Raw genomic sequence first — 461,373 nt, forward strand, 5'->3', positions numbered from 1 at the left:
GAGCATGCAGCGCGATGATCCCGAAGCTACCGCCCCCGTAGCCGCCGCCTTGACCACCGCGCCCCCCGCAGCCGCCACCCCCGCCCGAGCCGCCGGATGGTCCGCCTTGCGGATCCACAGGGCGGCACTGCCCATTCGTTCCGACGCCGCCCCCGCCGCCGCCTCCCTGGCCGATCCCCCCGTTCTGGCCGTCCTGTCCCGAGAAACCCTGCCAGCCGCGCGCGCTGATGGTTCCGTACTTGAGCAGTTCCTCCAATCCCGTCCCGCCGCCGACCCCGTTCGCGCCGGGCTCCCCAGCGTCGCCCCTCTCGCCGGATGTGCATGTCATCCGCCCGCCCTTTCCCCCTCCGCCGTTGTCGACCGAGCCAGCCGCCGGTGCTGGTGCGCCTGGCTCGCCGTCGCCGCCCGCGGCAATGGCGCCGTCGCCGCCCGCGCCGCCGATCGACGTCCTGCCATCCTCGCACACCGTCATTTCCGGCGGAGCGCCCTCGTTCCAGTCCGCCAAGCACCCGGCCGCGCCTTGATGGCCAGGCGCCCCATCCGGCGCGCGCCACGCTTGCGGAGCGCTCTCCCCGGCCGCCCCATCGGCCCCGTTCCCCGCCAGGATCTCGCTCGACACCACGTTCACCGCGGCGCCCTCCCGCACGATCATCCCGATGGCCGACCCGCTCGGCCGCGTCGCATCCGCCGCCACGAGCCGCACGCCGAACACCGTCGACGTCATGCTCGCCTCCCGCGCCTCCACGATGAGCGGCACGTGCTCCGGCGCCGGCGCGATCCCGGTGAAGCGGTCCTTGCCGCCCCAGGTCCACGCCTCCGTGGCGCAGTCCCGGCCGCCCCAGATCGCGACGCCCGATGGCAGCGTGACCGCCTCCTCGAAGTCCTCCGCGCACGCGTACACTCGCCGCGTCCCCCCGGGCTTCGATGCCTGCTCCACCGCGCGCTGCAGCGTCCTGACGGGCGCTTCCCTCGTCCCGTCGCTCGCGTCGTCCCCGCGCCGCGCGACGAACACCCCGCACCCGTCCTTCGCCGGGCTCGTCGCGGGATCGCCGTCACACGGAGACGCCGGCAGCGCCGGCGGCGTCTCGCCGGGGAGCGGCACGCAGCTGTACGTCGTCGTGCAGTCCTCGGCATAGGAGCACCCTGCGCTCCCAGCGGCGCTCCCGCATCCGAGCGCGATCGCCGCGGCCGAACGCAGCATTCCTCGACCCTGCCTCCCGCGCGTCCCCATCACCCCTCGTCGTCTCACCACACGCCCCGAAGAACGAGCCCGGCCTGCGTTCCCGTCGCGCTCGGGACCACGTGGACGCCTTCACGGGCCGGCGTGCCGTCGAGGAGCCATCCCTCCACAAGGAACGATGCCGCCGTCGCGATCCCGAACACGGCCCCCGCTGCCAGCGCCACGTTGCCGAGCGTGGCGAACCGACCCCGCTCGGTCGCCTCTTTGCGGATCTCCGCGCACGCCGAGGGCGCGTTCGGCCCAAAACACGTCGTCGACGTCCATCCGCGCTGGCGGAGCACCACATCCCGCTCGGCCAGGTTGCCGTCGATCACATCGGCCCGCAGCAGGAACACCGTGCCGGCCGCCAGCGCGGCCGTCGCAAGCGCCGCGCCCCCGATCCGCAGCTCCGTCAGGGGAAGCGCCCGCCGCGCCGCCGGAGGAGGCAACGGGGCCGCCGGCCGCACCGGACCGGCGCCGGCCGCCGTGAGCACGCCACGCTCCTGGGCGCTGCGCTCCGGCGCGCGAGGCAGCTTCAGGGTCAGCGAGCTGGCCTTGCCCGCCTGCCCGTCGAACGCGCCCACCGCCTCGCTGTGGCCCTCCAGCCACGCCCGCACGGTGTGCTGCCCCGGCTCCAGGAACAGCTCGTACGTCGGCGCCCGGCGACCCAGCGCTTTGCCGTCGACGAAGACCTCGGCGTCCGGTGGACTTACCCCCAGATAGAGCGTCACCACCCGGCGCTCGGCCTTCATCAATCCTTCTTCGGCGCGCTCCGCCAGCGGGCGGCGGAGCGCGCCGCGGTGTCTCAAGCTCTGCGCCAGGTGGTCTGCCGCGTCTCGATAGCTGCCCAGCGCGAGCTCGCACAGGCCGAGCTCCGCGGCGATCTCGGCGCGCTCCGCGTCGGTCGTCCACGCCGCGTCGGCCGCCATCAGCGCCGCCTCGTACGCCGCCTCGGCCTCGGCCCATCGCCTGGTATCGCGCGCCTGCCGAGCACGGCGCAGCAGATCCTCCGCGGTCGATGTCTCACGCGGCCCCGCAAGCCCATGGGGATCCTGCGCGCTCGCCACGCCCTCCAGCGCCACAACGACGCCGAGAACGACGCACGGCAAGACGGAGAGGAGCGCATGGCGCATGCCGCCCCGGAATACTCCTGTGCGCGGGCCCATGTCAACGCGCAGGGACGCGCGAGCGCCGAGCCTCCTCGTATTTCGGCCTCGTGGTCCAGTGAGCTCACGATGGTCAGAAATCGTCCGTAAGCCGCCCGATGCACGAGAATTTCAGCAATGATGATACAATGCACGACTCTGCTCCGGAGGGCCTTTGAGGACGGAACGAGCACCGCACTCACGACGGCTGCTGGACATCCGCTAGGATCCGCAGCCGGCGGAGGTGTGGCGGCGGACGCGGAAACCTCACCGAGCCGCTGGTCCTCGCCTCGGGCTCGCCCACCGTAAAGCCACTCGCAGCGCCTCTTGCGAGAACTCGATCGATTTTTTCGATTTTTTGACCGTCGGGCCGGGCTCGGATCGTCTGCTGAACCGTGGACCGACCAACGCCGACCTGCCCTGTACCCGCCCGCGTGAGATCGCTCATCAGCTACGCTGGCGTGCCCGAAAGGGACCGCGACGACGTCGCGCAAGACGCGATGGCGCGGCTCTGGGAGCGGCGGGAGCAGGCCCGTTCGGCGAGGAACCCGAGCGCGTGGTGCGACAGCGTCGTCCTGAACACGGCCCGCGATCACCGGCGAGCGTCGCGCAGGCGCGAGGAGGCGCTCACGGGCCTCGACGAGGCGGCGCTCTGCGATGAGCGAGAGAGCCCCGAGGATCACGCCATCGCTCGCCAGGAGGCGGAGCTGGTGCGGCAGTTCATCGAGGAGATCGGCGAGCGGCGCCGCGGGGTGTTCATCGCGTGCGAGCTGCTCGAGCGGCCGATCGCCGACGTCGCCCGAGAGCAGGAGATCCCGCTGGAAACGGCACGAAGTCGGCTGCGCCGGGCCTCGGAGGAGTTCGAAGAGGCGGCGGCCCGCTGGGAAGCGAGGCAACGACGCCGCGGCGCTCGCCGGCTGCGCGCCGCGCTGTTCCCGCCCTGGCTCCTGGAGCGGTGTTCCTTTCGGCGAGGTCGTCCCGCGCGCTGGATGGCGCGAGGCTTCGCCATCGCCTGCGCGGCGGCGCTCGGTGTGCTTTCCGTGGGCCCGGTGGAGCCCGTCGCGCCTCTCCGCCCCTGCATGGCCACCCTGCTCTCCAGGAGGACGAACGAGCCGGCAACCGGACAGGCCGCGCGGGCCCCCGCCGAACCGGCGCGCGCGAGCGGCGCGCTGGGCGCGGCGGAGATGGCCCCTCCGCCGCTGGATGGGGCGATGGCGGCCCCTGCCGTCCCCGCCATGCCGACAGGCTGGCCAGCGGCGCAGCGCCCGAGGACCAGCTCCCGCGAGCAGGAGCTGATCGCCCGCGCACGGACGGCCATGGCGGCCGGAGATGTCGTGTCGCTCGTCGAGGCGCGACGCCTGCTGGAGGAGCACGGGCGGCGATTCCCGCGCGGTCGCCTGGCGGCTGAACGCGAGGCGCAGCTGGCCGGGCTCAGGTGATGACGGCGCCGTAGGCATCGCTGCGCACACGGCGTGCACCTTCGTCACGGAGGCGGAGCTGGGCCACCGTGGTTCGCGGCCTTCGTCGCAGGGGATTGAGCGCCTCCTGAGAGCGCGTCGCGCGGGAAGCGACGCCCGCAGAGGAGCGATCGCGACCGCGCGCCGACGAGCGTTCGCGCGGAGCATTCACGTTTCACCTGGAGGCGAGCCATGGAGCTTCTGGCGCTGCCCCCGCGAGGGGCGATGATGCATTCCATCAGAACACACGTCCTCTCCGAGGAGTCCGCTCCTCCGGCGCGACACGACAGGACGGCTCGTTCGAGCGCATCCGGCGCGCCTCGCACCGCGCAGCGGACGGCGGCGCAGCCGGGACCTCGGAAGAACGAGGTGAAGCCTGCCGCGAGCCCGTCTCGGGCTCATGCGTTCCAATGCCTCTTTCAAGCAGAGACGATTCGGCGCGTTCGCCGGTGGCTCGCGCGGCTCCGTGTGCCCGAGCGCGATCGGCACGACCTGAGCCAGGACGTCTTCCTGGCGGCTATCATGAGCTTCGGCAACTATGACCCCGCGCGCGGCCCGATCGCGCGGTGGCTGAACGGCCTCGCGGTGAACCTGGCTGCGCGTTACCACGCGAAGGCTCCTCGGCGGAACGAGGTCATCACGGATCCCGTGGAGCTGAGCGAGGGCGGCGGGGGTGCGACTGCCATCGAGCTCCTGCTCGCAGCGGAGCGGCGGCGCCTGATGAGATCACTCCTCCGGGAGCTGCCGTTCGAGCTGCGTTCCGTGCTGGTCCAGCGCGACCTCCACGAGATCCCCATGAGAGACATCGCCGAGACGAGAGCGATGCCCCTCAGCACGGCGTACAAGCGGCGCACGAGAGCGCTCCGGGGCGCGCAGGAAGCGCTCGCGAGGCGCCTCGCTGCGGAGGAGCAGCGCACCACGAAGCCCCGGGTTCACATGCCACCGGGGGCGTGGTGAAGCAGCGAAAGAAAGAGCAGCCTCGCGAAACCGGACCCGATCACGGGCAGGTAGCCCGGCAGCCTCGCGACCGGATCCTGTCGCCGGCAAGCAGCTGGCTACAGGCACGTGTTGTCGACGACCACGCTGGTCTCCTGGAAGCGCAGGGTCCCCGGCTCCCCGTCGAGCGTGACGGTGATATCCATGTCGATGATGCACGGGATGCCGGTGTTCGGCTCAGCCTCCCACGACATCGTCCCGGTGGCCCCGGCCACGGCATACGTGCGCTCGTCGTCGCGCGGCATGCCCGGCCCCGTGCAATCGTCCATCTGATCGGTGAGCGCCACGTCCAGCACGCCCCAGAGGTCCTCCAGCTCGACCCCGGCGTAGAGCGGATCGCTGTCGGCGAACGCCGCGATCGAGATCGCCAGACACCGATCTTCTCGCAGGTCGGCGTGGTGCACGTAGACACGGTCGTGATCGGCGATCACGTAATCTGCGCTTGCGCAAACCGTGTCCCTCGACGCGTTCACCCCGGCCGCGTGCGCCATGCACTCATTGCAATAGGTGCGCTGATCGCACCCGCAGACCCCCTGACATTCGTCCGGACATTCCCCGACCCTCGGCCTCGGCGTGCATTCGCCCTGCGCCTCTGCGGCGCACGCCAGGTCGGGCGTCGCGCAGTACTCCGTCTCGCCGCAGGTCGCTCCCGCGCTCCCTCCGCAGGCGACCGGCGCTGCGCCTCCGCTTCCGCCTCCGCCGTCGCCCGTCGTACCGCCGCCAGCGCTGCTGCTCGTGCTGCCACCCGCGCCGCCCATACCGCCCGCGCCGCCCGCGCCGCCCGCGCCGATCGGGGACACGTTTTCATCATCGCTGCAGGCGGCGAGGAGCAGTCCGCACAGCACGGAGCCAAGGAGTTCACGTCTCATGAACGGACTATGCCATGACCGCTCGCCGGAGAGGAGCGGCCACGGCGCTGTCATGGCCCTGCCTATCCCCGAGGCGCCTCTCCCTCCGCGGAGGCGCCGCCGCGCCTCCGCCGGCGGAGCGCGCCGGCCAGCGCCAGCGCGATGGCCGCGAGCGGCGCTCCGAGCGAGCCGCGGGCGCCGGCCACGGTGCAGCCGCAGCCGCTGTCCGCGCCGGAGCCGCCCGCGGCGGCCCCGCCCGAGCCGCCGCCGCCCGAGCCGCCGCCGACACCGCCGCTGCTGCCAGCCGTGGCGCCGCTGCCGGCCGGATCGGTGAGGCCGCCGCCCGCGCCGGAGTCCAGGCCCGCGCCCGTCGAGCCGCCGGTCCCGCTCGCCGCTGTCGTGCTCGTGTCCTCCACGCAGGCGCCGCCGGCGCAGGTCTGCCCGCTCGGACACACCGCTCCAGCGCACGCGTCCACGCACGTGCCCGCGTCGCAGCGCTGGCCAGACGGGCACTCGACGCCGACGCACGCCGACTCTCTGCAAAGCCCGCTCGCCTCCTCACACGCGCGCCCGCTCGGGCACGGCGTGCACGGGCACTCCGGCTTGCACACGCCGCCGCCGCAGACCGTGCCCTCCTCGCACGTCACGGTGCTGCACGGGTCGACGCACACGCCGACCCGGCACACCGTCGGGGAGGGGCACTGCACTCCATCACACGGCGCGCGGCACCGCCCGCCGACGCACACCTGGCCCGCGTCGCAGGGGACCTCGGCGCAGGCGGGCTCGACGCAGAACCCCGCGGCATTACATGCCTTGTCCGAGGGGCACACGAACTCGCCCCTGCCGCACGCCTGCACGCACACGCCCCGGTCGCAGACGTGCTCCGGCGGGCAGAGGTCGCCTTCGTCGGCGGTGCCGTTGCAGTCGTTGTCGAGCCCATCGCAGGTCTCCTGCGACGACGGCACGAGCCCCTGGCAGGTGAGCCCATCCGCCGCGCACTGGGTCACCCCTGGCGCGCACACGCCGAGCAGCCCGGTGTCGCACGGCTCGCCGCCGCCGGTGCAGGTGAGGCCGCTGAAGAAGTAGACATAATCGTTGTAGTCGCCATCGTTGTTGAAGTCGCCAGGCTTCGGGCCGACGTTGCCATCCTCGAACGCGACGTAAAACGCGTTCGGCGTCACCGTCGAGGCATAGATGACGGCGGTGACCCAGGGCCCGGGCGTGGCGCAGCCCGTGCACACCTGATTCCAGCGCTGCTCGGAGTAGTGGGTCTGCGCGCCGATGAGGGCGAAGCCGATCTGCCCGCCCGCATAGGCCAGATCGCTCCGGATATCCGCGGCGGTGATGACGGTGCCGACCGAGGAGCCGGCGGGGACGATCTCGTGGATGTCGTCGATCCCCGGCGGCGCCGTGGCAGCGGGGTCGACGTTGTACCAGCCGACCCCGAGGCGAGAGCCTGTCTGCCGGAGCACCAGCTCCGCCGTGAAGCCGCAGAGCGGCGAGAACGTGGACGGCTCGGTGTTCCCATCGGCCTGGTAGTCGAGCGCCTCTCCCCGGTTGGCGAACAGGGTGTAGAGCTGGACCTCGTTGTTCATCGAGTCCCGCGGCATGACGCTGCCGTTCGGCTGCGTGACCAGCGCGCTCGCGGGGAGCGACGAGAGGCCGATAAAGAGCGCTCCCGAAAGGATCAAAGCGTACTTCATCACCTGGTGATACAGAGACGCGCGCCCCAGCGTCAACGGAAACGTTCCGTGACAGCAGACAGGCGAAATGTCGGGCGCCCGCCTACAACACCGCTCCGCTGACGCTCATGAGCGTGGAAGCCTCTGCGCTCGCGGCGGCGCGGGACGCGGGGTGAGCGCGGCCGGCCCGGGCGCTCAGGCGACGCTGCGCGCGGGCCCGGACGCGGGCGCGGCGCCGTACGTGGCGCGATAGCGCTCGTACCGCTCGAGGAGCTCGCCCGTGGTCTTGGGCATCGGCACGCGCGCGCGCGTGATGTACGAGATCACGTTCTTGCCACGGACGATCAGCTCGACGCCCTGGGCCGCCTGCTCCCGCTCGTGAGGCGAGGCGTCCGCGCCGAGCAGCGGCTGGAAGCCGGCGAGCTCCTCCGCCGACACGACGAACGACGTCCAGACCTCGAAGATGTCGTCGTCGGTGCGCAGCGTCTCGCACTTGATCTTGGCCGCGTGCGCGAACTCGCGGGCCAGGCGGTCCAGCCCGGCGAACATCGGCGAGCCTGCGAAGGTGGCGATCATCGCGTCGCGAATGCCGTCGATCGCCCTCATGCTCTGGGCGATCTTGACATACCGGCTGTTGTAGAACGCCTCGATCGGGAACGAGAACGCCTTGAAGGGCTCGCCCCAGAGCTCGTCGAGCCCCTCCTCGCCGCTGCGGTGGAGCACCATCTTCCCGAGCGTCAGCGCCTCGAGGAGGTGCTCTCCGCACTCGCGCATCAGGGCATTGTCGGGCTCGATCGTGACCCCGAGCTCCTGGATCTCGACGAGCTTGGTGAAGATATCCGTCGCTCGATTGAAGATCGCGCCCGCGAGCATGGCGCCCTTGACGCGCTTCCGCTGCGGATCGGTCTCCGACTCGAAGGCGAGCCGCGCCTCGTCCAGCCGTTTCCCTGGGACGTTGATGCCGTGCTCGACGTGGTTGAACAGGCGCCGCGTCAGCGCCTCGATGAGGCGCTTCTTCGCGAGCAGCGTGTCGGCCGGCGCCTCGTAGGCCTTGATCCAGTAACCGTAGTAGTAGACCCGCAGCTGGCCGTCGATGATCTGCTTCTTCCCGAGCGGTATCGCGCTTTCCATGGCCCGCCTCCGATCGGCTGCCAGGCGGCGCCCCTGCGCGGGAGGCGCGCGGGGGAGCATGCCCGTGCGACAGCCGAGTAGCATGGGCGCAAGGAGGCCCGCAAGACGTGAGCGACGCGATCCGGCGGAGTCCTCCGCCGGAAACCGGGACTTAACCGACAGGAAAGAGTGTGGTTCGTGAGGTCATCGCCGCGGCCGGGCGCCGGCCCGGACGCTGGGTCGACGCCGGGCCCGGGCGCGCGCGGCGCCGGGGCTCACGGGGGCGGCCGCGCCCGCGGCCCTGCGCCCGCGCCGCGCGGCTAGTGCGCGCTGCACCCCTCGAGCTCGGCCATCATGCGCCAAAAGGCCCTGGCCTTGTCCTCACAGCTATCCTGCGTCGTGTGGGTGTGCTCGTACTCGTCGAGCGTGTCGAGGTAGCGCTGCACTTGCTCCTCGGTCTGCTCGGAGATCTCCGACGACGACGACCACATCGAGTACCGGATCTCAGGGTGCGCGCTCAGGATGGCGCGCAGATCGTCGACCCCGGCCTGGCTCGCCCAGTACTGCTCGCCGTGGATGAGGTTGCTGTCCGTCATCCCGTGCCACATCGGGAAGACGCCGGTCTCGGAGGGGACGTCGCAGTACTCCGCCAAAGAATTTCCAGCCGGGGAAGACCAGCGCACGGCGGTGGAGGCGGCCCTGCGTCCGGACAAGACGGAAACGAATCGTACGGCGGGGCGAGGCGTTGCTGCTGATGGCGGACGGCGTAGCCCGCGGCCGCCGTTCCAGCTCGCAGCAGAACGGATCCGCTCGGTGGACTCGCCTCGTAACTACGGTTCTTTCGCGCAGCGGACCCCGACGTAGGGGCGGCGCGTCGTCGCGTCGTTGCTGTCGCGGGTGGATGAAAGCAGGTATTGCGCGTCATCCGAGAAGGAGCCGCCCCGCAATACCCGTTCGGCCCCCCCCTCCAAGTTAGCGCAGTCCGTGCAATCTTCGGAATAGTCCCACCTCATATCCAGAGCCCATTCTCGCACGTTCCCGGCCAGGTTGGCCTGCCCCCATCTTCCATCTCCTGTCTTCCGTGATCCGACAGGCAAGATGTCCCAAAACGTACACTTCTCTGGAGTATCCGTGAAGGTGCAGCCATACGCCGCAAAACTCGGGTCGATCGTCTCATCCGTGGGCGACGTCGACCACGGGTACGGCCGCTGCTCGTCTCCGCCCGCCGCTGCGTAGTTCCACTCCGCCTCCGTAGGCAAGCGACCCCCATCCCAGGCGCAGAACGCGAACGCAGCATACCAGCTCAGGCAGTTCATTGGCAGACTCTCGTTGTCGCCCGCCGTATCCGTCCACGTCCGGAACATCGAGTCGCACTTTACCTCGTCCTTGAGCAACGCCGCGCTCGAAGCCAGATACCCGTTCCACCTCGAATCCCACCCGCTCCCCTCGATCTTCGGGTGTTTCCCGGCTCCCGGCTCGGGGAAGCTCCCCGGGTACGCATCGACGAACGCGCGGAATCGCCCCACGGTCACCTCGAACCGGTCCAGCAGGAAGTCGCTCACCTTGGCCGGATGCTCGCTGACATTGCTCCGGTTGAAGCTCCCGCCCGATACCGCCGTCGTCGCGCAGCAGCTCTCGTTGCGCATCGGCCCGCACGTCGGTGCCAGGTCGGCGCAGCTCGGAGGTGTCACGCAGGACCCTCCGCGGCACACCGGCGCCCTGGCAGGGCACGGCGCCTCGTCTTGCCACGCTCCGCGGTCGTCGCACCGCTGCGGCGTGTTCCCCGAGCACCGCGTGTCGCTGTTCGGAGTGCACACACCGCCGGGAGCGCCGCCTGAGCCTCCGCCCGACGGTGCGCCCCCAGATCCATCTACGCCGCCCGACGTGGCAGCCCCGGCTCCATCAGAGGAGGCGTCAATCCCTCCGCTACCCCCGCCGCCCGGCGCTTGAGCGTCGGTGAAGTCATCGAGGCCGAGCAGCGCCCCGCACGATGCGCCCGTCAGCGCCGGCAACACGGCAAGCAACGCAGAACGAAGATCACGTTTCATAATCCGATTGTACACCCGATGGCGCGCATGTCGCCGCTCGGCTGGAGCCCGGGCGGGCTCAGCGAGCAAAACCCGCGCGAGCGAGCGACGCCGCTCACCGCCGGCCGCCGGCGGGCCCGGGGTCGCGGATCAGGCGCCCGAGCCGGCGCGCTGCGACCGGAAGAAGGCGCGCACGTCCTTGAGGAGGAGCTCTGGCGCCTCGAAGTGCCCGCCATGCGGCATCTCCGTCCACCGCACCAGGTTGGCCCTGCTCTCGACCCAGGCGCGCGGCGAGCGGTAGATCTCCGCCGGGAAATCGGCCACGGCGGTCGGCGCCGCGATCCCTCTCGAAGAGATACGGCGGGATGGCCTCGTTGCGGGCGGTCTCGTAATAGAGGTTCGCCGCGCTGGCGATGCTGTTCGGCGCCCAGTAGAACATCGCGTTCGTGAGCAGCAGATCCCTGGCTGAGACATCCCCTCATTTGACCTCGAAGAAATGGCTGAAGAACGCATGCTCGCGGACGATGCGGTCAAAGGCATCCACCAGGCGGCGAAGCCACTCCTCCCGCATCGTGGGGATGCAGTGGTACCAGTACAGCCCCTGGCGATAGAGCGAGTGCGTTCACTTCTTGACCGTGTTGACCTTCAGAGTTCGATCGAGCCCGGAGGCCTCGCTGGCGGCGCCGAGCAGCGTCAAGAGCGTGTGCGCCATGGCGACCAGCAGCAGGAGCCGATCGCGCCGGGCCGCATCGCGGATGTGCGTCGCCGACAGCCCCATGCCGAAGTGGAGGTCCTTGGTGTCGCGGAAGGTCTCCTCGATCGTGAACCGCCGGCCATAGAGCTTGACCACCTCCGCCGCCTTCGTGGTCGCGAGCGACGTCGCCAGGCACCATGCCTCCTTCATGCGCGCCGCCTTCACGAGCACCACGGCGCCACGCTTGTCCGTCGCTCGCGCGCCCACCAACAACTTCGGCCGGCTGTTCGACGGCACCCAGTCCTCGGCGGGACGCACCGCGCCCTCGGCCGATTCGACGAGGATGCAGCCTCGGAACCGGATGACGAAGTCCCAGCCGAACGCTTCCAAGAGCGCGTAGAGCTCCTGATAGCCGAACGCCCGGTCGGCCAGGAGCGTGATGTTCACGTTCTCGGGCAGCCAGGTGTGCAGCCGCTCGACCATCTCCAGTTCATGTCCGGTGCGCCGATCCTTCAGCGTCGATTTCTTCACCGTCTTCCAAGCCAGCGGCATCGCCCGACCGTGGGTCGTCACCATGTAGGCGCAGAGCGTCGTGTGGTCGTCTTTGTCGAAGTCGGTCCAGTCGAGGGCGATGAGAATCGACGCGTTCTCTCCCACGACGAACCGGACCCAGCGCGCCAGCACGATGTCGAGCGACAGGGCGTCGTTGCCCAACATGCGGTCGACCTGCTTGACGCCGCTCTTGGCGGTGATCTTCGCCACGTTCGCGTAGGCCTGCCCGATGGCGTGGATCGACAGGACGGCGGCGTTCAGGACCCCGGCGACGCCGTTTGCCAGCGACAGCTAGCGCAAGGCGTGCAAGTCAGCGCCGAAAACGCGGTCCACGAACTCCCGGGTGTGCTCCAGACCGAGCTTGTCTCGGTCGGGCCTCTGGGTCGAAAGCGAATCGGCAACGGTCACGGATGGCATCATGCCGCATCAACCATCCGCCGGGCGATGGATTCCGGCTCCGTGACGAACGAGGGGATCCCTCAGTTCGAGGCCCTCTCGCCGCTCGGCAAGCTCAAGTCGCTCGTCCACGGCCGGAAGACCGCGTTCACGCCGAACGCGGCCCAGTGCCAGGCGTGCGGCCTCTGCGTCGTCGCCTGTCCCGAGGAGGCCATTCAGCTCGTGGCGGCGCAGGACGCGGGGTGAGCGGGCCGGTCCGGGCGCTCAGGCGACGCTGCGCGTGGGCCCGGACGCGGGCGCGGCGCCGTAGGTGACGCGATAACGCTCATACCGCTCGAGGAGCTCGCCCGTGGTCTTGGGCATCGGCACGCGCGCGCGCGTGATGTACGAGATCACGTTCTTGCCACGGACGATCAGCTCGACTCCCTGGGCCGCCTGCTCCCGCTCGTGAGGCGAGGCGTCCGCGCCGAGCAGCGGCTGGAAGCCGGCGAGCTTCTCCGCCGGCACGACGAACGACGTCCAGACCTCGAAGATGTCGTCGTCGGTGCGCAGCGTCTCGCACTTGATCTTGGCCGCGTGCGCGAACTCGCGGGCCAGGCGGTCCAGCCCGGCGAACATCGGCGAGCCCGCGAAGGTGGCGATCATCGCGTCGCGAATGCCGTCGATCGCCCTCATGCTCTGGGCGATCTTGACATACCGGCTGTTGTAGAACGCCTCGATCGGGAACGAGAACGCCTTGAAGGGCTCGCCCCAGAGCTCGTCGAGCCCCTCCTCGCCGCTGCGGTGGAGCACCATCTTCCCGAGCGTCAGCGCCTCGAGGAGGTGCTCTCCGCACTCGCGCATCAGGGCGTTGTCGGGCTCGATGGTGACGCCGAGCTCCTGGATCTCGACGAGCTTGGTGAAGATATCCGTCGCTCGATTGAAGATCGCGCCCGCGAGCATGGCGGCCTTGACGCGCTTCCGCTGCGGATCGGTCTCCGACTCGAAGGCGAGCCGCGCCTCGTCCAGCCGCTTCCCTGGGACGTTGATGCCGTGCTCGACGTGGTTGAACAGGCGCCGCGTCAGCGCCTCGATGAGGCGCTTCTTCGCGAGCAGCGTGTCGGCCGGCGCCTCGTAGGCCTTGATCCAGTAACCGTAGTAGTAGACCCGCAGCTGGCCGTCGATGATCTGCTTCTTCCCGAGCGGTATCGCGCTTTCCATGGCCCGCCTCCGATCGGCTGCCAGGCGGCGCCCCTGCGCGGGAGGCGCGCGGGGGAGCATGCCCGTGCGACAGCCGAGTAGCATGGGCGCAAGGCGGCCCACAAGACGTGAGCGACGCGATCCGGCGGAGTCCTCCGCCGGAAACCGGGACTTAACCGACAGGAAAGACAGCGGCTCGTGGGGCCGCGCGCCGGCCGGCGCGGCGCGCCGCGGCCGAGCGCCAGCCCGCGCGCCCGCCGGCCTCGGGGGCTACTGCGCGCACCCCTCGAGCTCGGCCATCATGCGCCAGAAGGCCATGGCCTTGTTCTCGCAGCCGGCCTGGGTCGTGTGGGTGTGCTCGTATTCCGCGTTGCCGGACGTCTCCACGTCGTAACGCGGGTGCTGCATCGGGATCTCGACGCCGTCCACCGTGGTGGTGTGCCGCTCGCCGTCCGCGTGGACGTCGAGGTCCTCGAAGTCATAGAGGATCTTCCCATGATCCCGGCAGAAACCGCGGATCTGCTGGTTGCGCTCCGCGCGGTTCACGCGGTTGTGCTCCTCGTCGCCGGGCCCCGTCATGTAGATGAAGGTCACCTCCGGGAACTCCTGCCCGAGCGCGTCGAGCACGTCGAGGTACCGCTGCACGTCCTCCTCGGTCTGCTCGGAGATCTCCGACGACCACGCCCACATCGAGTACCGGATCTCCGGGTGTCCTCCGAGGATGGCGCGCACGCCGTTGATCCCGGCCTCGGTCGCCCAGTACTGCTCGCCCGGGATGAGGTCGGTGTCGATCATCCCGTCCCACATCAGGAAGGCGCCTTCCTGCTGGGGGACGGCGCAATACTCCTTCTCGAAGGCGTAGGTAGGGGTCTTCGCCTCGATGCTCTCGGCGCCGGCGATGATCTGGAAGCCGTGTGAGCGGTGGGCGTAGTGGAAGACGAAGTCCCCCGACTTGAGCGCCTCGACGCAGCTCGCCGGGATACCATCCAGGCTCGCGTGGCGGTGGTCGAAGGTCCGCGCGTTCGCGGGATCGGGATTGGGATCGCCGCCGGACGCCGTCGTCACCCCGCCGCTCGAAGCCGACGTCGACGTCGACGCGCCGCCCGACCCGCTGGTCGCCCCGCCGCCCGACCCGCTGGTTGCCCCGCCGCCGCCCGACCCGCTCGTCGCCCCGCCGCCCGACCCGCTCGTCGCCCCGCCGCCCGTTCCAGTCTGGTCTGCCGGGCTGTCGTCTTCTCCACAGGCCAGCGCGCCGAGAGCGAGGGAGAGACCAGCTGCGATGATAGTTGAATTGCGAAATAATTTGTTCATTGCAGTGTGGATTCTAGACGGAGGCAAGGGGATCGCAATAGCTCTCGCTGGCGGTCTCGTGCTGCCGCGCGGGGGTTCGGAGGTCGGGGCGTCGTGGTCTTCTCTCGCGGCGCCGGCGCCGGCGCGGGCTCCGGCGGACCGCCGCGGAGGCCCGGCGTGCTGCGCCGCGCAAGCAGGGCCCCCGGTGCTCCGCACACGAACGCGCGCCGACCGCGCACGAACGCGTACGAACGCGCGCCGACGTTGCGTGCGCAGCGTCGGCGTGCGCAGCGTCCGCGCTCACCGTCGTCCCGAGCGCATCCCCCTCGCCGAACACCGCCGCTGTCAGGAACGTCACGTACCGGCGGCGCTCTCGACGCCCCCGTCGGACCCGGACCTGCCACGGCGATCCGGGGAGCCATCTCGTGGCCGTATCGAGCCCGAGGCGCCCGGAACGTGGCGCACAGAAGCATAATCCATCTGACATCTCCCGCCTCGTCGTGGCCGGCGCCTTTCCTATCCTGTACGCTCCCCTCACCTCCCTCGGCTATCAGGAGGAAGCCATCACCATGCAGTTCGCTCCGGATTCCGTCGTAGGTGGGAAGTATCGTCTCGAACGACCTCTCTCGCACGGCGGGATGGGCTCGGTGTGGGTGGCACGACACGTCAACTTGGGCTCTCTCGTCGCCGTCAAGTTCATGGACCCGACGTATGCTGCGTCGTCGACGTTCCTCGCCCGCTTCGAGCGTGAAGCCAGGATCGCCGCGAGCCTCCAGAGCCCACACGTCGTCTACGTTCAGGACTTTGGCGTCGACGACGACACTCCGTACCTCGTGATGGAGCTGCTTCAGGGCGAGGACCTGGGCACGCGCCTCTTGCGCGTCGGCCGGCTCTCTCTCGTGGACGCCACCCTGATCCTCGTTCAGGCGGGCAAGGCCATCCGTCGCGCGCACGAGGCCGGCCTTGTCCACCGCGATCTCAAGCCTGCCAACCTGTTCCTCGTACGCGTTGAGGGTGAGCAGGACGAGGTCGTCAAGATCCTCGACTTCGGCATCGTCAAGGAGACCGGCGCGGCGCTGACGGAAGAGGTGACCCGCACCGGGGAGCTGCTCGGCTCGCCCCACTACATGAGCCCGGAGCAGGTCCGGGGCGAAAAGGACATCGACCAGCGCAGCGATCTCTGGTCGCTCGGGGTCATCCTCTTCTATGGCGTCACCGGCGAGCTGCCCTTTCAGGGGGCCCAGCTCGGCGCTGTGATTGCCAACATCCTGGTCGGTCCGGTGCCCAGCGCGTCCCTGATCGCGCCCGACCTGCCGCCGGAGATCGATGCCTTCTTCGCGCGGGCGCTGGCCCGCGAGCGGGCGGAGCGCTTCCAGTCGGTCGGAGAGATGATGGGTGAGCTCCGCCGTGTCGCGGGCATGGCGTCTCCATCGATTCCCGATCTGCAATGCCCGTGCTCCGGCGTGCCGAGCACCGCTCGACCGAGGCTCAGCGGGACGATAGCGCTCGACGCCAGGGTCGACGAGCCAGCGTCCGCGGCCCGGCCGGCGAGCCCCGGCACCCTGACCAGCGCCGGATCGACGGCGCAGGAGGCCGGACAGCAGCGGCCGCAGCGCGCGATGCTGGTGCTCCGTATCACGATGACGATGCTGCTCGGCGCCGGCGTCACCATCGCGCTCGGTCGGGGCGGAGCGAGCGGCGGGGGCGATGCGAAGGTCGCCTCGACCGGCGCGCCGGCGTCGGAGGAGGTCGCCGCCAGCACGCCAGCAGAGGTCAAGCCCTCCCCGGAGCCGCTGGAGAGCGTGACGCCCGCGGCGCCCGTCGCAGAGGCGACGGGCTCGGCAGCGGACGCCGCCGGCGAGACCGCGGCGCCACCGGCGCCCTCGACGTCCACCACGGCAGCACGGCCGCCGTCGATCGCCACGCCCAGGACACCACACACGGGTGTCCCCGCTCCGTCGAGGAGGCCGACGACCGCGCCGGGGCCCGACCGAGCACCCATTCCGGAGGTGCCCTTCTAGCGCGAAGACCCCTTGTTGGCATTTTTAGAAGAGCAGGCGTTTCGCTGCCGGCGACGGAGCGTCAACAGCGCGAGGCCCATGGCGACGACCGCTGCGTACGAGCTCTTCGACTTGGCATCGCCGGCGACGACGGCGCACCCGCCCGTTTCACCCGATTCACCTGCAGACTCCGAGCCTGCGCCGCTGGTGGCGCTGTCCGCAGCGCCGCTCGTGCCGCTCGTGCCGCTCGTGCCGCTCGGGTCGCTGCCGCCCGTCGTGGTGACCTCGCCGCCGCCAGCGGGCTGCCCGCCGGAGCCGACGGTCACGCCCTCGCCCGCGCTTCCGCCGTCCCCCGAGGCGCCGCCGCTCCCCGCGGCAGGCCCCGCGCCGCCGACGTTCTGATCACCCCCGGAGCCGTCGCCCGAGCCACCCGTGCCGCCGCTGCCGGCAGCCTCGGAACAGTCGGTCTCCGGATCGGCGCCACCGGCCTTGTCGAGCCCGAAGAAGGCGAGGATGGCATCGGCCTCGTACGCCATGGAGTGCGCGCCGTTTCTTCCTGACCATGCCTCGAACACCGTCTGGCCACACTCGTTCTTCCAGAACTGGCGATCGTAGGTGGTCCCGCCCGACGTGATCATGTCGGTCGAGGTCGGGGTCTCGCTCAGCTCGAGGACGTTCGTCCATTCCTTGATCGCCTCGGCCTGGTTCTTGTAGTTGATCGTCGCGTCCGCCGTGCCGTGGAAGATCTGGAGGCGCGGGCGATGCCCCGTATACCCAGGAAACATCCCGCGAACCTGGTCTCCCCATTGCTGCGCCGACTTGCTCGTCCTGCCCCCCGCGCAGTTGTTGCTCCATTGCTGGCCCCCGTCGAAGCCGTCCGCCCAGCACCCGGCCGCCACCCCCGCCCTCGCCGCGCCGGCCCGGAAGATGTCCGGGTACACCGCCAGCATGGCCTGCGTCATCATCGCTCCGGACGAGCCGCCCATCACGTAGACGCGCTTCGGGTCGCCTTTGTACTTCTCGAGCGTGTACTTCACCATCTGAGCGACGGCCTGCGTGTCGCCGCCGCCGTCGTGGGTCAGCGATTTCGTCGTGCCCACGTCCCAGCAGTTCCGGCCGGTGGCCTCCGGAAGGATGATGATGAAGCCGTTCTTGTCGGCGCCCGCTTTGACACCGGAGATGCTGTTGAAGAACGAGCTCACCGGCGTGCTGCACGAGTGGCAGCCCACCACGATGGGCGGATTCTCGGCCAGCTTGTCCGGCACGTAGATGTTCATGTTGACGTAGCTCGGGACGCCGCTCGCTCCCCACGTCGCCCGGCTCACCGCCTGCACCGACGCCGCGTACACCGGCATGGCCGCGAACAGCCCCAAAGAGAACGACGCGACCACGAAAACGCGATTCTGAAATCGACGCATGTTCGATTACCTCTAAAGCTGAAGTCGCCGACGACGGCGCGCGATTGGCGCGTGGATGCTATCGATAGAGGAACTAAGGCGCAAGCCGCTTTGGGTTCCTCCAGCTCGAGAAAATTGAACCAAGATGCTGCGCATCATGGAGCCTTCTCGCGCTGTGATTGGCCGTGAACCCGCAGCTCACCCCTTCACGCCGGGCGGGCCGCCTTTCGACCTCGCTGCCGCGCACCGCTCTGCATAGACGGCCGGTGTGAAGCCGACCTGGGCCTTGAATTCCCGGATCAGGTGCGCCTGATCATGATATCCGAGCTCCTGCGCGAGCGCCGCCCACGCGACGGGCGCGCCCGTGGCCACGCGCTCCGCGGCCTCCTGCACGCGTGACCGCCGGATGATCCACTTGGGCCCGACGCCGATGTACCGCTCGAACGCGCGGTGCAGCGTGCGCACCGAGACGCCCGCGATCCGGGCGAGATGCTCGGCGCGGTGGATGTCGCGGTCTCCCTGCGCGCGGACGGCGAGCGCCATCGCCTCGTCGAGCCCGGCGTCCTCCGGGCCCTTGCGCGCGCGCAGGAGCTCCTCCACGGCGCGGATCGCGACGGCGTCGTCCGGCTGGTCGAGCACGGCGCGCTCGAGCGGCCCGGCCGCGCCGCCGAAGATCTCGGCGAGGGGGACGACGCTGTCGACAAGCCGGCGCATGGGGAGGGGCGCGAACGGGAAGAAGCCGCCTGGCTTGAACTTCGTCGCGACGACGCGCCCCGTGCCCTGGAGCCGGACGACCTCGCGCCGGGTTCCGATGCCGTGCACCGCCGAGCCCGGCGCCTCGATGGCCAGGTTGACGCAGGGGTGCGGCAAGAGCTCCTGCTCGAACGGGGCGGTGAGCGACCAGCGGACGACCCAGTGCCAGTCGACGAGCCTGGCCAGGTCCGGCGCGGGCGCGTGGCGGTGCAGCTCGAAGAAGCGCTGGAGACCCGCGGCGGGGTTCAGGATGCCGCGGGTGGGGTCCTCGGGGGTGACGCTGGGGCTCATGATCGCGGTTGGCGCTCTTTTACAATACCGGGCCTGGCCGCGGCAGTAGCGTCCGCCCCGGAGGCAGCAACATGGCTGATTCGACCACGACCCCGAGGGGCAACCTCGTCTTGTTCCATTCCCCGAACTCGCGCTCGGCGGGCACGCGCATCCTGCTCGAGGAGCTGGGCGCGCCCCACGAGCTCCGCGTGCTGAACATGAAGGCCGGGGAGCAGCGGAAGGCCCCTTACCTCGCCGTGAACCCGCTCGGGAAGGTGCCCGCGATCCTGCACGACGGCGCGCTCGTCACCGAGCAGGTCGCGATCGTCATTTACCTCGCCGATCTGTTCCCGGAGGCCGGCCTGACCCCGTCCATCGGGGATCCGCTGCGCGGGCCGTACCTCCGGTGGATCGCGTACTACGGGTCGTGCTTCGAGCCGGCCATCGTCGATCGGGCGATGAAGCGCGATCCGGCCCCGGCCGCGACGTCTCCGTACGGAGATTTCGATACGATGTTCGGCGTGGTGGCGGAGGCACTCCGGAAGGGGCCGTACCTGCTCGGCGATCGATTCTCGGCGGCCGACGTCCTCTGGGGCAAGGCGCTGGAGTGGATGGTGAAGTTCAAGCTCGTGCCCGAGCTGCCGGAGGTGACGGACTACGTCGCGCGGGTGTGCAGCCGGCCGGCGTTCACGCGGATCGCGGCGAAGGACGCCGAGCTCGCCGCGGCGCTCGAGGCCGCGGCCGCAGCGGAGGCGCGGGCGAGCTGATCGCCGCCCGGCACGCCGTCTACTCCGGCTGCCCACCCAGCTGCTTCACCGCCCTCGATCCCGCCTCGATCCCGCGCCGGAGGCACTCCGCCTCGCGCGCGCCCTGGAGCTCCGCGGTGATGAACCCGGCCGCGAACGCATCGCCGGCCCCGGTCGTGTCCACCACCTCGACCTGAGGCGCCGGCTCGTCGAGGCGCACGCCCTGCCGTCCGCCCACCGCCGCGCCCCGCGCGCCACGCTTGATGATCACCCGCTCGAAACAGGCGCCCAGCGCGATCATCTGCGCCGTGAGGTCACCCGTGCCCGAGAGCGCCTCTGCCTCGTCGGCGTTGGCGAGCAGCGTCGACATCCCTCGTGTCCACGCAAGGAAGCTCCCGACCCCCACCTCCCGCAGAAAGCCCACGGACGCGGCGTCGAGGGCGATCGGGACGCCGCGGCGCCGCGCCTCTTCGGCGAGCCGCAACACGGCCCGCCGAGGCCCTTCGGCAAAGAGCGAGTAACCCGAGAGGAGCACCAGCCGCGTCTCGTCCAGGAGCCCCACCGGCATGTCCGAAGGCTCGAGCGCGAGGTTCGCCCCACGGTCGGTAAGAAAGCTCCGCTCCCCGTCGGCGTCGACGAGGATGACCAGCACGCCCGACGGACTCTGCGGGTCGGCCACGAGCATCGGGTCGACATGGAAGCCCCTGAAATAGGCTTCGAGATGCGGCTTGTCCCTGGCTCCGACCCGGGCGACGAACGACACCTTCGCTCCCATCGAGCCGAGCCACACCGCCTGGTTGGCCCCCGAGCCTCCGGGGCGGCTCTCGATCTTGGCGCGCCGGTCCGAGCCGCGCACCAGCGGCCCCTCGGGGCGGACGATCACGTCCGTCATCACGTCGCCCACCACGAGCACGCGGTCGGCCTCGCTCACGCCTTGGCCTTGGCCTTCGACTTGCGCTTGGCCCCGAGCTCGCTCATGGCCACCGCGATCTCCGCCGCCACCGCCGCGTTGTTCTCGACCAGCGCGATGTTCGCGATGAGGCTCTTGCCCTCGGTGAGCTCGAAGATGCGCTTCAAGAGGAACGGCGTCAGGTCCTTCCGGCTCACCCCCTCTATCTCGGCGCACCGGATCGCCTCCTCGATCCGCGCCTCGATCGCCCTGGCGTCCATCGCATGGCTCTCGGGGATCGGGTTGGCCACAAGGACCCCGCCCATGCCGAGCTCGAACTGCAGCGCGATGACCCTGGCCGCTTCCTCGGCGCTCTCGATCCTGTGGTCCACCTTCTGCCCGCTCTGCCGCGCCCAGAAGGCCGGGAAATCCTCGGTCCTGTAGCCCAGGACCGGCACGCCATGGGTCTCCAGCGTCTCCAGCGTCTTGGGGATATCGAGGATCGACTTCGCCCCCGCGCAGACCACCGCCACCTGCGTCTGACTCAGCTCCTCGAGGTCGGCGGAGATGTCGAAGGTCGTCTCCGCCCCGCGATGCACGCCGCCGATGCCCCCGGTGGCGAACACCTGGATACCGGCCCAGGCCGCCGCCATCATCGTGGTCGCCACGGTCGTCCCGGCCAGCCCGCCAAGGACCAGGAGCGCCGCCACGTCGCGCCGCGAGGCCTTGGCCGCCTTGCCGCCCCCCCTGGCCAGCCGCTCGAGATCTTCCCCTTTCACGCCCACCTCGAGCTTGCCGTCCATGATGGCGATCGTCGCCGGCACGGCGCCGTTCCGGCGGACTACCGCCTCCACGCGCTGCACCATCTCGAGGTTCTGCGGATACGGCATGCCGTGCGTGATGATGGTCGACTCCAGCGCGACCACCGGCCGGCCGCCAGCGAGCGCTTTCCTGACCTCGGGTGAGATGGAGAGGTGGTCCTTGACCGACACGCTGAGGTCCTTCGACTGCGAGGATGGGGCGCCTTTAGGGGCACCGGGCGCGAGCGTCAAGCGGGCACAGAATCTGTGCTGTTGCATGTCGCGCCAGGAGTCTCACGACGGGCGTGAACACCATCTCACCCGACTATCGCCGCGAGGCGCGCCTGCGAAGGCCATCCGCGGGGAGCGGAGGGCGCCATCGTCCTGACCGCTGCCCGCGAAGGCTCGAACGAGGCTACAGGTCTGGCCTGTGCGTCACCCGAAGGGCGCTGACGATGGGCTCTCCAGAGCCTCGAGGCGCGAAGCGGACATTGAGCTGGCCGTCGGTGATTCGCAGGAAGAAGACATGCTCGTCGGCGGTGAGCGGTCCCACCTCGCCGGCGATGTCATGCGCCGGCAGATAGAGCGACCCCTCCACGATCACGTCGAACTGGTGCGTGCCCGCGCGGGTGCGCCGTTGTGGCTCGGCGAACCGGGTATCGAGCTCGTAGACGCCGGCCGGGAGGCCGTCGAAGCGGTACTCGACAGGGTCCGAACGGTACGTCTGGTAGAGCAGATCGTCGTCGGTTCCCGCGATGTCCGACCGGGTCCGGTGCGTGCGGTCGCGGTAGGCCGTGAACCCGTAGCTCCCCGCGGAGTACGGCTGATCAGCGCCCCACGGCTCGCCCTCGGCGTCCACGTAGGCGTCTCCTCCGGCGTTCACCGCCTGGAGGTACGCCGGGACGATCAGCGTGACCGGGATCCTCACGACCGGCGCTCGCGCGCTGTTCGAGTCGAGCACCAGCGCCGCTCTGTACACGCCTGGCGCGAGCGAGGCCGTGTCCACGGTGACGGCGATCTCCTGCGCGCTTTCCGGAGCGAGCGTGCCCGACGTCGGGGATACGGAGAGCCACGGCACGTCGGTGACGAACCCGGTCAGCAGACCGGTGCTCAGGTTCATCCAGAGCTCCACGCCGTCGAGCACGCCGTTGCCGTTGCGGTCCTGGTCGTTCTGTCCGTCGAGGAAGCCCTTGAAGACCGTGCGGCGCTCGTTGCCCAGCACCAACGCGGCCTCATCGGGATCGGGGCCGGCCGTCGTGTAGCCCGCCAGCGCCTCGAACCCCGGCAGCGGCTCCACGTGCTGACCGTACGTGCCATACCTGAAACCTTGGAGCTCCGTAAACTCTGGCACGACGTTCGGTTCTGTGAAGATCTGGTGGGTCGGATCCCACCAGTAGACGGGGTCGGGTGGCTCTGTATCGTTGGCGCGCAATACGAAGCCCAGCCGCTCCCAGAGCGGATGGGCGGTGAGCCCGACCGTCCATCCGTGAAAGCCGAGCTTGCCGCCGGAAGCCACATAGCGGTCGAGCGCGTCCAGCATCGAGGATGGCGGCGCGTAGTAGTCGTTGGCAACGAGCACGATATCCCATCCGCCGCTGGCAAGGTCGGCTTCGAATCCCGCGAAATCGCCGTCGTAGTGCGCGGTGTAGGCCAGGCCGAGCCGCTGGAGCGCCTGATCGAGGAGCGTGTTCGAGAACGGCTCGCGATGATAGATGTCGTCTGCGTAGATGAGGATCCGCGCCGCCGAGGCCGGCGCTGCGGGCCGGAACGCGTAGGCCGATGGACGGGCCGGCATCATCGCGCCGCCGACGTTGCTCGGCATCAGGACGTCCGCGCTGGCCATGAACAGCCGCTCGATGACCGGAGCCCCGGCGTCCGCGGCCGCCGGCAACGCGTTCCGCTCACTGAGCGACCAGACGAGCTCCTCACTGCCCGTGCTGGACAGCGTGAGGATCTTCGTCCTCGTGTTGTCAGGGAGGACGATGAACTCGAGCTCTTCCGGCGCCACCTCCGCCCGCGCGGTGCGCAGCACGAAGTCGTGCGTCACGATGGCGTCGTCATCGTCGAGCGTGACGGTCGCGGCCTCGGTGGTGTAATTCGTGGCCGTCGCCTCGATCGTGTAGGTCCCGAGCTCGAGGACCAAGCCGTAGTCGCCGCCTTCGCCAGCCGTGGTCTCCGCGACGACCTCACCCGCTCGAAGCGCGCGGACCGTCGCGCCCGGCACCCCTTGGCCGTCGTTCGCGTCGAGCACGAGCCCGCGCAGCGTCGAACGGGGCGGCGGCACGAAGTGGATGGACAGTCCATCGGAGATGACAGGGCGCTCGAACGCGTACTGGAGCGCGTCGTCGCCGAGCTCGTTCTCGATGCCGATCGTCGCCGACGCCCCGTTGGCCTTTCCGGACGTTCGCAGGTATGAGACATCGATCTCCCCTGTCCTTTCGTGGAGCTTCACCTCAAAGTCGATCCTCGACAGGGGGTCGATGAAGAGGGCAACGTGCTGCCACTGGATCACGACCGCGCGATCGGGGGCGGCCCCGATCACCTTCGTCCCGATCGTGCTGGCTGCGTCCACGTAGAGGTCATCCCAGTACGCGTAGATGGCGGCGTTCGGCAGGAACGCGGCCTGGCTCGGGATGGGCTCGTTCATGTACGAGGTGTTCGGCGCCAGGAAGTTCAGGAAGCCGTTCGTCGAGACGTAGGCGGTGTCGTACAACTGATCATAGAAAGGGAAGGAGAACGGCAGCGCGACGGCCACCGCAGCGTTGTCTCCGGAGAGCCGCAGGACGTCGGTCGCTTCGACCCATTCGATCGGGACGATGTCGCAGCGGTAACCGAGCCGGTCCGTCCGCGTGGCCAGCGTGAAATCGGCTCTGGCGTCGCCGCTGATGGCCACGGTCTGCGTCTGCTCCTCGTGGCATCCATCGCGGGTCGCGTGCGCATCGTAGGTGCCCACCGGCACGGCCGGGAACGTGTAGAAGCCGTCGGCGTCCGTCGTCGCGGGCGGGATCGGCGCCTCCAGGATCTCGACGGTCGCGCCGGCGAGAGGCCTGCCGCCATCGTCGCGCACGACACCCGAGAGGGAGAAGCTCGGCAGGAGCGTGAGAGTGAACGCGCGGACGATGGTCTCGCCTTGCATGACCTCGACCGCCGCGGTGGCCGGCTCATAGCCGAAGACCGTGGCGGTCAGGTCGAACTCCTCGGGTCCGGGCGCCGGATCCACGGGCAGGGGCATCGAGTACGCGCCCGTCGCGTCCGTGGAGCGGGTGAGCGTGAGTCCGTCGTCGCGCCGCGTCGCGGTGACCGTCGCGTTCGCGATGGGTGTGCCCGTGGCGGCGTCGGTGACCGTGCCGAGCAGCGTGCCCGCGACCCTCGGGCTCGCGGTGACCGCCGCGAGCGCGTCGATCCGGCCTTCGCCGTAGGTGTTGTTGGGGTCGCCATCCGTGTCGCCGCCGCAATCGAGGTTCGGGCGGTCGAGGGCGGTGCTCCGGATCAGATCGAAGGACCCGTCGATGTCGCCGATGAGGTTCGGGTCAGCGGACCAGAGGAGAGCCAGCGTGCCCGTGACGTGCGGCGCCGCCATCGACGTGCCGCTGAGGAACGCGTAGCCGCCAGGGACGCTCGAAAGCACGCCCACGCCGGGCGCCGACGCATCCGGCTTGATCTGGCCGAACGCCGAAGCGCCGCGGCTCGAGAAGTAAGCGATCTCATCCAACATGTCCGTGGCGCCGGTCCCGAATGCCTCGGGGTAGTCGCCGGGCGACCCTGCGGACCCGCAGCCCGGCCCGGCGTTGCCGATGGAGAACACCGGGGCGATCCCCGCGGCGCGCCAGGCGCTGACGATTCCCTGGAAGAAGGGATTCCCCGGGCCGCCGCCCCAGGAGTTGTTGATCACATGAGGCCGGAGCGAGGGCCTCGGGTCGTTCCCGAGCAGATCGGTCGGCGCCAGCATCCACTCGCCCGAGGAGACGAGCGCACCGAACGAGCAGGAGAGACCCTCGCACCCCTTGGCGGTGATCCACTTCGCTCCAGGCGCAACGCCGATGTCTCCAGAAGGGCTCTCGCCGCCGGCGATGGTGCCCATCGTATGCGTGCCGTGGCCCTCGTTGTCGCAGGGGGCGCTGCCGTGCGGCCCGCAGATCTCGGAAGGATCCCAGAAGTTGTAGTCGTGCGAGAACGTGCCGTCACCGAGGTTGCCCCGGTACTGGCCGACGAGCGCCTCGTGATCGAAGGCGACGCCCGTGTCGATGCTCCCGACGACGATCCCCTCGCCGTCGCCGTACGTCGGCCAGACCAGATCCGCGTTGATCTTGGCGATGTTCCACCCGGCCACGTCCGCTGCGCCCTCCCCGCTGACGATGACCGGCGGGATGTTGAAGGCGCCGTCGAGGACGATGGACTCGACCTCCGGGCGTCGCGCGAGCTCGTCCACGAGGTCGCGCTCGCCGGTCACCTGCACGGTATTGACGATCCAGTGGGCGCGATACGCCGCTCCCCGCGCTTGCAGCACGCTGATGACCCCGCTCTGGCTGCGCGTGGCCACGGCCTTCAGCTGATCGACGACGAATCGACCTCTCGCGCCCCAGTCCTTGATCAACTGCGCCGCGCTGAGATCCGCGCGTTCGTCGAAGACGATCCAGAACGTCGGCTGTGCTCCATCCGCCGTGGCAACGAGCACGGCCTCGTCCACCAGCCCCTCTGGCGGGTCGTCCCCGCCGCTGCAGCCGAGCTGAGAGGAGCCCAGCACCACCAAGAGCAGGCATGCGATCCATCGGATTTTCCCGAGGAATTTGCCCATAATCCCCCCAATTCTAGGATTTCCTAACCCCGGTGGCGTTCGATGCGTGACAGTCGTTACGGGTTGCACTCCCATGAGCGGAGTTGCTCACAGCGGGCAAAGCACGAGAGTTCTCCGGTAGATTCGAGCGCCGGATCAGCTTCTCAGCGCGATTCTGCCGGCGTCATCCGCGTGCGTCGCGGGCGCGCGTGGCGCGCTCGATCGAGGTGCGGTTGTCCGGGATCGGACGGCAGCTGAGCCGGACACGCCCACGCCGATCGCATCCGGTCAGCGATCGATGACACCTGACAGCGACCGCTGACAGCGCGGCGCCCTTTGCACCGGCGTTCCGGCACAGCTTCCCGCAGCAGTGCTACGACCCGGCGGACTGGTACCGCCGCTCCCCGAACCGCCAGATGCGCAGCGACACGAGCAGGAACGCCACCCCCACGAGCGGCGACGCCCAGCGCGCGGCCTCGGGCAGCGCGGGGACCGTGGGGCGATCGAGCAGCGCGCCCGCGGGGATGTAGCTCACGAACGCGAGCGGCACGACGAACGTGAAGAAGCGCCGGAACCAGCCGCGGTACAGGGTCAGCGGGTACTGCGCCGCCTCCGTGCCGCCATAGGTCAACGCGTTCATGATCTCCAGCGACTCGACCGTCCAGAAGCACAGCGTGGCCTGGAGCACGAGGAGCCCGTAGAACACGCAGGCGCCGCCGACGATCGCGCCGGCGAGCAGCGCCAGCCTGGCCGCTGTCCACCCCACGCTCAGCGCGCTGCCGGCCCACAGGAGCATCACGAGGCCGACCGCGAGCCGCCCTGCGCGCAGGAACTGGAACTCCCCGGTGGCGACCTGGAACGCCGTGGAGCGCGGGCGCAGGAGGAGCCGGTCGAAATCGCCCGATTTCACCATCGCGGAGAAGGTGTCGAACCCGCGGCCGAACGACTCGGCGAGCGCGAACGAGACGTTGACGAGGCCGAACAGCAGCGCCACCTCCGCGAAGCGCCACCCTCGGACCGCGCCGAACCGGTCGAACAGCGCCCACGCCCCGAGCAGCTCGATGCCCACCGTGATGAACTGCCCGACAGACCACATCACGAACGACGCGCGATACTGCATCTGCGCCCGCAGCGACGCGGCGGCCAGCCGGAGGTAAAGCCTCGTTGCATCGAGCGACATCTCGTCAGTCCTCGTCAGTCCTCGTCAGTCCTCGTCAGTCCTCGTCAGTTCCTCGCCTCGCCTCGCCCTCGCCCTCGTCCCTCAGCCGCCCTGCACCACGAGCCGGCGCAGGCCGCGCGCGACCATCGCCCTGCCGAGCGCCACGAACGCGGCGGTCCACAGCGCCTGGTGCAGCAGCACGCCGGGGAGCGCGCCCGCGGGCAGGTGCCCGAGGTAGAGCCGGAACGGCGCATCGACCATGCCCCGGAACGGCAGCGCGTCGAGCCACGGCAGCATCCACGGCGGAAACAGCGGCAGCGGCACGATCATGCCGGAGGCGACGAGCACGAGCGACGGCACGATCCGCGCGATGCCGTCGCCGGACGTCGTCCACAGCATCGTCGATGTCACCGCCGTCGCGAACGCGCCCACGAGCGCCGCCGCGCCGACCATCGCCGCCGCCCACGCGCCCGCGGCGGCCAGCGACGGCGGCAGCCCCATCCCGAGGAGCGGCACCGCGACCGCGAACATCGGGACCGCGCGCAGCAGCGTCGGCGCGACGCGCGCGGCGAGCGCGCGGGCGAGCCAGAGCGCGTGAAGATCGAGCGGGCGCGCCAGCTCGTAGCCCACCGCGCCGGTGCGGATCAGCTCGCGCACCTCGGGGTCGGGGTTCGTCGAGAACGGCAGCAGCTGGAAGAACGCCTGTCCGAGCCACGTGTACGTGATCGCCTGTCCGAGCGCCATCGGCGGCGGCGCGCCCGAGACGGCGTTCCCGTAGAACGCCTCGAGCACCATGACCTTGATGAACCCCCAGAACAGCTGCGTGCCGAACCCGGCCGCGGCGGCGGCGCGGTACTGCAGGAGCGCGCGGCAGCGCGCCCGGAACACGGCGACACAGGCGGCGAAATTGGCCGCAAAGCTCTCGAACGGCGCGCTCACGGCGGCGCCCCCGCCTCGCCGCCCTCGCCGTAGAGCCGCGCCACGATCTCGTCGATGGGCGGGTTCTGCACCAGGAGGTCGCGCACCGGAGCGCGGGCCGTGACGCGCCCGATCAGCTCCGCCGTCGAGATCGCGGCAGGGTCGAAGCGCAGCGTCACGCGGGCGCCCTCCCGGCGGATCACCTCGGCGCCCGGCTCGGCGATCTCCGCCGCGGGGTCCGCCAGGTCCACGATGAGCCAGCGCTCCGCGGTGACCTGCGCGCGCAGCGCCTCGAGCGAGCCGTCCGAGAGCACCCTCCCCCCGGCGATGAGGATGACCCGCGAGCAGAGGGCCTCGATGTCATCCATGTCGTGCGTCGTCAGGATCACCGTGACGCCGCGCTCGCGGTTGAGCCGCTGCACGAAGCGCCGCACCGCGAGCTTCGAGACGGCGTCGAGGCCAATCGTGGGCTCGTCGAGGAAGAGCAGGTCGGGCGCGTGGAGCAGCGCGGCCGCGAGATCGCACCGCATGCGCTGGCCGAGGCTGAGCTGCCGCACCGGCGTGTCGAGCAGCGGCCCGAGGTCGAGCATCGCGACGAGCTCGTCGCGCGCGCGGGCGTGCTCGGCCGCGCCGACGCGGTAGATGTCCCGGAGCAGCTCGAACGAGTCGATCACCGGCAGATCCCACAGGAGCTGGGTGCGCTGGCCGAACACGACGCCGAGGCGCCCCACGTGCGCGATGCGCTCGCGCCACGGGACGCGGCCGGCCACCTCGCATCGCCCCGAGTCCGGCACGAGGATGCCCGCCAGGATCTTGACCGTCGTCGACTTGCCGGCGCCGTTCGGCCCGATGTACCCGACGAGCTCGCCCCGCTCGAGCGAGAACGAGACGCCCGCGAGCGCGTCGACGGCGCGGTAGCGCGGGCGCACGAGCCCGGCGAGCGCGCCCAGGGCGCCCGGCCGGCGCTCGGCCACCCGGTACGCCTTGCGCAGGTCCTCGACGACGATCAGCGGCATGACGGCGGCAAGGGTCTCACGGCGGCCAGGGAGCATACTGGACCTCGGCCGGGCGGCCAGGTCGCACCCTCACCAGGAGCGCGCGCCCCGGTTCCGCGATGGCCGCGCCGGCGCGCGCGGGTTACGGTACCCGCCGCCTCGATGCCGCCCGACCACAGCGCGCCCGGCGCTCGATCCCTGTTCCCATCGTTCGACGGCCCCGGCGGCTTCGACCGGATCCGCGCCGACCTCCCGGCCTTTCTCCCGGCGATCCACGCGGTGTGCGAGCGCCACGGGCTCTCGTCGGGCGGGCTCTCCGCCTTCGCGCGCGGGACCAACGTGGTCGTCTCGAACGACGCAGACCAGATCATCAAGCTGTTCCCGCCCTTCCTCCGGCACCAGTTCGAGGCCGAGCGCCTCTCGCTGGGGCGCTTCCACGGGAACGTCCCCGTGGCCACGCCGGAGCTCCTCTGGCAAGCGGAGCTCGAAGGCTGGCCCTATCTCGTGATCTCGCGCCTCCCGGGGCGCACGCTCGAGGAGGCCTGGCCCGCGATGAGCGGCGCGGAGCGCGCCGAGGCGCTCGCCCGCGTCGGCGAGATCATGAGGGCCGCCCACGCGCTGCCCACCTCTGGACTGGAGAGCATCGATCTCGGCTGGGATGCGTTCCTGGAGCGCCAGATCGCCGGATGCGAGGGCCGGCACCGGCGGATGGGCTTGCCCGAGCGCCTCGTCTCGCAGATCCCGGCTTACCTCGAGTCCGCCCGCGCTCTCCTGCCGACGTCCGTGGTCCCGGTCCTGCTGACCGGCGAATACACGCCGGAGAACCTCCTCGTGACCCGAGCGGGCGGGAGGTGGACCGTCACCGGCATGATCGACTTCGCGGACGCGTGCCTCGGAGCACCCGAGTACGATCTCCTGGGCCCGTGCCTCTTCCTGTCGGCCGGCAACGCCGACCTCCAGCGCGCCTTTCTGGGCGCCTGCGGATACGCGCCTGCCGACCTGGGCCCAGCGCTGACCCGCAAGCTGATGGCCCTCGCGCTGCTGCACCGGTACAGCAATCTCAGGTTCCAGCTCAGGCTCGAAGGATGGGAGTCCCAGGTCTCCTCGCTGCCCGAGCTGGAACAGACGATCTGGCCGTTCTGAAGCACGATCTACCGGTCACTGCCGGCGAGCGCGGCAGCCCGCGGTCGGCGCGCCCCGCCGCGCTCACCTGGCCGCGAGCAGGGCGGTGACGTCCTCGCAGGAGTGCTCCTCGACGGCCCGGCAGTTCGCCACGTCAGCCCACGGCCACCAGCCGCACCCCTCGGTGTCCTCCTCGCACGCCGCTTCGAGGTCCGGAGAGACGACGAGGTCGCAGATCTGATGCGGCGACGGCGCCTCCCACACCACCGTCGGCCCGCACTCCATCCCTTCGCGCCCGCAGTGCCTCTCGCGCGTCTGCACCAGCGCGGTGCCGTCGCCCAGCACGAAGATCAGCGATTCGGTCTCGTCGACGTACGGGCCAGGCGCGAGCATCGAGCGGAGGACGCCCGTGCCGCCTCCGGTCACCAGCTTGGCCGCGCACGGGAGCGCCTCTGGCGGGATCGGATAGGCGTGCATCGTGACCGGCTGACAGCTCGGCTCGAAGTTGCAAGCGAACAGATCGAGAGCCGGATCAGGCGCATCCACGCCGCCGCCCGACGTGGTGTCGGACGAGTCCGGCCCGGGATCCGCGTCGTCGCCCCTGTCCGGCTCCGCCTCGGCCTCGGCCTCGGCGCCGTCCGAGCCCTCGACGACGCGCGCGCAAGCGATGACGAAAGGAAGCTGCGCCGCTGCCAGCAGGAGCGCTCCCTGGATGATGCGATGTGCCCTCATGGTATTGCCCTTTCAACGAGTCTGCGGAGACTGTGCCAGGCATGGCACAAAGCAAGGGGCGCGCCACACCGTCCTCGCATCGCGGCGGCGCCGTTGTGCTCCGCGACTCCAGCCTCTATCCGCAGGCGGACAGCCGGCGGGGCGACGTCGACCCCCGAAGCGCCACGAAATTGAGGCGCTGCCCTCAGGGCTTGCCGCTGACCCATGACGGCACCAATTGTGCCATCAGACCCACCATCCGGCACACAATGACGCAACCCAGCGCCTCGAAGCCCTGCTGGAGCGCCCCAAAGCCTCCTCTTGCAATGGCGCTGTCCTCGAAGCAGTATCGCGGCGGAACGGGCCAGCTTGCCTGTGCCCCTCCCTTGGTTTAATTTGTAATGAGTCCTACTTATCCTTGTCCACTTCGAGGCAGCGCGACGGACGCGGCATCTTGGCGTTTTGAATGTCGTTACGGCGTCGCTCTCGACGGGTGCAGAGGCTCGGGGAAACATCGTTTACCAGAACAACGGCTTCTTCCCCATCGACGAGCGGAACTTCATAAACACCGTCACTCATCACCGCTGCCGTAAGCCAGGAACGCGCGCACCAGGCCACAGCCACCTCGACGCATGGCGGCGTCCCCCGTGCGCCACGATCACGAAGCCACGATCACGAAAACGGATGCCGACCCGAAAATTCGAGGCGATTGCGTGATCAGATCGTCGTGCTGCGGGAATTCCCCCGGGCCACACCAGCGAGGTGCAACCTGGGTGACACCCAGCCAACTCGTGCAGAGTGGGCGAACTCTGCCTCCGAGCTTCATCTGTCAACAACTATCGACCACGGAACCCAGCCCGACCGCAGGCGACGCGGCGTGCAGCGAGGGCCTTCCGCGCCGGACCGATCGCCGCAGGGATTTGGACGATTGCATAGGAGCGCCCGGCCTCAGCGCCGGAGGTCACGGCCCGTGTCCAGCGCGGGCGCGTCGACGACGCCGGTCAGCCGCATCAACGAGGGAAACACCGTTATGAGTTACGCACGCATGGTCATCAGGAAGGGTCGAATCGGATCCTCACTACTCTGCTTGCTGCTCCCCATGTCGCTCGCTTCGTTGACCGCCTGCGGGTCGGATGGAGCGAAGGGCGATCCGGGAGAGCCGGGCGCGCCCGGCGAGCCCGGCGCGCCCGGATCGCCCGGCGAGCCGGGGCCCGAAGGCCCGCCCGGCGAGACGCCCGTGTCGCCGGTCGACCCGGTGACGGGCTCTTTGGAGAAGTACGTTTCAACCGAAGGTGGAGCGGATCGCTTCCCCCTCGCCGTGAGCGGCAAGGTCGCTCCGCTGGTCGTCAGCGAGAGCGATTATGCGGGCGTGAACCGCGTCGTGGGCGACCTCGCGACGGACATCCAGCGGGTGACCGGCACTGCCGCGACCGTCAACAAAGAGATCCCGGCGTCGGCGAAGGAAGTGGTCCTGGTCGGGACGGTGGGCAAGAGCCCGATCATCGATCAGCTGGTGGCGGACGAGCGGATCGACGTCTCCGGCTTGACGGGGAAGTGGGAGACGTTCGTCACGCAGATCGTCGAGCAGCCGGTGGAGGGCGTGGACCGAGCGCTCGTCATCGCGGGCAGCGACCAGCGCGGCACCATCTTCGGCGCGTACGACCTCTCCTCGCAGATCGGCGTGTCGCCCCTGTACTGGTGGGACGACGTCCCGGCCCAGAAGAAGCAGGCGCTCTTCGTGCTCCCCGGGCAGCACACCCAGGGCGAGCCGAAGGTGAAGTACCGCGGGTTCTTCATCAACGACGAGAACCCCGCGACGGGCAACTGGGCGGCCAAGATGTTCGGGCCGGGCAAGGCGGAGGGCTTCCCCGGAGGGCTCAACCACCTTTACTGGGAGAAGATCTTCGAGGTCGCGCTCCGCATGAAGGCGAACTACATCTGGCCGGCCGTCTGGGGCCGCGCGTTCGGCGAGGACGACCCGGAGAACCACGCGACGGCCACGCGGTACGGCGTCGTGATGGGGACCTCGCACGAGGCCCCGATGATGCAGGGTATCGAGGAGTGGAATCGCCACGCGGTCGCGGCGCAGAGGGACGCGGCAGGCACCATCACCAAGCCAGGGAACGATCCGTACGGCGGCACCGGCGAGTGGCGCTTCTCGGTGAACTCCGACGCGCTGAAGAAGCACTGGACCAAGGGCATCCAGCGGATGGTCGACGAGAAGATCGAGGGCGTCGTCACGCTCGGCATGCGCGGCCCCGGCGACGTCAGCCTACCCCCGGCGGACGGCATCCCGCTCATGAAAAACATCGTGGACTCCCAGCGGAAGATCCTCGCCGACGTGACGGGGCGGGACGTGACGACCATCCCCCAGGTCTGGACGCTGTACAAGGAGATCCAGGGTTACTGGGACGCCGGCATCACCGTGCCGGACGACGTCACGGTGGTCTATTGCGACGACAACTGGTCCAACATGAAGCGCCTGCCGGAGCTCGGCAAGGAGCGGGCCGGCGGCTTCGGCCTCTACTACCACTTCGATTACGTCGGCGGCGGCCGTAACTACAAGTGGGTCGACACGATCCTCCTGCCCAACGTCTGGGAGCAGCTCCACCTCGCCTACAACTACGGCGTGGATCGGCTCTGGGTCGTCAACGTCGGAGACTTCAAGAACGAGGAGCTCCCGCTCCAGTTCTTCCTCGACTATGCGTGGAACCCGGACCGCTGGCCGGTCGAGCGCATCGGCGAATGGGAGCAGCGGTGGACCGAGCAGCAGTTCGGCACCGAGCACGCGGACATCATCGCCGACATCCTGCACAGCTACGCGCTGCTGCAGTCGGATCGCAAGCCGGAGCTGACCAACCGGAAGATCACGGTCGATTACGACCTCATGGTCAGCGCGCCCACGACCGATGTCCCGGATCCCGACACGGCCGCGATCACGTACGACGACGGCGCGAGCCCGTTCAGCCTCACGAACTACCGTGAGCTCGAGAGCGTCACGGAGGAGTGGGAGGCGCTGGCGTCGCAGGCGGAGTTCGTGGAGAGGCTCCTGCCGGAGGAGGCGCACGACGCCTACTTCCAGCTCGTGCTCTACCAGGTGAAGGCGACCGCCAACCTGTACGCGCTGCGCCTGGCAGGGTTCAAGAACAAGCTCTACGCGGCGCAGGGGCGCGCGGCCACGAACGACATGGCGGCCGTCGCGGAGGCGCGGCTCCAGGACGATCTGGCGCTCTCCTCCTACTACAATCACGATCTCGCCGACGGGAAGTGGGAAGGCTTCCAGACGCAGCCGCACATCGGCTACGGCGCGCCGGGGAACCCGTCCTGGCAGCAGCCGGAGCACCAGTACAACAACATCCAGGAGTTCATCTGGCCTGAGCTCGTCTCGATCGATGTCCCCGCGGGGGCGGAGCTCGGCGTGGCGATCGACGGATCGAGCAACTTCTGGACGGGCGAAGGCGCGGGCGACGGGAGCACCACGGGCCCCGAGCTGCCCGCGTTCAGCCGGTATCAGACGCAGCCCGAGCAGTACATCGAGGTGTTCAACCGCGGCAGCGAGCCGCTCGAGTACACGATCGACGTCGCTCTCCCGGTCGAGTGCCCCACCGGCTGGGCCGCGAACACGCCGTGCCCGCCGTGGCTGAACGTCTATCCGAGCCACGGTGTCGTCGACAAGGAGGTGCGCGCGACGGTGAGGGTCGACTGGGTCATGATCCCCACGAACCAGACGTTCCCGGTCGAGGTCCCCATCACGGTCACCGGCTCGGACGGGAGCTCGGTGGAGGTCATCGCTCGCGTCGAGGACCCGCGGCAGGTCGCGTGGAAGCCGAACCGCTTCATCGAGGCGAACGGCTATGTCTCGATGGAAGCCGATCACTACAGCCGCGCGATCGGCACGGAGGACGTCGAGTGGAAGCTGCTCCCGGACATCGGGCGCACCGGGTCGGGCGTGACGCCGTTCCCTGTGACGGCCGAGGCCCAGGAGCCCGGCGGCGCGTCGCCTCGCCTCGAGTACGACATGCACCTGACGAGCAGCGGCCCGGTGAATGTCTATGTCTACGTGTCGCCCAGGAACAACTTCCAGAACTGGAAAGAAGGCCTGCAGTACGCCGTGTCGTTCGACGACGGCCTGGTCCAGAAGGTCAACACGAGCCACGCCGTCGAGCTCAACGGCAACGGCAACAAGATCTGGGAGCGGCACACCTCGGACAACGCCAACATCATGCGCACCAAGCACACGATCGCGGCGGCGGGTGACCACACGCTGAAGGTGTGGATGGTCCATCCGGGCGTGATCGTCCAGAAGATCGTGGTGGACGCCGGTGGCGTGAAGGAGAGCCTCCTGGGCCCGCCCGAGAGCTACTGGATGGGCAAGGGGCCGGAGCAGCAGTAAACCATCGTCTGTGAGCAGTCCGAGGGCCCGCCGCGCACACGCTGTGCGGCGGGCTCTCGCCATTTCTGCGCCCTGGCGCCTCTGCGCCCTGGCGCCTATCGACAGCGGATCTTTCTACCGGCGGCGCCGCGATCGTGGACGCGCCGTCTCCGTGCGCCGTGATCGCGCGAATGGCCAATGGTAGGATCCTCGCCGGTGTCAGCGATGCCGCGACAGACGCTGGGATGGATGGGTGTGGTGGCGCTGCTTCCGGCGCTCGCCGCGTGCGGTGAGAGCTCGGGGGCCGGCGGGGGCGGCGCCACCCAGGCCGCATCGACGGGCGCCGAGGCGTCCACGGCGAGCGGAGCGGGCGGCGCGAGCGGCAGCACGAGCGGCAGCGGAGCCGGCGCGGGTGGGACGTCCGCGAGCACCGGCGGCGCGGGTGGAACGTCCGCGAGCGCCGGCGGCGCGGGCACGGGCGGGAGCGGAGGCGACGGGACGCCGGGCGCGCCCCAGGGCTTCATCCTCGGCGCGGACATCTCCTGGGTGCAGGAGCGCGAGGCCGGAGGCAAGGTGTTCCGCGACATCGATCCGCGGACGGGGGAGCTCGTCGAGAAGGACATCCTCGAGATCTTGAAGGCGCACGGGTTCAACTGGATCCGCCTGCGCCTGTTCAACGACCCGACCGCGGTGTACGCCGACGCGGCCGTCGACGACGACCCCTACTCGCGCGAGGGTTTCTGCGATCTCGAGCACACGATCGAGATGGCGCGGCGCGTGAAGCGAGCGAACATGGGGTTCCTGCTCGACTTTCACTACAGCGACGTATGGGCCGACCCCGACGATCAACACAAGCCCGTCGCCTGGACCGATCTCGAGGGCGACGCGCTGGGGAGCGCCATGCGCGAGTTCACGCGGGACGCGATCGAGCAGCTGAGCGCCGCCGGCGCGCGCCCGGACATGGTCCAGATCGGCAACGAGATCCCGCAGGGGCTGCTGTGGCCTGACGGCTTCGTCACCGGGCAGGCGTTCCAGGGGCTCGGCTCGCTCCTGAAGGCCGGGATCCAGGGCGTCAAGGACGCCGACGACACGATCACCGTCATGCTGCACCTCGACCGCTGCGACGACAACGCGGCGACGCGCTGGTGGGTCGACGGGGTGCTCGGGCAGGGCGTCACGTTCGATGTGCTCGGCCAGTCCTGTTACACCGAGTATCAGGGGCCGCCCTCGGGGTGGAAGGCGAACTTCGATGCTCTCGTGAAGCGCTATCCCGACCTGAAGTTCGTTGTGGCGGAGTACTCGTGGGAGAAGCGCGCGGCCAACGACCTCATGTTCAACCTCCCGGACAAGCGCGGGCTCGGCACCTTCATCTGGGAGCCGACCGAGTGGCACGAGCGCATCTTCGCGCCGAACGGCGATGTCATCGAGAGCATGATCGCGCCCTACGATCAGATGAAGGTCGACTACCGGAACTTCTAGAACACCGATCCGCTTGGAAATCCGAGAAATAAAGGAGAGGCTGCCGAGCTCGGGCCTGCCGATGATCGCCGCGGGGTCGAGGGCGCGGCGGGCGGCAAGCAGCGCGCAGGGTGCACCGCGCCCGAGCGCACGGCAGGCACGAGCTCCCGCAGGCTGCGGCGTGACGGCGGCGTCCCCCGATGCATGGGTCAAGTCGTTGATATAGCGCCGCTTTTTCTCATGAGGGTGCGCCAGATCGCAGCGACGAACGGGCCGCCGGCCGGGGCAAGGTCCCGCAGTTGGCGCTTGACGTTTCGGAAGGCTTTGGATTTCCTTCTCCCTGCGTTGGATCGTCGAGCTCTCGTCGTCAGGCCAGAGCGCGCCGCCGACCTTTCTCCCTCGGGAGGCGCCGGGAGGAGAGCGGGAGGCGACGGGGGCGCAGCGGGGGAGCGGCTCCCGGCAGGGGGTCGCGAAGCGCTGTGTGTCCTTCAGCCATCAGGGGGAGCGCGGCTCCCGAGCACACGGCAGAACCAGCGCCGGCCGACGAAAGCGAGCGGGACGCAGATCAATGAACCGAAACAGTCAAGCGCACCTCGGTGAGGACGCCTATCAGATCACGGAGACCGTGGCCGTACTGCCGCGCAGCATCTGGCGGCGCGCGCGCCGCGGGACGTCCGGCGCGAGCGTCCTTTTGCACTCGCTCCGGGACGAGGTCGCAGAGCCGCGCCGGGTCCTGGAGCTCGAGCTGCAGATGTGGCGTCGAATCGGCGCGCCCGCGATCGACGGCGGCGTGCGCGAGGTGGACGGCGAGCTCTCGCTCATCATGGAGGACTTCGGAGGCGCGCCGTTCGAGATTCCCGCGAGGGGTCTCGAGGTCGGAACGTGCCTGGAGCTCGCGCTCGGCATGTCTCGCCTGCTGCATCGCTTGCACGAGCAGGGGCTGCTTCATGAGGACGTGAGCCCTGGCAGCTTCCTGGTCAATCTCGAGACCCGACGTGTCGAGTTCGCTGATCTCCTGGCGGTCTCCGGGGACGCGGCGAGCGGCGCCGCTTTCGAATCCGCGCCCTCGCTCGCCCACGTCGCGCCGGAGCGGACGGGCCGCCTCAACCGTCGCCCTGATCACCGAGCAGACTACTATTCCCTGGGCGTCACGCTCTTCCAGATGCTGACGGGCCAGCTGCCGTTCGCGGCGAGCGACGCCATCGGCTGGGCTCATGCGCACGTGTCCAAGCGCGCTCCGCTCGTCACGGAGCTGTCGCCCGACATGCCGCCGGTCCTCGCACAGCTCGTGTCCAAGCTGCTCGCGAAGAACCCTGACGAGCGCTACCAGAGCGATCACGGGCTGCTGAGCGACCTGACCACGCTCTGTGAGAGCTTCCGGCGGACGCAGACCCTCCCTGCCGTGGTCCTGGGGGTGAACGACGTCTCCAGTCAATTCATGGTCAGTCGAGACGTCCAGGGACGCGACGCCGTGCTGTCGGCGCTGGGAGGCGCCCTCCACGACGTGTGCTCCGGCAAGAGGCTGCTCGTGCTCATGTCAGGAGCCGCGGGCATCGGCAAGTCAGCCGTACTCGCGGAGTTTTTGCAACAGCACGGCGGAGCGCCGGCGCGCCTGCTGTCGACGGCGTTCGAAGAGCGATCCCAGGCAGTGCCGCTGTCTGGATTGGCGCAGGTGCTACGACGCCTGGCAGGGGACCTGCTGTCGCTCTCCCAGGCCGAGCTGACGGAGCTGCGGCAGCGCGTGACCGCGGCGCTGGGGCACAACGCAAGCATGATGACCGAGCTGGTGCCGGCGCTCTCCTGCGTCACCGGTCCCTCCACCGCCATCGTCGCGTTGAACCCCATCGAGGCGCAGCGCCGGTTGCAGCATGTCTTCCTCTCCTTCATCCGTATCTTCGCCACGCCGGAGCGTCCGCTCGCCTTCGTGCTCGACGACGCTCAGTGGCTCGACGCCGCCTCTGCCGAGGTGCTGTCTGCCATTCTGACGGATCCCGACTCGAGTCACGTGATGGTGCTGGCCGCGTTCCGCGGCGGTGATGTCAGTGAGGTGCCGACGCTCCTGAACCTGCAGAGAGCGTTGCACCGGGCGAAGAAGGTCGTGCTGACATTGCCGCTCGGGCCGCTGTCCTCCGATGCGGTCGCGGAGATCGTGGCTCGCTCGCTGCGCGCGCCTGTCGCTGAAGCCCGCGGGCTCGCGGAGCTCGTGAGGCGCAAGACCGACGGTAACCCGTTCTTCATCGGTCAGCTGCTCGTCTCCTTGCATCGACAGGGCATCCTGCGCCTGGAGGTCGAGCGCGGCCGATGGTCCGCCGACGTGCAACGCGCGGAGACGCACCCCGCTTGCGACAATGTCGGCGCGTTGATGGCGGATCGCCTCGAGAGCATCAGTCCCGAGGCGGCGAGGCTGCTGTCTACCGCAGCGTGCTTCGGCATGCGCTTCGATCTGCAGACCCTGTCGGAGGCCGTGGACAGACCGCTGGCGGTCTGTATCGCGCTCGTTCGGGAGGGGCTGGCCCATCATCTCCTGTCCGAGGTCTCCGTCGAGGCTCGAGAGGAGCCGTCAGCGCCTGGCCGGAGCCACGAGCCTGCATCGTACGCCTTCGAACACTCGCGCGTGCAGCAGGCGGCGCTCTCACGCGCCAGCGACGCGGAGCGTGTGGCAGTTCATGGTTGCATCGGACGGATCCTGCGCGAGCGCCTGCGGGGCGATCGCGCGCCGAGTCGGATCTTCGAGGTCCTTCATCATCTGAACGCCGCTCGCCGCGTGATCCATGACCGCGAAGAGCGCCTCGACCTCGTGGAGCTCAACCTGACCGCGAGCCACCAGGCGCTCCAGAGCGGCGCGTGGAGCATCGCGGGGACCCACGCCGAGATCGCCGTCGAGCTGCTGGCCAGCTGCGGGAGCCAATGTTCGCCGGATCTGGCCTTTCGAGCGATCTTCGCGCGCGCCGAGACGGCGTTCTTGCTGGCTGATCCGCAGGTCGAGGCGCTCTGCGAGGAGGCGTTCAGGCTCGCCCCCGACCGCCTGGCGCGCGGCCGAGTTCATGTCCTGAAGACCCGGATCCTCGAGCACGGCGGGCGAATGCTGGACGCCGTGGCCCAGGTGCGCGCAGCGCTGGCCGAGTTCGGCGTGCGCTTGCCGGAGGCGCCCGACGAGATCAACCAGGGCATCGGTGCGGGGATCGGCAAGCTGCAAGCGCACCTGGCGCGCGTGACGATCGAGGGCCTGCCGGCTCTCCCGACGGCAGAGGACGCAGAGTCGCGCCTGGTCCTCGAGCTGCTGGCCCAGGTGATCCCTCCCGCGTTTCAGACCTATCCGCCCTTGTTCTTCCTGGCGGAGCTCATCATGTTCGACCTGGCGCTATGCCACGGCGTCAACGCGGTCTCGTGCAAGAACTTCGCTGACTGCGGCATCATCCTCCTCGCGATGCTGGGCGACTACGATGCCGCCTATCGCATCGGTCTGGCTGCCTTCGAGCTGTTGAAGCGCTTCTCGCCGACCCCGGTCGAATCGGGCGTTTGCTTCGTGTTCGTGGGCTTCCTCGCGCACTGGAAGGCGCCTTACCGGGATCTGTTCGCGGTTTACGACCGAGGGGAGAGGAGCGGGCTCATGCTCGGCGACCTGCAGCACGTCGCCTACGCCAAGAACGATCGCGCCCAGCGCTCGTTCCTGGTTGGTGCGCGGCTGCGGGCATGCCGCGAGCAGGTGGCGGAGCTGCGGCGGTACCTGACGCACATTTCGGCGGCAGGCCAGCTGGTCGATGCGCTGGTCGTCGAGCGAGCCGTCGCTCGATTGACGGCGCGCGAATCGGAGAAGCAGGCCGTCGCCGCGGCCGACCACGAGGCGACCGCCGTGGTGGTCGCCGAGAAGAGCACCCAGTACAGCTACGCCTACGGGCAAGCCCAGATGATGACGAGCTTCATCCTGGGCGACTTCGCTTCGGCGCGTCAGTGGATGGAGTTCACCCGGGAGTTCTTGATCATCGCGTCGGGGCAGTTCTCGCTCCCCGATTACAAGCTCCTGGAAGGGCTCCTGGCGGCGAGGGCGTGCCGCGAAGGAGGCCCGGAGGCGCGGGAGGCCCAGCTCGCTGTCGTCGAGGAGAACCTGAAGCAGCTCGAGGCCTGGTCCCGTCTGTGCTCGGAGAACTTCGCGCACAAGGCTCACTTCCTGGCCGCCGAGCACGCGCGCGTGACGGGGCAGCCGCTCGAAGTCGTGCTCGCCCGCTACCGCGACGCGATCAGGACGGCCGGAGACGGGTTCATCCACGTGCGGGCGCTCGTCCACGAGCACCAGGCCCAGATGTGGCTATCGCTGGACGAGCCCCTTCACGCGAGGGCGTGCCTGGAGACGGCTTACCGGCTCTACGCTGACTGGGGCGCCACGGCGAAGCTCGAATCGCTGGCGCGTGAGCACCCCGCTTTGCTCGCGGATGCCGTCAGAGGAGACATCGCGACGCCGCGCGGCGCGATGGTGGCCGGCCAGGGTTTCGACAGCGCGTCCCTGCTCAAGGCGACGCAGAGCATCTTCGTCGAGGTCGAGACCGAGCGGCTGTTCGCCGCGCTGATGGCCACGTTGATCGAGAACGCCGGGGCAGAGCACGGCTGCCTCGTCTTGCGAGACGACGCCGATCGCGCGTACTACGTGGAGGCGCGCGCCCACGTGGAGCGCCCGATCACGAACCTCTCGCAGCGCGTGGAGTACTCGGAGGCCGATTTCTTGTGCCCCACCGTGGTCAGCTACGTGCTGCGCACGGGAGAGGCCGTCACGCTGGACGACGCATCGAAGGCCGGCGCCTTCCAGGCGGACCCGCAGGTTCGAAGGCGGGGCGTACGTTCGGTGTTGTGCGCTCCCATCATGCGCAAGGGCGACGTCCTGGGCGCGCTGTACGTGGAGAACAACGTCAGCGCGTATGCCTTCACGCTCGATCGATTGGCCGCGTTGCAGGTGATCGCCAGCCAGGCGGCGATCTCGATCTACAACGCCCAGCTCTACGAGAGCCTGGAGCGGCGCGTGGCCCAGCGCACCGAGGAGCTGGCGCTCAAGAACGGTCAGATCGCTTCGATGCTCGACAACCTGGACGAGGGCGTCTTCACCATCGACCGGAACCGGCGCGTCGAACCGGGATACTCTCGACGACTGGCGGAGATCCTCGGCCACGCCGACCTGGCCGGTCGCGACTGCATCGCGCTGCTGTTCGACGGCTCCAGCGTGCGACCGGACGCGCGGAGCGCGGCAGAGGCAGCGCTCAGCTGCGCCTTCGGTCAAGAGCAATGGCTGGCGGCGCTGAACACCCATCACCTGATCCGTGAGGTGGAGCGCACGGGTCCCGGCGGCAAACCTCAGTTCCTGGAGATCTCCTGGAACTTCATCGAGTCGGAGGCGGGCCAGGTGGAGCGCATGCTGGTCACGGTTCGCGACGTGACCTTGCTGCGTAGCTTGAGGCAAGCGGCGCGCAACAAGGAGCGCGAGGTCGACATCATCGTGCAGGCGCTCGATCGCGGCGTCGAGACCACACGGGCGTTCTGCGTCGACTGTCGCGAGCTGCTCGCCGCGAACCGCGCGGCGCTCGAGCCGCAGGTCGAGAGCTCCGAGCAGCTCTGTGATGCCGCCTTGCGCACCCTGCACACCCTGAAAGGCAACGCTCGCCTTCACGGCTTCACGCACCTGGTGGACTGCCTGCACGCTGCGGAGCACGCCTGCCAGGCGTTGCGCCGGGAGCCAGAGCAGCCGATCGACGGGCGCGAGTTGCTGGAGCAATTGGACGCCGTCGAGCGGACCGTCGCGGAGTACGAGTCGATTTGCCAGCAACGGCTGACGGCCGTGATCCAGAGGCTGGATGAACGGAGCGAGGGTGTCCTTCACGACATCCGGGGCCTGGTCGCGACGGCCGCTCCTACCGACGCGGCCGAGGAGCTGGTGCGCAAGCTGCGTGGAGCCCTCGCGCGCCTCGACCCTACGTCGGTGGCGCGCTTGGTCGACGAGACGCGCGAAATGCTGCCGGGCTTGGCCGCCGAGCTCGGGAAGCCCGCGCCCGCGGTGCTCACGGAGCAGGCCGAGGCGCAGCTGGCCAGCGACTGGACGGGACTCGTGAAAAACATCCTGGTTCAGTGCTTTCGCAACTCCCTCTATCACGGCATCGAGATGCCTGACGTGCGAGAGCTCGCCGGCAAGCCGGCGCAGGGCCGCATCGATGTTCGCGTGCGGAGCGGAACGCGCGCGCTCGAGCTGCAGATCTTCGACGATGGCAGCGGACTTTCACTCGAGAAGCTGCGTCGGCGGGATGGCGTTCATGGGCTGCCCGATGAAGCCCTGGCCGACCAGATCTTCCTGTCCGGCGTCTCGACCGCGGAGACGATCGGTCAAGTAGCCGGTCGAGGTGTCGGGCTCGACATCGTGCGCGCGAGCCTCCGGGCTCGCGGCGGTGACGCCCTTGTGCGCTTCACGGGGGAGGAGCGCGATGGCCACCGGCCGTTCATGCTGGTCCTCCTCATGCCGAGGAGCGCGCTCGCCGCCCGCTCCTTCGAGCCCCCGGTCGTTCGGCGCTCTTCCTCGCGGGCCTCCTGACGCGCGCCTCGGCCGCCACGTCGACCCGAGGCGCCCCGGCGCCCTCGGTCACGGCGGCTCGTGTCTGCATCTGCATCTGTCGCGCGCGCCCGCGAGGGGTATGCTGGCAGGCGCCGTGGACTGGGATGACGTGCGCCATTTTCTCGCGCTCGCTCGAACGGGCTCCGTCCGCGCGGCGGGCTCGATGCTCGGCGTGAGCCATTCGACCGTGGCGCGGCGGGTCGAGGCCCTCGAGGCGCGGCTCTGTGTGAAGCTGTTCGACCGGCACCGCGACGGCTACCAGCTGACGGACGCGGGCAACGAGATGGTCGCGGGGGCGGAGCGCGTCGAGCGGGAGATGGCCGCGCTGGAGCGCGGCATCGCCGGGCAAGACGCGCGGATCGAGGGGCCCGTGCGGGTGACCTGCACCGACCCGTTCATCGCGAAGATCCTCCTCCGCGCCCTGGCCGACCTCTGCGAGCAGCATCCTGGCATCGAGCTCGAGCTGGATGCCGACGCCAAGAACCTGGATCTGTCGAAGCGCGAGGCCGACGTCGCGGTGCGCGCGCTCATGCTCGGCGCGTCCCCGCCGGAGCACCTGATCGGGCGGCGGCTCGTCCCCATCACCCTCTGCAACTACGTCGCGACCGCGCACGCTGCCCGGCTCGACCCCGAGCGCGGCGCGCGCCCCGCGCGCTGGCTCGGATCCACCGTGAACAGGCTCGCCAGGGAGCTCGTCGCGTCGTCGAGCTATCCCGAGGTTCCCCTCTGGGGCACGTTCGAGTCGATGGCGATCATGATGGAGGCCGCCCGCGCGGGCCTCGGCTTCGTGATGTTGCCCACGTACGCCGGCGATCCGGAGCCCGGGCTGCAGCGCCTCGCGAAGCCGGACCTGCGCCACGTCGCCGATTTCTGGATCCTCAGCCACCGCGACCTCCGGGACAACGCGCGCCTGCGGGCCGCGCGCGAGGGCATCACCGCGGCGCTGACGGAGCGCGCAGGGCTGTTTCGCGGCGAGGCCGAGGGGTGTCGCGAAACTGCGCCCCTGCGTCACGAACTTGAACCGGGCGCAGTCGCGCCGCGTGCGTAGATTCGTCGACCATGACGACCGCCGACGCCAAGTTCTGGGACGACCTCGCCGAGAAGTACGCCGCCAAGCCGGTTGCAAACGTCACCGCCTTCGAGCGCAAGAAGGCCATCACCCGCGAGCACCTGCGCCCGGGCTCGACGGTCCTCGAGATCGGCTGCGGCACCGGCTCGCTCGCCCTGGAGATGTCGCCGTGCGCCGGCCACATCCACGCGATGGACGTCTCGGGCGAGATGATCCGCATCGCCAACCAGAAGAAGCAGGCCCAGGGCGCGACCAACGTCACCTTTCGCCAGGGCACGCTGGACGGACCTACCCCGTACGAGCCCGAGCACTTCGACAGCGCCTGGGCTTACTCGATCCTCCACCTCGTCCCCGATCGGCGGCGCACCCTCAAGACAATCTTCGAGCTCCTCAAGCCCGGCGGCTCGTTCATCTCGTCCAACGTCTGCCTCGGCGGCACCTGGATACCTTACGGCGCGATCATCACGGTGATGCGCTGGTTCGGGAAGGCGCCGGTCGTCCACAGCTACGATCGCGAGACGATCTTCCGCGAGATGCGCGAGGCAGGGTTCGTCGACATCGAGGAGCGGGAGGTTGGTGGCGGGAAGATGGTTGCGTTCGTCGTGGCGAAGAAGCCGAGGTAACGCGCAGCTCGCTGCGACCGACCCTCATGCGACCAGCCAACCCTGGTTCCGATCCGAGATCGAATGCTCCCCGAGGCGCTCGGTGACGGCGCACGGCGCACGGGGGACGGGGATGCGCGAGCAACAATAACGGCAAAATCCGAGTCAGAACCGCGGCCGGGAACCGTGGCCGGAACCGCGCGATCCCGTGCCAGCATAGTTCGTCAAGCTCTCCGTAAAGCACCGATGAGCTTGGGGGACAGTCCCCTACAATCCACGTCACTTCAGGTCGATTTCGCGACGCTTCGTTGCTCGTCGAATTCTTGCTCCGACCAGCTTCTCACTCGGCAGGTCTGCTAGCACACTACATTCATTCGTTGGAGGCGATCGTCTCCGGGCGAAGCACGGCGAGCAGGTGGCAGGGCGGCAGGGGCGTACCGCGCTCGCGACAGCTCGCCCCCTCGACGCGTGGAAGCCCATGAAGGCGCCCCGGGCCTGCGGACCGGCCGAGGCGCTCGCATCCACGTCGACCCGTGTCCGCTCCTGGAGAACACCCATGTTCAACCTCACCCATCATCGCCTCTCGCTGCTCTCCCTGCTCGGCGTGCTGGCCGCGCCGGCGCTCGCCTGCGAAGCCCCGCGCGAGGGCGGCGTCGCCGGAGATCTCGCCCAGGCCGAGCTCGACATCGAGGACGATGTCGGTGCGCTGGCCGCGGCCGAGGTCGCCGTGGCGGACTATTTCATCGCGACCCACCCTGACTACCGCAGATGCGCCGCGCCGATGTGCGGCGGCCATTTCGTCGCCCGCGTCAACACCAGCGTGGCCCGCTGCGCCGATGGAACTTGGCAAGAAGAATGCCACATGTTCGAGCTGGATCTGTCCGGGCTCGGGCTCGATCGCTCGACCGAGGCCAAGGCCAGAGAGGCGTTCGGTGCCGGGCAGGCGCTGGTCCGTGGCGGCCTGAAGAAGGTCCAGCTCGGCGACCTGCAGTCGCCGCCGGCTGACGTGCTCATCGCCAGCGAAATCTGGCTCGGGGTGACGGGCAATGCGCCGAAGGGCCACTTTTCTCGGGTCGACAGCAGCGGGATCGTGTGCGTGACGTACCCCTGTCCCTCCTTCTCCGAGCACAGCCTGAACACCAACCTGAGCGGTTCACTCGACGGCCTCGATCTTCTGTCCGCGTCCGGGGCCACGGAAAAGCAGGTCGAAGGCGGCATGAAGGCGCTCTCCGGGACCGGTCTGCTGGTCGCCGGTCAACATGCGATCACCGCCGGTCCGGCCGGCTCGATGAACCGCCTCGGCGTGGCGGAGTTCTACCTGCGCCTGAAGTGACGCCGGCTGGGCGGAGGCACCTCCTTCGTCGCGATGTGGACTGGTAACCGGCCCCGACGGGGTAGTCATGATGGCGTTGGTCGGACGGTTACCCTGCGCGCGCTCCACCCCGCCGCCCCCATGCGCGCCCGCTGTTCAAATTCCGTCTGTTTCTCAGCCTCCGCAACAAGGACTTGCCACTAGATGCTCGGCGGTCCACCTGGCGTGGGATAAAGACGCCGGAGCACACGTTGAAAGCGCGCGTCTTCCAGGTCGTTGAGGCGGCCTTCACGGAGCCGGACGAATGTATCATAGTCGCCATCACGGAACGCCTGGCATGCGTCGTGGCTGATGATGTGGCTGGCGAGAAACTCGCTGGACGGTCGCTCAGCCGACTGGAGGAGCCTTCGCATCGTACCAATGGATTCTGGGCGAACGAGGACGCGTGCGCCGGGGCTGCCGGAGACCGCCGGCCTCCTGGCCTGCGCCGAGGTGATGAGCTGTGTCATCGCACGGTTCCGGTGCTCCGCGAGAAGCCTGCTGCAGTGCGCTCGCGTCACTGCCTCCGAGGGAGCCGAAGGAGCACGCGGTTTGTACCTGGCCATCAACAGGGCCACGCCGCGCGCACGCGCATGACGAAAGTCGAAGCGCGGCAGCGGACGCTTGGTTGGCGCCTTGCCAGGCGGCTGCGCGAGCATCTCCCCGGTGGCCAGCGCGCGAACGTCGTCGAGGAGCTGCGAGAACCGGGACTCGCTCATCTGCCGCTGGAACATCTCGGTGTAGGTGGTCAACCAGAGCCAGTCACGAAGACGTTCGAGCACGTCCGCATCCGGCTCTGGCCTCTCTCGGAACGCTGCCGCGAGGAGGACGATCTGGGCAGTGTAGGGGACCAGATCCGGAGCCCCGATCGAACACTTCGTCCTGAGGAACCGCGCGGCGTGACAGAGATGGGCTTCGACTTCTCCCAGGATGTCGGGCTGCTTCTTGAGCGCCTTTCCTACCGCCTCGGAGTCGTCATCGTAGATGGCGACTCCGAGCGCAATCTTGCAAACCCGGAGAATAGTCTGCTCATCGATCTCGTCCCATCCGAGCTCGGCGAGAGATCCCTGCTTCATCTCCTGCAGACGATCGAGCAGGTCGAAGCTCGAGGACCACGTGAGCGCATTCACCATATGAACTTCGCTCATCGTAACGTGTTGGCTATTCACGCGCTGAAAGGTCCGCGTTACGAGCTCGACGTTCTCCGACGTCACGGGGACCGTCGGAAATTTATACTGACGAAACGCGTCAGCGACCTCGTCTGATAAGCTAACGAGGTCATCCGCATCGGCATAGATCTCTTGTTCCCTCTTGCCGGCACGCCTCTCACCGACCAGATTTCGCTGAAACTTGACCAAGCGAGCCCCCTGAAGCATATCCGTGAGTGGGAGATGGTGTGGGAGCACCGACCCGAGATCCTGCCGCGTAACAAACACCTTAACGCGCAGATCGTAATATACCTGAAACGCCTCCGGGGGCTCGTTCGTCTCGTCGCTGTCTTGCGCCAACTTTTGGGCGCCGACGAGCGCGAAGTACAGCGTCGTGAGCCTCTGCTCCCCGTCGAGCAAATATTGGCGTACAGGCGCACTCCTGTCCGCCATGGGCAACAGAAACGGGCCAAGGCGCTCTTTCACTGACATCTCGCCGGAGCGCGTTCGCCAGAGCATGACCGTGCCGATCGGAATTCCTTCCAGAATGCTGTCGAGCAGCGCAAGCCTCATCTCCTTGGGCCACACGAGCGGACGCTGAAACTTGGGGATAACAATTTGGCCGCTGCCGATCTCTTCGAGCACCTGCGGCAGGTACCGGATCTGCGGTTCGCTATAGAACCCGGCCAGTGACTCTCGTACCGTCATGATTCCCTCACCGGATCCGCTCGACGATTTCCCGAGCGAATTGCTGCACGTGGGCCACGACTGCCGCGCGCTCCAGCTCATGAAAATGGACGTAACCGTCTCGGTACAAATTGGCGATATGCACATCCAATCCATGATGAAGCAATCGGCGCGTATCGCCCGAGATGACAGCGAACAGCTCGCCTGCCCGATGGACGTTCGGCAGGTCTTTTTCGAAGCCCTCCTTCATATTGTAGTGTGCGCGCTGGTCGTCCCGGAGCGCGAAGAGCGCCTCAACCTGGGCCTTGCGCTTGTCCCGCGTTCGCCCCTGCGCCAGCTGGCACCACCGTTCGAGCGCGGCACGCGGCAGATAGTTCTCGATGGCCCGGCGCTCGAGCTGGTGGTGGTGCACGTCGGGATAGCAAAGGTTCCGGACGACCTCCGACTTCGGGCTCGGCGCTCCTGGCCGCATCGCATCGCTGTCGAACATGGCCGACGAGCGCATCCGCGTCGCGACGTGCCCCCGGACCTTCTTCACCCGCTTTTCGAGCTCGCCGAGCCCTCCGCAGTGCTCCGCCTCGACCCACTCCCGAGAGATCCGCTCTTCCAGGAACTCACGCGTCGCGCGGTCGCACATGCTCAAGAGGAAGGCGCGGTCTGTTAGACCGTTCTCCAGGAGGAGTCGATAGGGACGCTGGAGGAAATCGATCGCGTCGTCGAATGTGAGTATCGAATGCGGGTAGGACCACGTCGACTCCCCGCGCGCCGTTACCCAGACCTCATGATAAGATGGTTCCAGCTCGCTCTGGCGGAGACCGTCCCCGACAACGCGTTCCCAGTCTGCGCGCGTCGCCTCGTCCAGCCCCGCGAGCCAGGCCGTGTACGCCGTCGCTTGGTCGTCGCGCACGACGATCCTATGCCGTTGAGTCGCGCCAAGCCATAGCAGCACCATCAGATCCGCGGTCGATGTGCCGACAAAGAGCTCTGCGTCGAGCAGCACCATCATGACGGTACGCCCCTCCGCGCCAGGAAGAGCTCGCGCGCTATCTTCGCGTCCTCGGAGAAGACCCCCGCCGGCCAGTCTTTCGGCCGCCCCCGAGCGTCCAGCGCGATCCCGCGGCAGTCGGACTCCCCATTGGGCAAACTCTCGAGCCAGAGGATGGAAACATCCTTGGGATCGAGTTCGCCTTGTGCGATCAGCAGTTGCACGAAGAGTAGCAGGTTCTCTGAGTGGGTCTCGATCAGAAGCCTTGGGTGGGACGGCGCCTTGATCACCTCACCGAAGAACTCGGCCAGCGCCCGCTCGGCCCGCGGGTGGAGGTGCATTTCCGGCTGCTCGATGGCGAGAACGGCGCCCGGGGGGAGATCGCCCACGGCGGCCATCGCACCGAGCACCAGCACCGGCAGGACCTGACTGACCCCCTCTCCGACATCGACGATCGAGATCCGCAGCGGCGCCCCTTCGACGGGCTCGAGCTCGATGGCGAACTCCGCTCCGCTGTCGCGAACGTCGATGGCTTGACCGAACATCTCGCGCAACACCGCCGAGACGCGGGGCAGGATGATTTTCCTGCCCCGCGCGTCATAAGCGAGCTTTGCCGCCGCCTCTTTACCACTGCTCCCGAGCCGCACCGGCTCGCCCTGGTAAACCCCACGACGCTCAGGCGCCGCGCGCACCGCGCCCAGCCAGTGCACCGACTCCTGCAATGACTCCAATCGCTGCCAGCACTGGCCGAGCACCAATCGGACATCGCCGGGGACGGAAGATGCGGCGCCTTGCCCCGACAGCACAGGCCGGAGATCTTTGAACGAGAGCGTGACTGTCAGCGGCGGGCTTCCAGCAGCCGTGATCTCATACCGGCCCGGTTCTTCGGGAACATCGATGGCATGGAGGAGCTCGGCGCCGTCCGCGCCGCGGGCGAAGAGCTCGCTGACCAGGTGTCGCTTGTCGTCCTCGCGCAGCGAGATCTCAATGGCGCGCACTGGCAGCTCGTCGTCATCCCAGGCCAGACCGAAGACGAGCTTGTTGCGTGATGAGAGCCGCGTCGCGATATCCGCGTACGTCGGCTCGCGCATGCCCTCGGCCGTGAGCGCCAGCGGGCCCACGTTCGCGCCGCCGGACGACGCGGACAAGAGGGGCAGCGCCCGCACGAGCGCGCTCTTGCCGGCGCTGTTGTAGCCGAAGAGGAGCGTCAACGGACGCAGCTCGATGGGCGTGCGACGGACGAACGAACGGTAGCCTTCGACGCTGAACGAGGTGAGCGACACGCAGCGACCTTACCACGGGGACGCCTTCCGCCCGCCAAGGCACACGCCCACGTAATCGGCGACCATCCTCTCCAGCGAGAACCGCTCCCGCGCGCGCTCCCACCCCGCCGCGCCCATGCGCGCCCGCCGCGCCGGATCGGCGCCGAGCTCCACGAGCGCCCCGGCGAGCGCCTCCGCGTCGCCCGGCGGCACCAGGCGGCCCGTCACGCCGTCGTCCACCTGCTCGGACATGCCGCCGACCGCCGTGGCCACCACCGGCAGCCCCTCGGCCATCGCCTCCAGCGACGCGTTCGGGCACCCGGCGGGCTCGGCGATCAGCGCGAACACGTCGAGCTCGCGCAGGAACGCGCGCGTGTCGGCGAGCTCGCCGACCCACTCGACCGACAGCCCCGCCGCCGTCCGCCGCAGCTCCTCGGCGTGCGCCTCGGCGCCGCGCTCCACGCCGCCCGCGATGCGCAGCACGTGCGGCGGCAGGCGCGGCGCCGCGAGGCGCAGCGCGGCGAGGAGCTCGTCGAGCTTCTTGTGCGGGTGGATGCGCGCCGCCGTCCCGATCGCGAGCCGCCCGTGCCCGCCGCCGGACGCGCGCGACTCGGGCGCCGGCGCGCGCAGCGCCGCAACCGGGCGCGGGCCGAGCGCCACGCCGTTCGGCACCACGTGCGCCGGCGCCCCGAGCACCTCGGCGGCGAGCGCCGCCTCGGCCCCGTACTTGACGATCACCCCCGTAAGGCGAGCTCCATAGTCGCGCGGCGCGCTGTACGGCAGCCCGCGGCGCGGCGACGCGAAATAACGGCGCAGCGAGGCGAAGTACATCTCGCCCGGGCTGATGTCGAAGAGCGGGACGTCGAGCAGCCCGTCGGCCAGGAGCACCTTGTGCTCGGCGATCACGTTCCACATCAGCACGGCCTCCGGCGGGTCCTCCTCGATCGCACGCAGCAGGCGCTCCACCGCCTCTGCAGGCTCGATGTCGGCCGGCGGCGGCACCGCCAGCACCGGGATGCCCGCGGCCTCGAGCGCGCGCCGCCCGGGCGTCGGGTACTCCGGCTGCTCCTCGATCACGGCCGCCCGGCCGCGCACGCCGGCCGCAGCGAGGCCGAGCAGCAGCCGGCGCGCGCTCGACTGGGCCCCGCCCATCGAGAAGTTGTTCGTGACGAGGAGCAGCCCGTCTCCCCGCCGCACGCCGCGGTTCCGCGCGATCGCCCGCGGGTAGAGCCGCGCGTACCCCTCGGCCATCCGCGCGAGGCTGAAGTGCCGCGCCACGACCTCCCGGCCGCTCGTCGACCCGTCGCGCGCGTCGCCCGCAGCGCCGGCGCGCGCCGCGGCCACGATCGCCCCGGCGAACCGCTCGGGCGCGGCGTCGAGCGGCAGGTGGACCATCGCCGGCGTCTCGGCCGCGATCTCCGCGGTGCCGCCGGCGCCGGTCGCGACGACCGGGAGACCCGCCGCGAGCGCCTCCAGGTGCGCGAGGCTCAGCCCCTCGTGGGCGCTCGGCGACACGAGGACGTCGGCCGCCGCCAGCAACCCGGCGACGTCGCCGACCGCGCCCGCGAAGCGCACCTCGGCGCGCAGGCCGAGCCGGTCGACCTCGCGCCGGATCTCCGCCTCCGCGACCAGCGCCTGCTCGCTGCCCGGCGAGGCGCTCCCGGCGATGACGAGCCGAGCCGCACGCGGGTCGCCGGCCGCCGCCAGCGCGGCCCGCGTGGCCGCGAGGATTCCAGGCAGCAGGTGCAGCCGCTTCTGCGGCCGCGGGTTCGCCACGGCGAGCAGGACGAGGTCGTCCGGCGCGATCTCGAGGCGCCTCCGCCACGCCGCGGCCTCCGCCGACCGGGACCCGCGCACCGCCTCCGCCCCCCCGAATCGGCGCACCGCCTCCCCCGACCCGGATCCGGACCGATGCGCCTCCGCCGCCTCGGCCCGGCGCGCCGCCTCCGCAGGCGCGAGGTCGATGCCGTTCCAGACCGTGCGCGCCGGGATCGGCAGCGCGCGCTCCGCGAGCTCCGCCTCGACCGCGCGCGCACACGCAACGAGCAGCGTGGCGCCCTCCGGAGCGAGGCGATCGAGCCCCGCCGGCCAGCCTGCGGCCACGTTGTGCACCGTGACGAGCGGGCGATACCCGCGCGCGGACAGGCGCGCGAGATCCTCGGCGTCGAACAGGTGCGCGTGCGCGAGATCCGCGCCCCACGCGGCGAGCCCCCGGGCGAGCGCGTCGAAGCGCGCCTCCCGGTCTCCGCGCGCATCGGACAGATCCAGCGCCCCCGGCGGCGCGGCGAACGTGGCGCGGGTCGGCCGGTACACCGCGCAGAGGAGCGAGCGCACGCCGCGCCGCGGCAGCTCCCTCGCGAGGTCGATCGCGATCCGCTCGGCGCCCCCCTGCTGCAGGCTGGTCACCACCTGCGCGACCCGCGGCGCCGCGTCGTCGCACACGTCGAGCGGCGCGTGCCGCACCACGCGCGCCCGCCGCACCCCGAGCTCGCCCTGGAGCGCGGCGTCGAGCGGCTCGCCCGCGCCGAGCCGCGCCGCGACGCCCGCGGCGAGCGCCCCGTCGAGGTACACGCTCGCCGCGCGGGGCAGCCCCGGAGCGCGGCGGCCGCGCGCGGCGCGGCTCAGCTCACCGCCCGTGGCGCGCAGCAGCTCGGCCCACGCCGTGGCGTCCGGCTCGGGCGCGGAGGGCGCGGCGAGGTCGTTCGGCGCGAGGACGGCGCCGAGCGCGCAGAGCGGCAGCCCGGTGTCGCTCGGCGGCGGGAACGGGTCCGGCTCGATCGCCGCGGAGGGCGCAGGCCAGGCGCCCCCACGCACGAGCCACACCGGCCCCGCCGCGAGCGCCTCCGCAGCGGCCGCGAGCGGCGCCGCCGTGAGATCGACCGGCGCGAGCCCGGCGAGCCGGAGCGCCCGCAGCGTGCGGCCGGCGCGGGCGCGGTGCGCGGGCGCTTCGGCGAAGACGGCGCAGAGCGGGCGGCGCATACGGGAGCTGCGGAACATGCGAAACATCCGCGATCGAGCGGCGCGGCTCAGTAGGCCGACGGATAGCCGCGGAACGGCGCGGCGACGGCCACGTCCGGCGCGCTCGAGATCCGGTCCCTCGACCGGTGCCCCGCGGCGGCCGCGCGCGGCGCGGCGGACGGCGCCGCGGCCCACCCGGCCGCGCGCGGAGCGCCCCACGCGGCCGCGCCGATCTGCTCCACCTCCACGCCGGACGGGACGCCGCCCGTGTAGACGAACTGCCCGCGCGGCCCCGGCTCGATCGGGACCGACGCGCGCCGGATCGCGCCCTTCACGAGGCAGCGGTAGTGGAGCATCGACCCGTGCAGGTGCGGGGGCGCGTGCAGCCAGAAGCCGTCGCCCTGCGGCCTGAACGTCACGCCGGGCGGCGCCCCGGCCATGGGCCTGCGTCCGACAGCGCGGTGCACGAGCAGACCGATGAGGCCGATGACGGCGCTGGCCAGGACGAGGCCGCCGCCGACGAACCCCACCGTCGCCGCGGTCGACCAGGAGCTCGAGCGCGGCGCCTGCGCGGTCGCCGCCGGCGGCGGGGTCGGCCCAGGCGCCGCGGCAGGGGCGCTCGCCGAGAGCGCGGCGACCACGCGGAAGCCGTTGTCCGCGTTGCGGCTGCCAGGGTCGTTGCGGTACCGCGCCGCGGCGCGCAAGTGCTTCGCGTCCTTGAGCCACGACCCGCCGCGCAGCACGCGCCGGGGCTTGTCGCCGGCCGGGGGCGCCGTCTGCTCGGGGTCGGCCGCCGGGCCGGGCGCATAGGGCCCGTACCAGTCGCGACACCACTCGTAGACATTGCCGCTCATGTCGTGCAGGCCGAAGGCGTTCGGCTGCTTCTGCCCGACAGGCCTCGTCCCGCTCCCCGCGTTGCCCTTGAACCACCCGATGGCGGCCGCGGCGCTGTCGGCGTCCCCCGCGTAGAACCGCGTCTGGGTACCCGCGCGGCCGGCGTACTCCCATTGCGCCTCGGTCGGCAGGTCGAAGGCGCGGCCGGTCTTCTGCGTCAGCCAGCGGGTGAACTCGCCCGCGTCCTTGAAGGTCACCAGCGTCACCGGGTGCAGGTCGGTCTGCGGGAAGCCGGGAGTCCTCCAGGTGAACTCCTTGCGCTGCGAGAGGCCCTTGCCGTCGAACCCGAACCCGCCGGAGGCGCCGACCTCGGCCTCCGTGCGGTAGCCGGTCTCCGCGGCGAAGCGCCCGAACTGCCCGACCGTGACCGGAAACTTCCCCAGGTAGAAGTCGCGGCCGAGGGTCACGTCCCGGACCGCCTCGTCGTCGCCGCGCCCGACCTCCGCGGGCGGCGAGCCCTGGCGGAAGCGACCCGCCTTCACCAGCACGAGCTCGAGCTGCACCCCCCCGAGGTCGATCGCGACGGCGGGCGCCGGATCCGCGGCCTGCGCCGAGTCCGGAGCGAGGAGGGCGACGGCCGCCCCGAGGACGATCGCAGGAAGGACGCGGCAGGCGGTGGCGCGAGGCTGCACGGGCCCACGCTACCAGAGAGCGCGGCCGAGGTGCGCTCGCAGCGACCCGAGCGGCGCAGCCGACCGAGCGGCGGAGGGCGCCCGGAGCGCCCTCGCCCCGCCGGAAGAGCGGGCGCGCCGGCGCGCGCCCCTACCTCGCTACCTCGCGTCATGCCCGCGACATCACGCTTATCAAAGTGTCTTTACAGTTCTTCACTCAACACATGATCTGACCGGCACCAGCGCGAAAACAGCTACAAAACAGCCCGCCAACGCCGCTCCGGGTGACCCATCGGGGCCGGGATCGAGGCTCGACAGGCGCTCGTCCGCGTGGCATCCAGCGAGGCTCGACGCCGGGATCAACCGCGGTCGAGCGCGCCCTGGTCACAACTCACAGCGAAGCGAAAGGATGTACGCACTGTCGGCAGAAGCCCTTGATATGCCATGGCACGCGGACGAGCGCGGGACGCGTGGCTCGTCCTGCGGCGCAGAGGACGTCGTACCCTTGCTGCGCGATGGCCGCCTGACGACCGATCCTTCAGCGTGGGAGCTCACAGCGAACGACCCGCAGCGCGCCTTGAGCCGCGAGCTGCGAGCGGCTGCACGAGCACAGCCTGTCCTCGCTCTCGCGACAGACTCACGTGTGGGTGGTGGGGAGATTCCCGCATCCCGCCGGCATGAAGGAACCGCCAAATCGTCCCATGCGTCCCTCGCCGCGGCGGGTCGCAGCGAGGACAGTGGGGAGTTCGGCGCCGCGTCGGGCGTACGTGTCGACATGATGAGCGGTACGATCATCGATCCCCGCGCGCCCGCGTTTGATCTGCGGCAGGGCGCCGACGAGGACATTGCTTTCGGCGGCGGCAATCCCTATTGCATCGAGGCGACGCCGGCTCGCCTCGATGTGCGGCTCACCATCGACACGCTGCTCGGCCGCTCTCCGAGATGGGGCTCGCGGGGCCGGCCGAGCGGGCGCGGCCGCCCTCGCTCCTGGAGATGACTTCATGATGCGTCCGACTCCGCCCTCGGTGGGGTGAGGTCGGCCGCGGACATGCCGGCGCGGACCAGCCGGCGTCGATCGATTTCCCCGGGTGCGCGCCCCTCTGCGGGCCCCCGGGAGCCATGTGCGCGCGACCCGACCGGCGCGCGCGAGATGCGATACCAACACACGGCAGGGATCAACGCATGCGAACAACGACCTCACTCATCGCTCTCCTCGGCGCATTCACCCTCTTCGGCTGTTCTTCCTCGGACCCCGGCCATCAACCCTCCGAGGACGAGCTGCTGGCGCCGCCGGCCGAGGGTACCGGCGTGCAGTATCGGATGGTCTCCACGCTCCAGCCGGCGCAGGAGATCGAGCGCTGCCAGCTCTTCATCGCGCCGCCGGAGGGGCTCAACGTCAACCGGGAGATGGTGCGGTTCTCCAGCGGGAGCCACCACGTGCTCCTCTACACGACGCCCTACACGTCGATCCCGACCGAGACGCGCCGCGGCGTCGCCCTGGACGCGACCCAGGTCCACGACTGCAACGACGGCCCCCAGGCCGACTGGGAGGTCGACGGCGTGGTCGCCGGCTCCCAGTCCGCCGACGGCAACTCCTTCCTCGGCGAGCTCCCGGAGGGCGTGGCGCTCAAGGTCCCGCCGGGCACGGTGCTCCTCATGAACACCCATTACCTGAACTCGTCGTCCAACCCCATCGAGACCGACGCGCGCATCAACCTCTATACGATCGCGGACGACGAGGTGAAGGTCGAGGCGGGCATGCTCTTCCATTACAATCCCTTCATCAGCGTGCCGGCGCACGGACGCTCCACGGCGCGGATGCGCTGTGTCGCCGAGAACGACATCTCGGTCGTGAGGATCCAGTCGCACATGCACCGGCGCGGCGTCGGCTACGTCGCGAACAAGGTCGCTCTCGACGGCGAGATGACGGAGCTCTATACCCACGACCGGTGGGAAGGGGTCCCGTCCCAGGAGTTCTCGCCGTTCCTCGAGGTCAAGGCGGGAGAGTCCCTGGACTACCGCTGCGATTTCAACAACGTCGAGGATCGCGCCATCGCGCAGGGTCTGACCACCCGCGACGAGATGTGTATGCTGATCGGGCCGTACTTCCCGCGCTCCCCGGCCTACGAGAACTGCCAGACCGAGGAGGGCCTGGTCGCGGCGACGTGGTACGGCAACGGGACGACCACGTGCGCCGAGGCGTTCGAGTGCCTCGGCAGCGCCCAGGATGACGCCGCGGCCTACGGCTGCGTGGTGAACAGCTGCGAGAGCGTCGGGCCCCAGCTCTCGGCGGCGCTCGCCTGCCAGATGACGGGAGGGAACGGCGCCTGCAACGAGGCGTGCAGCGGCGAGGACGCCGAGGCCTGCAATGCGTGCGTGGGCGAGGCGTGCGCCGCGGAGATGGAGGTCTGCCAGACCGCGACGTGCGACTGACGTCGTGATGACAGGCGCCGCGGGGCGGCCCTGCGCCACCCCGCGGCGATCCTCCCGCTCCCGTGCCGCCAGCTCAGGGAGCCGCGAGGAGCTGGGCCGCGAGCTGGATCCCCAGCTCCTCGGCCTTCGCGTGGTCCTCGACAGGATCCACGACCGCCCGCGGCCCCGCGAACGCGATGTAGGTGACGCCGCTCTCCACCCCGGCGCCAGGCTGCTCGATGCCTACGGCCTGCGCCATCGCGTACGATCCCATCCCGATCGTATCGCACTCCCCTGTATCGCCGAGGATGCCATAGGCGACCGTGTCGCCGCGGATGACCGCCACCACGGCCCCCAGCTCGACACCGGCGTCCTTGTGATTCCACGCCACAGCGTCGCATTCGTCGGGCCAGCTGTTGGGGGCGACGACGAACGGGAGATGGACCGAGTCGAGGGCGTTTCCCTGCGAGTCGGCCAGCGCCGTGTGATCAGTCGACGAGGGACACTCGGAGGACTCATGGGATCGACCGTCGCAGTCGATCCCCATCCCGGCTTGCCAGAAGAACGCCCCGTTCAGCCCGCAGACAGGGATGCCGGGCTCCGCGTTGCCGTCAAACGCGTTCCTGAAGACTCCCGACGAGGCCGGGCGGCACGACGCCGTGAGCGCGAGCAGCTCCGCCGCCGTCGGAGGGTCCGGCGCCTGACCCCCGCCGGCTCCGCCCACGCCGGCGCCCCCCTCGCCGGCGCCGCCGCCGCTGCCCGCGTCCCCTCCCCCGCCTCTGCCGCCCTCGCCAGCGCCCCCCTCGCCGGCGCCGGCGCCTCCCTTGCTGGCGCCGCTCCCGCCTGTGCTGCCGCCGCCGGCGCCGCTCCCGCCCGCGCCTCCCAGGCCGACGCCTCCCTGACCTGCGCCTCCCCCGCCCTGGCCGGCGCCGAACTCGAGATCGCCGACCCCGGAGAGGCTCGTGCACGCGCCGCCGCCGGAGAGCGCCAGGGCCGCGAGCGCTCCCCCGATCCACGCCCTCCTCGCGCGTGGCGCCGGCGCTCGCATCAGAACTTCCCCTGGAGCTCGATCCGCCCGAGGCCCACCCCGGCGCTCCAGACCACGCCGCGCGGCGCTCTCGGCGGCGCGCCCGCAGCCGCAGGCGCGCCCGCGGCCTCGGACGCGCTGCCGCCGCCGGGCCGGACCACGAGCAACACGACGCCCGCCGCGGCCGCCGCCGCGCCCACGACGAAGCTCACGGTGGACACATGGCCCAGCGTGGCCGCTGCATCGGCGTCGCCCTGCAGCTCGGCCGGGCAGCGCCGGCCCTCGCAGCGCGACCTGATGTCCGAGACCTGCGACAGCGACATGAGGCCGGTCACGGCGCCGACGCCGATGCCCACCGCCCCGAGCCCGAACGCGACGCCGGCGGGGACCAGCGAGCCGCCGCCCTCCGCCCCGGCCGGCGCCGCGGGCTCGGCGCGAGGGGACGCCTTCACCGCGGCCGCGTCCAGCGCGGCGCGCACGCCCGCGAGCTCGGTCTCGGCGTCCTTCCGCGCCTCGAGGAACGCCGTCGGCGGATCCTCCGGGAGCGGCTCGCCGAGGACCTGCTCGTACAGGTCGCGCGCGGCCTCCAGGCGGCCGAGCTTGCGCTGGCACCGCGCCATGTAGAGCACCAGCGTCGGCGCATGAAAGAGGCGATCCGCCTCCTGGAAGACGTCGAACGCCTCCTGCCAGCGGTCCGCGCCGTACAGCTTGAGCCCCTCGTGCGCCTTGGTCCGGGCGGCCTGCTGCGCCTCGGCCGCGGCGCCGTCCGGCGGAGGCGCCCCGAGCGCCGGCACGGCAGCCAGCAAGGTCACAACGAACGCACACCGGCGAAGACAGTTCGAGAGCATCATCATCCTTGTCCGAGGGAAGCGGTCAGAAGCGGTCGGAGCTCGAGCAGAAGCCGGAGAGGGCGCCGCGGCCGTCGCCTGCTTCACGGCCCTGCGCGCCCGCGCACGCCGCCTCGCCGCGGCGGCCGACACCTTAAGGGGAAGAGCGCACCACCGTCCAGCGACGACTCGGACGACTCGGATGACTCGGATGGCGAGCGCCGTGATCTCCCGGGATCCCCGGCGCGCCCGCCGCCCGCCCGGCGAGGTCACCGCGGCGCCGCGGCGCTGGCCGGCGAGCGCGCGCCGCGCCGGGCAATGGCAAACGAGCAGAACGAGGGGACCGACGACGACGCCGCGTCGAAACGGATTCGATACATGGCGCATGTTACGGCTTCATGCATGACTTGCCCCCTCAAACGCTCGGATGAAATGGCAGCGCGAGCTCGATTGAGGCTCGACAATGTCCTGACGGATGAGCGGTCGCTCGTGGACCTGCTCCGGGTGGTCACCGTCGACGTCCACGAGGCAGCGAGCGTCGAAGAGGCGCTGCATCGTACCATCACGCACATCTGCAATCACCTCGGCTGGCCGGTTGGACATGCGTACGTGCCGGCCGCGGACGATCCGTCTCTGCTCCTTCCCACGGCGCTCTGGCACCTGAACGATGAAGCAAAGTTCGCGACGTTCAAGGCTGTCACGGAAGCGACACAGTTCACCGCGGGGCTCGGTCTTCCCGGGAGGGTGCTCGCCTCGAAGCAGCCGGCGTGGGTGCGCAACGTCACGGTGGACGCCAATTTCCCGCGCGCCCGGCTCGCGAGGAACCTGGGCGTGAAGGCGGGGTTCGCGTTCCCCGTGGTCGTCGGCGCGGACGTCGTGGCCGTGCTGGAGTTCTTCTCCGACGCCGAGCACGCGGACGACGGGAAGTTCACGGCGACCATCGGCCGCATCGCGCGGCAGCTCGGCCGCATCTTCGAGCGCAAGCACGGGCAGGAGATGCTGAGCAGGGAGCGGGACTTCATGGCGGCCGTCATGGATCTCGTCGACGGCCTCATCGTGGTGCTCGACGCGCGCGGCCGCATCGTCCGCATGAACAGCGCCGCCGAGCAGGCGCTGGGGAGCGCGCGGGGGCTCCGGGAGGCCCGGTTCCTCTGGGATCTCACGCCCGATCCGCGCGCGTCGGCGCAGCTCAAAGGCCTCTTCGAGCAGCTCGGCGCGGGCGAGTCGAAGAGGCAGGTGGAGGTGCCGTCCACGGCTGCAGACGGCGCCCGCCGGGTGACGGCGTGGTCGGGCGCCGTCCTGCGCGGCAGGGACGAGAGGGTCCGGTTCGTCATCATGACCGGCATCGATCTGACGGAGCGCAAGCGCGCCGAGGAGGAGCGCGCGCGGCTGCAGGAGGAGGTGATCAAGGCCCAGGACGCCGCGCTGGCCAAGCTGTCCGTGCCGCTCATCCCCATCCGCGACGACGTGGTGGTCGTGCCGCTCATCGGCCCGCTCGAGGCCGGGAGGGCGCGCCGCATGATCGAGGCGCTGTCGCGCGGCATCGCGGACCGCCGCACGCGGATCGCCATCATCGACCTGACCGGCGTGGACGAGATCGAGCCGCCGGCGATGGAGGCGCTGCTCGACGCGGTGCGGGTCGCGGGCCTCCTCGGCGCGCGGGTGGTCCTCACGGGGATCCGCCCCGAGGTCGCCCAGCGCCTCGCCGAGCGCGGCGCCGACATGGGCCGCTGCGCGGTGAAGAGCTCCCTCCAGAGCGGGATCGCGTTCGCGATGGCGAGCCGCTGAGCCGACCAGCGCGCCCGACGTCGGGTGTCGTCCGTCCGTGACCGGAACGGCATCATCACTGCATGGAACAGGGACGAACGCGACACCGCCGCGCCCTCGTTCCGTGCTGTAATGAGACGCTCCTGACAACCCCCTCGTTTTGCTCGCATTTTCAGAGGAGAATTCAACAGGGAGGCCGGGAGACGGGGAGATCGGTGGTATTTCACTCCCCGCCTCCCCGACTCCCTGTGAATCTTCCCGGGAAATTCGAGGGGATGCTTCAGGAGACGATCCCCAGAAAGGTCCGGTGCAGCGCTATGCGATCGACGTCTTCCCTCTTGAAGCGATGCTCATGGGTCCGGCTGCCTCTGCTCGCCTCGGCGCTCGCCATGGCCGCGTGCGCGGCCGATCTGCCGCTCGACGTGGACGAGGGCGCGGAGGCGGAGCTCGTCGGCGAGCACAGCGACGCGCTGTCGACGCGCGTCCGGCTCATGGCCGCCAACATCACGAGCGGCAACAACCAGAGCTACGATCCCGGGCACGGCGAGCGCATCCTGCGGGGGATCAAGCCAGATATCGCCCTGCTGCAAGAGTTCAACTACGGCGGCAACACCACCTCCGAGCTCCGCTCCTTCGTGGACGCGGCGTTCGGCGCCGGGTTCAGCTACTACCGCGAGAGCGGGGCGCAGATCCCGAACGGGATCGTGAGCCGGTGGCCGATCGTGGCGTCCGGCGAGTGGGACGACACGTCGGTGAGCAACCGGGACTTCGCGTGGGCGCGCATCGATATCCCCGGCCCCGGCCACGTGTTCGCGATCAGCGTCCACCTCCTGACGTCCAGCGCGGGGGCGCGCGACACGGAGGCGCGGAATCTCGTCTCGTTCATCGAGGCGAACGTGGCCCAGGGCGATTACCTGGTCATCGGCGGCGACTTCAACACGGCGAGCCGGATCGAGGCGTGTGTCTCGCGCCTCTCAAACGTCGTCGTCACGGCCGGGCCCTATCCCGCCGACCGGAACGGGAACGCGAACACCAACGCAGGCAGGACGAAGCCCTATGACTGGGTGCTCGTCGACAGCGACCTGGAGGCGTACGAGACGGCCGTCGTGATCGGCGGGAGCAGCTTCGCGAACGGCCTGGTGGCGGACACGCGCGTCTACTCGCCGCTCTCCGAGATCAGCCCCGCGGTCTCGTCGGACAGCGGCGCCCCGAACATGCAGCACATGGGCGTCGTGCGCGACTTCCTGGTCCCCGACGGCAGCGGCGGGGCCGGCGGCAGCGGCGGGGCCGGCGGCAGCGGCGGGACCGGCGGCAGCGGCGGGACCGGTGGCAGCGGCGGCGCTGGCGGCGGCAGCGGCGGGGCCGGCGGCAGCGGCGGGACCGGTGGCAGCGGCGGGGGCACGGGCACCGCCGCCGTGATCATCAACGAGGTCCTCGCGAACGAGCCGGGCAGCAACACGGCCGGCGAGTTCGTGGAGATCGTCAATGTCGGCACCGCGGCGGCGGCCCTCGCCGGCTGGACGCTCTCCGACGGCACGTCGACGCGGCACACCTTCCCGACCGGCGCGTCGCTCGCGCCCTGGACGGCCATCGTGGTGTATGGCGGCGCCTCCGCCGTGCCGAGCGGCAGCGGGGCCGTCGCGGCGTCCACGGGGTCGTTGAACCTCGGCAACGGCGGAGACAAGGTCACGCTGAAAAACGCCTCGAGCGCGACCGTGGATACCGTCACCTACGCGAGCGGGCTCGCGGCGCAGGACGGCGTCTCGATGAACCGCAGCCCCGACGCCTCCTCGGGAGCGCAATTCGCCCTGCACAGCACCCTTGGCGCGAGCGCCTCTCCGGGCCGTCGCGCGAACGGCTCGGCGTTCTGAGGCGCCGCCCGGACGGGCGTGGATTGCCCCGCTGGCCCCGGGTCGCCATGACCCGAGGCCGCCCCTGAACCAGCGTTTGCAGAGGAGTCGATCGGGCTGGTCCCGCAGAGCGGCCAACCGGCTCCTTCGCTCCAGATCTCCGCGACAGCCCATCGAGGTCGAGCGCTGAGGCGCCGCGTGCGCCGCCAGCACGAGCCTGCTCGCGGCCGCGCGAGGGTCATGCCCGAGAGGCCGGTACACAGGGTTGACGGTCAGCGCCAGGGCGCTAGATGGTGAACCGCGTCAAGGCCGGAGAGAGGCCTGACGTACAGCCGATCGTTCGAGACAAGCATTGTTCTCTCAATGGCAGGAGGGGTGATCCATGAGCAGGCTACGCCGCGGTCTCGCTACCCTGGCCGTCGTGTCGCTCACGTCGGCGGCCGCCTATGCGCAGATGATGGTCTATGCGTATTCCGGGCCGACCACCAGGGACGGAGGGGTCACCGGGACCACCCATCGAACGTTCACCTATGTGTCGATGGGCAGATGGGAGGCACGAACGAAAAATATCTGGAGTGATGGGCTGCAGGACCCCGAACGGGTGGATTACTACCTCGAGTACGACAGAGGGCCCGGGAAGGTCTGCTTGAGCCACGAGCAGCAGGAGCCGATCTGTCTCCTGGACGACGGGATCTACACCTATCGCGCGTGGCCGGGGTCCCCGAGCGCCGAGGTGAAGTGGTGGAAGCAGCAGGGGAACGGATACTGGCAGTCAGGGAGGCCGTGATCGGCGGGCCGCGCTACGGCCGCTCCTCGCCTCCCCCGACGCGCGCGGCGCGCGCCTCGAGCGCAGCCGGAGCGCCGCGCCGCAGCGCCGGGAGCCGCCAGAGCGACTCGACGACGCCGAGCAGGACATAGACGCCGAGCCCCCAGGCGAGGACGAGCGCGGGCCCCCAGCGGACGGAGAGGACCGCGCTCGAGCCGAGCGCGAGCGCGATGGCCAGCAACGTGCGGGGGCCCGGCCGGAGATCCTTGAACGAGCGGAACCGGAGGGTCGACACCATCAGCATCGAGACGAGCAGCGTCGTCGCGAGGACGGCCAGCTCTACGCCGGCGCCGCCGAGCTGCCCGCCCGCGCCGCGGCGGGTCATGACGATCGCTATCAGGATCCCCGCCGCGCCCGTGACAGGGAGGCCCACGATGTACCTCGCGGGCGACGGCGGCCCGCCCGCCTCGCCCATCGAGAGCACGGAGAGGACGTTGAAGCGGGCGAGCCGGATCGCGCCGCACGCGGCGAACACGGACCCGCCGAGCACGCCGGCGAGACCGAGGCGGTGGAGCGACCACTGATACACGAGCAGCGCCGGGGCCACGCCGAAGGAGACGAGATCGGCCAGCGAGTCGAGCTGCACCCCGAACGCGCTCTCGGTCCGGGTCATGCGCGCGACGCGGCCATCGAGGGTGTCGGCGAGCATCGCGAGGAGGAGGAGGAGCGCGGCGCGCCGGAGGTCGTCGTCGGACCGCGCCGAGGCCGAGAGCCGTATCGCGTCGAAGCCGCAGAAGACCGAGGACAGCGTGATCAGGTTGGGAAGGAGGTACAGGGCCCGCCTTGGCGCGGGCCGCGGCCGCTCCGGCGCCACCTCGCCGCGCGGGCGCTCGGGGCGCGCGCTCGTCGCCTGCCCCGGGCCCGCGGGACACCACGGCCCGACGCCGGTGTCCCACGCTGCTGGATGATGTTCTGACATGGTGGCGATCCCGCGGGACATCGGCGCAGCGCGGCTGAAGGCCGCGGCCCGACGAGCACGCCCGGCCGGCCTCGTAGTACACGAGGCGGCTCGCGTTCAAGCGGCAGGCCGATCGGCGGCGGCGGCGCGGAGGTGCGCAGGCGGGCCGCCGTCGACCCTCGGGGTGTCGACGTGGGTGCGGGCGAGCTCGGGAGCCAGGCCGTCGCCCCGCCGCCCGTCACGACGGCCTGGACGTCAGAGCAGCACCGCGATGACGCCGGCCCCGATGAGCGCGACGGCCCAGGCCCGATCGAGGTTGAACCAGGCGGTGCGAAGGATGGCGACGCCGAGCTTGTGATAGACAACGAGCGCGACCGCGGCGGCCGCCGCCATCATGGCGGCCGTGTGGACGAGGACGGCGGCGAGGTAGCCGAGCGGGCTCGCGAGCGACAGGCCAGCCGCGTTGTGGCACCCGCCGCCGTGGCACGGAGCGGGGCTCTCGGCGCCGAGCAGGAAGACCGGGAGCAGCATGAGCCCCGCGCCGTGCGCGGTGGCCATCAGGAAAGACCACCAGGTCAGGTCGAGGAAGCCGACGCGCATCCCGACCCACCTCGGGTGGCGCGGCCTCACCAGCTTGAGCACGCCGAACGCGACGAGCGCGGCCGCCGTGAGCCACCGCAGCGCCGCGGCGGGGACGCTCGCGAGCCCGATCCCGAGCAGCGCGACCGTGAGGCCGATCGACGCCGCGTGGCCGAGCGCGATCGGGACGAGCGCCCGCCGCACCGCGCCGCTGCTCTTCTCCTGCAGGCCCAGGGCGACAGCGAACAGCCAGCCCATGCCAGGGTTGATGCCGTGATAGGCGCCGAGGAGCGCCAGCGTGAGCCAGGGCATCATGGCCGGCTAGGGGTAGCAGAACGAGTCGGACGACGCGTCGCCCCCCTCGAGCCGCACCTGGTGAGGGCGCAGCGGGCCAAAATCGACGAAGAACCCGGGATCGACCGCGAGGCCCCCGCCCGCCGCCACATCGATCTTGGCCATCCAGCCAGAGGCGCCCTCGGGATAGAACTGCTCGTCCCACGATGCGTAAAGCGAGTTGGTGAAGTAGACGCGCCGGCCGTCGCGGCTCACCTCGACCATCTGCGGCCCGCCCCGCAGCGGCCCGGAGCGGGGATGCGCCGCCCGCCGCACGATGCCGCCGAGGTGCACCGAGCCAACCAGCTTCGGGTGGAACGGGTCGGATACATCGTACTGGCGAAGCTCGCCTGTGCCCCAGCACGACACGTAGAGGAACCGGTCGTCGAGGGAGAGGTTGATGTCGGTGATCAGCGGCGGCACCGCCTTGAAGCCCTTGAGCAGCGGCGGCAAGAGGTCGGGATCCGCGGGCTCGGCCGGCACCTCGATCACCTTGCGGATCGCCCACCGGTCGCCGTCGCGATGCCAGAGCCAGATCGAGGCGGAGAGGTCCTTGACGCTCACGACGACGCCGACGAAGCCATAGGCCTTGGTCGGGTCGTGGGCGGGGCGGAGCTCCAGCGCCATCTGGTGCTCATCGCCCAGATCCAGCGCCTGGAGGTGCTTGCGCTTCCGCAGGTCCCATACATGAACGCGGTGACCGTACTTCTTGCCGAGCAGGAGCTCCGGATTCACGCCGTCCTCGATCATCTTCGGCGTCCCCCACTCGCTCGTGAGGAGGGTGTCGTGGCCGAGGTGCCACCAGAAGTCGTAGTGGAGGAACTGCGGCCCACGATCGATCTCCCATCGACCGAGCACATCGAAGCTCTCGCAGTCGAGCACGAAGATGCCCCCGGGCCCGTCGCCGTCCGGGCCGCCGAGCGCGCTCACGTAGATGCCGTCGGGGCCGCAGTGCAGCGTGTGCGGGCGAGAGTAGCCTGCCCGCTTCGCGATCTCCTCGGCGCGCACCGTGTGGACGAGCTCGGGGCGGCGCGGGTCCGGCTTGACGTCGAAGACGAAGATGTTCGACGAGCGGAGCGCCGGGAGCAGGAGAAAGCGGCGCTCGACGTGGGGGTGCGGGGCGTAGGGGCACAGGGCGGCGCTGCACGCGTTCCAGCCGGAATGGTGCAGCTCGTCGCCGTAGGTCGGCAGCTCGTTGACAGAGACCAGCGTGCCGTACGCCGGCGACCTCGGATCGAGATCGACGACCGTGAGCGCGTCATGGCGCAGCTCGCCAGGGCGCTTCAGCGCGGCGCCCGCGTCGAGCGCGGTCACGTAGGCCAGCCGCTCGGGCGGCGCCTCCATCGCCAGGCGCGGCGACGGGTAGAAGGTGGGATCCGGACGAAACCGCATGCGCTGCGTCTCCTTGGTTCTGGGCGTTCGCGTGTTCTTCCAGGCGCCGCCGGCGACGACCGGCGGCCACTGGCTACCCCGGTAGATCCGTGCTGAGAAATACCTCGTGGATATCGAGCTTGCTCGGGCCCGCGAACATCTCCTTCGGCGCGCGGTTCCGGTGCGCCTCCGCGAACGCGGGGCTCCTCGTCCAGGCGATGAAATCGTCCATGGACCGCCACCAGGTCTTCACCTCGTAGAACCCCTGCGCGTCCGGGTCCGGGCTCCACGCGCCGGTCGCGTGGTCCAGCTTCATCGGCTTCGGCCTGTGGACCTCGTTCCGGATGAAGCCGGGCGCCTGATCGACCAGGTGGACCCTGTTCTTGAAGCGATCCTCGAAATCGGCCTCGTGGCCCTCGGCGACGGGAATGCGGTTGGTGACGACGATCATCGCTCCTCTCCTTCTTGCTCGTACGGGAGGCCCGCGCGCTGCGGGCGGCGTCAAGCTTAGCAGGCCCTGTGCCCGGCCGGGGCCGCGCGGCGCTGGCGCCGCCCGCGCGCTCCCGCGCTGGCGCCGCCCGCACGCCGGCAGAATGCCTGGGAATCCCCCGGAGCTCAACGCAATGCCGCTGGCGACACGCAAGCGATCAGAAGCATCGCTACGGGTGCACCCTAACCGCTCCGACGTCAGCGGATCTCGCGCACTCGAACGGTACAGACTGGCCCGGTAGACAGACGGGAAAGCCCCTATGGGCTCGCCAGACTCGAGCATTCCGCAGCGGAAGCACGGAAAATCGCACGGAGCGGACCCTTGTTGAATACCTCACAAACCGTATTGCGTGATCGTGAGTCGCATGATACTCGGATGGCGTCCGGGGCAACGATCATGCCCTGTTTGCAACGAACGGAGCCGAACACGACGCGCAGCGATCCGCCGGAGCACGATGTCATCACAAGGGAACCTCGTCCTCCGGCCTCATCTGACCTCGCTCGCCTCGCCTGTTCCGCCCGGGCCCGCGGCGCCTCCGCCGCGCGCTGATCATCGAACCAGAGGGATATGACGAGTCACGTTCTCATCACCGGTGGAGCGGGGTTCATCGGCTCTCACGTCGCCGACGAGCTCCTGCGCCAGGGGGTCCGCGTCCGGGCGCTCGACAGCCTGGTCCCTCAGGTGCACGGCCCCGACCGCAGCCGCCCGTCGTACCTCGACCCGGAGGTCGAGCTCATCGTGGGTGATGTCCGCGACCGGGACGCGGTGAAATCGGCGCTCCGCGGCGTGGACGCGGTGGTCCACTTCGCGTCCGCGGTCGGGGTCGGACAGAGCATGTACAAGATCGCGGAGTACACCTCGATCAACAACCTCGGCACCGCCGTGCTCCTCGAGGAGCTCGCCGCGAAGCCGGTCTCGAGGCTGCTCGTCGCCTCCAGCATGAGCGTGTATGGCGAGGGGCTCTACCGGGCGGCCTCCGGCGCGGTGGTCCCCGGCGCGAGCCGGCCGCTCGAGCAGCTCAAGCGCGGCGACTGGGAGGTCCGGAGCGAGGCCGGCGAGGCGCTCGTGCCCATCCCGACGCCCGAGTCCAAGCCCCCGTCGCTCGAGTCGGTCTATGCGCTCTCCAAGTACGACCAGGAGCGGCTCTGCCTGATGATCGGGCGCGCGTACCAGATCCCGACCGTCGCCCTCCGCTTCTTCAACGTCTACGGCCGCCGTCAGGCCCTCTCCAACCCGTACACAGGCGTCCTCGCCATCTTCGCCGCGAGGCTCCTCAACGACCGTCCGCCCGTGATCTTCGAGGACGGGCTGCAGCGGCGCGATCTCGTGAGCGTCACCGACGTCGCCCGCGCCTGCGTCCGGGCCCTCGGCGCCGACGGCGCGGTGGGCCAGGTGCTCAACATCGGCAGCGGGCGGTCGACCACCGTGCGCGAGGTCGCCGAGCGCGTGCGCGACGTGATGGGGAAGAGCGGTATCGAGCCCGAGATCGTCGGGAAATCCCGGCTGGGCGACGTCCGGCACTGCTTCGCCGACATCGGCGCGGCGCAGCAGAAGATCGGGTATGCGCCCCGGGTCTCGCTCGAGGAGGGGCTCCGCGATCTCGCCGACTGGCTCGAGGGGCAGGTGGCGAAGGACGCTGTCGCCCAGGCCCGCGCCGAGCTGGAATCCAGGGGGCTGACGGTATGAGCGCCGCGGCGGATGGCCCGGGCGGCGCGACCGCTGCGCCGGGGCGCCCGGCGCTGATCACCGGCGGCGCCGGCTTCATCGGCGCCAACCTGGCCCACCGCCTGCTCCAGGCGGGAGAGACGGTGCTCCTCTTCGACAATCTCTCCCGCCCCTCGGTGGCGCGCAACGTCGAGTGGTTGAGGCGCACCCACGGCGACCGCGTCACGCTGATCACCGGCGACGTGAGGGACGCCCGCGCGGTCGCGGCCGCGGTCCGGCGCGCCTCCAGCGTCTTCCACTTCGCCGCCCAGGTGGCCGTGACGACGAGCCTCGTCCAGCCGGTGGAAGACTTCGAGATCAACGCCCGCGGGACGCTCAATGTCCTCGAGGCGCTCCGCGCCGAGAGCGCCCCGCCGCCGCTCCTCCTGACGTCCACCAACAAGGTGTACGGCGGCCTCCCCGACGTCCCGCTCTCGTGCAGCGGCCGGCGCTACGAGCCCGCGGATCCGGAGCTCCGGGCCTCCGGCGTCTCCGAGGCCCGCCCGCTCGATTTCCATAGCCCCTACGGCTGCTCCAAGGGCGCCGCGGACCAGTACGTCATCGATTATGCCCGCACCTTCGGGCTCCCCGCGGCGGTGTTCCGGATGAGCTGTATCTACGGTCCTCGCCAGTTCGGGACCGAGGACCAGGGGTGGGTCGCGCATTTCCTCCTCCAGGCGCTCCGGCGGGAGCCGATCACCCTTTACGGCGACGGGATGCAGGTCCGGGACGTGCTCTTCATCGACGACCTCGTCGACGCGCTCCTCCTCGCCCGCAGGGACATCCGGCAGATCTCGGCGTCGGCGTTCAACGTCGGCGGGGGCCCGGAGAACACCCTCAGCCTGCTCGAGCTGCTCGACCTCATCGAGGAGCTCGACGGCAAGCGCCCCCTGATCGGCTTCGAGGGGTGGCGGCCGGGCGATCAGCGGTACTACGTCTCCGACTGCCGCCGGCTCTCCGCGGCCACGGGGTGGTGGCCGCGCGTCCGGGTCCGCGAGGGGGTGCGCAGGCTGCACGGCTGGCTGCGGGAGATGACGGAGGCGACCGGCGCCGCGAAGGCCGCCGCCGGCGCCGGCCAGCCCGCGAAGGAGCCGTGCGCGGGGGGCGTCCGGTGAGGTTCGCGCTCGTCAACCCGGCCTGGAGCTTCGAAGGGAGCATCTATTTCGGCTGCCGGGAGCCTCACCTGCCCCTCGAATACGGCTACGCCAGGGCGCTGCTCGCGGCCGCGGGGCACGAGGCGACCGTCGTCGACGCCCAGGCCCGGGGCCTCGCCGACGGCGCCCTCCGCGACGAGGTGGCCGCGCTCCGCGCCGACGCGATCGTGGTGACCACCGCGCCGAGCTACCTCTTCTGGCGCTGCGCCCCGCCCGAGCTCCGCGTCCCGCAGCAGGCGCTCCGCGCGCTCCACGGGCTGCCAGGGCTCCGGCTCGCGGTGGGCCCCCACGCCTCCACCACCCCCCGCGCCACCCTGCGCAAGCTCGGGGTCGACGCCGTTGTGATGGGCGAGTGCGAGGACGTGCTTGTGGAGCTCGCCGATCGCCCGCGATCGCGCTGGGGCGAGATCGACGCGATCGCCTGGCTGGACGGCGACGACGCGCGCGTGCAGGGCGGCCCGCGCGCGTCGGACATGGCCCGGCTGCCGGCCCTCCGCTGGGACGACGCCACGGTGGCGCGCCACGCCCACCACCACCACCGCTTCGACACCGCGCCGATCGGCCCCGGCGCCGAGGTCGAGGCGTCGAGAGGGTGCCCCTACCACTGCACCTTCTGCGCGAAGGACAACTTCCGCGACGGCTACCGCAAGCGCCCCCTCGAGGTGCTCCTCGACGAGATCGACGGGCTCGTCGCCCAGGGGGTTCGTTACGTCTATTTCATCGACGAGATCTTCCTGCCGGATCGCGCGCTGCTCGAGGCGCTCGTCGATCGCCCGGTGTCGTTCGGCGTCCAGATGCGCGTCGACAACTGGAGCCCGGAGATGCTCGACCTGCTCGGGAGAGCGGGGTGCGTCTCGATCGAGGCAGGGGTGGAGAGCATCACCCGGGAGGGCAGGAGCCTCCTGGCCAAGCGCTGCAGGCTCTCGACCGAGCAGCTCGGCGATCTCCTGATCCACGCCAAGAAGAGCGTGCCCTTCGTCCAGGCGAACCTGATCCAGTCGCCGACCGACGATCCCGCGGACGTCGCCGCCTTCCGGGAGCGGCTCCGGCAGCACGGCGTGTGGGCGAACGAGCCGGTGCCGATGTTCCCTTACCCGGGCTCGCCCGAGTACACGATGCGCTGGGGCGCCCCCGACGACGAGGCGTGGGAGCGCTCGGTCGCGCACTACCTCGATCGGTTCGAGCGCTTCAGCGACCTCCAGGACAGCCGCCCTCTCCCGCTCTCCGCGCTGGAGATCGCGCCCCCCGGCCATGGCTGACGCCGCGCGCGCCCCCGGCTCCGTCCTGATGACCGCCGACACGGTGGGTGGCGTCTTCTCCTACGCGATCGAGCTCGCGCGCGCGCTCGCGGCGCGGGGGGTCCGGACGTCGCTCGCCACCCTGGGCGGGCCGCTCTCGGCGCCCCAGCGCGAGGCCGCGGGGCTCGTGCCCGGGCTCGCCGTCTTCGAGAGCTCCTTCCGGCTCGAGTGGATGGAGGATCCCTGGGACGACGTCGCGCGCGCCGGGGACTGGCTCCTCGAGCTCGAGGAGCGCGTCCGGCCGGCGCTGATCCACCTGAACGGCTATGCGCACGGCGCGCTCGGCTTCCGCGCCCCGAAGCTCGTGGTCGCCCACTCGTGCGTCCTCTCCTGGTGGGCCGCGGTCCTCGGCGGGGAGGCGCCGCCGCGGTACGATCGCTACCGGCGCGAGGTGGCCCGGGGGCTCGCCGCCGCGTCGGCGGTGGTGGCCCCGACCCGGGCGATGCTCGACGCCCTCGTGCGCCACCACGGCCCGCTCCCCGAAGGCGCGCGGGCGGAGGTGATCCCCAACGCGGCCGACCCCGCGCGGTTCGCCCCGCGCCCCAAGGAGGAGCTCGTCCTCGCGGTCGGGCGGCTCTGGGATCAGGCCAAGAACATCGAGGCGCTCGGCGAGGTGGCCCCTCACCTGCCCTGGCCGATCCAGGTGGCCGGGAGCGACGTCCGCCCCGACGGGGGCGCGATATCCCTCCCCTCGCTCGAGCGCCTCGGCGTGCTCTCGCCGTCCGCCGTCGCCGCCGCGCTCGGCCGCGCGTCGATCTACGCTCACCCGGCCCGCTACGAGCCGTTCGGCCTGTCGGTCCTGGAGGCGGCGCTCTCCGGGTGCGCCCTCGTCCTGGGCGACATCCCCAGCCTGCGCGAGGTCTGGGGCGACGCGGCCCTCTACGTGGATCCCGGCGACACGGAGGCCCTCCGGCGCGCGCTCCGGTCGCTCATCGACGCGCCCGGCGCGCGGCGCGAGATGGCCACGCGCGCCCGCGCCCGCGCCCTCGGCTTCTCGCCGCGGCGGATGGCCCGGGGCTACCTGCGCCTCTACGGCGAGCTCCTCGGTCGCGGGCCCGGCGAAGAAGAGCGCTCGCCGTGGAGGGGGGAGCACGCGCCATGCGCATAGCCCTGTTCTGCCACTCCCTGCTCTCCGACTGGAACCACGGGAACGCGCACTTCCTCCGCGGCGTGGTCACCGAGCTCGCCGAGCGCGGTCACGAGGTCCGCGCCTTCGAGCCGAGGGACGCCTGGAGCCTCCAGAACCTCGTCGCCGATCACGGCGAGGCGCCGCTGCGCGAGGTGAGGGAGGTCTACCCGCGCGTCGATCCGATCCGGTACGACCTTGCCTCGCTCGACCTGGACGAGGCGCTGGAGGGCACCTCGCTCGTCCTCGTCCACGAGTGGAGCGAGCCCGAGCTGGTCGCCCGCATCGGCGCGCATCGAGCACGCGCGTCACGCGCGTCGTACCGGCTGCTCTTCCACGACACGCACCACCGCTCGGTCACGGATCCCGGGGCCATGGCCCGCTACGATCTCGCCCGCTACGACGGCGTCCTCGCCTTCGGCCGGGTGATCCGCGACCTCTACCTCGAGCGCCGCTGGGCCCGCCGGGCCTTCGTCTGGCACGAGGCCGCGGACGTCCGCGTGTTCCGCCCGCGCCGCGGGGCCCAGCCCGAGCGCGATCTCGTGTGGATCGGCAACTGGGGCGACGAGGAGCGCACCCGCGAGCTCGACGCGTTCCTGATCGGCCCGTCGCGCGATCTAGGCCTCTCCGCCCGCGTGTACGGGGTGCGTTACCCCGACCACGCCCGCGCCGCGCTCGACGCGGCCGGGATCGAGCACCGGGGCTGGCTCCCCAACTACCGCGCTCCCGAGGCGTTCGCGCGGGCCAGGGTGACCGTCCACGTCCCGAGGAGGCCCTACGTCGCCTCGCTCCCGGGGATCCCGACCATCCGGCCGTTCGAGGCCATGGCCTGCGCCATCCCGCTCGTCTGCTCGCCGTGGAGCGACGCGGAGGGGCTGTTCTCGCCCGGCCGCGACTACCTCGTCGCCCGGGACGGCGACGAGATGAAGCGACGCCTCGCGGCCCTCCTCGCCGAGCCCGCCCTGGCCGCCGAGCTGGCGGAGCGGGGGCGCGCGACGATCCTCGCGCGCCACACGTGCGCCCACCGGGTCGACGAGCTCCTCGCCATCGCCGCCGAGCTCGGCGTCGAGGTCGAGCGCCCCGCCCCCGCCGCCCCACCCCAGCGAGCCACGTCATGAACCGACGCAACCCACGCCCGACCGCGAGCCGATCGCTCGACATCGCCTTCTTCGGATCGAGCCTCGTCTCCGCCTACTGGAACGGAGCCGCCACCTACTACCGCGGCATCCTCCGCGCCCTCGCGGCGCGAGGGCACCGCATCACCTTCCACGAGCCGGACGCCTACGATCGCCAGAAGCACCGCGACATCGAGGACCCGCCGTGGGCCCGCGTCGTCGTCTACTCCGGCACGGACCCGGCAGAGCCCAGGCGCCTCGTCGAGCAGGCCCGGAGCGCCGACGTCGTCGTCAAGGCCAGCGGCGTCGGCGTCTTCGACGAGCTGCTCGAGGCCGAGGTCGCCGCGCTCGATCGGCCGGGGCTCACGACGATCTTCTGGGACGTCGACGCCCCGGCCACGCTGGAGCGGGTCCGCGCCGCGCCGTCGGATCCCTTCCGCGCGCTGATCCCGCGCTACAACCTGGTCTTCACCTACGGCGGCGGCGACCCGGTGGTGCGCGGCTACGAGGCGCTCGGCGCGCGGCGCTGCGCGCCGATCTACAACGCGCTCGACCCCGAGACCCACTTCGAGGTCGCGCCAGATCCTCGATTTCATTGCGATTTTGCGCTGCTCGCCAACCGCCTGCCGGACCGGGAGCGGCGCGTGGAAGAGTTCTTCCTGCGGCCCGCGGCCGCGCTCCCCGGGCTCCGGTTCCTCCTTGGCGGCAGCGGCTGGCAGGACAAGGGCATGCCCCCGAACGTCCGCTACGTCGGGCACGTCTACACGGCGGATCACAACGCCTTCAACGCCAGCGCCCGCGCGGTGCTGAACGTGGCCCGCGACAGCATGGCGTCGGTCGGCTTCTCCCCGGCGACCCGGGTCTTCGAGGCCGCGGGCGCGGCCGCGTGCCTCGTCACGGACGCGTGGGAGGGCATCGAGCTCTTCCTCGAGCCCGGGCGCGAGGTGCTCGTCGCGAGGAGCGGCGACGACGTCGCGGAGATCCTCCGGGCGCTCACGCCCGAGCGAGCCCGCGCCATCGGCAGGGCGGCGAAGCAGCGCGTGCTGGCGGGGCACACCTACGCCGAGCGCGCGAGGCAGGTCGAGGCCCTGCTGGCCCGCCCCGACGGCGCAACCCTCACCGCGATCGCGCCGCCGTGAAGCCCATCTCCTTCGTCTTCCTGGGCCTGTCGATCACCTCGTCGTGGGGCAACGGCCACGCGACGACGTACCGCGGGCTGCTCAAGCGGCTGGCCCAGCGGGGGCACAGCGTGCTCTTCCTGGAGCGGGACCTCTCGTTCTACGCCGCGAACCGCGACCTCCCGAGCCCGCCCTACGGCCGGACCGAGCTCTACCGGGGGCTCGACGACCTCCGCGCGCGCTTCGGGGGCGCGGTGCGCGACGCGGACCTGGTGGTCGTCGGGTCCTACGTGCCCGACGGCGCCGAGGTCGGCGCCTGGGTCACGGAGACGGCGCGCGGGAAGACCGCGTTCTACGACATCGACACGCCGGTGACGCTCAAGCAGATCGAGCGGGGCGGCGCCGGGTACCTGTCTCCGGCGCTGATCCCGCGGTACGACCTGTACCTCTCGTTCACCGGCGGCCCGACGCTCGAGCGGCTCGAGCGCCGCCACGGGGCGAAGCGGGCGCGGCCGCTCTACTGCGCGGTGGATCCGGACGAGTACTTCCCGGAGCGCGCGCCGCCCCGCTGGGATCTCGGCTACCTCGGCACGTACAGCGCCGATCGCCAGCCCACGCTGGACCGGCTCCTCGTCGCGCCGGCGCGCCGCTGGGGGCGAGGCCGCTTCGTCGTCGCCGGCCCGCAGTACCCGGCGGACATCGGCTGGCCCACCAACGTCGAGCGCACGGATCACGTCCCGCCGGGCGAGCACCGCGGCTTCTACGGCGCGCAGCGCTTCACGCTCAACGTCACCCGCCGGGACATGATCGAGGCGGGGTACTCGCCGAGCGTGCGCCTCTTCGAGGCCGCGGCCTGCGGGGTGCCGGTGATCAGCGACGACTGGCCGGGCCTCGACGAGCTCTTCGAGCCGGGCAAGGAGATCCTGGTCGCCCGCTCCCCGGAGGAGGTGCTCCACCTGATCCGCGAGCTCCCCGAGCGGGAGCGGATCGCGATCGGCCAGCGGGCCCGCGAGCGCGTGCTCGCCCGACACACAGCGGCGCACCGCGCCGAGGCGCTGGAGAGATACACCCGGGAGCTGCTCGACGGGCAGGACGCGCCGGAGCGCCGGAGCGCCCGGGGGGCCGGGGACGATGACGTCGACGTGGGCAGTCGACCTGGAGAGGAGGTCAGAGAGACATGAGCGCAGCGCTCCGCATCCTGGTGACCGGGGGCGCCGGATTCGTCGGCTCCCACCTGTGTGATCGGCTGATCCGGGAGGGCCACGAGGTCGTCGCGCTCGACGATCTCTCGACGGGCTCCCGGGACAACGTCGCCCATCTCCTCTCTCACCGGCGCTTCCGGCTGGTGGAGCACGACGTGATGCAGCCGTACCAGCGGGAGGTCGACCGCATCTACAACCTCGCCTCGCCGGCGAGCCCGCCGCATTACCAGCGCGATCCGGTCCGGACCACGCTGGTCAACGTGCTCGGCGCGCTCCACGCGCTGAAGCTCGCCGAGGGCTGCGGGGCGCGGGTCTTCCAGGCGTCGACCAGCGAGGTCTACGGCGATCCCGAGGTCCACCCGCAGCCGGAAGGCTACCGGGGCGCGGTGAACCCGATCGGGATCCGCTCCTGTTATGACGAGGGGAAGCGCTGCGCCGAGTCGCTGCTCATGGACTTCCACCGCCGCGGCGTCGAGGTGCGCCTGGCGCGGATCTTCAACACGTACGGTCCGCGGATGGCGCTCGATGACGGTCGGGTGGTGTCGAACTTCATCGTGCAGGCGCTCCGGGGTGAGGACCTCACAGTGTACGGCGATGGCTCCCAGACACGGAGCTTCTGCTACGTGGAGGACCTCATCGACGGGATCGTCCGGCTGATGGAGCACCCGACCGAGACGGGCCCGGTGAACCTGGGCAATCCCGAGGAGTTCACGGTGCTCGAGCTCGCCGAGGAGGTGCTTCACCTGACCGGGAGCCGGGGTCGGGTGGTGTTCCGTCCGCTGCCCGAGGACGATCCGAGGCAGCGGCAGCCGGTGATCGACCGCGCGCGGCGGGTGCTCGGCTTCGAGCCGAAGGTGCCGTTGCGCACGGGCCTGCGCCGCACGATCGAGGGGTTCCGGAGCGCGCTCGGGCTGGGCCATCGCGCACCTGGGCTCCCGGTGTCGGACGAAGACGCACCGTTGCCCCGTGCGGCGAACGGCTGAGCCGCGCCGACCGTAGAGTCGGTGCGGCGCCCATGATACCGTCAGCTCTCTGACGCCCGATTGCCGCACAGGGCCGTGCGGCGAAGGGCAGGGGCACTGCGCCCTTAACTTAGAGCGAAGGAGAGCGGCATGGATCTCAGGGCATGGTGCGCGGCGCTCTGCGCGGCGACGGTGGGTCTCGTGGGCTGCGGCGGGGACTCGGGCACGGGCGATACCGGAGTTTCGCCGGGCGGATCGAGCTCGGGCGACGAGCCGGCGGGGGGTACCAGCGGCCAGGGGGGTTCCTTCGGCGAGGGGGTCGGCTCCGGCATCGGGTCCGGCAGCGGGACCACCGGGGGAGGAGGCAGCGGCGCGGGCTCCTCGGGGTGCGAGCACGTCGATGTCGTGTTCGCGCTCGACAACTCCTCGAGCATGGATGAGGAGAAGGCAACGATGCGCGACGTCGTGTTCCCGGCGTTCGCGCAGGCGTTGCTCGATATCGATACCATCCGCGACTTCCGCGCGGCCGTGATGGACGCCTGCCCCCTCCCCGCCACCTTCCACACGCGCGGCGCCGGGGGCGAGTGCTCGTTCCAGAGCGGCAAGGCGTGGATGGAGAGCACGAGCACCGCCCTCACGAGCGAGTTCCAGTGCGCTGCAGATCTCTACGGGGACGACGTCGAGTGCTCAGGTGACAGCGACGACGAGCAGCCCGCGTCCTCCGTCGCCGCCGCGCTGGAGCCGCCGTTCTCGACCGCCCAGAACGCGGGGTTCCTCCGCGACGACGCCCTGCTCGTGGTGGTGACGATCAGCGACGAGGACGAGCAGCCCGTCCCGCGCCAGACGCCGCAGCAGATCCACGATCGGCTGGTCGCCGCGAAGGGCGACGCGAAGAACGTGGTGTTCCTCGGCATCGCCGGGAGGCGGCAGTGCGAGGGCGCTTATGGGGACGCGGAAGCGGCCCGGGACATGCAGAGGCTCGTGGACCTGTTCGCCGCCGACGGCCGTGGGTTCTTCTGGGATCTGTGCGAGGGGCACCTCGAGGACGGCCTCACGAACGCCCTCGCGGCGATCGAAGAGGCGTGTGTGGAGTTCGTGCCCATCAACTGACCGCACCGGGCGAGGCGCGCTGACGAAGCGCTGACGAACGGCGGCGCCGTGAGGCGCCGCCGGCAGGCTACCGCGGCGAGCTCTCCTCGTCTTCCTCCGGCGCTCCGCCCTCCTCGGCGCCGAGCTGCTCGACTTCCCCCCACAACGCATCGAGCTCCAGCCGGAGCCCTTCGCATCCAGGCACATCGATGCTCCCATCGGTCGCATCGAGCGCGTGCGTGTAGCGCCCATCCGCCCCGAGCTCGAGGACCTCGATGCTCCGGAGCTGCGGATCGACGATCCAGTACCAGCGCACCCCGAAGGCGGCATATTCGCGGAGCTTCTCGACACGATCGCGGCGCCCGTCGCTCGGCGTGGGAGAGACGACCTCGACGGCGATATCGGGCGGGATACGCACGAGCCCCCGCGCCGGTGGCCTCCGGCTCCCGGGGAAAAAGACGGTCACGTCGGGCTTCCGGCCCCGCTGCGGCTTCACCGCGAATTTCGCGTCCGAGCCGCCCACCAGCCCGCCGCGGGAGGTGATCCAGGCGCGGAGCATGTGGATCAACCAGCCGACCACGACCTCGTGAACGTAGCCGGACACCTCTTCCTCCACGAGCAACCCGTCCACGAGCTCGCCCGGCTCATCCTCGGGCAGGGCCGCCCACTCGGCGAGCGACATCCGCCGGCCTGACGCGGGTGCGGGTGAACGAGCCGCGGCCTGGACCATGAACAGAGCCTATCACGCCTGCCGCAAGGGTGTATCGCGAGGGCGGCCCGCCGCTTGCTCCCACCAGGCGCGCGCGCGCAAGCATCCGCCGCGCGTCGACGACGCGCGAGGCGCGAGGGCTGGCAGGGGGTGACGGCAGGCCCGAGAGGCCCGGGAGGCCGCCGCAACGCGCTCGAGAAGAGATCCTTGACGGTAGACCATGCTACCGTTATAAAAAGTAACACCGTTACGAACGACGACGGGGGCGGCGGCTGCGCCGCCCGGAGGCCAGGCGACACGGACATGGCGAGCTCGCGCCCGAAGACCACGAAGACCAGCGGCACGACCCAGGCGGAGCGCCTGCAGGCGTCGAGCCAGCAGCGCCGCGAGCAGCAGAAGGAGAGCCTGCGGGGCGCGATCCTGGCGGCGGCGGGCGAGCTGTTCCTGGAGCAAGGTTACGAGGCGTTCTCGATGCGCCAGGTGGCCGAGCGCATCGGCTACTCGGCGACGACGATCTACCGCTATTACGAGGACAAGGACGATCTCCTGTTCGCCATCGTCCACGACGGCTTCAGCGAGTTCCAGCGGGCGCTCGTCGCGGCCGCCGAGAGCACGGCGGACCCGATCGAGCGGCTCGTGGCGCTCGGCGCCGCGTACGTTCGCTTCGGCATGGATAACCCGGTGCACTACCGGCTGATGTTCATGCAGCGCTTCGATTTCGTCTTCGACCAGCGGAAAGCGCGGCAACAGCCGATGATCGATTCGTTCAACGTGCTGCAAGATGCTGTCGCGTCCGCGATGGACGCCGGCGCGATGCAGCGCGGCGACGTGGAGCGCCACAGCCAGGTGGTCTGGGCCCTTGTCCACGGGATCACCGCCCTCGGCCTGGCCGATCGCGGCCGCTTCACGGCCGACGACGTCGACCGGACCCTGGAGATCGCCATGAAGATGATGGTCCGAGGCCTGCGCCCCTGAGCGCTCTCTTTTTTTCCCCAGAGTTAACACTGTTACGAATAGTTTCATCGTTACAATCAGCAGCCGGTGGAGGGTATGATGGATAGGGTCTTTGGACTGAGCGGGCTCCTCGTGATGCCGTTCTGGTTCCTGATGGTTTTTCTGCCCCGCTCTCGGTGGACGCGGCGGATCATGGAGTCGCCGCTCGTTGTCGTCGCGCCCGCGCTGCTCTACGCGGCGCTCGTCCTCCCGGTCCTCCGCGAGGTGTTCCCGATCGTCAACCAGCCGAGCCTCGCGGCGGTCGCCCCGCTGCTCGGCTCGCCCGCGGGCGCCACGATCGCCTGGGTTCACTTCCTCGCCTTCGATCTCTTCGTCGGACGGTGGGTGTACCTCGACAGCCGCGATCGCGACATCTCGCCGTGGCTCATGGCCCCGGTGCTCTATCTGACGCTGATGCTCGGGCCGATGGGGTTCTCGCTCTACCTCGCCGTCCGCGCGATCGCGGCGCGATCGCCGCGCGCCGTCGTCACGACCGCGGCGCCGCGCCGCGCCGGGGAGGCCTGACATGAGCGCCCGCTCGCTGAGCCCCTCGCTCTCGCTCCCTCGCTCGATCGAGGAGCTCCTCCGGCGAAGCCCCGTCCTGTTCATGGCGGCGGCCGCCCACGTCGCGCTGCTCGTCGTGCTGCTCGCCGTCGCCCCGCTCGACGCGCGCCTCGTGATGGGGGTGAACCCGTGGATCAAGCCGGCGAAATTCGCCGCCTCGATCGCCGTCTACCTCCTGACGATCAACTGGCTCGTCGGTGATGTCGCGCTCCCGCCGAGAGGCCGGCGGGCCGTCGTCTGGGGCACGGTGGCGATGGTGAGCTTCGAGATGATCGCGATCACCGCGCAGGCCGCGCGGGGCGTGGCGTCGCATTTCAATCAATCGACGCTGTTCGACGGGGCGGTGTTCGCGCTCATGGGCATCGCCATCCTCGTGAACACGGCGCTCGCGGCGTACCTCGCGACCAGGTTCTGGGCGACGCGACCCCCGCTGCCGGCCCCGTATCTCTGGGGCATCCGGCTGGGTCTCCTCCTGTTCCTGCTGGCCTGCGCGGAAGGCGGCTTCATGTCGGCGCACAACGCGCACAGCGTCGGCGTCGCCGACGGCGGGCCCGGGCTCCCCGCCGTCAACTGGAGCACGCGAGGAGGCGACCTGCGCATAGCCCACTTCTTCGGGATGCACGCGCTGCAAGCCGTCCCGCTGGTCGGCTACTGGCTGTCGGCGCGGGCGCCGGGGTCGGGGCCGCGCGCGCGGCGGGCCGTGGGATGGGTGATCGCGTTCGGCGTCGGCTACGGCGCCGTCGCGCTGGCGCTCTTCCTGACGGCCCTCGCTGGGCGACCGCTGATCCGGATGTAGCGCGCCGAGAGGACGGCGGTCCTGCGCTGCCGGAGGCAAAGCGACGAACCGGCGCAGAGCGCCGCCGCGTGACGATGGGCGCGAGCGGGAGGTCATCGACCGGACGACGGCGCCTGCAATGAATCCGTCACTTCATCGTCGCCGACAGACAACAACAAGCAGGCGCCGCGCCACACAACTGACACAAATTCCGTCTAGGCTCTCCAGCGCGTCTGCGCCTGCCGCTGTTTCCCATCCGCGAGGCTCGCCATGCCTGACAATTTCGTCGTCCAATCAAGCGCCCTGCCCTCTTCCACCAAGCTCGTAGCTTTTCATGGAACCGAGGGCATCTCGAAGCCCTACCGCTTCGAGCTCTACCTGGTGATGACGAACGACGTCGGCCAGAGCTTCGATATGGCGGCGGCCGTGGGGCAGCCGGTGAGCATCTCCCTGGAGCGGAGCGACGGCGGTGAGCCCTTCCTTCGAAGCGGCGTCCTCGGCAGCATCGAGCTCATCAACGAATTCGCCGGCCGGTCCGTCTTCCGGGCCACCATGGTCCCGCGCCTCGCGTTGCTCGCCATGTCGTTTCACAGCCGTGTCTTCACGGAGCAGGCCATCCCGGCGATCCTTCAAGCCGTCCTTCAGAAGGGCGGCGTCACGGACTGCGCGCTCCAGCTCCAGGGCTCCTACACCGCCGAAGAGCACGTCTGCCAGTACCGCGAGACCGACTATGCCTTCGTCGCCCGGTGGATGGAGCGCGAAGGCATCTATTATTACTTCGAGCACGGGGAGGGCGGCGAGACGCTGGTGCTTGTCGACAACAAGTCGGCCCATCAGCCCCATGGCGGCAAGCCCATTCGGTATTTCCCGCAGCCGGGCGGCGCCAACACCGCGAAGGACACCTTCCACGCCTTCACCTGCCGGCATGAGGCCGTGCCGAGCACGGTCCGCCTCAAGGACTACAACTACGCCACGCCGGCCGTACCGGTCACCGGGCAGGCGTCGGTCAGCCCGAGCGGCGTTGGCGAGGTCAGCGTGTTCGGCGCGCGGTTCTTCTCGTCGGGCGACGGGGCGCGGCTGGCGCGGATCAAGGCCGAGAGCCTCTCCGCGACCGGCGTCGTCTACCAGGCGATGGGCAAGGCGGCGACGGTGGTCCCCGGGTTCACCTTCGAGATCGAGGACCACCCGCGGGCCGCGTTCAACACGAAGTACCTGACCATCGAGGTCGAGCACTGGTCCAACCAGGCCCCGGACATGCCCGAGCTCCGCGACTTCGCGACGTGGACCGAGAACTACCGCATGGAGGCCAGGGCCATCCCCACGACGACGCAGTTCCGCGCGCCGCAGGTCACCGAGTGGCCGCGCATCTACGGCACCGAGATCGCGGTCGTCGAGGGGGCGGCGGTCAGCGAGTACGCGCAGATCGACAGCCATGGTCGCTACCGGATCAAGTTCCTCTTCGACGAGAGCGACCTGAGCGGGGGGAAGGCGTCGACCTGGGTCCGGATGCTCCAGCCCCACGGCGGCGGGATCGAGGGCTTCCACTTCCCGCTGCGCGCCGGCGTCGAGGTCATGTGCGCCTTCGAGGGGGGCGATCCCGACCGGCCGGCCATCGTCGGCGTCGCGCCCAACGCGCTGACGCCGAGCCCGGTCACGTCGGGGAACAACACGCGGAACGTGATCCAGACGGGCGGGCGGAACCGGCTCGAGCTGGAAGACCAGGCCGGGCAGGAGCGGGTCACGCTGTCCACGCCTTATGACAACACCTACCTCCGGATGGGGGCGCCCAACGGCGGCGCGTCGTATGAGGTCAAGTCGCAAGGCCACGCTTATGTGTGGATCGGAGGCAGCTCCGAGAACATCGTGACCGGCAACCGGACGGCGATCACCGCGGGCATCTCCGAGAGCGTGATCGGGGGCTTCAGCCTGAGCGCCGTCGGGGGGTACGCCGGGAGCTTCATCGCTGGATACGCACAGAACGTGATCTTGGGCTATCGCCACACGACCATCCTCGGCAATGAGAAGACGATCCTCCGCGGCAACCGAAAGACCACCATCACGAAGGATCGTACCACGAGGATCGGGGGCGACGACACGTTCATGCTCGTGGGCGATCGCGACGCGACCATCAGGGGCAACAGCAAGTTGCGCGTCCTTGGGAGGCGCAACACCAATATCCAGGGCAGCGACAAGAGCACCTTCTTCGACGGGCGAGAGACGACGATCTACGTGTCGAGCCGGACGACGGTCAACGGCACCAGCGAGGTCGATATCAACGGCACGCGACGTGCGGACATCCGCGGTCACGCCACCGGCAACTTTTACGCAGGGCGAACGACCAACATTCACGCGGGGGGAGTCAGGAAGACGATCAGGGGTGGTACCACCGCCGAGGTCTTTGGCCCGATCAAATTCACGCTTCACGGGCCGAAGCAAAGCACTGTCAATGGCCCCGCCGAAAGCACCATCACCGGGCTCTACAAAACCACCATCGGGTCGCGCATCGAGATCATCAAGGGGACCAAGACCGAGAGGATCAACGGTCTGGCATACAAATATGCCCCCAAAGAAATAAAGAAAGTGACGTTCGCGGAGGTCAACGCGAAGGGTCTCAAGTACAGCGCCGAGCTGTGTCGCATTCAATACCAGCTCGGCTTCCACAAGGGGCAGCTGCACCTCATCCAGTAATTCACCTGCCGCTTGTGGCACAGCCTCGCGCTGAGCGCCGAATCGAACGACCCATCGAGCCCGCCACCCTGGAGTCCGTCGGATGAAAATCGTCAAGCCCATGCGCCTCGGGGTGGTGCCGAGGGTCTTCATGCATCAGCGCACCCCGCACCTCGTGGTCACCACCTTCGTCGGCTTCTCCTACGACCGGCCGGCCCGGCTGCTCTATGAGCCCACGGTCTGGAAGATGGCCATGGAGGAGCTCGGCGAGGACGGCCTCCTCGACGAGTTCAACCCCAAGACCCGGGGCGAGCTCCTCGTCACGGGCCGCTGCTATCCGCCGGGGCGCGTCGCCCGCCCCGCGAGCTCGGTCCGCGTCCAGCTCGGACCCATCGACAAGAGCCTCTACGTCATCGGCGACCGGACGTGGGGGATGCTCGGCATGTCGGACCCGGCGCCCTTCACCGAGATGCCCGTCACCTGGCGAAACGCCTTCGGCGGGAAGGATTTCGCCAGGAACCCGCGGGGCAAAGGCCACGGCGACAAGAGCGCGGCGCTCCCCAACATCGAGTCGCCCAGGCACCTCATCCACGCGCGCAGCGACTGCCCGACGCCCGCCGGCCTCGACGGCTACGACCTGACGTGGCCGCAGCGGTTCTCCAAGATCGGCACCTACGACGCGGCGTGGCGCGACGAGTGCTTCCCTGGCCTTGCGCGGGATCTGGACCCGACGATGTTCAACATGGCCCCGGAAGACCAGCAGTTCGACGGGGCTTTCCGGGGCGACGAGGCCTTCGTTGTCGAGAACATGCACCCCGACAAGCCCCGGATCGAAGGCGCCCTCCCCGGGGTCGTGAGTCGATGCTTCGTCGTCCTCAAGGCGAGCGACGGTGTGGAGATCCACGAGCCCGCGATGAAGCTCGACACGGTGCGTCTGTTCCCGCACCGCGAGCGCGGGGTCGTCCTCTTCCGCGGAGGCATCGAGATCTCCGAGGACGACGCGGACGACGTGGTGGCCGTGCTGGTCGCCTGCGAAGCCATGGGTGCTCCCAGGCCCGCCGCGTATTACCACGATTACCTGATCCCCCGGCTGGGCCTTCCGGGCAACGATCTCCCGGATGACCAGGACGACGTGCTCATGCCCGAGCCCGAAGATCCGGAGGCGCCGCCGCTGCCCGACGACACGCTCTCCGGGCTCGCGTCGAAGCTCAGGCGAGAGGGGTTTCTGGGAGGCACCCCGGCTCGATCCGTGAAGCGCGCGGCCAGCGCCGCGGCCGCCGCCGGTGTCGTCACAACCGGTGTCCATGAAGCGGGAGCGGAGCAGGACCCTGACGTCGAAGCGGCCGAGGCCGAGCTCGAGGGGGACCAGGACCTCGAGGCGACCGAGGCCGAGCTCGCCGAGGTGGGGACCGACTCCGAGTACCTCGTCGCCGCAGCCGACGAGGACGAGGCGGAGCCAGCCACGGACTTCCCGGAGGGCACGGAGACGGGAGAAGAGGAGAGCCCCGCGTGGTCCCAGGCGGACACGGGGGTGAGCCACGAGGCGGACCCGGAGGCGCTCGCGTTTGCAGCCTCGGCGACGACGCCCGCCCTGGAAGACGACCCCGAGGAGGCCGAGGCGCTTCGCGCGCAAGAAGCGCTCACGGAATGGGGCAAGAAGCAGCTGCGAGACCATGGCATCGATCCAGAGGCGCACCTCGCCCAGGAAGAGTTCTCCGACGACCTCGCGTCCCTCGATGACCCGGAAGACCCCGAGGAGGCCGTGGTCCGCCTGGTCGAGGGCAGGCTCGGCAGCGGGCTGACGGCGCACGGGGTCGACGTCGGTGCCTTGCTGGCGAGGGCGCGTCAGAACGACTCCGAGGGCCCGAGCGAGATCAGGATGTCGGAGGTCCGCGAGCGCATGCGGCAGTCGCTGACCAGCGAGGGCTTCACGCCGGAGAAGACCGAAGAGCTGGTGTCGTCGCTGGACTGGCAAGCCTTCGAGGACGAGACCCAGGCCGCGGCTGACGAGGACCTCGACGACACATTCCACCTCCCCGACGAGGCGCCCGAGGCTGCCCACGCCCTGCCCGAGGACGAGGCCTGGGGCGGTGAAGCCGCGGACGACGAGGGCTTCGCGTCCGCGGAGGATCTGGACGACAGGGCCTCGTCGTTCGCCGAGCTGGGCGAAGACGGGCCGCGGCTCGCGCACCTCCTGGCGGCCGCCGCGCCCCTCGACAGCGAAGAATCCCTGCGACTTCGCCGCGACGTGGAGGCCGGGCACAAGGAGGGGCGGAGCTTCGCGGGGTGCGACCTCACGGGCGCCGACCTCTCTCACCTCGACCTCGAGGGGATCGACCTCGAGGGCGCCATGCTCGAGTCGGCCTTTCTCACCGGGAGCATCCTGCGAAAGGCGAAGCTCACGGGAGCCGTCCTGGCCCGAGCCAACCTGGAGGCCGCGGATCTCTCGGAGGCCACGCTCAACGGAGCCAATTTTGGCTCGGCGTGCCTGCGGGACGTGAAGGCCACGGGAGGCGTCGATTTCGGCGAGGCCGTGCTCGTCAAGGCGGACCTCTGGGGAGCGGATCTGTCCGGCGCCAATCTCTCGCGCGCCGACCTCTCCGAGGCCAATTTCTGCGACACCAACCTGGAGAACGTCGTCGCGGAAGAGGCGATGTTCCAGCAGGTGGATCTCACGGGAGCGCGCCTCGTGGGCGCGCGGCTCACGGGGTGCACCTTCAACGAGGTGAATGTGACCGAGGTCGACTTCACCGGCGTCGACCTGAGCTCCGCCACGTTCATCGCCGCCCAGGGCGACGGCGCCGTCTTCCGGAACGTGATGGCAAAGGACCTCACGAGCGTGATGGGCTCGTCCTTCGCCGGCGCAGACTTCTCCGGCGCGACGCTCGCCGGCGCGAACCTGATGGGGACGAGCCTCGCCGGCAGCGACCTCTCCGACGCCGACCTGCGCGGCGCGCTGCTCAACGAGGCCGACCTGACGGAGGCGAACCTCGATCGCGCGAACCTCGCCGACGCCATGCTCACCCGCGCCAACCTCACCAGGGCGTCGCTCTACGCCGCCGACCTGAGGCAGAGCATCATGAACCATGCGTGCGTCCAGGGGGCCAACTTCGAGAAAGCCAACCTGTTCAGCGCATGCGCCGATCGAATGGTTGGAGATGACGACACGAGCTTTGCCGGCGCCAACCTCAAGCGACTCAGGGTAATACCGGCCTAGAGGGAGCATGGACAGGGAAGCGCTGCGCAAGCTGATCGAACAAGAAGAGGTCGTTTCGGAGCTGGATCTGTCGGGCTTCGACCTGTCGGGGCTCGACCTCTCGGGCGGGATCTTCGAAGATGTCCGCTTCACCAACGCCAATCTGACCGGCGTCAAGGTGCGCGAGGCGATCTTTCACCGCTGTGACCTCGCGGGAGCCAACCTGAAGGGGCTGGATTTTCACCTTGGCACCGCCATGGACTGCACCCTCGCGGGGGCCGTGCTCGCCGGCGCCTCGCTGGTTGGAGCGAGCCTCTCGGCCGTGGACCTCGAATCGGCCGATCTCACCGGAGCCGACCTCTCGTCGGCCACCATCGATCATGCCCAGCTCAAGAACGCCCGACTGGTCCGTGCCAACCTGACCGACGGCACCCTGTTCGGCGTCACGCTCGAGGGCACGGACTTCTCTCAGGCCGACCTGACAAGGGCCGTCCTGTTCCGTCAGGACCTGTCCCAGGCCATTCTCACGGGGATCACCCTCGTGGAAGCGATCCTTGTCGAGGTACGGATGGGGCCCAAGGACTTCCGGCGGATGGACCTCAGCAGAACGCAGTTCACCAGCGCCGACCTGCACGGCTGCGACTTTTCAGGGGCCACGCTGACGCAATGCGGCTTCAAGGGCGCCAACTTGACCGGGGCTCGGCTGGACGGCGCCGTCGCCCAGCTGGCCGACTTCGTCGAAGCGACCCTGATGAACGCGAGCCTCACCCAGGCCGACCTGAGCCAGGCGCTCTTCGTCGACGCGCGCGCGGGCGCCGCGAACCTCTCGGGCGCGCGGCTCGAGATGAGCGTCTGGCACCGGGCGAGCTGCCCGGGTGCCCGCTTCTGCCGGGCAGACCTGAGCCATGCAGACTTCTCCCACGCCGACGTGTCGTTCGCCGATTTTTCCGACGCGACGCTGTCGCGCGCGCGGCTGCACCGCGTGACGGACAAGGGCACGATCTGGCCGCCGGGCAAGGCGCTGGCGCACGGAGACGACCAGGAGCTCAAGGAAGCAGAAGACTGGCAGGCCAACGTCCTTGGGAGGCCTGCCGGCAGTCAACGCACCCCTCACTCATGAGGAAACCATGCAGAGCGCAGCAAGAGCGAGACAGACCCAGCGGGAAGCCCACGGCGAACACGGCGCCGTGCTCCGCATCGATGGCTCCGCGTACATCGTCGAGACCGAGAGCGGCGAGGTCCGCGCGAAGCGCGCGACGAGCTGTCTGCTGGAGCCCGCCGCCGGCGACATGGTGCTCCTCACGGCCGTGAACGGCGCGCATTACATCCTCGCCGTTCTCGAGCGGGAGGAAGGCGCGCCCTTGCACCTCGTCTCCGACGGAGATCTCCAGATTCGTCTGCGGCGCGGCTCGCTGGGCATCGCGGCGCCCGACGGTGTACACGTGGCCGCCGGCAAGGACCTCTCGATGGCCGCATCGACCTTCCGTGTCCAGGCCAAGGAGGGGCACGTCGCGCTGGAGCTGTTCACGCTCCTCAGCAAGATGGCCCGCGGGGAGGTCGACCGGGCCAAGCTGATCGGCCGGAGCCTCGACTCGGCGCTCGAACGGCTGTCGCAGAGGGTGAAGCGCTCCTACCGCATCGTGGAAGAGGCTGACCATGTGCGCGCCGAGCGCATCGACTATGCGGCCAAGGGCAACCTCGTCATCCACAGCGAGAACGCCAAGATCACCGCGTGCCACGTCGTGAAGATCGACGCCGATCAGATCCAGGTGGGGTGACCGAACATGTTTGCAATCACATCGCGCGGTGGAATGGACTTTGGCATCCCGGACGTCTGCCGTCTTCCGACGACCATCCCCGTCCCATTTCCAAACTTTGCGGCGAAGCCCATGGGGACGTCCCCCGCGTACAAAGTGCGCATCGGGCCCGCTCCCGCCCATACCCTGGCGACCACCATTCCGATCACCTCCGGCGACAACCCCGGGCTCCTTGGCGGCGTGATCTCCGGCCGCAACATGGGCCCCGCGAGGCGTCTCCGATGCTCACGTAACACGTTGTGGCAGGGAAAACCGGCGGTGGTGCTGAGCGCCAACGGCCTCGGGAACCAGATCAACACGAACTCGACGACCATTGTCCCGAGCCAGACCAAGGTCCTGATCCTCAAGTGACGTCCGCTCGGTCATCAGCGAGAGCCGCCCGCGAGAGCGACCCGAGATCCCGCCCTGTTCTGACCGCTGAGGGACACTCACGTGGCCATCGATGAAACTACCCGCATCCGCCTGGGGATCATTCAAAAGAAATACGGCGATCGCCTGGCCCGGAGCGCGAACGGCTCCAACCCGCCGGACCGGCGCCAGGTGTTCATCGATGAATTCCGGCGGATCCTGGCCGACATCTTCGTTCCCACGTTCGAGGCCATCGGCCGTGAGCTCTCCTCGTCAGGGCACGCTTACCGGATCGAGCATGACGTGGGCGAGAAGACCCCCAGCATCGAGTTTCACCTCCTGCTCCGGGGCGTGCCGAAGGCGAACAACCTGATCCGCCTCTTCTACAACGCCGAGGCCGCGGGCGACGGAGAGGTGATCGCCGAGGTCAACGTCTACCAGACCCTGACCGAGCTCACGCGGTTCCGGGTGCTGGCCCGGGTCACCCGGGAGGTCGCGGAGCAGATGTGCGTGGACGCCATCGAACACGTCTTCGCCTGCAACGCTCGCTGAGAGGCCTTTGCGATGCCCGCGGCGCGGCCGCCGGCCGAGAGCGCCGCCCTCCATCCTCCGGCACGGCGACCCGGCGCTTCACGCTTCGCGCAGGATCCGGCGGTACGTCTCGAGGTACGCCGCCGCCGTCGCCGCCGCCGAGAAGCGCTCCTCGGCCGCGCGACGGCACGCCGCCGGGTCGAGCCGGTCGACGCTCGTTATCGCGTCGGCCATCTCCGCAGCACCGTCCACAAGGAACCCCGTCCGGCCGTGCTCGACGATCTCCGGCAGCGCGCCGGCGCCGCGCAGCGCGATCACGGGCGTGCCCGAGGCCAGCGCCTCCAGGGCCACGAGCGAGCTGGTCTCCTGCACAAGGCTGGGGACGAGCAGGCACCGCGCCGCCGCGAGCAGGCGGCGCTTCCGGGCGAGGCCCACCGGGCCAAGGAAGCGCCGCACAGGCCCGGGGCCGCGCAGCATCGGCAGCAGGACCTCCTGGAGATACCGCGTGTGCGCCTCGTACCCGAACGCCTGGCCGGCGAGGAGCAGCGGCACGCCGGCGCGGACCGAGGCCTCCACGGCGACGTGATAGCCCTTCTCCGGGCAGATACGGCCCAGCGCGAGGGCAAAGCCGCGCTTGTACCGCCTCGGCCGGTAGTGCTCCAGCCGGACGCCGTTCGGGATCTCGGGCAGGAACCGCGCCTCCGGCGGACAGGCGCGCCGCTGCGTCGCGGACACGCAGTGGAGGAACGTTTTCGGCCGCTCGAGACGGAACACCGCAGGCGAATAGAAGCTCGGCGGGAGATGGAGGGTCGCGAGCACCGGCACGCCCGGCTCGGGCAGATAGCGATCGAAATCGACGCCGTGCAGGTGGACGAGGTCGATCGGATACCTGTCGAGGGCCCGGGCGACGGCGCTCCGGTGGTGGCAAAAGGCCCGCTCCCTGGCCGCCTCGTCGAGGACGGCGCCCGGCGGGGGCGCCGGCGTGGCGACAAGCGTCCCCGCGCACGCGGAGCCCTCCGGGGCGACGACGATCGACCGGTGGCCGCCGTGCGAGAGCGCCTCGTCGAGCATCGAGAGGACCTGCTCGGCGCCGCCGACGGCGTCCGGACCCACGGGCGCGAGCGGATAACCGACGAGCAGGACCGTCAGAGGCACAGCTCGCGCTCGAGGCCGAGCAGCGTGAGCGTCTTCGCCGCGAGCCGCCGCCAGCGCGCGCCGTCGATCGGGAAGCCGAGGCGCTCGTAGTGGAGCGGGCCCTCGTGCGGCGGCCTGCGGAAATCGTACGCGGGCGCCGGCCGGAAGCGCTCGACCTCCGCGCCGAACGGGGCGAGCACCTCCCGCTGGCTGGCGAAGCAGGCCAGCATGGCGCGCTTCCGCGACGCCTCGATGTTCGAGAGCCGGAGCGCGATCTCGGGGACGCCGGGGTGCGCGATGAACTCGCCGGTGAGGAGGCGGCCGCGCGCGGCGTGGTACGACGCCGCCTCGAAGATCAGCGGCGCTGTGACGCCGTTCCAGAGGGCGAGCACCGCCGCCGCGTGGACGATGAGCGCCGCCGCGTCGTGATCGGGGTGGCCGCCCTCGTAGGGGTGGGTGAACACCACCTCGGGCCGCGTCCGGGCGAACAGCTCGACGAGCCGCCGGGTCAGGCTCGGCGCCTCCTCGATCGCCTCCTGGTCGACCGCGCCGAGGCACCTGAGCCGCCCCGCGGGCACGTTGCCGGCCGACATCGCGCGGGTCACCTCCTCGCGCCGGAGCGCGGCGTAGCGCTCGCGCCCGATGCCGGCGAGGCCCGCCGGCACGAAGCGCTCGTCGCGCGGCGCCCCGTCGGTCACGTGGACCACCTCGATCGGGCTGAGCCGGCCGATCCGCGCGCCGAGCCCGATGGTCTCGTCGTCCGGATGGGCGAGCACGACGAGACAGCGCGGCGCCCGGCCCGACGAGAGCCACGAGAACGGCGGCCACGCGAGCTCCTGGGCCGAGGGGCCCTGACGGCGCAGCACGGCGAGGTTCACGACGGCACCTCCGCGCGCCCGCGGCGCAGCTCCGGTCGCCCCCCCGGGATGCCGCGGTGCTCCTCGGGTCTCTTCTTTCGCTTCGGCGTGCTCGCGATGTGGGACATGAGCCACCTGGAGCGCATGCGGCCAGGTCGTCCTGGCGCAAAACGCAGCGATCTCCACACTACCAAACGGCGACGCGGCGCGCCAGACGGCGCGTAAAGCGCTGACAGACGAGCAGACGCGTACCCGCCCCTCGCCTCTTTGCGCTCTTGGCGCAGGTTACGCACGGCGTCGTCTCATGCGTAGCGCCGCGTCATGCGGGCGCAGAAGTCGGCGAACTCCTCGATCCGATGCGGAGGGCTCGTGTGGTGGGGCCGGACGCCGGCGTGCTCCGGGGTGAAGCAGTAGGTCAGGGTCACCTCGAACGGCTCGAGCGCCTTCATCTGCCGGTCGAACCAGGCCTCGGCGCCGGGGCGGAAGCTGTCGGCCCAGCTGAGGCCCGTGCGGAGGTGGCGCACCCCGAGCTCCTTCAGCCACGCCACCGCGTCGTCGAGCCGGTGGTCCTCGAAGTGGAACCACTGGCACAGACCGAACTCAGGGGTGTACTCCGGGAAGAGCCGGAGCGCGCGCTTGGGCGTCCCGTCCTCGCGGAGCAGGCCCATGTAGAAATGCCGGTAATACGACGAGCCCTCGGCCTCGCGGTGCCGGGTCGTCGCCGGCCACGCGCGCGGCAGATCATAGAGGCTGTACCAGTGGATCCGCTCGACCTTGCCGCGGAGGAGCTCGGCGCTCCGCCGGAGACCGAACTCCTGCACCTCCTCGGCGCCGAACGTGGAGACGCCGATCTCGGTGATCCAGAGAGGCCTGTCGGTCACAACGCGGATCTCCTCGAGCTTCGCGGGCCACTCGTGGATCTGCCAGTGATTCCAGTCGAGAGGGAAGCCGTGCACCGCGACCACATCGACGTGCTCGAGCACGCCCTGCCGCCCCATGTTGGCGATGAACCCCGGATCGATCGGCGAGATGCCGCCCAGCACGCGCAGCAGCCAGTGGCGCTCGCTCCGGATCGCGTCCGCGGCGAGCTTCACCATGGTTCCGTACGTCGTCCACTCGGGATCGATCTCGAAATCCCAGTGCGACCTGTTGTTGGGCTCGTTCCAGAGCATCACCGCCTCGATCACGCCTGCTCTCCCTTCACCAAAGCTCGCCTCGCCGGGTAGACGGCGCCAGGCGGACGACCGGCGGCCCTCTCGCGCCGGCGGCAGAGGTAGACCTCGGGCTCGGGGTGGTTCACGATCTCGAAGCCGGCGCTCCGCAGCATCGCCTCGGCGCAAGCCCGGTTGGGCACCCACCAGTTGGTCGGGTCGTGCGCATAGCTGTGCTCCACGAAATGGAGCCTGGGATAACCGGCCTCGTCGAAGATCTCCTCCTCGGAGAAGGGGAAATCTTCCTCCAGCGGCGCCACCTCCGCGCTGCCGCGCTGCATGCTCTGGAAGATCAGCGTGTGTCCGACCACGTGCTCGTGGAGCAGATCGAGCGCCAGGAGCGGGTGGCGGAGGTGGTACAGGACGCCCAGGAAGAGCACGAGATCGAAGCGCTCTCCGAGGCTGCCCACGTCGTACACGGAGAGGTTCCGGAACTCGATGTCCGCGCCGGAGACCTCCGCGGCGAAGCGCGCCTGCGCCAGGTAGTCGTCGTCGCTGTCGATCCCGAGGACGCGCGCCGCCCCGCGCCGCTTCATCTCGAGCGAGTAGAAGCCGGCGTTGCAGCCGATGTCGAGGACCGTCTTGCCCGTGAGATCCGCCGGGACGGCGTCGGCGAAGCCCCTCCATTTGAACGCGGGGTAGTCGCCGAGGAAATGGTCGGGCGCCGTCTTCACCCCGCGGAGATCGAGGTTGTGGAACCACGGCCCGAGCCCGCGCACGCGCTCCTGGATCTGCTCGCGCGTCCACTTCGCCGCGTTATCGACGCTCCGCACGCACCTCTCCATGGCTCCTCCCTTCACGCGGCGGCGCGGCTGAGGAGCTGGATGGCCTCGTGGTAGCCGTGCAGCGTCCCCACGTCGACATAGGCCTCTCCGGCCCGCACGGCGCGCGCGCTGCCGCCGCGGGCGAGGTACTCGTTCACGAGCGTCCCGATGTACGGGTCCTCCCGCCCGCGCTCGCACCAGAGGCCGTGGAGCTCTCGCATCACCGCCCCCGTGAGCCTGAAGGCGCCCCAGACCCACCGCGAGCGCGCGTTGCGCTGCTTGACCTGGATCTCGAGCACCCGGCCCTCGTCGTCGGTGACGACCGCGTCGAAGAGCTCCGGATGCTCGACCGGAAAGAGCAGGAACGAGAGCCCCCCGCCGCCGAGCGAGCAGAGCCCGTGCTCCGGGAACCACACCGTGTCGGGGAGCCCCACGAGCACGTCCTCCTCCGGCCCGATCCAGGGGAGCGACCGGAAGATGGCGTCGCAGAGCCCGGCGGCGGCCGGCTGCACCACATAACAGATGTGCGCCGGGCCGACGCTCGCGCCGTAGTACTCGACGATATCGGACTTGCCGGGCGAGATCACCATGCAGAGCCGGGTCGCGCCGGCGAGGACCATCCTGTCGATGAGGTACTCGCTGACCGCGCGCGGCCGCTCCACGTCGCCGTCCAGGCGCGTCCCCACCGGGAGAAGCTCCTTCGAGAACGCGAGCGGCTGGATCCTGCTGCCCAGGCCCGCCGCCGGAATCACTCCCCACATCGCGCCGTCCCTCCGTTCGATGAGCCGACCTCGGCTCCGTTCAATGAGCCGAGACCGACTCGAGAATGGCCACGAGCTCCGCCGCGCGGCGCGCGGCGCTGTGCTCCGCGAGCACCCGCTCCCGCGCCGCGCGGGCGATGGCCCCGATCTCGCCCGCCGGCAGCGAGAGCGCCGCGACCGCCTCGTCCGTTGTCGCCGCCACGAGGATCTCCCTCCCCGGCGTGAAGAACCGGTCGAGCCCCTCCCACCCGTCGCTCAGGATCGGCGTCCCGCAGGCGGCGGCCTCGAAGAGCCGGCCCGAAGGGCAGTAGCCCAGCGCCGCCATCGCCCCCCGCGTCACGTTGAGCGTCAGCCGCGAGGAGCAATAGAACGCCGGGTGATCCGGCGGCGCCACGTGGCGCAGGTAATGGACGTTGTCGCCGTTCTGCGCCCACGGGAAGTCCTCGGGATAGAGCGAGCCCCCGATGACGAACCGCTTCTCGGGCAGCCTTCTCGCGGCCTCGAGGAAGAGGCGGGAGAGCGCCGCCTGCCGGTCGGCGGCGTACGTGCCGAGGTACGAGAGATCCCCGCGGAAGCCGTCCCGCGGCGGGACCGGGCGGTGCACCGCCGGGTCCGCGCTGCCGTAGAGCGGGAACACCCGCCGGGCGCCGAGCTGCGCCTGGAGCCGATCGAGCACCGCGCCGCCCGTGTAGCTGAGCACGCAGTCGAAGTCGGCGAGGCCTCGCGGGCCGATGTAGCCCACCGGCTGTCCGGCCTGGATGCGATCCAGCGTCACCGGCGTGTCGAGATCGTAGAAGACCTTGAGCGCGCCGGACTCGAGGACAACGTCGGTCGCGGGGCCGCCGTCGGGACAGTACGACGTGACCATCGCCGCGTCGGCCTCGCGGACGGCGCGCCTGGCCTCGGGGAGGACGTCCTCGAACGAGGTGTAGAGCCGGAGCGTGTTGCCGTGCGAGAGCGCGGTCAGATCCCGGTGCGCGGCGTAATACGGGACGTCGCGCTCGAAGAAGGTGACGCGGTGCCCGGCCCGCCCGAGGGCGGAGACGACGCCGCGCCACAGCGTGGCGTGGCCGTTGCCCCAGGACGAGCTGATCGTCAGACCGAAGATGACGAGCCTCATGGCGGAGCGGACCTCCTCGATGCCTGCGTCTCCGGCGCCGGCGGCCTGCCCGGCTCGCCGGGGATCATCGCTTCCACCTCGGGGCGGCAGCGGATCCGCGGCAAGAGCGCCCTGGCCTCGGGCCGGAGCCGGCGGAGCGTGTACGCCACCTTGGCGCGGGTGTGCTCGGGCCCGTAGCAGTCGAGGAACCCGGCGCTGTTCAGCGAGAAGAACGAGAGCGCGTCCGCGTCGTTGAGCAGGGCGAGCTCGGCGTCGTCCCCCGGCCGCTCGTGCGCCGCCACCAGCGCGCCGATCCTGTCGAGGACCTCCGGCGCGAGCCCGACGCCGGCGAGCGCGGCGCGCGTCAGGGCGGCCCCGCGCCGCGCGTGCTCGTCCTTGAACGCCTGGTAGTCCGGGGCGCGGTGCTCTCTCCGGACGTCCGCCTCGGAGACGAGCCGCTCCACGTCGTGGAAGAGCGCCGCCACCTGGACGGCGACGCCGGCGCGCGGATCGAGGCGGAGCATCCATTGCCAGACGTCGATCGCATGATCGTGGTCGGCGCGGACGAGCGGCCTGTCGAGATCGTGGAGCTCCCGGTGCCGCCCGAGGACCCGGGCGAAGACCGCCGTCCCGGAGGCGGGGTTCCTCCTGCGGATGAAGCGCTGGCACCGTGTGAGGACCTCGTAGGCGGCGCGCGCGGCGCCCGCTCGCTCGAGCCCCTCGATCCGGAGGTCGAAGAGGCCGCCGGCGTCGAGCGCGTGCAGGCGGGTGTCGAGCGCCCACAGGTCGAGCGCCGACGCGCGCCACGCGCGGGCGTCGACGACAGCGTGGAGCGCCCCCCCGGACGGGCCGGGCGCGCCGCTCTCCACCTCCACGCCAGGGAACTCCCTGGAGAGCGCCGCGCTGTCGGACGGGGAGAGCAGCGGCGTCCCGCGGATCGAGGGTCCATCGCTGCTCGAAGAGGGGCCATCAATGAGGATGAGGCGCTTGAGCATGAGCGTGCGCTCTCCGGTCAGCCACCGGGATGGAGCTCGACACAGCTGCCGCGCGCGGCTGCCGCGGACGAACCTGGATCGCAGGTGGGGAACCTATCGCCGTGGTCCTCACCGCACCATCGCGGAAATTCCGTAGAGCAACGTCGGGAAAGAAATGAGCGCGAGACGTGGGATCGCCGTAGCGGCGCCAGCCGCGGCCATCGCCCTCGACGCTCCGCCGCGAGCCCCGGCGTCCGCTCCGCGGCCGCCCTGCCACGACCGCCGTACCTGGTCCGCCTGGGCTGCGCGCGCGCCGCCTGGGGTCGCCCGGGCGTGGCCCACCGCCGCTGATACCGCACCTCCCGCTCACCGCCGTCTGCCCCCTTCTCGCGCACGAACACGCAAGCCGAATTCACGAGGAGCATCGCGCGGCTCACCGGCTTCTATTGCGCGCCGCAGCCCGATAAGCGAGTGTGACGCCGATGCACCTTGCGCAGCGCCTGGCCGGGCTCGAGCTGTCGGCCATCCCCGTGTGGGTCCTCGACGTGGACCGTATGCGGCTCTGCTGGGTGAACGAGGCCGGCCTGGAGCTGTGGCGGGCGCAGGATCGCGACGAGCTGTTCGCGCGCGATCTCTCGACGGCGCCCGCGCGGGTCCGGACGCGCACCCAGGCCCTCGCCGCGCAGCTGCGCGAGGGTGGCGTCGGGCGCGAGAACTGGACCCTCTATCCGCGCGGGGTGCCGGTGACGGTGACGCTCCACTCCTCGAGCATCGAGCTCGACGATGGGCGAATCGCGATCTTGAACCAGGCGCTTCCCACCGAGGGAGCGCCTGAGCCGGAGCTCGTCCGAGGCATCGAGGCGCTGCGCCACACCTCCGTGATGATCGCGTTCGTCGACCCGAGCGGGGAACTCCTGATGCAGAACCCAGCGGCTCTGCAGGCGTTCGGCCGCACCGGGACGTGGAGCGCCTGGCTGGGTGAGCCCGGCGAGGCGGTCGCGATGCTCAGGGCGGCGCTGGACGGCGCCATCGTGACGCGGGAGATGCTCGTCCGCACCGTGGATGGGGAGCGCCTGCACGCGATCGAGGGGCGAGCGGTGCGTGATCCCGTGACGGGCGTCCTGGGGGTCTTGTTCCACCACACGGACGAGACGGCGCGGATAGGCGCCGAGCGCTCCGCCGAGGAGCGCGGCCGCCTGCTGGACGAGCTGAACGCGACGCTGGCGCTCGTCGAGCAGCAGCGCGGTGAGATCCTCGCCCTCTCCGCGCCCATCCTGGACGTGGGCGAGCGCGCGCTGGCGCTGCCGATCATCGGGGCGCTGAGCCGGGAGCGGAGCGCGGAGATCGCGGCGCGGCTCCTGCCGGCGATCGCCGGCAGCGGGGTCGACCGCGTGATACTCGACATGACCGGCGCCGCGGCGCTCGACGACGCCGGCGCCAGGCACCTGATCGACATGGTGCGAGCCATCCGGCTGCTCGGCGCGTCCCCCATGATCACGGGCATCCAGCCCGCGCTGGCCCGCACCCTGGTGGCATCGGGCTTCGACGGGACGGGCATCACCCTCGTGGGCTCCATCGCCCAGGGCCTCTCGCGTTCGAGGAAGCGCTGAGCTGGAGAGTACCCCTTCCACGACTCGCCCTGGCTCATCGGAACATCGCCTGAACGATGAGCGCTGCGCGGTGCTCACCCGGGCAGCGAGCGACGAAAAGACGAAGTCGGCGCCGTCGCGATTGAACCACATCTCGCCGGGGACCACAAGCCGTACCAAGGTACGGATGGTCGATCGCATTTCGTATCGCTAGCTTGCGCGCGGCACCTTCCACCGGAAAAGGAGTGTCGCCGATGGAGCGCGAGACACCGCTCGTCCTCATGTCCCTCTTCAGGCTCAATGGCGAACTCAGCCTCTGGGCAGCGTCACGGGTCGTCGCGCCGAGGAGACGTAGGTATGCGGCTATCCACGTGCCTTTTGCAGCAGGATCCCCAGCTCCACAGCGGACCTCGCCTCCAGCTTGGCCATCACGCGCGCCCGGTGCTCCTTGACCGTCCGCTCGGAGATCCCGAGCGCCTCCGCGATCTGCTTGTTGAGCAGCCCCCGCGCGACGCCCTCGCAGACCTCGCGCTCCCGCGCGGAGAGGAGCGCCATCCGCGCCGCGACGGTGGCAGGCTCGACGGCGGCGGAAGGCGCCGCGCATTGGCTCGGCTCCGCCTCGCCGGGCGCCGTCCCGGCGGCGAGGAGCCCCCGCCGGCGAGTCTCTTCCGGGCGCTCTCCGAACGCGCGCACGTACGCCGACTCGAAGACCTCGCGCCGGGCGAAGCCGGCGGCGCGCGCGACGCACAGCACGGCGAGGTGCGGCTCGGCGAGCAGCGCCCGCTGCGCGCGGACAAGGCGCCGATCGCGAAAGAACGTTCCGAGCGAGGTCCCGCGGTGCGCGCGGAATGCCGCCTCGACCGAGCGGGCGCTCGTCCCGGCAACGGCGGCGAGATCGATCGCGCTGATCGGCCCGGCGGCGTGCGCGTCCACGTACTCTTCCACCCGCCGGAGCACCGTCCGGCTCGACGGCGGCGTGGGCCGCTCCAGCAGGTGAGCGAGGTTGTGAGGCTGCCCCATCAGCAGGGCGCGCGAGAGCGACTCGGTCAGCCCGGCGAACACCTTGGGGTGATCGATGTCCGTGCCCGCGTTGATCTCGGCGGCCATGAAGCGGCAAAGTCGCTCAACGTAGGATCCGCTCCCGGCGCGGGAGTCCAGCGAGAGCTGGAACTGGAAGTCCTCGCGGACGACCTCGCCGGTGATCGACTCGAGCTGGGAGCAGAGATAGCCACGGTCGAAGCGCACCGTGATGACCTCCATCGCGCTGTCGTAGTTCACCTTCGAGCGGCCGTGAGCCGAGAAGATGGCTGGGCCGCCACCGTGTCCCAGGGTCGCGCTGTCGCGTCCCAGCGCAGCGCGTCCGCTGCCGCGGACGGGAATGACGAGCATCGGCGCGTCCACCTGGGCGTCCAGGTAGATCGCGTCGCTGGTATGGTCCTGGACGAAGAGGATGGGGCCGAAGTCCACGGCGTGGGCGCGCCACTCGAAACCGCGCGGGAGCGCGGGGTCAACTTCCCCGTAAAGCCCCTCCCATATGGATACGGCGGTGTGGTGGTCGCTGGTGTGGATCTCGAACCGGCGGGGCACGTCCTCGTGAGTCGCGCGGGGCATGGGGGGTTCGCCTCCAGGATCGATCGCGGATCGGACGGCAGGAAACGTCAGCGCTGTCAGGAAAGCAAGCGCGCCCTGACGACGCAATCGTGGGATGACCTGCGGCGGGTAGTCGGACTGCGGGCCGGCCTGTCATTGCCAGGGCGGCGCGTGGTCCTGCACGACGCCGGCCGCGTGTCAGCGCCTCGTGTGCCCCACGGACAGCGAGGCGCGTTTCACCCTGGACGGCACGGCGTGTCCGGAGCACGTCGGCCTCGAGTGCCCCGAGGCGCCCGGCTGCACCTCCGCGCGCTGCACGCGCGCGCTGAATCCGGGGACGGGAACAGCCTTGTGGCAATGCCTCCCGTTCCCCTGCTGAATCTCCCAAGCGCTCCCGGAGCCTCATCCAGTATTACTTTCGACACTTTCCAATGATCGTGAATATTCCTTAACAACTTCCCATCGAAAGGAGTCACCCATGCCGTTGGATCGAGACCTTCTCAAGCGCGAAATCCTGCCGATTCCGGACCGGCCCTATGTCGGCCCGGTGATGTACAATGCCCAGGACCCAGCCTCCCACTTCCCTCCGATCGAGCCGATCAAACCGCCCTCGAAGGCCCCCAATGTGCTCCTCATCCTGCTCGACGATGTGGGCTTCGGCGCCGCGGAGCCCTTCGGGGGGGTCATCAGTACCCCGACAGCCAAGCGGCTCGCCGAAGGCGGACTCAGATTCACCCGTTTCCACACGACAGCCCTGTGCAGCCCGACGCGCGCCGCCTTGCTGACCGGCCGCAACCCCCACTCCGTCGGCATGGGTTGCATCACCGAGCTGTATACCGGCGCGCCCGGCTACACCTCGATGATCCCCAACACCGCCGCCTCGATCGCCAAGATCCTCAGGTACAACGGCTACTCGACGGCCCACTTCGGCAAGTGCCACGAGGTGCCCGTCTGGGAGACCGGCCCATCGGGGCCCTTCGACCACTGGCCCACGTACATGGGCTTCGAGAAGTTCTATGGCTTCGTGGCAGGCGAAACCAACCAGTTCTACCCTACCCTCTACGATGGAACGACCTACATCGAGACGCCGCACGACGGGGACTACCACCTGACCACAGATCTGACAAACCAGACCATCAAGTGGATCGAGCAGCAGAAGGCCATGGCGCCGGACAAGCCCTTCTTCATCTATTTCGCGCCCGGCGCGACCCATGCGCCCCACCAGATCCCGGACGCCTGGCTTGACAAGTACAAGGACAACGAGGACTTCGCCAAGGGCTGGGACGAGCTGCGCGAGACGATCTGCAAAAAACAAAAATCGCTCGGCCTCATTCCAGAGGACGCGGAGGCGGCGGTCAACGAAGACGTCCCGAAGTGGGACGATGAGATGTTCGACGACATGAGGGATTCCCTGCGCCGCGAGATGGAGCTCTACGCCTCCTTCCTCCAGCAGACCGACGAGGAGGTCGGCAGGGTGATCAAGACGCTCGAGGACCTCCACCTCATGGAGAACACGCTGATCATCTACATCCTCGGCGACAACGGCGCTTCCGCCGAAGGCACCTTCATGGGCACCTTCAACGAGATGATCGGCTTCAATGGCATCCAGAAACCGCTCGATGAGCAAAAGACGATCATCAAGGACAACATAGACAAGTTCGGCACCAAGGAAGCGTACAATCACTATGCCATCGGCTGGGCCCAGGCCATGTGCACGCCGTACAAGTGGACCAAGCAAGTCGCCAGCTTCTTCGGCGGCACGCGCAACGGCATGATCGTCCATTGGCCAGGGAAAGACGGCGACGGGAAAGACCACATCGTCCGGGGCGACAGGGGGCTGCGACACCAATTCACTTACGTGATCGATGTGCTTCCGACGATCCTCGAGGCGGCCGGATTGCCGGAGCCGTTGAGCGTCGACGGAGTGCTGCAGATGCCCGTCGAGGGTACGAGCTTCCTCCGGACGTTCAGAGAGCAGAATGCGCCCGAGTTCCGCACGACCCAGTACTTCGAGATGTTTGGCAACCGTGGCATCTACCATAACGGCTGGACCGCCGTCACCCTCCACTCGAAGCCCTGGGACTTCGAATCCAATCCGGACTACGAAAAGGACACGTGGGAGCTCTACTACACGTACCCATGGGGCGAGGAGTCGCCGCATCAGGTGGACTGGACCCAGGCGAACAACCTCGCCCAGAGGGAGCCCGAAAGGCTAGCGCAGCTAAAGAACCTCTTCGAGATCACGGCGGCTCGATATAATGTCTTTCCCCTCAACGACGAAAAGACAGAGCGCCTGGAACAGTCGGCCCCCCCGGTCGGCACGAAGCAGAGGTACGTCGACGGCAGCTTCGTCTCCGACCCGTGCGTGATCAACAACTTCAACCGCTCGTTCATGATCACGGCCAAGATCGAGGGCCCCCACGGGGAAGCGCCGAACGGCGTGATCCTCGCCCGGGGCAACGACTTCGGCGGCTTTGGCCTCTATGTCAAAGATGGAAGGCTTACTTACGTCTACAACTACCTGGGGCTCGAACGCTACTACGTCCAAGCCGAATCTCTGCTGCTGCCTCTGTCCGAAGCGTACGAGGTCCGCATGAAGTTCACCTACACAGGCACGGATACGGGCGAGGGCGGCAGGGTGGAGCTCCTCATCAAGTGGCCCAGGGAGAACGAGTTCAAGCCTCTCACGCTCGTCGCGTCCCCGGCCGTCGGCGAGGACCCGCTCAACCATACACCGAAGGATTTGCCGCCGGGCCAACTCCTCAAGACCAATCCCATTATCTTCAACGTGGACGCCTTCCTGATGGTCGGCAAGAAGACGGGCGGCCCGTTGTGCCCCGACTTCGCAGGCAGCGGGAACAACCGCTTCCCCGGCAAGGTGCACTGGGCGGAGATCGAGCTGACGGGCGAACCCGCCAAGGTGAGCCCCGAACACAGATTGCACGCGCTGGAGGCGATCCAGTGACACGTTGACCCGGCCGCGGGCCAGCCGCCCGCAGCTCCCCATGGCGAGCCGGTCGTCGGGCTCGACCTCGACGTATGGCGCAGAGCGCCATCGTTCGCGCGCGCGAACGATGGCGCCTGTTGAGCCACACCGTCCCCCGCCCTCGGGGATGAGGTGGCGGCCTGGGTCGTTCACGAGGCGATCGGTCGGCTGCTCGGGCTGGAGGAAGAGGCCGCGCGCTGGAGCGAGCACGACCGGCTCGTACGGAGGGTGCCGGTGCGGACGTACCGGGTCGGCCGGAACGGCGCGCTCGAGGCGGCGGGGGCATCGGCGGCGCCTCGCCTCGCGTTCGCGGGCCCGTCGGCATCTCACGAAACTGACCGCGGCAGTGCTAGGGTGCCCCGCGTGCCGACGATCTTCACCAAGGGCGATCTCCTCAACACCCCGGATCTTCACGCGTACGCGCACGGCGTGAGCTGCGTGGGCAACATGGACACGGGGATCTCCGTGACGTTCAAGAAGCGCTGGCCGGGCCTGCTCCCGGCGTTCGAGCAGCGGAGCGCCGAGCGGAAGCTCCAGCTCGGGGAGGCCTTCGTCTGGAGCGAGGGCGACGACACGGTGTACAGCCTCGCGATCCAGGAGAACGCGACGAAGAGGCCCTCGCTCGCCGCGCTCGAGCGCTCGCTCGCCGCGATGGTGACGCACGCCGCCGGGGCGGGGATCGCGCGGATCGGCGTGCCGCGCGTGGGCGCCGGCAAGACCGGCCTCGAATGGCTGCGCGTCAAGAGCATCCTCGTCAAGGTCGCCAACGACAAGCCGGTCACGCTCGTTGTCTACGAGCAGTTCGTGCGCGCCCAGGGCGCCTGACGGCACCGCGCCGCTCCCGGAACCCGGCGCTCGGCGTGCGATCGAGCGGGCCTGTCACGGGCCGGGCTTGGCTTTGTCCCGCAGGTAGAGCGCCTCCACCTGCTGCCGGGCCCACGGGGTCCGTCGCAGGAAGTGCAGGCTCGATTTGATGCTGGGATCGTACTTGAAGCAGCGAATGTCGATCATGCGTCCGAGCTGCTCCCAGCCATGCTGCGCGACCAGGTGCTCGAGGATCATCTGGAGCGTGACGCCGTGAAGAGGATTGTCGGGCTGGGGCTGAGTCATATCGATGCTCGGGGGCCGATCGCCCCGGAGGGCCGGCGTGAGCCCGCGGTGTAGCACGTCGCGCGGCGGCCGCCGCACGTCGCGGCCGATGACCGGTGGATGAGAAGATCTTACTTCTTCAGCCAGGTCTGGGTCCTGCCGAGGAGGGAGATGCCCAAGAAGCCGCGCACCTTCAGCTTCTTCCCGCCCTCGATCGCCTCGAGCTTGCAGCTATAGGTCTTGCCGTTGTTCGGATCCAGGATCGTACCGTCATCGTACTCGTCGTCATCGCGGACCATGTCCCAGATGATGACGAGCCCCAGAATGGGCTTGTTCTTGTAGGCGCCCTCACAGGCGGTGCAGATCTTCGGCTTCCCCTTCTCGTCGAGCGGCTGCTTCAGGCTCACGATCTTGCCGAAGATCTTCCCGCCCTTCTCGTAAATCTCGACCACCGACTGCTCGACCCCTTGCTCATCGATCGTCCGCCACTGGCCGGTCACAGGGAGAGGATCCGCGAGCGCGAGCGAAGTGGCGAGGGAGCAACCCAGGGCGGCAAAAAGAGCCAAGAACCTCTTCATGTCGTCACAACTCCTTTCATCGGTCTGCAAAGCCACGGCGTTCGGCCCTGGCGTGGTGCTTGATTCGCATGTCGGTGCGCGCCGCTGAGTGCAACACGCCTCGGAGGGGGACGGGGCGCCGCGCCGTTTGTTCATCGGACCGGAGGGAGCGGCGGCGGGAGGCAGGGCTCTGGTCGGAGGGGGAGCCGAACGGCCGACATGGCTCTCTCGCAGCAGCCCTGCGGCGCGGTGGACGTCATTTTTCCCCCGAGGGTACCGGGCGGGTTCGTGGAGCGCAACGGCGCCGTGCGGCGGCGCGCCGGAACGTCGGGTGAACAGAGAACGGTTGATTCCACGGGGCTGGATCCCGCCGTGGCCAAGCTGCCCATGGCCCGCGCCTCGCGCCTCGCGCCTCGCGCCGCGCGCCGCGCGCGTCCGTCCATGCTGGGCCGGTGCCATTCCGCCGACTGAGGCGGTCATGTAAGGTTCTCTAGGTCAACCAGCGCGTGCAGCGTGGCCGTACGGTCGGACCGGTGATGCCCACGAGCTTCGAGCGGCGCCGCCGGCAGTCGGGCCTACGTGCTCTCTCAGCCGGCGTGAAGGATCCGAAAGCGATCGGGGTCCGCCGGATCTCGATCAACGACCTGGACCGGCGACCAGGCCCACTGCCAGACGCTGATGCCTGGCGTGCGGGAGAACCGGATCTGCCCGCGGGTGCCTTCGACGGCGACGCGCGCCCAGGATCCGGCAGTTGGCGCCCTGTCCGCGCCGTGAGAACGCAGCACATCGGCGAGGACGGCGACCGTGTCGTAGCCCTCGAAGGCGACGAAGGAGGGCGCTTCGGCCAGCCGCTCGCGCAGCGCCGCCTCGACCCGGGCACCGAGCGGGCTGAGGCGTTCGGGCAGGTAGCGCAAGAACGGGATGGCGGCGCTGTCGGCGCCCAGCAACGTCGCCCATCCGGCGAGCTCCGGTTGCCCGGCCGGAGCACCCATCATGATCTCGGCGAGGCGCTGGTCGCGGCGGACAGACTTGACGATCGACACCGCCGGCTCCGGGTAGCCGACCAGGAGAAGGAGGGCTGTCGCGCGATTGTCGACGAGCTCGTCGCACACGGCCGCAGGGGCGAGCGCGCGCATGTCGAGCTCGATGACGGTGCCGCCGCGTGGAGCGAGGTAGTCCCGCAGAATGCGGGCCCCAGACGCCCAGTAGACGCTCGAATCGGCTGCAACGGCGATGCGCCTGTGGCCCGCGCCGAGGAGGAAGTCCGCGTAGATCCGCCAGCCGTGGGACTGCGCCGGAGCGAGGCGCGCGACCCATTCCGTCGGCTGTTCGGTGAGCGCGTCGAGGACCGCTGACGAGCAGAGGAACGGCAGGCCGAGGGCGTCGGCCCTGCCGGCAGCGGCGCGCGCGGCGACGCTGTGATACTCCCCCGCCAAGGCAGCCACGCCCAGGCGAGCCAGATCATCGACGGCCGCCGCGGCCCTCTGCGGATCAGCCGCTGAGTCTCGGACCACCAGCTCGAGCGGTCTTCCGACGATCCCGCCGGCGTCATTGACCTCGCGAACGGCCAGCTCGAGTCCAGCGAGCAAGTGCCGGCCTGCCTCGACCCAGCCGGGCCGAGTCAGCGGAACGAGAGCGCCGATCTGGACGGAGGATCCGTCGGTCCGCTCCGCTCCAGGGAGCGGCAGTGGCGTATTCATGGGTTGGCGTCACTCATGCAACGATTCGTTGCACTATGCCCGGAAGGGGCCCACTGAGCAAGGCTCGCGAGAGCGCGCTGTCCTGGCCTCGCGCGGCCGGCGTGGGGATGACTCGGCGCTCGACTCGCGCCGCGACGCGACGCGAAGAGCGCTGGCCGCTCCGCGCGCGCGCGCTCGCTCCTACAGGCGCTCGATAAGGAAGCTCCGGGTCTGGTTGTCGAAGGTGAGGGGGGCGAGGTTCGCGTCTGCCGTGAGGACGCGCCACTCGGCCGAGTAGCGCCAGAGCCCGTTGTAGAGCGTCAGCTGGAAGCCGGAGGGGACGCGGACGGAGCTGACCCTCTGGTCCCATGGGGTACTCAAAAAGTGGCCGGAGCCGACGCCGTAGATGACCGATTGGCCCGAGTAGCTGGCGTGCTCGTAGAAGGTGACAACGTCGAGCTGCGGGTCCGAGGCGTTCGAGACGATGATGCCCGAGATCGTGTCGTTGAAGCCCGCGGCCACGAGATCCGTGTCCGAGGTGAAGACGCGCGCCTCGCCCCCGAAGCTGCCGTGCATGAAGGCCGTGACCCGGAGCCCGGCGGGGACCCGGATGGCGCTCACGCGGTTGTCTCCGATGATCGTCAGGTTCGGGAGGTCGTAGCGGCCGATCCCGAAGCCCTGCGAGATGCCGGAGAAGTTCGAGAGATCGTGGAGCACCACCTGGTTGCTGGGGTGGACGGTGGGGCCGCCGGCGATCGTGGCGTCGATCCAGGCGCGGTGGCGCGCGACGTCGACGCCGAGCTGCTTCGCGTGCAGGTTCGTGCCGTTCTGCCCGTTCGAAGCCGAGAACACGGCGACCTGACGCCCATCGACGAACCACGGGCCGCCGGAGTCGCCGCTCCAGCCCGCGCCCGTCACGCCCGTCGCCAGGAGCTCCTCGACGGAGTACCAGCCGTCGATGTGGAGGGTCGCCTTCTTGAGCGACGGCGCCATCACCAGCGGCGTGCCCTCGCTCCCCCAGCCGTAGGCCGTCGCGTCGCTGCCGACCGCGACCGACGTCGCCTGGGCCAGCTGGACGAACGGTCCACTGGCGTCCTGGGTCAGGTGGAGCAGCGCGATGTCGGCGGCGGCCGAGGGCACCTCGACGGCGTCGACCGCGATGCGCTGGCCGGCGCCGTACGTGTTGCTGCCGACGCGCACCGCCGACGTCTCGCCCTCGTCCGCGATGCAGTGCTGCGCGGTGAGCACCCAGCGCGCCGCGACGAGGGTGCCGGTGCACTGGTAGAAGTCGCCGGTGCTGCCGCGCACGTCGTAGACCTGGACGGCCCAGGGGCTCGCCTCGGCGAGCTCGCCGCCGACGATCGCGGACGAATGCGACCCGAGCGCCTCGATCGGCTCGTCCGACGCGACATCCATCGCGCAGCCCGTGAAGAGGCCGAGCGCGGCGCCCGCGCACGCCGCGAGACCAAGCTGATGACCAAGTTCTCTCTTCTTCATTCTGCCTCCACATCATGATTCTGTTCAGACGATCGCCCGCGCCGGCGGAGTCCGCCTCCGCCAGGAGCCAGCTTTCGTCAGCAATCAACGTGACGGGGCCTGTGATCGCGGCGTGCCAGGCTCGGCGACGGCGTCTCCGAGCAGACCCATGGGGGCACCGGGCTGAAACCGGTGAAGCGACAGCCGGAGCGGCAGGCCCGGAGGCGGGCGTACGAAATCCGCCCGCGACGCTCAAGAATGACGTCCAGAGTATGCTGCGCTACCCCAAGCGGCGCCAGGCGGCGATCTGAAACGGCCGCGTTCGAGGCGTGGAACGAGGCGACATCCCGCCGCACCTCGCCCGCGCCGGCAGCCTCCCCATGACCCTGAAAACGAGTGGCCCATGAGGATGAGGACCGGCGTACAAAAGACCGCGGACGGCTCGGGCCGCAACTCCGATCACGAGCGACGCGACGTCCCCGAAAGCGAAGGAGATCTCATGAAGAGAACGACCCATCATCCAACAGCAACGCTCGGACCGGGCTTGCCGGGGGTGGTCTTGCTGAGCGCCCTCCTCGCCGGGTGCGGTGACGGCGAGATGACGTCGAGCTCCTCATCCATGTCGTCAGGCACCGGAGGCAGCGGCGGCGAAGGCACGAGCGGCGGAAGCGGCGGCGGAGCAGGAGGCGGCAGCGCTCCAGGCACCAAAGGCTACCCCGATCGCTTCACCGTCGGCGCCCCCGGCGTGGGTACCTACGCCCAATCCGATCCCCAGCTCCCTGTGCCGCCCGGGTACACCGAAGTGTGGCCCAGCGACGACGAAAGCAAAGAGTGGGACCTGTACGATTGCAACGGCACTGTCAATCTGGACCACATGTACTTCCACGCGTTCATTTACATCGGCACCGGCTGCCACGGCACGGTCAACATCACGAACTCGATCATCGCGCCGCCGCCCGGCTCCACGAACCGCAGCATTCTGGTCAACGCCGACGAGTCCGCGCCGCTCACGTTGAACATCAGCGACACCACCATCCGCCCCGAGCCCGTCGGTCTCGGAGGTACGAACGCCGCCCTTACCGAGCATGCCGTGAACGCCTGCGCGACGTGCACCATCCGCTTGACCCGGGTGGACGTGGCCAACACCGGCGGCATGTGTCTTTGCGGCCAGAACACCGTCATCGAGCAGAGCTGGTTGCACGACAATTACATCGCGCACCTGGCCGACCCCTCTCTCGCGCATACGGGCGGTGTCTTCCCGTACGGGGGCAGCGGCCCGCTCGAGATCGGCCACAACCGACTCGAGCCGGGCGTCGACGCCGCCACGGGCAACGAAGTGCCGAACTACTGGCAAGCCATCACCGCCGTGCTCTTCACCCAGAGCGTCGACGGCTCGACGCTGCAGGACTACGACGTCCACGACAACTTCGTCTCGCTCGGCGCCTACGACTTCTACCCCGAGAACGGCAAGGACATGATCCTGCGCAACAACGTCTTCGGCCCGAGCCACTGGGGCTACACGGCGTCGTGCGCGACGTGTACGTACGCTGATTGGTCCAACAACGTGGTCGGCGACATCGACGGCAACCCCACGAGCGAGGTCGTCCCCCAGCCATGAGGCCGTTCGGTATCAACGTGGATGGCTTCGTCGGCGCTCGTGTGGAGGAGCCGGAGCTTGCCCTCTCACGCTACGGTGTCCTCGCGCACCGGGCCACGATGCCGCGGTTGCGGAGCACCGGGTCGAAGTCGACGCGGAAGGAGGAGACCAGCTCCGACGCATCGACGTAGAAGCTCCCGCCCCGGATCACCCGGTCCGTGGAGGGGGCTAAATTTGCACAATCATTGCACGATGGGTCGTACGGGTTCTTGTACCAATCCAGGACCCACTCCCACAGGCTCCCGCCCAGGTCCGCCTGCCCCCACTTTCCATCCCCCTTCGGCGACTTCGACCCGACCGCCTGAACATCGCTGAACGCGCACGAACCGTCGGGTCCGCAGCCATACACCGCGTACGTGCTGTCGATCGTCGTCGAGCTCGGCGGCTTCGACCACGGATACTCCCGCTGCCCGTCCGCTCCGCCTCCTCCCGCCGCCGCGTAGTTCCACTCCGCCTCCGTCGGCAGCCGGCCTCCGTCCCACGCACAGAACGCGAACGCGACGTACCAGTCCAGGCAGTTCATCGGAAGGTGCTCGTTCGCGCCGGAGCCATCCGTCCACGTCTGGTAGGTCGACTCGCACTTCACAGCGGTCTTCAATGCCGCCACACCGGCGGGCAGGCGGCTGTCCCACGCCGCGTCCCACCCGCTCCCCGGGATCTTCGGGTGCTCTCCTGCTCGTGCCCTGGGCTTGCTCCCGGGATAGGCCTCCACGAACTTCCGGAACCGTCCCACGGTCACCTCGTACCTATCCAGCAAGAAGCTGCTCATCGTCGCCGGATACGAGGAGTCGTTGCTCCGGTTGAACGTTCCCCCGGGTATCGCCGCACCCGTCGCGCAGCAGCTCTCGTTGCGCCCGGGACCGCACGTCTCCGTCAGCCCGACACAGCTCCGCGGCACGCACTTCCCTCGGTCGCACGCCGGCGCTGCCGCTCCACACGGCGCCGCATCCTCCCATTCCCCGCGCTCATCGCAGCGCTGCGGCCGGTTGTCCGTCGCCGTACACCGCACCTGCTCCGGCCCGCACTCCCCACGACACTTCCCCTCCACGCACGCCTGGTCCACGCACTCCTTCCCCCCGGGCGTACACGCCACGTCTCCGCCGCTCCCGCCGCTCAGGCCGTCTCCGCCGCTCCCGCCGTCTCCCCCGCTCAGGCCGTCTCCGCCGCTCCCGCCGTCTCCCCCGCTCCCGCCAGGCCCCGCGCCGCCTGCGCCTGCGGCTCCTCCGCTCCCCTCGCTGCCGGTCCCGGCAGCTCCACCGCTCCCGCCGCTCCCCTCGCTGCCGGTCCCGGCAGCTCCACCGCTCCCGCTCCGGCCGCCTCCCTCGCCGCCTGCGCCTCCTCCGCTCCCGCCGCTGCCCTCCGCCACCACGTAGTAGCTGGACTCCAGCCCCGCCAACCACCCGCACCCGCCCGCCGTGAGCGCCCACCCCGCCCACAACCATCTCGCGCCCTTCCGCTTCGCCATACTTTGTCCTACTGCCGCACCGCTCTCGCTGTCCACCGGCGCTCGCCTTCCGCCTCGTGCTCGGCCGCGCCGCCAAGGAGCGACCTCACGGCGGCGTCCCATCGCACAGCGAGGTGCAGGCGCAGCACGGCGATGGAGGCATCAGGTTCCACCTGACAAGAACGAGACGTAGTATGGCCGGATGACGGACTCAGACGACCCCCGATCGCCTGCGGCGCTCCACGGGACGCGGGATGAAATTCGTGCGCCGCCGGCGTCCCGTCAGGATACGGCGAGCGCGTCAGGGCCGGACGGGCACCAGCACGGACAGCCGGCGAGCGACGGGGCGCGTGAGCTCGGCGGGACGCCGGCGCCTCTCGATCTCGTGCCCGCCATGATCGCGGCGACCCGCGCGATCACGTGCGCCACCGACGAGGCGTCCCTGTTCGCGGCGGCCATCGAGAGCCTGTCCTGCCTGGGCCACGACGCCTTTTACCTCAGCAGGTTCTGCGACGACGCGAACAGCGTCCTGGAGATCGTGGGCGTCTGGAAGCGCGCCGGCGCGCCGCCCCTCCCGGCCGGCGCGCGCCTGCAGCGCTCGGCTTACCCCGGCCTGGAGAAGATCGCCGCGGGCGACCCGATCCTGTACGAGGACTGCGCCACCGACCCGCGTCTCCACGAGACGACGCGGCGCCTCATGGTCGACAAGATGGGCATTCGCTCGATGGCGCTGTTCCCGCTCATGCACGGCGACCGGCTCCTTGGCTCGCTGTCGGCCAACTACGGCGCGCCTCACGTGTACTCGCCGGAGGAGCGGCAGCTCTTGACGCTCGTCGCCCAGCTCTCGGCCGTGACGCTGCTCGGCATCCGGAGCCGCAAGCAGATCGACGAGAAGGTCCGGCTGGTGCAGGCGCTCTACCGCGCCGGCGACGCCGTCGCCGTGATCTCCGAGGAGGCGCCGCTGCTCGACAGGACAGCGGAGCTCCTTGTGAACGAGGTCGGCTACGTGATCAGCTGGATCGGGCTCGTGGACCACGAGCGCGGCGTGCTCGCCTCCCGCGCCGGGATCGGCAGGAGCTTCAGAGTCGATCTCTCCATCTCGCTCCCGCTGGACAACCCTGGGAGCGCGGCGGTCGCAGCGTTTCATCGAGGCCATCCGGTGGTGCGCCACGATCTCGGCGAGCGCGGCGAGGCCGAAGGCTGGGGTGAGGCCGCCACGAACGCCGGCCTGCGGACCGGGGTGTACGTGCCCCTCCGCGCGGGCGGAGAGGCGCTCGGGGTGCTGGGCGTCGGCAGCTCGGACGAGCGCATGACCGAGGACGAGGTCGCGCTCATCGCCGCGTTCGGGAACCAGCTCGCCGCCGCGATCCTCCGGGCGCGGAGGGACCGGGAGCGGACCGAGCAGCTCGCGCAGCTCGAGCAGGCCTACGACCGCCAGGCGCGGCTGCTCGAGGTCGTGCGCGAGCTCTCGACGCCCGTCATCCCGGTCCACGACGGGATCCTGGTGCTGCCGCTCGTGGGCACGGTCGACTCGAACCGGAGCGCGCAGATCATGGGCTCGCTGCTCTCCGCGATCGAGCGCGAGCAGGCCTCGGTCGTCCTCATCGACGTCACCGGCGTCCCGATGGTGGACACGGGCGTCGCCGACCATCTGCTCCGGGCCGTCCGCGCGGCAGCGCTGCTCGGCGCCGAGGTCGTGCTCGTCGGCATCGCGCCCACCGTCGCGCAGACCATCGTGCAGCTCGGCGTGGACCTGAGCGGCGTGACCACCCGCGGCGATCTCCAGGCGGGAATCGCCCACGCCCTGCGGCGGCGGGGCCTGGAGATCCGCCCGCTCCAGGCCGCCGCGGCGGCGCCCGGCGCCGGCGGAGACAGGTTCCGCAAGGTCCGGTGAAGCGCCCGCGAGAGGAAAGACTCCTCAAAAAACCATCAAATCTTGGCGTCTCTCGGCGTCTCTTGGCGTCTCAACTTCTCGCCGTTTGCGTGCGGCTTCAACCCGTTTGTCGCTCTAGCAGGCCGAAAGCGAGCCAGACGACGAGACGGAATGTGGGTCAGCGACAGGGACCCAAGCCTGGCCATGAATGCATGGGGAGGCGCGGTCCAAGGGGCAGAGCTTAAGCTTCACAGCGGTTGCCAGCCGAGCAACCCCGATTGCACCTGGACAAATCGGTAGTGCTTTCGGAGGAGGGGAACGCGATCGGGGACGCGTTAGGTGCTCTTAGCCCTCGCAGGCTCACAGGGTACCGCACGACATCCAGCTGGACGGGTTTATTACATCTGGATAGCGCGTTCCGGCAGAACGGTTCTCGTCAGCGGCCGGTTCCGGGCGCGACTGAGCGATGCCGCTCGTCATGTCTCGCCGTTATTGCGTCGCGCGGGACGCTGAACCGGGTCACCTTGACGCGAGCACGTATCACGTATAGTTTTGAGCGATGCGTTCGACAGGTGTATCGAGCGGATCTCGTGCGCGGTGGGCCACGGCCCTGAGCGCGATGATGCTCGCCGGCTGCGGAGTGACTGAGCTCTCGGCCATTGAGGGCGCTGCGGGCGCGATCGATAACGCCGGCAGCGCGGGTTCGGGCGCGGGCGCCTCCAGCCAGAGCGGCTCTGGGCATTCTGGTTCCGGCGCGTCCGGCTCCGGCGGCTCCGGCCCTGGCGCGACACCAGAGCTGGACATCAGCGGTACATGGGCCATGTTCGGGTTTGAAGACCCGGTCGCCGTGGACATCGAGCAGCGCGGCAGCGTGTTGTCCGGGAAGGGTTGCTTCTCGGGGCTCGAGGTCGACGGGGTGCCCCATCCCTTGGGGCCGTGCACGCCGCTCACCGGGCGCATCGTGAACGGGCGCGCCGAGTTCGCGTTCATGGCCCTCGAATACCGGTATGCCGCGGACGCTTTTGTCGCAGAATCCGGCGATCGCATGGCGGGCCGCTTTCACGGCGTTTCAGCGTGGTACGGGCCGACGGCGTGGCTGCGGACCGATCCTTCGCAACAATGGCTCGCGCACGACGAGCGCCTCGGAACCGCGCTGCGCGAACACCAAGGCAGCTACGATTTGACCCTGGATCCGAGCAGCGCACCGGGCGACGCGTTCTCGACCGATCGCTCCTACGCGCTGAGTCTGGGTGTCAACGCTTCGCCGCTCATCTTTGGCGATCTGGGCGCCTTTTGGGCGAGCGAGATGGCGTGGCATGAGCCCACCCTCACGATCGGCCCTGTACCGGCGACTCATCCCGAGCTGCCCGTGGCGCTCGAGCTCCGCTTCCGCGACACCGTGCTTCACGAGGTTAGCGCGACAATGCCGGAGGGCGAGCGCTACGTCTTCACCGCGGCGCCCACGCCCTGATACGGGCGGGACACTGTCCCGAGCTTTCGTGCTGTCGTCAGTTCGGCTGCCACCGTATCCAGTTCTGTGGGCACTCCGTGGTGTCGTACCCGTGACGGTAGAAGACGTCGCTCACGGATCCCGCGCGCACCGGACCCCGATGCCGGCTGCGCGGGTCGTCGGAACCCGATGGTCGCGGGTGGAGAGGAGCAGCGCCTCCGGGACGCTGCGCCAGCCGCCGCCGCGCATCACCCGCTCCGTCCCGCCCGTCGTGACGGAGCAGTCCACGCAGTCGGGCGTATAATCCACGTGCCAGTCCAGCGCCCACTCCCACACGCCCCCCGCCAGATCCGCTTGCTTGAACAGCCCGTCTCCCTGCGGTGATCTCGATCCGACCGGAAGGACGTCCTCGATCACGCACCCCGCCGCATCGCTACCATTGCAGGCATAGACGGCGTGGTCCGGATCGATGGCCACATCGTCCGGCGAGGCGGACCACGGATATGGACGCTGCTCGGCGCCGCCGGCCGCCGCGTAGCCCAGCTCCGCGTCTGTCGGCAGCCGGCCGCCGTCCCACGCGCAGAACGCAAACGCCAGGTGCCAGCTCACGCAGTTCATCGCCAGGCGCTCGTTCGCGCCGGGCTCATCCGTCCACACCCACGCCGTGCCCTCCGAATCGCAGAGCAGCCCTTCCAGGAGCTTCGCTCTGTCCGCCGGCAGATGTTCGTCCCACGTCGCGTACCACCCGCTGCCCGCGATCCTCGGGTGAGCGCCCGCGTCCACGGCTGGCCGGCTCCCGGGATACGCGTCCACGAACGCGCGGAACCGCCCCAGCGTGACCTCGAACCGATCCAGCAGGAAGTCGCTCACGGTGGCCGGGAAAGCCGGGTCGTTGCTCCGGTTGAACGTGCCGCCGGTCACCAGCTCGCTCGCGCAGCAGCTCTCGTCTTCCGCCGGCCCGCACGTCGCAGGCAGCCCGACGCAACGACTGCCGGTTTCCACGCTGCCGCCACCACCACCACGGCCGCCGCCGCCGTCGGCGCCGCCGCCGCCACCGCTGCCGCCGTGCTCCTCTACTGGATGGTAGGGCTTGTCCAGCCCGACGATCGTCGTGCACCCGACGCCCGGCAGGCACAGCGCCACCCAGGACCACCGCGCAGATCGCTTCCTCATGCTCGTACCTCTGTTATCGAGGCGAGAGCCAGGAATCAATAGAACGCTGCTGGATGGTCGGAGGAGGGGCATCCTCGTGTGACGCGCGCGGGCGCGGCTCGGCCGCAGGACGCGCGAGGTGGATCAAGGGCCGACATCCACGGCCTCGAGGCCGTAGCGCCCGAATGAGCAGAGCGCGCGGCCGCCGGAGAGATGCCCTGAGGGGTGTTCCACGAACGAGTTGACGATGCGCGCCGAGGACCGTAGCTTTCGACGCCCCAATGGCACCAAGCGGTTATCTCGAGCGAATCCTGCGCGCCCGCGTCTACGACGTGGCCCAGGAAAGCCCCCTGGAGGATGCGCCGCGGCTCTCCGCGCGCCTGGGCAACCGCGTGCTGATCAAGCGCGAGGACCTGCAGCCCGTCTTCTCCTTCAAGCTGCGCGGCGCTTACAACAAGATCTCCTCGCTGAGCGCGGCCGAGAAGGCGCGCGGCGTGATCGCCGCCTCGGCGGGCAACCACGCGCAGGGGGTGGCCCTCGCCGCCCAGCGGCTCGGCATCCGCGCCTGCATTGTGATGCCGACCACGACTCCCCGGATCAAGGTCGACGCCGTGCGCGCGCTCGGCGCGGAGATCGAGCTGATCGGGGATTCTTACGATGAAGCCTACGCCCATGCCAAGACGCTCGAAGCGAGCGAGGGGCTGACCTTCGTGCACCCGTACGACGACCCGGACGTGATCGCGGGTCAGGGCACCATCGCCCTGGAGATCATGCGCCAGCATCGCGGGTCGCTGGACGCCATCTTCGTGCCCGTGGGCGGCGGCGGGCTGATCGCCGGTATCGGCGCGTATATCAAGCATCTGTACCCCGAGATCAAGCTCATCGGCGTGGAGCCGGACGACGCCGCGTGTCTGCGCGCGGCGCTCGACGCGGGCGAGCGCGTACGGCTGAGTCAGGTCGGGCTGTTCGCCGACGGCGTGGCGGTCCGTCAGGTGGGCGAGGAGCCGTTTCGCATCGCCCAGCGGTGCGTGGATGACGTGATCGTGGTGGACACCGACGCCATCTGTGCCGCCATCAAGGATATGGCTCTCCTTTAGGTTTGGTGGATGCGTGGCCAGGTGTGAACCGGTTGCAGTGCGAGACCTGAACAGCAGAGGTGAATCAGCGCGATGAGGGAGGAGGCGCCGTGAAGGCCGTACGACCGTCGCGTAATGGTGCGCACCTTGCCATTGGTGCCTTCCGAGCGTGCGTTCGACAGCCCGCTTGCGACGTAGGCGACGATGCCATCGAGATGGCGACCAATTGTTCGCGCCGCTTTGGCGAAGGGCTTGAGGCCCGAGCGCGTCGCCCACGATATCCACTCTTCGAGCTTCGCCAGTGCGACATTCGGTTGACGCCGATCGAGAATGGCAGCGAACGACTCCTTGAGCAAATAGGCGCGGTAGAGCGTCGCATTCGCCTTCGGCAGTTCGGTCAGCTTCGCTCGCTCGATTCCAGTCAGGTTCCAAGGGTTTTTCTGCAGCGCGAATCGGGTGTGCTTCAGCGCGCTGCGCTCTTCTGGATCTTCGATCGTTCTCACCTCTGCACGGCGTACTTCGTCGAGCGCGTCATGAACCAGCCGCTGGACATGAAAGCGGTCGAAGATGATCTGCGCGTTCGTCGCCGACTCCGAGACCGCCGAGATGTACGCGTTCGACATGTCGATGGTGACCGCCTGGAGGAGCGCGCACCGCTCCGAGCCGAGCTCTTGGAAGAAGGTCCGGAGCGTGTCGGCGTTCTTCCCCTCTCGCGCCCAGACCACGCGCCCGGTGACGTGGTCGACCACGATGGTCACGTACTTGTGGTGTTTCCTGTAGGAGAGCTCGTCGACGCCGATGTGCGTGAGCCCGTCGAGGATGTCGTGGGGCAGCCGTCGCTCGACCACGCGACCGATGATCGCGCCGACCGTCGCCCACGCGACGCGCATCATCGCCGAAACGACGGTCTTCGAGGCCATCTGCGCCAGGTACCCGACCGTCTCCTCGAAAGCGTGCGTGAACCAGCTCATCGGGTCGGCCCAAGGCACCATCTCGGTGGTCACTCCGCACCGCGAGCAACACAGCCGCCGCGGCGAGTACTGGAGCTCCAGCGACATGCCAGCGAGGTCGAGGTGACGCCAGCGACGCGGTTTCCGCTGGTCGTACACCTTCCTCACCTGGTGACCGCACCCTCCGCAGCGAGGGATCTCCGTGGTCGGCTCGACGTCGCAGACCAGCCCGTCCGCCGTGAATTGCGCGCCAGTGACGCGAGTGAACTTGATTCCGAGGACATTGTTGAGCAAAGTGGTGGCGCGCACGGCCGATCGGGCTCCATGGGTTGGTGTGGTAACCCCCGAGGTAGCCCGTCGGCTGTGCGCGTTCCATCCCCAATCGCACCGTGCCCCTCCTGAGCCGGGGCCGCCTGCAACGCCGCGGGCGCCAGGGCGAGGTCACGCCGCCGCGCATCCACCAAACATCTCGGAGAGCCAAGGATATCTTCGACGACACGCGCTCGATCGCCGAGCCGTCTGGCGCGCTGGCGGTCGCGGGCCTCAAAGCGTACGTCGAACGCGAGGGCCTGGGCGGAAAGACGCTGGTGGCGATCCTCAGCGGTGCGAACATGAACTTCGACCGCCTGCGGCACGTGGTCGAGCGGGCAGAGCTCGGCGAACAGCGCGAGGCGCTGTTCGCGGTCACCATTCCGGAGCGACCGGGCGCGTTCCGCGAGTTCTGCCAGCTTCTCGGGCGCGCGACCATCACGGAGTTCAATTATCGTTTTGGGCGTGTGGACGAGGCGCAGATCTTCGTCGGCGTGGGCCTGTCCCACGGGCGCAAGCAGCGCGACGAAATTCTGGAGCGCCTCCACGACGCCAGGCTTCCGGTCATCGACCTCAGCATGGACGAGATGGCCAAGTTGCACGTGCGCTACATGGTCGGCGGGCGCGCCCCGACAGCGAACGAGCGGCTCCTACGTTTCGAGTTCCCGGAGCGCCCCGGGGCGCTGATGCAGTTCCTCACGCACATCGGCGGGCGCTGGAACATCAGCCTGTTCCACTACCGCAACCACGGCGCCGCGTTCGGGCGAGTCCTCGCCGCCTTGCAGGTCCCGGAGCCGGAATACGACGAGTTCGACCGTTTTCTCACCGACCTCGGTTATCCATTCATCGAAGAGACGAAGAATGCGGCCTATCATCTCTTCTTGAGATGATGAAACCCCAGCACTCGCCGGTGGGGATGTACGTCACGTCCGTCACCCAGACTTGGTTGGGCGCTTGGTGGGCGTGCTCAGGTGAGCGTCGACTCTTGCCCGCGCGGACTCCGAGCGCTTGACCCACGCGTGCGCGTGTCGGAGATCCTGTCGGACGCTCCGAGGGCATGTCGGACGATCCGGACGGCCAGGTAGGTCTCGAGCGGCACCCACCGCCCGCCGTCGCGTGGTGATCCCTCCGGAGCCACCCGAGGTCACTCTTTGACTCCTGACAGGGCTTCGCCCGGCGTGAGCTCTTTCCACGCGACCACGCCTTTCCTTCCTGACGATCTGCTCGGTCTGCGCGTGCACGCGCCGCTCGTGGTGAGGCGACCGCTCCCCGGACCGGAGCAGCACAGGCTCAGCCGCGCCGATAGCGGGGTTCCACATGCGCACGCGGCTATTAACCGTGAACCCGATGTCGCCAGGCTGCTCGGGTCCGCTCGTCGATCGGAGCCGTGCAAACGTCGTCGAGCCGTGCTGGAGGGCGATGTCGCCGTCCTCCGACGTGCGGACGACAGGCGTCTCGACCGTCATGTACTTGCCCCACGGCCCCAGCGTGATCGGCGGAGGCGTCGTGTTGCCGAGCACGTAGTACACCGTGTGCCCGTCGACCGTCTCCGAGCTCCAGCCGGACGGGAGGGAGAAGCCCGCGGGGAACGAGAGCTCGAGGCGGCAGCGGCAGCTGTTGCGCCATCCGGTCGTGTTGAGGAACGAGAACTGGACGGTATCCCCGGCCGCCGCGGTGATGCCGCCGGTCGCCGACGATGCTGAGGCGGACGACGCCGTCCGTGCGCTCCGCGCCTACTACGACCTCGGGCAGGCCGTCGCGGCGGCGGACTGGAAGTGGGCGACGTGTCACGGCAAGACGAAGGGCTTCGAGCCGCTGCTCGCCTGTGAGAAGGGGGTTCTCGACGAGATCCAGAGCCTGCGCGCTCGCATGCCGACCGCGTCGACGAAGAGCACGTGTGGCAACGAGCTCGAGGATGCTCATCGCCTCTACGTCGACGGGCAGGAGCGGCTCCACGGCGACACCGTGGCGTGGCTGGAGAAGCGCCGCGCGGCCCTCACGGCGGCTATGCGCGGTCGCGCTCTCTCCGACGCGTGCCCTGCGGCCGGGAAGGCATGCGAGGACCTCGCCGCCTGGCATGTCCGAGCGGTACGGGGCAATCCACGGCGCCAGCTACGCCCGCGTGCACGGCATCGAATGCACGATGCGGCTGTTCCAGTGCGGCCCTGCCGACAACGTGTGCTCCGTCAGCAAGGTGGCGTCGCGCTTGGGACTTGGGCCGGAGGCCAAGCGTTCCGGCGATCTGGCCGTTAGGACCACGGGGCGCCGCGTCGAATAGCGCACACTACCACGCTCGACGCGCGCTACTGTTTCCAGCGACCGCTCGTCATCGACCGGTTTTTCTGCTCGATCTTGCAGGCAGACGTGGGAGCGCGATCGGCCTGCTCGCGACGTTGCCGCTGGCCATCGATGCGCGCAATCGTGCCCGATGGATGCTGCGCCAGGTCTGGAAAAATCCTTCGCGGCGGAATCGAGACTTCGTCGAGACCTGTGCGCGCGTCGAGCAAGAAGTCTGAGGAGGGCAGCGCGGCCGGTTCTGGCCCACGTTGGCACACGGGTGTTTGTCGCCGCCAGGGGCGAACCCTCGCAAAATCAGCCACTTAGATGCTCATTGTGACACATGGCACGAAACATGTTTATGTACGTCCCCGTGAAAAGTCATCCTGTTGTTTGGCTCAGCTTCTTGGGAATTGCGCTTCTTGGCTGCAGCGGCGGTGAGGGCGGTGGCGGCGGGGAGGGGGGCCAAGGCGGCGATGGCGGGGCCTCATCCCAGTGCGACGCATTGCGTGACGAGGCGTCGCCGGGGAACGTGGTCTTCAAACTCACGAACAAGCGCGCCACGCCGATTTACTACGACGACAACGGCGAATGTTCGAGGGCGTTCAGGGTCAGCGAGGGCGATGCGATGCCGCAATCGCCCGGCCTGACCGGGTGGCCCACCTGCGGGTGGTACATGGACAACGACGACCAGGGCCCGCTCGATTGCCTCTCGAGCGAGCTGAAACCCCTCGGGCCGAACGAGAGCGTCGAGCTCACCTGGGATGGCCGGGTCCTCGAGCACCATGATCTGCCCGCCGAGTGTCAAGACAGCCGCGAATTCCCCCCAGCCTGCGACAAGCTCGTCGCGCTCGATGCTGGCACCTTGACCGCGCATGTAACTTTCTGGGGTGACCAGGATTGCACCAACGGCATGTGTGTGGGGCTCGATCATGCGATCAAGCAGCAGACGTTCTCGTTCCCCGCTGCAGGGGCGGTCGATATCGCCGTGGAGTGAGCGTCGGCGTGTTGACGCGATCGGTTTCTTGCAAGCACGGCAGCGCCGAGGGGGGCGGCTGAGCGGATCTCCGCCGGAGAGAAGTTACTGTCGCTTGATAGGCCCTTCACCGCGGGCAATGCAGCGGCGAAGGGCTTCCCGTTGGGCCATTCCGGCCCCGCCCTCGGCGGCGAAACAGGCGGACGCTATGGGAATCGCTATCGTTTTCGGCGACCGCTCGTCATCGACCGATTTCTCTGGCGGGACTGTTCCGCGGTGGCGAACCGTCGCGATCCGTCGCATCCCCGGGGATTTTGGGAGAGCGTGACGACGGATCGCACCCCCTCGGACGGCATAGGCCCAACCCGGGCCCAGCGGCCAAGCCCCGGGCTTAAGGAGCTCGCGGTGACCGAGACGTCGCGTCGGGCCACGGTGGTCGCCTTGCTCGCCAGCACCCTGAGCCGCGCTGTCGCCCTCGGGGACGAGGCGGCGGCCCGGGTTGTTCACGAGGCGATCGGTCGATTGCTCGGGGTGCCGGTGGCATCGGACGGATGAGCTAGGCTGGACGGGGGTGCGGTGCATCTTGCGCCGGCGCCGGCGCCGGCGCCGGCGACTACCCGCGCGCCGACATCGAACCCCCCGCCGCCGGGGCGGGTAGCACGTCATCGCCTGAGTCTCCCGCGACAACGCGCGCTGTGCCTGGAAAAATCCATTATGAAAGGAGTCCCGTTCGATGATGCTCCAGCGTCTCGCACGGGCTTCCTGGGTCGCGTCTGGGCACCGAAGTTCTCATCTTGACAGGGGTGAGAATCGCTGGGGACCATGCCTGAATGGCGCGCACGGCTCCGGTCCCGAACATCCCTGCGATCCCTGGAATGAACCCTGGCGTCTGGATCATGGGCGGTGGAGGCGGCGGCGGTGGCAAGGGCGGCAGGGGCGGCAGTGGGAATGGAGACGGTCAGGGCGGGAGCGCCAACCATGGGGGCAACAACCCTGACGGCGGCGGCAAGGGGGCCAACGGCTGCGGAAATGGACAGGGGGCCGGTGCTTGCTCCAACCCGGTCCACGGCGGCTCCGGCGGCACCTCCGCCGGCGATCCGGTCGACGTGGTCACCGGCCGCGTCTTCACGCTGCCGACGCTCGACCTCGGCCTGCCCGGTCCGCTGCCGCTCGTCGTGCAGCGGCGCTACTCGTCCTCTGCGCGCGATCGCGACATGGGCCTTGGCTTCGGGTGGAGCCACTCGCTCGCCTGGGAAATCGAGCTCTCCAGACGCGCCGTGCGGATCACGCAGGACGACGGCACCGTGGTGACGGCCCCGCTGCTGGAAGAGGGCGAGACGCGCCCGCTGGTGGGGCAGATCGTGCTGCGTCGAGCGGCCTGGGGATTCGCGCTCACGACCGAGGACGGGCTCACGCTGTTGTTCAACGAGCGCCATCAGCTGGGGTCGCGCTACCGTCTGACCGCGCTCCTCGACCGCAACGGGAACTGCATCGAGCTGGGTTACGATGTCTCCGGTCTCGCGTGGATCCGCGATTGCGTTCAGCGCTTCGTGCGCGTCCGGCGGGAGCGCTCGGGCCGCATCGCCGCCTTCGAGGTGCGCACGGCGACGAGCCCCTCCGGCTGGCACGCCTTCTTCACGTATCGCTATGACGAGCGCGGGGATCTTGTCGAGGCTACGGACGCCGAGGGACATGTGTGCCGGTACGCCTATGACGAGGAGCACCGCCTCGTCACCCACGCATACCGCAGCGGGCTCGTGGTCCACTACCGGTACGACCGTGAGGGACGCTGCATCGAGACCTGGGGTGAATACCCCGCTCAGGAGGACCCAAGCCTCGCGGCCGGGGTGCCTGTGTTCCTCGCGGACGGCGTGACGCGAGCGCGTGGCATATTCCATTGCAAGCTGGAGTTCTCGGGAGACGGCTACTCCGAAGTGGCGGACTCGCTCCGTGTCCGGCGCTTTTTCGGCAACAAGCACGGCAAGGTCGATAGGTCGACATGGGGCGCGGGCGTGCTCTCGCATGAGTATGACTCCCTCGGAAACATCGTCGCTTTTCGGGACGCAACGGGCGCGATGACGCGCTTCGAGCGCGACGCGGCAGGGCGGGTCACAGCGATCGTCGATCCGCTCGGCCGCCGGACGCAGTATGCCTTCGATGATCGCGGCGCGCTGACCGAGCTCGTGCGCGCGGATGGGAGCGCGCTCCGGTATACACGCGACGATCTGGGCAATCTTCTCGCCGTCGAGGACCGGCGCGGCGCCATCGTCATGTACGATTACGACGAGCGTGGGCTCGTGAGCGTGGCAACGCTTCCGAACGGGGGAGTGACCCGCTTCGACCACGACGCGCACGGCAACCGCACCGCCGTGATCGAGCCGAACGGCGCGAAGAAGACGATCTATTACGACGACCTCGGCCGCGTCGTGGGATACATCGACGCGCTCGGCGCCGTGACGCGCTACGCGTATGACGCGCGCGGCCTGCTGCGCACCGTTTCCGATCCAGCGGGCGGGGTCACCACGTTCGAGTTCGACGCCGAGGGACGGCTGGCGCGGATTGTCGATGCAGCCAGGCGCGTCGACAGGCTCACCTGGGGCGGGCTCAACGTGCTCTGCGAGGTGCAGCACGACGGTGCGGGGCCCATTCGGTACCGCTACAACCGCGAAGGCCACCTCATCGAGGTGCACAACGAGCGCGGGCAGGTTCATCGCTTCGTGCGGAGCCTCGCAGGACACGTGATCCGCGAGGAGCTGATGGACGGACGCACGCACGACTTCCGGCGCGATCTGTTCGGTCGGCTGACGCAGTGGCGGAGCAGCACCGGCGAGCTGGTCGAATACGAGTACGACGCAGCCGGGCAGTTGATCAAGCGGATCTACGACGGCGGGGTGGAGGAGTTTGCCTATGACGAAGTGGGGCGGCTGATCGATGCGCGAACGCCTGACACGGAGTGCTACCTGACATACGATGAGCGGGGCTGCCTCGTGAAGGAGGAGCAGATCACGCTCGGCGTCCGCCACACGATTGAAGCGGTCTACGACTCCATGGGGCACAGGACGCGGCGCGTCAGCTCGCTCGGGTACGTCGAGCACATGCATCGAGACATCATGGGCAAGATCGCGCGGGTGGCGCTCGGCCGGGAGGTTGTGGACTTCCACTACGACGCGCTCGGCCGCGAGCGGCAGGCCGTCCTTCCTGGCGGCGGGCGCATTCAGTATGACTTCGATCCGGCCGGTCGCCTCGCCCAGCGGCGCGTCTTCTCCGCGACAGCGCGCAGCGCGGTTGGACCGGGCGAGCCGGAGTGGGTTGGGCCCATCGCGCACGGGGTCGTCTCGGACACGCAGTATCGCTACTCCCCTGCAGGTCTTCTCGAAGAGGAGCTCGACGCGCGTCTCGGCGCGACGGGATACCGATACGATCCTATGGGACAGCTCCTCGCCAAGATCCCTGCCCACGGGAGGGCGGAGCTCTTCGGCTTCGACGAGGTCGGCAACCTCTACGCCACCGAGGCCGGCGAGCACGCATACGATCGCGGCGGTGCCCTTCTTCGGCGGGGGGAAACGGCCTACACCTACGACGAGCGCGCGCGCCTCGTCGAAAAGCGCCTCTCCGACGGGAGCCGCTGGAAGTACACCTGGGATGGACGCGGGCGGCTGGCCTCGGTCGTCGCGCCCGACGGGCGCCTCGTGGAGTTCATTTACGACGCGTTCTGCCGGCGGCTGGCAAAGCGGGTTCGATCCAGCAAAGGACAGCTCCTTGCCCTGACTCGCTTCGTTTGGGACGATCAGCGCCTGCTTCACGAGGTGCGTGTGCGCGACGCGTCCCTGGACGTCCCGGTGACCGAGACGCGAACGTATGTTTTCCCGGATGGGAGCTTCGCCCCGCTGGCGCACATCGATGACGGCGGCGCGCCCCGGTTCTACGTGAGCGCGCCGAACGGATTCCCCGATCTTCTCGTGACGTCCTCGGGGCAGATCGCGGCCGAGCAGCGGGCGCGCGCGTTCGGCGCGGTGCAGGGAGAGGCATTCACGCCGCTGCGGTTTCCTGGCCAGTACGCGGACGAGGAGACCGGCCTTTGTTACAACAGGCATCGCTATTACGACCCCGACATTGGCCGCTACATCAGCCCGGATCCCGTCGAAATCGTCCGCCGCTACGGCTTCGCCGACAACTCGCCGCTCAACACGGTGGACCTCGACGGTCTGCAACCGATGACCACGACCATCCGGCGCTCCCAGATCAACCCGGACGGCAGCCGCACGCCGCTGCCGAACGCGAGCGGCGTGAGCATGGGGCTGCGCGATCCCGACAACCCGGTCGACATCCACCCGACAGTCTGGAACAACATGGCGCCACAGGTGCCGATACAGAGCGACAATGGCAACACCAACTGGCAGTTTCCCCAGGCGACGCGGCCTCCGGCGAACTGCTCAGAGCCCGCGGCGCTGAGCGAGCATCTCTATGACTACGAGCGACGGAACAACTTGCCGCGCGGGACCTGCGGCTCGGCCAGCGACCCGAGCAACCAGCACCTCCGCAGCGCGCTCCGAGAAATTACGGAGATCAGCTCCATCCAGCAGGGAGGCGGACCGCGCAACGCTTGTCCAAACTGCGGCGTGCTCATCGGCAACCTTCAGAGCCAGGCGCAACAGGGGGCGCCGCCAGACGAGGTGGTGGACCTGGTCGGCGTCACCAAACCGGATATCGATAAAGCGAACCAGCGCTGGCAGGAAGCCATGAACCAGGGCGCGCCGACGAGGAGCGCGAGGAGCATCATGAACCCGCGTAATGCGGCTAGCCTGCGGGTGCAGATGCCGCGCTGAGGACCGTCATGGTGATCTCCCGTTTTGCCATCGAAACCCTCGCCAGTCGCGGAATCGTCCGCAGCGAGGCGCATCGTGCCGGCCGCGATCGGCTGGAAAAATTGCTGCATCTTTACAGGCTTCCCGCCCATGAAGCTCTGTTCGCCGCCGAGGCTGCGATTGGCGGCTTCGCCGGCTCGGACCGCGCACGGGACCCGCTGGAGCTCCCGCTCCGCGGTTCCTTCGGCCCCCCCTCGCGAGACTGGTGGGAGATCCTCCTGGGTCCAGGCGCACTGCTGGGACGCAACATCACGAGGGCGCTGTCCCGCGCCGGCTTTTGGCCCATCGGGATCAGCGCACCTTTCGCGGCGTTCGCGGGGCTCGACCCGTACCTCCACGTCTCTCACGACCGTGCGGAACGCTCCCAGGGAATGGTCGATTTCCTGCTAGCCGAGGACGGCACCGTCTCCGTGGAAGGCTCTTCGACGGGAAACACGCCGATGCCCTACGCAGCGTCCCCCGTGATCCTGGTCGAGAAGCTCGCGCGCTTCCTCGACATCGAGCAGCGCGGCCTCCACCACCTGCGCGTCGAAGCCCGCCCGCGCGCTGGCGCCCGGCTCGCGGAGGCGCTCGGCGCCCGGCCCGTGGCGGCCGCGAGCGATGCCTACCACACGGTCTGGGACGCCGAAGATCTCGTCATCCTAGACGGGCACCCCTCGGGCGCCGCGCCGGACCGGACGCTCGTCTTCGCCAGGTCGGTCGAGCGGCTCGCCCGGGCGGTCGAAGCGCTCGCGGGCTCGCCGGCGGTCGCGGCGATCGCCTGCGACGAGGTCACCGTGGCTCTCCGCGATCCGGGCGAAGCCCCCGCGCCGGCGAGCCGCGGGCTCGTGCCCATCGGCCTGGACCGACCCGAACAACGGGGAGCGCTGCGCCTCGAGCGCACCGCATCAGGCATATCGCTCGTCCAGGAGCGTGACTTCGGCGGGCGTGTGCTCGAGCGCCACGAGCTCCCGCCGGCGGGCGACCGGCTCGCGCACACGCGATGGATGCTCGCCGCCGAGGGGTTCCGGGGCGTGCTCACGGACCGCGCGGTAAACGCCCTGCGCGCGCGGGGGGTGCTCCGGGATCCGCAGCGCACCGCCTCGCGCGCCCGCCTCGAGGAGCTGCTCGCGCCTCACGGCGTCGCGGCCAGCGACCCGCTGCTCGCGTTCGAGCAGCACGCGGGCGGCCTCTGTGTCTCCCGCGACCAGGGCGAGCACTTTTGGCTGGGCCCCGCGCTCGAGCTCGAGGGCGGCGTCCTGCCCCGCGACGGGTTGGTGCCGATCGGCGCCTTCTCCAGGGGCCTGTACTTCATGGCCGCCGACGGCGCGATCCTCGCTGACGACGGGGTGGTGGAGCGCTTCGTCTTCGCGGATTCGTGGCGCATCTTCCTGGAGCGGTTCGCCTTGGGGCACGAGGCTCCGGACGTGATCCCGGGGTGGCCGGCGCGCCATCGCGCGAGCCTCTCCGAGGACGTGGGCGAGGCGCTGGCGCGGGCTCTCGGCGTCCCGCGCGCGCCCGAGCTCAGCGACCGCACGCAGTCGTTCTGGACGAGCGATGACCTGGTGATCTGGTCGACGCCCGCCTACCTCGAGTTCTGCGTGTCCCCCTGCATCCTCTACGCGGACGAACTTGCGGTGATCGAGCAGGCGCTCGCATGGATCCAGACGAACCATCCTGAGCTGAGCATCGAGCGGAGCGAGGCCTCGCGCTGATCGAGCGCCGGCACCGGCGGCCCACCCTGCTCCGGGTGCCCTGCCTGCTCCGGTGGGTGCTGCGTTTGGCCCGCTCGCCCCATTGTGGATTGAGGCGCTTGGGGCAGACGCGCGCAGCGCCGCGACGCTCCTGCGGCGCTGCTGGGGGATGCATGGATAAGCTGTTGATACAGCGTCGCTTTTTCTCGAGGGATGCGGATCGCGTAAGGTTCTCTATGTCAACCAGCGCGTGCAGCGTGGCCGTACGGTGGGACCGGTGATGCCGCGGGCCCTTCACCGCGGGCGACGCGGCGGTGCAGGGCGCTCCGTTGGGCCACACCGAAGCCACCCGCGGCGGCGTAAAAGGCGGAAACTATTAAAATCGCTGCTGTTTCCGGCGACCGCTCGCCATCGAGCGGCTTTTCTGGCGGGATTTCTGACACGCGTGGCGCTAGCCAAACGCCCCCGATGCGGCCGCGGGGCGGAGGCCATCGATCAGGGCCGCGCGATAGCGGTGTCGCGCCGCGGAGAGGCGCAGCGCCTCGCCCTCGTCCGCGAGCGACGCCGCGGCCATCGCGGCGTGACCCAGACGCAGGAGCGTGTAGGCGAGGAGATACGCCGGCAGGCGCCGCTCGGGATCATCGCCGGAACGGCGTCGATACCGCTCCAGAAAGGCGCGCCGGGCGCCTCGCGGCATCCGCCACTCGACGATGGCGCCGGCGAGATCCCAGGCGATGTCCGTGGGGCCAGGGAGGAAGTGATCGTCGCCGTGCGCGCAGGCGTCCACCTTGACCAGCTCGCCCGAAGAGGACCTGCGCCACTCGTGGGGATCCATCCTGCCATCGACGATCACCGGACGCGCGAGCTCCAGGTGGAGCTCACCCGGGAGCTCCCTCCGCATCTCCAGTGAGAAATTGGTGCGTGCCATCGCAATGAGCTCGTCGGCCGCAGGGCTCGGCACAGGGAACACCGAGGCGCGAAAGGCGCAGTAGTCGGCGAGGCGCTCGAGCTCCGCGGCGGACAGGTCATCGGCCTGGAGCGGCCGGCCAGAGAGCCATGGATACGAGAAGAACCCCCGGCCCTCGTCGCGCGGCTCCGGCCCGAAGCCGGCCCGGAAGACGCCGTAGGCCCGCTCCAGACACTCCGCCCCATAGCGACCCATCCCTTCGAACTTGAGGATCCGGCGTTCGTCCCGGGAAAGGTACTTGAGGCGCTCCATGGACGTCCAGGAGGGCGGCCAGCGCGATTCGTCCTCATAGCAGCGGCGGCGCCACGCCCCGGCGCCGATGGGCTCGCCCGCGTCGCCGGGGAGCTGCGCCCCGCCCTCGGCGCGCTCCGAGCGGAAGGACCGCCAGCGGCGGGCGCCGTCCGGCGCGACGAGCGCGTCGGGATCGGGCGCGCGGGAGCCGAGGAAAACGATGCTGGCGCGCGGGACGCCCGCGCGGACCAGGGCGTCTCCGGCGGCGAGGAACGAGGAGCCGCTGAGGCCCGGCCCCTCGTCGACGACCCAGAACCGCGCTCCCTCGGCGATACCGTCATCCACCCAGCGGATCTGCCCGGCGTCGAGCTCGACGCCGCGGTCGTAGGGGTGACCTGATGGGCGCACGGTGGTGCGGCCGGCCGGGATCCCCTGCCCGCGGAGCGCCGCGGCCGTCACCGCGCTCAGCGTCGTGCCGATGCTGCGGATACCGACGACCCGGACCGGCGCCGGCGAGGACGCGAGCCGCACGGCCAGCCTGGCGAAATCGAGCGGGTGGAGCGCGTAGAACGAGAACCCCTCGGGCGGCGACGTCGAGACGATCGCCGGGACCTCGACGGCCGTGAGGGCCTCGGGCGTGACCAGGCGTCCGGCCGTCCGTGGCCAGACGGCTGGCTGTCCGCGGCCAGATGGCTCGCCGCCCGCGATCGCGAGCGCGCACGCGCCGTCACCGCGGATCAGCGCGGCGGCGAGATCGTCGGTGAGCTGCGCCAGCGCCGATGCGCCCTCCGCGCCGGCGTCGGCGAGGAGGGACTCGAGCTCGCCAGCGCGGATCAAGGCGCTGAGCACGACGTCGCGAGGGCGCTCCGCGCCTCCAGGGCCGGAGATCGCCCGGAGGTCGCCCGCGAGCTCGTCGACGAGCCGCCTCCCCGGGACGTCGCGGCGGCCGCCGCGGAACACGTACATGCGGTATCCGGAGCTGTCGTCCATGGCGGACTCCACGCCTCACCGCTGCGCGACGCGCGACCCGCGCCGCTCGCGGGCCCTCCCAGCGGTAACGTCATGGAACCGGCTCGTCAAGCCATCGGCCTCGTGCGTGGAGGGGAGCGAACGGACTGGCTCGGTCGTGGCTGGGGGCCGGCAGAATGAGCAGCGCGAGCGGCTCCGGCGCCATCACCCGTCGATGACTTCGCTCAGCGCGGGCCGCCGGCCGCGAACGCAAAATCGATGTGCACGTGCTCGTCGTGCCGCCACCACACAGGGCCGCGGGGGATCACCCCTGCGAGCGAGCCCAGCTTGCGGCCCGCGGGGCTCGCGAGCAGCAGCGGCACGTACTCCGGCGCGAGGAGGATCCGCTGGATCCGGAGCTTCCTTGGCCTGGCCTTCTCGTCCAGCGCCGACAGGAGCCGCGCGAGATCGTCGAAATCGATCATCAGCTCGCCCCACCGGCCCTGCGCGTCGAACTCGAGGCCATAACCGAGCTTGTTCCAGGGATAGATCGACACCTCCGCGGGCCGCCCCGCGACGTCGCGCAGCGGGACGAAGATATCGACGCTGAGCCCATTCTGGTGCGTGCGGTGCGGCCAGAACGGGCCGCCATCGCGGTGGCCCGTCTCCCCTACGACGAAGCGCCGCCCTGGCATGGCCGCCGCGCACGCGGCGAACGCGTCTTCCAGCGCGTCGCGAACCGCGCCGTGCACGTACTGGCGTCCCAGGCTGGCGCCCAGATAGGAGTAGGTCACATAACCGGGCCCCGAGGGGCGGAGCGGGTGTCCGTGCAGCAGCCGGCCGCGCGCGGGACTGCCAGCGCTCTCGGAAGGCGCCGCGCCGTCGAGCCAGACGCGGCCGTGCGCCACGACGAGGGGCGCGACCAGCAGGAGACCGGCGGCGACAGCGAGTCGCTTCCACGCCCGACGGGACGCGCTCGTCGCTCGCGGAGCCACAGGGGGCGGGACGCCCCGAAAGGCCTGGAGGAGCTTCACCCCGTTCGGCTTCCTGGACGATCGATCACGTCGTTCAAGCGAGAGATGAACCGCCAGGAACGCCAAGATAGGTCTCCACGCCTCGCGTCCGCGGCGCCCTTGCGGTTCGACGTCCGGCGTTGTTCACATGGCCTGAGCCCACTTCGTCGCATCAGGGGTCGTCGAGGTAAAAAGAGACGTTACCCACCTGCGCAGATAGATTCAATGGATCCTTCAGATCGAACCTGAGCCCGCGGCAGAGGGCGAAGACACCGATCTCGCTGTAGGACGCGCGGGGATGCACCGCGATAGGCATCTGTGTCGTCGTGCCCCTGTCGATCCAGATATCGACGCCTCCGCCCGCCATCAGGTCAGCGACGGCGATGGGGAGTCGTGTGCTCATGCCGCTGCTCGAGTCGGCGCCCGGCCGATCGGCCCGATCGTCGTGCGGCATGCACGTCCACGGATCGATCGAGGCGCTGCGACGCACGCACACGCGGGCGCCGGGCGCGAGCAGCTGGCCTCCGAGGACCGCGTGGGCGAGCCGGAGCTTCAACGATCGTGCGGGTGAGAGCATGTCACCGCACGAGCCAGCGACGCAGCCGCGACCGGAGGAGCACGCCCGGCAGTTTGGCTCACCGGCCAGGCACACCGACTTCTGGGTGTTCTGATCGTCGACGGCGCACTGGCTGCCTCCACAGCAGGGCGTGGGGCACACGTCGCCACGCGCCGAGGGCACATCGGCGGCTCGCGCCGCGCCGGGTTGCTCCGGCAAGGCGCGCAGCGACACGACCGAGGACGCTCCCGCGGCGGGGAGCGGAAGCTCGGCGAGGTCGTCGGTGTCCGCGCCGCGGACGAGCGCCACCGCGGCGGCGGCCAGCGCGCCGAGCGCGAGCAAGGCGAGCGGCCAACGCAGCGGGATCGAGCGGCTGGCCGGCCGAGACCCGAGCGAGGGAGGGTGCGAGTCGGGGAGCGTCTGCGGGACACCTGACATCGCTCGAGCGGAGGTGCTGTGCGGAGAGGCCGAGACGCGCGGCGGCCATGAGGCCAGCTCCGGCGCGGAAGGCGCGGAAGGCGCGGGGTGGTGCGAGTGCGGCTGCGCGACCGCAGGGGACGAAGGCGCGGAAGCGCGCGGCGACCAGGGCGGCGGCACGTGCGGGTCGCCGCGCAGCGCGCCGGGCAGCTGCTCGACCACGCGGCGTATGCCCTGTACCACGTTGAGCCAGGCGTCGTCGCGTGATGGCCAGTTGACGACCGGGCGCCCGTTGTCCGGCAAGGGACGGAGGCGCCTCAGCTGCGTCTGGTCCCACTCGCAGGGGCGAACCAGGACAGGGATGACCTGCGCCTCGCCGCGCTGCCATCGTTCGAGGGCCATGGCCATCTCACGGTCGTAGCAGTTGTCGGAAGCGATGAACTTGGGGCTCACCAGCAAGAGGATCAGCTGAGCCGCGCTGATGTGGCTGTCGATGAGCGTGCGGAAGCCCTGCCCCGGGGCGACCTGCTCGGCGTGCCAGGCCCTGATGAGCCCCTGCCGCTGCATGATCGCCAGGTGCTCCTCCAGCTCACGCCGGAGCGCCCTGTCCTCTTCGGCATAGGAGATGAAAACTTCGACGGGTCCGGGCACGGCTGTCTCCCCCGCGATGGATCCCGGCGAGTATACGCGAGAGCTTGCCGACGTGAACGTCCATACAATGCAGGGCAGGTGCTCCTCGTTCGGCGAGCCAGGCGCGCCGCACCGCCGGCGGCGAGACCGTGACCGCGCACCCCCGCCCTGTGCAAGACTGCGCGCCGATGCCGTACGACCATCTCCTCGGGCGCGTGGTGACCCTGCCGGTGCGGCGGTTCGGCCCGCCCGGCGCCTTCCTCTCGGCCGATCCAGACGACCTTCGCCCGGACGCGCCGGTGCTTCTCTTGCCGCGCAGCGAGGTGCCCGAGGGCGCCAGGGAGGGGGACGAGCTCGAGGTCTTCGTGTATCTCGACTCGGAGGATCGCCCCATCGCCACGACGCGCCGGCCGAAGGTCACGCTCGGCGAGGTCGCCTTTCTGGCGGTCACCGACGTCGCGGCCTTCGGCGCCTTCGTCGACTGGGGCCTGCCCAAGGAGCTGCTCGTCCCCCGCGCGGAGCAGACCCGCGACCCGCGGGTCGGCGAGCGACACCCGGTGGGGCTGCTCGTGGACAGGACCGGCCGCCTCGCGGGGACGATGCGCGTGAGCGAGATGCTGCGCGATCAGGGCGAGTTCGATCTCGACGAGTGGGTCGAGGGTGAGGCGTGGCGCAACGAGCCGGGGATCGGCCTCTTCGTCATCGTCGAGCGCAGGTTCGTCGGCCTGCTCCCCGCCCACGAGCCGCACACGCTACCCCGCGGCCAGGCGGCGCGATTCCGCGTGGCGAGCGTGCTGCCCGACGGGAGGATCGAGCTCTCGCTCCGCGGTCACGCGCACGAGGAGGTCGAGAGCGACGCGCAGGAGATCCTCGCGCGGCTCTCGCGCCCGGGCGCGCCGAGGGTCGGCGATCGCTCGAGCCCCGAGGAGATCCGGGCGCTCTTCGGCCTGAGCAAGAAGGCGTTCAAGCGGGCCGTCGGCCGCCTGCTGAAGGAGCGCGCGGTGGCGATCGACGGCGAGGGCTTCCTCGTCAAGAGCGCGCGCTGAGCCGGGCGGAACGGGCGCGGCGCCAGTTCACCGCTGTCAAGCCGCTCCCGGCCGGCCGCATGCGTCGAGGGATCCCCTCACCGCAGCTCGGCCGGCGGTCGCGACGCGGGCGCTACTCGAGCAGGCTGCGCAGCATCCAGGCGGTCTTCTCGTGGACCTGCAGGCGCTGGGTGATCAGGTCGCAGGTGGGCTGATCGTTGGCGTTCTCGGCCACGGGGAAGAGCTCACGCGCGGTCCGCGCCACCGTCTCGTGCCCCTCGACGAGGCGCTTGATCATGTCCGTGGCCTTGGGGACGCCGTCGTCCTCCTTGATGGTCGAGAGCGCGACGAACTGCTTGTAGGTCCCCGGCGCGGGGAGGCCGAGGGCCCGGATGCGCTCGGCGACCAGGTCCACGGCGAGCGCCAGCTCGTTGTACTGCTGCTCGAACATGAGGTGGAGCGTCTGGAACATGGGCCCCGTGACGTTCCAGTGGAAGTTGTGGGTCTTCAGATAGAGCGTGTACGTGTCAGCGAGGACGCGTCCCAGCCCCGCGCCGATCAGCTCGCGGTTCTTGGCGTCGATTCCGATATTGATCTCCATAGGACTCCTCTCGTGTCGTGAGCTCTCAGGCTTCTCCGATGCTGCGCATCGACATCACATCGATGGGGCGCAGGCCGAGCAGCGCATACGCCTGCTCCCAGCGCTGGTCCGCCGCCACGTCGAACAGGATCCCCTCGTCGAGGGACACGGGCAGCCACGCGCCCGCGGCGATCTCTCGCTCGAGCTGGCCGGGCCCCCAGCCGCTGTAGCCGAGGAGCACCGTCCTGCGCCGCGGGTCCGCGGCGGCCGTGCCCCGCACCGCGTCGGCCGCGAGCGTGTCGAACGCGCTGCGGGACGACGTGACACGCACCCGGGAGCCCACCGGGATCACGCCCGCCTCCTCGGCCCCGAGCGCCGGATCGAGGCACAGGATCCACCCCGAGCTCGGCTGGACCGGCCCGCCGAGGTAAACCGGCGCCGGGTCCTTCAGGTCGTTGCCATAACCCGCGAACGACAGGAGCTCCCCCAGCGTCATCGGCGCCGGCCTGTTCACAACGAACCCAAGCGCCCCGCCCTCGCTGTGCACCGCGAGGAGCACGACCGTCCGGTCGAAGTTCGGATCGCCGAGCGGGGGCGACGCGATGAGGAACCCTGGGGCCAGCACGCTCGCTTCGCTGTTCATCGGCGATCCTCCCTCGCAACGGTCAACCGGTCACTGCGTCCCGCACGAACCCGTCCGCCGCGGCGGGGGCTGGACGGGGAATCGCCCCCACCTTACTCCGGCGTGCCGTGACAGGCGATTGGGATCTCCCTCCCGCGCCGGCGCGGCGGGTATAGTGGAGCCATGTACACCGTCGGCGTCCGCGATCACATCATGGTGGCCCACAGCCTCAAGGGCGTGCAGTTCGGCCCTGCGCAGCGCCTGCACGGCGCGACGTACACGGTCAGCGTGGAGGTGGAGCGCGAGGAGCTCTCGCCCCTCGGCCAGGTGGTCGAGACGAGCGCGCTGCGGGACAGCCTGCGCGCCGTGCTCGCCGAGATCGACTACCGGAACCTCGACGAGCACCCCGCGTTCGAGGGCAAGCGCTCGACGCCGGAGCTCATCGCGCGCTACATCCACCGCGAGCTCGGCCGCAAGCTCCCGGTGAGCGCCGGCAGCGCCCTCACGATCACGCTGAACGAGTCCCCCCTCGTCTGGGTGCGCTACCGCGCGCCGCTCCGGGGCGCCTCGGTCATGCCGACCGAGCTGGCCTGATCGCCAGGCGTCTCCGCTTGGCACGCGGCCCCGCCCGCGGCAAAAGAGCGCGCCGATGACCGAGCCGGTCCGCACAGCGCCGATCGTCCTGAGCTTCCAGGGCGGCACCCTCCGCATCGAAGGCCTCGCCCCGCGCCCGGCGCTCGCGCCTTCGCCCGCGCTCGACAGCAGCGCGCTGCCATCGAACGCAGACGAGCGCGCGGACGAGCCCGACGGCGGCGACGCCGGCGATCCCGCCGAGGGCGCGCCGCTCGACCCCGCGTGCCTGCCCGCGTCCTGCCGCTGGGACGCGCGGGAGCGCGTCTACCGCGTGCCGGCGATCGACTACGCCGAGCTCGTCCTGAGGCTCCGCGCCCGCGGCGTCCCGTTCACCGACGCCGCCCGCAAGTACGAGGCGCTCCCGCTCGCGCCGCTCGCCAAGCACGACCCGTTCCCCTACCAGCGCGAGGCGCTCGACGCGTGGGCCGGGCGGCGCAGCCGGGGCGTTGTCGTGCTCCCGACGGGCGCGGGCAAGACGTTCGTCGCGACGCTCGCGATCGCCGCGCGGCAGCGCAGCGCGCTCGTGGTCGTCCCCACGCTGGATCTCCTGAACCAGTGGTACGACGGGCTCTCCGCCGCGTTCGGCGTCCCGATCGGCCTGCTCGGCGGCGGTTACCACGACGTCCTCGACCTGACGGTGACCACCTACGACTCCGCGCATGCCCACATGGACAGGCTCGGCGCCCGCTTCGGCCTCGTGATCTTCGACGAGTGCCACCACCTGCCGAGCCCGTCGTACGCGCTCGCCGCGAAGATGTGCCTCGCGCCCTTCCGCCTCGGCCTCACCGCCACGCCCGAGCGCGCCGACGGCCGGGGCTACGACGACCTGATCGGCCCGATCGTCTTCCGCCGGGAGATCACCGAGCTCTCCGGGCAGTACCTCGCGGCCTACGACGTCGTCCGGCTCGAGGTGCCGCTCTCGGACGACGAGCGCGCCGCGTACGAGGCGGCGCGCGCCGTGTACATCGGCTTTCTGCGCGCGAACGGCATCCGCATGCCCGAGGGGTGGGGCCAGTTCATCCTGCTGAGCTCGCAGTCCGACGCCGGCCGCCGCGCCTTCGAGGCGTACCGCCGCCAGCGCAGCCTCGCGCTGTGCGCGCCCGGCAAGATCGACGTCCTCGCCCGGCTGCTCCACGCCCACCGCGCCGATCGGACGCTGGTCTTCACCGAGGACAACGCCACGGTCTACCAGATCTCGCGGCAGTTCCTGCTGCCGGCCATCACCCACCAGACCAAGGTGAAGGAGCGCAGCGCCATCCTCGACGCCTTCAACCGCGGCGCGCTGTCGGCGGTTGTCACCTCGAAGGTGCTGAACGAGGGGGTCAACGTGCCCGAGGCCAACGTGGCGATCGTCCTGTCGGGCAGCGGCTCGGTGCGGGAGCACGTCCAGCGGCTCGGCCGCATCCTGCGCCGGAGCGAGAACAAGACGGCGATCCTCTACGAGCTCGTGGCCCTCGGCACGAGCGAGCAGCGGGTGAGCGACAAGCGCCGGGAGCACATTGCTTACCAGTGACCTCGTCCGCGTCCGCCGCCGGGGCGGGCTTGTCGTGCCGCAGTACCTCCGCGGGGCGGCCGCCGAGCGCCTGCTGCCTGTCGCGCGGGCGTACCTCGACATCCTCTCGCAGCGCGTCGGCGAGCGCCGCGACGACGTCGAGGCCGCGCTCGACGCCATCGAGGTGCCCGCGCGGGATCGCGTGGCCTCGCTCGGCCTGAGGAAGGTGCTCGAGGACGGCTGCGAGTACGAGGTGCAGGAGGGCGTCGATCCCGAGGCGCTCCGGCGCGAGCTGTTCCACGCGGCGGCGGCGGCGCACCGCGCCCTCGACGTCCGCGCCCGCTTCGACCGGGCCGCCGTGCTCGACGAGGTGGCCGCCCGGCTCGGCACGACGCCCGCCGCGATCGAGGCGGGCCTCTACGCCGACCTGCGCGGCGCCGAGATCCTCCGGCGCGCGGCCTCGGACGCGCCCGAGATCCTGCTGGATCGGTACAACCTCGCGCTGGCGCAGTCGATCCTCCTCCGGGCGACGCAGGTGACGATCCGCGTCGAGGGGGAGAGCGCCCAGCGGTACCGGCGGATCTTCCGGGCGGCGCGCTTTCACGGGCTCATCCACGTGGTCCAGGGCGATCCGGTCTCCGGCTACACGATCGCGCTCGACGGCCCGTTCAGCCTGTTCGACGCGGTGCAGCGGTATGGCCTGCGGCTCGCGATGTTCCTGCCGTCGGTGCTCTCGTGCGCCTCGTTCCGGCTGCGCGCCGACCTGCGCTGGGGGCGCGACAAGGAGCCGCTCGCCGTCGAGATCGGCCCGGCGGACGGCCTGCTGTACCACGGGCGCGAGCTCGCGGAGACGACGCCCGAGCTGGACGCGTTCTGCGAGGGGTTCAGGAAGCTCGGGTCGCCCTGGACCGTGTCGCCGAACGAGCGGCTGTTCGCGCTGCCCGGAGAGGTGGTGTGCGTCCCTGACCTGGTGTTCCTGAACGCGGAGACCGGGGAGGAGGTGTACCTTGAGGCGTTCGGGTTCTGGAGCCGAGACGCGGTGTGGCGGCGCGTCGAGCTGATCCGAAAGGGGTTTCCGGCGAGGATCCTGCTCGCGGTCGGCAAGCAGCTCCGCGTGAGCGAGGAGGTGCTGGGCGACGACGAGGCCGGGGAGATCTATGTCTACCGCGCGACGATGTCGCCGCGGGCGGTGCTGGCGCGGCTGGACGGGAAGCGCGGGGGGGCGTGAGCCGCTGCGGAGGGCAATCTGGCGTCGACGGCGTCCACGACGCCCGCGGCGCTCACGGCTCCACGGTCGCGTACGCCGGCGTCCACGCCCGCTTGCCGTCCGGCCGCGTGATCCGCGCCCGCACGTACCGCTCCCCGCCGCGGAGCCGGTACGTCGCCCGCCCCTCCGCGGGCTGCTGCCGCTCCAGCACGCGCCCGCCCCGCCCGACGAACTCGACGACCGCGCCCGCCGCCACCGGCCAGACCGAGAACGCGTCCCCGGCGATCGCGATCCTCCGCAGCCTCGCCCCGGACGACGCGTAGAGCCGTCCCCCGGCGAGCGCGCTGCAGATCGCGGCGCGCGACACCTCCCGCGAGAACACCTCGATGAACCCGCGGCCCGGCCCCGCGGGCGGCGCGCCCGACCCGGCCGTGAGCTGGTGCAGATCGTCCACCGCGACGCCGGCGATCCCCCCTCCCGCGGCGCCGCGCATCGTCAGCACCGCATCCCATAGCGCCTCGTGCGACGGGCGCGTGGCGTCGCCGTCCGTGTACACGTACGGGTGCCCGCTGTGGATCTCGAGGAGCTCCGCCGCAGGCGCCGCCAGGAGGTCGCCGGCGGACAACGACCAGTCGAAATTCGGATGGTTGATGAGCGCCACGCCCCCCTCCGCCCACACACGCCCGATCGCCCACTTCAGCGCTTCCCCCTTGGTCAGGAAGGCGCCCCCGCCGATCGTCGCCCGCGTGCAGAGCGCGTTCACGTGCACGGCCTTCCCCTCGGCCCACATCGTGACCTCCTCGCCGGGGATCACCGCGAAATTCGACGTCGAGGACGGGTCCTGGAACATCGCGGGATCGACGCGCTGGTTGTGCTCTGTCAGCGCCACGAAGGAATACCCGTTCTCGCGGTACCAGCGGACAACGTCGCGCGGCTCGCTGTCCCCATCGCTCAGGGACGTGTGCGTGTGGATGTTCCCGCGCTGGAACACCTCCACGTCGAGCGCCTTCTCGAAGCGCGGGCGGCCCGGCGGTCCGTGCCCTCCAGGGGCAGAGCCGGAATCGGGCGAGGCGCGCTCCACCCTGCCGGCGAGCGCGAGGAGCGCCGCTGCGCCGATGAACAGGAGAGCACTCCAGCGTCCGCGCATGCTCATTGCAATGACATGGAGAGTATACAGAACGCCAGGGCCGCGACCAATTCGCAGACAGCGCGACCACACCTCCGCCGCCGCGCGTTATCTCTCCCGCTCTCCGGCGCGCGCGAGGTGGCGCACGCATGCGCGCGCCGCCTCTTCTTCAATTTTTAAAACCACCGGTCCACCGGCGTCCGGCGGCATACTGCGCCCGTGACGCTCCCCCTCCTCGCGCTCGTCATGATCGTCAAGGACGAAGCCCCCTCCATCCGCGAGACCCTCGCCTCGGCCAGGCCCCACGTCGACCGGTTCACCCTCCTCGACACCGGCTCCACCGACGGCACACAGGCCCTCGCGCGCGCCGCCATGGCGGGCGTCCCCGGCGATCTCGTCGAGGAGCCCTTCGTCGACTTCGGCGCGACCCGCAGCCGCGCCCTCGACCTCGCGGGCGACGCGGCCGTGTTCACCCTCATGCTGAGCGGCGACGAGCGCCTCGTCGAGGGCGGCGCGCTCCGTCGCTTCTGCGAGGAGCGCCGCGACGCGTCGGGCCCGGGGCACGGCGCCTACCACGTCCGCGTGCACTACGGCGATTCCGTCTACGACTCCGCCCGGCTCGCCCGCGCCTCGGCCGGGTGGCGCTACGTCGGCGCCACCCACGAGGTGCTCTCCAGGGAGGGCGAGCCGCCCCCCTCGATCCGCGTCCCCGACGCCCACATCGTCCACGACCTCTCTCGCCGCGACGCCGCCGCCCAGACCCGGAGGTGGCAGCGCGACCTGGAGCTGCTCTCCGCCGCGCTGGCCCGATCCCCCCGCGACGGCCGCGCCGCCTTCTACCTCGCGCAGACGCTGGAGTGCCTCGGCCGGCACGCGGAGGCGCTCGAGGCCTACGAGCGGCGCGCCGCGCTCGGCGGCTGGCAGGAGGAGGTCTACGAATCGCTGTTCCGCATGGCGCGCACCGCCGGAGCGCTCGGGCGGCCCTGGCCCGAGGTGCAGCAGCGCTACCTCGACGCCCACGCCCACAGCCCGCACCGCGCCGAGCCGCTCTTCGCCGTCGCCTGGCACTGGTACGGACGGCGGTGCTGGCCGCTCACCTACCTCTTCGCCTCCCGCGGCGCCGCCCTCCCCTTCCCCGCCCAGGCCACCCTCTTCGTGGACGCCGAGGTCTACGAGCACAAGCTGCTCGACCTCGTCGCGACCAGCGCGTTCCACGTCGGCGAGCTCGCCGCCGGCGAGGCGGCGCTGCGCAAGGCCCTCGCGCGCCGCCCCGGCGATCCGCGCCTGCTCGGGAACCTCGCGTTCTACGCGCCCGCGAAGAAGCGCTGACGCGCCGCGCTCGCCGCCGCTCAGGCGCCGTCGTCGTCCTTCCTGATCCAGCCCTTGCGGCGATAGTACGTGAGCAGCCCGACGACGCTCGCCAGCATCAGGCACCATACGAGCGGATAGCCGTAATACCAGTCGAGCTCCGGCATGTTGTACGGCGAGCTCTCGTGGTGGAAGTTCATCCCGTAGATGCCCGCAATGGCGGTGACCGGGAGGAAGATCGTCGAGATGATCGTGAGCACCTTCATGATCTCGTTCATCTTGTTCGATATCCCGGAGAGGTGGAGATCCATGAGGCCCGAGCTGAGCTCGCGGTAGGTCTCGACCATGTCCATCAGCTGCACCGCGTGATCGTACGTGTCGCGCAGGTAGAGCCGCGTGTCCTTGGAGATGATCGGGTTGTCCTCACGGAGCAGCGCGTTGACGAGATCGCGCTGCGGCCAGATGGCACGCCGCAGCGTGAGCAGATCCCGCTTCAGATCGTGGATCGGCTTCGACATCCGGCGCTTCGCGTCGATCACCTCGACCTCCAGGTCCTCGATGTGCTCGCCGAGCCGCTCGAGCACCGGGAAGAAGCCGTCGACCACCGCGTCGAGCAGCGCGTACGCCAGGTAATCGGCGCCCCGCTCCCGGATCGAGCCCCGGCCGGTGCGGATTCGCTCCCGCACGGCCTCCATGACGTCCCAGTCGGCCTCTTCCTGCACCGTCAGGACGAAGCTCTTGCCGACCAGGATGGCCAGCTGCTCGGTGCGCAGCACGCAGCGCTCGTTGACCTGCGCCATCCGCGCGATGATGAGGACGTGCTCGCCCCCGTAGACGTCCGCCTTCGGCCGCTGGGGCACGTTGACCATGTCCTCCAGCGCGAGCGGGTGGACACGGAAGATCTCGCCCAGCCGCTCGAAGGTCCCCTTGTGCCCGAGCCCCCGGACATCGACCCACGTGATGGAGGGGCGGTCGTCCGTGAGGTAGGGGATGCACCCGTCGACGCTCTGGATCTCCTTCTCGGACACGACCTCGGCGTCGTAGTCGATGACGAAGATCTTCGGCCGCTGCGTCTCCTCGATGACGAGCGTCCCGGGCGGCGACGCCGGCGGCGGCTCGTGCACGAGCCGGGCGCGCCTGGGCCGCAGCGTCGTCCGGTCGGGGTCGGCCTTCTCCTGGACCCAGGAGGCGCGCTGCGGCGGCGCGCTGCTGCGCCGCGACTCGGGGGGTAGCGTGGAGCTCGTCACGGGGGCGTGATGGTAGACCAAGATCCCGTGGCATCGAGCGTGGGATGCGCGTGGGATGCGCGTGGGATGCGCGTGGGATGCGCGTGGGATGACGCGGGATGACGCGTGGGATGACGGGCGGGAGCGAGCGCGCTCTCCCGCTCGCTCCGCGCCGCCCGGTGGCGTATGCTGATCGGGCCGCGGAGGGGAGTTGCTGGTCGGGCCGCGGCGGGGAACGGGCGCTCGCAGGGCCGCCTCTTCCTCCCTGTCCCTGCTGGCCGGGGGAGCGCGCGACGCGCGCCGGCCTGCGCCTCGCGCCGCCGCGCGCCCTGCCCTTCCGGATGCCCATGGGAACGACCCTCGACATCGCGATCGGCCTCGTCAGCGTCTTCTTCCTGCTCAGCGTCCTCTGCTCGGCCATCCACGAGGCGCTCGCCGGCGTGCTCCGGCTGCGCGCGCTCAACCTGGCGCAGAGCATCGAGATCATGCTGGCCGACAGCGAGCTCGACGCGCACGTGAAGCAATCGCCCGGCGCCGCCGACGCCGCCGCCCCCAGGAGCTCCCCGCTGGAGCAGATCATGAAGCGCGCGGCGCGGCGCGCTGTCGAGCTCGTGCGCACCCGGGTGATGCCGGGACCGCTCCCGAGCCCGCTCGCGGCGAAGCTCCGCGAGCACCCGCTGATCAAGGATCTCAAGTACGGCTGGGTAGGGCCGTCCTACATCCCGTCGCACGCGTTCGTGGCCGCGCTCATCGACACCCTGCGGCAGGTCCCCTGGACTGACGGCGCGGCGGCGCTGCCCCCGCGGGCCGGCGCCACACCTTCGCAGACCGGCGCCGGCGCCGCGCCTTCGCCGGCGGGCGAGGCCGCTTCCGCGCCCCTGCAGCAGGCGAGCGACGGCGTCCCTCCGCCGCAGGCGAGCGCCGCCGCGCCTGCGCCGGGCGAGATCGCGGCGGCGCCGAGCCGCGACGAGGACCCGCTCGACGAGCTGAAGCAGATCATCCGGAGCATGCCGCCGAAGAGCGATCTCCGGCGCGCGCTCACCACGATCGTCGACTCCACGGTCAAGGACATGCGCGAGGCCAACATCCGGCTGGAGCGCTGGTTCAATGACGCCATGGACCGGGCCGCCGGCCGGTACAAGCGCCGCGCGCAGCTGATCATCAGCGCGACGGCGCTCGTCCTCTGCGTCGGGTTCAACGCCGACAGCATCCGCCTCGCGGGCGCCCTCTCGCGCGACGCGGTGGTGCGCGCCCGGCTGATCGCGGCGGCGCAGGAGCTCGCGAAGTCGCCGCCCCGCGCCGCGCCTCAGGCCGGCGGCGTCGACCAGAACGAGGACATCATGGCCGCGATCGCCGAGGGAAGCGGCGCTCGCTCCCGGCTCACCGGGCTCGACATCGAGATCACCTGGGGCGTGAAGGCCCCCGAGCACACGAGCGTCCCGAAGCTCTGGAACGCGATCGCTGCGATCCTCGGCCAGGGCATCGTCGGCTGGATCCGCGGGGTGCTCGACAGGCTCCTGACCCCCGGCATCCTCATGACCGCGGCCGCCGCCTCCCTCGGCGCGCCGTTCTGGTTCGACCTGCTCAACAAGCTCGTGAACCTCAGGACCGTCGGCAAGAGCCCCGAGCCTTACGAGCCCCCCAAGGGCGCCGGGCCGGACAGCAGCGTGACCCGCTGACCCTGCACCCCACTCAACAAGGGGACGACACGCCCGGTCGTCCTACCACGACGCCGGGTACTCATCGTGGGTTGGAAGCCCTCCGCTTTCGCACCCCCACGGCGCTCTGGATCCCCAGAAGATGTGATCCGTCGGCGAGATGGGCGGCGCTGTGTCCAGCGAACCGGCCGGGACGACCACCATGTTGCCGGCGCGCCTCAGGCGCGGGACGGGACACCCGCAGTGACTGCAAAACCACTTCCCGAAGCTCTTCGCCGTGGGCAGCTCATAACGCGTGATGGCCTCTTCCCCTGACAGCCACCGGAGCTGGCCGGGATCGACCGCCAGGTTCGTGGCGTGGCCCGTGCCCGTGCCTTTGCGACACCGCGAGCAATGGCAATGGACCATCAGCTTGAACGGCGGATCGACCTCGAATGTCACCGCCCCGCAAAGGCAACCCCCGTGAATGCTGGACTCGCTCATCTGCTCTCTCCAGGCGCCTGACGCCGCGATGGAATGGGACGCTCAGCCTATCCGATCTGGCCGGCGAGGATCGAGCTCGGTCCGCCCGACGCGCCCGGAACACGACGCCGTGGCCGCCCCGACATGCGCCGCCGCCGCTCCTTGGACCGGCAGCGACGGGCAGCGGCATTTCGCCCGTGCCGCCGAGCTGGTACGCAGGCTGCTTAGATCCAGGGGACCGGACCATGAAGACATTGAGCGCTTGCTTTCTGCTGGGGATTCTCGTTGGCTGCCAGAAATCCGAGGAGGCCGGCCTGCCGGCGGCGAGCTCGGAGCCGAGCGCCGGCTCGAGCGCACCGGCGGCGGCCGCCGCGGAGACAGCGCCGCCGGCCGCCGCGGAGGCGGCCTCGTCGGCCCCCGCGCCCGCGACCGCGGCGCCCACCGAGCCGGCTCCGTCGCCGACCGCGCCGGCGTCTCCTGGTGCGCCGGCCTCCTTCAAGGACGGCCGGAGCGAGTCGATTGCGGCGGCCGTCGGCCTCGGTTGCGAGGCGAAGAGCCTCGACGGCTGGCTCGAGCTGCTTTGCCGGAAGAAGAACGGGACCGGCGGGCACCCCGTCCGCGCGGTGATCCACGACCCGAGCGCGGAGGCCGCGGCCGAGAAGCCGAGCGAGCCCGTGGCGGCCGACGACGCCGGCGAGGGGCCCGACGCGGGCCCGTCGAACGAGGTCGTCGCCGACGAGCGCGGTGAGCTGCGGCTCGTCGCGCCGTTCCGGGCCGAGGCCAAGCAGAGCGTCACGCTGGAGTGGACCGACACGCGCTACGAGCTCCAGATCGACGGGACGAGCGCGAAGCTCGACTGGGCCGGCTCCGTTGTGTCGCACCGGCGCGCCTGCCAGGAGCTCCTCGATCAGAACCGAGCGCGCATCTCCGGCGCGCAGAAGCTCGAAGGGCCCGAGAAGGTCTCGGCGGCCGAGGCAACGCGCCTGCCGAAGTTCGGGGTCTGCCAGCCGGCGGGGCTCGGCTCCTGGGCGCTGTCGCTGACGCGCTTCGCGGGCGCCGGCGAGGGCGCGGCGCGAGCGCTCGCCTTCGACATCGAGGTCGTGCGGATCGACCTCGAAGGCAAGCGCTTCGCGGCGCCGCTCGGAACGATCGAGGTCGCGCCCGGTGGACTCGCGATCTCCGCGTTGAACGTCTATGACTTCGACGACGACGGCAACGACGAGCTCATCGTCCCCTACGAGCTCAACGCGGTTGCCGCGGGCGCGAAGCCGGCGGCGCCGAGCCCGATCTGGACGTTCTCGAACGGAGCGGTGTCCGCCTATGCGAAGGCCCCGAGCGTCTCCGGCGGCCTCGGCATCGAGCACCTCGACCACGACATGCGGCCGGACTTTGGGACCTACGGTCCCTTCGTCGCGTGGCTCGGCGCGGACTGCGGCGTGAAGAGCTGCCCGCCGCGCGTGACCGGCCCGAAGTTCTATTTCCACTCGGTGCAGGACGGCTCGTTTACAGCGACCGACGCCAGCGCGACCGGGGCGCTCGGCCGCGCGTGCGGCAAGAAGCCCGCGGCGATCGTCGTGACGGCCGGCAGCGGCGTGAACGTCGCTCAGACGGCGAAGAACCTCGTCTGCGCGCGCGCCCTGGGCGCCACGCGGGAGGCGCTCGAGGGCGAGCTCACGGCCAAGCGCGCGGACCTCTGCGGCGGCGCGGCGACCTGCGCGCTGTCGAGCACCTTCGAGGCCTGGCTCGACGCGGCGCTGCCGGCTGAGCTGGGGAGCGCCGCGAAGCCGTGAGCGATGCACGGATTTCGAGGTCGTAGCGCCCGTCTCCATGTCGTGGTCGAGCGCCGCGCGCCCGGTAAGCGCCGGGCGAGTTGTCGCGTCTCGCAGGAAGAGAATCAACGCAAAGGCGCAAAGACGCCAAGGCGCAAAAAGGCGGAGAGAGTGAGGTTGGCATTCACGGCTGCAGACCGTTGACGACGCGATGGATGCCCTGCCTCACGAGGCGCTCGCCGAAGTTGATGACGAGCGCGAGCTTGAGATCACAGAGCCTCAGGTAGGTGAGCGCTTGCGCTTCGAAGAGGCGATTGTAAGTAGCCGTCGACTTGCACTCCACGATGACAAGTTCGCTCACGAGCAAGTCGAGACGGAGGTCGGTGGCCAGCCGTCTCCCTTTGTAGACGAGCGGAACGGCCTTCTGACGCTGCACGTTCAGCCCTCGCGACGAGAGTTCGAAGGCGAGCGCCTCCTCGTACACGGCCTCAAGCAACCCAGGCCCTCCCAGCGTGCGATGGACCTCGATCGCCGCGTCCACCACGACCTTGGCTACCTCGTTCTCCTCCATTCAACCCACATCTCTTTTTTGCGTCTTTGCGTCTTTGCGCCTTTGCGTTAATTCTCTTCTCATGAGGCGCGACAAGTCGCCCGGAACTTGCCCCCGGCGATCGTACGCCAACGCGAGCGACAAGAACCTGCGGAAGCATTGCGGCCGGAGATCGCTCGACGTGCGTTGCATCACCGTCACGGAGCCGGTTTTGGCGGCTCCGCACGCGCCGCAGGGCACGGCGACTCGGGCCGTCATTTGCCGTCCTTCTCCGTGAAGCCGAGCACGTGCATGCCGAACGAGGCCGCGAGGAGGATCGCCGCCTCGAGCGGGATGCGGGCGCCCTTCACGTTGTTCTTGGCCGGATCGATGAACAGATCCTGGGCTCGAGGGAACTGCGCGTTTCGAAGGTCGCAGTCCTCGAAGCGCGTCCCCGCGAATCGGCACTCCTCGAACACCGCCCCGGCGAGGTCCGTCGCGGCGAAGACCGACTCGGCGATCGCGCATCGCTCGAAGCGCGTCTTGCGCAGCGCGAGCGAATCCATGATGACGTACCGCAAGTCGCACTCCTCGAACGACACGTCGGGGAATTTCGCGATGTTCGTCCAGTCGACGCCCATCAGCTTGCAGGAGTTGAACGCCACGCCGCGCAGCGAGAGCATCGTGAGGTCGGCCTTGGTCAAATCACAGCCCTCGAAGACACAGTTCTCGAGCCGCGCGCGCGTCCAGCGGCTCTCGCCGAGCTTCGAACGCCGGAACACACAGCCGCAAAAATCTCGGTCGCTCAGGTCCGCTCGTTCCAGGGTGAGCCCATCGAACGTCTCACCGTCGAACGAGTCCTTCCCCTCGAACGGGTCCAGCTTCCCTGGAGAGATTTCTCCACCGCCGCCAGCGCCGTGCTTGGGCTTGTCTCCGCTGCTCGATCGTCCTCGTCCGGCCATTCCCTGCTCCAGTCCACCCAACGATTTCAGACAGGGTGTCATCGTCGGGTGGTGGGCGTCAAGGCGCTCACCCGGAGCGTGAGTCGATCGTACGGTGGTTGAACGGCCGCGACCGCCGAGCGCGTCGCCTGTGGACACGCGCGCTCGGCGGGGACCCCGCGCGGCTCAGGAGAAGCCGTCGATGGCCGCGTTCAGCGTGGCGCTGGGACGCAGCGCGGCGAACGTCTTCTTGTCGTCGAAATGGTAGTAGCCGCCGAGGTCGACGGGCTTGCCCTGCGCGCCGATCAGCTCGCCGTCGATCTTGGACTCGTTGTCCGTCAGCGTCTGGGCGAGCTTGCCGAATTTGGCCGCCAGCTCCTTGTCCTCGGTCTGCTTGGCGAGGGACTGCGCCCAGTAGAGCGCGAGGTAGAAGTGGCTGCCGCGGTTGTCGATCTCGCCGACCTTGCGCGCCGGGCTCTTGTTGTTCTCGAGGAACAGGCCGATCGCCGTGTCCAGCGCCTTGGCGAGCACCTTGGCCTTGGCGTTGTTCGTCTTGTTGGCGAGGTCCTCGATCGAGACCTGCAGCGCCAGGAACTCACCGAGCGAGTCCCAGCGCAGGTAGTTCTCTTTCTGCAGCTGCTGGACGTGCTTCGGCGCCGAGCCGCCGGCGCCGGTCTCGTACAGGCCGCCGCCGGCCAGCAGCGGCACGATGGAGAGCATCTTGGCGCTGGTGCCCAGCTCCAGGATCGGGAACAGGTCCGTCAGGTAGTCGCGCAGCACGTTGCCGGTGACGCTGATGGTGTCCTTGCCCTCCTTCATGCGGCCGAGCGTGAACTTGATCGCCTCCACAGGGCTCTTGATCGGGAGCTCCAGACCCTTGGTGTCGTGCTCGGACAGGTAGACCTTGACCTTGGCGATCAGGTTCTTGTCGTGGGCGCGGTTCTCGTCGAGCCAGAACACCGCCGGGGCGCCCGTGGCGCGCGCGCGGGAGACGGCCAGCTTGACCCAGTCCTTGATCGCGATGTCCTTCGTCTGGCAAGCGCGGAAGACGTCGCCGGCCTCGACCTCCTGCTCCAGCAGGGCGTTGCCGGAGGCGTCGACGACACGCACCGTGCCGCTCTCGGCGATCTTGAAGGTCTTGTCGTGTGAGCCGTACTCCTCCGCGGCCTGCGCCATGAGCCCCACGTTCGGCGAGGTGCCCATCGTGCGCGGGTCGAACGCCCCGTGTTGCTTGTGGAACTCGATCGTCGCCTGGTAGATGCCGGCGTAGGAGCGATCGGGGATCGTGAACTTGGCGTCGTAGAGCTTGCCATCCGTGCCATACATCTTGCCGCTGGAGCGGATGGCCGCCGGCATCGAGGCGTCGATGATCACGTCCGAGGGCACGTGCAGGTTGGTGATGCCGCGGTCGGAGTCGACCATGGCCAGCGTCGGGCGTTGCTCGTAGACGGCCTTGATGTCCGCCTCGATCGCCGCCTTCTCGTCGGCCGGCAAGCCCTGGATCTTCGTGTACAGGTCGCCGATGCCGTTGTTCGGGTCGAAGCCGACCTTGGCCAGCGTGGCCGCGTGCTTCTCGAGCGCCTCGGCGTAAAACACGCTGACGGCGTGCCCGAAGAGGATCGGGTCGCTGACCTTCATCATCGTGGCCTTGAGGTGCAGGGAGAACAGCACTCCCTGCTTCTTCGCGTCCGCCACCTGCTCGGCGTAGAACGCGCGCAGGGCCCTGGCGCTCATCACGCTGGCGTCCACGACCTCGCCCGCCTGCACCTTGACGCTCGCCTTGAGCACGGTCGTCTTGCCGCCGGCGACGAGCTCGATCTTCAGCTCCTGCGCCTTGTCGACAACGACCGACTTCTCGCTGCCGTAGAAGTCACCGCTCGACATGTGCGCGACGTGGCTCTTCGAGTCGCGGCTCCACGCGCCCATCGAGTGCGGGTGCTTCTTGGCGTAGTCCTTGACGGCGGGTGAGGCGCGACGATCGCTGTTACCCTCGCGCAGGACGGGGTTCACGGCGCTGCCGAGCACCTTGGCGTAACGCGCCTTGACCGCCTTCTCCTCCTCCGTCTTCGGATCGGAGGGATAGTCCGGCACGGCATAACCCTGCTGCTGCAGCTCCTTGATGGCGGCCACGAGCTGCGGGATGGAGGCGCTGATGTTGGGTAGCTTGATGATGTTGGCGCTCGGCGTCTTGGCCAGCTCGCCGAGCTCCGCCAGGTGGTCGCCTAGCTTCTGGCTGTCCGTCAGGCGCTCGGGGAAGTTGGCGAGGATGCGGCCCGCCAGGGAGATGTCCCGCGTCTCGACCCGGACCCCGGCGGCCTTCGTGAACGCCTCGACGATCGGGAGGAGCGAATAGGTGGCCAAGGCCGGCGCCTCGTCCGTCTTCGTGTAGATGATGGTAGAATTTTGCGTTTCCACTGTTTTCTCGAGGGTTGAACGGGTCGGGATTGTTGGAAAGGTTTCGCCCGGTGCCAAGGGCCCGTCGCACCGGCACAATGCCTGGCACCGAAATTTGCGCAAGCCCCTGGCTCCGGGCCGATGCGCCCCCGACCTGGCCCGCCGGATGCACGAGCGGCGGGCCGTGGCAGAGCCGCTGCCGAAGCGCGGCGCAGCGCGTAAGTCGAAGAAGCCGGCCCGCTGCGCGATGCCGTGTGCGCGACGAGCGGATCGGGCGGCACCGCGGGCGTCAGAGGGCGATGTCGCAGGGACCGTGGAGCGCATTGGGGCGCGACGCAGCGCGCAAGAGCGGCGCATGGACGGGCCGTGGGCACACTTCACCCTTGACAGGCGGTTCGCTGGCCCGCGGGGCACTCGCGGCAGGCTACGCGGCGTCCCCGAGCACTCGAGGGCTGCGCGCAACAGCTTGCTCGATCGCGCAGACCGCGCGCACGGCTCTCGTCGTCGAGCCGGCGGTGCCCCGCGCATGGCCCGGTGATCCGGCGGCGGTACGCGCCGAGCCGGCCGCGCGAGAGCCGGACACGACGCGCGCTCTTGCTCGGGCAACCGCCCGGGAAGCCGCTCCAGCGATTCACCGGCAACGACGATGGGTACAGATGGCAATGGCATCCCTGCCGCACGGGCCGAGCGAAACGGAGCGCCCGCGCGCCGCCGTCATTCGACAGGATGTTCATCCACGAGCCGCCGCTGCAACGCTTGATGAATCCGTGATTGCGCCCTGCCTGTCGCCCGCGCGTCGTCCAGTCATGTCCGTCCCTGGTTCCCTGAGAGGCATCGGTGCAGCTGAGGACCGAGCCTGTCGACGGCTGCCGCGAGCACGATTCGGACGTGGTGCGCTGGAAGCTGCCCCGAACGTGGGGAAGAGGACAACTCAGCGTGAGACGGAAGCCGGATTTGTCTATCGGCCCACAAGAGCAGGCGCGAGGTCGGGATCCCGGAATCCAGACAAGGACCATCAATCGCCAGCACCCGCATCCTCCCAAATACACACTGGCGTCGTGGTGTCCGTACTTCATACTGCGTAGCGTGTGCGTCGCGCCTCGCGCGATGCGGTCGACATCGATTTAGATTTTTTCTGCATTTTTCTACAATTTGGCCCAGCTTGGTACCTGCTCCTCGTGCCCAGGTGACCAGGCGGCCCTGATGTCTGAAGAGCGTACGACAGATCAGCAAGCACGGTGTGCGCGCAGATGTGCGCGCGTCGAACGTTCGACGCGGCGCGCGGTTGCTCCACGCGCATCGATGCAACCGACCCCTATCAGCAACAAGGAGGTCATCCGCGATGAACGAAATTTCCTGTTTCCCGCTCTCTCTGGAGCAAGAACGTGCTTGGCTGCTCGGCCGGGGCGGAGGCGCCGCGCCGGACTTGAACGAAGGGGGCGCGGCGTGGCTGGACGGGGAGCTGGATGTGCCCCGGCTGGTCGATGCCATCGAGAAGCTCACGGGGCGTCAGGCGATCCTGAGGACATCCTTCGCAGAGCACGAGGGGCAGCCGGTGCAGGTCGTCTCGCCTCGGGCAGACATCGCCTTCCTCGAGGTGGATCTCGGCGCCGAAGGGCAGCCCGCCTCCGATGGAGCCGCGCTCGCGATGGCCCGCCGGGAGATCGCTCTGCCCCTCGATCCGGAGCGCGGCCCCCTCTGGCGCGTGAGCCTCATCCGGGTGCATTCAAGGCGCCACCTCATCGCGCTCTCCATGCACCCCCTCCTCTCGGATGGCAAACCGAGCGTGGCGCTGTTCTTTTCGGAGCTATTCGACGGCTATCATGGCGTCGAGCTGCAGGCGCCGCCGATACGCTACCAGGACCACGCACGGCGTCAGCGGGAGCACAGGACCGCCGAGCTCCTCGAGAAGCAGCTCGCGCACTGGCGTCGCGAGCTCTCGGGAGCACCCGAAGCGCTGGAGACCCGGACGGATCGGCCTCGGCCCGCGGTGCGGACCTTCGCCGGAGGTTCGGTGGCGCGCGCGCTCGATCAGGAGCTCGTGCGAGAGCTCCGCGCGCTGGCCCGGGAGGAGGATGTGGCGCTGGACGCGGTCCTGCTCGCGGGAATGCACGCCGTGCTCCACCGCCATACCGGCCAGGACGACGTCCTCATCGGCGTTCCGCTGTCCGGACGAGACGAGGAGACCCGAGGCCTCATCGGGGCATTCGGCAATCTCGTGACCGTACGGGGCAGGCTGGGCGCGGATCCGAGCTTTCGCGCGCTCCTGCGTCAAGTGCGACGATCCCTGCACGAGGGGAGCGAGAACGGGGATCTCTCCTTCACCTCTCTTGTCGAGCAGCTCTCGCTGCCGCGGGATCCAAGCCGCACACCGCTCGTCCAGGCCATCTTCTCCAGCGAGCCGAGCGCGCTGGAGCCGAAGCGAGGCCCTCTGCTCACGCTGACGGAGGTGGCGCTCGAGGCGACCGAGGTGGCCTTCGAGCTCGCCGTCCGCGTCGAGGAGACCGATGCGGGCCTCTTCGCGCGCGCCGACTACAATCGAGACCTCTTCGAGCGCGCGACGGTCGAGCGGCTGCTCGGGCACTGGGCGGTGCTGCTCCGCGGGGCGGCGGGCGACCCGGATCTGCGCGTCTCGGAGCTGCCGGTCCTGACCGAGGAGGAGCGCCGCACACTGCTCGCGTGGAACCGCGGCGAGGTGTTCGATCCGCCGCGCGATCGGGTGCACGAGCGGGTCGAGGCGCACGCCCGGCGCTCCCCGTCCGCGGTGGCGGTGGTGTTCGAGAAACAGCGTCTCACCTATGCCGAGCTGGATCGAAGGAGCAACCAGATAGCCCACCTCCTCCGGGAGAGCGGCGCGGGGCCCGAGGTCCCGATCGGCGTCTGCCTGGAACGATCACTCGAGATGATCGTGGCGCTGCTCGGCATCCTCAAGTCCGGCAGCGCCTATGTCCCGCTCGATCCCTCTTATCCGGCGGACCGGCTCGCCTTCCTGCTCGAAGACGCCGGCGTCCCCGTGATCCTCACCGAGGAGCGCTTCGCCTCCCGGCTCCGGAGCGGGAGCGCGAGGGTTGTGTGCCTCGACGCGGATCAGGCCATGATCGACCGGCAGCCCGACAACAAGGTGGCGCCCTCGCCGAACGAGGGTCCGGAGAACCTCGCGTACATCATTTACACCTCGGGATCGACCGGGAAGCCCAAGGGCGTGATGGTCAGCCACGCCAACGTCATTCGCCTGTTCGACACCACCGCCGGATGGTTCCGCTTCGGCGATCAGGACGTGTGGACGACGTTCCACTCGTTCGCCTTCGACATCTCCGTCTTCGAGATCTGGGGCGCGCTCCTCCACGGCGGTCGCCTCGTCGTCGTGCCGCGGCCGGTGATCCACGCGCCGCAGCTGTTCTACAGGCTCCTCGGCGAGGAGGGGGTGACGGTGCTCACCCAGACGCCGTCGGCGTTCCGCCTGCTCGTCCACGCCGAGGAGACGATCGAGCCGGAGGCCAGAGAGCGACTCGCGCTCCGGCTCGTGATCTGCGGCGGCGAGGCCCTCGACGTGACCGCGCTGAAGCCGTGGTGGGAGCGCCACGGTGACAGGGTACCCGCGATCCTCAACCTCTACGGACCCACCGAGACCACCATGTTCGTCACCTACCGCGCTGTCGGCCTGTCCGATCTCGAGCGGCCCTGGTCGAGCAGGATCGGCCGCGCGGTCCCCGATACGCAGGTGCTCCTCCTCGATCGCAACCGCGCGCTCGTCCCGGTCGGCGTCCCCGGAGAGATCTACGTCGGCGGCGCGGGCCTCGCGCGCGGCTACCTCCACCGGCCCGAGCTCACGCAGGAGCGGTTCATCGAGCACCCGTTCAGCGACGACCCGGGCGCTCGCCTGTACAGGACAGGTGATCTCGCGAGCTACCTCCCGTCGGGAGACCTCGAGTACCTCGGTCGGGTCGACGACCAGGCGAAGATCCGCGGCCACCGCGTCGAGGTGGGCGAGATCGCGTCGGTGCTGGCCCAACACCCCGAGGTACGCGAGGCCGTCGTTGTGCCGCGCGAAGACGCGCCCGGGGAAAAGACGCTCGTCGCCTACGCGATCCCTCACCGGACGAGCCAGGGCGACCCGGCGAGCGACGAGCGCGTGCTGGCTCCGGCGCTCCTCGCCTTTCTCGAGAGCCATTTGCCGAGCTTCATGGTCCCTTCCGCGATCGTGCTGCTCGCGTCGTTCCCCACCACGCCGAACGGGAAGCTCGACCGCAAGGCGCTGCCCGCGCCGAGCGGCGCTCGTCCGGAGCTCCGGCGCGCGCTCCTCGGGCCGCGCTCCGAGCTGGAAGAGGAGCTGGCGCACCTCTGGAAGGAGCTCCTGCGCGTCGATCACGCCGGCGTGCACGACAGCTTCTTCGCGCTGGGCGGCGACTCGCTGCACGCGCTCCGGCTGTTCTCCCGCTTGCGCGGCGCCTTCGGGATCCACGTCACCTTCCAGCAGTTCTTCGCCCACCCGACCATCGCCGCGCTCGCGGCGCTGATCAGCGGAGAGGAGCGCGCCGCGGCTCGGAGCGATCGGGCCATTCCGAGAGGCGCCCGGGCGGGATCGATCCCCCTGTCGTTCGCGCAGGAGCGCATGTGGTTCCTCCACCGGCTCGCGCCGGAGAGCAGGGCCTACAATTGCTTCTGTCCCTTCCGCCTCGCCGGAGACATCCACGTCCCTGCGCTCGACAGGAGCCTCCGTGAGCTCGTCCGCAGACACGAGATCCTGCGCACGGTCTATACGGAGCTCGACGGCCAGCCCGTCCAGATCGTCGCCGAGGACGCCTCCTTCCGGCTCGAGGTCGCGGATCTCCAGCACCTCTCCGGGGAGGAGCGCGAGGCCCAGGCGGAGCAGCACCTCTCGTCGGAAGCGCAGAGGATCTTCGATCTGAAGCGCGGCCCCGTCTTCCGCGCAGGGCTGCTCCGGCTCGGGCCTCGGGATCACGTCCTCTGGTTGCACATCCACCACATCGCCGTCGACGGTTGGTCGCTCGAGGTCGCTTACCGTGAGATCGCGGCGCTCTACGATGCCTTCTGCCGGGCGGCTCCGGCGGCGCTGCCGGACGCGCCGCTCCAGTACGCCGATTTCGCCTCGTGGCAGCGCGAGCAGATGACCGAAGAGGTCCTGTCGGAGCTGCTCGCCGGCTGGAAGCAGAGGCTCCTCGACGTGCCGCCCTTGCTCGAGCTGCCGAGCGATCACGTCCGGCCGGCGGTCCAGACCTTCCGCGGCGCGACCCTCCCGTTCCAGCTCGATCCGGAGGTCGGAAGGGCGGTCCGGGACCTCGCCGCGCGAAACAACGTGACCGTGAACATGGTCCTCCTTGCCGTGTTCGCCGTCCTGCTCCACCGCACAACGCAACGCGACGACCTCCTTGTCGGCCTGCCGAGCGCGGGCCGGGATCACGCCGATCTCGAGGCGGCGATCGGCTTCTTCGTCAACGTGGTCCCCATCCGGGTCGACGTCTCCGGCGGGCCGTCGTTCGAGGAGCTGCTCCGCCGCGTGAAAGACGTGTGCCTGGACGCCTACGCGCACGACGGGCTCCCGTTCGAGCGGCTCGTCCAGGAGCTCCAGCCGGAGCGCGACCCGAGCTACAGCCCTCTCGTGCAGATCGTGTTCGCGCCGCAGCCGCCCGCGGAGCGCGAGCTCCACCTCGGCGGGATCGAGGCGCGCGCCATCGACACGGACACGAGGAAGACGATCTTCGACGTCTCGCTCTATGCCTGGGAGAGCGCCGGCGGCGTCGCCGGGATGCTGGAGTACAGCACCGACCTCTTCGAGCGGGCGACGATGGAGCGGCTGCTGAGTCACCTCTTCACGCTCCTCGCCGCCGCGACCTCCGACCCCGCGCGCTCCGTCTCGTCGATGCCGCTGCTCCCGGAGCGCGAGCGGCGCCGGCTGCTCGTCGATTGGAACGACACCGGCGCCGATTTCCCTCGCGACCTTTGCGTCCTGGATCTGTTCGAGGAGCAGGCGGCGCGCGCGCCGCACGCCGCCGCTGTCGTGTCCGATCGCGGCTCGCTCACGTACGGGGAGCTCGATCGCCGGGCGAACCAGCTCGCGCGCCGCCTGCTCGAGCTGGGCGTCGCGCCCGAGTCCCTGGTCGCGATCTGCGCGGAGCGCTCGCTGGAGATGGTGGTCGGGATCGTCGGAGTCCTCAAGGCGGGCGCGGCGTATCTCCCTGTGGACGCGGAGATCGCGAGAGAGCGGCTGGCGTTCCTCCTCGAGGACTCCGGGGCGCCGGTGCTCCTCACGCAGGAGCGCCTCGCCGATCGACTCCCGCCGTTCGCGGGCGCGGTGATCCGCCTCGACGCCGACTGGCCGGAGATGGCAGCGCGCGACGGGTCGCCCCCTCCTGTGTGCGCGGGCCCCCGGGATCTGGCCTATGCCATCTACACGTCGGGCTCGACCGGCCGCCCGAAGGGCGTGCTCGTGGAGCACCGGAGCCTCATGAACCTGGCAGCGTGGCACGTGCGGCGCTTCGCCGTCACCTCCGCGGATCGCGCGACCCTCGTCGCGAGCCCTGGCTTCGACGCGTCGGTATGGGAGCTCTGGCCGTACCTGTGCGCGGGAGCGTGCCTGTTCATCCCCGGGGAGCCGCTCCGCCGCTCCCCGGACGAGCTGAAGGCGTGGCTCCTCGCGCGAGGGATCACCGTCTCGTTCTTGCCGACGCCGGTGGCCGAGGAGCTCCTGCGCCTCGACTGGCCTGCTTCCGTCGCGCTCCGGTACCTGCTCACCGGAGGAGACAAGCTCCGCGTCTGGCCAGACGCAGGGCTCCCCTTCGAGGTCGTGAACAACTACGGTCCGACCGAGGGGACCGTCGTCGCGACCTCCTGTGTCGTGCCGAGGGCGCGGCCGAGCGGCGGGGCTGCGACCCCCGACCCGTCGATCGGCCGCCCCATCGACAACATGCGGGTTTACCTCCTCGATCCGCGCGGTGAGCTCGTCCCGGTGGGCGTCCCCGGCGAGCTTTACCTGGGAGGCGCCGGCGTCGCCCGCGGGTACCTGAAGCGGCCCGAGCTCGACGAAGCGAGGTTTGTCCCCGACCGGTTCACGGACGAGCCGGGCGCGCGCATGTACCGCACCGGCGATCGTGCGCGGTGGCTCGCTGACGGAAACATCGAGTTCCTGGGGCGGGTCGACAACCAGGTGAAGATCCGCGGCTACCGCATCGAGCTCGGCGAGATCGAGGCCGTGCTGCGAGAGCACCCCGCCGTGGAAGAGGCCGTCGTTGTGGCGCGGGAAGACGCGCCGGGCAACAAGCGGCTCGTCGCCTACGTCATCCCTCGCCTCGATGACGGCGGCGCCGCGGATCAGGCGCCGGCCCTGCAAGCGGAGCACGTCTCGGCGTGGCAGGCGCTGTACGACGGCACCTACGGGAAGGCCGGCGCCGGCGTGGATCCGGGCTTCAACATCACGGGCTGGAACAGCAGCTACACCGGAGAGCCCATCGACGCCGGAGCGATGCGCGCATGGCGGGATCACACGGTCGAGCGGATCCTCTCGTTCCAGCCGCGCCGGGCATGGGAGATCGGCTGTGGGACGGGGCTCCTGCTCCTGCAGCTGGCCCCGCAGTGCGCCGCCTACCTGGGGACCGATTTCTCGGAGAAGGCGATCTCGCTGCTCGGCCCCGAGCTCGCGCGCGGCACGCTCTCGCATGTGTCGCTGCAGCGCCGGGAGGCGAACGACTTCAGCGGCGTCGAGCCGGGCAGCTTCGACGTGATCGTCTTGAACTCGATCGTCCAGTACTTCCCCAGCGCCGATTACCTGCGCTCGGTGATCGAGGGCGCCGTGCGCGCGGCGGCGCCCGGAGGCGTCGTGTTCCTTGGCGACATCAGGAGCCTTCCCCTGCTCGAGGCGTTTCACACCTCGGTGCAGCTTCACCGCGCGCCCGCGGGCGTGACCTCGGCCGAGCTCTTTGCCCGGGTGCAGCGGGCGGCCCTCGGCGAGGAAGAGCTCGTCCTCGCGCCCGAGTTCTTTCACGCGCTGCCCGGCCAGGTCCCGGGCGTGGAGCACGTGGAGTGCTGGCTCAAGCGGGGTTCGGACGCCGACGAGATGACGCGCTTCCGCTATGACGTGGTCCTGCACGTGGGCGTGGCGCCCGAGCCCGTCGCCATCGGCCGATCCCTGGACTGGGCTGCCTCGGAGGGCCCCGCGGGCGTCGAGCGGGCGCTGCGCGAGGGGGGCTCCGGCGCGCTTCTGGTGCTGGGGATCCCGAACGCGCGGGTGTACGCCGACGTGGTCGCCGCGAGCCGGCTGCAGGAAGGCGGCGGCGCCGAGCTGGACCGCGCCGATATCGCTGCTCGGAGCGCGGCGGCCGCGATCGAGCCGGAGGCGCTGTGGGCGCTCGGCGCGCGCCTCGGCTGCTCGGTCCGGATCACCGCGTCGAGGACCTCGGGCCCAGGCTGCATGGACGTGCTCTTCGAGCGCTCGGTCGAACGCTCAGAAGGCGCGCCGCGGCCGCGCGCCTGGGTCCAGGCGCGGCCCGGGGAGACCTCGCCGGCCCGGTCGCTCGCGAACAGCCCTCTCCGGAGGCAGAAGGCGCGCGTCATGCCTGAAGGCCTGCGCGAGCTCGCCGCGGCGAAGCTCCCCGATTACATGGTTCCGGCCGCCTTCGTGAAGCTCGACGCGCTGCCGCTTACGGCGAACGGGAAGGTCGATATCGCGGCCCTTCCGGCCGACGATCGCGCGAGACCCGAGCCGCGGGCGGAGCCACCCGCGCCCGCCTCGAACATCGAGGTGATCGTCTCCGAGATATGGCGCCAGGTGCTGGGCGTCGACGAGGTCGGCCTCGACGATCCTTTCTTCGAGATCGGCGGCCACTCGCTGCTCCTCGCCCGGGTCCGCGCGGGGATCCGGGCGCGGCTCGGCGAGGATGTGCCCCTCATGGAGCTGTTCCAGTACCCGACGATCCGCAGCCTCTCTGCACGTCTGAAGAGGGGCTCTCGGGCGGCCGCCCCGGGAGAGGGCGCGGCCTCCGGGCGCGGGCGCGGCGCCGCGGCCCCCGCGACCGAAGCGCCCGCGCGGGAGGCGCTCCCCGAGAACGCCATCGCCATCATCGGAATGGCGGGTCGCTTTCCGAAGGCGCGCAGCGTCGACGCGCTGTGGTCGATGCTCGAGGGCGGGGGCGAGGGGATCTCCTTCCTTTCACTCGAAGAGCTGAAGGCGCTCGGCGTGGAGTCAGAGCTCTACCGGTCGCCCGGGTTCATTCCGGCAGCCGGCGTGATCGAGGACGTCATGTGCTTCGACGCGGCCTTCTTCGGCTACAGCGCGCAGGACGCCGTGCTCATGGACCCGCAGCAGCGCGTCTTCCTCGAATGCGCCTGGGAAGCGATGGAGAGCGCCGGCTACAACCCGCTCGCCTACCCGAAGCCGATCGGCGTATTCGCCGGGAGCGACGCGCCGAGCTACTGGATCGAGCAGGTCGGGCCGCTTCCGGCCGCGCCGAACTCGGAGCACCACCGGATCTATACCGGGAACGTGACCGACTCCCTGACCACGCGGGTGGCCTACAAGCTGGGGCTCCGGGGGCCCGCGGTGAGCGTCATGACGGCCTGTTCGACGTCGCTCGTCGCCGTGCACCTCGGCTGCCAGAGCCTCGTCACCCGGGAGAGCGACATGATCCTCGCGGGAGGCGTCGGCATCCTCACGCCGAAGAGGATCGGCTACCTCTACGAGGAAGGCCGGGTCACCTCGCCCGACGGCCATTGCCGGCCCTTCGACGCCGAGCCGAGCGGCATCGTGGCGAGCAGCGGTGTCGGCCTCGTCGTCCTCAAGCGGCTGAAGGACGCGCTGGACGACGGCGACACGATCCACGCGGTGATCCGCGGATCCGCCGTCACCAACGACGGCGCGCTCAAGGTGGGTTACACGGCGCCGAGCCTGGAGGGGCAGGTCGAGACCCTCGCGCGGGCCCACGCCGCTGCCGGCGTGAGCCCGGAGAGCATCACGTACGTGGAGGCGCACGGCGCGGGGACGCGGCTCGGCGACTCGATCGAGGTGGCCGCGCTGGCGCGGGTGTTCCGGAAGGCGACCGATCAGGTCGGCTTCTGCGCGCTCGGCTCGGTGAAGAGCAACCTCGGCCACCTCCGCGCGGCGAACGGGGTGACCGGCCTCATCAAGGCGACGCTCTCGCTGGAGCGCGAGCTCATCCCCGGGACGCTCCATTTCCGCCGGCCCAGCCCCGAGCTCGATCTCGCGAGCAGCCCGTTCTTCGTCAACTCCGCGCCGCGCGCGTGGAAGCGCGGCGGAGCCCCGCGCCGCGCCGCGGTGAGCGCCTTCGGCATCGGCGGCACGAACGCGCACGCCGTGCTCGAGGAGGCGCCGGAGACGGCGCCGTCCGGCCCGTCCAGGCGCTGCCAGCTGCTCGTCGTCTCGGCGAAGACAGGCGCCGCGCTCGAGAGGAGCACCGATCGGCTGGCCGAGCACCTGCGGCGCGCGTCGGAGAGCTCGCTCGCCGACGTCGCGTTCACCCTGCAGCGCGGCAGGGTGCCTTTCGCGCACCGCCGCGCGGTGGTCTGCGCGGATCCGGCCTCGGGCGCGGCCTTCCTCGATCGGCGCGACCCCGCCCGCGTCTTCACGCAGGTCGCCGGCAGGCGGCCTCCGGAGGTCGTCTTCATGTTCCCCGGCACGGGCGCGGAGCATGCCGGCATGGGGCGCGAGCTCTACCTGGAGGAGCGCGCCTACCGCGAGAGCTTGGACGAATGCGCCGAGCTCTTCCGCCGCGAGCTGTCGGTGGACCTCCGCGACTGGCTCTTCCCCGAGGCGCAGGGGCGCGCCCGCGGTGAACGCGGTGAAGGGGAGCTCGGCTCTCCGCGCTTCAGCGCGGCCGCGGCCGCCCTCTTCTCGACCGAGGTCGCCCTGGCGCGGCTCCTGATGTCGTGGGGGATCCGCCCGGCCACGCTGTTCGGGCACGGCGTGGGCGAGGTCGCCGCCGCGTGCGTCGGCGGCACGCTCTCGCTCGACGAGGCGGTCGCGCGGGTCGCGCTGCGCGGGCGCGCGGAGGAGGAGGCCACGAGCTCCGCTGGCCCCGACGATCGCATCGCCGCGCTGCTCGCGCCGGCCGATCGCATCCTCCTCGAGATCGGGCCCGGCTTCACCCTGGCCTCCGTGGCGTCGCGGCACCCGGACGCGGAGCGACGGGTCGCGACCACCCTGGCGGGCCCTGGCGAGGGCGCCGGCGACCTCGAGGCGTTGCTCGCCGCGGTGGGCCGGCTCTGGTGCGCCGGCGTCGACGTGGACTGGGCCGCGTTCTCCCGGGACGAGCGCCGGAGGCGCGTGCCGCTCCCCACGTACCCGTTCGAGCGCACCGCTCACGTGCTCGACGCCCCCTGCACCGTGGGCCCGGCCACGGAGCGATCCCTGCCGTCGAAGATCTGGAGTCCGCCGGCGTCGTCCGGGCCTCCCTCGGTCGCGGTGCTCACCGAGCGCGTCCGGGAAGCGCTGCCTCCGAGCTCGCCGGCGCCCCTGAGCCCCGCGATGACGCAGCGGAGCGGGAGCGCGGCGGTCCTCACGGCCAGGCGCGCTGCCGGGCAGCTCCTCGTCTCGCTGCAGGCGGGGGCGCCGGACGCCACGCCGCTGTTCCTGATCCCGCCGCTCGGCGGCACGGTCCACCTCTATCGCCCCCTGGTGCAGCGCCTGGGCGGCGAGCTGCCCGTCCACGGGATTCAACCCACCGGGGCGGATCCGAGCGAGCCGGGCTTCATGAGCGCCATGTCCGTCCCCGCGATCGCGGCCCGGTACGTGGAGGAGATCCTGAGCGTCAGGCCCGAGGGTCCGTACCTCCTCGGCGGGCATTCGGCCGGCGGCGTCGTCGCGTACGAGATGGCGCAGCAGCTGCTCGCGCAGGGGCGCAAGGTGCCTTTGCTGCTGCTGCTGGACACGGGCAGCGTACAGGGAGCGAGCGACCGCTCTCCGGCGAGCGCCCTGACCCACGAGATGGCGAAGATCCAGGCGATCGCGTCGCAGAGATACCGCGGCTTCATGGCCGCCATGGAGGATGACGCGCGGCTCCGCGCCGAGGTCACGAGCACGTGGCAGGCGCTCTCGAGCTACGCGCCGCAGCCGACGGACGCCAGCGTCCTGTTCCTCCGCGCGCGGGAGCAGATCAGCCCGGAAGACGCGGTCGCCGTCCATGCCTGGATGGACCTCGCGCGAGGGGAGTTTGCGCTCCAGGTGGTGCCTGGCAACCATTTCACGATGCTGGAGCCGCCCCACGTCGCGCACGTCGCCCGAGCGATCCAGCAGCGCATCGCGGCCGCGGTGAGGCCCGCGCTCGCCGACCCGCTGGAGGGGCGGTCGCTCCGGAGGTCGAGGGCCAGGCCGCTCGGCGCGGAGAGCGTGCCCGAGAGCGGCCCGCCGTCACACTGAGCTGGTATCTCGTCGCCTGGGCTCGTCGCCGGCTCGGCAGGAGGTCTTGCCGAGCTGCCCGGCCTGGTACATGTCCGGCAACCTCCCGTCGAGGCGGCCCGCGCCATGTTACCCATGTGCGACGCCTCTGGCTGCGCCCTGGCCCCCGGAAAGGCAGCGACCGCCGCCGGTGTCAGACCGATCTACCCTACAGTGTTGAACAGCATTTGGCCCTTGCGGCGCAGAGCCGAACCGTGAGACTTTTCGTCGGTGGATCACGGTAGGCGACGGGCTAAATAGACCTTATACGGCGGCCTCGGTTGACCAATCGACTGATAGTTCGGCAGGCGTACATGGTGAAGACGCTCTGCCCCTGCATCCAGCGACCTAGCACCACATTGCGCACGAAAGGACACCATGAAGCCGACACATGCGTGCTTCAGCATTCTCACTGTCAGTCTCACGCTACTCGCCGGCTGCGGCGCAACAACGACGCCCGGCTATATTGGTTACACCGCCATCACGGACAACAAAGGCGAAAGGACGATTCTCTTCGGCTTTGATGCCAACAGGCGTGGCCAACTCACCCGACTGACGGCCTCCGGCGAATTAATCGATAGCTGCTCCGAACCGCCTCCCGATGCTGCAACTACACTTGCACAGAAAGCTTCGGGTGAAGGCAGCGCCTCAGTGACGACCGCGCAGATGGCTACGGGTGAGGGAAAACTCACAGGCAGCTATGAGACCACCCAGGCAGTGCTTGAGCTCGGAAAACGCACCGCCGAAACGCTTTTCCTTCGCGAAATCTTGTTTCGACGGTGCGAGGCGCGCATGAACGCCAGATCCGTGGCGGAGGACGACAACCGCGACGCCGCCACGAAGGCCGCTGAGGCGACAGCGAGAGGGGACACCGATGACAAGTTCTTCTTCGAGGTCATAAAGGCGTACACTGGACTCGCGGCAACCAAGGAGCGTGCCGAGAGAGCGGCGTTAATGAGAGAACTTCAGCAGAAGCTGCCAAGCGATGCGTTAAAGGACGCGGAACTGTTGAAGAGGATAGCCGCGGCCATCGAAGATCCGGCAAAAGTTGCTGACGTCTATGTACGAGCTGCCGAATTGGCAAAAGAGGCAGAGGAGAAAAAGAAGAAGGAAGCGGAGGAGGCGGCAAAGAAGGAAGCCGAGGCTGCTGCGAAAAAGAAGTGCACGGAAAGTGAAAAGATTGACATCAAAGCCTGCCAGGACAAGTGCTCTGGTGACGCCGAAGCAAAGAAATATTGTCAGTCGAAGTGCGAGGTCGACGAAATCAGCGCATGTGTAAAGGAAGCATTGTCGAAGTAACCCCACCGAGAGGTAGCCGAACTCGCCAATGCAGCTGGCAGCCACCTTCGCGTCGTGCGCTGCTGCACCACGCATTCTGTTCTGCATGGCTGTAGATTATTGGCACGATGTTGGGCGGACGAGACATCACGGTGCGATGCGCGGCGGCGCCTCATCTGTCATGTCACGCAGACCCCGAAGGTAGACCATGGCTGGAAAACGACGACAACCCGCCCATCGCGCCATCATCTACGGCGGCATCCTGGGTGGCATGAGCAACGAGCGCGTCAACCAACTACTGCGCGAGGTCAACGAACGTCCGTTGCCGCCATCGAGCTACCATGCGATCCGGAAGCACTATGTCCCCTACTTCGAGAAGGACATGAGCAGGCTCGGCGCGGCCATCGAGAGTCCGCCTACGTACTCCGCGCTGAAGAAGGCGGGCGAGACCATCCCGGCCAACGTTGGTCCCGATGACGACGCCGCCGATGACGAGTGACCCTGAACCGGCGCCGTGGCCCGCATTGTGCTATCAGGCGGTTGCGTGGCGCGCGGCGACCTGGTACAATCCTCACATCTGAGGGGAATCCGATGGCACCGAGGACGTTGCAGCGCAAGAAACGCCGCGCCGGGGCGACGGGTTCGTTGCCTCGCGCCTGTGAGCCTGCTGCCGCGACCGACCTCCGCCCGATCGTGCCCTTGGTTGAGCGGATCATCGCGCGCTTGGCGCCCGAAGAAATCTGGCTCTTTGGCAGCCGGGCCGAGGGGCGTGCGCGCCCGGACAGCGACTACGATCTTCTCGCGGTGCTCTCCGATGACGCGCCCGATTCGGCCCTGGATCTCATGAAGGCATGGGAGCTTACGTGCGGGCTGGGGGTTCCGGCTGATCTCGTCCCCTGCACCAGATCAGACTTCGAGGCGGATAAGGACGAGGTCGGCACGCTCGCACGTGCAGCATATCATCGAGGTAAGCGCATCTATGAGCGGCGAGCGTAGTCGCGGCACGGACCGCAAGAAGGAGAGGCTCAAGGCACTCCTCCACCTCGCGGAGGAAGATACGAAGGCCGCGAAGCTCCTCGCCGCGGATGACAACCATTATGCGGCCTACCACTGCCAGCAGGCGGCCGAGAAGCTTGTCCGCGTGCTCCTCCTCTTCCACAACATCGAGCCTGGCCTCGATCATCACCTCGATGTCCTTGTCGCCAAGCTCCCGGAGACCGAACCCTGGAAGACCAAGCTGGCACCTTTGCATAAGTATACGCCTTATGCGACGACCTACCGCTATGCGACGTCCAGTGGTCGCGTTCCAACGTCTCCGGATCCAAAAGGTGTAGCGACGGATGCCGCGCATATCTCTGCACTTATCGTGGAAGCGCGGAAGCAGTTTGTAGGAGGTTGAAGTCGCGGAAAGGCGGCCCAACAACGGCGCGAGGCGATGGGTCGGCCGGCGCGAGCTCCCCGGAGCCCGGGTTCGAGGGGGCAACGCGCTATCACGCGCCGCCCCGGCCGCTCCTCACCGCGGGCGCGCGCCGAGGGGCGCGCCGCGGCTCCCCACCCGCTGCAGGGCGTAGGCGATGCCGCTCTGGAGCGTCCCCTGCGTGACCACCGCGCCGAGGTCGATCTGCAGGCGGATGAGCGTCTGGGCGACGTCGGGGCGGATGCCCGTGATCACCGCCTGCGCCCCGAGCAGCCGGAGGGCGAGGGCGGCGTTCATCAGGGTGCTCGCGACGTCGCCGTCGACCGTCCTCACGCCGGTGATATCGATGATCACGACCTCGGCGCCGCTCGATTCGACCCCCTGGAGCGCCGTGCTCAACACCTGCTCCGCCCGCTGCCGGTCCATCATCCCGATGAGGGGCATGACCATGATCCGGTCGGTGATCGGGATGATGGGCGTGGAGAGCTCCGCCAGGCGGGCGCTCTGCACGCGGATGATCTCCTCCTGGAGCTCGGCGCGCGCGTGCTCGCTCCGCTCGCGCGCCGAGAACTCGACCCTGAGCTGCTCCTCGGCGAGGCGCAGCGACTCCGTGCGCCTGTGCAGGTTCGCGTAGAGCACGGCGTTCTCCACCGCGGTCGCCGCCTGCGCCAAAAGGAGCTTCGAGAGCTCCAGTCGGGCCGGCGTGAACACGTTGGTCGCCGTGTTGTTCTCCAGATAAAGAACGCCGTTCGTGCGCCCCTGGTGCACCATCGCCAGGCAGAGGATCGATCTCGGGTTGTGCGCGGCGACGTACGCATCCGCGGCGAAGCGTGGCTCGTGGCTCGCGTCGGCGAGGACCACCGGCTGCATCGTCCTCGCGACGTACTGCACGATCGAGGCGGGGACCTCGTCGCTGCCCTCGACGGGGAGCAGCAGGCCGACCCTCACAGCGTTCGGATCCACGGTGATCGACGCCTCGATCATCAGCTGATGATCGCGCTCCAGGACGAGGACCCCCTTCTTCGCGCCGGCGTTCTGGATCGCGATGTCGAGCAGCCGGCTGACCACGCTCTCGAGGACGACCTCGCCGGCGATGGCCTGAGCGGATCGGATGACCGCCTCGACGTCGAGCACGCTGGTGCTGAGCCTCGTCGTCGAGGTGGTCTGGACCGCGGCCCGGGCGTGCTCCAGCATGCCAGGCGGCGCCGACGTGAGCGCGATCTTCTGCACGAGCTGCGGCACCTCGGCCGCCAGTCGGTCCGCCTTGGCGGTCGCCCCCCACTGCATGTAGCCGTGGTGGGCGTCGGTCATGTGGGCGCGCGCGCTCCGGGTGAGGCCGTTCGCATGGTGGAACTTCCCGGCGAGCTCGCTCGCCATCGCCTGGTCGCGCGTGAACCCGGCCTCCTCGGCGCCCTCGATCGCCCTGTCATAGAGCTGCGCCACCGCGTGCCGGTCGCCGCCCGAAATGCGCGCGATCTCCGCCTCGGCGAGGAGATGTTTGTGCGCGTAGCTCCGGGGGCAGAGCTCGGCCCAGCGGGCGAGCTTCTCCCGGTGCGCCGACAGCGCCGCCACGAACCGCTCCTTCTCGGAGGCCGGCGCGCCGTCGCACGAGGCGGCGAGGATCAGGCACGAATAGAAGACGAGCTCCGTCGCCCAGAAGTTGTTCACGCAGCCGGCGGTCATCTTCTCCGCGGCGGCCATGAGCGCGCGCGCGGCGCCGTGGTCGCCGTGGAGATAGGCCAGCTGGACCTTTTGCGTGTGGTACCAGGCGGCCACATAGGTGAGCTCCGGGACCGAGATCATGCTGGCGAAGGCGGCCTCGTCGAAGGTGCCGTCGCTCAGGGTGTGCGCCCCGGCGGTGCCGCCCGTGAGGTTCGCGACGACCTGCCTTGCGCACGTGAGGATGAGCGTCGTGAGCTTGTCGTTCGTCTTCCGCATGAGCGCGAGATCCTGCTCGATCTCGCCGGCCACCACGCCGAGATCGTCGCCGAGGCTCAGGCTCGCCGAGATCATGTGAATGCAGCAGTACGACGCGTACGCCAGATCTCCCGACTCGAGGCCTGCCTGCCGGGAGCGGGCCAGGAGCTTCACGGTGTCCCGGAGCGGCTCGAAGAAATGGAGAATGCACGCGAAGGTCAGGAGGAGCATGCACGTGATGCGCTGGTTGGGGATCCGCTCGTTCAGCTCGATACCGACCCTGGCGAACTGGTAAGCTTCCTTGTACCGGTCGTCGGTGGTCCTCGGCTCGAAGACGCCGTCGATCAGGAGCGCCGCATAGAGCACGCACGCGTACGCCGTTGTGCTCGAGGTGCCGCACTCCACCGCGAGGTTGATCTGCATGATGAGCGTGAGCGGACCGAGCACCGGCAGCCCGAGCGCGGAGGCGGGCTGCGTCATGTCGGCGAGGAGACGGAGGATGGCCTGCTTCTCTGGATCGGAGACGGTGGGCAGCCCCAAAAGAGCGGAGATCGGGCGGCTCGCGAGGTGGGCCTGCATCGCCTCGAGCTCTCTGCCGAGCAGCGCGCGCTGCTCCTCGGCCGCCGCGGGGATGTCGACCCCGAGCAGCGCGAGGGCCTCGAGGCCGCACCGCACGACCGCGGAGAGGTCGCCGCGCATCAGGTGGAACGACATGCGCAGGTTGCGGACCTGCGCGCCGTCCAGCGGGGATCTCGCGCGCTCGAGGAGCGCGTCGAACAGCCGCTCGCCCGCGTCGAACTGGCCTGTCAGGCAAAGGCACTCCGCGAGCCCTGTGGTCAGCGCGAAGGTGAGCTCGTGCCGCTCGTCCCAGCGCCTCGGGCCGAGCGCGCTCGTGCCGGCCTCGAAGTAGCTCGCGGCCGCCTCGTACGCCGCGCCTGCCTTCGCCCTCCTGCCCGCCTCGAGGTTCAGGCGCGCCAGCGCGACGCGCTCTTCCGGATCGGTGATCCGCGGCATGCCGAGGTTCATGTGGGTCGCGACCTCGAAGACCTCACCCTCCATGCCGCCGGGGTCGCTGTCCGCGAGCATGAGCCGCCCGATCTGGAGGTGGATCTCCTGCTTGCGGGGCTCGTCGAGGAGCCGGTAGGCCGCTTGCTGGACCCGGTCGTGCAAGAACCGGTAGGCGGCGTCGAGCGCGAGCTCCGGCTCGTCCGCCTCGCCGGTCATCGCGCCGCTCAGGGCCGCGTCGAAGAACCTGGAGTCCGCGCCGACAGCGAGGATCAGCCCCTCGCGGAGCGCCGCCGACAGCTCGCCTGCCACCTCGCGGCGCGGCCTGTCAGCCACCCTCGCCAGCGTCTTCAGGTCGAAGCGATAGCCGATGCACGCGGCGAGCATGAGGGTGCGCTGCGCGCGTCCATCGAGCTCCAGGAGCCTGCCCGCCATGAAGTCGACGACGTTGTCCGTGACCTTCATCTGCTGGATGCGCGGCAGATCCCAGGTCCATTCGCGCCGGGCCGGATCGAAGGAGACGAGCTTCTCGGCGTGCAGCGCCCTCATGAACTGGTTCATGAAGAACGGGTTGCCGTGGGTCTTGCTCATCACATGACGCGCGAGCGGCTCGGCCCGCTCGGGGTCGCAGGAGAGCGTGTCGGCGAGGAGCCGCGTCACGACGGGGAGCTCGAGCGGCTTGAGGTCGATGTCGCCGACGGCGACCCCGGCCTTGCGCAGCTCCCCCAGGGTGATCGAAAACAGGTGGCTCTCGTCGACCTCGTTGTGGCGGTACGCGCCGATCACAAGGAAATGCTTGATCTCCGGCTCGGTCAGGAGCTGCTCGAGGAGCTTGAGCGAGGCCGGATCCGCCCATTGCAGGTCATCGAGGAAGACGACGAGGGGGTGCTCCTGGGCGGGAATGGCGCTGCAGAACTTCCGGAACGCGAGGTGGAAGCGGGCCTGCGCCTCGGTCGGTCCGAGCGGCTCGACGCCGGGCTGGGGGCCGAGGAGGAGCTCGAGCTCGGGGATGAGGTCGACGAGGTGCTGGCCGTTCTGCCCGACGGCGTTCGCGATTCGCTCCTTCCACAGCGCGAGCGCCTCCGCGGGCTCGGTCAAGAGGGCCCGGACGAGCTCCCGGAAGACATGCGCCACGGCCGCGTAGGGGACGGTCCGGTTGATCTGGTCGAACTTGCCAGCGACGATGTACCCCTTGCCCTGCGCGATCGATTTCTGGATCTCGCCGACGAGGAGCGACTTGCCGATACCGGCGTGGCCGGACACGAGGAGCAGCTGGCTCGCGCCCTGGCTGACGCGCCGCCACGCGCCTTCGAGGACCGCGAGCTCCGCCTCGCGGCCGTAAGCCTTCTGCGGGATCCGGAGCGCGTCCACGTAATCGTGGCGCCCGAGCGCGAACGGCTCGATCGCCGACGCCGCCTCGAGCTGCGCGAGGCACTCGGCGAGATCCATCCGGAGCCCGTAGGCGCCCTGGTACCGATCATCGGGGCTCTTCGCCAGGAGCTTCATGATGATGTCAGAGACGGAGCGCGGTACGTCGGGCGAGACCCGCGCCGGCGGCGGCGGGAGCCTGGCGATGTGGCAGTGCACGAGCTCCAGGAGGTCCTTCGTCGGGAAAGGGAGCTTGCCCGTCACCATCTCGTACAGCGTGACCCCCAGGGAGTAGAGGTCCGTGCGCAGGTCGATAACGCGGTTCATCCGCCCGGTCTGCTCCGGGGACATATACGCGAGGGTGCCCTCGAAGGCGGCGGGGCTCCTCGGCCGCTGTGCCTCCTGGGAGAGGCGGGTGGCGCTGCCGAAGTCCATGATCTTGGCGTTCCACGTGGACGGCTCGACGATGATGTTCTGCGGCTTGATGTCCATGTGAACCGCGCCGCCCCGATGAATGGATTCGAGCGTGCTCGCGATGGATATCGCGATCCGGAGCGCGTCTTTGAGCGTGAGGGAGCGCGCCGTGATGAGCTCATGGAGCGTGCAGCCCCCGGCGTCTTCCATGATGAGCGCCAGGCTCGCCCCGATCTTCACGATGCCCAGGACGTGAACCACGCCGGGCAGCGCGAGCTCCTTGGCGATGGCGTACTCGTAGCGAAGCCTCGCGATCTCGGCCGGCGCCGGGCGCTCGTTCCTGAGGCGCTTGACCGCGACAGGGGCCCGGTCCTCGTTGCGGTATCCTCGGTATACGGTCGACGCAGCGGATTCGTGGATGAGGCCTGTCAGGGTGTACCCGGGGATACCGATCATGGACTACTTGTAGAGCGCTTCTGTGCGCTGCATCAAGCGGTCCGCACGGCCATTCGAGGGAAATCCGCCCCGGCGCCGCGGTGCTCTCCAACCCGGGTGCAGCCGGTCCACAATGTGCGGGCATGAAGTCGATCTTGGAGCGCGCTGGGCCCAGCGTGCGCGGCGAACGGATCCGAGCAGGCGGCGTCGATCCTCACCTCGCCCCGCCATGGATTCGCCCGGCCAGGGTCGCCACGTGCGCCACCAGATCCGGTGGCTTCACCGGCTTGGCCAGGTGCATCTGGTATCCGGCCATGAGCGCCCGCGCGCGATCCTCGGCGCGCGCAAACGCGGTCAACGCCAGCGCCGGCACGCTCCCCCCACGCTCTTCCGGCAACTGCCGCACCTTCTGGATCAGCTCATACCCGCCCTCGTGCGGCATACCGATGTCGCTCACCAGGACCGTCGGTTGGTCCCGCTCCAGCTCCGCCAGCGCCTCCACGACCGAGCCCGCTGTCCGCACCTCCGCCTGACACTCCGCCAGTATCCGGAGGAGCAGCTCTCGCGTGTCCGGCTCGTCGTCCACCACCAGCACCCGCACCCCCTTCAGGCTCAAGAGCTCCCCGGCGCGGTGCCATGACGGGCGGCGCTGCGGCGTCGGCGGCGGCTCTCCTCCGGCCAGCGCCTCGGCGTGCTTGGCCGAGAGCGGCAGCTTCACCGTGAAGCTCGCCCCCTGATCCTTCCCCGCGCTCGTCGCCTCCACCGTCCCCCCGTGCAGCCCCACCAGGTGCCGCACGATCGAGAGACCCAGACCCAGCCCGCCGTACTCGCGCGTGGTCGAGGCGTCCGCTTGCCGGAATTGCTCGAATACGTACGGCAAGAACTCCGGCGCGATGCCGATGCCCGTGTCGCTCACCGCGAGGCGCGCGTACGTCCCCTCGCGGCGCAGCGATACCTTCACCTGCCCGCCTTGCCGCGTGAACTTCATCGCGTTGCTGACCAGATTCCACACGATCTGCTGGAGGCGATTCGGGTCCCCCATGACCTGTTCCCCGGCCGACTCGACGGTGAGCTCCAGGCGGATCCCCTTCGCCTTCGCCGCCGGCTCCGCCGATTCCAGCAGCGTTTCGAGCATCTCGGTCAGATCGACCACCTCCACGTCGAGGCTCAGCCGCCCGCCGATGATGCGCGACATGTCCAGGAGATCGTCGACGAGCTTGGATTGCGCCCGCGCGTTCCGCTCGATCGTCCCGAGCGCCCGGCCCAGGATCTCGTCCGACGGACCGCGCATGCGGAGCAGCTGCGACCAGCCGAGGATCGCGGTGAGCGGCGTCCGCAGCTCGTGGCTCAAGAGCGCCAGGAACTCATCCTTCAGCCGCCCGGTGCGCTCGAGCTCCGCCCGCGCCGCCTGCTCGCGAGAGAGGAGCAGCTCCCGCTCCGCCTCGATCCGCTTTCGATCGCTGATGTCCGTGGAGATCCCGCAAACCGCATACGCCCGGCCCGACTCGTCGAAGAGCGGACACTTGATCGCGATGTACGTGTGGAGCCCATCGTCGTGGGGCACGATCTCCTCCACCTCCAGCGGCCCCCCGGCCTCCACCACCTGCCGGTCGAAAGCGCGAAGCGCGTCGGCGCACTCCGCGGGGAACAGGTCATGATCGGTCTTGCCGGCGATCGACCGCGTGGTCACATGGAACAGCTCTTCGTAGCGGCGGTTGACCATCAAATACCGTCCTTCGAGGTCCTTGACGAAGATGACCGCCGTGGAGTTGTCGATGATGGCCTGAAGCAGGTGCTGGCTCTCGCGCAAAGCGAGCTCCGCGCGCCGGCGCTCGGCGTTCTCCGCCTCGAGGGCGGCGTTCGAGCTCGCCAGCTCGGCCGTGCGCTCTCGCACCCGCTGTTCGAGCTCCTGGTGGGCACGCAGGAGCTGCGCGTTCTTCGCCTCGAGCTCCTTCTGCACCTCGCGCAAGCTCAGGTGCGTCCTGATCCGCGCGAGCACCTCTTCAATCTCGAACGGCTTGGTGATGTAATCGACGCCCCCCGCCTCGAACCCCACGAGCTTGTCCGCCACTTCTCCGAGGCAGGTCATGAAGATCACCGGGATGTCTCGGGTGCCCTCGGCCGCCTTCAGTCGCCGGCAGGTCTCGAACCCGTCGATCCCGGGCATCACCACGTCCAGCAGGATCAGGTCGGGTCTCATGAGGCTGGCCCGCTTCAGGGCCGCCTCCGCGTCCTCGGCGGCGAGCGCCTGGTGACCCGCGGACTCCAGATGATCCACGAGCACGGCCAGGTTGGCGGGCATGTCGTCCACGATGAGGATCGTGGCCTCACGAGCGCCGGGCGCCGAAGATCTGCTCATGATCGCTGACCGTCGGCCACCACCTGGCCTACCGCGGCGTGCTCCTCGACGAACTCCTGCAGCTTGCGCATCTGGTACGTCCGCGCCAGCGTCTGGAGCTGATCGAGCCAGGGGCCGAGTCGCGGCTCATTTTGCTGCATCCGCTCCGCCTCCGCCAGCACCTTCCGGATACGGCCCGACGCCACCAGCCGCGACAGCAGCGAGAGCTGTTCGGCCGAGGGCGGCACCGGCACGTCATCCCCCTTCACCGCCGTGGGGGCCGTGTCATTCACCGGTTCATGCGTCCATTCCACGCGCAGGAAACGCGCGATCCTCTCGAAGAGCAGGCTGGCATGCACCGGCTTCGGCAAGAAATCGTCCCAGCCGGCGTGGGCCCCCTTCGGCTGTTCGGCGGCGGTGACGTTCGCCGACGAGGCCAGGATCACCACCCCGTCGAGCTCGGGCATCCGCCGAAGGCGGCGCGTGGTCTCAAAGCCGTCCAGGCCCGGCATGGCCAGGTCCATCAAGATCAGCGCCGGCCTGTGCTCCAGGGCCAGCCGCAGCGCGGATTCGCCGCCGTCGGCCTCGACGAGGTCGAAGCCGATGGGGACCAGCAGATCGCAGAACAGAGCGCGGTTGCCGGGGTTGTCGTCCACGACGAGGATCGTGCGGCGCTCGCCGCGATACCCGGTGATCGTGGCCCACGCCGGGGCCTCGTCGGCGGCCGCGGAGGAGAGCGCCTCGGCGAGCGTGAGCGTCACGGTGAACGCGCTGCCTTTGCCGAGCTCGCTCTCGACATGGATGGTCCCGCCCAGCTGCTCGATGATCCTCTTGGTGATGGTGAGGCCGAGCCCCGTGCCCTCGCTCTTCACCCTCTGGTCTCCCACCTGCTCGAAGGGCTCGAAGATGCGCGCGAGGTGCTCGGGGGCGATGCCGGTGCCCGTGTCCTCGATCCGGAAGCGCACGTCGCGCTGCCCATCTCCGCCGTCGTCCAGCACGTCGACGAGCAGCGTGACCGCGCCGCGCTCGGTGAACTTGATGGCGTTGCCGAGCAGGTTCAGGAGCACCTGCGTCAAGCGCTTCTCGTCCGCGTGCACGGCGGCGAGCGCCGGGCCCCGCACCTCGTGGGTGAAGGCGATGCCCCTCTGCTCGGCGCGCACGCCGCAGAGATCCACAACGTTGTGCACGAAGGAGGGAAAGTCGAACCTCCGGGGGACGAGCTCCATCTTGCCGGCCTCGATCTTCGCCAGGTCCAAAAGGTCGTTGAGCAACGCCAGCAGGTGCTCGCCCGATTTCTTCACGATCTGCACCCCTTCACGGCTCTTCGGCGAGAGCTCGGGCGCTCGCATGAGGAACTGAGCGTAGCCCAGGATGCCATTGAGGGGCGTGCGCAGCTCATGGCTCATGCTGGAGAGGAAATCGCTCTTCGCTCGATTGGCGCGGTCGGCCGCCTCCTTGGCGAGCCGCAGCTCCGCCGTCCGCTCCTGGATCTTGACCTCCTGGTCCCGGTACAGCACGGCGTTCTCGACGGCGATCGCCGCCTGCGAGGCGAGCACCGACAGGAGCTCCACGCGCGCCGGAGGGAACGCCGACGGCACGTCGCGGTGCTCCAGGTACAGCACGCCCACCACGTGGCCCCGATGCGTCAAGGGCAGCGCCAGCAGCGAGAGCACCGCGTGCAATGCCAGGTACGGGTCGCCGGCGAAGCGCGCATCGGACCTCGCGTCGCCCGTCACCACCGGCTCGCCCGTGCGGGCCGCATATTGCACAACCGCCACCGGCACGTCGTGGCTCTGCCCGAGAGGCTCCGACAGGCCCGCCTCGATGCGGGTCCCCTCCACCCATAAACGAGCGACGACCGAGAGCGCCTCCCCTTCGCTGAGCACCAGGGCGCCGCGCTGCGCCCCCGCGTTCTCCAGCGTGAGCTCCATCAGCCGGCCCACGACGCGCCCCGGGTCGAGCTCACCCGCGAGCGCCTGCGCCGCGCGCACCGCGGTCTTCACGTCGAAATGCGCGCCCGTGGACCCGCCCGTGGTCGTGGTGGTCGCCGTCACGGTCGTTCGGTCGGAGGCCGACTCGTGCATGGACGCCTTGAGCACGGCGGGATACCTCGCGTTCAGATGGGCGACCACCGCGTCGGCACCCCAGCGCGCGTAGGCGTCGCGCGCCTCGCGCAGGTACATCACCCCGACATGGCTCTTGCCCGCCTCCAGCCGAGACTCGGCGGCGAGCTGGGCTGCCAGGGCCTCGATGTGCAGGAAGCGGTGCTCGCGGGCCAGCTCGATGGCCTCGTCGTATCTGGCCGCTGCCTCCTCGGGCTTGCCGAGGACGCGGGCGTACTCCGCCTCGCCGAGGCGCAGCTTGTGGAGGAAATTGGCCTCGCAGCCCTCGGTGAAGTAGCGCAATCGCGCGAGGCTGTGCTCGATGTGCTGCCGCAGCCGCGCCCGCTCCTCGCTCGTGATGGCGTCAGGCCAGCGCTTCGCCGCCGCGAGCGCGAGAAAGAGCGCGATGTCCGTCACCATCGGGATCCCGAGGAGGTCCGCCTGGAACTGCTCCGCCTCCTGCATCCTCGACAGCGCCCGCTCCCACTTGCCGACGGCGCAGAACAGATACCCTTCCAGGGTACGCGCGAACCCTCCGGTGTACCTGTCCCCGTCGGCGAGGAGGGAGCGAGAACCTCGCGGCAACGGCTCCTCCTCCAAAAGGCGCCTGGCGCCGTCAGGAGACATCAAGACCTCGCAAAAGGACGCGACAAGCTCGAAATGGTGTCTCCCGACGGCGTCCCCTGCGCGCTGCACCAGCTCCCAGCGCGCCTTATGCTGCGCATCGACCTGGCCGAGCGGCAGGCCGCGCCACAGCCGGTAATAGAGCAAGTCGCACAGGAGCCCCCAGCTCGTGCCTTGAAACGACCCGATCTTCAGGCCGGCCGCGATGGCTTGCTCGTACACGGGGGACGCTTCATCGATGGGCCTCGAGTGGCCCATGTAGATCCCCTTGAGCGCGAGGCACTCGGGGAGCATCGGGGAGCCCAGGCGCTCCGCGGCGCGCACCCCGGGCGTGAGCCAGCGCATGGTGCGGCGGTACATGCCCGTCGCGACCGACCACGCGTTGGCGAAGCTGCAGATCATGAGGGTGGCGGCGGGCGTGAGCGCGTCCCGCCGTATCGCCTCGGACACGATGCGGGCGATGACGAGCGAATACAGCATCGGCCGGCCGCCGTAGATCGCGCAGAGCTGCGCCTGCGTCATCAGGGCATCGATGAGCCGGTGCTCCAGCGACGGATCGACCTGCATTCGATCGAACCCGTCGGGCTCGTGATCGAGCCATTGATCCAGCGCGGTGGACTCTCGCAGGAGCGCGACCTGGCACGCCTCATCCGTGTCGGGGAACGTGATGCCCTGCTTCGCGAGGGCGGCCATCCCGAGCCCGATTCCCCGCGTGTACTGGCCCGTGGCGACGCAGCAGCGCGTGCGGATCTCCTGCGCCGAGAGCCAGGCGACCTCCGGCAGAGGCCTGTCCAGCAAGGCGAGCGCCCGCGCCTCGACGTCGTCGAACTCGCGCAGCAGATAGGCGGCCTCCAGGCGCTCGAGCCCGATCTCCACCGACAGCGCGCGCTCCTGCTCCCAGGCCCGCTCGCCGAGGAGCGCCTGGGCGCTGTCCAGCAGGTGGGTCATCAACCGGTACGAGCTCGCCGCCATCGCGGCGCGCGCGGCCTCCAGGTTCAGCCGCGCGAGCTCCTTGCGCTCCTCCACGGACTCGAGCCGCGCCGCGCCCAGGTTCAGGTGGCGCACGAGCTCCAGGAATTGCTGGACCGTCCCCCCCTCGGCGCGATGACGCGCCTGGAGCCGGCGGCCGATCTCGAGGTGCGCGAGCACCCGCTGCTCCGGCGAGATCCGCTCATAACTCGCCTGCTGCACGCGGTCGTGCAGGAACCGGTACGCCGCATCCATCGCCGCCGCGCCGATGACCCCGAGCGCCTGCGCGGGGCGGTAGGCCCCATCGACCGGCACCACGAGCTCGGCGTCCAGCGCCGGCCATAACGCCCCTGTCACGCGGGCGCGCTCCCACCCGCTGAGCCGCTCCAGGTCCTGCAGGTGGAACGTGTGGCCTGCGCAGGCCGCGAGCCCCAGGAGCTGCTGCGTCGGCTCGGGCATCTCACGCACCTTGTCCGTCAGGAGCGCCACCACGTTGTCGGTGACGCCCGCCTTCTCCAGCGACGATTGCTCCCACCGCCACGCCCCGGTCTCCGGGTCCCGCACCACCTGCTTCTGCCGGTGCAGGGAGAGCAGCAGCTGCTCCAGGAAGAAGGGGTTTCCGCGGGTCTTGCGCGAGAGCACGCGCGCCAGCGGCTCCACCCGCGCGGGCTCGCTCTCCAGCGTCCGCGAGCACCACTTTTGCACCTGCTCTGCCGACAGCGGGCCCACCGTCATCCGCGAGACGTTCGCCTCGCTCTTTTCCACCGCCTCCACGAGCTTCCACAGCGGGTGCTCGCGCGGCGTCTCGTTGTCGCGGTACGCCGCGATCACCAGCAGCGATTTGCGCTCCACGTCCGTCAGCAAGGTCTGCAGGATGATCAGCGTGGCGCTGTCGGCCCATTGCATGTCGTCCAGGAACATCACGAGCGGCGGGTTCGGCGCCGTGACGGCTCGCACGAAATTCAGCCACGTGAGCTTCTGCCGGTTGAGCACCTGCTCGCCCTCCACCGGCGGCACCGGCGGCAGCTTGCCCATGACCAGATCGAGCTCCGGCACCACGTCCGCGATGAGCCGCGCGTTGTCCCCGACCTCGCGCCGGATCCTCTCCTGCCAGGCCTCGAGCACCGCCTCCGAGCTGGAGAGCCACTGGCGCATCAGCGCCCCGAACGCTTGCGCCAGCGCCGCGTAAGGCGTCGACCGCGCGAGCTGATCGTGCTTTCCCGCGATCAGGAGCCCGCGCCCCGCCTGGGCGATATCCCTGTAGACGGTGCGCACCAGCGCCGTCTTGCCGATGCCCGAGGGGCCGCCGACGAGCAGGAGCTCCGTCATGCCCTGCGCGGCGCGCGCAAAGGACTCGCCCACCCGCTCGACGTCGCGCTCCCGCCCGACCAGCACCTGCGGCAACCGGAGCTTGCGCGAGAAGTCCTTTCTTCCCAGGCCGAACGGCGCGACCGTGCTCCGCTCGTCCCATTGACGGAGGGCCTCTTCCAGATCCTCGGCCGCGCCGCGGGCCGTCTGGTAGCGCCGCTCGGGATCCTTGGCCAGGAGCTTCGCAATGATGGCTGCCACGGCGCTCGGCACCTCCGGGGCGACGGCGTCGAGCGGAGGCGGGTCCTTGGCCAGGTGCGCGTGCACAAGCGAGAGCGGATCGCGCTCCGTGAACGGCAGCCGCCCCGACATCACCTCGAAGAGCGTCACCCCCAGCGAGTACAGGTCCGTGCGCGTATCGAGCGCGCGCGCCGTGCGCCCCGTCTGCTCCGGGGAAATATAGACAAGCGTCCCCTCCAGCGCCTCCGGAATGCTCGCCTCGGTCGCCTCCTGGGACAGCAGCGAGGCGATGCCGAAGTCGAGCAGCGTGACCCTCTCGCACGCCTCGTCCACCAGCACGTTTTGCGGCTTGATGTCCTTGTGCATCACGCCGGCGGCGTGCACCCCCTCGAGCACCCGTGACAGGAGCCGGCCGAGCCGCAGCGCCGCCCCGACCGGCACGCGCCCCTGCTTGGCGAGCAGGCGATCGAGCGAGCCGAGGCCAGGATCCTCCAGCACGAGCGCCGCGGAGCCGCCCCGCTGCTCCAGCGCCCGTGCGCGCGCCACCCCGGGCACCTCGGCGAGCTGCATGAGCACCTGGTGCTCGTGGATCAGCCGCCCCATCACGCGCGGACTGGCCACCTCGGCCACCGGGATCTTGATCGCCACGCGCGCGCCCGAGGGGACATGGACCGCGCGCCATACCCGTGTCTCGTTGCCGTCGTAGATTACCTTGTTCAGCGTGTAATCCCGCAGCTCCATCATTGCCCCCCTCGCATCCTTCAGGGGCGCTGCTGTCGGAGCCTCATCGTAGTGTCGAGCAGGACGGAATGCGACCAGCGATCCTCCGTCTCGGGATTTTTTCGGGCGACCTCTGCTGCGCGACAAGGCCGTGGTCGTCCCCGGGCCGGGTTATGGCGAGCGACGATCGCGCACGCAGGCGGGCTGTGGCGTGAAGGCGGCGGCTCAGCTCGCCTCGTCGATCCATGTCCGGAAATCGTCCACTACCTCGCTCGTGATCCGCCGCCCACAGTTGTCGAGGCGGCTCCCGAATTTACAGTGGATCGCCACCGCGACGTGCTGGTGATTGCCAACGTTGGTCCAGACCGGACTACCGCTCTGCCCCGGCGATGTGTCGAATTCGTAAGACACGACGGGGCTCAGGCCCAGCGTGACCGATGACAAGCTTTGCCGGCACATCCGTCCCCCATCCAACGCTGTTACCTCCGACTCAACGCTATAGGGGTATCCAGCCAGCGTGGCGGGAACCTCAACGAGGGGCAGCGTCGCCGCCGGCTCGCAGGGGAACGCCCCCAGGTTGGCGCCGAGATCCGAGGAGAGCAAGATAGCGCCGTAGTCGCAGGGCATCGCATCGAAGTGTCCGAGGAGCCCCGCGTGCACCCGGAACGGGTTGTCGCTCTCGATGTAGGTGACGATCTCGTAGCCGTGGGGGCGAGGATTCGCCGCAGCAGCATTCATGGCCGGGATCACCTCGACGGACACTGGCCACCCATTGTTGGACGGGTTCGCGTTGAAGTAGTTGAGATTGTAGACGCAATGGCCCGCCGTGATCACGACGCGTGGATGAATGAAGAAGCCGGTTCCGCCTATGGGCTCGGCCCCCGGAGAAGGCGTGATCATCAGCGCACAGATCGCGCTGTAAGGAAATGTGCTTAGATCCTGCGCATCCACGAACGTTCGAGTATCGAATCCGATCGGCTGCGCGACGGCGGGCATCCTCTCGGAATCACGCGATTTCTTCCGGAGCACCTCGAGCTCCGGGCTGCTTCTGGTCTGGTGGTTGCGTCCCATGATGAGCACCATCCTTCATCGATGAGCGGGTTGTGTGGGAGCGGCGCCCCGCTCGTCGCGCCTCCCGTAGCGCGGCGGTCAGCGGGCACGCTCAGGCTCTTGCCCGACCGCGTCTGGCCGGCCCTCAGCCGTTGCCATGCTCCACGGCGGCTTCCGCTTTCCGGATGGTCGTCGCTGCGGCGATCGTCGAGCAAACGGGCCAACAGTCATCGGCTCCACGCTCGGCTCTTTACGAACCTGTGCTGGCAAGACAAGCCCGGCAACAGACAGGCTCATGTGCGTTTGTGAGTCGAGCGACTCTCCAGGGCTCCTCTCACGGGTCGGCCTCGTCCTCTGCTCGTCTGATTGCCTCGCGGCGAAACGTGCCCCGGCGCGCCGCGCTCTGGGCGGCCTCGTGCGGCACAGGCGGCCACGCCGAGCGCGCGGCCCGGCGCTCGCCTGGAACGGCCGGCGCTCCGACCGAGGCGAAGCCATCGAGCGACGGCGCTGAACGTTCGGATGACATGTCGTATCGGCTAGCGCCGCGAGGCGCACGACATCAAAGTTAGCCGGCGTTGCGTGCGGGCTGCGTGGGCGGCGCGCCGAGAGAGCGCCACGCCGGCTGGAACGGGACGGCTCGGACCCCCTCCGCTGCCCGAGCACGCCTGCGCCGTTCGCATCATCCGGCGGCACGAAGGGAGACACGATGCGCATCGAAGGGGTCTTTTCAGCAGGGGTCGGTCCTGGAGGTGTGGAGTCAACGGACCTGGAGCGACGCTTTCCGAAGATCACCTCCCGCCTCTTGAAGGTCGAGCCTGGCGTGTACGACAGGAAGATCGCCGAGGCACTCGCGTTCACATCGACGTGGACGTATTCGGACGTGACCACGTTCGCGAGCGTGATGGTGCGCCATGGACTGCTGGGCTGCGACGCGGCGGCCCTGACCCTCGCCAACGATGTGCTCCTCGTGAACACCGCGGCGGTCGTCGTCCAGAGCTCCGACAAGAACGTCGTGATTCTCTCCTTCCGAGGGACGGAGCCGCGCAACGCCATCAACTGGCTGTCAGACGCGAGCGCCAGGATGGAGCCTTTCCCCTCCGCGGGGCGCGTCCACGGCGGCTTCTACCGGGCGGTCCGCGCGATGTGGGAACCCCTGAAGGATCTGCTGAGAGGGCTCTACGTACAGCAGGATCTCTGCAAGCGATTGACGTCGCTGGAGAACCAGTGGGTGAGCACGTGCCCAGCCAAGGACTCCCCGGGCACCGCCGGGGCGCCGTGCGCCTCCGAGGAGGGCGAGCGTGGCGCGGTGACCGGCCGCGAGAACGCCACAGCGCCCACGCGCCCGCCCGAGCTGTCGGCCCTCTACATCACCGGCCACAGCCTGGGCGGCGCCATGGCGGTCATCGCGGCAGCGCTCATCGAGTCGGACCATGAGCTCACAGGCCTCCGGGACAAGCTGCGCGGCGTCTATACGTTCGGGCAGCCGATGGTCGGCGACAGGACGTTCGCAGAGGAGCACAAGAACACGATCGGACGGAAGCTGTTCCGTCATGTCTACGCGCACGACATCGTGCCGCGCATGCCGCCACTCACGGTCGGCTGCTACGAGCACTTCGGACGGCAATACAACTCGACGGATCACGGCTGGGTCTACGAGCCGAAGAACGCGCGGAAGGCTATCACGATCGGGCTGAGCAACGCCCTCGGCGTCATGGCGTGGGTCTCGCAGCAGATATCGCCCATCAGCTGGCTGCGCCTGCCCTTCTCCTGGGGAGACCACATGCCGATCAACTACATGCGCGTCTCGATGATGGCCGCGCCAGGCGCCGAGCTCGACTGAGGCACGACCACCGGCACGCCGCCTCAGCGCCCGGGCCCATGCGGCGCAAACCTGCCGCGGGGCCCTGGACGTCGGGAGCTCGCGCCGTCGACCCGTCGCCTCAAACTGCTGTCCTCGCCTCGAGCGCGTAAGTAAAAAAAGCCGGCTCGCCGAGCGCGGTGAGGAAGCGGGGAATGCCGGAAAAACCGGCCGTATTGACGCCTCCTCAGCGTGCGTTCGCGCGCGCCTTCCACTTCACCGAGCCGGCGATCTGCCTCGTGGTGACGTTGACCCGATTGAAGAGGTTGGTCAGCGCGATGTGAAGCGTCGGCGCTGCGAGCGCCGGCCCGTCGTGATGCCTCGCGGCCTCCTCCCAGACGTGATCGGGCACCGGATCCGCGCGATCGCCGGGCCTCGCGACCATCTCGATCTCCACGGCGGGGTGGCGCTGCGTGAACGCCGCCGCCACGCCGGCGAGGAACGATTCGCCGAACAGGAGCGGCGTTGCCACCCGCAGCACGCCGCGTGGGGAGGACTCGAGGTCCTTCACCGCGGCGTTGGCCTCTTCCATCTCGGACAGGATGCGCGCGCAGCGCTCGTGATACGCGGCGCCGGCGCTCGTCGGTCGCACCACGCGCGTCGTGCGCTCGGTGAGCCTCACGCCGAGCGACGCTTCCAGGCGAGCCACACGCTCGCTGACCGTCGATCGCGGAAGCCGCAGCGCCTTCGCCGCCGCGCTGAAGCTCGCGAGCTGCACCACCTCCACGAACGTCGCCATCGCGTCGAAATCGAACATTGTGCAGCCTGGTCGAACAGGCCATTCGCCAGGCCGCTACCTGGTCAAGCGCAGCGGGAGAAGCTACCGTCGTTCCTGACACTGCCACGACTGGCAGCGAAGACCTGGAGAACTCCGAGCTCGGCCGAGAGATTCTCTACCAGCGATTGCCATTCACGAGGTACCGCGATGCAAGACGAAATGCAGGTTGAGGAGTGGGGACAGCTATTCGTTACGCGCAAGTGCTGCGGCGCCGGCACGTGCCGGAACTTCGCGCCGGAGCTCCTCGGCGAGGTGGTGCCGGCCATCGACCTCCGGGGAGGCCGCCGCCTCTCGGTGCTGCCGGGCTCCCACGAGGAGGGCGCCTTCACGGGTGTGCTGCGGCAGCCGCGGAGCAAGGAAGAACTGATGGCGGCGCGGACGGCGGTCGCGGCGTGCCCGTTCGGCGCCATCACGCTCAAGCCGGGCGCGGCGCCGGTTCGCCGGGGCGATCTTGGATCACCCTGGCGCGGCTTTCCGCGGCCCATCGAGGATCATGTCTGGGTCATCGGACAGCCATCCGTCAAGAACTTCGGCGCCCTGTCCTATTTCATCGAGCGCGACGGAGGCGGGGTGCTGATCGATCCCCCGAAGCCGAGCGAGGAGGTCTTCCGCTGGCTCGCGGAGCACGGCGGCGTGCGATGGCTCTTTCTGACGCACAAGGACCACACGAACCACCACGCCGAGTTCGCCAGCCGCTTCCCGGGTTGCCGCCGCATCCTCGGCGCCGCGGACGTGAACCTCCGTGAGACCAAGTACATGCCCTCGACCGGCGACGTGGAGATCAAGCTCGGGAACGAGCTCGGCCCGCTCTCGCTCGAGGGGGAGCCGCTCTCGAGAGAGGCGGCCAGAGAGGCCGAGTTCCTGCTATTGCCGCAGCCCGGGCACACGCCGGGGTCGTCATGCCTCCTCTATCGAGGCCGCTTCCTGTTCACCGGCGATCACCTGAGCTACTCGCGCTTCCTGGGTCAGCTCGTGGCGCACCGACTGCAATGCTGGGAGGACTGGGAGCGCCAGATCCGCTCGGTGCGGTATCTGCTCGCCGCGGCGGAGGCCGGCTGGCTGAGGTTCGCGTGGGTGTTGCCGGGTCACGGGGAATGGGCCCGCCTGCCGGGCGAGGGGAGCGCGGCCGAGACGGCCGCCGAGCTCCGCCGCGTCATCACGTCGATGGAGCAGAAGCCGAAGGGGCATACCCCGCTGGGCCGCTGGATCATGTACGTTCAGAGCCGGATGGCGCCCGAGAAGCCGCTCGGGCGCGCCATGCGCGCGGTCGGCGGCGGGAGCGACGCCTGGGTATTGCCGCGCGGCTCGCGGAGCTCGCTCACCGATTTCGATCCCGACAAGACGGGGGCCGCCCTGCGCGGGCTCTATCTCCTCGGCGCCGCCGCGCTCCTGGCCGCCGCCGGGACCGCATGGCTCACCGCGCGCCGGGACATGAGCGCCCCTTCTGGTCGCTCCTAGGACGCCAATCCCACGGCTTCTCCCCGTCAGCGGTTGTCCGCGCGCGTATCCAGCTTCATCGAGCCGGCGATCTGCCTCGTTGTCACGTTGAACCGATTGAAGAGGTTGACCAGCCCGATGTGCAGGGTCAGCGCCGCGAGCGCCGGCTCGTCGTAATGCCGCGCGGCCTCCTCCCAGACGGCGTCGGGCACCGGATCCGCGCGGTCGCTGAGCCTCGTCGCGGCCTCGGCGAGCGCCAGCGCGGCGCGCTCGGCGTCGGTGAAATAGGGCGCCTCGCGCCACGCCGCCACGGCGAACATGCGCTCGTCGGTCTCGCCCGCCTTCTTCATCTCGCGCGCGCCGATGTCGACGCAGAAGCCGCACCCGTTGACCTGGCTCACCCGCAGGTGGACGAGCTCGAGCGTCCGCGCCGGCACGCCGCTCTTCTTCACCGCGCCGATCAGGGCGTAGATCGGCTGCATGACGTCGGGGATGACCATCGCGGGGTTCTTCATCCGTGCTTTCAGCATGTTCGTGCTCCTCTCGAGGCGTTCGGGTGTGCTCGCCAACGGTGACGGGGCGCGGAACGTCCGTTCGCGTCGTCACATCGGCTAGGGTTCGTCCGTCACAGCCATGACGAAGCACGACGAGGGAGTGTGACCGATGGATGAAAATAGTTGGCTGGCGGAGCGGTTCGAGGCCCACCGGGCCCATCTGCAGGCCGTGGCGTACCGGATGCTCGGCTCCCTGAGCGAGGCGGAGGACGCCGTGCAGGAGTCCTGGCTCCACCTGAGCCGCGCCGACACGAGCGGCGTCGAGAACCTGGGCGGGTGGCTGACGACGGTCGTGGCGCGGGTGTGCCTCGACATGCTGCGCTCGCGCAAGGCGCGGCGCGAGGACCCGATGGCCGCGCCCGACCCCGCCGCGGACCGCGAGGCCGGGACCGACCCCGAGCGAGAGGCGGTGCTGGCCGACTCGGTCGGCCTCGCGCTGCTCGTGGTGCTCGACACGCTGACCCCCGCCGAGCGCCTCGCCTTCGTGCTGCACGACCTGTTCGCGGTGCCCTTCGAGGAGATCGCCGCCATCGTGGGCCGCTCCCCGGCCGCGGCGAGGCAGCTCGCGAGCCGCGCCCGCCGCCGCGTGCAGGGCGCGCCCCCGTCCCCGGACGCCGACGTCGGCCGCCAGCGCGAGGTCGTCGACGCCTTCATCGCGGCCATGCGCGGCGGCGACTTCGACGCGCTCGTGGCGATCCTCGATCCGGACGTCGTGGTCCACTCCGACGCCACGGTCGAACCCCCGGCCGGGGGCGAGATCCGCGGGGCGCGCGCCTGGGCCAAGCAGGCGATCCCCGCCGCGCGCGGCGCCAAATTCGCCCGCCCCGCCCTCGTGGACGGCACGGCGGGCATCGTCGTGGCCCCGAAAGGAAGGCTCTTCCGGGTGTTCCGCTTCACCCTCGCGCAGGGGAAAATCGCCCGGATCGACGTCGTGGGCGACCGCGAGCAGCTCCGCGATCTCGACCTGTTGGTTCTGGACGGCGGACCGCAGCTGGAGATCTAGACAACCCGCGCCGGGGCGCCGGCGGGGCCGCGCTCGCCTTGCTCGGCCTCATGGCCCTCCGGCGCCGTCGCCCGGCGCGCGGCGGACCTGCTCTGCGCTGCGTCCCGGCGCCGCGTGGACCCGAGCCCGTCTCTCGCGGCGGTCATTCACCGCCTCATCCACTCAGTACGGTGTTCCGTCCTTGTGCGTGTAGACGTACTTGCCGCCCACCTTGCGGACGGCGAGGTCCTCGTCGGGATACTCGGCGCTGTCCTCGGGATCGCGGTTGCTGATCTCGAGGTAACGCGCCGGCGCGGCGCTGCGGTTGACGAAGTGATGCCCGTTGCGCGCGCCGGCCGGAAAACCCGCGCACTGACCCGCCGTGAGCACCTGCTCGCCGTCGTCCGTGCGCAGCACCACCTCGCCCTCCAGCACGAAGACGAGCTCGTCCTCGTGAGAGTGGTAGTGCCGCAGCGCCGACTCCTTGCCCGGGAAGAGCGTGGTGAGGTTGACGCCGATCTTCGTCAGGCCGAGCGCGTCCCCGAGCGCGCGCTTCTCGCGCGGCGTGACGCGCGCGCGAAGAGAGTCGGGGTACGTCGAGCCGGTGCGGGGCTCGAGATCGCTGGGGTTCAGGGCAGGGCGTTCGAGGGGCATGATCATCTCCGAGCAAAGCGGCTGCGCTCAGCGGCCGCGCGGTGTGGGCCTGAGCGTGGAGGCGAGCGTCGCCGGGCTCAAGGGGATCGCGGGAGCTCCCGACCAGCCCCCCTCCCCGATCCTCTCGCCGAGGGAGCGGGAGGAGGCTCCCGGGAGCGCAGTCACACCGGTCGGGCGAGCGCGGCGCGCGCGGCCAACAAGGCGGCGCGGCGCTCGGGATATTGAAGCAGAACGCGGTCGCGGACGCGGGTGAGCACCTCGGCGGGCGCGGTCTCGGGGGAGCCCGCGTCGAAGGGAGGCTGCGGATCGTATTCGATGCTGAGCTGGATGGCACGAGCGACGTCCGCGCCGGCGATCTCCGCCACCAGGGTGAGCGCGAAGTCGATGCCGGCGGTGACGCCGCCGCCCGTGATCACGTTGCCGTCGCGCACGACGCGCGCCGCTTCGGTCTGGATGCCGAGCTCGGCGAGCAGCGGACGGAACGCCCAGTGGCAGGCGGCGCGTTTGCCCTCGAGCAGGCCCGCGGCGGCGAGCAGCAACGAGCCCGTGCACACCGAGGTCACGTAGCGCGCTCCGCGACCGAGGCGCTGGACATGCGCGACGAGCTCCCGATCACCGAGGGCCTCCGTGAGGCCGTGGCCCCCGGGCACGCAGATCGCGTCGGCTTCGGTGATGTCGGACAGGCGGGCGAGCCCGGCGAAGGTGAGGCCGCTGTCGGCGGTCAGCGAGCCGCCCTCGCGGGAGGCCACCACGAGGCGCGCGCCGGGCAGGCGCTGCAACACCTCGAACGGGCCCGTGAAATCGAGCTGCGTGAGCCGGGGGAACAGGATGAAGACGATCGTGAACGGCCTTTCCATGGCGCGCCTCTCTGCCGGAGTTGACCGAACCCTCCCACGAGGGCACCTTGGCAGAAAGGACAAATAGTCCTCCTTTCCTGCCAAGCCCATGCCCCACGCGATCAGCGTCGTCGTCTGTCCGGGGTTTCAGCGACCGATTACGTGATGAGCGGGCCTCGACACCACGCGGCGCGGCCGACCGACGTCACATTCATGCCGATCGCCTTGGCAATGCTGAGATAAAGGTCGTTGTGATTGCGGCCGCCGGCGTCGAGCAGGCGCCCGGTCTTCCAGGCACCTCCACAGCTGCCGGCGACAACGAAGGGCGCGTGTTGGGGCGGGTGGTCGGTCTCGGCGAAGTTCTGGGCGGCGCCCAGCTGGCTGCTGCCGTTCTGGGTGGAAAGAACCGCCGCGGTGTTGTCGAGCAGCGAGAACTCGCCGTCGGAGAAGCTCTTCAACTTCTCGATGAAATAGCGGAACTCTCCCGCGAAATAGGCCTGGAGCCGGATGAGCTGCTGTCCCGGAGCGCCGTCCGGATCGCCGTGGGAGAGGGAGTGCCAGGCTGGAATATCGATGTCGCCGAACTTGACGGCTTCGTTGTTCTCGCCGCCGCCCCACATCATGGTGGCCACGCGAGTGACGTTGCAGGCGAAAGCCATCGCCATGAGGTCGAGGTACAGCCGGCTGTGCTCCGGCATGTCGTTCATCATGGTGTTCTTGCTGAGCAGCGGCGACGCGGGCTTCGTGCACGAGTTCGAAGGCGACTCCGTGGGGATGCTGCTGCCGACATCGCGTTCGAGCGTGCGCAGCGACTCGAGGTAGAAGTCCATCTTGGTGGCTTCCTCCGGCCCGAGCCGCCCGCGAAACGTCCGGACATCGTCCTTGATGAAGTCGAGCACGCTCTGACGGCGGAGCAGCGCCTGCTCGGCGGCGCTCGGCGTGTTCATGCCGCTGCCCGACGAGGGAGCGCCCCCGCTGATGCGGTCGGCGATGCGCTGGTACGCAGCCAGCGGGTTCGTCACGCTGGGGACGAACCTGCCGTCGACCTGAGACAGTCCGGGGATGACGCCGCCGTCGCCGGACGTCTGTCCGACCGCCATCTCCAGCGACGCCAGCGGGGTCGTGTCCTTCAGGAACTTGGCGAACTCCTGATCGATGCTGGTCTTCGCGCCGAGGCCGAACACCGAGAACGACGCCGAGCGGTGCGCGTTACCGGGGTCGCGTGCGAGCGTCAGGTTCTTGAACACCAGGAGGTCGCCGCGCACCGCTTCGAGCGGCGCCATGTGCGGCTTGAGCACGAAGCTGGTTTCGCCCCCGGTCGGCTCCGATTGATAGTGAGAGCCATTCGCGTAGCCGAACATGGCGACGCGGGTGATTCGCGGAACGGTCTGGGCGTAGAGGTTGTCGGCCAGCCCGGAACAGAAAATCGTTCCGTAGCCGAGGCCACGAAGCATCGCACGCCGGGAAAATTTTACGTTGCGCATGGCGGGTTCCTAGTTCCTCCGGTCGGTGAAGCTCGGTGATGCGATGACGCTCAGCACCAGCTGATCGATCGCGTGCTGTGAGCGCGCAAATTCGCCCGCGAGGCGCTCCTTCTCGCAGGCGTCGAGCTTCGGCAGATCGTATCCCGAAGCGTAGGCGGCGAACTGCTGGGCGAAGCAGCCGTAGACATCCGGCTTCTGCGCCAGCTCGTCCACCAGCTCGACGAAGTTTTCGAACGCGATTCCGGGGAGCGCATTCTGCTCGCTCGGCAGCGGCAGATTGCCGCTCGCGTCGATCGTCTGCCCTTGATCCAGCGTTCTGTAGCGACCGATGGGATCGTAGCTCTCGAGCGCGAACCCGATGCCATCGAACAGGTTGTGACAGCCGGCGCAGCCCGGACTCGCATGAATGCCGAGCCTTTGCCGACCCGTGGCGCCCGGCTCGGCGAAGCGGCCAGCGTTCGGAACACCGCCGGGCGGCAGCACCACGCGGTGGCACAGGACCTCTGCGCGGAAGTAGGCGCCGCGCCCGACGAGGGCCGTATCCTGGCTGTGGGAGTGGCCCCAGAGAAACGGCAGCGAGGTGAAGATGCCTCGGCGTTGCGCCGGATCGAGCTCGTGACGCACCATGGCGTCGCCGGTCACCCCGCTCAAACCGTAGAGCGGGGCGGTGCGCTCGTTCACGAACGCGTACGTGCCCGAGAACAGCGAGTCGAAGCGGCGATCCGCGCCCGCGTCGAACAGCACGCTGTTCGTGAGCAGGCGCAGCTCTTCCTTCAAATCGGCGGCGAGCTCGGGCGTCGCCATCGGAAAGACGCTGGCGTCCTTCACCGCATTCGAGAGATTCTCGAGCTCGAGCCACTGCTCGAAGAAGTGGTTCATGGCCGGCGCCGCCTTTTCGTGCGCCTCGAACATGCGCTCGGCCTGGGCCAGGATCACGGAACGATCGCGCAGCTCCCCTTGATCCGCGAGGGCGGTGAGCTCTGCGTCCGGCGCGCTATCCCAGAGCATGTACGAGAGCGCCGAAGCGATCTCGTGATCCGTCAGCGGTGTCACCGCTCCGGCGTCCTTCACCGTGCCGAGCTCGGTGCGGTGCAGGCTGCTCGGCGACATGAGCAGCGCCTGCACGACGCTCTTGACGCCTCCGGCAGGACCTTCGCCGTGCGCGGCGGTCTTGGTGAAGAGCGCGCTGAAGGAGGCGACTTCCGTCGCCGAGAGCGGGCGGCGCCAGAGCTTTTTCCCCGTCTCGGAGACGAAGCCGTCCAGACAACTGCCAGGCGCCAGGCTGGCGACGTCGCAATCGATCCCGAACTTGTCGGGGTTCTGCAGCGCGTGCGCCCCGAGCTCCTCGCCGAGCGCGAAATACACCTCCGCGAGGAGCGGCGCGACGCGCATGTCCGAGGCCTGGTTGGCGAAGCCGTCGAGCCTGGCCTCCTTCGGCAGGTTCGCGAGCGCAGCCGGCTGGACGTCGAACTCGTCCCGCAAGGTGTTGGCGAGCTGGCTGTTGGTCAACCGCCAGATGCGCGGTTTGGTCAGCGCAGGGGTGGCGTCACACTGGGCCGCCGCCGGCGGCGGCGGCGTCTCGTCCAGCGGGCTGCCCCCCAGGACGCCCGTACACCCGCTGGCCACGACGACCGCGAGCGGCGCCGCCAGGTGAAGCGAACGGCTCATACGTGGCGATAGGACGCCTCTAAGCTTTGTGACTGGCATGGCACCCTCTTGCTGGAACGAGATGCTAAAAAGAGCTGGGTAATGGTAGTAGACGAAAACGCGACAAGGAAATCAAGTGTCTCGTATTGACCATCTCATCATACAGCCACGATGCACACGTCTGCTGGCGTATGAAACCTTGTTCCATCCGCCCAGCCCCCCTGGCTCGAAGCGACGCTCGCCCGCCCGAGCGTGCCGCGGGAAAGGAATGTTCTAGGCTCGCCGTAGTCCGTGCTGTGGTGGCGGCGCGGTTCGGCTTGTTTTGCTGGGGATGACCGCATTCGCGGCGTCGTGATGCTGTCCGCGCAGCCAGCTCAGAATCTGGCCCCCACCGCGACGCGGAGCGTCGCGAGCTTGCCCTGCTCCAGGCCGAACCCGAGCGGCTCGTCCAGCGCCACGAGCAGCCCGGCCCGGAAGTACAGGCCCGACGCGGGTGGCTCCACCCCGACGAAGGGCTCGGCCGCGAGCTGCATCTTGTCGGCCTGAGTGAGCGGGAACGCGGCCTGGAGCCGCGCGCCGACCCCGAACCCGCCCACGCTGCGCAGCTCGGCCTCGTTGCTCTGCTCGATGAAGAACTCCGTGTCTCCGCCGCCGGTGGGGATGGCGAACATCGCCACGAGATCGCTCCGCACATAGAGCGCCTCGATCGGGCGCAGCTCGATGCCGCCGCGGGCCCGCAGCGGGACGTGCTCCAGGAGCGCCCGCTGCGTGTCGAAGTACCCCCGCACGGCCAGCGCCGCCGCCGCGGCCGCCTTCGTGTCGTCGGACGGATCCTGCGTGATGGGGATGGAGGCCGAGAGCCCGCCGACGAGCATCATCATGGAGGAAATGTTCCCGGCGTAGTGAAGGCCTATCGAGGGATTGCCGAAGAAGAACCCCTCGAGCTCCGGCGCGACCGTCGCCGCGTCGTGCTCCCCCGCGCCTGGCTCGCTCGCCTGGCTGCTCCCGTACGCAAACGGCAGCTCGGCGTCGAGGTGGAGCCCCCCGATCAGCTTGATCTGGGCGACCACCGCGAAGGACGCCACGAAGGAGCTCCCCTCCCACGCGGCGCCCGTCCCGTCGCCGCTCACGGTCTCCCAGTCGGGGAGGTTCGCCTCGATGGTGCTGGTGAGCACGTCCGCCTCCACGCCGAGACGGAAGCCGTGGGACTTCGCCCACTGCGCATCCGTGACGGTCTCCTCGGCGAGCGCTGGCGGGGTGAACGAGAGCAGGAGCGAGAGGGCGGCGAGGGACGAAGCAAGCTGGCGCATGCGGACAGCGTATCTTTTTTTCCGTCCGGGGCCATCCAGCGGGACGATGGCACAGGCAGCCCGGAGGAGAGGTGGCCGCCCGCCGGGCGCTCAGCTGTAGACCCCCTGCACGTACTCGGTCAGCATCTTGATCTCGGCCTCTTGCTCGCGGCTCACCCAGTGGACGAGGTCGCCGATCGAGATCATCCCGACCACCCGCCCGTCCTGGACCACGGGCAGGTGACGGCAGCGTCGCTCGGTCATGACCGCCATGGCCTGCCGCGCCGACGTGCTCATCTCGACGCAGACGACGCCGCACGTCATCACCTCCGCGACGGGCGTGTCCGCCGGATCGCGTCGGGCCAGGATCACCCGCGTCATCACGTCCCGCTCGCTGATGATCCCGCTCGGGGACCCGTCGATGCTCACGAGCAGCGCGCCCACGCGCCGCACGCACATCGACTGCACAGCCTCGAAGACGGTTGCATCCGGCGAGATGGTGTAGACGTTCCGGCCCTTCCTGATGAGGATTTCGCCAATACTATCCATGGTCATCCCCTTCCTGAGGGAATCATGACAAGAAAATCGCGCGTGCAGCGTGCTCATGCGCAATTTTTTTGGCTGCTTTTCACCTGGACGCCCGGCTTCCGGCGCTTCACGGCCGGGCTCGCCTTGGCGTGGAGAGTGCGGACGGGCTGAGGCGGTCGCCCTTTGTTGCATGGATGTTTCAGACCGAGGGCATCGCTCTTTTCGAAGAGTCGGAATCGATGAGGCCCTCTTTGGCCTACCAGCCCGGGGGAGCTCTCAGTAAGCAAGCGTGCAGGTGTTGCCGGCTCCGCACTCCTTGGAGGTGACCGCTGCGACGACCTGGGACGCCGGCATCGGCGTGTAGCGGTACGGGATCTCGAAGACGGTGCCCCTCGAGTCGTTCAAGTCGTCGCCGGTCCCCTGGTTGCCGATCCCCTTCCAGCCTCTTGGACTGCCCATGTCCGTCCAGATCGACCGGTTCTCATCGTAGACGCAGTTCTCGGCGATGAGCGCCATGTCCTTGCCCACGCCGTGGATCTGCCCGCCGCCTGTCTTGTGGTAGTTGTTGAGCATGTGGACATTGCCGTACCGCCCGCGGGGCTGACGTGAATCGACGCGCTCGCCCCAGTGGCTGTTCATGTACGTGATGCGCAGCTTGCCCTGGCTGGCCGGCTCGTCGTCGCTGCCGGCGATCAGGTTCGAGAACCGGTGCTCCTTGTCGTATGTATAGTAGAAGCGCGACCAGGAAACGGTGACGTAGTCGGCGCCCTGGGTGATGTCGCAGTTGCCGTCCTGGCCGTCGGAGATGTCCAGATGGTCCAGCCAGACGTGGTGGGCGCCGTTCCCCGTGTAGACGGCGTCTGCGCCGGACTTGCACTCGTCGTAGCTGGCGCAGCGCGGGCCCCGCACGGCGAGGTTGCGGAGGATGATGTTGTGCACCTCGGCGCCGCTCATCCGGATGTTGCCGGTGATGGTCACGCCGGGGCCGATGCCGATGATGGTCTTGTTGGCGCCCGGCGCGAGCGTCCCGCTGTAGTTCCCGGGCTTCACGAGGATGATCGCCGGGGTCGCGCCCTTCGCCGCGTTCTGGAGCTCGCTCATCGAGTCCACCGTGATGGCCGAGCTCAGATCCGTGCCGCCGCCGGTCGTGCCGCCAGCGACGCTCGCGAAGCCCGGAACGGGATCCGTGATGTGGAGGTCCCCAACCGGGGTCGAGCCGCCGGTGCCGCCGCCGCCAGCGGCCGCTCCACCCGGATCTCCTCCACCAGCGCCGGCTCCACCCGTGTCCCCTCCACCAGCGCCCGCTCCACTCGTGCCGGCTGCGCCCCCGGTGACGCCGCCCGTTGCGCCGGTGGTGGCTCCGGAGCCGCCTGTTCCGGCCGTGGTGGTAATGGCACCGCCCGTGGTCGTCACGCCACCCCCGCCGGTCGTCTGCCCCGCGCCCGAGGTTCCTCCAGAGCCCGCGCCGGCGCCGGGCGTGACGTCGGGATCCGTCGAACTGCAAGCGATCAGCAAGCCGAGAATCGAGAAGGAGGCGAGTCGATACGCGTGGGTCATGGTTCCTCTGCGGGTGATGGAAGCCAAGCTTCTTTCCCTCAGGTTGCGCGGCGCCCCCGCCAGCCGTCACAAATCGCCGGGACGCTCCCGGACCGCGATCCGCGTCGAATCCTGAGGCGGAGCTCGGCCTTCGCAGCCAGGGGCCCGCGGGGCTCACCGTCGCCTTGCCGCTGCGCGCGGGCGGGCGCGGGCGCGCACGATCGCATACCGGCCTGAGGCGCGTGCTTGTCATCCTCCTGGCCGCGGTGCCCCCGGCAAGTCGCCGCGTCTCGCGAGAAGAGAATTAACGCAAAGACGCAAAGACGCAAAGACGCAAAAAAGCGGAGAGAGGGAGGTTGGCATTCACGGCTGCAGACCGTTGACGACGCGATGGACGCCCTGCCTCACGAGGCGCTCGCCGAAGTTGATGAAGACCGCGAGCTTGAGATCACAAAGCCTCAGGTAGGTGAGCGCTTGCGCTTCGAACAGGCGATTGTAGATAGCGATCGACTTGCACTCCACGTAGACACGTTCACCCACGAGCAAGTCGAGGCGGAGGTCGGTGGCCAGCCGTCTCCCTTTGTAAACGAGCGGGACGGTCTTCTGACGCTCCACATTCAGCCCTCGCGACGAGAGCTCGAAGGCGGGCGCCTCCTCGTACACGGCCTCGAGCAACCCAGGCCCTCCCAGCGTGCGATGGACCTCGATCGCCGCGTCCACCACGACCTTGGCTATCTCGTTCTCCTCCATTCAACCCACATCTCTTTTTTGCGTCTTTGCGCCTTTGCGTCTTTGCGTTAATTCTCTCGTCGCTAGACGCGACAACGCGCCCGGAACATGCCTGAACTGCATGCCGGGGACGCCGCCCCTCACCCCGCCCCCTCCCCTCACCGGTCTACGCGGTCAAGCCAGGCGCGCGCGTCCTTCTCCAGCAGCGGATCCCCGAGCCGCACCGACAGCTCCAAGAGATCCTCGAACTCCCGCCGCGCCAGCGCGTCGTTGCGCGCGTTCTTCAGCAGCATCGCCGCCGCCCAGCGGCCCCGCAGCACGTCGTGCCAGTAGCCCTGCTCCTCCGCGCGCGCGATGAGCGCCTGCAGCCGCTCCCGCGCGTCCCCCGCCCCCGCCACCCCGTCCAGGTACGCGAGGTACATCCGGTTCGAGGCGGCCACCCGGTCGTACCCCGCCTCGTCCGCCCGCTCCAGCGACTCGGCGAAGAGCGACCGCGCCCGCTCGTGCTCGCCCAGCCGCACACACGCGTAGGCCAGGTTGTGAAGGTTCACAACCCCGTCGAACCGCAGCCCGAGCGCCCGGTCCAGCGCGATCGCGCGCTCGCACGCCCCCGCCGCGGCCCGGAAATCCCCCGCGTAGAGCTCGATCGTCACGAGCAGCTTCGCCCGCACCGCCTCCGCGACCCGATCGCCCGGGGCGGCCGCCTCCCAGCGCGACAGCGCCTCCAGCGCCCCGGCCCGATCCCCGGAGGTCGCCCGCGCCAGCGCGACCGACTGGAGCGCCCGCGGATCGTCCGTCGGCCCGAGCGCGGCGAGGTCGAGCGCGGCCCGCCGCGCGCGCGCGAGCTGCCCCTGAAGGTACGAGACCTCCACGTCGACCGTCAGCGCCTCCTGCAGGAGCTCGCGGCGCCCTACCGCCATCTCGACAACGTCGTCGAGCAGGTCGTGCGACAGCCGGAACAGGTTGGTCGCCCCGAGCGCGCGCGCGAGCTCGATGCGCAGCTTCACCCGGAGCTCCAGCGAGCCGACCGCATCGACGCGCGCGAGGATGCGGTCCGACGCCGCCGGCAGCGACGGCGCGCGGCGCGCGTGACCGACCGCCTTCGAGAGGATCCCCACCCACCGGGCGAGCTCGTCGGGATCGCGCCGCGCGACGTCCGAGAGCTCGAACGCCCTCGTCATCGCGGTGATCGCCGCGTCGAACTCGCCGCGGCGCACGCGGACCCCCGCCGCGCGCGCCAGGTGCCCCGCCGCGCCGTCCGCGTTCCCGAGCGAGAGCGCCCCGTCCACGGCGCGGCCGAGGTGGCAGTCGACGAGCGCGAGCACCGCCGGATCGTCCCCGCCCACGCGCTCCAGCCACTCGGCCGCGAGCCAGTGGCCGAGCGCCCGATCCGCGTCCGTGAGCATCTCGTAGGCCGCGTCCCGCACGAGCGCGTGACGGAACGCGAACTCCGGCTCCCCGCGGAACATCGACTCCGGCCGCGGCTCGAGGAGCTCCCGCTTCTCGAGCGTCAAGAGCCACGACTCGAGCTGCGGCACCTGCCCGCCCCCGCCGAGCATCGCCTCCAGACCGCCCCGCCAGAACACCTCGCCCATCACCGCCCCGGCCCGGAGCACCCGGCGCGCCTCGGGCTCGAGCGCCGCGATCCGCGACTGCATCATCGCGAGCACCGTCTCCGGCACCTCCCCCGCCCGCCTGTCCGCCGTCGCGCGCACGAGCTCCTCGAGGAAGAACGCGTTCCCCGCCGACCGGTGGACGAGCGCCGCGAGCTCGGCCTCCGGCGGCGCGTCGCCGAGGACCTCCCGCACGATCCGCTCGCACGCGCGGCGCGACAGCTCCCCGAGCCGCATCTCCGTCGCCTCGCGATCCTCCCACAGGCCCGGGAACGCCTCGCGCACCCCGGGGCGCGCCAGCGCCAGCACCATGAGCGGCTGGTGCCGCAGAAACCGGAGCGCCGCGTCGAGCGTGTCCACCGTGGCGCGATCGCAGAAGTGCAGGTCGTCCAGCACGATCAGGACCGGCTGCGCGTCGCACTCGGCCCGCAGGAAATCGAGCCACGCGCGCCGCGCCTGCTCCTCCATCACCGCGCGGTCCTGCCGCGCCGCGCGCAGCGCCGGGCTCTCCGGGAACGGCGTCCCGACCAGCTCGCCCAGCAGCTCCGTCACCCGCTCCCGCGAGGCCTCGCCGACGTGCCGCGCGACCCGCGCCGCGAGCTTCTCCCGCCGCGCCTCGGCGGGCTCGTCGTCGAGCAGGCCCGCCGCGCGCCGCACCGTCTGCGCGAGCAGCCCGAGCGGCGCCGCGCCGCACATCGGATCGCCGTGCGCGCGCCACACCGTGACCGGCTCGCTGCGCGCCTCGACCCGCCGGAGCAGCTCGTGCGCGAGGCGCGACTTGCCGACGCCCGCCCCCGCCGTGACCAGCACCACGCGCGCCACCCCCTCGGTCGCGCACTCGTCGAGCACGTCCTCCAGCGCCCGGAGCTCCCGCTCGCGCCCCACGCAGGTCGTGAGCTTGCCGAGCACCTTGCGCCCGCCGTCCTGCGGCTCGCGCGCGCCGAGCAGCGTGGGGCCCTGGCTGCCCGCCGCGATCTCGAAGCGATCGCCGAGCAGCGCGGCCGTCATCTGATCGATGAGCACCGGCCGGCCCGAGGACGGATCCTCCGCGGCGTGGCGGACCCGCGCGTCGAGCAGCGCGCCCGCGCGGTCGATGACCTGCCCCACCGCCTGCGTCCCGGCGATGACGTCCCAGCCCGTCGCCAGCGCCACCCACGCCCCGGGCAGGAGCGCGTGGATCGAGAGCGCACAGCGGGCGGCCTTGCCGGCGAGATCGGTCGGCGAGCCCGCGCCGGCGACGACCGCGGCGACCGAGCCGTCGGCGAGCACCTCCAGGACCGCGCCGTGCGCCTGCGCGGCCTGCCGGACCTCGTGGAACGGCGTGGTCGGCGGCGGGGCGGGCCGGGGCCTCATCGGCGGCGCCGGCGCGAGCAGGCCCTCCGGCAGCGCGTCCTTGCTGCCGGAGACGACGGTCGCGTGGTGCCCCGACAGCATCGTGTCGCTCGCCCGCTGGGCTCCCGCGATCGCCTGCGGGCGCGCCGACGGGGGGCCGCGCCTGCCGGCGCTCATCTCGGCCGCGAGGACGACGCTGACGAGCCGCCGCTCGCTCTTCGTCAGCGCGGGCGTCGGCAGGCCGTTGCCCGTGGACATGTTGCCCTCGACGACGCTCAGCATCCGGAGCTCGGCGGCGACCTCGCCCGCGTCCGCGGGGCGCTCCGCGGGGTTCTTGGCGAGCAGCCGGGCGACGAGCAGGTCGAGCGACGGCGGGATGTTCGGGCAGAAGGTGCTCGGGCGCGGCGCGGCCTCGAAGAGCACCTTGGCGAGGACGGACAGCGGGTGCTGGGCGACGAACGGCGACCGCCCGGTGAGGCACTCGAACAGGAGGCACCCGATCGAGTAGAGGTCGGCGCGCGCGTCGACGTCGACGTCGCCGCGGACGCGCTCCGGCGCCATGTAAGCCGGCGTGCCGATCGCCGAGCCGGTGAGGGTGAGCTCGTACGTCGCGTCGGCCTGGCGCGCGATGCCGAAGTCGATGAGCTTCGCGCTCCCGATGTCGCCGCCGGGCAGGAACACGTTGGTCGGCTTGAGGTCGCGGTGCACGATGCCGCGCGCGTGGACGGCGGCGAGCGCCTCGGCGACGCGGCCGACGAGCAGCAGGCTGTGCTCGATCCCGAGCGGCCCGCGCGACAGCCGCGCGCCGAGGTCCTCGCCCTCGAGCCACTCCATCGCGAGGTAGTAGAGGCCGTCCGCCGTGACGCCGTGGTCGATGTAGCGGGCGACGACGGGGTGCTCGAGCTCGGCGAGCAGGCGCGCCTCGCGCTGGAAGCGCACGACGTGCTCCCTGCCCTGGTTGAAGATCACCTTGAGCGCGACCGCGTGGCCGCTCTGCCGGTCGAGCGCCCGCCACACCGCGCCCATCCCGCCGGAGCCCGCGAGGCGTTCCAGCTGGAAGCGGTTGGCGAGGACGTGACCTGAATGCATGGCGCAAGTATCGGTGTGCAGACCTCCGCGGTCCAGGCGACCGGGGCGCGTGGACCGCGAACCGTGGGCCCACCGCCCACGCGGAGCGCGAGGATACTCATCCCGCGGCGCGGCTACGAGCCTCGAAGGCGCGCGGGCGCGGCCGCCGGGCCGGCGGGAGCGCCGGGAGCGCGACCGCGGCCCGCCCTCGCCGGCCGAAGAGGCCGCGTCCCCCTGCGAGCGCGCCTGTCGGGCTCGCAGGGGCACGCGGCCTCGCGCCGCCCGCGCCGCCGCGGCGGAGACCTCAGCTGGCGAGGCGCTCGAGCCGCGCGTCGACCTCGCGCTCGGCGTTCAGCCAGTCTTCAACGGGGTTGTTCCGGAAGCCGGCCCTCTCGGCATATCCATAGGCCAGCTTGGCGATCAGGCCGTGGCGCTCCTCGCGCGACAGCCGCGGGCGCGGAGGCGCGGCCTTCGGGGCGCCGGCGCTCGCGCGCTCGGCGGCGCGCTGCACGGCCGCAGAGGGCGTCTCGACGGCGGCGGGGGCAGAGACCGCGCTCTCGGGCTGCGCCGAGGCGACCGGGCTCGTGGTCCGGGTGGTCTTCGTGCGGGCCGGGGTCTTGCGCTTCGAGCTCATCTCGTCGTCTCTCCTTTCGGGTACACGGGTCGACTAACCCAGGTCCGCGCGTACGCACAAATTTTGAGCACGTAGTTTCTCGGCGCCCCCCCCGCCGCCGGTCGGGATCTCCCTTCCAAGAGACCGTGATTCGCGGTAGAGTCGATGTCGCTGACCGGGTGAGATCACCCGGCATGTGTCAGCCATCATCCCTCGTTGTTCGTCGCCGCCTCGTGGCCGACGTTCTTCCGCCATCGTCCATCTGTCGTTCTCACCGTCGTTCCCGTTTTCGCTCACGGCGGCCCATCCCTGGTCGCCGCCTGCGCTGAGGACAGCTCGGTAATCCAGAAAACGGCAGGCGCGTCGCTCGCCGTCTGCCCACGAATCGAGGAGATGCGATGTGGAAGAAAGCGCGGCCCCTTCCCGGCGCACGGAACACCTCTGCTCGTCCGGCGGCGGGATGACGCGCGTCGTCTGGGTCGAGGACGACAGCGAGGTGCGGCTCATCGGCGCCTCCGAGCGCTGGGCGCGCGCGATGGAGCAGCTGCGCCGGCTGGCGGAGCACGAGCGCGCGCCGCTGCTCATCACGGGCGAGCCTGGCACGGGCAAGGAGCTCTGCGCGCGGCGCCTTCACGCGGCGAGCCCGCGCGCGGGCGGCCCCTTCGTCGCGGTGAGCGCGGCGCGGCTGCCGGCCGAGCGCCTCCGGGAGGAGCTCTTCGGTGTGGCGGCCGGGGCGGACGGTCGGCCCGCGGCGCGCCCCGGGCTGCTCGAGCTGGCGCGGGGGGGCACGCTGTTCCTCGACGAGATCGGCGCGCTCCCGCTCGAGCTCCAGCCCCGGCTCCTGGCCGTGCTCGACGGGGAGCCGCTCTGCCGGATCGGCGGCGGGGAGGTGCTGGTCGCGGACGTGCGGGTCATCGCCGCCACGAGCCAGGATCTCGCGGCGCGCGTCCTCGGGCGGTCGTTCCACGAGGCGCTCCACAGGCGCGTCGGCGGGCTCGCGCTCTCGCTCCCCCCGCTGCGCGAGCGCGACGGCGACGTGCGCAGGCTGGTCGAGCACTTCCTCCAGCGCCAGAGCGGCGCGACGGGGCTCGCGAGCGCCGGGGTCACCCCGCGCGCGCTCGCGCAGCTCGAGGCGTACCCCTGGCCGGGGAACGTCCGCGAGCTCCGGGGCGTCGTCGAGCGCGCGTTCCTCCGGGCCCACGCCGCGCCGCTCGATCTGGAGCACCTGCCGCCGGAGATCGGCGCGGCTGCGCGTCCGCCCGCGCCGCCGCGCTCGGGCCCGCCGGGCGCGCCGCGGTCGTCGCCGCCCGCGCGCGGCAGCGCGTCGCTCGGGGAGGCCGTGCGCCGCCACATCCTCGCGGTCTACGCGGCCCAGAACGGCAACGTGACCCGCACGGCGAGCGCGCTCGGGATCACGCGGGTCTCCCTCCGCCGGCACCTGCGCCAGTACCTCGCCGCGGACGCACGCGACAAGGAGCCGCTGAGCGATCGCTAGGCTGGCGTGCCCTCGCGCCCCTGGACCACGCTCGCGCCGCGCGCCGCTCTGCACGCGTCGGCGCCGAGCATGGCGTCAGCCTTCTGTCACATAACGGATAACGGCGCTGGAAGAGCCGCCTCTGGGATCGAAGCCAGACCACACGGAGCCCCACGCATGGCGCTTCCCGGGCGTGAGGCCGTGTGCCAGCAACCACTGATCATTCGCCGCTTTCCGCTGCATCTCTTTCTCCTGGCTCCAGTCGTCCCAGCCGGTGCCAAACGCTGGATCGACCACGGTGATGTGCACCGACTCGAGCACCTCGGCCTTGAAGAACACAGCGAGCACGACGCTCTCCGCTCCCGCCTCGAACCGAAACGAGCACCATGGCTCGTTTTTGACCAAAACGGTGCTCGCCATCCCCACCGATGACGCAAGGAACTGGGAGCGACTCAGCGCCGGCGACAACACAAGACCACTCTCCAGCTCGAACGTGCCTGTAAACGAGTCGATCTTCATGCCCGACAGCTATCCCTCGTCCCGCGCGCCCCTCTCCTCAGGACGGCTGCGCGAGGCCGAGCTCTCCCTCCGGCTCGACGGGCAGCTCGACGAGGAACGTGGTCCCTCCGCCCGGCTGACTGCGCAGATCCACGCGCCCTCCGTGGGCTCGCACGATCTCCCGGACAAGGTATAGCCCGAGCCCGAGGCTCTGCGCTTGATGGATCCCCGTCGCGCGCTCGAACGCCTCGAACACGCGCCGCTGGTCGGCCTCGGAGATCCCGATGCCCTGGTCGGAGACCGAGAGGCGAGCGACGGCGCCGTCCCCGTCGGTGACGATCCGGACCGGCTTTCCGGCCCCGTACTTCATGGCGTTCGTCAGCAGGTTCGTCGCGACCTGCTCGAGCCGCAGCCGATCCCACCGGCCCACGACGGCGCGCTCCGCCTGCACGTGGAGCGCACATCCAGCCAGCTCGGCCTGCTCGCTCAGCCGCCCGACGACGTCCCGCACGAGGGCCGCCAGGTCCACCGGCTCACGCGTCAGGGCGAGCCGCCCCTTCTGGACGCGCGAGAGGTCGAGCAGGCTGTCGATCAGCAGGTTGAGCCGGCCGATCTGGCGCTTGAACGACGTGAGGGACGACGATAGCCAGGACGCAGAGACCGTCTCCTGCTGCTTGATCGATCGCGCGAGCGCGTCGAGCTTCAGATGGAGGCCTGTCACCGGCGTCTTCAGCTCGTGGGCGAGGAACGCCGTGCGCCGCTCCGCGGCCTCCGCCGCCGCCCGCGCCTCGCGCTCCCTGGCGAGCAAGAGCGCGTTCTCGAGGGAGATGGCCGCCTGCGTGGCGAGCAGCTCGAGGGCGAGGAGCCGCTCGGGCGTGAACGCGTGCGTCGTGACGTTGTTCTCGAGGTACAAGAGACCGAGCACCTCGGCCTGCCGCAAGATGGGGACGCAGAGGACCGACCTCGGGTTGTGCCGGACGATGTACTCGTCCCCCGAGAACCTGCCCGCCTTCGCGGCGGCGTCATCGAGGAGCACGCGCTCCTTGGTGAGCCGCACGTAGTGGAGGAGCGAGGCAGGGAGCAGCGGAGAGGACGACACCGGCAACGACTGGAGAACCCGGGTCACGGTCCCCTGTCGCTCCTCGATCGCGGCCTCCGCCTCGATCGTCAGGCAGCCGTCCCGCACCAGAACGAGGCAGCCCTTCTGGGCGCCTCCCTGCTCGAGGACGAACTCGAGCAGGGTTCGCAGGAGCTTCTCGAGGAGGATCTCGCCCGAGATCGTCTGCGATGCCTTGACGACCGCGAGCACGTCGAGCTGCTCCGCGCGGGCCGCGAAGGTGGCGGTCGGCTCGAGCGGCCGCGGCTCGAGGAGCTGCGAATGGCGCTGCTCGAGCTGCTTCACCTTGCCGTCGGCCCCCCAGCGCACGTAACACGAGCGGGCCTCGCGCAGGTACGTATCGGAGAAGCGCTCGAACCCCCGCGCTCGATAGAACCGAGACGCGAGCTCGTAGGCGAGCGCTTCGACGTGGACGAAGCCGCTCTCGCGCGCCGCGCGGATGGCCTCTTCATAGAGGCGCATCGCGTCGAGGTCCCGGCCCTCGATGCGGGCGACCTCGGCGGACACCAGGGCGTAGCGGCTCCGGAAGTTCTCGGGGCAGCTTTCGGCCCAGCGCCCCAGCTTCTGGAGCGGCTTCTCGAGCGCCTGAGCGAATCGCTGCCGCTGCTCGGCCGGCGCCTCCGCATGCAGGGCCGTCACCGTGAGCGCATGGTAGAAGTGGTGCGTCGCTTCCATGGCCAGAGACGCCGCCTGCCCCTGCATCAGCGCGGCGGTGGCCGCGGACTCCAGCGCTTCGGCGTGACGCTCGTGCGTGAACGCGGCGACCTGCTTCATGATATGAACCATCGCGATTCCAAGGCCGAAGCCCGCCTTCTGGAGGATCGCGAGGGAGCTCGCCTCGTCGAAGTCGCCGCCGTCGAAGCGCGTGGGCCCCCGCGTCGCTCCCTTCAGGCTCGCCGCGAGCTGCTCTTCGAACCGGACCACGTTGTACACAACGTCGTTGTGGGTCTGCCGGGCGAAGGCGGTGTATCTCCGAGCGACCTCGATGACGCGGTCGAGCGGCTCGCCGTTCTCGAGGACGATCCACACCATGTTGTACGTCAAGTAGCCGGCGAAGATGAAGTCTCCGACGTCGAGGCAATCGAGGAACGCCCTGTCCATGAGCGGGATGCTCGTCGCGTAGTGCCTGTGCCAGATGCTGATGACGCCCGCGTGGTGGAAGAGCAGCCTCCCCTTCAGCATGGCCGTGATGCTCTTGAATTTCTCGTTGAGCCTGATCGCCATCTCGGAGAACTGGAACGCGCAGGGGACGTCGCCGAGCAGGGACACCATGACCGCGGCGTAAACGCTATAAACGAAAGAGGACTCCTCGGCGTGTCCGTGCTGCAGGGACGCGTTCACCCCCTTGGCGGCGAGCAGCGGCCAGAGCGCCGGTCGCACGGAGAACATGAGAGGCGCCGATTCGGCGACCAGGCTGATGAACGCCCGCACGTCCTCGTCGGTCGCAACGGGCGCATCGACGAGATCGGCGACGCGACGGCCGCGCAAGGCGATCGGGACCTGCCGGATCTCGGCCTCCACGGCGGCGTGGATCTCCTCGTCGGCCTCCGGGAGCGTCGCCCCGTAGAGCCGCAGGGCCTCGATCATGACCGTCATGGCGTCGCGGTGCCGCCCGGCGATCTGATAGAGCCGCATGCGCAGCCGGTGGGCCCTGGCCCGGTCGGGCCTGGAGCGGGCATTCTGGAGGATCAGATCGAACAGCTCGTCGGCCGGCTTGAAGTTGCCGGTGATGGACTCGCATTCGGCGAGCTCCAGGTGGAGCCTGAACGTGTCCTCGTACCGCGCGCTCCAGGCGTCCTGCGGCAAGAGGGACGTCGCCTGCGCCAGGTAGCTGCGCGCGGAGGCGTAGGCGACGGAGGCCTTCGCCTTGATCCCTGCCAGGAGGTTGAGCCGGCAGAGCGCCTCCCTCTCGCGTGGATCGGTGATGAGGTGGGCGCCGTGATTGAGCTGGGTCGCGACGTCGAAAGCCCGCTCCTCGACCGCCCCGCCGGGCAGACGGGACACGAGGCGCCGGCCGATCTCGAGGTGCACAGCGGGCCGCCGGGCCGCCGGGATGAGCGAATAGGCTGCCTCCTGGACGCGGTCGTGGAGGAACTTGTAAGAGCCTTCGTGGCAGAGGACGAGCCCCGCGAGGATGGCCTGCCAGACCTCCGCGTGAAGCGCCTCCTCCGAGCGGTCGCACGCTATCGTCAAGACGCCGACCTCCGCGGCGCTCCCGAGGCAGGCGAGCTGCTTCAGCGCCTCCTGGGTGCCAGCGGGGAGCCGCGCGAGCTTGTCGACCATCAGATCGACCACGTTGTCGGTGAAGCCTTTGGCGCGGATCCTCGCCATGTCCCACCGGAAGGCGCCCGCGCGCGGATCGAGCTCGATCAGCTGCTCTTCGTGGAGGGCGAGGAGAAACTGGATCGCAAAGAAGGGGTTGCCGGCCGTCTTCTCGTGGACCAGGGCCGAGAGCTGCGCGGCGTCCTCGGGGCGGCACTGAAGCATATCGCTGACGAGCAGGGACAGGTGCTCGCGGGAGAGCGGGCCGAGCACGAACTCCCGGACGCGCGCGCCCTCCCTCCTCATGTCGTCCAGCGCCGCCATGAGCGGGTGCGAGGGGGTCACCTCGTTGTCGCGGTACGCGCCGATGACGAGGAGATGGCCCATGTCGAGGTGCGTGACCAGATCCTGCAAGAGCGCGAGGCTCGCCGAGTCGGCCCACTGGAGATCGTCGAGGAAGAGGACGAGGGGGTGCTCCTTCCGGGCGAACACCCCGATGAAGTGCCGGAAGACGGTGCGGAACCGGTTCTGCGCCTCGACCGGCGGCAGCTCGGGAGCCGGCGGCTGCGGGCCGATGACGAGCTCGAGCTGCGGGATCAAGTCCACGATGAGCTGCGCGTTGACCGTGAGGACCTCGAGCAACCGCTGCTTCCAGGCCGCGATCCTCTCGCTGTCGGCGAGGAGCTGGAGCACGATCTCCCGAACGGCCTGCACGATGGTGGAGTAAGGGATCTCGCGCTTGTGCTGATCGAATTTGCCCGAGGCCGAGAACCCCCGCTCGCCCGCGACGGCCCTGTCCAGCTCGTGGACCAGCGTCGACTTGCCGATGCCGGAGTAGCCCGAGAGGAGCACGAGCTGTGGAGACCCGGTGTCGACCACGCGCTCGAAGGCGCGCAGCAGCGCCGCGATCGCCTCGTCGCGCCCGTAGAGCTTCTGCGGGATGCGCAGGCGGCCCGACGCGTCCTGCTCGCCCAGCGGGAAGGGCGCGACGCTGCCGCCGCGGCGCCATGAGTCGAAGCACCGCTTCAGGTCATGACCAAGGCCGCGGGCCGTCTGGTAGCGCTCCTCGGGCATCTTCGCGAGGAGCTTGATCACGATGCGCTCGACCGCCTCCGGCACGTCGGGGACCACCCTGGACGGCGCCGCGAACGCGCGGGCGACGTGACAATGGATCCATTCGAGCGGGTCGCGGGCGTCGAAGGGGAGCTTCCCCGTGAGCATCTGGTAGAACGTGACCCCCAGGGAGTACAGATCGCTGCGGCTGTCGACCCCACGGTTCATCCGCCCTGTCTGCTCGGGCGACATGTAAGGGAGGGACCCTTCGATGACGCGGGCCGGCTCCAGGGCGTGCTGTTCGCGGGAGAGCCGTGAGGCGAGCGCGAGATCGGCGATCTTCACCTCGCCCGTGGCGGGAATGACGAGGATATTTGCGGGCTTGAGGTCTCTATGAACGACGTTTCGCTGATGGATGTCGGAGACCGCATCCGCGATGCGGACGGCGAGCTCGAGGAACCTGCCGATCGCCATCGGCGCGCCGAGCAGTCGATCGAGCGGCTCAGCGCCCGAGTCTTCCATCACGAGGGCGAGCGCCCCATCGTACATCTCGAGGGCGAGGGGCCTGACGACGGCCGCCACGTCGAGCATCTTGCCCGTCTCGTACTCCCTCTTGAGCCGGGCGAGGTCCTTCGGCCGGCAGCTCCTCGGGTCGAGCACCTTGAGGACCACCGGATGGCCGTCGGCGTTTCGAACAGCGCGGTACACGGCGGTACCGCGGCCCTCGTGAATGGTCTCGGAGATCGTGTACGGGAAGGGAGGGGACGGGCTCGTCATGCAGGCGATGGGCAAGGCGGCCTCGGCAGTGGCAGCAGGAGCCCCTCCCCGACAAGGTATACCATTCCTCGCTCCCGCATCATGGCCAGCGTTGCGGGGCGATCCGGCGCGGATCCGCGTCGGCCGGCGGGCTCGGCCGCGCGCGGCGCGAGGACGCCGTGGCCAGGCTGCCTCGGCCGAGAGCCGCTGCGTTCAACGCGCCTCAGGCGATCGAGGACGGCACGCTCGGCGCCCCGGGCGTGCGGGCTATCGGGCGCACGTCGTTCCAGGAGGATCTGCCGGCGCCTGCCTGGCGAGCGATGGAGTCCGCCGGGTCACCGGAGTTCACGGTCACCCTCCGTGCATCGGCGCGGTCATTTCGGTCAGCACCGCGCGCTGGCCGCCGAAATAGTCCTGGGGTGCGCAGCCGAGGGCGCGCGTGAAGACGCGGTGGCATTGCGCATAACTCCCGAACCCAACGGCGTACGCCGCGCGCGCGAAGCTCGCGCCGCGATCCACCTCGGCGATGAACTGCATCAGCTTGAGCCGCGCGCGGTACTCGACGACGTTCACGCCCACGTCCTTGCCAAACCGCCGGCTGATCCCGCTCTCACCCGTGTGCAGGCGCGCCGCGAGCGCCGCCCCGGGGAGATTCGGATCGAGCCGCAAGAGCTCGAAGATACGGCGGCTCACCACGTGGGGGAGCGGCACGTTCGACAGCGACCGCTCGAAGAGCTCCGCGAGGCGATGCTCCACGACCGAGATGTCGCGCGCTCGGTCGAGCGCGCCGAGGAGCGCGAGCTCGTCGGCGAGCACGGCCGGAGTGAGCTGCACAGCGTCGAGCGCGACCTTCGACGCGGCCCCCGCGACGCGAGCCCCCAGCTCGGGACGGAGCGCCGCGACGTACAGAACGAAATCGCTGCTCTCCTCGAGGAGCGCGTGATCTTGCCCCGGCGCGAAATAGAGCAGCGTGCCCGCCACGAGCGGCACCACGCGCTTCCCTATGCCCATGATGCCCGTGCCGCGGGCGACGAGGTTGATCTCCGGCTCCTCGTGGAAATGTCGGGGCCGACGGTACTGCGGCTGGTGACGGAAGACCTGGGCGCGCCGGCCGGCGAGCATCGGAAAGGGCTGGAACAACGCGGGCCGAGCGCTCAAGGCCAGGTCAGTGTGAGGCAGCGGGGAGGCGGACAGAAAGCAAAAAATGCGAAGCGCTCTCGCACCCGGGGCGCCACGTGGAGCTCATGATGTCTTCGACGCGCTGCACGGTCGCTTTGCTTCTGCTCTCCGCATTCACCGCGCTGGCCTGTGACGACGCCAGCCAGCCCCCGGGCTCGGCGACGGGGGCTGGCGGGGACGGCAGCGGCGCGGGGACTGGTGGTGGTTCCAGCGCCGGAACGGGTAGCTCCAGCTCCGTGGCGGGAGCTGGGACTGCGGATAGCGCCTCCAGCGCCGGAACCGGCGTGGGGGGCGCAGGCGATGCTGGCGGCGCTGGCGGCGCCGGCGGAACGGCGGGTGGCACAGCAGCGGCTGGCGCCACGGGTAACGGCGGCTCGGCGGGCGGCCCTCCCCCGACCGAAGAGGCCTTCACGCTGCTCTTCCGCGACGATTTCGATCGGCTGGACGCGACTCGCTGGCAGCTGATGACACATTCCTGGACCGAGAATCTGGCGCTGTTCTCGCGATCCGCCGCTACCATCGAACGAGGCCAGCTGGTGCTCCGGCTCACGCCGGCCCCTCAGGGCACCGCCGACAGCTCCGGAGCCGCCAAGACCTTCCTGGGTGCCGAGGTTCGCTCCGTCGACGCGCTCACGTACGGGCGCGTGCGCGCTCGCGTCAAGCTGGCCCGAGGCTCGGCGGTCGTCTCGTCCCTGGTCACGATCTACACCCCCTGGCCAGCGGACAACTGGAACGAGCTCGACATCGAGTGCCTGGGGGCCAAGCCGAAGGACGTGCAGTTCAACGCCATGGTGTACACCGGCGCTCCGGTACGGCCCCCGGTGACGCAATCCGTCAGTCCGACGCAGCATCCGCAGAAGGTGGACCTCGGCTTCGATCCGAGCGCGGACTTTCACACGTACCAGATCGAATGGACACCGTCCGGCGCCCGCTTTTCCGTCGACGACGTGCTCCGACACGAGTGGACGGAGCGCATCGACCTCATGGTGCTGCCGCAGAACGTGCTCATGACGATCTGGGCGTCGTCGAGCGCGGCCTGGGCCGGGGCCGTGACGGCCGAGACGGGCACGGCGAGCGCGACCTACGATTGGATCGAGCTCTATCGGTACACGCCTTGATCGGGTCGCGAGACCAGGCCGCGCCGAGCGCGTGAGCTCACGCGGTTCGGCCCGACGAAGCGCGAAGCGAACGCCTGGGTGCGGGGCGGAGCCCCGACGGAACCTGCGCGCGCCTGTTAGCGACACGACAGCATGGGCGGAGCATCGCTGTTCTCCGCGGCCGCTGGAGTGATTCAGGGCGACGCGCGCGCTGACATGCCTCTCGCGATCGGATACTGCTCGAGGCCATGTCGCGCCGCCGTTCTGCCATCATGATCGCCGCTGTCTCCGCCGTCATGCTCCCTGCAGTCCCGCTCGCATGTGGGGGTGATCGCGATCTCGACGCGGGCCAGGGCAAGGGTGCGAGCGGCGCCGGGACGGCAGGCGCCGGTGCTGCTGGCGGCGAGGCAGCCGGCGCAGGCGGCGAGACCGCAGGCGCTGGCGGGGCGGGCGCCGGCGGGGCGGGCGGAGGCGCGCAGTACGGGAACGTGCTCTGTCCGACGTCGTTCACGTTCAACGCGCCTCCCGGGGCCACGGAGGTCCGCGTCGCCGGCGAGTGGAACGGCTTCGATCTCGGCGCTGCCCCGCAGCTGCAGGGCGGTACGCAGGGCCGGCTCACGGCCACCGTCGACCTGCCGCCGGGGCTTCACGGCTACAAGATCGCCTATCGGTCCGGCGGCGAGGTCTCGTGGGTGCTCGACCCGGCGGAGGGGCGCCGCAAGTACGTCGACGGGGTCGAGAACTCGGCCGTCAAGGTCCCTGACTGCCGCCTCCCGTCGCTCTCGGTCGCGTCCAGCCGGGCGACGCGGCCTGCCGCCGGACAGGGCGCCTTCGAGGCCCGTCTCGTCTACCGGGACGGCATCGAGGGCGCGGGCCCCGAGGCGGCCTCGTTCGAGGCGGTTCTACAGGACCAGGACGGCGAGGCGCGCCCGCTCACGGATCAGGAGATCTCGGTCGACGCGCGCGGCGACGTGCGGATCCGGCTGGGAGGCCTCGGCGACGGCAAATACCGCGTCACCCTCCGCGGGGCGACCCGGAGCGGCCGCGCCGGTGAGCCGCTCCGGCTTGTGTTCTGGGTCGAGGCCGAGCCGTTCTCCTGGGAGGACGCGCTCATCTACATGGTCGTCACCGATCGTTACCGCGACGGCGATCCCGCCTTGAACCCGCCCCCCACGCCGGGCGCCGATCCGCGGGGCGACTGGGCCGGCGGGGACCTCGAGGGGCTGCGGCAGGCGATCGAGGACGGCACGCTCGACGCGCTGGGCGTGCGGGCCATCTGGCTCACGCCGTTCCAGGAGAACCCCGCCGGCGCCTACCCGGCGAGCGATGGAGTCCACCAGGTCACCGGATATCACGGTTACTGGCCCATCAAGGCGCGCGAGGTGGATCCGCGGCTCGGCGGCGCCGGGGCGCTCCGGGCGGTGGTGGCCGAGGCGCACCGCCACGGGATCCGCGTCCTCCAGGATTTCGTTGTGAACCACGTCCACGAAGATCACGAGTACGTCTCGTCTCACCCGGAGTGGTTCAGGACGGGGTGTGTCTGCGGGACGGACGGGTGCGACTGGACGTCGCACGCGCTCGATTGCATGTTCGCGAGCTACCTCCCCGACGTGGACCACACGGTGCCCGAGGCCAACGCCGCGTTCGTGGCGGACGCGATCCACTGGCTCGACGCGTTCGATCTCGACGGGCTCCGCGTGGACGCCGTGAAGCACGTGGAGGAGATCGCGACGCGCAACCTCGCCGCGGAGGTCCGGGAGGCGTTCGAGCCGGCCGGCACACGTTATTTCCTGATGGGCGAGACGGCGATGGGCTGGAGCGACTGCGAAGACCCGTGCAACGACGAGAACTACGGGACGATCGCGAGGTACATCGGCCCTCAGGGGCTCGACGGCCAGATCGATTTCGTCCTCTATCACGGGGTCTCTACCCGGACGTTCGGCTGGGGCGACGAGGGCATGTTGCACGCCGCGTACTGGGTCGAGCACGGGCAGCGGCGGTGGCCGGAGGGCGCGATCATGACGCCATACATCGGCAGCCACGACACGGCCCGGTTCGCGACGCTCGCCGACTACCGGGACGACGCGGGGCCTCGCGGCCGGGAGGTCCCGGGCCGCCAGTGGTCGGACACGGCGGGAGCGCCCGAGTCGCCCGAGGTGTACGCGCGGGCGCGCCTCGCGATGGCGTGGCTCCTGGGCCTCCCGGGCGCACCGCTGCTCTATTACGGCGACGAGTACGGCGCGTGGGGCGGCGCCGACCCGAACAACCGCGGCGTGTGGCGGCCGGACGAGGATCTCACGGCGGACGAGCTGGAGACGCTCGATTTCGTGCGCGCGCTCGGGACCACGCGCCGGGACATCCCCGCGCTCCGCCGCGGCGCCTACGTGAACCTCACCGCCACGGAGGACACGCTGGTCTTCGGCCGCCGGCACGGCCGGGGGGAGTCCGCCGTGGTGGCGCTGACGCGCGCGGCGACGGAGCAGCACATCTCGGTCGAGGTGGCCCAGGCGCTCGGCCTCCCGCCGGGCACCGAGCTCAGGGACGCGCTCGGCGGCGCGAGCGAGGTCGTCTCCGCGGCCGGCGTGCTCTCGATGAGCGTCCCGCCGGGCGGGGCGGTGATCTTCGCGCCCGTGATCGCTGGCAATCCGGCGGGAGCGGGCTGCGGCGGCGAGCGCAGGCGCAGCGGGAGCGGCCAGGCGCCTGGATGAGCGCGGGAGGACGCGGCGACGCGCGCGCTGTCCGATTGAGCTCCGCGGCCGCCCCGGGTATGCCGGAGCGGTACGACATGCAGCCGCCCGACGCGAGCCAGTTGCCCGAGGAGCTCCGCGCGCCGCCCCCGCGCCCCTGGGCGGCCTTGCGGCACGTCCGGCACCAGCTGGCTGGCGTGGGGTACTCGCTGCTCTTCTGGGCGGGGCTCGTCGGGGTCGGCTCGTTCTTCCGGCACATCGATTTCGTCGCGATGATCCTCGGCTTCTCGTACGCCGTCATGCCGGTCGTGCTCCTGTATCAGCTGCTGGGCAGCTATGCCGCGTGCCGCCTGGCGCTCCGCGGCGCGCCGTCGGCGGCGCACATCTACGAGGGAGCCGTCGTGACGAGGTACGGGACGGTGAACATCTGGCACGTCGTCGTCGCCGGCCAGCACGTGCGGATTCGCGCGAACGCGCCGCTCGACAAGAGCGTGGTGGTCCTCGTGACGCCCGAGACGCGGAGCGGCAAGCGCCGAGTCGGGGTCTATCATCCCCGGTTCGGGATCTGCACATCGCTCGTGTGAGCCGCGCTCGCGGCGCTGTTGTTGCGGACGTAACCGCGTGAGACATTCGCCGGCATGCGAGCTGTGTCGGGTCTTCGCGTGCTGGTCATGGCCGTCCTGGTGCTGGCCGTCGTGGGGTGGATGGGCGCGCTCGGGTGCGCGGCGGGGCACGACGGCGCGGCGGCGGCGGCGCTCGTGCAGCGCCGGTTCCCGGCGCAGGCCGCCGAGGTGCTGGGCAGCGGCGCTCCCGGCGCGCTGTCGGCGACCGGCGCGACCGGCGGCGGCTTCGCCCTGGGCGCGCCTGGCCTCTCGGGGCGCGCGCCGCGGCTCCAGGCCGAGCTGCCGCGCGACGGCGGCGGCTGGATGCGGCTCTCGGGCGCCGGCGGCTTCGAGGTCCGGGTGCGGGAGGCCGGCGCGTCCGGTCAGGGGGCGGTGGTCGACGGCGCGGTGATCTACGGCCGCGCGGGCGGCGCGTCGTTCTGGCGGGCGGTCGCCGGGGGCATCGAGGAATGGCTCACGGTGGAGCCGGGCGCCGTGCCGGCGGGTGAGCCCGCGGCGGTCTGGGAGGTGGACGGCGCGGCGCTGCGGCAGCGCGGCGAGGCCGTCGAGGTGCTGGACGCCGCGGGGACGCCGCGGCTGCGCGTCACCGCGCCGCGAGCCTTCGCGGAAGGCGGACGGCCGATCGCGGCGCGCCTCGAGGCGCGCGGGGCGGAGATCGCGCTGCTTGTCGAGGCGTCGGGGGAGCTGCTGCTCGTGGATCCGCTGTGGCGCCCCGTCGGGGCGATGGCCACGAGGCGGGACGCCGGGCACACGGCCACGCTGCTGGGCGGCGACGACGGGCGGGTCCTGGTCGTGGGCGGCTATGGCGGCGACGGCTATGTCGCGAACGCGGAGCTGTACGACCCGGAGGACGACAGCTGGGCGCCGGCTCAGCCGATGAGCGCACCGCGCCTCGAGCACGCCGCGCTGCTGCTGGACAGCGGGCAAGTCCTCGTCGCGGGAGGCTCCGACGGCTCGGGCACGACGGTGGCGAGCGCGGAGCTGTACGACCCGGCGGAGGACCGCTGGACGCCGGCGCGGCCGATGAACACCGCGCGCCAGGGCCCCACGGCGACGCGGCTGGACGACGGGCGGATCCTCGTCGTGGGCGGCTGGAGCAACGGCACGTTCCTCCCGAGCGCGGAGCTGTTCGACCCGCGGGAGGGCATCTGGACCACGGCGGCGCCGATGAGCACCGCGCGTTATGCGCACACCGCGACGCTGCTCGGCAATGGGCGGGTCCTCGTCACAGGCGGCATCGGGGCGCAGGGCGAGGTCCCGACCGTGGAGATGTACGACCCGGCGACGAACACCTGGACCCCGGCGCGATCGATGAGCACCGTGCGCCGAGGGCACACGGCGACGCTGCTCGACGGCGGGCAGGTCCTGGTCACAGGCGGCTTGACGAGCGACGGCACGTTCCTCGCGAGCGCGGAGCTGTTCGACCCGGCGAATGGCGGCTGGACATCGGCCAAGTCGATGAGCTTCGGGCGCTTCGACCACACGGCGACGCTGCTCGACGACGGGCGGGTCCTCGTCGCGGGCGGCCTCCAGTCATACCTCCACCTGGCGGACGCGGAGATTTACGACCCGAGGGAGGGCGCCTGGTCGAACGCGCCCGCGATGGCCGTCGGCCGCAGCTCTCATACGGCGACGCTGCTCCCGCGCGGCGGCGTGCTCGTGACGGGCGGCAATCAAGGCGTCGAGACGAACGCCGAGGTCTACGACCCGCCGGGCACGAGCCCGTGGGCGGAGACAGCGCCGATGCGCCACCCGCGCTACGTGCACACGGCGACGCTGCTCGACGACGGCCGGGTCCTCGTCGCGGGCGGCTACGGGTCCGACTCTACCGGCTTCAGGAGCGCGGAGATCTACGACCCGCGGGAGGGCGCCTGGACCGCGGCGATGGAGATGCGCGACGCGCGCTATGCGCATACGGCGACGCTGCTGGACGACGGGCGGGTCCTTGTCGCAGGCGGCTACGGGATCGACGAGGAGCGCCCGATCGCGACCGTGGAGCTCTTCGACCCCGCGACGCGCAGCTGGACAGCGCCAGCGCCGATGATCGCCGCGCGCCAGGGGCACACGGCCACGCTGCTCGACGACGGCCGGGTCCTGGTCACGGGCGGCGTCGGGGGCGACTACGTCAACCTCGCGAGCGCGGAGATCTACGACCCGCGGGAGGACACCTGGACCGAGGCGGTGGCGATGATCGCCGCGCGCCAGGGGCACACGGCGACGCTGCTGGCCGACGGCCGGGTCCTGGTCACAGGCGGCTACGGGCCCCGCGGTGAGGCCCCGAGCGCGGAGCTCTGGAGCCCCGGCGAGCGCGGCTGGACAGCGGCAGCACCGATGATCGCCATGCGCCGGGCGCACGCGGCGACGCTGCTGGACGATGGGCGGGTCCTGGTCACGGGCGGCTCCCCGGATTCAGAGGGGATCAGCGGGCTCACGAGCGCGGAGGTGTACGATCCGGCGACCGATCGCTGGACGACGCGAGCGCCCATGAGCGCCGCGCGCCAGAACCACACGGCGACGCGGCTCCTGGACGGGCGGGTCCTTGTCGCGGGCAATGCCTCTGTCAATGGCCATGGCAGCGCGAGCGCCGAGGTGTACGACGTGGCTGCGGACAGCTGGTCTCCTGCAGGGACGATGTACTCCGAGCGATCTCATCACGTGGCGACCCTGCTGCGCAGTGGCAAGGTCCTGGTCACCGGCGGCGTGGGCCCCGGCACTTACATCTCCAGCGCCGAGCTCTACACCGCGGCTTTCCCCGGCGCCCCTTGCGAGACCGACGCCGACTGCGCCGGCGTTTCCTGCGTCGACGGCGTCTGCTGCGACACCCCTTGCGCGGGCGCGTGCATGGCGTGCTCCGCCGCGAAGAAGGGCGCCGGCCCCGACGGCGCATGCGGGCCCATCCAGGCCGGCGCCGATCCGGACGACGACTGCGCCGCGGAGCCTGCCTCCTCCTGCGGCACCACCGGCCTCTGCGACGGCCGCGGCGCCTGCCAGCTGCTGGCGCGGGGTACCCCCTGCGGCGCGGCCTCGTGCAAGGACGCCTCCGAGCTCGTCGAGGCCCCCCTCTGCGACGGCCGCGGGATCTGCGCCGAGGGCGACACGCGCTCTTGCGCCGAGTACCGCTGCGTCGCGGGCGCCTGCCTCACGGGCTGCACCTTCGACACCCAGTGCGCCGACGCGGCCTACTGCGCGGAGACCGGCGGCGACTGCGTGCCGAAAAAGCCCGTCGGCGCCCCGTGCTCGCTCCCGAAGGAGTGCCTCAGCGCGCAGTGCAGGGCCGGAGTCTGCGCGCTCGACACCGACGAGGACGGCATCCCCGACAGCGAGGACAACTGCCCTGCGGTCCCGAACACGCTCCAGGCCAACACCGATGCTGGCCTGCCTTCGGGCGATCTCCTCGGCGACGCCTGCGACGACGACGACGACGCCGATGGCGACGGCGATACGGTGGACAACTGCCCCCTCGTCGCGAACCCCGACCAGGCCGACGTCAACCGCGATGGGGTCGGCGACGCCTGCGATTGCGACAACCCGCGCAAGCCCGACGGCAGCCCCTGCGACGACGGCAACGCCTGCACGCAGACCGATACCTGCCAGAACGGCGCCTGCGTCGGCAGCGATCCCTTCGTGTGCCCGCAGCCGGACACCTCCACCTGCAGGCGCGCCGTCTGCGCGCCGGCCACCGGCACCTGCCAGAGGCGCTACAAGCTCGACGGCGCCCCCTGTCCAGGCGGCGAGTGCATCGCCGGGGGCTGCTTGCTCGCGGAGGCCACCAGCGGCTCCGGAGGCGGCGCGGGGGGCGAGGGTCATGGCGGCGGCGGCCAGGGCGGCGGGGACCAGGGCGGCGGCGGCCAGGGCGGCGCAGGCCAGGGCGGCGACGCCGCCGCGACCGGCACCGGGGGTTCCGGCGGCTCCGGCGGCGACGCCGGCGGCGCGCCTCCGGCGCCTGCTCCGGAGGGGAGCGCCCCGCCGCGCGCGCACGGAAACGGCTGCGCCGTGGCGCGCGGCGCTGGCCCTGACCAGGGCGGCTCGCCCGTACCCTGGCTCCTCCTCGCCGCGCTGCTCGCCGCGCGCTCCAGGGGTTTCCGCAAGGCAGCCTGATCCACCACCGCTCGCCCGATTCTCGCCGTGCTCAGCGAGCACGGCGAGCCGCTGGGGACGCACGTCGTGGAGACAGCGTCTCCAGCGAAGGCAGCCCCCGAACCCCTCCTGTCACTTCGCCGTCCTCCGCACCGCCCCGTCCTGCGCCGCCCAGTAGACGTACGCCTCATCCAGCGCGATCGCGATCGGCTGCGCCTGCCCGGCGGCGAGCGTCGCCAGGCCGGAGCCGTCCTTGTTCACCCGCCGCACCACGCCGCTACCGCGGTTGACCCAGTACACGGCCCCGTCGGGCGCCGGATCCACGGCGATCCCGGCCGGAGCGGGCTGCTCGTCGGCGAGCACGACGAGGTTCGCGCCGTCCTTGCCGAGCCGCATCAAGCGGCCGCTCTCCGTGCTCCAGAAGAGGTGCTCCGCGTCGATGCCGAGGAACTGCGGGGTGAGCCCGTCATCGAACGACTGGCCGGACGCGATCTGCCGCTGCTCCGCGCCGTCCTTCCGCATCTTCACCACGACCCCGCCGCCCTGGGCCCAGTAAAGGTGTGTGTCGTCGGCGACGAGCGCTCCGCCCGCCCTCCCGACGGTCCCCGTGATCTCGACCGCGTCCTCGGCGCTGCTCGCCGTGTCCACCCGGAAGACGCCGCTCTCTGCGCGCGAGGTGAACCACACCGCGGTCGCGTCGGCCACGACGGCCCACGGCTCGGCGACGTTCGCGCTGAGGAGCAGGAGGCCGTCACGCGCCGTGTGCTTGAGCACCCCCTCCGCGCCCGTCACGAAGACGTCGAGCCCGGCGACGGCGACGCCCTCGAACACGCCGAAGCCGCACGTCCCGTCCTGCGGAGGCGCGAGCGTGGCGAGGCACGCGACCTCGTCCAGCCCGTACTTCAGGACGCGGACCGCGACCCCGCCCTGCGGCCGCGCCCCGGCCAGGTAGAGGTGGTCGCCGAGCACGGCGAGCGCCGAGGGCACGGCGAGCCCCGAGGCGATCGTCGTCGCCTCGGGGCCGCAGACGCCGTCCTCGCAGACGCCGCCCAGGCAGTCGTTGCCGCAGCCGCCGCAATGGAACGGGTTGCTCCTCACGTTCGTCTCGCAGCCGGTGAGGGGATCTTCGTCGCAGTCGCGGAACCCCTCCACGCACGAGAGCGCGCAGCGGCCGGCGATGCACGACGCCGTGCCGTGCTTCTCGACGCAGGCGTTGCCGCAGCCGCCGCAGTGGTCGGCATCCTGGGCGAGCTCCGCCTCGCAGCCGTTCGACGCGTCGCCGTCGCAGTCGCCGAAGCCGACGGCGCACGCGAGCGAGCAGGCGCCCGCGGCGCACGAGGGCGTCGCGTTCTGGCTGCCGCAGACGTTGCCGCAGGCGCCGCAGTTCTCGACGTCGGCGTCCGTATCGCCGCATCCTCCGCCAGCGCCCCCCTCGCCTCCGCCGCCGCAGAGCCCCGTGCCCGCGAGGCCGCTCAGGAACGCGTCGCAGAGCGCGCCGCTGCCGGTCAGCGCCGTGAAGTCACACCGGTGGGCGAGCAGCCCGTCGAGGCTCGAGCAACAGCTCGCGAGGAGCTCATCACACGAGGCGGACGTGAGCGGCTCCCTGTCGCCCACGGTGGGGCACCGGTTGGCGTCCCCGACCTGACCGAGGTAGCCGAGGCATTCCTCGGCGTCGCCGGCCCCGGCGACGCTCGCGCAGCGCGCGTCCGGTCCCTCGGGCAGCGAGGGGCAGCAGCTCGCGCCGAGGTAGCCGCAGCTCTCGCCGGCGTGGCTCACGTCCTGGCAGCGCCCCGACGCCTTGGCGTCCTGCTCCAGGAACCGCTCGCAGCGCCGCTCGTTGCCGGAGAACGCGATCGCGTGGCACGCCTCCCGCAGCGCCTCCGGCAGCGCTGCGCAGCACTCGTTCAGGAGGCCGGCGCAGTTGGGTCCGTACTGCGGCGCGGCGGGGCCGCCCACGCACAGGTCGACGTCGCCCGCGGCGCGGAGGACCTCGTCGCAGGCCTCGTCGTCGCCCTCCGCGGCCGCGGCCTCGCAGCCGGAGCGCAGCTCGGCCGGCAGGCTCGGGCAGCAGGCCTCGCCGAGGTGCGCGCAGCCCGCGCCGGCGGGAGGAGGTTGCGAGGGCAGCGCGCCGCACGCGCCGTACGCGCTCCCGTCGCTCGCGCATTGCTGCGCGCCGAGCGTGCCGTCCGGCAGGAAGCACGCGGCGAGCGAGCCGGGCGGGCAGATGCTCGGGTCAGACACGCCGCACGTGAGCGTCGTGATGGAGAGAAAGAGGATCGTGCCAGTGCGGCGCATGGGATCACCTCCGGCCAAGCGTTATTCGCAGTCCGCCCTGGCGGCGCACACCTTCCGCCCCTGGGTCTCGTTCATGAAGTGCAGCGGGGAGATGAAGCCGTCCGTGTGCATCGAGTTCTGGCACCTGTCGTTCACGGCCGTGAACGTCGCCGGCTCCTCGTCGGGATCCGTCCTGCCGGCGTCGTACACCGAGTCTTTGCATTTCTGCTCATCGAACGAGCTCAGGGACTTGTCGTACCCGCACGGCGCGCCATCCGAGGTGCCGAACGTGCGGCAGAGCGCGTCGGAGAGGAGCACGTAGTGGAGATGCGTGTTCTCCTCCCCGCCCGTGAGGCCCAGAGTCGGGTGAGCTTTTTTGATTTCCTCCCACGACTCGATGGATCCGATCCGCTGCCCCATGGAGACCGTCTCGCCCTCCTTGATGAGGCCATCGCGGCTGAGGTGCCCGTAGAAGGAGCAGACCCGCCGCGCCGGGCCGCCGCTCGGGTCCTCGACGAAGTGCTCGATGCGGACGGTGGCGTGATAGCTCGAGCCGTTGTCCCCGGCGAAGAGGACGCGCCCTGGCGCCATCGCCTTCACCCCGGCGCCGACGGTCCGACCGCCGTTCACGACGACGTCCTGGCCGAGGTGGTGTCCGCCCCAGCAGGGGTCCTCGTAGCCGAGGATCTTCAGCAGGCGCGGGTTGTCGATGGGATCCGTGAAGCCCAGGGCAGGCGGGAGGTAGCACCGGTCGCTCGCGGCGTTCGACGGCGTGGTCACGCAGCCGAACTGGCAGTATTCCGAGCGGACGAACTCGTACGTCCTCCCGGCCGTCTCGCCCTCGGCGCACGGCGCGGACGTGGTCCCCCGGGGGCACATCGCCCGGCAGTGGTAGAGCATCCTCGGGTCCCCGTTCGCGCCGAGCGGACCGCTGTTGCTCCCGCAGTAGGCAGGATCCGGCGTGCCCGCGCTGTCGTTGCACTCGATCTCCGACGGATCGGACGTCGAGTTGTCGCAGCCGAGCCACTTCAGCCCGCGGTTGAAGGTGCCGGGGACCTCCCTGCAATACGGGGGCGTCCTGCCGTACGGGTCGGGTCCGCACTCGCCGCAATCGGTCCCGCAGGAGATCGGCTTGACCTCCCAGCCGCTCGGGCGCCCGAGCGTCCGGTCCGAGCACTCGTAGATCTGCTTGCCTGGACCGCACACCCGCAGGCCGCGGCGAGTATCGCGCTGCGGCACGAGCGTGCCCTGGTAGTCGTGGAGGCTGTCGCAGCCGATCACAGCGGAGCCCGGCGGAGGTTCGGGCGGCGTGCCGACCGGCTTGGCGTCGCTATCGCCGCACCGGTCGTAGTTCGCCATCGGGTCCTCCATCGCGTTGCATTCGCTGTTCGCGCACGCCTCTGCCGGCAGGAGCTCACCCATCTCGACCTCGCCGGCGAGCGCGGCATCGTAGTCTTCGCTGCTGATCCTGCAGTAGTAGAGCGTGCCGAAGCGCCCTGTATTGCCGTGCTGGCCGCAGACGCGGTACCACCATTCATTGGGGCGCTCATCGCCCCGGTATTTGTATTTCACCTCGGAGGGGCGCGGGCACCGCTCGTCGCAGCGGTCCCACTGCGGGATGTGCGGGGCGCCCTCGGTCGCCTGGCCCCAGATGTCCCCTTCGTGCCAGGGAGCGAGCTCCGTCATGCGCTTGCACGTCCCGTCGCCTCCCGCGCCTGCACACGCGGTGAACAGGACGGGCTCTCCGCCGGGTGTGGGGCACGCGTAGAGCGTGGCGGGATCGCCCTTGATCTCGCCGGTGGGCAGGCCATGGTGGTCGTAGAACCTCTGCCCGCCGCAGAAGGTCTGCCCTGGCTCGATCGGCCCGGGGAGGGGCTGGCCCGAGCCGTATCGCGTCGTGGACGCGAGGGGGCACCTCCCGAGATCCTCTTCTGCCGGGCCGAGCCGCTCGTCGGGATCGCAGGGCTGTCCGGCGTTGATCCATCCCTCTTTGCCGCAGACCCAGCGGCTCTCATTGCCGATGCCCAGCCCGCAGATCTCGTCCCCGCAGACGCTCGTGATGGCTTCCTTGCCTTGGCTGTCCTGGATTCCACGACAGGCGGTGCAGCTCGCCGGGCCTGCGCCCGAGCAGGACACGCCGAGGTCATGCCAGCCGTCGCTTCCGCACACGTACTTCGTCCGCTCGTTGCCGGCGCCGGAGGGGAGGCAGACGCGCGCCCCGCACTCGGCCTGGCCTCGTGGAAGAGGGCAGTCGCACGCCTCGCGCGGAGGCCTGCATTCGGCGTCTCCGGGGCTCGTGGCCGCGCAGGTGCCGTCACACACGCTCCACCACCGGGGGATCTGACCGCCGCCGAAGCAATGGTAGAGGCCAGCGGGGTGGCCGTTGATCACGCGCGCTCCGCAGAAGGTGAGCCCTTCCGGATCGTCGGAGGCGGGGTAATCGGGGTGGTCGGGGCAGGCGCGGTCGCTGCATCGGTCCTGCGCCTGGCTCTTCCACCCGTTCTTTGTGCAGGCATAGGAGATGAAGTCTCTCCCGCAGACCTGCATGTCGCAGAAGGTGTCGTCCGGATCGATGAGCTCGCCGGTCGAATAGGCTCCGTCCGGGCACCGGCAGCTGCGGTCCACGTCCTGCGGCGCGCGGGGCGGGGACGAGGGGACGAGCGGCGCTGCCTCTTCCCTGCAACCGGCCGCGAGGACGGTCGCCGTGGAGGCCATGACGAACGATGCGCCGAGGAGTTGGCGGAACCCGGCCATGAGCGGCTCCCTTGCGGCGAGGAGGGGTGAGACCAGGCGAGGCTGGTTGGAGGGGCGTGAGGCGCCGAGGCTCTCACGGACGGAGATTGCCGTCCAGAGGCACGAGGCTCATCTGCGGATCATGGAATGGATTCCGGCACGGTCCCCGCTTCCGCGCGTTGATGCGTGCACCTGCGCGCCTGGGCGCGTACCCTCGGCGCATGGCACGTCCGCACCTGCTCCCGTTCACCCTGGTGTCGATCGCTGCGCTCGCAGCCTGTGACCGCTCCGAGCCCGCGAGCGCGCCTGCGTCCGCGGGCGCCACCGCCACGGCCGCGCCGGCCCCGAGCGGCGCGTCCGCCGCGGCGCCGGCGGCGAGCTGCCCGACAGGGAAGTGGGAATACGACTATGCCGATATGTTCCTCGAGACGCTGGCGCGCAGCTCGTCGGGCGCGCGCGTCGTCAGCGAGCGCGGGAAGTACATCTGCACGTTCAACGGCAACGAGCGTGGCAGCTACGTGTGCGAGACGAGCGAGGGCGGCGTCGAGAACGTGTTCGAGGCGCCCACGGCGGGGACGGCCCTGAGGATCACGCTCAAGATGAACGGCCGCTCCAGCGCTGATTACGAGCCCGCGGGCCCTGGCCGCTGGAAGACGACGCGCGCCGACATGAGCGGACTGCGCGTCGAGACCAAGGCCACGCTCGGCGGCCGCGACATGCCGGTGCCCGCGACCAACGCCTTTTCAGGCATGGACCGCCCAGGGACCCTCTTCGAGTACCGCTGTGAAGGTGACGTGTTCAAGCTCAAGCCCATCGTCGAGGGCATGGCGACCGACTTCATCACCATGAAGCGGGTGCCTTGAGCGCTTGGCTGTCCGGGTGACGCTTGGATTGGCTGGCTGCGCCCCGGCTCCGGGAGGGGCCCCGGAGCCGCGCTCGCCTTGGCTTCAGATCGCCGACTTCACGAGGCGCAGCCGCTTCTCGGCCTGTCCCCGCTCGCTGAGCCGCAGCTCCGAGGCGGCGGGCGCGCGGCGCCGCACCGGCTGGTGCAGCCTGGCGCTCGCCAGGATGGCCTCGCACAGGTCGCCGAACTCGTAGCCTGCGGCCTCCGCGATCTTCGGCAGGAGGCTTGTCTGGGTCATGCCCGGCAGGGTGTTCACCTCGAGCACGTACTCGTTCTCTCCGCCGGTCACGAGCAGATCCACCCGCACCGCGCCCGTGCACCCGAGCGCCTGGGCCGCCCGCTCCGCCAGGTTCAGGACGCCGCGGTAGCGGGTCGGCGGGAGGCGCGCCGGCATGTGGTACTCGGTCATGCCCGGCGTGTACTTGGCCTCGTAGTCATAGAGCCCCTTCTTCGGGACGATCTCGATCGCGCCAAGGACCTTCCCGTCCAGGATCCCCACGTTGACCTCGGTCCCAGCCACGAACCGCTCCACGATGGCGGCGTCGTCGAACTCGAACGCCAGCGCGAGCGCCGACTTCAGCTCCTCGAGCGACCCGACCTTGGTCACGCCGAGGCTCGACCCCTCGCCGCGCGGCTTGACGATCACGGGGAACCCGAACGAGCCATGGACGGCATCGAGCTCCTCGAGGTCCTGATTCGCACCCACAGTGTAGTAGGGAGGCGTCGGCACGTTGTGCAGCCGGAACATCTCCTTGGCCTTCAGCTTGTCCATCGCAAGGGCGCTCCCGAGCACGCTCGACCCCGTGTACGGGATCTGGGCGAGCTCCAGGACGCCTTGCACGCACCCGTCCTCACCGAGACGTCCGTGCAGTGCCAGGAAGGCCGCGTCGAGCCGCGCGCGCTGCAGCGTCGCGCAGAGCTCCGCGCCGAACCTGTCCCCGAGCGTGATCCGCACGACATCGTACCCGCGGGCCTCGAGCGCCTCGGCGACGGCCGCGCCCGAGCGCAGGGACACGTCGCGCTCACCCGACGAGCCGCCCATCACGACGCCCACCCGCTTCCGGACTTGCCGTTCCACCATCGAAGAACCTCCGTCGCCTTCCCGTGCGGACACCAACACCACGTCAGCTCCTTCCAGTACAGTCCAGCTGCCGGAGAGGTGCTGCGCAAAAACCAAGCCAGCTGCTCCCAAGGCCAAAATTCGCGGCCTTGTCAGCGGAGGGCGCTATTCCTGAGCTGTGGTTGAGGAAAACCGCGCCCGCCCGCCGTGTTCACCTGCCCACGGCGTGCCGACCGCCAACCCGGTATCAAGGCCCGCGGCGGAGGTCAACTAAACGGAGCGATCGCGCCGTCGAGGGAGACGGGCGCGGCTGGGGCCATCTCGCGGCGTGTTCGGGAGTCTGCAGCCACGGCGGGGCGGCTCCGCGTGCGCTCTCCCCGCCGCGCGACGGCGCAGGCGCGTCGGGCGCTTCGCACCTGGCCAATCGATGGCGCGGAGCACCCGAGATCGGGCACGTGAGATCCTCTGAAAGGCGATCGCGCTCTCGCCTGCTCGCGGCGCCGGCGGCGACCGAGCGAGGCACTCGATTGCAGATGACCTGATAATTCTTCGCCCCTCCCCGCAAGTGGTTGCAAGCGCGAGTGACCGTCATTCCGGCGCGGGAGAGCGCTTTTCTGCTCCGGCGCCTTACACCCTTTGGTAGGCTCTCTCGGCCCATGCGGAGAACACTTGGCGCCCATGGGCCGGGTTCGATCCTGCGGAGTTCCCCGGCTCGGTTGCGGAGGACACCCTGCAGCGGCCTCGTCAAAAGACCCGTCGAGCGTGAGCTCTCGAGGTGCCAGGGTAGGGTTGCCCGCGTGCTCGTTTCCGACCTTGTCGCCACCTCCGAGCGTGTCGCCGCGCTCTCTCGCCGTGTCGAGAAGATCGGCGCGCTCGCCGCGCTCCTGCGCCGCCTCTCGCCCGCGGAGGTGCAGATCGGCGTCGACTGGCTCACCGGCCGGCTGCGCCAGGGGCGGCTCGGCCTCGGGCCTTCGGTGTTCGCCGAGGCCCGCCGGGCCTCTCCTTCCGTCGCCCAGCCTGCGCTCACCCTGGGGGACGCCGACGCGGTCTTCACGGAGATCGCGCGCACCTCGGGGCCGGGGGCCGGGGGGGAGCGCCGCGCGGCGCTGGCGGGGCTGTTCGCGCGCGCCACCGATCTCGAGCGGGACTTCTTCGCGCGGCTCCTCGCCGGCGAGCTCCGCCAGGAGAGGCTCGAGCCGGTCATGGTCGACGCGGTGGCGCGCGCGGCGCGGGTGCCGCCGGCCTCGCTGCGGCGCGCGGTGATGCTCGCCGGCGACGCGGCGGAGGTGGCCAAGGCCGCGCTCCTCGAGGGGGCGCTCGGCCTCCGGCGCTTCTCGCTGCAGCTGCTCCGCCCCGTGCAGCCGATGCTGGCGCAGTCGGCCGACGACGTGGCGACGGCGCTGAGCGAGCTCCGCGCGATGGCGCTGGAGTGGAAGCTCGACGGCGTGCGCGTGCAGGCGCACAAGGCCGGCGACGAGGTGCGCGTCTTCAGCCGCGGCCTCGGTCCGGTCACGAAGGCGGTCCCCGAGATTGTCGAGATCGTCCGGGCGCTCCCGGTCCGCTCGGTCGTGCTCGACGGCGAGGCGCTCACCTTTCGCCCCGACGGCGCGCCGCACCCGTTCCAGGTCACGATGCGCCGCTTCGGCCGCGCGCACGACGCGGCCGCGCTGCGCGCCGAGCTGCCGCTGCGCGCCCTGTTCTTCGACGTGCTGCACCTCGACGGCGAGGATCTGCTCGACCGGCCCGGCAGCGAGCGCATGGCCGCGCTCCGGCAGGTGCTCGACCGGTCGCTGCGCGTCCCGCGCATCGAGCTGCCGACGGCGGCCGAGGCCGAGGCGTTCTTCGCCGACGCGCTCGCCCGCGGCCATGAGGGCGTCATCGCCAAGTCGCTCGCCGCGCCCTACGAGGCGGGGCGGCGCCGCGGCTCGTGGCTCAAGGTGAAGCGGGCGCGCACCCTCGACCTGGTGGTGCTCGCGGCCGACTGGGGGACCGGCCGGCGCCGGGGGCTGCTCAGCAACCTGCACCTCGGGGCGCGCGATCCCGCGGCCGGGGGCTTCGTCCTGCTCGGCAAGACGTTCAAGGGCATGACCGACGAGGTGATCGCGTGGCAGACGCAGCGGCTGCTGGAGCTCGAGATCGGCCGCGACGCAGACACGGTGTACGTGCGGCCGGAGATCGTCGTCGAGGTCGCCTTCGACGGCGTGCAGGCGAGTCCGCGGTACCCCGGGGGGATCGCGCTGCGGTCTGTGCGGGTGAAGAGGTACCGGCCTGACAAGGCTGCAGAGGAGATCGGCACGATCGAGGAGGTGCGGGCGATCCATGCGGGTGCGCTCGCGCGCGAGGCGGCCGAGAAGGGGCAGGCGGAAGGTGGAGGAGAGGAGGCGGAGGGGGACGGATGACGCGCTGGACGGCGGCCGGCCGCCGGGCGGGGGTGCGCCATACCGGACGGCTTCGCATGTCGCGCGGGTGGCGCATCCCGGGGGTGGGATGCGTCACCTGGAGGACGGACAGTCCGTGATGACTTCCGCTCCCCGCGCCAGGAGCGCAGCGATGTTGCTCGCCTGAACGGCGCAGTCGATTGGGTTTCGTACCACGAGCACGGCCCTTCCTTCGCCGAAATCCGGGTTGGCGACGAGGGGCGTCAGGTCGGACACCAAGTTGCCGCTGAGACTGAGGAGGAGGGGGGATGAACCGCTCGCGAGCGGAGAGAGGTCGGAGATGCGGTTGATTCCGAGGTCTGCATACCTCAGGGCGGTCAGGGTCGACAGGGGCGAGATGTCCCTGATCCCGCTGGCTCTCGCCGTCAGTTCATAGAGCTCCCGGAGGCCTGACAGCGGCGCGAGCGTCGAAATGGGCGAATCGCTGAGATGGAGCCGACGGAGCCGGATCAGCGAGCCGAGCGGGCCGATGTCGCTGACCGAGGTGTGGGAGAGCCCCAGGTACGACAGGTTCGTCAGCGAGCCGAGGACAGTGACGTCCGAGATGGGGTTGTTGTCCAAGCTCAGCGTCTCCAGCCGGATGAGCGAGGACAGCGGCGCGGCGTTCTCGATCCGGTTGCTCGGCGCGACCAGGATGCGCAGTTCCGTGAGCGAGGACAGCGGCGCGAGATCTGCCACGTGATTGTTCACGATGCTCAGGCTCGTGAGGGAGCGGACGCACTCGATGCCGGCGAGGGATTCGATCCCGCGGGTGGTCGCGCGGAGGGCGTCGAGTGACGCGACGTCGGCCGGAAGGATCGGGCCCTCCGGCTTCGCCACGGCCTCGCGCACCACCGCCTCGAGCGCCGGGTCGGCGAACTCGAGGGGTCCAGCGCACGCCGCGGCGGCGCTACCGCCTGTTCCACCGCCTCCGGCGCCACCGATGCCGCTGCCACCACCTCCGGCGCCACCGCCGCCGCTACCACCGCTGCCTGGGCCGCCGCCGCTGCCACCGCCGCCGCTGCCGCCAGTGCCACCGCTACCTGTGCTGCCGACGCCGCCGCCGCCGGCCTGCGGATCCTCTCCGGGGTCCCTCCACCCGCCCACGCCGCCCCCTGATGTGGAGCCAGAGGGGTCCACCCCACCTGAGGCTCCGGTCGAAGCGACGACGCCCTCCGTCTCACGGCCCTTACCGCATCCGGCGAGGGTGATGGCAGGGACAAGGATCAGCAGAACAGAAGCGATGTTGCGCATGGCGTGACCTCCGCCGAACAGGCTAGGTCCCCGCCAGAGGACCGCTCCTTAATCCTTTCTTAAAGCGATTCGCATGCTCCCACCCGCGGCGCCATCGCCCTTGCTCTCCCATCCAGTCCGCACGCCCCCTCCCCCTACCGCCGCTCCCCCCCGCCCTCGTCCGTCTCCCCCCCGCGCGACTCGCCCCCTCCCCCCGCGGCCGGCTCCACCGCAACGTAGTGGACCGGCAGCGCCGGATCCAGCGAGTACCCGTCTGCGTCTCTCCGGAGCCACGGCTTCATCCCGAGCTTCCGCAGCTGGTTCATCGCCACGTAGATCCGGTTCGCCGCCGCGTCCGGCAAGATCCGCTCGCCGGGCCACCCCGCCTCCTTCAGCGCGGCCAGGGAGAGCCCTCGGCCGGGCGCAGACCGCTGCTGCTCGGCCAGCGCGTGAAGCAGGCGCCGCGCCGCGTGGCGCTCGCGCAGGTCGTGCCAGCCGCCGCCCGGCGGGCGGACGAAGCGTGCCCCCTCGGTCAGGAGGAGCTCACGCTCGCCCTCCGCCCGCGCCTCGGGCAGGCCGCCCAGCGCCGCCAGGCTGCGCTCCAGGATCCGGAGCAGCAGCCGCACGTCGTCGGATCGGCTCGCGCTCGACGGCGATCCCTCCCGGGCGCGCGCGATCCTGCGCCGCGCCGCGCCCGCGTGCGCCGCCGCCTCCTCCCCCCGCTCGGCGCGGCGCGCCGCCTGGGCGAGCGCGAGGTCGACGAAGCCGGACGCCACCCGCGCGAGCTCCACGTCGGGCTCGTCCCCGAGCTGCGCGAGCAGCCGCTCCGCGGGCTCGATCGCGCGCCGCGCCTCCTCCACCTCGCCGACCGACGCGAGCGCCGCACCGAGGCGGCAGAGGGCGATCCCCTCGGAGCGGCGGTCCCCGACCTCGCGGAGCAGCCCCACCGCGCGGCCGTGGCAGGCGCGCGCATCGGCGAGGCGCCCCTCCTCGTGGTGGAGCGCGCCGAGGTTGCCGAGCGTGATCGCGAGCAGCCGGAGATCACCCACCTCGCCGAGGATCGCGGCCGCGCGCTCGTAGCGCCGCCGCGCCTGCGCGGGCGCCCCGCGCTCCTGCTCGAGCAGGCCGGCGTTCGTCGAGAAGATGCCCTCCATCCGACCGTCGCCGATCTCCGCCGCGATCGCGATCGCCTGCTCGTAGTAGGCGGCGGCCTCGCCCTCGCGGCGCTCGTCGTGGTGGAGCGCGCCGAGGTTGCCGAGCACCCGCCCCTCGGCGCGGCGGTCGCCGAGGGCGCGGTGGAGCGCGAGCGCCTGCGCGTAGTGGTCGCGCGCCCGCTCCATGTCGCGCCGGCCGTGGTGGAGCACGCCGAGATCCGCGAGGATCCCCGAGAGGAGCGCCTCTGCGTCGAGCGCCGCCGCCTGCGCGCGGGCGCGCTCGAGGTCCTCGAGCGCGGCCTCCGCCTGCCCTCGGAGCCGCCGCGCGCGCCCCCGCGCCGCGAGCGCGCGGGCCACCACGCGCGGATCGGCCGCGAGCGCCTCGGCCGCCGCGAGCGCGCGGTCGAGCAGCTCGAGCTGCGCCCCGAACGGGCCGCGGGTGCTGAGCACGGGCTCGACGGCGCAGAGCGCCCGCAGCGCGCGCTCGGCCGCCGCCTCGGAGCCGGCGCGAGGGGCCGTCGCCAGGGGGAGCGCGCCCTCGGCGACGGCGAGCAGCTCCTCCAGATCGCCGGCGATGCGGTTGAGCGCGTCGAGCGCGCCGCGCCGCTCGAAGTCCGCGGCCGCCGCCTCGCCGGCGGCCAGGTAGAACGCCGCGTGCCGCTCGATCGCGGCCTCGCGCTCCCCGCGCTCGGCGAGCTTCTCGGCGGCGAGCTCTCGCACCACCTCGTAGAGCGCGAAGCGCGTCGCCCCGTCGCTCCTCGGGGGCGCCGCGCGGAGCAGCGACCTGTCGCGCAGCGCCTCGATCCGATCGATCGCGGCGGCGTCGGGCTCCGCGAGGACGGCGGCGGCCGCCGCGAGCGTGAACGGCCCGTGGAAGGCGGAGCAGCAGGCGAGCGCCCGTCGCTCGCGGTCGTCGAGGAGGTCCCACGACCACTCGATCGCGCTGCGCAGCGTCGCCTGCCGCGCCTCCCTGCCCCGCGCCGCGCCCGCGAGCAGATCGAGCCGGCTCCCGAGCCGCGCGAGCAGGCCGCGCACGCCGAGCACGCCCTCGCGCGCCGCGGCGAGCTCGATCGCGAGCGGGATGCCCTCGAGCCGCCGCACCAGCGCGGCGACGTCGGCGAGGTGCTCGCCGCCGGGCGGCGGCGGCGGCGCGGAAGCGCGGTGGGCCGCGGCGCGATCGAGGAAGAGCGCCACGGCCGCGCTGCGCTCGGTCGAGCCCTCCGCGGGGAGGCCGAGGGGCCCGAGCTCGTAGCTGATCTCCCCTGCGAGGCGGGTGCGCTCGCGCGACGTCGCGAGGAAGCGGAGCTCGGGCGCCGCGCGCACCCACGCGTCGAGGGCCGGCGCGGTCTGCTCGAGCACGTGCTCCAGGTTGTCGAGCACGAGCAGCGCCGGCCCCTCGGTCGCGAGGGCGCGGCCGATCCGCTCGACGAGCGTCGCTTCCCGGCGCCCTGCCGCGACCTGCGCCCCGATGGCGCGCGCGACCGCGCCGCAGACGGCGCGCAGGTCGCGGCAGGCGGTGAGCTCGCAGAGCCACACGGCCTCGCCGGCGTGCGCCTCGGCCCAGCGGCTCGCGAGCTCCAGGGCGAGGCGCGTCTTGCCCATGCCGGCCGGCCCCCAGAGGGTGACGAGCCGCTCGCCGCGCCGGAACAGCTCGGCGATCGCGACGAGCTCGCCCTCCCGGCCGATGAAGCGCGACGCGGGCAGGGCAAGGTGCCGCCTCCGCGGCCGAGCTGCGTCCGCCATGCACCGACCTTCGATCGGACGGGGGCTGGATTCAACGCCAGAGCGGGCGGACGGCGGGGCCGCGGCGGGACGGGCGCGGTGGGGCGGCGGCAGAGGCGCGGCGGGGCGGCGGGGATGCCGCGCGACGGCGGAGACAGGGCGGGACGGCCGAGATGCGGCGGGGGCTCAGGGTCGCACGAGCGGGGTCACGAGCAGCGTCTTCCGTGCGCCGCTGAGCTCGACCTGCACCTCGATCCCGCGCCGGTCGAGCACCGACAGCGGGCGGATCGGCGTCACCTGGGCATAGAGATCGCCGGCGCCGCACCAGGTGCCCTGGAGCGCTGGCGCTTCGGCGTCGTCGGGCGTGAAGACGACGGCACCGGTGCGGCAGCCGCCGTCGACCGCCGCGTAGAGGCCCTCGATGCGGTCGAGCGCCGCGGGGCGCGCGCGGAAGGCGAGCTCCACGCCCTCGGGCGTGCGCAGCCGGCCGGACTCGCCGCCCGGATCGGCGCTGGCCGTCCACCCGTCGCTCGCGAGCGAGAACGCGCCGCTCGGGTCCTCGGTTCCCTCGAACCACCGGGTCATTGTCGCGTAGCTGCTCACGCCGCCGCAGACGTAGAGCGTGACCGTGCCCTCGCCGCGCACGAGGGCGAGCACGGCGTCCGTGCCGTCGACCGTGCCGACCGAGATCTCGGGCGGCGGGGCCTCGGGGTCCGCAGCGCACGCCGCGCAGAGCACGGCGCCGAGCACCCCGGCGGCGCGCGCGAGCGCACGAGCGCTCTTCATGGAGAAAACGATCCCACCGGAGCGATGAAACCAGCGCATGGGGTCTTATTTTAGTCGAGCCCCGGGGCGGAGGGAGCGGCAGTTCCGTGCCAAAGGCAAATGGGCGCCCGCGAGCGCTGCGCCCCCCGTCCGGTGGAACATCGTGAGCGCTGCGCCCCCCGTCCGGTGGAACATCGTGAGCGCTACGCCCCCTCGTCCGGCGGAACATCGCCGGACAGCCCCTTTCGTCGCGCGGCGCGGACCGCCGCGAGCCAGTGCGCCTTGGCCGGGTCGCTTTCCCACGGCGGGGCTTCCCGGTAGAGCGAGTCCCAGAATTCCCACGCTGCCGCCTCGGCGGTCGCGAGCTCGCTCTCGCCTTCGGGCGCGTCCTCGACGGCATCCACGAGAGCACGCCATGGGTCCGCGTCGTAGCCTCTCAGGTTCGGCCACGGCCTTGCGGGCTCTCCGTCGAAGAGCCCATCGCTGCTCTGGAGATAGCCCTCGTACGCGCTCTGGGCCACGGCGTCTCGCCGGCGACGGTTGACCTCGTTCATGCAGGAGTGGCGGTAGCACTCGGCCCATTCGCGGTCCTCCTCCGGCACGTCGTCTCGCCAGGCGCTCGCATAGAGATCCTGCAGCTCCTGCAAGAGCACCGCCGACTCCTTGAGAACCGTCGTGTGACGCAATGCGTCGGCGAGGGCTCGGTTGCGCGCCGCGCTCGGTCCGGGGAGAGGACGTGCCCTAAACGTCCAGGACCGCGCAACATCCACCACCGGGCGGATGGGCCTCGTCATGGATCTCGGGAGCCCGCGGCGCCCGCGCCGAAACCCCCTCTGAAAGGCGCGGAGCGCCGAGGGCCGGTCCACCTCGGGGGCGTCGTCGACCGCCAGCGCCCGCCAGACGGACGTCCGGTGGAGGCGCGCTGTCGGATCGCCCGTCGCGCCCTCACCCTCACCCGCGACCGTCTGCCCGAAGTCGACGACGAAGGCAAAAAACGCGCTCTTGACGGCTTCGAGCACCATCGGCCACGGCGGAGCGGGCTCCTTGCCGAACCTGCCCGTGAGGCTCTCGGGAGAGCCCGCGTCCACCCTCGGGCGGATGGCCTCGGGCCGCGAATCGTCGACCCACCTCCCGAATTTCTCGCGATGCGCCTCGGCCCATGCGCGGTCCGCCTCGGGCAGGTCGTCGTGCCATGCTTCGGCGCACAGCCTGCCCAGGGTCTCGAGGTCCGCGTTCCGACCCCAAATCTCCTGGGGCGCAAATAGGCAACTCGCCGTACCCGCCTCGACCTCGATGCGCCGCATGAGGAACCACACGCGCGACGTTTTCAGCTTCATGGATGATCCCCTGGCTCACCGCCCGTCGGGTCGGTGGGTTGCTCGCCCGGAAGGTCCGTCGGCCGAGGTGGGCACCCCCAGCCTGGTCCCGCGCCAAGCGGGCAGAGGAGCGGGACGAGCTGAGGCAAAGCAAATCCCGGAGGCGGCGCCGGGAGCGAGATCAGCCAGTCGATCAGCTCATCGACTGTGATCGATCTGGGGTTCGTCAGGTCGGACGGTACCTTCTCCGGCTCGTAACGAGAATCCCAAACGAACCTGCACTCGACCTGCGTCACACCCGGCACCTGCTCCTCGTGCAGGATCTTGCGATTCATGTCCGAATTGCCCCGCCCTTGAAATTCGCCAGCACACATCGCGTAGGTCACGGGGATATCTCCTCCTTCAAGGAGACACTGGATCAAGTCCGCAACGGTGTACGTCGGCTCCTGGTCGTTCCAGCCGCTCCAGATGCCGCCGGCCTTCAACCGGCACTGGAGCTTGCCCACCTGATCGCGTTTGTCCTTGTAGGTCAGCAGCCACCTCAGCGCATTGGTATTCAATTTCGTCTGCCGCAATTCCGATAGCGTATCGGCCGGTAGCGATGCAATCTGTCGTCTGAGCTCGTCGCGATCGTCGGGGTCCACGATCGAGCAGCCAAGGGCGATCACGGCGACCGCAGCGGCCGCCACAGCCTTCAGGAACAGCTTCATGCGCGCAGGATTCCATGGACAGGCGGTGAGCATCAAGCCATCCGCGCGCCGCGCCTTCCCGATACGTACCTGTGGGCGCCGCTGTTCCTGAGCGAGCTCACACGGGCGCGAGAGGACCACGCTACACCCCCGTGCCAGAGTGGCGCCACCGCCCCAAACCCGACGCTTACGCCTGGGACGATATCACCAGAGACCGGAGCGATAAAAAATGCCCATGGGGTCATATTTTAGTCGAGACCCGGGGCGATGGATCCGGAGTTCCGCGGTGGACGGCCCCGAGTTCGTGCTCTCTCAACCTGGGTCGAGCGGCGCGAGCGTTCGCCGAGCCGCGCTCGAAAGAACGGCGCAAATCTGCGCTGCTGGTGAAGGGCGGGGCGGGCGGGCTTCCTCGACCCGGCGATGTTGGGCCGACTGTTCGGCACCGTCACTGCACTTCTTCAAACGCGAGACCCCGGCCAGTGGCGGCGCGTGGGCGCCGGTCAGCGTCCTCCAGGTGGTCCGTCGCGGCTTGACCAGCGGCGGCGACCGCTGGTAAGGTCGGCCACCGTCTGCGGGTACGTGGATCGGTGAATCAGGGAGGGGAAACCGATGAATCATCGGCGCGGCGTTCTGCTCGTCGTGTTTGCCGGCGGCTGCTCCATCGTGGATCCCAGCGATCGCGACGAGCTGAGACACCAGCTCGCGTCAATGCCACTCCAAGAAATATCGAGGCTCAAGAGGCTAGGCATGAACGCCGCGGCCCTCGACTGGCTTCAGGGCAGGCCACCCGGAGATCAAATGGGCAAACTCCAGTGCCGCTACCAAGCTGGCGGTCAGTGGACCGAGTGCGCCGACCAGGAGCCGTCCTATATTGTCGCAGACATGCGCGTCTGTCTCATCGAGGAACCTTTCTTGGTGACCTACCTGATGTGCAAGGACGAATGGGAAGCGCTGCAGCGTCAAATCAGAAAAAACTGATCTCATGAACAGCCTGCCGATCCCAGGCGGAGCGACCGTCGAGTGCCGGTTCGTATGGGACTTCCGCTACGAGCCGGACAAGGTACCGGCCGAGCTCACGGACCCCGACGCGGTCGACATGGACGACATCATCAATACCCTGATCGCGCTACCCGCACCGCCTCCTGGATGGGCCTTTCCTCGGCTCGTCCCTCTCCTCTGCCCGCTCGGCGCGGGGCCAGGCTGGGGATGCCCGCCCACGCCCACGGACCCGACCGGCGGACAGCCCACGGACCCGACGGGAGGACAGCCGGGAGATCGGCCATGAGGTGGCTGGCGAAGCACCCTGGAATGCTCGCAGTGCAGGAGGCAGGCTACGGATACGGCCTGTTCACGACCAAGAGCCCCGATCTCTGGAAATGGCACCTCGAGAATCTCGGCCAGCTGTGCGCAGAGGCGTGGGACGATGGCCTGCCCGAGGAAGACCACGCATGGGCGGAGCCGTATCGCAAGAAATTCAGCAGATGGATTGACGTTCCTGGACACGCTGACATCGGCCACAAGGCGAATGCAGCGGATCTCCAGAACCGCCATGGCCGCTTCGGCGGAGAGCCCGCGCCACCCTGGCCCATGCTGCTGGAGGCCGTCAAAAGCGCTTGTTTTGCGATGATCGAGACCGCCAAACAGATGCGCCCCGGCGCGAGCGAGCGTGCGGCGGAGGATCCCATGTCGCGCCTCCACAGGACCTATTTCTGGCGAACGCTGACGTCCGACCATACGGCCGCGGAGATCCGAGCCGATGCGCTCCGCGCCTTTCGGAGGGGATTTCGGATCGGCCGCCGTGGAAGACCGAGGACGCTGAGAAGGCCGATCCACCCGATGCTGGAGCCTCCCGCGATCTGGGATATTGCGGCGCCCGCGCTTCCCGGTCCGAGCGCCGCGCGCGAGCGGGCCATCAGGGCGCTGCCAGTTCCGGACGATCCGAAGGAGCTTGCGGCACGCGAGCAGGAGCTGCGAGCGCTGTATGCGATCGCATGGCGAGATGACGTGCCGGAGGAGGACCGCCTCTGGGCAGCGTTGTACCGTGAAACGTGCATGCTGTGGGTGAATCAATGCCGGAGAAATGCCCTGGCGCAGAGCGCCTATGAAGGCTATCTCCAGAGCAGCGATGGACGCTTAGGCAGCGGGCCTACTGGACCGTGGCGTAGCGTGGACGCCTTCGCCAAGGAACCCTGGTATTCTCTCGTGGACCGTGTCGAGGACGCGCCCGAGGGCGAGACCGAGCCGGCGACGGCCGAGGCAGCAGTATGGGAATACTGGGATGCGCTCTACCGGGACGCCCCGCTGTGGGACAGCGACCCCAACCGGGCGCACTGGCTGGCGGCGGTCCGCGCCGCTCGAAGGAAGGCGCAGGCCGACGATGGTCCGCCGGCGATGGGCAGATAGCGCGCGGACGGGGTCGTGCGCCGGGCTCGTCGCGCTGTCGCTCCTGCCCGCGGTCGCGCGGGCGGAAGAGAGCGCGCCGCCGCGCTGGGAGATCGACGTCAAGGCGACCTACGTCGTGCTGGGGTCGCGTGCCACGCGCGCGACGGGCGGCATCATGCCATCGGTCACCGGCTTGCGCCGATGGCCCGTCCGCAACGCCGTGGACATCGGCATCGGCGCCGACGTGGGCCTCTTCGGTCTGGGCGGCGACGCGCGCTGGCTCGGCGTGCTGACCGGCCCCACGGCGGCCGTCCGGGGCAGGCCGTTCCGTGCGCCGGTGTCCTTCGAGCTCGCGGCGCGGCTCGACTTCGGGCGCATCCCTGTGTGCAACGCATGGGGGTTGTGCCTGCGTTATCTTGGATTCTTCCCGGCCATGGAGGCCGGCGCGGCCTATCTATCGACGCAGCATGTGGCGATCGTGGCGACGTGCGGTGTCCGCTTCATCCGCACGCTCGCGTGGTCGGGTGTCAGCGTGGAGCCCGCAGCGGCGGGCCGAATCTTCTGGTAGGTATGACCTTGACGGGCGTAGAGCCCACCGATCCCACGTGCGGTCGACCCGGAGATTGCTCATGAACCCTTCGCTGGGGGAGACGAAGCCCTTCGTGACTCGCATCGTGCGCGAGGCGGCGCTCGGACACGCGCTGTTCTCGACCAAGGATCCCGAACAATGGAGGTCGCGCTCCGAGGATCTGGGCAAGCTGTGCGCCGAAGTGTGGTACGACGATCTGCCGGAGAGGGACCGCGCATGGGCGGCGGTGCACCGCGAGACCTTCAGGAAGTGGGTCGACGATCACGGACCGAACGGCATAGAGCCGGGAGCCAGCGAAAGCGCTCTCCGGGGCAGCCAGGGGCACATTCCCCGGACGTTCACCCCGCCGTGGCCGATGCTGCTCGCCGGAGTCGAGAGCGCGTTCCTCACCTTCGTCAATGGGTTCGACGAGACGCCTGCCAGCGGCGGTGAACAGGCCCCGGCCGAGGCAGCCTCGCGCCTTCAGCGTACCTGCCTCTGGCGAAACCTTTCTTCCGACGACACGGCCGAGCAGCACCGGCCCGGGATGCTCCGCGCCTTCCAGCGGGGTTTTCGGCTCGCTCTCCGCGGCGCCCCGAGCTCGATGAAGAGGCCCATCCCTCCGATGCTGGAACCGCCGTGGTACTGGGGCGCCGGGCTGCCGGAGTACCCCGGACCGAGCGCCGCGCGCGAGCGAGCCCTCCGCGCCGCGCGCGACCACGCCCTCCAGGCTCCGCCAGTACCCGACGATCGACAGGGCGCACTGGCTCGCCGCGGTCCGCGCCGCTCGAGCCAAGGCGCAGGCCGACGACAGTCCGCCCGAGAGGGCGCGATAGCCCCGGAAGAACCCGTCCGCCTAATCGGCCCCGCTGCAGTCCGAGACGTGGAATACCGCCGTCTCCAGGCGCGCCTTTACACCGTCGAAGAGCCGGATCAGGTCGCACGGCCCCGCCGATACGTCGGCCTCGTACGGGTCATCTTGCAGACCCTCGATGATGATCTCGCAAGCCCCCTGGTACAGTTCTCCGTCGATCTTCGCAGATGTGTGAGGCGAGCCGGGCTCGTCCATCACGTCGAAGAAGGAAAGCGACGCGCCATCCTTCGCGACCGCCACGCTCAGCTCACCTTGATCGCGCACGATGCACCACCCTGAAACATCGTCGCTTGCATCCACGGCCCTCGTGCCGTCGTCGCCGGTGTCGATCACCAGCGCTTCGCCACCCCGCGAGACGGTGACCTTCCCCGCAACTTCGGGATCGGGGATGCACCCGCTGATCGAGGCGCTGACGACACCCCAGAACAGGAGCCGGCAAGCACGCCTGAGGACACCAGCGCCCCCGTCGCTCATGTCGTGCATCCGTCGTAGCTTTGAGCGGTCACCGTCGGCGGCGTCCCTCTGGGGGTGCAGCACATCTCGTGTTCTTCTCCATCCTCTTCAACATACGTTGCTCTGTCCTCGTATCCCTCCCAGCAGACATCGTCCACCAGGCTGGGGATCACACAGAGCGTATAGCCCTCTGGAATATCGCTTCGAACAACGCCGGCACAAGCACGTGTGAACGTCGGCGACTCCGACGCGGTAGAGGTATCTTTCTGCCATCCGTCCCATAGGACATCCGTATCTTCCGCGCAGTCGTGCGCCTCGTTCTGCGCACCCTTCCAGAGCCACACGGCTGGGTATCCCTCGCGGGGACCTCGGCCGGGGCAGTCGCGATCTGGGGCGCAACCTACCCCAGCGCTCACGGCGATGAACAGAAGAACACATCGCATCGACAGAAGCCCTCCTAATACAACGCAGGACCACAGCTGAAATCGCCGTCCTCGCAGTACGGCCGGCGCCGTTCGGCCTTCACCGTCGCGCCTGCTCGCAGCGAGAGCGCAACACGCGGGCGGCCATGCGCTTCCGTCGGGGCGGCCCTCGCCGAACCTTCCGGCGACGGTAAACGCTGCTGCTCGCGCAGCGGCGATACCAGCACCGTCTCCAGCTTCTCCGCGCGGAGCGCCATCGTAGTCGGGCGCGCAAGCCAGAGAGCGCCTGCGCATAGCGCGACCGTCGCACCAAGCGAAACGGCGACGCGGCTCGCAAGCTTCCGGGGCGGCGTACCGCCAGGGCCGCTCCCGACCATCATGAGCTCTCGCCCAGGCTCTCGGCCGAGGGAGAGCGGCGGCAGGACGGGCTCCTTCGATGCGGGCGCCGTCGGCGATGGCACGTCGAGCGGAGGGACCTGCAACAGCAGAAGCTCATCCTCATTCGATGGCGCCGCCAACGGCCTGCTCTCGGACGGCCGGGAGCCCGACGCGTCTGTAACCGGCCCTGGCACACACGGACTCTCCAGATGGGAGCTGCGTAAGGTCGACGGCGCCACGCCGGTGACGGGGGCGCGCTCATCGCTCCGGCTCGGTGCCCGGTCCAGCATGGGCCATGCATCCGCGAGGCCCTCGAGCACCGTGATGAAGTGGTCGACGTTCCTGTACCTACGGCGCGGCTCCTCTTCCAAAGCCATCTCGATGGCGGCAGCCACGGCACGCGGAATGTCGATGGGGATCGCAGGCTTATCCCGTTGTGCCCCCAACACACCTGAGTGGCCGACGTCGAGCGGACGACGACAGACGAGCTCGTACAGCAGGGTCCCAAGGCCGTAGACGTCAGCCCGGGGCCCCACCCGGTCGCCGCGAAGAAGCTCAGGAGGCGCCACGAGCGGCTCCAGCGCGGCCTCATGCGGCTCGATCCGGAACAGCCGGACGAGGCCGAACTGGCTGATGCTGTAATCCCGATTCGACGTGATGAACACGCGGTCTGGACCAAACGCCCCATGGCACCAGCCCAGCGCGTGACACCGCTGGATCGCCAGGGCAATCTCGATCACCATGTGCAGCGCGGTGGATCCGAGATCGGCACCGCGCGTGGCATCTCTGATGCTGATCCCATGACTTCGCTTGCACGCGACCCAGGCAGAGACGCCGCCCGCATCTCCGTAGAGCACAGGCTCGACCTGCGGGACAGCTCGTCCGACTTCCTGCAAGCGCTGGAGCTCCGAAGCGAAGGCAGTCCGGTCGAGCGTCTGGCCCTCGCGCAGGTGCAGCCAGACGGCGGCGCCCTCACCGCCTACCTGTTGGGCGAGGAACGTGCGGACCATGCCGTTGTGAACCTCGCTGAGGATCCGGTGCCCTTCCCAGACGGTACCAGGCTCTACCACGAGAACCGCACCTCCGCGCCGCCCGCGCTTGCGCGGACCTGAGGGCCGCTCGGCAGCACCGCGATCGCCAGCGTCGCGGCCCCGAGCACGCTACCAGCGACGAGGGCTGCCGTGCTGAGGTGCTCCTCTACATCGATAGCGCGCATCGCGCTTCGCGTCTCGCTGTTCTCCTCCCACTCGAGCCTGCACATCTCGGCCCTCAGAGCGCTGTTCTCGGTCGATGCCACGATGTGCAGCACGATCCCAGACACCAGGAGCGCGCCAGACGTAGCGGAGCCGGTATAAAGAAGCCACGGCGCTGGGGGACCTGCTGGTCGTGCGAGCGCGCCCGCCGGCGTCGCCTTCAACGGAGCGACCGAGCGCACGCTCGCCGGTTCGGCGCTCAGAAGGACGACGCGCGACTCTCTCGCGGTGACGTGCACCGTGGAGCGTACCTTGCGGCCATCCGGCAACATCGCCATGACCTCATGCTGCCCAGGCGCCACGTAGATCTGACCGCTCTCGTCCACGAGGCGCCCGTCCACGATCACGGGCGCCGCCCCGGCGGGCGCGAACACGTGGAGCTGCGCCACCTCGAGCCGCGCCGCCGCCAGGTCCGCATGCCGCGTGTCGTGGAGCCGCCGCTCCCTGGGCGTGGCCGGCGGGCGCATCTCCTGCACACACTGCGTGAGCTCCATCACGGCGTCCACCCAGCGCCTGAGTCGGCGGTCGAGCTGCCCGAGCTGGCAAATCCCCACCGTGGAACGCTCGATATCGTAGATCTGCGCCCACAGGTCGCGAGCGCGCGCGATGTCGAGCCGGTCCAGGGCGCCCTCTGCCTCCTTGATCATGGCTATCACGCGCGGCGACCGTGGCGGCGGCTGCGCGGCGAACGCTGGCTCGAGCGCGAGGAGGAACATCGCGACGGCCGCCACGTGCGACCAACAGATGACCAGCGCAGAACGCAGCAAAGCGCACCTCGGCCCTACCAAGGGGACCGATGCCGCGCCGGCCCAATCCGGCGCGGTACCGCCTTTCAGCTCAGCCTCGGCCTCGGCCGGAGCGGCGTCCATCCCTCGGGCAGACATGCCCTAACACAGCTCTGCCTGCGCTTTGAATCCCCCACAGGCCGAAATTGCCCTCACGAACGCATTGCAGATCGCGCCCCAAAATTCTCACCAAACCGCCCTTCTGGAGGGTCGGGTAGTGCGCTCATTCAAACATCAAGGCGGGAAGGCCGGAGGAAAACCCGAATAATCTTCCCGCCGGTCTTCGTGTGGCCCCTGTCGGGGCAAGTGACAGCACCACCCAGGTGCGGGGCACGAGACGAACGTGGGCGGCGAGGTACTCGCAGCACCGCACCGGCGTCGTGATAAGATGCCGCATGAGCACCACGGCCCGCAAGCACGAGCCGGCGCCTGCCACCGAGGCCGACCTGCTGGGCTTGCCCGAGCAGGGGCGGGGGTTCGAGCTGGTCGACGGCGAGCTGGTCGAGAAACAGGCCGGTTTCCGCCACGGTCGCGCCCAGTTCAATCTGGCGGGCCTGCTCTCGCCGTACCGCCGCGGAGGCGGCGGCGCTGGCTCCGGGGGCTGGTGGTTCCTGACCGAGCAGCTCGTCGGCTTCTCGCCCAGCCAGATTCTCCGCCCCGACTTGGCCGGCTGGCACAGGGAGCGGCTGTCCGAGCCGCCGGAGGACGACGATGCGGTGGTGCGGGTGCGGCCCGATTGGGTCTGCGAGATCATCTCGCCTCGCCATGCCGCCCACGATCGGATCCGCAAGAAGCGAATCTATCACGCGCACCAGGTGCCTTATTACTGGCTCATCGATCCGCGTGATGAGAGCCTGACAGTGCTGCAATGGACTGCCCGGGGGTATCTGGAGATCCTGGTCGCCCAGCGCGGGGAGCGCGTGCACGCGGAGCCTTTTCCCGAGCTGGATCTGCAGGTAGGGGTGCTCTTCGGCGACGACGAGGCGGCCCCGCCGGCCGCAGGCGGCGGGTAATGCTGGCGTCGCGACTCGACAGCAGCTCGCGCGGGGTTGGAGACGGGCCGATGCTGCCCGTGCAGAGCTGGAATCCGTACAGCTTCGTCCTCAACAACGCGCTCAACACCATGGATCCGAGCGGCATGCCACCCGGCAACGCTCGCCCGCAGTCCGCTTGCGCTCCTCGCTCCCAGCTCATCCCCGGCCCCTCCCCGGCCTCCCTCGGCCGTGCGCACAGGAGCGCGATCGCGGGGGCGCCCCGGCGCCGTGAAACCGCCGCTCAGCCGAACCGGTAGTGCTTTCGCACCGGCGAGCGCACCTCCCAGGTGCAGCTCAGCCCCGCGGGGAACGTCACCAGATCCCCCGCCTGGATCCGCACCGGCGCGCCGCCTCCCTCCGCGGGCGTCACGATCACGTCGCCCTCGAGCAGGTAGCAGATCTCCCGCTCGTCGTAGTGCCACGAGAAGGTCGACACCTCCTTCGTCCAGATGGGCCAGCCGCGCGCCCCGAGCTTCGCCAGCTGCTCCTCCGACGGACCGTGCTCCAGCTTGATCGACTCCATGGCTCCTCGTCCTCGCTCGGCGCGCCGCCGGGCCCGCCCCCGCGGCGCCCTCCGCGATCGTCGGGGCGGATGCTACCAGCTCGGCTCGTCGCCGCGGCACAGCTCGCGCACCTCGCGCGCGATCGCCTCCATGCGCCCGAGGCTCGCGAGCAGCGCCTCCGCGCCCTCGCCGGGCGCGGCGAGCGCCGCCTCCACCCTGTCGGCGAAGCCGTGGGGGCACCGCGAGAGCGCCCGCGTCCTCGGCAGGGCTCCCTTCTCGTTCGAGAGGTAGCGCTCGTTCAGCGCGAACAGCGCCTGCACCAGGCAGGCCGCGGCGCGGAACAGGCAGCCGCTCACGTAGAACACGTCGCCGCGCCGCCCGGCCTTCTTCGCGGTGTCGATGGCGAAGCCGGCCTCCCACAGGAACCTCTCGAGGAGCGCCCTCCGCAGGGCCGGCGGATAGGGCGTCACGAGCGCCTTCAGCGGGGCCAGCGCGCCCTCCGGATCGAAGAGCGGCCGGCAGTCGTGGATATCGGCCAGGTAGTTGGCGCTGAGGAAGCCGTGCGGGTGCCCGGGCTGGTAGTCGCACGTCACCTGCCCCGCGCGGCACTCCCCGATCACGCGCCGCACGCGCGCGAGATCCCGGTAGAGCCAGTCGACCCGGTGCCCCTCGATCTCCAGCCACGCGCCGCCGTTGATCCAGGGCCCCCAGGCGCCGGGCGGCGTGACGACGTCCTCGGCGGCGCTCGCGTGGAGCTCCCGCGCGAGCGGCGCCACGTCATCCTCGGCCCCACCCGCGCAGAGCTCCCGCGCGAGCGCGCGCAGCGCCGCGAGGTCGGGCGGGCTCTCGGGCTCGTAATAGATGCCCAGATCGACGTCCGAGTCCGGGTGGCCCGCGCCGCGAGCGCGCGATCCGCCCAGCACGACCGCCACCACGCCCGGGATCGCGCCGAGCCGAGCGGCCACGCGCGCCGCCACGTCCACTGCCTCGTCCATGCGCCTCCTGTCGATCCTCACTGCGACGCGGCGACCGTACCATCGAGGCGCCCGCGCGGTCCCACCCCGCGCGCTGCGCCCTCGGCGCCCCGCCCGCTGTGCCTGCGGCCGCCGTTCTGCTACACGGCAACCCGTGCCCGACCTCATCGTCCACCCGGCGGAGCGGCCGCTCATCGGGAGCGTGCCGGTCCCTGCGGACAAGAGCATCGCCCACCGAGCGCTCCTCCTCGCCGCGCTCGCCACCGGGCAGAGCCGCATCCGGGGCGGGACGCTCGGCGGCGACGTCCTCTCGACCGTCGGCGCGCTGCGCGCCCTCGGCGTCCGCGTCGAGGAGCCGTCGCCGGGCGACCTCGTCGTCCACGGCGCCGGGCTCTCCGGCCTCCGCGCCCCCGACGGCCCCATCGACTGCGGCAACTCCGGCACCACGATGCGCCTCCTCGCGGGCATCCTCGTCGCCCAGCGCTTCGCCGCGCGGCTCGTCGGCGACCCGTCGCTCTCGCGCCGCCCCATGGAGCGCGTCGCGAAGCCGCTCCGGCTCCGCGGCGGGCACATCGAGGGGCAGCTCGATCCGCGCAAGATCGGCGAGATCACGGCGCCGCTCGACGTCGGGCCGCTCCCCGAGCCGCACGTGCTCTCGTCGATCGAGCACGAGATCCCCGTCCCGTGCGACCAGGTGAAGAGCGCCCTCCTCCTCTCCGGCCTCTACGCCGACGGCCCCACGTTCGTGCGCGAGCCGATCGTCTCGCGCGATCACACCGAGCGCATGCTCACCGCGCTCGGCGTCCCGATCGACTCGGTCGGCCCGATGGTCTGCCTCGACGCGGCCCGCTTCTCCGGCGCGCTCCCGGCGTTCGAGCTCGACGTGCCCGGCGACCTCTCCGCGGCCGCGTTCCTCGTCGCCGCCGCCCAGATCGTGCCGGGGAGCCGCGTGACCGCGCGGCGCGTGGGCCTCAACCCGACGCGCACCGGGCTGCTCGAGGTGCTGCGCGACATGGATGGCGGCGTCGCCGTCGAGATCAAGGGAGAGGCCCTCGGCGAGCCCACCGGCGACGTCCACGTCGCGCCCGCCTCCTCCGGCGCCGGCCTCCGCGCCGGGCGCGCGGGCGGCGAGCTCGCGTCGCGCGCCATCGACGAGCTGCCGATCCTGCTCGGCCTCGGCGCGCGGGCGCGCGGCCTCACCGAGGTGTTCGACGCGCGGGAGCTGCGCGCGCAGGAGACCGATCGCATCGCGGCGATGGCGTCCGTGCTCGGCGCCTTCGGCCTGCGCTGCGAGGAGCGCACCGACGGGCTCCTCGTCGAGGGCAGGCCCGACCGGCCGCTCGACGCGGCCGACGTCGACAGCCGCGGCGATCACCGCATCGCGATGACGGCCGCCGTGCTCGGGCTCGCCGCCGGCGGGCCCACGCGCGTCCGCGACGCGGGCTGCATCGCGACCAGCTTTCCCCTCTTCGTCGGGACGCTGCGCGCCCTGGGCGCGCGCATCGAGGTCGAGGGCGCCCGCGCCGCGTGAGCGCGCGATCGGTGAGCGAGAGAGGAGGAGGAGCGCAGGTGACCGAACGACAACGACAGGGCGACGCGCACCACCTCCCGGCCCGGGGCGAGCCCCGGCGGCTGCGCGTCGCGATCGACGGACCGGCCGGCGCCGGCAAGGGCACGGTCGCGCGTGGGCTCGCCGAGCGGCTCGGCTACCTGCTCGTCGACACCGGCGCGATCTACCGCGCCGTCGCGCTCGCCGCCCGCCGCGCGAGCCTCACGTGGGAAGAGGAGGGCGAGATCGGCGCGCTCGCCGAGGATCTCGCGCGCGGCGGGCGCATCGCGCTGGAGCGGAGCCCGCACGGCGTGCCGCCCGACTCCTCCGCCCCCCCGCCCGCGAACGCCCCGGCCCAGTCGAGCCTCGGGGGCAGCGGCATGCGCGTGCTGCTCGACGGCGAGGACGTCTCCAGCGCGATCCGCGCGCCCGAGATCAGCCTCGGCGCGAGCCGGGTCTCGGCCATCCCCGCCGTGCGCCAGGCGCTGCTCGCGATGCAGCGGCAGGCCGGCGCGGGCGGCGGCGTGGTGCTCGAGGGGCGCGACATCGGCACCGTGGTGTTCCCGGACGCCGAGGTGAAGTTCTTCCTGACGGCGCCGGCCGAGATCCGCGCGAAGCGGCGGTACGACGAGCTCGTCGCGCGCGGCATGCCCGTCAGCTTCGAGGCGACGCTCTCCGACGTGCTCCGCCGCGACAAGGCCGACAGCGAGCGCGCCGTCGCGCCGCTCCGCAAGGCCGACGACGCGATCCTCGTCGACTCCGGGCACAGGAGCCCGCAGGAGATCATCGACGAGATGGCGACCCTCGTGGAGCTCCGTGCGCGCGGCGGCTGAGGTCCGCGCCGCCGCCGTCGCTGCCGCCGCCCTGATGGCGCTCGGGCTCCCGGCCTGCGGGGACGCGGGCGGCGGCCCCCCCGCGCGCGACGCGGCGAGCCCGGCCGGCCCGCGCGTCGTCCGGCGCATCGAGCCGGCCGATCTGCTCCCGGCCGATCTCGATCTCGTCGTTCGCGTCGACGTCGCCCGCATGCGCGACGGCCTGGGCCAGGCGGCCTCGGACGAGCTCGCCCGGCGAGCGCTCGACGAGGTCCCCGACGAGGCGCTCGAGAGCGCCCTCCAGCGCGCCGACGTCGTCTGGCTCGGCCTGCGGCTCGCCGATCTCGAGGAGGGCGATCGCGTGGTCGTCCTCGAGGGCCGGATGGCCGGGCTCACGCCCGATCCCGGCCGCTGGGAGCCGGCGCCGGCGGCGCAGGACGGCGTCGCCGTCTTCGACCGCCGCGGCGGCGTCGCGGGATCGCGCGCCGACACGGCGCGGATCATCGCGCTCGGCGATCGCGCGGTCGCGCTCGTGTCGGCGGTCGAGGTGAGCAGCGTCGCGCGCCTCCTCCGCGACGGCCCAGACGCGCGCCGGGGCGACCCGGCCGCCGAGGGGCTCGTGAGCCTCGATCTGCGCGCGCGCCGGCTCCCCCCCTATGTCGCGCGGCGCTTCCCGTCGATCGGCGCGCTGGTCGCGGGCGTCGCGCGCGTCCGCGCCGTGGCGTCCCTCCACGACGAAGGGGTGCGCCTCGACGTGGAGCTCGTCGGCGTCGACGCGGCCGGCGCGGAGCGCGCCCGCCGGTTCCTCGAGGTGTTCCGCGACAACGTCGAGGATGCACGTTACGCAGATCTGATGAAGGAGCTCTCGATCGAGCAGGTGGAGAGCACCGTGCGGCTCCGCTGGCTCTTCCCTGCGCCCCTCGTGCTCGCCCTGCTGTCCGGGCGCTCCCCGGGCTAGTGCCTCGGGTCAGAGATCCTGTCAGGGGTCGGTGTCGCGAGGGGAGAAAGATTTCAACGCAAAGACGCAAAGACGCAAAGGCGCAAACCTGCACAAGATCTGTTCTTTTTTGCGTCTTTGCGCCTTTGCGTCTTTGCGTTGAAATCTCTCCCCAGATCGCTGGCCTTCTGGCGGGCGGAACCAACCGATGCCTGACACCCTGATCGAAGAACCGATCCGACCGACCGTGACCGACGACCTCGCCGCGCCCGCGCCCGCGCCCGAGGGCGACCCCGCGCCGGCGCCGGGGGCCGCCCCCGCAGATGCGCGCCCCACGCCGCCCGGCGAAGCCGCCCCGCGGCGCCCGGGCCGCGCCCGCGGGGCCGCGTGCCTCGTGGTCGCGATCGGGCTCGCCGCGCTGCTCGCCGGCGCGGCGCTCGGCGTCTACCTCCTCTTCTGGCGCTATGTGCCGACGGCCCGGCAGCACATCCCGGGCGACGCGAACATCGTGGTCCGCCTCGAGACCGCCGACCTCGCGCTCTTCGGCCCCGTGCGCCAGCACTTCCTCCCGCTGCTCGACGACGCGCCCCAGACCGCGTCGCGCAAGGCGCGCATCGAGGCGGCCACCGGCGTCGATCTCCCGACGGATCTGCGCGAGATCGTCGTCGCGTCGACCGACGCCACGAGCTGGGTCGCGCTCGCGGGCGGGCGCATCCCGAAGGGCCGCTTCGTCGCCGGCATGGAGAAGGTGGCCCGCGACGAGGGCTGGACCGGCGTTCGCCGCGAGGGCGAGCTCCTGCTCGTCGGGCCGCGCGCCGTGCTCGGCCAGGCCGACGACGGCACGCTCGTCCTCGGCACGGACGTCGAGATCGTGAAGGCCGCGCTGCCCGCGTCGCCCGACGCAGACGAGTGGCGGCGCCTCGATCTGCCCGAGCAGGGCGCCGTCACCTTCGCGCTCACCAGCGCCGCGTGGTCCGGCGCCGCCACCGCGGTCTCCGGGGTGCTGCCGCGGGCCGGAGCGCTGTTCCGCCGCATCGACCACGCCTCGGGCGCGCTCGCCCTCGGCGCGGAGCCCGAGCTCTCGATGCGCCTCGCGCCCGCTGCGGGTGAGGCCGCCGCTGCGCTCGCCCCGGACACCCAGGCGTTCCTCGGCAGCCTCAAGCTCGCGCTCGCGCTGCTCCCCGACATCGCCGGCGCACGCGCCGCGCTCGAGGGAGCCCAGGCCCTCGCGCAGGGAGAGCGCGTCGAGATCCGGACGAAATGGCCCCACGAGGGCCTCGATCGCGCCTGCGCAGAGCTCGCACACCGCGCCCGCGACGCCGCAGCGCCGGGCGCCGCGCCCTGAGATCGCGCTGCTTTGGGCGGGCGGGCACATCCTTCCCAGCAAAACGGACCGGACCTACAAAAACCTCCAGTGGCTCGGTCGTTGCATTGACAGAGGCCCCTCCTCAGACTACAGGCTCGCCTCTCCCGAGGGGACCGGGTGCATCGGTACGCGTGTGCCTGCCCCTCCGTCGCTCGTGCGTGGCACCTAGGGTCCACGCCTACGCCCGCGCGGCGAATCCCAGGGAAGGAAAGGAAACAAGAACGAACAACATGACTAGTAACATCCATATGGAGGCTGGCTCGTCCGGGGCGAGCATGGAGAGCTTTGCCGCGCTCTTCGAACAGAGCGTGGAAGGGGGCGATTTCGCGCGTGAAGGAGAGATCATCTCCGGCACCGTGGTCGCAGTGAACCGCGACTCCGTCGTGGTCGACATCGGCGGCAAGAGCGAGGGCGTGATCGCGCTCCGCGAGTTCGCGGACGCCGCGGGCCAGAGCGCCGTCAAGGCGGGCGACAAGGTCGACGTCTACATCGAGAGCCGCGAGAACGACGACGGCCTCGTGACCTTGTCGAAGGAGAAGGCCGACAAGATGAAGGTCTGGGATGAGATCTCGAACGCCTGCGAGGCGGACGAGCTCATCGAGGGCACGATCAGCCAGCGCGTGAAGGGCGGCCTCTCGGTCACCATCCGCGGCGGCGTGAAGGCCTTCCTCCCGGGCTCGCAGGTCGATCTCCGCCCGATCCGCAACTTGGACAAGCTGATCGGCCAGACCTACAAGTTCAAGGTCATCAAGTTCAACAAGAAGCGCGGCAACATCGTGCTCTCGCGGCGCGTGCTCCTGGAGCGCGAGCGCGACGAGATGAAGGCCAAGACGCTCGAGACGTTGACGGAAGGGATGACCGTCAAGGGGACCATCAAGAACATCACCGAGTACGGCGCGTTCGTCGACCTCGGCGGGATCGATGGCCTCCTGCACATCACGGACATGTCGTGGGGCCGCGTGAACCACCCGAGCGAGGTGTTCCAGGTCGGCGACGAGGTCCTCGTGAAGGTCCTCAAGTACAACGCCGACACCGAGCGCGTCTCCCTGGGCCTCAAGCAGACCCAGGAGGACCCCTGGAACCACGCCGAGGAGGCGTATCCGGCGGGCAAGAAGGTCCGCGGCAAGGTCATGTCGATCACCGACTACGGCGCGTTCGTCGAGCTGGAGCCGGGCGTCGAGGGCCTCATCCACGTCAGCGAGATGAGCTGGACCAAGAAGGTCAAGCACCCGTCGAAGCTGCTCGAGGTGGGCCAGGAGCTCGAGTGCCAGGTGCTCGAGGTGGACGCGCGCGCGAAGCGCATCAGCCTCGGTCTCAAGCAGCTGGAGCCCGATCCGTGGATGCTGTTCACGGACAAGTACCACCCCGGCGACAAGATCGCGGGCAAGGTCCGGTCGCTCACCGACTACGGCGTCTTCGTCGGGATCGAGGAGGGCGTCGACGGCATGGTCCACAAGAGCGATCTCTCGTGGTCGGTGCGCGTCAACAACCCGAGCGACCTCTACCACAAGGGCGATGACGTCGAGGCGATCATCCTCTCGATCAACCACGACGAGAAGAAGGTCTCCCTCGGCATCAAGCAGCTCTGGGACGACCCGTGGCCGAGCATGCTGACGGAGTACCCGCCCGGCCGCGTCCTCGACGACGCCCAGGTGGTGAGCATCGTCGACTACGGCGTGTTCGTGCGGCTGCGCGAGGGCGTCGAGGGCCTGATCTCCCAGGGCGACGTGCAGGAGCCCGAGGAAGGCAAGCTCAAGGTCGGCGACAAGGTGAAGGCCGAGATCTCGTCGCTCGACACGGTCGATCGCCGGCTCTTCCTGACGATGAAGAACATCGGCATGGAGCGCCCCGCCCCGGTCCGGCAGCAGCAGCAGAAGCGCAAGGACGACGACGACAAGCCGGTGGCCGGGACGATCGGTGATCTCATCAAGGAGAAGTTCGGCGCCAAGCTGGACCTGAAGTGACGCGGATCGGCGCGCGGCGTCGCTGAGGCGGCCGCGCGCCAGGCGCTCACCCGCCGCACGTCAGGTGCGGCGGGCCGAGGGCGCCCCGGTGCCCCCGGCTCGCCGTGTGGACCCGATGTCGACGAGAGGCGAGGCCCTCCCCAGGGCCTCGCCTCTTGCTTTTTCCGCGAGGCCGCGGACGATGCCGCGATGAAAGGCCTCCTCGCGCGCTCCGCCCTCGGGGCGCCCGTCCTCGCCGCCCTGGCGCTCAGCGCTCTTCCTGCCCGCGCCGACGGCCCCCGCGCCTCGGCCGCCGACCCGTGGTTCGGCGATGACAAGGCGCGCCATTTCTGCGCGTCAATGGCCCTTGCCGGCGGCGGGTACGCGCTCGGTTCGCTCGCGACGAACGACGTCCGGCAGCGGCTCGCGCTGGGGGCCGCGCTCGCGCTCGGCGCTGGCCTGGCGAAGGAGGCCTTCGACGCCGCCGGGCACGGCACCCCCTCGGTCCGCGACGTCGTCTGGGATGCGCTCGGCACCTCCGCCGGGCTTGGCCTCTCGCTCTGGTTCGATCTCGCGGCCACGCCGATCCATTTCTGAGCCCGCATCGACGGCGCTGCGGCGCGCAGGCGCGGCAGCTGCGAGGCGAATGCGAGGGCGGCGCGGCGACGAGCGAGCGGTGGTCCCGCGCGTGTTGCCGCCGTGCTAGCGTCTCCGCGACATGGGCAACCCCCTGTGGGCGCCCTGGCGCATCGAGTACATCCTTGCGCCGAAGGGCCAGGCCGACTGCATCTTCTGCGGCATCCCCCGCGCATCCGAGCAAGAACAGCGCGACCGGCTGGTCGTGGCGACGACCCGCCGCGCGTTCGTCATGCTCAACCGCTACCCGTTCGCCTCGGGTCACCTCCTCATCGTCCCGCACGCGCACGTCGCCTCGCTCGACGCGCTCGAGCCGGCCGATCACGAGGCCCTCTTCCGCCTCGTGCGCGAGTCGACGACCCGCCTGCGCGCCGCGCTCAAGTGCGAGGGCATGAACGTCGGGATCAACCTTGGCACCGCGGCGGGCGCCGGCATCGCCGAGCACCTGCACGTCCACATCGTCCCGCGCTGGCCAGGCGACACCAACTTCATGCCGGTGCTCGCCGACGTCCGCGTCGTCCCGCAGGCGCTCGAGGCGACGCGGGACCACCTGCTCGGCTTCTTCGCCGACCTCCCCGCGTCGCTCGTCGACGAGGGCACCCACGGCCGGGCCGCGCGCGGCGAGGCGCTGTGAGCGAAGGCCCCTCGCAGCGCACCGTGTTCCTGACGGTCAGCGCCGTCCTCACGGCGGCGCTGCTCATCGTCTCCCACGCGGTGCTGCTCCCGTTCGTGCTCGCGCTCGTGGTCGCCTACGTGCTCACGCCGGCGGTCCTCCGGCTCGAGCGCGCGCGCGTCCCGCGGTGGGCGGCGATCCTCGTCGTCTACGCGCTCGTGCTCTCCGGGATCGCGGGCTTCTTCGCCCTCAGCGTCCCGCGCCTCATCGCCGAGGGGAAGGCGCTCACCGCCGAGGCCCCGCGCCTCGCCGCGCGCCTGCGCGAGGAGTACCTGCCCGCGCTCGACGCGCGGCTCAACCGCTGGTCGGGCCGCGAGCCCGAGGCGCCGCCGGCGAACGCGCCCGACCAGGAGCCCGATCACGCCGCGCGGCCGCCCGACGCCAGCGCGGCCCCTGCTGGAGGAGAGGAAGGCGCCGAGCGCCCGCCGATCCGCATCTTGCCCGGGCCGGACGGCTCGTTCGACGTGCAGATCGCCGACGACGTCGAGGTCCGCGAGACGCGCGACGGCGTCTGGCAGATCGCGCAGGCGCGCCCGAGGCACCGCGGGCTCTCCAGCGCGAACATGCTCCAGGAGGGCTACGAGAAGGGGGCCACCTACCTGAAGGAGAACTCGCTCGCGGTCCTCCGGGTCGGGCAGGCCATCGCGACGGCCATCTCGCGCGGCATCTTCAACCTCTTCATGACGTTGATGCTCGCCGGCTACATCATCCTCACGCACGAGAAGATCCTGCGCTTCTTCCGCGAGCTCTGGCACCCGACCTCGCGCGACTCGTTCGATCGGTTCCTGCGCCGGCTCGACCGCGGGCTCTCCGGCGTCGTCCGCGGGCAGCTCCTCATCTGCCTCGTCAACGGCGTCCTCTCCGCGATCGGCTTCTGGCTCTTCGACCTCAAGTACTGGCCGATCCTCTCCGTCCTCGCGGCGGTGATGTCGTTGATCCCGATCTTCGGCTCGATCCTGAGCTCGATCCCCGCGGTCCTCATCGGCCTCACGCAGTCGTTCGGCACGGCGGTCGGCGTGCTCGCGTGGATCGTGGGCATCCACCAGCTCGAGGCGAACTTCCTGAACCCGAAGATCATCGGCGACGCGGCGAAGATCCACCCGGTCCTCGTGGTGCTCGCGCTGCTCGTCGGCGAGCACTTCTTCCAGATCACCGGCGCGCTCTTCGCGGTGCCCTGCCTCTCGCTCGCGCAGACGATCTTCCTCCACTTCCGCGAGTCGACGCTGGGCCTCGCCGATCCGACGGCCACGATCCCGCCGCTGCGCGGCGTCCCGATCATCGCCCCCGCGATCGAGCCGCTCCCGCCGCTGCGCGGCTTCGAGACCGCCCGCCCGGCCTCCACGCCCGTCCCCGCCCCCGAGCCCGAAGGCGAGCCCAGCGCCCGCAGCAGCGACCCCGACAGGGCCGCGAGCTAGTTTTCCTCGGGGCTCCGCCCCGAACCCCGCGTCCGCTTCGCGGCCGCCCACCGCCCGAGCCCCCTCCCCGGGGCCGATCGGCTCGCCCGTCCGCCTCCGCTGGCCGCTCCCCCGCAAGCCGGCTATGAGACCCCGCGCCCCGCGCAGGAAATCAGCTCCACGACCTCGATGAAGACCCCCGGCAAACCCACCCCGAAGAAGCAGAGCCCCAAGCAGCAGCGCGAGCAGGCCATCGCCGCCCTCCGCAGCGGCGGAAAGCCCCCCGCCGACCCGCTCTCCCAGCTGAACCCGCGCTCGCTCGCCATCCGCGTCGGCATCCCGGCGCTCATCGTCTGGGCCATCGCCCTGGCCATCCCGGGGATCTGGCCGAAGGCGGTCGCCGGCGTCCTGACGGTCATCGTGGGCGGCGTCATCGTGTGGGCGCTGCGCTTCGCGACCCGGACGCGCGCCGTCGCGAAGATCGTGCAGACCGCCGACTCGGCCGAGGCCCGCAAGGACGCGATCGCCAAGCTCGACACGGATTTCAAGAAGGACGACACGGCCGCGACGTTCGCGAAGGCGCAGCTCCAGATGCAGGAGGATCCGCGGGCCGCGCTCCGGACGCTGGAGACCATCAACCTCGACAAGGTGATGGCCCCGATGGCCGACGAGGCGCGCGCCCAGCGCGGCATGATCCACCTCATCCTGAGCGAGACGGACGAGGCGCGGGCGCTCGTCGACAAGATCGACATGACCCGCCACAAGGAGCCGAGGATCCGCGCCATGATGGCCGCCATCGTCGGCGAGGCGTGGGCCCGGACCGGCCAGGCCGGCAAGGCGGTCGAGCTGCTCGAGACCTTCGATCCGAACGACGAGGCGTTCGCCGAGCTCAAGCCGCAGCTGCTCCGCTCGCGCGCGTTCGCCTACGCGTGGGCGAACAACACGAAGCAGATGAAGACCACGCTGCGGAGCCTGAGCGCGCTCAACCCGCAGTACCTGAGCGGCTTCGTCACGAAGAAGAAGAGCCCCATGGGCGTCCCGCCGCGCGGCGTCCATCCGATGCTCGAGAAGGAGGCGTTCGAGATGCTGATGCGCTCGGGCGCCATCCCTCGCAAGATGCAGCAGATGCGGCGCGGCTGACGCGCGGCGCGTGGTGCGCGTGGTGCGCTGTCGACCAACGAGCGGCCGAGGCCGACCAGCGCCGCGCCTCGCCGTCGGCGCGCCGAGCCCGCCCGCCGAGAGCGGCCCCTTGACGCGCGACGCGGCGAGCGGCTCAGATGCGCGCCCTCATGAGAGGAACCGCGCTGCTCTACAGCTCCCATAACCGCTGCAACTTCATCCACGACCACTACATCGCGCAGCGGGCGCTCTCGGGGCGGGACAACAAGCGCATCCTGTTCCTGCCGATGTCCGAGGCGCCCCGCGACGGCAACGAGCGCGAGCGGCAGGAGTTCGCCTACGGCAACTTCAGCTGGTTCTTCCGGTTCTACGAGCGCTTCGGCCTCGAGCACGTGCCGTTCTACTGGAGCAGCAACCTGCGCAGGGAGGACGTCGACGTCCTCTGGCACTACCTCGTGTCGTCCGAGGTGGTGATCCTCGGCGGCGGCTACAGCACGACGGGGCTCTGGCGCTACAAGCAGCTCGGCGCGATGTTCGACGGAGAGCCTGGCAAGTTCGGGCGCCTCCTGCACGAGCGCCGGCAGCGGGGCCTGCTCACCGTCGGGTTCTCCGCCGGAGCCGACCAGCTCTGCCAGCACCTCTTCCGCCGGGTGTGGGACAGCCCCGGCGACAACGACGCGTTCGGCCTCGCGCGCGACACGCTGATCACGCTCCACCACGAGCCGAGCCGCAACGGCGATCTCTGGCACGCGGCGCGGCGCATGCCCCGCTGCTTCGTCTTCGGGCTCCCGAACGACTCCGGGGTCCAGGTGGACTGGGGAGTTCTCCCGTCCGGCAACATCTGGCAGGTCTACGAGCTCATCATCGACACCTCGTGGGACGATCCCTCCGACGCGCTCCACGTCAAGACGCGGCAAGGCGCGCTCATCGACCACTTCGACCACACGGGCCGCCACTGGGCCTTCCACGGCGGCGACCACGTCGTGCGCGTCACGTCGCAGGACGGCCGCTTCGACCGAGCGTGGATGACGGCCGGCGGCCTTCTCCTCGACTACTGGACGCGCGAGCCTGCCACCTACGGCTCGATCGACGACATCCTCGCGAGCCACTGAACCTGATCGTGCGCCCCCTGCGCAGCCGTGCCCGGCCTGTGTGGCCGCGGTCGCGCGCTCCCGGCGTGACCGCGGACGCGCTCTGTTCGCCGCGCCCCCGGCATTGACGCCAGGTATGTGGCGCGGCATCGAAGAGCGCGAGGCCATCCATGCCGCCCCGCCCCTGCGTGTTCTGCAGCATCGCCCGGGGCGAAACGCCGGCCCACGTCGTGCTCGACGCGCCGGAGGTCATGGCGTTCCTGGATCACCGCCCGCTCTTCCCCGGCCACTGCCTGCTCATCCCGCGCGCCCATCACGAGGTGCTCACCGACGTTCCGGCGTCGCTCGTCGGTCCGCTCTTCGCGACCGCGCAGCGCCTCGCGCGGGCCGTCGAGTCCGCGTGCTCGGCTGAGGGCTTCTTCGTCGCCATCAACAACCGCGTCAGTCAGAGCGTCCCCCACGTGCACATCCACGTGGTCCCGCGCCGTCAGAGGGACGGTCTCAAGGGCTTCTTCTGGCCTCGTTATAAATATGCGGGTGAGCACGAGATGTGCGGCGTTCGCGACGCCATCGTGACGGCATTGGCTGCGGGTTGAATTCTGTCGCTGGTACGGGTATCTGGACGTGGCGCCGTGCTGGCTCAGGCGCGAGACGTCCGTCCCAGATCGGGACATTCTGCCACACACGGTCTGCACTTCATTGTGTCTTGCGATGAACCGAGACCGCTGCCAGGTTAGGGAATAGACAGGGCGCTTCCCTGGTTCCCGGGGCCGACAGCCTCTCACTCCTCGAACGATGCTGGCTCTCCGGTCATTTTTCCCTCGGATCGCGCTTCTCTTCATGCTGATCCTCGCCCCCGCTGCGCTGGGACGGGCGAATATCAGCATCATCGAAGCCGGCAACTCCGATGTTTCGGGATCGTTTCGTACCGGGGCCAGCGAGAACGAGGCGGGGGGCCTCGAGGCCTTGCAGCCGCCGCTCCGCGACGGGGCCCATCGTTCGGTCACCTCGCGACCGGCGCCGCGCGCAGGCGCGGCGCCGCCGCGCGCCGCTCTCGTCGCCGATCTCCGGCCTGTCCGCGTCCCCTCCCCCGTCCCCCACCCTCCCCTCCGTCATCCTCCACCGCGCTTCCTGAACTGACAGGCTAGCTCCGTGGCTGAGGCCGCTCGCGGTCCGGCTCGGAGTCGCTGGAATCGGAGGCGTTCATGACGATCACCGCGCCCGATGGGCGCGGTCAACGAGAGGGTTTGTTCCATGCAGAAGCTCGCGGACGGGTTGCACAAGTTCCATGCCGAGGTGTGCGGTACACATCAGGACCTCTTCCGCCACTTGGCGAGGGGTCAGCGGCCCGAGGCGCTGTTCATCACGTGCTCGGACAGCCGCATCAACCCCAACCTCATCACGCAGACCCAGCCGGGCGACATCTTCATCGTGCGCAACGTCGGCAACATCGTGCCGCCGTACGGCGCCAGCAACGGCAGCGAGGCCGCCGCGATCGAGTTCGCGGTCGCGCACCTCGGGATCAAGCACATCATCGTCTGCGGCCACACGCACTGCGGCGCGATGCGCGGGCTGCTCGATCCCGCGGGCCTCGACGAGCTGCCGGCGGTCAAGGGCTGGCTCCAGCACGCGGAGCTGACGCGCCGCCTGGTGCAGGAGAACTACCCGCACATCGAGGGGGCGGATCGGCTGACGATCACGGTGGAGGAGAACGTGCTCGCCCAGATCGAGAACCTCCGGACGCACCCGACGATCCGCGCGCGGCTCGCGCGCGGCGAGCTCTCTCTCTACGCCTGGGTCTTCAAGATCGAGACCGGACAGGTCTTTCAATTCGAGGCTTCGACCGGCCAGTTCGGGCCGATCGGTGACACTGTGCCCCCGTCGGCGCTGCCGGAGACAACGGTCTACCGGCGAGCCGTCTGAGCGCCCGTTCGTCGCCGATCCACGTCTTAACCCGAATCGAGAGGGCCCGTCCGATGCAGCTTCCGAATCCTATCCATGCAGGCGCGGGGGTGAATCCCGCCGGCGCCGTGGCGCTTAGTTCCGAGAGCCCGGGTGCGAGCCGGGAATCGCCGCCCGCGGAGAGCGCGCCGCCGCTCGACCCGCGCCTCACCGCGAACCTCAAGTACGACATCCCCGCCGGCCTCGTCGTCTTCCTCGTCGCCCTGCCGCTCTGCCTGGGCATCGCGCTCGCGTCGGGGGCCCCGCTCCTGTCGGGCATCGTGGCCGGCATCGTGGGCGGGCTCGTCATCCCGCTCGTGAGCCGCGCTCAGCTCAGCGTGAGCGGCCCGGCGGCGGGGCTCGCCGCCATCGTGCTCGCGGGCATCACCAGCCTGCAGAGCTTCCAGGCGTTCGCGATGGCCGTGGTGATCGGCGGCGTCCTTCAGCTCGGGCTCGGCGTGCTGAGGGCCGGCGCGATCAGCCATTTCTTCCCCTCCTCGGTCATCAAGGGGATGCTCGCGGCCATCGGCGTCCTGCTCATCCTGAAGCAGCTCCCCCACGCCGTCGGCTTCGACAAGGACAACTTCGCCTCCGAGTCGTTCAAGGCCGAGGGCGGCAACACCTTCACGGTGATCGGCCAGGCGGCGCAGGCCATCGAGTGGGGCGCGTTCCTCCTCAGCGCCATCTGCCTCGCCATCCTGGTCGGGTGGGAGAAGTCGCGCCTCGCGAAGATCTCCTGGCTCCCCGCGCCCCTCGTCGCCGTGCTCGTCGCGACGCTCGGCAACGAGCTGTTCAAGACGGCGATCCCGTCGCTGGCCCTCGAGCAGAAGCACCTCGTGACGCTGCCCACGGGCGACCTGGTCAGCGCGCTCCAGCTCCCCGACTGGTCCGCGATCCTGCGGCCCGAGGTGTGGGTGCTGGGCGTGACGCTCGCGATCGTGGCCAGCCTCGAGACGCTGCTCAACCTGGAGGCCGTGGATCGGATCGATCCGTGGCACCGCAAGTCGCCGCCGAACCGGGAGCTGGTCGCGCAGGGCCTCGCCAACATGCTCTCCGGGTTCGCCGGTGGTCTCCCGGTCACGTCGGTCATCGTCCGCAGCAGCGCCAACACGAACGCCGGCGCGCGGACGCGGGTCTCCGCCTTCGCGCACGGCGCGCTCCTGCTGCTCGCGGTGGTCTTCGCCGCGGGGCTGCTCTCGCGCATCCCGCTCGCGTGCCTCGCGACGATCCTGCTCGCGACCGGCTACAAGCTGGCCAAGCCCAAGATCTTCGCCGAGATGCGCCAGCTCGGCTGGAACCACTTCATCCCGTTCGTGGTGACGATCGTGGCCATCGTGCTGACCGATCTCCTGAAGGGCATCGCCATCGGCCTCGCGGTCGGAGTCCTCTTCGTGCTGAGGACCCATATGTCCCGCGTCTTCGACGTGATCCACGAGGGGGCTCGCGTGACCATCCGGTTCAACAAGGCGGCCTACTTCTTCACCCAGGGCAACCTCGTCGCGCTGCTCGAGCGGCTGCCGAGCGACACCCACGTGGTCGTGGATGCCCAGGGGGTTTCGTACATCGACCACGACGTCGCGGAGCTGATCCGGCGGTTCCAGCAGTCGGCGCACCGGCGAAATATCCACGTCGAGCTGCGCGGCTTTTAAGCGACGCTCAGACACCTGCCCGTCCCCGCCCCGCGCGACGAGCCCCCTCCCCGGGGGCCTCCTGGGCGTCAACCAAGCCTCACGCCGCGCTCTCCTACATCCGAACGTTTACGTTGGTGATCGATGGTGGGGTGAAAGGGGCTTCGTGCCCTGCGCGTGACCGAACGAGCTCGGTTAACGCCTGGGCCCCTGGGGCACGCGAAAACAGCGGCCAATTTGGCCCGCCGAGCCGCCTCGAGCGAAGCTGGTGGGATGCGCGCTGCTCTCGATCGGGCCTGGACGACGGGCGAGATTCTTACGCCACGGCTCGACGAGATCCGACGGAGACCGCTCTGCTCGCTCCAGGGCTACAGCGGGTTGAACCGATCGTGTGGAGATGTGTACTTCCCGGCCTCCGTCGAGGAGCTGAGGGTGCTGTTCCGCATGGCGAGGCGGACAGGGCGAAGGATCACGTTCCGCGCCGGAGGCCAGTCGTTCGATGGCCAGGCGCTGAACGACGACATCGTGATCTCGATGCACCACTTCCGATCCATCGAGATCGACACGCAGGGAGCGCGGATGACCGTGGGCGCCGGCGCGACCTGGGGAGCCATCGCCCGCGCGCTCGCGGCCCGCGGCTTCGTGCCCTACACGGTCGTCTCGACGAGCCGCGCCACCGCGGGAGGCACGGTCTCGGGGGACTGCCTCTCGCGCTTCTCGGGCATCGCCAGCAAAGAGGGACACTACGTCGAGCGGCTCTCCCTCCTCTGCCTCGACGGACAGCTGCTCTCCCTCGGCCGCGATGAGGCGACGAGCGCGCTGTTCCACGCGGTGATCGGCGGGCTCGGCTACCTCGGCGCGGTGATCGATGTCACCTACCGCATCGCGCGCGTCGCCCCGGAAGGGACGCCGATCCGGGTCGTCACCCAGGCGACGCGCTGCGCCTCGCTCGAGGAGCTCGCGACGGCGCTCCTCCCACGCGCGGAGCAGCTCCTGCAGTCCGAGGGAGGCACCGCGGACGAGGACGGGTGGATCCCGGAGGCGCTCTTCTCCATCGCCTTCCACACCCTGGAGGGGAGCAGGAGCATGGTCCTCCGGTCGCGGTACGTCCCGGGGACCTCGCACGAGCTCCGCCCGCTGCTGATCCACCGCCCCCGGCACGTTCTCCGCGTCCCGATCGAATGGCTGATGCGCGCCTCCGTGGTGAGCCGGGGCCTCTGGACGCTCATCGACCGCTTCCTCTTCGATGTCTCACGCCCGTACGTCGATGAGCTCATGGGCTACCTGTTCTTCATGGACGGCAACGTCCGCGCGAAGCGCATCGCCCAGACCCTCGGGATGCCCATGCTCACGGTGCAGCAAGCGTTCATGATCCCCTACGACCCGGGCGCCCAGGAGGACAGCCTGCGCCGGCTCGTCGACTTCCTGGGCAAGGTGGATGAGATCGCTGCCCGAGACGGCATACCGCCGCTCCTCCTCGACGTGCTCCACATCCAGGGCGACCAGTTCCTCCTCTCGGCGAACCACGGGACCGACGGGTTCGCGGTGACGCTCGCGTTCGAGGCCTCGGAGGAAGAGAGCGCCCACCGGATCGGCCTTCGCCTCAGCGAGCTCAGCGCGCGCGCGCTCGAGCTCGGCGGCCGCGTCTACCTGGTGAAGAACGTCCACGCGACAGCGGAGCACCTCCAGGCGATGTACGCGCACGCGCTCCCGGAGTTCGTCCGCCTGAAGCGGCTCGTCGATCCCGACGGGCTCCTGCGCAACGAGTTCCTCGAGCGGGTGTTCCCCGCGCACTTCGGCGCGACGCCACGGCCCGTCAGCCCGTGAGCACGGCGCGCCGGCACGGACACTCTCCTTGCTTTCCGGTGAGTTCAAGGCGCGAGGGCGCCGCTCGGGCTGGCGAGAGACGGAACTGCGAGGGCGCGGCGAGATAGAGAGAAGAGCGCTCTCCACGCCCCGCCTCGCCCCGGTCTTCGCCGCGCGCCCAACAACGGCCCGGACAGCGGCGGGGAATCGGTGGTTGGGATCTTGCAGCTCTCGACGTGAGCGACATGAGCTGACGTGAGCGATGTGAGCACGCGTGCGGACGCGTGGCGAACGCGCGGAGGACGCCGGGGCCATGCATGGCAGTCAACAGCGGGATCAGCCCCTGCGTGCGCGCGGCGCGTACGGGTGGGCTCGACGCCTCTCAGCGATGCTGACGCCGCTCGTCCCGCTGGCGGTCAGCGCGTGTCGCGGCGATTGCCCGCGCGTCGAGGCCTCGCAGCAGCGCGTCGAGGCCTCGCAGCAGCGCGCCGAGGACACGCAGCAACGCGCCGGCGCGCCGGCGAGCCCGGCGACGACCGCAAGGCCAGAGAAACGCGATAACCGGTCGAGCCGCGCGGCGACAGCCACCTCCGTCCCGGCGCCCTGGCTGCTCACCATCCAGCCGACCACGGGGGAGGGCGCGAGGATCGCGAGCATGGATATCCGCAGCTTCACGTCCCCGCTCCTGGAGCCGGGCGACGTCATCCTCGCGGTCGACGGGCAGCCGGTCCACTCGCTGGCAGGCCTCGAGGGCTACCTGCGCGCCCGCCTGCCCGGCGACATGGTGGTGCTCACCGTGCTCCGCAACGAGACCACGATCAACTATGCGATGCTCCAGGTGCCGGCCGGCGACGCTCCGGCGCCCCCGTCGGCCGCGGCGACCAGGTCGAGAGGCGGCGGCTGACCGCCTCGCGTCCGCCCGTGGACCCGACCCGGCGCGTGTTCGTCAGGGCGGCGGCGCGCGCTCGACGACGAGCGCCTCGATGCGCGCCGCGAGCGCCTCGATGTCCCCGTCCGTCGTCTGCGGGTTCATGATGACGAGGCGCAGCCACGACTCGCCGCGCAGCGTGGTTCGCGTGATGTAGAAGCTGCCCTCCTCCACGATTTGCCGCCGGACGCGATCCTGCGTCGCCGAGTCGCGGCCGATCCGGAAGCAGAGGATGTTGGCCTGCGGGGCGCCGAAGCACTCGAACGCCGGCCGGCGCGCGAGGAGGCCATGGAAGCGCCGGGCGGCGTCGAAGAGGCGCTCGACGTGCGCGGACAGGCCGGCCTCGCCGACGAGGGCGAGGTTGAAGAACAGCTTGAGCGACAGCTGCGCCTTCGTGCACTCGAACGTGAGCTTGGACAGATCGACGCCCTGCCGCTCGTCGTCGCCGTGAAGGTACGGCGCGTACTGCTCGTAGGTGCCGGCGAGCGCGGCGGGATCCCTGACGAGGACCGCGCAGGCCAGCGTCGATGTGCCGAGCATCTTGTGCATGTCGCAGACGAGCGAGTCGGCGAGCTCGACGCCGTCGAGGAGGTCCCGGTAGCGCTCGGTGAAGCGCGCCGCCGCGCCGTGGGCGCCGTCGACGTGGAGCCAGAGCCCCTCCCGCCGGCAGAACGCGCCGATCTCCCGCAGCGGGTCGAAGGCCCCGTTCGGCGTCGCGCCCGCGTTGGCGACAACGGCGAGCACCCGCTTGCCCGCCCGCTTCACCTCCTCGTACGCCCGCGAGAGCGCACCCGGGACGATCCGCAGCGCGTCGTCCACGGCGACCTTCACGACCGCATCGACGCCGAGGCCCATGATGGCCGCGGCGCGCGCGACCGAATAATGCGCCGCCTCCGAGGCGAGCAGGACGAGGCCAGGCGGGACGCCCGCCTTGAAGCTCCCCGGGGCGACGCGCTCCCTGCACGCGAGCAGCGCGCTCAGGTTGCCCAGGCTCCCGCCGTGGGTGATGACGCCGTCGCCCTCGGCGCCCCAGCCGATCTTGCCGCGCATCCAGCGGAGGAGCCCGCGCTCGATCGCCGTCCCGGCCGGCCCCATTTCATAGACGGCCATGCCGTTGTTCAGGACGCCGTGCACGAGGTCGGCGAGCGACGACGACAGCATCGGCACGGCCACCTGGTGACCGAAGTAGCGGGGATGGTGCAGCCGGTTGCTGTTGTCGAGGACGGTGGCGACGAGGGCGGCGAGATCCGCGCCGCCGTGCGCGACCGTGCGATCGAAGTCGAGCGCGGCGAGGATCTCCTCGATCGATCGTTGCACGAGCACCGGCCCTTCCCGGCGCTGCGCCCTGCGCACGTGATCCGCGAGCAGCGCACCCAGGCGGGCGGCCTCGCGCTCGAGGAAATCGGGGGAGAGCGCGGTCGTCAGCGCGTCCTTCATCGCGTTCGCGCTCCTCGCCCTCTGCCGGGCGCCTTGTCGCCGCCTCGCCTGCCGCTCAGGAACGCGAACGCCTCGTCGACCTGCTCGTCGGTCATCGCGTGCCCGGCGCGCGGCTTGCCGAGCGACCTCGATGGCCACTTCAGCCCGCGGAGCATCTTCGCGAGCGCCACCTGGTCCTTGTGCGCCGGGTCCTTCCCGCCCCAGCCGACGAACACCGGCGCGCGCAGCTTCGTCTGCGCGCCCGCCCGCTGCAGGTAGCGCGCGCCCGAGCCGCCTGCGAACGCCGCGTAGCCGTCGACCGGCAGCCGCCCGCGCATCGCCAGCGACGTCGCGTAGTACGCGCCGTTCGAGAAGCCGAACACGAGCACCCGCTCGAAGCGCGCGCCCGCGCGCCGCTCGAGCTCCGCGCGCGCCGCGTCCCACTCGGCGATCAGGGCGTCCTCGTGGGCCGTCTGCGCGGCGGAGGCGGTGGGCCAGCACCACCAGTCTTCCATCGAATTTGGCATCGAATTTGGACCGATCCCGCGCCGGCCGCGCGGCATCATCACGGCGGCCCCGTGCCGGGCGCCGGCCCGCGCCGCGCCCCGCTGCTGCGCCCATTGCCACCCGGAATCGGGCTGGACGACGCCGTGCAGGAAGATCACGAGCACCCGCGGGCCAGGCGCCGGCCTGGCCGGCAGGAAGGCGCACACATCACCGGGCAGCGACGCGAGCTCGGGCGCACACCAGCGGGCCGCCGCCGGGTCCTGCGGGGGCGCGGCCGCGCTCGCCGCGGGCGCGGCCGCAGGGGGCGCGCTCGCCGTGGGTGCTGCTGCGGAAGGAGCGCTCGCCGCGGGCGCGGCCGCAGGGAGCGGCGAGCTGGTCCCGTCGCCGTTGGCCGAGGCGGGTGCGCCCGCGGCCAGGAGCGCGGCCAGGGACAGCACCGTCACGAGCGAGCGCATGGGCGCGCAATACCATGTCCGCGCTTCCGCCGGGAATACCCCTCGCCGCCTCTCTTTTGCGTCGTTGCCCCGCGTCCTGGCGTCGAGCGCTCACCGCCCGCCGGTGGGTTCAACGCGGGCCGCGCGCGCGGCGTCAGAGCCGCACCTCGATGCCCGCGCCGGACGCGCTCAGCCACGGTGTCACGGAGCCCGCCTTGGTCGTGCTCGGCGCGGGATCCTTCAGCAGCAGGTAGAGCCCGACGCCCACGGTCGCGATGCCGGCGACGCCGAGGACGTCGCCGGCGATCCCCTTGGCCCGCGCGGCGCCCGCGTCCGCGCCTGTGCTCGAGCGCGCATCGCCTGCCTGTTTCAGGCCCGAGAGCCCGAGGATGGCTCCGCCGGCGAAGAGCGCGCCGCCCGCGCCCAGGACGACGAGCGGGAGCGTCCGGCTCGATGATGCATCGGCAGCGCCGGCCACGGGAGGTAAAGCGCCCCCGGCAGCCGAGGCTTGCCTCGTCTCGGTCGTGGCTCGCGCCAGGGCGATCGGGACCTCGACCGAGCTGCCCGCGCCGACGCTGAACCGGGCGACCGCGGCGCGGAACCCCGGAGCGCTCGCCGCGATCTCGTGAGCGCCCGGGTCCAGCTCGATGACCTGACCAGGGGCCGCGCTCAGCGGCCTCCCGTCCATGGCCAGCGTCAGTCCGTCGATCTCGGCAGGCCTGACGGCGATCGTCGCTCGGCCGATGCGCCCCTCGAGCGCGGCGACCGCCTCGCGCGCCGGCACGACGTAGGGAGAGGTCGTCGGCGTCGGCGGCTCGGCCAGGAAGGCGCGAAAGCTGGCGAGCGCCTCGACGAGGTGCCCTGTCTCCTTCTGCGCGACGCCGAGGCTGTAGCGCGTGAGGGGAGCCGCCTTGATCTGGAGCGATCGGGCGTACAGCGCGCGCGCCTCCTCCCAGCGCCCTTGCTTCGCCAGCTTGGCCCCCTGGACGAACAGCACGCGCGCGGACTCCACATCGCCCGCGCCCTGCGCCGACGCGGGAAGCGGAGCCGCGGCCATGAGCAAGGCCGCGGCGAGCGCGACGCCGAGGCGTGTGGATCGCGCTGCGAGGCGCGCGCTCATGAGCACTCTCCTTGCCGGCACTTCGTACGGGCGGGACATCGGTTGTCACAGGCGCCGCAATGAGCGTCGTTGTTCCACAGGTTGGTCTCGCAATGGTGCGCCGCGTCCCCGTCGCAATCGGCGTAATGGCCGTTGCAGGTCGTCTCGGTGCCTGCGCCGCTGCTCGCTGCAGCGCCTCCCGCGCCGCTCCAGCTGCTCGCGCCCTCGCCTCCCGCGCCGCTCCCACCAGCGCCGCCTCCGCTGCCGTCGCCTCCCGCGCCGCTCCCGCCGGCGCCGCCTCCGCCGCCGTCGCCTCCCGCGCCGCTCCCGCCGGCGCCGCTTCCGCTGCCGTCGCCTCCGCCGACGCTCGCGCCAGGACCGCTACCGCCGCTAGCGCCAGCGCCGTTCCCATCGCTCGCACCAGCGCCGCTTCCGCTGCCCTCGCCTGCACTGCTGCTCGGGTCAGGGCCGCTCCCGCTGCTCGGGTCAGGGCCGCTCCCGCTGCTCGGGTCAGGGCCGCTCCCGCTGCTCGGGTCAGGGCCGCTCCCGCTGCTCGGGTCAGGGCCACTCCCGCTGCTCGGGCCAGGGCCACTCCCGCTGCTCGGGCCAGCGCCGCTTCCGCTGCTCGCGCCAGCGCCGCTCCCGCTGCTCGTTCCAGCGCCGCTCCCGCTGCTCGCTCCGGCCCCGCTCCCGCTGCTCGTTCCAGCGCCGCTCCCGCTGCTCACTCCAGTGCCGCTCCCGCTGCTCGCGCTCCCGCTGCCTCCGCTGCTTGTCGCGCTCTCGTCGCCACCGCTGCCCACGGTGGTCCTGCTCGGGCTCGCGCCGCTGCTCCCGATCAGGTCGCCCCCTCCACTCCCATTGCCGGCCTCATCTTCGGGCCCTCCGACGCCCCCTGTTTCATCGGCCTTGTCGGACAGCTCCTCGCTGATCAGAGCGGAGCAGCCTCCCGGCCCGAGCGCCGCCGCAGCGAGCGTGACCAGAAGGAGCAGCAGATCGCCAGAACCACGAAGGGAGCGGTGCTTCACCCCGGGAGTGCGCATGACCACCTCAGAAGTCGGGCGCCGCCGGCAGCGGCATGGACGTGGAGACAGGCCGCGGACGCGGCGACGCAGCTCGCTGAGCGCGCGGCTCGACCACCTGAGCGCGCGGCTCGATCACCTGAGCGCGCGGCTCGGCCACCTGAGCGCGCGGCGCCGTCCGTTGGCCGGTCGGCTCGGCCACCTGAGCGCGCGGCTCCGCAGGCGCCGGCAAGAGCTCATCCCATGGATCGCCCGGCTCCTCCCACGGATCGCTCGGCTCGTCCCGCTCGGCAGGCGCGCTGCCCGCCGCCACGCCCCTCATGGCCGTCTCGGAAGCAGCCGCGCGTCGTGCGCCGGTATCGGTGGGTGCGACGCCGATGGAGGACGCAGCGGACGCCGTCCCCCGCAGCGCTTCCGACGGGCCCAGGGCGACGGCAGGAGCAGCCGCCATGACCGCCGGCCGAGCGGTGTCCGCGCTCGCGCTCCCACCCCGCGCGCCCAGCCCCAGGACGACCACCACAGGCGCGGCGAAGGCGAGGACCCCGGCCACGAGCGCCTTCTGGAGCCACGGCGAGGCCGTGAGCCCGAGCCGAGCTCCTCGCCATGCCTCGGCCATCTTGATGGTGCCGCCCCGGCGCGCGACGGGCGCGGCCGCCGGCGTCGGCAGCGCGCCCGGCGCCTCCCGCGCGCCGGCCGAGAGCTGCGCCGCCACCTCCGCCCCGGAGGCCGCGCCCGCAGGCGCGGCGATCGTAGCCGCATTCTCCGCCGCGAGCGGCGGCTCGGCCCCTCGCGCGAGCCACTGGTGAGCGAGCGACGTGCCCGCCACATCCGCCGTCACCCCGCGCTCGAGCGCCCAGGCAGCAAGCGCGTGGCCGAGCGCGCGCATGCTGGGCCACCGATCGGCCGGCGACTTGGCCAGCCCGCGCTGGAGGATCGCCCACAGCGCCTCGTCGCCGGCGCCGAGCTCTGTCGTCGGCACGGGCTCCTTGCTGAAGATCGCCACGATCACCGCGCTCAGCGTCTCCCCGCTGAACGGCCGCCGCCCGGTGATCATCTCGTACATCACCACGCTGAACGCCCAGACGTCGGCCTGCTCCCCGACGTCCAGCTGGCCGTCGGCCTGCTCCGGCGACATGTACTCCGGGCTGCCGACGATCATCCCTCGCTGCGTGATCGCAGGGCTCGGCGCGTTGGCGAGCTTGGCGATGCCGAAGTCGACGACCTTCGGCACGTGGCCGCCCGCGCCGTCGGGCACGATGAGGATGTTGGCAGGCTTGATGTCGCGATGGACGATGCGCTGCGCGTGGGCCGTCGCGAGCGCACACGCGACCGGCAAGAGCATCTGGACCGCCTGCTCCGCCGGCACACGGCCCCTCGCCTCCAGCCAGCTCGAGAGCGGCGTGCCCTCGAGCAGCTCCATCACAAGGAACGGCTCGCCCGCGTCGGTCTCGCCGAAATCGAACACGCGCACGATCGCCGGATGGCCGAGCTTCGCCGTCGCGCGCGCCTCCCGGAGCAACCGCTCGGCGGCGTGGCCGTCGAGCTGCTCCTCGTGGAGCACCTTGATGGCCACGTCGACGTCGAGCCAAAGGCTGCGCGCGCGCCACACCGTGCCCATGCCCCCCGCGCCCAGCCGGCCCACGATCTGGTACTTGCCCGCGAGGACCTCGCCCACGGCGCGCTCCCTCTGCGGTGATCCACGGACGCTGGACGAGACGCCCCCCGTGCTCTCATCGCCTCTCCCGGCGAGCGCGAGCCATCCGCTCTGGCCGGGGACATGGTGCTCGTCCATCATGGGTCGCCCTCCTGGAAAGCAAGCGGCGAACCAGGAGCCGTCTCCTCACCTCCTCCGGCGCCTGCGCGACCCCCCAGCCCACGTCCCGCCGCGCGCGCGGCGTCCGGCGAGCTCGACGCTCGCCCGCGCGCCCTCGGGACAAGACGACAAGACGAGCACGGATCCCCTTTTCCGGCGGGGAATCGGCCGCGCGCATCGGTCACGCTGAGGCAATTTGCACCAAGGCATTGCGCGGAGGAGCGAGGCGCCCGCCGTGATGCTCGGCAAAGCCTCGCTCCCGGCCTCATCGATTCGATCCGGAGATCGTCGGATCGATCCCGGCGAGCGCGCGCAGCGCCCGGGGCCGCGCAGCTGCGCTCTCACCCGTGCACGTGCACCGCGGTCTGTCTCGTCAGGACGGCGGCCGAGTGTCCCGCGTGCAGCGTGTACACGCCGGGCTCCACCTGCCATCGGCCTGCCGCCCAGTGCGCGAAGGCCCGCGGCTCGACGGTGACGGCGACGTCGACCGTCTGATCGGGCTCGGCCTCGACGGACGCGAAGCCGGCCAGCCAGAGCGCGGGGCGCTCGACCTCGGAGTCCGGCCGCGACAGGTAGAGCTGGACCACGTGGCGCCCGCGGCGCGTCCCGACGTTGCGCACGCGCACCCGCGCCTCGACCGCCGCGCCGGCGGCGACGCTCGGCGCTTCCACGTCGAGGATCTCCCACCGCGTGTAGCCCAGGCCGTGCCCGAACGGGTAGGCCGGGGTGACGCCGGCGCGCGCCCAGGCCCGGTACCCGATGTGCAGGCCCTCGGCATAGACCAGCTTGCCGTTCTCGGGCTTCGTCGAGAGCACGGGCACGTCCTCCGCGCGCGCGGGCCAGGTCGTGGGCAGGCGGCCACCGGGCTCCACGGCGCCGAGCAGCACGTCGGCGGCGGCGGCGCCGAACTCCTGGCCCGGGAACCACGTGAGGAGCACCGCGGCCACCTCGTCGCGCCACGGCGTCGTCACCGGCCCGCCGGAGTTCACAAGCACGATCGTCCGGGGGCTCACGGCCGCGACGGCGCTGATCAGCTCGTCCTGGCGGCCGGGGAGCCCGAGCGTGGTCCGGTCGAAGCCCTCGCTCTCGATCGTCTCGGTGGTGCCGACGACCACGATCGCGACGTCGGCGGAGCGCGCGAGCTCCACGGCGCGCGCCAGCTCCTCCTCGTCGGACAGCGCCGGAACCTCGGCCCCCAGGGAGAACGCCACCGCGAGCGTGCCCACGGGGACGGTGTGCGTCAGGGCGAGATCGATCTCCTGGCCGGCGGCCAGGGACAGCTCGGCCGCCCGCTGCGGCGGGGCGAGCAGGGCCGCGGCCATGTCGTCCTTGTCCGGCAAGAGCGCCTCGTCGAAGAGGACCTGCCCGCCAGCGGTGAGGCGGTAGACGCCCACGCCGGCCACGCCGATCCGGTAGAGCCCGGCCTCGGCGGCGCGGAACCGCGCCGTCACCTCGATCGTCGCGGCCTCGTTCGCGCGCTGATCCCCGATGAACGTGAGGCGCCCGACGTCGCGGTGCTCCTCGTGCAGGACGCCGCCCTTCTCGTCGAGGAGCCGCACGCGGACGCCGTGCTGGCCGCTCACGGGGTCGACGACCTGGTCCCCGGCCACCGGCACGAGCCCTTCGTGGATGCGGGTGCCGACGGCGTGGAGCACCTCGGCGCGCCGGCCGAGCGCGGCGCGCAGCCCTTCCAGCGGCGAGACCGCGTAGTGCGGGTGGACGCTCGCGCTGCCGCCGCCCTGGATCCGCCCCGCCGCGGCGCTCGGGCCGATCACGGCGATGCGCCGCAGGCTGGCCGCGTCGAGCGGGAGCGCGTCGCCCTGGTTGCGCACGAGCACCATGCCGGCCGCGGCGGCCTCGCGGGCGAGCGTCCCGGCCTCGGCGCTGGAGAGCGGGGCCGGGGCGGGCGCGGCCGGCGCGACGCCCTCGAGGGCGCCGACCCGGGCGGCGAGGCGCAGCAGGCGGCGGACCTTGTCGTCGATGGCCTTCTCGGGCACCGCGCCGCGACGGACGGCGGCGACGAGCGCCTCGCCCCACGGCCCTCCCGGGCCCGGCATGGCGAGGTCCAGCGCCGCGCGCGCCGCGGCCTCGGTGGAGCGGGTCGCCGTCCAGTCGGAGACCACGACGCCGTCGAAGCCCCACTCGTCCTCGAGCGGCGACGCGAGCAGCGGGCTCTCTGTCAGGGTCACCCCGTTGACGGCGTTGTACGAGGCCATCACGAGCCACGCGCCCGCGCCGGTGATCATCCGCTCGAAGGGCGCGAGGTAGAGCTCGCGCAGCGTGCGCTCATCGACCCGGACGTCGACCGTGAACCGCTCGGTCTCCGAGTCGTTGGCGACGTAGTGCTTGGGCGTTGCGCCGACGCCGTGGGCCTGCATCCCTCGGACGTAGGCGGCGCCGATCCGGCCGGTCAGCAGGGGATCTTCCGAGAAGCACTCGAAGTGCCTGCCACCGAGCGGGCTGCGGTGCAGGTTGACGGTCGGCCCCAGGACGACGTCGACGCCCTTGCGCCGCGCCTCCGACGCCAGCGCGGCGCCGACGCGCTCCAGCAAAGCCTCGTCCCATGTGGCCGCGAGGGCGGTGGAGGAAGGGAGGCACACCGAGGGGTCGCGCTCGTCCCAGCGCTCGCCGCGCACGCCGACCGGGCCATCCGAGACGACCATGCGGCGCAGGCCGATCGCGGGCTCGGGGTGCGTGCTCCAGAAATCGGCGCCCGTGAGCAGGCGGACCTTCTGCTCGAGCGACAGCGCGGCGAGGGCGTCCGCCACCCGCCGTTCGACGGCCTCGGGCAGGTGATCGGTCTTCTGGGGACGAGCAGAGTTCGAGTCGGCGACGGCCATGGCCCCTCCTGAAAGCGCAGAGACGCCGCCGGAGGCGGCGCGAGCACGGTACTTACAAGGTCAGGGAAACGCCAGGTTTACAGGAGCGTCACGGCCGCCGGTGAGCTCGCGCTCCGCCGAGATGTGGAGAGGGCCACCACCTGGATGGCTCCTCCCGGGGTTTCCGATGGCGGCCGGCATCGCCGTCGATGCCGGCCGGTCCAGCTGCACCCGAGCCCGCTCGTGGGGGCCTCCCACCGGGCGCGCTATCCCTTCGCGGGCGCGGGGACCGCCGCCTCGGGCGCCGTCGAGCGCTGGTAGCGGCGGATCGCCGCTTCCCCGATCGCCCGGGAGACGGCCGTCGCGGCGAGCGCCCCCGTCGCCACCGCGAAGGCCGGATTCAAGCTCACCGCGAGGACGGCCACCGGCGCGGCGGCGCTGGCGGCACAAGCCGCCACCACGGCCGCGAGCTCCTTGACGCGCTCGGATTCGTCGATGTCCTTCCCGAAGAGCAGGGCTATCTCGAGGACCAGGTAAAGGTGCATCCTGGTAAGGATCGATGTGCCTGCGACGAACCCCACGCCTTCGTACACGATGCCGAACCCAGGGATGATGGAGGGCACATGGACGACGCCGCCCGCGGCGAAAGAGATCGCCTTGGTCGATGCGATCAGCCGGCGCGCCTGCTGCTCCGGCGACTCGTCTGGATACATGCGCCGCACGCGAGCCACCACGGACTGGATACGGGACTTTCGAAGCCTCAGGATGAAGTAGAAAAAATCATCGGCGAACAGGCTTTGCTGACCCGTTTGCTGCTGCCCGACGGCCATGTGTACCCCACTTGCAGGAATGCCTCGCGCGGATTCTGCCCTGACCAAGAGGTCATTGGCGAAACGCCATGATTATACACGCTGGCGGCTACGGCTGCCGCAGGAGCGGCCAGGCGCTGTCGAGGCAAGCCCGCGCAGCCGGCCGGGACATCGCAGGCCACGGCCCGAACTCCGTACACGTTGCGCCTGCCGCCGTCCTCGGCGACGCGTCGTGATGTCAACGAGGTCGAGCTCCGCGAGCCCGCTGTCGCGCATGTCCCGAAGTTCGGGCCCATCCTCGCCTCGTGGCCGGGTTCGATGGCGTCCCGATGGTTGAGCTCGGCGAGCCTATTCGAGATCGAGTTGGGCCGCCGCGCGCGGCAGACGCGTGCCAGGATGGAGCGCATGGCCGCCAGGGATCGATTCGCAGCCGGTCAGGCCCCCACGCTGCGGCGGGCGCTCGGCGTGCGCGTCATCATCGTCTACAAGCTCGCCAAATCTGTGTTGCAGATCGTGCTGGCGATCGCGATCTTCCTCCTGGCCTCGTCCGGGCTCGCCGCCAGGGCTCACGCGTTCGCGGTCACGCTGGGCAGGGAGAGCGCGAGCGCCTGGAGCGCCGCGCTGATGGACGTGGTCTCGAAGGCGACGACGCCGCACGGCGCCCACGTCGTAAGCGCCGCGCTCGCGGCGGACTCCCTGCTCAGCTTCATCGAGGGCTCGTCCCTCCGCCGTGGCTACAGGTGGGCCCCCTGGCTGGTCGTCGGAGCGACAGCCTCGCTCGTCCCCTTCGAGATCATGGACCTCGTCCGCCATGGATGGCGGCTGACGCGCATCGTCATCCTGGTGATCAACATCGTCATCGTGGCCTATCTGAGCCGACGCGCTCGGCGCGAGCACCGGAGCTGCTCGGCAACCACAGGCGACGACGCGACACTCGCCCCTGGTGCCGACGAGCGGACGACGGAAGGTTAACCATCCCGCCAGCTCAACGAACCGCGGGGCGATGTCGAGCGCGCCGACCGTTGCGCAGGGATGGCAACGGCGCGATGCTCGCCGTCCCTCGAGCGAGGCCGCTGCCATGACCCTCTCCACCGTGCTCCGCGTCCTCGGCCGCAAAGACGGCGAGGTCCACAGCGTGTTCCGCGCCGGGTCGCGCGTGTACGGCACCGCGTCCGCGACGTCGGACGAGGATTTCGTCGCCGTCCTCGCGCGGCGCGACGCGCGGCAGGACCTCGCCTTTGCGCCGGGCGTCAACGTCGTCGTCCACGGCCTCGACACCTTCCGCGACGCCATCGCCGAGCACAGCGTCTTCGCGCTCGAGTGCCTGTTCCTGGCGCCCGAGCACCGGCTCAAGGAAGGAAGGCCGCCCTTCCCGTTCAAGCTCGACAGGAAGAAGCTCGCCGCGTCGGCCGCGAGCCGCTCCGCGTCCGACTTCAAGAAGGCCGGCGCCCGCTTCGACGACGAGCCGGAGGCCTCGAAGAAGAAGCTCTTCCACGCCCTCCGGGTGCCGCTCTTCGCCGTGCAGATCGCCGAGTCCGGCGTCCTCCACGATTACGGCGCCGCGAACCCGTACTGGCGCGAGATCGTCGCGGACGAGCGCCTCGACTGGGAGGAGTACCGCAAGGCCTACGGCCCGATCCGCGAAGGCCTCTGCGATCGGCTCGCGGCGCTGGCTTCACGGCGGTGACGCGTCGACGGGCGCCGGGGCGAGGCGCTGGGGCCGGATCTCCTGGTGCATCCAGTGCTCGTCCGTCTGCACGTGCCCGCGCCGCACCCACTTGGCGAGGCGCCGCTGGAACGCCGCGTCCGGGAACTCGCCGGCGGCCCGCACGACCACCCCCTCGCGCGGGCCGCCGAACGCCGAGGGTTCCCGCGCGAGCGCGGTCGTCAGCGCCTCGAGCTCGCGCTCGCCCTCGACGGTGCCGCGGAACAGGACAGGCACCGTGGGGAGCCCCAGATCGTTCGCCTGGGCCACGACCATGTCCCACTCCCAGAAGAGGCCCCGCACGTCGTCCCGCACGCCGAAGACCAGCGAATACCCCGGGAGCGCCTCGTACTCGATGGAGTGGACCGCATAGCAATACTCGCAGAAGAGCGACATGCCCTCCGAGAGCAGGTGCGCGATGCTCGCGTGCGTGGCCTTCGCCAGGTCGAAGCTCGGGTGGGACGGAGGGCCCGAGTGCGAGCGGGAGAAGACGCTCGCCCGCGTGTACGTGAGGTTGCTCCCGTCGCACTTCTCGGTGATGACGATCTCGACGCCGAGCAGCCCCGACACGTCTGCCATCCGCTTGTCGTCGGACGTTCCGCCGGGGGACCACGGCAGGTGGAACGAGCGAGGGTATTTGGCGGACATGGCGGCGCCAGGGTAGCACCGGCGTCCTTTCGCGGACATGCTACGGCCCTCACGCGCGCTGCGCGTCGCGCGGCGCCGAACGCGGAGCCGACCGCGCGCTCGCCAGGGGTCCTCCGTCATGTCCTCCGCGTCGTCGCTCCTCGACCTGCTCACGCCCGATCCGGGGCATGTCCCCTGGAACGAGCTCCAGGTCTTCGACTGGGTCCGCGCGCTCGAGGCTTGCCCGCAAGACCCGATCCACCACGCCGAGGGCAACGTCTGGATCCACACCCGCATGGTGCTCGAGACGCTCCTCGGGCTGCCCGAGTGGCAGGCGCTGCCGGCCGAGGAGCAGCGCGTCGTGTACCTCGCGTGCCTCCTCCACGACGTGGCGAAGCCGGCGACCACCCGCGAGGAGGACGGGCGGATCACGGCGAAGGGCCACTCTCGCGCGGGGGAGCTCCTCGCGCGCCGCCTGCTCTGGGAGCTCGGCGCGCCGTTCGCGCTGCGCGAGCAGGTGTGCGCGCTCGTGCGCTATCACCAGATCCCGTTCTATCTCATCGAGCGCGACGACGCGCGGCGCGTCGCCGCCGAGATCAGCCTCCACGCGCGCTGCGACCTGCTCGCGCTCGTGGCCGAGGCCGACATCCGAGGGCGCGTCTGCGCGGACATGGGGCGCGTCGTCGACAACATCGAGCTCTTCCGCGAGTTCTGTCGCGAGGAGGGGTGTTACACCGCGCCGCGGTCCTTCGCCTCGGCGCACACGCGCTTCGTGTACTTCCGCTCCGATCCCGCCGGCGGGCGCCACCCGGACGTCGAGGTCTACGACGACACGCGCTCCGAGGTCGTGGTGATGAGCGGGCTCCCGGGCGCCGGGAAGGACACCTATGTTCGCCACCACCTCGCCGACTGGCCGGTCGTCTCCCTGGACGCGCTGCGGAGCGAGCTGGAGATCGATCCGGCGGACACGCAGGGACAGGTGGTCCAGGCCGCGCGCGAGCGGGCGAAGGAATACCTGCGGCGCGGCGAGCGGTTCGTGTGGAACGCGACGAACCTCTCGCGGCAGCGGCGCGGCCCGCTGCTGCAGATGGCGGCCGACTACGGGGCGAAGATCCGCGTCGTTTACGTGGAGGTGCCTGCATCGACGCTGTTCGCGCAGAACCGGGCGCGGGAGGCGGCGGTGCCGGAGGCCGTCATCCGCCGGATGATCGAGCGCTGGGAGATCCCGGCGAAGACCGAGGCCCACGAGGTGGTGCTCGCGGTGCGCTGACGCCTGACGTCCCCTGCCCTCGTGCCGGAGCCGCCGCGGGGAGCGGCACGGGTCGGCCGGCTGCGCCCGCACGCGGCATGGGGTACGCTGCGCCTGGAGCGACGTATGCCCTTCCAGAGCGAGAATTCATTCATCCCGATTCCCCCGCCCGGCGAGGACGAGCTCCCGTACGACGATGGAGAGCCGATGGAATCCGAGCGCCACCGCGCGCAGATGGACCTGCTCATCGAGGTGCTGAAGCTGTTCTGGCGCGACCGCGACGACGTCTACGTCGGCGGCAACATGGCCATCTATTTCAGCGAGCTGCAGGCGAAGAAGAACGACTTCCGAGGCCCCGACGTGTTCGTGGTGCTCGACACCAACAGGCGCGAGCGCAAGTCCTGGGTCGTCTGGCAGGAGGACGGGAGGACGCCCGACGTGGTGATCGAGCTGCTCTCCGAGAGCACCCAGGCCGTCGATCGCGGCGACAAGATGCGGATCTACGCGAAGCTCCTGCACGTGCCGGAGTACTACCTGTTCGATCCGTTCTCGGGCGTGCTCGAGGCGTATGTGCTCGATCGAGCCACGCGGTCCTACCTGCCGATGCCGCCCGAGACGAACGGCGATGTCGTGAGCGCGTGCCTCGGCCTGCGCCTCGGGGTGCGCCACGGCACCTACCGCGGCCTCGCCATCGACTGGCTGCGCTGGATCGATGCCCATGGGCGCGTGCTGCAGACCGGCGAAGAGCAGGCTCGCGCCGCCGAAGAGCAGGCTCGCGCCGCCAGCGATGAGGCGAAGCAGCTCGCCGCCCGGCTCGCGGCGTACGAGAAGCAGTTCGGTCCGCTGCCCGGCGGCGGATCGAGCTAGCGGCCGCCCGGCCGCCGGACGCCATGGGTCATCCCCAGCCGACCCGCTCGCCCCGCCCGAAGCCCGGCGCCAGCATCGCCGCCCATCGCGCCGGGCTCTTGATCCGCTCCCGCGCCATCACCGCGTCCGCCACGAGGAGCCGCTGGAGCCCCTTCTCCCCGCCGAGCAGCTCGCCCGCCTGGCGCCGCGCCGCCGCCGCATAGAGCGGCATATCCGCCGCGTCGAACCCGGCCGCCGCCGCCTCCAGCTGCGCGATCGCCCCCTCCCTGTCGCCGCGCAGCTCGGCCGCGCCCGCGCGGATCAGCGGCACGAACGGGTCCGACCACGCCGTCTTCTCCCGGGCGAGCGCCGCGGCGTCCCGGAGCGCCGCCTGGATCAGCGGCTCCGGCTCGGGCGCCGCCTCGGCCACGGCGAGCGCCGTGCACGCGCGCTCGACGTGGGCCATCACCCGGCTGTTCTGCATCAGCAGCAGCATCGAGCCCTCGATCCTCGGCCAGGCGTCCGTGAGGCGCTTCATCGCGGCGCCGGCGCGGCCCGCGTACCGGTCGACGTAGGTCTCGCCGAGCAGCCCGACGAAATGCTCGAGGTGGAACCCCGACGTCGTCCACCTCGACAGCGCCTCCGCGATCGCGCCGCGCGCGCCCGCCACGTCGTCCGACGCGAGCGCCACCCACGTCGCCTGCACGCTGAAGATCGCCACCGCGTAGAGATCCCCCCGCTGCTCGGCGGCGCGGAGCACCGCCGGCGTCGTCCGCGCGAGCGCGTCGATCTGCCCGCGGTAGTACCGCGCCCACGACGCCATCAGCTGCGTCGTCGCGAGCTCCCAGGACACGCCGGCGCAGCGGTCGCGCAGGAGCTCGTCGGCGACCTCGTACCACGCGGACGCCGCCTTCCAGCGCCCGGCCGTGAACGCCTCGAGCATGCCCGACACCATCATCGACAGGCCGAGGAGGTGCGGGCTGTCCAGCCGCTCCGAGAGCGCCCGCACCGCGGCGACGAGTTCCTCCGCGCGCGCCCGGCCCGGCGCCCCCATCATGCACGCGGACGAGGCCTCGAACGCGAGCGCGCGGCCGACGCGGTACGGCTCGCCGGCCCGCAGCGCGAGCAGCAGGGCGCGCGCCGAGAACTCGGCGGAGCGGACCATGTCGACGCCGGACAGCCCCACCGTCACCGTCCAGCAGGCGTCGATGCGCGCGAGGTCCTCCGGCCGCACCTCCGCCTCGGACCGCTCGCGGAACCGGAGGCCCCTGAGGCGCAGCTCCGCCCGGTGCAGGAGCAGCGCCACCAGCGCGCGCCGCGGCGTCTCCGGGAACGACAGGCCGACGGCCCGGAGGACGGCGCGGACGAGCTCGATCCCCTCGTCGATGTGCCCGCTCCGCAGGTAGTGCTCCGCGGCCCGCCGGCGGAGCTCGAGCGAGCGCGCGCCGTCCGCCCCCTCCGCCGCCGCCGCGTAGATCCTCGCCGCCTCGGCGCTCTTGCCCGCGTTGACGAGGGCGTCGGCGCACCGCACGCCGAGCGCGCGCCGCTCGGCCTCGGGGACATCCGCCTCGCGCGAGCGCAGGCCGAGCGCGAGCTCGTAGAGCCGCGCCGCGCGCTCGAACGCGAGCGCCTCCGCCGCCTCCTCGGCCGCGCGCTCGGCGAGCCGCCCCGCCCGCGCCGCGTCCCCCGCGCCCAGCCAGTGCCGCGAGAGCGCCTCCGCGTCCGCCGTCCCCAGCGCCTCAAGCGCCCGCCCCAGCCTCCGGTGCCGCGCCGCGAGCTGCTCCGGGCCGAGCCGGCCGACCACGGCCGCGCGCACCCTGTCGTGCGACGCCTCGACGAGCTCGCCCTCGCCGGCGCGCCGCGCGGCGATCAGGTCCTCCATGAGCAGCAGCGTCATCGCCGGGGCAAGCTCGTCGTCGCGGAGCTTCGCCGCCCGCGCCACGACCGCCGCGTCGATCGGCTCCCCGGCGACAGCGATCACCTCCAGCAGCCGGAGCGCGTGCTCCGGCAGGCGGCGGAGCCGCGCGTCGAGCGCCCTGCCCCACGCGGCGTCGCCCCGGGCGCCGTCCTCGCCCGAGAGCTCCTGCGCGTCGCGGGCGAGCTCGCCGAGCAGCCGCGGGTTGCCCCGCGAGGCGCGGGCGATGGCGTCCGCCCGCGCGCGGGTCACGTCGTCGCGCGCGAAGAGGAGCGCGAGCGAGAGCTCCTCGGCCTCGAGCGGCGAGAGCGGGCCGACCGCGATCTCGCGCAGCTCGCCGTCCCGGCGCGCCGACTCGATCCGCCCCCGCGCGCCGGCGGTCTCGGCCTCGGCGTCCCGGCGCTCGAGGCCCATCCCGTCGAGCAGCGCGCGGAGCGGCGCGCTCGTGGCGACGTCCTCGTCCCGGAAGCTGCCGAGGAACATCATCGCGGGCGCGTCGGGGGGCCGCGTGAGCTCGAGCAGGAGCGCCACGCTGTCGACGTCGCTCCACTGCAGGTCCTCGATCGCCACGACGAGCGGGCTGCGCTCGGCGATGCGCCAGAGCAGCTGGCGGAGCGCGGCGAAGCCGCGCTGCCGCAGCTCCTGCGCGTCGGGCGACTCGCACGCGCGCGGCGCCGACGCGACGGCCGGCACGCTCGAGAGCACCGGGAACACCCGCGCGAGCGCGCGGACGTCGCGCGGCAGGAGGCGCTCCACATCATCGCGCGAGACCCGCCGGAGGAAGCGGCTCAGCGCCTCCATCACGCCCCCGAACGCCTTGTAGGACTCGGCCGCCGCGAGCGCGCAGCGCCCCCGCAGGATGACCGGCCCCTTGTCGCGGCGGAGCCCCATCAAGAAGTGGTGGATGAGCGCGCTCTTGCCCATGCCCGCGGCGCCGTGGACGAGCACGGCGACGGGCCGCTCCAGCACGAGGACCTCGGCGGCGCGCTGGAGGGCGCGCAGGTGCGGGCGGCGGCCGATGAAGTGCTCGATCGTCGGCGGCGCGGGCGGGAGCAGCGCGCTCGCCCGCGCGGCCTCGGCGCTCGCAGGCGCGGCCTCGACGCTCCCCGGCGCGGGCTCCGCGCCCTCCAGCGGGGGCTCGGCGCCCTCAGGGTCCTGCCGCTCCGCGCCCTCCACGCCGCGCCACCGTCACTTCTTGCTCAGGAACGCATCCATCGCGCGCCGGTGCTCCGGGCCGTTCCACTGCTCGGCGAACGCCCGTCGCTCGACCTCGGCGGCGGAGGCGCGCAGCGCCTCGCGCACCTTGTGCAGGGACCGCTTCATGGCCGCGACCGACGCGCGCGGCCCCTCGGCGATGCGGCCGACCTGCGCGATCGCCCGGCTCCGCGCCGCGCCGGTGGGGACGACCTCGCTCACGAGGCCGACGCGGAGCGCCTCGGCGGCGTCGATCCTCTCCGCCGTCAGGAGCAGCCGCGCCGCCGCGAGCGGCCCCACCCGCTCGCAGAGCCGCGTCAGCCCGCCCCAGGCCGGGGACAGGCCCATCTTGACGTGCCGGAACGAGAGCGCGGCGTGCTCCTCGACGACGACGAAATCGCAGAGCAGCAAGAGCTCGCAGCCGCCGCCCAGCGCGTCGCCCTGCACGGCGGCGACGATCGGCACCTCGCTCTCCTCGAAGGCCGCGAGGCCCTCGAACAGCCGGAGGACGTCGCCCCCCTCCGCGCCGCCGGCGGCGAGCGCGTGGAGCTCGCGGATGTCGCCGCCCGCCACGAAGACGTCGCTGCTCGTCGCGGTGAGCACGACGCCGCGCACGCGCGGGTCGGCGCTGGCACGGCGGATCGCCTCGCCGAGGCGGCCCGCGAAGTCGCTGTCGATGGCGTTCCTGCGCTCGGGACGATCGATGGTCAGGACGACCGCATCGCCGGCCGCCTCGACCCGCAAGGTCACGAGAGGGCCCTCCGCGCGCCCCTCCCGCCGGTGAGCGCCGCGGCCTTCCCGCGGCTCGCGCCCGCCCCGTTCTCCGCCGCCGCGCGGCTCAGCCGCCGCGGCGCCGGCATGCGCTCGTCGTGGATCACCTCGGCGATCCGCGCCTCGAGCGTGCGGCGGCTGAGGCCGCGCTGCTCCGCCGCGTACCGCTCGGCGTAGCTGATGATCGCGCCCGCGACGTCGACGCCGCTCGCGCGCTCGATCCCCTCCAGGCCGGGCGAGCTGTTGATCTCGAGGATCTTGGGCCCGGAGCGCGCCTCGAGCATGTCGACGCCGGCGACCTCTAGGCCCATCGCCTTCGCGGCGCGCATCGCGACGCTCCGGTAGGCGCGCGGCAGCTTCACCCGGTCGCCCTTGCCGCCGCGGTGGAGGTTCGAGCGGAACTCCCCCGGCTTGGCGACGCGGCGCATCGAGGCGACCACGCGGCCGCCGACGACGATGACCCGGATGTCGCGCCCCTTCGACTCGCGCACGTACTCCTGGAGCACGATGTCCTGGCCCATGGCCCAGAACGTCTCGAGCAACGCGTGCACGGCGTGGGGCGTCTCGGCGAGCATGGTGCCGATGCCCTGGGTCCCCTGCTGGAGCTTCACGATCGCGGGGCAGCCGCCGACGAGCGAGAGCGCCGCCTCGACGCCGGCCGGGCTCCGGGCGCACACGGTGATCGGCACGTTGAGCTTGCGGCGCGTGAGCAGCTGGAGCGCGCGCAGCTTGTCGCGGCTCCTCGCGATCGAGACGGCGCCGTTCAGGACGGGGACGCCCATGAGATCGAACTGACGGACGACGGCGAGGCCGTAGTTCGTGATGCTGGCGCCGATGCGCGGGATCACGATGTCGAAGCGGGGCACCGCCGAACCACCGACGAGCAACGACGGGCGGCCGCGCGACACGACGATCTGGAAATCGAGCGGATCGATGACGCTGACGTCGTGACCACGCGCGCGCCCCGCGAGCACGATCCGGCTCGTCGAATAGAGGGACGCGTTGCGGGACAGGACGAGGAGTCGCATGTGGCCCGGAGGCTAGCAGAGCCGGCAGACTGCGTGGATGGATGCGCGCGCCGATTCATTTTTCGCTCTTCGGCGGTTCTTCTGACGCTCGCGACGCCCGCGCCGCTCGCGCCGCGGCCTGCACGGTCGCGCGCCGCGCCATCGGCCCTCGTTTTCCATGGGGCTCCGCGCGGCCCGTTCGGCGGACCAGGCGCGGCAGAAGCGCGGAGGGGCAGCGCTTGCGCTGGAAAATGTTTCGTGTACGAATCATCTCGGTCGTGCCGGCGAGGAGGGGTTCGCGATGTGGCAGCCGTTCACGGAAGAACATCAGCAGTTCAGGAAGACGGTGCGGGCCTTCGCAGAGAAGGAGCTCGCCCCTCATGTGGAGGAGTGGGAGTCGTCGGAGTGCTTTCCCAGCTGGGTGTTCAAGCGCGCCGGCGAGCTCGGGATCCTGGGCGCGCACTTCCCGGAGGAGCACGGCGGCGCCGGGCTCGACTACTGGTTCTCGGCGGCCAAGGCCGAGGAGCTCGTGCGCTGCACGATGGCGGGGGTCTCGATGGGGCTGCTCGTGCAGAGCGACATGGCGACCCCGGTGATCAGCGACATCGGCACGAAGGAGCAGATCGAGGAGTTCCTCAAGCCGGCGCTCGCGGGCGACAAGATCGCCGCGCTGGGCGTCTCCGAGCCGGCGGCCGGCAGCGACGTGGCCGGGATCCGGACGATCGCGCGCAAGGACGGCGATGATTACGTGCTGAACGGGCAGAAGACGTTCATCACGAACGGGACGCGCGCGGATTTCGTGACGCTGCTCGCCAAGACGTCGCCGGACAGGGGCGCCCACGGCTGCTCGTTCTTCCTCGTGCCGACGGCGCTCCGCGGCTTCAACGTCGCGAAGAAGCTGAAGAAGATCGGCAACAAGTCCTCGGACACAGCGGAGCTCTTCCTGGAGGACGTGCGGGTGCCGGGGCGCTACCTGCTCGGCGAGCCCGATCAGGGCTTCGCGTACCTGATGCAGAACTTCCAGACCGAGCGGCTGGTCGCTGCGGTGAGCGCGATCGCGAGCTCGTTCATGACGCTCGACGGCACGGTCGAGTACGGTCGCGAGCGGGTGGCGTTCGGCAAGCCGATCATCAAGCGCGAGTCGTGGCAGCACAAGCTCGTGGACCTGTACACGCGCTGCGAGGCGGCGCGCGCGTTCGCCTACAAGTGCGTCGACCACTACAACGACGAGCGGTACGTGCGGAAGGTGCCGATCAGCTTCGACACGGTGAAGCTCATCTCCATGGCGAAGATCCTGGCCGGCGACGTGGCGAACGACGTCGTGGACACGTGCCTGCAGTTCCACGGAGGCTGGGGCTACATCGAGGACTTCCCGATCGCGCGCGCCTGGCGCGACCAGCGGCTCCTCCGCATCGGCGGCGGGACGACCGAGACGATGAAGTACTACCTGGCGAAGCTGATGAACTTCTGAGCGCCGCCGCGGCCCGGCGGCTCGCCGCGAACCGATGCCCTCGGACACAAAAGCGCGCCGGTCGAAAAAAAGTAGAGACAAGCGGTGCGAGAGGCTGTAGATATGCCGCTCCCAACGACCGGGGCTGTAGCTCAGCTGGGAGAGCGCATGACTGGCAGTCATGAGGTCAGGGGTTCGATCCCCCTCAGCTCCACCGATAGGACCGAAGGACTCCTGTTTCTGTAAGGAGTCCGCAGCGCCGTGCCCGCTCGCCGGCGTGTCGGAGTAGAGAACCCGGACATGGCTCTCTCGCCTCACTGGGTCTTCCCGGAGCTCGACGCGAGCGCGGTGAGCGCGGCGCGGGCGCGGCAAGACACGCTGACCAAGCCGCGCGGCAGCCTCGGCGTGCTCGAGGATCTCGCCGTGGCGCTCGCCGGCATCCAGGGCGGGGCGCCCGCGAGCCGGCCAGCGGCGGCGGTGCTCTTCGCCGCCGATCACCCCGTCGCCCGGCACGGCGTGTCGGCGTACCCGCCAGAGGTCACGGCGGCGATGGTGGCGAACTTCGTGCGCGGCGGCGCCGCCGCCAGCGTCCTCTGCCGGAACCTCGGTGTCGATCTGCGGGTCGTGGACGTCGGGGTCGCCCACCCGTACGAGGGCGTCGACGGCGGCGACGGCGCGCGGCTGCGGCGCGATCCGGTCGCCGACGATCCCATCGGCGACCTGCGGATCGAGGACGCGCTCTCGGAGGCTGTCTACGAGCGCGCGCTCCGCGCGGGCGCCGCGGAGATCGACGCGCTCGGCGGCGACACGCGCGTCGTCCTGCTCGGCGACATGGGCATCGGCAACACGACGGCGGCGGCGGCCATCACGGCGCTGCTCCTCGGGATCGCGCCGGAGGACGTCGTCGGGGCGGGGACCGGCGTCTCCGGCGACGCGCTGTCGCGCAAGATCGAGGTCGTGCGCGACGCGACGCGACGCGCGCGGGAGGTCTCGGGCGTCCAGCGCACCGACCCGCACCGCGTCGTGCAGGCGGTCGGCGGGAAGGAGATCGCCGCGCTGGTGGGCGCCATGGCGCGGGCGATCGAGCGGCGCATGGCGGTGCTCGTCGACGGCTTCATCGTCTCGACGGCGGCGCTCGCGCTCGTCCGGATATGCGCCGAGGCGCGGTCGGGCATGATCTTCGCCCACCGCTCGGCCGAGCGCGGCCACGCCCACGTCCTCGCGGCGCTCGACGCGCGCCCGTTGCTGGACCTCGGGATGCGGCTCGGTGAGGCGAGCGCGGCGCTGGCCGCGCTGCCCCTCCTCGACGCGGCCTGCGCCCTCCACGCCGGCATGGCGACGTTCGCGAGCGCGAGCGTGCCGGATCGCGCGCGGCCCGGGACTCCATGACGACGCCGCCGGTGCTGCGCGGCGCCCGCGCAGCGGCGACCTTCCTCACGCGCGTCCCGGTCGGCGGCTTCCCCTACGCCGAGGCGGACTGGCGCTGGGCCTCTGCCTGGTTCCCGTTCGTGGGCGCCGCGCTCGGCGCCGTCCAGGCCGCGGTGTGGCTGCTCGTCGATCGGAGCGGCGCGCTCGTCGCGGCGAGCGTCACCGTGGCCCTCGGGCTGCTGCTGACCGGGGCGTTCCACGAGGACGGCCTCGCGGACACGGCCGACGCGCTCGGCGGCGCGCTCGATCGCGCGCGGATCTTCGAGATCCTCAAGGACAGCCGCATCGGCGCGTTCGGCGCGGCGGCGCTCGTCGTGGTCCTCGTGCTGCGCGTCGCCCTGCTCGCGCGGCTCGACGCCGCGGCGCCCGTCGCCCTCGTGCTGACGCAGTGCCTCTCGCGCACCCCGCCGATCTGGCTGATGGTCGCGCTGCCCTACGTGACCCAGAGCGGCTCGCGCAGCCGCCCGGTGGCGCAGGCGGCGCTCCCGCAGGCGCTGCTCGGCTCGCTCTGGCCGGCGCTCGCGCTCGCCGCGGCGCACGCCGCCGGGGCCCTCACGGCGGCCGAGGCGGCGGGCATGCTCGTCGCGGCGGCCGCCGCCTCGGCGATCTGCGGCTTCCGCTTCCACGCCCGCGCCGGCGGGCTCACGGGCGACTTCCTGGGCGCTGCGCAGCAGATCGCCGAGTGCGCCGCGCTGCTCGCCCTCGCGCTCGTGCGGGGCGGCTGAGCCGCGGGCGCGCGTGGATCCCCTCACCCACGGCCTCATCGCCTTCCGCCACGCCCCCGTCGCGCTCTCCGGCGTCTGCTACGGCCGCCTCGACGTCGCCGCGGAGCTCCCCCCCGAGGCTGCAGCGGCCGCGATCGAGCGCGCGCTCCGCGAGCTCTGCGTCCGCCCCGGCGTGGTCTGGTCGTCGCCGCTCTCCCGCTGCGCGCTCCCGGCCGCCGAGCTCGCGGCGCGCCTCGGGGTGCCGCGCGCGATCGACGATCGCCTGCTCGAGATCTCCTACGGCGCGTGGGAGGGGCGCGCCTTCTCGGACGTCGAGCGCGACGACCCGGCCGCGTACGCCGCGTGGCTCGACGGCTGGGAGCGCGTCGGGCCGCCCGGGGGCGAGTCGGCGCTCGAGGTCGAGTCCAGGGTGCGGTCGTTCTGGCGCGAGATCGGCGCCCCGCGCGGCGTGGACGGCTCGGCCGGCGCGGACGTCGCGTCCCGCGCGCATCCGCACCTCCTTGTCGCGCACGCAGGGGTGCTGCGCGCGCTCCGGGTCGTCGCGTGCGGCGCCAGCTGGCCCGCGGCGATGAGCGCGCCGGTCCCTCACCTCGCGGCCGAGCGCTTCCCTCTCCCTGCGTCCGCCCTTTCGCTGGCGGACCCCTGAGGGGGGCGTACCCTCGTCGGGCATGACCCCGCAAGAAGAGCTCGCGCTCCTGCTGCGCCCGGCGGCCGGAGGCCTCTACCTCGTCTCGACCGGCCGCGCGCAGCAGCTCGAGGTCCAGCGGCGGCTCTACGGCGCCGCGACCGAGGAGGAGGTCCTCGCGCGGTTCCGCGCGTCGCTCGACCGCATCGCCGGCGCGCGCGCCGTCTTGCTCGGCGTGCCCTCCGACGTCGGCGCGGGCTTCCTCCGCGGCTCCAACATGGGCCCGCAGGCCATCCGGACCGCGCTCCTCGACGCCTCCCCGGACTTCCCCGAGCGGGCGCGCGAGGTCGGGCTCGTCGACATCGGCGACGTGTTCGTCGTGCCGCAGCTCCTGCACGACGACATGCTCTCGGAGGCGCAGAAGGCCGCGTCGCGCCGCGCGCTCTACCCTGGCGTGCCCGAGCCCGCGGCGTCGCGGCTGCCGGTCTCGCCGCTCTCCATCGCGGAGCGCGCGCTCGATCTCGTCTTCTCGATCAACCCGGGCGTCGCTCCCATCGTGCTCGGCGGCGATCACTCCACGGCCTTGCCGGCCGCGCGCGCGCTCGCCCGCGCGCGGAAGCGCCCGTGGGGCATCGTCCAGCCGGACGCGCACACCGATCTCCTCGAGGAGCGGCTCGGGGTCGCGTACTGCTTCGCCACGTGGTCGTACCACGCGAACGAGCTGGTCGGGCGGGGCGGCCGGCTGACGCAGGTGGGGGTCCGCGCGTCGCAGAAGCCGCGCGAGCACTGGGAGAGCCGCTACGGCGTGCGGCAGTTCTGGGCGGCCGAGTGCCGCGCCGATCCGGCGGCGGCGCTCGACACCATCGTGGCCCACGTGAAGAGCACCGGCGTCGAGGGCGTGTATTTCTCGAACGACATCGACGGCACGGACGCCGCGTACGCCGACGCCACGGGGACGCCGGAGCCGGACGGCCTGTCGCCCGAGTTCGTCGTGGCGCTCATCCGCCGGCTCGGGCGCGAGGTCGGCCTGATCGGCGGCGACGTCATGGAGGTCGCGCCGGCGCTCCAGCCGACGCCGGAGAGCGCGGCGCGCACGGTCGCGCTCGCCGCGCGCTACCTGCGCGAGACGATCGAGGCCACCGTCGGCCGCGCGCTCGCTTGACGCCGCTCAGGGCTCGGGGCCGCTGGCCGCGGGCAGGGCGGCGTCGCGGGCCCAATCGCTCCAGGACCCCTCGTAGAGGATCGCGTCCTCGCGGCCGAGCGTCATCAGGGCGAGCAGATCGTGGCAGGCGGTGACGCCTGAGCCGCAGTAGCAGACCACGGTGGCCGCATCGAGCGCGCCGAGGTCGCGGTAGCGCCGCTCGAGCTCCGCGCGCTCGCGGAAGGCGCCCCCGGGGCCGCTGAGGTTCTCGACGAAGGGGGCCGAGCGGGCGCCGGGGATGTGGCCCGGGCGGGCATCGACGGGCTCGGTCTGCCCCTCGTAGCGCTCGCGGGCGCGCGCATCGAGGATCACCGCCGCGGAATCGCGGCGCAGCCTGTCGACAGCCGCCTTGTCGGCGACCGGGGCGCCGCCGGCGGCGAGATCCATGGCGGGCGCTTCCGCGATCGCGGGTGCCGCGGTCGAGAGGGGGTATCCCGCGGAGGTCCACGCCTGGAGTCCCCCGTCGAGCACGCGCCCCCCTGGATGACCGAAGTAGCGCAGCAGCCACCAGAGACGGGCGGCGATGGCGCCCCCGGCGTCGTCGTAGCCGACGACCACCGAGCCCGGGACGACCCCGATGCGGGCGAGGACGCGCGCGAACGCCGCCGCGTCGGGCAGCGGGTGGCGGCCTGGTCCGCCGCGCGCCGGGCTGGAGAGATCGGCGTCGACGTCGATGTGCACGGCGCCCGGGATGTGCCCGCGGGCGTACTCGTCGGCGCCGCGGCGACCGCCGAGGTACCAGCGGCAATCGACGACGCGGACGCGGGGATCGCCCGCGTGCGCCGCGAGCCAGGCGACATCGACGAGCGGACCGGGGGGCACGAGGAAGGGATCGCGCATGGGCGAAGGGTACCCACCCTGCTCGCGCCGGGCCACATCGCATCCTCGCCATGCCCGACGTGCTCGGCTGTGCCCGATGGCGCCGTGCAGCCGCGCGCGACTCCGGCGCTCGACGGAGCGCCCCAGAGCGACGGCATTTGCAAGCACTTCTGACAGTTGACATGGGGCTTGAGGTCATCGTGCATGAATGCCAATCGGTGCGTGCATCACACCTGGTTGCGAGGATAGCCGCCACAAACCGCTTGATTTTCAAACGAATTGGCTCGTCCTGCGCGCCCCGCAGCACCTCCCACCCGGAAGACACCCCTGGCCTCGCTCAACGCTTCACCGAGACGGCCAGGTCAGCCTTGCCACCTTCGACGTTCACCGCCTGACCCGTCTTGAAGTAGCCGCCGCAGCTCCCTGCCTGGAAGATCGGCAGGTTGTTGAGGTTGTGGCTGTTGCCGTCGGAGTCTTCCTGGAACCATGCCGTCGCGGTGTTGTCGAGGAGCTTCCCCTCGCCCTCATCGATGCTGTCGAGCCGACCGACGAGGTAAGCGAAAGCCTTGCGGCCGAAATCGCGGATCGTCGACTCGAGGCACGCGACCGCCGCCGGATCGCAGGCAATGAACCTGGACTTGTTCTCCCCCGCCATCACCTCGGCGGCGATGCTCTCGGCAGCCACGAGGTAGGAGTTCCAGGCGATGTCCGTCATGCTGCCCTCGAAGTCGGACACGAGGAGCGAGGACGGGTTGCCCGTGGGAGCGTTCGGCACGTTCGTCACGCCGAGCAGATCCCTCACCACCGCGTCGTACTCCCGGTTCAAGAGGCGCGGGACCTGGGACGTCGCCCAGATGCCGGGAGTGCAGACATCCGGGTCGCCTGGGTCCGGCTCCACCGGCCCGCCCCCCGTACCGCTGCCAGAGGTCTCCCCGCCACTGGAGGAGACCCCAGGTTCACCGGGTGCTATTTCGCCAGTGCAACCAGCGAGAAAAGTTGATGACGTCAAAATGTTGCCGTACCAATGTACGCTAGTTGCCGCAGCGTTCTCATGATGTGACAATCCCCGGCCTGCGTCGCGCTGATCCCCCTGCGCATGATTCCAACGCGGGCCCCGGCCAGCCGCGTTCGTCGAGCGGCCCTCGCCTCAGGCTCGAGCGCAGAAACGGCGCCAGATGTCGCGGTAGATCGACTCGAGATTGCGGGCGAAGCGCGGGCCGTCCATGAGCGGCGACTGCTTCATGCGATCGCGCAGCGTTCGGCGAAGCTCGCCCAGGTGCTCGAGGTTCTCCGCGAGCGAGGTAGCGGCCTGAACGTAGTGTTCCGGCGTCGTCGCGATGAGCTCCGGCAGGCCCAGGTTCATCGCCTGGCAGACGCCGGCGCGGCCGACCACGGTTTCACCTGCGAGGGTCACCACCGGGACGCCCATCCACAGCGCGTCGAGGCTCGTTGTGTGGCCGTTGGAAGGGAACGTATCGAGACAGATGTCGATCTCGCGGTACCTTCGCAGATAGTCGAGCCGCCCGCACCGATCGACGAACTCGATCCGATCGCGCTGGACGCCCCCTTCCTCGAAGATCGAGCGCACCCGGTCCCGCGCCCTTCCCCGCGGCGCCATGAGCGTGAGCCGCGACCGGGGCACAGCGGCCAGCACCCTCGTCCAGACACGAAGCACCCCTTCATTCACCTTCCTGAAGTGGTTCAGGCAGCCGAAGTTGACCCTCCCCTCCGCGAGCGCGGGGAGAGCGCTCACGTCGGGCACGTCGGTGAGCGGGTCGTAGCACCAGAAGGAGTCGGGGAGCCGAAGGGTCTCCTCCGTGTAAACGTCCGTGTTTGCACCGGGGGGATCGAGGAAGGGATCGGACACGCGATAGTCCATCGATTCGAGGCCCGTCGTCCCGGGGTACGCCAGCCAGCACACCTGAAGGGGAGCCGGCCGGCGGGCAAAGACAAGGACGCGGCGGTCGGTCATATGCATGGTGAGATCGACCAGGATATCGATCTGATCCCGCCGGATGACCTCGGCCAGGGCAGCGTCGTCCAGCGCCGCGACCTCGCGGAAAACATCGGCATGACCGCGAATGCGATCCGTCAGGCCATCCGGCTTGTCCGTGCTCGAGTAGAAGAAGATCTCGAACTGCCGGTGGTCATGGTTCTGGAACAGCGGGATCGTGAAGAGAGACTGGACGTGGGTTCGGAAGTCGGGTGACACGTAACCGATGCGGAGCCGCCGGTCGGACGACCGATCGGTCGTGTGAGCGGGAGCCTGCGCGGCGAGGGGGCGGGCATGCCGGGCATTCCACGCGCGCGCCTCGGCGAGGATGTCGCTCTCGGTGACGTCCGGCCAGAACGGCATGTTGAAGAGAAGAGCGCTGTGCGCGGCGGGGTCGTCGGGACACAGGGCGACCGCTTCGCGGTACATCGCCTGAGACTCGTCGAGGAGCCCCGACTCGCCGAGCGCGGCCGCGAGATAATCCCGCGCGACATGAAAATTTCGATCGATCTCGAGCGCTCGACGCAGATCGTCGATCGCTTCGTCGAAACGGCCGGCGTCCGCGTGAATCGCGCCGAGCGCGGTGTACGCATTGGCCATCCGCGGGTTGAGCTTCAGCGCCACGCGGTACCAGACCGCGGCGTCGTCCGACCGGCCGCCGAGGCGCAGTGTCTCGCCGAGGGCCGCCAGGGCATCGGAAGCGCTCAAGCTCGACTCAGGGCTGCGCGCCGCCGCCGGACCGACCCCGGCGGCGGATGCTCCCCGCTGGTCCCTCAGGCTCGCGAGGCGCTCGCCCGCCTGCAATAGCCCAGGTTCGAGATCACGGGCGCGCTCGTAGCATGCGGCCGCCGCGCCCAGGTCCCCTTGCTCCTCGAACGTGAGAGCGAGGTTGAACACCGCTTCGGCGAAGTCGGGCTTCCGAGCGACGGCCATGAGCAACACGGCGACCGCCTGGGGTCTCCGGCCGAGGCAGCGATACACGTCGCCGAGATGCGACAGGTAGAGGGCGTTGTTCGGGGCGACGCCGACGGCTCGCTCGAGGAGCGCGGCGGCCTCCGCGAGCCGACCGGATTGGACGGTGATCACGCTGAGAAGAAGCAGCGCGTCGCCATGCCCGGGCGCTTGCTCGAGCGCGCCGCGATAGAGGAGCTCTGCGCGATCGACCTGCCCGGCCCGATGAAACTGCACTGCCAATTCGAAGAGCGAAGCGGCGGTCACGGGGAGTTCCTTGTCGAAAGAGTGCGGGATCTCGCCGAGCAGGATGGCTGCGCCCGGGCGCTGAGCACAAGCCGGTTTTCAGGTCGACCGGCGCGTCCAGCATGGCTGTACGATGGGAGGCCCACTTCTGGAGAGCCACTTCGAGGAGCTTGACTTTCGGATCGCGCCTGGAGCTCTTCGCCCCTCCCGACGCGAATCGCGCCGGACCGAGCCAAGCAACCGAGCTCGGGCGATGGCCTCCACGAATCGCTTGATTTTCGGATGGCATTTGCTCATTCTACCCGCACAAGAGGACGTTCCACGTCTCGCGCAGCTCTTGCCTACGGGCGACGCAGATCGCGCGTCGCCTCTGCAATCCGAAGCTCGAAGCCCTTTGCTTCGATCCACGGGAACGAGAGCTAAACCTTCTCTCTCACCATCCTCGTCGTGAACCATGAAACTTCGATTCTCAAGCTTCATCGCGGCAGCATTCGTCGCCGTCCTGTCACCGCTCTCAGGCTGCTCCGACGACCCTGACGACACCGGCGCTGGAGGCGCCGGCGGCACGGATGCCGGAAGCACGAGCGCCAGTGTGTCTACCTCGAGCGCGGTCGGGTCCGGCGGCTCGGGCGGGGCTGGCTCGACCAGCGCGAGCACCGGTGGCGACGGCGGCTCGACCGGCAGCGGCAGCGGGCAAGCGCCGACGTTCGAGACGTTCCAGTTCGTCATACAAAACGCTTGTTTCGGGGCGGGTTGCCATAACGACGATATGAACCCCCTGAACTTGATGGTCGACGGAGAGCTTCACATGAGGGTGAGCTCCCACGTAACCGAGCATTGCGGCGATCTCATCAATACCGAAAATCCGGAAGAGAGCGCGCTCATCAAGATCTTGAAGGGGCCGTGCGGCGGAACTCCGCGAATGCCCCTCGAGTGCGTCAACGATGACGATGCCAAGTGCATCCCCCCCGACTACATCGAAGCGATCACGCAGTGGATCGCCGACGGCGCGCAGGAGTAGCCGGGCTTCGCGAGTAGCCGCCGACGGGTCGCGGCGCCCCACGGGCGCATCGTGTCAGGGGATAGCCGAGCGACCCGTCGGATGGTTCACTTCTTTCCCATCGCGCCTGCCGGATATGCGGCTTGATCAGCGCCGGGCATGTCCACGGTGTTCGTCTCGAAGTCCCAGCTGCCACCCGGCGGAATCTGGACTGTGCCGGTGGCGATCGCGACGCCGAGCGGACGCCCGACGCGATTGACCGAGAAGACCGTGACAGAGGGGTCGCTCACCGCCACGTCGAGCCCGTTGAAGAGCGTGCCCGTGTACACGGTGCCGGCGCCGCCCGTCACGGCCTTCACGTCGCTGGCGGTGAGGCCATCGATGGGAACGACGTCGAGAGCAAAGTAGGGGCACCGGTAGACGACGTACCCCACATCTTCGATCGCGATGTCCGAGGGCAGGTCCGTCACCGCGGTCATGGTCACGTCCCCCGGACCCACGCACGCAGCGATCGCGTCCGAGCCATCCGTGACGCGATAGAAATGCTGAGTCAGCAACCCGTTGATCCCGGATGCCACGGACTGCTGAGCCTTGTTGTAGAGCTCGACGGAGAGGGCCGCGCTGCATGCCGGGGTATCCCCGTCGTTCCTCAAGGCGGCGTAGAGCTCGGTGTTGGTCGGTCCTTTGCGGAGAGTCAGCGCGATCACGTTGAGCACGCCGTTCCCGCCGGGGAGCGCCATGATGGTGAGGTCTTCAGGGACGACGATCGCGTCGTCACCAGCGTCCCCGCCCACCCCGGCACCGTCGCTCGCCTCGCTCGAGCAGGCCAGCGGGAGGAGCACGGCAGCAGGGAGGAGGAGACGCTTCGCCAGCATGAACATGAGAAGAGATGCCCAGCCTATCGCTGCCCGCCATCGTTGGACAGCGCGGAGTCGCGACGTGAGACACATCACAGAGAGCAGCGATTTCGTGATGCTTGCGATCGCCGGCGGCGCACAAGCGCAAAGACCCCTTCGGTAGGAAGGGGTCTTTGGACCCGAGCTCGTCGGGGTGTTCAGGGCCTGGCTCCGGGAGTGGTCAGGCCTTGAGCTCCGTGAACCCGCCCGGATTCTTGATCGAGGCGCCGGCGACTGCGCCCTTGCCACCGATGAACTCCTCCGTCTTGTCGGAATAGCCGAACTTGGTCACCTCCGCGGAGCCCCCCTTCGCAGGGAAGCCGTCCGCGCCCGCCTTCACGCCCATGGCGTTCATGATGTTGCAGAAGTACTTGTTGATCGGCGCGTTGCCGACCTTCGAATCGGTCCCGGTGCCCTGGTTGATCCCGTTGACCTGGCCGCTGCCGTTGGCGCACTGCGACTCGCTGTTGCCGTTCGTCGGCGTCGACGCGGGGTCAACGTTGATGATCTGACCGGTCTTGAAGTAGCCGCCGCCGCTGCCGGCCTGGATGATCGGAGCGTTGTTGAGGTTGTGCGCGTTGCCGTCCGACATCTCGTTGAACCAGATGGCGACGCTGGTGTCGAGGACCGTCTGCCCGTTCCCCTGGGGGATGCTGTCGAGCATTCCGACGAGCTTCGCGAACTTCTGCGCGTAATAGGTGTCCACCTTGACGAGCCACTCGAGCGCGTTGGGCAGGCAGCTGCCGGTCATGCCGGCGTTGTCGAGGCGGTGCGAGAGGGAGTGCGACTCCATCGTGATGCCGAGCCCCTTGAAGTTGTAGTTTCCCGGGTACTTCAGGAAAATGACGGGGTTCGCGTTGCAGGCCGCCGCGAGCGCCGCGATGGCCGAGCTGATGTCCGCGCCATCCAGATCGCCGGAGACCTTGGTCGTGAGGACGTCGACGCCCAGGCCGCCCGACGACGCCTTGGAGGCGTTCGCGGAGGTCGCGCCGAGCATCGCGCCGAGCTCCTCGCTGCACTGCGCGGAGGCCACCACGGTCCCTGTCTGGTTGAGGAGCTCCTTCCAGGCTGCGAGCTTGCGCTTGTCGGCCTGGCTCATGTCGAACCGCTCGAGCGTCTGCAGATCATCCTTCACGAGGTCGAGGATGCTCTTGCCGCGGAGCGCCGCGTAGGTGTCCGGATTCATCGGCTGCCCCGACTGGAAGAGGCCCGTGAGGCTGCTGAAGGCCTGCGACGCGTTGAGGCCCCTGAAGATGGTCTCGGCGGCGGAGTAGGAGATCGCCGACTGAGAGTTGTCATTCTGGCCAGCCGTGGCGATGAGCAACGGCGTGCCCTGCGGGCTGAGCTGCTGGGCCATGACGTGATCCAGCGAGGGACCGACGGGCTTCGCGTTGAACTTCGTCGCCTGGTTGAAGCTGAACGGGTCGTTGCTGTTCGGGGTGACCGGCTGGCAGGTGAAGAACGACCCCACGATCTGCGTGTGGGAGTCGTTCCCCTGTCCACGCTTCATGTTGGAGGTCCACTCGTTCATCGAGCGGATGCCGCGCGGCATGAGGAGCTTCTTCGCGTAGGGAGCGAGGGACGCGAGGCTCGTCGACTGGAGGTCAGCAGCCGTGAGCTCCCCCTGGGTCTTCGTGGGGAACCACTTGTTCGTGACGCACCCATAGTGGGTGAACATCACGATGAGCGCTTTCCCACCACCCGAAGCGGACTGGGCCTTTGCGTCGCGCTCCCACACGGAGCTGAGGAACGGCGCAGCCAGGGCGGCTCCGCCCAGGCCACGAAGGAAGATTCTGCGGTTCAGTTGCTTGCTCATGGTCAAGTTTCCTCAGCTTTCACGGCGTTTCGCGGACGCGCACGCGGAACGAATCCGCTTGAGTGAGATCGGCCAGCAGGTTGAGGATGCTGTAGCCACCCTCGGACAGCTTCATGTCGATCTGATCGACGACGCACTTATCTTTCCCGTTCGGATCCCGCCCGAAGGCATAGGAGACCCACGACTCGGCGTAGAGCTGCTTGGCCTTATGAAGCTGAGCGATCTCCTGCATGAGCGCGAGCGGAGAGGAGATCTCCTTCACGTTGCCGTCGCCGAAGTCGATGGTGTTCGTCGTGACGCTCGCGTCGATCGCACCACCGAGAGGATCGGTCGTCTGCAATTTTCCGATGCCGTCGAAGCCTTCCATCACGAATCCCGGAGGATTGATGACCGAGTGGCAGCCTTTGCAGCTAGACGGCTCCGTCAGCTTTTCGATCCTCGCGCGTTGCGTCGCGAAGTCGCCGGTAACGGTCTGCATGGTGGCGCCGGGGATGGGCGGACCCGGATTGACACCGAGCAGATACACCGAGATGAACGCGCCTCGCAGGATCGGGCTCGTGGCGTCGTAGCCCGCGTAGGAGCTCAAGAACCCGACGCGCGTCAGGAAGCCCGGCCGCACGTTGGCGTCCAGCTCCACCTTGGTCAGCTCGGCGCCGTAGCTCGCAGGATCGAGCCCGTAGATCGCCGCGTTGTCCTTGTTGACGAAGGCGACATTGCTGAGGAGGAGATCGTCGAACGAGCCGCCCTCGAACGCGACGTCCTCGAAGAAGGCGTCGAGCTCTGCCTGCCAGCTGGGCTTGGCGGCGTCGGAGTACAACGGATACGTCTCGGTGTCGTGATCCATCTTCCACCAGTGGGCGTTTCCATTGTTCATCTGCGCCCAGTTGCGGTGGAACGCTGTCACGAGCGGCCCCGTCTTCTCGCGCACATCGATCATTCGCTGCGCCTGGGCCAGAATCTGCTCCTTGGTCTGGAGCTCGCCGTTGTCGGCGGCCGCGCTCAGCACCTCATCCGGAGCGGAGCCCCAGAGCAAGTACGAGAGCTTCGTCGCCACCTCGTAGCTGGACAGCTTGATGCCCTGGCCGGACGCATCCGCGTCGGTCGCCAGCTCGGGGAGCATGAGGAACGAGGGCGACACGAGGAAGCCGACCAGCGTTGCCTCGGCGACCTCGGCGGGCGTTCCTGCCGGCGTGATCTGGCCCAGCTTCTGGAATCGCGCCACCTCCAGATCGGTCAGTGGGCGACGGAACGCCTTGCGGCCGAAGGTCTTGATGGTCTGCTCCAAGCAGCCGGCCGCCGCAGGGTCGCAGCTGATGAACTTGGACTTGTTCTGCCCAGCCATCACCGCCTTGGCGATCTTCTCGGCAACCTCTTGATAGAGCCGCCACGCGTCGGGGGTCATCGGGCCGTCGAAGTCGTCGACGAGCTGCTCGGACGGCAGCTTGCTGTCGACGCTGGTGACGCCAAGGAGATCCCGCACCGTGTTGTCGTACTGCCGGTTCAGCAGCCGGGGGATCTGGGACGTGATAGGGACGCCGGGGATGCACTTCTCGGGGGGACCGTTGTCGGGTTCGTCCGTGCCCCCCGAACCGGTGCTGCCGCTCCCGCTGCCGGAGGTCTCCCCGCCGCCGGTGATCCCACCCTCGCCGGGCGCTATCTCGCCGGTGCACCCGGCGAGGAAGGTCAATGAGGTGAAAAATGTTGTCGTACCAATGTACGATAGTTGCCGTAACGTTCGCATGACCTCACTATTCCCGGTCCGCACCGGAGTGATCATGGGAGCGGATCAAAAGTGATGGATCGGCCCGAGGGTCGCCATCCGCGAGATCACGCGCGTCTTGCAGAACGCTTCCTCTGGAGACGTGATAGTGAAACGCCGGCGTACGAGCGACGCCCTGATGCTCTCTTCGATCTCGTGAAGCTGCCCGATTGGCGCGCGGACGCCGAGTTCGCTGTGGAACAGCGACGCGCGCGGGCCACTGCGGGGGCCGCCAAGCGCGTCATTGCGACGCGGCGCGGCGGCACGCTCAGGGCCATAGAGTGCTTGACGAGAGCTCGCTCGGCCGCGAGAGGCCGGCGCTTCATGCGCGAGCGCACGGGCCTCACGAATCCAGTAGGTTCTCAAATGTCCAACCATGGCATTCCAAGCCTCGTGTCATTCGTCGGCAACGCGCCGCATCACCCAACGTGAGGGCCATCACGCCAATCGGGTCATGCGGCCAGGGCGGTCATTTCTGGCCCCTGCCCCTCGCCCTCTGCACAACGATGCAATCGAGGTCCTTGATCGTCATCGGGGCTGTCGCTCTTGTCCTCCCTCTCGCATGCTCGGCGAGCCCCCCCGATGATGGGGCGGGCAACGGCGGGAGCGGACCCGGCATGGGCGGGGACCCCGGCGAGGGCCTGCATTTCGTGCCGGAGGGCCTGTCCAGCACCGACACGGACGAGGACGGGGCTGGGCTCAAGCTGGTTGCCTTCACCCTGGTGCAGGGGGCGACGGGCCCCGAGCTCTACGCCGCGGTCAGAAATGACGGGGAGACCGCGTCCTGCGACGCCGGCCTGATGTCGTACTTCATCGACAGGGCCGATCAGCTCGTGACAACCTGGGGCGGTAGCTTGCTCAGCGGCCGGCTCTATCGGCTGGACGACGGCTCTGGCGTGATGATCCCCTGCATCGCCCCGGGCGAGATCGCGATGACCGGCTCAGCGGATCTCCCCGGTGACCTGGTGATCGAGGAGCTGGGGTATCTGAAGCACAGGTTTCCGGCCTTCACCGTGGACGTGGTCCCTGTCGATGCCGTCGCCGTCAGCGAGGTGAAGACCGTCGGCAGGGGCGCCGGGAGCGCCTACACGGGCACGCTCGAGAACCGACTCGATGTGGCGGTGAGCGATGCCACGATAACGGTCTTCCCGGTGAATCGAGTCGGACGGCCGCTCGGCATGGCGACGAGCAGCGCGGCCGCCGACATTCCACCCGGCGGGCTCTGGACCTTCGAGACGACCACCGTGGACGACGTCGGCGTTGATCACGTCGCCTATCCGACGGTTTCGGTTCCTCCGTGAAGCGGGGTGCAGGCTAGCAGGAGGAAACGAAGATCAGGCGGATCGTCGCCAGTGTCCCGAGCACGAACAGCCCTGCATAGAAGATCGTCCGCTTGCGCCTCAGCTGCTCGGCGCTGAGCCCGGTCGACACGGGATCCTCACCGGGCGCCACCTCCCCGCCGGCGTGCACCGCCGGCACCGCGAGCGGCCCGCTGCCTGCCAGCGGCGCGCTCGCTCCAGGCGGCCTGCCTGCCGGCGGCGTGCTCGCTCCGGGCGGCGTGCTCGCTCCGGGCGGCCTGCCCGCGGCGGGCGGCGTGCTCGCTCCGGATGGCCTGCTCGCAACGGGCGGCCTGCTCGCCGTGGAAGCAACGCCGTTCGCAGCCTGGGCCGGGGCCAGCCCTCGCTGGAGCTCCCCCTCGGGCGTGGTCGCCATCGCGTGCAGGCGCGGGCGCTGCGGAACATCGTCCGGGCCGTCGAAATCGAGGTACTGCACCGAGAGCGAGCCCGTCGCGGCGCCGAGAGGGAGCGGGGCGTCGCTGCGGCCCGCCGCAGGAACGCTGTGCCGTCCATCGGGCGATGAGGGGCGGACCGACCTACGGTCAGCGGACGTGGTCCCGACCGCCGGCGCCTTTCGCCCGAGGCCCGGCGAGCTCTGTCTCGGCGCGCTCTCCGGAGGGAGCGACGGTGAGGCCCGGTAACCGGCGCCGCTCAGCGAGCCCGTCCTCGCGATGCAGGCCTCCACGTGCTCCTTCAGCTCGCTCCGGGCCTCGTCCTCGGCTCCGTGGCCCATGTCGCGGAGCACCTGCTCCAGATCGCCCGCCAGCTTGCCCGCGCTGGCGATCCGCTTCTCGATGGAGAACTCGGTCGCCGCGTCGAGCGCATCCGAGAGCCGCGCGCTCAGGTCGGGCAGGAGCTCGCGCGCGCGAGGGATCGGCAGCGACGCGACGCCCATGATCAGCTGCCTCTGCGTCTCGGCCTTGCGCACCCGGCTGCCGAGCAGCGCCTCCAGGAGCGTGATCCCCAGGGAGAACACGTCCGCGCGCCCGTCGAACGGCTCCCCGCGCGCCTGCTCCGGAGGCATGTACGGGAGCTTCCCCTTGAACACGCTGCTCTCGGACTGCTCGTCCGCGAGGCCCGGTATCCGCGCGACGCCGAAGTCGGTCAGGCAGACGCGGCCATCCCGCCCGAGCAGGATGTTGGACGGCGAGACGTCGCGGTGGACGACCGCGTAGCTCTGCCCTTCGTCCTCGCACAGGCTGTGCACCGCCTCGAGCGCCCTCGCCATCTCCCGGCCGATGTAGGCCACGGCGCGCGGCGAGAACGCGCCCACCTTCCTGAGCACGCGATCGAGGGCGGGGCCGTCGATGTAGTCGAGCGCGAGGTACACCGAGCCCTCGAATTCCCCGAACTCGACGAGCCGGACGACGTTCGGGTGATCGAGCCGCGCGATCACAAGGGCCTCGGCGAAGAACGACTCCCTCGCGCTCTCGCCGAGCCCTGGCCTCGGGACCAGCCGCTTCAGCGCGACGTGACGCCGGAGGTCGGGAGGCCCCTCCTCGGCGAGCCACACCTCCCCCATCCCGCCCTTGCCCAGCATCCGGATGAGCCGGTACTTGCCGGCGAACAGCTCCGGCGGCGGATCGGACTCGGCGTTCTTGCGACGCGGGCGGGAGGCGGGCATCTCGTTGTGTGCAGCGCTCGATCTCGACTCCGTCGAGGCTAGCCCTCCTGCTCGGGGTGGAGAGGGTGCAAGCAAGGCATGCCCGATCCTACCGCCGCCCGCGCGCCGCAGGAATCACCGCGTCGATGCCCGACGCAGATCCAGCCTGCGTGGACTGGGTCCCGCCTCACCGAGAGGGCGCCGCTCACGCCTCGCTCACTCCTGCGTGTGCTCCTCGCGGATCGGCTCCCGCATCGTCGTCGCCGGGAACCACTCGAAGAAGCGGTGGATGAGCTGGCGCCGCTCGGGCTCGATGTACTCGAACACGGCGCCCCGGTCGTTGATCTCCCAGAACTCGTTGCTCGTCACGGCCAGGAGCTCCGCGCGGATAGAGCGCAGCCTGTCGGGCCGCTCGTCGCGCATGTCGCGGTAGATCTTCCGCGCGAGCGCCTCCTCCCCCTTCTGCAGGTAGTACGTGGCGAGCTTGACCTGTGCCTTGCGGACGCCGCGGAGCGACGGCTCCTGCTGATCGAGCTCCGCTTCCTTGTCCACCTCGAGGAAGAGCTGGAGCAGCTCGTCCCGGGCAGGTGCGTGCAGGTCGTACGCGCGCTCGTTGACCACGCAGAGATCGAACGCGACGGTCTCGGTCAGGAACGCGAGCCCCATCGCGTGCGCCGTCTGCGCGTAGTACTTGAAATGACGCGCGATCTCGAGGACCTGATCCCCCCACCCCGCCTTGAGCAGCTCCTCCGCGAGGTAGCGGTACTGGTTCAGGTTGTTGTAGGCCGCGGCGATGTCCTTCGCGTTGAGCGACCTGCGCATGTACGTGTTGAAGAACTTCACGACGACCGCGACGGCCGCCCGGTCTCCAGCGGCGATGGCGGTCTGCCCGATGTAGCGCGTGTCGATGGCGATGCGCGTGATGAGGTCGGGCATCGCCGTGAGCGCCTCGCGGTAGACCATCAAGAACTGGCGGAGCGCCTTGTACTCGAGCCAGGTCCGCGCGGTCGACAGCTTGCCGAGCGCCTCGGCGTTCATGCTCACGAAGTCGGTGTCCTTCGCGAGGCGATCGCGGATCTGGAACCAGCGCGGATCGAGCGTCGCCTTGTGGGGCAGGTACGCGACGACGAGCTCCGACAGCGAGTCGATCGTCTTCGACGCGATCCCCTTGTCCTTCTGGTCGATCGCGTTGAGCGCCACGTCGGCGAGCTGCTCCAGCGACGAGAGCGCCGTCACCCGCCGCTCGTCGACCTCGGCCTCGTCCTCTCCGCCCGCGGGGCGCAGCGCCTGCTCGACGCCGCTCGTCTTGATCCGCCGGACCACGTTGTCGGGCTCGACGAAGTCGAACACGTACCCGAAGTAGGGCGCCATCATGAGCAGGCTCGCGGTGAGCAGCCCCATCGTGACGAGGACGCCGTAGGCGGGGACGAAGACGTCCTCGGTCGAGCCGCCCCCGCCGACGCGGATCGAGAAGTTGACCCACAGCGAGAACACCGCGCTGACGACGAAGAAGCCCATCACGAGCATGTTCGTCCGGTCGCGGAAGAACATCTCGGTGATCCGCGGCGTGTAACGGTTCGCGGCGAGCTGCACGATGATGGACGCGACCGTGATGACGATGCCGAGGATGGCGGCGATGACCTCGCCGATGCCGCCCATGATGTGCTCGGCGTCGCTCGGCGACATGCGCGCGAACACCTCCCAGAGCGAGAGGTGCGCGTTCTCGTGCCGCGCGACGTCGAGCAGGTGGACGACGGCGAGGGTCGCGACGCTGACGCCCAGGAGATACGACATCGGCCGCAGCCAGATGCGGGCCACGGTCGCGCCCCTGCGACGCTGTCGTTCGGCGTCCTCTGCGGTCGGATCGGGTCTCACCAGATGACCACCGCTCGGTCGACCTGCTTGCCGATCCGCCTGCCCACCCGCTCCACGCTGCCCCCCACGCACCTGCTCCACGCGTCCGCCACGCCAGGCGGCGGCCCGGCTATTTCTTCTCCGGGGGGCTGTCGAGATCTTCCGCGAGGTAGCTGAGGATCACCTCGTCGAGCGATTTCTCGCTGATCAGGTCCTCACCGAAGATCGAGGCGCCCTCCGCCGGCCGGTTCGTCGCGAAGATGCTGGCCGGGCGCGAGGCCGCGTAGCGGCCGGAGCCAGGGCCGCCCGAGAAATGCTCGACCGCGACCTGGGGCGCGGTCGGCGCGACGGGTTGCTCGGGGTGGACATTGCTGTAGACCCCGGCGCCGGAGGCCGCGGACTCCGCCCGCCGCCCGATCACCGACGCAGGCGGCGGCGGGAGGTCCTGGATCTGCTGAAAGAACGGCGTCTGTGCCTCGGCTGCGGCGCGCTCCAGCGCGTCGAGATCGAGATCGATGGACGGTTGTTCGGGCTTGATCTCCGCGGGCGACGCCGGGCGTACGGCCCTGCCGGCGAGCGGGCTGGCCGCGCGCCCGCCGCCGAGCGCCTGGAGCGCGACGGGATCGAGCTCGAGCCGGGGGCGCCCGCTGGCCGAAGCGGGCGCCGGCTCGGCCGCGGGGGCGCGCGGCGCCGTGGCGAGGGGCGCGGCCGCTGGCCTCGCGGGCTGCGCGGCGGGCCTGGGCGCCGGCGTCGGCGCGGCTGCCGGCTTCGGGCGCGGCGACGCCTCGGGCACGGCGGGCGGCGTGAGGGGCAGGGACGGCGGGGGCGGCTTCGGCGCGCCCGTCACCTCGGGCGACGAGGGCGACGACGCCCGCGCGGGCTTGCTCGCCTCCGGATGCGGCGGGGCGGGGGCGGCGCCTGCGGACACGGCGCCTGCGGACACGGCGGCTGCGGACACAGGCGGGGCGGCGGTGTCGTCGAAGAGGTAGTCGAAGTGACCGTCGCGCAGGGCGATGAACATCGCCTTGTGCTGCTCCTTCATGAGGCCGCGAACCGTCTCCGCGAGCGAGGCCTGACCGACGTGCTCCGCGTACGAGGTCTTCGTGGTCTTGAGGATGCGCCCGCCGTCGGCGAAGAGGTGCGTGATGATGTGAGGATGGCGAATGCCCGAGTCCTCAGTCTGTATGTGGAACAACCGCCCCTTGTGCCGGACGTTGTTGTTGAAGCCGAGCAAGGGCGACGGGGCTTTCACGACAGGCAATCCGAGGGTGGGGAGGTGAGGAGATCGCGCCAGCGGGGAGCGCTCGCCACGGCCGAGACTATCACAGCGCGGCGCGCCCGGAACGATTCGCAGCGCGCCGGCGTCCCTTCACGTCCTTCCGCCGTTCTTCCCCCGTCCTCCGCCCGTCCTCCGCCGCTCCTTCACCGTCTCCGCGGTGGGGGAGCATGTCGGGGCTGGTCCTCCGAGGACCGCTCGCGGGTCGCGTCAGGGCAGACAGCGCTCCAGGTCGTCCGCAGTTCCCGCCTGGAGGGCGCACGCCACCTCCGCCTGCGTGAGGTCGGCCTCGCAGCGGACGAAGCCGCGCTCCCCGGCGGCCGCGCGCGCCATCGCGGTCCTCTCGGCCACCTGGGAGGCAGCGGGCTCGGGGTTGGCCGCGCGCAGGACGAGCTCGACGTACCGTTCGAGGAGCGCGGCGCACGCCTCGGCGGACGGGCGTGGAGCGGCGCGGCGGAGCGCGGCGCGCCCCACAAGGATACCGAGCACCAGCAGGACGATCGCCAGGGTTGCCAGGACGTCGGCGCGGGTCGCGGGGCGCGTCACTCCAGACACTTATCGACCTGCTCCGGGGTCGTTGCCTGCCGGACGCACACCATCGCAGCATCGGTGATGCGGCGCCCGACGCACCTGTCGATGAGCTCCTTGCCGCGGGCGTCCCGCACCGCCGCCGTGCGCTCCTCGACGATCTTCGGGTCGACGACGTTCTGCGCCCGGAGCTCGATCTCGGCGCTCCTCCGGAAGATGGCCTCGCACTCGTCGCGGCTCGCCGGGTGCCCGCACCCGGTCAGGAGCGGCAGGCCGGCGAGCAAGGCCAAGCATGGCGCGAGCCTGAGGACCCGACCCAGGTTGAGGACCCGACCCAGGTTGAGGACCCGACCCAGGTTGAGGACCCCACCCAGCCTGAGGACCCGACCCAGGTTGAGGACCCCACCCAGGTTGAGGACCCCACCCAGGTTGAGGACCCGACCCAGGTTGCCGGAGACCGTGGAGACGGAATACCGCCTCCTTTGAAGGGAAGTTGAGCCAGGACGGCGACGCATGGCCGCGACGATGGCGCCACGCTCGATGGGGCGCAACAAGGTCCAGCCGAAGCCGGCAGCCCGTACTGGCGCACGGCCAACCCCAGCCGGCACCCCCCGTCGTCCACGACCGGCCACCTGCCAGCCATCTGGCCCGAGTCAAGATGGAATCGTCGCGTATTGCTGGAACGCGTGTGCAGGTCTGTTAGGATTGCTTTCTGTGCGCAAGGCGAGCGAGCACGGTGACAGCGTGGGCGGCGCTCGATCCGTCCGTACGGGCTCCGGGGGAACGCGGCGACGCACGAAAGCGACGGCGCAGTCCGTTGCGGGCAGCGGGAATGACGCTGGCCCCAACGCTCCACGAGAGAAACGGCCGAGCAAGGCGCCGCGACGGCCCGCGCCCGCGGCGGCGCTGACCGCGGAGGAGATGTTGCGGCGCGCGCTGGGCGCGGCGACCCCGCGGTCGCGCGCCATCTGGGCGCGGCGGGGCCTGTCGCTCCGGGGGCCGCTCGACAGGACGACGCAGGCCATGCTGCTGCGGCAGCTCTACCTCGCGTATTTCGAGACACGCCGCTTCGAGCGGGCAGCCGAGGTGGCGGAGCAGATCCTGGCGCTCGGCGTGCTGAGCGACGTCGCCCACCAGGACGCGGCGCGCGCGAAGCAGGCCCTCGGGGATGTCGAGGGGGCCGTCGGGCACCTCCGGCTGGCGGCGCGCACGGGGCCTGCGAGCCGGAGGGCGTTCCACTGGTGGACCCTGGGCAGCGTGTATCACCTGGCGCGCCGGTACGACGAGGCGATCGGCGCGCTCACGCGCGCGGCGCGCTGGGGCACGCGGGACAAGCCGCTCTACCAGGGGCACCTCGCCGTCGTGCAGTGCGAGAGCGGCAAGCCGGTGGAGGGGCTCGGCGCGCTGATCGATCGGCTCTCGGAGGTGCCGGCGGGCCAGGGTTACGGCCGGTTCGTGCTCGGGCAGATGGCCTACTTCGACCAGCGCTGGGACGAGGCCAAGAAATACCTGGAAGCCTTCGTCCAGCGGAGCACCTCGGGGAGGGCCGCGGTCGCGATCGCGCTCGGCGCGGAGATCGAGGCGGCGCGCCGGACGCTCGCGTCCCTCGCGGAACGCTGATGCCGGCCTGAACGGACGGCGGCCCGCCGCACGACCCCGATCGCTTTGCTATAGAACCTTCGTGATGACCGCTTCGACTCGTTTCAAGGCAAGCGCCGGCGCCGCGCCGGCGGGTGTCCGACGCGGCGCGCGCGGCGCGCTCGGACCCGCGCTCCCGGCGCTGGTCGCGCTCGCCACGCTCGCGTCCCCGGCGATCGCGCTGGCCGGCGATGAGCGCGATCTCTTCACCCGCGGTCTGGAGGCCGGCCCGCTCTTCGCCGCGCTCGCCGCGCTCGGGGGCGGGCTGCTCACGTGCCTGACCCCCTGCGTGTACCCGATGATCGCCATCACGGTGAGCATCTTCGGGGCGCGGGAGGCGAAGTCCCGGCGCGAGGCGATGCTGCTCTCGACGAGCTTCGTGCTCGGGATCGTCGTGCTCTTCACGACGATGCTCGTGGCCGCGGCGCTCACGGGCAGCCTGTTCGGCGGCGTGCTCTCGAACAGGTGGGTCATCGTCGGCATCGCGGCGGTGTTCATCGCGCTCTCGCTGTCCATGTTCGGCGCGTTCGAGATGACGCTGCCGGACACCCTGATGCAGCGGCTCTCGCAGGTCGGGGGCATCGGCTACGGCGGCGCCTTCCTGCTCGGTCTGGTGAGCGGCCTCGTCGCCGCGCCGTGCACCGGGCCCGTCCTCACGGGCATCATCCTCTGGATCGGGAAGACCCAGAATGTCGGCCTCGGCGCGCTGGTCGGCGCCACCTTCTCCCTCGGGCTCGGCCTGCCGTTCTGGCTCGTCGGCGCGTTCGCGTTCGCGCTCCCGAAGGGCGGCAAGTGGATGCTGGGGGTGAAGTCGTTCTTCGGGATCGTGATGATGGTCGTCGCGCTCTATTTCCTGAAGACGACCTTCCCCGCGCTGTCGTCGCTCGCGCAGCCCACGCCGCAGTTCATGGCCGTCATGGCGGGCCTCGTCGCGGTCGGCCTCGCGCTCGGCGCGGTGCACCTCTCCTGGGACGACGGCGGCGCCGGCGTGAAGGCCCGCAAGGGGGTCGGTATCGCGCTCACGGTGGCCAGCAGCTTCCTGCTCGTCGCGAGCCTGGATCTGCCGAAGCTCGCCTCGCCCGTCCCGTCGGCAGCGGCCGGCGAGGCCGTGTCGCCGCAGCTCACGTGGCTGCACGAAGAGCCGGTGGCCGTCTCCAAGGCGAAGGCGGAAGGGCGCCCGCTGCTCGTGGACTTCACCGCGGAGTGGTGCGGCGCCTGCAAGCAGCTCGCGAAGGAGACCTTCTCGGATCCCCGCGTCATGGCCAAGGCGGCGCACTTCGTCGCGGTGAAGGTCGACGCGACGGACGACGAGGATCCGCAGATCGACGCGGTGAAGGGCAAGTACAAGGTCGTCGGCCTGCCCACGGTGGTGCTGTACGACTCCACCGGCGCCGAGCGGAAGCGCTTCAACGACTTCGTCGGCCCGGACGTGTTCCTGGCCGCGCTCGAAGGCATCCAGTAGCGCGCTGCGCCTGGCAGCAGCGCGCCGCACACGCCGTCGGCATGGCTCAGGAGCACCGAACGCCGCGAGGAGGGACCGACGGGCGCCGCGCCCCTCGCGGCCAGGCCGCCACGAACATCCGCGCCTTCCTGCTCGCCGCCCTCGCGCTCTGCGCCCTGCTCGTCGCAGGCTGCGGCGCTTCGGGAACCACCACCGGGACCGTGGTGATCGGGGTGACGAGCGAGCTCCGCGCGGGCGCCGACATCGACCTGCTGCGCGTCGTCCTGCGGGCCGGGGGAGACGTGGTCCACGAGGACGCGCTGGCGCAGAAGAACGGCCAGCTGTTCTTCCCGCGGGAGTTCTTCTTCAGCGATCTCGAGGATGGCACGGCCGTGGAGATCTCCCTGGAGGCGTTCGGGGCGGAGGACGCCGAGAGGCCGCTGCTCACCCGCACCGCGTCGACCCGGGTGATCGGCGGCCGCACGCTGCTGCTCCGGGTGCGCCTCGAGCGGGAGTGCGTCGTCGCGCCCGGGGCGGCCACTTGCCCGGCGCCGCAGACCTGCGTGGCCGGCGGCTGCAGCGCCCCCGACGTGGATCCCCGGCAGCTCGAGCCCTACAGCACCTCGTGGAACGCGGGCGCGGAGCCGGACCTCTGCAAGCCGGCCGCCGGGGGCGAGCCGGTCGTCATCGTCGGGGAGGGGCAGGCCGACTACTTCCCGCTCGACGACCTCGACGAGGTCCAGGTGGAGGCTGGACCTCAAGGCGGCTACCACATCTTCGTCGCCATCCGACTCAAGAACCTGCGCCGATCCGGCTCGCTCACCGCGGTGAACGGCGTCGTGCCCGAGCTCGGCTACGCGATCGAGCCGCTCGAGGTCATCTTCACCCTGGATCCCGACGAAGGCGGCTTCTGCAAGCTCGCCGGGCTGCGCTTCCGGCTGGATGGCGAGCGGAAGATCGAGGAGCTGCTCGGGAAGGTCGTGGAGGTCGAGGTGACGGTGACCGACGCCGACGGAGACGCCGGCACCGGCAGGCGCGCGGTGACGCTCTCGCAGACCATCCTGTAGCCCTGCAGCGCGCGAGCGCCCTGCGCAGGCGGAGGCGCGCGGGCTCACTCGCGCGCAGCGCGCCACCGCGTCATCCAGCCGCCGGTGAGCAGGTCGAGGGACGCCTCCGCTTCGAGCGCCGCGAGCGTCGCGGCGCGGTGCTCCTCGGGGCTCTGGCCCGGATCGGCCGCGAGCGCGACGGCGCGCTGCCAGGCGAAGAGCAGCTCGAGGACCCGCGCCGTGAGCTTCGTTTGCAGCTCGGCGCGCTCGCGGCGTAGGCGCTCCAGCGCGATCTCCTCGTCGGCGAAGACGATCCGGTCGAGCCGCCACGTCGCGCGCGCCTCGAGCCACAGGCTCGTGCCGCCGGACGCCGTCTTTCGCGCCGGATCGTACTCCGTGGGGGCCAGGCTCTCCGCCTCGTCGACGAGCCGAGAGACGCGGAGCCGGAGCTCCGGGAAGAGCGACGACGTCCGCGCGCGCGACGCGATCGCGTCGATGCGCGCCTCGGGATCGAGGAGGCGGGATCGCCGCAGCGCCGCCTCGACGATCGCGCGGGCCATCGCCGGCGTGACCCGGACAGGCAGCGGGAGCGGCGGTTCGGCCTCGGCTGGCTGCGCGGGCGGAGGCGGCTCCGGGAGCTCGAGCTCCGGCGCCGCGCGCGGCGAGCTCGGGGTCGCCGGGGCAGGCTTCAGCCGAGGCGCCGCAGGTTCGGCGACGGCGGAGGGTGGAGACAGCGCGCCAGGGCGGGCGGATAGCCGCTCGAGGGGGATGCTCGCGAGCAGCATGCCGGTGAGGGAGCGCTCGCCCCCTTCGAGCCGAGCGATCCCGAGCTCCACCGCGAGCCAGAGCGGCTGTGCGCTGCCCGGGGACGCAGCCCAGAGCTCGTGGGGCGCGGTGTCGAGGCGGTCCACGCGCGGGTCGAGCGCCGTGGGCTCGTCGTCGAGGGGGAGCTCGGCGCGCGCCTGCCGCGTGAACAGGGCGCAGGCGAGCGCGCCGAGGAGGAAGAGAGCGGAGCTTGTGATGGATCGGTGGTTCGGGTGCACGCGAGGTGGGTCGACCGCCGCGCGTCGCGAGTTGCGTGCGACGGGTCGACCAGGTCGCTCAGCGCCGGGAAGGCGGGCGCGCCCGGGTGGCGAAGCTCCGCCAGAGCTCCGCCCCACCACCAAGGGATCGGCCGCGATCGGCGCCAGGGCGAGGCCCGCCGCCCGGGGAGAGGCCCCGCTCCGCGCTCGTGCGCCGGAGCGCCTCGCTGGCGTGAGGTCCCGCGCCCCCGCCGCCTCCTCGGAGCAGCTCGCTCGAACCGCCGCGGGTCGCCGCGACCGCCCGCGCGATCGCCTCCGGCGTCGGCGCCGTTCCTGACGGGAAGCGGGCTGGTCCCTCGCCCGCCGCGCCGCGGGTCGCCGCGACCGCCTGCGCGATCGCCTCCGGCGTCGGCGCCGTCCCCGAGGAGAAGCGCGCCGGCGCCTGGTCGGGCAACGCGCGCGTCGGCTCCGCGACGAGCGTCGCGCTGCCCCCGGCCGCGACCGCCTCGAGACCGTCAGGCGCGGCCGCTCGGACAGCCTCGGCGGTCACGTCGCTGATCGCGGCCGGCGCAGCGGGCGCCACGTCGCTTCCCGTGACGAGCGCCGCCGCAGCCGCCTCGACGTCTGCGTCACCGCTGGCGACCGGCGCGCTCGACGCCGGAAGCGTCGTGGTCACCGAGCCTCCGCTCGCCCCGACCACGACGACAGGCTCGCCGTGCTCTCCGCTGGCACCGGGGATCGACAGTGACGTCGTCCCCGCGGGGTTCAGCGCCGGGGATGCCCCATCGCCGACGCCGCCCTCGAGGTGCCGCTCCGCGACGTTCATCGCCGCAGTTGGGCTGCCCTGCGGGATCTCGCTCGTCAGTTCCGGCGCAGAGGCCGGAGGCTCCTCCGAGGTCTCGCCCGCCGGCGCTGGCGCAGAGGCCGGAGGCTCCTCCGAGGTCTCACCCGTCAGCGCTGGCGCAGAGGCCGGTGGCTCCTCCGAGGACGATCTCGGCGAAGCCGGCAATGCGCGTGGCACAGCGACCTCGAGGCCGACCGCGAAAGGCTCGAACACCTCGCCGGCGAGCCAGCCCGTGCACATACGGAGGTTCGCGCCGGACGGGATGTCGCGCACGAACATGTCCCCGAAGAGCGCGTCGATGGCGAGATCCCGCTGCTCCACCACGGGCCGCTCCCAGCTCGGGAGCACCGCGACGACGCGGATCGCGAGCTGCCCTTCCGGGCGACGCGCCCGCGCTCGCGCGAGCGTCCTGGGACGCACTTCCCAGTAGAGGTAGATCGTCTCGTGATCGACCGCGATGCCGACGATCTCGTCGACGTCATACCGCGCCGGGAGCTCCGCCCGCTCGTCGCGCAAGGCCGCCGCAAGACCCAGCACCACCCCAGCGGCGACGGGCGACGCCGTCGCTCCGGCACCTGCAGGCGAAGGATCTCGCGAAGGCTGCACCGGAACGCCGCCAGGAGCTCCGGCAACGGGCCCGGGCTCCCCCTGGTGCTCGCTCGCGATGGCGGCCCCGCGTGGCTCGGTCGCGCCATCGTCTCGCGCGAACGGAGCAGGGGAAGCCTCCTCTGCGGCGCTCTCCGCATCCTCCGCGTCCGCGCCCGCATCCTCGGCGGCTGCGCCCGCATCCTCCGCGTCCGCATCCTCCGCGTCCGCATCCTCCGCGTCCGCATCCTCCGCGTCCGCATCCTCCGCGTCCGCATCCTCCGCGTCCGCATCCTCCGCGTCCGCATCCTCCGCGTCCGCGTCCTCCGCATCCTCCGTGTCCGCGCCCCGCGCTTCCACGCCTGCCCCCGGCCCGCGTGCCGCGCTCTCGATCAACCGCTCCCGGAGCCGCCGCGCGTCCTCGTCCTCCGGCGCTCGCGCGAGGATCTCGTCGAGCATCGCGATGGCGCGGTCCGTGTGCCCCTGGGACGCATAGATCTCGGCCAGCGTCGTGGTGGACCGCGGCGGGGGCGGCGGCGGGGGCGGCGGCCACTGCTCCGGCGGCGCCTCGCCGCGCAGCGCGCGCGCGGTCTCCGGCATGTGCAGGCCCCGCTCGACCACGCGCGAGAGCAGATCGCGCGCCCGCCCGAGGAAGCCGCGGAGGCGGGCCCGCTCCGGCTCGCTCTGCGCGGTGCGCGCCACGAGCTCGTCGATGAGCTCGACCTTCGTGAGCAGGCGCGGCCGGGGCACCCCGAGCCCCTCGGCGCGCGCTATCAGCTCCTCCCGCGTCAGCCCGTCGAGCTCCCGGCGCTCCATCGCCGCCGACGCTACCACATCCGACGCTCGCTCACCCTCGCCGGACCGCTCAGCGAAACGCCCCCTCCGCCGCCGGATCCGCGCTGATCGACGCGAGCCGCGCGCGCGCCGCCTCGGCGTCTCGCGCGATCTGCGCCTTGAGCTCCGGCAGCCCGGAGAACCGGCGCTCCTCGCGCAGCCGGGCGATCAGGTGCACGCGCAGCGCCGCGCCGTAGAGATCCTCGTCGACGTCGAAGAGGTGCACCTCGAGGTTCGGGCGCGCCTGCCCCGACGCCTCGACCGTCGGGCGGACGCCCAGGTTGGCCACGCCGCGCGCGAGCGCGATCGCGCGGCCCGATGAGGTCACCCGATCGACGAGCGTCGCGTACACGCCGAACGGCGGGAGCGCCTCGTCGATCTCGTCGATGTTGCAGGTGGGGAAGCCGATCGTCCTGCCCCGCCTCGCCCCCTGCGCGACGACGCCGGACAGCATGTGCGGGCGCGACAGCATCCGCTCGGCCGACTCGAGATCCCCGCGCGCGAGGGCCGCTCGGACGCGGGTGCTCGACCACGCCCCCTCGGCGTCGCCGACGAGCGGGTGCGATCGCGTCTCGAAGCCGAGATCCTCGCCGAGGCGCCCGAGCGTCGTGAAGTCGCCGGCGCGACCGCGGCCGAACCGGAAGTTCGCGCCGACCAGGACGACGCGCGCCGCGAGCCGATCGAGCAGCACGCGCCGCACGAACTCCTCCGGCGTCTGGGCGGCGAACGCGCGGTCGAACGTCACCGCGTCGACCCGGATCGCCGGCTGCACGCGCTGGATGAGCTCGATCTTGCGCGGCAGCGCCGTCAGCGTCGCCGGCGGGGTCCGGCCGAGGACGCTCGCGGGGTGCGGCGCGAACGTGAGCGCCACCGGATCGAGCCCCCGCCGCTCCGCGTCCAGCGCCGCGTCGGCGAGCAGCGCCTGGTGCCCCAGATGAACGCCGTCGAAATTGCCGATGATCACCAGGCTGCCCCGCGGCCCGGCCGCGGCGCGCCCGCCCTGCCCGGAAGCGGCGGCAGCGAGATACTCCACGGCCGCTACCTAACCCGAAGCAGCGCCGAACGAAATGCGGGTGGACGTGGCTGAGAGCAGCGCCGCCCGTCACGATACGCACGTACAGCCAAGCGATCGCTGTACAGAGTCGCTTGACGTGCCCATGCCCGACTGATAGAGCCGCGCTCCCCTAAATGGGCTGGAGGCGCGCCGTGTTCAAGAGAGTCAGTATCTTCTCCGGCAACGCCAATTTCCCGCTTACCCAGGAAATCTGTCAGGTCCTGGAGCAACCGATGGGGAAGTCGCGTGTGTCGCGCTTCTCGGACGGCGAGACGTTCTGCGTCATCCAGGAGAACGTCCGAGGCGTCGACACCTACGTCGTGCAGCCCACCTGCTCGCCGGTCAACGACAGCGTGATGGAGCTCCTGATCATGGTCGACGCGCTCCGCCGCGCCTCGGCCGGCTCCATCACGGCGGTCATCCCCTACTACGGCTATGCCAGGCAGGACCGGAAGGTCGCGCCGCGGACGCCGATCACCTCGAAGCTCGTCGCCGACCTCATCGTCGCCGCCGGGGTGAACCGGATCGTCGCGCTCGACCTGCACGCCGGGCAGATCCAGGGGTTCTTCAACATCCCGTTCGACCACCTGTTCGCGATGCCGGCGCTGCTGGAGCACCACCTCCGCGAGCACTACGGCAAGGACGTGGTCATCGTCTCCCCCGACGCGGGCGGCGTGGAGCGGGCCCGCGCCTACTCGAAGCGCCTCCAGGGCACGCTCGCGATCATCGACAAGCGCCGCGAGCGGGCGAACGAGAGCGAGGTCATGAACATCATCGGCGAGGTGGCCGGCAAGCACTGCCTCATCCTCGACGACCTCATCGACACCGCCGGCACCCTGGTGAACGCGGCCAACGCCCTGATGAAGCAGGGCGCCAGGAGCGTCGCCGCCTGCGCCACGCACCCGGTCCTGTCCGGGCCGGCGGTCGAGCGCATCAAGGACTCGCCCCTCACCGAGGTCGTTGTGACGAACTCGATCCCGCTCTCGGACGAGGCGAGGGCCTCCGGTAAATTCAAGGTCGTCTCGGTGGCGCGGCTGCTCGCCGAGGCGATCCGCCGCATCCATCACTCGGACTCGGTGAGCTCGCTCTTCGTCTGACCGGCCGCGCGGGTTCGGCGGCGGGACGCACCGGTGACGCAGGTCGCCCGCGCCCCCTCGCCAGGGCACACCAAAGAACTCACAAAAGACACAAAACGCGCCCTCCGGCGACGAAGGTTCGACTTTCTCTTCTCCGTTCTGCTATAGCGCCGCACCCTACGCCGGGGTGGAACCGCGCACCGCGGACCCCTGGATCACTTCTGGAGCCGTCGTCATGGACATCATCAAGCTCAACGCCACGAGGCGCGAGGATAGCGGCAAGAGCGCGTCGAGCCGCCTGCGCCGCGCCGGACAGATTCCCGCCATCGCCTACGGGCGCGAGCTCGCGCCGCAGTCGGTCGCCATCTCGCCGAAGGCGCTCCTTCAGGTGCTCGGCTCCGATCACGGCAAGAACTCCGTGGTCGAGCTGGCCATCGAGAACGGCCAGACGCTCACCGTCATGGTGCGCGACTACGACTACCACCCCATCTCGCGGGAGCTCGTCCACGCCGACTTCATCCAGGTGAAGCTCGACCAGCCCGTCGACGTGCAGATCCCCTTCCGCTGCGTGGGCAAGCCGAAGGGCGTCGTCACCGGCGGCGTGCTCCAGCAGATCTTCCGCACGATCCCCGTGCGCTGCCTGCCGGAGAAGATCCCGTCGTTCCTCGAGATCGACGTGACCGAGCTCGACCTGGGCGACTCGTACAAGGCCAGCGGGCTGAAGCTGCCGGAGGGCGTGAAGACGCTCCTCGCGGACGACCAGACGATCGCCGTCGTCAACGCGCCCGAGAAGGCTGGCGCCGAGGAGGAGGCGAAGCCCGCCGCTGGCGCGCCTGCCGCTGGCGCGGCCGCTGCGCCTGCCGCCGGCGCGGCCGCCCCCGCGAAGGGCGCGGCCCCCGCGGCCGGCGACAAGAAGGACAAGAAGTAGTCCGGGAGCGGGCCGCCTCGCGCCTCCGCACCGCGAGGCGCGCGCGGCCCGCCCTGCCCCGCTCCTCACCTGCCTCGCCGACCCGATTCCAGGGACTCAGCAGAACCAGCTCGTCATGCTGCTCGTGGTCGGCCTGGGGAACCCCGGCAAGGAATACGCTGCTCACCGGCACAACGTCGGCTTCATGGCCATCGACGCGCTGGCCGACGAGGTCCGGGCCGATCCGTTCCGCGAGAAGTTCTCGGGCGTCCACGCGCGGGCCGAGATCGCCGGACAGCAGGCGATCTTGCTCAAGCCGATGACCTACATGAACGAGTCGGGGCGCAGCGTGCAGCCGGCGATGGCCTTCTTCAAGGTGGCGCCCTCCGAGCTGATCGTGCTCCACGACGAGCTCGACCTGCCGTTCGGCACGGTTCGCCTCAAGGTCGGCGGCGGGCACGCGGGGCACAACGGGCTTCGCTCGATCATCTCGCACGGCGGGACGGGCAACTTCGGGCGCGTCCGCCTGGGGGTAGGACGGCCGCCGGCCGGTTTCCGGGGCGAGGTCGCGGATTACGTCCTGTCGGGGTTCGACGCCGTCGAGCGCGCGAGCCTGCCCGACTGCTTGAAGCAAGCTGTCCAAAGTGTGCTAGAAGTCGCCGCCCGCGGCTTCGAGGCCGCGATGAACGTTCGAAACACCCGGCCCAAGCCGGGCAAGAGGCAGAAGGGCGAGGGGGATGGGTCGACGGATCCAGCCCCCGCCGCGAAGGACGGGAAGGGTCCCCTCCCCCCGACGCAGAAGCCCTGATCCTCTACGGGACAGCCTGCCGAGCTCGCCGGTGCGTCGCTCGACAGGCTGTTCCTTTCCTCGCTCCGGGGCGCCGCCCCGGGGCCATTGGCCGAGAGGGAAGACTGAATGAGCCGACAGGTAACGGCGCCCGGGCGCGCCAGAGAGTACGAAACGATCTACATCCTGCGACCTGACATCGACGCCGACGGCGCCGAGCGGATCGGGTCGCGCCTCGCCGAGGTCGTCGGCCGCGAGTCGGGCCGGCTGACCAAGGTCGAGACCTGGGGGCGCCGCCGCCTCGCGTACGACATCGCCAAGCACCGCCGCGGCGTTTACGTGTACCTGAAGTACCTCGGGGGCGGGAAGGTCGTCTCCGAGGTCGAGCGCAACCTGCGCCTCTCCGACGGCGTGCTGAAGTACCAGACGGTGCTCGTGCGCAACGACGTCGAGGTCGAGGGCGTCACGATCGCCGACGAGGACGTGAAGTTCGAGCGCCTCGAGCTCACGCCGCTGGAGGACGACCGCGACGATTCGCGCGAGCGCCAGCTCGGCCTGATCGAGCCGGAGCGCCGCATCGACCGGAGCTCCGAGCAGGCTCCGGCGGGCGATCTCGACGATGCCGAAGAGGCTGAGGCGGAAGGCGCCGCCGACGAGGAGGAGAGCTGAGCTATGAACGGCCGCAACAACGACATGGGCCGCAACGGCGGCGCTGACTACGACGATCGCGACTTCGGGCGCACGCCCGACCTGAACGCCGACGCCCCTGGGCGCCGCCGCACGGGCCGGAAGCGCGTTTGCCGCTACTGCGCGGACAAGGCGCTGGTCATCGACTACAAGGACCCGCAGGCGCTCAAGTACTTCATCTCGGAGCGCGGCAAGGTCGTCCCGCGCCGCATCAGCGGCAACTGCGCGCGCCACCAGCGCAAGGTGACCCTCTCGATCAAGCGCGCGCGCAACATCGCGCTCTTGCCGTTCACCGTCACGGCGTAGGAGGTCGATCATGGCAACCCACATCCATGTGGTCCTCACGGAGGACCTCCACAACGTCGGCAAGAGCGGCGAGCTCGTGAAGGTTCGCCCTGGCTTCGCGCGCAACTACCTCATCCCGCGCGGCCTCGCGGTCGGCGCCACCGCCGAGAACGTGTCCCGCATCGAGCACGAGAAGCGGGTCGCCGAGTCGCGCGCCTCCAAGACGCGCTCCGAGGCGGAGCAGCTCGCGTCCAAGCTCAACCAGGTCAAGCTCACGATCAGCCGCCCGGTCGGCGAGGGCAACAAGCTGTACGGCTCGGTCACGGCGCGCGACATCGAAGAGGCGCTCGCCGCGCAGGGCTTCAGCGTCGACCGGCGCCGCATCGAGACCGACGCGATCAAGTCGCTCGGCGCCCACCCCGTCGTGATCCGCCTCGCCCCGTCCATCACGGCGTCGGTCGAGGTCACGGTCGCCGCCAAGTAGCGCAGCGCCAGGGAGCGCGGCTCGACCCGCGCTCCCGCGCTTCCCCTCCCCTCTCCAGCCGCACCCGCGCGCCTCTTTCGGCCGCGCCCCGCGCGCCTCCTTCGGCCGCGCCCCTGCGCCCCCTTCAGCCGCGCTTCCGCCTCACCCACGCCCGGGCGACGTCGTGCCCCCGCGCCACCGCGCGCAGCATGAGCGCCGCGTCCCCCCACCGCGCTCGCTCCTCCCAGACGAGGCTCGCCAGCATGCCGGCGCAGAAGGCGTCGCCCGCGCCCGTCGGATCGTGCGGCCGCACCGGGCGCGGCGCGACGGCGCGCTCGTCCCCGGGGCCGAGCAGGAGCGTCTCCCGCGCGCCATCGGTGACGACCAGCGTCGCCTCGGGGCGGAGGCGCTCGCGGAGCGCGCGCGCCGTCGTCCCCAGCACGTCGAGATCGCCGGCGCTGCACTTCACGAGGTCCGCCTGCCCGAACAGGCGGAAGCAGCCGCGCACGCCTGCGCCGGAAACCGGCGCGGCGCCGGCCTCCGCGCCGGGAACGGACGCGGCGCGCTCGGCGCGCGGCCACATCCGCGGGCGCGCGTTGACGTCGACCGAGACGGCGCACCCTTCGCGGCGAGCGCTCGCGGCCGCCCGCGCGAGCGCGCCGCTCGCCCCGCGCACCGGCGCGATCCCGGTGAAGTGCACGACCCGGGTCTGCCATCGTTCCGGCAGCGCTGCAGCGAGCGCCTGCGCCTCGCTCTCGCCCTGCCTGTACCCGGCGAAGCGCGCCTCGCCGCGCTCGATCGCCACGAGCATGAGGCCTGTGCGCGCCGCGCTCAGCGAGAGCCGTCCCACGTCGATGCCGGCCGCCGCGACCTCATCCCTCAGCCCGCGCCCCATCGCGTCATCGCCCAGCGCGGCGCACAGCCCCGAGCGTATCCCGAGCCGGACGAGCGCCGTCGCGGTGTTCACCGCCCCGCCCCCCGGCACACGGCGCAGCAATTTCGCTTGCTCGAGCGGAATGCCTTCGGGCGCATAGAGATCCCACAGCGCTTCACCGACGCAGACCACCTCGGCGGGCTCAATCCTTGTATGGCGTGTTTTGTGATCCACAATGGCGGCTCCCCGCGATGGCTCACGCCGAGGCGCGAAGCGTCATCGCAGCTGAGTCAAGCGCGAAAAGAAATGGCGATGAGACCGGGGTTGCTCAATTTCCATACCTCGCCGCCGGCGGCAGCGCCCCGCCGCGAGGCCCCTCGGCAGCGACCGCCGAGGAGGCCTCCGCGAAAGCGTCCGAGCAAGCCGACGAGCCTGCCTCCGAGGATGCCTCCGACGATGCCTGCGACGATGCCTGCGACGATGGAAGAGCGCCCCCTCGACGTGGAACCCGCATTGGGATGCCGACCGCACGAACGCTCACTGCAATGCAAACAGAAACCCTTCTCAGGGCTGCCCATGTTCTGGTAGACGGAAATCGACCCTGCACCCGACGCCCCGGAGGAACGTTTCCCCTCCGGGGCGTCGCCCATTTCGGCACCTGTGGAAAAGCTCGGGGCGGGATGGGGGGAATCGGTGGGGAGGAGAAGCACGGATGATGAGAATGATGGAGCGCCGGGGCCAGCGGCCTCAGAGGATCGAGCCTCCCATCGTCGCCGGACGCGTGCCGCCGCACGACCTCGACGCCGAAGCGGCGGTGCTCTCCGCCATCCTGCTGCACCGCGACGCGCTCGATCGGGTGCTCGAGATCCTGAAAGCGGACCACTTCTACAGCGAGGCGAACAGCCGCGTCTATGAGGCCGCGCAGGAGCTCGCGGCCGCCGGCACGCCCATCGACATCGTCTCGGTCGCGTCGTGGCTGCGCGACCGGGAGCGCCTTGTCCAGGTGGGCGGCGCGGCGTACCTCGCCCAGCTCGCGGACGCGACGCCCGCGGTCGCGCACGTCGCGGCGCACGCGCGGGTCGTCTACGAGAAATGGCGCGTGCGGCAGCTCATCGCCACGTGCCAGCGCGTCGCGGCCGAGGGGTACGGCGACGTCGGCGTGGTGCAGGAGTACATCGACGGCGCCGAGCAGGCGGTCTACCAGCTCGCGCGCACGCCCCAGGGGACGGCGACCCAGCCGATCGCCCAGGTGCTCAAGGCCGCGTTCGAGCAGATCACCGCCGCCGCCGAGCGCGGCGACCGGATCACCGGCATCTCGACCGGATACGAGAAGCTCGACGCCAAGACGGCCGGCCTGCACGACGGCGACCTCTCGATCATCGCCGCCCGCCCCGGCATGGGCAAGACGTCCTTCGTCCTCAACCTCGCCGTGAACGTGGCGTCGCCGCGCACCGTGAGCTCCCCGGGGCCCGACCAGTCGGGGCACGGCGTCGAGCGGCACGACCCCGGCTTCGGCGCCGCCGTCTTCTCGCTCGAGATGCCCCGCGAGCAGCTCGCGACACGTATGGTCTGCAGCGAAGGCCGCGTCGACGTCGGCAAGCTCCGCCAGGGCTTCCTGCAGCCCGACGACTGGCGCCGCCTGACCGAGGCCGCCTCGTTCCTGTCCACCCTGCCCATCTGGATCGACGACACGCCGGCCATCTCCCTCCTCGAGCTGCGCGCCAAGGTGCGGCGCATCCAGGCCGAGTACGACCGGCCGCCCAGCGACGGCAACTCGGGGCGGCGCATCGGGCTCATCGTCATCGACTACCTGCAGCTCATGAAGGGGCGGGACGGCGTGAGCAGCCGCGAGCAGGAGATCAGCGAGATCTCCCGCGGGCTCAAGCAGCTCGCGAAGGAGCTCAAGGTGGCGGTCATCGCGCTCTCCCAGCTGAACCGCGCCGTCGAGACCCGGACCACCAAGGACAAGCGCCCTCAGCTGTCGGACCTCCGCGAGTCGGGCGCGATCGAGCAGGACGCCGACAACATCATCTTCATTTACCGCGACGAGTACTACAACCCGGAGACGACCAACCACAAAGGCATCGCCGAGCTCATCGTCGCCAAGCAGCGCAACGGGCCGACGGGCAAGGTGCTCACGCGGTTCACCTCCTCGTGCACCCGGTTCGACAACCTCGCGCCCGGCGACTACCCGGAGATGGTCGACGACGAGTAGGCTGCGACGAACGACATGTCCGCCTGGTACGTCCCTGCCCTCCTCGCCGCGCTCTGCATGGCTGGTCACTACCTGATGCTGCGCGCGGCGGCAGGCCGGATAGGAGACGTCCTTGGCGCGCTGTGCCTCGAGGGCACCGCGGCCGTCGGGATCCTCATCTTCTTCCTCATCCGCCCGGGCGCGGAGACGCCTCCGTCGGCCCAGGGGGTGCTCTGGGCCTGCGCCGCCGGCCTGTGCATCAGCGGCGTCGCGACGCTCACCTTCATGGCGCTCCGCATCGGCGGTCCGGTGACCGCGACGGGGCCGATCGTGTTCGCCGGCGGCATCACGATCGCCGCGCTCTTCGCGCCGCTGCTCTTCGGCGAGGTGTTCACCGCCCGCCGGGCGCTCGGCGTCGGCCTGGGGCTCGCCGCCCTCTTCGTGCTCGCCACCGAGCGCTCCTGACCCAAGGCCGCCCCGCGGCCGCGCATCGGAGTCGGAAGAGGATCGATGACCCGCTCGCCCGAGTGCCCCCGCACTTCCAGAAGCCCCGCGGGGCGGGCGGCGCGCCACGCCCTCCGCTCGGCAGGCCTCTTCGCGTTCGCGTTCGCGCTCGCGTCCGCGAGCTGCGCGCCGCCCGTGCAGGGCGGCAGCGTCGTCGTGTCCTCCGGCGCTGTCGAGCGCCTCGGCATGCTCTGCCGGTGGGGCCGCGGCGGCGCGGAGCAGGGCGATCTCTGCCCGAGGGACGGCGGCGCCGCGCAGCCGGCGCGCGTCCGGCGGATCGCGGGGCCCGCGGACGCGCTCTCCGGTCCGCTCGCGGCGGGGCGGCCCGGCGACTACGTGCTCGAGAACGACGAGATCGCCGTGGTCGTCGATCAGCCCGGCCCCGGGGCTGGCCTCGCCGAGAGCGGCGGCAACCTCATCGACGCGGCGGACGCGCGGGCGCGCCGCGACGAGCTCGGGCAGATCGTCACGCGGCTCGGCGCGCCGCCGCGGCAGGTGATCTACCGCGACATCACGACGGGCGGCGGCGAGGACGGCGCCGCCTGGATCGAGGCGCGCGGCGAGGTGCGCGGGCGGGATCTCGCCGGCGGCGCGCTCTCCGTCACCACCCGCTACACGCTCCGGCCGCGCGACCGGGCGGTCATGATCACGACGTCGCTCCGGAACGACGGCGACCGCCCGCTCGAGGCGCTCGATCTCGGCGACGTCGTCCACTGGGGCGCGGCGGAGCACGTCGCGCCCGGCGTGGCGCCGGGGCTCCGCGGCGAGCACGAGGCGCCGTACCTGGCCGGCGTCGGGGCCGGCGTCGCGTACGCGCTCGCCCCGGTGGACGGCGCGGCGGTCCGCGCGCGCAGCGGCGAAGGCTTCAGCGACGTGACGTTCGCTCGGCAGGCCGCGCTGCCGCCCGGCGGGCGCGCCGCGTACCGGCGGATTTTCGCGATCGCGCCGCGCGGCGACTCGCTCGCCGTCGCGACGGAGCTCTTCTTTCTCGGCGGCGGCGCGCCCGGCGGCGTCGCGCTCGAGCTCGTGGACGGCCGCGGCGCGCCGCTCCCGCCCCTCGCCGGCAAGGCGACGCTGACGCCGATCGCCGAGGACGGCGCCGCGCCGCCCGCCGCCGCGCTCGATCTGTGGTTGCGAACCGGCGATAACGCGCCGCTCGCCGCCGAGGCGCCGCCCGGCCTCTACCTCGTCGGCTTCGAAGGGAGCGGCCGCGGCGCGCTGGGGAGCGCGCGGATCCGGATCCGCGCCGGCGAGTTCGCCCCTGCGCGGCTCACGCTCTCCGGCGCCGGCCGGCTCTACCTCGGGGTGCGCGAAGGCGGCGCCTCCGCGCCCCCCGCGGACCCCGATCTCCTCGGTCCGCTCGCGCCTGCGAAGGTCAGCCTCTTCGACGCCGCGACCGGCAAGGCTCTGTCGCCGCCCCGGCTCGCGCTCCAGGGCGAGCTCGATGTCGCCCTTCCCCCTGGGCGAGTGCGGGTCGTCGCGTCGCGCGGGCCCGAGTACGCGCTCGCCGAGGCGACGGTCGACATCGCGGACGGCGGAACGTCGCGGCTCGATCTCACGCTGGAGCGGGTGGTCGACACGTCGGGCTACATCGCCTGCGACCTCCGGCAGCACACGGCGCGGAGCGCCGACGCGGGCGTCTCGTCGGCCGCGCGGCTCGTCTGGAACGTGGCGGAAGGCGTGGAGTGCGCGGTGGCGAGCGAGCACAACCTCGCCTCGGATCTCCAGCGGGACGTCGCCGCCCTGCGGCTCGATTCGCGGCTGCGCATGCTCCCGGGCGTGGAGCTCACGAGCGGCCGGAGCGGCGCCGGGCTCGGGAGCCTCAGCGTGTTCCCGCTCGGCAGCGAGGCGGCCGCGCCCCGCGAGGGCGCGCTGCGGTGGGTCGACGAGACGGCGAGCGAGATCCTCCGCGAGGTGCGCGCCCTGCCCGGCGAGCGCGTCGTCCAGGTGAGCCGACAGCACGGCGGCGGCTCACCGCTGCACGGATCCGGGGCGCCGCCGGTCGCGCCGGATCAAGGCCCGAGCCTGCTCGCGCAGATCGTCGGGGCCGGCGCCGATGCCGTCGAGGTGTGGACCGGGCGCGACGCGGCCGCGCGGGACCGCGCGCTCGAGGAGCTCTGGGTGTTGCTCCGCGCGTCCCACCCGGTCACGCCGACGGCGACCAGCGACAGCCACGGGCTGCGCGGCGCGGAGGCGGGTACCCCGCGCACCTACGTCGCCGTGGCCGACGATGATCCGGGCCAGCTCGACGTGGCCGATCTCGTCGCGGGCCTGCGACGCCGTCGCGACGTCGTGATCACGAACGGGCCGTTCGTGACGATGCGCCTCGGCGACACCCGCCAGGGCGGCGTCGCCTCGGCGCGGCGCGGGTCCCGTGGCGGACCGCTGTCGCTCTCGATCCGCGTCGAGCGCGCCCCGTGGGTCGACGCGCGCGAGCTCCACGTGCTCGTCGGCGGCGTCGCGAGCGGCGCGCCGATCCCGCTGGAAGGCGCGCGCACCACGCCCGCGGGCGCGCTCCTCGACGAGATCGCGATCCCCATCGTCCTCGGAGCCGGCGGCGGGCGACGACCGCCGCGGCCCGACGCCCGCGCAGCACGCGTCGACCGCGGGCCCGGGCAGAGCACGCACGGCGCGATCTCCGTCGCCGAGGACACCTTCGTCGTCGTGATCGTCCGGGGGCGGCGCCCGCTCGAGCCGGTGCTCGCGGGAGACCCGGGCGAGATCCTGCCGTTCGCGATGACGGCGCCGCTCTGGATCGACGCCGACGGCGACGGCCGCTCCCTCGGCCGCGCCGCAGCGCCGTGAGCGCGGCGAGCTCCCTGACGCGCCGGGCACGGCAGCGCAGCCCCGCATGAAGAGGGCAGCACGTGTTGCCACAAGCTGGCCGGCGCCTGGCCCGGCTGTGCGGCATTGCGTGTAGCTGTCGAGCTTTGCTTTTAAATCTTCCTTGGCGCGCGAAAGAAGCGAGCGAAGAGGATTTCAACGCAAAGACGCAAAGACGCAAAGACGCAAAGACGCAAGGATGTATGAAGTTTGTTCTTTTTTGCGGCTTTGCGTCTTTGCGTCTTTGCGTTAAATCTCTCGCTGGATCCCTCGCCGGACTCCTGGTGGGTGGAACCAGTACGACCAGAGAACGGGTGGCTGGAGCTCCAAGACGACGCGAGCTGCCGACCCTTCCGATACGAGCGCACCGACGGTGCCAATGGATCTCTACGATTGATACGGCGCCCTTGGTGCGTGGACGTCGAGAAAAGACCTGTACCCAAGGTCACGACCAGCGCCGGCGCTCGTTTGCGAGGCCGCCGATAGGTAACGACCTATCGCGGAGGATCTTTTCGGCCCCGGCGACAGGTCCCGATCTCAAGAACTGGATCTTTTCATACAGGTGGTCAGGTCGCGACCAGGCCATGGGCTCACGAGCAGCCTCCGCGCCAGATCGCGGCCTCGCCGTCGGCTCGCGAGCAGCCTCCGCGCCAGATCGCGGCCTCGCCGTCGGCTCGCGAGCAGCCTCCGCGCCAGATCGCGACCTCGCGGGGGCATCCAGACGAGCGGCCGGAGGGGATCGCTTTTCGTTTGCCTCCCGCGCGCCCGGGCAACATGGACCGCGGCGCATGCGAACCGAGCGGCTCGCCGCTGACGCGGCATCCATCGCACGGGCCGCCGAGATCCTCCGCCGCGGAGGGCTCGTCGCCTTCCCCACGGAGACCGTGTACGGCCTCGGCGCGCGCGCCGACGACGCGCGCGCGGCGCGGGGCATCTTCGAGGCGAAGGGGAGGCCGCCCGGCAACCCGCTGATCGTCCACGTCCCCGATGTCGCTTCCGCCCGCGCCCTCGCGGACAGCTGGCCGCCGGACGCGGAGCGCCTCGCGCAGGCCATGTGGCCAGGGCCCCTCACCCTGATCGTCGCGCGCCGGGCCGACCGGGTCGCCGACGTGGTCGCCGCCGGCGGGCCGACGGTCGCGATCCGCATCCCCGTCCACCCGGTCGCGCGCGCCCTGCTCGACGCGGTCGGGCTGCCGATCGCCGCGCCGAGCGCCAACCGCTCCACCGAGATCTCGCCGACCACCGCCGAGCACGTCGAGAAGAGCCTCGGCGGGCGCATCGACGCGATCCTCGACGGCGGGCCGACCGCCGTCGGCATCGAGTCCACCATCGTCGACGTCACGCGCTCGCCGGCGCGGGTGCTCCGCCCGGGGCACGTCACGGCCGAGGCGATCGCCGCGCTCGTGCCGGTCCAGGCGGCCGCCGGGCTGATCACCGCCCCGGCCGAGCGCGCCCCGTCCCCGGGGACCCACGCGCGCCATTACGCCCCCCGCGCGCAGGTCGCGCTGGTCCCCGCCCAGGCCGTCCGCGGCGAGGTCGATCGCGCCGCGCAGGCCGGGTCGCGCGCCGGCGCCGTCGAGCACGGCAGCCGCACCGCGACGGGGCCACACGCCGAGCTCCTCCCCGGCGATCCCGCCGGCTACGCCGCGGCGCTCTACGCCGCATTGCACCGGCTCGAGGACGCCGGCTGCGACGTGATCGTCATCGCCGCCGTCCCCGAGGATCCCGCGTGGGACGCGGTGCGGGACAGGCTGACGCGCGCCTCCGCGGCGCCCTGAACAAGCGCCGCGCACCGCGCGCTGGCAACAGCGCCTCCGCCCGGCCCTGATCTCCCGCAGGTGTGTTTTCATCCCCCGAGCTGGCGGTTTGTGGCAAATCAGGGTCGCCCGCCCGCTGGGTGAGCTACCTTCCTCGCCCGACCCGCGACCCTCGTCGATCCCATGCCGGCAACGTCCCGCGCCGCCGTTCACAGCCTCGCGACCGCCCTCGGCCTCGCTGCGTCGCTCGTCGCCGCCCCCCAGCGCGCCGGCGCCAGCCTGCTCGACGAGCCGCCGAAGCGCGCGAGCTTCAACCTGAACGAGACGGTCGCGCCGGAGCTGCCGCTCCTCCGCGCCTTCCACAACGCCGCCGTCGAGCGCCCCGGACCGTTCCGGCTCTACCTGAACAGCGCCTACGGGAAATGGCGGCAGCAGCCGTGGTGGCAGCTCGCCTGGGGCGGCGCGCGGCCGGACGCCGCGGACGCGCTCGGCGAGCACGCGCTCGCCTCCCCTGCCCTCGGCTCCACGGCGTTCGCGAGCGCCTGGTCCCCCTTCTCCCCCTTCGATCCGCCCGGCACCCTCCACCTCGATCCGGCCGCGCCGGCGTGGTTCCGCCAGCTCGATCCGATCCTCAGCCCGCCGGTGCTCGCGACCACGGGGCCGAGCCTCTCCTCGAACGGCTTCGATCTGCTCTGGGATCCGCCGAAGAAGCAGCCGCTCGACTGGCGTTGCCGCAGGAGCCCGGTCCAGTTCGCCCGGTACGGCGGCCAGCACGACGCCTTCGAGCTCGTGCGCTGCGACGGCTCCGTCGCGCCCGGCGCGCTGGATCGCCTGTCGATCATGGCCCGTCCGCCCGACGCGCCCGACCCGGGCGCAGAGCTCCCCGACGAGCCCGACGCCGACACATGGCAACGGGCGCTCGAGTGGGTGCCCCAGGTCCGCCTCGTCCACCCGCGCCTGCTCTGGCTGCTCCAGCAGATCGCCGACGCCTTCCCGCGCCGAGGGATCCACATCTTCAGCGGGTACCGGCCGCGGCCGGCGGACGACGCGCAGGCCGCGCGCAGGCCAACCTCCGGCACGCACCACAGCCAGCACGCCGAGGGGCGCGCCATGGACATCCTCGTGATGGGCGTCCCGAACACCGCGCTGTTTCAGTTCTGCCGCACGCTCGACGACGTGGGCTGCGGGTTCTACCCGAACAGCAAGTTCGTCCATGTCGACGTGCGCCGCCCGGGCGCCGGGCGCGTCTTCTGGATCGACATCTCCGGCCCCGGCGAGCCGTCGGAATACGTCGACTCCTGGCCCGGCGTCGTCGAGAGCGGCGGGCTCTCCTGGGGAGGCGCTCAGGGAGCGCGCCCCGGCGGGGCCGCGCCTCGCTGACGTCGCCTCCCCGCGGTCGCCCTCGCACCTCGCACCTCCACCCGCGCGACCGGCTGCTCCGCCGCGCGCTCCCGTTCCGGAGGATGGAGCGCGCCCCGGGGCGCCGTGACTTGCCTCCCCGAGATCGGTGTTAAGCTTGGCGTCTTCCCCCTGGGCGCGCGACGCGAGACGGGGGCGGAGCTCGGCGAGCCGAGATCTGTCCCCCGCACCTCCGGCGGCCAAGGCCGCCCCGCGGTCGCCCTGGAGAAAAAGGGTGCGAAATGGGCGAGTTGCGGACAGGGATGGTTGAGAAGATCGCGGCGATGCAGGACTTCGCGCTCTACCGCGATCTCGCGTGGGAGGGCACGTTCGAAGAGTACCTCCAGATCGTGCGCCAGAACCCGCAGGTGACGCGCAACGCGTTCCAGCGGGCGTACGACATGATCATCCGCTACGGCATCGAGGAGTACACGGACAACAAGAAGAAGCTCATCCGGTACAACTTCTTCAAGGACGAGATGCACGGCGGCGCCGACGCCGTGTACGGGCTCGACATCCCGCTGATGCGGCTCGTCCACGTGCTCCGGGCGGCCTCCGAGGGGTACGGTCCGGAGAAGCGCGTCATCCTGCTGCACGGCCCGGTCGGCTCGTCGAAGTCGACGATCGCCCGGCTCCTCAAGAAGGGCATCGAGCACTACTCGACGACCCCCGACGGCGCGCTCTACACGTTCGACTGGGTGAACCTCGACGACGTCGGCATGGCCGGGACGGAGAGTGCCCGCTTCAAGTGCCCGATGCACGAGGAGCCGCTGCGCCTCGTCCCGCCGGCGTGGCGCGACCGCGCGTTCCGCGAGCTCGGCCTCTCGAGCGCGCAGCACCACGTCCGCACCGAGGGCGACCTCGACCCCGCGTGCCGCTTCATCTTCAACCGCCTGATGGACAAGTACGGCGGCGACTGGTCGAAGGTGATGCAGCACGTGCGCGTGCGCCGCCTCGTGCTCAGCGAGAAGGACCGCGTCGGCATCGGCACCTTCCAGCCGAAGGACGAGAAGAACCAGGACTCGACCGAGCTCACCGGCGACATCAACTACCGCAAGATCGCGGAGTACGGCTCGGACTCGGACCCGCGCGCCTTCAACTTCGACGGCGAGTTCAACATCGCGAACCGCGGCATCGTCGAGTTCATCGAGGTGCTGAAGCTCGACGTCGCGTTCCTCTACGACCTGCTCGGCGCGTCGCAGGAGCACAAGATCAAGCCGAAGAAGTTCGCCCAGACGGACGTCGACGAGGTCATCATCGGCCACACCAACGAGGCCGAGTACAAGAAGCTCCTGAACAACGAGTTCATGGAGGCCCTCCGCGACCGCACGATCAAGATCGATATCCCGTACATCACGAAGGTGTCGGAGGAGATCCGGATCTACGAGAAGGACTTCAACAAGGAGAAGATCCGCGGCAAGCACATCGCCCCTCACACGCTCGAGGTCGCCGCGATGTGGGCCGCGCTCACCCGGCTCGAGGACCCGAAGAAGCACAACCTCTCGCTCGTCCAGAAGATGAAGCTCTACGACGGCAAGGTCCTGCCCGGCTACACGCAGGACACCGTGAAGGAGCTCCGCAAGGAGGCGTCGCGCGAGGGCATGGAGGGCATCAGCCCCCGCTACGTGCAGGACAAGATCTCGAACGCGCTCGTCAACGACCTCGGCGAGGGGACGATCAACCCCTTCATGGTCATGAGCGAGCTCGAGAAGGGCCTCCGGCACCACTCGCTCATCACGAACGACGAGCAGCGCAAGCGCTTCACCGAGTGCATCGGGATGGTGAAGCGCGAGTACGAGGAGATCGTCAAGAACGAGGTGCAGCGGGCGATCAGCGCCGACGAGGACGCGATCCAGAAGCTCGCCGCGAACTACATCGACTCGATCAAGGCCTACACCCTGAAGGAGAAGGTGAAGGACCGCTTCACCCGCGAGGACGTCGAGCCCGACGAGCGGCTGATGCGCTCGATCGAGGAGAAGATCGACATCCCCGAGAACCGCAAGGACGACTTCCGCCGCGAGATCATGAACTACATCGGCGCGCTCGCGGTCGACGGCAAGAAGTTCGAGTGGCACACGAACGACCGGCTGCGCCGCGCCCTCGAGCTCAAGCTGTTCGAGGATCAGAAGGACGCGATCAAGCTCCAGACCCTCGTGTCGAGCGTCATCGACAAGGAGACGCAGGAGAAGATCGACATCATCAAGACCCGGATGATCAAGTACTTCGGGTACAACGAGGTCTCGGCGCGCGACGTGCTCGACTACGTCGCCAGCATCTACGCGCGCGGCGACACGAAGTGACCCGTCGCGGGGGCGCGGCGGCGCTGCTGGCAGCGCGCCGCGCCGCTCGCCGCGCCGCTCGCCGCCAACTACTCGCCCCCTCCGATCCTACCCGCCCTGACGCTCAGCCCTCGCGCCTGACCTTCGCGAGCTCGCGCTCCCCGTCCCGCCGGAGCTTCGCGAGCTCACGCTCGAGCGTCGCGACCTCGCGCTCCAGGGAGGCCACCGTGCGCTTGAGGTCGCGGACCTCCTCGACAGACGCCAGGCCCATCGCCTTGGCGAACGTCTCCTTCTGCTCCGCGGTGAACGAGGAGACCCGGCCGGGCACGCTCATCGCCGTCATGAACAGCCGCATGAACCGCTCGTCCTGCATCAGCTTCGCCACGTTCGGGTTCGCGGCGAGCTTCATGCCCTCGGTGACCAGTCTGTCCTTCAGCGCCATGCGCGCAGCGTAGCCGACTTTCGCGCGCTCGCGTCAGCCCACCTCGACAAGCACCGCCGTGATGTTGTCCCGCCCCCCGCGCCGATTCGCGAGGTCGATGAAGAGGTCGACCGCCACGTCGCCGCCCTTCGAGGCGATGTTCGCGACCTCCTCCTCGGCGTGGAGATACCCGTGCAGCCCGTCGGAGCAGAGCAGGTATCGATCGCCCTCCTCGACGGCGACGATCGAGGTGTCGACCTCGACGTAATCCCGGTTGCCGACCGCGCGCGTGATCACGTTGCGGTGGGGCGAGCTCTTGGCCTCGTCCACGGAGATGAGGCCGTTCTTGATCTGCCACGCGATCAGCGTGTGATCCTCGGTCATCTGCACCGCGGTCCCGTTGCGGACCTGGTAGATGCGGCTGTCGCCCACCTGGCCGGTCACGAGCGCGCCGCCGACGATGAGCGCCGCGCTGATCGTCGTGCCCATGCCGCTCTTGTCGCGATCGAGCTCGGCGATCGCGAAGACCATGTACGTCGCCGCCTGGATCGCGCCCTCGAGGATGCGCAGCACGGCGCGCGCCTTGGGCTGCGTCAGCGGCTCGTTCGGATCGCCGATGGCGGGCAGGCCCCGCTTCACCATGCCGTAGATCGTCTCGACCGCCTCGGCGCTCGCGACCTCGCCGGCCGCGTGCCCGCCCATGCCGTCCGCGACGATGTAGAGCCGGAGCTCGTCGTCCCGGAAGAACGCATCCTCATTGGCGCGCCGGTGGCGCCCGACATCGGTGCGGCCAAATGATTGGATCCTCATCGAGCTTGCCCGGTCCTTCGCTTGCCGTCCCGTGAGGAAATCCCCGAGGCGCCGGCGCGACTGTCGCACGATAAACTTCTTAAGCGGGGCCTGTCGAGTGGTCGGAGGCTCCATTAGGATGGGCGAGCCAGCCATGGCACGAAGCTTCTCCGCGACCTGTGGGCCGGATGGCCTTCTCCAGCACCTGGCGGACCTGCGCAGCGCGGTCCCGTCGCCGTCGGGCGGGATCGTCTTCGTCTCCGGACAGCTCGCCCAGCGCGCCTCGGGCGTCGCCGAGCTCGTCCGTGGCGCCTGGCGCGGCGTCCCCGCCTGCGTCGTGCCGGCCGCGGGCGTGCTCAGCGAGCGCGGCGAGATCGAGGGGGACACCGGCGCGAGCGGCGTGTTGTGGTCCGGCGGGCAGGTCACCCCCTTCGCGCTGCCCGAGCGCGCCGAGGAGCCGAGCCGCCTCCTGCGCGAGGCGCTCGCCCGCACCGTCGGCCAGCGCTCCGCGACGGCCATCCTCTTCGCCCGGCCCGGGGCGTTCGCGCCCGAGCGGCTCGAGGCGCTCTCCTTGTCCGCGCCGAACACGTGCCTCTTCGGCGCCGGGACGGCCTCCGGCTCCGCCATCGGCGTGACGTCGCAGGGCGAGCTCATCGAGGGCCCGGCGACGGGCCTCGCCATCACCGGGTTCGCCCCGCCGCTCGTCGACGCCTCGCCCGCCGCCAGGCTGCTCTCCGGCTTCCACCGCATCGACGAGGCGAGCGGCGGCGTCGTGCTGCGCGCCGGCGGGCGGCCGGCGCTCGACCTGCTCTCCGCCGCGACCGCCACGCTCGGCGAGCCGCCCAGCGCGCAGCAGCTCATCCTCGCCGCGCTGGCCGACCCGCCGCTCGATCCGCCGGGCGCGCCGGGCGCCGACAGCGGGGACGCCGAGGCGGAGGCGCTCGATTCCGTGCGTTACGTGCTGCGGCCTGTCCGCGGCATCGATCCCTCGCGGCGGGGGCTCCTGCTCGGCGACGAAGCCAGGCCCGGCGCGCGCCTCGCCTTCGCGGTGCGCGACGCCGCCATCGGCCGCGCCGGGCTCGAGGGGATCGCCCGGCAGGTGTCCCGGAGCGCGCTCGGGTCGGCCCCCCGCTTCGCGCTCTACCTGACCTGCGCCGGGCGCGGCCAGGGCCTGTACGGGACGCCCGACGTCGAGGCGCGCATCCTGCGCCAGCGCTTCGCCGACCTCCCGATCGCCGGCATGCACTCGAGCTTCGAGATAGCCCCCTGGGCCCGGGGCCAGGCCAGGCTCGCCCTCTACACCGGCGTGCTCGCGCTCTTCCGCGCGCCGAGCTGAGCGCTCTTCCGCGCGCCGGGCTGAGCGCTCTTCCGCGCGCCGGGCTGAGCGCTCTTCCGCGTCGAGCCGAGCGCCGCGCCTCAGCGCTCGCGGTAGACCGCGACCACCGCGGAGGCCCGCCGCTGCACCGCCGCGTGGACGGCCGCATACCGCGGCTGGTCGCGCAGGGGCGCGAGGACCGGACAGCGCTCGAGCCAGATCAGGTCGAACAGGCCGTCTTCCAGCGAGAGCTCGAGCGCGGCCAGCGCGAGCTCTCGCTGGCCGAGGAAGGCCGCGAACTCCGCCTGGAGCTGCCGGATGAACGACGTGCGCCGCAGCGCCGTGACGGCCGGGCGCTCCCCCTCGACCTGCACGGGCCGGACGTCCGAGAGCCGCCCCTCGATGAGGTCATCGATCACCTGCGCGAACGGCGTTGGGAGGTCCGGGAAGGCCTCGCTCACGCGCTTCTGAGAGAGCTTCTCGACCACCACCGGGTCGCGCTGCCAGAGCGCGCGGCGCATCCGCAGGACGGTGTAGCCCGATCCGCTCCCCACCGTCGGATGCGCCCGGATCACGTCGTCGGCCTCCGACCACTTGCCCAGCAGCGTGTACGCGCGCGCCAGCGCCTGCGCCGCCAGCACCACCTCGGGATCGCGCGCCAGCGCGGACCGCGCGCGCCGCGCGCCCTCCTCGAAGGCGCCGCACTCGAGCAGGATGTGGCCGATGAGGCCCTCGGCCTCGGCGTTGCCCGAGCGGGTCGCGAGCGCCGCCTTGAGCTCCCGCATCGCGCCGACCACGTCGAGGCGCTGGAACCGCACCGACGCCATCGCGAGCCGCGCGTCCGGCAGCCCGGGCGCCGCGGCGACGGCGCGCGACGCCGCCTCCGTGGCCAGCTCCCCGCCGCGGTCCGTGAAGAACCAGAAGCGGGAGCGCGCGAGCGCGTAGGCCGACAGGATCATCGGATCCTCGGGCGCGCGCGAGAGCGCCTGCTCGAACAGCGCGATCGCCCGCTCCTGGTGCTCCGGCCAGAACCTGCGGTACTCGTGGCGCCCGCGCAGGAACAGGTCGAGCGCGACGGGATCGCTCGGCGCCGTGCGGTTCGGCGCGGCCCCGTCGAGCGTCAGCGCCTCCGCGACCGCCTCGGCCACCTCGTCGTTGATCCGCAGCACCTCCGCCTCGGGTCGATCGAAGCGCTTCGCCCACAGCTGGAACCCGTCGGCGACGCTGATGAGCCGCGCGTTGATCCGCACCGTCCCGTCGCGCCGCCGCACCGAGCCCCCGACGACCACCTGCACCCCGAGCTCGCGCCCGACCTCGCGCGGATCGAGCTCGGAGGACGAGCGCCGCCCGATCGCCCCGCGCGGCCTCACCCGGAGGCCCGGCGTCATGGAGAGCGTGTCGACGAGATCGTCCGTCAGCTCCTCGGCCAGGTACGCGTCCGACGCAGGTCCCTGGTTCGCGAACGGCAGGACAACGACGCTCTTGCCGCCGTGCTCGGCCACCCCGGAGCTCGCCCCCGGGGTCACCCCGGAGACGGCCGTCCGCTCCTGCGGCGGCGTGAACGCCGGCGGCGTCACCGTGGCCGGGCGGGTGAGCGAGGCGAGGTCGTGCACGACGCTCTCGACGGACGGATACCGGTCGCCGCGCTCGCGCGCCATGCAGCGGAGCACCACGCGCGCGAGCGCGTCGGGCAGGTCGGGGCGCCGGAGCCGCGGATCCGGCGGGTCGGCGAAGAGCCGCGCCGCGGCGACGGCGAGCGGCGCGTCGCCCTGCCACGCGCGCTCACCCGTGAGCATCTCGAAGAGCATCGCCCCGAGGGCGTAGATGTCGGCGCGCGCGTCGACGTCGTCGGCGCCCTGCACCTGCTCGGGCGCCATGTACGCCGGCGTCCCCATGACCGCGCCCAGCGTCTTGCCCGCCTCGCCGCTCGCGACCGCCCGCGCGATCCCGAAGTCGGTCAGGACGACGCGCCCGTCGCGCCCGAGCAGCACGTTGTCCGGCTTGAGGTCACGGTGGATGACGCCGGCCCGGTGCGCGGCATGGAGGCCCGCGCAGACGCCCTCCACGACGTCCAGCGCGCGGGTCATGCCGAGCCGCCGCTCGCGCGCGAGCAGCGCGGCGAGCGGCTCGCCGTCGACGAACTCCATCGTCAGGAACCGGTCGCCCTCGTGCTCGCCGATGTCGAAGACCCGCGCCACGTTCGGGTGCGTGACCTTGCGCGAGAGCCGCACCTCGCGCCGGAACCGATCGGTCACCTCCGGCGCGACGCTGAGCTCCCGGCGCAGCACCTTGACCGCGACGAGCTCCTCGAGCTCCAGGTCCCGGGCGCGGTACACGCTGCCCATCCCGCCGATGCCGACCAGCCCGAGGAGCTCGTACCGGCCTGCGAGGACCTGCCGCGGGCCGGTCGCGACGGCGTCCGCGGAGTCGGCCGCTGGCCGCGCGCCGCTCGCCGCGAGCGGAGGGTCGTGGATCGTGTCGTCCTTGAAGCTCTGCGGCATAGGGGAATTCCGGCGGCCGTTGCCCCCCGCGTCACGAGATTAGCCCACGGGATCGGCCGGTCGAGCGCCGACCGTCGCGGGAGCTCCAGCACGGAGGTGCTAGTCTCCGCCGCCCATGGCAGAGGCGTCGAGCTCCATCGTGGTGGAGTCGCTCTCGAAGACGTACCAGGTCCACGAGCGCGCCGCCGGCTTCTCGGCCACCGTGCGCTCGCTCTTCCGGCGCCGCACCAAGGTCGTCCACGCCGTCGAGGACCTCTCGTTCTCGATCGCGCCCGGCGAGCGGGTCGGCTTCCTCGGCCCGAACGGCGCCGGGAAGACGACGACGCTGAAGGTGCTCTCCGGGCTCCTCCACCCGTCGGGCGGCAAGGTCGAGGTCGCCGGCTTCGTCCCGCGGCACCGTGAGCCCGATTTCCTCAAGCGGATCACCCTCGTGATGGGGCAAAAGCAGCAGCTGCTCTGGGACCTCCCGCCCGCCGAGACCTTCGCGGTGAACCGGGCGATCTATGGGATCGGCGACGCGGATTTCAAGGAGACCCTCGGTGAGCTGGAAGACCTCCTCGGCATCGCCGAGATCGCGACGAAGCCGACGCGGCAGCTCTCGCTCGGCGAGCGCATGAAATGCGAGCTGGCGGCTGCCCTGCTGCACCGGCCGGAGATCCTGTTCCTCGACGAGCCGACGATCGGGCTCGACGTGGCGATGCAGCTCGGCGTCCGCGAGTTCATCCGCCGCTACAACGAGCGGCGGCGGGCGACGATCGTGCTCACGTCCCATTACATGGACGACGTGGCGGCGCTCTGTCCGCGGGTCATCGTCATCGACAAGGGCAGGCTGCGCTACGACGGCGACCTCGCGGCGCTCGTCCGCAGCATGCGGCCCCACAAGCGGATCACGCTGCACTTCAAGACCCCGGTCGACCAGGCGCTCCTCGAGCGGGTGGGCGCCGTCCTCTCGCTCGATCCGAGCCACGCGGTGCTGCAGGTGCCGCAGGCGGAGCTGCGCGAGGCCATGTCCTGGCTGCTCGGCCACACCGACATCTCGGATCTCACGGTCGAGGACCCTCCCCTGGAGGAGGTGATGCGCGAGCTCTTTTCGGGCGTGGAGCCCTCGGCGACGCCGGAAGGCGAGCCGGAAGGCGCGCCGGAGGGCGAGGCCGCGGGCTCGACGGGCGGGGCCGCGTCGTGAGCGGGCTCGCTCGGGCCGCCCGGGCGTTCCCGACGCTGCTCCGCGTCGGGATCGCGGCCGCGCTCGCGTACCGGGCCGAGATGCTGATCTGGATGCTCACGACGACGATGCCGCTCGTGAGCCTCGCGCTCTGGTCGGCGGTGGCCGCGAGCGCGCCGGTCGGCCGCTTCGGGGCGCGCGACTTCTCCGCGTACTTCCTGGCCATCCTCATCGTCCGGCAGCTGACCGGCTCGTGGCTCGTCTGGGAGATGAACATGGACATCAAGAGCGGCGCCCTCTCGCAGCGCCTGCTCCGGCCGATCCACCCGCTCTTCTCGTACGCCGCCGAGAACCTCGCCGCGCTGCCGCTCCGGGCGGCGCTCTGCCTGCCCATCGCGGTCATCGCGCTCGTCGCGACGTCGGGCGAGCGGTTCCAGCCGACGGCGTTCGAGCTCGGGCTCTGGGTCGTCTCCCTCGCCGGCGCCTGGGCGATCAACTTCTTCACCATGGCGCTGATCGGCTCGCTGGCGTTCGTGATCGACAGCTCGACCGCGGTGTTCGACGTCTACCTCGCGGCCTTCATGGTCTTCGCCGGCTACCTCGTCCCGATCGAGCTGTTCCCCTCGTGGCTCGCCGATCTCGCGCGGGTCCTGCCGTTCCGGTACAGCCTGGCGTTCCCTGTCGAGCTCATCACCGGCCTGCTCGACCCGGGCCGCGCGCTCACCGAGCTCGCTGTGCAGTGGGCCTTCGCCGTCGCGTCCGCCGCCGCCGCGCTCGTCGCGTGGCGCGCGGGGGTCCGACGGTTCTCGGCGTTCGGCGGGTGAGCGGCGTGCGTTACCTCCGGTTGCTCGCGACGCAGCTGCGCGTGTCGATCGCGCTCGGGATGCAGTACCGGTGGGATTTCCTGCTCGGCGCGGTGATGACCGTCGTGTGGACGGTGGTCGGGCTGGTCCCGCTCCACATCGCGCTCGCGGCCCGGCCGCCGGTGCAGGGCTGGACGTACGAGCGGGCGCTCGTGGTCGTCGGGTGGTTCACGCTGCTCAAGGGCATCCTCGAGGGGGCCGTGAACCCGTCGCTCATCAGCGTTGTCGACCAGATCCGGAAGGGCACGCTCGACTTCACGCTGCTCAAGCCGGCCGACGCGCAGTTCCTCGTCTCCACGGCCCGGTTCGAGATCCGCAAGGTCGTGGACGCAGCGGCCGCGGTGGCGATCTTCGCCTACGCCTTCGCCCAGATGGGGCGCGCCCCCGCGCCTGCCCACGTCGCGCTCGCGCTCTGCCTGCTCGTGACGGCGACGCTGGTGCTCTACTCCATGTGCATCCTGGTCATCTCCGCCGCGTTCTGGGTCGTGCGCCTCGACAACCTGGCCTACCTCTTCAACTCCATCTTCGATTTCGCGCGCTGGCCGGTCACGATCTTCAGCGGCTTCTGGCGCGTCGTCTTCACCGTGATCGTCCCGCTCGGGCTGATGACCACGTACCCGGCGGAGGCGATGCTCGGCACCATCGCGCCGCGCACGGCCGCCGCCGCGGCGCTCGGCGCGCTCACCTTCGGCGCCGTCGCGCGCGGCGTGTGGAAGCGGGCGATAGGCCGGTATACATCGGCGTCGAGCTGAGCCTCGCGAGGGCTTCCGGCGAGCAGCGCGGTGCGTTAACGTCACACGATTGCCCTCCGGGCGCGAGGAGGGCTAACGGACACCGGGGGAGAGCGGGATCGGGAAGGAGACGCGGTGAAGGACGGAGGGCTGACGCTCGAGGAGTTGGGTCGGAGCATCGTCGATCTCGCGATGACCGAGGACGTGATTCGCCGCCAGGTGATCGCCCTCCTCCCGGTCGGGCGCCGCGCGGAGCGGGAGCTCGAGGTCCTCGGCAGGCCGTCGCGGCTCACGATGGACTTCGAGGTCGGCGAACCGGCGGCGACGCGGAGCATGAGCGGCGCGTTCGACGTCGCGATCCAGCACGCGGTGACGGTGCGGATCGACGCGGAAGGAGAGGCGAAGGAGCACCGGCTCGACGCGACCCTCGCGCTGCGCATCACGCCGAGGCCCTGCGCGCCGCTCGGGATCTTCCTGGACATCGCGGAGCTGCCGGCGGAGTCGGTGAGGTTCGCCGAGTCGCGGGCCTCCGCGAAGGACTACCTGCGCGGCCGGATCGAGGAGGAGGTGCGGCGGGAGCTGCTCCGCCTCGTGCGCGCGCGGGTCGCGGAGAGCCGCGCGGAGCGCACGCTCGACCTGGAGGAGCCGCTCGTCCGCGCGCTCGGGGACGCCTCCTGGGCGGAGCAGGAGGAGGTGGAGGAGCCGGACGGGCGGGACGCGCCGCCGCCGAGCCGGGTGCGCGGGGCCGGCGGCCCGGCGAGCGGGGCTGGGCTGCTGGACGCGCCGCTCAGCGACCTGGACGCGCAGCTCCGGTTCTTCGGGAACGCGATGCCCCTCCAGGTGTGGACCGCGCGCCCGGACGGCCAGCTGAACTTCGTGAACCGGGCGGTCCTCGACTATTTCGACCGCACGGAGGAGCAGATGATCGGCGAGGGCTGGCTCGCGGTGCTGCACCCGGACGATGTCCCGAAGACGGTGGCGGCGTGGACCCGGAGCCTCACGACGGGCGAGCCGTACAACACGGAGTTCCGCCTGCGGCGGGCGAGCGATCAGACGTACCGGGAGCACATGGTCAGCGCGCTGCCGCAGCGCGACGCGGCGGGGAACATCTTCCGGTGGATCGGCGGCACCACCGACGTGGCCGAGCTGCGCCGCGCCGAGGCCGCCCTCCGGAGGAGCGAGGCGCGCTACCGGCTCTTCGCGGAGGCGTCGAACGAGGGCGTCTGGTTCTGGAACATCCGCGAGGACACGGTGGAGTGGAGCGATCGCATGCTCCAGATGCTCGGCGTCCGCCGCGAGGCGTGGGGCGGGACGTTCGCGAGCTTCTTCGAGCGCGTGCACCCCGACGACCAGAGGGCGGTGCAGGCCGCGCTGCGGGCGCACCTCGAGGAGCGGCGGCCGTTCGAGGTGGAGTACCGGATGCGGCGCGAGGACGGCGAGTACCGCGACGTGTTCGCCCGCGGCATGGCCGAGTGGGACGACAAGGGCGTGCCGTTCCAGATGGCGGGCGGCGCGACGGACATCACCGAGAAGAAGCGCCAGCAGGCCGTGCTGAACGAGCGGCTCGCGATCATCGAGCAGCAGCAGGAGGCGATCCGGGCGCTGTCGACGCCGATCATCGAGGTCTGGAGGGGGGTGCTGACGATGCCGGTGCTCGGCGTCCTCGACGAGGAGCGCGCCCAGCAGATGATGGAGGTGCTGCTCGAGGCCGTGGCGCGGACCCGCTGCCGTCACGCGATCATCGATCTGACCGGGGTGAGCGCCGTGGACGCGGCCACGGCCGATCACGTGCTGAGGCTCATCGACGCCGTGGCGCTGCTCGGGGCGCAGGGCATCGTCGTCGGCATCCGGCCCGAGGTGGCGCAGACGGTGGTGTCGCTGGGGCTCGATCTGTCGAACATCAAGACGCTCTCGAACCTCCGGGAGGCGCTGCTCTTCGCGATGCAGTCGAGCGGGGTGTCGGTCAAGCGGCGGCGCAAGCGCAGGGCGCGCCGCGAGCGCGCGGACGACGCCGAGGGGACGCGCGCCCCGCGCGACGGGTGATCGGCGCCGACGGCGCGAGCGCGCCTGCGGTGCTGCAGTGCCGCGCGCCGGGCAAGCGCCGGCCGGCGCGCCCTAGCAGCGGTTGACGTCGCGAGGGGGGGTGCGACGATGGTGGCGATGCGTCCTCGCCCGCGGCTCGCCGCCTTACTCCCGCTTCTGTGCGTGCCCTCGCTCCCGCTCGCTCTCGCGGGCTGCCAGCAGGTTCTGGGCATTCATGACGTGAGCGACGATCGCGACACGGTCAGGCCCGACGGCCAGACGCCTCAAGGGAGCGGGGGCGCCCCCTCCGGGGTTGGCGGCGGCGGCGATGCCGGCGGCGATGCCGGCGGCGGCGGTCACGGCCCTGACGTCATGGATCTCGGGCTCGTCGTCCTGACGCCCAACGTCACGGTGCCTCTCGGGGGGAAGAACCTCGTCGAGATCGAGATACGCCGGACCGGCGGCTTCGACGGCGAGGTGACGGTGGCGGCGGTGAGCCCTCCTGCGGGCCTCGTCGTCAAAACCATCACGATCGCCGCCAAGGAGACGAAGGCCGAGATCGTGGTAGGCGCCGAGGCGCCGCTCGCCCTGGGCAACACGATCTCCTTCTCCCTGAAGGCGACCTCCGGCGCCCTGGAGAGCACCGCCGCCGTGACGAACGCGCTCGTGACCGGCCGCCCGGGCTCCCTGGACGCGACGTTCGGCGTGGCGACCGGCATCGCGCCGGTGCGCTTCGGGAACGACGACGGCGGCTATTTCACCGATATCGAGGTGGTCGGCGAGCGGATCGTCGCGACGGGCTGGGGCATCGGCGGCCTCGGCGGCTCGTCGATGAAGATCGCGCGCCTGACCAGCGCCGGCGCGCTGGATCCCGACTTCGCCGGCGGCGCCTTGCTGTCGACGAGGATCGGGAGCAGCTCGGGCGCCGAGGCCCAGTCGTTCGCGGTGGGGCACCAGGTGGACGGCAAGATCATCGCGATGGGCTGGCACGAGACCCCGGAGCCGCGTGACATCGCGCTCTGGCGCGTCGGGGCGAACGGCGCGACCACCGACCCGGAGTTCGGCAACAACGGCAAGGCGCTGGTCGATACGGGCGGCGAAGAGACGGTCGTGGACGGGCTCGTCCTGGCCAACGACAAGATCCTCGTCGCTGGCGCCCGCGACGCGCGCATGATGGTGGCGCGCATCTCCTCGAATGGGAGGCTCGACACCGCCTTCGCCGCGCCGAACGGCTTCTGGGCGCTCGATCGCGGCTCCACCGCGAAGGCCGTGGTCGTCGACCGCGAGGGCCGGATCCTGGTCGTGGGCGAGGTGGACGCGGGGGGCCAGTCCGACGGCATCCTCGCCCGCTTCCTCGCCGACGGGCAGCCCGACACCACCTTCGGGACCGGCGGCCAGCAGGTCTTCGGTGCGTCCGGGAGCAGCGAGCGCACGGCGGCGGTCGCCGTCCTCGACGACGGCCGCATCCTCGTGGGCGGCAGCGCGGGCAAGGACGGGAGCGCCGACTTCGAGGTCCGCCGCTTCCTCGAAGACGGCGCCGCCGACCCGAGCTTTGGCGCGTCGGGCGTCGTCGCGCTCCCGATCACCGACGGCGACGACGTGGCGGAGGACGCCATCGTGCTCCCCGACGGCCGGATCCTGGTCGTGGGCAATGCGACCGGCGGCGCCGCGCCTGGGCCGGTGCTCGCGCGCTACCTGCGCGACGGCAGGCTCGATCCCAACTTCGGAGTCGACGGGGTGCTCTCGCTGTATGTCGGCGACTCCGGCGGCATCCAGCGGGCCGCGGTCTACCCGGGCCAGAAGGTCGTGATCTGCGGCCAGAATCAGGGGGGTGTGCCAGGTCCAGGGACGTACGGAATCGTGGCGCGCCTCTGGATGTAGCGCTCATCCGCGCCGCGTCAGGGTCCGAGCGGCGGTCGCCCTTCCCGAGCTCAGCGCGGCGCTCGCGTCGTGGCCTCCCACCGCTCCAGCGTGACGACGAGCCGGGCCGCCCCGAGGACGCCGGCCGGGAGCACGAGGAGCAGCGCGCAAGGCAGGAACGAGAGCAGCGCGAGGCCGAAGCCGAAGCCCATCACCGCGGCGAGGTTCCGGCGCACGAAATCGATCCGCTCTGCCACGGGCACGCCGCGGATCGACAGCGGGCAGTCGCAGAGGTCCCAGGCCCCCCCGAGCGCCGTCACCGCGAGCTGGAGCGGGACGACGACGACGCTCGCCGGCGCGAAGAGGAGGCCCACGACGCCGAGGACGATGAGGATCGGGAGCGTGAAGGCGAGCGCCACGAGCGACGACTGCAGCGCGCGCCACATGTCCGCGAAGAAGCCGACCTCCGGCCACGGGGGCGCCCCGAGATCGGCCTCGGCCCTGCGCACCATCCGCTCCAGCGCGGTCCCCGAGAGCGGCTTCGCGAGCCCGAACGAGAGGACGAGGGCGGCCACGAGCACCACCGCGAGCGAGAGGATCTGCAGCACGGCCATGAGCACGGTCCAGGGCCACCCCGTCCCTGGCTCCCTCACGATCAGCTCGACGAGCGAAGGCGCGAGCTTCACGCCGACGAGGGAGAGCACGACCATGAGCACAAGCGCGATGCCCGTGGGGACGAGCGCGAGCGGCCAGAGGTCCGGCGTGCGAAAGAGGTAACCGTAGCCGCCCAGCATGGCCTTGAGGCCCGCGCCGAAGCCGGGGCGTTCGAGCGGCACGAGCCCCGCGGTCTGGCGCTGCGCGGGCGCCGTGAGAGAGCCGCGGGGAGCATCGGGGGGGATCATCCGGCCACGAACGTCCCAGCGGCCGTGCATCCGGTCAACACCTTCCGCGCGCCGGCATCCGCCGCTGGACGAGCTCCCGCCGGCTGCGCGGTGAACGCGGCCCCTTGGCTCCCGCCGGCAGTGCGGTGAACGCGGCCCCTTCGATGCGCCGACGACCTCCGAGCCTGCCTCGTCAGCCCTCGGGGGGCAGCGGATCGAGCACGCTCCCGCCCGGGGGCGAGGGCCCGAGCGCGCGGCCGAGGTGCTCGCGGATCGCGGCCGCGAGCGACTCGGTGACGCGCCTGCGCAGCTGAGTCCGCGACGTGACGAGCCCGATCTCCCGGAGCGGGATCGGCCGGGCGAGGGGCCGCACGCGGGCGCGGCGCTTCTCGGCGGGCAACCCTTGCGCCACCAGCGCGGGCAGCACCGTCGCTCCGAGCCCGGTGTCGACAAGGCCGATCAACGTCTCGAAGCTGCCGCTCTCGAGCTGAACGCCGCGCGGGGGCCTCGCCTGACCGCTCCTGCAATACGAGAGCACCTGGCTCCGGAAGCAGTGCCCCTCCGGGAGCACCCACAGCTCGCGATCGCTGAGGTTCGCCTGCGTGACCGTCTTGCGGTCGAGCAGCGGGTCGCCCTCGGGGAGATAGGCGACCATCGCCTCGTGTCCGAGGGGCGTCTCGCTCAGCCCCGGGGCGTGGAGCGGCGTCGCGGCGAGCCCCGCATCGAGGGTGTCGGCGGCCAGCCGCTCGATGATCTCCTCGGTCTTCAGCTCCTCGATGAACAGCTCGACGCGCGGGTGTGCCTTCACGAAGGGATCGAGGAACAGGGGCAGCACGGTGGGAGCGAGGGTCGGGATGATCCCTAGCCGGTAGCGCCCCGCCGGAGCGTCGTCGCCGGCGACGATCTGACCGAGCCGCTCCGTCTCCCGGAGGATCTCGCGCATCTGAGCGATGGCGCGCGCACCCTCCTCGGTCACAAGGACGGGCTTCTTGCTGCGGTCGAACAGCACGGTGCCCAGGAGCTCCTCGAGCTTCTGGACCTGCATGCTGAGCCCGGACTGCGAGACGTGGCAGCGCTCGGCCGCGGTGCGGAAGCTGCGGGTCTGCTCCACCGCCACGGCGTAGCGGAGCTGCGTGAGCGTCACCTGCTCGAGGTCCATGGCCGGAGAAGTATCATAAAAAGTGAACGATTCATAAAATCGTTCGATTGGCACCGCGGGCGCAGAACGACCACGTTGCCTCTCGCCGGCGCGGAGGCACGAGACGCCCCCGCCCCGAAACGAGGAAAAGAGAATGTCGCTCATCAACACCCGCATCAAACCGTTCAAGGCCACCGCGTTCCACCAGGGGAAGTTCGTGGACGTCTCGCACGAGTCGGTCCTCGGCAAGTGGTCGCTCTTCGTGTTCTACCCGGCGGACTTCACCTTCGTGTGCCCGACCGAGCTCGAGGACCTCGCGGACCTCCACGGCGAGTTCAAGAAGCTGGGCGTCGAGATCTACGGCGTCTCCACCGACACGCACTTCGCGCACAAGGCGTGGCACGACACGTCCGCGGCGATCAAGAAGGTCAACTACCCGCTCGTCGGCGATCCGACCGCCACCCTCTCGCGCAACTTCGGCGTGCTCATCGAGGAGGAGGGCCTCGCGCTCCGCGGCTCGTTCCTCGTGAACCCCGACGGCGTCATCAAGGTCTACGAGATCCACGACCTCGGCATCGGCCGCAGCGCGGCGGAGATGCTCCGCAAGGTCAAGGCGGCCCAGTACGTCGCCACGCACCCGGGCGAGGTCTGCCCGGCGAAGTGGGACGAGGGCGCGAAGACCCTCAAGCCGTCGCTCGATCTCGTCGGCAAGATCTGAGGTGCTCGGGCGTCGCCGCGCGTGCCGCGGCGACGCCCGTCATCTCTCGTCACGCGCCTCGTGACCCGCTCGTACTCGCCGGAAGGAAGGCAGCCATGCTCGAAGACTCCATCAAGACCCAGCTCCGCGACGTCCTCGGACGGCTGACCCGTCCCGTCGCGGTCACCGCCTTCGTCGACGACTCGCAGGGGTCGGAGGAGATGCGCGCGCTCCTGCGCGACGTCGCGAGCGCCTCGTCCCTCATCGAGCTCCACGAGCGGCGCGAGGGCGAAGGGCGCACGCCGTCGTTCGGCATCCACTCCCCCGGCGAGGAGCCGCGCGTCATCTTCGCGGGGCTCCCGCTCGGTCACGAGCTCACCTCGCTGATCCTCGCGCTCCTGCACGTCGGCGGCCATCCGCCGCGGGTGAGCGCGGAGGCGCTCGAGCAGATCGCGCGGATCGACGGCGAGCTCCGGTTCGAGACCTACTTCTCTCAGTCGTGCCAGAACTGCCCCGACGTCGTGCAGGCGCTGAACCTGATGGCGGCCAGGAACCCGAGGGTCCGCCACGTCGCCGTCGACGGCGCCCTCTTCCAGGGCGAGGTCGAGCAGCGGAAGATCATGGCCGTGCCGACCGTCTTTCTGAACGGCGAGCCCTTCGGCCAGGGTCGGATGGAGATCGAGCAGATCCTCGCCAAGCTCGACGACGGCTCCGCCGTGAAGAAGCGCGCCGAGGCGCTCGACCAGCGCAAGCCGTTCGACATGCTCATCGTCGGCGGCGGGCCCGCCGGCGCTTCGGCGGCCATCTACGCGGCGCGCAAGGGCCTCGACACCGGCCTCGTCGCCGAGCGCTTCGGCGGGCAGGTGATGGACACCCTCGCCATCGAGAACCTCATCTCGGTCGTGGAGACCGACGGGCCCAAGCTCGCGGCGGCGCTCGAGCAACACGTGCGCGCGTACCCCGTCGAGCTCCTCAAGCACGAGCGCGTCGCGTCGATCACCCCCGGCTCACCGTTCGAGCTGCGCCTGGCGAGCGGCGCCACGCTCCGCGCGAAGACCGTCGTCCTGGCGACGGGCGCCCGGTGGCGCGACATGAACGTCCCCGGCGAGGCCGAGTACCGGACCAAGGGCGTGACGTACTGCCCGCACTGCGACGGACCGCTGTTCAAGGGCAAGCGGGTGGCCGTCATCGGCGGCGGCAACTCCGGCGTCGAGGCGGCGATCGATCTCGCGGGCGTGGTCGGCCACGTCACCCTGCTCGAGCTCGCCCCCGCGCTCCGCGCCGACGCGGTCCTCGTTCGCAAGCTCAGGAGCATGCCCAACGTCGAGATCATCACGCGCGCGCGCACGACCGAGGTGGTGGGCGACGGGCAGAAGGTCGTCGGGCTCCGCTGGGAGCACACAGAGACGAAGGAGCAGCGCCAGCTCGAGATCGCGGGCGTGTTCGTGCAGATCGGCCTCCTCCCCAACACCGGGTTCATCAGGGGGACGGTGGAGCTCAACGGCGTCGGCGAGGTCGTCGTCAACGACCGCGGGCAGACGTCGGTGCCCGGCCTCTTCGCCGCCGGCGACATGACGACAACGCCGTTCAAGCAGATCGTCGTCGCCCTCGGCGACGGCGCGAAGGCCGCCCTCGGGGCCTTCGAGCACCTCATCCGCGCCACCGCGCCGGCGGACTGAGCGCCCTCCGGCCGAGGTTCGACGCGCGAACCCGCCTGCGATCACGAGCTCAGCCACGCCTCGGACCGGAGCCGATCGACAAGGAAATCCACGAACGCGCGCACCCTGACCGCCGCCCGCCGGCCCTCCGGGTGGACGACATGGATGGGGACCGGCGGGGGCTCGTGCGCAGCGAGCACGATCGAGAGGCGCCCGGCGCGCAGCTCCGGGTCGATCTGATACGAGAGCACCCGCGCGAGCCCTCGCCCGGCCACGGCCGCTGCAATGGCGACGTCGGCCGTATTGGCGAGGAGCTGCGATGACGGAAAGACCCTCTCGACCCGCGAGCCCGACCCGAACGACCATTCCACCGGGGAGCCTGTCGAAGAGAAAGCCATGGTGTCGTGACGCGCCAGATCGGCAGGCGCCTCGGGCTCGCCCCGCGCGGCGAGGTACTCCGCCGAAGCGCAGACCACCCACCGCACCGAGCCGACACGGATCGCGCTGAGCGACGAGTCCGGCAGATGGGCAATCCGGACGGCGACATCGAGCCCCTCATCGATGATGTCGACAATGCGGTCGACGAGCAGCGTCCACGCCGACACGCGCGGATGGAGAGCCAGGAAATCGAAGAGGGCGGGCGCGACGAACATCCGCCCGAACAGGACCGGCGCCGTGACGCCGATCTGCCCCCGGAGCGCGGCGTGGGACCCGGCCGCCGACGCCTCGGCCTCCTCGATCTCGCCGAGGATCCGCTTGCAGTCCGCGAGGTACCGGGCGCCCGCCTCGGTCAGGCGGACGACGCGCGTTGTGCGGTGCAGGAGCCGCGTGCCGATGCGCTCCTCGAGCGCAGAGATGGCCCGGGTCACCGCCGGCGGCGACATGGACAGCCGCCGCGCCGCCGGCGCGAAGCCCTCCTCCTCGGCGACGGCGACGAACACACGCATGGAGTCGAGGCGGTCCATCGGATTATTCCAGTTTCCGGAATGGTCCCTTGTCAAGGACGAGCATTACCCTTGGCCACGGGAATGAGCATCCTGGATCGGCGAGCGCGGGAGCCCCACGCGGCTGTGCCGCTCCCCGCTCACATCCGCAGCCGAAAGGACACCTCGATGACCCTCCCTGCCAGCCCCATCCGCCTCTACCGCCATCCGCTCTCTGGACACGCGCACCGCGTGGAGCTGTTCCTGTCGCTGCTGAGGCTGCCGTTCGAGAGGGTCGACGTCGACCTGAAGGGCGGCGCTCAGAAGACGCCCGAGTTCCTGGGCAAGAACGCGTTCGGTCAGGTGCCCGTGATCGAGGACGGCGACGTGACGCTGGCCGACAGCAACGCGATCCTCGTGTACCTGGCCGCGCGGTACGACCCGTCGGGGCGCTGGCTCCCGCGCGATCCGGTGGCGGCGGCGCACGTGCAGCGGTGGCTCTCCGTGGCCGCCGGGCAGCTCGCGGCGGGGCCCGCGGCGGCGCGCATCGCGAGCGTGTTCGGCCGCAAGCTGGATGTCGAGCAGGCCAAGGGGATCGCCGCCCAGCTCTTCACGGTGATCGATCAGCACCTCGCGAACCAGCGGTTCCTGGCCGGCGACGGGCCGACCCTCGCGGACATCGCGATCTACACCTACACGGCGCACGCGCCGGAGGGCGGCGTGTCGCTCGAGCCGTACGCGAACCTGCGCGCGTGGCTCGCCCGCGTGGAGGGGCTGCCCGGCTTCGTGCCGATGAAGAAGGCATTCTCGTGACCTCCCTGCCCGGGTGGACCAGGGAGGGCTCGCCCTATCACCCGGGCGAGATGGCCGTACAGGCGCGGGCCGGGGCGCGCGAGCGCGCCGAGAAGGCCGGGCGCCGGATCATCCGGGACTTCATGCCCGACCAGCACCGCGAGCTGTTCGCGCAGCTGCCGTTCCTGCTCGTCGGGGCCCTCGACGCAGAGCGAAGGCCGTGGGCCTCGATCGTCGTGGGGCCGCCGGGGTTCATCTCGTCCCCGGATCCGCGGACGCTCGCGGTGAACGCTCGCCCGGGAGCCGGCGATCCGCTCGGCCCGCACCTCGTGGCCGGCGCGCCCGTCGGCCTCCTCGGCATCCAGCTGGAGAGCCGCCGCCGAAACCGGATGAACGGGACGATCACCGCGGCCGACGAGCGAGGCTTCGTTGTCGAGGTCGGGCAGAGCTTCGGGAACTGCCCGCAGTACATCCAGGCGCGAGCGCCGGAGCCCGTGAGGGCGCCGGAGGCGGCCGCGCCCCCGGCGCAGGCGGAAGGGCGGGCGCTGTCCGCCGGCGCGGCGGCGCTCATCCGCCGCGCGGACACGTTCTTCATCGCGACCGCGGCGCCGGCCGCGCGGGGAGGCGACGCGATCGAGGGCGCCGACGTGTCCCATCGGGGCGGCAAGCCGGGCTTCGTGCGCGTGACCGAGGAGGACGGCCACACCGTCCTGACCTCGCCGGATTTCACCGGGAATTTCGCGTTCAACACGCTCGGCAACCTGGCGCTCTGCCCGCGCGCCGGGGTGCTCTTCGTCGACTTCGCCTCCGGCGGGGTGCTGTCGCTGACCGGCGAGGCCGAGGTGCTCTGGGACGGGCCGGAGCTCTCGGCCTTCGCCGGCGCCCAGCGGCTCCTGCGGTTCCACGTGGCCGAGGGCACCTGGCGGGAGGACGCGCTGCCGCTGCGCTGGTCGGCGCCGGTGCCCGCGCCGCAGCTCGCGGCGACCGGCTCGTGGGAGGACGCGGCGCGCAGGTGACGCCGCGGCCCGCGGGGCCCGTCCAGGGGAGTTTTGCCCCATCGGGGCGATCCGGGGCGGGCCCGGGCCGGTCAGCGTGCGGACGGGCACCTTGAGAACGCGTACGCGTCCTGCATCCTACCGGCGACCTCATGCGACTCGCCAGCAAGCTCACCCTCGCCCTCGTCCTCGTCATGTGCGCGGCGCTCAGCCTGTACGGCTACCTCTCCGTCCGGCGCGAGCGGGCGCTCTTCGAGACGGACATGCGGCGCGACGAGCACCTCATCGGCATCGCGCTCCGCGCGGCGGTGGTCGAGACGTGGCGCCGGGACGGGATGGGGGAGGCGCTCCAGCTGCTCGACGAGATGAGCGAGCGCGAGGACGGCGTGCGGTTCCGCTGGGTGTGGCTCGACGCGCCGGCCGGGGATCGCTTCGCGCCCGCGCTGCCCGCCGCCGAGATCGAGGAGCTGTCGCGGGGCACCGAGGTGTTCCGGATCGAGCGCAAGGGCGACAAGAGCGGGCGCTTCTACACGTACGCGCCCGTCGGGGTGGAGCCCGCGCGCGTCGGCGCCATCGAGATCTCCGAGTCGCTCGAGGAGGAAGAAGCGTACGTCCAGGCGAGCGTTGTCAACACCGTGGCCACCATCATCACCCTCGCGGCGCTGAGCGGGCTCCTGGCGATGACCTTCGGGCAGGTCCTCGTCGGGCGCCCGACGCGGCGGCTCGTCGACAAGGCGCGGCGGATCGGGGAGGGCGACCTCGGCGGGCCGCTGCTCCTGCCGCAGCGCGACGAGCTCGGGCGGATCGCCCACGAGATCAACGCGATGTGCGAGCACCTGGCCGAGGCGCGCGAGCGCGCGGGCCGCGAGACGACAGCGCGCATCGCGGCGCTGGAGCAGCTCCGGCACGCGGATCGGCTCACCACCGTGGGCAAGCTGGCGTCGGGGCTCGCGCACGAGCTCGGCACGCCGCTCAACGTGGTGGGCGGCCGCGCCAAGATGATCGCGCGCGGCCTGCCGCAGGAGGAGGCGGCGGAGAGCGCGCGGATCATCGCCGAGCAGGCGGACCGGATGACGAAGATCATCCGGCAGCTGCTGGACTTCGCGCGCCGCCGGGTCGCGCAGAAGGCGCCGGCCGATCTCGCGCACATCGCGCGCCAGACGCTGGCGCTGCTCGAGCCCCTCGCCCGGAAGCGGGGCGTGACGCTCCGCCTCGACGAGGCGGGCGGCGGTGCGGCGCGCGCCGAGGTGGACTCGGGGCAGATGCAGCAGGTGCTCACGAACCTCATCATGAACGGCATGCAGTCGATGAAGCGGGGCGGCGAGCTCACCGTGCGGGTGGAGCGCGCCCGCGCGCGCCCGCCGGCCGACCACGGCGGCGCCGAGGGCGAGCACGTCGCCGTCCGGGTGACCGACGGCGGGGAGGGGGTCGCGCCCGAGAACCTCCCCCGCATCTTCGAGCCGTTCTTCACCACGAAGGACGTCGGCGAGGGCACGGGCCTCGGGCTGAGCGTGTCCTACGGGATCGTGCGCGAGCACGGGGGCTGGATCGGGCTGGAGAGCGAGCTCGCCAAGGGCTCGACGTTCACGGTGTACCTCCCGCCGAGCGGCCAGGATGACGCAGGATGACGCGAGCCCGGCGGCCGCAAGCTGAGGGCGAGGGCGCGCTGGCCGGGGCGGCCGCCGCGCCGCGGCTGGCCGCGGGCGGGGCGCTGTACTACGCGAGTTATCGAGGAGAGATGGCGGGCGAGCCATCGAGGTGACGATGGGCAGACGAGCGCTGATCATCGACGACGACGAGGCGATGTGCGCGTGGCTCTCGGCGGACCTGCGGTCGCGCGGCGTCGAGGCAGAGGCCCGGACCTCACCGGAGGAGGCGCTCGCGCTGCTCGAGGCGGACGAGGGCTTCGACGTCATCCTGACCGATCTGAACATGCGCGGGATGGACGGGATCGCGGTCTGCGGCCGGGCGGCCGAGATCCGGCCGGACGTGCCGGTCGTGGTGATCACCGCGTTCGGCAGCATCGAGACCGCGGTGCAGGCGATCCGCGCGGGCGCGTACGACTACGTGACCAAGCCGGTCGACATCGAGGCGCTGGCGCTGGCGCTGGAGCGGGCGATCGCCCACCACGCGCTCAAGGCCGAGGTGCGTCGGCTGCGCCGCGCCGTGGCAGGGCCCGGCGGGTTCCCGGACCTCATCGGCCGGAGCGCCGCGATGCGGGGCGTGCAGGACCTGATCGAGCGCATCGCCGACGCGGACGCGACGGTGCTCATCACCGGCGAGAGCGGGACGGGCAAGGAGGTCGTCGCCAAGGCGATGCACGCGCGGAGCCGCCGCAAGGACGGGCCGTTCGTGGCGATCAACTGCGCGGCGGTGCCGGAGTCGCTGATCGAGAGCGAGCTCTTCGGGCACGTGAAGGGGGCGTTCACCGACGCGCGCGCGGCGCGCTCCGGGCTGTTCGTGGAGGCGAACGGCGGGACGCTGCTGCTCGACGAGATCGGGGAGCTGCCGCTCGCTGTGCAGCCGAAGCTGCTCCGCGCCCTCCAGGAGCGCCGGGTGCGCCCGGTGGGCGGGAACGCGGAGGTGCCGTTCGACGCGCGCATCGTGGCCGCGACGAACCGCGACCTGGACGAGGCCGTCGAGGCGCGCCGCTTCCGGGAGGACCTGTACTACCGGATCAACGTGCTCCACGTGGAGCTGCCGCCCGTGCGGGCGCGGGGCAGCGACGTGCTGCTGCTCGCGCAGCGCTTCATCGAGGATTTCGCGACGCGCTGGGGCAAGGAGGTGATCGGCCTGTCACCGGCGGCCGCCGAGCGGCTGCTCGCGTACACGTGGCCGGGCAACGTGCGGGAGATCCAGAACTGCATGGAGCGGGCGGTGGCGCTCACGGGGTACCCGGAGATCACGGTGGAGGACCTGCCGGCGAAGGTCCGGGAGCACCGGCCGTCGCACGTGCTCGTGGCGGGGGACGACCCGTCCGAGCTGGTGCCGCTCGAGGAGGTGGAGCGGCGGTACATCCTGCGGGTGCTCGAGGCGGCGGGCGGGAACAAGACGCTGGCGGCGAGGATCCTGGGGCTGGACCGGAAGACGCTGCACCGGAAGCTGGAGCGGTGGGAGCCGGGCGCCGGGGGGACGAAGGGGAGCTGAGAGGTTGGGCGGGGTCGGTCGGGCGACCTGGAGCTCGAAGCCCACGCCGAGGCGCGGAGGAATACCCCGGGCGGGGAACGACGCCCCACCCGGATGGCCCACGGGGGGGTCGCCGCCAGTCCCGCTGCAGCCCGCCTGCCCGCCGCAACCTGGGTCGGCGCCTGCGGCCTCAACCTCGGTGCGGCCTCAACCCCGGTCGGTTCGTGCGGCCTCAACCCCGGTCGGTTCGTGCGGCCTCAACCCCGGTCGGTTCCGGCCAGCCCCCCAACCCCGGTCGGTTCGGGGCGGCCGCCGGCGGGCGGCACGCGGCCTGCAACACAGGGCCCTCACCAAGGAGAGAGCCCGATGCCCCACGACTCGATGCGCGGTCTTGCCTCGATCCTGAATACGCCCCCTGAGCCGGTGCCGCGCGTCCACCACGGCCCGATCCCCATCCGGGTGCTGCTCGCCGAAGACGACAGGGAGTTGCGGCTGCTCCTCGCCACCGCCCTCCGCCGCGACGGCTACGAGGTCCTGGAGGCGCACGACGCCAAGCACCTCCTCGAGCTGATGGGCGAAGCGCTCGTCTCCGGGAACGGCGCCCCGGTCGATGTCGTGGTGAGCGACATCCGGATGCCAGGCGCGAGCGGGCTCGATCTGCTGGCCGGGCTGCGCCGCGACGACTGGACGACGCCGGTGGTCCTCATCACCGCGTTCGGCGACCCGGAGACGCACGCGGAAGCCTACCGCCTGGGCGCCGACGCGGTGCTCGACAAGCCGCTCGACGTGGACGACCTGCGGCTCGTCGTCCAGACCCTCGTCTCGATGCGCGGCTGACGCACCACGCCGCCGGGGAGCATCTCGCGATCACGGACATCACGAGATGGCCCCTATCGACGAGCAGCTGGCCTACACACGAGCCTTGTCAGGAGCGCGCCAGTTGACCGCTGGATAGGCTTTCAACCTCGTCGTGGAGCAGATCCGCGCGATCGTGAGTCGCCCGGCGCCGCCTCACCCCGCCTCGACCGGCAGCCGGCGCGGCTCCCCCGTGCGCTGCGCCTTCAGCCGCGCCCGCCGCATCTTGTGCCACGCGAGGATCCCCGCGTCCGCACGCACGAAGCGACACGCGTCGAGATCCGCGTCGCGCGGCTCCGAGGACGCGAGCATCCGCTCGTCGCCCGGCTGGATCAGCCAGAGCTCCGCCCGCAACCCGAGCCACGCGAGCAGCCGCCCGATCACCGGGATCGGCACGTAGTACCGCCCCACGATCGCCGTCCGCTCCGCGTCGATCGGCGCGCACCCCGCCACGCCCACCACGCGCTTCCCGAACGAGAGGCGCAGCACGCCCGGGAAGCGCACCTCCATCTCGAACCTCCACCCCCGACGGCCGTCCCAGGGCTCCCCGTCGTCGTGGCGCAGCACCGCCTCGGCGTGGATGACGTCGCCCTCCACGCGGACCTCGCAAGGGTCGAGCATCGCGCCGACGCCGGGGAACCAGGGGCGGTGCGCGAACGGCAGGTGGTGGAAGTCGAGCATGCCCTCCATCGCGCGCGCGAAGGGAACGTGCCAGTCCATCGACGCCGTGTGGGCGTGCCGCTCGTCCGGCGGCAGGCCATCGAACCAGGGCACCGGCGGCAGCTCGGCCGGCCGCTCGCCCCAGAAGAGCCACACGAAGCCCCGGTGCTCCCGCGCCTCGTACCGGGTCAGCGCGAGCGCATCCCCCGCGCCGCGCGCGGTCGCGCCGCGCCCCTCGCACGGGATCGCGACGCAGCGCCCGTCCGAGGCGAACCGGAAGCCGTGGTACGGGCACTCGATCGCCCCGTCCACGACCCGCCCCAGGCCGAGGTCCGCGCCGCGATGCGGGCAGCGCGCCCGCGCCGCGACAAGGGCGCCGCGCTCGTCCCTGAACAGCACGAGCCGCGTCCCGAAGCGCTCGACGGCGACCGGCCGCTTGCCCACGCAGGCAGCGTCCGCGATGATGTACCAGGCGCCCTCGACGAACGCGCCGCGCCCTTCCTCGATGCTGTGCTTTCGCATGATGCTCCTCCGATCGCCCGGAAGCCTGGGGCCGGCCCGGCCGGGGAGCAGTGACAGCGCGCGCCACAAGGGCTGACATGCGGCGCCAGGCCCCGCGGGCGCCCGCCCCGACGATCTGGGCCCGCACCGCCGCGCAGCTCGTGGACCACGCCGCGGAGCGCGGGGCGGATCGGCGGGCGCTGCTCGAGGCCGCGGGGCTCGCCGGCGCGGCGCTCGCCGGTCCGGACGCCCGCGTGCCGCTCGCGGCGTTCTATGCGCTCATCGAGGCGGCCGTGGCGGCGACCGCCGATCCGCACCTCGGCCTCGATTTCGCGGCGCGCTTCGAGCCGGAGCACTTCGACGCGCTCGGCTTCCTGGCCATGAGCAGCCCGACCCTCGGCGAGTCGTTCCGCCGGATGCTCCGCTACCAGCAGATCTGGAACGAGGGCGAGCGCTACACGCTGGAGATCCGCGGGCGCCGCGCGCACCTCGGGTTCGTGCCCTTCGGACCCGACCGGCCGGCCCACGGCCAGCTCGCGGAGATGTTCGCGTTCGACGCGCTCGTGAACGCCGGGCGCATGTGCGGCGCGCCGATCCAGGCGCTCGCGGTGCGCTTTCGCCACGCGCCGGAGGGTGATCCGGAGGAGAAGGCGCGACGGCTCGGCTCGCCGGTGCTGTTCGGGGCGCCGGCGACCGAGCTGGTCCTGTCAGTCGAAGAGCTCGCTCGGCCGCTACCACACGCGAACGAGGCGCTCGCCGCGTTCCTCGAGCGCCACATGAGCGCCGCCGCGGCGCGGCTGCCGGGCGCGGCGCCGCCCGCGCTGTCCGACCGCGTGCGCGCGCTGCTCGGCGAGCGGCTGCGCGAGGGGGCCGACCTGGACGCGCTCGCGGCGCGCCTGCGGATGAGCCCGCGCACGCTCCAGCGCCGCCTCGGCGACGAGGGGACGTCCGTCCACGCGCTGCTCGACGAGGTCCGGCGCGGCCGCGCTGCGGCGCTCCTCGACGCGGACATGGCGATCGGGGAGGTGGCGTATCTGCTCGGCTACTCCGAGCCGAGCGCGTTCCACCGGGCGTTCCGGCGCTGGACCGGCGTGACGCCGGAGGCGTTCCGCGCCCGGACCAGGGGCGCAACGCCGCAGTGAGCGGCCTGTGCGCCTGCAGCTGGCCTGACGGGTTCCTTCACGCGCGCCCGGCCGCGGCCTCCGCCGCTGCCGGGCCTGCGCTCACGGGCCCTGCGCTCAGGGGCCGGGGGGGGCGATCTCCAGCTTCGCCATCACGCTGCCGCTGCCCGTGATGCCCGCCTGGATGTTCTCGACCGCCTGCGTGATCGCATTGGTGGCCGGGATGAGGCACGCCCCCGCCTTCACGCTGCCGGTGGCCGCGCCCTCGAGGTTGCCGCCCGCCTGGACCACAGCCTCGGCGCTGGCGAGGAGCAGCTCGCCGCGCGCGTGCGCGACGACGAGGAGCCGCGGCAGGTTCGCCTTGAGCGTCGCGATCGCCGCCTCGACGTCGGCCCCACCCTCGATGTTGACAGCGGGCTCCCTGCAGCTGGCCTTCGCGCTCGCGCTCGCCTCGCAGGAGCCGCTGCACTCCGCGGACCCCTGGCACTCGGCGCTCGGCGGCTTGAGCTCGGCCCTGCACTTCGGCGCCTTGAACTGGACGTCGCAGGAGCCCGAGCAGTCGGCGTTGCACTGCACATCTGCCTCGGCCGCGAACGCGCACGAGCCACGGCACTCGCCCGTGCAGTTGCCCTGGCACTCGCCGCGGCAGTCGCCGCCGGCGGTCGTCGCGGAGCACTCGCCGTCGCACGTGCCCTCGCACGTCCCCTGGCACGTGCCCTCGCAGTGGACCGCCAGGTTGGCCGAGCCCTCGCACGAGCCGGTGCACTTCCCCTCGCACCGCCCCGAGAGCTGGCCGGGATCGCAGCGCGCGACGATCTCCGCCGGGGTCAGCTGGCACTCGACGTTGGCGCTGCACCTCGCCTCGCAGTTCGCCTGCACGCTCGCGTCGACCGTGCAGCTCGGCGGCTGGAAGGTGATCGACAGGTCGGCCGTCGCGTCCCCGAGCGCGTCGACGGCGAGCTCACACCATTGCTCCGCCCGTTCGTTCGGCTTCGTCGCCGTGATCGTCGCCACGTCCGCGCCGAGGTCCAGCGCGATCGCCTGACAGGCGCTCGTCACGTCCGCCACGATGGCGCCCGCGGCGCCCGTGAAGTCCGACACGGACTGCATGAAGGCACCATAATTGAGCTCTGCTTCGCCCTCGAGCCCCCATTTCACCGTGGCGAGATCGGCGCCCGGCGTGAAATCGCGACAGCAGACGTCATTCTGCAGCTCCGAGACCTTGTCACACCCCATCGCCGGGATGACGGAGAGCCCCGCCAGCGCCAGCGGGAATGCCGCGATTCGCCACGTCACACGGATATTCATCGGGAAACTCCTTGGTTCTTTGTCGGGCCTGCCGCTGGTGCCGAGCTGCCACGGAGAGCGGTGAAACCCCATGAAGGAGCACGCTCGCCTCCGAGCTCGGATGGCAGCCGCCTCCGAAGCAGGGCGACAATAGCTCATAGATCGACCCACATGACAAGGCCCATGCTGCGGAATTGTTGCTCGTCTCGACGTCACCCTAGGGCGATGCCCGTCAGCACGGGAGCCAACGACGACGAGATCTGTTGATATTCATGTCGACGGCAGAGGTAGGAAGAACGCCCGGTCGCGGCCGTCCAGGGAGGGCTGAGGGGAGGGTTGAGGGGAGCGTTGAGGGGAGGGCTGAGGGCGCGCCATGACACGGCACGTCGTGGGTTCAACGAGCCTTCATCGAATCGCCGTTGCAGAGCTCGGCCGAGCCGTAGGACAATGGCCCCGTGATGACGCTCGGCCCACGGCTCCCCCGGTTTGTGCAGCTCTCTCTCCTGCTCGCCCTGACGGCCGGCTGCGGCGCCTCGTCCGACGACGAGGGCCCGACGAGCGGCCAGGGCGCCGGCGAGCCGCCCAGGATGACGGGGATGACGGCGGCCCACAATGCCGCGCGCGCCGCCGTCGACCCGCCCGCCGATCAGCCGGTGCCCCCTCTCGAGTGGTCGCCCGAGATCGCCGCGATGGCTCAGGCTTATGCCGCCCAGTGCATGTTCGGCCATAGCGCGAGCGATTATGGAGAGAACATCTTCGCGTCGACCGGCTCGTCGCCCACACCGGAGGATGTTGTCGCCTCGTGGGTCGACGAGGCGGCCAACTACGATCTTGCGAGCAATGCCTGCAGCTCCACCTGCGGCCATTACACTCAGGTGGTGTGGGCCGACTCCCTGCGGCTCGGCTGCGGGGTCGCCGATTGCACGACCGGCTCGCCGTTCGGCGGCGGCACCTGGCAGATCTGGGTGTGCAACTACGATCCTCCCGGCAATTTCGCCGGAGCGCGCCCCTACTGAGCCCGCGCGCGCGCGCGCGCGCCGTCCTCGCCTCCTCCCCTCCTCCCCTCCTCCCCTCCTCCCCTCCTCCCACTCCTCCCCGCCCCTCGCCGGCTCTGGTATCGCAGCGGCGATGGACTTCGGGTGGACCCCTTCCCAGCGCGCCGTCCACGACCGCATGCGCGCCCTCGGCGCCGAGGCCGACGCCGCGGCCCCGGACGATCGCATGCGCGTCCTCGCCCGGGGCGGCGCCCTCGGCCTGCCGATCGCCCGCGATCTCGGCGGCGAGGGCCTCGACCTCGTCACGACGGCGCTCGCCTACGAGGGCCTCGGCGCGGCGCTGCGCGACGGCGGCGTCCTGCTCGCCGCGGGGGCGCACCTCTTCGGCGTGGCGCTCCTGCTCGCGCGGGTGGGCACGCCCGCCCAGCAGCGCGCGTGGCTGCCGCGGATGGCGAGCGGCGCGTGCATGGCGACGGTCGCCGCGACCGAGGCCGGCGCGGGCTCGGACGTCGCGTCGGTGCAGGCCAGGGCCGACCGCACGGACGCCGGCTACCGGCTCACCGGCGACAAGCGCTACGTGACCTGGGCCGACCGGGCCGACGTGTACCTCGCGATCGCGCGCGACGGCGGCGGCGCCGGAGGGGCCCCGGCGCGCGGCCTCACCGCGCTGCTCGTCCCCCGCGCCGCGGGCGAGGGCGCCGCGCGCGTCCTGCCCGGCGCGCCGCTCGCGACCGCGGGCCTCCGGGGCGCGCGGCTCGCACCCGTCTCGTTCGCCGGCTGCGAGGTCGGCCACGACGCGCTCCTCGGCCGCGCCGGCGCCGGCCTCGCCGTCTTCCAGATCGCGATGACCTTCGAGCGCGCGCTCATCCTCGCCTTCCGCCTCGGCGCCATGGAGCGCGCCCTCGGCGAGGCCGTCCGTTTCGCCCGCGAGCGCGAGATCGGCGGCCAGGCGATCGCCCGCCACCAGGCCGTCGCGCACCGCCTCGCCCAGATGAAGCTGCGGCTGGAGACGTCGCGGATGCTCATCTACCGCGCCGCGTGGGCGCTTGACCAGGGCGAGCGCGGCCAGGCCGAGGCCGCGCTCGCGAAATGGCACACGGCGGACTCGGCCGTGGCGTCCGCGCTCGACGACCTCCGGCTCCGCGGCGGCGCTGGCTACCTCGAGGAGAGCGGCCTCCCCTCCGCCCTCGATGACGCCCTGGGCGGCAGCATCCATTCGGGGACGTCCGACGTGCTCGCCACGATCGTCGCGCGGTGGCTGGGCGTCTAGTCTCTCGCCCGACGACGAACTACTGGCCAACCCTCGCCGGCGCCTTTACCAAGGTAGGGCTGCGCGGACCGGCCCAGGGTCGCCGGCCCGCGCCCGTCCGCCGGCCCCATCAAGCCCAACCAGGAACGATATGACCGAAGCGACCGACAATCCCCTGCTCACTCTCGGCTTCGAGATCCCGTTCGATCGCATCCGGAGCGAGCACGTGGAGCCCGCGGTGCGCGCGCTGCTCCAGGACGCCCGCGCCCGGCTCGACGCGCTCGTCGCGGCGCCCGGCCCCCGCACTTACGACAACACCCTCGCCGCGCTCGAGACCGTCACCGAGCGGCTCGACCGCGCCATGAACGTCGTCTCCCACCTCGAATCGACGTCCACCACCCCCGCGCTGCGCGCCGCGTACAACGCCGTCCAGCCGGAGGTCAGCGAGTTCCTGAGCGGCATCGCCCTCAACGAGGGCGTGTACGGCGCGCTCAAGGCGTACGCGGCCACGCCCGAGGCCGCGGCGCTGACGGGCCCACGGCACCGCTTCCTGAAGAAGACCCTCGACGATTTCCGGAGGAGCGGCGCCGAGCTCGACCCGGCCGGCAAGAAGCGCCTCTCCGAGATCGACGTCGAGCTCGCCACGCTCACCCTGCGCTTCTCGCAGAACGTGCTCGACGCGACGAACGCCTTCGAGTTCGTTGTCGAGGACGCTGCCCGCCTCGCCGGCCTGCCGCCGAGCGCGGTCGAGGCGGCCCGTCAGGGCGCGAAGGACAGGGGCATCGAGGGGTACCGCTTCACGCTGCAGGCGCCGAGCTACATCCCCGTGCTCACGCACCTCGACGACGGCTCCATCCGCGAGCGCTTCTACCGCGCCTTCAACACGCGGGCGACCGAGGGCGAGCACGACAACCGCCCGCTCATCCGCCGCATCCTCGAGCTCCGCGGCGAGAAGGCGAAGCTGCTCGGCTACGCGAGCTTCGCCGATCTCGTGCTCGAGGACCGGATGGCGAAGACGGGCGCCGCGGCGCGCCGCTTCGTCGACACGCTGCGAGCGCGCACCGAGCCGGTCTTCGTCCGCGAGAAGGAGGAGCTCGCCGCCTTCCGCCGCGAGATCGAGGGCCCGGACGCGCCGCCGCTCGCGCCGTGGGACGTCGCCTATTACGCCGAGAAGCTCCGCCGCGCCCGCTACGATTTCGACGACGAGGCGCTCCGCCCGTATTTCCCGCTGGATCGCGTCGTCTCCGGCCTGTTCGAGATCGCCCACCGTCTTTACGGCGTGCGCATCGCGCCGTGGCAGGCCGCCCCCACGTGGCACCCGAGCGTCCGCGCCTACCAGCTCGTCGAGCCGGACGGCGCCCAGAGCGCCGCTTTCTATCTCGACTTCGTGCCGCGCGAGCAGAAGCGCGACGGCGCCTGGATGCACGGGCTCGTGACGGGCGCGCCGAGCGAGAATGGGCGCGCGGCCGGCGAGGACGCGCGTCACCTCGAGGTCCTCGCGGGCAGCTTCACCCCGCCGGTCGGCGGCCGCCCCGCGCTGCTCAACCACCGCGAGGTCGAGACGCTGTTCCACGAGTTCGGCCACATGATGCACCACGCCTCGAGCCGGGTGCCGATCCGGAGCCTCGCCGGCACCAACGTCGCCTGGGACTTCGTCGAGCTCCCCTCGCAGATCATGGAGAACTGGTGCTGGGAGCGGGACGCGCTCGACCTCTTCGCGCGCCACCACGAGACGGGCGTGCCCGTCCCCGACGACCTGCTCCAGCGCATGCGCGCGGCCCGCACGTTCCGCGCGGGCGCCGCGACGATGCGGCAGCTCGGCTTCGCCGAGATCGACCTCGCGCTCCACATGGACTGGTCCGGAGAGCAGGGTGATGTCGTCGAGTTCGCGCGCGAGGTCCTCGGGCGTTACTCGCCCGTCCCGCTGCCCGAGGGCTACGCCATGATCGCCGGCTTCTCGCACCTCTTCTCGAGCCCGGTGGGCTACGCAGCGGGCTATTACTCGTACAAATGGGCCGAGGTGCTGGACGCCGACGCGTTCTCCCGCTTCCAGGAAGAGGGCCTGTTCAGCCGGAAGGTGGGCGACGCGTTCCGGAGCCAGATCCTCGCGCTCGGCGACACGCAGGACCCGATGGATCTCTACAGGAGCTTCCGCGGCCGCGAGCCCACCCTCGACGCCCTGCTCGAGCGCAGCGGACTCGCCTGAGCCTCCGGGGCGGCCCGGCGCCGCATCCATCACGGCTACACCCCAGACTCCCTCTCTGGCCATGTGACCGAGCGGCGCTTTCGTGAGGCGTTAAGCAGGCTCGCTCGGTCACGCTCAGGGCGCGGAGCCTGGCTAACGCCTACGCCCCATCGACCTCCGTGGGCGCGAGGAGACCGTGTTCTTCGCGTGGCGCGGGGAGGGCCGAGGTCTGAGCCCAAATGACAAAGCCCCTCCGGCGAAGTCGGAGGAGCTTTGTCTCAGGTGAGTCCGGCGGGGTCCCCGCGCCGCGCGAAGAACACGGTCTCCTCGCGCCGGGCCCCCGTGGGATCACTGTATCTTGAAGTTGCAGGCCGACAGCGTGGCCGTTCCGATCGTCTGCGTTATCGCCCAGTTCGCGAGCGAAGCGACGCTGGCCTGCTCGGACCTGAACGCGTAGTTGCTCGCGAGCTGCACCTCGGTGCCGTTCTTCGGCCGGATGTACACCGAGTACCGCTTCGCCGCCACGTCGACCACCATCCGGACGGTATAGGTCGTCCCGCCGGTGTACGGGAACACCCGGAGCGCCTGGTACCTGGAGGCGTTCCGGACCCGGACATTGCCTTCCTCGTCGAAGATGACGATCGCGGCGAGCTGGGTCCACTGGCTCGCGGAGCCGCTCGAGAGGCCGACCACAGCGTCGATCTTCGACGCGCTCGGCGTCACGTCCCAGGTCGCCGTGAAGGTGCCCCGCTGGGTCGAAGGCAGCTGGGAATTGAACCATTGGCCAGCGTTGACCACCGAGCACACCGGCGCAGGCGTCGTGGGCGCAGGCGTCGTGGGCGTGGGCGTGGGCGTCGTCGGCGTGGGCGTGGGTGTCGTCGGCGTGGGCGTCGGCGTCGCGGTCGTCGTCCCGAACTCGAACGCGCCGATGTCGACCGCACCCACGGCCGTCCGCCGCTGCGCGGTGCCGACGGCCGCGAGCGCCGCCTTCGGCGGGTGGTACAGCGGCATCGCGAGCGGCGACGGGAACGTGCGCCCCGAGATCCCCGTCGTCGAGCTGACACCCGCGTTCCGCATCGGGCTCGTCGAGAGCAGCGTCACGTCGCGGTTGCCGATGCTCGTGAAGCCGGGATCGCTCACGATCAGCGTCCCCGTGAAGCCGGAAGGCACCGTCGTGCCCGTGGGCACGGCGTTGTTGACGCCCTTGATGAGCGGGCTGCCGGTCGTCCAGCTCGCGTCGTCACGGAAGACCTGAACGCTCCCGCCCCCGACGCGATAGAACATGTTGTTGTGCAGCTCGATGCTCTCGATGCCATCGAACAGGTGGATCGCCGCGCTCGACCCCGCCATCAGCAGGAACGTGTTGTTCACGAACCGATACCGCCCGTTGGTGTCGCCCGTGCCGTCGCCGCCGACGCGGATCACGTACTGCGTGTGCGTCTTGCGGAAGACGTTGCCGACCACATCGGAGTCCTCCCGCGCGAGCCCCGGATCCTGCCCGTCGGGGCCGATGAGCTCGAGGTCCTTGTAGAGCCCGCCCTCGATCCAGTTGTAATAGATCTCGTTCCGCTCCGCGCGGGTCTTCACCGCGTTGCCGCCGATTGCATCGTGGACATAGCTGTGCTGCATCCGGAACACGGAGCCCGGGTAGGCGGACTCATCCGTCGCGATGTAGATCGGGTGCTTCTGCGTACCGCTGCCGCAGTTATAGACCTCCACGTATTCCACCAACAGCGAACCCGAATCGCTGTCGGCGCCCAGGATGCCGTGCGCTGGGCAATCGTGGATCACGGAGTCACGGATGGTGACATCGTGCCCGTGCTGGAAGATGCACCTCGAGGTGCCGCCCGTCACATCGAACCCCTCGAAGACGATGTGGTTCGCGTTGATCTCGATCGTGTTGGTGCCGCCCCTCAGGACGGGGCGCTTCCCGCCGACGCGCACGCCGCGGATCGTGATCTTCGAGGTGGGCGTGCCCCATTTCGTGAGCCTGATGTCGCCCGAATACGTGGCGTTGCCGTCGACCTCCACCACGTCGCCCGCCTGCAGTCTGCTGGCTACCTCACCGATGGTCTTGTAGGTGCGCGTGGGACCGACTTGATAGGTCGTGCCGGCCGCCTGCTCCTCCGCGTCCAGCTCCTCTGCGGTCACGTCCTCGTCGAGCGGCGCGCAGCCGAAGCCGACGATCGACATCGCCACGAGCGAGGCGATGAACTTACCGGCAGCAAACGACCGCGACCCAAAGCCTTGAGAAATTGAATGCATGGCTTTTTCTCCCCCGGCGTCGTCGAACCCCTGTGGTGAACAGGACCGTAACGGGCGAAAGCATCAGGGGGCAGAAGAGGAGCCTCCCGCTGCGTGCCTTCGCGCCGCGAACCATCGGTGCAGACCATTCAGCACCAGAGGGGCGGATACCGGCGCTCTCGTGAAACAACTTATTCCCGGATTAACACGACGGGTCAAGACGAAATGCTTTCGAAAACGAAACGAACACCCAATTAGGTCGCACACCTCGGCCGCTTTTCACATCACTGTTGCAAATTTTCGATGCAGAACTGCAATGCGCAGTCCGTCCGCTGATGTAAGGAAGGTATAGAGAAGTGGTCGTTCGCTCGCTTGAATGCAGACGAAATCCCCCGAAAATGTGGGTGAACCCGCAATGCGACAGGGTTCTCCATGTCGGCCAACGACCTTCACCTACCTTACCCCCGCATTCGCTATCTCGGCCACGGCGCCTGTGACCCGAGGGAGGTCGCGCGCTCCCTCGGCGACACCGCTGCACCGCAAGCAAGAAAACAGCTCGCGGCCCTGCTCGATCGCATGGCGGAGGATCCGCTATGCGGGTCGCGGCTGGCCTGCCGCGGTCGACGCGCGACACGGGCTCACGGGAGATCGTGGAGAAGGACGACGGGCCGGCGTTCGACGGGAGATCGGTGGCGTCCGCGCGGCATCGCGCTGCTCGCCGCGCGGGGGAGATCGGGGGGAATCGGCGGGCGCGCGAGCGGGAGAGCGCGCGAGCGGGAGAGCGGTCAGCGCCTCCCCTTGAAGCCCATCATCTGCTGCACCACCGCCTCGCTCTCCTCGGCGATCGCGCCCTCCTGCGCCGCGCGGTCGGCGCAGTCCTCACAGACCTTCTTCTTCTTGCTTCCGACCTTGATCGTCTTGAGCTCGTCGACCTCGTTATCGCATTCCCGGCACGTGGGCATCGCCACACCTTCCTTTCGCCGGGCCAGCATATCGCACCGATCCCGCGCGCGCCGAGATCGCGCCACGGCGCCGCGAGCGGACCGCGCCGAGATCGCGCCCCGGCGCCGCGAGCGGACGGCGCGGCTCGCCCGCCCGATGTTTGGCCCGGACGAGCCCCGCGACCTAGGCTCGCCGCGTCACGAGGACACCAAGGAGGCTCCCATGGATCGGAGGCAGGGCGCGCGCGCTCAGGTCGACTTCCCCGTCTCGGCGCTCGTCGATGGCCACCGGCACCGGTGTCGCGCGATCGATCTCTCCCCCACGGGGATGGTCGTCGAGCGCGCGCCCGCGCTGGCAGGCCGGGCGCTGCCCGCCGTGACCCCGTTCGAGCTCGACCTCGGGGTCGGGCGCCCCATCCGGCTGCGCGCCCGCCCGGTCTGGGACCGCGACAACCTGCTCGCCGTCCGCTTCGTGGTCATGAGCGACGCCGACCGGCTCACCATCGCCGAGCACCTCGACCAGCGCGTCCACCGCCGCTCCCCCCTCCATTAGAGCGGCGGTCACCCGCTTCGGATACGGGCCCACCTCGACGTTTTCGGTGCTCAGCGCACCGGAGTGCGCTTGCGCGCCGAAAACGCCGATCTGGGCCCGTCTCCTGTGCGGGAGACCGCCGCTCTGCTGCGGCTGGGCAGAGGGGGCAGAGGGGGGCGGAAACCGGTGAAGAGGGGGCAGACGGCGGGGGGAACGCATCGAGAGGGACCGGGGGGGACGTCCTCGACACGATGCTCGGCTGCAAGGATGAAATCGCAGGATTGCAACGCGGGGGGGATGTGCCCGGGACATCTATGCGAATTTTCAATCTATTTCCGTCTTCTCGCGGTGGCATATGAGCTGCTAATTCACGGACGAGCGTTGCTGGTGCGGCCTCTCCCCCCCTAGGCCCCGGCGACGCTTTTTTCTTTTTGTCGCTCGCCGGAGCGGCGACGAGAGCCACGCGCTACGTGCGGGGCTCTCGTCGCCGGCGCGCAGCGGAGAGCGACGCCCGCGGAATGCTGGCGGCAGAGCGGCGAAGCTCGTCGAGCGCGTGCTCGGGCAGGCGCGGCGCGCGCGGCTCGGCGGCGCTTGGCTCGGGAGGGGCGGGCGCGCGGGCGCCCAGGTACGGCCAGAGACTCTCGCGGATGGGCGCCGGCAGGACGTTCTCCAGGTACTCGAGCGCGGTCCCGCGGAGGTGGGCGTCGTCGGCGTGGAGCGCCCTGTAGGCGATCTCGAGCGGCTCACGATCGAGGCAGAGCGAGAGGACGCGGAACACGTGCTCCAGGCTGCGGCTCGTCCGCTCGACGAGCAATCGCTCGGCCAGCGGCGCCTCGACCGGAGGCGCGACGTTGGGGGGCTGGGCGTCCCACACCCGGCGACCGATCGCGATCTCCCGCATCGCCGCCTCGATCACGTCGTCGCGCCGCAGGTGGATCGGCGCGCGCTGCTGGAGGAGCCGCGCAAGCGCGACGCCGCACTGAAAACGCACCTCGAAGCGCTCGTCGGCGAGGCCCAGGATCAGGCCGTCGGCGGCGCGCTGGGTGGGACAGGCCTGGAGCACCCGCGGGATGCGGCGCCGGAGGGCGACGCTCACGGACGGATCGAGGAGCGCGTCGGTGAGCTGGCCGGTCGCGCGGGGGGCGACGGCGCGGAGCGCCCGGATCGCCTCGGAGGTGAGCCCCTCGCGCTCGAGGAGCGGGAGGAGGTGCGGCACGAGCGCAGGGTCCGGCTCCCGGACGAGCGCCCGGCGGATCCGCTCGGGATCGCCGGTGCGCAGGTCGGCCGTGGCGGCGAGCACCGGATCGGACGCCAGCGCGGCCGACGCGGCGCGCGCGGACAGCGGCCCGTCGACGCCCCTGCGATCACCCGCCGGAGGCCGCAGCGAGTCCCCGGAGGCGGGGCCGGCGAGCGACGCGCGGCCGGAGAGCGGTGAGCGGCCGGAGAGCGGCGGGCCGGGGTGCGACGTGCGCTCGCCGTCGGCGGAGACACGCCCGGCGTCGTGCCGCGCCGCCGCGGCGTTCCGGAGCGCAGCGAGCTCGGCGAGGACCCTGTCGCGGCTGAGCGCGTCGACGGTGCCGCTGAGGGTGCGGCGGGTGGTCGCGTCGACGACGTTCGTCGGGTCGAGCGAGACGGCGCCGGAGCGCAGGCTGCCCTCGAGCGCGGCGACGTAGCCCCGGTGCAGCCGAGGCGTGAAGAGCAACGTGACGCCCGCGGCCGCCGCGCCGAGGCCGAGCAGCAGCGGGAGCGACCCGCCCGGGGCGAGCACGAGCAGGGCCATCGCGAGGCCGCTGCCCACCGCGGTGCCGATGCGGTCGAAGCCGACGTCGATGAGGGTCTTGATCGACCGCTTCTGGTCCGGGGGCAGAGGCGTGTAGAGCAGCTCGTAGCCCGACCGGAACAGCGAGTTCCGGAGCACCGCCTCGGTCGCGCGGACGATGGAGGCGGCCCAGAGCCGCGGCGCGACCACGAGGGAGAGGGTGCTCGCGACGACCGCGGCCGGGAGGATGCCGATGGTGGCGGCGAGCCCGAGCCGGTCGAGCGAGAAGGTGGCGGCGAGCGACTGCACGAGGAACGAGAGCACGCTCACCGAGAGGTGGAAGAGCGCGAAGAACGAGAGCAGCGCGTTGCGGTCGGTCATCGCGGCGGCCGCCTCGGCGCTGAGGGCCACGTCGAACAGCGCGCCGCTCACGGCGCCGAGCCCGACGAGCAGGCCGAGGTCGCGCAGGTGGCTGTTGTCGCGCAGCGCGGCCAGCCCCGCCCCCCCGGCGCCAACCTGGGTGCGCCCCGCCTCAACCTCGGTGCGCTCCGCCTCAACCTGGGTGCGCCCCGCCTCCACCTCGGTGCGCCCCGCCTCCACCTCGGTGCGCCCCCCCGCCTCAACCTGGGTGCGCCCCGCCTCAACCTGGGTGCGCCCCACCTCAACCTGGGTGCGCCCCGCCTCAACCTCGGTGCGCCCCACCTCAACCTGGGTGCGCCCCGCCTCAACCTCGGTGCGCCCCACCTCAACCTCGGTGCGCCCCACCTCAACCTCGGTGCGCCCCACCTCAACCTCGGTGCGCCCCGCCTCAACCTCGGTGCGCCCCGCCCCGCCGGCGGCGCCGGCCACGCGCGCGAGGCCCACGCCCAGGTGGTGGGTGGCCCAGGCGGTGAGGGCGCTCACCGTGGAGAGGGCGAGGAGCATCGTCGGGGCGTCGATGAGGCGGCTGGCGCGCCAGGCGAACAGGCCGCCGATCACGCCGCCGACGGTCCCGCCGCCCGCGATGCGCCCGATGGAATGGCGGGCGGTGTGGGGGTCGAAGCGCTCGTTGACGAGCGACCAGAAGGCGGAGATGAGCGTCGCGCCGAAGACGGCGATGTGCAGGTAGAAGACGAGGGCGGCGGCGCCGGGCGCGCGCCGGGCGAGGGCCCACTCCAGGGCGAGGAGCACGGAGCTCGCGGCGAACGTGGCCGGGACGACGCGCGCGGGGGAGAGCTGGAGGAGCGCGCGCGAGAGCAGGACGACGGCGGCGAACGACAGGACCGCGCCGGCGGCCATGACCTTGGGGACGTCGGCCGCGCCGAAGCTGGCGAGGAAGAGGGCGTCCCGGGTCGCCCGGCCGGCGACCTGCTGGGCGATCATCGCGCCCGAGGCGATGGCCGCGAGGAGGACGGGCCTGTCGCTCGCGATGTCCTCTCCCACCTGCGCCCTGGGCATCCTAGGCGGGTTCGGCGGCGAGCACGCGGGCGTCGGTGACGATGGTCCCGAGCGGGACGTCGCCCGGGGTCGCCGGCACCTCGGCGACGAGCTGGAAGTCGAACACGACGCCCACCGCATGCGCCGGGGGGCAGAAGCGCGGCAGGGTGCTGTCGTAGTAGCCGGCGCCATAGCCGATCCGGTGCCCCCGGGCGTCGATCTGCAGGGCGGGCACGACGATGACGTCGAGCGCAGCGGCCTCCTCGTCGGTCGCGTCAGGCTCGCGGAAGCCGAGGCCGCGCTCCTCCATGGCCTCGGGGTCCTCGACGAAGCGGAAGGTCATGGCGCGCGACTCGGGGTCGATGGAGGGATACGCGACCCGGGCGCCACGGGCGCGCAGCAGCGGATCGAGCTCCCGGAGGTCGACCTCGTTGCGCCCCTCGATCGGGTAGAAGAGCGCGACCCGCCGGGCCGCGGCGAGGGCCGGCAGCTCCGCGAGCGCGCGCTGGATCCGGCGCGATCGCTCGAGGATGGCGTCGAGGGGGATGGAGCTGCGTACCGCCCGAGCGCGCTTCCGCAGCTCGGCTTTGGCGCGGTAACGCAGGGCGGCCTCGGCGTCGGGGTCCATGGCTCGGTGGTTCCTCCGGCGCGCATCCTAGAGAGCCGCCCCGGGCCGGGGAACCGCCATGTGCGAAATCGGTGTGAGGTGGCGCAGTTGGCCCCAGGTGTGGCGCTCTTGCACGGAGGGCAGGGCAGCGATCGCGAGCGGCTGGCCAGGGTGACCCCACGGACGAGCCCGGTGGCACCGTTCGTGCTGCTGGCGGCGGCTGCGCGGATGGCGGCGACCGCCGCTGCCGCGCGGTCCGCACAGGCGGCTGGTAATGTCCTGATCGCGGAGAGACGATACCGGAGCGGTGCGATCGCGGGGGCAGGAGCCCCCGACGCCGGAGGAAGCGATGTTCTGGGAGGATTTCAAGAAGTTCGCGGTTCGTGGCAATGTCGTCGACATGGCCGTGGGCGTCGTGATCGGCGCGGCGTTCGGCAACATCGTCAAGACGCTGGTAGATCACCTGATCATGCCGCCGATAGGCCTCCTGACGGGCGGCATCGATTTCAGCCGGCACTACATCGTCCTGAAGGCGCCGAGCGGGCCCGGTCCGTACGCGACCCCCGAGGAGATGGAGAAGGCCGGCGCGGTGCTCCTCCAGTACGGGGTCGTCATCAATAGCCTGGTGAGCTTCTTCATCGTCGCGCTCAGCGTCTTCCTCCTGGTGCGGCTCATGGGGAAGCTTCAGAGGCAACACGCGGAGGAGGTGACGACGAAGGAGTGCCCCGAGTGCGCGATGAGCATCCCCATCAAGGCGGTGCGCTGCGGGCACTGCACGGCGGCGCTGAAGGGCGCGTAACGCGAGACGGAGAGGTCACCGCGCGGGCGGCGCAGCTGGCGCCGCTCACCGGCGAGCGGGCTCCCCGTCGCGGCAGCGCGCGTCGACGCCGGGTTCGCTCGAAAAGGCGCGCGGCCGCGGATGGCCGCGCCCTGGCTCAATGGTTCTCGACGGGCACGCCGGCCTCGAGCACGGCCTTCTTCAGCGTCAGAATTTCCTGCTGGGCGTCGGTGAGCTCCATCGAGTGAAAGCCGGACGGGGCGGTCGAGCCCATGTGAATCGGGGCGACCGCGGTCTCCAGGATCGGGATACCATCGAGCCTGCGCTGGTCGGTGCGTGGCCTCGGCTCACTGAGCAAGGAGAGCAGGCTCGGAGACGCGGTGACCCGAGGGCTCAGCGCGTTCACGCGATCGGGGGCGAACAGCTCGAGCGCGGTGCGCGCGATGCACGTATGGTCGAGTGTTCCGTGGAACGGCACGCCGCGCGGAGCCCACGGCGAGACGACGAGGGCCGGCACGCGAACGCCGAGCGTATCGAACGGCGTCGCCTCGCTCGCGGGCGACGGCGGCGGGCGCACGTGGTCGTAGAACCCGCCATGCTCATCGTAGGTCACGACCAGCGCCACGTGGGGCCAGGACGGGCTCGCGATCAGGTGGTTGTAGATGCGCGCGATCAGGTTCTGACCGCGCGCCACGTCGGCCGGGGGATGGTCGTCATTCGCCCAGTTCAGCAGCGCGTCCACGTCGACCAGCGTGAAGTTCGGGTCGATCCACGAGACGCTGGGCAGCGTGCCTTCACGGCAAGCCCTGTAGAACGAGGAGATCTTCGCGATCGGCGGCCCGCGGTGGCCCTTGTATTTCTCGACGGTGCGCAAGAACGCGATGTCGTGCGAGTAGTAGCGCCACGAGTCGGCCGGCAACAGGTCGAAGAACGTCGCGTGGTCGATCCATTGCAGGTTGCCCGTGCGCCCGCCGCTGGTCCCGCAGAGCGCGAAGAAGCGGTTCGGCCACGTCGGGCCCGCGAACGAAGCGAACCACCGATCGCAAACGACGAACTGTCGCGCCAGGCTATCGTACGTCAGCAGATCGCGCTGGTCGTACCAGCCCATGATCTCGGCGACGTGGCTGTTCGTGCTGTAGCCTTTCACGAAGCCGTCCATCGCGCCGCCGTTGATCTGCCGCACGACCTCCTTCCGGTGGTGATGCGGGCGGATCCGGACTCTCGTGCTCTCGAGATGATATCCAGGGATCGGCGTGCCGTTATCGTCCGAGTTCGTCGCGCCGATCACTCCATCGACGTCCATGCCCGTGCCGCGCAGGTAACCGAGCATGTGATCGAAGGAGCGGTTCTCGAGCATCACGATGACCAGATGACGAATGTCTGCCATGTTCCACCGCTCGCTTTCCCATGCGGCTCAGCGCTGTGCCGGCGGACGCGGCCGCGCAGGGCCAGTTTCACTATCGTGAATTCATCTACCGAAACCTGCCAGCGGAGAAGGAGATCCAAAGTTCCCGAAGACGTCAAGCCCCAGCTGCGGGGACCTGACCCGGGCTGACTGAACATTTTCCATGCGCTCCGGCGTCCCCTGAAAAGCGGTGCCAATTCAACAACTTGTCCATGCGAAGATCCTCCTCGACGTGCTCGCCAGGTTCTCGCCGGAGCGCGCCAGCGCGCTGGGGGTCGAGCGCGCCGACCAGGAGGTCTCGGACCTGTCGCCCGGCGTCGAGGCGCGACTGCGCGCGGCGTACCGCGAGGCCATCGCGGAGCTGGAGAAGCGCCGAGCGGCCGAGAAGGATCCGGCGGTACGCCGGGCTGGAGGCGGGCCACGCGCCCATCGCCGAGCAGGCGAGGAAGAGGCTCGACCAGGAGCTCGGGAAGCCCGGCTTGCTGGCGCCCTCCAGGATGGAGATCGAGCGGCACCTCGCCACCAACGCCCGTGTGCGGGAGGGACTCGGCGAGCTCTTCCGGAAATACGGCATCAGCGGCCACGAAGAGCCGCTGGCCGCGCTGAATCGTCAGCTCGAGGCGTACGACGCGGCGCTGCGCAGGGACGTCCTCCCGAAGGCGCGGGCCGATTTCGCGCTGCCGCCGCCGCTCTACGCGTACATGCTCGATCTGCATGGCGTCGACATCCCGCCCGCCCAGCTCGCTCAGCTGGCCCACGCCGCCTTCGACGATCTGAAGGCGCAGATGCAGAAGCTCTCGCTGCCCATCGCGAAAGCGCGCAACTTGCCGAGCGCGGACTACCGGGACGTGATCCGCGCCCTGAAGAAAGAGCAGCTCGTGGGCGAGGCGATCGTGCCGCATTACAAGGAGCGGCTCGCCCAGATCGAAGAGATCCTCCGGAAGGAGCGCCTCGTCACGCTGCCGGAGCGGCCGGCGCGCATCCGGCTCGGCACCGCCGCCGAGAGCGCCGAGATGCCGGCGCCGCGCATGCGGCCGCCGCGGCTGCTCGACAACCAGGGAGAAGCGGGGGAGTTCGTGCTGCCGCTCAGCCTGCCTGGGCCCTCCGACGAGCTGCGGAGGATCGACGATTTCACCTTTGCCGCGGCGTCATGGACGCTCACCGCCCACGAGGCGCGCCCCGGGCACGAGCTCCAGTTCGCCTCGCTCGTCGAGCGGAGCGTCTCGCTCGCCCGGGCCGTCTTCGCGGAGAACAGCGCCAACATGGAGGGGTGGGCGCTTTACTCGGAGGCCATCCTGCTCCCGTTCATGCCGCCCGAGGGCCAGCTCGTCTCCCTGCAACACCGCCTGGTCCGGGCCGCCCGCGGCTTCCTGGACCCGGAGCTCCAGGCGGGCAAGATCACGCCGGCCGCCGCGCGGACCTTCCTCGAGAAAGAGGTGGTCCTCTCGCCGCCCCTCGCGCAATCCGAGGTGGAGCGTTACACCTTCCGCGCACCGGGGCAGGCGACCTCGTACTTCTACGGGTTCACCCGGCTGATGGATCTGCGGCGAGAGACCGAGTCCATGATGGGCCCGCGCTTCGACGCGCAGCGGTTCCACGACTTCGTGCTCGCCCAGGGCATCCTGCCGCCGAAGCTGCTTCGCAAGGCGGTCATCGAGCGCTTCGTGCCGGCACAGCCGGCGCCCTGAGCGGCGGAGGGCCCGCGGCGCGCGCTGGACGTGCCCCCGCAGGCTGATTTGCGCTGGCGAACCATCGTCGCGATCCGCGGGTTCGGCAGGGGTTGGGGGGGGCGCGGCGGCGGATCGCCCTTCTCGGCTGGCGTGGGCCCGACCCGAGCCCGATCGCTGAGCTCGGGCCTGGGAAGCTCGCGCCAGCCGAACCGCGGCGCCGCCGCACACAGACACGACCAGCGCCGCGCCCGAACCTGGCGCAACGCCCGCCGTAACGCGGCCGCCCCGACCTCGACGGGTTGGGGTCTGGTGCCGGAACGTGCCCCCCTGCGCAATCCCCTCATAGGTTTCCCGTCTGGCCCGCCTCAAACCTGTTGGCAACTTCCGTATGCCAAGCATCTGCCCGTTCTGCGTCACCGCGTGATGCGGTTCTCCTCATTCCAGTCCGCCATCCGCGTGCCCGTGGCCGGGTTCGTCCAGCCGGTCTGGTTGCTGCTCGCGTCGTACCGGTGTCCCCGCTGCCAGGCGCGACTCCGCCACGAGGTGCTCGTGTCCCAAGAGCGATCATTGATGCATCAGCCGGTGCACCTCACGGGCGCCCGAGCCCCTGCCAGGTTAGGGAGCGGATTTCGAGAGCGCGTCTACCCGCTCCTCTTCACCGAGCAATCTAAGAACATCTCGAGCGGCCTCTCTTTCACGGTGCACGGCTTCGTCAACGAGAATCCATAGCCCCTCCCGTGCCGCACGATGACATCGCTCAACAATGTCGTATCCGTCCTGTAGACCCCATCATCGCGTGGTGCGTGCCGTCGCCGTAGATTCGCGACGCGATGCGAGAGGAAGAGCGGTCTGCGGCGAAGGGTGGCTGGGCCCAGCAGCGAGCGGAGGAAACGGCGGTCGACGCCGAGGTCACCGCCCGCGTGCACGTTGCCCGCAGGCGCGCGGCGGCGAAGCAGCGTGCCGCCGATGCCTCTGCCGGGCCCGAATCGTCGGCAAGGCGCCGCAAGCCACGCGTCGACCGCGCAAGCGCCCAAGAGCCGGCACCAGCGCGCCAAAGCCGGCGACCGGTGCGCCCGGCGGGCGGCAAGGCGGTGACGATGCCCGCGGCAGCTGCCGGCGATGCCGAGGATCGATCAGCTGGGCGTCGCGTCCGGCGCCCGGGGCCATGGACTGGTCGCGAGCCGTTGCCGAGCGTCGGCGTTCTCGAGGGTCTGCTTCCAGGACTTGGGAGCGAGCTCGATGACACGCTCGGGAGGCCAGGTGGGCAGCAGGATCAGCACGTCGCGCAAGTAAGCCCAGGGCTCGATGCCGTGCAGCGCGCAGGAGGCGATGAGCGACACGATGGTGGCGTTCCACTCGGCGCCGTCCTTGCTGCCCACGAAGAGCCAGTTCTTACGGCCCACGGCCTCTCGGCGGAGCTCAAGCTCGCTCCGGTTGTTGTCCAGGCGGAGCCGACCATCCTCGAGGAAGCGGGTGAGCGCGGTCCATTGGTTGAGCGCGTAGCCGATGGCACCTGCGATGGGGCTCCTCGGCAGGACGAGCAGGTCCTCTGTCTCAAGCCACGCGCGGAAGGCCACGAGCACGGGCTCGGCGTCCGTCCGGCGCTGCTCGGTTCGACGGTTCGGAGCCAGCTCCTTGGTCGCCTTGTCGATCGCGTAGAGCTTGCGAATGAAGCCGATGCCCACGGTCGCGCGGTCCCGGTCGGAGGTCATCGCTTCGAAGAACTTTCGCCGGCAATGGGCCCAGCAACCGACCTCGGTCACCCCCTCGGTGCGGAAGAGCTGCTCGTAGACGTTCGAGGCGTCGGCCTGGACATAGCCCTTGTAGCCGCGAAGGAACTCCTTCGGGCCATCCTGGTTGTGATGCGGCGTGAAACGGAACAGGACGTGATCTCGGTCCGCCACCAGGACCCAGAAGTGGCCCCGCCGACACTTGTCCTTCGCTTGCACGAGCACGCCGGTGGCGTCGATGGCGATGCAGTGCGCGTTCAGGGCGTCCTTGGCCATCGCCTCGACGACGATCGCGAGCTTGTCGGCACACGACTCGACCCAGCCGCACAGGGTCGAACGCGAGAGGTGAAGGCCCCAGCGCTCGAACATCTTCTCCTGCCGGTGGAGCGGCAAGTGGTCGGCGTACTTGCTCACCAGCACGTGCGCGAGCAAACCCGGACCGGCGAGGCTGCGCGGGACAGGGCTGTCGGGGACGTCGGCGATCGTGATGCCTTGCTCGGGCTCACCTTTGACCGCGAACTTCGGCCTCACGATCTGCAGTCGCACGAAGCTCGCGGGCCGCCACTCCAGCGTCTCCGACACCTCCTCGCCGATGCGGACAAGCGCGGTCGCGCGCTCATCCTGCGCCTCCGGCGGCAACAGCTCGATCCGCTCGACCGGCAGATGCTCGGGCAGGCGTTGCCGCCCGTGCGGGCGAGCTTGGCGCCCCTTGTCCCCGCCTCCGGAGGAGCCGTTCGGCGCCGCGCCATCGCCACCGTCGGGTGAGCCGGTCGCGCCCGCATCCGGCTGCGCCCCCGTGCCCGCGAGCATCTGCACGATCGCATCGAAGGCGAGCTGCATCTGCCCAGGGTCGACGTGCTCGGCCTTCTGGCCGAAGATGTGCCGGCGAAGCCGCTCCAGCTCGATGCTGGCGAGCTCGTACAGCTTGCGGTACTCGTCCCGCTCATGGGCAGCGCGCGCGAGCTTGTCCTTGAGCTCGCGAATCTGCTCTTCGACCGGCTTGCTCACGGCGCCGTAAGTACTCGTGAACTCCTGCTTTTTGAAGGGGGCTTGTTGAGGAAAATTTCTGCCGCTCGAGGCAATGCGACCGTGGGTGCTACCCGGGAGCGTGCGAAGCTGTCAGGTGAGATCAGGGGGCCGGAGGCGGTGCGGTCTCGGCGAACGGGACCACTCGCCGCAACTTCGACGGCGCAAGGGCGATGCCTTCCAGGATCTTCGCGAGCTCGGCCGCGTCGATGACGACGCTTGTGCCTCCCAGAGTGACCGCACGCGGTACTCGAAATGCTCCGCGCTCCAGCCTTTTGTAAAGTAGACAGTACCCGCTACGGTCCCACCACAGGGCCTTGCAGCGGTCGGCTGCCCGGTTGAAAAAGAGAAACAGCGCTCCGGAGAGCGGGTCCTCCCGCAGCACTTCCCGCACGACGGCAGCGAGGCCATCGAACGACCGGCGCAGGTCGAGCGGCTCGGTGGCAACGTAGATCGAGACACGGCCCGGGATCATCGCGCGCCCCCGAGCGCTCGAACAACGCGCGCCAATGTCTCCTCGTCGAACGTCGGTGGGACGCGCACGACCGCGCCGTCTGGGAAGACGATCTCCAGCGCCGCGCCCGGAGAGCAATCCGTAGGGCCCGACGGGGCGACCACCACCGGGAGCAACGTGGGCAGCGTCGCCTTTTCCGAGCGCTGCCGGTACTCGCTCCGCTTCATGCCCAGTCGGCGGCTCCACGAGTACAGCGTGCCGGCGTTGACCCCCTCCTGCTCCGCGAATACGCGGGCTGAGTGCCCGCTCTTATGCCAGCGCGCCACGCGGTCGCGCCAGGTGCGTGTGCTCTCGTCCATCGATACCTCCGGCGCGGGTTTCTAAGCGGCGCAGGGGCTCGAAGACAGGATGGGGTCCGCAGAACGCGTACACAATGTCCCCCGGAGTGAAGCTCGAGGATGATGCGCACCCCCCGAGTATCTGGAACAGAAGATCAAGAACCGCTATCCTCACGAATCGTGGGCGCGGGTCTACTAGACAGGCAACCAGCACGGACGTACACGCTTCCGCGATCTCATACAACTCGCCCTGAACAACCACGCGATTCTCTATACCCCAGTAAGCCTTCGTGGATTCATCAGGACCCTTTGCGCTCAGCAGGCCAAGCAATGCATCTCTCACCCTTTCTCCGGTCCCCTCCACCTCATGAACGCTAGTCCAGTCGATGGACCCAATGAGACGCTCCGCGACGTTCATTTTTTTCATCTGGAACCCGACGTACCGCCAGGAGCTCGCAGCGTCCCCGGAACGAATCTCAGACGGAAACTTCTGGACACGAGACACACAGGAATCTCGGTCGACTCTAGCTTCCCTGTCGATTGAGTCCTTCGCCAGCCATTCACCTCGGTCATTGTTCCCCCTGGGAGCTTCCGGTCGGCATCAACCTCCGCGTGAACACGTGGACCTGATCGTCCTACCTCCACTTTCCCGTCACGTCCAATTCCCACGTATTCGGAGCTGCTTCGATCAGGTCTTCCGTCTGGGAGTCGCCCGGCCGCATCGCGAGCGGCACGCGCCTCGTCGATCCATGCAGCTTCTTTAGATGGTGCTGCCTGCTTCACAGGCGCCTTCGCCGCCTCCGCTCGCTGCGGCGGCTTCGCCGCCGGCGCCCGCTGCGGGCCTTTCGCCAGCTGCGCGGCCGGCGGTGGCTGCGCCGGCGCGGCTGCTGGCTGCGCTGGCGGCCGAGCCTGCTGCTGCTGCATCACCATCCTGAACAGCAGCCGGCGCTGTTGAGAATCAAGCTGGTTGATGCTTCCTCGCTCGGGCTGGCTGATGACCATCGCGACGGTGAGCGGGCCCCGGTCACGGGCGTGATGGTCGGCCCATCGCGTCCTGAGCGTGCCGGTGTGCTCGGACGCGTCAAGGGCTCCCTCGCAGGGCTCGGCGGCTGCCCCGCCCTTGATGCGCCCTGCGCGCCCCGGCGGCCACGTCGCGCGGGCGATGGGCGGGCGGAGCCTCCGGCGGGGGGCTCCGGGCACCGGATGGGGGCGATGGCCATCGTGCGCGTGAGCGAGCCATCATCCTGCGTGAGCGAAAAGCGGCCCCTACCCATCATCTAACGGGAGCGTCAACAACGCTCATGCCCACGGTCGGCGCGGCCCCCGTCCCTGGGTCCTTCTCCAGGTCCTTCTTCGTCTGGATCACCCGGTCCAGCCCGTCGACGAACGTCACCGTGTCGATCGGATCCCCCGGGTGCTCCACGTCCTTGTGCACGCTCTCCGGCCAGAACGCGTTTCCGCTCGACCGATCCGGGAGCGAGTTCAGCCAGACGCCGTTGCTGCCCACGAAATCCGGGAGCCCGTCGCCGTTGATGTCCGTGAACGCGACGTCCTCGTCGTCCGCCCTGAACGAGACGGAGACCCCCACCCCGGCGTGCGGATGACACACCGTCGGCCCCACGCCGACGAAGGCGCTGAGGCCCCCTTCGACCGAACTCGTGGCCCCGAGGCCATCGCGCCCTTCCGCGGGGCGGCTCCACTCCGTCGGCGCCGAGAACACCTGGAGCTCGCCGCCCGCTTGCTGCCGAAGCACTCGAAGCTGTGCTCGTAGAGCGGCTCCTCACCGCCGCTTCCGTGGACAGCGATGCGCTTCCCTCTGTGCCAACGTCGGGTGAGACAGGCTCCCCCTGGAAATCTGTGGTGAGAGGGCGGAGAATGGACCTGACCCGTGCCGAAGCCTTCCCATCTCCGATCCGTCGATCCTACCCCCGCCCCAGCGGCGCAGGGCGCTGCTCCCCGCCCGAGTGGCGTCGCCGTCGAGACTGTGCCGAAGCCGGGTAAGAGGCGGAAGTTCTCGGCGGCGGAGAAGCTGCGCATCGTTCGCGAAGCGGCTGCATGCACCCAGCGCGGCGACATCGAGGCGCTGCTGCGCCGCGAGGGCATCTACAGCTCCCTGCTGACGGCGTGGCGCAAGCAGCTCGCCCTCCACGGCAGCGAGGCTCTCGCGGGGCGTAAGCCCGGCCGCAAGCCGAAGCAGGACGCGAAGGATCGGCGCATCGCCGAGCTCGAGAAGCGCTCGGCCCGGCTCGAGGAGAAGCTCGCGCTCGCTGAGAAGCTCATAGATCTCCAAAAAAAAGTCTCTGCCATTCTGGGCATCAACCTCACGAACGACGAAGAGCGCTGATGGACGTCATCGAAGAGCTCGATGACACGCACGTCCCCATCGCGCAGGCGTGTGCGGCACTCGGCATCAGCCGCGCCACGCTCTACCGGCAGACCCAGCCCGCGATGCCGCGTGCGCTGCACGGGAACGCTCCGAGCCCACGCCGGCTCAGTGACCCCGAGCGGCAAGCCGTGCTCGATGTGTTGCACAGCGACGAGTTCGTCGACCAGCCCCCGCCGGAGGTCTACGCGACGCTGCTGTCGCGCGGCGTCTATCTCGCCTCGATCCGCACGATGTACCGCCTGCTCGCGGCGTCCGGCGAGAGCGGCGAGCGACGCGCGCAGCGTGGGCCGATGAAGCATGCCAAGCCGACGCTCACCGCCACGGCCCCCAACCAGATCTGGACGTGGGATATCACCAAGCTGCGCGGGCCGCTGCCCGGGGTCTTCTACTGCCTGTACGTCGTCCTCGACCTGTTCAGCCGCATGACCGTTGGCTGGCTGCTCGCCGAGCGCGAGAGCGCGCTGCTCGCCGAGCAGCTCTTCGCAGAGACGGTCGCCCGCCACGGCGTCGAGCCCGGCTCGCTCACCGTGCACGCCGACCGCGGCTCCGCAATGAGGTCGGAAGGGCTCGCTCAGCTCCTCGGCTCGCTCGGCGTCGTTCGAAGCTTCAGCCGGCCTCACGTCAGCGATGACAACGCCTTCTCCGAGTCGCAGTTCAAGACGCTCAAGTACCAGCCCGACTATCCGGACCGGTTTGCCTCGCTGGCTCATGCACGAGCGTGGTGCCAGGAGTTCTTCGGCTGGTATAATGACCTTCATCAGCATTCTGGCCTTGCGCTCTTCACACCTGCTGATGTATTCTACGGCCGAGTCGAAGATGTCGCGGCTCGGCGCCAAGTCGCCCTCGACACAGCGTACGCCGCGCACCCGGAACGCTTCCCGAACGGTCCGCCCGTTGTGCGTCGGCCGCCCGCTTCGGTAGCCATCAATCCGCTGTCCGTTGACGACGCTGCCGACGAGGCCGCGGGGCCGCACACGGGCACGACCAGCGCCGCGGCCGAACCTGGCGCAACGCCCGCCGCTGTGACACGGCCGCCTCGACCTCGACTGGTGGGGGCCCTGTGCCGGAACGCGCCCCTCAGCGCGTTCTCCTCATAGGATTCTCGTCCGGCCTGTCTCAAACCCGTTGGCAACTTCCGCTTCAGCACGGGTCCGATCCATTCTCCGCCCTCTCACCACAGATTTTCAGGTGGAGCCTGTCTCAGCCGGCGTTGGCACAGAGAGCCGATGTGAGCTTGTCGATGGGCTTCGCCATGGCGTCACGATCACAGCCCGCGATCGAAATATCGATCCCTCGGATGGCCACGGTTAACCGATCGATTTTATTGGCAGAATCGACCACCTCGCTAACCGCATGCCGATATACGACCACCAATACCGCCATGCAACTACTCACCCTTCGACTTCCGAAGCTTCTCCATCTGCTGCTGCAAACCGTCTGCCCATTCAACAAACCAATGGTGACTAGCCAACTGTCCGCAGCAAATTTTGGACACACGAAGAAAGTCGTCAGCAAGACCCACCAACTCCTTGAGCACCAACTCACACGACACCGAAACGGTGTCCGTATGCGATGTTGGTTTCACGATCAGATCATTGCACTGAATCAAAAATTCTCCACCACAGGGAGTAAGCAAAACCACCCGCTCGACCCCCTGCTCGTAGAATTCCAATTTACCCACCTGCCCCTGAGCCAAAAGCCCAAGCGCGTCTCCGAGTTGCTCGATCACCACCAACAGATCGGTCCTAACCGTAACAGGCCAATACTCATCAGAACAGACACGCACATGAAAGCCCACCCCTGCGGCCTCTAGCGCCTCACATATATCCCGAAGCACGGACCCCAGATCATCGAGCTCTGGATCATATTCCAATTGACCGATCTCACTTCGTGGCAGAACACTGGGCACAGTCAGCCTCACTTCAAACATATAATCTTACTCCACAGGGTATGCGGTTCGGTATCCACCGTTCGGCAATGGAACGAGTGTGGCCTTCGTTGCCGGAACAACCGAACCATCCGGTCGAATTATCTGACCCATGTTTTCCGGCAGGGCAACTGTCGTGGGCTCGGCAATTCCCGCTCTTTGCTCTGCAAGCCACTTCGCAGCAGCTTTATTATCGGTCCATTGCCCTTGAGGGCCGCTCTTGGGACCTCTTGCGCGTCCGAGGAGTGCATTGGTGTTCTTCGCTCCTGCACCATGAGTGTCAAAGGTGTGACCGTAGGTTGGTCGGCTCGCGGGATTTCCCCATTTCAGGTCCCCCTTTGCGTCTCCTTTCGGTGGTGCTGCCTGCGTCGCAGGCGCCTTCGCCGCCTCCGCCCCCTGCGGCGGCTTCGCCGCCGGCGCCGGCTGCGGGCCTTTCGCCGGCTGCGCGGCCGGCGGCGGTTGCGCCGGCGCGGCTGCTGGCTGCGCCGGCGGCCGAGCAGCCTGTTGCTGCTGCATGACGAACCTGAACAGCAGCCGGCGCATGCCGTCCCCGATACCGCGAGACGTGCGACCCGCCGCCGCAGCGCCAGCGTTCATCCGCTGCAGCATCTGCTCCTGGTGGAACTTTTGCCCCGCCGGCCCGTTGAAGCAGCTCGGGTGCCTGCACCCATTGGCCCCAGGCGGGAAGTTCCGGTGTCCCCCTTGCGCCTGCCGCCCATCTGGGTCGACCAGGTTCACCGGGTTGTTCAGCGTGTAGCTGTACAGCCCGAGGTTCCCCGGGTTGAACACCCCTCCGCTCGTCCCTCCCTCCATGTACTCGTCCAGGATCGGATCCGGGCTCAGCCACACACTGCTCCTCGGGTCGTAGTACCGCGCCCCGAAGTAGTAGAGCCTCGTCGCCTGGTCGAGCTCCTTCCCCGTGAACACGTACGCTCGCCGCAGCTCGTACCGCGAGTCCGACGCGTCGATCCACAGCTCCCCGCTCGGGAAGTACTCGTCCCGCTGCGTCAGCGTCTGCTCGTTGTTCGACGCGAAGCTCGTGCTGCCCAGGTGGTCCGGGTGGTAGTACAGCGTCGGCGGGTCACGGAACCAGTCCGGATCCATCTTGCTCGCTATCCGCGTCTGCCCCGCATAGATGTGCTTCGTCACGAACCGCCCGTCCCGCAGCGTCAGGTGCTGGTCGTGGTATGCCGTCTCCTCCTCGCCGCTCACGTGGTGCAGGTGCACCCGCCGCTCGCCGTCGCCGTCGTACAGCATCCGCGACTTCAACTGCTGGTTCTGGCTCACCCGGCTGACGCGGTTCTCCTCGTTCCACTCCGTCACACGCGTGCCCGAGCCAGGGTACGTCCAGCCGGTCTGGTTGCCGCTCGCGTCGTAGCTGATCACCCGCGACCACGGGGCCGACTCCGCCACGAGCTGCTCCTCGATGCGCTTCGGCGCGTGCGGCTGCGGGCCCGGGTACTGGTACTCCGACCGGTACGTCTGCTCCCGGATCGGGTGGCCCTCCTTCCATGGGTCGCACTCCTCCTCCTCCGGGGAGCACGTTCGCGGCTCGTACCGGTAGCTCGCCTGGTCCTTCGTCAGGATGTTGCCAATCTCGTCGTACGCGAACGACAGCCGGTACCGGTACTGCCAGTCTCTCCGGTCCTGGTACGTCCCGCGCGCCGAGAGCAGCTGGTACAGATCGTCGTACCCGTACTCCTGCGTCGTCGGCCCCACCAGCACCGACCCCGGCATGTCCTGCTCGTACGGCACCTCGTTCCGCACGCGCTCCAGGTTGCCCGCTGCGTCGTACTCGTACCGCATCCGCTGGAACGCCCTCGCCGGTTGCCCGCGCTCCACGAGGTACCGGTCGCGGTGGTCCGCGTTGATCTCCTGAAGCCGCCGCGACTTCTCGTAGTACCGATACGACGTCGCGATCCCGTTGCCGTGCACCACCCTCACCCGCTGCTCGAACTCGTCGTACCCGATGTGCTGCAGGTACTGCGTCACCGGCGGCTCGTCCGGGTGCTGCGGGTTGATCTGCGTATTCGTTCCCACCGCCGACCGGACCAGGCCCCCTCGGTCGTAGCCGTACGTCACCACCTCCGCCCCGGAGCCAGGGAACTTCAGCGACAGCAGCCGCCCGAACGCGTCGAAGTCGTACTCCATCGTCGCCTGGTACGGCCCCCGGTGCGGCTCCCTCAGCCGGGGGAACTCCGTCGCCAGCTTCGCCACGTTCCCCTGCCGATCATACCAGAACGTCCTCTTCCCCGCCTCGCTCTGCTCCTCCACCAGCCGCCCGGCCCGGTTGCCGTGATCATCGCCTGCCTCGCCCGGCGCGCCGTACACATACGTCACGTCCGTCGAATCCGGGTAGTTCACCCGCCTGAGCCGGTTGAAGTCGTACTCGTACCGGATCAGCTTGCCCGCGCCTTCCGCCAGAAGCTTCGCCGTCTGCCGCGCCCCGACGTTGCCCGACCGGTCGTAACGCCACTCCGTACGCCCCATGTCCGGGCTCGTCAGCGTCACCATCCGCCCCAGCGTGTCGTACGCCGCCGTCGTCACGTTCCCGCGCGTGTCCGTCACCCGCACGAGCTCGTCGACCGCGCTGTACCCGTACCGCGTCATCAGGGTGGTCCACGCCTCCGATCCGCGCAGCCGATTGCGCTCCTCGACCGCCACGATCGCGTTGTCCACGTCCTGATACGCCTTGCGCACCTTCCCCTTCGGGTCGACCTCTGTCGCCACGAACATCGCCACGCCATCGAGCTCGTCGATATCGTAGCTCGTCGTCGTCACCGCCTCGCCGGTCTCCGCCTCGTCGTCCGGCTCCCTCCGCTCGACGACGCGCGAGAGCACGTCGTACTCGAACGTCGTCGGGTGCTTCAGCGCCACGTCCACGAACGCCGTCGCCTCCCCCGTCGCGAACACCGGCTGCCCCTGCTGCCAGACGCGCCCCCGCTCGTCCAGCACCACCCGGCCGCTCACGCTCATGCCCACGGTCGGGGCGGCCCCCGTCCCGGGATCCTTCTCCAGGTCCTTCTTCGTCTGGATCACCCGGTCCAGCCCATCGATGAACGTCACCGTGTCGATCGGATCCCCCGGGTGCTGCACGTCCCTGTGCCGCGTCCGCGCCCATGCCGGCAGGGCGACGCTCTCCCCCGGCTGGAGCGAATACTCGAACGTGATCGTCGCCTCCGCCGCCGTCAACGGGTCGTCCGGACCGAACACAGCCCGCAGCCGTCCGAACGCGTCGAAGTCGTAGTGGACCTCATGGCCGTTGACGTCCCGCACCGCGCTCACCGCGCCGTAGCGGTAGTCCGACGACGTCTCCGAGAAGTAACCGAACGAGTCGTCCACCCGGGAGAGGTACGTCTCCGCCACATCGTCGTACTCGTACGTCAGCGTGAAGGCCCGCGGCTCGATCACCTGCTCCAAATTGCCGTACGCGTCGTGCGAGAACTCCCATGTTGGATTCGTCGATGCGTCTCCCGTGTACGGCGCGCCCGTCGCCGGATCCTTGCCGCCGATCACCGTGCTCGTGATCCACTCGACCGCTCCGGTCACCTCGTTGTACCCGGCGGTGCGCCCGCGCAGCAGCATCCCCGCCCTGTCGCGCACCTCGACGCTGTCCGCCCGCACGATGTGCGGTCCGTCGTACGTCACGTAGTGGATCGTGGTCGTGACGTCGTCCTCCTGCGTGCCTGGCTCGCCGTGCTCGATCACCTCGATGAGGTTGCCGCGGGCGTCCCAGTCCCGCTCCTCGCTCGTCTGTTTGCCGGGCGCACTCGGGTCCGTCGTCTTGCCCTCGTACCACGACATCGCCCGCAGCTCTTCCGCCGGGAAGAACGAGCCCGTCAGCGTCGGCTGCGCCCCGGGTACGCGATAGGCCACCTGCTGCCGGCTGAACAGCCGCCCCTCGGCGTCCTGCTCGATCACCTCGGCCACGAGCCCGCGACGGTAATAGTCCTGGTTGTGGTAACGGGTCACGATCTGCGAGCCGTCCTCGCGCTCCGCCGTCACCTGCGCGAAGCCGTAGTCCTCGCGCTCCGCCCGGTCGTAGAACCCGCTCTGGTGGTAATCGAACGTGTGCACGTAGGCGGGCGTGCCCATGCCGTCGTCCACCTCCACCCGCGACAGCACCCACTTGCTGCCGGGCATGTCCACGCTCAGCTCGCCCGGGCTGCTCGCATACGCCACCTTATTGCCCTCACGCGCATAGTCCAGCCGCATGCTGCCGCCAAGCGGACGCACCACCCGCGACAGCCGGTTGGTCTTGCCCGTCAGGTTCAGCCGCGCCCGCAGCGCCGGGTCGCTCTCGCGCAGCATCCCCTCGCTCAGCTTCAGCACGTGATCCGCCGTCCCGTCGCCGTCCACGTCCTCCCATCCCAGCTCGCTCCGCCCGTCGCTCAAGCCGAGCTGCGCCGCGATCTCGAGCACGATGCACACGTACGGCGTCGGGATCTTGATCGGCACGCCATACCCCGCGTTGAACGCCGTCGTCTCCGAGAACGACAGCGCGTCGTTGCTGCCGTTGATCTCCTTCGTGTACTCCTTCTCGAGCACGACCCCCCACGGCAGCCCGCCGCTCACCGCCGGCGCGCTCCACCTCTCCTCTGGCCCGAAGCGGTCGCCGAGGTTGAGCCGGACCCGGTAATAGCCCTGTCCAGGCTGCTTGGTCACCCGGTCGGGCAGCCTGTCGCCGTTCAGGTCCACGAAGTCGACGAGCGTCCGGCTCACCGTGTGCGCGATGCCGCCGCCGATCCCCGCATAACCCACCTGCAGGCTGTTCGTCGTGTTGTCCTGCACCCGCACCGACTCGAGCTGCTCCGGAGACCAGATCCGGCTCAGCGCGGTCAGCGGATCCCCGTCGACCTCCGGCAGCGGCGCGAACGGATCGCCGCTCGGATCGATCGCCGCCCAGGCGCGCTCGTCCCCGAAGCGGTGGCCGAGGTTCAGCTGCACATGGAGCACGCCGCCCGCGCTCCTCACCTTGTCCGGAAGCCCGTCGCCGTTGACGTCGAGCAGGTCGTTCGTCGTCTGCGACGTGCCCCAGCTCTTGCCGAGAGAGGGCAGCACGCTGAGCACCTCCTTGGTCTCGGCGCTCGCCTCGATCTTCTCGGCGACCACCGACGCCGCGGATCCGAAGCCGAACCCGAACCGCGCGCTCATGGTCTCGATGACCCGGATGTCCCCCGGCCCGCCGAGGGCCAGGGCGCCATATTGCCCCGGCTGCTGCCCGTCGCACCGGCCGCCGCTGCCGCACGTCTGGACGCGCACGCCGCCCTGCGTGACGGCATCGGGCCGCCCATCGCCGTTGAGATCGACGAGCTCCAGCTTCGACTCGGTGGTCCCGGTCGTCACCTGGAACGACCCGATGAGCGCGAGCTCCCCCGAGGCCGAGCCGTTGTGGCTCTTCCTCAGCCCGGGGACGTTGGCCACGTCCTCCGGCCGGACGCCGCCGACGCGCGACGGCTTGAGCTCCCCGGCCCGGATGTACATGTCCGCGCCCGAGCCCCGGAACACCGGGCCGCTGACGCTGCCCACGAGAGGAAACCCCGCCTCGCCCGGCGACCAGCCCGCGTGGTACCCCTCCCAGTGCGGCTCGACGCGCGTGAAATAAGGCGGCCTGTTCTCCTCCGGTCTCCGGCGGAGCTGGTTCTCGTCGAACGGGTACTCCGTCGTCCACTCGCCATAGCTGAAGCCGCGGAACCCGCCCACCATGCGGGCTTCCAGCTTCCCATCCGGGATCGCTCGAGCGTTCACGGCGGGCACGTCCAGCACCGTCCCCGTCTCGTTGAACACGAGCTGCGGCAGCCACGACACCGACGCTCCGGGATCCGACAGCGATGTGTCCATGTCCGCTGCGCTCTCGAAGAATCTCGTGAAGGCGAGCTCCTCTCCCTCCGTCACCCGGAACACAACCGGATCGCTCGGGCCAGGCACGCTCCTGGCCGGGGAGATCGCCTCCGCGCCGAGCAGCTCCCGGAACAGCCGCTCGCTCCCGCGATCCACCCGCAGGGTCACCGGCGCTTGCGTCGCTTGCTTCGAGGCGGAGCCGAGCAGGCTGACCGTCCCGCTCTCGGGCATGGCCAGCCGCGACAGCGAAAGCGCCGTCCCGCCGGTCGTGCTGTCGCTCAGCTGCACGGGCGCCACGATCGACTCCTCGGGCACCGAGATCGGCCCGCCGTCGCCGGGCAACGCTTCCAGCCCGCACACCCTCTTTCCGGACGGAGCACCGGACCTGGGCGCGCACTCCCCGACGGCGCGGCAGCTCCCCGGATCCGCGTCGTGGCCGCACACCTCGGTGTACCGGGCAAACCCCTGGTACTGCACGCGCGACGGGTGGACCACGTTCTCGCCGAGCTCGGCGTACAGGAACAGGAGGTCGCCCTGGAGCACGGACACCGGCCTCGCGATCTCGGTGCTGAGCTGCGCGCCCGACACCCTGGTCCGATCGAGCTCGACGCTCTGCCCCGAGTCGACGTCCTGGCGCACGAGCCGCACCCAGAACGCATCGTTCGCGTTGGTCCGGACGAAGCTCGCCTGCACCGTGACTTGCCCGTCTGCCCCCGCGACCCAGCCCGGCACGCTCCGGTCGAGCACGGAGAAGTCGGCCGCGAAGGTATAGGTATACATCGGACGCCCGAGCGCGTCGGGGCGCCTCATTTCGCGCGGCAGCATCGGCAAGCAGGAGTCCGACACGCAGAGCTCCGTATAGCGAATGCGCGGGTTCCAGCGCGTGATGTCGCCCTCGATGTCCTCCTTCGGGTCCACGCGGAAAAAGAGCGCATCCGTCGGACGGACGCGGACGCGGACGCCGCTCCCGCACCCCCCGTCGCCCTCGGGGACACACGCAGCGTCGCTCGGCCCGATGTCCCTCTTCCAGAGCGGCTGGTGGTCGCGGTGAAACTTGTCATTCGCCCGCGGCGCCGGCGTCGTCTTCGTGATCGACGCCATCACCCCGTCTCCCGCGCCGCCCCCGGCCAGCGACACGCCGCCGTCGATGACGACGATACCGTCGATCGGCGGCGTCCATTTCACCAGCGCGCTGGTCCGGTAGAACGCGTTGCGAAGCGCCTCGACCTGCTCGCCATCGCTGAAATCCTCGTCGATCGTGAACCCGGCGCCGCGGGCGCCCGGCCCCAGCCGCGCGTTGTTCGGGTTCAGCGTCGCCCCGCTCCCATCGAGCAGCTCCGGGAAGCCATCCCCGTTGATGTCGAGCAGCAGGCTCTGCGCGGTCGCGGTGCTCCAGGCGCGGTTGAGACCATACCCTCCGAGCTCCTGGAACAAGTGCATCGCCCCCTGCAGGCCGGCCGTGATCTGGTGCGTGCTGCCCACGCTCTCCGGCGAGAACGCGTTTCCGCTCGACCGATCCGGGAGCGAGTTCAGCCAGACGCCATTGCTGCCCACGAAATCCGGGAGCCCGTCGCCGTTGATGTCCGTGAACGCGACGTCCTCGTCGTCCGCCCCGAACGAGACGGAGACCCCCACCCCGGCGTGCGGATCACACACCGTCGGCCCCACGCCGACGAACGCGCTGAGCCCCCCTTCGACCGAGCTCGTGGCCCCGAGGCCATCGCGCCCTTCCGCGGGGCGGCTCCACTCCGTCGGCGCCGAGAACACCTGGAGCTCGCCGTCCTGTTGCTCGAGGCCGAAGTACTCGAAGCTGTGCTCGTAGAGCGGCTCCTCACCGCCGTTTCCGTGGACAGCGATGCTCTTCAGCAACGACTTGTGATGGTGCCGCGCGTCCGGCGTGTCGTACGCGAAGAGATAGCTCCGGATGATCTCCTCGGCGCCGGGCGCCTGGCCCATGGTCACGTCGACGCGCGTGAGCCTCCGCGTCGTCCGCACCTCGAAGCCAGCGCGCGCCGAGCTCACGACGTCTCTCCGCTGCGCTCCGTCGTCCACGGAGAAGACCACGTGATAGTGCGCTCCAGGGAAGCCGCTCTCGTGCTCCGTGTAATCGATCCGCTGCGGATAGAGCTGCACCCAGTCCTCGCCCTCGGGCGCATCCTTGAAGTACGAGATCCGCATCCGGTTGCCGAACGTGTCTTCCACCAGCTCCAGGTTCCAGCGGAAGATCCCGACCTCGCCGGACCGGTCCGTAAGGCGCGCGCCCGCGCTCTGCCCGTAGGTATACCGGGTGCCGTCCTTGTCGGTGACCACCCAGTGAAAGCTCTTGGGATCGGCCCCGAGGCGCTCGATGCGATCGAAGGCGCCCTCGACGCGCCGCTCGTACCTGCCCGGCTGACCGGGGATGGCCCGCAGCATCTGGCCGTCGAGCGTGTAGAGCTCGTCGCCCGTGTGCCGCCACACGCCAAACCGCGTGTCGATCTCGATCGCCGAGACGCGCAGATCCCACCCCACACCGAGCCAGCCATTGCCCAGCTCGCTCTCGTACGTGACCGCCAGATCCGGCGCGATGCCGCGCCGGCCCGGCGGCACCTCGATCGGGAACGACAGCTGCGCCGTCCCCCGGCCGTTCGCCTCCGGCGGCTCGATGAACGACACGCCCGCAGACGGGCTCGCGAGCTGGATCCCCTTCATCGCGTTGGGATCGAACGACTGCGCGCCCGGCTGATCCGGCATGGAGATCGCCGCGTTGACGAAATCGGTGAAGTGATCCGTCAAGCTCGTGAGCTCCCGGCCCCCGCCCTCCTCGACGCGCCCGAGCTTCGTCCATCGCTGGACCGTCTCGTCGAAGTAGAAACCGAAGATCTCCCTGGCCCTGGCGCCGCTCGGGATCGCCGCGGCGTCGACAGGCAACGTCAGCTTCACCGGCTTCTTGAACTTGAGCCCGTGCGGGCCGAAGCGGAACGCGCGCCCCTCGGGCGTCACATTGCGCATCGCGCGCCCCATCGGCTGCACCTGGACGGGCATCAGCGGGCGGATCGTGATGCGCGTCGTCTCTTCCAGCGCGTCAGGCGGGATATCGAGCGTGGCGCCCGCGAACGAGAGCACCGCGCCCTTGTCCGGGCTCACCACCGCGCCATAGGGCGCGCCGTGGTCCGCGACGAGCCCGCTCGGGGCGGCGCCGGCGGCGCACGGACCGAGCTCTAGCTCGCGACCGAGGCGCGTGCCGTCTTCGAGCCGCGCCTCGAGGCGCGCCGTCCACGTCCGGTGACTGGCCCCCTCGGGCTCCTGGAGCGTGAGCTCGAAGCTGCCGTCGTCGCCCAGCGTCACCGGCTCCGGGCCGGCGAACAGCCGTGCTCGCGACGCGTCCTCGCCGGCCAGATCGAGGAACCCGCGCACATGGGCTCTTCCGTCGGCGCACTCGCCATGCAGCGGCGTGGTCAGCGCGATCCGCCGCGCGCGGGACGGGACGGGGCTCGCCACCACGGCGACGTCCGACACCTCGGCGTGGCTCCCCTTCGCCCGCGCGATCTGCACGGAGGCCGCCCCCGGCCATGTCGCTGACTCCGGGAGATCGAACCGGTGCCAGCCCGGCGGCAGGTCCTTCAGGTCGAAGCGAAGCCCCTTCGCTCCTTCGCTGGGCGCGATCCGGAGCTCCCCGGCGCCCGCGCTGGTCAGCTGGAAGAGGAGCGCGTGCGGCGCCACGCGCGCGCCGAAATCGAGGCTCAGCGCCTCCGCGCAAGGCGCGCGCTCGCCGCCGGCCGGCCGGGCGCGCGCCTCGGCAGCGGAACGCGCCTCGATCACACCGGCGTGCGGGATCCCGACCACCCGGAGCGCGCTCACGGTGAATCCGTGCTCCTGCTCCGCGGAGGGCCGGAACCGCACCACGTTATCGCCGCGCCTCAGCCACGCGGGCGCGATCTCCTCGACTTGCAGACCTCCGGTCGCCGGCGCTGCCGCCAGGGAGCCGCCGCGCGGCGCCGTGCCGTTGATCTGCCGGTTCACGCTCGACCAGTGCCCGCGGCCCTCCAGCTGGTAGACGAGGAACGCGCGCGCGAGCGCCCGTGGATCGGTGTCCACATGGAGCGACAGCGATTGCTCGCCGCCCGTGCGCGTCACGGTGGCCCGCTCGGACGTCGCAGCGAACTGGTAAGCCCCGGCGAGCCGCCCCGCGAGCACGCGATCGGCGAGCTCCACCTCCGAGAGGCCGCGCGTGGGCGCGCCGGCGCTCCAGAAAAGGATCTCCTGCGGCCCGCGCTCGCCCGAAGGAAGCCACTCGATGACGACGTGCTGGGCCGTGACCGCCATGGGAAGGCGCGTCCAGCGCTCGCCCGTGTCGTGGAGCGGCACGTCGGCGAGGCCGGAGACGGCCTGAAGCTCGGCGCCGTCCTCCGCACGGACCGTGAGCGCGCCCTCGCTGCGCCCGTACAGCGCGAGCGCCTCGAGCGCGGTGGGCTGCGGAAACGAGACCCGGATCCGCACCTTCTCCCCGGTCTCGCTGCGAAGCCCCGTATCACCGCGGCCGTCGAACAGGACCCACGGGTCCGCCCCCGGGCCGGCGCCATCGGCGCGAACGTCCGCTGGCAAAGCCACCATCGGGACCACGGCGAGGTCGTCGGGGCCGCCGGCGGGGTCTGCCGCGCTCGCGAGCGCGGCGGCGTCCCCGGCGAGCGCCGCCGCGAGCTCGGCGCCGCGAGCTCCGGTGAGCCGCGCGCGCAAGGGATCGCCTATCCGGCGCAGCGTCAACGCTTGAGCCCACGCACCGAGGGGCGCGCTCACCACCATGAGCAAGAGAACGCAACCCGCGCACCGCCGCCACACCCGTCTCATCCACCCGGACGTCATCGCTTGCCTCCGCGGCCGCGAAGGGAGCAAACGGCATCGTAAATAGCAATTACAAGCGATAACAGGCGGGGCGGTCTCGCCACCAAAGGCGCCGGATCCGGACGGTTCCCAGCACGATTTCAGCGCACCCGAAGGCGGTCCGTCTCCGAGCCATCGAATTCGGACTACCGGGTGCGGAGAAGTTCATTATCCTGTGACGCTCAAGCAACAATCCTTGGCTCGCCCTCTCGGCCGCCCGTGCGGCCGTGGGGGTGGCCGATCACGCCGTTCACGGAGGTGACCTTGCGCAATCTCACGATCGGGGACCTGAAGCTCGCGCTGCGCGATCTCTTGACCGACAAGGCCGATGAGCTGCGCCTGTCGGCGACAGGCAAGCTGTATGAGCCGCGGCTCAGGGCGAAGCAGAAGGAGATCGACGCGATCCCCGACGCCGCGGGCACGCAAGCGCCGCTCGCCAGGGAGCTCGCCGAGGCGGACGCCCGGCATGACGGCCTCGGGGCGGCCGTCTTCTTCCTGTGCAAGGCCGTCGAGGCGCACCCCGCCTTGCCGGCGGCGCTCAAGGAAGCGGCGGCGAAGGCGCAGCAGGCGTTCGTCCCGAAGCTCGACGTGCTCCGCGCCCCGTACGCGGACGAGGCGTCGGCGGCGCTCGACAACCGGCCCGAGCTGACCCGGCTCAAGGCGGAGCTGAAGGCCGCCGCGACCCCCGGCGGAGGGACCCTGCACGACTGGGTGAAGGCGTTCGTCGCCGCCGGAGACGACATCGACGGCCTGCTGCGCAGGCGCGCCACGCTCCTCGCGACGGGCGAGAACGCCGCGGCCACCGGCCCGCTCCGCGGCGCCGCCGTCGGGCTGCTCGGGCGGTTCCGGGAGGCGCTCCGGGACGAGATCCAGGAAGAGGGCAGCAAGCTGCCGGCCGACCACGAGGCGCGGCTGTTCGCCTACGTCGACAAGCTCAACGCCGATCGCGAGCGGGTCGGGCGCGGGCGCGCGGCGCCCGAGCAGGCCCCGCCCACGCCCCCTGGCCCGCCGACGGTGCCCGGCGCGTCAGCGCCGACCGCGCCGGAGGTGAGCGCCGATCCCGAGCTGTAGCCGGACCGCTCGCGGCGACATGCCGGGGGCATGAGCGGCGAGGCACCCGCCCATGTCCGACATGACCGGGGGCCTGCTCGGCGAGGCACCCGCCGATGTCCGATATCCCCGGCGGCCTGCTCGGCGAGGCACCCGCCCATGTCGGACATCCCCGGGCGCATCAGCCCGCAGGCACTTCTCCATGTCGGACCTCCCCGGGCGCATCGGCCAGCAGGCACTTCTCCATGTCCGACATTCCGCCGGAAGGCCCAGCAGCGCCCGCGCCGCCTCGCTCACCCCCCGCCAACAGCCGCGCACGCAGCGCGTTCACAGATGTGCTGACGCGCACCGCTACGTTCATCACCAGTGCCCGCTACATCTTGGCCGTCACCACCGAGGCCCTTCTGGTCTCCTTCAAGGAGCGCTCGAACTTCGACGTCAGGTCGACATGTCGACGCGCTGTCCACCGGAAGCCGACTTTGCTTTGATGAAGGTCTTCATGTTCCGCCTCAGCACCGTGCGCGCCAAGCTCACCGTCCTCGTCGCGCTCTCTTCGCTCGCGACCCTCGCGGCCCTCCCCGTGCTCTCCTGGGTGATGCACCGGCAGCTCCTCGCGCAGATCAGCGAGCGCGTCCCGCAGGCGATCCGCAACTTCCGGCTGGAGCTCAGGCAGCAGCAGCGCGCCATCTCGGCGACCTCACGCCAGGCGTCTCGCACGCGCGAGCTGGTCGAGGGGCTCCGGCTGCGGAACGAGACGGCCGCGGGGACGGCGCTCGAGGCCGTCATCGACGCCCACCCCAACGTCGCCATCGTCGCCTTCGATGAGCTCGGCAATCGGGTCGCGGCGAGGGGGATCGACGCGCCGCCCCCGAGCACAGACGAGGTCCCCGGGCTCACCGAGGGCCTCTCGGGCCTCGCCGAGATGGACGACCTGCGGGACGTGCTCGTCCATGGGTGCGATGGACAGCCAGGCTCGCCGCCCGCGTACATGATCGCCCAGCATGCGAGGAGCGACGCCGGATCGCTGCTCGCCTGCATCCCCATCGATCACACCTACTTCGACGAAGCGGCGACGAGGCTCGGCGTGGAGATCGCGCTCGTCGATCCGTCGGGCAAGAGGGTCACGGGCACGGCGCGCTTCCCGACCGAGCTGCTCCAGGGCGCAGTCATCGGCGACGAGACCCACCCCACGATCGTCGAGCACGCGAGCTCGCTGTGGGCCCTCTCCCGCTTCGCGCCCCGATCGCTCCGCGGCAAGGCCGGCGATTTTTCGATCGTCATGGCGCTCGACGTGAGCGACGTCCGGAGAATCGTGCGCCAGAACCTGATGTTCGCGGCCGGCGTGCTCACCGTCGCAGCGCTCTTCTCGCTGGTCCTCGGCGCGCGCCTCGCAAGCACGATGTCGCGCGCGCTCTCCCGCGTGAACGTCGCCCTCAAGCACCTCGAACAACAGCAGTACGTCCACGTGGAGGCGGTGAAGACCGGCGACGAGCTGGAGGATCTCGCGACCGGCTTCAACTCGATGGTGGACGGCCTCAAGGAGCGCGACAAGCTCCGCAGCACCTTCGGCAAGTACATGACCGAATCCGTGCTCGAGCACCTGCTCGCCGGCAAGGTGCAGCTCGGCGGCGAGACGCTCACCGTCTCGATCCTCTTCTGCGATATCCGGAGCTTCACGACCATCAGCGAGAGGATGAACGCCCATGAGCTCGTGGGGCTCCTCAACGAGTATTTCACCGAGATGGTGGCCATCATCCTCGACGAGGGCGGGGTCGTCGACAAGTACATCGGCGACGCGATCATGGCGGTGTTCGGCGCGCCCGTCCCCAGGCCGAACGACGCCGTGCGCGCCGTGCGCGCGGCCGTCCGCATGCGCGCCGCGCTCGAGCGCTTCAACGAGCGACTCGCCAAACGGGGGATCCCGGCGCTGAAGACCGGTGTCGGGATCCACACCGGCGAGGTCGTCGCGGGCAACATCGGCAGTGAAGCGCGGATGGAATACACCGTCATCGGCGACGCCGTGAACCTCGCCTCGCGCCTGGAGAGCGCGACCAAGGAGCTCGGCGTGAGCGTGCTCCTCAGCGAGGACACACACCTCCTCGTGAAGGACGTCTTCAACACACGTCCCGTCAGCGAGATCACGGTCAAAGGCCGAGTGCAGCCGGTGATGACCTACGCGGTGGCGGATCTCTGACGAGCGCAAAGGGGCGTAAGGGGGCGAGGCGAGGCGCACGTCGTGCATGGCTCTCGGCGGCATGCCGGCGCCGCCGCCAGGACCACGGGCAAGCGGCTCAGCCCGGTCAGTCGGCCAGCACGTCGCGCGGGCGGCGGGCGATGAGCGCGTGCCCCTCCACGACCTCGCGAACGGTGCCGTCCGCGCCGGCGTACTTCGCGATGGCCTTGCGGACGTCGACGGCAAGGTCCTCCTCGCGCGACCCCGGCCGGCCATGCCATGTCGCCGCGAACGACAGGGCGCGGTCGACGAAGCGCTCCACGGGAGTCTCCCGCTGCTCGAGGACGGAGATGCGCTCGAGATGGCTGAAGGCCGAGTCGAGGAGCACGGCTTCGTTCTTCGCGGACTCGCGGATCTGCGGGCGCGCCGGGTCATCGGTCGAGTACTGGTCGATGAGCGCCTGGAACTCCTTGTGCCACACGTTCGCCGGGACCTCGGGGTAGCTCTCTCCGAACAGCGCCACCGCGCCGCCTCGCTCGAGCAGCGCGTCCAGCGACTTGATGGTCTCGACGCGATCCATCCAGTGGAAGGCGCGACCGATGGTGACGAGCTTGAATCGGCCGAGGTGCGGCCCGAGCTCATAGGAGCTGCCGTGAACGAACCGGATCGACACGTCCGCTCGGGCGGCGTTCTCCTTGGCCGCAGAGAGCATCTCGGGCGATGGATCGACCGCGGTCACCGGCCCGGCGAGCGGCGCGAAGTCGATCGCGAGGAACCCCGGGCCGGTCCCGAGATCGAGCACGCTGGCGCCCCGATCGAGCCCGACCAGCTGGGCCACCCGGCGGCTGAGGAGCTTCGGATAGGAAGGGCGGCCAGTCGTGTAGTACCGCGAAGCGGTCTTGAAGCGTTCCGGGTAAAAGAGTTTGCGTTCTGACATGGCGATGGCACCTCTCCTGGCCTCAGGCCAGCGTCGCGCGCCGAGCCCGGGCCGCCGGCGCTGCTCGTCTGCGAGCACAGAGCCAGCAGCCGAACGCGCCGGCAGCGCGGATGCGCGGCGGCGGATGACGCAAAGCACGGGGCGTACCAGCGGCGAAGGCCGCGGGCTCGCCAGCGCCGCGGGGCGAGGCTGCTGCCTCCGGAGCAGCGCTTCAGCAGTGCAGGTGGTTCACCGGCGCGTGACCCGGCCGGACGATCGCGGTGGGCACCAGGCCCCTGCCCATGTCCGAGATGCCTGGGAGCCCGGCATTGCGGTGGCTCACGAGCTCCACCGCCACGGTCGCCTCGCTCAGCAGATCGGGAATCCATCCGGCAGCCATGCGCATGCAGAGCCCGCTCGCTCCGCGCTTCCATCTGTGAGCCACGGGCGCTACACTGCACGCGTGGCCATCGACTGGACGGACGAGGAGCGCGAGAAAGTGGAGAACGGCATCGCCAAGCACGGGATCCGGACGGGTCGGTGCGCCGCGCTCGCTCGCATCGTGCACCCGGTCGCGCAGCAGAACGATCCCAAGGCGTGCGCGATCCGCCTACGACCTCCGAAGGGCGCGACATGGCTGGTGCCAAAGGCATCGCGTATTCCCTACTGGAAAGCTCATGTGTACGTTGAGACGCGCGGGCATGCCGTTGATGCCGTCACCGGCTCCGATGGTTACTCACCAGCGAGCGCATATGTCCAAGATCACTGGGACTTCGCCGAGTTGATGCGCATCGAGGAGGTGGACCCCGCAACGATCGACCCGGGCATCCAAGACGTCGAGGACGAGTCATGAGCGCCCTTCGTGACACGATCCTCCACTGGATCGACAAGCGGACGAGCGACATGCTCAGGGCTCCCCGCGCTTGGGGCTCGGACGAGGCCATCGAGATGCAGGTCCTTCTCCTGCTCCAGTTTCGCGCGCTCGCACTGCGACCCAGCTTCGACAACGGAGACCCCGGTTCGCTTGTCGATGCATACATGGAGTACCTGACGAGGGCGTACCCGAAGCATCCACATCAGCCCCTCCATCAGATCGTCGAGACTGACCGACTCGGGTTCAACATTGCGAACGAGCTGAAGCAGATCATTCAGACGTTCACGCAGAGCATGCTGGAGGAGAACCCCTTTCAGCACAATGATCTCGCGATCCGTCTCGTCTTCGAGAAGGGTAGGACGCCCGCCACCGCAGCATTCACTGGTTACTACGAAGAGTTCCGTCGCGCGACGCGCGCCGTGGCTCGACGCGTTGACAAGGCGGTCGGGCGGGCGCCCAAGGCAATCGAGGAGGCGACCGACTTCACGCTCTCCGACGTACGCGTGACCCCGAAGAACGGAGCGCCCGCCGAGGCGCTTCTGTTGCTCGGCGCAGGCGTGCCCTCGGAGTCGCGCGATTGGGTCGCCGAGCAAGCAGTGCGCAGTGCCATAGTCGATCTAGTCACCATGGGTGAATGGGCTGCCTCCGAGGCGGAGGTCAACGCGCTCCCGGTAGATGACGTGGAACAACGCAGTCGTACGACAGTCCAGGCGATGCGTATCGTCCCGCGCCGCGGCATCGTGAAGGCCGAGATAGGGGGTACGCTTGTCGGGCGCGCCAAACCGGTAGAGTTCAGACCAGAGCACGAGCGCCGCTTTCTTGCGGTGCTCGGGTCGAGCGCCCCCTCCGAAGATTACGACAAGACGGAAGAGGTTCGCGGCATCGACCTCGACCGAGGCCTTGTGATCGTCAATCGGAAGGCACGCTTGCCATGCTACGTGCGCCCGGAGCACCTTCAGGAAGTCACAGAGGTCGGCATCCAGGCGCACGTGCGGGGAACCCTCTACAAGCCCCTCGCAGGACGGCCGTTTGTGATCGTAAGCCACATTGTTCCGACCGACACCGAGCCGTCCGCGGGCTGACAGCCACTCCGCAACCACACTCTCGGCGCGCCGAGCACCGGCCGCGTTGTCCAACGCTGAAAGCCCAGCAGCGCCCCGCGCCGCCTCGCTCAGCCCCCCGCGAGCAGCCGCGCGAGCTCGCCGCGCTGGCGCCGCGCCGAGCGCGCCAGCGAGAGCTGCCCCGCTGCCCGGTACAGGTTGTGCGCGACCCGCGTCGGAAAGCGCGACGGGTCCCAGCCGAAGTACCGGTCCTCGAACGCATCCCGGCAGAACCTCGCCGCGAGCTCCAGCGCGATGCGCTCCGCCGCGTCCACGAGCGCCTCCTGCTCCTCCGCCCCGAACGGCCTCGCCTCGCGGTAGCCCGCCACCGCGGCGGCGAAGACCTCGAGATCGAAGCGCGTCTCGGTCGAGTCCTCCCCGACCGGGTTGCACCACGACCGCCACGCGTCGCCGAGCTCCACGTCGATCGACTGCAGCGCCAGCGTGTCGAGATCGAGCAGGCAGATCCCCTCCCCCGCCTGGGAGAAGCGCAGGTTCGAGATCTTGAGGTCGCCGTGGCAGTGCCGGACCGGCAGGTCGAGCCGCCCCCGCCATGTGCGAAACGCGTCGAGGATGGCGTCCGCCAGCCGCCGCCCCTCCCCGCCCGTGGCCGCGCCGTCCAGCCGCTCCATGTGGAGCGCCGTGTCGTGCGCGCCCACGCGGACGTGGCGGTACACGTGCTCGAGATCGTCCACCGCCCGGTGGAACCGGGCCGCGAGCTCCCCCGCGGCGCGCGCCAGCACAGGAGAGCCGACCCGGTGGTGCGTCCGGCCAGGGACGAAGTCCATCACCCGCCACACCGCCCCGTCAGCATCGCGCGCGCACAGGGCGCCGTCGCCGGCGCGCAGCAGCCGCGGCGTCGCGAGGCCGCGGGCCGCCAGGTGCGCCGTCACCGCCTCGATGTCGTCGTGGACCTCCGGGGCGAAGATGGGGCTCACCCGCTGGACCACGTACCGCGGAGGGTCGCCTGCCAGCCAGGTGCCGTTGATGAGGCCCTCGTCCTCGCAGCGGCGCACGGAGAGGCCGCTCAGGGGCGCCCACACGTCCGGGATCATCGGGGCGGGAGGCTAGCTGCGCTCGGTCTCGGCGGGCAAGGGAGGCGGCGCCGGGACCACCGGGACCGCCGGGACCGCCGCGGCCCGCCGGCGCAGCATCCACTGCGCCCCGAGCCACGTGACGACGCCGGCGCCCAGGCCGAGCCAGGCGGAAGCCGCGGGCACGCCGGCGCGCTCCACCAGGAACGCCCCGCCGAGCAACGTCCCGCACAGGCCCACCGTGAGGGCCAGGTTGTCGACGGCCGAGAGCCGGCCGACGAAACGATCCGGCGAGAGCCGCTGGATCTCCGTGCTCGACAGCACCCAGTTCGCCCCGCTGCCCAGGCCCCACACGAGCACGACCGCGAGCAGCGCCGCCGGGTGGCGGGTCACCGCGAACACCGCGATCGCCCCGAACGTCACCCAGACGGCCCCGGTCGCCGCGAGCTCGCCCCGCAGGCCGCGGCGGACCAGCGCGACGCCGACCAGCGGGCCGACCCCGGTGCCCGCGCCGCGCACGCACTGGAGAACGCCCAGCGTGAGCGCGCCCGTGCCCGCGAAGGGCAGCTGCGTCGCGACCAGGTTGAGCAAGAGGAGCGCCCCGCCGTTCGCCATGTGGACCGGCGTCTTCGCGAGCACCGCGGCGAGCAGCGGAGGCCGCTCCCACGCGTGCCGCCACGCGTGGACCATGTCACGGCGCACCGACGCGAGCGCCGACAGCATGCCGCCCTCCGCCGGCCGCCCCTCCGCCACCATCGGGGGGAGCCCCCGGAGGAACAGCGCCGCCAGGCCGAACGACGCCGCGTCCAGGGCGAGCGCCGCCGCAGGGCCGAGCCCCGCGATCAGGCCCCCGACCGCCATCCCGACCGCGAACATGACGCTCCACGTCGCCGACGTGATCGCGTTCGCCTCGAGCAGCTCGTCCTCCTCGACCACATGGCGCAGCACCGCGCTCTGCGCCGGCAAGCGCAGCGCGCCCACCGACGCGCGCGCGAAGACGAGCACCTGCACCCCGACCACGCTGCCGACGACCGCGGCCCCCAGCATCCCGAGCGTGAGCGCGCCCTGCACCACGCTCGTCGCGACGAGCAGCCACCGCCGATCCAGCCGGTCCGCGAGCACCCCCGCCACCGGCGCGAACAGCGCGATCGGGAGGTGATGCCCCACCATCACCAGCGCGAGCGCCACGACCCCGCCCCCCTCGCCGCCCAGCGCGAGCAGGCTCACAGCGACGAAGCTCATCCAGTCGCCCAGCAGCGAGACGACCTCGCTCATCCAGACGCGACGGAACGCAGGACGGCAACGGAGCAGGAACAGGCCAGGACGGCGCTCCGGGCGCCTGCCGCTGTTCATCCAGGGCACACCATGCTAATCGCGCTCTGTCTCATGCGGATCTGCGCCATCATTCCCGCCTACCAGGCCGAGCGCAACGTGGGGGACGTCACACGGGAGGCGCTCCGGGTCCACGGCCTGGCCGGCACCGTCATCGTGGTGGACGACGGGTCGAGCGACAGGACGGCCGAGCGGGCCCGCGCAGCCGGCGCCATGGTGCTGAGCCACCCGGAGAACCTGGGCAAGGGCGCCGCCCTGCGCACCGGGATGGAGTTCGCCCTCGCCGCAGGCTTCGATGTCGCGGTCACGATCGACGCGGACGGACAGCACCCGCCGGAGGAGGCGCGGCGCCTCGTCGAGGCCGACGCCGACCCCGAGGCGCTGGTGCTCGGCATCCGGGATCTCGCGGGCGCGGGCGCGCCGCGCGCGAACCAGATGTCGAACCGGATCTCGAACTTCTTCCTCTCCCTCTTCGCCGGCCGCCCCTTCGCGGACACCCAGTGCGGCCTGCGCCGCTACCCGCTCCGGACGACGCTGTCGCTCGGCGCCCGCGACGAGGGGTACGCCTTCGAGGCGGAGATCCTCCTGCGCGCGGTGGCCGCCGGCGTCCGCCTCGTCGAGGCGCCGATCCGGGTCATCTACCCGCCCGAGGGCGAGCGGCTCACCCACTTCGACAGCGTGCGCGATCCGGCGCGGATCATCCGCCGGGTGCTGGCGACGCTCGCGCTCACGCGCGGGCTCCGTCACGTGCCGGCCGAGCCGGTGCTGGCCCCCGACCCGGTCCGCCCAGCCGCGGCGAGCGCGCTCGCCACGGAGCTCGACCCCCACCCGCGGCAGCCGGCGACGGCGCCTCCCTGATTTGCGGCCGTCGCGCCTCGCACGCCACCGCCGCAAGCTCCTCGCGGCCGCCGCGCTCCTCGCCGCGCCGATCCTCGCGCACCTCGGCATCGCCGCCGCGACGCGGATCGAGCCGCCCCCGATCCACGCGGCCGCCGGCGAGCCCGAGGCGAGGCCGGGGGGGCTGCGCGTGCTCGGCCCGGCCTACGTGCGCCGCCGCGGGCGGATCCTCGAGGCGCGCCTCTCCGGGTCGCCGGAGGAGATCGGGCACCAGCACGGGCGGCTCTTCTACCCGGAGATGGTCAAGAACGAGGGGACCCTCTACGAGCAGTTCCACCACCACGTGCCCGTCGCCCCGCTCCGGTGGCTCATCATGGACCTGTCGCGCCTCGAGTTCCGCGGCGTCGACGAGGGCATGACCGACGGCGTGCGGCGCGAGATCGCCGCGCAGGCCCGGGCCTTCTCGCCCGACCCGTTCGACGGCGTCCTCCCCACGTACCACCGCTTCGTCTTCCTCCAGTCGCTCTACGACATCGCGCTCTCGTTCGAGCACTCGCCGCTCATCGGCTGCACGAGCTTCGCGCTCACCGGGACGGCGTCGGCGGACGGGCACGCGGTGCTCGCCCGCAACTTCGACTTCGAGGCCGGGCCCGTCTTCGACGAGGGCAAGGCGGTGTTCCTCGTCCACGAGCAGGGGAAGATCCCGTACGCCTCGGTGTCCTGGCCCGGCCTGATCGGCGCGGTGACGGGGATGAACGCCGAGGGCCTCGCGCTCGTCGTCCACGGCGGGCGAGCCGGCGAGCCGCGGGCGGCGGGCGAGCCGGTCGTCCACACGATGCGCGAGGTGCTCGGCCGCGCGCGGAGCGTCGACGAGGCGCTCGCGATCCTCGAGGCGCGCGCGCCGATGGTCTCCCACCTCGTGATGCTCGTCGACGCGGGCGGCGAGACGGCGATCGCCGAGCGGGCGCCCGGCGCGCCGCTGCACGCGCGCCGGGGCCGCGGCAAGGTCCCGCTCACCAACCACTTCGAGGGGCCGCTCGCCGGCGATCCGCGCAACCTCCGCGTCCAGGCCGAGACCTCGACCCGCCCGCGGCGCGACCGCCTCGACGAGCGGCTCGCGGCGCTGCCCGAGGGCGCGACGATCGAGGCGGCGATCGACGTCCTGCGCGACCGGCGCGGGCGAGGCGGCGCGCCCCTGCCGCTCGGCGACCGGCGCGCGATCGACGCGCTCATCGCCACCCACGCGGTCGTCATGGACGCCACGGCGCGCGTCCTCTGGGTCAGCGAAGGCCCCCACCTCGCGGGCCGCTTCCTGCGCTTCGACCTCACCCGGCTGCTCAGCCCCACGTTCGACCCGGCGCTCGACACGGCCGAGCCCGACGCCCTGCCCGAGGATCCCCTGCTCACGAGCGGCGACTACGCCGCCTGGGAGCGCGCCGGCTCACCCCACGAAGGCGGGGAGCGCGGCAACGACAATCCTTAAATAAGCAACGACAATCCTTAAATAAACAGACGCAACCCAACAACCGCTCCGTCCCTCGCGCAAGCGCGGCGGCGCCGTCTCCATGCCGTGACGTCGAGGTGGCGAGCGTGGCGAGCGAGCGCGACAGCCCCGCGCCCGGGATGCGCCTCATCCCACAGCGAGCACGAAAGCGCGGCGCCCGCGAGGATCCTCCCGCAGCGCAGCGGCCACACACCCGGCGCGAAACCGCAAGTTTTCGGCGTGGTTTCGGGGTGCCCTCTCTCCCACGCCCGTACACCGGAGGTGGGACACCTCTCGTCCGGCGTGGCCTTACCGCAAGATTGCCTAGCGCGACCTTCCGTCCGACAATGCGATTCGGGGCGCCAAGGTCGCGGCATCGGAGCGGCGACCGGGTCGACCAGACCATGACGGACATCAACCTGATCAACACGACCCTCGATCAACGGTACGTCATCCTCGGGCTGCTCGGGGAAGGCGGGATGGGGGCGGTCTACGAGGCACGGCACCTGGGCACCGGCCGCCGCGTCGCCGTCAAGGTGATCACGAGCAAGCTCGCGCAGGACGAGGCGGTGATGGCCCGCTTCGAGCGCGAGGCCAGGGCGGCCGGCGCGATCGACAGCGAGCACATCGCGAGCGTGCTCGACAGCGGCAGGGACCGCGCGACCGGCCTGCCCTTCCTCGTGATGGAGCTGCTCAACGGCGAGGACGTCGACCAGATGCTCCGGCGGCTCGGCCCCCTGCCGCCCGAGCTCGCGCTCTGCATCGTGGCCCAGGCGTGCATGGGCCTCATCAAGGCGCACGACGCGCGCGTCCTCCACCGCGACATCAAGCCCGCCAACCTGTTCCTGGCGCGGCGCGACGGAGGCGAGTACGCGGTCAAGCTCCTCGACTTCGGCGTCGCCAAGATCCAGGACGACACCTTCGAGCAGCAGAAGGAGCTCACGGCGACGAGCAACCTGATCGGCTCGCCCATCTACATGTCGCCCGAGCAGGCGCGCAACATGCGGGACGTCGACGGCCGGACCGACGTCTGGTCGCTCGGCATCGTCCTCTTCAAGATGCTCGCCGGGCGCACCCCCTACAGGAACTCGCGGGGGCTCGGCGAGCTCATCGTCGCGATCTGCTCGACCCCGGCGCCGCCCATCCAGACGCTGGCGCCCTGGGTGCCCTACGAGGTCTCCGAGATCGTCCAGCGCGCGCTCCAGATCGACAGGAACCTGCGCTTCCAGAGCGCGGCGGAGATGCTCGACGAGTGCCGGATGCTCCTGCAGCACGGCATCTCGATCCACGAGAGCATGCTGCGGCCCCTCCCCGACTCGGTGCAGGCCGACATGCCGCCGCCCTCGCAGGGGCCGCCGAACCCCGACATGCCGACGCGGCGCCCGCCCACGCCCGTGGGCACGCCCCGCAGCCGCACGCCGACGCCCGGGAGCACGTCCCGCAGCTGGCCGGACCCCGGCGACTTCTCGACGCGGCGCCCGCCCACGCCCGTGGGGACGCCCCGCAGCTGGCCCGAGCACGTGACGCACAGCGGGGCCCTCGGCCAGAGCGGTCACCACCACACGACCCAGGGCGGTCACCACCACACGACCCAGAGCGGCCACCACGCGACCCCGCACGGCCTCCTGATCCGCGGGCTCCCGGACGGCCCGCCGCCTTCGAGGACGGTCTCGGGCACCTCCGTGCCCTTCCACAAGACGATCATCGTGGCGGGCGACCAGCCCACCGCCCACGTGCGCCCCCGCAGCAGGGCGGCCCCGCTCGTTGTGGCGGCGGCGCTGGTCGCGGCGACGGGCGCCGGCGTCGGCGCCTGGCTGGTGCAGAAGACGACGGCGTCCGCGTCCGCCCCGGCGACCGGCGGGACGCAGCCCGCGCCGGCGGCCGCCGCCCCGGCCGCGCCCACCGCGGCGCCGGGCGCGTCCGCCGCGGCCGAGCCGGCCGTGCAGATCGATCCGGAGCGGCTCGGGAGCTTCAACCCGCTGCCGGCGGTCATCACGTCCTCGAGCAACCCGCTCACGGACGAGAAGATCAACCTCGGCCGGATGCTCTACTACGAGACGCGGATCTCGAAGAACCACGACCTCTCGTGCAACTCGTGCCACCCGCTCGATCGCTACGGCGCGGACGGCGCCAAGGTGTCGATCGGGCACGCGCACCAGAGCGGCCGCCGCAACACGCCGAGCGTGTACAACTCCGCGGGGTTCTTCTCGCTCATGTGGGACGGGCGCTTCGACAACGTCGAGGCCCAGGCCAACGGGCCGATGATGAACCCCAGCGAGATGGCGATGACGCCGGTGCGGCTGGAGGCGACGCTGCGCTCGATCCCGGAGTACGTGAAGGCGTTCGGCAGGGCGTTCCCGAGCGATCCGTGGCCCGTCAACGCCAACAACACCGCGAAGGCGCTCGGCGCGTTCGAGCGCAAGCTGATCACGCGCGGGCGGTGGGACCTGTTCCTGGAGGGGGAGCCCGAGGCCCTGACCAACGCGGAGAAGGAAGGGTTCAACACGTTCGTCGAGGTCGGCTGCGTGACGTGCCACTTCGGCCCGCACGTCGGGGCGACGATGTTCCAGAAGCTCGGCCTCGTGCGGTCGTGGCCCGACACGATGGACCGCGGCGTCTTCGAGATCACGAAGAAGCAGGCCGATTTCATGGTCTTCCGGGTGCCGACGCTCCGCAACGTGGCCATGACGGCGCCGTACTTCCACGACGGGTCCGTCTCGTCGCTGCAGGAGGCGGTGCGGCTCATGGGCAAGCACCAGCTCGGCAAGGACCTGTCCCATGCGCAGGTCGAGCAGATCGTCGTGTGGCTCAAGTCCCTGACGGGCGATCTCCCGAAGGAGTACATCGCGAAGCCGGACCTGCCGGAGAGCGGGCCCAACACGCCGAAGCCCATTGCAGATTGAGCGCGGCCCGCTCGTCTGACATGACCATGTCAGAGGACGAGGCGAGGATGCAGCGACGATCTTTCCTGATGGGGCTCGCGGCGTGCGGCGGGGCGCTGTCGATCGGCAGCCACGCGCGCCGCGCGCGCGCGGACGAGGTGGGCGACGTGCTCGCCGAGATCACGCGGGCGCGCGCGTCGGTGAAGACGCTGGTCGCGCCGTTCACGCAGGAGCGGAGCATCGGCCTGCTGGCGACGGCGGTGAAGAGCGACGGCGAGATGACGCTGGTGCTGCCCGACCGGCTCCGGTGGGAGCTGAAGCCACCGGACGCGATCACCTACTGGATCACGCCCGAGGGGTTCGGCTTCGCGACGCCGAAGGGCGCGGCGGGCGCGGGGCGCGGCGCGGCGGGGCGCTTCGGGGCGGTGCTGTCGGACCTCCTTGTGCTGCTCGGCGGCGATCTCGGGAAGCTGCGGGCGCGCTACGATCTGTCGATCCCGAGCCGCGCGGACGGGATCACGCTGGCGGCGCGGCCGCGGGTCGAGGAGGTCGCGAAGCACGTGCGCAGCCTCGAGATGACCTCGGGGCCGGAGCTGTGGTCGGTGCGGCGCGTGGTCATCGAGGAGCGGAACGGCGACCGGAGCGTCATCGCGTTCGGCAAGGTGGCGCGGGACGTGACCGTGGATCCGGCACGGATGAAGGCGCCGAAGCAGGGCTGAGCGGGCGCCGAGCTCGTGCCCGGCGGCGCGCGAGGCAGCGCCGGGCCGCCCGGCCCCCCGGGACACGGAAGCAGAGAAGAGCGCGGGCGTCGCGGCGCTGGAATACCTATCACGTCAAAACCCGGAGAATTTTCACAGGGAGGCGGGGAGGCGGGGAGGAAGAAGAAATGAATTTCTCCCTCTTGCTGTCTCTCGCTCCCCGCCTCCCCGCCTCCCCGTGAAATTCCTGTTGTTTCTCGTGGTTTCAACCCGTTTGTCGGTCTAGCACTACTGCGGGAAGTCGGAGGGGAAGCGAACCGCCATGACGCCAAGGGCGCCAAGAAACCAGGGAAATGGGAGGGAAAAATGCCGGGACGGCACTTTCTCTTCTCCCCTTGGCGCCCTTGGCGCCATGGCGGTTTTTCTGCCGATCCGAGGCAACTTCCCGCAGTAGTGCTAGGCGAAGATCAGCACTCGCACTCGTCCTCCCCTTCATAGGATTTGGCGACGAAGCTCATGTCGTACGGGTAGCTCGCCTCGGGCGGCCCATAGACGCGGAGCAGCAGATCGTTCGCCGAACCCGCGCCCCCTCCGTCGAGCCATACCCGTCCATGATCGCTCTCCTCGGCCCCGAGGAGCTCCATCGTGGCAGCGCTGTAGACCTCCACGATCAACGTGTTCTCTGGACCGGGGGGCGGAGTGTACTGCTCACAACCGGAGCCGCACAGCTCTGCTCCAGAGGCCAGGACCCGAAGGCTCCAGTTGACCTCCTCGATCCCGAGAGAGGTGGTGTCGAGCAGGTACCAGTCCTCGTCGCCCTGGCAGAGGACGAAGTCGATCTTCGAGAACCACGCGCTGGGACCGAGGCTGTCGTCGGTATGGTCATAGGCGAGCGGAGCCGCAGAGGCGGACGCGTCGTTCGCCTCGTAGGCGTCGTCTGCGCAAACAGACGCTCCGCCGCCCCCGGTCGCGGCCCCGCCTGCACCAGCCCCACCCACGCCGCTGCCGCCGCTGCCGCCGCTGCCGCCGCTGCCGCCGCTGCCGCCGCTGCCGCCGCTGCCGCTGATGGCGCTACCGCTGCCGCCGCTACCGCTGACGGCGCTGCCGCTGATGCCGGTACCGCCACTGCCGCTGCTGCCGCTGGCATCGCCGCCGCCGCCTCCTTCGGCGCCTGAGCCCGCGCCATCGTCGAGCCAGCGCGAGCAAGATGTCGTTCCAACCAAAGACGCGCAGAGCGCTGCGAACCCCATGAGACGAACCGAGCTAGGAATGAGCGACATAGATAACTCCACTGGGCACAAATGAACAACCACCTCCAGGGCGAAACCTCGCCCTCGAGGCGCGAACATCGAGCGTTCGCACAAAGCAGGCTCAGAAACGAATCATCCGCTCACATCAACTCTTCATATTTCACGACTCCCTCCTTTCTCATGGCGCCATCCCCGCCGCGACGTATCCTTGTCGGCGATGGATCCGCATCGCTCAATCGCCTCTCATCGCTCTCGTGGTCGCCGCCCTCATCACCCTCCTTCGATGAGCTCGCGCGCCGATCGCGGCGCTCGCTTCCGGAGCATCGCGTGGGGCGCCGCGCTCGCCGCCGTCCTGGGGTGCCGTTCGTCGCCGCCTCCGCCGGCCCGTCAGGAGGTCATCGACATCCATGTGCACCTGACGGAGGCCAGCGCGGTGGCACCATTGCTCGCGCACATGGCCAAGCATCACGTCGATCGCGCCGTCATCCTGGCGAGCCCGGACCTGACGAGCGGTCGCGGCGGCGCTGGCCTCTCCGGGTACCGCGCAGGCAACGACATCGTCCTCGACGCCGCGGCGGCTCACCGTGGAAAGCTCATTCCCTTCGTCACCCTGGATCTGGGCCACGACGACCTCGCGTACCTCGCCGAGCTGCGCAGCCGAGGCGCCTGCGGCGTGAAGCTTTACCAGGGGCACAACCTCTTCCACGAGCGTCCCCTCGACGACCCCTCGCACCAGGCGATGTGGCAGGCGCTCGCGGATCAGGCGCTTCCGGTTCTGCTTCATGCCAACACCGTCCGTTACAGGAGCGAGCTCGAGGCGGTCCTGCGCGCCTTCCCCGACCTGCAGCTCGTTTGCGCGCACCTCTGCGGCAGCCGCACCGACCTCGCGCGCATGGAGTCCCTGATGGAGGCGTTTCCGCGCCTCCTCGTCGATACGAGCCATGGCTCCGCCGGCCCGGCGACAGAGGGCTTCGCGAGCCTCGAGCGGGAGCGCGCCCAGCTCCTCAGGCTGTTCTCTCGCTGGCCCGAGCGCTTCCTGTTCGGGACCGATCTCGTGACCAGCGGGCTGGACCCGATGTCCATGGAGCTGTGGGACCTGCAGGTGGAGTCGAACATGGGTCTCTTGAAAGAGGACAAGTTTCGCTTCTTTCGTCAAACCGCCGATCAACCGGCCCGCACCATCGGCACCTATCAGGGCCTTCACCTGCCCCCCGAGCTCCTCGGCCCCGCCCTCGGGCAGAACGCCGCGCGATGGCTCGGCGCCTGCCTGCGCTGAGGGCCGCCGGCCGCGGCCTCAGGGGCCGAACTTCGCGAGGAAGATCGCCCGGGTGGACGTCGGAGCCACCAGCGGTCCCGTGCCAAAGTCGATGGTGCCGAGGAACGGCCCGGCGGCGTACACGTCGCCGGTCGCGTCCATGGCCGTGGAAAAGCCGTACTGTTGCTCCCTGCCGCCGGTGTGCTTCACCCAGCGGACCGTGCCCGCCGCATCGAGCTTCGCGACGAAGGCATCGCCATAGGTGCAGTCCATCAGGCCCGTCCCGAAGTCGACGTCGCCGTAGATCAAGCCGGTGATCGCGAGCTCGCCGTCCGCGGTCGCCGCGACGTCCAGCGCCGTCTGCGGCCCGTACTGCCCGAGGCGCTTCGCCCAGAGGAGCTCGCCTGCCGGGTTCAGCTTGGTCACGAAGGCGTTGCCGCCCCACGTGACAGAGCCGGGCTCGAGAGGACCGTACCCGCCCGCGCTCACCAGCGGACCTGCGCCGAAATCCACGCTCCCGAGGAACGTCCCGCTGATGACGACGTTTCCAGCGCCGTCGACCGCGACGCCGTACGCCCTCTGGAGCGCCTCGTCGCCGAACCGCTTGCTCCAAAGGTGCTCACCGGCGGCGTCGAGCTTCGCCACGAAGATATCCTCGCTGCCCGCGGTGATCAGCGGCCCGCCGCCGAGGTCGATCGTCTCGGCGAAATAGTCGCCGAAGCTGCCGGCGAGGACGACGCTTCCCGACGCGTCGAGAGCGACGTCGTGGATCTCCGTGTAGCCGAGCTGCTTGTTCCAGAGGCAATTCCCCGCAGGGTCGAATTTCGCGATGAACGAGTCGATGTCACCGACGCTGGTCAGCGAGGCGCCGCAGACGCTGATCTGGCCCATGAACGTCCCCGCCACAACGACGTTCCCGGCTGCATCCATGGCGAGGCTGTCCGCCCATTGATCACCATCGACGCCGATCCGAGCCGACCAGACGTGTTCTCCGCCTGCCGTGAAGACGGCCACGAAGGCGTCGCCCCTCGACTCCTGCCCCACGAGCAAACCACCTCCGAAGTCGACGCCGGCCCCGTAAACCACCCCCGTCGTGGCAATGAGCCCCGCCTGGTTGACCGCGACGTCACGGGGGTAGACGGAACCGGAGAATTCCTTGTGCCAGAGGTTCTCTCCTTCGTCGTCGAATTTCGCGAGGGCGAAGGTCAGGGCGCCCCCGGTCGAAAGCGGACCGTCGCCGAAGTCGACGCCATCGGCGACCGCCGTCGCGACAACGAGGTTGCCAGGGTCGTCCACGGCGATGCGGCTGCCCACCCAGACGTGGGGTTGGCGTGGGTTCGAGGCGAAGTGCCGGCTCCACAGAGAATCGCCGCTGCCGACCGCGCCGCCGGCGCCTGCGCCGCCACTGCCGACGACGGCGTCGCTGCCGCCTGCGCCGCCGCTGCCGACGGCGGCGTCGCTGCCGCCGTCGCTGCCGCCTGCGCCGCCGCTGCCGCCTGCGCCGCCCTCTCCCGTCGCGCCACCTCCGGCGCCATCATCGCGTATGGGGTCGAGCGGGATTCTGTCGCATGCGGCGACAAGCGTCATGAGCACGGTGCATCCAGGGACGAGGAGCTGTTTCAAGGAGGTCTCTCCTATCTCGGTTGAGGAAGAGCGCGTGGCTTGCTCCTATGAATGGCCGCCTGTCGTGGCGGCGGCTCACCGCTGGACGACGACACCGAGCGAGAACGACGCGAGCGGGCTGAACGTCGAGATCACCCGTCCTGCAAACCGGATGTCGACAGGCGGGATCGCCGCGCCGCCGAGCGCGCCCGCCGTGAGAACCACGGAGTCGACGAGCCGGAAACGCGCCTCGCCTCGCCCGTACACGAAGGCGGTGAACGTGGACTCGTCGCTGTCGATATAGGGCGGTCTCGCATCGCCGGACGCGCTCACGTAACCGAGACCCACGCCGGGGGAGAGGACGAGTCCGAACCGACGGCTCCTCTCGATGGGCGCGAGGGCGAGCTCGACGCCGAAGAGCGAGCGGCGAAAGCGAACCTTGCCTTCCGACGCCTCGATCTCCGGACCGACGATCGACAGGTCCGCCAGGAGCCCGACGCCGATCCGCGTCGAGGGCCAGATCCGGAGCGAGGCATCGAGCGCCAGCGAGGCGCCAGGCGCCTGCCATCCCGCGGCGATCGCGACGCCGACCTCGACGAGCGGGGCCCTGGGCGCCGCAGGCACCGCGAACGGCGGCGAGGGCGGCGCCCAGGCGCGGACCGGCGGGCTCCGCCACGCCTCACCGGGCGGCGCGGCAGGAGGCGCGGCGGGAGAGGGCTGGACCGGGGCCGGCGCGGCGGCCGCCGGCGGCTCCGGTGCGACGGCGCCGGCGGAGGCCCCGGCCGTCGACAGGAGCGCCCGCACCAGCTCCGCCGCGCGGAGCACCCGGGTGTCGAGCGGGCCGTCTGGCGCCACGCTCGCGACCAGGTCCGCGCGCCCGCTCGAGTCCGACCAGATCTCGATGGCTCCCCCCTCGCCTTCGGGGATGACGATGAGCAGCCCGCCGGAACCAGCCGCCGCCGGGCCCGCCTGGACGTGCACCTGCAGGCCCGCCGCTTCGAGCTCCTGCGAGAGCCGGTACGCCAGCGCCCCGCGCGCGCCGGCGACGACCGTGATCGGCGGCGCCTCGTCGGCGGAGCACGGCGCTGCGAACGCCGCGAACGCCAGCAAAGCGACGAGCGCGCAGCCGATCGAGCTCGCCACGGCGCGCGCTCCCCGCGAGCGCAGGCGGCGTCGACGCGGCGGCCGCGACCTCCGTGGGAGGAGGCTCAATCGAGCGTCCAGGCTGCCGAACGGAACCCTCAATCGGCCTCATGGGCGAGCGTCGCCGCGAGCCCGGCGTGGGCGCCGTTCGGGTACGCCGCGAGGTAGCGCGCGGCGAGCTCTCGGGCGCGCGCGCGGAGCTGGAGGTTCCTCGCGCACTCTATCGAGCGGCCGAGCGCCTCCGGCGCGAGCGCGCCGCGCGGCCTCTCCGCGAGGTACACGGCGAACCAGCGCTCCGCCTCAGCCCAGGCGCCGCGCCCGTCGAACGCCATGCGGCCGAGGTGGTACGCCGCGGCGGCCGCGGCGTCGCTCCCGGCAAACCGCCGGCGCGCCGCCTCGTAGAACCTGGCCGCGACGTCCGGCTTGCGCGAGAGCCGCGCCGCGGAGCCGAGGTCGACGAGCTCCGCGCCGCCGGCGCGCCCGAGCACCGTGTCGATGCCCAGGAGCTCCACCTCCGCGAGCGCCTCGCCGAGCTTGCCCGCGGCGAGGTGCGCGCGCCAGCGCTCGGCGGGGGCGTCGGCCAGGGGCTCACCCGCGCGGGGCTGCGGCGAGCCAAGGACGGGTGGCGCGGGGGCGGGCGCGGATGCGGATGCGGCGGCGCTCGCGCTCGGGAGGAGCGCGGGAGGCTGCGCGGAGGGGATGGCCTCCGGATCAGGCGCTGGCGACGACGCCTGCGGCGCGGCGGATCGAGGAGCCGCGCACGCCAGCCGCGTCGATTCGGGGGCGGCGAGGGCGCGCCCCGAGGGGTCGACGCATGGGCCCAGGATGCGCACGCGGCCGGTGATCATCGAGACCGTGAGCTCCTCGGCTTCCGTGTTCCACGTGATGTCGAACTCGGTGCCGATCACGTGGACCTCGAAAGGGCCCCCGGCCACGACCCACCGGGTGTCGTCGCGATGCACGACGCGCACGCGCAGCGAGCCGCGCTCGAGGAGGACGCTCGCGCCCCGGGGGCCGACCTCGGTCACGCGGGCGCGCGTCCCGGGCGCGAGGTCCACGCGCGACCCGTCCGAGAAATCGAGCCCGACCTGCGACGCGTCCGCCGCCACCCACCGGCCGACGGCGCCCGGCGCCCCCGCGACCCGGTAGGTCAACGGGTCGCCCGGCCGGAAGAGCACGAACCAGAGGACCGAAGCGGCGACGCACGCCGCAGCGAGCGCGACGCCGAGCCGCCGCGAGCGAGGAGCCGCCCCGGCGCTCAGCGAGAGCGCGGCCTCCTTGCGGTAGATCGCCTCGAGTCGATCCGTGGTCGACGGCCGCACCAGCCGCTCGAGCGCGGCATCCTGGTGCGCGGCGACCCGGCGCCCCACGGCCGCGACGTCTTTGGTCCTCAGGTCCATCGGTCGCCCTCCGCGAGCCAGGAAGAAAGCACTTCATCCTTCTTGCAGCGCTCGACGAACGCGAGCTCCGCGCGCTGGATCCGGCGCTTGACGGTGGCGAGCGACACCTTGCACGCAGCGGCCACCTCCGCGAGCTCCTGGCCCTCGACGATGCGCAGCGTGAAGGCCAGCCGATCGTCGGCGTCGAGCGTCTCCAGGGCGCGGTAGAAGGCACGCACGCCCTGCCGGGCCTCCGGATCGGCGCTGGCCGCGACCTCCGGCAGCTCGTCGCTCGCGAAGAACGCGAGCCAGCGGTGCCTGCGCCTCTTGCGGAGCGCCTCGCGCGCGACGAACACGGTGACGCTTGTGATGAAGGGCTTCAGCGCCTCGGGCTCGCGCACGTCGTCGATGCGGGAGAACACCCGAGCGAACACGTCCTGGACCAGATCCTCCAGGCTCCGGACGTCGCCCAGGATGCGAAACAGCATCCGCTCGACGAGGCCCGCATAGGTGTCGAGCAGGCGGCGCTCCGCCGCGGGGTTCCGAGCGTGCAGACCGCGCAGGATGTCGGGTGAGGTGAGCTGCGCGCCGGCAGGGCGGTCCGGCGGACGGGGCTTTCCAACGACGCGGAGGTGCACGGACATGGGGCAGCCTCTAAGATGGCCGGCCCCCGCCGCGACGGCTCAGAGCGTGCGTGCGGCGACGCCCTGCGCTCCCGCCCGGCGAGCTGATGCATGAGCGCTGGCGCGCGAGGCGAGGGCGGGCTTTGCAGAGCGGGACCGAGACCGACGAGGCAGGATTGATCGGGTTTCGAGCGTTTTGATTCGGCTATCTTCGGAACGCTCGCCGCCGGTCCGGGGCGACGGGGAAGGAGCCGAGCTCGATGATCAGCCGAAGCACGTGGAGTGCGCTTTTCGCCGTGGCGTTCGCCGCGGCGAGCGCCGTGGCCTGTGAGGGTGAAGACTCGCCGAGCTCGCCGAGCGGGGTGTCTGGAGCAGGCGGCGGCGCCGGCAGCGGAGGTGCTTCGGCCAGCGGCTCGGGCAGCGGCGGTGTGACGAGCGGCGGCGGCGCTGGCGAGGCCGCCTCGTCGGGCGTGACGGCTGCCAGCTCCGGCGCTGGCGGCGACGGAGCTGGCAGCGGCGGAGGCATGAGCGCGACGCCGAGCGCGGGCTGCGAAAAGGCACCGAGCCAGGCGCTCGACGCGTGGGTCGAGCAGCCCGCGAAGACCATCGCGTCGGTCGAGCGGCATTGGTGGGTACGGCTGCCCGAGGGCTACGAGCCCACGCGCGCGTATCCCATCGTCTTCATGTTCCACGGCTGCTCGAGCGAGACGAACAACGTCCCGATGCAGAACGTGACCGGCGACGACGCGATCCTGGTGCGCGGCGCCGGCGTCTCCGACGGCGTTTGCTGGGACGCCTCGTCGAGCGGACCGGATCTGACCTTCTTCGACGAGATGCTGGCGGACGTGCTCGCGAACACCTGCGCCGACACGTCGCGCGTGTTCGCGGCGGGCTACAGCAGCGGCTCCTGGCTCATCAACATGCTCGAGTGCAAGCGCGGCGACAAGCTCCGCGCGACCGGCACGGTCTCGGGCGGCACGCCGGGCACGCCGCGCGATTGCGTCGGGCGGGTGGCGCGCATCTTCATCCATGACGCGGACGACAAGGACAACACGATCGACCGCAATCACGCCGAGCGCGATCGCCTCCTCGAGCTGAACCATTGCGACGCCGAGGCCGCGCCGGTGCCGGAGGACCCCGCGCCGTGCGCTCGTTATCAGGGCTGCGACGCGGGCTATCCGGTGATCTGGTGCGAGACGAGCGGCAAGGGCCACGACCGGCAAGACGCGCTCGCGCCCGGCGCCTTCTGGGGCCTGTTCTCGGAGCTCTGACGGGCGCGCCCGGCGCGCGGAGGCGAACTCCCGATCATGCTTTGACCGGCGCCTCGGGATCCGCTCACGCGCCGGGCACCGCCGCGGCCTCGAGCAGCGCTGGCTCCAGCACACCCGCTCGGTGGCCGAGGCCTCTCGCCCCGGAAGGCTCGTGCGCCCGCCAGAGATCCATCATCCGGCGATACGCCCCGCCGCGGCGGAGGAGCGCCGCAGGCGGGCCCTGCTCGACGACGCGCCCGCCCTCGATGACGACGACGCGGTCGGCGCGCAGGGTGGTGGAGAGCCGGTGCGCGATGAGCAGCGTGGTGCGGCCCCGCGAGAGCCCCTCGATGGCCCGCTGCACCGCGGTCTCGCTCTCGACATCGAGGCTGCTCGTGGGCTCGTCGAGGATCACGAGCGACGGGTCCTTGAGCAGCGTGCGCGCGATCGCGAGGCGTTGCCGCTCCCCGCCGGAGAGCGCCACGCCGCCACGGCCGACGAGGGTCTGGTACCCGAGGGGGAGCCGCTCGATGAACTCCTCCGCGCAGGCGGCGCGCGCCGCGGCGTGGAGCGCCTCGCTCGTCGCGTCGGGCGAGCCATACCGGAGGTTCGCCTCGATCGTGTCCTCGAAGAGGAACGGCTCCTGCGTGACGATGCCGAGCTTCCGCCGGAGCGCGCGCTGCGACAGCGCCCGGAGGTCGAGCCCGTCGATGCGGATCGCCCCGGAGGTCGGATCGTGCAGCCGCAGGAGCAGATCGGCGAGCGTGCTCTTCCCGGCGCCGCTCGGGCCCACGACCGCCACGAACTCGCCGGCCCGGATCGAGAGCGAGACCCCGTCGATGACCGCCCGCCCGGCGGCGTGCTGGTAGCGGAAGCTCACCTGATCGAGCTCGAGGTCGCCCCGGATGTGCTCCGGGCTCACGGCGCGCTCCGGATCGGCGACAGCGACCTCGGCGTCGAGCACGCCGAAGATCGCCGCCAGGCCGACCTCGGCGCGGCGCGCCGTCTCGTAGACGCCGAGGAGCGTCTGCGCAGGGCCATAGAGGCCGCCGACATAGCCGAGGAACGCGACGAGCGTTCCCACGCCGAGCTCCCCGCGGAGGACAAGGAGGCCCCCCACGCCCAGCAGCGCCACACGGCCGATGTTGACGCAGACGCTCCGGCCCGCGGAGAGCCGCGTCTGGAGGCGGATGCTCTGGAGCACCTCGCCCTGCGCCTCCTCGACGGAACGGATGAACCGGGCATGCTCGTCCGCCTCGCGCGCGAACGCCTTGACCGTCTTGATGCCCGAGAGCACCTGCTGAAAGCGGTTGTAGATACCGCACCAGCGGTCGAGCACCTCGCGCTCGCGCTCCACGAGGCGCGCGGTCGTCGCCCTGCCGAGAAGGAGCGGAGGCACGATGAACCCGACCGCCACCAGCGCGAGCAGCGGGCTCAGCCGGAGCATGATCCCGAGCGAGACCACGAGGTAGACGAGCGCGGGGAAGAGCTGGAACGCGACCGAAGCAAGGCAGTCCATGAGCGACGTGATCCCGCGATCGACCCGCGTCATCGTCTCTCCGACGCCCCTCTCCTGATGGTACGAGAGGGGCAGCGCGTGCAGCCGCGCGGTGGTCTCGTCGAGCAGGTCGCGGTTGATGCGGAGCCGCACCCGCCACACGGCGAGCGCCCCCAGACCCTCCGCGATCTGCCGGAGGACGACGAGCGCGCACAGGGCGAGCGTCAGGCAGGCGAGGGCCCGGGCGCTCTGCTCCGCGGGCGCGGCCGGCCCGCTCCCGGGGCCGAAGACACCGGCGCTCGCCGAGATCTGGTCGAAGATCGCGCGGTGCGCGAGCGGCTCGAGCGCGGGCAGGCCGCCCGAGACGAGCGTGAGCGCGAGGCACACGGAAAGTCGCGCGCGATGGGGGGATAAGTAATTCAGACTCCGGCGCAGGTCACGAATCAGGGATCGCTTCACGGCCAATGCTCATTCGCGCCTCATCGCAGCGCAGGAGAAGGCGCCAGGCGCGGCCGGATACGAGCAGGGGATAGCCCTAGGCGCAACGGTCTTCTCTGCGCGTTCGAATGGAATCATCGGTGTCCCAGGAGCCTGCGGAGCCGAGGGATCCTGGGAGTCTGGATCACGCGCCGGCGCGGGCGGGTCAGCGCGCCGGCGAGATGTCCACCACGCTCGCCGGATCCGTCACCGCGCCCGGCCCGAAGTGGAACTCGAGCGGCTCGTTGTCGAGCCATTGCGGAAGCAGGTTGTTGTAGAAAGCGCTGTCGCGGTGGAGGTCCGACCCGCCGGGGAGCCCGAAGCGCATCTTCGGGCCCGCTGGATCCGCGTCGATGACCAGCCGGATCGACGGCCCGTTGGCGAAGGCGAAGCTGGGCTTCTTGCCGTCCGCCGGGAGCGCGCGCGCTCTCGGGTTGGCGACGTTGACGGTGAAGAGCCCGCCCGGCGCGGCATGAGGCCCGTCGTTGTACACGGCGAGGCCGAAGTTATCGAAGATGCTGCGGAGCGTGAGCGTGTGGACACGGCCCCAGCGCCAGTCGTCCGCCGGGCCGATGACCGCGAGCGAGGCGGCCGCCTTCGTGAGCGCCCGGAGCACGATGTCGTCCTGCGTCTCCGCCACGCCGTCGGTGGTCACGTCGTCCCAGAGCAGAGCGCCCGAGCTCAGGCGCGCCGGATCGCGCAGCGCGCGCGCCACCACCGTCAGCCCGAACCCGGGCTCATCGAGGCCCGCGGCCGCCGCCTCGTCGCCCAGCGCCTCGCTCACGATCGCATAGAACGTCGCGTGGAACGCCGTGCAGCCGATCGACTCGGCGGCGAGCGTCGCGTCGTCCACCTTGCCCGCGTCCACCGGATCGTGCCCGTCGAGCCCTGTCGGACACGTGGTTTCCCAGGCGGCGAGCGCGTCGACGACGGCCTGCTCCTCGTCCGTCAACGTCGCCAGCTCCGCGGCCGAGAGCACCGCAGGCACGACGAAGCTGCCATAGAGCGAGTACGTGTCGCCTTGCATCGCCGTCATGGTGTCGGGCGAATGCGCGTCGCCGCCTGCCTCGAGCAGATCGAGGATCCGCTGCTGGCGCGTCCCGTCGGCCTTGCCCCACGCCTGGAGCGCGCCTTGCCCGTCGTTCGTGGGATCGCCGTCGGCTGTCGCGCCCGTCATGTCGCCGTTCGCCGTCGCGATCGCGGCCCGAGGCGGGTTGAGGAGCTGCGGCAGCTCGGCGAACGGGATCGGGTCGCCCCACTCGGCGCTTCCGTCACCCGGGAGCGGCAGCCACGCGGGCACCTCGGGCGACGCCCAGGGCCGCGCCGGCACCTTGCTGTACGGGAACCATCCGATGTTCCCCTCGGTGTCGACGACGACGAAATTCTGGCTGACGAAGCTGGCCGCCTCGAGCCCCGTCCTGGCTTCGGCGACGCTTCCAGCGCGCCCGAGGGCGAAGAGCGCGTCGAGGTCCGTCCCGCCGTCGTGCCCGCGCCACCGGATGGTCACGGCGGTGCCGGCGGCCGCGTCCTCGCTCACGATGGGCCCGTGGTGCGGGACCCAGCGGAAGGTCTTCTCGATCGTCTCGCCGGAAGCCGCGTCCTTGAACGAGAACTTCTTCTCGACGATCGCCACGTCTTCCCCCTTGAAATCGACCGACGCGCCGTCGCCGGTGAGCGTCTCCAGGTAGACGTCGGCCAGGTCGTAGTACGCGGTGGTCACGCCCCAGCCGATGGACTCGTTCTGTCCGATGATCACGCTCGGCATGCCCGGAATCGTGGCGCCGGCGACGTGGTATTCGCCGTCGCCCCGGCTCCTGGCGTCGATCTCGACGGGGAACCAGGTGCTGGGATTGCCGAGCAACAGGTGAGGATCGTTCGCCAGGACGGCGTGGCCGCTCTCGGTGCGGCCCGGGCCGACAACCCAGTTGTTCGACCCGGTGTCGCCCGCCATCTTGCGCCGGCCGTCGCCGACCTTCGCCGCGCGCTTCGCCGCGCCCGTGAGGAGCGCCCGGTGCGGCGCGAGCCGCGACACGGCCACCGGCGCGAAGGGCCGCACGAGGTCCGCCGTCTGCGCGGCGGGCACGGTGAACGCGTCGAACACCGGCGCGGGCGAGAACAGATCGGCGGCGAGCGCCGCGTCGAACAGCGGTATCTTCTCCGCGAGCTCGAACTCTTCCCCGCTGTTGTTCGAGAGGTCGTTGAGCACGTAGAGGCCGACGGCGGTGCTGTCTTCCGGCCTCCAGTCGCGGATCGCGTCCTTCACCATGAGCGCGAGGTTGTACTCGACGGTCAGCGTCGCGCCGTTCCTCTTGCTCCGCATGTCCGCGAGCCAGGCGTTCACGCCGCGGGCATACGCGTCCAGATGCCCTTTCACCTCCGGGCTCGCCTGCTCGTAGAGCACCCTCTCGAGCGGCTCGCCGTCGCGCGTCGTGAAGAAATGGCGGTTCTGATAGTCCTGCTCGAGCACCTGCGCGCCCGCCTTCACCAGCCCGCCCAGCGACCCCTCGACGAGGTTGCGGATGAAATCCATGAAGAAGAAGCGGTTCTGAGCGTGGAAGTAACCGAGCGCGGCGAAGCAGTCGTCGTCGGACGTGCACTCGAGGTGAAGGACCCCGAGCTCGTCGGTCACCGCCCGGACATCCCCGTCGAGATCGGGAATCGCCACGCCGCCGGGGTCCGAGCCCCCTGCGCCGCCGCCCGCTGCTCCCCCGCCCCCCGCTGCTCCCCCGCCGCCTTCACCGCCATTGCCACTTGCCGCGCTGGACGGGGCTTCGCCGTCGTCGCCGCACGAGACGGCGGCCGCCGAAGCGGCAAAGACGAACGCAAGAACCAGCGAACCGAAACGAGCCGTACGCATCATCAGCGATACTCCTCCTGCCTTCGGGCGCACGATATCACGCGCCTTCGGCGGGAACGGCGAACTGTGCGCGTCGATAGCCTGCCGGGGCAGAGGGCGAGATCCAGCAGCGCCACATCGTGGAGCCGGGGCTCCCGGAGAGCGCCCGGCGCGCCGCCGCCCGGAGCGAGCGCGCCCCCGCCGGACCGCCTCCGGCCCGGCCGGGGCGCGCGGCGTCGATCCGGGGGTGCGACGCCTGGTTCCCCTCGCCGCGATCTCGACTATGACGCCGGGCATGCGACGCCTCCTGCTCCCCCTCTCCCTCCCCGCCCTGACGCTCGCCGCCGCCTGCTCCGGCGCGCCCCCGGAGCCCGCCCAGCCGTTGCCCTCCCCGCGCGCGCACGACGGCCACCCGCCCGCGGCCGCCCCGTCCCCCGCCGAGGCCGGAGCCGGAGCGCCTGCCGCCCCGGAGGCCGGCGCGCCCGCCGCCCAGGCGGGGACGGCCGGCGGGGAGACCGCCGCCGCCGAGGAGCTGGCGTGCCCGGCCGACATGAAGCTCGTCGAGGGCGAGTACTGCAGCGAGGTCGAGCACAGCTGCCTCCGCAGCTGGTACGACAAGTCGAACAAGAAGACGATCTGCGAGGAGTTCGCCCCCGCCCCGGCCCGCTGCACGGGCGACAAGACGAAGAAGCGCTATTGCATCGACACGTACGAGTGGCCGAACAAGAAGGGGGAGCGGCCCGAGGTGATGAACCGCTTCCACCAGGCGCAGGTCAAGTGCGCCGCCGTCGGCAAGCGCCTCTGCACCGAGTCGGAGTGGACGCTCGCGTGCGAGGGCCCCGAGATGAAGCCGTTCCCGTACGGGTACTCGCGCGACGCGACGAAGTGCAACGGCGACCACCTCTGGGACGATCCCGACATGAAGAAGGTCGCGAAGCGCGATCCGGGCGAGCTGGCCCGCCTCTGGAAAGGGGTGCGGAGCGGATCGCAGCCCGAGTGCATCAGCGACTATGGCGTCGCCGACCTGCCCGCGAACACCGATGAGGTGGTGGCGAGCGAGACGAGCGGCGGCTGGCGCGGCAAGTTCGACAGCGTCCACACCGGCGGCCCCTGGTACAAGGGCGTGCGCAACCAGTGCCGGCCGAAGATCTACACCCACGACGAGGGGTTCTATTATTACTTCCTGAGCTTCCGCTGCTGCGCCGAGCCCGACGGCAAGGCCACCGAACCGCGGACGCCCCGGCAGGTCCAGGAGGGGTGGGACATGGCTCGCGTCGAGCGGATGGCGCAGTTCACGGTCGAGCAGATGCGCGGGAAGCTCGAGCTCAAGCAGCAGGGCAAGTGCGAGTGCAAGCCGACCGACATCCTCTGCAAGACGATGTGCGGCACGCTGCTCGGGCCTGGCGCGGTGGACGCGACACCGGGGGGCGGCGCGCCCGCTGCGCCGGGGAGCGGCGAGAAGAAGCAGTGAGCGGCGAGGCGCCTGCCGGGCCTGCGGCGCAGCGCGAAGGAGGCCGCCTCCACGCCGCCGCCTGCGGGCTCCGCTACATGCTGGCGTCCGTCAGCATCGCCACGACACGCTCGATCGACCAGTAGCCTGCCATTGCGCCCATCGCATACACCACGCCGCGCCTCACCGTCGCTGGTTGCGTGGGGACGCGCGCGGCAAGGAGGCCCAGCGCGACCACCAGCGCGATCACGCCGAGCTGACCGAGCTCCACGCCCACGTTGAAGAACAGGAGCGCAATCGGCACATGCCTCTCCGGCAGCCCGATGTCGAGCAGCGACGACGCGAACCCGAGCCCGTGGAGCAGCCCGAAGGCGAACGTGACGACCCATGGAGCCCGGCGGGTCAGCGAGTCGGTCGGCCGGATGCACTCGCCGCAGATCAGCACGATCGAGAGCGCGATGGCCGCTTCGACCGGCGGGGCCGGCAGCGTCAGCCAGCCGAACACGGCGCAGGCCAGCGTCAGGCTGTGCGCGACCGTGAAGGCCGTGACGGCGCCGAGCAGCTTCCGGCCGCCACGCACGAGGAGCGTGAGCGCGATGACGAAGAGGAGGTGGTCGAACCCGGTCAGGATGTGCTCGACCCCGAGCCACGTGTAATCGACCATGATCGGCCGGAGCGCGCCGAGCCCGGCGGAGGCGGGAATACCGTAGACCAAAAGGCTCGGGTCGTTGCCGGTCAACACCCGGACAAGCCGGCTTCCATTCCGCCACTCGACGACCACCATCACGCTGGTCTCGGTCCCCTCGAGCCAGGGGAGCTCGATGGTGCCGACCAGGCCGTCGTGACCGCAGTCGAGGACTGCTCCCTCGAGCTTGCAAGCAGGGGGGAACACGGCGGGCGTCGCGAGGTCGGCCTCCAGCGCGGACGAGCTCGCCTGCCAGCGCACAAGGAAGCGCCCGTCGTGGCCTTCGACCTCCGTCAGCGAAAGAAGCGCTGAGTTGAGCGCGTGGCCGGCCGCGGGGACAGGCGCCAGAAGCAGGGCCAGCAAGAACGGCAGGGACCGAGCCAGCCGGAGCAGACGCGAACGATTCAAGGGCTCTCCTTGAACCTGTACTGCGCGAGGAGGCTCTTGACGAACTCGTCGACGGCTTCCTTCTTCCGCGCGGCGGTCCAGTCGGTGGTGAGGGTCGCGCGGATCGCCTCGCGGCTGGGCAGCCCCCCGCCTATCTGGTTGACCCGCACGAGCAGCAGGCTGTCCTGGGTCTCCAGGGCCTGCCACGTGGCGAGCGGCGAGCTGCCAATGCTCTCGGAGACCGCGGGTCCGAACCTGGCTGCGAGTGAATCGCGGGTGAGGTTGCCACCCTCGATCGGACGACCGAGCGTTCGTGGGTCCGCACCGTCGGCCAGCGCACGTCGATACGTCGACCGCTGCTCCTCCGCGGCCGGATCGCTCTTGGGAAAGGCCACGACCTCGAAATCGTACCGGAGCGGCGTTTCGTACTGGCTCCGGTGAGAAGCCAGCCACGCGTCCAGCTCTGCGTCCGTCGGCTCCCGCGCCGCCATCGGCTGAGCCGCCCGTGTCCGCAGCCTCTCGGCCAGCGCGACCCGCACCGTCGCATCCTGCCGATCGAGGCCCTCCCGCAGCGCCTCACGGTAGAGCACCTCGTCCCGCTTCCACCCGTCGAGCGCCTCCGCCAGCTCAGCCGCCGTCGGCGCCCGCCCTATGGTGTCGCGGAACTGCCGTTCCAGGTCCGCCTTCAGCCCCGGGCTGACGACGATCTCCCTGGGATCGCCGGCGACGAGCCGGTGGCCGAGGAACAACAGCGCGCCGATGAAGAGGAAATGAAGGACCGGTTCGCGGAGCAACCGAGCGAAGCTCCCCGTGGTTCTACCGCTGATGTCAGGCATGAGACGCGCTCTCGCTGGAGGAGAGGAGACCCAAACGCTCCGGAGACGTCAAGCCCCAGCTGCGGGGCCTGCCGCGGGTGAGATCGGCTCCGCCCGAAGCCGCGCCGGTGAACGGCGCGGGCTCCGGGCGGCTCGCGTCACGGCGAGAGCGTGACGGACTTCGCGTCGAGCGCCACTTCGTAGTAGCCCTGCGGATGCCACTTGAGCGCGGTGCCGTTCTGCTTGAGCGTGCCGCCGGTGACCGTCACGCGCACGTACTTCCCCGGCGGGAAGTTCTGGGGGAGCGTCCAGTTGTAGGTCGTGTCGTTCCCGTTCTTCATGTTGGTGCCGTCGGAGATCGCCTTCTGGCCGCGCCAGTAGGCGCCGATGGTCTCCATGGTGCCGATCCACACGTCGCCGTACGCCTTGACAGCCTTGACGTGGTCGACCCAGGCCTGGAACGGGATGGGCTGATAGGCGCCGTCGTTGCCGCCGGTGAAGCCGTGGATGCAGAAGGTGCGCCACTTCTTGCCGCTTCGCGCGCTCGCGACCTCCGAGTCCATCTGCGCCTTGGAAGCGTTGGTCGGGGGAATGTAGGTGGGCAGAACGAACGGATTGCTGTTGTCGTTCGGGCCGATCAGGGCGTTGGACACGCCGCGATTGATCATGAAGCGCGTCCGGGCGATGCCCTCGTATACACCCGCGCCGTTCGGGGCCGCCATCGTGTACGGCGTGACGCCGTACTTGTCCTTCATGTCCTTCGTCGCGGCGTCCGTATCGGAGCCGCTGTCGTTGCTCGAGTGGCTCCTCGTGTGGTTGGCGAGCTCGTGCCCGCGCATCAGAGCCTGTTTCCAGACCGCGTTGTTCGCTTCCTGCTTACCGGTCCAGACGAAGAAGGTGAACGGCACGTCGAGCGCCATCATCTCATCGAAGTGCTGGATCTGGGTCTGGTTCACGTCGTCGAAGCTGTACGTCACGGCGCCCGCGAAGCCGGCCCAGTCGATGACCTTGAACCCGCCGGCCGCGCCGGCCGGCTTCGGCACGTTGCCAGCGCCGGGCCCCGGCGGAAGGCCGGATTCGGGCGCCTCTCCTCCATCACCGCCACCGCCCGTTCCTGCTCCACCCGATCCGCCCGTGCCGCCGGCGGGGTCCGAGCCGCCGCCACCGGCAGGGTCCGAGCCGCCCGTGCCGGCGGGGTTCGAGCCGCCGTCGCCCCCCCCGGCCGACGCCGAGGTCGCGCCGGGCTCCCCGCCGCTGGAGGAGGAGCTTCCCGGCGTGCCGCCGCTGCTGCTGCTCGTCGTCTGCTGGCCACCGGTGGTGCCGCCGCTGGTGGTGTCCTCCCCGTCATCGCCGCAGCCGCTGACGTGCAGCGTGCCCAGCAACAACATCGCACCGAGCGCCAAGGATGATGACGCAGGAAAATTCTCGAAGTGGAAGAATCGCGATGATTTGAGCATGGGGTGAGGATACAAAACCCCCCGAAGGCACTCAAAGGATTATGCACGACGCACGCGCATCGACGCATCGCACGAATGGTTCACATGTTACCAAAAGTAGCGAGTGGCTCACGCGTTACCGAAAGTAGCGAGCGGCTCACACGTTACCAAAAGTAGCGAGCGCCGCGTCAGCGAAGCGCTGCGCCGTATCTTTCTAGCGACGCGGCGACCGCCGGAGCGTACCGGGCTTCGCGTCGGCCTCAGGGGCAGCGCTGTCCCCCTGACCCACCAGGTGGTTTCCACGCCCGCCTCGAGAATCGGCGAAGCAGGCGGGCGGCCCCGTGGTGACGGCCGGAGGAGCCGCCCGCCGCGTGGGTCCAAGGGTCCGCATCACGGATCCCCCTGGTGTCCCAGCAACACGCGTCGACACCATCGATGCAAGCGCACGTCGTCGGTCGCGAACGACCAGCGGGCGGCGAGCCATCGCTCTGCAGGCTCGAACAGCGCGTCGAGGTGCTGGGCCAGCAGCCACTCCCGGGCGAGGTGTCGGTCGCGATCCGTGGCGGTCGTGGTGATGAACGGCGTGAGGTAGATGACGGCAGAGAGCGGATCGAGCCGGGCGTCTCCCACGATGGGTAGGCCCCCGAAGTCGATCACGGCGCTCACCTCCTGGCCTTCGACGAGCACATTGCCTGGATAGAAGTCCATGTGCACGAAGCTCGGTCGCTCCGGCTCGGGCAGCGCGGCGGCCAGGCGCGCCGGATCGATGCCGTCGAACGCGCTCCCGGCGCAGGTCAGGCTCTTCCTTGCGCGCAGCTCGAGGTAAGAGCGGTAAGAGGGCGTCCGGATCGGCTCGGCTTCGCAGAGATCGCCGTACCACGCAGCGCTCACGCGCAGGGCTCTCAGGAGCGTCGAGGCCTCGAGAAAGCGAATGATGAGATGTTCACGCTCGGCGCCTGTCGCCTCGCCGAGCACCTGCAAGAGGGGCCGCCCCGGCAACCGCGGCTCGACCGTGATGAGGCGGCCGTGCAGCTCGGTCATCTCCAGGACACGCGGGATCGAGAACGGCACAGCGCTCGCGCCCTGGTGGAAGTCCTCGAGCATCTGGGCTCGTCGAACGACCGTCTCCCGGACGGTCCCGGGATGGTGGACGCGCGCGACCTGCTCGCCGCCCAGCGCAAACACGCAGGCTTCACCGCCGACGCCGAGCAGCGCATCCCGGGTCAGGCCGAGATGGCTCATCACCCGCAGCAGGGGGGCGTCGTCGTCGATGCTCATCCCTAGGACACCGTTCACGTTGATCAAGCGAGAAATGAACCGCCAAGACACCAAGGACGCCAAGATAATTCTCTGTTCTTGGCGTCCTTGGTGCCTTGGCGGTTCGAAATTCTGCGCTTTTCAGGCAGTTTCAACCTGTTTGTCGCTCTAGGTCCACTGCGGGTGACTCGTGATGATGATCTCGCTCGCCCCGGCGCCGCGCGCCCCTCAGAAGAAGGCCTTTAACAGGCCGATCGCGCCCTGCTTCCAGGGCACGCGGTGGGTCACGCCCGAGCGGCTCTCGAACTCGCTCCGGTGCGCCCGGTACCACTCGAGGTTGCGCACCAGCGCGTCCTTGTTCGAGTACCTCGGCGTGAAGCCGAGCACCCGCTCGGCCTTCTCGATCGACACGAACGAGTCCTTCGACGCCGTCTCGTAGACCCACTTGTAGAGCGGCGACACGCCCATCGCCTCGAGCGCGCGCAGGCCGACCACCGCCGGCGCCGCCGGGAAGGGCACGATCTTCTTGCCCTTGCCCACCGCGTCGAGCACCGCCTGGTAGTCCTCACCCATGGTGGTGAAGTCCTTCGCGCCGATGTTGAAGGTGTCGTTGGCGACCGCCGCGTCCTTCGTCATGCACAGGTAAATCGCCTCGCAGAGATCGGCCACGTCGAGGAGCTGGTAGCGGTTCTTGCCGTCGCCGATCATGGGGAAGCCCTTGCCGTCGAGCGCCCAGTCATAGAGCAGGGCGAAGACCCCGAGCCGCTCCGGTCCGATGAAGGACTTGGGCCGGATGATGGGCACCACGAGCCCCCGGCCACGCTCCTCCAGGCACACGACCTCGGCCTGGATCTTGGCCTGCCCGTACGGGCCCACGCCGTCGAGCCGGTCGTCCTCGCAGAGCGGGTGGTGGTCGGGGATGCCGTACACGGCCGTCGAGGAGATATGAACCGCGCGCTCGACGCCGTGGCGGCGCGCGGCGCTCATGACCACGCGCGTGCCGATCACGTCGGTCGTGTAGATCTCCTCCGCCGTGTACAGGGGCAGCGCGGCCGCCGTGTGCACGACGAAGTCCTGCCCCTTCACCGCCGCGTCGACGACCGCCGCGTCACGGATATCCCCGCGCACCTCACGGATCTGCGACCGCTCGGGGTAGTCGAAGTCCAGCAGGTCGAGCGACGTGACGTCATAGCCGCGCTCGAGCAGGTGCCGCACCAGATTGATCCCGAGGAAGCCCGCGCCGCCCGTGATCAGGACCTTCTTCTTGCTCATCGTCTTACAACCTCGCTTCTGGGACAGGAATCAGGAATAAGGAGAGCCGCCGGCGCTCACGCGCCGCGCGCCTCGATGATGGCCCGAGCCTCGGCCGGGTGGCGCTTGCACTCGAGCAGCGCTCCGAGAAGGAGCGGCGCCACGATGGTGGCGTCCGACTCGATCACGAACATGGGCGTGTCCTCGGTCAGCTTGTCCCAGGTGATCTTCTCGTTGGGCGTGGCGCCGGAGTACGAGCCATAGGACGTCGTCGAGTCGGAGATCTGGCAGAAGTAGGCCCAGGGCCGGGCCGGCTCTTCGAGATCGTACTTGAGCGACGGCACCACGCAGATGGGGAAGTCCCCCGCGATGCCCCCGCCGATCTGGAAGAACCCCACGCCCGCGCCTGCGCTGAGCGCGCGGTACTGATCGTACAGCGCGGCCATGTACTCGATGCCCGACTTCACGATGCTCGGGGAGCACTCGCCCCGCCTCACGTAGGACGCGAAGATGTTGCCGAAGGTCGAGTCCTCGTGGCCCGGGACGACCAGCGGCAGCCCGGCCTCCGCGGCGGCGAGCAACCAGCACTCCTCGGGCGGTCCACGGTGGAGCGCGGGCTCGACCGCCCGGACCAGCTTGTAGAAGTACTCGTGCCAGAAATGGCGCTCGCCGCTCGCCGTCGCCCGCTCCCACATGGGGACGATGTGCTTCTCCACAGCGCGGAAGGCCTCGTCCTCGGGGATGCTTGTGTCGGTCACGCGCCGCATCCGGTTTTCGAGGATCCGCGTGTCGTCCTGCTTGGTGAAGTAACGGTAATCGGGGAAGTCACGGTAGCCATCGTGCGCCACGAGGCGGAACAGCGACTCTTCCAGGTTGGCGCCGGTCACCGACATGCCGTGGATCAGGCCGGCGCGGATGGCCGGCGCCAGCGTGATGCCGAGCTGGGCCGAGGACATCGCCCCAGCCACGGCCCAGAACATCTTCCCCCCTCGCTCGATGTGCTCCCAGTAGGCGAGGAGCGCGTCGCGTGTCGCGCGGGCGTTGAAGTTCTTGTAGTTGCGGAGAACGAACGTGAGAAGGGGCAGCGTCGTGGCCCCCGACTTCGTCTCAACCATGTTTCGCCGAGCCTCAGCGACCACGAAGGTCGTCCCGGTGGTCTCGGGTCGCGCAGGCCACCAGGGACGCGCTACGGACCGGCGCAGGCCGGGCCGCCATCGCAACGTCGGGTGGCTTCGGGGGCACCGTAGCATGAATCGCGCGGATCGTGTCAAGCCCGTCTCGGCGGGCGGTCCCACCTTGTCTGCGCTCTCAGGCGGCGTCGTGCAGCCCAGGCCGCGTGCCGGCCAGCGCGCTCTCACAGCGATCTGGACCGGCGGCCGGCGCCAGCAGATGGACGAGCGCTCGAGCCGCGCAGGCAGCTGCGAGTGCTGCACGTTTTGGACGGAACGACCCGGGGCCATTGTCGTCCTCTCGTCCCGATTCCGTTTGACGCCGGATCCCCAGTATCAGAAGAATCGCCCGCGTCGTCACGTTGCTCGTCCGTTGCGAAGAGGGGAGAAGGGGGCGATGGGCGCACGGAGCCTGCGGATCCCATGGGTGGTCCTGGTCGTCCCCCCGCTCGTCGTCGTACCGACGCAAGGAGAGGCGTCCGAGCTCAGCGCCGGTGTGAGCCTCGGATGGCTCCAGGCCGGTACCATTCCGCGCCTCGCGGTGGGGCCGCATGCGGGCATATCGTGGCCCATCCAGCGAGACCTCCTGTTCACGGTGCACGACCTGTGCACGATCCTACCCCCGATCCAGGAGGACGGGCTCGGGGTCTACAATCAGACCTCAGTTGACATCGGCTACGCGTGGAAGGATGGCAATGTCAGCGCGGGGCCGTCTATCGCGTTCTACCTCATGCCGGCGTGCGGCGTCACCTTGTGCGGCCGCGTCGGTGGCCTGGCCGTGGGCGGCCACGCGCAGACCAACGCGTACGTCGCCGGACCGCTGGGGGTGTCGGTGAGCGTCAACGTGGATTGGGTCGGCCGGGGCAGCCTGGTGCTCCCGGGCTATATGTCCGTCGTGTTCGTTGCTGGTCCTGTGCTTCGATGGAGTGAGAAATGAACGTGAGAAGAGTTCTCTTGTTGATCTTGGTCATCGCGGCTTGGGCGCTGGCGGCGTGCAGCCGGACGTTCGGTGACTGCTATCCTGTCGAGGAGAGGACCTCGGGGGCAGGGGCCGGTCCAGGCTCGGAGCCCCGCCCCATCTTCACCTCCGCCGCATCCGGTGACTTCGGGGCCGACCCGCAGGGGGGCGGCGAGCGCGAGATCGCGTGCAACGAGTCGGACCTCGAAGAGGAAGAGGAGAGACCGAGCGACAGCGACAGCTCGGAGAAGCCGACAGCTAGCCCGACGAGCCCGCCAGATCCCTGCCAGCAGAGCGGCGCCCCGACCATGGGGTGCACAGGCAAAATACCGATCGACCCGCGAGCCTTCAATTTTGTTACGATCGTCGCCTACGATGGAACGGTGAGCGGTTGGCAGGAGGCAAAGGCCGATCTATATTTCGGTCACAATTTGGAGGGCGACGCAGCATGTTCGGTTATCGTAGGAATGCCCATCCGAAGCGAGCGTTGGGGGTTGACGTCGCCAGAGACGGCGGCAATATATGCCGCCAATGTGGCGAATGTATGCGCGGATTTTCTGTATGAGAATGGAGGCCGGGATCTTCCGCAAGGTATATTCTGCGAGAGGCATAAGAGCTGCATGAGAGAGCGCTTTCCCAAGATGTATGAAGAGCTCGGTGCCAGGGTCAAGTGATTCTATGAGACACAGCATTGATAAGCTACTCGGCATTGTTTATCGATACTATCCACGTGGGGCTGGGCTCACCAAGGATGGCGATATCGACGTCCAGCTCTGCAAGAAGACGGAGGAGCACGCCCGGCTTGTGTCCGCGCGGATCCAGGCATCGAAGGACGAGCGCTGGCACTCCATGCTGCGTCGCATCGCAGAACGATTCCCTGGCATGCTCATGAATCACTCGCTACATCTCCCCACCGGCGGCTGGGACGGCTGCTATTCATTTACGATTAATCTGTCAATTTCCGTCGGCAGGCCGATCTGGTTTCATGTGAGCTTCCTGGCTCCTTACTATATTGTCCATAGTTCGCACACGGTTGAGTTCGTGAAACAAACGAAAGACTTGTTCGCAGTCGACTTTCGAGACATGCGTTTCCTTGTTCATCGAAGCCCATTCGATCCAAGTTTCGTGTCGCGCCCGGACGATAGTCTCAGGTTTTCCGCTGTCAGGAAGAGCTACGCTAGCTTCGAACTCTTGCCGGAAGAGCAGCCGTGCGCGGAACGGATTTCCCGCGACATCGAAACGACGTTCGATTGCGAGCGCATGCCGCCGGAGATCGGGACCGTGCTCGTGCCCGATGTGACAGCGGGCCTGGGTCTTCCGGGTGAGGTCAGGCTCTATGATTGCCTGTTTTCAGACCAGCATACATGGGTGAAGCCATCACCGCATGAAGAGCCGGCACCAGGCGCAGATATCGAAGCCAGCAACCTGACAGATTCGCTCGTCGCAGTACTCACCGTGCTCGCGGCGATCTATCGAATCGCATGGACTCTAATGCCAGAGGCACAGAGTGGCTCTTCCTACTGGGTGGTGACGACAGATGGGGTCCTGCACAAAGAGGAAGCTACAAAGGCGCTTGCGAGGATTCGCCTGCTCCTTGAATCGCCCAAGACTCCTCACGGCATCGCTGCCAAGCGCGAGCTCGAAGCCGCCGCGCACGAGCTCGAAGCGCTGATCGCTTCGTGGGATGGTGAAGGCGAGCCGCCGGCCGCCATGGTCGTCTGGGCTTCCCGGTTCCTGGCGAGTTCGCCGTTCGACCCGAGGCCCGGAGCTTCCTCGTAGCCGTCGTTGAGATTCGCGCCGCCGTCCGCATGCTGCCGAGCCCGCCGCTGGATGGATAGTACAGACACGTCGGCCCGAGGATTGCGCATCTATGAAATACAACGTTGATGAGCTGCTCGATATCGTCTATCGATACTATCCCCGTGGGGTTGGGATTAAAGAGGATGGCGATATCGACGTCCAGCGATGCATGGAGACCGAGGAGCACGACCGGCTCGTGCGCGCGCGGATCCAGGCATCGAAGGGCGACCGATGGCGCTCCCTGCGGCGTCGCATCCGAGACGGATTCCCTGGTAGGTTCATGAACCATTCGCTGCATCTCCCCGCCGGCGGCTGCGACGCCTGTTACTCTTTTTCGATCGACATGCCGGAGTCCACGGGTCGAACGCTATGGTTCCATGTGAGCTTTCTGGCTCCTTACTACATCGTCCATAGCTCGCGCACGATCGACATCGTGAAGCAAACCAGGGACTCGTTCTCGGTCAAGTTTCTAGGCCTACATTTTAGTGTTCGGCGCAGCCCGTTCGATCCGAGGGTCGTCGCTCGTCCGGACGATAGCCAAAAGTTCGCCATCATCAGTAGGGAATATGCCACCTTCGATCTGTTGCCCGACGAGCAGCCATGCGCGGAGTGGATTTCCGGTGACATCGAAGCGACCTTCGGTTGCGAACGCATGCCGCCGGAGATCGGGACCGTGCTCGTGCCCGATGTGATGCCGGGCCTGCGTCTCCCCGGGGAGGCTAGACTCTACGACTGCCTGTTCACGGACCAGCACAGGTGGGTGAAGCCGTCGCCGTCTGATGAGCCGGCACCCGGCGTCCAGATCGAAGCGAGCAACCTGACAGAGCCGTTCGTCGCGGTTCTCACCGTGCTTGCGGCGCTCTACTCCATCTTGTGGAGCCTGATGCCAGAGTTGCAGAGCGGTTCTTGTTACTGTGTGGTGAGGACGGATGGCGTCCTCCGCAAAAATGAGTTAATGAGCGCGCTTGCGAAGATTCGCGTGCTCCTTGAGCCGCCGATGACTCCAACCGGCATCGCTGCCAAGGGCGAGTTCGAAGCTGCTACGCGCGGGCTCGAAGCGCTGGTCGCCTCGTGGGACGGTGGAGACGAGCCGCCGGCCGCCATGGTCGCCTGGGCCTGGAGCTTCCTGGCGAGTTGGGCCGCGAACTCGGCACCTGTAGCTTCGTCGTAGCACGAGTGCTGGAAGGTGCCCCGATCAGCAGAAAAGCCACCGAGATCGCCAGGAGGAGAGCGGGAGGGCCGTCCCCGCATGTCCCCTCGTGCTCCCATGGTTTCTTGGCGTCCCGGCGGTTCGCCTCGCTACCTGCCTTGCTGCAATCGTGGCAGCCGTCGTGGAGGTCCGTGCCGTTCTCCCATGACGTGACTTCGGCTATTCAGGAAACCGAAACGTCTCGTGGGCCTCGCCGCTCTCCCCCACCGTCATGCTGCCATCGTGGTTCCAGCTGGTGCCGCCCACGCCCGGCTGTCCGGTCTCGATGGTGACGCCCTCGAGCGTGAGCTGATCTTCGTCGAGGTAGGCGACGCCGATCGAGTCGCCGCCGCGCCCGGGGCCGCCGTAGCCGCCGGGCCCTCCTTGGCCGCCTCGGCCACCCATGCAGCCCTGAACGGCGTCCACGTCGTCGGCGCCCTGTATGCCTCGGCCGCCTCGGCCGCCTTCCTGGGGGGGGCCACCGTCGCCGCCCTTGCCGCCGCCAGAGAGCGCCGTGATCACGCTGTCGCGCACGGTCACCCGGGCGTGAAGCGCGAGGACGCCGATGGTCGGACGTCCGTTCGCTCCCCCGCGGCCCCCCCGGCCTCCGCAGCCGCCGGCCCCGCCGGAGCCTCCTCCTCCGCCTCCCTTGGAAGCCGCGCCGCACACGGCGAGCCCGCCCCGGCGACCGCCGCCGCCGCCGCCGCCCTGGCCCGGGGTGCCCCACGTTCCCTCGCCCCCCGTATCGCCCTCCCACCCGGCCTCGGTGAGGCGCCCGATGCCCTTGCCGGGCGCGCCCTGCGTCCCCTGAGCCCCCGGGCCGCCGTCGGATCCGTTGTGGCAGAAAACGTTGTCCTGCTCCCCGGTACCACCGACCCCTGAGGATGAAGGATCCCGCGATGGAGCGGGCTCACCGTCGCCTCCATCCTCGGCGCTGTCGGGCAGCCCGTCGCCTCCCTTGCCGCCGATGGTCATGTGCCCGCTCTCGCACCGGTTCACGGGCGCAGGCCCGCCGGCGACGACGGTCGCCGAGCACCCCTCCGCAGCGAACATGCCGTTCGGTCCGTCCGGTTGGCTGTAATGAGGCCACTTCTCGCCACTGGGGCCGCCGTACGCATGGCCAGCGCCGATCTCGCTCCGCAGGATCTCCACTGCCGTGTTGGACTGAGCGAGCAAGCCGATCGGGCCCCACGAGGTGAAGTGGAGGTCGGCGAGCCTCGACACCCCATCCACGGCCCCCGTGTCCCCGGGGCCCGCGGGCTCGACGATCACCATGGGGCCGTCGACCCGGTCGCGATTGAACAGGGTCCATGGGCGGAGGGGATCGCGCTCCCATTTCAAGCAGTGGAAGCCCCCGAGAAGATCCACGCCGGAGGGCACCCTGAACTGACTCACGATGAATCCCTCGTTGCAGAGGAACACGCGCCCTCGTCCAGCGCGCGCCAGCTCGATGGCGCGCTCGATGGTGTACACCGGCTTCGCCTTCGTGCCGGGGTTCCTGTCGTCTCCGCCACCGACGTTTCCGGCGAGGAACACGCCGCAGCCGTCGTCGAGGATGTCGGCGGCGACGTGCTCGACGCAGACCGACTCCGGAGGCGGCCCGTCCTCGCATGAGGTGTCTTCACAAGGGATCACGCCAGGGTCGTTCACGTCGGGCACGGTTCCGCAGCCGGTCACCCACGGCGACAAAAGAAGGACGAAGGTAGCAGCGGTGATCTTCCTCATGAGCGTCTCCTGACGTGCGCCGCCAGCACAGGGCGGTTCATCGAGGCAGCTCCGGGTCTGGCGCATCGAACCTGTACCAGAACAGCTCAATCCCATCCTTCCCCGTGCCGTCCGTGTTTTCTGCGGATGCATTGCCGCCGAGCCCCCCGGTGCCGGCCTGTCCGGGCTTGACCGTCGCCGTCTGCAAGATGGCCACGGAGGCGCCCACGGAGCCGATGCCGAGCGAGGGGCCACCGAGGCCGCCGCCGGCATCGCCCCCTCGACCGCCCTTGCCGCCACGGCCGCCACGGCACCCGCGCGACGTGTCGGTCACAGAACCGTGGCCCCCGAGACCGCCGTCCCAGCCAAGGCCCCCCCACTGGCCCGTTCCGCCGACGCCGCCATTGCCGCCCTTGGCCCCGAGGACCGTGCTGGCATCGACCGTGAGGTCGCTCCCCTGCAAGGCCACGATCGCGATGCTCGCGCCGCCGTAGCCGCCCCCCTTGCCCCCCTTGCCGCCGCAGCCGCCGCTGCCGCCCGATCCGCCGGCCGCTCCGCGCTGGGGCCGACCTGCCGGACAGGCGTTCATGGTGGAGTCGCGTCCTTTGCCGCCGCCACCTCCGCCGCCGCCCTGGCCGACGCCGCCCGGCTTCCCGTCCTTCCCGCGGACGCCGATCCATCCGTCGAGGTCCAGGAGACCAGGTTCCACTGCTCCGGCAGCGCGCTCCGCAGGGGCGCCGTCTGCTCCCAGCTCCCCTTCCGTGCACGGCATGCTGGACGCGCCGATGCCACCCAGGCCGATGTTGTCCGGAGTCCCGACCGGTTCCGGCAGTCCAGACGTCCCGTCGCCGCCCGTCTCGAGGCCTCCATCGCCCCCCTGGCCACTCGTCGACTCGATCCCGTCGTCGCACACGGTCACGACCGGAAGGGCGCCCCGCGCGGCATCCGCGGTGCAGGCGTCCGCGCCGTCGGTCCCAACCACGCCGGCCTTCGCGCGGAAGCTCGGCGCGTCCTCGCCCGGCTCTCCATCCTTGCCGTCGCCTGCGAGGATCACGCTCCCCTGCACGATCGCCCTGGCCCCATGCTCCAGGATCATCGCGATCGACGACTTGCCGTCGCTCGCGGAGGCGTCAGCCGCCACGACACGCACGCCGAAGATCACCGACGTCGCATCCTCCTCCGGAATGACCGCATCGTCTCCCCCGAGGACCCGCACCGGGATCCCCACGGGCGGCGCGATGACGGTCAACGCGTTCTGCTCGTCGAGCGGCCCTCCATAGGACCAGTCGCCGCCGGCACACAGACGGCCGCCCCAGATATCGACCCCCTGGGGGAGCGAGATGGCATCCTCGAACAACCCGCCACACGCGTACACGCGCCGCGTCGCTTCCTCGCCGTGGCTTCGCCCGTGCGCGGCGAGGCCGATCGCGTGCTGCAACGTCCTCACCGGCGCGTCCTTCGTGCCGGGGCTGTTGTCGTCGCCCTGCTCGCTGACGAACACGCCGCACACGTCGAGCGCCGCCGCCGTCTTCGGATCCCCGTCACAAGGAGATGGCTCCGGCGGCGGAACCTCGCACCAGTAGCTGTCCGCGCAGCTGTCCGAGTAGCACCCCGTATTGGTGGCCGCTCCAGCCAGACCAAGCGCGACCGACGCCAGCGAACGGAGGACCTCTCGACGGGGACCCATCGATCTAGAACGCATGACCTCGCCTCCCCCTCACCAGGCTCCTTCGACGAGCACACCCGCCCGGTCGCTCGTCGCCAGCGGCACGAGGCGGACGCCAGCGGCTTTGGGCGCACCACCGAAAAGGGCAACCTCCGTGAAAAACGAGGCCGCCGTCGCCACGCCGAACACGGCGCTCGTCGCCAGCGACACCGTGCCGAGGGTCGCGAACAGATCCCGCTCGTTCACCTGGTCACGAATGCCGGCGCACGACGCCGGTGCGTTGGCATCCCGGCACGTATGGGACGTCCACCCCAGCGCGCGACGCGTGATGTCTCGCTCGCGCAGATCGCCATGGATGACGTGAGCGCGCAGGAGAAAGACCGCGCCGGCCGCTGCCGTTGCCGTCGTCACCACGATGCCGCCTATCCGCGCCGTCCCCGGCCAGGAAGCCCATGGGCTCGCAGGTCGCGTCTGCGCAGCCGCCGGGGAGCTCAGGGCGCGAGGCGTTTCGCTCGGTGAACCCGGTGCGTTCTCTCTGGCGCTGCTCACCGCCGCGCGCGGACAATGAAGCGAGATGTCGTGCTCCGCCTTCGCCACGGTGCGCAAGGTCTGGAACGCATCTTCGCGGCCCGGTGCTCGGGCCCGCACCGTATGCAGGCCGGGCTCGACGAACAGCGTGTAGACGCGCGCGACGCGGCCGATGGGCTTGGTGTCGACGATCACCTCGGCGTCCGGCGGGTCGACGGAGACACGGAGCTTCGCGACATGCGGTGTTGCCTTGCGCTGCCCTTCCTCGAATCGCTTCTGCAGCGCGGCCGGCAGCGCCTCGCGCTGCTCGAGGCTCCAGGCGAGGTGTTCGGCCGCGTCGCGGTATTTGCCCAACGCGACCTCGCAAAGGCCGAGCTCCCCGGCGATCTCCGCGCGCTCGCGCTCGGTGCTCGACGCTGGGTCAGCGGCCTCGAAGGCGGCCTTGTAGGCGGCGTGTGCCTCGGTCCATTGCCCCGCCGCGCGCGCCCTCTGGCCACGGCGAACATGGTCCTTCACCGTCGAGCGCTCTCCCGACCTTGTCGTCGATGAGCCGCCCTGGGCACGCGCCGCGCTCGTGAGGCATGTCGATGCCCCGACCGCAAGGAGAATCGAGAGGAACTGTGGAGCGCAACGCATCTCACGACAGTAGTTGCGTCAACTGCTCGGCGTCAATGGCGGGTGAAATCGCCCTGCGGGTGCATTTATCGCGAGAAATTTCAGCGCGAACCAGCAATGTCATCTTCTCTTCTAGGCACTGAATACTGCGTCAACGCGCAGGTGGCATATTGGGGCGTATTGTCCCACCAAAATGGACCGGGCCGTTCACTTTTCTGACCCCGGGAGGGCCGCTCAGACGTGCTACCGGCATGGGCAAGCCAGCGGGGGCCTTCAGCAGCTTCGAGCTCTTCCGGCGCCTGGCGAGGCGCTTCGGGGTCCCGGCGCGCGATGCCGAGGACGTCGCGCAGGACGCGCTGCTCCGGGGGCTCGACGCGGAGGGACGGATCGAGGCAGGCGGGGACCCGGCGCCGTACCGCGTCGCGATCGCGGCCAACCAGGCGCGTGACCATGTTCGAAGCGCGCGCCGCCGGCGAGAGGTGCTGACGCCGTCTGGCGACCCCGAGCTTCACGACGAGCACCCCACGCCGGAAGAGCTGCTCAGGTGGCGCGAGCGGGAAGCCGTGTTGTGGGAGCTCATCGACGGTGTCGAGCCGAAGTACCGGGACATCTTGATCAGGCATGACATCGAGGAGATCCCGCTGGCCCAGATCGCCGCGGAGCTCGGGCTTCACCCCGACGCCGTGAAGACGCTGCACCGTCGAGCCCTCGAGCAGCTGGAGGAGGCGGCGCAACGCCGGAGGGCGAAGCAACGCTCGCGCGGATGGGACGAGACCCCCTGCGTCATTCCGTTCGGGCTCACTCCACGCCGGGCATGGATTGGCTCCCTGCTCCGCTGGAGTTGGAGGCTCCTGGTACAGGGGGCGACCGTCGTGCTCATGAGCGCCATGGTCGCTGCCGTGACCTCCTCGTCCACGCTGCAGGCGTGGGTTCGATCGGCTCTCGATGACGGTTGGCCCGCGCTGTCGGGGCAGGTCTCCGCGCCGCTCCCCGCGGAGCGCCGCGCCGGGCAGGCGGGGACGTCCTCCGCATCACCTGCAGCGCAGGCCGCTGCGCTCCCCGTGGAGCGCGGCGCCGGACAGGATGGCGCCGGTGCGACCAAGACGCCTCCTCCCTCGGTCACGGCTGCTCCGCGTGCGTCGTCCTCGACGACGCACGCGAAGCAGGCGATCAGCGCGCGCGAGAGGAGCCTGATCAGCCAGGCCCGGACGGCCATCGAGGCTCGCAGCCCGGAGGCGGATCTCGAGGCGCGCCGGTTGCTCGAGGCCCATGCGGAGGAGTTCCCGCGCGGTCGGCTCGCGGTGGAGCGCGAAGAGATGCTCAGGCAGCTTCGCTGACGGGTCGGCTGTCCATCCACAGCCAAGCAAGCGGTGAGGTCGGTGCTGTCGTCGAGCAGCACGAGGCCGCGCTCCGCCATGCGTCGGACACGAATGCTCACGATTCAGGAGGGAACATGGAGGACAGGCTGGGTGCGATGTGGCTCGTCTCGCCGCTCGGGCTCTCCATCGCCGTCGGGGGAGGGTGAAACCATGGGTCGTCCGTCGAATGACGACGAGCGAGCCGCCGCGCACGCGCGCCTGTTTTGCCCGGCGCTCGTTCGTGCCGTGCTGAGCTTGCTGGGGAGGCTGGGGGTCCCACGATGCCATCGTGCCGACGTGGCAGGGCAGGTCTGGCTCACCGCCTGGGAGAGCTGGCCCAGGTTCGATCCGAAGCGGGGCAGGCCGGAACGCTGGTTGAACGGGATCACCGTACACGTTGCCTCGCACTATCACGAGCGTAGGAAGCACCGCAGGGAGGAGCTCGTCGATCTGATCGAACTTGCCGATCCCGCGCCGGATGCCGCCGCTACGATGGAATCCGACAGCATCAGAACGGGCACGATCGAGGCGGTGAACGAGCTCGATCCGAAGCTGCGCTTCGTTCTCGTGGCACACGATCTGGATGGGATCCCGATGGCCCAGGTGGCGGAAGACGCGGGGCTGCCTCTCTCTACGCTCTACAGGCGACGCACAAAGGCCATCGATGCGCTGCGCGACATCATCGGGCTTCGGGTACCCATGGAGGACTTCGCCCGGAGAGCGGGGTCGCGATGAGCATCAGCGGACACCTCCTCAACCTGGTTTGCCTTTCCGTCTCCCGCCGGCCTGCTGGCGCGGCTCCACGCCGGCGGCGCGCTTCCCTGTCCGCGCCGCGCGTTTCGCCGGGTCGACCTTGCCCATCGCTGCGCATGCGAGCTCGGGCAGGGTCGCCTTCATCCACGCGGGGTCCACGGCGCCGGGCGCGGAGAGGTAGGCGCGGCAGGCCTGGTGCGCCGGCCCGAGCAGCACGACATCGACCATCACCTCGGACGAGCCCGCCCCCGAGAAGACGCCGAGCTCCGAGAGGTGCGCGATCGTCTCCGCCTTGAGCCGCGCCTTGGTCTCCCGGAGCGCGGCGCGGTGATGCCCGTCGAGCTCCAGCGCGAGCGCCTGGTACATGAAGCGCGCCTCGCCCTCGTGGTCGAACACCCAGGTCAAGTGCGCCTCCACCAGCGCCCTCACCGCCGAGCGCGCCGTCCTCGCGGCGAGCACGCGCGCGGTCACGTGCCCCACCAGCCGCTCGAAGGTCCGCTCCAGCAGCGCGGCCACGAGCGCCGGGAAGTCCTCGAAGAGGTGGTACACGCTCGAAGGGCTCGCGCCCGCCTCCTTGCGCACGTCCTCGATGCCCGTGCGCAAGAGGCCCCGCTGCTCGAAGCAGCGGAGCGCCGCGTCCAGGAGCGCCTCCCGGCGGGCCACGCCGTTCTGTCGAGCCACGGCCATGGCCCCTCCCCTACCCCAGCCGCGCACCGCTGGCCAGCAGGCCCAACTGTAGGATTCTTCCAGTTTCATCTTGGAAGTTTCTTCCATTTTGTTTACCTTCCTGTCGAAAGCGAGGTGTCGCATGGAGCTGGGGCTGGAGAAGAGGGCCGCGCTGGTGACCGGTGGCTCGCAGGGGATCGGCAAGGAGGTGGCGTTGCAGCTCGCGGCCGAGGGGGCCCGCGTGGCGCTCACCTACCGGAGCGAGCGGGAGAAGGCCCGAGAGGTCGTCCGGGAGATCGAGGGGCGAGGCGGCGAGGCGGTCGCGCTGGAGCTCGACCTCGGGTCGGTCGAGTCCGTCAAGGCGGCTGTCGCGGCCACCGTGGCGCGCTTCGGGCAGATCGATGTGCTCGTCAACAACGCGGTCCGCTGGAGCGAGCGATTGCCCTGGGACGCGCCGCGCTTCGAGGACATCCCGCTCGCGGAATGGCAGGGCGTCATCCACGACAACATCGACGGCGCCTTCGCTGCCATCCAGGCCGCGGTGCCCTCGATGCGGGCCCGCGGATGGGGGCGGATCGTCAATATCTCCTCGGGTGTGGCGCTCGACGGGGTGGTGGGCGCAGGGCCGTACGGCGCCGCCAAGGCGGCGCTCCACGGGCTCACGTCCGTGCTCGCGCGCGAGCTCGGGCCACACGGGATCCTGACCAACGTGGTGGTGCCGGGCTTCACGCTGACCGACAGGGTGAGCGCGCAGGCATCACCGGAGCTCGTCGCGCAGCGCGGGAAGGCGTATCCCGTGGGGCGGCTGCTGCCGCCCGAGGAGGTGGCGCCGACGATCGTCTTCCTGTGCTCCGCGGCGAACACCGCGGTCACGGGGGAGATCGTCCGCGCGAGCGGGGGCCGGCCGATGTAACCGAGGGAAGTGCCACCCACCGGTCACGGCGCCTGCGCGCCGTCCACCACGGCTGCGAACTCCGGATCGGTCAAGCTCTTCATGAAGGCCACGACATCCGCCTTCTCCTTCGGCGTGATGGTGAACGCCCTGACGAGCGTGCTCTTGTTCGGGTTCTCGCTGCCCACGCCCGCGAACGGCCCGTCGTCGAGGGTCCTGCCTCCCGCGGCGTAGTGATCGACGACCTCCTCCAGGGTGGCCACGCTCCCGTCGTGCATGTAGGGCGCCGTCAGCTCGACGTTGCGCAGCGAAGGAACGCGGAATTTCCCCTTGTCCGCCGGGTTTCCGGTGAACTCGAACAGCCCCTCTCCGCCGGATGGATAGCCCCCGTCCGAGCCGAGGTTGTAGAGGCCGGTGTTGTGGAAATCCATCTCCGCCTGCTTCGTCTCGGCGCTCCGGAAGGCGGTCGTGAAGTTGATCCCGCTGTGGCAGTGATAACACTCGAGCCGCTCGGAGAAGAAGAGGTCCATGCCGCGCAACGCCGCCTCGGACATCGCGCCCGCCTCTCCGCCGTACGTGTACCGATCGTACGCGGAGCGCCCGGAGAGGAGCGTCCTCTCGAACGTCGCGATCGCCTTCACGACGGTATCGAACGTGATGGGCTCGCTCTCGCCGGGGAAGGCAGCGGCGAACGCGGCCTTGTACGCCTCGTCGCCGCGGAGCCGGCCGAGCACGACGTCCTCGGCGCCGGTGATCCCGAGCTCGACCGGGTTCTCGCCGAACATCGGGACGAGCGCCTGCTCCTCGAGCGACGACAGCGTGGGGTTGCCCCACGTGAGCAGCGGGAAATAGGCGACATTGGCCAGCCCCATCGCGTTGCGCGGGATCGTGTCCCCTGTCGAGCCGGTCGGGGTCGGCTTGCCGTCGGCAAACCCCCTGTCGCGCTCGTGACACGAGGCGCACGCCATGGTCCCATTGCCCGACAGGCGCTCGTCGAAGAACAGGGCGCGCCCGAGCGCGACCTTCGCCTCGGTCATCGGGTTGTCGGGCGGCACCCACGGCCTCGGGAAGCCGACGGGCAGGGCGAGCTCGTAGCCATCGACCGGCGAGGTCGCTTCCGCCTCGCCCCCACACGACGCCGCCGCGAGCGCGACGAGCCCCGCCGACGCGATTGCGCGGATCACTCCAGCAGAATGCGGCGCTGTTCGTTGTGACACAGGTTACACGCTCCAGAGATGGATGGAAACGGCATCTCGTTCGTCCCCTCGCCGTCCTGGGACCGCACGAAGAAGAACAGCGCCTGGTCCGGGAAGGGCAGCGGCTCGGTCGTGAAGAAGTTCCCGTTCCCGTCGATGGCGACGGAGAGCACGAGATCTCCCTCGCCTCCGCCGGCCGTGCGGAGCTCGACCGTTCCGCCTGCCACCGGCGTGCCCGACGGCGCGTACACCGTCCCGGCCGTGGTGAAGAGCCCTTTGCCAGGCCCGTGGGGCTGATGGCAGCCGATGCAGTTCTGCCCCATGTTGTGGCTGCGCCTCTCCGCAGCGGCGCTGATGTTCTCCACGTCGAGCGCCGGATCGCGCTCGAAGCGAGGGTCGCCCGGCAGGATCTCCGCGTCGCTCGGCTCGTCCATGCCCTCGTCGGAGGCACCGCAGCCGGCAAGCCCACAGGCCCATAACGACGCGAGCAGGCAGGTCGCCGTTCTAGGGATGTACATCTCACTCCACCCGGAAAGCGGTCTGCGCAGCGGACGGGTTCACGCCATCGAAGCCCATGCCAAGCGCGTTGAAGACGGGCGGGCACTCTGGATCGCCCTCGAACGACATGCAACCGGAGGTGCGATCCGTCTCGCCGTCGACCTGGTGGTCTAGGTCGGACGCAGCATAGAACCTGGCGATATCGAAGACGATGGTGCTCGACTCCGGGTCGACCCCGTCGATACGTATATCGGCGAGGTTGTCAGCCGCGCAGGAGTACCCCTCGCTCACGGTCCCCTCGCACTTCGTACCTCCGAGGTGGAAGAAGTAGGTCGGATTCATCGTCGAGATGAGGTCGAGGCGCACGAACTTGTAGCCGCCCTTCCACGACCACCACATGCCGGGAATGTTCAGGGGCGCCGGGGCCGTCGCCGCGTCCAGGTGGTTCATCTCCGGGGGCAAACCCACGTTGAACCTGACACCGGCGTAATCGCCGGCGGGCGCGGTGCCAACCACCTCGGTCCGCGTCTCCGGGCTGCCGGTCTCACAGGAGCCCGTGCCGTCCTCGAAGTCGAGGAACGCGATCTTGTCGCGCTGCCATTGGCCATCCTGCTCGAGCGCGAGGGGCTCCTCGGATCCGTCGCCGCGAACGAGCCGCACGTCGTAGACGTACATGCGAAAATCGAGCGCGTTGACCGACGATCCGGTCGTGCCGACTCCGTCGAACGTGTCGGTGCAGGAGAACGGCCTGTCGCCGACCTTGGCGGCGAAGCTCAGCGCGAACGTCTTCGAGATGACGTCCTCATCGCTCCCGCCGCATCCGCTCAGAGCCGCGAGACAGGCCACGCCAAGGAACGTGACACGCGCCATTGAACAAACCATCAGCCAACCTTTCAAGCTACGAGGTCACAATGTCGTCGCCACCGCAACGGAACGGAACGGAGCCTACTCGAAGCTCGGCTCTCCTGGGTGCAGCAAGTTGTCGCACCCTGCGGCCATCCTTCAAGGGGAGTCGACGGCATCCTGGCCCCAATTTGCTCTGAGAGCGCGTATCAAGAACCAGCGTAGACGTCGCGGAGACCGATGAGGAAGCAGGCGAGCGTGCGGGACGATTCCGCGAGGGCGAACCGTTGCGATCCGTCGAGCCGACCGACCGGCCACCGCGGGCTGCCTTGGTCACCTCGCTCTCCAGCATCGTGAGCCGCGCCGTTGCCCTACGGGATGAGGTGGCGGCCCTGCCGGCTACTCGGCGGCCGGCAGGGCCGCCGGCACGATCAGCCTGCCGAGCGGCGCCCACCGCACCCCCACACGCCGAACTGCAGCGCGATCTTGCTGTGGGCTGCGATCGAGGAGCACGCGATCCGGGTCGACGGCGACGGCGGCCGGAGGGCGCTCCGACGTGAACGTCACGCGATCAGCGCCGGGGCTGCGCACCGCGAGCACGCGGGAGAGCTCGTTGCCTGCATCGTCGAGCAGCGCGAGCGTGAGAGGAGCCTGCGCGGAGGCCGAGGCGACGGAAGGGCGCCACGCATGCCCCTCGAACGTGTACGGCGTGAACGCGAGATCCAGGGTGATGTTCCAGCGCCCGTCTCCGCCGGGCGCCCCCTCGGCCGAGAGCGCGCGGACAGCCCAGGACTCCACGGTCCGCAAGCCCTCCGCGGCCGAGCCGGCGCCGGGCAGCGCCTCCCATGTCGAGGCAAGGGACGCGAGGCTCGCGCCCGGCGCTCCCCGGCCGCCTTGCGCGCCGAGGTGCTGCCGGAGCGCGCCGTCGAAGGCGTCCGGCCCGAGCTCGTCGCGAATCCGCTGCAGCGCGAGGCCCGCGTAGAGCGGCACGTAGGCGCCCGCGTCCGCCGCCACCAGCGGGACGACCGGCTCGCGCGCCTCCGCGATCGAGCGCAGCACCTTCTCCCCTATCCGGTCCGAGATCGCCCTGCGGGTCTCCCGGCCGAGCACGGCATCGACGGTGAGGAGGCCGCTCAGGACGGGCAATCCCTCTCCGAGCGTGGCGTAACCGGCGACGTGAGCGGGGTGCAGCCGATCGATCCACCAGCGCTTCGACAGGTGCTGCGCCGTGGCGAAGAGGACGCCCGGGTTCTCGGGGGTGTCGTCCCAGCCATCCTCGTCGGAGAGGAGCACGATGTCTCCGAACAGCCCTGTCGCCTTGATCGCCCTCGGGACCTCGACGATGCGCACGCGTGGACGTCCATAGTCGCCGTAGCGCGCCGACAAGGCGCCAAGCGACCGGACGGCCGCGTCACGGAAGGCGCGCGCCGCCGCGACCCGCTCGGCGTGGTGGTAGACATCGACGGACACCTCGCCCTCCGCGCCCCCGAAGGCGCCGCTCGTGCGCGCGTAGCGGCCAGCGACGATGGCGAGCCGCTCGGACCCGGACACGCGCCCTTCGACCTGCCCGTGCCCCTCGGCCGCGCCGGAGACCACCAGGACGAGCGCGTCCGGGGCCCGCACGGTGACGGTCAAGGGGAACGCCGTGCTCTCCAGGCCGTACGCCTGCTGGGAAGATGCCGTGTCGGGGGCGATCGGGAGGGGGCGCCGCGCCGGCAATCCATGCTCGCGACGGTACCCCGCGGCGCGGAGCTCTCGCCGCCGGTCGTACCCGAGCCTGGGGAGCAGATCCTGGTCCTGCAGCCAGGCCCCCTCGGAGGACATGGGGTGCGGCTTGCCCTCGTTCGCAAACGACGGCCATGACGCCACGCCGCGCCAGGTGACGTGGACCGTCGCCCCAGGTTCCAGGGACCGCCTGAACGTGATCCGGTGATGCCGCAAGCGATCGTCGCGGTCCCATGAGGCGACCGTCCGGTCTCCCATGTCGATGGTGGCGAGGGAGAGCTTCTCGGGGACGTCGAAGTCGAGCACCTCGATGGGCCGCGCTCCATCGTTCTCCAGCGTGAGCTCGTAGACGAGGCGGGCCTCGCGCTCCGCCGGGCGGAGCTCGATCTCGAGCCGCCCTTCCACCACATGCGGCCTCGGGGCATCGGCGACCCCGGCGTACGTCGCCTCGTACGAGGCCGCCTCGGCGCGCTCCTCTTCCGGAGAGCGGTATCTGTTCTCGACATTGACAGCCCTGTACACCCAGAGCCCGCAGAGGGCGCCGACAGCCACGATCGCGCCGAGCATCAGTATCTGGCCCGACGAGCGCTCGCGCAGCGCGCGCTGAAGGCGCGCCCGGAAGGCGAGCTCCGTGCCGCGCGGCCACCAGACGACCGCTGCGAACACGATCGCTGCGGCCACCGACAAGAGCCAGCCATTCACCCAGATCGCCTGTGTGATCCACGGCGCGAGGCCCGTGAGGGGTGAATAGAAGACGTGGATCGGCATCGCGTACTGGAGCGCCGTCTGCGAGACCACGTTGAGCGAGTGGTTCATGACGCAGAGAAAAACCGCGCTGAACGCCAGGAAATGGGCCAACGCGCGGCGCGAGACCACGCTGTAGAAGAAGAGCGCCAGCGCGGCGACCTGGAGGTTCGCGGGCCAGATGACGGCGAACGCGAAGAACAGGCCTTCGCGCGGGGCGAACGTGGCGCGGTCGATCGCGAACTCCACGAGGAGCAGGCTCAACGTCGGAGCCAGCGCGAGCGCGAGGGCGAGACCCGCAAGGGCGAGCGCGCGCGGGAGCGCGATCACCCACGTCGGCGCCGGCAGCGCGTCCTGGATCTGCGACAAGCCGGCGTCCCGCTCGCGCGTGACCCAGTTGCCAGCGGAGGAGCAGAGAAAGATCGCCGCAGGCATGTAGAAGAACTCCACGAGCCGCAGCCCCACGAGACCGGCCCAGGGCAGCTGCGGGCCGTCCGCCCCGCCGTCGAGCTGAAACATGGCGCTTGCCACCATGAGGGTCAGCCCCAGGAGAAGCACCATCCGGGTGCCGCGCGAGCGGAGGCTCTCGGCGAGGAGCTGCCAGGCGATGAGCGCGACCGTGCGGATCTGGGCTCGGGTATCGAAGCGCGCTTGGGCGTTGGCCGCCGAAGGGATGGACACCCCGCTCGACGGAAGCGCGCCGGTCGGACGCCCGGGGCTCGGGGTCGCCTGACGGCGCCCTCCGCCCCAAACCCCCCGTGGTCCAGGGACACCGGCCCGCTTGAATCCGAAGAGGAGCCGCTCCGCGCTGGGCCGCGCGAAGGCGGCGACGAGCCCAAGCGCACCAAGCCCGATCACACCTAGCCGGTTCGTCAGGAACGGCCCCGTCAGCTTCATCGCGCCGTGGATGCGCTCCTCGGCCGTCCAATACGAGAGCTGCGCCGCGACGGAGTTAAAACCGATCGGGTCGAGCCACTCCCCTGCCTCGCGGTCCACGGCCCCTCGCCACAGGACGAGGATGCCGACCATCCAGACGGCCATGACGAGAAAGGACAGCGCGTACGCCGGTGCCGAGCGCCCGCTCCACACGGCCGCGGCGAAGTACAGGGTGCCGAACCCGAAGACGCTCGGCACGAGGAAGAGCGCGTAGGCGTGCGCGACCTCGGTCCAGGGTGTGGGCATGAACAGGTCGGCGCGCCCGGCGAGGTGACACATCGCCATGGGCACCAGCACCCAGGAGATCGACACGGACGCGGCGACCGCGAGCCCGGCAGCGAGCGCGCCCAGGTACTTGCCGAGGAGATAGGTCCGCGGCCCGCAAGGGAACGCGTAGGCGACCTCGGCGAAGCGGTGCTTCAGATCGTCGACGACCGCGCTCGTCATGATGTGCGCGAGGAAGAAGATCAGCCAGAAGCCGTTGTCGCTCGTGAAGTAATAAATGACGTACGACGAATTTCGCGGGACATCGCTGGCGCCAATCTGCGCCATCGATTCGGAGTTCAGGGCGTAAATGCACGTCTGAACAACGAGCGACGCCATCAGGATGAGGTTCACGGAGTCGAAGAGCTGGCGCCGGAGCTCGCCGCGAGCCACCGCGCTCACCCAGGCAAGCCAGAGCCTCGCCGCACCGCCCCGCCAGGTGGACACCCGGGGCTCCAGATCGCCTTGCGGCGCCCGCCGGCCCAAACCCTGGTTCGACGCTCGAGGCTCCGGGTCGCCTTGCACCCTTCGCCCCGAATCCCACGTCGCCGGGGTCGTCACGCGGACGCCTCGCGCAGGCTGTGGTGGTAGAGGTCCTCGAGCTCCGGCGTCTTCGGGCGGAACGCGTCGCCGGGCGGCGTCGCGCTCACCACCGTAACCACGACGTCGCCGCTCCTCGGAGACACCTGTAGAGGCCGTAGGTCTCGGGTGACCTCGGCCTGCCGCGCGCGTGCCAGACGCGCCTGCCAGAGCTTGCCCTCGAGCTCCGCGCACGCGGCTGCGGGCGGCCCGCGACGGACAATGCGGCCGCCCGAGAGGATCGCCATATCCGCGCAGAGGCTGGCGACATCGTCCACGAGGTGCGTGGAGAGGATGACGATCGCCTCGGCGCCGATCTCCGAGAGGAGCTGGTGAAGCCGGTTGCGCTCGGCCGGATCGAGCCCCGCGGTCGGCTCATCGACGATCACGAGCCGCGGAGAGCCGAGGAGCGCCTGCGCGATGCCGACGCGCTGCCGCATCCCGCCCGAGAACTCCGCGACCGGGCGGTCGGCCGTACCCGCGAGGTTGACGCGCTCGAGGAGCGCATCAACCGCGCGGGAGCGTTCGCGGCCGTCCACAAGGCCCTTCATCAACGCGATGTGATCGAGCAGCCCCCGCGCCGTCACGCCGGGGTGCACGCCGAAGTCCTGGGGCAGGTAGCCGAGCCGGCGCCGGAGCGCCGCCGGGTCCGCGAGCACGTCGGTCTCGCCGAGGTGGATCGAGCCTGCATCCGGTCGCTGGAGCGTGGCGAGCGTCCGCATCAAGCTGCTCTTGCCGGCGCCGTTCGGCCCGAGCAGGCCGAAGAGTCCAGGGCCGACGTCGAGCTCGATGCCGGACAAGGCGCGGACGCCGCCGGGGTAGGTCTTGTCCAGCCCGCGAATGCGCAGCTGCACGGAAGGTGTGGAGTCGTTCATCTCGTCGCAGTGGCCTGGAAGATCCTGGGGAACACGGCAGCCATCACGAGCGCGTCGTGCTGCTTGACGAAGAAGTGGTCTCCGGGCAGCTCGACGCGCTCGTAACCCCGGGTCGAACAGAGGCTCCACTGCGCGGTCGTTTCCCAGGAAACCACGGTGTCGGCCCTCGCGGCGCACACGGTGATGGGCACCGGCAGGGCGACGGGCTCGGGGCGGTGCCAGGTCTCCGCGAGGGCGAGATCGGCGCGCAGCAGTCGACTGACCATGTCGCGGAGCTCAGCGTGCCGGAGGACATCGTCGGGGATCCCGCCTCGCCGCTGCAGCGCCTCGATGAAATCCGGCTCCGGCAGGCGGTGGAGCTGGTGCGGATCGGGCAGGTGCGGGGGACGCGCTCCGGAGACGAAGAGCCGCGCGGGCGTGGCGCCGGCCTCATGGAGGCGCTTCGCCAGCTCGAACGCGATGAGCCCCCCGAGGCTGTGTCCGAATATCACCGTCGGCGGCCCATCGCCGAGCTCACGCTCAATCGCCTCGACGACCGCCGTCATCGAGAGCAACGGCGGCTCGCGCGCGCGCTCCTCCCGACCGGGCAGCTGGACGCGAACGACCTCGACCCCCTCGGGCGCCCGCTCCGGCCAGAGTCGGAAGAGCGACGCACCCGCGCCCGCATGGGGCAAGCACAGAAGCCGCGCGCGGGGCTTCGCGCTCGGTGCGCTCCTGATGAGCCAGCGCCCTCGATCGCTCATTGCGCAACCTCCTCCGACGTGAGCCGGGTATCGGCGTTCGCCGTCCCCTTCGACGTGGGTCGGGTATCGGCGTTCGCCGTCCCCTCCAGCACGCGCACGACGATCGCAGCAACGTGCGACGCAATGGGATCGAGCGAGAAGTCATAGTGCCCGCACTCGAGGGTCTCGATCTCGAAGCGTCCGGCAAGGATCGGCGTCCACCCGCGATCCGGCGGGAGATCGAGCGATGGGCCGCTGGACGCCTGCGCCGAAATGAGGAGCGCGTCCCCGGCGTAAGCTCGCGGCTCGTACCGTCCGAGGGCGCGGAGCTTGGCCGACAGGTGCAGGGAGATGCGCCTCCATGTCGTGGCATCGTCGCCGGGGCGGAGAATGCCGCGATGCGCGGGCGTTGCCTCATTCCGCGACGCATCCCACGCCTGGATGAGCGCGCCCGCGGGAACCTGGTCGAGCGGCAGGTCGAGCCACCGCTCGACGCCGTCACGAACCACCGAAGGCGCCGCGCTGTCGAGGAGGATGAGCGAAACGAGCGGCGCGCCGGCGTCCCGGAGGCGGCGCGCGACCTCGAGCGCGATCACGCCGCCGAATGACCAGCCCACGAGCACACAGGGGACTCGGTTTCTGCCGAGCGGATGCAACACCGCAGCGCAGTCGTCGGCAAGCGCATCGACGCTAAGATCTTCTCCCTCGCTTGCAGCATGTTCCACGGCGATCACGGTCGCCCGGCCGTCGAGCGCTCGGGCGAGCGCATCGTGCCTCCACAGGCCGTCTCCCGGCGCCTCGATGCAGAAAATCTGCCCCGTATCCACCGCCCGGTTCAACCGGACTGCCTGGATGCCGCGCCGTGATCCATCGGAGTCCTCCGGCGCACACGCGAGCTCCGTCGCGGTCGAGTGCGGAAACAGAACGTCATGTGGCACCGCGCGTCCGAGCTCCTCGCCCGTCGCCGAGGTCTCCAATGAAGCGGCCTGGATCCGGGCGACGAGGCGCTCGAGCACCGGCTCGGTGAACAGCGCGCGGATCGGCACCTTGAGGCCGTGCCGCCGCTCGAGCTCCAGGACGAAGCGGGTGGCGGCGAGCGAATCGCCGCCGAGCTCGAAGAAGCTCGATCGCAGAGAGACGCGAGGCGCTCCGAGGATCTCCTGCCACAGCGCGGCGACATGGCGCTCGAGATCGGTGCGAGGAGCGATGTACTCGCCGACTTGCTCGGCTGCGTCGATCCTCGGCAATGCGCTGCGGTCGACCTTGCCATTGGCCGAGAGCGGCAGCGCGTCGATCGCTCGGACGTGCCGCGGCACCATGTGCTCCGGCAGCCGTTCGCGCAGGTGCTGCAGGAGCTCGGCCTCGCTCGCCTGGGCGCCGTCGCGCAGCACGACATACCCGCCGAGCTGCTTGCGGCTGTCCCTGGGGTCGCCGTGCGCGACGACCGCTGCCGCCTTGACGGAAGGGTGAGCAGCGAAGGCCGCCTCGATCTCGCCGAGCTCGACGCGATGGCCGCCGACCTTGACCTGTTGATCATCGCGACCGAGCAGCTCGATGAGCCCGTCTCTCCACCGGCCGAGATCACCTGTTTTGTACAGCCGTTCTCCGATGGGCGCTGGAGGGCCCAGCTCGGCTTGTCCGAGCGAGGCCCCGCTCATTGAAGCGCCGGCCCAGGAGATGAAGCGCTCGGCCGTCTTCGTGGCGTCCCCCCAGTAGCCACGGGCGAGGCCGAGACCGCCGATATACAGCTCTCCGGTCACGTGGTCCGGGCACTCCTCCATTCGATCGTTGAGCACGTACCAGCGCTGATTGCGCAGCGGCCGGCCGTAGGGCACGCTCGTCCAGCCCGGCAGCGCGTCCTCGATCGGGTGAACGATCGACCAGATCGACGCCTCCGTCGCGCCTCCGAGGCTGATGCACCGGCTTCCGGGAGAGAGCCTGCGCAGCCGGCCTGGCAGATCCAGCGGAATCCAGTCGCCGCTGAGCAGCGCGAGCCGAAGATCGAGCATCGCCGCGCGCCCCTCGGCGTAGTCGACGAGCATCTGCAGGAGCGCAGGCACGCTGTTCCAGAGCGTCACCCGTTCGCGCTGCAACAGCGAGAGCCAGCGCTCCGGGTCCTTCTCGGCCCCCCGCTCCGGCATCACCAGGCAGGCGCCCGCGGCGAGCGTTCCGAAGATGTCGTAGACCGACAGATCGAAGCTCAGCGACGAGATGCCGAAGACGCGATCCTCCGGTCCCACGCCGAAACGATCGTTGATGTCCTCCACGGTGTTGGCCGCGCTCCGGTGCTCGATCATCACGCCCTTGGGGACCCCCGTGGAGCCGGACGTGTAGATGATGTAGGCGAGATCGTGAGGACCCTGGCGCGGCTCACCCCATGACGGCGCGCAATGCCCCGCATCATCGACCGTCTCGATCTCGATGTCTTGAGAGAGGGTGATGCGCCCCTTCACCGCGGTTTGCGTCAACACGAGCTTCGCGCCCGTGGTCTCGAGCAAGGCGTGGATGCGCTTCTCGGGCAGGGTCGCATCGATGGGCACGTAAGCGCCGCCCGCCTCGAGCACGGCCAGCACGGCCACCACCTGCTCCCAGCCGCGCTCCATCACGACCGCCACGAGCTCGCCGGGGGCCACGCCGCGCGCGAGGATCCTGTCGGAGAGCCACGCGGCGCGCCCGGCGAGCTCGCCGTACGAGAGGCGTCGATCGTCGCAGACGAGCGCCTCGCGCTCGGGATGAGCCTGCGCGTTGCGGCGGAAGGCGCTGTGCAGCAGCTCACCGCTCTCCGGCGCTCCGGTGGCGTTCTGGCGCCGGCGAAGCGCGGCCTGGTCGGCGGGCAGGCCGACCGGGCTCGCCTCCTGCCACGCCGGAGAGCCCTCCTCGCCGAGCCGCTCCAGGAGCCCCGTGTACGCCGCGAACATCGCCTCCAGCGCGCCCGGCGCGAACGCCTCCTCGACCGCGTCCCAGTAGACACCGAGGTGCCCCTCGCTCTCGTGGACGTGGTGATCGAGCAGGACCTGCGGCGTCTGGCTGATGCTGAACACCATCTCGCCGAGCCTCGCCGTCTGCGCGGCGTCGTCCGCCTGCTGCGTGTCGGCCTGCCGATCGAGGCCGAAGAGGCTCGTGAAGACAACCGGTGTGATGAGCTCCGGCCGGTCCTCATGCATCCTCCGGAGCTCGCGAAGCACACGCACGCCGCCCACATGGCGATGCTCGAGATCGTCGAGGAGCTGCCGCTGGACGGCCATCGCGCGCTCGACGAACGTCGCCCCCTGCCGGCGATCGACGACCAGCGGCGTCAACGTCGTGAACTCGCCGACGACCTCCTGCACGTGCGGGTGGATCGGCAGCCGGTTGAACGTCGGCAGGCTCAGCGTGAACCGCTGGCGACGCGTGAAGGCGCCGAGCACCTCCGCGTAGACGGCGAGCAGCACCCCCGAGGGCGTGAGCCCGAAGCGCGCCGCCCGCGACTTCAGCCGCGACCACGCCTCGCGCGGGAGCCGGTGCCCCCGGCGCTCGAAGCGCGGCTTCTGGATGCGCGCCGGATCCTTGGCGAGGGGCAGCGCCGGTCCGAGCGGCATGTCCTGGAGGCGCGCCTCCCAGTAGCGCCATGAGCGTGCGTACGTCGCGGAGCGCTCGAAGGCGCGCTGGGCCGTGACATAATCGCGGAAGCGGACGCCGAGCGGGGGCAGCTCCCGGCCTTGCACCTCGTAGAGCTCGGCCCACTCGCGCAGCACGATGGCCATGCTGCGGCCGTCGAGGGCGATCATGTCGATACCGATGTGGACGCGGGTGGTGCCTTCGTCGATGCGCGTGGCGCGAATATCGAAGAGCGGCCAGCGATCACACGGGGCAGCCCGGTGCGAGAGCGAGCCGCGGACCTCAGCAAGCCTGTCCGCCCGCTCGGAGTTGGACGCCCCCGAGAGGTCGAGCAGCTCGATCCGGTAGGCGGGCACGGCCTCGAGCACCTGCTGCCGGCCGTCGGGCAAGAGGACGACACGCAGCATGTCGTGACGATCGATGAGGCGCTGCAAGGCGCGCTCGAGGCGCGCCAGTTCGAGGGTTTTGCAGTCGAGTTCAGAGTAGCCGTAGCAGGAGACATCGCCGAGGATCATCTCGGCGCCGCGGCCGATCCAGTACGCCTGTTGCACCTCGTTCAGGGGGAACGGGTCGTGCCGCCCCGCCTCGTCGTCCCGGAAGAAGGCGCGCGGGTCGTCGTCTTGTGCGGGCTCAGCCCCCTTGAGCGCAGCGGTGATGTGCTCGGTCAAGGCGCCGGCCGTCGGCACCCCATTCGCGGCGCGCAGGACCTTGTTCGGTGCGATCCGGACACTGAGCTCCTTCGAGAGCGAGGCAGTGAGGTTCAGGAACATCAACGAATCGAGGCCGAGCTCCATCAGGTTGGCGGTAGGCTCGATTCGCCCCTCGTCGATGCGGAGCATCCGGGCGAGACGTCGGCGGACGTGAACCGCTGTCTCGGCAGCGCGCGCGCCTTCGGGCAAGGCCTTGAGCCTGCGGCCCGCGGCATCGTCCTCGACCGGCTCCGCCGGGGCCGCGGGCCGTTCGACCTCGTCGTAGATGGCGGGCACCGCGCTCCGCGGATAGCCGCGCAGCAGCTCGGGCCAGCGGGCGTCGAGGATCCCAAGGTGCGCCCTCCGCGTCGCGAACGCGCGATCGAGGCACGCCAGCGCGTACTCGGGGGTGAGGCCCAGCAGGCCCCCACGCTCGACCTGCGCGGCGTGCACCGGATCCGCGACGGCGCCGACATGCAGCCAGAGCCCCCAGCTGATGCTGAGCGCGGGGAGGCCTCGGGCACGACGGAATGCCGCGAGCGCATCCACAAACGCGTTCGCCGCGCCATAATGCGGCAAGCCGTACGCCGGAACGAGGCTGACGGAAGAGGAGAACAGGAGAAAGAAGTCGAGAGAGAGGTCGCGCGTGACCTCGTGGAGCACCCACGCCCCCTCGACCTTGGGTGCGAGGACGGTCGCGAACTCGTCCCACAGAGGACGCCCTGACGACATGCCCGCGCCGAGGTCGAGCGCGCTGTGGACGACGCCGCCGAGCGCCGCACCGGAACGCTGGATCCCATCGACGAGCGCGCGCATCGCCGTGAGATCGGTCACGTCGCCGCGAGCGAGCTCTACCTTCACGCCGCGCCCGTGCAGGTCCTCTGCGAGGGAGAGCGCCCGCTCGCCGGGCTCCGACCGGCCGAGGAGCACGAGGCGCCGTGCGCCCTTGTCGGCCAGCCGCTCGGCGACCTTCATCCCGATCCCGCCGCGGCCGCCCACGACGAGGTAGGTGCGATCGGGCGACACCGGGATCTCGGCGTCGGCCGCGCCGAAGTCACGCCGCGACATCCGCAGGATACGCGGCGCGAGCACCCTCTCACCGCGCAGCGCGATGACCTCCTCGTTCGGCCCTATCCGCGTGAGGACATCGAGCACGGGCGCCAGATCCTGCGGTGCCATGGCCGGGTCGACATCCACGAGCCGGAGGTGCAGCTCCGGGTGCCCCACGGCAATGCTGCGCACGAAGCCGAGGAGCGGCGCCTCGGCGACGGCAGGAGCCTCGTCGCCGATCGCTTGCGCGCCGCGGGTGAAGACCAGGAACCGTTCGAGGTCTTCCCACGAGGTCCCGTCGAGCGCTCCAACGAGGTGCAGCATCCCCTTCAGGTGCCGGCGCTGCGCAGCGCTGATGGCGGCGACGGTCTCAGCGCGCTCCGCGTCCAAACCCCAGAAGCAGGCGATGGATCGCCGGGCGAGGGCTCGGTCCTGGTCGATCGCTCGCACAGCGCGAGCCAGGCCCTCAGGCTCGTCGAGATCGACCACGTGGCAGGTGACGCCCGCGAACGCTGCCTCGCCTCCGGGCGTGTCCGGCGTGAGCACCACCGAGGCGCGCGCGCCGGCCCTCGCGAGCGCCTCGACGAACGTGCGCGCGAAGCCGCCGCGGTCCGCGCAGACGATCCAGGCGGTCCCGCGCAGCGCGTCGGTCGAGCGCGGCGCGGCCGCTAGCTCCGCCGCGGGGCGCCAGTCGATGCCGTAGAACAGGTCTGCCCGGACGGCCTCATCCGGCGCGCGGTCGCGGCGCGCTGCCGTTGCGCCCACGAAGGCCCGCCGCTTCCCCCCAGCCTGCGCGACCAGCACCCGCTCGCCGATGAGCGCCCCTGCCGAACCCGCGTCCGGGAGCGCCTTGCGCTGGACGAAGCCGCACTCCGCCAGCAGGCGCTCCCACCCGTCTTCCTCCAGGAACATGCGCCCGCGGCGCAGCTCGCCATCGGTCACGTCGCCGAGGAGCAAGCCCGTCGTCAGATCAGCGGTAAGGCTGTTGCGCGTGACCTCATAGAGGACGAGCACACCGGACGGTGCCAGAAGGCTCCTGGCATTCTGCAGGGCGCGCCGGAGGTCCGGCGCGGCGTGCACGGAGTTCGCGGCGACGATGAGGTCGAAGCTGTGCGGAGCGAACGACTGCTCGAGCAAGCTCCTGCCGATGTCGAGGAGGCGGAGTTCGAGCTTCGGATAGAAGGAGAAGCGCTCTCGCGCGCGCTCCAGGAATACGCGCGATACATCGGTGAACACGTAGGTCGTGTCGCCGTCGAGCAGCGGGAGGATCTGCTCCGTGGTGGCGCCGGTGCCGCCGCCGATCTCCAGGATCCGCGCCGGCCGGAGCTCGCTCTCGACGAGGGCGCGCACGACCTCGCGCACGATCCCGTTGAAGTAGCGCGACGTCGGGAGCTCCGCGTAGACGCGGTAGGCGGCGTCCACGCTGCCATCGCTGAAGATCGCGGCGCGCGGGTCGCGCGCCCCCGTCAGGACCGCGGGCAACGCCCGGCCCATGGCGAGCACGATCTCCCCGAGCGCGGACGTCCTCGCATGGAACGCCGCCGCGGCGCGCTCGGCGCGCGCGCACGCCTCCGGCGAGATCGACGCGAGCTCGCCGTAGCGCCCGCCGTCACCTCGCCGTAGCTCGCCACGCGCCGCGAGGGTCTCGGCGACGGAGCGCACGACGCGAACGAAGCGGGGAGCGACCCCGGCCGCTGCGCAGGCTTCCTCCGGGGTCGACCACCCGAGGTCCCCCTCCGGGCTCCGGGTCGCCTGACGGAGCCCTCCGCCCCGAGCCTCGCCCCGGAAGAGCCCCAGGTGCCCGAACGCGAGGCGGAAGTAGGACGAGCACAGATCCTCAAGGGACCGTTCCTCCTCGACGTGGATCGCGAGATCGAGCGCGACGAGCCCTGCTTCCGCCTGCTCGCTCCCGGCGCGCATGAGATCGGGGAAGACGTCGTTGCCGCCTCCCTGCACGGCTCTCTCGGGCGCCTCCGCCGCGGGGCCGCGGAGCTCGACCCGCTCGAACGGCGTCGCGGGGAGGCGCACGCGACGGCCCTGGCCGTCGTGAACGGCCGCCCAGTCGATGTCCACGCCAGCGACGTAGAGCTGCGCGAGCGCCTCCGAGATCGCGTCGCGATCGTCCTGGCCACCGGAGAGCGAGGCGATGAAGACCGCATCGCCGCCGGAGAGCACCTCGGCGCCGAGCTTCGTCAGCACGGCCTGGGGTCCGATCTCCAGGAACACGCGGTGGCCCTCGCGCGCGGCGAGCCCGAGGCAACGCGCGAACTCCACCGGGCAGAGGAGCTGCTCCGGCCAGTAGGCGGGGTCGAGCCGCTCTCCGGGCCGGAGCACCCGGCCGCCCACGTTCAGGAACAGGGCCGTGCTCGCAGGGTGGTGCGGGACCTCGGCCGCGCGCCGCAGCGGGTCGCGGACAGGCTCCATCAGCGGCGAGTGGAAGGCGTGCGCGACGTGGAGCGGGCGGGTGGTGACGCCCCGGCGCTCGAAGGCCTCTACGTGCTTCCGCACGGCGTCCCGCGCGCCCGAGATGACGACGCGCTCCTCGCCGTTGAGCGCCGCGATGGCGACCGGCCCCGGTCCGCCCGCGAGCTGGTCCTCGACGAGGCCGCGGGACGCGAACACGGCCACCATCTCCCCTGGACCGGGCGCGCCGTGCATGAGCTCGCCGCGCACGGCGGTGAGCCGGAGCGCGTCCTCCAGGCTCAGCGCGCCGGCCACGGCGGCGGCCGCGAGCTCGCCGACGCTGTGGCCGAGCACGGCGGCCGGCGCGACGCCCCAGGCCTTCCAGAGCTCGGAGAGCGCAAACGCGACCGAGAACAGGCACGGCTGCGCGTAGCGCGTCTCCTTGATCCTCTCGCCCCCGTCGAGCGAGGTGACCATCCGGACGAGGTCGAACCGGTCGCGCAGGACGGCTGCGCAGCGGTCGAACGCGGCCCGGAACGGCTGGTGCGCCTCGTAGAGCCCCCTCGCCATCCCCGCGTATTGCGCTCCCTGACCGGTGAAGAGGAAGACCGGCTTGATGCCCGAGAGAGCGTGCGCGCCGCTGCTCTGAAAGACGGGCGCGGCTGCCGTCTGGCGTTCGCGGCGAGCGTTCAGGTTGCCGCCAGGCGCTCCGGGTCGCCGTTCGGCGCCCTCCGCTCCGAACCCCAGAGCACGCCGCAGCTCGTCGCGGGAGTCCACGACGATGGCCAGGCGGCGCGTGAAGTGGTGCCTGCCGACGTTGGTGGTGTACGCGACGTCGGCGACGTCGTGGGTCGGCCCGCCGTCGTCGCGGAGGAGATCGCCGTATGCGCCCGCGAGCGCGAGGAGGCGCTCGTCGCTCATCGCCGACAGCGTCACCACCGGGCGAATGCGGGACGACGGCTCGCTGCGCCCGCGCCGGGGCGGCTCCTCCAGGACAGCGTGAGCGTTCGTTCCGCCGAAACCGAACGAGCTGACGCCGACGCGGCGAGGCGCGGCGCCGGCCGGCCAGGAGCGCCGTTCCTTGGCGAGATAGAAGGGGGACCGCTCGATCTCCATCTTCGCGTTCGGCCGATCGACGTGGAGGTTCGGGGGGATCTGCCCGTGGTGGGCCACGAGGGCGGCCTTGATCAGGCTCGCGATGCCGGCCGCCGCGTCGAGGTGCCCGATGTTGCTCTTCACCGAGCCGAGGGCGCAGAACGACCGCGCGTCGGTCTCGGCACGGAAGACGCGCGTGAGCGCCTGCACCTCGATCGGATCGCCGAGCGGCGTGCCGGTGCCGTGTCCCTCTAGGTAGCCGACGCTCGCGGCGGAGACATCGGCGACCGCGAGCGCCTCGGCGATGACCCGCGCCTGCCCCTCGGCGCTCGGCGCGGTGTATCCGATCTTGTCCGCGCCGTCGTTGTTCACGGCCGAGCCGCGCAGCACCGCCCAGATGGGATCGCCGTCAGCGATCGCCTCCGCGAGGCGCTTGAGCAGGACCACGCCCACGCCGTTGCCCCCGACCACGCCCGCCGCTCGCTCGTCGTAGGCGCGGCACCGCCCGTCGGGCGAGAGGATCAACCCCTCCTGGTAGAGGTAGCCGACCTCCTGAGGGAGCGTGATCGTGGCGCCGCCCGCGAGCGCCATCGCGCACTCGCCGCTCAGGATCGACTGGGCGGCGAGGTGCACCGCCACGAGCGAGGTCGAGCACGCCGTCTGCACCGTGAGGCTCGGCCCCTTGAGGTCGAGCTTGTACGAGACGCGCGTGGCCAGGTAGTCCTTGTCGTTCGCCGTGAGCAGGCGGAGGGATCTCGCCGTCGCTCCTTCCCTCGGGTCGATGAGCGCGGGCGGGAGGTGCGTGCTCGCGCTGCATCCGGCGAAGACGCCGGTCGGGACCGAGACGCCGCGCGGCGCGTAGCCGGCGTCCTCGAGCGCCTCCCACGCGCACTGCAGGAAGAGGCGCTGCTGCGGGTCGATGAGCTCCGCCTCGCCCTCCGCGTAGCCGAAGAGCGCGGCATCGAAGGCGTACACGTCGTCGAGCACGCCGCCTGCGGGCACATACTCGGGGTGCTTCGCGAGCTCCTCCGGGACGCCGGCGGCGCGGAGCTCGTCGATCGAGAACCGCGCGATCGACTCCCTGCCGTGCAGGAGGTTGTCCCAGAACTGGTCGACGGTCTTCGCGCCGGGGAACCGGCACGCCATGCCGATGATCGCTACCGCGTTCGTCTCGTCCAAGGGCCTGTCCTCGCTCATCGCTGCTCCTCGCTCTCGCTCTCGCTCTCGCTCTCGTTCTCGGTCGAGCGACTCCGTGCGCGCTGCTGCCGGCGCCGCGCCCCTTGCAGGCGCGCGAGGCTCACGGGGTCCTGGGTCGCTCGCGCGGCGCCCTCGCCAGCTGCAGGACCGACGTCGCGGCAGGCCGTATCCAGGCGCGCCGCGAGGGCGGCCACGCTCCCGTGCTCGAACAGGTCGAGCACGGCGATCTCTCGGCCGAGCCGCGCCTCGAGGACCTTGTGGACCTCAACGAGAGCGAGGGAGGTCGCGCCAAGCTCGAGGAAGCGGGCCTTGACGCTCACCTGAGGGACGCGCAGCACCTCGGCGACGACCCCGGCGAGCGTGCGCTCGAGGTCGGTGCGCGGCGCGATGTACTCGCCCAAGCGGTCGCTCACGTCGACCCTGGGAAGCGCGCGGCGGTCGACCTTGCCGTTGGCCGAGAGCGGCAGGGCGTCGAGCTGCCGGATGTGCCGCGGGATCATGTGCTGCGGCAGCCGCTCGCGCAGGTGCTGCAGCAGCTCCGCCTCGCTGGCCTGCGTCCCCGGACGCAGCGCCGCGTAGCCGACGAGCTGCTTCTGGCTGTCCTGCGCCTCTCCCTGCGCCGCCACGACCGCTTCCCTCACGCTCGGGTGCTCCACGAGCGCCGCCTCGATCTCGCCGAGCTCGATCCGGTGGCCGCCCACCTTCACCTGCTGGTCCTCGCGGCCGAGGATCTCCAGCACGCCGCCCTCGCGGTAGCGACCCAGGTCCCCCGTCCTGTACAGCCGCTCGCCCGTCCACGACCACGTCACGAAGCGCTCGGCGGTCCTGGTCGGATCGTCCCAGTAGCCGCGGGCGAGGCCGAGACCGCCGATGTAGAGCTCCCCGGTCACGTGGTCCGGGCACTCCTCCATCCGCTCGTCGAGCACGTACCAGCGCTGATTCCGAAGCGGCCGGCCGTACGGCACGCTCGTCCAGCCCGGCAGCGCGCCCTCGATCGGGTGAACGATCGACCAGATCGACACCTCCGTCGCGCCCCCGAGGCTCACGGCGCGGGCGCCGGGCGCAACCTTGCGCAGCCGCTCGGGGAGATCCAGCGGGATCCAGTCGCCGCTCAGGAGCGCGACCCGCAGGCCCGCTAGCGAAGCGCCGCGCCCCTGGGCGAAGTCGACGAGCATCTGCAGGAGCGCCGGCACGCTGTTCCAGAGCGTCACCCGTTCGCGCTGCGCGAGCGCGAGCCAGCGCTCGGGATCCTTGTCGTGGCCCCGGCCGGGCATCACCAGGCAGCCGCCCGCCGCGAGCGTGCCGAAGACGTCGTAGACCGACAGGTCGAAGCTCAGCGACGAGACGCCGAAGACGCGATCGGAGGGGCCAACATCGAAGCGCTCGTTGATGTCCTCGATCGTGTTGACGGCGCTCCGGTGCTCGATGACGACGCCCTTCGGCGTGCCGGTCGAGCCGGAGGTGTAGATGACGTAGGCGACGTCCTCGGGCCTCTGCCTCGGCGCGTCCTGCGAGGGCGCGCACCGACCCGCGTCGTCGACCGTCTCGACGGCAGCGCGGCCGCGCAGCGCGAGGCGCTCCTTGACCCACGACTGCGCGAGCACGACGCGCGCCCGCGTGGCCTCGAGCAAGGCGTGGATGCGCCTCTCGGGCAGCGTCGCGTCGATGGGCACGTAGGCGCCGCCCGCCTCGAGCACGGCGAGCACGGCCACCACCTGCTCCCAGCCGCGCTCCATCACGACCGCCACGAGCTCGCCGGGGGCTATGCCGCGTGCGCGCAGGCGCGCCGAGAGCCACGCCGCACGCTCGGCGAGCTCGCCATACGACAAGTGCCGATCCTCGCAGACGAGCGCCTCGCGCTCGGGATGCGCCTGCGCGTTCCGGCGGAAGGCGCTGTGCAGCAGATCGCCGCTCTCCGGCGCGCCGGTGGCATTCTGGCGCCTGCGCAGCGCGTTCTGCTCGGCGGGCAGACCGACCGGGCTCCCTTCCTGCCACGCCGAGGAGCCGTCCTCGACGAGCCGCTCGAGCAGCCCCACGTACGCCGCGAACATCGCGTCCAGCACCCCCGGAGCGAACGCGTCCTCCACCGTGTCCCAGGCGAGGACCAGCGCGCCGTGGTCCTCGTGGAGCTGGTGATCGAGAAGCACCTGCGGCGTCTGCGTGACCGAGTACGTGAGCTCGCCGAGGTGGCCGGCGGGGGCGGCGGCGCAGCCGGCAGGGCCGATCGCGAGCATGCTTGTGAACACCACCGGCATGAGCGCGGCCCCCGTTCGGCGGTGTACGTGCGCGTAGTGGCGGAGCGCGTGCATGCCGCTCACCCGGCGGTGCTCGAGATCGCGGAGGAAGCTCTCCTGGAGGGCGCGCACGCGCTCGGCGAAGGTCGCGCCGCCATCGCGGACCTCGACCAGGAGCGTGCTGGTGAAGTCGCCGGCGATGCGGTCGATCTCGGAATGGACCGGGTGCCGATCGAAGATCGTCAGGTTGACGGTGAAGTCGCGCCGCCTGCCGAAGCGGCGCAACACCTCGGCGAACGCCGCCAGCACGAGCACGGACGACGTAGCGCCGTGCTCCCGGCTCCGGTCCTTGAGCCGCGACCACACCGCGGGCTCCAGGCGGTGCTGCCGGCGGACGAAGCGCGGGCGCTCGATGTCGGAAGCCCGCACGCGGAGCGGCAGCTCGGGCGCCGGCGGCAGGGTCTCGGCGCGGCGCTTCCAGTAACGCTCGGACTCGCGCCACTCTTCGGTATCCTGCTGCGCGCGCAGGTACAGCACATAGTCGCGGAAAGAGACCGCGAGCGGCGGGGGATCGAACGCGGGATCCTCGTAAAAGCGGCGGATCTCGCTCTGCAGGAGCGCCGCGCTGTGGCCGTCGAGGAGCAGCGCGTCCGAGCTGATGTGGATGCGCGCGCGACCGTCGTCGAGCTGCGATACGCGGACCGCGAACATGGGCCAGCGGTGCGGGTCCGGTACCCGATGGGACATCGCGTCGCGGACCTCCCGGAGCGCCTGCTCGCGCTCCTCGGGCGTCCGGCGGCGGAGGTCGGTCAAGTCGACGCGGAAGCGCGGGACCTCGCGGAGGACGGTCTGCGTCCCGCCGGGGTTCACCACGGCGCGCAGCATGTCGTGCCGCGCGACGGCCCGGTTCCACGCCTCCTCGTAGCGCTCCACGTCGAGGCCCTGGACGTCGAGCTCCTGGTAGCCGTGGCACGCGACGTTGCCGAGCTCGAAGTGTCCGCTCCGCCCGAGGAAGTACGCACCCTGCACGTCCGTCAGGGGGAAGGGCTCGTTCCGTCGCTCCCGATCGATGCGGAGCTTCGGGCCGGCGCTGTCGTCGAGCGCGATGCCCTGCTGGCCGAGGAGCATCGCGACGAGCTTCTGTTGTTCATCGGACAGGTCGAAGCCTGATAGCGACATGATGGTTGCCTCCTGCGCTCAGCGGTTCTGGGCAGCGTCGAGCGCGCGCCGGACCTCGTCCGGGCTCATGCGCTTGACCTTCTGGACGGCGGTCGCGATGGCCATCGCCCGCCCCTCCACGGGGTCGATCTCGAGGATGGCCTCGGCGAGCCTGGCGATCGTCGATGCGGCGAAGAACCTCGCGATGGGCAGCTTCACGCGGAAGCTCTCCGCGATGCGCGCAACGAGCGGCATCGCCGCGAGCGACTCTCCGCCGAGATCGCGGAACGCGTCGTGAATCCCGATGGGCTCGACGCCGAGCGCGTCCTGCCAGATGTCGGCGAGGCAGCGCTCGAGGTCGTTCCTCGGCGGCGCGTAGCTCACGCCCAGCGCAGGCCGCCCCGCAGTCCGGCGCGGCGGGGCGGGGTCCACGGGCCCCTGCGACGCCTCCCCTCCCCTCGCCGCGGTCGATGTGAAGCGGCGCTGGATCTGCTCCCACCGCGCCGCGAGATCGACGGTGGAGACGACGATCTGGCCGGCGGTGCGGAGCGACAGGATGGCTTCCAGCGCCTCGCCGCCTTCCTCCGGCCGGATGGCGGTCGAGGTCGGCGACGCGGCGGAGCGCTGCCAGGCGTCCCAGTCGACCGCGATCCAGGGGGTGTCGCCCTTCCGGATGCGCTCGATCGCGAACGCATCCTGGAAGTGGTTGGCGGCCGCATAGGCCGCGAAGCCGATGCCTCCCAGGATCGTCGAGAGCGACGAGCAGAGGAGCACGAAGTCGAGCTCTCGGGAGAGCACCCTCTCGAGCACGCGCGTCCCCTGCACCTTGGCCTGGAAGTGCGCGCGGGCATGCTCGGGCCCGGTCGCACGTGCGTCCCGGAAGATCTCCGGCCCCACCGTTCCGGCCGCGTGAATGACCCCGTGGAGCGCGCCGAAGCGGCGGTACGCCTCCGCGACCACCCCCGCCATCCGCGCCTCGTCGGCGACGTCGGCCGGCAGGACGAGGACCTCGGCGCCGAGGCGCTCGAGGCGCTGGACCGCGGCGATCTGCCTGCTCACCCGATCGCCCGGGTCGTGGGAGCTCATCCACGCGTCCCACGCGTCCCGCGGGATCAGGCCCGCGCGGCTGGTCACGATCAGCCGCGCCCGCGCCGCGCGCGCGAGGTGCTCCGAGAGCGCCATGCCGACCGCTCCGAGCCCGCCGACGACGAGGTAGACGCCGCGATCGCGCAGCCGCGGGCGTGCAACGGAGGGGAACACGCGGATCGGCTCATACGCGGCGACCCAGCGGTGGAGGTTCCGGTAGGCGACGAAGGGGACGGCGGACGCCGATCCCCGATCCGCGCGCTCGCCCTCGTCTCCACCCGCTCCGAGCTCGCGGAGGAGGTGCTCCACGAGGCCTGTCCCACAGCCGGTGACGTCGACGACCCGGCACCTCAGCGACGGGATCTCCTGCGGGAGGACACTGCACGCGCTCAGCAGCGTCGCCTTGTCCGCCACGATGCGCTCGTCGCCCAGCACCGAGAAGAGCTGGTCCGTCAGCACGACGACGTGAACCGCGTCGCCCGCGCCCCGGGCCGCGATCGCCTGCGAGAGGCGCAGGAGGCCGAAGAAGCCGAGGCGCTGCTGCTCCTCGAACGTCAGCGGCCCCGCGCTGTCTTCGGTCAGGCTCCAGAGGTGGAGCACGCTGGGTGGAGCCGCTCCGCTCGCGGAGACCTCCTCCAGCAGCCGATCGTGGTCGGCGCGCGACGACGGATCGATCTGGAACCGGCCCGCGCCGACCTTGGCGAACGCGGCGCCCGGGCTCACGACGATGACGTCGTTCGACCTCTGCTCGAGCGCCTCGATGAGCGCCGCAGCGAGCCGGGACCGATCCGCGAAGACGAGCCAGCGCCGCGGCTTCGTCGGGCGCTCGCCGATCGGCGGCGAGCGCCTCCACGAGGGCGCGTAGAGCCACTCCGCCACGGGGCGCCGCTCCGCCGTGGCCTCCCGCGCCGGCTCGGGCTCGGAGGCCGGCGCGTCGATCCAGTGACGCTCTCGCTCGAACGGGTAGGTCGGCAGCGGGACGCGGCCGACCTCCTCCCGTCCCGCCCACTCGCTGCGAAAATCGACCGGCGCGCCCGCGAGCCACGCGCGCCCGAGGCGCTCCTTCGCGGCCGCGCGCGCATCCGCGCTGCCCGCCACGGGCGCTTCGCCGGCGGGCGCGTCACCCTCGACGAAGCGCCGGGTGTCCGTCAGCGCGCGCGCCGCGTCCGCGACGTCGTGCGCCACGACGAACCGCCGGTGCTCGAACGTCTTGCGGCCGACCTGCAAGGTGTAAGCGACGTCGGCGAGCCGCAGCCCCTGCGTCCTTGCGAGGTGCTCCGCGAGCCGCTGGCACGCCGACTCGAGCGCCGCCCGCGAGCGCGCCGAGACCACGAGGAGCTCCGGCGCGGGCGCCGCGGACCGCGCGCGCTCCGCGGAGGGAGGCTCTTCGAGCACCACGTGCGCGTTGGTGCCGCCGATCCCGAGCGAGCTGACCGCGGCGCGCCGCGCACCGTGCTCCGGCGCGGGGAAGCTCTCCCCGCGCGAGAGTACGGAGAAGCCCAGCTCCTCAAGGCGCGCCGCCGGGTTCGGTCGCTTGTAGTGGAGCGTCGCCGGCAAGAAGCGGTGCTTCAGGCAGAGCGCCGCCTTGATCAGGCCGACCACCCCCGCGGCGGCGTCGAGGTGCCCGATGTTCGACTTCACGGAGCCGAGGACGCAGCGCGCCCCCGCCGCTCGCCCGTAGTACCGGCCCAGCGCCTCCACCTCGATCGGATCGCCGAGCCGCGTGCCCGTCCCGTGCGCCTCGACGTAGGCCACCGTGCTCGGGTCGACGGCCGCGAGGGCGAGCGCCTCGCCGATGACCTTCTGCTGACCCGCGACGCTCGGCGCCGTGTACCCGATCTTGCCCGCTCCGTCGTTGTTGATCGCGAAGCCCCGGATCGTCGCGTGGATCGTGTCGCGATCCGCGATCGCCTCCGAGAGCCGCTTCAGCACGATGACCGCGACGCCGTTGCCCTCGACGACGCCCGAGCCCTCCGCGTCGAAGGGCCGGCACCTCCCGTCCCCCGAGAGGAGCCCCTCGTCGGGGTCCGTCCAGTACCCCACCTCCTGCTTCGCGCGGACGCCGACCCCGCCGACCACGGCGAGATCGCACTGCTGGTTCAGCAGCGCCTGCGCGGCCAGGGCGACGCCGACGAGCGAGCTCGAGCAGGCGGTCTGCACCGACACGCTCGGGCCGGTGAGGTTGAGTTTGTACGAGACGCGCGTAGCCAGGTAGTCCTTGTCGTTGCCGATCACGACCTCGAGCTGCCTGGCGATGTCCTCGTAAAACGGCGCGCGGCAGACGTTGTACAGGTACGTATTGAAGTTCGCGCCCGCGTACACGCCGATCGTGCCGCGCGCCTCGTCGACGTAGCCGGCGTGCTCGAGCGCCTCCCACGCGCACTCCAGGAAGAGCCGGTGCTGCGGATCGGTCACCGCGGCCTCGCGGGGCGTCATCGCGAAGAACCCGGCATCGAAGCCGGCGATATCGCCGAGGATGTACCCCGCGTCGACGTAGCGCCGCCCGCCTTCTCGACGCTCCGGCCCGTCGTGGAAGCGCGTGAGGACGTCGCGCGCAGCGACGAGGTCGTCCCAGAACGCGCCCACGTTGTCCGCGCCGGGAAACCTGCCGGCCATGCCGATGATGGCGACCCCGAGGTCGCACTCGCCGGAGCCATCCTGACGATCAGCGCTGCTGTCCACCGCGTCCCTCCTTGAGCCAGCCATTCCTCACGTCCCCCGGCGCCGGAGGCGCACGGCCGCCGCACGGCGGCGCTCAGCCCGCTCCTCCGGAAGCACCTGCGCGGGTAGAGCCCCGTTCCCTGGAGGCCCCGCTTCCATCACCCCGATGCCTTCGCCGCCGCACGGCGACTCCGCCTTGCGGAGGACGTCCGCGATGGCCCGCACCGTCGGGTGCTCGAAGACGGCGATGACCGGGAGCTCGACCCCGAACCGCTCCTTGATCCGGGCCAGCACATGGATCGCGGAGACGGAATCGCCGCCGATGTCGAAGAAGTTCCGGGTGACGTCGATCGACGCCTCCGGCCGCCGGAGCACCTCGCCCCAGATGCTGCGGATGGCCGCCTCGATCTCGCCCTCGGGCTGCGCCGCCGGCAGCGCGGCGTCCGACGCATCGCACAGACGCGCGAGCGCAGCCCTATCGACCTTGCCGTTCGGCGTGAGCGGGAGCTCGCTCACCACGCGCAGGGACGACGGCACCATGTACTCCGGCAGGTGACGCGCGAGGTGAGCTCGCAGATCGCCCGTTCCTGCGGCCTCATCCGCGAGCGCGACCCCGGCGACGAGCCGCCGCCCGCGCGCTGCCTCGGGGGCCGCGACCGCGCAGGCGCGGACGCCGGGGCAGCGCTGGAGCACGGCCTCGATCTCGCCGAGCTCGACACGGTAGCCGTTGATCTTGACCTGCTGATCCTGCCGCCCGAGGAACTCGATCTCGCCGCTCGGGAGCGTGCGGCCGAGGTCTCCTGTGCGGTAGAGGCGCTCGCCGGTCACGGGGTGGACGATGAACGATGCCGCAGTGCGCTCCGGGTCGTTCAGATAGCCCTGCGCCACGCCGACTCCCCCGATGAACAGCTCGCCGATAGCCCACGTAGGGCGCCTCCGGAGCTGCGCGTCCAGCACCTCGACGCTCTGGCGCGCGAGCGCCCGGCCGTAAGGGATGCTGCGCCACGACGGGTCGACCTCCCCGATGACGTGGTGAATCGACCAGATCGACGCCTCGGTGGCGCCACCGAGGCTGACGATCTGGACGCGCGGATTCAGGCGGCGGATGCGCGCCGGCAGATCGACCGGGATCCAGTCGCCGCTCATCAGGATGAGCCGCAGGGAGCCGAGCGCGCGCGCCGCCGACGCGTCGCCGGCCGTCTCCACGAGCAGGCCCGCGAGCGACGGGACGGAGTTCCAGATGGTGACCCCGTGCTCCGAGAGGCAGTGGCGAAAGTGGCCCGGATCCTTGAGCTTCTCCTCGTCCGGAAGCACGACGGCACCGCCGCGGCCGAGCGGGCCGAAGATGTCGTAGACCGACAGATCGAAGCCGAGCGACGAGATGCCGAAGACACGATCATTCGGCCCCACGCCGAAGCGATCGTTGATGTCCTCCACGGTGTTGACCGCGCTCCGGTGCTCGATCACGACGCCCTTGGGCACCCCCGTCGAGCCGGAGGTGTAGATGACGTATGCAGGGGAGCTCGAGCTACGGCGCGGCGGGAGGTCGCCGGCTTGCCGCGACAGCTCGCGCCCGTCGATCGCGATGCAGCGCGTCCCAGCGGGCCAGGAGAGCTCGCGCGAGAGACGAGGGAGCGTCAGCACGGTACGAATGCCCGCCTGACGCATGAGCGCGAGGCGCCGCTCTGCCGGAAGCGAGGCATCGAGGGGGACGTAGGCGCGGCCCGCTATCGAGGCGCCGAGCGCCGCGACGACTTGCTCCCATCCTTTCGGTAGGACGACGCCGACGAACTCGCCATCGCCGCGCTCTCCGAGGATCGCTGCCGCGACCCCCCGCGCCAGCCCGAGCAGCTCGCCGTAGCGCAGCACGCGCTCGCCCGTAACCACCGCGACGCGCTCCGGCGCCCTCGCCGCCCAGGCCACGAAGCCATCGTGGAGCAGGGCATCGGGCCCGCGAGGCCCGACGACCTCCGGCAGGGCCGCGGGCGGAGCACCTGGCACCCAGGCCCGCTGTCTCCAGGCGTCGTCGCTCCGCGCGAGCTGCCCGACCGCGCCGCGGAACGCCTCGAACATCGCGTCCAGGACGCCGGGCGGAAACAGCTCTTCGACAGCGTCCCAGCAGGCGATGAGCGAGCCGCCGCGGTCCACGACCTGGAGGTCGATCCACACCTGCGGCGTCTGGGTGATCGCGTCGACCTCCCGGCCGAACCGCTCGATCGCCCCCGCGTCTCGCCCGAGCGCCTCGAACCCGAGCTCGCTCGTGAACACGACGGGCGCGGCGACCTTCCGGCGGCCCTGGGCCATCCGATCGCGCAGCACCTCGACGCCGCTGTAGAGCCGGTGGTCGAGGTCCGCCCAGAGCCGCTGTTGAAGGGCCCGGGCGCGCTCCAGGAAGCTCTCGCCCGCGCGGTGGTCGACCTCGAGCAGCGTGATCGACGTGAAGTCGCCGACGAGCTGGTCGCTGTCGTCGCACAGGGGAAGGCGGTTGAACAGCGTCAGGTTGAGGCAGAAATGCGGCGACTTGCTCCAGGTCGACAGCACCTCCGCGTACACGCTCAGGAGGACCGCGGCCTCGGTGAGCCCCGCGGCGTGCGCCTTCTGGCGAAAGGACCGAAAGGCGTCCGGATCGAGCTCGAAGCGCCGGCGCCGGAACCTCGGCCGCTGCAACGTCCAGGGGTCCTTGGCGAGCGGCAGCTCGGGGCCCGGAGGCAGCGAGGGGGCGCGCTCTCTCCAGTACGCGGCGGATGCGGCGTAGGCCTCCGTGCGCTTGAGCGCCTCGAGCGCCATGACATAGTCCCGGAAGGACGTGGCGCTCGGCAGGAGGAGTCGGCCTGGATCCTCGTAGAGGCGGCGCCACTCCTCGACGACGCGAAACAGACTCTGCGCGTCCAGGATGAGGGCGTCGAAGCTCAGGTGAAGGCGCTGCGCTCCCCCGGGGAGCCGCGTGGCCCGGATGTCGAACAGCGGCCACCGTTCGGCGGGGAGCACCTGATGGGAGAGCTCGTCGCGGAGCCGCTCCACGTGGGCGCCTGCCTCCGCGGCGCTCGCGCCGCCAAGATCGTAGGTCGCGATCTCGTAGGCTGGTACGTTCTCCAGCACCTGCTGACGACCGTCCGAGCGGATGACCGCGCGGAGCATCGGATGGTGCTCCACGACCCTGCGCCATGCCTCCTCGAGCCGCGCCACATCGAACGTTCCCTCCAGCTCGACATAGATGTGCGTGGCGACGCCGCCGAGCTCGAAGATCTCGTGGCGTCCCAGCCAGTAAGCGTGCTGCACGCCGGTGAGCTGGAAGGGCTCGTGCGCCTCGGCCGGTCGCGCGAGGGCGCGCGGGAGGGAGCGCACGCCGAGCGCGTTCGTCTGGAGATAACGCTCCTCGAGCCGCCGGCAAAACGACGCGAGCGTGGGCGCCTCGATGAGATCGGAGAGGCTCGCGCGGACCGCAAAGGCGCGGTCGACCTCCGCGAGGACCGAGAGCGCCGCGATGGAGTGCCCCCCGAGGGCGAAGAAGCTGTCTTCCTCACCAACCGACTCGACGCCGAGCGCC

The 461,373-nt window shown here is 70.6% G+C and carries 323 protein-coding genes, 1 tRNA gene and 3 pseudogenes (2 of these 327 cut by a window edge); 158 read left to right on the top strand and 169 right to left on the bottom strand.

Features of this window, described 5'->3' with window-relative positions:
• Together WMF45_RS36795 and WMF45_RS36800 are read right to left on the bottom strand one after the other, a co-directional pair.
• On the bottom strand, nucleotides 1-1,201 hold the 5' portion of the coding sequence (locus tag WMF45_RS36795) for a hypothetical protein (protein WP_437710371.1). The gene continues 380 nt to the left of window position 1, outside the view; only the first 1,201 of its 1,581 coding nucleotides appear in the window; its start codon is at nucleotides 1,199-1,201; its stop codon lies off the left edge, out of view.
• Nucleotides 1,202-1,245: 44 nt separating this feature from the next.
• On the bottom strand, nucleotides 1,246-2,352 hold the full coding sequence (locus WMF45_RS36800) for a PEGA domain-containing protein (RefSeq protein WP_437710373.1): 1,107 nt from the start codon (nucleotides 2,350-2,352) through the stop codon (nucleotides 1,246-1,248).
• Nucleotides 2,353-2,798: 446 nt separating this feature from the next.
• On the opposite strand from WMF45_RS36800, the gene WMF45_RS36805 reads away from it, so the two are divergent.
• Together WMF45_RS36805 and WMF45_RS36810 are read left to right on the top strand one after the other, a co-directional pair.
• Nucleotides 2,799-3,803 carry an RNA polymerase sigma factor gene (locus WMF45_RS36805; protein ID WP_437710375.1) on the top strand — a complete coding sequence of 335 codons (1,005 nt, stop codon included), beginning with the start codon at nucleotides 2,799-2,801 and terminating at the stop codon, nucleotides 3,801-3,803.
• Between the two features lie 246 nt (nucleotides 3,804-4,049).
• Nucleotides 4,050-4,778 (top strand): RNA polymerase sigma factor, encoded by a 729-nt coding sequence (locus WMF45_RS36810; RefSeq protein WP_437719616.1) that lies wholly within the window; start codon nucleotides 4,050-4,052, stop codon nucleotides 4,776-4,778.
• Between the two features lie 98 nt (nucleotides 4,779-4,876).
• On the opposite strand, the gene WMF45_RS36815 is transcribed toward WMF45_RS36810, so the two are convergent.
• From WMF45_RS36815 to WMF45_RS36845, 7 genes and pseudogenes are all read right to left on the bottom strand, one after another.
• Complete coding sequence (locus tag WMF45_RS36815; protein WP_437710377.1) at nucleotides 4,877-5,686, bottom strand: hypothetical protein; 810 nt, start codon at nucleotides 5,684-5,686, stop codon at nucleotides 4,877-4,879.
• A 62-nt stretch (nucleotides 5,687-5,748) separates the two neighbouring features.
• Nucleotides 5,749-7,368, bottom strand: coding sequence for a hypothetical protein (locus WMF45_RS36820; protein WP_437710379.1), 1,620 nt, complete (start codon nucleotides 7,366-7,368; stop codon nucleotides 5,749-5,751).
• 174 nt (nucleotides 7,369-7,542) lie between these two features.
• Nucleotides 7,543-8,478 carry a hypothetical protein gene (locus WMF45_RS36825; RefSeq protein WP_437710381.1) on the bottom strand — a complete coding sequence of 312 codons (936 nt, stop codon included), beginning with the start codon at nucleotides 8,476-8,478 and terminating at the stop codon, nucleotides 7,543-7,545.
• 299 nt (nucleotides 8,479-8,777) lie between these two features.
• Nucleotides 8,778-9,110, bottom strand: coding sequence for a hypothetical protein (locus WMF45_RS36830; protein ID WP_437710383.1), 333 nt, complete (start codon nucleotides 9,108-9,110; stop codon nucleotides 8,778-8,780).
• Nucleotides 9,111-9,287: 177 nt separating this feature from the next.
• Nucleotides 9,288-10,103, bottom strand: a complete 816-nt coding sequence (locus WMF45_RS36835) for a formylglycine-generating enzyme family protein (protein ID WP_437710384.1) — start codon at nucleotides 10,101-10,103, stop codon at nucleotides 9,288-9,290.
• A 531-nt stretch (nucleotides 10,104-10,634) separates the two neighbouring features.
• Nucleotides 10,635-10,808, bottom strand: a complete 174-nt coding sequence (locus WMF45_RS36840; protein ID WP_437710386.1) for a hypothetical protein — start codon at nucleotides 10,806-10,808, stop codon at nucleotides 10,635-10,637.
• Nucleotides 10,809-10,962: 154 nt separating this feature from the next.
• A pseudogene (locus tag WMF45_RS36845) lies at nucleotides 10,963-12,147 on the bottom strand (IS4 family transposase).
• Nucleotides 12,148-12,174: 27 nt separating this feature from the next.
• On the opposite strand from WMF45_RS36845, the gene WMF45_RS36850 reads away from it, so the two are divergent.
• The gene (locus WMF45_RS36850; protein ID WP_437710388.1) at nucleotides 12,175-12,372 is read left to right on the top strand and encodes a 4Fe-4S binding protein; all 198 of its coding nucleotides are present in this window, start codon (nucleotides 12,175-12,177) and stop codon (nucleotides 12,370-12,372) included.
• 18 nt (nucleotides 12,373-12,390) lie between these two features.
• On the opposite strand, the gene WMF45_RS36855 is transcribed toward WMF45_RS36850, so the two are convergent.
• Nucleotides 12,391-13,326: a hypothetical protein gene (locus WMF45_RS36855; RefSeq protein WP_437710389.1), complete on the bottom strand. Its 936-nt coding sequence runs from the start codon at nucleotides 13,324-13,326 to the stop codon at nucleotides 12,391-12,393.
• 249 nt (nucleotides 13,327-13,575) lie between these two features.
• Nucleotides 13,576-14,616, bottom strand: coding sequence for a hypothetical protein (locus WMF45_RS36860; protein ID WP_437710391.1), 1,041 nt, complete (start codon nucleotides 14,614-14,616; stop codon nucleotides 13,576-13,578).
• A 548-nt stretch (nucleotides 14,617-15,164) separates the two neighbouring features.
• On the opposite strand from WMF45_RS36860, the gene WMF45_RS36865 reads away from it, so the two are divergent.
• Nucleotides 15,165-16,616, top strand: coding sequence for a protein kinase domain-containing protein (locus WMF45_RS36865; protein ID WP_437710393.1), 1,452 nt, complete (start codon nucleotides 15,165-15,167; stop codon nucleotides 16,614-16,616).
• Here the strand turns inward: WMF45_RS36865 and WMF45_RS36870 are convergent.
• Together WMF45_RS36870 and WMF45_RS36875 are read right to left on the bottom strand one after the other, a co-directional pair.
• Entirely contained in the window at nucleotides 16,613-18,013 is a 1,401-nt protein-coding gene (locus WMF45_RS36870; protein ID WP_437710395.1) for an extracellular catalytic domain type 1 short-chain-length polyhydroxyalkanoate depolymerase, read from the bottom strand. The genes WMF45_RS36865 and WMF45_RS36870 overlap by 4 nt on opposite strands.
• 177 nt (nucleotides 18,014-18,190) lie before the next feature.
• On the bottom strand, nucleotides 18,191-19,036 hold the full coding sequence (locus WMF45_RS36875) for an AraC family transcriptional regulator (protein WP_437710397.1): 846 nt from the start codon (nucleotides 19,034-19,036) through the stop codon (nucleotides 18,191-18,193).
• 71 nt (nucleotides 19,037-19,107) lie between these two features.
• Here WMF45_RS36875 and WMF45_RS36880 point away from each other — a divergent pair, with 71 nt between their 5' ends.
• Nucleotides 19,108-19,782: a glutathione S-transferase family protein gene (locus tag WMF45_RS36880; RefSeq protein ID WP_437710399.1), complete on the top strand. Its 675-nt coding sequence runs from the start codon at nucleotides 19,108-19,110 to the stop codon at nucleotides 19,780-19,782.
• Between the two features lie 19 nt (nucleotides 19,783-19,801).
• Here the strand turns inward: WMF45_RS36880 and WMF45_RS36885 are convergent, their stop codons facing one another.
• The 6 genes from WMF45_RS36885 to WMF45_RS36910 all read right to left on the bottom strand — a co-directional run bounded on the left by WMF45_RS36885 (nucleotide 19,802) and on the right by WMF45_RS36910 (nucleotide 29,317).
• On the bottom strand, nucleotides 19,802-20,692 hold the full coding sequence (locus WMF45_RS36885) for a carbohydrate kinase family protein (RefSeq protein WP_437710401.1): 891 nt from the start codon (nucleotides 20,690-20,692) through the stop codon (nucleotides 19,802-19,804).
• The gene (locus WMF45_RS36890) at nucleotides 20,689-21,642 is read right to left on the bottom strand and encodes a pseudouridine-5'-phosphate glycosidase (protein WP_437710403.1); all 954 of its coding nucleotides are present in this window, start codon (nucleotides 21,640-21,642) and stop codon (nucleotides 20,689-20,691) included. Before WMF45_RS36890 ends, WMF45_RS36885 begins: the two co-directional genes overlap by 4 nt.
• Before the next feature lie 223 nt (nucleotides 21,643-21,865).
• The gene (locus WMF45_RS36895; RefSeq protein WP_437710405.1) at nucleotides 21,866-26,320 is read right to left on the bottom strand and encodes a S8 family serine peptidase; all 4,455 of its coding nucleotides are present in this window, start codon (nucleotides 26,318-26,320) and stop codon (nucleotides 21,866-21,868) included.
• 277 nt (nucleotides 26,321-26,597) lie between these two features.
• Complete coding sequence (locus WMF45_RS36900; RefSeq protein WP_437710407.1) at nucleotides 26,598-27,404, bottom strand: ABC transporter permease; 807 nt, start codon at nucleotides 27,402-27,404, stop codon at nucleotides 26,598-26,600.
• Nucleotides 27,405-27,485: 81 nt separating this feature from the next.
• Nucleotides 27,486-28,322, bottom strand: coding sequence for an ABC transporter permease (locus WMF45_RS36905; protein ID WP_437710409.1), 837 nt, complete (start codon nucleotides 28,320-28,322; stop codon nucleotides 27,486-27,488).
• The gene (locus WMF45_RS36910; protein WP_437710411.1) at nucleotides 28,319-29,317 is read right to left on the bottom strand and encodes an ABC transporter ATP-binding protein; all 999 of its coding nucleotides are present in this window, start codon (nucleotides 29,315-29,317) and stop codon (nucleotides 28,319-28,321) included. Before WMF45_RS36910 ends, WMF45_RS36905 begins: the two co-directional genes overlap by 4 nt.
• A gap of 141 nt (nucleotides 29,318-29,458) precedes the next feature.
• Between WMF45_RS36910 and WMF45_RS36915 the strand changes: the two genes are divergently transcribed.
• Entirely contained in the window at nucleotides 29,459-30,439 is a 981-nt protein-coding gene (locus tag WMF45_RS36915; RefSeq protein WP_437710413.1) for a phosphotransferase family protein, read from the top strand.
• Between the two features lie 63 nt (nucleotides 30,440-30,502).
• Here the strand turns inward: WMF45_RS36915 and WMF45_RS36920 are convergent, their stop codons facing one another.
• Nucleotides 30,503-31,150, bottom strand: coding sequence for a hypothetical protein (locus WMF45_RS36920; protein WP_437710415.1), 648 nt, complete (start codon nucleotides 31,148-31,150; stop codon nucleotides 30,503-30,505).
• 1,078 nt (nucleotides 31,151-32,228) lie between these two features.
• Here WMF45_RS36920 and WMF45_RS36925 point away from each other — a divergent pair.
• The 6 genes from WMF45_RS36925 to WMF45_RS36950 all read left to right on the top strand — a co-directional run bounded on the left by WMF45_RS36925 (nucleotide 32,229) and on the right by WMF45_RS36950 (nucleotide 46,549).
• Nucleotides 32,229-35,522: a glycosyl hydrolase 115 family protein gene (locus WMF45_RS36925; protein WP_437710417.1), complete on the top strand. Its 3,294-nt coding sequence runs from the start codon at nucleotides 32,229-32,231 to the stop codon at nucleotides 35,520-35,522.
• 204 nt (nucleotides 35,523-35,726) lie between these two features.
• Complete coding sequence (locus tag WMF45_RS36930) at nucleotides 35,727-36,980, top strand: glycosyl hydrolase 53 family protein (RefSeq protein WP_437719617.1); 1,254 nt, start codon at nucleotides 35,727-35,729, stop codon at nucleotides 36,978-36,980.
• 547 nt (nucleotides 36,981-37,527) lie between these two features.
• Nucleotides 37,528-43,524, top strand: a complete 5,997-nt coding sequence (locus WMF45_RS36935) for an AAA family ATPase (RefSeq protein ID WP_437710418.1) — start codon at nucleotides 37,528-37,530, stop codon at nucleotides 43,522-43,524.
• A gap of 115 nt (nucleotides 43,525-43,639) precedes the next feature.
• The gene (locus tag WMF45_RS36940) at nucleotides 43,640-44,593 is read left to right on the top strand and encodes a LysR family transcriptional regulator (protein WP_437710420.1); all 954 of its coding nucleotides are present in this window, start codon (nucleotides 43,640-43,642) and stop codon (nucleotides 44,591-44,593) included.
• A gap of 11 nt (nucleotides 44,594-44,604) precedes the next feature.
• Complete coding sequence (locus tag WMF45_RS36945) at nucleotides 44,605-45,237, top strand: class I SAM-dependent methyltransferase (RefSeq protein ID WP_437710422.1); 633 nt, start codon at nucleotides 44,605-44,607, stop codon at nucleotides 45,235-45,237.
• 535 nt (nucleotides 45,238-45,772) lie between these two features.
• Nucleotides 45,773-46,549: a DUF6748 domain-containing protein gene (locus WMF45_RS36950; protein ID WP_437710424.1), complete on the top strand. Its 777-nt coding sequence runs from the start codon at nucleotides 45,773-45,775 to the stop codon at nucleotides 46,547-46,549.
• 179 nt (nucleotides 46,550-46,728) lie between these two features.
• Here WMF45_RS36950 and WMF45_RS36955 read toward each other — a convergent pair whose 3' ends face one another.
• The 5 genes from WMF45_RS36955 to WMF45_RS36975 are packed head-to-tail and all read right to left on the bottom strand — an operon-like array spanning nucleotide 46,729 to nucleotide 55,133.
• Nucleotides 46,729-48,423 (bottom strand): DUF262 domain-containing protein, encoded by a 1,695-nt coding sequence (locus tag WMF45_RS36955; RefSeq protein WP_437710426.1) that lies wholly within the window; start codon nucleotides 48,421-48,423, stop codon nucleotides 46,729-46,731.
• 7 nt (nucleotides 48,424-48,430) lie between these two features.
• Nucleotides 48,431-49,408: a hypothetical protein gene (locus WMF45_RS36960; protein ID WP_437710428.1), complete on the bottom strand. Its 978-nt coding sequence runs from the start codon at nucleotides 49,406-49,408 to the stop codon at nucleotides 48,431-48,433.
• A complete protein-coding gene (locus WMF45_RS36965; RefSeq protein WP_437710430.1) occupies nucleotides 49,405-50,670 on the bottom strand; it encodes an AAA family ATPase in 1,266 nt (421 codons plus the stop codon). Before WMF45_RS36965 ends, WMF45_RS36960 begins: the two co-directional genes overlap by 4 nt.
• Before the next feature lie 9 nt (nucleotides 50,671-50,679).
• Nucleotides 50,680-53,646: a glycosyltransferase gene (locus WMF45_RS36970; protein WP_437710432.1), complete on the bottom strand. Its 2,967-nt coding sequence runs from the start codon at nucleotides 53,644-53,646 to the stop codon at nucleotides 50,680-50,682.
• 29 nt (nucleotides 53,647-53,675) lie between these two features.
• The gene (locus WMF45_RS36975; protein WP_437710434.1) at nucleotides 53,676-55,133 is read right to left on the bottom strand and encodes a formylglycine-generating enzyme family protein; all 1,458 of its coding nucleotides are present in this window, start codon (nucleotides 55,131-55,133) and stop codon (nucleotides 53,676-53,678) included.
• A 754-nt stretch (nucleotides 55,134-55,887) separates the two neighbouring features.
• Between WMF45_RS36975 and WMF45_RS36980 the strand changes: the two genes are divergently transcribed.
• Nucleotides 55,888-56,109, top strand: coding sequence for a hypothetical protein (locus tag WMF45_RS36980; RefSeq protein WP_437710436.1), 222 nt, complete (start codon nucleotides 55,888-55,890; stop codon nucleotides 56,107-56,109).
• A gap of 185 nt (nucleotides 56,110-56,294) precedes the next feature.
• Nucleotides 56,295-57,545 (top strand): hypothetical protein, encoded by a 1,251-nt coding sequence (locus WMF45_RS36985; RefSeq protein ID WP_437710438.1) that lies wholly within the window; start codon nucleotides 56,295-56,297, stop codon nucleotides 57,543-57,545.
• A gap of 73 nt (nucleotides 57,546-57,618) precedes the next feature.
• Here the strand turns inward: WMF45_RS36985 and WMF45_RS36990 are convergent, their stop codons facing one another.
• Together WMF45_RS36990 and WMF45_RS36995 are read right to left on the bottom strand one after the other, a co-directional pair.
• The gene (locus WMF45_RS36990; RefSeq protein ID WP_437710440.1) at nucleotides 57,619-58,572 is read right to left on the bottom strand and encodes a glycoside hydrolase family 75 protein; all 954 of its coding nucleotides are present in this window, start codon (nucleotides 58,570-58,572) and stop codon (nucleotides 57,619-57,621) included.
• A complete protein-coding gene (locus WMF45_RS36995) occupies nucleotides 58,572-59,363 on the bottom strand; it encodes a tetratricopeptide repeat protein (protein ID WP_437710442.1) in 792 nt (263 codons plus the stop codon). The genes WMF45_RS36990 and WMF45_RS36995 overlap by 1 nt, the downstream gene beginning before the upstream one ends.
• Before the next feature lie 447 nt (nucleotides 59,364-59,810).
• On the opposite strand from WMF45_RS36995, the gene WMF45_RS37000 reads away from it, so the two are divergent.
• The 3 genes from WMF45_RS37000 (at nucleotide 59,811) to WMF45_RS37010 (ending at nucleotide 63,782) form a co-directional block, all read left to right on the top strand.
• Entirely contained in the window at nucleotides 59,811-61,166 is a 1,356-nt protein-coding gene (locus tag WMF45_RS37000; protein WP_437710444.1) for an STAS domain-containing protein, read from the top strand.
• Between the two features lie 296 nt (nucleotides 61,167-61,462).
• Nucleotides 61,463-63,016, top strand: a complete 1,554-nt coding sequence (locus WMF45_RS37005) for a lamin tail domain-containing protein (RefSeq protein WP_437710446.1) — start codon at nucleotides 61,463-61,465, stop codon at nucleotides 63,014-63,016.
• 361 nt (nucleotides 63,017-63,377) lie between these two features.
• Nucleotides 63,378-63,782 carry a hypothetical protein gene (locus WMF45_RS37010; protein WP_437710448.1) on the top strand — a complete coding sequence of 135 codons (405 nt, stop codon included), beginning with the start codon at nucleotides 63,378-63,380 and terminating at the stop codon, nucleotides 63,780-63,782.
• Between the two features lie 13 nt (nucleotides 63,783-63,795).
• Here WMF45_RS37010 and pssA read toward each other — a convergent pair whose 3' ends face one another.
• The 4 genes from pssA to WMF45_RS37030 all read right to left on the bottom strand — a co-directional run bounded on the left by pssA (nucleotide 63,796) and on the right by WMF45_RS37030 (nucleotide 67,453).
• On the bottom strand, nucleotides 63,796-64,740 hold the full coding sequence (gene pssA / locus WMF45_RS37015; protein ID WP_437710450.1) for a CDP-diacylglycerol--serine O-phosphatidyltransferase: 945 nt from the start codon (nucleotides 64,738-64,740) through the stop codon (nucleotides 63,796-63,798).
• A gap of 234 nt (nucleotides 64,741-64,974) precedes the next feature.
• Nucleotides 64,975-65,613 carry a hypothetical protein gene (locus WMF45_RS37020; protein WP_437710452.1) on the bottom strand — a complete coding sequence of 213 codons (639 nt, stop codon included), beginning with the start codon at nucleotides 65,611-65,613 and terminating at the stop codon, nucleotides 64,975-64,977.
• A gap of 6 nt (nucleotides 65,614-65,619) precedes the next feature.
• A complete protein-coding gene (locus tag WMF45_RS37025) occupies nucleotides 65,620-67,023 on the bottom strand; it encodes a selenium-binding protein SBP56-related protein (protein WP_437710454.1) in 1,404 nt (467 codons plus the stop codon).
• A gap of 73 nt (nucleotides 67,024-67,096) precedes the next feature.
• A complete protein-coding gene (locus WMF45_RS37030; RefSeq protein WP_437710456.1) occupies nucleotides 67,097-67,453 on the bottom strand; it encodes an antibiotic biosynthesis monooxygenase family protein in 357 nt (118 codons plus the stop codon).
• 606 nt (nucleotides 67,454-68,059) lie between these two features.
• Between WMF45_RS37030 and WMF45_RS37035 the strand changes: the two genes are divergently transcribed.
• The 9 genes from WMF45_RS37035 to WMF45_RS37075 all read left to right on the top strand — a co-directional run bounded on the left by WMF45_RS37035 (nucleotide 68,060) and on the right by WMF45_RS37075 (nucleotide 78,281).
• Complete coding sequence (locus WMF45_RS37035) at nucleotides 68,060-69,178, top strand: NAD-dependent epimerase/dehydratase family protein (protein WP_437710458.1); 1,119 nt, start codon at nucleotides 68,060-68,062, stop codon at nucleotides 69,176-69,178.
• Nucleotides 69,175-70,311 carry an SDR family NAD(P)-dependent oxidoreductase gene (locus tag WMF45_RS37040; RefSeq protein WP_437710460.1) on the top strand — a complete coding sequence of 379 codons (1,137 nt, stop codon included), beginning with the start codon at nucleotides 69,175-69,177 and terminating at the stop codon, nucleotides 70,309-70,311. The genes WMF45_RS37035 and WMF45_RS37040 overlap by 4 nt, the downstream gene beginning before the upstream one ends.
• Complete coding sequence (locus WMF45_RS37045) at nucleotides 70,308-71,609, top strand: TIGR04295 family B12-binding domain-containing radical SAM protein (RefSeq protein WP_437710462.1); 1,302 nt, start codon at nucleotides 70,308-70,310, stop codon at nucleotides 71,607-71,609. The genes WMF45_RS37040 and WMF45_RS37045 overlap by 4 nt, the downstream gene beginning before the upstream one ends.
• Nucleotides 71,602-72,756, top strand: a complete 1,155-nt coding sequence (locus WMF45_RS37050) for a glycosyltransferase family 4 protein (RefSeq protein WP_437710464.1) — start codon at nucleotides 71,602-71,604, stop codon at nucleotides 72,754-72,756. The genes WMF45_RS37045 and WMF45_RS37050 overlap by 8 nt, the downstream gene beginning before the upstream one ends.
• On the top strand, nucleotides 72,747-73,892 hold the full coding sequence (locus tag WMF45_RS37055) for a CgeB family protein (RefSeq protein ID WP_437710466.1): 1,146 nt from the start codon (nucleotides 72,747-72,749) through the stop codon (nucleotides 73,890-73,892). Before WMF45_RS37050 ends, WMF45_RS37055 begins: the two co-directional genes overlap by 10 nt.
• The gene (locus WMF45_RS37060) at nucleotides 73,889-75,028 is read left to right on the top strand and encodes a CgeB family protein (protein WP_437710468.1); all 1,140 of its coding nucleotides are present in this window, start codon (nucleotides 73,889-73,891) and stop codon (nucleotides 75,026-75,028) included. Before WMF45_RS37055 ends, WMF45_RS37060 begins: the two co-directional genes overlap by 4 nt.
• Entirely contained in the window at nucleotides 75,025-76,188 is a 1,164-nt protein-coding gene (locus tag WMF45_RS37065) for a CgeB family protein (RefSeq protein ID WP_437710470.1), read from the top strand. The genes WMF45_RS37060 and WMF45_RS37065 overlap by 4 nt, the downstream gene beginning before the upstream one ends.
• A complete protein-coding gene (locus WMF45_RS37070; RefSeq protein ID WP_437710472.1) occupies nucleotides 76,185-77,192 on the top strand; it encodes a UDP-glucuronic acid decarboxylase family protein in 1,008 nt (335 codons plus the stop codon). The genes WMF45_RS37065 and WMF45_RS37070 overlap by 4 nt, the downstream gene beginning before the upstream one ends.
• 129 nt (nucleotides 77,193-77,321) lie before the next feature.
• Nucleotides 77,322-78,281, top strand: a complete 960-nt coding sequence (locus tag WMF45_RS37075) for a hypothetical protein (RefSeq protein WP_437710474.1) — start codon at nucleotides 77,322-77,324, stop codon at nucleotides 78,279-78,281.
• A gap of 67 nt (nucleotides 78,282-78,348) precedes the next feature.
• Here the strand turns inward: WMF45_RS37075 and WMF45_RS37080 are convergent, their stop codons facing one another.
• Entirely contained in the window at nucleotides 78,349-78,990 is a 642-nt protein-coding gene (locus WMF45_RS37080) for a Uma2 family endonuclease (RefSeq protein WP_437710476.1), read from the bottom strand.
• Between the two features lie 282 nt (nucleotides 78,991-79,272).
• Here WMF45_RS37080 and WMF45_RS37085 point away from each other — a divergent pair, with 282 nt between their 5' ends.
• The 9 genes from WMF45_RS37085 to WMF45_RS37125 all read left to right on the top strand — a co-directional run bounded on the left by WMF45_RS37085 (nucleotide 79,273) and on the right by WMF45_RS37125 (nucleotide 89,881).
• Nucleotides 79,273-79,944: a TetR/AcrR family transcriptional regulator gene (locus WMF45_RS37085; protein ID WP_437710477.1), complete on the top strand. Its 672-nt coding sequence runs from the start codon at nucleotides 79,273-79,275 to the stop codon at nucleotides 79,942-79,944.
• Between the two features lie 75 nt (nucleotides 79,945-80,019).
• The gene (locus tag WMF45_RS37090) at nucleotides 80,020-80,487 is read left to right on the top strand and encodes an ABA4-like family protein (RefSeq protein WP_437710479.1); all 468 of its coding nucleotides are present in this window, start codon (nucleotides 80,020-80,022) and stop codon (nucleotides 80,485-80,487) included.
• A 1-nt stretch (nucleotide 80,488) separates the two neighbouring features.
• Nucleotides 80,489-81,322: a hypothetical protein gene (locus WMF45_RS37095; RefSeq protein ID WP_437710481.1), complete on the top strand. Its 834-nt coding sequence runs from the start codon at nucleotides 80,489-80,491 to the stop codon at nucleotides 81,320-81,322.
• 249 nt (nucleotides 81,323-81,571) lie between these two features.
• Nucleotides 81,572-83,989 (top strand): type VI secretion system Vgr family protein, encoded by a 2,418-nt coding sequence (locus WMF45_RS37100; protein WP_437710483.1) that lies wholly within the window; start codon nucleotides 81,572-81,574, stop codon nucleotides 83,987-83,989.
• Nucleotides 83,990-84,071: 82 nt separating this feature from the next.
• On the top strand, nucleotides 84,072-87,185 hold the full coding sequence (locus WMF45_RS37105) for a DUF2169 family type VI secretion system accessory protein (RefSeq protein WP_437710485.1): 3,114 nt from the start codon (nucleotides 84,072-84,074) through the stop codon (nucleotides 87,183-87,185).
• A 7-nt stretch (nucleotides 87,186-87,192) separates the two neighbouring features.
• Nucleotides 87,193-88,284 carry a pentapeptide repeat-containing protein gene (locus WMF45_RS37110; protein ID WP_437710487.1) on the top strand — a complete coding sequence of 364 codons (1,092 nt, stop codon included), beginning with the start codon at nucleotides 87,193-87,195 and terminating at the stop codon, nucleotides 88,282-88,284.
• A gap of 67 nt (nucleotides 88,285-88,351) precedes the next feature.
• Nucleotides 88,352-88,942 carry a DUF3540 domain-containing protein gene (locus WMF45_RS37115; protein ID WP_437710489.1) on the top strand — a complete coding sequence of 197 codons (591 nt, stop codon included), beginning with the start codon at nucleotides 88,352-88,354 and terminating at the stop codon, nucleotides 88,940-88,942.
• Nucleotides 88,943-88,975: 33 nt separating this feature from the next.
• Entirely contained in the window at nucleotides 88,976-89,332 is a 357-nt protein-coding gene (locus tag WMF45_RS37120) for a DUF4150 domain-containing protein (RefSeq protein ID WP_437710491.1), read from the top strand.
• Between the two features lie 81 nt (nucleotides 89,333-89,413).
• Nucleotides 89,414-89,881 (top strand): hypothetical protein, encoded by a 468-nt coding sequence (locus tag WMF45_RS37125; RefSeq protein WP_437710493.1) that lies wholly within the window; start codon nucleotides 89,414-89,416, stop codon nucleotides 89,879-89,881.
• 78 nt (nucleotides 89,882-89,959) lie between these two features.
• On the opposite strand, the gene WMF45_RS37130 is transcribed toward WMF45_RS37125, so the two are convergent.
• The 7 genes from WMF45_RS37130 to WMF45_RS37160 form a co-directional block, all read right to left on the bottom strand.
• Nucleotides 89,960-91,015, bottom strand: coding sequence for a glycosyltransferase family 4 protein (locus WMF45_RS37130; protein ID WP_437710495.1), 1,056 nt, complete (start codon nucleotides 91,013-91,015; stop codon nucleotides 89,960-89,962).
• A complete protein-coding gene (locus tag WMF45_RS37135) occupies nucleotides 91,006-91,872 on the bottom strand; it encodes a PIG-L deacetylase family protein (protein WP_437710497.1) in 867 nt (288 codons plus the stop codon). The genes WMF45_RS37130 and WMF45_RS37135 overlap by 10 nt, the downstream gene beginning before the upstream one ends.
• 281 nt (nucleotides 91,873-92,153) lie before the next feature.
• On the bottom strand, nucleotides 92,154-93,038 hold the full coding sequence (locus WMF45_RS37140; RefSeq protein WP_437710499.1) for a beta-xylosidase: 885 nt from the start codon (nucleotides 93,036-93,038) through the stop codon (nucleotides 92,154-92,156).
• Complete coding sequence (locus WMF45_RS37145; protein ID WP_437710501.1) at nucleotides 93,035-93,847, bottom strand: TIGR04290 family methyltransferase; 813 nt, start codon at nucleotides 93,845-93,847, stop codon at nucleotides 93,035-93,037. Before WMF45_RS37145 ends, WMF45_RS37140 begins: the two co-directional genes overlap by 4 nt.
• Before the next feature lie 11 nt (nucleotides 93,848-93,858).
• Nucleotides 93,859-94,587, bottom strand: coding sequence for a sugar phosphate nucleotidyltransferase (locus tag WMF45_RS37150; protein ID WP_437710502.1), 729 nt, complete (start codon nucleotides 94,585-94,587; stop codon nucleotides 93,859-93,861).
• A 40-nt stretch (nucleotides 94,588-94,627) separates the two neighbouring features.
• On the bottom strand, nucleotides 94,628-95,707 hold the full coding sequence (locus tag WMF45_RS37155) for a CgeB family protein (protein WP_437710504.1): 1,080 nt from the start codon (nucleotides 95,705-95,707) through the stop codon (nucleotides 94,628-94,630).
• A complete protein-coding gene (locus WMF45_RS37160) occupies nucleotides 95,704-96,681 on the bottom strand; it encodes a DUF4202 family protein (RefSeq protein WP_437710506.1) in 978 nt (325 codons plus the stop codon). Before WMF45_RS37160 ends, WMF45_RS37155 begins: the two co-directional genes overlap by 4 nt.
• 461 nt (nucleotides 96,682-97,142) lie before the next feature.
• Here WMF45_RS37160 and WMF45_RS37165 point away from each other — a divergent pair, with 461 nt between their 5' ends.
• On the top strand, nucleotides 97,143-98,270 hold the full coding sequence (locus WMF45_RS37165; RefSeq protein WP_437710508.1) for an STAS domain-containing protein: 1,128 nt from the start codon (nucleotides 97,143-97,145) through the stop codon (nucleotides 98,268-98,270).
• A gap of 342 nt (nucleotides 98,271-98,612) precedes the next feature.
• Here WMF45_RS37165 and WMF45_RS37170 read toward each other — a convergent pair whose 3' ends face one another.
• Nucleotides 98,613-99,860, bottom strand: a complete 1,248-nt coding sequence (locus WMF45_RS37170; protein ID WP_437710510.1) for a LuxR C-terminal-related transcriptional regulator — start codon at nucleotides 99,858-99,860, stop codon at nucleotides 98,613-98,615.
• A 457-nt stretch (nucleotides 99,861-100,317) separates the two neighbouring features.
• On the opposite strand from WMF45_RS37170, the gene WMF45_RS37175 reads away from it, so the two are divergent.
• The gene (locus WMF45_RS37175; RefSeq protein ID WP_437710512.1) at nucleotides 100,318-102,804 is read left to right on the top strand and encodes an arylsulfatase; all 2,487 of its coding nucleotides are present in this window, start codon (nucleotides 100,318-100,320) and stop codon (nucleotides 102,802-102,804) included.
• A gap of 384 nt (nucleotides 102,805-103,188) precedes the next feature.
• Nucleotides 103,189-103,650: a macro domain-containing protein gene (locus WMF45_RS37180; protein WP_437710514.1), complete on the top strand. Its 462-nt coding sequence runs from the start codon at nucleotides 103,189-103,191 to the stop codon at nucleotides 103,648-103,650.
• 54 nt (nucleotides 103,651-103,704) lie between these two features.
• On the opposite strand, the gene WMF45_RS37185 is transcribed toward WMF45_RS37180, so the two are convergent.
• From WMF45_RS37185 to WMF45_RS37200, 4 genes are all read right to left on the bottom strand, one after another.
• Complete coding sequence (locus WMF45_RS37185) at nucleotides 103,705-103,935, bottom strand: VF530 family DNA-binding protein (RefSeq protein ID WP_437710516.1); 231 nt, start codon at nucleotides 103,933-103,935, stop codon at nucleotides 103,705-103,707.
• 110 nt (nucleotides 103,936-104,045) lie between these two features.
• Nucleotides 104,046-104,492 (bottom strand): DUF2147 domain-containing protein, encoded by a 447-nt coding sequence (locus tag WMF45_RS37190; protein ID WP_437710517.1) that lies wholly within the window; start codon nucleotides 104,490-104,492, stop codon nucleotides 104,046-104,048.
• A 566-nt stretch (nucleotides 104,493-105,058) separates the two neighbouring features.
• Nucleotides 105,059-106,171: an ABC transporter substrate-binding protein gene (locus WMF45_RS37195; protein WP_437710519.1), complete on the bottom strand. Its 1,113-nt coding sequence runs from the start codon at nucleotides 106,169-106,171 to the stop codon at nucleotides 105,059-105,061.
• A 180-nt stretch (nucleotides 106,172-106,351) separates the two neighbouring features.
• Entirely contained in the window at nucleotides 106,352-107,647 is a 1,296-nt protein-coding gene (locus WMF45_RS37200) for a S1 family peptidase (RefSeq protein ID WP_437710521.1), read from the bottom strand.
• Between the two features lie 478 nt (nucleotides 107,648-108,125).
• Between WMF45_RS37200 and WMF45_RS37205 the strand changes: the two genes are divergently transcribed.
• Nucleotides 108,126-109,244, top strand: a complete 1,119-nt coding sequence (locus WMF45_RS37205) for a hypothetical protein (RefSeq protein ID WP_437710523.1) — start codon at nucleotides 108,126-108,128, stop codon at nucleotides 109,242-109,244.
• A 70-nt stretch (nucleotides 109,245-109,314) separates the two neighbouring features.
• Here WMF45_RS37205 and WMF45_RS37210 read toward each other — a convergent pair whose 3' ends face one another.
• Complete coding sequence (locus tag WMF45_RS37210; RefSeq protein WP_437710525.1) at nucleotides 109,315-110,748, bottom strand: formylglycine-generating enzyme family protein; 1,434 nt, start codon at nucleotides 110,746-110,748, stop codon at nucleotides 109,315-109,317.
• A 181-nt stretch (nucleotides 110,749-110,929) separates the two neighbouring features.
• Here WMF45_RS37210 and WMF45_RS37215 point away from each other — a divergent pair, with 181 nt between their 5' ends.
• Nucleotides 110,930-112,621 carry a GAF domain-containing protein gene (locus WMF45_RS37215; RefSeq protein WP_437710527.1) on the top strand — a complete coding sequence of 564 codons (1,692 nt, stop codon included), beginning with the start codon at nucleotides 110,930-110,932 and terminating at the stop codon, nucleotides 112,619-112,621.
• Between the two features lie 538 nt (nucleotides 112,622-113,159).
• Nucleotides 113,160-114,071: a hypothetical protein gene (locus tag WMF45_RS37220; protein WP_437710529.1), complete on the top strand. Its 912-nt coding sequence runs from the start codon at nucleotides 113,160-113,162 to the stop codon at nucleotides 114,069-114,071.
• 111 nt (nucleotides 114,072-114,182) lie between these two features.
• Here the strand turns inward: WMF45_RS37220 and WMF45_RS37225 are convergent, their stop codons facing one another.
• Nucleotides 114,183-115,223, bottom strand: coding sequence for a formylglycine-generating enzyme family protein (locus WMF45_RS37225; RefSeq protein ID WP_437710531.1), 1,041 nt, complete (start codon nucleotides 115,221-115,223; stop codon nucleotides 114,183-114,185).
• A 260-nt stretch (nucleotides 115,224-115,483) separates the two neighbouring features.
• On the opposite strand from WMF45_RS37225, the pseudogene ilvA reads away from it, so the two are divergent.
• A pseudogene (gene ilvA, locus WMF45_RS37230) lies at nucleotides 115,484-116,287 on the top strand (threonine ammonia-lyase, biosynthetic); the annotation flags it as partial.
• Between the two features lie 8 nt (nucleotides 116,288-116,295).
• Here the strand turns inward: ilvA and WMF45_RS37235 are convergent.
• The gene (locus WMF45_RS37235; protein ID WP_437710533.1) at nucleotides 116,296-117,537 is read right to left on the bottom strand and encodes an ISL3 family transposase; all 1,242 of its coding nucleotides are present in this window, start codon (nucleotides 117,535-117,537) and stop codon (nucleotides 116,296-116,298) included.
• 170 nt (nucleotides 117,538-117,707) lie between these two features.
• Here WMF45_RS37235 and WMF45_RS37240 point away from each other — a divergent pair.
• Both WMF45_RS37240 and WMF45_RS37245 read left to right on the top strand, forming a co-directional pair.
• Nucleotides 117,708-118,427 (top strand): annotated as a pseudogene (locus tag WMF45_RS37240) (threonine ammonia-lyase, biosynthetic); the annotation flags it as partial.
• 742 nt (nucleotides 118,428-119,169) lie between these two features.
• Entirely contained in the window at nucleotides 119,170-119,790 is a 621-nt protein-coding gene (locus WMF45_RS37245; protein ID WP_437710535.1) for a hypothetical protein, read from the top strand.
• Nucleotides 119,791-119,840: 50 nt separating this feature from the next.
• On the opposite strand, the gene WMF45_RS37250 is transcribed toward WMF45_RS37245, so the two are convergent.
• Complete coding sequence (locus tag WMF45_RS37250) at nucleotides 119,841-120,044, bottom strand: hypothetical protein (RefSeq protein ID WP_437710537.1); 204 nt, start codon at nucleotides 120,042-120,044, stop codon at nucleotides 119,841-119,843.
• Between the two features lie 125 nt (nucleotides 120,045-120,169).
• On the opposite strand from WMF45_RS37250, the gene WMF45_RS37255 reads away from it, so the two are divergent.
• The 4 genes from WMF45_RS37255 (at nucleotide 120,170) to WMF45_RS37270 (ending at nucleotide 127,349) form a co-directional block, all read left to right on the top strand.
• Nucleotides 120,170-120,811: a hypothetical protein gene (locus WMF45_RS37255; protein WP_437710539.1), complete on the top strand. Its 642-nt coding sequence runs from the start codon at nucleotides 120,170-120,172 to the stop codon at nucleotides 120,809-120,811.
• A gap of 384 nt (nucleotides 120,812-121,195) precedes the next feature.
• A complete protein-coding gene (locus tag WMF45_RS37260) occupies nucleotides 121,196-121,345 on the top strand; it encodes a hypothetical protein (protein ID WP_437710541.1) in 150 nt (49 codons plus the stop codon).
• A 275-nt stretch (nucleotides 121,346-121,620) separates the two neighbouring features.
• Nucleotides 121,621-125,616 (top strand): RHS repeat-associated core domain-containing protein, encoded by a 3,996-nt coding sequence (locus tag WMF45_RS37265; RefSeq protein WP_437710543.1) that lies wholly within the window; start codon nucleotides 121,621-121,623, stop codon nucleotides 125,614-125,616.
• Nucleotides 125,617-126,095: 479 nt separating this feature from the next.
• Nucleotides 126,096-127,349: a hypothetical protein gene (locus WMF45_RS37270; protein WP_437710545.1), complete on the top strand. Its 1,254-nt coding sequence runs from the start codon at nucleotides 126,096-126,098 to the stop codon at nucleotides 127,347-127,349.
• A 430-nt stretch (nucleotides 127,350-127,779) separates the two neighbouring features.
• On the opposite strand, the gene WMF45_RS37275 is transcribed toward WMF45_RS37270, so the two are convergent.
• The 3 genes from WMF45_RS37275 to WMF45_RS37285 all read right to left on the bottom strand — a co-directional run bounded on the left by WMF45_RS37275 (nucleotide 127,780) and on the right by WMF45_RS37285 (nucleotide 132,111).
• Nucleotides 127,780-129,516, bottom strand: coding sequence for a hypothetical protein (locus tag WMF45_RS37275; RefSeq protein ID WP_437710547.1), 1,737 nt, complete (start codon nucleotides 129,514-129,516; stop codon nucleotides 127,780-127,782).
• Nucleotides 129,517-129,719: 203 nt separating this feature from the next.
• A complete protein-coding gene (locus WMF45_RS37280; RefSeq protein ID WP_437710548.1) occupies nucleotides 129,720-130,508 on the bottom strand; it encodes a penicillin-insensitive murein endopeptidase in 789 nt (262 codons plus the stop codon).
• 151 nt (nucleotides 130,509-130,659) lie between these two features.
• Complete coding sequence (locus WMF45_RS37285) at nucleotides 130,660-132,111, bottom strand: TIR domain-containing protein (protein ID WP_437710550.1); 1,452 nt, start codon at nucleotides 132,109-132,111, stop codon at nucleotides 130,660-130,662.
• Between the two features lie 167 nt (nucleotides 132,112-132,278).
• Between WMF45_RS37285 and WMF45_RS37290 the strand changes: the two genes are divergently transcribed.
• Nucleotides 132,279-133,136, top strand: coding sequence for a CvfB family protein (locus WMF45_RS37290; RefSeq protein ID WP_437710552.1), 858 nt, complete (start codon nucleotides 132,279-132,281; stop codon nucleotides 133,134-133,136).
• Nucleotides 133,137-133,248: 112 nt separating this feature from the next.
• Here the strand turns inward: WMF45_RS37290 and WMF45_RS37295 are convergent, their stop codons facing one another.
• Nucleotides 133,249-133,716 (bottom strand): Dps family protein, encoded by a 468-nt coding sequence (locus WMF45_RS37295; RefSeq protein WP_157907930.1) that lies wholly within the window; start codon nucleotides 133,714-133,716, stop codon nucleotides 133,249-133,251.
• Nucleotides 133,717-133,741: 25 nt separating this feature from the next.
• Complete coding sequence (locus WMF45_RS37300; protein ID WP_437710554.1) at nucleotides 133,742-134,338, bottom strand: YqgE/AlgH family protein; 597 nt, start codon at nucleotides 134,336-134,338, stop codon at nucleotides 133,742-133,744.
• A gap of 162 nt (nucleotides 134,339-134,500) precedes the next feature.
• Here WMF45_RS37300 and WMF45_RS37305 point away from each other — a divergent pair, with 162 nt between their 5' ends.
• Genes WMF45_RS37305 through WMF45_RS37315 form a run of 3 tightly spaced genes read left to right on the top strand, consistent with a single transcriptional unit; the run spans nucleotide 134,501 to nucleotide 137,670 of the window.
• Nucleotides 134,501-134,911, top strand: a complete 411-nt coding sequence (locus WMF45_RS37305; protein ID WP_012239418.1) for a 6-pyruvoyl trahydropterin synthase family protein — start codon at nucleotides 134,501-134,503, stop codon at nucleotides 134,909-134,911.
• 55 nt (nucleotides 134,912-134,966) lie between these two features.
• Nucleotides 134,967-136,463, top strand: a complete 1,497-nt coding sequence (locus WMF45_RS37310) for a DEAD/DEAH box helicase (protein WP_437710556.1) — start codon at nucleotides 134,967-134,969, stop codon at nucleotides 136,461-136,463.
• Nucleotides 136,450-137,670 carry a DUF790 family protein gene (locus WMF45_RS37315; RefSeq protein WP_437710558.1) on the top strand — a complete coding sequence of 407 codons (1,221 nt, stop codon included), beginning with the start codon at nucleotides 136,450-136,452 and terminating at the stop codon, nucleotides 137,668-137,670. Before WMF45_RS37310 ends, WMF45_RS37315 begins: the two co-directional genes overlap by 14 nt.
• Nucleotides 137,671-137,722: 52 nt before the next feature.
• Here WMF45_RS37315 and WMF45_RS37320 read toward each other — a convergent pair whose 3' ends face one another.
• On the bottom strand, nucleotides 137,723-138,796 hold the full coding sequence (locus WMF45_RS37320; RefSeq protein ID WP_437710560.1) for a PHP domain-containing protein: 1,074 nt from the start codon (nucleotides 138,794-138,796) through the stop codon (nucleotides 137,723-137,725).
• Nucleotides 138,797-138,994: 198 nt separating this feature from the next.
• Here WMF45_RS37320 and WMF45_RS37325 point away from each other — a divergent pair, with 198 nt between their 5' ends.
• Nucleotides 138,995-140,104 (top strand): glycosyl transferase, encoded by a 1,110-nt coding sequence (locus WMF45_RS37325; protein WP_437710562.1) that lies wholly within the window; start codon nucleotides 138,995-138,997, stop codon nucleotides 140,102-140,104.
• Nucleotides 140,105-140,124: 20 nt separating this feature from the next.
• Here the strand turns inward: WMF45_RS37325 and corA are convergent, their stop codons facing one another.
• Complete coding sequence (gene corA, locus WMF45_RS37330; protein WP_437710564.1) at nucleotides 140,125-141,330, bottom strand: magnesium/cobalt transporter CorA; 1,206 nt, start codon at nucleotides 141,328-141,330, stop codon at nucleotides 140,125-140,127.
• A 326-nt stretch (nucleotides 141,331-141,656) separates the two neighbouring features.
• Here corA and WMF45_RS37335 point away from each other — a divergent pair, with 326 nt between their 5' ends.
• Nucleotides 141,657-142,988 (top strand): hypothetical protein, encoded by a 1,332-nt coding sequence (locus WMF45_RS37335; RefSeq protein ID WP_437710565.1) that lies wholly within the window; start codon nucleotides 141,657-141,659, stop codon nucleotides 142,986-142,988.
• Nucleotides 142,989-143,030: 42 nt separating this feature from the next.
• Here the strand turns inward: WMF45_RS37335 and WMF45_RS37340 are convergent, their stop codons facing one another.
• Nucleotides 143,031-143,450, bottom strand: a complete 420-nt coding sequence (locus tag WMF45_RS37340; RefSeq protein WP_437710567.1) for a GFA family protein — start codon at nucleotides 143,448-143,450, stop codon at nucleotides 143,031-143,033.
• Nucleotides 143,451-143,674: 224 nt separating this feature from the next.
• Between WMF45_RS37340 and WMF45_RS37345 the strand changes: the two genes are divergently transcribed.
• Nucleotides 143,675-145,219, top strand: a complete 1,545-nt coding sequence (locus WMF45_RS37345; RefSeq protein ID WP_437710569.1) for a hypothetical protein — start codon at nucleotides 143,675-143,677, stop codon at nucleotides 145,217-145,219.
• A 163-nt stretch (nucleotides 145,220-145,382) separates the two neighbouring features.
• Here WMF45_RS37345 and WMF45_RS37350 read toward each other — a convergent pair whose 3' ends face one another.
• The 3 genes from WMF45_RS37350 to WMF45_RS37360 form a co-directional block, all read right to left on the bottom strand.
• Nucleotides 145,383-145,769, bottom strand: coding sequence for a GxxExxY protein (locus tag WMF45_RS37350; RefSeq protein ID WP_437710571.1), 387 nt, complete (start codon nucleotides 145,767-145,769; stop codon nucleotides 145,383-145,385).
• Nucleotides 145,770-146,002: 233 nt separating this feature from the next.
• Nucleotides 146,003-146,689 (bottom strand): pentapeptide repeat-containing protein, encoded by a 687-nt coding sequence (locus WMF45_RS37355; RefSeq protein ID WP_437710573.1) that lies wholly within the window; start codon nucleotides 146,687-146,689, stop codon nucleotides 146,003-146,005.
• A gap of 165 nt (nucleotides 146,690-146,854) precedes the next feature.
• Complete coding sequence (locus WMF45_RS37360) at nucleotides 146,855-149,083, bottom strand: NADP-dependent isocitrate dehydrogenase (protein WP_437710574.1); 2,229 nt, start codon at nucleotides 149,081-149,083, stop codon at nucleotides 146,855-146,857.
• Between the two features lie 1,321 nt (nucleotides 149,084-150,404).
• Between WMF45_RS37360 and WMF45_RS37365 the strand changes: the two genes are divergently transcribed.
• From WMF45_RS37365 to WMF45_RS37385, 5 genes are all read left to right on the top strand, one after another.
• Nucleotides 150,405-161,447: an amino acid adenylation domain-containing protein gene (locus WMF45_RS37365; RefSeq protein WP_437710576.1), complete on the top strand. Its 11,043-nt coding sequence runs from the start codon at nucleotides 150,405-150,407 to the stop codon at nucleotides 161,445-161,447.
• Between the two features lie 396 nt (nucleotides 161,448-161,843).
• Nucleotides 161,844-162,764 carry a hypothetical protein gene (locus tag WMF45_RS37370; RefSeq protein ID WP_437710578.1) on the top strand — a complete coding sequence of 307 codons (921 nt, stop codon included), beginning with the start codon at nucleotides 161,844-161,846 and terminating at the stop codon, nucleotides 162,762-162,764.
• Between the two features lie 187 nt (nucleotides 162,765-162,951).
• The gene (locus WMF45_RS37375) at nucleotides 162,952-163,242 is read left to right on the top strand and encodes a hypothetical protein (RefSeq protein WP_437710580.1); all 291 of its coding nucleotides are present in this window, start codon (nucleotides 162,952-162,954) and stop codon (nucleotides 163,240-163,242) included.
• A gap of 92 nt (nucleotides 163,243-163,334) precedes the next feature.
• Entirely contained in the window at nucleotides 163,335-163,739 is a 405-nt protein-coding gene (locus tag WMF45_RS37380) for a nucleotidyltransferase domain-containing protein (protein ID WP_437710582.1), read from the top strand.
• Nucleotides 163,723-164,142, top strand: a complete 420-nt coding sequence (locus WMF45_RS37385) for a HEPN domain-containing protein (protein WP_437710584.1) — start codon at nucleotides 163,723-163,725, stop codon at nucleotides 164,140-164,142. Before WMF45_RS37380 ends, WMF45_RS37385 begins: the two co-directional genes overlap by 17 nt.
• Before the next feature lie 114 nt (nucleotides 164,143-164,256).
• On the opposite strand, the gene WMF45_RS37390 is transcribed toward WMF45_RS37385, so the two are convergent.
• From WMF45_RS37390 to WMF45_RS37405, 4 genes are all read right to left on the bottom strand, one after another.
• Nucleotides 164,257-169,320 carry a protein kinase domain-containing protein gene (locus tag WMF45_RS37390; RefSeq protein WP_437710586.1) on the bottom strand — a complete coding sequence of 1,688 codons (5,064 nt, stop codon included), beginning with the start codon at nucleotides 169,318-169,320 and terminating at the stop codon, nucleotides 164,257-164,259.
• Nucleotides 169,321-169,513: 193 nt separating this feature from the next.
• Nucleotides 169,514-171,658 carry a response regulator gene (locus tag WMF45_RS37395; protein WP_437710588.1) on the bottom strand — a complete coding sequence of 715 codons (2,145 nt, stop codon included), beginning with the start codon at nucleotides 171,656-171,658 and terminating at the stop codon, nucleotides 169,514-169,516.
• Complete coding sequence (locus WMF45_RS37400) at nucleotides 171,655-177,624, bottom strand: AAA family ATPase (protein ID WP_437710590.1); 5,970 nt, start codon at nucleotides 177,622-177,624, stop codon at nucleotides 171,655-171,657. The genes WMF45_RS37395 and WMF45_RS37400 overlap by 4 nt, the downstream gene beginning before the upstream one ends.
• A gap of 201 nt (nucleotides 177,625-177,825) precedes the next feature.
• A complete protein-coding gene (locus WMF45_RS37405; RefSeq protein ID WP_437710591.1) occupies nucleotides 177,826-178,683 on the bottom strand; it encodes a trypsin-like serine peptidase in 858 nt (285 codons plus the stop codon).
• A gap of 673 nt (nucleotides 178,684-179,356) precedes the next feature.
• On the opposite strand from WMF45_RS37405, the gene WMF45_RS37410 reads away from it, so the two are divergent.
• Nucleotides 179,357-180,490, top strand: coding sequence for a lipase family protein (locus tag WMF45_RS37410; protein ID WP_437710593.1), 1,134 nt, complete (start codon nucleotides 179,357-179,359; stop codon nucleotides 180,488-180,490).
• Nucleotides 180,491-180,695: 205 nt separating this feature from the next.
• On the opposite strand, the gene WMF45_RS37415 is transcribed toward WMF45_RS37410, so the two are convergent.
• On the bottom strand, nucleotides 180,696-181,265 hold the full coding sequence (locus tag WMF45_RS37415) for a LysR family transcriptional regulator (protein WP_437710595.1): 570 nt from the start codon (nucleotides 181,263-181,265) through the stop codon (nucleotides 180,696-180,698).
• Nucleotides 181,266-181,433: 168 nt separating this feature from the next.
• Between WMF45_RS37415 and WMF45_RS37420 the strand changes: the two genes are divergently transcribed.
• Nucleotides 181,434-182,744, top strand: a complete 1,311-nt coding sequence (locus WMF45_RS37420) for an MBL fold metallo-hydrolase (RefSeq protein WP_437710597.1) — start codon at nucleotides 181,434-181,436, stop codon at nucleotides 182,742-182,744.
• 26 nt (nucleotides 182,745-182,770) lie between these two features.
• Here WMF45_RS37420 and WMF45_RS37425 read toward each other — a convergent pair whose 3' ends face one another.
• Nucleotides 182,771-183,250 carry a carboxymuconolactone decarboxylase family protein gene (locus WMF45_RS37425; RefSeq protein WP_437719618.1) on the bottom strand — a complete coding sequence of 160 codons (480 nt, stop codon included), beginning with the start codon at nucleotides 183,248-183,250 and terminating at the stop codon, nucleotides 182,771-182,773.
• Between the two features lie 136 nt (nucleotides 183,251-183,386).
• Here WMF45_RS37425 and WMF45_RS37430 point away from each other — a divergent pair, with 136 nt between their 5' ends.
• Nucleotides 183,387-184,280, top strand: a complete 894-nt coding sequence (locus tag WMF45_RS37430; protein WP_437710599.1) for a sigma-70 family RNA polymerase sigma factor — start codon at nucleotides 183,387-183,389, stop codon at nucleotides 184,278-184,280.
• Here the strand turns inward: WMF45_RS37430 and WMF45_RS37435 are convergent.
• The 11 genes from WMF45_RS37435 to WMF45_RS37485 all read right to left on the bottom strand — a co-directional run bounded on the left by WMF45_RS37435 (nucleotide 184,277) and on the right by WMF45_RS37485 (nucleotide 197,609).
• Nucleotides 184,277-184,426, bottom strand: a complete 150-nt coding sequence (locus WMF45_RS37435) for a hypothetical protein (protein WP_437710600.1) — start codon at nucleotides 184,424-184,426, stop codon at nucleotides 184,277-184,279. The two genes, WMF45_RS37430 and WMF45_RS37435, sit on opposite strands and share 4 nt — an antisense overlap.
• Nucleotides 184,427-184,442: 16 nt before the next feature.
• A complete protein-coding gene (locus tag WMF45_RS37440; RefSeq protein WP_437710602.1) occupies nucleotides 184,443-184,913 on the bottom strand; it encodes a cupin domain-containing protein in 471 nt (156 codons plus the stop codon).
• Between the two features lie 161 nt (nucleotides 184,914-185,074).
• Nucleotides 185,075-185,770, bottom strand: coding sequence for a DJ-1/PfpI family protein (locus tag WMF45_RS37445; RefSeq protein WP_437710604.1), 696 nt, complete (start codon nucleotides 185,768-185,770; stop codon nucleotides 185,075-185,077).
• 137 nt (nucleotides 185,771-185,907) lie between these two features.
• Complete coding sequence (locus WMF45_RS37450) at nucleotides 185,908-187,233, bottom strand: DUF1552 domain-containing protein (RefSeq protein WP_437710606.1); 1,326 nt, start codon at nucleotides 187,231-187,233, stop codon at nucleotides 185,908-185,910.
• A gap of 9 nt (nucleotides 187,234-187,242) precedes the next feature.
• On the bottom strand, nucleotides 187,243-188,901 hold the full coding sequence (locus WMF45_RS37455) for a DUF1592 domain-containing protein (RefSeq protein WP_437710608.1): 1,659 nt from the start codon (nucleotides 188,899-188,901) through the stop codon (nucleotides 187,243-187,245).
• Nucleotides 188,902-189,254: 353 nt separating this feature from the next.
• Entirely contained in the window at nucleotides 189,255-190,190 is a 936-nt protein-coding gene (locus WMF45_RS37460) for a hypothetical protein (protein ID WP_437710610.1), read from the bottom strand.
• A 90-nt stretch (nucleotides 190,191-190,280) separates the two neighbouring features.
• Entirely contained in the window at nucleotides 190,281-190,718 is a 438-nt protein-coding gene (locus tag WMF45_RS37465; RefSeq protein WP_437710612.1) for a CBS domain-containing protein, read from the bottom strand.
• A 255-nt stretch (nucleotides 190,719-190,973) separates the two neighbouring features.
• A complete protein-coding gene (locus tag WMF45_RS37470) occupies nucleotides 190,974-192,254 on the bottom strand; it encodes a pectate lyase family protein (protein WP_437710614.1) in 1,281 nt (426 codons plus the stop codon).
• 342 nt (nucleotides 192,255-192,596) lie between these two features.
• Entirely contained in the window at nucleotides 192,597-192,983 is a 387-nt protein-coding gene (locus WMF45_RS37475) for a GxxExxY protein (protein WP_437710616.1), read from the bottom strand.
• Between the two features lie 137 nt (nucleotides 192,984-193,120).
• The gene (locus WMF45_RS37480) at nucleotides 193,121-196,996 is read right to left on the bottom strand and encodes a protein kinase domain-containing protein (RefSeq protein WP_437710618.1); all 3,876 of its coding nucleotides are present in this window, start codon (nucleotides 196,994-196,996) and stop codon (nucleotides 193,121-193,123) included.
• Nucleotides 196,997-197,279: 283 nt separating this feature from the next.
• On the bottom strand, nucleotides 197,280-197,609 hold the full coding sequence (locus tag WMF45_RS37485) for a DUF2934 domain-containing protein (protein ID WP_437710620.1): 330 nt from the start codon (nucleotides 197,607-197,609) through the stop codon (nucleotides 197,280-197,282).
• A 379-nt stretch (nucleotides 197,610-197,988) separates the two neighbouring features.
• Between WMF45_RS37485 and WMF45_RS37490 the strand changes: the two genes are divergently transcribed.
• On the top strand, nucleotides 197,989-199,083 hold the full coding sequence (locus tag WMF45_RS37490; RefSeq protein WP_437710622.1) for a sigma 54-interacting transcriptional regulator: 1,095 nt from the start codon (nucleotides 197,989-197,991) through the stop codon (nucleotides 199,081-199,083).
• Between the two features lie 75 nt (nucleotides 199,084-199,158).
• Here WMF45_RS37490 and WMF45_RS37495 read toward each other — a convergent pair whose 3' ends face one another.
• The 3 genes from WMF45_RS37495 to WMF45_RS37505 all read right to left on the bottom strand — a co-directional run bounded on the left by WMF45_RS37495 (nucleotide 199,159) and on the right by WMF45_RS37505 (nucleotide 205,888).
• Nucleotides 199,159-199,581, bottom strand: a complete 423-nt coding sequence (locus WMF45_RS37495) for a hypothetical protein (protein ID WP_437710624.1) — start codon at nucleotides 199,579-199,581, stop codon at nucleotides 199,159-199,161.
• 37 nt (nucleotides 199,582-199,618) lie between these two features.
• Nucleotides 199,619-204,769, bottom strand: coding sequence for an AAA family ATPase (locus WMF45_RS37500; protein WP_437710626.1), 5,151 nt, complete (start codon nucleotides 204,767-204,769; stop codon nucleotides 199,619-199,621).
• A 330-nt stretch (nucleotides 204,770-205,099) separates the two neighbouring features.
• Nucleotides 205,100-205,888 (bottom strand): helix-turn-helix domain-containing protein, encoded by a 789-nt coding sequence (locus WMF45_RS37505; protein WP_437710628.1) that lies wholly within the window; start codon nucleotides 205,886-205,888, stop codon nucleotides 205,100-205,102.
• Between the two features lie 323 nt (nucleotides 205,889-206,211).
• Here WMF45_RS37505 and WMF45_RS37510 point away from each other — a divergent pair, with 323 nt between their 5' ends.
• The 4 genes from WMF45_RS37510 (at nucleotide 206,212) to WMF45_RS37525 (ending at nucleotide 214,432) form a co-directional block, all read left to right on the top strand.
• Nucleotides 206,212-207,045: a glycoside hydrolase family 16 protein gene (locus WMF45_RS37510; RefSeq protein WP_437710630.1), complete on the top strand. Its 834-nt coding sequence runs from the start codon at nucleotides 206,212-206,214 to the stop codon at nucleotides 207,043-207,045.
• Between the two features lie 227 nt (nucleotides 207,046-207,272).
• A complete protein-coding gene (locus tag WMF45_RS37515; protein WP_437710632.1) occupies nucleotides 207,273-209,732 on the top strand; it encodes an alpha-amylase family glycosyl hydrolase in 2,460 nt (819 codons plus the stop codon).
• Between the two features lie 77 nt (nucleotides 209,733-209,809).
• A complete protein-coding gene (locus tag WMF45_RS37520) occupies nucleotides 209,810-210,295 on the top strand; it encodes a hypothetical protein (RefSeq protein WP_437710634.1) in 486 nt (161 codons plus the stop codon).
• Nucleotides 210,296-210,349: 54 nt separating this feature from the next.
• The gene (locus WMF45_RS37525) at nucleotides 210,350-214,432 is read left to right on the top strand and encodes a kelch repeat-containing protein (protein WP_437710636.1); all 4,083 of its coding nucleotides are present in this window, start codon (nucleotides 210,350-210,352) and stop codon (nucleotides 214,430-214,432) included.
• 111 nt (nucleotides 214,433-214,543) lie between these two features.
• On the opposite strand, the gene WMF45_RS37530 is transcribed toward WMF45_RS37525, so the two are convergent.
• Both WMF45_RS37530 and WMF45_RS37535 read right to left on the bottom strand, forming a co-directional pair.
• Entirely contained in the window at nucleotides 214,544-216,706 is a 2,163-nt protein-coding gene (locus tag WMF45_RS37530; RefSeq protein ID WP_437710638.1) for a hypothetical protein, read from the bottom strand.
• Between the two features lie 21 nt (nucleotides 216,707-216,727).
• Nucleotides 216,728-219,439, bottom strand: a complete 2,712-nt coding sequence (locus WMF45_RS37535) for a M23 family metallopeptidase (RefSeq protein ID WP_437710640.1) — start codon at nucleotides 219,437-219,439, stop codon at nucleotides 216,728-216,730.
• Nucleotides 219,440-219,639: 200 nt separating this feature from the next.
• On the opposite strand from WMF45_RS37535, the gene WMF45_RS37540 reads away from it, so the two are divergent.
• Nucleotides 219,640-220,281, top strand: coding sequence for a hypothetical protein (locus tag WMF45_RS37540; RefSeq protein ID WP_437710642.1), 642 nt, complete (start codon nucleotides 219,640-219,642; stop codon nucleotides 220,279-220,281).
• 84 nt (nucleotides 220,282-220,365) lie between these two features.
• Here the strand turns inward: WMF45_RS37540 and WMF45_RS37545 are convergent, their stop codons facing one another.
• The gene (locus WMF45_RS37545) at nucleotides 220,366-221,403 is read right to left on the bottom strand and encodes a D-alanine--D-alanine ligase (RefSeq protein ID WP_437710644.1); all 1,038 of its coding nucleotides are present in this window, start codon (nucleotides 221,401-221,403) and stop codon (nucleotides 220,366-220,368) included.
• Between the two features lie 776 nt (nucleotides 221,404-222,179).
• Between WMF45_RS37545 and WMF45_RS37550 the strand changes: the two genes are divergently transcribed.
• Nucleotides 222,180-223,781: an ATP-dependent DNA ligase gene (locus tag WMF45_RS37550; RefSeq protein ID WP_437710646.1), complete on the top strand. Its 1,602-nt coding sequence runs from the start codon at nucleotides 222,180-222,182 to the stop codon at nucleotides 223,779-223,781.
• A 93-nt stretch (nucleotides 223,782-223,874) separates the two neighbouring features.
• Here the strand turns inward: WMF45_RS37550 and WMF45_RS37555 are convergent, their stop codons facing one another.
• From WMF45_RS37555 to WMF45_RS37575, 5 genes are all read right to left on the bottom strand, one after another.
• Nucleotides 223,875-225,053, bottom strand: a complete 1,179-nt coding sequence (locus WMF45_RS37555; protein ID WP_437710648.1) for a leucine-rich repeat domain-containing protein — start codon at nucleotides 225,051-225,053, stop codon at nucleotides 223,875-223,877.
• Nucleotides 225,054-225,187: 134 nt separating this feature from the next.
• Nucleotides 225,188-227,929 carry an ATP-binding protein gene (locus WMF45_RS37560; protein WP_437710650.1) on the bottom strand — a complete coding sequence of 914 codons (2,742 nt, stop codon included), beginning with the start codon at nucleotides 227,927-227,929 and terminating at the stop codon, nucleotides 225,188-225,190.
• A gap of 165 nt (nucleotides 227,930-228,094) precedes the next feature.
• Nucleotides 228,095-228,694 (bottom strand): hypothetical protein, encoded by a 600-nt coding sequence (locus WMF45_RS37565; RefSeq protein ID WP_437710652.1) that lies wholly within the window; start codon nucleotides 228,692-228,694, stop codon nucleotides 228,095-228,097.
• A gap of 182 nt (nucleotides 228,695-228,876) precedes the next feature.
• Entirely contained in the window at nucleotides 228,877-230,010 is a 1,134-nt protein-coding gene (locus WMF45_RS37570; protein ID WP_437710654.1) for a hypothetical protein, read from the bottom strand.
• On the bottom strand, nucleotides 230,007-230,699 hold the full coding sequence (locus tag WMF45_RS37575) for a hypothetical protein (protein WP_437710656.1): 693 nt from the start codon (nucleotides 230,697-230,699) through the stop codon (nucleotides 230,007-230,009). The genes WMF45_RS37570 and WMF45_RS37575 overlap by 4 nt, the downstream gene beginning before the upstream one ends.
• A gap of 588 nt (nucleotides 230,700-231,287) precedes the next feature.
• Here WMF45_RS37575 and WMF45_RS37580 point away from each other — a divergent pair.
• Genes WMF45_RS37580 through WMF45_RS37595 form a run of 4 tightly spaced genes read left to right on the top strand, consistent with a single transcriptional unit; the run spans nucleotide 231,288 to nucleotide 233,628 of the window.
• Entirely contained in the window at nucleotides 231,288-231,656 is a 369-nt protein-coding gene (locus WMF45_RS37580) for a hypothetical protein (RefSeq protein ID WP_437710658.1), read from the top strand.
• A gap of 4 nt (nucleotides 231,657-231,660) precedes the next feature.
• Complete coding sequence (locus tag WMF45_RS37585; RefSeq protein ID WP_437710659.1) at nucleotides 231,661-231,963, top strand: hypothetical protein; 303 nt, start codon at nucleotides 231,661-231,663, stop codon at nucleotides 231,961-231,963.
• 23 nt (nucleotides 231,964-231,986) lie between these two features.
• Nucleotides 231,987-233,081 (top strand): hypothetical protein, encoded by a 1,095-nt coding sequence (locus WMF45_RS37590; RefSeq protein WP_437710661.1) that lies wholly within the window; start codon nucleotides 231,987-231,989, stop codon nucleotides 233,079-233,081.
• A complete protein-coding gene (locus WMF45_RS37595) occupies nucleotides 233,056-233,628 on the top strand; it encodes a hypothetical protein (RefSeq protein ID WP_437710663.1) in 573 nt (190 codons plus the stop codon). Before WMF45_RS37590 ends, WMF45_RS37595 begins: the two co-directional genes overlap by 26 nt.
• An 856-nt stretch (nucleotides 233,629-234,484) precedes the next feature.
• Here WMF45_RS37595 and WMF45_RS37600 read toward each other — a convergent pair.
• From WMF45_RS37600 to WMF45_RS37610, 3 genes are all read right to left on the bottom strand, one after another.
• The gene (locus WMF45_RS37600; RefSeq protein ID WP_437710665.1) at nucleotides 234,485-235,039 is read right to left on the bottom strand and encodes a hypothetical protein; all 555 of its coding nucleotides are present in this window, start codon (nucleotides 235,037-235,039) and stop codon (nucleotides 234,485-234,487) included.
• A 373-nt stretch (nucleotides 235,040-235,412) separates the two neighbouring features.
• A complete protein-coding gene (locus WMF45_RS37605; protein ID WP_437710667.1) occupies nucleotides 235,413-236,765 on the bottom strand; it encodes a protein kinase domain-containing protein in 1,353 nt (450 codons plus the stop codon).
• A gap of 53 nt (nucleotides 236,766-236,818) precedes the next feature.
• A complete protein-coding gene (locus WMF45_RS37610; RefSeq protein WP_437710669.1) occupies nucleotides 236,819-237,775 on the bottom strand; it encodes a hypothetical protein in 957 nt (318 codons plus the stop codon).
• A gap of 413 nt (nucleotides 237,776-238,188) precedes the next feature.
• Between WMF45_RS37610 and WMF45_RS37615 the strand changes: the two genes are divergently transcribed.
• The gene (locus tag WMF45_RS37615) at nucleotides 238,189-238,806 is read left to right on the top strand and encodes a Uma2 family endonuclease (protein WP_437710671.1); all 618 of its coding nucleotides are present in this window, start codon (nucleotides 238,189-238,191) and stop codon (nucleotides 238,804-238,806) included.
• Between the two features lie 262 nt (nucleotides 238,807-239,068).
• Here WMF45_RS37615 and WMF45_RS37620 read toward each other — a convergent pair whose 3' ends face one another.
• Both WMF45_RS37620 and WMF45_RS37625 read right to left on the bottom strand, forming a co-directional pair.
• On the bottom strand, nucleotides 239,069-239,350 hold the full coding sequence (locus tag WMF45_RS37620) for a cupin domain-containing protein (RefSeq protein WP_012239482.1): 282 nt from the start codon (nucleotides 239,348-239,350) through the stop codon (nucleotides 239,069-239,071).
• A 72-nt stretch (nucleotides 239,351-239,422) separates the two neighbouring features.
• The gene (locus tag WMF45_RS37625; RefSeq protein WP_437710673.1) at nucleotides 239,423-240,325 is read right to left on the bottom strand and encodes a nucleotidyltransferase domain-containing protein; all 903 of its coding nucleotides are present in this window, start codon (nucleotides 240,323-240,325) and stop codon (nucleotides 239,423-239,425) included.
• Between the two features lie 133 nt (nucleotides 240,326-240,458).
• On the opposite strand from WMF45_RS37625, the gene aroA reads away from it, so the two are divergent.
• The 15 genes from aroA to WMF45_RS37700 all read left to right on the top strand — a co-directional run bounded on the left by aroA (nucleotide 240,459) and on the right by WMF45_RS37700 (nucleotide 258,103).
• The gene (gene aroA / locus WMF45_RS37630; protein WP_437710675.1) at nucleotides 240,459-241,835 is read left to right on the top strand and encodes a 3-phosphoshikimate 1-carboxyvinyltransferase; all 1,377 of its coding nucleotides are present in this window, start codon (nucleotides 240,459-240,461) and stop codon (nucleotides 241,833-241,835) included.
• Nucleotides 241,836-241,873: 38 nt separating this feature from the next.
• A complete protein-coding gene (gene cmk, locus WMF45_RS37635; RefSeq protein ID WP_437710677.1) occupies nucleotides 241,874-242,686 on the top strand; it encodes a (d)CMP kinase in 813 nt (270 codons plus the stop codon).
• The gene (locus WMF45_RS37640) at nucleotides 242,670-243,623 is read left to right on the top strand and encodes a hypothetical protein (RefSeq protein WP_437710679.1); all 954 of its coding nucleotides are present in this window, start codon (nucleotides 242,670-242,672) and stop codon (nucleotides 243,621-243,623) included. Before cmk ends, WMF45_RS37640 begins: the two co-directional genes overlap by 17 nt.
• Nucleotides 243,624-243,810: 187 nt before the next feature.
• Nucleotides 243,811-244,947, top strand: a complete 1,137-nt coding sequence (locus WMF45_RS37645; RefSeq protein WP_437710681.1) for a hypothetical protein — start codon at nucleotides 243,811-243,813, stop codon at nucleotides 244,945-244,947.
• Nucleotides 244,863-246,932: a 30S ribosomal protein S1 gene (locus tag WMF45_RS37650; protein WP_437710683.1), complete on the top strand. Its 2,070-nt coding sequence runs from the start codon at nucleotides 244,863-244,865 to the stop codon at nucleotides 246,930-246,932. The genes WMF45_RS37645 and WMF45_RS37650 overlap by 85 nt, the downstream gene beginning before the upstream one ends.
• A gap of 189 nt (nucleotides 246,933-247,121) precedes the next feature.
• Nucleotides 247,122-247,508 (top strand): hypothetical protein, encoded by a 387-nt coding sequence (locus tag WMF45_RS37655; RefSeq protein WP_437710685.1) that lies wholly within the window; start codon nucleotides 247,122-247,124, stop codon nucleotides 247,506-247,508.
• Nucleotides 247,509-247,629: 121 nt separating this feature from the next.
• Nucleotides 247,630-248,181, top strand: a complete 552-nt coding sequence (locus tag WMF45_RS37660; RefSeq protein ID WP_437710687.1) for an HIT family protein — start codon at nucleotides 247,630-247,632, stop codon at nucleotides 248,179-248,181.
• Nucleotides 248,178-249,635 carry an AI-2E family transporter gene (locus tag WMF45_RS37665; protein ID WP_437710689.1) on the top strand — a complete coding sequence of 486 codons (1,458 nt, stop codon included), beginning with the start codon at nucleotides 248,178-248,180 and terminating at the stop codon, nucleotides 249,633-249,635. Before WMF45_RS37660 ends, WMF45_RS37665 begins: the two co-directional genes overlap by 4 nt.
• A gap of 168 nt (nucleotides 249,636-249,803) precedes the next feature.
• Nucleotides 249,804-250,754 carry a hypothetical protein gene (locus WMF45_RS37670; protein WP_437544634.1) on the top strand — a complete coding sequence of 317 codons (951 nt, stop codon included), beginning with the start codon at nucleotides 249,804-249,806 and terminating at the stop codon, nucleotides 250,752-250,754.
• A gap of 149 nt (nucleotides 250,755-250,903) precedes the next feature.
• Complete coding sequence (locus WMF45_RS37675; protein WP_437710691.1) at nucleotides 250,904-251,845, top strand: hypothetical protein; 942 nt, start codon at nucleotides 250,904-250,906, stop codon at nucleotides 251,843-251,845.
• 149 nt (nucleotides 251,846-251,994) lie between these two features.
• Nucleotides 251,995-252,420: an HIT family protein gene (locus WMF45_RS37680; RefSeq protein ID WP_437710692.1), complete on the top strand. Its 426-nt coding sequence runs from the start codon at nucleotides 251,995-251,997 to the stop codon at nucleotides 252,418-252,420.
• A gap of 658 nt (nucleotides 252,421-253,078) precedes the next feature.
• Nucleotides 253,079-253,747 (top strand): carbonic anhydrase, encoded by a 669-nt coding sequence (locus WMF45_RS37685; protein WP_437710694.1) that lies wholly within the window; start codon nucleotides 253,079-253,081, stop codon nucleotides 253,745-253,747.
• Nucleotides 253,748-253,854: 107 nt separating this feature from the next.
• On the top strand, nucleotides 253,855-255,414 hold the full coding sequence (locus tag WMF45_RS37690; protein WP_437710696.1) for a SulP family inorganic anion transporter: 1,560 nt from the start codon (nucleotides 253,855-253,857) through the stop codon (nucleotides 255,412-255,414).
• A 252-nt stretch (nucleotides 255,415-255,666) separates the two neighbouring features.
• A complete protein-coding gene (locus WMF45_RS37695) occupies nucleotides 255,667-257,220 on the top strand; it encodes an FAD-binding oxidoreductase (protein ID WP_437710698.1) in 1,554 nt (517 codons plus the stop codon).
• A gap of 367 nt (nucleotides 257,221-257,587) precedes the next feature.
• Nucleotides 257,588-258,103, top strand: a complete 516-nt coding sequence (locus WMF45_RS37700; RefSeq protein WP_437710699.1) for a PDZ domain-containing protein — start codon at nucleotides 257,588-257,590, stop codon at nucleotides 258,101-258,103.
• Between the two features lie 42 nt (nucleotides 258,104-258,145).
• Here the strand turns inward: WMF45_RS37700 and WMF45_RS37705 are convergent, their stop codons facing one another.
• From WMF45_RS37705 to WMF45_RS37735, 7 genes are all read right to left on the bottom strand, one after another.
• On the bottom strand, nucleotides 258,146-259,564 hold the full coding sequence (locus WMF45_RS37705) for a pyridoxal phosphate-dependent decarboxylase family protein (RefSeq protein ID WP_437710701.1): 1,419 nt from the start codon (nucleotides 259,562-259,564) through the stop codon (nucleotides 258,146-258,148).
• Complete coding sequence (locus WMF45_RS37710) at nucleotides 259,561-260,505, bottom strand: alpha/beta hydrolase (RefSeq protein ID WP_437710703.1); 945 nt, start codon at nucleotides 260,503-260,505, stop codon at nucleotides 259,561-259,563. The genes WMF45_RS37705 and WMF45_RS37710 overlap by 4 nt, the downstream gene beginning before the upstream one ends.
• Nucleotides 260,506-260,638: 133 nt before the next feature.
• Nucleotides 260,639-261,604 carry a hypothetical protein gene (locus tag WMF45_RS37715; protein WP_437710705.1) on the bottom strand — a complete coding sequence of 322 codons (966 nt, stop codon included), beginning with the start codon at nucleotides 261,602-261,604 and terminating at the stop codon, nucleotides 260,639-260,641.
• Nucleotides 261,601-262,623: a hypothetical protein gene (locus WMF45_RS37720; RefSeq protein ID WP_437710707.1), complete on the bottom strand. Its 1,023-nt coding sequence runs from the start codon at nucleotides 262,621-262,623 to the stop codon at nucleotides 261,601-261,603. Before WMF45_RS37720 ends, WMF45_RS37715 begins: the two co-directional genes overlap by 4 nt.
• 7 nt (nucleotides 262,624-262,630) lie before the next feature.
• Entirely contained in the window at nucleotides 262,631-264,397 is a 1,767-nt protein-coding gene (locus WMF45_RS37725) for a protein kinase domain-containing protein (RefSeq protein WP_437710709.1), read from the bottom strand.
• Between the two features lie 359 nt (nucleotides 264,398-264,756).
• Nucleotides 264,757-267,255: a beta-glucosidase gene (locus WMF45_RS37730; protein ID WP_437710711.1), complete on the bottom strand. Its 2,499-nt coding sequence runs from the start codon at nucleotides 267,253-267,255 to the stop codon at nucleotides 264,757-264,759.
• A 245-nt stretch (nucleotides 267,256-267,500) separates the two neighbouring features.
• Complete coding sequence (locus tag WMF45_RS37735; RefSeq protein WP_437710713.1) at nucleotides 267,501-268,064, bottom strand: hypothetical protein; 564 nt, start codon at nucleotides 268,062-268,064, stop codon at nucleotides 267,501-267,503.
• A gap of 384 nt (nucleotides 268,065-268,448) precedes the next feature.
• Here WMF45_RS37735 and WMF45_RS37740 point away from each other — a divergent pair, with 384 nt between their 5' ends.
• Both WMF45_RS37740 and WMF45_RS37745 read left to right on the top strand, forming a co-directional pair.
• Nucleotides 268,449-269,015, top strand: coding sequence for a DUF2127 domain-containing protein (locus WMF45_RS37740; RefSeq protein ID WP_437710715.1), 567 nt, complete (start codon nucleotides 268,449-268,451; stop codon nucleotides 269,013-269,015).
• A 106-nt stretch (nucleotides 269,016-269,121) separates the two neighbouring features.
• Nucleotides 269,122-269,730, top strand: a complete 609-nt coding sequence (locus WMF45_RS37745; protein WP_437710717.1) for a hypothetical protein — start codon at nucleotides 269,122-269,124, stop codon at nucleotides 269,728-269,730.
• On the opposite strand, the gene WMF45_RS37750 is transcribed toward WMF45_RS37745, so the two are convergent.
• Entirely contained in the window at nucleotides 269,719-270,396 is a 678-nt protein-coding gene (locus tag WMF45_RS37750; RefSeq protein ID WP_437710719.1) for an RNA ligase family protein, read from the bottom strand. The genes WMF45_RS37745 and WMF45_RS37750 overlap by 12 nt on opposite strands.
• Nucleotides 270,397-270,514: 118 nt before the next feature.
• Here WMF45_RS37750 and WMF45_RS37755 point away from each other — a divergent pair, with 118 nt between their 5' ends.
• Both WMF45_RS37755 and WMF45_RS37760 read left to right on the top strand, forming a co-directional pair.
• Nucleotides 270,515-271,645 carry an AAA family ATPase gene (locus WMF45_RS37755; protein ID WP_437710721.1) on the top strand — a complete coding sequence of 377 codons (1,131 nt, stop codon included), beginning with the start codon at nucleotides 270,515-270,517 and terminating at the stop codon, nucleotides 271,643-271,645.
• A gap of 105 nt (nucleotides 271,646-271,750) precedes the next feature.
• Entirely contained in the window at nucleotides 271,751-272,491 is a 741-nt protein-coding gene (locus WMF45_RS37760) for a Uma2 family endonuclease (RefSeq protein WP_437710723.1), read from the top strand.
• A gap of 28 nt (nucleotides 272,492-272,519) precedes the next feature.
• Here WMF45_RS37760 and WMF45_RS37765 read toward each other — a convergent pair whose 3' ends face one another.
• From WMF45_RS37765 to WMF45_RS37775, 3 genes are read right to left on the bottom strand one after another with little or no spacing between them, the layout of a single operon-like run.
• The gene (locus tag WMF45_RS37765) at nucleotides 272,520-275,561 is read right to left on the bottom strand and encodes an ATP-binding protein (protein ID WP_437710725.1); all 3,042 of its coding nucleotides are present in this window, start codon (nucleotides 275,559-275,561) and stop codon (nucleotides 272,520-272,522) included.
• 12 nt (nucleotides 275,562-275,573) lie between these two features.
• Nucleotides 275,574-276,329, bottom strand: coding sequence for an enoyl-CoA hydratase/isomerase family protein (locus tag WMF45_RS37770; RefSeq protein ID WP_437710727.1), 756 nt, complete (start codon nucleotides 276,327-276,329; stop codon nucleotides 275,574-275,576).
• A complete protein-coding gene (locus WMF45_RS37775; protein ID WP_437710729.1) occupies nucleotides 276,326-277,378 on the bottom strand; it encodes a RimK family alpha-L-glutamate ligase in 1,053 nt (350 codons plus the stop codon). Before WMF45_RS37775 ends, WMF45_RS37770 begins: the two co-directional genes overlap by 4 nt.
• A 280-nt stretch (nucleotides 277,379-277,658) precedes the next feature.
• Here WMF45_RS37775 and WMF45_RS37780 point away from each other — a divergent pair, with 280 nt between their 5' ends.
• The 6 genes from WMF45_RS37780 to WMF45_RS37805 all read left to right on the top strand — a co-directional run bounded on the left by WMF45_RS37780 (nucleotide 277,659) and on the right by WMF45_RS37805 (nucleotide 282,747).
• The gene (locus tag WMF45_RS37780; RefSeq protein WP_437710731.1) at nucleotides 277,659-278,828 is read left to right on the top strand and encodes an acyl-CoA dehydrogenase family protein; all 1,170 of its coding nucleotides are present in this window, start codon (nucleotides 277,659-277,661) and stop codon (nucleotides 278,826-278,828) included.
• Nucleotides 278,829-278,948: 120 nt separating this feature from the next.
• Nucleotides 278,949-279,021 (top strand) — tRNA-Ala (locus WMF45_RS37785).
• A gap of 86 nt (nucleotides 279,022-279,107) precedes the next feature.
• Nucleotides 279,108-280,196 (top strand): nicotinate-nucleotide--dimethylbenzimidazole phosphoribosyltransferase, encoded by a 1,089-nt coding sequence (cobT, locus tag WMF45_RS37790; protein ID WP_437710733.1) that lies wholly within the window; start codon nucleotides 279,108-279,110, stop codon nucleotides 280,194-280,196.
• The gene (locus WMF45_RS37795) at nucleotides 280,193-280,960 is read left to right on the top strand and encodes an adenosylcobinamide-GDP ribazoletransferase (RefSeq protein ID WP_437710735.1); all 768 of its coding nucleotides are present in this window, start codon (nucleotides 280,193-280,195) and stop codon (nucleotides 280,958-280,960) included. The genes cobT and WMF45_RS37795 overlap by 4 nt, the downstream gene beginning before the upstream one ends.
• Before the next feature lie 13 nt (nucleotides 280,961-280,973).
• On the top strand, nucleotides 280,974-281,606 hold the full coding sequence (locus WMF45_RS37800; protein ID WP_437710737.1) for a histidine phosphatase family protein: 633 nt from the start codon (nucleotides 280,974-280,976) through the stop codon (nucleotides 281,604-281,606).
• 22 nt (nucleotides 281,607-281,628) lie between these two features.
• Nucleotides 281,629-282,747, top strand: a complete 1,119-nt coding sequence (locus tag WMF45_RS37805; RefSeq protein WP_437710739.1) for an arginase family protein — start codon at nucleotides 281,629-281,631, stop codon at nucleotides 282,745-282,747.
• 6 nt (nucleotides 282,748-282,753) lie between these two features.
• On the opposite strand, the gene WMF45_RS37810 is transcribed toward WMF45_RS37805, so the two are convergent.
• From WMF45_RS37810 to WMF45_RS37820, 3 genes are all read right to left on the bottom strand, one after another.
• Nucleotides 282,754-283,626, bottom strand: a complete 873-nt coding sequence (locus WMF45_RS37810) for a sulfurtransferase (protein ID WP_437710741.1) — start codon at nucleotides 283,624-283,626, stop codon at nucleotides 282,754-282,756.
• A 316-nt stretch (nucleotides 283,627-283,942) separates the two neighbouring features.
• Nucleotides 283,943-284,503, bottom strand: coding sequence for a hypothetical protein (locus WMF45_RS37815; protein ID WP_437710743.1), 561 nt, complete (start codon nucleotides 284,501-284,503; stop codon nucleotides 283,943-283,945).
• A 249-nt stretch (nucleotides 284,504-284,752) separates the two neighbouring features.
• Nucleotides 284,753-286,816, bottom strand: a complete 2,064-nt coding sequence (locus WMF45_RS37820; RefSeq protein WP_437710745.1) for an O-linked N-acetylglucosamine transferase family protein — start codon at nucleotides 286,814-286,816, stop codon at nucleotides 284,753-284,755.
• Between the two features lie 571 nt (nucleotides 286,817-287,387).
• Here WMF45_RS37820 and WMF45_RS37825 point away from each other — a divergent pair.
• Nucleotides 287,388-287,816, top strand: a complete 429-nt coding sequence (locus WMF45_RS37825; protein WP_437710747.1) for a hypothetical protein — start codon at nucleotides 287,388-287,390, stop codon at nucleotides 287,814-287,816.
• Between the two features lie 86 nt (nucleotides 287,817-287,902).
• On the opposite strand, the gene WMF45_RS37830 is transcribed toward WMF45_RS37825, so the two are convergent.
• The 3 genes from WMF45_RS37830 to WMF45_RS37840 form a co-directional block, all read right to left on the bottom strand.
• Complete coding sequence (locus WMF45_RS37830; RefSeq protein ID WP_437710749.1) at nucleotides 287,903-288,670, bottom strand: hypothetical protein; 768 nt, start codon at nucleotides 288,668-288,670, stop codon at nucleotides 287,903-287,905.
• A 202-nt stretch (nucleotides 288,671-288,872) separates the two neighbouring features.
• Complete coding sequence (locus WMF45_RS37835) at nucleotides 288,873-290,507, bottom strand: DUF1552 domain-containing protein (RefSeq protein ID WP_437710751.1); 1,635 nt, start codon at nucleotides 290,505-290,507, stop codon at nucleotides 288,873-288,875.
• Nucleotides 290,508-290,526: 19 nt separating this feature from the next.
• Nucleotides 290,527-292,284, bottom strand: coding sequence for a DUF1592 domain-containing protein (locus tag WMF45_RS37840; protein WP_437710753.1), 1,758 nt, complete (start codon nucleotides 292,282-292,284; stop codon nucleotides 290,527-290,529).
• A 599-nt stretch (nucleotides 292,285-292,883) separates the two neighbouring features.
• On the opposite strand from WMF45_RS37840, the gene WMF45_RS37845 reads away from it, so the two are divergent.
• Nucleotides 292,884-293,567 carry an FxLYD domain-containing protein gene (locus WMF45_RS37845; RefSeq protein WP_437710754.1) on the top strand — a complete coding sequence of 228 codons (684 nt, stop codon included), beginning with the start codon at nucleotides 292,884-292,886 and terminating at the stop codon, nucleotides 293,565-293,567.
• Nucleotides 293,568-293,580: 13 nt separating this feature from the next.
• Here WMF45_RS37845 and WMF45_RS37850 read toward each other — a convergent pair whose 3' ends face one another.
• The 5 genes from WMF45_RS37850 to WMF45_RS37870 all read right to left on the bottom strand — a co-directional run bounded on the left by WMF45_RS37850 (nucleotide 293,581) and on the right by WMF45_RS37870 (nucleotide 299,379).
• Nucleotides 293,581-295,227 (bottom strand): serine/threonine protein kinase, encoded by a 1,647-nt coding sequence (locus WMF45_RS37850; RefSeq protein WP_437710756.1) that lies wholly within the window; start codon nucleotides 295,225-295,227, stop codon nucleotides 293,581-293,583.
• A 195-nt stretch (nucleotides 295,228-295,422) separates the two neighbouring features.
• Nucleotides 295,423-297,024, bottom strand: a complete 1,602-nt coding sequence (locus tag WMF45_RS37855; protein WP_437710758.1) for a DUF2254 family protein — start codon at nucleotides 297,022-297,024, stop codon at nucleotides 295,423-295,425.
• A 166-nt stretch (nucleotides 297,025-297,190) separates the two neighbouring features.
• Nucleotides 297,191-298,312 carry a hypothetical protein gene (locus WMF45_RS37860; RefSeq protein ID WP_437710760.1) on the bottom strand — a complete coding sequence of 374 codons (1,122 nt, stop codon included), beginning with the start codon at nucleotides 298,310-298,312 and terminating at the stop codon, nucleotides 297,191-297,193.
• Between the two features lie 234 nt (nucleotides 298,313-298,546).
• A complete protein-coding gene (locus WMF45_RS37865) occupies nucleotides 298,547-298,882 on the bottom strand; it encodes a hypothetical protein (protein WP_437710762.1) in 336 nt (111 codons plus the stop codon).
• Nucleotides 298,879-299,379: a hypothetical protein gene (locus tag WMF45_RS37870; RefSeq protein WP_437710764.1), complete on the bottom strand. Its 501-nt coding sequence runs from the start codon at nucleotides 299,377-299,379 to the stop codon at nucleotides 298,879-298,881. The genes WMF45_RS37865 and WMF45_RS37870 overlap by 4 nt, the downstream gene beginning before the upstream one ends.
• 406 nt (nucleotides 299,380-299,785) lie before the next feature.
• On the opposite strand from WMF45_RS37870, the gene WMF45_RS37875 reads away from it, so the two are divergent.
• The 3 genes from WMF45_RS37875 to WMF45_RS37885 all read left to right on the top strand — a co-directional run bounded on the left by WMF45_RS37875 (nucleotide 299,786) and on the right by WMF45_RS37885 (nucleotide 303,010).
• Nucleotides 299,786-300,484, top strand: coding sequence for a tetratricopeptide repeat protein (locus WMF45_RS37875; RefSeq protein ID WP_437710766.1), 699 nt, complete (start codon nucleotides 299,786-299,788; stop codon nucleotides 300,482-300,484).
• Nucleotides 300,485-300,548: 64 nt separating this feature from the next.
• On the top strand, nucleotides 300,549-301,964 hold the full coding sequence (locus WMF45_RS37880) for a protein-disulfide reductase DsbD family protein (RefSeq protein ID WP_437710768.1): 1,416 nt from the start codon (nucleotides 300,549-300,551) through the stop codon (nucleotides 301,962-301,964).
• A 41-nt stretch (nucleotides 301,965-302,005) separates the two neighbouring features.
• Complete coding sequence (locus tag WMF45_RS37885; RefSeq protein WP_437710770.1) at nucleotides 302,006-303,010, top strand: hypothetical protein; 1,005 nt, start codon at nucleotides 302,006-302,008, stop codon at nucleotides 303,008-303,010.
• A gap of 44 nt (nucleotides 303,011-303,054) precedes the next feature.
• On the opposite strand, the gene WMF45_RS37890 is transcribed toward WMF45_RS37885, so the two are convergent.
• From WMF45_RS37890 to ribF, 3 genes are read right to left on the bottom strand one after another with little or no spacing between them, the layout of a single operon-like run.
• Nucleotides 303,055-304,032 carry a hypothetical protein gene (locus WMF45_RS37890; RefSeq protein ID WP_437710772.1) on the bottom strand — a complete coding sequence of 326 codons (978 nt, stop codon included), beginning with the start codon at nucleotides 304,030-304,032 and terminating at the stop codon, nucleotides 303,055-303,057.
• A 58-nt stretch (nucleotides 304,033-304,090) separates the two neighbouring features.
• Complete coding sequence (locus WMF45_RS37895; protein ID WP_437710774.1) at nucleotides 304,091-306,256, bottom strand: hypothetical protein; 2,166 nt, start codon at nucleotides 306,254-306,256, stop codon at nucleotides 304,091-304,093.
• 49 nt (nucleotides 306,257-306,305) lie between these two features.
• Entirely contained in the window at nucleotides 306,306-307,307 is a 1,002-nt protein-coding gene (gene ribF, locus WMF45_RS37900; RefSeq protein WP_437710776.1) for a riboflavin biosynthesis protein RibF, read from the bottom strand.
• Nucleotides 307,308-307,462: 155 nt separating this feature from the next.
• Here ribF and WMF45_RS37905 point away from each other — a divergent pair, with 155 nt between their 5' ends.
• From WMF45_RS37905 to rplI, 6 genes are all read left to right on the top strand, one after another.
• Complete coding sequence (locus WMF45_RS37905) at nucleotides 307,463-308,425, top strand: ribose-phosphate pyrophosphokinase (protein ID WP_437710778.1); 963 nt, start codon at nucleotides 307,463-307,465, stop codon at nucleotides 308,423-308,425.
• Nucleotides 308,426-308,639: 214 nt separating this feature from the next.
• Nucleotides 308,640-309,332: a 50S ribosomal protein L25/general stress protein Ctc gene (locus WMF45_RS37910; protein ID WP_437710780.1), complete on the top strand. Its 693-nt coding sequence runs from the start codon at nucleotides 308,640-308,642 to the stop codon at nucleotides 309,330-309,332.
• Between the two features lie 115 nt (nucleotides 309,333-309,447).
• Entirely contained in the window at nucleotides 309,448-310,119 is a 672-nt protein-coding gene (pth, locus tag WMF45_RS37915; RefSeq protein ID WP_437710782.1) for an aminoacyl-tRNA hydrolase, read from the top strand.
• 108 nt (nucleotides 310,120-310,227) lie between these two features.
• Nucleotides 310,228-310,767 carry a 30S ribosomal protein S6 gene (gene rpsF / locus WMF45_RS37920; protein ID WP_437294708.1) on the top strand — a complete coding sequence of 180 codons (540 nt, stop codon included), beginning with the start codon at nucleotides 310,228-310,230 and terminating at the stop codon, nucleotides 310,765-310,767.
• Between the two features lie 3 nt (nucleotides 310,768-310,770).
• Nucleotides 310,771-311,091: a 30S ribosomal protein S18 gene (gene rpsR, locus WMF45_RS37925; RefSeq protein ID WP_012239546.1), complete on the top strand. Its 321-nt coding sequence runs from the start codon at nucleotides 310,771-310,773 to the stop codon at nucleotides 311,089-311,091.
• 10 nt (nucleotides 311,092-311,101) lie between these two features.
• Complete coding sequence (gene rplI, locus WMF45_RS37930) at nucleotides 311,102-311,554, top strand: 50S ribosomal protein L9 (protein ID WP_437710784.1); 453 nt, start codon at nucleotides 311,102-311,104, stop codon at nucleotides 311,552-311,554.
• 124 nt (nucleotides 311,555-311,678) lie between these two features.
• On the opposite strand, the gene WMF45_RS37935 is transcribed toward rplI, so the two are convergent.
• Entirely contained in the window at nucleotides 311,679-312,641 is a 963-nt protein-coding gene (locus WMF45_RS37935) for a PfkB family carbohydrate kinase (RefSeq protein ID WP_437710786.1), read from the bottom strand.
• Nucleotides 312,642-313,119: 478 nt separating this feature from the next.
• On the opposite strand from WMF45_RS37935, the gene dnaB reads away from it, so the two are divergent.
• From dnaB to WMF45_RS37965, 6 genes are all read left to right on the top strand, one after another.
• The gene (dnaB, locus tag WMF45_RS37940; protein WP_437710788.1) at nucleotides 313,120-314,622 is read left to right on the top strand and encodes a replicative DNA helicase; all 1,503 of its coding nucleotides are present in this window, start codon (nucleotides 313,120-313,122) and stop codon (nucleotides 314,620-314,622) included.
• Nucleotides 314,623-314,637: 15 nt separating this feature from the next.
• The gene (locus tag WMF45_RS37945; RefSeq protein WP_437544737.1) at nucleotides 314,638-315,066 is read left to right on the top strand and encodes a hypothetical protein; all 429 of its coding nucleotides are present in this window, start codon (nucleotides 314,638-314,640) and stop codon (nucleotides 315,064-315,066) included.
• 45 nt (nucleotides 315,067-315,111) lie between these two features.
• A complete protein-coding gene (locus WMF45_RS37950; RefSeq protein WP_437710790.1) occupies nucleotides 315,112-317,910 on the top strand; it encodes a hypothetical protein in 2,799 nt (932 codons plus the stop codon).
• An 806-nt stretch (nucleotides 317,911-318,716) separates the two neighbouring features.
• On the top strand, nucleotides 318,717-319,706 hold the full coding sequence (locus tag WMF45_RS37955; RefSeq protein ID WP_437710792.1) for an L-threonylcarbamoyladenylate synthase: 990 nt from the start codon (nucleotides 318,717-318,719) through the stop codon (nucleotides 319,704-319,706).
• Between the two features lie 162 nt (nucleotides 319,707-319,868).
• Complete coding sequence (locus WMF45_RS37960) at nucleotides 319,869-321,065, top strand: YcbK family protein (RefSeq protein ID WP_437710793.1); 1,197 nt, start codon at nucleotides 319,869-319,871, stop codon at nucleotides 321,063-321,065.
• 260 nt (nucleotides 321,066-321,325) lie between these two features.
• Complete coding sequence (locus tag WMF45_RS37965; protein ID WP_272104360.1) at nucleotides 321,326-323,383, top strand: PrkA family serine protein kinase; 2,058 nt, start codon at nucleotides 321,326-321,328, stop codon at nucleotides 323,381-323,383.
• 103 nt (nucleotides 323,384-323,486) lie between these two features.
• On the opposite strand, the gene WMF45_RS37970 is transcribed toward WMF45_RS37965, so the two are convergent.
• Both WMF45_RS37970 and WMF45_RS37975 read right to left on the bottom strand, forming a co-directional pair.
• Complete coding sequence (locus WMF45_RS37970; RefSeq protein WP_437544745.1) at nucleotides 323,487-323,804, bottom strand: hypothetical protein; 318 nt, start codon at nucleotides 323,802-323,804, stop codon at nucleotides 323,487-323,489.
• Between the two features lie 33 nt (nucleotides 323,805-323,837).
• Nucleotides 323,838-324,593, bottom strand: coding sequence for a PP2C family protein-serine/threonine phosphatase (locus tag WMF45_RS37975; protein WP_437710795.1), 756 nt, complete (start codon nucleotides 324,591-324,593; stop codon nucleotides 323,838-323,840).
• 133 nt (nucleotides 324,594-324,726) lie between these two features.
• On the opposite strand from WMF45_RS37975, the gene WMF45_RS37980 reads away from it, so the two are divergent.
• Entirely contained in the window at nucleotides 324,727-325,908 is a 1,182-nt protein-coding gene (locus WMF45_RS37980; protein WP_437710797.1) for an FIST signal transduction protein, read from the top strand.
• An 80-nt stretch (nucleotides 325,909-325,988) separates the two neighbouring features.
• Here WMF45_RS37980 and WMF45_RS37985 read toward each other — a convergent pair whose 3' ends face one another.
• Nucleotides 325,989-328,388 (bottom strand): protein kinase domain-containing protein, encoded by a 2,400-nt coding sequence (locus WMF45_RS37985; RefSeq protein ID WP_437710799.1) that lies wholly within the window; start codon nucleotides 328,386-328,388, stop codon nucleotides 325,989-325,991.
• A 115-nt stretch (nucleotides 328,389-328,503) separates the two neighbouring features.
• Here WMF45_RS37985 and WMF45_RS37990 point away from each other — a divergent pair, with 115 nt between their 5' ends.
• The 5 genes from WMF45_RS37990 to WMF45_RS38010 all read left to right on the top strand — a co-directional run bounded on the left by WMF45_RS37990 (nucleotide 328,504) and on the right by WMF45_RS38010 (nucleotide 335,047).
• The gene (locus WMF45_RS37990; protein ID WP_437710801.1) at nucleotides 328,504-329,571 is read left to right on the top strand and encodes an ABC transporter ATP-binding protein; all 1,068 of its coding nucleotides are present in this window, start codon (nucleotides 328,504-328,506) and stop codon (nucleotides 329,569-329,571) included.
• Nucleotides 329,568-330,374: an ABC transporter permease gene (locus WMF45_RS37995; RefSeq protein WP_437710803.1), complete on the top strand. Its 807-nt coding sequence runs from the start codon at nucleotides 329,568-329,570 to the stop codon at nucleotides 330,372-330,374. Before WMF45_RS37990 ends, WMF45_RS37995 begins: the two co-directional genes overlap by 4 nt.
• Before the next feature lie 5 nt (nucleotides 330,375-330,379).
• Nucleotides 330,380-331,165, top strand: coding sequence for an ABC transporter permease (locus tag WMF45_RS38000; RefSeq protein ID WP_437710805.1), 786 nt, complete (start codon nucleotides 330,380-330,382; stop codon nucleotides 331,163-331,165).
• A 114-nt stretch (nucleotides 331,166-331,279) separates the two neighbouring features.
• The gene (locus WMF45_RS38005; protein WP_437710807.1) at nucleotides 331,280-333,187 is read left to right on the top strand and encodes a PAS domain-containing protein; all 1,908 of its coding nucleotides are present in this window, start codon (nucleotides 331,280-331,282) and stop codon (nucleotides 333,185-333,187) included.
• Nucleotides 333,188-333,406: 219 nt separating this feature from the next.
• The gene (locus WMF45_RS38010) at nucleotides 333,407-335,047 is read left to right on the top strand and encodes a delta-60 repeat domain-containing protein (protein ID WP_437710809.1); all 1,641 of its coding nucleotides are present in this window, start codon (nucleotides 333,407-333,409) and stop codon (nucleotides 335,045-335,047) included.
• A gap of 50 nt (nucleotides 335,048-335,097) precedes the next feature.
• On the opposite strand, the gene WMF45_RS38015 is transcribed toward WMF45_RS38010, so the two are convergent.
• Both WMF45_RS38015 and WMF45_RS38020 read right to left on the bottom strand, forming a co-directional pair.
• The gene (locus WMF45_RS38015; protein WP_437710811.1) at nucleotides 335,098-335,928 is read right to left on the bottom strand and encodes an EI24 domain-containing protein; all 831 of its coding nucleotides are present in this window, start codon (nucleotides 335,926-335,928) and stop codon (nucleotides 335,098-335,100) included.
• 172 nt (nucleotides 335,929-336,100) lie between these two features.
• Entirely contained in the window at nucleotides 336,101-337,066 is a 966-nt protein-coding gene (locus tag WMF45_RS38020) for a hydrogen peroxide-inducible genes activator (protein ID WP_437544764.1), read from the bottom strand.
• A 133-nt stretch (nucleotides 337,067-337,199) separates the two neighbouring features.
• On the opposite strand from WMF45_RS38020, the gene ahpC reads away from it, so the two are divergent.
• Together ahpC and ahpF are read left to right on the top strand one after the other, a co-directional pair.
• Nucleotides 337,200-337,763, top strand: a complete 564-nt coding sequence (ahpC, locus tag WMF45_RS38025; protein ID WP_437710813.1) for an alkyl hydroperoxide reductase subunit C — start codon at nucleotides 337,200-337,202, stop codon at nucleotides 337,761-337,763.
• A 95-nt stretch (nucleotides 337,764-337,858) separates the two neighbouring features.
• A complete protein-coding gene (ahpF, locus tag WMF45_RS38030; RefSeq protein ID WP_437710815.1) occupies nucleotides 337,859-339,421 on the top strand; it encodes an alkyl hydroperoxide reductase subunit F in 1,563 nt (520 codons plus the stop codon).
• A gap of 41 nt (nucleotides 339,422-339,462) precedes the next feature.
• On the opposite strand, the gene WMF45_RS38035 is transcribed toward ahpF, so the two are convergent.
• Nucleotides 339,463-340,365: a LysR family transcriptional regulator gene (locus tag WMF45_RS38035; protein WP_437710817.1), complete on the bottom strand. Its 903-nt coding sequence runs from the start codon at nucleotides 340,363-340,365 to the stop codon at nucleotides 339,463-339,465.
• A 147-nt stretch (nucleotides 340,366-340,512) separates the two neighbouring features.
• Here WMF45_RS38035 and WMF45_RS38040 point away from each other — a divergent pair, with 147 nt between their 5' ends.
• The 6 genes from WMF45_RS38040 (at nucleotide 340,513) to WMF45_RS38065 (ending at nucleotide 346,073) form a co-directional block, all read left to right on the top strand.
• Nucleotides 340,513-341,136, top strand: a complete 624-nt coding sequence (locus WMF45_RS38040) for a glutathione S-transferase family protein (RefSeq protein ID WP_437710819.1) — start codon at nucleotides 340,513-340,515, stop codon at nucleotides 341,134-341,136.
• Entirely contained in the window at nucleotides 341,133-342,131 is a 999-nt protein-coding gene (locus WMF45_RS38045) for a flavin-nucleotide-binding protein (RefSeq protein WP_437710821.1), read from the top strand. Before WMF45_RS38040 ends, WMF45_RS38045 begins: the two co-directional genes overlap by 4 nt.
• Before the next feature lie 131 nt (nucleotides 342,132-342,262).
• Complete coding sequence (locus WMF45_RS38050; protein ID WP_437710823.1) at nucleotides 342,263-343,738, top strand: sensor histidine kinase; 1,476 nt, start codon at nucleotides 342,263-342,265, stop codon at nucleotides 343,736-343,738.
• Nucleotides 343,735-343,872, top strand: a complete 138-nt coding sequence (locus WMF45_RS38055; protein WP_437710825.1) for a hypothetical protein — start codon at nucleotides 343,735-343,737, stop codon at nucleotides 343,870-343,872. Before WMF45_RS38050 ends, WMF45_RS38055 begins: the two co-directional genes overlap by 4 nt.
• A gap of 2 nt (nucleotides 343,873-343,874) precedes the next feature.
• On the top strand, nucleotides 343,875-345,257 hold the full coding sequence (locus WMF45_RS38060; protein ID WP_437710827.1) for a sigma-54-dependent transcriptional regulator: 1,383 nt from the start codon (nucleotides 343,875-343,877) through the stop codon (nucleotides 345,255-345,257).
• Between the two features lie 345 nt (nucleotides 345,258-345,602).
• Nucleotides 345,603-346,073 carry a response regulator gene (locus WMF45_RS38065; protein ID WP_437710829.1) on the top strand — a complete coding sequence of 157 codons (471 nt, stop codon included), beginning with the start codon at nucleotides 345,603-345,605 and terminating at the stop codon, nucleotides 346,071-346,073.
• A gap of 174 nt (nucleotides 346,074-346,247) precedes the next feature.
• On the opposite strand, the gene WMF45_RS38070 is transcribed toward WMF45_RS38065, so the two are convergent.
• The gene (locus tag WMF45_RS38070) at nucleotides 346,248-347,273 is read right to left on the bottom strand and encodes a Rieske 2Fe-2S domain-containing protein (protein WP_437710831.1); all 1,026 of its coding nucleotides are present in this window, start codon (nucleotides 347,271-347,273) and stop codon (nucleotides 346,248-346,250) included.
• Between the two features lie 77 nt (nucleotides 347,274-347,350).
• Here WMF45_RS38070 and WMF45_RS38075 point away from each other — a divergent pair, with 77 nt between their 5' ends.
• Nucleotides 347,351-348,394: an AraC family transcriptional regulator gene (locus WMF45_RS38075; protein WP_437710833.1), complete on the top strand. Its 1,044-nt coding sequence runs from the start codon at nucleotides 347,351-347,353 to the stop codon at nucleotides 348,392-348,394.
• 96 nt (nucleotides 348,395-348,490) lie between these two features.
• Here the strand turns inward: WMF45_RS38075 and WMF45_RS38080 are convergent, their stop codons facing one another.
• Complete coding sequence (locus WMF45_RS38080) at nucleotides 348,491-349,681, bottom strand: hypothetical protein (protein WP_437710835.1); 1,191 nt, start codon at nucleotides 349,679-349,681, stop codon at nucleotides 348,491-348,493.
• A 437-nt stretch (nucleotides 349,682-350,118) separates the two neighbouring features.
• Between WMF45_RS38080 and WMF45_RS38085 the strand changes: the two genes are divergently transcribed.
• The 3 genes from WMF45_RS38085 (at nucleotide 350,119) to WMF45_RS38095 (ending at nucleotide 354,110) form a co-directional block, all read left to right on the top strand.
• Nucleotides 350,119-350,676 (top strand): CAP domain-containing protein, encoded by a 558-nt coding sequence (locus WMF45_RS38085; RefSeq protein ID WP_437719619.1) that lies wholly within the window; start codon nucleotides 350,119-350,121, stop codon nucleotides 350,674-350,676.
• A gap of 112 nt (nucleotides 350,677-350,788) precedes the next feature.
• A complete protein-coding gene (locus tag WMF45_RS38090; protein WP_437710837.1) occupies nucleotides 350,789-351,925 on the top strand; it encodes an acyl-CoA dehydrogenase family protein in 1,137 nt (378 codons plus the stop codon).
• A gap of 130 nt (nucleotides 351,926-352,055) precedes the next feature.
• Entirely contained in the window at nucleotides 352,056-354,110 is a 2,055-nt protein-coding gene (locus WMF45_RS38095; protein WP_437710839.1) for a M3 family metallopeptidase, read from the top strand.
• A gap of 327 nt (nucleotides 354,111-354,437) precedes the next feature.
• Here the strand turns inward: WMF45_RS38095 and WMF45_RS38100 are convergent, their stop codons facing one another.
• Nucleotides 354,438-356,354 (bottom strand): hypothetical protein, encoded by a 1,917-nt coding sequence (locus WMF45_RS38100; RefSeq protein WP_437710841.1) that lies wholly within the window; start codon nucleotides 356,352-356,354, stop codon nucleotides 354,438-354,440.
• 764 nt (nucleotides 356,355-357,118) lie between these two features.
• The gene (locus WMF45_RS38105) at nucleotides 357,119-357,295 is read right to left on the bottom strand and encodes a hypothetical protein (RefSeq protein ID WP_157907138.1); all 177 of its coding nucleotides are present in this window, start codon (nucleotides 357,293-357,295) and stop codon (nucleotides 357,119-357,121) included.
• Nucleotides 357,296-357,497: 202 nt separating this feature from the next.
• On the opposite strand from WMF45_RS38105, the gene WMF45_RS38110 reads away from it, so the two are divergent.
• A complete protein-coding gene (locus WMF45_RS38110) occupies nucleotides 357,498-357,827 on the top strand; it encodes a PilZ domain-containing protein (protein ID WP_437710843.1) in 330 nt (109 codons plus the stop codon).
• 445 nt (nucleotides 357,828-358,272) lie between these two features.
• Here WMF45_RS38110 and WMF45_RS38115 read toward each other — a convergent pair whose 3' ends face one another.
• Nucleotides 358,273-360,987 carry a hypothetical protein gene (locus WMF45_RS38115; RefSeq protein ID WP_437710845.1) on the bottom strand — a complete coding sequence of 905 codons (2,715 nt, stop codon included), beginning with the start codon at nucleotides 360,985-360,987 and terminating at the stop codon, nucleotides 358,273-358,275.
• A 16-nt stretch (nucleotides 360,988-361,003) separates the two neighbouring features.
• Nucleotides 361,004-361,609, bottom strand: a complete 606-nt coding sequence (locus tag WMF45_RS38120; protein WP_437710847.1) for a 5-formyltetrahydrofolate cyclo-ligase — start codon at nucleotides 361,607-361,609, stop codon at nucleotides 361,004-361,006.
• A 328-nt stretch (nucleotides 361,610-361,937) separates the two neighbouring features.
• Here WMF45_RS38120 and mscL point away from each other — a divergent pair, with 328 nt between their 5' ends.
• Nucleotides 361,938-362,387 carry a large conductance mechanosensitive channel protein MscL gene (gene mscL / locus WMF45_RS38125; RefSeq protein WP_437710849.1) on the top strand — a complete coding sequence of 150 codons (450 nt, stop codon included), beginning with the start codon at nucleotides 361,938-361,940 and terminating at the stop codon, nucleotides 362,385-362,387.
• Nucleotides 362,388-362,523: 136 nt separating this feature from the next.
• Here the strand turns inward: mscL and WMF45_RS38130 are convergent, their stop codons facing one another.
• The gene (locus tag WMF45_RS38130) at nucleotides 362,524-363,753 is read right to left on the bottom strand and encodes a phospholipase C (protein ID WP_437710850.1); all 1,230 of its coding nucleotides are present in this window, start codon (nucleotides 363,751-363,753) and stop codon (nucleotides 362,524-362,526) included.
• Nucleotides 363,754-363,983: 230 nt separating this feature from the next.
• Here WMF45_RS38130 and WMF45_RS38135 point away from each other — a divergent pair, with 230 nt between their 5' ends.
• Complete coding sequence (locus WMF45_RS38135; protein WP_437710852.1) at nucleotides 363,984-365,459, top strand: DUF885 domain-containing protein; 1,476 nt, start codon at nucleotides 363,984-363,986, stop codon at nucleotides 365,457-365,459.
• Nucleotides 365,460-366,574: 1,115 nt separating this feature from the next.
• On the opposite strand, the gene tnpC is transcribed toward WMF45_RS38135, so the two are convergent.
• The 4 genes from tnpC to WMF45_RS38155 all read right to left on the bottom strand — a co-directional run bounded on the left by tnpC (nucleotide 366,575) and on the right by WMF45_RS38155 (nucleotide 370,742).
• Nucleotides 366,575-368,179, bottom strand: coding sequence for an IS66 family transposase (tnpC, locus tag WMF45_RS38140; protein WP_437710853.1), 1,605 nt, complete (start codon nucleotides 368,177-368,179; stop codon nucleotides 366,575-366,577).
• Nucleotides 368,180-368,300: 121 nt separating this feature from the next.
• Complete coding sequence (tnpB, locus tag WMF45_RS38145) at nucleotides 368,301-368,672, bottom strand: IS66 family insertion sequence element accessory protein TnpB (protein WP_437710854.1); 372 nt, start codon at nucleotides 368,670-368,672, stop codon at nucleotides 368,301-368,303.
• Nucleotides 368,669-369,010 (bottom strand): IS66 family insertion sequence element accessory protein TnpA, encoded by a 342-nt coding sequence (gene tnpA, locus WMF45_RS38150; RefSeq protein ID WP_437710855.1) that lies wholly within the window; start codon nucleotides 369,008-369,010, stop codon nucleotides 368,669-368,671. The genes tnpB and tnpA overlap by 4 nt, the downstream gene beginning before the upstream one ends.
• Nucleotides 369,011-370,262: 1,252 nt before the next feature.
• Nucleotides 370,263-370,742: a hypothetical protein gene (locus WMF45_RS38155; RefSeq protein ID WP_437710856.1), complete on the bottom strand. Its 480-nt coding sequence runs from the start codon at nucleotides 370,740-370,742 to the stop codon at nucleotides 370,263-370,265.
• A 231-nt stretch (nucleotides 370,743-370,973) separates the two neighbouring features.
• On the opposite strand from WMF45_RS38155, the gene WMF45_RS38160 reads away from it, so the two are divergent.
• Nucleotides 370,974-371,333, top strand: coding sequence for a transposase (locus tag WMF45_RS38160; RefSeq protein WP_437585412.1), 360 nt, complete (start codon nucleotides 370,974-370,976; stop codon nucleotides 371,331-371,333).
• Complete coding sequence (locus WMF45_RS38165; RefSeq protein WP_437710006.1) at nucleotides 371,333-372,472, top strand: IS3 family transposase; 1,140 nt, start codon at nucleotides 371,333-371,335, stop codon at nucleotides 372,470-372,472. Before WMF45_RS38160 ends, WMF45_RS38165 begins: the two co-directional genes overlap by 1 nt.
• A gap of 103 nt (nucleotides 372,473-372,575) precedes the next feature.
• On the opposite strand, the gene WMF45_RS38170 is transcribed toward WMF45_RS38165, so the two are convergent.
• From WMF45_RS38170 to WMF45_RS38180, 3 genes are read right to left on the bottom strand one after another with little or no spacing between them, the layout of a single operon-like run.
• Nucleotides 372,576-372,758 (bottom strand): hypothetical protein, encoded by a 183-nt coding sequence (locus tag WMF45_RS38170; RefSeq protein ID WP_437710857.1) that lies wholly within the window; start codon nucleotides 372,756-372,758, stop codon nucleotides 372,576-372,578.
• A 4-nt stretch (nucleotides 372,759-372,762) separates the two neighbouring features.
• Nucleotides 372,763-373,305 (bottom strand): hypothetical protein, encoded by a 543-nt coding sequence (locus WMF45_RS38175; protein ID WP_437710858.1) that lies wholly within the window; start codon nucleotides 373,303-373,305, stop codon nucleotides 372,763-372,765.
• A gap of 6 nt (nucleotides 373,306-373,311) precedes the next feature.
• Nucleotides 373,312-383,919: a SpvB/TcaC N-terminal domain-containing protein gene (locus tag WMF45_RS38180; RefSeq protein ID WP_437710859.1), complete on the bottom strand. Its 10,608-nt coding sequence runs from the start codon at nucleotides 383,917-383,919 to the stop codon at nucleotides 373,312-373,314.
• A 342-nt stretch (nucleotides 383,920-384,261) separates the two neighbouring features.
• Between WMF45_RS38180 and WMF45_RS38185 the strand changes: the two genes are divergently transcribed.
• Entirely contained in the window at nucleotides 384,262-385,074 is an 813-nt protein-coding gene (locus tag WMF45_RS38185) for a hypothetical protein (protein WP_437710860.1), read from the top strand.
• A gap of 478 nt (nucleotides 385,075-385,552) precedes the next feature.
• Nucleotides 385,553-387,247, top strand: coding sequence for an adenylate/guanylate cyclase domain-containing protein (locus tag WMF45_RS38190; RefSeq protein ID WP_437710861.1), 1,695 nt, complete (start codon nucleotides 385,553-385,555; stop codon nucleotides 387,245-387,247).
• A gap of 106 nt (nucleotides 387,248-387,353) precedes the next feature.
• Here the strand turns inward: WMF45_RS38190 and WMF45_RS38195 are convergent, their stop codons facing one another.
• Nucleotides 387,354-388,163 (bottom strand): class I SAM-dependent methyltransferase, encoded by an 810-nt coding sequence (locus tag WMF45_RS38195; RefSeq protein WP_437710862.1) that lies wholly within the window; start codon nucleotides 388,161-388,163, stop codon nucleotides 387,354-387,356.
• 211 nt (nucleotides 388,164-388,374) lie between these two features.
• Nucleotides 388,375-388,542 (bottom strand): hypothetical protein, encoded by a 168-nt coding sequence (locus WMF45_RS38200; protein ID WP_437710863.1) that lies wholly within the window; start codon nucleotides 388,540-388,542, stop codon nucleotides 388,375-388,377.
• A 63-nt stretch (nucleotides 388,543-388,605) separates the two neighbouring features.
• Here WMF45_RS38200 and WMF45_RS38205 point away from each other — a divergent pair, with 63 nt between their 5' ends.
• Entirely contained in the window at nucleotides 388,606-388,995 is a 390-nt protein-coding gene (locus WMF45_RS38205; protein WP_437710864.1) for a hypothetical protein, read from the top strand.
• The gene (locus WMF45_RS38210) at nucleotides 388,992-390,098 is read left to right on the top strand and encodes a hypothetical protein (RefSeq protein WP_437710865.1); all 1,107 of its coding nucleotides are present in this window, start codon (nucleotides 388,992-388,994) and stop codon (nucleotides 390,096-390,098) included. The genes WMF45_RS38205 and WMF45_RS38210 overlap by 4 nt, the downstream gene beginning before the upstream one ends.
• A gap of 89 nt (nucleotides 390,099-390,187) precedes the next feature.
• Here the strand turns inward: WMF45_RS38210 and WMF45_RS38215 are convergent, their stop codons facing one another.
• Nucleotides 390,188-391,171, bottom strand: coding sequence for a phosphotransferase enzyme family protein (locus tag WMF45_RS38215; RefSeq protein WP_437710866.1), 984 nt, complete (start codon nucleotides 391,169-391,171; stop codon nucleotides 390,188-390,190).
• A 12-nt stretch (nucleotides 391,172-391,183) separates the two neighbouring features.
• Nucleotides 391,184-392,503, bottom strand: coding sequence for an MFS transporter (locus WMF45_RS38220; protein WP_437710867.1), 1,320 nt, complete (start codon nucleotides 392,501-392,503; stop codon nucleotides 391,184-391,186).
• A 12-nt stretch (nucleotides 392,504-392,515) separates the two neighbouring features.
• Here WMF45_RS38220 and WMF45_RS38225 point away from each other — a divergent pair, with 12 nt between their 5' ends.
• From WMF45_RS38225 to WMF45_RS38240, 4 genes are all read left to right on the top strand, one after another.
• The gene (locus WMF45_RS38225) at nucleotides 392,516-393,340 is read left to right on the top strand and encodes a glycosyltransferase family 2 protein (RefSeq protein WP_437710868.1); all 825 of its coding nucleotides are present in this window, start codon (nucleotides 392,516-392,518) and stop codon (nucleotides 393,338-393,340) included.
• Between the two features lies 1 nt (nucleotide 393,341).
• Nucleotides 393,342-394,802: a C45 family autoproteolytic acyltransferase/hydolase gene (locus WMF45_RS38230; protein WP_437710869.1), complete on the top strand. Its 1,461-nt coding sequence runs from the start codon at nucleotides 393,342-393,344 to the stop codon at nucleotides 394,800-394,802.
• A gap of 404 nt (nucleotides 394,803-395,206) precedes the next feature.
• A complete protein-coding gene (locus WMF45_RS38235; protein ID WP_437710870.1) occupies nucleotides 395,207-397,705 on the top strand; it encodes a cytochrome c peroxidase in 2,499 nt (832 codons plus the stop codon).
• A gap of 47 nt (nucleotides 397,706-397,752) precedes the next feature.
• Nucleotides 397,753-398,403: a LolA family protein gene (locus tag WMF45_RS38240; protein ID WP_437710871.1), complete on the top strand. Its 651-nt coding sequence runs from the start codon at nucleotides 397,753-397,755 to the stop codon at nucleotides 398,401-398,403.
• Nucleotides 398,404-398,849: 446 nt separating this feature from the next.
• On the opposite strand, the gene WMF45_RS38245 is transcribed toward WMF45_RS38240, so the two are convergent.
• Nucleotides 398,850-399,632, bottom strand: a complete 783-nt coding sequence (locus WMF45_RS38245) for a hypothetical protein (protein WP_437710872.1) — start codon at nucleotides 399,630-399,632, stop codon at nucleotides 398,850-398,852.
• A gap of 283 nt (nucleotides 399,633-399,915) precedes the next feature.
• Here WMF45_RS38245 and WMF45_RS38250 point away from each other — a divergent pair, with 283 nt between their 5' ends.
• Nucleotides 399,916-400,908, top strand: a complete 993-nt coding sequence (locus WMF45_RS38250) for an amidohydrolase family protein (protein WP_437710873.1) — start codon at nucleotides 399,916-399,918, stop codon at nucleotides 400,906-400,908.
• Between the two features lie 18 nt (nucleotides 400,909-400,926).
• Here the strand turns inward: WMF45_RS38250 and WMF45_RS38255 are convergent, their stop codons facing one another.
• From WMF45_RS38255 to WMF45_RS38270, 4 genes are all read right to left on the bottom strand, one after another.
• A complete protein-coding gene (locus tag WMF45_RS38255) occupies nucleotides 400,927-402,510 on the bottom strand; it encodes a hypothetical protein (protein ID WP_437710874.1) in 1,584 nt (527 codons plus the stop codon).
• Nucleotides 402,511-402,585: 75 nt separating this feature from the next.
• Nucleotides 402,586-403,632 carry a hypothetical protein gene (locus WMF45_RS38260; RefSeq protein WP_437710875.1) on the bottom strand — a complete coding sequence of 349 codons (1,047 nt, stop codon included), beginning with the start codon at nucleotides 403,630-403,632 and terminating at the stop codon, nucleotides 402,586-402,588.
• A 98-nt stretch (nucleotides 403,633-403,730) separates the two neighbouring features.
• Complete coding sequence (locus WMF45_RS38265) at nucleotides 403,731-405,032, bottom strand: FecR domain-containing protein (protein ID WP_437710876.1); 1,302 nt, start codon at nucleotides 405,030-405,032, stop codon at nucleotides 403,731-403,733.
• On the bottom strand, nucleotides 405,023-405,655 hold the full coding sequence (locus tag WMF45_RS38270) for an RNA polymerase sigma factor (protein ID WP_437544827.1): 633 nt from the start codon (nucleotides 405,653-405,655) through the stop codon (nucleotides 405,023-405,025). Before WMF45_RS38270 ends, WMF45_RS38265 begins: the two co-directional genes overlap by 10 nt.
• Nucleotides 405,656-405,894: 239 nt before the next feature.
• On the opposite strand from WMF45_RS38270, the gene WMF45_RS38275 reads away from it, so the two are divergent.
• Entirely contained in the window at nucleotides 405,895-406,905 is a 1,011-nt protein-coding gene (locus WMF45_RS38275) for an alpha/beta hydrolase family esterase (RefSeq protein ID WP_437710877.1), read from the top strand.
• 64 nt (nucleotides 406,906-406,969) lie between these two features.
• Here WMF45_RS38275 and WMF45_RS38280 read toward each other — a convergent pair whose 3' ends face one another.
• A complete protein-coding gene (locus WMF45_RS38280) occupies nucleotides 406,970-408,769 on the bottom strand; it encodes an ABC transporter ATP-binding protein (RefSeq protein WP_437710878.1) in 1,800 nt (599 codons plus the stop codon).
• 256 nt (nucleotides 408,770-409,025) lie between these two features.
• Nucleotides 409,026-411,719 carry a penicillin acylase family protein gene (locus WMF45_RS38285; protein WP_437710879.1) on the bottom strand — a complete coding sequence of 898 codons (2,694 nt, stop codon included), beginning with the start codon at nucleotides 411,717-411,719 and terminating at the stop codon, nucleotides 409,026-409,028.
• Nucleotides 411,720-411,990: 271 nt separating this feature from the next.
• Between WMF45_RS38285 and WMF45_RS38290 the strand changes: the two genes are divergently transcribed.
• Nucleotides 411,991-413,166 (top strand): SUMF1/EgtB/PvdO family nonheme iron enzyme, encoded by a 1,176-nt coding sequence (locus WMF45_RS38290; protein WP_437710880.1) that lies wholly within the window; start codon nucleotides 411,991-411,993, stop codon nucleotides 413,164-413,166.
• 73 nt (nucleotides 413,167-413,239) lie between these two features.
• Here the strand turns inward: WMF45_RS38290 and WMF45_RS38295 are convergent, their stop codons facing one another.
• The 6 genes from WMF45_RS38295 to WMF45_RS38320 all read right to left on the bottom strand — a co-directional run bounded on the left by WMF45_RS38295 (nucleotide 413,240) and on the right by WMF45_RS38320 (nucleotide 420,091).
• Nucleotides 413,240-414,238, bottom strand: a complete 999-nt coding sequence (locus WMF45_RS38295; RefSeq protein WP_437710881.1) for a HupE/UreJ family protein — start codon at nucleotides 414,236-414,238, stop codon at nucleotides 413,240-413,242.
• Nucleotides 414,235-415,053, bottom strand: coding sequence for a hypothetical protein (locus WMF45_RS38300; RefSeq protein WP_437710882.1), 819 nt, complete (start codon nucleotides 415,051-415,053; stop codon nucleotides 414,235-414,237). The genes WMF45_RS38295 and WMF45_RS38300 overlap by 4 nt, the downstream gene beginning before the upstream one ends.
• A 137-nt stretch (nucleotides 415,054-415,190) precedes the next feature.
• A complete protein-coding gene (locus WMF45_RS38305) occupies nucleotides 415,191-416,489 on the bottom strand; it encodes a polysaccharide deacetylase family protein (protein WP_437710883.1) in 1,299 nt (432 codons plus the stop codon).
• A gap of 369 nt (nucleotides 416,490-416,858) precedes the next feature.
• Complete coding sequence (locus WMF45_RS38310) at nucleotides 416,859-417,764, bottom strand: phosphotransferase family protein (protein WP_437710884.1); 906 nt, start codon at nucleotides 417,762-417,764, stop codon at nucleotides 416,859-416,861.
• Nucleotides 417,765-417,953: 189 nt separating this feature from the next.
• Nucleotides 417,954-418,997 (bottom strand): NAD-dependent epimerase/dehydratase family protein, encoded by a 1,044-nt coding sequence (locus tag WMF45_RS38315; RefSeq protein WP_437710885.1) that lies wholly within the window; start codon nucleotides 418,995-418,997, stop codon nucleotides 417,954-417,956.
• Nucleotides 418,998-419,053: 56 nt separating this feature from the next.
• Nucleotides 419,054-420,091 (bottom strand): deoxyhypusine synthase family protein, encoded by a 1,038-nt coding sequence (locus WMF45_RS38320; protein ID WP_437710886.1) that lies wholly within the window; start codon nucleotides 420,089-420,091, stop codon nucleotides 419,054-419,056.
• 451 nt (nucleotides 420,092-420,542) lie between these two features.
• Between WMF45_RS38320 and WMF45_RS38325 the strand changes: the two genes are divergently transcribed.
• The 4 genes from WMF45_RS38325 to WMF45_RS38340 all read left to right on the top strand — a co-directional run bounded on the left by WMF45_RS38325 (nucleotide 420,543) and on the right by WMF45_RS38340 (nucleotide 424,074).
• Complete coding sequence (locus WMF45_RS38325; protein ID WP_437710887.1) at nucleotides 420,543-421,082, top strand: hypothetical protein; 540 nt, start codon at nucleotides 420,543-420,545, stop codon at nucleotides 421,080-421,082.
• A complete protein-coding gene (locus WMF45_RS38330) occupies nucleotides 421,079-421,777 on the top strand; it encodes a hypothetical protein (protein WP_437710888.1) in 699 nt (232 codons plus the stop codon). The genes WMF45_RS38325 and WMF45_RS38330 overlap by 4 nt, the downstream gene beginning before the upstream one ends.
• A 4-nt stretch (nucleotides 421,778-421,781) precedes the next feature.
• Nucleotides 421,782-422,882, top strand: coding sequence for a hypothetical protein (locus WMF45_RS38335; RefSeq protein ID WP_437710889.1), 1,101 nt, complete (start codon nucleotides 421,782-421,784; stop codon nucleotides 422,880-422,882).
• 91 nt (nucleotides 422,883-422,973) lie between these two features.
• Entirely contained in the window at nucleotides 422,974-424,074 is a 1,101-nt protein-coding gene (locus tag WMF45_RS38340; RefSeq protein WP_437710890.1) for a hypothetical protein, read from the top strand.
• 198 nt (nucleotides 424,075-424,272) lie between these two features.
• Here WMF45_RS38340 and WMF45_RS38345 read toward each other — a convergent pair whose 3' ends face one another.
• From WMF45_RS38345 to WMF45_RS38355, 3 genes are read right to left on the bottom strand one after another with little or no spacing between them, the layout of a single operon-like run.
• Entirely contained in the window at nucleotides 424,273-425,817 is a 1,545-nt protein-coding gene (locus tag WMF45_RS38345) for a hypothetical protein (RefSeq protein ID WP_437710891.1), read from the bottom strand.
• A 37-nt stretch (nucleotides 425,818-425,854) separates the two neighbouring features.
• Complete coding sequence (locus tag WMF45_RS38350; protein WP_437710892.1) at nucleotides 425,855-427,498, bottom strand: hypothetical protein; 1,644 nt, start codon at nucleotides 427,496-427,498, stop codon at nucleotides 425,855-425,857.
• Between the two features lie 15 nt (nucleotides 427,499-427,513).
• On the bottom strand, nucleotides 427,514-428,626 hold the full coding sequence (locus tag WMF45_RS38355) for a hypothetical protein (RefSeq protein ID WP_437710893.1): 1,113 nt from the start codon (nucleotides 428,624-428,626) through the stop codon (nucleotides 427,514-427,516).
• A gap of 230 nt (nucleotides 428,627-428,856) precedes the next feature.
• Here WMF45_RS38355 and WMF45_RS38360 point away from each other — a divergent pair, with 230 nt between their 5' ends.
• Together WMF45_RS38360 and WMF45_RS38365 are read left to right on the top strand one after the other, a co-directional pair.
• Nucleotides 428,857-429,942 (top strand): RNA polymerase sigma factor, encoded by a 1,086-nt coding sequence (locus tag WMF45_RS38360; protein ID WP_437710894.1) that lies wholly within the window; start codon nucleotides 428,857-428,859, stop codon nucleotides 429,940-429,942.
• Between the two features lie 192 nt (nucleotides 429,943-430,134).
• Entirely contained in the window at nucleotides 430,135-430,698 is a 564-nt protein-coding gene (locus WMF45_RS38365) for a sigma-70 family RNA polymerase sigma factor (protein WP_437710895.1), read from the top strand.
• A gap of 18 nt (nucleotides 430,699-430,716) precedes the next feature.
• Here WMF45_RS38365 and WMF45_RS38370 read toward each other — a convergent pair whose 3' ends face one another.
• On the bottom strand, nucleotides 430,717-431,403 hold the full coding sequence (locus WMF45_RS38370; protein WP_437710896.1) for a TetR/AcrR family transcriptional regulator: 687 nt from the start codon (nucleotides 431,401-431,403) through the stop codon (nucleotides 430,717-430,719).
• A gap of 121 nt (nucleotides 431,404-431,524) precedes the next feature.
• Here WMF45_RS38370 and WMF45_RS38375 point away from each other — a divergent pair, with 121 nt between their 5' ends.
• Nucleotides 431,525-432,295 (top strand): SDR family NAD(P)-dependent oxidoreductase, encoded by a 771-nt coding sequence (locus WMF45_RS38375; protein ID WP_437710897.1) that lies wholly within the window; start codon nucleotides 431,525-431,527, stop codon nucleotides 432,293-432,295.
• 23 nt (nucleotides 432,296-432,318) lie between these two features.
• Here the strand turns inward: WMF45_RS38375 and WMF45_RS38380 are convergent, their stop codons facing one another.
• The 10 genes from WMF45_RS38380 to WMF45_RS38425 all read right to left on the bottom strand — a co-directional run.
• Nucleotides 432,319-433,458 carry an MbnH family di-heme enzyme gene (locus WMF45_RS38380; RefSeq protein ID WP_437710898.1) on the bottom strand — a complete coding sequence of 380 codons (1,140 nt, stop codon included), beginning with the start codon at nucleotides 433,456-433,458 and terminating at the stop codon, nucleotides 432,319-432,321.
• Entirely contained in the window at nucleotides 433,455-433,988 is a 534-nt protein-coding gene (locus tag WMF45_RS38385) for a carboxypeptidase-like regulatory domain-containing protein (RefSeq protein WP_437710899.1), read from the bottom strand. The genes WMF45_RS38380 and WMF45_RS38385 overlap by 4 nt, the downstream gene beginning before the upstream one ends.
• 1 nt (nucleotide 433,989) lies before the next feature.
• The gene (locus tag WMF45_RS38390) at nucleotides 433,990-434,838 is read right to left on the bottom strand and encodes an MbnP family copper-binding protein (RefSeq protein ID WP_437710900.1); all 849 of its coding nucleotides are present in this window, start codon (nucleotides 434,836-434,838) and stop codon (nucleotides 433,990-433,992) included.
• Between the two features lie 372 nt (nucleotides 434,839-435,210).
• Nucleotides 435,211-438,927, bottom strand: coding sequence for a hypothetical protein (locus WMF45_RS38395; protein WP_437710901.1), 3,717 nt, complete (start codon nucleotides 438,925-438,927; stop codon nucleotides 435,211-435,213).
• A gap of 110 nt (nucleotides 438,928-439,037) precedes the next feature.
• Nucleotides 439,038-439,934 (bottom strand): ABC transporter ATP-binding protein, encoded by an 897-nt coding sequence (locus WMF45_RS38400; RefSeq protein WP_437710902.1) that lies wholly within the window; start codon nucleotides 439,932-439,934, stop codon nucleotides 439,038-439,040.
• Nucleotides 439,931-440,677, bottom strand: coding sequence for a thioesterase II family protein (locus WMF45_RS38405; protein WP_437710903.1), 747 nt, complete (start codon nucleotides 440,675-440,677; stop codon nucleotides 439,931-439,933). The genes WMF45_RS38400 and WMF45_RS38405 overlap by 4 nt, the downstream gene beginning before the upstream one ends.
• The gene (locus tag WMF45_RS38410) at nucleotides 440,674-450,687 is read right to left on the bottom strand and encodes a non-ribosomal peptide synthetase/type I polyketide synthase (protein ID WP_437710904.1); all 10,014 of its coding nucleotides are present in this window, start codon (nucleotides 450,685-450,687) and stop codon (nucleotides 440,674-440,676) included. The genes WMF45_RS38405 and WMF45_RS38410 overlap by 4 nt, the downstream gene beginning before the upstream one ends.
• Nucleotides 450,684-454,100 carry a non-ribosomal peptide synthetase gene (locus WMF45_RS38415; RefSeq protein ID WP_437710905.1) on the bottom strand — a complete coding sequence of 1,139 codons (3,417 nt, stop codon included), beginning with the start codon at nucleotides 454,098-454,100 and terminating at the stop codon, nucleotides 450,684-450,686. Before WMF45_RS38415 ends, WMF45_RS38410 begins: the two co-directional genes overlap by 4 nt.
• 18 nt (nucleotides 454,101-454,118) lie before the next feature.
• The gene (locus WMF45_RS38420) at nucleotides 454,119-457,847 is read right to left on the bottom strand and encodes an SDR family NAD(P)-dependent oxidoreductase (RefSeq protein ID WP_437710906.1); all 3,729 of its coding nucleotides are present in this window, start codon (nucleotides 457,845-457,847) and stop codon (nucleotides 454,119-454,121) included.
• A 27-nt stretch (nucleotides 457,848-457,874) separates the two neighbouring features.
• Nucleotides 457,875-461,373 carry the 3' portion of an amino acid adenylation domain-containing protein gene (locus WMF45_RS38425; protein ID WP_437710907.1) on the bottom strand. It continues 1,643 nt past the right edge of the window, so only the last 3,499 of its 5,142 coding nucleotides appear in the window; the start codon falls outside the window, past its right edge — the gene reads right to left on this strand; it ends in the stop codon at nucleotides 457,875-457,877.

The organism is Sorangium sp. So ce448 (genome assembly GCF_051520915.1).
Taxonomy (GTDB): domain Bacteria; phylum Myxococcota_A; class Polyangia; order Polyangiales; family Polyangiaceae; genus Sorangium; species Sorangium cellulosum_B.

Bases quoted from the DNA above. Each gene is read 5' to 3' on its own strand.
- WMF45_RS36800 (WP_437710373.1), bottom strand. From the start codon at position 2,352: ATGCGCCATGCGCTCCTCTCCGTCTTGCCGTGCGTCGTTCTCGGCGTC.
- WMF45_RS36810 (WP_437719616.1), top strand. From the start codon at position 4,050: ATGCATTCCATCAGAACACACGTCCTCTCCGAGGAGTCCGCTCCTCCG.
- WMF45_RS36815 (WP_437710377.1), bottom strand. From the start codon at position 5,686: ATGAGACGTGAACTCCTTGGCTCCGTGCTGTGCGGACTGCTCCTCGCC.
- WMF45_RS36820 (WP_437710379.1), bottom strand. From the start codon at position 7,368: ATGAAGTACGCTTTGATCCTTTCGGGAGCGCTCTTTATCGGCCTCTCG.
- WMF45_RS36825 (WP_437710381.1), bottom strand. From the start codon at position 8,478: ATGGAAAGCGCGATACCGCTCGGGAAGAAGCAGATCATCGACGGCCAG.
- WMF45_RS36835 (WP_437710384.1), bottom strand. From the start codon at position 10,103: ATGCGCAACGAGAGCTGCTGCGCGACGACGGCGGTATCGGGCGGGAGC.
- WMF45_RS36850 (WP_437710388.1), top strand. From the start codon at position 12,175: ATGGATTCCGGCTCCGTGACGAACGAGGGGATCCCTCAGTTCGAGGCC.
- WMF45_RS36855 (WP_437710389.1), bottom strand. From the start codon at position 13,326: ATGGAAAGCGCGATACCGCTCGGGAAGAAGCAGATCATCGACGGCCAG.
- WMF45_RS36860 (WP_437710391.1), bottom strand. From the start codon at position 14,616: ATGAACAAATTATTTCGCAATTCAACTATCATCGCAGCTGGTCTCTCC.
- WMF45_RS36865 (WP_437710393.1), top strand. From the start codon at position 15,165: ATGCAGTTCGCTCCGGATTCCGTCGTAGGTGGGAAGTATCGTCTCGAA.
- WMF45_RS36870 (WP_437710395.1), bottom strand. From the start codon at position 18,013: ATGCGTCGATTTCAGAATCGCGTTTTCGTGGTCGCGTCGTTCTCTTTG.
- WMF45_RS36875 (WP_437710397.1), bottom strand. From the start codon at position 19,036: ATGAGCCCCAGCGTCACCCCCGAGGACCCCACCCGCGGCATCCTGAAC.
- WMF45_RS36880 (WP_437710399.1), top strand. From the start codon at position 19,108: ATGGCTGATTCGACCACGACCCCGAGGGGCAACCTCGTCTTGTTCCAT.
- WMF45_RS36895 (WP_437710405.1), bottom strand. From the start codon at position 26,320: ATGGGAGTGCAACCCGTAACGACTGTCACGCATCGAACGCCACCGGGG.
- WMF45_RS36900 (WP_437710407.1), bottom strand. From the start codon at position 27,404: ATGTCGCTCGATGCAACGAGGCTTTACCTCCGGCTGGCCGCCGCGTCG.
- WMF45_RS36910 (WP_437710411.1), bottom strand. From the start codon at position 29,317: ATGCCGCTGATCGTCGTCGAGGACCTGCGCAAGGCGTACCGGGTGGCC.
- WMF45_RS36915 (WP_437710413.1), top strand. From the start codon at position 29,459: ATGCCGCCCGACCACAGCGCGCCCGGCGCTCGATCCCTGTTCCCATCG.
- WMF45_RS36920 (WP_437710415.1), bottom strand. From the start codon at position 31,150: ATGAGGGCACATCGCATCATCCAGGGAGCGCTCCTGCTGGCAGCGGCG.
- WMF45_RS36925 (WP_437710417.1), top strand. From the start codon at position 32,229: ATGTCGCTCGCTTCGTTGACCGCCTGCGGGTCGGATGGAGCGAAGGGC.
- WMF45_RS36930 (WP_437719617.1), top strand. From the start codon at position 35,727: ATGCCGCGACAGACGCTGGGATGGATGGGTGTGGTGGCGCTGCTTCCG.
- WMF45_RS36935 (WP_437710418.1), top strand. From the start codon at position 37,528: ATGAACCGAAACAGTCAAGCGCACCTCGGTGAGGACGCCTATCAGATC.
- WMF45_RS36945 (WP_437710422.1), top strand. From the start codon at position 44,605: ATGACGACCGCCGACGCCAAGTTCTGGGACGACCTCGCCGAGAAGTAC.
- WMF45_RS36950 (WP_437710424.1), top strand. From the start codon at position 45,773: ATGTTCAACCTCACCCATCATCGCCTCTCGCTGCTCTCCCTGCTCGGC.
- WMF45_RS36955 (WP_437710426.1), bottom strand. From the start codon at position 48,423: ATGACGGTACGAGAGTCACTGGCCGGGTTCTATAGCGAACCGCAGATC.
- WMF45_RS36960 (WP_437710428.1), bottom strand. From the start codon at position 49,408: ATGATGGTGCTGCTCGACGCAGAGCTCTTTGTCGGCACATCGACCGCG.
- WMF45_RS36970 (WP_437710432.1), bottom strand. From the start codon at position 53,646: ATGTTCCGCAGCTCCCGTATGCGCCGCCCGCTCTGCGCCGTCTTCGCC.
- WMF45_RS36980 (WP_437710436.1), top strand. From the start codon at position 55,888: ATGATGAGCGGTACGATCATCGATCCCCGCGCGCCCGCGTTTGATCTG.
- WMF45_RS36985 (WP_437710438.1), top strand. From the start codon at position 56,295: ATGCGAACAACGACCTCACTCATCGCTCTCCTCGGCGCATTCACCCTC.
- WMF45_RS36990 (WP_437710440.1), bottom strand. From the start codon at position 58,572: ATGCGAGCGCCGGCGCCACGCGCGAGGAGGGCGTGGATCGGGGGAGCG.
- WMF45_RS37000 (WP_437710444.1), top strand. From the start codon at position 59,811: ATGGCAGCGCGAGCTCGATTGAGGCTCGACAATGTCCTGACGGATGAG.
- WMF45_RS37005 (WP_437710446.1), top strand. From the start codon at position 61,463: ATGCGATCGACGTCTTCCCTCTTGAAGCGATGCTCATGGGTCCGGCTG.
- WMF45_RS37010 (WP_437710448.1), top strand. From the start codon at position 63,378: ATGAGCAGGCTACGCCGCGGTCTCGCTACCCTGGCCGTCGTGTCGCTC.
- pssA (WP_437710450.1), bottom strand. From the start codon at position 64,740: ATGTCAGAACATCATCCAGCAGCGTGGGACACCGGCGTCGGGCCGTGG.
- WMF45_RS37020 (WP_437710452.1), bottom strand. From the start codon at position 65,613: ATGATGCCCTGGCTCACGCTGGCGCTCCTCGGCGCCTATCACGGCATC.
- WMF45_RS37025 (WP_437710454.1), bottom strand. From the start codon at position 67,023: ATGCGGTTTCGTCCGGATCCCACCTTCTACCCGTCGCCGCGCCTGGCG.
- WMF45_RS37030 (WP_437710456.1), bottom strand. From the start codon at position 67,453: ATGATCGTCGTCACCAACCGCATTCCCGTCGCCGAGGGCCACGAGGCC.
- WMF45_RS37035 (WP_437710458.1), top strand. From the start codon at position 68,060: ATGACGAGTCACGTTCTCATCACCGGTGGAGCGGGGTTCATCGGCTCT.
- WMF45_RS37040 (WP_437710460.1), top strand. From the start codon at position 69,175: ATGAGCGCCGCGGCGGATGGCCCGGGCGGCGCGACCGCTGCGCCGGGG.
- WMF45_RS37050 (WP_437710464.1), top strand. From the start codon at position 71,602: ATGGCTGACGCCGCGCGCGCCCCCGGCTCCGTCCTGATGACCGCCGAC.
- WMF45_RS37055 (WP_437710466.1), top strand. From the start codon at position 72,747: ATGCGCATAGCCCTGTTCTGCCACTCCCTGCTCTCCGACTGGAACCAC.
- WMF45_RS37060 (WP_437710468.1), top strand. From the start codon at position 73,889: ATGAACCGACGCAACCCACGCCCGACCGCGAGCCGATCGCTCGACATC.
- WMF45_RS37070 (WP_437710472.1), top strand. From the start codon at position 76,185: ATGAGCGCAGCGCTCCGCATCCTGGTGACCGGGGGCGCCGGATTCGTC.
- WMF45_RS37075 (WP_437710474.1), top strand. From the start codon at position 77,322: ATGGATCTCAGGGCATGGTGCGCGGCGCTCTGCGCGGCGACGGTGGGT.
- WMF45_RS37080 (WP_437710476.1), bottom strand. From the start codon at position 78,990: ATGGTCCAGGCCGCGGCTCGTTCACCCGCACCCGCGTCAGGCCGGCGG.
- WMF45_RS37085 (WP_437710477.1), top strand. From the start codon at position 79,273: ATGGCGAGCTCGCGCCCGAAGACCACGAAGACCAGCGGCACGACCCAG.
- WMF45_RS37090 (WP_437710479.1), top strand. From the start codon at position 80,020: ATGATGGATAGGGTCTTTGGACTGAGCGGGCTCCTCGTGATGCCGTTC.
- WMF45_RS37095 (WP_437710481.1), top strand. From the start codon at position 80,489: ATGAGCGCCCGCTCGCTGAGCCCCTCGCTCTCGCTCCCTCGCTCGATC.
- WMF45_RS37100 (WP_437710483.1), top strand. From the start codon at position 81,572: ATGCCTGACAATTTCGTCGTCCAATCAAGCGCCCTGCCCTCTTCCACC.
- WMF45_RS37105 (WP_437710485.1), top strand. From the start codon at position 84,072: ATGAAAATCGTCAAGCCCATGCGCCTCGGGGTGGTGCCGAGGGTCTTC.
- WMF45_RS37110 (WP_437710487.1), top strand. From the start codon at position 87,193: ATGGACAGGGAAGCGCTGCGCAAGCTGATCGAACAAGAAGAGGTCGTT.
- WMF45_RS37120 (WP_437710491.1), top strand. From the start codon at position 88,976: ATGGACTTTGGCATCCCGGACGTCTGCCGTCTTCCGACGACCATCCCC.
- WMF45_RS37145 (WP_437710501.1), bottom strand. From the start codon at position 93,847: ATGGAGAGGTGCGTGCGGAGCGTCGATAACGCGGCGAAGTGGACGCGC.
- WMF45_RS37150 (WP_437710502.1), bottom strand. From the start codon at position 94,587: ATGTGGGGAGTGATTCCGGCGGCGGGCCTGGGCAGCAGGATCCAGCCG.
- WMF45_RS37155 (WP_437710504.1), bottom strand. From the start codon at position 95,707: ATGAGGCTCGTCATCTTCGGTCTGACGATCAGCTCGTCCTGGGGCAAC.
- WMF45_RS37160 (WP_437710506.1), bottom strand. From the start codon at position 96,681: ATGCTCAAGCGCCTCATCCTCATTGATGGCCCCTCTTCGAGCAGCGAT.
- WMF45_RS37165 (WP_437710508.1), top strand. From the start codon at position 97,143: ATGCACCTTGCGCAGCGCCTGGCCGGGCTCGAGCTGTCGGCCATCCCC.
- WMF45_RS37170 (WP_437710510.1), bottom strand. From the start codon at position 99,860: ATGCCCCGCGCGACTCACGAGGACGTGCCCCGCCGGTTCGAGATCCAC.
- WMF45_RS37175 (WP_437710512.1), top strand. From the start codon at position 100,318: ATGCCGTTGGATCGAGACCTTCTCAAGCGCGAAATCCTGCCGATTCCG.
- WMF45_RS37185 (WP_437710516.1), bottom strand. From the start codon at position 103,935: ATGACTCAGCCCCAGCCCGACAATCCTCTTCACGGCGTCACGCTCCAG.
- WMF45_RS37190 (WP_437710517.1), bottom strand. From the start codon at position 104,492: ATGAAGAGGTTCTTGGCTCTTTTTGCCGCCCTGGGTTGCTCCCTCGCC.
- WMF45_RS37195 (WP_437710519.1), bottom strand. From the start codon at position 106,171: ATGAATACGCCACTGCCGCTCCCTGGAGCGGAGCGGACCGACGGATCC.
- WMF45_RS37200 (WP_437710521.1), bottom strand. From the start codon at position 107,647: ATGAAGAAGAGAGAACTTGGTCATCAGCTTGGTCTCGCGGCGTGCGCG.
- WMF45_RS37205 (WP_437710523.1), top strand. From the start codon at position 108,126: ATGAAGAGAACGACCCATCATCCAACAGCAACGCTCGGACCGGGCTTG.
- WMF45_RS37210 (WP_437710525.1), bottom strand. From the start codon at position 110,748: ATGGCGAAGCGGAAGGGCGCGAGATGGTTGTGGGCGGGGTGGGCGCTC.
- WMF45_RS37215 (WP_437710527.1), top strand. From the start codon at position 110,930: ATGACGGACTCAGACGACCCCCGATCGCCTGCGGCGCTCCACGGGACG.
- WMF45_RS37220 (WP_437710529.1), top strand. From the start codon at position 113,160: ATGCGTTCGACAGGTGTATCGAGCGGATCTCGTGCGCGGTGGGCCACG.
- WMF45_RS37225 (WP_437710531.1), bottom strand. From the start codon at position 115,223: ATGAGGAAGCGATCTGCGCGGTGGTCCTGGGTGGCGCTGTGCCTGCCG.
- WMF45_RS37255 (WP_437710539.1), top strand. From the start codon at position 120,170: ATGTTTATGTACGTCCCCGTGAAAAGTCATCCTGTTGTTTGGCTCAGC.
- WMF45_RS37265 (WP_437710543.1), top strand. From the start codon at position 121,621: ATGGCGCGCACGGCTCCGGTCCCGAACATCCCTGCGATCCCTGGAATG.
- WMF45_RS37270 (WP_437710545.1), top strand. From the start codon at position 126,096: ATGCCCTACGCAGCGTCCCCCGTGATCCTGGTCGAGAAGCTCGCGCGC.
- WMF45_RS37275 (WP_437710547.1), bottom strand. From the start codon at position 129,516: ATGGACGACAGCTCCGGATACCGCATGTACGTGTTCCGCGGCGGCCGC.
- WMF45_RS37290 (WP_437710552.1), top strand. From the start codon at position 132,279: ATGCCGTACGACCATCTCCTCGGGCGCGTGGTGACCCTGCCGGTGCGG.
- WMF45_RS37295 (WP_157907930.1), bottom strand. From the start codon at position 133,716: ATGGAGATCAATATCGGAATCGACGCCAAGAACCGCGAGCTGATCGGC.
- WMF45_RS37300 (WP_437710554.1), bottom strand. From the start codon at position 134,338: ATGAACAGCGAAGCGAGCGTGCTGGCCCCAGGGTTCCTCATCGCGTCG.
- WMF45_RS37305 (WP_012239418.1), top strand. From the start codon at position 134,501: ATGTACACCGTCGGCGTCCGCGATCACATCATGGTGGCCCACAGCCTC.
- WMF45_RS37310 (WP_437710556.1), top strand. From the start codon at position 134,967: ATGACCGAGCCGGTCCGCACAGCGCCGATCGTCCTGAGCTTCCAGGGC.
- WMF45_RS37320 (WP_437710560.1), bottom strand. From the start codon at position 138,796: ATGCGCGGACGCTGGAGTGCTCTCCTGTTCATCGGCGCAGCGGCGCTC.
- WMF45_RS37335 (WP_437710565.1), top strand. From the start codon at position 141,657: ATGGGAACGACCCTCGACATCGCGATCGGCCTCGTCAGCGTCTTCTTC.
- WMF45_RS37340 (WP_437710567.1), bottom strand. From the start codon at position 143,450: ATGAGCGAGTCCAGCATTCACGGGGGTTGCCTTTGCGGGGCGGTGACA.
- WMF45_RS37345 (WP_437710569.1), top strand. From the start codon at position 143,675: ATGAAGACATTGAGCGCTTGCTTTCTGCTGGGGATTCTCGTTGGCTGC.
- WMF45_RS37350 (WP_437710571.1), bottom strand. From the start codon at position 145,769: ATGGAGGAGAACGAGGTAGCCAAGGTCGTGGTGGACGCGGCGATCGAG.
- WMF45_RS37355 (WP_437710573.1), bottom strand. From the start codon at position 146,689: ATGGCCGGACGAGGACGATCGAGCAGCGGAGACAAGCCCAAGCACGGC.
- WMF45_RS37365 (WP_437710576.1), top strand. From the start codon at position 150,405: ATGAACGAAATTTCCTGTTTCCCGCTCTCTCTGGAGCAAGAACGTGCT.
- WMF45_RS37370 (WP_437710578.1), top strand. From the start codon at position 161,844: ATGAAGCCGACACATGCGTGCTTCAGCATTCTCACTGTCAGTCTCACG.
- WMF45_RS37375 (WP_437710580.1), top strand. From the start codon at position 162,952: ATGGCTGGAAAACGACGACAACCCGCCCATCGCGCCATCATCTACGGC.
- WMF45_RS37380 (WP_437710582.1), top strand. From the start codon at position 163,335: ATGGCACCGAGGACGTTGCAGCGCAAGAAACGCCGCGCCGGGGCGACG.
- WMF45_RS37385 (WP_437710584.1), top strand. From the start codon at position 163,723: ATGAGCGGCGAGCGTAGTCGCGGCACGGACCGCAAGAAGGAGAGGCTC.
- WMF45_RS37390 (WP_437710586.1), bottom strand. From the start codon at position 169,320: ATGATCGGTATCCCCGGGTACACCCTGACAGGCCTCATCCACGAATCC.
- WMF45_RS37395 (WP_437710588.1), bottom strand. From the start codon at position 171,658: ATGAGCAGATCTTCGGCGCCCGGCGCTCGTGAGGCCACGATCCTCATC.
- WMF45_RS37400 (WP_437710590.1), bottom strand. From the start codon at position 177,624: ATGATGGAGCTGCGGGATTACACGCTGAACAAGGTAATCTACGACGGC.
- WMF45_RS37405 (WP_437710591.1), bottom strand. From the start codon at position 178,683: ATGGTGCTCATCATGGGACGCAACCACCAGACCAGAAGCAGCCCGGAG.
- WMF45_RS37410 (WP_437710593.1), top strand. From the start codon at position 179,357: ATGCGCATCGAAGGGGTCTTTTCAGCAGGGGTCGGTCCTGGAGGTGTG.
- WMF45_RS37415 (WP_437710595.1), bottom strand. From the start codon at position 181,265: ATGTTCGATTTCGACGCGATGGCGACGTTCGTGGAGGTGGTGCAGCTC.
- WMF45_RS37420 (WP_437710597.1), top strand. From the start codon at position 181,434: ATGCAAGACGAAATGCAGGTTGAGGAGTGGGGACAGCTATTCGTTACG.
- WMF45_RS37430 (WP_437710599.1), top strand. From the start codon at position 183,387: ATGGATGAAAATAGTTGGCTGGCGGAGCGGTTCGAGGCCCACCGGGCC.
- WMF45_RS37435 (WP_437710600.1), bottom strand. From the start codon at position 184,426: ATGACCGCCGCGAGAGACGGGCTCGGGTCCACGCGGCGCCGGGACGCA.
- WMF45_RS37440 (WP_437710602.1), bottom strand. From the start codon at position 184,913: ATGCCCCTCGAACGCCCTGCCCTGAACCCCAGCGATCTCGAGCCCCGC.
- WMF45_RS37445 (WP_437710604.1), bottom strand. From the start codon at position 185,770: ATGGAAAGGCCGTTCACGATCGTCTTCATCCTGTTCCCCCGGCTCACG.
- WMF45_RS37450 (WP_437710606.1), bottom strand. From the start codon at position 187,233: ATGCGCAACGTAAAATTTTCCCGGCGTGCGATGCTTCGTGGCCTCGGC.
- WMF45_RS37455 (WP_437710608.1), bottom strand. From the start codon at position 188,901: ATGAGCCGTTCGCTTCACCTGGCGGCGCCGCTCGCGGTCGTCGTGGCC.
- WMF45_RS37460 (WP_437710610.1), bottom strand. From the start codon at position 190,190: ATGCGCCAGCTTGCTTCGTCCCTCGCCGCCCTCTCGCTCCTGCTCTCG.
- WMF45_RS37465 (WP_437710612.1), bottom strand. From the start codon at position 190,718: ATGGATAGTATTGGCGAAATCCTCATCAGGAAGGGCCGGAACGTCTAC.
- WMF45_RS37470 (WP_437710614.1), bottom strand. From the start codon at position 192,254: ATGACCCACGCGTATCGACTCGCCTCCTTCTCGATTCTCGGCTTGCTG.
- WMF45_RS37475 (WP_437710616.1), bottom strand. From the start codon at position 192,983: ATGGAGGAGAACGAGATAGCCAAGGTCGTGGTGGACGCGGCGATCGAG.
- WMF45_RS37480 (WP_437710618.1), bottom strand. From the start codon at position 196,996: ATGCATTCAGGTCACGTCCTCGCCAACCGCTTCCAGCTGGAACGCCTC.
- WMF45_RS37485 (WP_437710620.1), bottom strand. From the start codon at position 197,609: ATGAGCTCGAAGCGCAAGACCCCGGCCCGCACGAAGACCACCCGGACC.
- WMF45_RS37495 (WP_437710624.1), bottom strand. From the start codon at position 199,581: ATGAAGATCGACTCGTTTACAGGCACGTTCGAGCTGGAGAGTGGTCTT.
- WMF45_RS37500 (WP_437710626.1), bottom strand. From the start codon at position 204,769: ATGACGAGCCCGTCCCCTCCCTTCCCGTACACGATCTCCGAGACCATT.
- WMF45_RS37515 (WP_437710632.1), top strand. From the start codon at position 207,273: ATGTCGCGCCGCCGTTCTGCCATCATGATCGCCGCTGTCTCCGCCGTC.
- WMF45_RS37520 (WP_437710634.1), top strand. From the start codon at position 209,810: ATGCAGCCGCCCGACGCGAGCCAGTTGCCCGAGGAGCTCCGCGCGCCG.
- WMF45_RS37525 (WP_437710636.1), top strand. From the start codon at position 210,350: ATGCGAGCTGTGTCGGGTCTTCGCGTGCTGGTCATGGCCGTCCTGGTG.
- WMF45_RS37530 (WP_437710638.1), bottom strand. From the start codon at position 216,706: ATGCGCCGCACTGGCACGATCCTCTTTCTCTCCATCACGACGCTCACG.
- WMF45_RS37535 (WP_437710640.1), bottom strand. From the start codon at position 219,439: ATGGCCGGGTTCCGCCAACTCCTCGGCGCATCGTTCGTCATGGCCTCC.
- WMF45_RS37540 (WP_437710642.1), top strand. From the start codon at position 219,640: ATGGCACGTCCGCACCTGCTCCCGTTCACCCTGGTGTCGATCGCTGCG.
- WMF45_RS37545 (WP_437710644.1), bottom strand. From the start codon at position 221,403: ATGGTGGAACGGCAAGTCCGGAAGCGGGTGGGCGTCGTGATGGGCGGC.
- WMF45_RS37555 (WP_437710648.1), bottom strand. From the start codon at position 225,053: ATGCGCAACATCGCTTCTGTTCTGCTGATCCTTGTCCCTGCCATCACC.
- WMF45_RS37560 (WP_437710650.1), bottom strand. From the start codon at position 227,929: ATGGCGGACGCAGCTCGGCCGCGGAGGCGGCACCTTGCCCTGCCCGCG.
- WMF45_RS37565 (WP_437710652.1), bottom strand. From the start codon at position 228,694: ATGAAGAGCGCTCGTGCGCTCGCGCGCGCCGCCGGGGTGCTCGGCGCC.
- WMF45_RS37570 (WP_437710654.1), bottom strand. From the start codon at position 230,010: ATGAAGCTGAAAACGTCGCGCGTGTGGTTCCTCATGCGGCGCATCGAG.
- WMF45_RS37575 (WP_437710656.1), bottom strand. From the start codon at position 230,699: ATGAAGCTGTTCCTGAAGGCTGTGGCGGCCGCTGCGGTCGCCGTGATC.
- WMF45_RS37580 (WP_437710658.1), top strand. From the start codon at position 231,288: ATGAATCATCGGCGCGGCGTTCTGCTCGTCGTGTTTGCCGGCGGCTGC.
- WMF45_RS37585 (WP_437710659.1), top strand. From the start codon at position 231,661: ATGAACAGCCTGCCGATCCCAGGCGGAGCGACCGTCGAGTGCCGGTTC.
- WMF45_RS37590 (WP_437710661.1), top strand. From the start codon at position 231,987: ATGCTCGCAGTGCAGGAGGCAGGCTACGGATACGGCCTGTTCACGACC.
- WMF45_RS37595 (WP_437710663.1), top strand. From the start codon at position 233,056: ATGGTCCGCCGGCGATGGGCAGATAGCGCGCGGACGGGGTCGTGCGCC.
- WMF45_RS37605 (WP_437710667.1), bottom strand. From the start codon at position 236,765: ATGGTCCGCACGTTCCTCGCCCAACAGGTAGGCGGTGAGGGCGCCGCC.
- WMF45_RS37615 (WP_437710671.1), top strand. From the start codon at position 238,189: ATGAGCACCACGGCCCGCAAGCACGAGCCGGCGCCTGCCACCGAGGCC.
- WMF45_RS37620 (WP_012239482.1), bottom strand. From the start codon at position 239,350: ATGGAGTCGATCAAGCTGGAGCACGGTCCGTCGGAGGAGCAGCTGGCG.
- WMF45_RS37625 (WP_437710673.1), bottom strand. From the start codon at position 240,325: ATGGACGAGGCAGTGGACGTGGCGGCGCGCGTGGCCGCTCGGCTCGGC.
- WMF45_RS37645 (WP_437710681.1), top strand. From the start codon at position 243,811: ATGCCTGACACCCTGATCGAAGAACCGATCCGACCGACCGTGACCGAC.
- WMF45_RS37650 (WP_437710683.1), top strand. From the start codon at position 244,863: ATGGCCCCACGAGGGCCTCGATCGCGCCTGCGCAGAGCTCGCACACCG.
- WMF45_RS37655 (WP_437710685.1), top strand. From the start codon at position 247,122: ATGAAAGGCCTCCTCGCGCGCTCCGCCCTCGGGGCGCCCGTCCTCGCC.
- WMF45_RS37660 (WP_437710687.1), top strand. From the start codon at position 247,630: ATGGGCAACCCCCTGTGGGCGCCCTGGCGCATCGAGTACATCCTTGCG.
- WMF45_RS37670 (WP_437544634.1), top strand. From the start codon at position 249,804: ATGAAGACCCCCGGCAAACCCACCCCGAAGAAGCAGAGCCCCAAGCAG.
- WMF45_RS37675 (WP_437710691.1), top strand. From the start codon at position 250,904: ATGAGAGGAACCGCGCTGCTCTACAGCTCCCATAACCGCTGCAACTTC.
- WMF45_RS37680 (WP_437710692.1), top strand. From the start codon at position 251,995: ATGCCGCCCCGCCCCTGCGTGTTCTGCAGCATCGCCCGGGGCGAAACG.
- WMF45_RS37685 (WP_437710694.1), top strand. From the start codon at position 253,079: ATGCAGAAGCTCGCGGACGGGTTGCACAAGTTCCATGCCGAGGTGTGC.
- WMF45_RS37695 (WP_437710698.1), top strand. From the start codon at position 255,667: ATGCGCGCTGCTCTCGATCGGGCCTGGACGACGGGCGAGATTCTTACG.
- WMF45_RS37700 (WP_437710699.1), top strand. From the start codon at position 257,588: ATGCTGACGCCGCTCGTCCCGCTGGCGGTCAGCGCGTGTCGCGGCGAT.
- WMF45_RS37705 (WP_437710701.1), bottom strand. From the start codon at position 259,564: ATGAAGGACGCGCTGACGACCGCGCTCTCCCCCGATTTCCTCGAGCGC.
- WMF45_RS37710 (WP_437710703.1), bottom strand. From the start codon at position 260,505: ATGCGCTCGCTCGTGACGGTGCTGTCCCTGGCCGCGCTCCTGGCCGCG.
- WMF45_RS37715 (WP_437710705.1), bottom strand. From the start codon at position 261,604: ATGAGCGCGCGCCTCGCAGCGCGATCCACACGCCTCGGCGTCGCGCTC.
- WMF45_RS37720 (WP_437710707.1), bottom strand. From the start codon at position 262,623: ATGCGCACTCCCGGGGTGAAGCACCGCTCCCTTCGTGGTTCTGGCGAT.
- WMF45_RS37725 (WP_437710709.1), bottom strand. From the start codon at position 264,397: ATGATGGACGAGCACCATGTCCCCGGCCAGAGCGGATGGCTCGCGCTC.
- WMF45_RS37730 (WP_437710711.1), bottom strand. From the start codon at position 267,255: ATGGCCGTCGCCGACTCGAACTCTGCTCGTCCCCAGAAGACCGATCAC.
- WMF45_RS37735 (WP_437710713.1), bottom strand. From the start codon at position 268,064: ATGGCCGTCGGGCAGCAGCAAACGGGTCAGCAAAGCCTGTTCGCCGAT.
- WMF45_RS37740 (WP_437710715.1), top strand. From the start codon at position 268,449: ATGGCCGCCAGGGATCGATTCGCAGCCGGTCAGGCCCCCACGCTGCGG.
- WMF45_RS37745 (WP_437710717.1), top strand. From the start codon at position 269,122: ATGACCCTCTCCACCGTGCTCCGCGTCCTCGGCCGCAAAGACGGCGAG.
- WMF45_RS37750 (WP_437710719.1), bottom strand. From the start codon at position 270,396: ATGTCCGCCAAATACCCTCGCTCGTTCCACCTGCCGTGGTCCCCCGGC.
- WMF45_RS37755 (WP_437710721.1), top strand. From the start codon at position 270,515: ATGTCCTCCGCGTCGTCGCTCCTCGACCTGCTCACGCCCGATCCGGGG.
- WMF45_RS37760 (WP_437710723.1), top strand. From the start codon at position 271,751: ATGCCCTTCCAGAGCGAGAATTCATTCATCCCGATTCCCCCGCCCGGC.
- WMF45_RS37775 (WP_437710729.1), bottom strand. From the start codon at position 277,378: ATGCGACTCCTCGTCCTGTCCCGCAACGCGTCCCTCTATTCGACGAGC.
- WMF45_RS37780 (WP_437710731.1), top strand. From the start codon at position 277,659: ATGTGGCAGCCGTTCACGGAAGAACATCAGCAGTTCAGGAAGACGGTG.
- cobT (WP_437710733.1), top strand. From the start codon at position 279,108: ATGGCTCTCTCGCCTCACTGGGTCTTCCCGGAGCTCGACGCGAGCGCG.
- WMF45_RS37795 (WP_437710735.1), top strand. From the start codon at position 280,193: ATGACGACGCCGCCGGTGCTGCGCGGCGCCCGCGCAGCGGCGACCTTC.
- WMF45_RS37805 (WP_437710739.1), top strand. From the start codon at position 281,629: ATGACCCCGCAAGAAGAGCTCGCGCTCCTGCTGCGCCCGGCGGCCGGA.
- WMF45_RS37810 (WP_437710741.1), bottom strand. From the start codon at position 283,626: ATGCGCGATCCCTTCCTCGTGCCCCCCGGTCCGCTCGTCGATGTCGCC.
- WMF45_RS37830 (WP_437710749.1), bottom strand. From the start codon at position 288,670: ATGCTGGCGAAGCGTCTCCTCCTCCCTGCTGCCGTGCTCCTCCCGCTG.
- WMF45_RS37835 (WP_437710751.1), bottom strand. From the start codon at position 290,507: ATGAGCAAGCAACTGAACCGCAGAATCTTCCTTCGTGGCCTGGGCGGA.
- WMF45_RS37840 (WP_437710753.1), bottom strand. From the start codon at position 292,284: ATGATCACTCCGGTGCGGACCGGGAATAGTGAGGTCATGCGAACGTTA.
- WMF45_RS37845 (WP_437710754.1), top strand. From the start codon at position 292,884: ATGGGCGGGGACCCCGGCGAGGGCCTGCATTTCGTGCCGGAGGGCCTG.
- WMF45_RS37850 (WP_437710756.1), bottom strand. From the start codon at position 295,227: ATGCCCGCCTCCCGCCCGCGTCGCAAGAACGCCGAGTCCGATCCGCCG.
- WMF45_RS37870 (WP_437710764.1), bottom strand. From the start codon at position 299,379: ATGCGTCGCCGTCCTGGCTCAACTTCCCTTCAAAGGAGGCGGTATTCC.
- WMF45_RS37875 (WP_437710766.1), top strand. From the start codon at position 299,786: ATGTTGCGGCGCGCGCTGGGCGCGGCGACCCCGCGGTCGCGCGCCATC.
- WMF45_RS37880 (WP_437710768.1), top strand. From the start codon at position 300,549: ATGACCGCTTCGACTCGTTTCAAGGCAAGCGCCGGCGCCGCGCCGGCG.
- WMF45_RS37885 (WP_437710770.1), top strand. From the start codon at position 302,006: ATGGCTCAGGAGCACCGAACGCCGCGAGGAGGGACCGACGGGCGCCGC.
- WMF45_RS37895 (WP_437710774.1), bottom strand. From the start codon at position 306,256: ATGGAGCGCCGGGAGCTCGACGGGCTGACGCGGGAGGAGCTGATAGCG.
- WMF45_RS37905 (WP_437710778.1), top strand. From the start codon at position 307,463: ATGGGCTGGAGGCGCGCCGTGTTCAAGAGAGTCAGTATCTTCTCCGGC.
- WMF45_RS37910 (WP_437710780.1), top strand. From the start codon at position 308,640: ATGGACATCATCAAGCTCAACGCCACGAGGCGCGAGGATAGCGGCAAG.
- pth (WP_437710782.1), top strand. From the start codon at position 309,448: ATGCTGCTCGTGGTCGGCCTGGGGAACCCCGGCAAGGAATACGCTGCT.
- rpsF (WP_437294708.1), top strand. From the start codon at position 310,228: ATGAGCCGACAGGTAACGGCGCCCGGGCGCGCCAGAGAGTACGAAACG.
- rpsR (WP_012239546.1), top strand. From the start codon at position 310,771: ATGAACGGCCGCAACAACGACATGGGCCGCAACGGCGGCGCTGACTAC.
- rplI (WP_437710784.1), top strand. From the start codon at position 311,102: ATGGCAACCCACATCCATGTGGTCCTCACGGAGGACCTCCACAACGTC.
- dnaB (WP_437710788.1), top strand. From the start codon at position 313,120: ATGATGAGAATGATGGAGCGCCGGGGCCAGCGGCCTCAGAGGATCGAG.
- WMF45_RS37945 (WP_437544737.1), top strand. From the start codon at position 314,638: ATGTCCGCCTGGTACGTCCCTGCCCTCCTCGCCGCGCTCTGCATGGCT.
- WMF45_RS37950 (WP_437710790.1), top strand. From the start codon at position 315,112: ATGACCCGCTCGCCCGAGTGCCCCCGCACTTCCAGAAGCCCCGCGGGG.
- WMF45_RS37955 (WP_437710792.1), top strand. From the start codon at position 318,717: ATGCGAACCGAGCGGCTCGCCGCTGACGCGGCATCCATCGCACGGGCC.
- WMF45_RS37960 (WP_437710793.1), top strand. From the start codon at position 319,869: ATGCCGGCAACGTCCCGCGCCGCCGTTCACAGCCTCGCGACCGCCCTC.
- WMF45_RS37965 (WP_272104360.1), top strand. From the start codon at position 321,326: ATGGGCGAGTTGCGGACAGGGATGGTTGAGAAGATCGCGGCGATGCAG.
- WMF45_RS37970 (WP_437544745.1), bottom strand. From the start codon at position 323,804: ATGGCGCTGAAGGACAGACTGGTCACCGAGGGCATGAAGCTCGCCGCG.
- WMF45_RS37975 (WP_437710795.1), bottom strand. From the start codon at position 324,593: ATGAGGATCCAATCATTTGGCCGCACCGATGTCGGGCGCCACCGGCGC.
- WMF45_RS37980 (WP_437710797.1), top strand. From the start codon at position 324,727: ATGGCACGAAGCTTCTCCGCGACCTGTGGGCCGGATGGCCTTCTCCAG.
- WMF45_RS37985 (WP_437710799.1), bottom strand. From the start codon at position 328,388: ATGCCGCAGAGCTTCAAGGACGACACGATCCACGACCCTCCGCTCGCG.
- WMF45_RS37990 (WP_437710801.1), top strand. From the start codon at position 328,504: ATGGCAGAGGCGTCGAGCTCCATCGTGGTGGAGTCGCTCTCGAAGACG.
- WMF45_RS38015 (WP_437710811.1), bottom strand. From the start codon at position 335,928: ATGATCCCCCCCGATGCTCCCCGCGGCTCTCTCACGGCGCCCGCGCAG.
- WMF45_RS38020 (WP_437544764.1), bottom strand. From the start codon at position 337,066: ATGGACCTCGAGCAGGTGACGCTCACGCAGCTCCGCTACGCCGTGGCG.
- ahpC (WP_437710813.1), top strand. From the start codon at position 337,200: ATGTCGCTCATCAACACCCGCATCAAACCGTTCAAGGCCACCGCGTTC.
- ahpF (WP_437710815.1), top strand. From the start codon at position 337,859: ATGCTCGAAGACTCCATCAAGACCCAGCTCCGCGACGTCCTCGGACGG.
- WMF45_RS38035 (WP_437710817.1), bottom strand. From the start codon at position 340,365: ATGGACCGCCTCGACTCCATGCGTGTGTTCGTCGCCGTCGCCGAGGAG.
- WMF45_RS38040 (WP_437710819.1), top strand. From the start codon at position 340,513: ATGACCCTCCCTGCCAGCCCCATCCGCCTCTACCGCCATCCGCTCTCT.
- WMF45_RS38050 (WP_437710823.1), top strand. From the start codon at position 342,263: ATGCGACTCGCCAGCAAGCTCACCCTCGCCCTCGTCCTCGTCATGTGC.
- WMF45_RS38055 (WP_437710825.1), top strand. From the start codon at position 343,735: ATGACGCGAGCCCGGCGGCCGCAAGCTGAGGGCGAGGGCGCGCTGGCC.
- WMF45_RS38060 (WP_437710827.1), top strand. From the start codon at position 343,875: ATGGGCAGACGAGCGCTGATCATCGACGACGACGAGGCGATGTGCGCG.
- WMF45_RS38065 (WP_437710829.1), top strand. From the start codon at position 345,603: ATGCCCCACGACTCGATGCGCGGTCTTGCCTCGATCCTGAATACGCCC.
- WMF45_RS38070 (WP_437710831.1), bottom strand. From the start codon at position 347,273: ATGCGAAAGCACAGCATCGAGGAAGGGCGCGGCGCGTTCGTCGAGGGC.
- WMF45_RS38075 (WP_437710833.1), top strand. From the start codon at position 347,351: ATGCGGCGCCAGGCCCCGCGGGCGCCCGCCCCGACGATCTGGGCCCGC.
- WMF45_RS38080 (WP_437710835.1), bottom strand. From the start codon at position 349,681: ATGAATATCCGTGTGACGTGGCGAATCGCGGCATTCCCGCTGGCGCTG.
- WMF45_RS38085 (WP_437719619.1), top strand. From the start codon at position 350,119: ATGACGCTCGGCCCACGGCTCCCCCGGTTTGTGCAGCTCTCTCTCCTG.
- WMF45_RS38090 (WP_437710837.1), top strand. From the start codon at position 350,789: ATGGACTTCGGGTGGACCCCTTCCCAGCGCGCCGTCCACGACCGCATG.
- WMF45_RS38095 (WP_437710839.1), top strand. From the start codon at position 352,056: ATGACCGAAGCGACCGACAATCCCCTGCTCACTCTCGGCTTCGAGATC.
- WMF45_RS38100 (WP_437710841.1), bottom strand. From the start codon at position 356,354: ATGCATTCAATTTCTCAAGGCTTTGGGTCGCGGTCGTTTGCTGCCGGT.
- WMF45_RS38105 (WP_157907138.1), bottom strand. From the start codon at position 357,295: ATGCCCACGTGCCGGGAATGCGATAACGAGGTCGACGAGCTCAAGACG.
- WMF45_RS38110 (WP_437710843.1), top strand. From the start codon at position 357,498: ATGGATCGGAGGCAGGGCGCGCGCGCTCAGGTCGACTTCCCCGTCTCG.
- WMF45_RS38120 (WP_437710847.1), bottom strand. From the start codon at position 361,609: ATGGACCCCGACGCCGAGGCCGCCCTGCGTTACCGCGCCAAAGCCGAG.
- mscL (WP_437710849.1), top strand. From the start codon at position 361,938: ATGTTCTGGGAGGATTTCAAGAAGTTCGCGGTTCGTGGCAATGTCGTC.
- WMF45_RS38130 (WP_437710850.1), bottom strand. From the start codon at position 363,753: ATGGCAGACATTCGTCATCTGGTCATCGTGATGCTCGAGAACCGCTCC.
- WMF45_RS38135 (WP_437710852.1), top strand. From the start codon at position 363,984: ATGCGAAGATCCTCCTCGACGTGCTCGCCAGGTTCTCGCCGGAGCGCG.
- tnpB (WP_437710854.1), bottom strand. From the start codon at position 368,672: ATGATCCCGGGCCGTGTCTCGATCTACGTTGCCACCGAGCCGCTCGAC.
- tnpA (WP_437710855.1), bottom strand. From the start codon at position 369,010: ATGGACGAGAGCACACGCACCTGGCGCGACCGCGTGGCGCGCTGGCAT.
- WMF45_RS38165 (WP_437710006.1), top strand. From the start codon at position 371,333: ATGGACGTCATCGAAGAGCTCGATGACACGCACGTCCCCATCGCGCAG.
- WMF45_RS38170 (WP_437710857.1), bottom strand. From the start codon at position 372,758: ATGGCGGTATTGGTGGTCGTATATCGGCATGCGGTTAGCGAGGTGGTC.
- WMF45_RS38175 (WP_437710858.1), bottom strand. From the start codon at position 373,305: ATGTTTGAAGTGAGGCTGACTGTGCCCAGTGTTCTGCCACGAAGTGAG.
- WMF45_RS38190 (WP_437710861.1), top strand. From the start codon at position 385,553: ATGTTCCGCCTCAGCACCGTGCGCGCCAAGCTCACCGTCCTCGTCGCG.
- WMF45_RS38195 (WP_437710862.1), bottom strand. From the start codon at position 388,163: ATGTCAGAACGCAAACTCTTTTACCCGGAACGCTTCAAGACCGCTTCG.
- WMF45_RS38200 (WP_437710863.1), bottom strand. From the start codon at position 388,542: ATGGCTGCCGGATGGATTCCCGATCTGCTGAGCGAGGCGACCGTGGCG.
- WMF45_RS38210 (WP_437710865.1), top strand. From the start codon at position 388,992: ATGAGCGCCCTTCGTGACACGATCCTCCACTGGATCGACAAGCGGACG.
- WMF45_RS38215 (WP_437710866.1), bottom strand. From the start codon at position 391,171: ATGATCCCGGACGTGTGGGCGCCCCTGAGCGGCCTCTCCGTGCGCCGC.
- WMF45_RS38220 (WP_437710867.1), bottom strand. From the start codon at position 392,503: ATGAACAGCGGCAGGCGCCCGGAGCGCCGTCCTGGCCTGTTCCTGCTC.
- WMF45_RS38225 (WP_437710868.1), top strand. From the start codon at position 392,516: ATGCTAATCGCGCTCTGTCTCATGCGGATCTGCGCCATCATTCCCGCC.
- WMF45_RS38235 (WP_437710870.1), top strand. From the start codon at position 395,207: ATGACGGACATCAACCTGATCAACACGACCCTCGATCAACGGTACGTC.
- WMF45_RS38240 (WP_437710871.1), top strand. From the start codon at position 397,753: ATGCAGCGACGATCTTTCCTGATGGGGCTCGCGGCGTGCGGCGGGGCG.
- WMF45_RS38245 (WP_437710872.1), bottom strand. From the start codon at position 399,632: ATGGGGTTCGCAGCGCTCTGCGCGTCTTTGGTTGGAACGACATCTTGC.
- WMF45_RS38250 (WP_437710873.1), top strand. From the start codon at position 399,916: ATGAGCTCGCGCGCCGATCGCGGCGCTCGCTTCCGGAGCATCGCGTGG.
- WMF45_RS38265 (WP_437710876.1), bottom strand. From the start codon at position 405,032: ATGGACCTGAGGACCAAAGACGTCGCGGCCGTGGGGCGCCGGGTCGCC.
- WMF45_RS38270 (WP_437544827.1), bottom strand. From the start codon at position 405,655: ATGTCCGTGCACCTCCGCGTCGTTGGAAAGCCCCGTCCGCCGGACCGC.
- WMF45_RS38275 (WP_437710877.1), top strand. From the start codon at position 405,895: ATGATCAGCCGAAGCACGTGGAGTGCGCTTTTCGCCGTGGCGTTCGCC.
- WMF45_RS38285 (WP_437710879.1), bottom strand. From the start codon at position 411,719: ATGATGCGTACGGCTCGTTTCGGTTCGCTGGTTCTTGCGTTCGTCTTT.
- WMF45_RS38290 (WP_437710880.1), top strand. From the start codon at position 411,991: ATGCGACGCCTCCTGCTCCCCCTCTCCCTCCCCGCCCTGACGCTCGCC.
- WMF45_RS38300 (WP_437710882.1), bottom strand. From the start codon at position 415,053: ATGCCTGACATCAGCGGTAGAACCACGGGGAGCTTCGCTCGGTTGCTC.
- WMF45_RS38305 (WP_437710883.1), bottom strand. From the start codon at position 416,489: ATGCTCAAATCATCGCGATTCTTCCACTTCGAGAATTTTCCTGCGTCA.
- WMF45_RS38315 (WP_437710885.1), bottom strand. From the start codon at position 418,997: ATGAGCAAGAAGAAGGTCCTGATCACGGGCGGCGCGGGCTTCCTCGGG.
- WMF45_RS38320 (WP_437710886.1), bottom strand. From the start codon at position 420,091: ATGGTTGAGACGAAGTCGGGGGCCACGACGCTGCCCCTTCTCACGTTC.
- WMF45_RS38325 (WP_437710887.1), top strand. From the start codon at position 420,543: ATGGGCGCACGGAGCCTGCGGATCCCATGGGTGGTCCTGGTCGTCCCC.
- WMF45_RS38330 (WP_437710888.1), top strand. From the start codon at position 421,079: ATGAACGTGAGAAGAGTTCTCTTGTTGATCTTGGTCATCGCGGCTTGG.
- WMF45_RS38335 (WP_437710889.1), top strand. From the start codon at position 421,782: ATGAGACACAGCATTGATAAGCTACTCGGCATTGTTTATCGATACTAT.
- WMF45_RS38340 (WP_437710890.1), top strand. From the start codon at position 422,974: ATGAAATACAACGTTGATGAGCTGCTCGATATCGTCTATCGATACTAT.
- WMF45_RS38345 (WP_437710891.1), bottom strand. From the start codon at position 425,817: ATGAGGAAGATCACCGCTGCTACCTTCGTCCTTCTTTTGTCGCCGTGG.
- WMF45_RS38350 (WP_437710892.1), bottom strand. From the start codon at position 427,498: ATGCGTTCTAGATCGATGGGTCCCCGTCGAGAGGTCCTCCGTTCGCTG.
- WMF45_RS38355 (WP_437710893.1), bottom strand. From the start codon at position 428,626: ATGCGTTGCGCTCCACAGTTCCTCTCGATTCTCCTTGCGGTCGGGGCA.
- WMF45_RS38360 (WP_437710894.1), top strand. From the start codon at position 428,857: ATGGGCAAGCCAGCGGGGGCCTTCAGCAGCTTCGAGCTCTTCCGGCGC.
- WMF45_RS38365 (WP_437710895.1), top strand. From the start codon at position 430,135: ATGGGTCGTCCGTCGAATGACGACGAGCGAGCCGCCGCGCACGCGCGC.
- WMF45_RS38370 (WP_437710896.1), bottom strand. From the start codon at position 431,403: ATGGCCGTGGCTCGACAGAACGGCGTGGCCCGCCGGGAGGCGCTCCTG.
- WMF45_RS38375 (WP_437710897.1), top strand. From the start codon at position 431,525: ATGGAGCTGGGGCTGGAGAAGAGGGCCGCGCTGGTGACCGGTGGCTCG.
- WMF45_RS38385 (WP_437710899.1), bottom strand. From the start codon at position 433,988: ATGTACATCCCTAGAACGGCGACCTGCCTGCTCGCGTCGTTATGGGCC.
- WMF45_RS38390 (WP_437710900.1), bottom strand. From the start codon at position 434,838: ATGGCGCGTGTCACGTTCCTTGGCGTGGCCTGTCTCGCGGCTCTGAGC.
- WMF45_RS38400 (WP_437710902.1), bottom strand. From the start codon at position 439,934: ATGAACGACTCCACACCTTCCGTGCAGCTGCGCATTCGCGGGCTGGAC.
- WMF45_RS38405 (WP_437710903.1), bottom strand. From the start codon at position 440,677: ATGAGCGATCGAGGGCGCTGGCTCATCAGGAGCGCACCGAGCGCGAAG.
- WMF45_RS38410 (WP_437710904.1), bottom strand. From the start codon at position 450,687: ATGAGCGAGGACAGGCCCTTGGACGAGACGAACGCGGTAGCGATCATC.
- WMF45_RS38415 (WP_437710905.1), bottom strand. From the start codon at position 454,100: ATGTCGCTATCAGGCTTCGACCTGTCCGATGAACAACAGAAGCTCGTC.